Annotated in this window: 419 protein-coding genes, 5 pseudogenes and 3 riboswitches (2 of these 427 cut by a window edge); of the genes and pseudogenes, 337 read left to right on the forward strand and 87 right to left on the reverse strand. The window is 36.7% G+C overall.

The genetic code is table 11. The annotated features are described in order from the left end of the window. A protein-coding gene (locus NST91_RS12365) for a selenium metabolism-associated LysR family transcriptional regulator (RefSeq protein ID WP_341331375.1) crosses the window boundary here: on the forward strand, positions 1-400 show its end. 494 nt of this gene lie to the left of the window's left edge; 400 of the gene's 894 nt are visible here — the last part of the coding sequence; the start codon falls outside the window, past its left edge; the stop codon is at positions 398-400. 182 nt (positions 401-582) lie between these two features. Here the strand turns inward: NST91_RS12365 and NST91_RS12370 are convergent, their stop codons facing one another. Continuing rightward, complete coding sequence (locus NST91_RS12370) at positions 583-1,773, reverse strand: ROK family transcriptional regulator (RefSeq protein ID WP_341331376.1); 1,191 nt, start codon at positions 1,771-1,773, stop codon at positions 583-585. A 536-nt stretch (positions 1,774-2,309) separates the two neighbouring features. Here NST91_RS12370 and NST91_RS12375 point away from each other — a divergent pair. The 16 genes from NST91_RS12375 (at position 2,310) to NST91_RS12450 (ending at position 23,529) form a co-directional block, all read left to right on the forward strand. Further along, positions 2,310-3,632 (forward strand): PTS sugar transporter subunit IIC, encoded by a 1,323-nt coding sequence (locus tag NST91_RS12375; RefSeq protein ID WP_341331377.1) that lies wholly within the window; start codon positions 2,310-2,312, stop codon positions 3,630-3,632. A 121-nt stretch (positions 3,633-3,753) separates the two neighbouring features. Continuing rightward, positions 3,754-4,653 (forward strand): DUF7916 family protein, encoded by a 900-nt coding sequence (locus NST91_RS12380; RefSeq protein ID WP_341331378.1) that lies wholly within the window; start codon positions 3,754-3,756, stop codon positions 4,651-4,653. Positions 4,654-4,686: 33 nt separating this feature from the next. Beyond that, positions 4,687-5,004: a PTS sugar transporter subunit IIB gene (locus NST91_RS12385; RefSeq protein ID WP_121445936.1), complete on the forward strand. Its 318-nt coding sequence runs from the start codon at positions 4,687-4,689 to the stop codon at positions 5,002-5,004. Between the two features lie 42 nt (positions 5,005-5,046). After that, positions 5,047-5,367 (forward strand): PTS sugar transporter subunit IIA, encoded by a 321-nt coding sequence (locus tag NST91_RS12390; RefSeq protein ID WP_341331379.1) that lies wholly within the window; start codon positions 5,047-5,049, stop codon positions 5,365-5,367. Positions 5,368-5,437: 70 nt separating this feature from the next. Further along, positions 5,438-7,438 carry a family 16 glycosylhydrolase gene (locus NST91_RS12395; protein WP_341331380.1) on the forward strand — a complete coding sequence of 667 codons (2,001 nt, stop codon included), beginning with the start codon at positions 5,438-5,440 and terminating at the stop codon, positions 7,436-7,438. 898 nt (positions 7,439-8,336) lie between these two features. Next, positions 8,337-9,065 carry a FadR/GntR family transcriptional regulator gene (locus tag NST91_RS12400; RefSeq protein ID WP_341331381.1) on the forward strand — a complete coding sequence of 243 codons (729 nt, stop codon included), beginning with the start codon at positions 8,337-8,339 and terminating at the stop codon, positions 9,063-9,065. A gap of 47 nt (positions 9,066-9,112) precedes the next feature. Beyond that, complete coding sequence (locus NST91_RS12405; RefSeq protein ID WP_341331382.1) at positions 9,113-9,979, forward strand: fumarylacetoacetate hydrolase family protein; 867 nt, start codon at positions 9,113-9,115, stop codon at positions 9,977-9,979. Positions 9,980-9,999: 20 nt separating this feature from the next. Then, on the forward strand, positions 10,000-11,121 hold the full coding sequence (locus NST91_RS12410) for a cupin domain-containing protein (protein ID WP_341331383.1): 1,122 nt from the start codon (positions 10,000-10,002) through the stop codon (positions 11,119-11,121). Between the two features lie 51 nt (positions 11,122-11,172). Continuing rightward, positions 11,173-12,357: an FAD-dependent monooxygenase gene (locus tag NST91_RS12415; protein WP_341331384.1), complete on the forward strand. Its 1,185-nt coding sequence runs from the start codon at positions 11,173-11,175 to the stop codon at positions 12,355-12,357. Between the two features lie 30 nt (positions 12,358-12,387). Then, complete coding sequence (locus NST91_RS12420) at positions 12,388-13,494, forward strand: TAXI family TRAP transporter solute-binding subunit (protein ID WP_341331385.1); 1,107 nt, start codon at positions 12,388-12,390, stop codon at positions 13,492-13,494. 32 nt (positions 13,495-13,526) lie between these two features. Further along, positions 13,527-15,461, forward strand: a complete 1,935-nt coding sequence (locus NST91_RS12425; protein WP_341331386.1) for a TRAP transporter permease — start codon at positions 13,527-13,529, stop codon at positions 15,459-15,461. A 24-nt stretch (positions 15,462-15,485) separates the two neighbouring features. Beyond that, positions 15,486-16,697: a CaiB/BaiF CoA transferase family protein gene (locus NST91_RS12430; RefSeq protein ID WP_341331387.1), complete on the forward strand. Its 1,212-nt coding sequence runs from the start codon at positions 15,486-15,488 to the stop codon at positions 16,695-16,697. A gap of 15 nt (positions 16,698-16,712) precedes the next feature. Beyond that, positions 16,713-17,651 carry a hydroxymethylglutaryl-CoA lyase gene (locus NST91_RS12435; RefSeq protein ID WP_341331388.1) on the forward strand — a complete coding sequence of 313 codons (939 nt, stop codon included), beginning with the start codon at positions 16,713-16,715 and terminating at the stop codon, positions 17,649-17,651. A gap of 27 nt (positions 17,652-17,678) precedes the next feature. Then, positions 17,679-20,327 (forward strand): aconitate hydratase AcnA, encoded by a 2,649-nt coding sequence (acnA, locus tag NST91_RS12440; RefSeq protein ID WP_341331389.1) that lies wholly within the window; start codon positions 17,679-17,681, stop codon positions 20,325-20,327. A 20-nt stretch (positions 20,328-20,347) separates the two neighbouring features. Next, a complete protein-coding gene (locus tag NST91_RS12445) occupies positions 20,348-21,790 on the forward strand; it encodes an aldehyde dehydrogenase family protein (protein ID WP_341331390.1) in 1,443 nt (480 codons plus the stop codon). 11 nt (positions 21,791-21,801) lie between these two features. Further along, complete coding sequence (locus NST91_RS12450; RefSeq protein WP_341331391.1) at positions 21,802-23,529, forward strand: thiamine pyrophosphate-requiring protein; 1,728 nt, start codon at positions 21,802-21,804, stop codon at positions 23,527-23,529. A gap of 5 nt (positions 23,530-23,534) precedes the next feature. Here NST91_RS12450 and NST91_RS12455 read toward each other — a convergent pair whose 3' ends face one another. Continuing rightward, entirely contained in the window at positions 23,535-24,335 is an 801-nt protein-coding gene (locus NST91_RS12455) for an IclR family transcriptional regulator (RefSeq protein WP_341331392.1), read from the reverse strand. A 332-nt stretch (positions 24,336-24,667) separates the two neighbouring features. Here NST91_RS12455 and dctP point away from each other — a divergent pair, with 332 nt between their 5' ends. From dctP to NST91_RS12505, 10 genes are all read left to right on the forward strand, one after another. Then, the gene (gene dctP / locus NST91_RS12460; protein ID WP_341331393.1) at positions 24,668-25,777 is read left to right on the forward strand and encodes a TRAP transporter substrate-binding protein DctP; all 1,110 of its coding nucleotides are present in this window, start codon (positions 24,668-24,670) and stop codon (positions 25,775-25,777) included. A 148-nt stretch (positions 25,778-25,925) separates the two neighbouring features. Then, the gene (locus NST91_RS12465) at positions 25,926-26,441 is read left to right on the forward strand and encodes a TRAP transporter small permease (RefSeq protein ID WP_341331394.1); all 516 of its coding nucleotides are present in this window, start codon (positions 25,926-25,928) and stop codon (positions 26,439-26,441) included. Next, positions 26,441-27,745, forward strand: coding sequence for a TRAP transporter large permease (locus tag NST91_RS12470; protein WP_341331395.1), 1,305 nt, complete (start codon positions 26,441-26,443; stop codon positions 27,743-27,745). Before NST91_RS12465 ends, NST91_RS12470 begins: the two co-directional genes overlap by 1 nt. A 43-nt stretch (positions 27,746-27,788) precedes the next feature. Continuing rightward, a complete protein-coding gene (locus tag NST91_RS12475; protein ID WP_445724488.1) occupies positions 27,789-29,579 on the forward strand; it encodes an acyl-CoA dehydrogenase FadE in 1,791 nt (596 codons plus the stop codon). Positions 29,580-29,602: 23 nt separating this feature from the next. Then, positions 29,603-30,364 carry a 3-oxoacyl-ACP reductase FabG gene (gene fabG, locus NST91_RS12480; protein WP_341331397.1) on the forward strand — a complete coding sequence of 254 codons (762 nt, stop codon included), beginning with the start codon at positions 29,603-29,605 and terminating at the stop codon, positions 30,362-30,364. Between the two features lie 60 nt (positions 30,365-30,424). Further along, positions 30,425-30,856 (forward strand): MaoC family dehydratase N-terminal domain-containing protein, encoded by a 432-nt coding sequence (locus NST91_RS12485; protein WP_341331398.1) that lies wholly within the window; start codon positions 30,425-30,427, stop codon positions 30,854-30,856. Between the two features lie 14 nt (positions 30,857-30,870). Beyond that, complete coding sequence (locus NST91_RS12490; RefSeq protein ID WP_341331399.1) at positions 30,871-31,281, forward strand: MaoC/PaaZ C-terminal domain-containing protein; 411 nt, start codon at positions 30,871-30,873, stop codon at positions 31,279-31,281. 23 nt (positions 31,282-31,304) lie between these two features. Then, positions 31,305-32,438, forward strand: coding sequence for an acetyl-CoA acetyltransferase (locus NST91_RS12495; RefSeq protein WP_099363635.1), 1,134 nt, complete (start codon positions 31,305-31,307; stop codon positions 32,436-32,438). A 1-nt stretch (position 32,439) separates the two neighbouring features. Then, positions 32,440-32,838 (forward strand): Zn-ribbon domain-containing OB-fold protein, encoded by a 399-nt coding sequence (locus NST91_RS12500; RefSeq protein ID WP_341331400.1) that lies wholly within the window; start codon positions 32,440-32,442, stop codon positions 32,836-32,838. Positions 32,839-32,927: 89 nt separating this feature from the next. Then, positions 32,928-34,508: a class I adenylate-forming enzyme family protein gene (locus NST91_RS12505; RefSeq protein ID WP_341331401.1), complete on the forward strand. Its 1,581-nt coding sequence runs from the start codon at positions 32,928-32,930 to the stop codon at positions 34,506-34,508. A 79-nt stretch (positions 34,509-34,587) separates the two neighbouring features. Here the strand turns inward: NST91_RS12505 and NST91_RS12510 are convergent, their stop codons facing one another. Continuing rightward, on the reverse strand, positions 34,588-35,475 hold the full coding sequence (locus NST91_RS12510; RefSeq protein ID WP_341331402.1) for a LysR family transcriptional regulator: 888 nt from the start codon (positions 35,473-35,475) through the stop codon (positions 34,588-34,590). 206 nt (positions 35,476-35,681) lie between these two features. Between NST91_RS12510 and NST91_RS12515 the strand changes: the two genes are divergently transcribed. The 47 genes from NST91_RS12515 to NST91_RS12745 all read left to right on the forward strand — a co-directional run bounded on the left by NST91_RS12515 (position 35,682) and on the right by NST91_RS12745 (position 89,254). Continuing rightward, positions 35,682-36,530, forward strand: a complete 849-nt coding sequence (locus NST91_RS12515; protein ID WP_341331403.1) for a fumarylacetoacetate hydrolase family protein — start codon at positions 35,682-35,684, stop codon at positions 36,528-36,530. Between the two features lie 29 nt (positions 36,531-36,559). Then, on the forward strand, positions 36,560-37,678 hold the full coding sequence (locus tag NST91_RS12520; RefSeq protein ID WP_341331404.1) for a cupin domain-containing protein: 1,119 nt from the start codon (positions 36,560-36,562) through the stop codon (positions 37,676-37,678). Positions 37,679-37,716: 38 nt separating this feature from the next. After that, positions 37,717-38,916 (forward strand): FAD-dependent monooxygenase, encoded by a 1,200-nt coding sequence (locus NST91_RS12525; protein WP_341331405.1) that lies wholly within the window; start codon positions 37,717-37,719, stop codon positions 38,914-38,916. A 24-nt stretch (positions 38,917-38,940) separates the two neighbouring features. Continuing rightward, a complete protein-coding gene (locus tag NST91_RS12530) occupies positions 38,941-40,083 on the forward strand; it encodes a PrpF domain-containing protein (protein WP_341331406.1) in 1,143 nt (380 codons plus the stop codon). A 17-nt stretch (positions 40,084-40,100) separates the two neighbouring features. After that, positions 40,101-41,000 carry a methylisocitrate lyase gene (prpB, locus tag NST91_RS12535; protein ID WP_445724489.1) on the forward strand — a complete coding sequence of 300 codons (900 nt, stop codon included), beginning with the start codon at positions 40,101-40,103 and terminating at the stop codon, positions 40,998-41,000. A gap of 45 nt (positions 41,001-41,045) precedes the next feature. Further along, entirely contained in the window at positions 41,046-42,440 is a 1,395-nt protein-coding gene (locus NST91_RS12540) for a TRAP transporter large permease subunit (protein WP_341331407.1), read from the forward strand. A 465-nt stretch (positions 42,441-42,905) separates the two neighbouring features. Beyond that, complete coding sequence (locus NST91_RS12545) at positions 42,906-43,511, forward strand: YdcF family protein (RefSeq protein ID WP_341331408.1); 606 nt, start codon at positions 42,906-42,908, stop codon at positions 43,509-43,511. A gap of 742 nt (positions 43,512-44,253) precedes the next feature. Continuing rightward, positions 44,254-45,519 (forward strand): class-III pyridoxal-phosphate-dependent aminotransferase, encoded by a 1,266-nt coding sequence (locus NST91_RS12550; protein ID WP_341331409.1) that lies wholly within the window; start codon positions 44,254-44,256, stop codon positions 45,517-45,519. A 126-nt stretch (positions 45,520-45,645) separates the two neighbouring features. Then, positions 45,646-45,951 (forward strand): hypothetical protein, encoded by a 306-nt coding sequence (locus NST91_RS12555; protein WP_341331410.1) that lies wholly within the window; start codon positions 45,646-45,648, stop codon positions 45,949-45,951. A 41-nt stretch (positions 45,952-45,992) separates the two neighbouring features. Next, a complete protein-coding gene (locus tag NST91_RS12560) occupies positions 45,993-46,286 on the forward strand; it encodes a BMC domain-containing protein (RefSeq protein ID WP_121445947.1) in 294 nt (97 codons plus the stop codon). A gap of 21 nt (positions 46,287-46,307) precedes the next feature. Beyond that, complete coding sequence (gene pduL / locus NST91_RS12565; RefSeq protein WP_341331411.1) at positions 46,308-46,976, forward strand: phosphate propanoyltransferase; 669 nt, start codon at positions 46,308-46,310, stop codon at positions 46,974-46,976. Next, positions 46,973-47,605 carry a hypothetical protein gene (locus NST91_RS12570; protein WP_341331412.1) on the forward strand — a complete coding sequence of 211 codons (633 nt, stop codon included), beginning with the start codon at positions 46,973-46,975 and terminating at the stop codon, positions 47,603-47,605. Before pduL ends, NST91_RS12570 begins: the two co-directional genes overlap by 4 nt. Positions 47,606-47,654: 49 nt before the next feature. Next, entirely contained in the window at positions 47,655-47,927 is a 273-nt protein-coding gene (locus NST91_RS12575) for a EutN/CcmL family microcompartment protein (protein ID WP_121445950.1), read from the forward strand. 5 nt (positions 47,928-47,932) lie between these two features. Continuing rightward, the gene (locus NST91_RS12580; protein ID WP_341331413.1) at positions 47,933-48,205 is read left to right on the forward strand and encodes a BMC domain-containing protein; all 273 of its coding nucleotides are present in this window, start codon (positions 47,933-47,935) and stop codon (positions 48,203-48,205) included. Between the two features lie 131 nt (positions 48,206-48,336). Continuing rightward, the gene (locus NST91_RS12585) at positions 48,337-49,860 is read left to right on the forward strand and encodes an aldehyde dehydrogenase family protein (RefSeq protein ID WP_341331414.1); all 1,524 of its coding nucleotides are present in this window, start codon (positions 48,337-48,339) and stop codon (positions 49,858-49,860) included. A 65-nt stretch (positions 49,861-49,925) separates the two neighbouring features. Then, positions 49,926-50,246, forward strand: a complete 321-nt coding sequence (locus tag NST91_RS12590) for a BMC domain-containing protein (protein ID WP_341331415.1) — start codon at positions 49,926-49,928, stop codon at positions 50,244-50,246. Between the two features lie 122 nt (positions 50,247-50,368). Then, on the forward strand, positions 50,369-51,310 hold the full coding sequence (mdh, locus tag NST91_RS12595) for a malate dehydrogenase (RefSeq protein ID WP_341331416.1): 942 nt from the start codon (positions 50,369-50,371) through the stop codon (positions 51,308-51,310). 296 nt (positions 51,311-51,606) lie between these two features. Then, entirely contained in the window at positions 51,607-52,350 is a 744-nt protein-coding gene (gene fabG / locus NST91_RS12600) for a 3-oxoacyl-ACP reductase FabG (RefSeq protein ID WP_445724513.1), read from the forward strand. 60 nt (positions 52,351-52,410) lie between these two features. Continuing rightward, positions 52,411-53,187, forward strand: coding sequence for a DeoR/GlpR family DNA-binding transcription regulator (locus NST91_RS12605; protein ID WP_341331418.1), 777 nt, complete (start codon positions 52,411-52,413; stop codon positions 53,185-53,187). Positions 53,188-53,246: 59 nt separating this feature from the next. Beyond that, positions 53,247-54,263, forward strand: a complete 1,017-nt coding sequence (locus NST91_RS12610) for a phosphotransferase enzyme family protein (protein WP_341331419.1) — start codon at positions 53,247-53,249, stop codon at positions 54,261-54,263. A 146-nt stretch (positions 54,264-54,409) separates the two neighbouring features. Further along, a complete protein-coding gene (locus NST91_RS12615; RefSeq protein WP_341331420.1) occupies positions 54,410-56,011 on the forward strand; it encodes an APC family permease in 1,602 nt (533 codons plus the stop codon). 42 nt (positions 56,012-56,053) lie between these two features. Then, positions 56,054-56,986 carry a metallophosphoesterase family protein gene (locus tag NST91_RS12620; protein WP_341331421.1) on the forward strand — a complete coding sequence of 311 codons (933 nt, stop codon included), beginning with the start codon at positions 56,054-56,056 and terminating at the stop codon, positions 56,984-56,986. A gap of 142 nt (positions 56,987-57,128) precedes the next feature. Continuing rightward, positions 57,129-58,028, forward strand: coding sequence for an acetamidase/formamidase family protein (locus NST91_RS12625; protein ID WP_341331422.1), 900 nt, complete (start codon positions 57,129-57,131; stop codon positions 58,026-58,028). Positions 58,029-58,277: 249 nt separating this feature from the next. Continuing rightward, positions 58,278-59,576, forward strand: a complete 1,299-nt coding sequence (locus NST91_RS12630) for a DEAD/DEAH box helicase (RefSeq protein WP_341331423.1) — start codon at positions 58,278-58,280, stop codon at positions 59,574-59,576. 70 nt (positions 59,577-59,646) lie between these two features. Further along, entirely contained in the window at positions 59,647-60,258 is a 612-nt protein-coding gene (locus NST91_RS12635; protein WP_341331424.1) for a branched-chain amino acid aminotransferase, read from the forward strand. A 70-nt stretch (positions 60,259-60,328) separates the two neighbouring features. Continuing rightward, on the forward strand, positions 60,329-60,700 hold the full coding sequence (locus NST91_RS12640) for a nucleotide excision repair endonuclease (RefSeq protein ID WP_341331425.1): 372 nt from the start codon (positions 60,329-60,331) through the stop codon (positions 60,698-60,700). 214 nt (positions 60,701-60,914) lie between these two features. Then, positions 60,915-61,352, forward strand: a complete 438-nt coding sequence (locus NST91_RS12645) for a hypothetical protein (RefSeq protein ID WP_341331426.1) — start codon at positions 60,915-60,917, stop codon at positions 61,350-61,352. A 394-nt stretch (positions 61,353-61,746) separates the two neighbouring features. After that, the gene (locus tag NST91_RS12650; protein WP_341331427.1) at positions 61,747-62,394 is read left to right on the forward strand and encodes a GntR family transcriptional regulator; all 648 of its coding nucleotides are present in this window, start codon (positions 61,747-61,749) and stop codon (positions 62,392-62,394) included. Positions 62,395-62,633: 239 nt separating this feature from the next. Beyond that, complete coding sequence (locus NST91_RS12655) at positions 62,634-63,971, forward strand: cytosine permease (RefSeq protein ID WP_341331428.1); 1,338 nt, start codon at positions 62,634-62,636, stop codon at positions 63,969-63,971. An 18-nt stretch (positions 63,972-63,989) separates the two neighbouring features. Further along, the gene (locus tag NST91_RS12660) at positions 63,990-64,130 is read left to right on the forward strand and encodes a hypothetical protein (RefSeq protein WP_341331429.1); all 141 of its coding nucleotides are present in this window, start codon (positions 63,990-63,992) and stop codon (positions 64,128-64,130) included. Between the two features lie 52 nt (positions 64,131-64,182). Then, positions 64,183-64,941 carry a meso-2,3-butanediol dehydrogenase gene (gene budC, locus NST91_RS12665; RefSeq protein WP_341331430.1) on the forward strand — a complete coding sequence of 253 codons (759 nt, stop codon included), beginning with the start codon at positions 64,183-64,185 and terminating at the stop codon, positions 64,939-64,941. A 23-nt stretch (positions 64,942-64,964) separates the two neighbouring features. Continuing rightward, a complete protein-coding gene (locus NST91_RS12670) occupies positions 64,965-65,717 on the forward strand; it encodes an amidohydrolase family protein (protein WP_341331431.1) in 753 nt (250 codons plus the stop codon). A gap of 17 nt (positions 65,718-65,734) precedes the next feature. Continuing rightward, positions 65,735-66,478 carry an amidohydrolase family protein gene (locus NST91_RS12675; protein WP_341331432.1) on the forward strand — a complete coding sequence of 248 codons (744 nt, stop codon included), beginning with the start codon at positions 65,735-65,737 and terminating at the stop codon, positions 66,476-66,478. A gap of 14 nt (positions 66,479-66,492) precedes the next feature. Further along, positions 66,493-68,457 carry an oxidoreductase gene (locus NST91_RS12680; RefSeq protein ID WP_341331433.1) on the forward strand — a complete coding sequence of 655 codons (1,965 nt, stop codon included), beginning with the start codon at positions 66,493-66,495 and terminating at the stop codon, positions 68,455-68,457. Between the two features lie 510 nt (positions 68,458-68,967). Further along, positions 68,968-69,960, forward strand: coding sequence for an asparaginase (locus NST91_RS12685; protein WP_341331434.1), 993 nt, complete (start codon positions 68,968-68,970; stop codon positions 69,958-69,960). Between the two features lie 280 nt (positions 69,961-70,240). After that, positions 70,241-71,731, forward strand: coding sequence for an amidase (locus NST91_RS12690; protein WP_341331435.1), 1,491 nt, complete (start codon positions 70,241-70,243; stop codon positions 71,729-71,731). Positions 71,732-72,078: 347 nt separating this feature from the next. Next, positions 72,079-72,627: a DUF6361 family protein gene (locus NST91_RS12695; RefSeq protein WP_341331436.1), complete on the forward strand. Its 549-nt coding sequence runs from the start codon at positions 72,079-72,081 to the stop codon at positions 72,625-72,627. A gap of 62 nt (positions 72,628-72,689) precedes the next feature. Continuing rightward, positions 72,690-73,271 carry a hypothetical protein gene (locus NST91_RS12700; RefSeq protein ID WP_341331437.1) on the forward strand — a complete coding sequence of 194 codons (582 nt, stop codon included), beginning with the start codon at positions 72,690-72,692 and terminating at the stop codon, positions 73,269-73,271. Between the two features lies 1 nt (position 73,272). Next, positions 73,273-75,045, forward strand: coding sequence for a phospholipase D family protein (locus NST91_RS12705; protein ID WP_341331438.1), 1,773 nt, complete (start codon positions 73,273-73,275; stop codon positions 75,043-75,045). Between the two features lie 5 nt (positions 75,046-75,050). Then, positions 75,051-78,302, forward strand: coding sequence for a helicase-related protein (locus NST91_RS12710; RefSeq protein WP_341331439.1), 3,252 nt, complete (start codon positions 75,051-75,053; stop codon positions 78,300-78,302). A 611-nt stretch (positions 78,303-78,913) separates the two neighbouring features. After that, the gene (locus tag NST91_RS12715) at positions 78,914-79,915 is read left to right on the forward strand and encodes a helix-turn-helix transcriptional regulator (RefSeq protein WP_341331440.1); all 1,002 of its coding nucleotides are present in this window, start codon (positions 78,914-78,916) and stop codon (positions 79,913-79,915) included. A gap of 77 nt (positions 79,916-79,992) precedes the next feature. Then, positions 79,993-81,066 (forward strand): restriction endonuclease-related protein, encoded by a 1,074-nt coding sequence (locus tag NST91_RS12720; protein WP_341331441.1) that lies wholly within the window; start codon positions 79,993-79,995, stop codon positions 81,064-81,066. After that, positions 81,063-82,490, forward strand: coding sequence for a pPIWI_RE_Z domain-containing protein (locus NST91_RS12725; protein WP_341331442.1), 1,428 nt, complete (start codon positions 81,063-81,065; stop codon positions 82,488-82,490). The genes NST91_RS12720 and NST91_RS12725 overlap by 4 nt, the downstream gene beginning before the upstream one ends. Positions 82,491-82,675: 185 nt before the next feature. Next, on the forward strand, positions 82,676-84,127 hold the full coding sequence (locus NST91_RS12730; protein ID WP_341331443.1) for a hypothetical protein: 1,452 nt from the start codon (positions 82,676-82,678) through the stop codon (positions 84,125-84,127). Continuing rightward, positions 84,124-86,541 (forward strand): pPIWI_RE module domain-containing protein, encoded by a 2,418-nt coding sequence (locus tag NST91_RS12735; RefSeq protein WP_341331444.1) that lies wholly within the window; start codon positions 84,124-84,126, stop codon positions 86,539-86,541. Before NST91_RS12730 ends, NST91_RS12735 begins: the two co-directional genes overlap by 4 nt. 162 nt (positions 86,542-86,703) lie before the next feature. Beyond that, entirely contained in the window at positions 86,704-88,161 is a 1,458-nt protein-coding gene (locus tag NST91_RS12740; RefSeq protein ID WP_341331445.1) for a hypothetical protein, read from the forward strand. After that, positions 88,154-89,254, forward strand: coding sequence for a hypothetical protein (locus tag NST91_RS12745; protein ID WP_341331446.1), 1,101 nt, complete (start codon positions 88,154-88,156; stop codon positions 89,252-89,254). Before NST91_RS12740 ends, NST91_RS12745 begins: the two co-directional genes overlap by 8 nt. 396 nt (positions 89,255-89,650) lie before the next feature. Here NST91_RS12745 and NST91_RS12750 read toward each other — a convergent pair whose 3' ends face one another. After that, positions 89,651-89,890 carry a site-specific integrase gene (locus NST91_RS12750; protein ID WP_341331447.1) on the reverse strand — a complete coding sequence of 80 codons (240 nt, stop codon included), beginning with the start codon at positions 89,888-89,890 and terminating at the stop codon, positions 89,651-89,653. Positions 89,891-90,321: 431 nt separating this feature from the next. Here NST91_RS12750 and NST91_RS12755 point away from each other — a divergent pair, with 431 nt between their 5' ends. The 4 genes from NST91_RS12755 (at position 90,322) to NST91_RS12770 (ending at position 94,996) form a co-directional block, all read left to right on the forward strand. Next, the gene (locus NST91_RS12755) at positions 90,322-90,555 is read left to right on the forward strand and encodes a TIGR04540 family protein (protein WP_341331448.1); all 234 of its coding nucleotides are present in this window, start codon (positions 90,322-90,324) and stop codon (positions 90,553-90,555) included. 32 nt (positions 90,556-90,587) lie between these two features. Continuing rightward, positions 90,588-90,767 carry a hypothetical protein gene (locus NST91_RS12760; RefSeq protein ID WP_341331449.1) on the forward strand — a complete coding sequence of 60 codons (180 nt, stop codon included), beginning with the start codon at positions 90,588-90,590 and terminating at the stop codon, positions 90,765-90,767. 70 nt (positions 90,768-90,837) lie between these two features. Next, on the forward strand, positions 90,838-92,115 hold the full coding sequence (locus tag NST91_RS12765; protein WP_341331450.1) for a sigma-70 family RNA polymerase sigma factor: 1,278 nt from the start codon (positions 90,838-90,840) through the stop codon (positions 92,113-92,115). Beyond that, positions 92,105-94,996 carry a DEAD/DEAH box helicase gene (locus NST91_RS12770; RefSeq protein WP_341331451.1) on the forward strand — a complete coding sequence of 964 codons (2,892 nt, stop codon included), beginning with the start codon at positions 92,105-92,107 and terminating at the stop codon, positions 94,994-94,996. The genes NST91_RS12765 and NST91_RS12770 overlap by 11 nt, the downstream gene beginning before the upstream one ends. Before the next feature lie 139 nt (positions 94,997-95,135). Here the strand turns inward: NST91_RS12770 and NST91_RS12775 are convergent, their stop codons facing one another. Genes NST91_RS12775 through istA (NST91_RS12785) form a run of 3 tightly spaced genes read right to left on the reverse strand, consistent with a single transcriptional unit; the run spans position 95,136 to position 97,632 of the window. Continuing rightward, complete coding sequence (locus tag NST91_RS12775; protein ID WP_160547569.1) at positions 95,136-95,336, reverse strand: hypothetical protein; 201 nt, start codon at positions 95,334-95,336, stop codon at positions 95,136-95,138. Continuing rightward, positions 95,333-96,088 (reverse strand): IS21-like element helper ATPase IstB, encoded by a 756-nt coding sequence (istB, locus tag NST91_RS12780; RefSeq protein WP_061794326.1) that lies wholly within the window; start codon positions 96,086-96,088, stop codon positions 95,333-95,335. Before istB (NST91_RS12780) ends, NST91_RS12775 begins: the two co-directional genes overlap by 4 nt. After that, positions 96,085-97,632: an IS21 family transposase gene (gene istA / locus NST91_RS12785; protein ID WP_341329984.1), complete on the reverse strand. Its 1,548-nt coding sequence runs from the start codon at positions 97,630-97,632 to the stop codon at positions 96,085-96,087. Before istA (NST91_RS12785) ends, istB (NST91_RS12780) begins: the two co-directional genes overlap by 4 nt. Before the next feature lie 147 nt (positions 97,633-97,779). Between istA (NST91_RS12785) and NST91_RS12790 the strand changes: the two genes are divergently transcribed. After that, the gene (locus NST91_RS12790; RefSeq protein ID WP_341331452.1) at positions 97,780-98,229 is read left to right on the forward strand and encodes a hypothetical protein; all 450 of its coding nucleotides are present in this window, start codon (positions 97,780-97,782) and stop codon (positions 98,227-98,229) included. Between the two features lie 350 nt (positions 98,230-98,579). On the opposite strand, the gene NST91_RS12795 is transcribed toward NST91_RS12790, so the two are convergent. Together NST91_RS12795 and NST91_RS12800 are read right to left on the reverse strand one after the other, a co-directional pair. Next, complete coding sequence (locus tag NST91_RS12795; RefSeq protein ID WP_341331453.1) at positions 98,580-98,873, reverse strand: hypothetical protein; 294 nt, start codon at positions 98,871-98,873, stop codon at positions 98,580-98,582. 487 nt (positions 98,874-99,360) lie between these two features. Beyond that, entirely contained in the window at positions 99,361-100,287 is a 927-nt protein-coding gene (locus tag NST91_RS12800; protein WP_341331454.1) for a DUF5655 domain-containing protein, read from the reverse strand. A gap of 280 nt (positions 100,288-100,567) precedes the next feature. Here NST91_RS12800 and NST91_RS12805 point away from each other — a divergent pair, with 280 nt between their 5' ends. The 8 genes from NST91_RS12805 (at position 100,568) to NST91_RS12840 (ending at position 115,332) form a co-directional block, all read left to right on the forward strand. Beyond that, on the forward strand, positions 100,568-100,804 hold the full coding sequence (locus NST91_RS12805) for a TIGR04540 family protein (protein ID WP_341331455.1): 237 nt from the start codon (positions 100,568-100,570) through the stop codon (positions 100,802-100,804). Between the two features lie 31 nt (positions 100,805-100,835). Next, positions 100,836-101,432: a DUF1819 family protein gene (locus NST91_RS12810; RefSeq protein WP_341331456.1), complete on the forward strand. Its 597-nt coding sequence runs from the start codon at positions 100,836-100,838 to the stop codon at positions 101,430-101,432. A gap of 11 nt (positions 101,433-101,443) precedes the next feature. Beyond that, entirely contained in the window at positions 101,444-102,010 is a 567-nt protein-coding gene (locus NST91_RS12815; RefSeq protein ID WP_341331457.1) for a DUF1788 domain-containing protein, read from the forward strand. 20 nt (positions 102,011-102,030) lie between these two features. Further along, positions 102,031-105,615: a BREX system P-loop protein BrxC gene (gene brxC, locus NST91_RS12820; RefSeq protein ID WP_341331458.1), complete on the forward strand. Its 3,585-nt coding sequence runs from the start codon at positions 102,031-102,033 to the stop codon at positions 105,613-105,615. A gap of 14 nt (positions 105,616-105,629) precedes the next feature. After that, the gene (gene pglX / locus NST91_RS12825) at positions 105,630-109,145 is read left to right on the forward strand and encodes a BREX-1 system adenine-specific DNA-methyltransferase PglX (RefSeq protein ID WP_341331459.1); all 3,516 of its coding nucleotides are present in this window, start codon (positions 105,630-105,632) and stop codon (positions 109,143-109,145) included. 78 nt (positions 109,146-109,223) lie between these two features. Further along, positions 109,224-111,782 (forward strand): BREX-1 system phosphatase PglZ type A, encoded by a 2,559-nt coding sequence (gene pglZ / locus NST91_RS12830; protein WP_341331460.1) that lies wholly within the window; start codon positions 109,224-109,226, stop codon positions 111,780-111,782. 18 nt (positions 111,783-111,800) lie between these two features. Then, positions 111,801-113,855 carry a protease Lon-related BREX system protein BrxL gene (gene brxL / locus NST91_RS12835; protein WP_341331461.1) on the forward strand — a complete coding sequence of 685 codons (2,055 nt, stop codon included), beginning with the start codon at positions 111,801-111,803 and terminating at the stop codon, positions 113,853-113,855. Between the two features lie 148 nt (positions 113,856-114,003). Then, positions 114,004-115,332: a hypothetical protein gene (locus tag NST91_RS12840; RefSeq protein ID WP_341331462.1), complete on the forward strand. Its 1,329-nt coding sequence runs from the start codon at positions 114,004-114,006 to the stop codon at positions 115,330-115,332. A 176-nt stretch (positions 115,333-115,508) separates the two neighbouring features. Here NST91_RS12840 and NST91_RS12845 read toward each other — a convergent pair whose 3' ends face one another. Continuing rightward, on the reverse strand, positions 115,509-115,724 hold the full coding sequence (locus tag NST91_RS12845) for a DUF2922 domain-containing protein (protein ID WP_341331463.1): 216 nt from the start codon (positions 115,722-115,724) through the stop codon (positions 115,509-115,511). Between the two features lie 475 nt (positions 115,725-116,199). Between NST91_RS12845 and NST91_RS12850 the strand changes: the two genes are divergently transcribed. Next, positions 116,200-116,616, forward strand: a complete 417-nt coding sequence (locus NST91_RS12850) for a hypothetical protein (protein ID WP_341331464.1) — start codon at positions 116,200-116,202, stop codon at positions 116,614-116,616. A gap of 44 nt (positions 116,617-116,660) precedes the next feature. Here NST91_RS12850 and istB (NST91_RS12855) read toward each other — a convergent pair whose 3' ends face one another. The 4 genes and pseudogenes from istB (NST91_RS12855) to istA (NST91_RS12870) all read right to left on the reverse strand — a co-directional run bounded on the left by istB (NST91_RS12855) (position 116,661) and on the right by istA (NST91_RS12870) (position 121,156). Then, the gene (gene istB / locus NST91_RS12855) at positions 116,661-117,386 is read right to left on the reverse strand and encodes an IS21-like element helper ATPase IstB (RefSeq protein ID WP_341330383.1); all 726 of its coding nucleotides are present in this window, start codon (positions 117,384-117,386) and stop codon (positions 116,661-116,663) included. Positions 117,387-117,598: 212 nt separating this feature from the next. Then, positions 117,599-118,321, reverse strand: a pseudogene (gene istB / locus NST91_RS12860) (IS21-like element helper ATPase IstB); the annotation flags it as partial. After that, on the reverse strand, positions 118,318-119,730 hold the full coding sequence (gene istA / locus NST91_RS12865) for an IS21 family transposase (protein ID WP_341331465.1): 1,413 nt from the start codon (positions 119,728-119,730) through the stop codon (positions 118,318-118,320). The gene istA (NST91_RS12865) and the pseudogene istB (NST91_RS12860), both read right to left, overlap by 4 nt. Positions 119,731-119,815: 85 nt before the next feature. Further along, the gene (gene istA / locus NST91_RS12870; protein ID WP_341331466.1) at positions 119,816-121,156 is read right to left on the reverse strand and encodes an IS21 family transposase; all 1,341 of its coding nucleotides are present in this window, start codon (positions 121,154-121,156) and stop codon (positions 119,816-119,818) included. Positions 121,157-121,678: 522 nt separating this feature from the next. Between istA (NST91_RS12870) and NST91_RS12875 the strand changes: the two genes are divergently transcribed. Then, the gene (locus tag NST91_RS12875) at positions 121,679-122,359 is read left to right on the forward strand and encodes a hypothetical protein (protein WP_341331467.1); all 681 of its coding nucleotides are present in this window, start codon (positions 121,679-121,681) and stop codon (positions 122,357-122,359) included. Positions 122,360-123,078: 719 nt separating this feature from the next. After that, complete coding sequence (locus tag NST91_RS12880; RefSeq protein ID WP_341331468.1) at positions 123,079-125,895, forward strand: DEAD/DEAH box helicase; 2,817 nt, start codon at positions 123,079-123,081, stop codon at positions 125,893-125,895. A 5-nt stretch (positions 125,896-125,900) separates the two neighbouring features. Here the strand turns inward: NST91_RS12880 and NST91_RS12885 are convergent, their stop codons facing one another. Next, positions 125,901-126,314, reverse strand: a complete 414-nt coding sequence (locus tag NST91_RS12885) for a (deoxy)nucleoside triphosphate pyrophosphohydrolase (protein ID WP_341331469.1) — start codon at positions 126,312-126,314, stop codon at positions 125,901-125,903. Between the two features lie 260 nt (positions 126,315-126,574). On the opposite strand from NST91_RS12885, the gene NST91_RS12890 reads away from it, so the two are divergent. From NST91_RS12890 to NST91_RS12925, 8 genes and pseudogenes are all read left to right on the forward strand, one after another. Next, positions 126,575-126,886 (forward strand): hypothetical protein, encoded by a 312-nt coding sequence (locus tag NST91_RS12890; protein ID WP_341331470.1) that lies wholly within the window; start codon positions 126,575-126,577, stop codon positions 126,884-126,886. Beyond that, on the forward strand, positions 126,883-127,290 hold the full coding sequence (locus NST91_RS12895) for a pre-toxin TG domain-containing protein (protein ID WP_341331471.1): 408 nt from the start codon (positions 126,883-126,885) through the stop codon (positions 127,288-127,290). Before NST91_RS12890 ends, NST91_RS12895 begins: the two co-directional genes overlap by 4 nt. Beyond that, positions 127,287-128,183, forward strand: coding sequence for a DNA/RNA non-specific endonuclease (locus NST91_RS12900; RefSeq protein WP_341331472.1), 897 nt, complete (start codon positions 127,287-127,289; stop codon positions 128,181-128,183). The genes NST91_RS12895 and NST91_RS12900 overlap by 4 nt, the downstream gene beginning before the upstream one ends. Then, positions 128,173-128,583: an immunity protein YezG family protein gene (locus tag NST91_RS12905; protein WP_121445984.1), complete on the forward strand. Its 411-nt coding sequence runs from the start codon at positions 128,173-128,175 to the stop codon at positions 128,581-128,583. Before NST91_RS12900 ends, NST91_RS12905 begins: the two co-directional genes overlap by 11 nt. 51 nt (positions 128,584-128,634) lie before the next feature. After that, positions 128,635-129,096 (forward strand): YrhA family protein, encoded by a 462-nt coding sequence (locus NST91_RS12910; RefSeq protein WP_341331473.1) that lies wholly within the window; start codon positions 128,635-128,637, stop codon positions 129,094-129,096. Between the two features lie 224 nt (positions 129,097-129,320). Further along, positions 129,321-129,887 carry a T6SS immunity protein Tdi1 domain-containing protein gene (locus tag NST91_RS12915; RefSeq protein WP_341331474.1) on the forward strand — a complete coding sequence of 189 codons (567 nt, stop codon included), beginning with the start codon at positions 129,321-129,323 and terminating at the stop codon, positions 129,885-129,887. Positions 129,888-130,292: 405 nt separating this feature from the next. Beyond that, positions 130,293-130,688 (forward strand): immunity 22 family protein, encoded by a 396-nt coding sequence (locus NST91_RS12920; protein WP_341331475.1) that lies wholly within the window; start codon positions 130,293-130,295, stop codon positions 130,686-130,688. Between the two features lie 147 nt (positions 130,689-130,835). Continuing rightward, positions 130,836-131,285: pseudogene (locus NST91_RS12925) on the forward strand (SMI1/KNR4 family protein). A gap of 255 nt (positions 131,286-131,540) precedes the next feature. On the opposite strand, the gene NST91_RS12930 reads toward NST91_RS12925, so the two are convergent. Then, on the reverse strand, positions 131,541-131,960 hold the full coding sequence (locus tag NST91_RS12930; RefSeq protein ID WP_341331476.1) for an MFS transporter permease: 420 nt from the start codon (positions 131,958-131,960) through the stop codon (positions 131,541-131,543). Between the two features lie 186 nt (positions 131,961-132,146). On the opposite strand from NST91_RS12930, the gene NST91_RS12935 reads away from it, so the two are divergent. Continuing rightward, the gene (locus NST91_RS12935; protein WP_121445990.1) at positions 132,147-132,734 is read left to right on the forward strand and encodes a TetR/AcrR family transcriptional regulator C-terminal domain-containing protein; all 588 of its coding nucleotides are present in this window, start codon (positions 132,147-132,149) and stop codon (positions 132,732-132,734) included. A 473-nt stretch (positions 132,735-133,207) separates the two neighbouring features. Here the strand turns inward: NST91_RS12935 and NST91_RS12940 are convergent, their stop codons facing one another. Together NST91_RS12940 and NST91_RS12945 are read right to left on the reverse strand one after the other, a co-directional pair. Continuing rightward, positions 133,208-133,672, reverse strand: a complete 465-nt coding sequence (locus NST91_RS12940; RefSeq protein WP_341331477.1) for a DUF8821 family protein — start codon at positions 133,670-133,672, stop codon at positions 133,208-133,210. Between the two features lie 14 nt (positions 133,673-133,686). Then, entirely contained in the window at positions 133,687-134,166 is a 480-nt protein-coding gene (locus NST91_RS12945; RefSeq protein WP_341331478.1) for a GyrI-like domain-containing protein, read from the reverse strand. A gap of 109 nt (positions 134,167-134,275) precedes the next feature. On the opposite strand from NST91_RS12945, the gene NST91_RS12950 reads away from it, so the two are divergent. The 47 genes from NST91_RS12950 (at position 134,276) to NST91_RS13180 (ending at position 184,905) form a co-directional block, all read left to right on the forward strand. Then, the gene (locus tag NST91_RS12950) at positions 134,276-135,241 is read left to right on the forward strand and encodes a helix-turn-helix transcriptional regulator (protein WP_341331479.1); all 966 of its coding nucleotides are present in this window, start codon (positions 134,276-134,278) and stop codon (positions 135,239-135,241) included. Positions 135,242-135,652: 411 nt separating this feature from the next. Next, a complete protein-coding gene (locus NST91_RS12955; RefSeq protein WP_341331480.1) occupies positions 135,653-136,957 on the forward strand; it encodes an ABC transporter substrate-binding protein in 1,305 nt (434 codons plus the stop codon). 148 nt (positions 136,958-137,105) lie between these two features. Further along, positions 137,106-138,071, forward strand: a complete 966-nt coding sequence (locus NST91_RS12960; protein WP_341331481.1) for a carbohydrate ABC transporter permease — start codon at positions 137,106-137,108, stop codon at positions 138,069-138,071. Further along, positions 138,068-138,919, forward strand: a complete 852-nt coding sequence (locus tag NST91_RS12965) for an ABC transporter permease subunit (protein WP_121445994.1) — start codon at positions 138,068-138,070, stop codon at positions 138,917-138,919. Before NST91_RS12960 ends, NST91_RS12965 begins: the two co-directional genes overlap by 4 nt. A gap of 87 nt (positions 138,920-139,006) precedes the next feature. Further along, positions 139,007-140,032 carry a LacI family DNA-binding transcriptional regulator gene (locus NST91_RS12970; RefSeq protein WP_341331482.1) on the forward strand — a complete coding sequence of 342 codons (1,026 nt, stop codon included), beginning with the start codon at positions 139,007-139,009 and terminating at the stop codon, positions 140,030-140,032. 76 nt (positions 140,033-140,108) lie between these two features. After that, on the forward strand, positions 140,109-141,047 hold the full coding sequence (locus tag NST91_RS12975) for an ROK family protein (RefSeq protein WP_341331483.1): 939 nt from the start codon (positions 140,109-140,111) through the stop codon (positions 141,045-141,047). Continuing rightward, complete coding sequence (locus tag NST91_RS12980; protein ID WP_341331484.1) at positions 141,044-142,510, forward strand: glycoside hydrolase family 1 protein; 1,467 nt, start codon at positions 141,044-141,046, stop codon at positions 142,508-142,510. Before NST91_RS12975 ends, NST91_RS12980 begins: the two co-directional genes overlap by 4 nt. A gap of 771 nt (positions 142,511-143,281) precedes the next feature. Beyond that, entirely contained in the window at positions 143,282-144,652 is a 1,371-nt protein-coding gene (locus NST91_RS12985) for a sigma-54 interaction domain-containing protein (protein WP_341331485.1), read from the forward strand. A 268-nt stretch (positions 144,653-144,920) separates the two neighbouring features. Further along, a complete protein-coding gene (locus NST91_RS12990) occupies positions 144,921-146,027 on the forward strand; it encodes a chitobiase/beta-hexosaminidase C-terminal domain-containing protein (protein WP_341331486.1) in 1,107 nt (368 codons plus the stop codon). 194 nt (positions 146,028-146,221) lie between these two features. Continuing rightward, positions 146,222-147,517, forward strand: coding sequence for a CitMHS family transporter (locus NST91_RS12995; RefSeq protein ID WP_341331487.1), 1,296 nt, complete (start codon positions 146,222-146,224; stop codon positions 147,515-147,517). Between the two features lie 16 nt (positions 147,518-147,533). Continuing rightward, entirely contained in the window at positions 147,534-148,841 is a 1,308-nt protein-coding gene (locus NST91_RS13000) for an acyclic terpene utilization AtuA family protein (RefSeq protein ID WP_341331488.1), read from the forward strand. Positions 148,842-148,846: 5 nt separating this feature from the next. Next, positions 148,847-149,167 (forward strand): AtuA-related protein, encoded by a 321-nt coding sequence (locus NST91_RS13005; RefSeq protein ID WP_341331489.1) that lies wholly within the window; start codon positions 148,847-148,849, stop codon positions 149,165-149,167. Between the two features lie 194 nt (positions 149,168-149,361). Next, the gene (locus tag NST91_RS13010) at positions 149,362-150,930 is read left to right on the forward strand and encodes an IS1182 family transposase (protein ID WP_341331490.1); all 1,569 of its coding nucleotides are present in this window, start codon (positions 149,362-149,364) and stop codon (positions 150,928-150,930) included. Positions 150,931-151,353: 423 nt separating this feature from the next. Then, positions 151,354-152,040: a GntR family transcriptional regulator gene (locus NST91_RS13015; RefSeq protein WP_341331491.1), complete on the forward strand. Its 687-nt coding sequence runs from the start codon at positions 151,354-151,356 to the stop codon at positions 152,038-152,040. 95 nt (positions 152,041-152,135) lie between these two features. After that, positions 152,136-153,158 carry a C4-dicarboxylate TRAP transporter substrate-binding protein gene (locus tag NST91_RS13020; RefSeq protein WP_341331492.1) on the forward strand — a complete coding sequence of 341 codons (1,023 nt, stop codon included), beginning with the start codon at positions 152,136-152,138 and terminating at the stop codon, positions 153,156-153,158. A gap of 11 nt (positions 153,159-153,169) precedes the next feature. Further along, complete coding sequence (locus NST91_RS13025) at positions 153,170-153,667, forward strand: TRAP transporter small permease (protein ID WP_341331493.1); 498 nt, start codon at positions 153,170-153,172, stop codon at positions 153,665-153,667. Positions 153,668-153,672: 5 nt separating this feature from the next. Then, positions 153,673-154,953 (forward strand): TRAP transporter large permease, encoded by a 1,281-nt coding sequence (locus NST91_RS13030; protein WP_341331494.1) that lies wholly within the window; start codon positions 153,673-153,675, stop codon positions 154,951-154,953. Positions 154,954-155,031: 78 nt separating this feature from the next. After that, positions 155,032-156,120, forward strand: a complete 1,089-nt coding sequence (gene uxuA / locus NST91_RS13035; protein ID WP_341331495.1) for a mannonate dehydratase — start codon at positions 155,032-155,034, stop codon at positions 156,118-156,120. Further along, positions 156,104-156,952 carry an SDR family oxidoreductase gene (locus tag NST91_RS13040; RefSeq protein ID WP_341331496.1) on the forward strand — a complete coding sequence of 283 codons (849 nt, stop codon included), beginning with the start codon at positions 156,104-156,106 and terminating at the stop codon, positions 156,950-156,952. Before uxuA ends, NST91_RS13040 begins: the two co-directional genes overlap by 17 nt. Positions 156,953-157,020: 68 nt before the next feature. Then, entirely contained in the window at positions 157,021-158,028 is a 1,008-nt protein-coding gene (gene yiaK / locus NST91_RS13045) for a 3-dehydro-L-gulonate 2-dehydrogenase (protein WP_341331497.1), read from the forward strand. A 90-nt stretch (positions 158,029-158,118) separates the two neighbouring features. Next, entirely contained in the window at positions 158,119-159,135 is a 1,017-nt protein-coding gene (locus NST91_RS13050) for a zinc-binding alcohol dehydrogenase family protein (protein ID WP_341331498.1), read from the forward strand. A 513-nt stretch (positions 159,136-159,648) separates the two neighbouring features. After that, on the forward strand, positions 159,649-160,665 hold the full coding sequence (locus NST91_RS13055; protein ID WP_121446006.1) for a substrate-binding domain-containing protein: 1,017 nt from the start codon (positions 159,649-159,651) through the stop codon (positions 160,663-160,665). Positions 160,666-160,851: 186 nt separating this feature from the next. Then, a complete protein-coding gene (locus tag NST91_RS13060; RefSeq protein ID WP_341331499.1) occupies positions 160,852-161,616 on the forward strand; it encodes a sugar phosphate isomerase/epimerase family protein in 765 nt (254 codons plus the stop codon). Between the two features lie 71 nt (positions 161,617-161,687). Continuing rightward, positions 161,688-162,992 carry an ABC transporter substrate-binding protein gene (locus NST91_RS13065; protein ID WP_341331500.1) on the forward strand — a complete coding sequence of 435 codons (1,305 nt, stop codon included), beginning with the start codon at positions 161,688-161,690 and terminating at the stop codon, positions 162,990-162,992. 62 nt (positions 162,993-163,054) lie between these two features. Next, positions 163,055-164,002 (forward strand): carbohydrate ABC transporter permease, encoded by a 948-nt coding sequence (locus tag NST91_RS13070; RefSeq protein WP_341331501.1) that lies wholly within the window; start codon positions 163,055-163,057, stop codon positions 164,000-164,002. After that, positions 163,999-164,820, forward strand: coding sequence for a carbohydrate ABC transporter permease (locus NST91_RS13075; RefSeq protein WP_341331502.1), 822 nt, complete (start codon positions 163,999-164,001; stop codon positions 164,818-164,820). Before NST91_RS13070 ends, NST91_RS13075 begins: the two co-directional genes overlap by 4 nt. Positions 164,821-164,837: 17 nt before the next feature. Beyond that, positions 164,838-165,956 (forward strand): Gfo/Idh/MocA family protein, encoded by a 1,119-nt coding sequence (locus NST91_RS13080; protein ID WP_341331503.1) that lies wholly within the window; start codon positions 164,838-164,840, stop codon positions 165,954-165,956. Between the two features lie 13 nt (positions 165,957-165,969). Continuing rightward, positions 165,970-167,019, forward strand: coding sequence for a Gfo/Idh/MocA family protein (locus NST91_RS13085; RefSeq protein WP_341331504.1), 1,050 nt, complete (start codon positions 165,970-165,972; stop codon positions 167,017-167,019). Between the two features lie 167 nt (positions 167,020-167,186). After that, complete coding sequence (locus NST91_RS13090; RefSeq protein WP_341331505.1) at positions 167,187-167,693, forward strand: type 1 glutamine amidotransferase domain-containing protein; 507 nt, start codon at positions 167,187-167,189, stop codon at positions 167,691-167,693. A 239-nt stretch (positions 167,694-167,932) separates the two neighbouring features. Next, positions 167,933-168,223: an alpha/beta fold hydrolase gene (locus NST91_RS13095; protein ID WP_341331506.1), complete on the forward strand. Its 291-nt coding sequence runs from the start codon at positions 167,933-167,935 to the stop codon at positions 168,221-168,223. 238 nt (positions 168,224-168,461) lie between these two features. Next, positions 168,462-168,719, forward strand: coding sequence for an alpha/beta fold hydrolase (locus tag NST91_RS13100; RefSeq protein ID WP_341331507.1), 258 nt, complete (start codon positions 168,462-168,464; stop codon positions 168,717-168,719). Beyond that, positions 168,694-169,278 carry a TetR/AcrR family transcriptional regulator gene (locus tag NST91_RS13105; RefSeq protein ID WP_341331508.1) on the forward strand — a complete coding sequence of 195 codons (585 nt, stop codon included), beginning with the start codon at positions 168,694-168,696 and terminating at the stop codon, positions 169,276-169,278. The genes NST91_RS13100 and NST91_RS13105 overlap by 26 nt, the downstream gene beginning before the upstream one ends. A 57-nt stretch (positions 169,279-169,335) precedes the next feature. Then, entirely contained in the window at positions 169,336-170,025 is a 690-nt protein-coding gene (locus NST91_RS13110) for an alpha/beta fold hydrolase (RefSeq protein WP_341331509.1), read from the forward strand. Positions 170,026-170,111: 86 nt separating this feature from the next. Further along, entirely contained in the window at positions 170,112-171,350 is a 1,239-nt protein-coding gene (locus tag NST91_RS13115) for an MFS transporter (RefSeq protein ID WP_341331510.1), read from the forward strand. A 288-nt stretch (positions 171,351-171,638) separates the two neighbouring features. Further along, entirely contained in the window at positions 171,639-172,961 is a 1,323-nt protein-coding gene (locus tag NST91_RS13120; RefSeq protein WP_341331511.1) for a short-chain fatty acid transporter, read from the forward strand. A 340-nt stretch (positions 172,962-173,301) separates the two neighbouring features. Further along, a complete protein-coding gene (locus NST91_RS13125; protein ID WP_341331512.1) occupies positions 173,302-173,712 on the forward strand; it encodes a hypothetical protein in 411 nt (136 codons plus the stop codon). Between the two features lie 164 nt (positions 173,713-173,876). Further along, positions 173,877-174,773 carry a UCP032817 domain-containing protein gene (locus NST91_RS13130; RefSeq protein WP_341331513.1) on the forward strand — a complete coding sequence of 299 codons (897 nt, stop codon included), beginning with the start codon at positions 173,877-173,879 and terminating at the stop codon, positions 174,771-174,773. Between the two features lie 141 nt (positions 174,774-174,914). Continuing rightward, a riboswitch (purine riboswitch) is annotated at positions 174,915-175,016 on the forward strand. A gap of 72 nt (positions 175,017-175,088) precedes the next feature. Beyond that, complete coding sequence (locus tag NST91_RS13135) at positions 175,089-176,162, forward strand: NCS2 family permease (protein ID WP_341331514.1); 1,074 nt, start codon at positions 175,089-175,091, stop codon at positions 176,160-176,162. A 20-nt stretch (positions 176,163-176,182) separates the two neighbouring features. Continuing rightward, a complete protein-coding gene (locus NST91_RS13140; RefSeq protein ID WP_341331515.1) occupies positions 176,183-176,746 on the forward strand; it encodes a phosphoribosyltransferase family protein in 564 nt (187 codons plus the stop codon). A gap of 488 nt (positions 176,747-177,234) precedes the next feature. Continuing rightward, positions 177,235-178,296 (forward strand): LacI family DNA-binding transcriptional regulator, encoded by a 1,062-nt coding sequence (locus tag NST91_RS13145; RefSeq protein WP_341331516.1) that lies wholly within the window; start codon positions 177,235-177,237, stop codon positions 178,294-178,296. Then, positions 178,265-179,299, forward strand: coding sequence for a zinc-binding dehydrogenase (locus tag NST91_RS13150; RefSeq protein ID WP_341331517.1), 1,035 nt, complete (start codon positions 178,265-178,267; stop codon positions 179,297-179,299). Before NST91_RS13145 ends, NST91_RS13150 begins: the two co-directional genes overlap by 32 nt. A gap of 22 nt (positions 179,300-179,321) precedes the next feature. Further along, positions 179,322-180,245 (forward strand): sugar phosphate isomerase/epimerase family protein, encoded by a 924-nt coding sequence (locus tag NST91_RS13155; protein ID WP_341331518.1) that lies wholly within the window; start codon positions 179,322-179,324, stop codon positions 180,243-180,245. A 51-nt stretch (positions 180,246-180,296) separates the two neighbouring features. Next, positions 180,297-181,607 (forward strand): ABC transporter substrate-binding protein, encoded by a 1,311-nt coding sequence (locus tag NST91_RS13160; RefSeq protein ID WP_341331519.1) that lies wholly within the window; start codon positions 180,297-180,299, stop codon positions 181,605-181,607. A 77-nt stretch (positions 181,608-181,684) separates the two neighbouring features. Further along, entirely contained in the window at positions 181,685-182,575 is an 891-nt protein-coding gene (locus tag NST91_RS13165; protein WP_165918130.1) for an ABC transporter permease subunit, read from the forward strand. Then, the gene (locus NST91_RS13170; RefSeq protein ID WP_341331520.1) at positions 182,572-183,387 is read left to right on the forward strand and encodes a carbohydrate ABC transporter permease; all 816 of its coding nucleotides are present in this window, start codon (positions 182,572-182,574) and stop codon (positions 183,385-183,387) included. Before NST91_RS13165 ends, NST91_RS13170 begins: the two co-directional genes overlap by 4 nt. 16 nt (positions 183,388-183,403) lie before the next feature. Beyond that, positions 183,404-184,192, forward strand: a complete 789-nt coding sequence (locus tag NST91_RS13175; protein WP_341331521.1) for an SDR family NAD(P)-dependent oxidoreductase — start codon at positions 183,404-183,406, stop codon at positions 184,190-184,192. Between the two features lie 38 nt (positions 184,193-184,230). Beyond that, positions 184,231-184,905, forward strand: a complete 675-nt coding sequence (locus NST91_RS13180) for an orotidine 5'-phosphate decarboxylase / HUMPS family protein (RefSeq protein ID WP_341331522.1) — start codon at positions 184,231-184,233, stop codon at positions 184,903-184,905. Between the two features lie 122 nt (positions 184,906-185,027). Here NST91_RS13180 and NST91_RS13185 read toward each other — a convergent pair whose 3' ends face one another. After that, complete coding sequence (locus NST91_RS13185) at positions 185,028-185,261, reverse strand: YczF family membrane protein (protein WP_341331523.1); 234 nt, start codon at positions 185,259-185,261, stop codon at positions 185,028-185,030. Between the two features lie 119 nt (positions 185,262-185,380). Between NST91_RS13185 and NST91_RS13190 the strand changes: the two genes are divergently transcribed. The 3 genes from NST91_RS13190 to NST91_RS13200 are packed head-to-tail and all read left to right on the forward strand — an operon-like array spanning position 185,381 to position 189,338. After that, positions 185,381-187,012, forward strand: a complete 1,632-nt coding sequence (locus tag NST91_RS13190) for a spore germination protein (RefSeq protein WP_341331524.1) — start codon at positions 185,381-185,383, stop codon at positions 187,010-187,012. After that, positions 187,005-188,228 carry a Ger(x)C family spore germination protein gene (locus tag NST91_RS13195; protein ID WP_121446030.1) on the forward strand — a complete coding sequence of 408 codons (1,224 nt, stop codon included), beginning with the start codon at positions 187,005-187,007 and terminating at the stop codon, positions 188,226-188,228. The genes NST91_RS13190 and NST91_RS13195 overlap by 8 nt, the downstream gene beginning before the upstream one ends. Positions 188,229-188,246: 18 nt before the next feature. Beyond that, positions 188,247-189,338, forward strand: coding sequence for a GerAB/ArcD/ProY family transporter (locus NST91_RS13200; RefSeq protein ID WP_121446031.1), 1,092 nt, complete (start codon positions 188,247-188,249; stop codon positions 189,336-189,338). A gap of 55 nt (positions 189,339-189,393) precedes the next feature. Here the strand turns inward: NST91_RS13200 and NST91_RS13205 are convergent, their stop codons facing one another. Next, positions 189,394-189,864, reverse strand: coding sequence for a TrmH family RNA methyltransferase (locus NST91_RS13205; protein ID WP_121446032.1), 471 nt, complete (start codon positions 189,862-189,864; stop codon positions 189,394-189,396). 194 nt (positions 189,865-190,058) lie between these two features. On the opposite strand from NST91_RS13205, the gene NST91_RS13210 reads away from it, so the two are divergent. After that, on the forward strand, positions 190,059-190,517 hold the full coding sequence (locus NST91_RS13210) for a GNAT family N-acetyltransferase (RefSeq protein ID WP_121446033.1): 459 nt from the start codon (positions 190,059-190,061) through the stop codon (positions 190,515-190,517). A 102-nt stretch (positions 190,518-190,619) separates the two neighbouring features. Here NST91_RS13210 and NST91_RS13215 read toward each other — a convergent pair whose 3' ends face one another. Next, positions 190,620-191,138, reverse strand: a complete 519-nt coding sequence (locus NST91_RS13215) for an undecaprenyl-diphosphatase (protein ID WP_341331525.1) — start codon at positions 191,136-191,138, stop codon at positions 190,620-190,622. Positions 191,139-191,267: 129 nt separating this feature from the next. Between NST91_RS13215 and NST91_RS13220 the strand changes: the two genes are divergently transcribed. Next, the gene (locus tag NST91_RS13220; protein ID WP_341331526.1) at positions 191,268-191,591 is read left to right on the forward strand and encodes a hypothetical protein; all 324 of its coding nucleotides are present in this window, start codon (positions 191,268-191,270) and stop codon (positions 191,589-191,591) included. Between the two features lie 51 nt (positions 191,592-191,642). On the opposite strand, the gene NST91_RS13225 is transcribed toward NST91_RS13220, so the two are convergent. The 5 genes from NST91_RS13225 to NST91_RS13245 all read right to left on the reverse strand — a co-directional run bounded on the left by NST91_RS13225 (position 191,643) and on the right by NST91_RS13245 (position 196,055). After that, entirely contained in the window at positions 191,643-191,816 is a 174-nt protein-coding gene (locus tag NST91_RS13225) for a hypothetical protein (protein ID WP_165918131.1), read from the reverse strand. Positions 191,817-192,471: 655 nt separating this feature from the next. Then, positions 192,472-193,656: an NAD(P)/FAD-dependent oxidoreductase gene (locus NST91_RS13230; protein WP_341331527.1), complete on the reverse strand. Its 1,185-nt coding sequence runs from the start codon at positions 193,654-193,656 to the stop codon at positions 192,472-192,474. A gap of 49 nt (positions 193,657-193,705) precedes the next feature. Continuing rightward, complete coding sequence (locus NST91_RS13235; protein ID WP_121446038.1) at positions 193,706-194,119, reverse strand: DUF1641 domain-containing protein; 414 nt, start codon at positions 194,117-194,119, stop codon at positions 193,706-193,708. Positions 194,120-194,554: 435 nt separating this feature from the next. Then, a complete protein-coding gene (locus NST91_RS13240; protein ID WP_341331528.1) occupies positions 194,555-194,818 on the reverse strand; it encodes a DUF3006 family protein in 264 nt (87 codons plus the stop codon). A 1-nt stretch (position 194,819) separates the two neighbouring features. Next, positions 194,820-196,055, reverse strand: a complete 1,236-nt coding sequence (locus NST91_RS13245) for an MBL fold metallo-hydrolase (RefSeq protein WP_341331529.1) — start codon at positions 196,053-196,055, stop codon at positions 194,820-194,822. A 225-nt stretch (positions 196,056-196,280) separates the two neighbouring features. Here NST91_RS13245 and NST91_RS13250 point away from each other — a divergent pair. Further along, positions 196,281-197,614, forward strand: a protein-coding gene (locus NST91_RS13250) for an IS3 family transposase (protein WP_445724474.1) whose coding sequence is annotated in 2 segments (ribosomal slippage) — positions 196,281-196,691 and positions 196,694-197,614 — 1,332 coding nt in all. Because the reading frame shifts where the segments join, the coding sequence is not laid out codon by codon here. A gap of 96 nt (positions 197,615-197,710) precedes the next feature. Here NST91_RS13250 and ade read toward each other — a convergent pair. After that, positions 197,711-199,447 carry an adenine deaminase gene (ade, locus tag NST91_RS13255; protein ID WP_341331530.1) on the reverse strand — a complete coding sequence of 579 codons (1,737 nt, stop codon included), beginning with the start codon at positions 199,445-199,447 and terminating at the stop codon, positions 197,711-197,713. 91 nt (positions 199,448-199,538) lie between these two features. Further along, positions 199,539-199,640: riboswitch (purine riboswitch) on the reverse strand. Between the two features lie 278 nt (positions 199,641-199,918). Between ade and NST91_RS13260 the strand changes: the two genes are divergently transcribed. Continuing rightward, positions 199,919-200,896 carry a S8 family serine peptidase gene (locus NST91_RS13260; RefSeq protein WP_121446042.1) on the forward strand — a complete coding sequence of 326 codons (978 nt, stop codon included), beginning with the start codon at positions 199,919-199,921 and terminating at the stop codon, positions 200,894-200,896. Between the two features lie 51 nt (positions 200,897-200,947). Beyond that, complete coding sequence (locus NST91_RS13265; RefSeq protein ID WP_121446043.1) at positions 200,948-201,853, forward strand: endonuclease; 906 nt, start codon at positions 200,948-200,950, stop codon at positions 201,851-201,853. Between the two features lie 201 nt (positions 201,854-202,054). On the opposite strand, the gene NST91_RS13270 is transcribed toward NST91_RS13265, so the two are convergent. Together NST91_RS13270 and NST91_RS13275 are read right to left on the reverse strand one after the other, a co-directional pair. Continuing rightward, positions 202,055-202,309, reverse strand: a complete 255-nt coding sequence (locus NST91_RS13270) for a PGDYG domain-containing protein (protein WP_246006377.1) — start codon at positions 202,307-202,309, stop codon at positions 202,055-202,057. Positions 202,310-202,896: 587 nt separating this feature from the next. Next, a complete protein-coding gene (locus NST91_RS13275) occupies positions 202,897-204,021 on the reverse strand; it encodes an IS110 family RNA-guided transposase (RefSeq protein WP_341331531.1) in 1,125 nt (374 codons plus the stop codon). Positions 204,022-204,365: 344 nt separating this feature from the next. On the opposite strand from NST91_RS13275, the gene NST91_RS13280 reads away from it, so the two are divergent. From NST91_RS13280 to NST91_RS13290, 3 genes are read left to right on the forward strand one after another with little or no spacing between them, the layout of a single operon-like run. Further along, positions 204,366-204,689 (forward strand): helix-turn-helix transcriptional regulator, encoded by a 324-nt coding sequence (locus tag NST91_RS13280; RefSeq protein WP_121446044.1) that lies wholly within the window; start codon positions 204,366-204,368, stop codon positions 204,687-204,689. Then, positions 204,682-205,242 carry an HAAS signaling domain-containing protein gene (locus tag NST91_RS13285; RefSeq protein WP_121446045.1) on the forward strand — a complete coding sequence of 187 codons (561 nt, stop codon included), beginning with the start codon at positions 204,682-204,684 and terminating at the stop codon, positions 205,240-205,242. The genes NST91_RS13280 and NST91_RS13285 overlap by 8 nt, the downstream gene beginning before the upstream one ends. Beyond that, entirely contained in the window at positions 205,235-206,149 is a 915-nt protein-coding gene (locus tag NST91_RS13290) for a DUF4097 family beta strand repeat-containing protein (RefSeq protein ID WP_121446046.1), read from the forward strand. The genes NST91_RS13285 and NST91_RS13290 overlap by 8 nt, the downstream gene beginning before the upstream one ends. Positions 206,150-206,240: 91 nt before the next feature. Here the strand turns inward: NST91_RS13290 and NST91_RS13295 are convergent, their stop codons facing one another. Next, a complete protein-coding gene (locus tag NST91_RS13295; RefSeq protein ID WP_121446047.1) occupies positions 206,241-206,603 on the reverse strand; it encodes a winged helix-turn-helix transcriptional regulator in 363 nt (120 codons plus the stop codon). Between the two features lie 168 nt (positions 206,604-206,771). Between NST91_RS13295 and NST91_RS13300 the strand changes: the two genes are divergently transcribed. The 18 genes and pseudogenes from NST91_RS13300 (at position 206,772) to NST91_RS13385 (ending at position 222,750) form a co-directional block, all read left to right on the forward strand. Further along, positions 206,772-207,986 (forward strand): MFS transporter, encoded by a 1,215-nt coding sequence (locus NST91_RS13300; protein WP_341331532.1) that lies wholly within the window; start codon positions 206,772-206,774, stop codon positions 207,984-207,986. 27 nt (positions 207,987-208,013) lie between these two features. Then, a pseudogene (locus tag NST91_RS13305) lies at positions 208,014-208,442 on the forward strand (aldo/keto reductase); the annotation flags it as partial. A gap of 135 nt (positions 208,443-208,577) precedes the next feature. Continuing rightward, positions 208,578-211,616 (forward strand): Tn3 family transposase, encoded by a 3,039-nt coding sequence (locus tag NST91_RS13310; protein WP_066418428.1) that lies wholly within the window; start codon positions 208,578-208,580, stop codon positions 211,614-211,616. A 13-nt stretch (positions 211,617-211,629) separates the two neighbouring features. After that, on the forward strand, positions 211,630-211,944 hold the full coding sequence (locus tag NST91_RS13315; RefSeq protein ID WP_066418426.1) for a hypothetical protein: 315 nt from the start codon (positions 211,630-211,632) through the stop codon (positions 211,942-211,944). Positions 211,945-212,390: 446 nt separating this feature from the next. After that, positions 212,391-212,777: a DUF302 domain-containing protein gene (locus tag NST91_RS13320; protein ID WP_066418422.1), complete on the forward strand. Its 387-nt coding sequence runs from the start codon at positions 212,391-212,393 to the stop codon at positions 212,775-212,777. Between the two features lie 438 nt (positions 212,778-213,215). Next, complete coding sequence (locus NST91_RS13325) at positions 213,216-213,479, forward strand: metal-sensitive transcriptional regulator (RefSeq protein ID WP_066418419.1); 264 nt, start codon at positions 213,216-213,218, stop codon at positions 213,477-213,479. Between the two features lie 86 nt (positions 213,480-213,565). Then, a complete protein-coding gene (locus NST91_RS13330) occupies positions 213,566-214,045 on the forward strand; it encodes a DsrE/DsrF/DrsH-like family protein (protein ID WP_341331533.1) in 480 nt (159 codons plus the stop codon). 43 nt (positions 214,046-214,088) lie between these two features. Continuing rightward, a complete protein-coding gene (locus NST91_RS13335; RefSeq protein WP_121446050.1) occupies positions 214,089-214,451 on the forward strand; it encodes a rhodanese-like domain-containing protein in 363 nt (120 codons plus the stop codon). A 14-nt stretch (positions 214,452-214,465) separates the two neighbouring features. After that, complete coding sequence (locus NST91_RS13340) at positions 214,466-214,762, forward strand: rhodanese-like domain-containing protein (RefSeq protein WP_066418413.1); 297 nt, start codon at positions 214,466-214,468, stop codon at positions 214,760-214,762. 54 nt (positions 214,763-214,816) lie between these two features. Continuing rightward, positions 214,817-215,392 carry a sulfurtransferase TusA family protein gene (locus tag NST91_RS13345; RefSeq protein WP_066418408.1) on the forward strand — a complete coding sequence of 192 codons (576 nt, stop codon included), beginning with the start codon at positions 214,817-214,819 and terminating at the stop codon, positions 215,390-215,392. Between the two features lie 11 nt (positions 215,393-215,403). Further along, positions 215,404-215,652, forward strand: a complete 249-nt coding sequence (locus NST91_RS13350) for a glutaredoxin family protein (protein WP_066418407.1) — start codon at positions 215,404-215,406, stop codon at positions 215,650-215,652. Next, positions 215,649-216,044 carry a DsrE/DsrF/DrsH-like family protein gene (locus NST91_RS13355; RefSeq protein ID WP_121446051.1) on the forward strand — a complete coding sequence of 132 codons (396 nt, stop codon included), beginning with the start codon at positions 215,649-215,651 and terminating at the stop codon, positions 216,042-216,044. Before NST91_RS13350 ends, NST91_RS13355 begins: the two co-directional genes overlap by 4 nt. 52 nt (positions 216,045-216,096) lie before the next feature. Next, positions 216,097-217,230 (forward strand): MBL fold metallo-hydrolase, encoded by a 1,134-nt coding sequence (locus NST91_RS13360; protein WP_121446052.1) that lies wholly within the window; start codon positions 216,097-216,099, stop codon positions 217,228-217,230. A gap of 122 nt (positions 217,231-217,352) precedes the next feature. Next, the gene (locus NST91_RS13365) at positions 217,353-217,580 is read left to right on the forward strand and encodes a sulfurtransferase TusA family protein (protein ID WP_066418396.1); all 228 of its coding nucleotides are present in this window, start codon (positions 217,353-217,355) and stop codon (positions 217,578-217,580) included. Between the two features lie 199 nt (positions 217,581-217,779). Beyond that, positions 217,780-217,971 carry a hypothetical protein gene (locus NST91_RS13370; protein ID WP_121446053.1) on the forward strand — a complete coding sequence of 64 codons (192 nt, stop codon included), beginning with the start codon at positions 217,780-217,782 and terminating at the stop codon, positions 217,969-217,971. Positions 217,972-218,155: 184 nt separating this feature from the next. Beyond that, positions 218,156-219,802, forward strand: coding sequence for a sulfate permease (locus NST91_RS13375; RefSeq protein ID WP_121446054.1), 1,647 nt, complete (start codon positions 218,156-218,158; stop codon positions 219,800-219,802). A 23-nt stretch (positions 219,803-219,825) separates the two neighbouring features. Beyond that, positions 219,826-220,368 carry a carbonic anhydrase gene (locus NST91_RS13380; protein WP_121446055.1) on the forward strand — a complete coding sequence of 181 codons (543 nt, stop codon included), beginning with the start codon at positions 219,826-219,828 and terminating at the stop codon, positions 220,366-220,368. 1,620 nt (positions 220,369-221,988) lie between these two features. Further along, positions 221,989-222,750: a polysaccharide deacetylase family protein gene (locus NST91_RS13385; protein WP_121446057.1), complete on the forward strand. Its 762-nt coding sequence runs from the start codon at positions 221,989-221,991 to the stop codon at positions 222,748-222,750. A 242-nt stretch (positions 222,751-222,992) separates the two neighbouring features. Here the strand turns inward: NST91_RS13385 and NST91_RS13390 are convergent, their stop codons facing one another. Then, a complete protein-coding gene (locus NST91_RS13390; RefSeq protein ID WP_341331534.1) occupies positions 222,993-223,154 on the reverse strand; it encodes a hypothetical protein in 162 nt (53 codons plus the stop codon). 225 nt (positions 223,155-223,379) lie between these two features. Here NST91_RS13390 and NST91_RS13395 point away from each other — a divergent pair, with 225 nt between their 5' ends. From NST91_RS13395 to NST91_RS13405, 3 genes are read left to right on the forward strand one after another with little or no spacing between them, the layout of a single operon-like run. After that, complete coding sequence (locus NST91_RS13395) at positions 223,380-224,948, forward strand: spore germination protein (RefSeq protein ID WP_341331535.1); 1,569 nt, start codon at positions 223,380-223,382, stop codon at positions 224,946-224,948. Beyond that, on the forward strand, positions 224,948-226,129 hold the full coding sequence (locus tag NST91_RS13400) for a Ger(x)C family spore germination protein (RefSeq protein ID WP_341331536.1): 1,182 nt from the start codon (positions 224,948-224,950) through the stop codon (positions 226,127-226,129). Before NST91_RS13395 ends, NST91_RS13400 begins: the two co-directional genes overlap by 1 nt. Positions 226,130-226,157: 28 nt before the next feature. Then, a complete protein-coding gene (locus tag NST91_RS13405; protein WP_121446060.1) occupies positions 226,158-227,228 on the forward strand; it encodes a GerAB/ArcD/ProY family transporter in 1,071 nt (356 codons plus the stop codon). Between the two features lie 313 nt (positions 227,229-227,541). Here the strand turns inward: NST91_RS13405 and NST91_RS13410 are convergent, their stop codons facing one another. From NST91_RS13410 to NST91_RS13420, 3 genes are all read right to left on the reverse strand, one after another. Continuing rightward, entirely contained in the window at positions 227,542-227,727 is a 186-nt protein-coding gene (locus tag NST91_RS13410; RefSeq protein ID WP_333482940.1) for an SDR family NAD(P)-dependent oxidoreductase, read from the reverse strand. Positions 227,728-228,133: 406 nt separating this feature from the next. After that, positions 228,134-228,568 (reverse strand): CBS domain-containing protein, encoded by a 435-nt coding sequence (locus NST91_RS13415; protein WP_066417336.1) that lies wholly within the window; start codon positions 228,566-228,568, stop codon positions 228,134-228,136. Between the two features lie 309 nt (positions 228,569-228,877). Beyond that, positions 228,878-229,456, reverse strand: coding sequence for a cupin domain-containing protein (locus tag NST91_RS13420; RefSeq protein ID WP_341331537.1), 579 nt, complete (start codon positions 229,454-229,456; stop codon positions 228,878-228,880). A gap of 328 nt (positions 229,457-229,784) precedes the next feature. Between NST91_RS13420 and NST91_RS13425 the strand changes: the two genes are divergently transcribed. Continuing rightward, positions 229,785-229,976, forward strand: a complete 192-nt coding sequence (locus NST91_RS13425) for a hypothetical protein (RefSeq protein ID WP_341331538.1) — start codon at positions 229,785-229,787, stop codon at positions 229,974-229,976. A gap of 234 nt (positions 229,977-230,210) precedes the next feature. Here NST91_RS13425 and NST91_RS13430 read toward each other — a convergent pair whose 3' ends face one another. Beyond that, a complete protein-coding gene (locus NST91_RS13430) occupies positions 230,211-231,164 on the reverse strand; it encodes a zinc-binding dehydrogenase (protein WP_066417341.1) in 954 nt (317 codons plus the stop codon). A 637-nt stretch (positions 231,165-231,801) separates the two neighbouring features. Between NST91_RS13430 and NST91_RS13435 the strand changes: the two genes are divergently transcribed. The 3 genes and pseudogenes from NST91_RS13435 (at position 231,802) to NST91_RS13445 (ending at position 237,398) form a co-directional block, all read left to right on the forward strand. Next, positions 231,802-232,377, forward strand: coding sequence for a recombinase family protein (locus NST91_RS13435; RefSeq protein WP_066417344.1), 576 nt, complete (start codon positions 231,802-231,804; stop codon positions 232,375-232,377). A gap of 57 nt (positions 232,378-232,434) precedes the next feature. Beyond that, a pseudogene (gene pgoN / locus NST91_RS13440) lies at positions 232,435-232,854 on the forward strand (glyoxal/methylglyoxal reductase); the annotation flags it as partial. Between the two features lie 758 nt (positions 232,855-233,612). Beyond that, the gene (locus NST91_RS13445) at positions 233,613-237,398 is read left to right on the forward strand and encodes a PDDEXK-like endonuclease domain-containing protein (protein WP_341331539.1); all 3,786 of its coding nucleotides are present in this window, start codon (positions 233,613-233,615) and stop codon (positions 237,396-237,398) included. A gap of 68 nt (positions 237,399-237,466) precedes the next feature. Here the strand turns inward: NST91_RS13445 and katG are convergent, their stop codons facing one another. The 3 genes from katG to NST91_RS13460 form a co-directional block, all read right to left on the reverse strand. Then, on the reverse strand, positions 237,467-239,683 hold the full coding sequence (katG, locus tag NST91_RS13450) for a catalase/peroxidase HPI (protein ID WP_121446064.1): 2,217 nt from the start codon (positions 239,681-239,683) through the stop codon (positions 237,467-237,469). 1,224 nt (positions 239,684-240,907) lie between these two features. Beyond that, positions 240,908-243,373, reverse strand: coding sequence for a heavy metal translocating P-type ATPase (locus NST91_RS13455; protein ID WP_341331540.1), 2,466 nt, complete (start codon positions 243,371-243,373; stop codon positions 240,908-240,910). 13 nt (positions 243,374-243,386) lie between these two features. Then, positions 243,387-243,707 (reverse strand): ArsR/SmtB family transcription factor, encoded by a 321-nt coding sequence (locus tag NST91_RS13460; RefSeq protein WP_341331541.1) that lies wholly within the window; start codon positions 243,705-243,707, stop codon positions 243,387-243,389. 397 nt (positions 243,708-244,104) lie between these two features. Here NST91_RS13460 and NST91_RS13465 point away from each other — a divergent pair, with 397 nt between their 5' ends. The 3 genes from NST91_RS13465 (at position 244,105) to NST91_RS13475 (ending at position 245,678) form a co-directional block, all read left to right on the forward strand. After that, positions 244,105-244,308: a nucleic acid-binding protein gene (locus tag NST91_RS13465; protein WP_341331542.1), complete on the forward strand. Its 204-nt coding sequence runs from the start codon at positions 244,105-244,107 to the stop codon at positions 244,306-244,308. A gap of 161 nt (positions 244,309-244,469) precedes the next feature. Further along, entirely contained in the window at positions 244,470-244,925 is a 456-nt protein-coding gene (locus NST91_RS13470; protein ID WP_341331543.1) for an SRPBCC family protein, read from the forward strand. Between the two features lie 87 nt (positions 244,926-245,012). Next, positions 245,013-245,678, forward strand: coding sequence for an HAD family hydrolase (locus NST91_RS13475; RefSeq protein WP_341331544.1), 666 nt, complete (start codon positions 245,013-245,015; stop codon positions 245,676-245,678). 162 nt (positions 245,679-245,840) lie between these two features. Here NST91_RS13475 and NST91_RS13480 read toward each other — a convergent pair whose 3' ends face one another. Then, positions 245,841-246,464, reverse strand: a complete 624-nt coding sequence (locus NST91_RS13480) for a LysE family translocator (protein ID WP_341331545.1) — start codon at positions 246,462-246,464, stop codon at positions 245,841-245,843. A gap of 566 nt (positions 246,465-247,030) precedes the next feature. Between NST91_RS13480 and NST91_RS26310 the strand changes: the two genes are divergently transcribed. The 3 genes from NST91_RS26310 (at position 247,031) to NST91_RS13490 (ending at position 248,073) form a co-directional block, all read left to right on the forward strand. Then, positions 247,031-247,138 carry a hypothetical protein gene (locus NST91_RS26310; protein WP_440272594.1) on the forward strand — a complete coding sequence of 36 codons (108 nt, stop codon included), beginning with the start codon at positions 247,031-247,033 and terminating at the stop codon, positions 247,136-247,138. A 141-nt stretch (positions 247,139-247,279) separates the two neighbouring features. Next, entirely contained in the window at positions 247,280-247,483 is a 204-nt protein-coding gene (locus NST91_RS13485) for a hypothetical protein (RefSeq protein ID WP_341331546.1), read from the forward strand. Positions 247,484-247,527: 44 nt separating this feature from the next. Beyond that, complete coding sequence (locus tag NST91_RS13490; RefSeq protein ID WP_341331547.1) at positions 247,528-248,073, forward strand: DUF1572 domain-containing protein; 546 nt, start codon at positions 247,528-247,530, stop codon at positions 248,071-248,073. A 441-nt stretch (positions 248,074-248,514) separates the two neighbouring features. On the opposite strand, the gene NST91_RS13495 is transcribed toward NST91_RS13490, so the two are convergent. Genes NST91_RS13495 through NST91_RS13505 form a run of 3 tightly spaced genes read right to left on the reverse strand, consistent with a single transcriptional unit; the run spans position 248,515 to position 252,373 of the window. After that, positions 248,515-249,690: a Ger(x)C family spore germination protein gene (locus NST91_RS13495; protein WP_341331548.1), complete on the reverse strand. Its 1,176-nt coding sequence runs from the start codon at positions 249,688-249,690 to the stop codon at positions 248,515-248,517. Continuing rightward, entirely contained in the window at positions 249,687-250,778 is a 1,092-nt protein-coding gene (locus NST91_RS13500) for a GerAB/ArcD/ProY family transporter (protein ID WP_341331549.1), read from the reverse strand. The genes NST91_RS13495 and NST91_RS13500 overlap by 4 nt, the downstream gene beginning before the upstream one ends. A gap of 44 nt (positions 250,779-250,822) precedes the next feature. Further along, the gene (locus NST91_RS13505; RefSeq protein WP_341333536.1) at positions 250,823-252,373 is read right to left on the reverse strand and encodes a spore germination protein; all 1,551 of its coding nucleotides are present in this window, start codon (positions 252,371-252,373) and stop codon (positions 250,823-250,825) included. A 766-nt stretch (positions 252,374-253,139) separates the two neighbouring features. Here NST91_RS13505 and NST91_RS13510 point away from each other — a divergent pair. Both NST91_RS13510 and NST91_RS13515 read left to right on the forward strand, forming a co-directional pair. Next, a complete protein-coding gene (locus tag NST91_RS13510) occupies positions 253,140-253,424 on the forward strand; it encodes a hypothetical protein (protein ID WP_341331550.1) in 285 nt (94 codons plus the stop codon). 139 nt (positions 253,425-253,563) lie between these two features. Then, positions 253,564-253,989, forward strand: a complete 426-nt coding sequence (locus NST91_RS13515; RefSeq protein ID WP_341331551.1) for a hypothetical protein — start codon at positions 253,564-253,566, stop codon at positions 253,987-253,989. A 107-nt stretch (positions 253,990-254,096) separates the two neighbouring features. Here the strand turns inward: NST91_RS13515 and NST91_RS13520 are convergent, their stop codons facing one another. The 5 genes from NST91_RS13520 to NST91_RS13540 all read right to left on the reverse strand — a co-directional run bounded on the left by NST91_RS13520 (position 254,097) and on the right by NST91_RS13540 (position 258,736). After that, positions 254,097-254,864, reverse strand: a complete 768-nt coding sequence (locus NST91_RS13520; protein ID WP_341331552.1) for a thiazole synthase — start codon at positions 254,862-254,864, stop codon at positions 254,097-254,099. 2 nt (positions 254,865-254,866) lie between these two features. Next, positions 254,867-255,070: a sulfur carrier protein ThiS gene (gene thiS, locus NST91_RS13525; protein WP_121446079.1), complete on the reverse strand. Its 204-nt coding sequence runs from the start codon at positions 255,068-255,070 to the stop codon at positions 254,867-254,869. 12 nt (positions 255,071-255,082) lie between these two features. Then, entirely contained in the window at positions 255,083-256,195 is a 1,113-nt protein-coding gene (gene thiO, locus NST91_RS13530; protein WP_341331553.1) for a glycine oxidase ThiO, read from the reverse strand. Continuing rightward, positions 256,185-256,787, reverse strand: coding sequence for a thiamine phosphate synthase (locus NST91_RS13535; RefSeq protein WP_341331554.1), 603 nt, complete (start codon positions 256,785-256,787; stop codon positions 256,185-256,187). The genes thiO and NST91_RS13535 overlap by 11 nt, the downstream gene beginning before the upstream one ends. A gap of 118 nt (positions 256,788-256,905) precedes the next feature. Beyond that, positions 256,906-257,016: riboswitch (TPP riboswitch) on the reverse strand. Positions 257,017-257,611: 595 nt separating this feature from the next. Beyond that, complete coding sequence (locus NST91_RS13540) at positions 257,612-258,736, reverse strand: IS110 family RNA-guided transposase (protein WP_341331555.1); 1,125 nt, start codon at positions 258,734-258,736, stop codon at positions 257,612-257,614. A gap of 325 nt (positions 258,737-259,061) precedes the next feature. Here NST91_RS13540 and NST91_RS13545 point away from each other — a divergent pair, with 325 nt between their 5' ends. The 15 genes from NST91_RS13545 to NST91_RS13615 all read left to right on the forward strand — a co-directional run bounded on the left by NST91_RS13545 (position 259,062) and on the right by NST91_RS13615 (position 278,132). Beyond that, positions 259,062-260,168 (forward strand): DUF4145 domain-containing protein, encoded by a 1,107-nt coding sequence (locus tag NST91_RS13545; RefSeq protein ID WP_341331556.1) that lies wholly within the window; start codon positions 259,062-259,064, stop codon positions 260,166-260,168. A 560-nt stretch (positions 260,169-260,728) separates the two neighbouring features. Next, on the forward strand, positions 260,729-261,988 hold the full coding sequence (locus tag NST91_RS13550; RefSeq protein ID WP_341331557.1) for an ATP-binding protein: 1,260 nt from the start codon (positions 260,729-260,731) through the stop codon (positions 261,986-261,988). A 204-nt stretch (positions 261,989-262,192) separates the two neighbouring features. Further along, entirely contained in the window at positions 262,193-263,566 is a 1,374-nt protein-coding gene (locus tag NST91_RS13555; protein WP_341331558.1) for a hypothetical protein, read from the forward strand. A 290-nt stretch (positions 263,567-263,856) separates the two neighbouring features. Beyond that, complete coding sequence (locus NST91_RS13560) at positions 263,857-264,018, forward strand: hypothetical protein (protein WP_165918134.1); 162 nt, start codon at positions 263,857-263,859, stop codon at positions 264,016-264,018. Beyond that, positions 264,011-265,222 carry an MFS transporter gene (locus NST91_RS13565; RefSeq protein WP_341331559.1) on the forward strand — a complete coding sequence of 404 codons (1,212 nt, stop codon included), beginning with the start codon at positions 264,011-264,013 and terminating at the stop codon, positions 265,220-265,222. Before NST91_RS13560 ends, NST91_RS13565 begins: the two co-directional genes overlap by 8 nt. Before the next feature lie 101 nt (positions 265,223-265,323). After that, a complete protein-coding gene (locus tag NST91_RS13570; protein ID WP_341331560.1) occupies positions 265,324-266,019 on the forward strand; it encodes a metalloregulator ArsR/SmtB family transcription factor in 696 nt (231 codons plus the stop codon). A 495-nt stretch (positions 266,020-266,514) separates the two neighbouring features. Then, entirely contained in the window at positions 266,515-267,705 is a 1,191-nt protein-coding gene (locus NST91_RS13575; RefSeq protein ID WP_341331561.1) for a M20 family metallo-hydrolase, read from the forward strand. A gap of 1 nt (position 267,706) precedes the next feature. After that, the gene (locus tag NST91_RS13580) at positions 267,707-269,347 is read left to right on the forward strand and encodes a helix-turn-helix domain-containing protein (RefSeq protein WP_341331562.1); all 1,641 of its coding nucleotides are present in this window, start codon (positions 267,707-267,709) and stop codon (positions 269,345-269,347) included. 144 nt (positions 269,348-269,491) lie between these two features. Further along, on the forward strand, positions 269,492-270,943 hold the full coding sequence (locus tag NST91_RS13585) for an aldehyde dehydrogenase family protein (protein WP_341331563.1): 1,452 nt from the start codon (positions 269,492-269,494) through the stop codon (positions 270,941-270,943). 30 nt (positions 270,944-270,973) lie between these two features. Further along, the gene (locus NST91_RS13590) at positions 270,974-271,855 is read left to right on the forward strand and encodes an NAD(P)-dependent oxidoreductase (RefSeq protein ID WP_341331564.1); all 882 of its coding nucleotides are present in this window, start codon (positions 270,974-270,976) and stop codon (positions 271,853-271,855) included. A 23-nt stretch (positions 271,856-271,878) separates the two neighbouring features. Beyond that, positions 271,879-273,072 (forward strand): M20 family metallopeptidase, encoded by a 1,194-nt coding sequence (locus tag NST91_RS13595; RefSeq protein ID WP_341331565.1) that lies wholly within the window; start codon positions 271,879-271,881, stop codon positions 273,070-273,072. Between the two features lie 43 nt (positions 273,073-273,115). Next, on the forward strand, positions 273,116-273,934 hold the full coding sequence (locus NST91_RS13600; RefSeq protein WP_341331566.1) for a DUF3100 domain-containing protein: 819 nt from the start codon (positions 273,116-273,118) through the stop codon (positions 273,932-273,934). 6 nt (positions 273,935-273,940) lie between these two features. Beyond that, a complete protein-coding gene (locus tag NST91_RS13605) occupies positions 273,941-274,396 on the forward strand; it encodes a hypothetical protein (RefSeq protein ID WP_341331567.1) in 456 nt (151 codons plus the stop codon). 342 nt (positions 274,397-274,738) lie between these two features. Then, complete coding sequence (locus tag NST91_RS13610; RefSeq protein ID WP_341331568.1) at positions 274,739-276,070, forward strand: phosphodiester glycosidase family protein; 1,332 nt, start codon at positions 274,739-274,741, stop codon at positions 276,068-276,070. Continuing rightward, complete coding sequence (locus NST91_RS13615; RefSeq protein WP_341331569.1) at positions 276,039-278,132, forward strand: metallophosphoesterase; 2,094 nt, start codon at positions 276,039-276,041, stop codon at positions 278,130-278,132. The genes NST91_RS13610 and NST91_RS13615 overlap by 32 nt, the downstream gene beginning before the upstream one ends. A gap of 74 nt (positions 278,133-278,206) precedes the next feature. Here the strand turns inward: NST91_RS13615 and NST91_RS13620 are convergent, their stop codons facing one another. After that, on the reverse strand, positions 278,207-278,773 hold the full coding sequence (locus tag NST91_RS13620; RefSeq protein ID WP_341331570.1) for a TetR/AcrR family transcriptional regulator: 567 nt from the start codon (positions 278,771-278,773) through the stop codon (positions 278,207-278,209). Positions 278,774-278,977: 204 nt separating this feature from the next. Between NST91_RS13620 and NST91_RS13625 the strand changes: the two genes are divergently transcribed. The 9 genes from NST91_RS13625 (at position 278,978) to NST91_RS13665 (ending at position 288,425) form a co-directional block, all read left to right on the forward strand. Further along, complete coding sequence (locus NST91_RS13625; RefSeq protein ID WP_341331571.1) at positions 278,978-280,978, forward strand: efflux RND transporter permease subunit; 2,001 nt, start codon at positions 278,978-278,980, stop codon at positions 280,976-280,978. 2 nt (positions 280,979-280,980) lie between these two features. Further along, complete coding sequence (locus NST91_RS13630; protein ID WP_341331572.1) at positions 280,981-282,771, forward strand: methyl-accepting chemotaxis protein; 1,791 nt, start codon at positions 280,981-280,983, stop codon at positions 282,769-282,771. A 553-nt stretch (positions 282,772-283,324) separates the two neighbouring features. Further along, positions 283,325-283,702, forward strand: a complete 378-nt coding sequence (locus tag NST91_RS13635; protein WP_121446096.1) for an SET domain-containing protein-lysine N-methyltransferase — start codon at positions 283,325-283,327, stop codon at positions 283,700-283,702. A 205-nt stretch (positions 283,703-283,907) separates the two neighbouring features. Continuing rightward, a complete protein-coding gene (locus NST91_RS13640) occupies positions 283,908-284,168 on the forward strand; it encodes a DUF1292 domain-containing protein (protein ID WP_341331573.1) in 261 nt (86 codons plus the stop codon). Between the two features lie 3 nt (positions 284,169-284,171). Beyond that, positions 284,172-284,549 (forward strand): hypothetical protein, encoded by a 378-nt coding sequence (locus tag NST91_RS13645; RefSeq protein ID WP_341331574.1) that lies wholly within the window; start codon positions 284,172-284,174, stop codon positions 284,547-284,549. 9 nt (positions 284,550-284,558) lie between these two features. After that, a complete protein-coding gene (locus tag NST91_RS13650) occupies positions 284,559-285,827 on the forward strand; it encodes an erythromycin esterase family protein (RefSeq protein ID WP_341331575.1) in 1,269 nt (422 codons plus the stop codon). A 290-nt stretch (positions 285,828-286,117) separates the two neighbouring features. Then, a complete protein-coding gene (locus tag NST91_RS13655; protein WP_341331576.1) occupies positions 286,118-286,771 on the forward strand; it encodes a 2OG-Fe(II) oxygenase in 654 nt (217 codons plus the stop codon). 77 nt (positions 286,772-286,848) lie between these two features. Further along, on the forward strand, positions 286,849-287,637 hold the full coding sequence (locus tag NST91_RS13660) for an alpha/beta hydrolase (protein ID WP_341331577.1): 789 nt from the start codon (positions 286,849-286,851) through the stop codon (positions 287,635-287,637). Continuing rightward, complete coding sequence (locus tag NST91_RS13665; RefSeq protein ID WP_341331578.1) at positions 287,628-288,425, forward strand: alpha/beta hydrolase; 798 nt, start codon at positions 287,628-287,630, stop codon at positions 288,423-288,425. The genes NST91_RS13660 and NST91_RS13665 overlap by 10 nt, the downstream gene beginning before the upstream one ends. Positions 288,426-288,468: 43 nt before the next feature. On the opposite strand, the gene NST91_RS13670 is transcribed toward NST91_RS13665, so the two are convergent. Next, the gene (locus NST91_RS13670; RefSeq protein ID WP_341331579.1) at positions 288,469-289,959 is read right to left on the reverse strand and encodes an extracellular solute-binding protein; all 1,491 of its coding nucleotides are present in this window, start codon (positions 289,957-289,959) and stop codon (positions 288,469-288,471) included. A 283-nt stretch (positions 289,960-290,242) separates the two neighbouring features. On the opposite strand from NST91_RS13670, the gene NST91_RS13675 reads away from it, so the two are divergent. The 6 genes from NST91_RS13675 to NST91_RS13700 all read left to right on the forward strand — a co-directional run bounded on the left by NST91_RS13675 (position 290,243) and on the right by NST91_RS13700 (position 299,484). Further along, positions 290,243-291,346: a glycoside hydrolase family 88/105 protein gene (locus NST91_RS13675; protein WP_341331580.1), complete on the forward strand. Its 1,104-nt coding sequence runs from the start codon at positions 290,243-290,245 to the stop codon at positions 291,344-291,346. Between the two features lie 106 nt (positions 291,347-291,452). Continuing rightward, positions 291,453-292,127: an FCD domain-containing protein gene (locus tag NST91_RS13680; RefSeq protein ID WP_121446104.1), complete on the forward strand. Its 675-nt coding sequence runs from the start codon at positions 291,453-291,455 to the stop codon at positions 292,125-292,127. A 22-nt stretch (positions 292,128-292,149) separates the two neighbouring features. After that, a complete protein-coding gene (locus NST91_RS13685; protein ID WP_341331581.1) occupies positions 292,150-293,070 on the forward strand; it encodes a dihydrodipicolinate synthase family protein in 921 nt (306 codons plus the stop codon). Positions 293,071-293,083: 13 nt separating this feature from the next. After that, entirely contained in the window at positions 293,084-294,538 is a 1,455-nt protein-coding gene (gene gucD, locus NST91_RS13690; protein WP_341331582.1) for an alpha-ketoglutaric semialdehyde dehydrogenase GucD, read from the forward strand. Between the two features lie 51 nt (positions 294,539-294,589). Further along, positions 294,590-295,762, forward strand: a complete 1,173-nt coding sequence (locus NST91_RS13695) for a mandelate racemase/muconate lactonizing enzyme family protein (RefSeq protein ID WP_341331583.1) — start codon at positions 294,590-294,592, stop codon at positions 295,760-295,762. Between the two features lie 326 nt (positions 295,763-296,088). Next, positions 296,089-299,484: a carbohydrate binding domain-containing protein gene (locus tag NST91_RS13700; protein WP_341331584.1), complete on the forward strand. Its 3,396-nt coding sequence runs from the start codon at positions 296,089-296,091 to the stop codon at positions 299,482-299,484. 824 nt (positions 299,485-300,308) lie between these two features. Here NST91_RS13700 and NST91_RS13705 read toward each other — a convergent pair. Together NST91_RS13705 and NST91_RS13710 are read right to left on the reverse strand one after the other, a co-directional pair. Further along, the gene (locus NST91_RS13705; RefSeq protein ID WP_341331585.1) at positions 300,309-301,904 is read right to left on the reverse strand and encodes an FAD-dependent oxidoreductase; all 1,596 of its coding nucleotides are present in this window, start codon (positions 301,902-301,904) and stop codon (positions 300,309-300,311) included. 165 nt (positions 301,905-302,069) lie between these two features. Continuing rightward, complete coding sequence (locus tag NST91_RS13710) at positions 302,070-302,699, reverse strand: YesL family protein (protein WP_341331586.1); 630 nt, start codon at positions 302,697-302,699, stop codon at positions 302,070-302,072. Between the two features lie 186 nt (positions 302,700-302,885). Here NST91_RS13710 and NST91_RS13715 point away from each other — a divergent pair, with 186 nt between their 5' ends. The 5 genes from NST91_RS13715 (at position 302,886) to NST91_RS13735 (ending at position 308,378) form a co-directional block, all read left to right on the forward strand. Next, the gene (locus NST91_RS13715) at positions 302,886-304,007 is read left to right on the forward strand and encodes a GNAT family N-acetyltransferase (protein WP_341331587.1); all 1,122 of its coding nucleotides are present in this window, start codon (positions 302,886-302,888) and stop codon (positions 304,005-304,007) included. 265 nt (positions 304,008-304,272) lie between these two features. Further along, a complete protein-coding gene (locus NST91_RS13720) occupies positions 304,273-305,535 on the forward strand; it encodes a sugar ABC transporter substrate-binding protein (RefSeq protein WP_341331588.1) in 1,263 nt (420 codons plus the stop codon). Between the two features lie 208 nt (positions 305,536-305,743). Next, positions 305,744-306,610: an ABC transporter permease subunit gene (locus NST91_RS13725; protein ID WP_121446168.1), complete on the forward strand. Its 867-nt coding sequence runs from the start codon at positions 305,744-305,746 to the stop codon at positions 306,608-306,610. 31 nt (positions 306,611-306,641) lie between these two features. Beyond that, positions 306,642-307,448 (forward strand): ABC transporter permease subunit, encoded by an 807-nt coding sequence (locus NST91_RS13730; protein ID WP_121446115.1) that lies wholly within the window; start codon positions 306,642-306,644, stop codon positions 307,446-307,448. A 30-nt stretch (positions 307,449-307,478) separates the two neighbouring features. Next, on the forward strand, positions 307,479-308,378 hold the full coding sequence (locus tag NST91_RS13735) for a Gfo/Idh/MocA family protein (RefSeq protein ID WP_341331589.1): 900 nt from the start codon (positions 307,479-307,481) through the stop codon (positions 308,376-308,378). A gap of 568 nt (positions 308,379-308,946) precedes the next feature. Here NST91_RS13735 and NST91_RS13740 read toward each other — a convergent pair. Then, the gene (locus NST91_RS13740; RefSeq protein ID WP_341331590.1) at positions 308,947-310,302 is read right to left on the reverse strand and encodes a helix-turn-helix domain-containing protein; all 1,356 of its coding nucleotides are present in this window, start codon (positions 310,300-310,302) and stop codon (positions 308,947-308,949) included. 226 nt (positions 310,303-310,528) lie between these two features. Between NST91_RS13740 and NST91_RS13745 the strand changes: the two genes are divergently transcribed. From NST91_RS13745 to NST91_RS13825, 17 genes are all read left to right on the forward strand, one after another. Further along, positions 310,529-311,545, forward strand: coding sequence for an NAD-dependent epimerase/dehydratase family protein (locus NST91_RS13745; RefSeq protein ID WP_341331591.1), 1,017 nt, complete (start codon positions 310,529-310,531; stop codon positions 311,543-311,545). Continuing rightward, on the forward strand, positions 311,545-312,600 hold the full coding sequence (locus NST91_RS13750) for a dihydrodipicolinate synthase family protein (protein WP_341331592.1): 1,056 nt from the start codon (positions 311,545-311,547) through the stop codon (positions 312,598-312,600). The genes NST91_RS13745 and NST91_RS13750 overlap by 1 nt, the downstream gene beginning before the upstream one ends. A gap of 21 nt (positions 312,601-312,621) precedes the next feature. Beyond that, complete coding sequence (locus tag NST91_RS13755) at positions 312,622-313,626, forward strand: zinc-dependent alcohol dehydrogenase (protein WP_341331593.1); 1,005 nt, start codon at positions 312,622-312,624, stop codon at positions 313,624-313,626. A 44-nt stretch (positions 313,627-313,670) separates the two neighbouring features. Continuing rightward, positions 313,671-314,828 (forward strand): N-acetylglucosamine-6-phosphate deacetylase, encoded by a 1,158-nt coding sequence (gene nagA, locus NST91_RS13760; RefSeq protein ID WP_341331594.1) that lies wholly within the window; start codon positions 313,671-313,673, stop codon positions 314,826-314,828. 39 nt (positions 314,829-314,867) lie between these two features. Next, positions 314,868-316,751 carry a beta-N-acetylhexosaminidase gene (locus tag NST91_RS13765; RefSeq protein WP_341331595.1) on the forward strand — a complete coding sequence of 628 codons (1,884 nt, stop codon included), beginning with the start codon at positions 314,868-314,870 and terminating at the stop codon, positions 316,749-316,751. Between the two features lie 134 nt (positions 316,752-316,885). Beyond that, on the forward strand, positions 316,886-317,890 hold the full coding sequence (locus tag NST91_RS13770; RefSeq protein WP_341331596.1) for a Gfo/Idh/MocA family protein: 1,005 nt from the start codon (positions 316,886-316,888) through the stop codon (positions 317,888-317,890). Between the two features lies 1 nt (position 317,891). Next, positions 317,892-318,866, forward strand: coding sequence for a Gfo/Idh/MocA family protein (locus tag NST91_RS13775; protein ID WP_341331597.1), 975 nt, complete (start codon positions 317,892-317,894; stop codon positions 318,864-318,866). A 79-nt stretch (positions 318,867-318,945) separates the two neighbouring features. After that, positions 318,946-320,523: an FAD-dependent oxidoreductase gene (locus tag NST91_RS13780; RefSeq protein ID WP_341331598.1), complete on the forward strand. Its 1,578-nt coding sequence runs from the start codon at positions 318,946-318,948 to the stop codon at positions 320,521-320,523. Between the two features lie 29 nt (positions 320,524-320,552). After that, positions 320,553-322,394: a hypothetical protein gene (locus NST91_RS13785; protein ID WP_341331599.1), complete on the forward strand. Its 1,842-nt coding sequence runs from the start codon at positions 320,553-320,555 to the stop codon at positions 322,392-322,394. 17 nt (positions 322,395-322,411) lie between these two features. Further along, the gene (locus tag NST91_RS13790; protein ID WP_341331600.1) at positions 322,412-323,977 is read left to right on the forward strand and encodes a hypothetical protein; all 1,566 of its coding nucleotides are present in this window, start codon (positions 322,412-322,414) and stop codon (positions 323,975-323,977) included. Further along, positions 323,974-324,288: a GDSL-type esterase/lipase family protein gene (locus NST91_RS13795; protein ID WP_341331601.1), complete on the forward strand. Its 315-nt coding sequence runs from the start codon at positions 323,974-323,976 to the stop codon at positions 324,286-324,288. Before NST91_RS13790 ends, NST91_RS13795 begins: the two co-directional genes overlap by 4 nt. After that, the gene (locus NST91_RS13800; protein WP_341331602.1) at positions 324,258-324,590 is read left to right on the forward strand and encodes an SGNH/GDSL hydrolase family protein; all 333 of its coding nucleotides are present in this window, start codon (positions 324,258-324,260) and stop codon (positions 324,588-324,590) included. Before NST91_RS13795 ends, NST91_RS13800 begins: the two co-directional genes overlap by 31 nt. Before the next feature lie 167 nt (positions 324,591-324,757). Further along, on the forward strand, positions 324,758-325,312 hold the full coding sequence (locus tag NST91_RS13805) for a hypothetical protein (RefSeq protein WP_341331603.1): 555 nt from the start codon (positions 324,758-324,760) through the stop codon (positions 325,310-325,312). Positions 325,313-325,525: 213 nt separating this feature from the next. Further along, positions 325,526-326,689 carry a mandelate racemase/muconate lactonizing enzyme family protein gene (locus NST91_RS13810; RefSeq protein ID WP_341331604.1) on the forward strand — a complete coding sequence of 388 codons (1,164 nt, stop codon included), beginning with the start codon at positions 325,526-325,528 and terminating at the stop codon, positions 326,687-326,689. Positions 326,690-326,719: 30 nt separating this feature from the next. Continuing rightward, entirely contained in the window at positions 326,720-327,766 is a 1,047-nt protein-coding gene (locus NST91_RS13815) for a tripartite tricarboxylate transporter substrate-binding protein (protein WP_121446130.1), read from the forward strand. 90 nt (positions 327,767-327,856) lie between these two features. Next, positions 327,857-328,276 carry a tripartite tricarboxylate transporter TctB family protein gene (locus NST91_RS13820; protein ID WP_341331605.1) on the forward strand — a complete coding sequence of 140 codons (420 nt, stop codon included), beginning with the start codon at positions 327,857-327,859 and terminating at the stop codon, positions 328,274-328,276. 18 nt (positions 328,277-328,294) lie between these two features. Continuing rightward, positions 328,295-329,809, forward strand: coding sequence for a tripartite tricarboxylate transporter permease (locus tag NST91_RS13825; RefSeq protein ID WP_341331606.1), 1,515 nt, complete (start codon positions 328,295-328,297; stop codon positions 329,807-329,809). Positions 329,810-329,849: 40 nt separating this feature from the next. On the opposite strand, the gene NST91_RS13830 is transcribed toward NST91_RS13825, so the two are convergent. Together NST91_RS13830 and NST91_RS13835 are read right to left on the reverse strand one after the other, a co-directional pair. Next, entirely contained in the window at positions 329,850-330,521 is a 672-nt protein-coding gene (locus NST91_RS13830) for a response regulator (RefSeq protein WP_341331607.1), read from the reverse strand. 5 nt (positions 330,522-330,526) lie between these two features. Beyond that, a complete protein-coding gene (locus tag NST91_RS13835; RefSeq protein ID WP_341331608.1) occupies positions 330,527-332,125 on the reverse strand; it encodes an ATP-binding protein in 1,599 nt (532 codons plus the stop codon). Between the two features lie 139 nt (positions 332,126-332,264). Here NST91_RS13835 and pdhA point away from each other — a divergent pair, with 139 nt between their 5' ends. From pdhA to NST91_RS13855, 4 genes are read left to right on the forward strand one after another with little or no spacing between them, the layout of a single operon-like run. Continuing rightward, positions 332,265-333,332 carry a pyruvate dehydrogenase (acetyl-transferring) E1 component subunit alpha gene (gene pdhA, locus NST91_RS13840; protein ID WP_246006379.1) on the forward strand — a complete coding sequence of 356 codons (1,068 nt, stop codon included), beginning with the start codon at positions 332,265-332,267 and terminating at the stop codon, positions 333,330-333,332. A 13-nt stretch (positions 333,333-333,345) separates the two neighbouring features. After that, complete coding sequence (locus NST91_RS13845) at positions 333,346-334,326, forward strand: alpha-ketoacid dehydrogenase subunit beta (RefSeq protein ID WP_341331609.1); 981 nt, start codon at positions 333,346-333,348, stop codon at positions 334,324-334,326. Between the two features lie 18 nt (positions 334,327-334,344). Continuing rightward, entirely contained in the window at positions 334,345-335,610 is a 1,266-nt protein-coding gene (locus NST91_RS13850) for a dihydrolipoamide acetyltransferase family protein (RefSeq protein WP_341331610.1), read from the forward strand. 48 nt (positions 335,611-335,658) lie between these two features. Continuing rightward, positions 335,659-336,576: a malate dehydrogenase gene (locus NST91_RS13855; RefSeq protein WP_341331611.1), complete on the forward strand. Its 918-nt coding sequence runs from the start codon at positions 335,659-335,661 to the stop codon at positions 336,574-336,576. Between the two features lie 45 nt (positions 336,577-336,621). Here NST91_RS13855 and NST91_RS13860 read toward each other — a convergent pair whose 3' ends face one another. Continuing rightward, entirely contained in the window at positions 336,622-337,953 is a 1,332-nt protein-coding gene (locus NST91_RS13860; RefSeq protein WP_341331612.1) for an NAD(P)/FAD-dependent oxidoreductase, read from the reverse strand. Positions 337,954-338,101: 148 nt separating this feature from the next. Here NST91_RS13860 and NST91_RS13865 point away from each other — a divergent pair, with 148 nt between their 5' ends. After that, positions 338,102-338,830: an ABC transporter ATP-binding protein gene (locus NST91_RS13865; RefSeq protein WP_341331613.1), complete on the forward strand. Its 729-nt coding sequence runs from the start codon at positions 338,102-338,104 to the stop codon at positions 338,828-338,830. Next, positions 338,827-339,579 carry an ABC transporter permease gene (locus tag NST91_RS13870; RefSeq protein ID WP_341331614.1) on the forward strand — a complete coding sequence of 251 codons (753 nt, stop codon included), beginning with the start codon at positions 338,827-338,829 and terminating at the stop codon, positions 339,577-339,579. The genes NST91_RS13865 and NST91_RS13870 overlap by 4 nt, the downstream gene beginning before the upstream one ends. A 111-nt stretch (positions 339,580-339,690) precedes the next feature. Here NST91_RS13870 and NST91_RS13875 read toward each other — a convergent pair whose 3' ends face one another. The 5 genes from NST91_RS13875 to NST91_RS13895 all read right to left on the reverse strand — a co-directional run bounded on the left by NST91_RS13875 (position 339,691) and on the right by NST91_RS13895 (position 345,263). Next, positions 339,691-340,401, reverse strand: a complete 711-nt coding sequence (locus tag NST91_RS13875; protein WP_341331615.1) for a cell wall hydrolase — start codon at positions 340,399-340,401, stop codon at positions 339,691-339,693. A 177-nt stretch (positions 340,402-340,578) separates the two neighbouring features. Next, positions 340,579-341,274 (reverse strand): FadR/GntR family transcriptional regulator, encoded by a 696-nt coding sequence (locus NST91_RS13880; protein ID WP_341331616.1) that lies wholly within the window; start codon positions 341,272-341,274, stop codon positions 340,579-340,581. A 108-nt stretch (positions 341,275-341,382) separates the two neighbouring features. Next, a complete protein-coding gene (locus NST91_RS13885; RefSeq protein WP_341331617.1) occupies positions 341,383-342,933 on the reverse strand; it encodes a Na+/H+ antiporter NhaC family protein in 1,551 nt (516 codons plus the stop codon). A gap of 139 nt (positions 342,934-343,072) precedes the next feature. Then, positions 343,073-343,936 (reverse strand): fumarylacetoacetate hydrolase family protein, encoded by an 864-nt coding sequence (locus NST91_RS13890; RefSeq protein ID WP_341331618.1) that lies wholly within the window; start codon positions 343,934-343,936, stop codon positions 343,073-343,075. 157 nt (positions 343,937-344,093) lie between these two features. Next, a complete protein-coding gene (locus NST91_RS13895) occupies positions 344,094-345,263 on the reverse strand; it encodes a M20 family metallopeptidase (protein ID WP_341331619.1) in 1,170 nt (389 codons plus the stop codon). A 209-nt stretch (positions 345,264-345,472) separates the two neighbouring features. On the opposite strand from NST91_RS13895, the gene NST91_RS13900 reads away from it, so the two are divergent. The 12 genes from NST91_RS13900 to yodN all read left to right on the forward strand — a co-directional run bounded on the left by NST91_RS13900 (position 345,473) and on the right by yodN (position 357,216). Further along, positions 345,473-345,604, forward strand: coding sequence for a YjcZ family sporulation protein (locus NST91_RS13900; protein WP_099353023.1), 132 nt, complete (start codon positions 345,473-345,475; stop codon positions 345,602-345,604). A gap of 226 nt (positions 345,605-345,830) precedes the next feature. Then, positions 345,831-346,751 (forward strand): NAD(P)/FAD-dependent oxidoreductase, encoded by a 921-nt coding sequence (locus NST91_RS13905; RefSeq protein WP_341331620.1) that lies wholly within the window; start codon positions 345,831-345,833, stop codon positions 346,749-346,751. 997 nt (positions 346,752-347,748) lie between these two features. Further along, on the forward strand, positions 347,749-349,104 hold the full coding sequence (locus tag NST91_RS13910; RefSeq protein ID WP_341331621.1) for an aspartate aminotransferase family protein: 1,356 nt from the start codon (positions 347,749-347,751) through the stop codon (positions 349,102-349,104). Positions 349,105-349,124: 20 nt separating this feature from the next. Then, positions 349,125-349,817: a CoA transferase subunit A gene (locus tag NST91_RS13915; RefSeq protein WP_341333537.1), complete on the forward strand. Its 693-nt coding sequence runs from the start codon at positions 349,125-349,127 to the stop codon at positions 349,815-349,817. After that, positions 349,802-350,464 (forward strand): 3-oxoacid CoA-transferase subunit B, encoded by a 663-nt coding sequence (locus NST91_RS13920; RefSeq protein WP_341331622.1) that lies wholly within the window; start codon positions 349,802-349,804, stop codon positions 350,462-350,464. The genes NST91_RS13915 and NST91_RS13920 overlap by 16 nt, the downstream gene beginning before the upstream one ends. 15 nt (positions 350,465-350,479) lie before the next feature. Continuing rightward, the gene (locus NST91_RS13925; protein ID WP_341331623.1) at positions 350,480-351,751 is read left to right on the forward strand and encodes a peptidase; all 1,272 of its coding nucleotides are present in this window, start codon (positions 350,480-350,482) and stop codon (positions 351,749-351,751) included. Between the two features lie 40 nt (positions 351,752-351,791). After that, entirely contained in the window at positions 351,792-352,646 is an 855-nt protein-coding gene (gene ablB / locus NST91_RS13930) for a putative beta-lysine N-acetyltransferase (protein WP_341331624.1), read from the forward strand. A gap of 63 nt (positions 352,647-352,709) precedes the next feature. Continuing rightward, on the forward strand, positions 352,710-354,080 hold the full coding sequence (locus tag NST91_RS13935; protein ID WP_341331625.1) for a sigma-54 interaction domain-containing protein: 1,371 nt from the start codon (positions 352,710-352,712) through the stop codon (positions 354,078-354,080). Positions 354,081-354,164: 84 nt separating this feature from the next. After that, a complete protein-coding gene (kamA, locus tag NST91_RS13940) occupies positions 354,165-355,580 on the forward strand; it encodes a lysine 2,3-aminomutase (RefSeq protein ID WP_341331626.1) in 1,416 nt (471 codons plus the stop codon). Positions 355,581-355,601: 21 nt separating this feature from the next. Further along, the gene (locus NST91_RS13945) at positions 355,602-355,874 is read left to right on the forward strand and encodes a YokU family protein (RefSeq protein ID WP_341331627.1); all 273 of its coding nucleotides are present in this window, start codon (positions 355,602-355,604) and stop codon (positions 355,872-355,874) included. 73 nt (positions 355,875-355,947) lie between these two features. Then, complete coding sequence (locus NST91_RS13950; RefSeq protein ID WP_121448634.1) at positions 355,948-356,166, forward strand: YozE family protein; 219 nt, start codon at positions 355,948-355,950, stop codon at positions 356,164-356,166. A 357-nt stretch (positions 356,167-356,523) separates the two neighbouring features. After that, a complete protein-coding gene (yodN, locus tag NST91_RS13955; RefSeq protein ID WP_341331628.1) occupies positions 356,524-357,216 on the forward strand; it encodes a germination protein YodN in 693 nt (230 codons plus the stop codon). Here yodN and NST91_RS13960 read toward each other — a convergent pair. Next, the gene (locus tag NST91_RS13960; RefSeq protein ID WP_341331629.1) at positions 357,213-357,410 is read right to left on the reverse strand and encodes a hypothetical protein; all 198 of its coding nucleotides are present in this window, start codon (positions 357,408-357,410) and stop codon (positions 357,213-357,215) included. The genes yodN and NST91_RS13960 overlap by 4 nt on opposite strands. 145 nt (positions 357,411-357,555) lie before the next feature. Here NST91_RS13960 and NST91_RS13965 point away from each other — a divergent pair, with 145 nt between their 5' ends. Then, complete coding sequence (locus NST91_RS13965; protein ID WP_121448698.1) at positions 357,556-357,723, forward strand: YozD family protein; 168 nt, start codon at positions 357,556-357,558, stop codon at positions 357,721-357,723. Between the two features lie 114 nt (positions 357,724-357,837). Further along, on the forward strand, positions 357,838-358,608 hold the full coding sequence (locus NST91_RS13970; RefSeq protein ID WP_341331630.1) for a sporulation protein: 771 nt from the start codon (positions 357,838-357,840) through the stop codon (positions 358,606-358,608). 40 nt (positions 358,609-358,648) lie between these two features. On the opposite strand, the gene yoyE is transcribed toward NST91_RS13970, so the two are convergent. Together yoyE and NST91_RS13980 are read right to left on the reverse strand one after the other, a co-directional pair. Further along, positions 358,649-358,795, reverse strand: coding sequence for a protein YoyE (gene yoyE, locus NST91_RS13975; RefSeq protein WP_010281467.1), 147 nt, complete (start codon positions 358,793-358,795; stop codon positions 358,649-358,651). A 171-nt stretch (positions 358,796-358,966) separates the two neighbouring features. Further along, positions 358,967-359,101, reverse strand: coding sequence for a hypothetical protein (locus NST91_RS13980; protein WP_281254514.1), 135 nt, complete (start codon positions 359,099-359,101; stop codon positions 358,967-358,969). Positions 359,102-359,236: 135 nt separating this feature from the next. Between NST91_RS13980 and deoD the strand changes: the two genes are divergently transcribed. The 5 genes from deoD to NST91_RS14005 all read left to right on the forward strand — a co-directional run bounded on the left by deoD (position 359,237) and on the right by NST91_RS14005 (position 363,946). After that, positions 359,237-359,941: a purine-nucleoside phosphorylase gene (deoD, locus tag NST91_RS13985; RefSeq protein WP_099353011.1), complete on the forward strand. Its 705-nt coding sequence runs from the start codon at positions 359,237-359,239 to the stop codon at positions 359,939-359,941. A 254-nt stretch (positions 359,942-360,195) separates the two neighbouring features. After that, complete coding sequence (locus tag NST91_RS13990; protein WP_341331631.1) at positions 360,196-362,388, forward strand: amidohydrolase family protein; 2,193 nt, start codon at positions 360,196-360,198, stop codon at positions 362,386-362,388. Between the two features lie 67 nt (positions 362,389-362,455). Continuing rightward, the gene (locus NST91_RS13995) at positions 362,456-362,695 is read left to right on the forward strand and encodes a hypothetical protein (protein WP_341331632.1); all 240 of its coding nucleotides are present in this window, start codon (positions 362,456-362,458) and stop codon (positions 362,693-362,695) included. Positions 362,696-362,795: 100 nt separating this feature from the next. Then, entirely contained in the window at positions 362,796-363,605 is an 810-nt protein-coding gene (gene mutM / locus NST91_RS14000; protein ID WP_341331633.1) for a bifunctional DNA-formamidopyrimidine glycosylase/DNA-(apurinic or apyrimidinic site) lyase, read from the forward strand. Between the two features lie 74 nt (positions 363,606-363,679). Continuing rightward, a complete protein-coding gene (locus NST91_RS14005; RefSeq protein WP_121448641.1) occupies positions 363,680-363,946 on the forward strand; it encodes a phosphocarrier protein HPr in 267 nt (88 codons plus the stop codon). A 224-nt stretch (positions 363,947-364,170) separates the two neighbouring features. Here NST91_RS14005 and NST91_RS14010 read toward each other — a convergent pair whose 3' ends face one another. Beyond that, complete coding sequence (locus NST91_RS14010) at positions 364,171-364,404, reverse strand: hypothetical protein (protein ID WP_121448642.1); 234 nt, start codon at positions 364,402-364,404, stop codon at positions 364,171-364,173. Between the two features lie 177 nt (positions 364,405-364,581). Between NST91_RS14010 and NST91_RS14015 the strand changes: the two genes are divergently transcribed. The 4 genes from NST91_RS14015 to NST91_RS14030 all read left to right on the forward strand — a co-directional run bounded on the left by NST91_RS14015 (position 364,582) and on the right by NST91_RS14030 (position 366,291). Further along, the gene (locus NST91_RS14015; RefSeq protein WP_121448643.1) at positions 364,582-364,926 is read left to right on the forward strand and encodes a DUF1806 family protein; all 345 of its coding nucleotides are present in this window, start codon (positions 364,582-364,584) and stop codon (positions 364,924-364,926) included. A gap of 45 nt (positions 364,927-364,971) precedes the next feature. After that, positions 364,972-365,637, forward strand: a complete 666-nt coding sequence (bshB2, locus tag NST91_RS14020; protein WP_341331634.1) for a bacillithiol biosynthesis deacetylase BshB2 — start codon at positions 364,972-364,974, stop codon at positions 365,635-365,637. Between the two features lie 56 nt (positions 365,638-365,693). Next, on the forward strand, positions 365,694-365,972 hold the full coding sequence (yoyC, locus tag NST91_RS14025; protein ID WP_341331635.1) for a protein YoyC: 279 nt from the start codon (positions 365,694-365,696) through the stop codon (positions 365,970-365,972). A 133-nt stretch (positions 365,973-366,105) separates the two neighbouring features. After that, complete coding sequence (locus NST91_RS14030) at positions 366,106-366,291, forward strand: hypothetical protein (RefSeq protein ID WP_341331636.1); 186 nt, start codon at positions 366,106-366,108, stop codon at positions 366,289-366,291. Between the two features lie 47 nt (positions 366,292-366,338). Here the strand turns inward: NST91_RS14030 and NST91_RS14035 are convergent, their stop codons facing one another. Further along, a complete protein-coding gene (locus NST91_RS14035) occupies positions 366,339-366,467 on the reverse strand; it encodes a hypothetical protein (RefSeq protein ID WP_341331637.1) in 129 nt (42 codons plus the stop codon). A 92-nt stretch (positions 366,468-366,559) separates the two neighbouring features. On the opposite strand from NST91_RS14035, the gene NST91_RS14040 reads away from it, so the two are divergent. Further along, positions 366,560-367,390, forward strand: a complete 831-nt coding sequence (locus tag NST91_RS14040; RefSeq protein WP_341331638.1) for a deoxyribonuclease IV — start codon at positions 366,560-366,562, stop codon at positions 367,388-367,390. A 155-nt stretch (positions 367,391-367,545) separates the two neighbouring features. Here the strand turns inward: NST91_RS14040 and NST91_RS14045 are convergent, their stop codons facing one another. Next, positions 367,546-368,910 (reverse strand): MATE family efflux transporter, encoded by a 1,365-nt coding sequence (locus NST91_RS14045; protein WP_341331639.1) that lies wholly within the window; start codon positions 368,908-368,910, stop codon positions 367,546-367,548. Between the two features lie 184 nt (positions 368,911-369,094). Between NST91_RS14045 and NST91_RS14050 the strand changes: the two genes are divergently transcribed. The 5 genes from NST91_RS14050 (at position 369,095) to NST91_RS14065 (ending at position 374,799) form a co-directional block, all read left to right on the forward strand. Beyond that, a complete protein-coding gene (locus NST91_RS14050; RefSeq protein WP_341331640.1) occupies positions 369,095-370,333 on the forward strand; it encodes a DHH family phosphoesterase in 1,239 nt (412 codons plus the stop codon). 105 nt (positions 370,334-370,438) lie between these two features. Further along, entirely contained in the window at positions 370,439-370,525 is an 87-nt protein-coding gene (locus NST91_RS26315) for a putative holin-like toxin (protein ID WP_369695634.1), read from the forward strand. A 458-nt stretch (positions 370,526-370,983) separates the two neighbouring features. Continuing rightward, positions 370,984-371,868 carry an ATP-binding protein gene (locus NST91_RS14055; protein ID WP_341331641.1) on the forward strand — a complete coding sequence of 295 codons (885 nt, stop codon included), beginning with the start codon at positions 370,984-370,986 and terminating at the stop codon, positions 371,866-371,868. Between the two features lie 10 nt (positions 371,869-371,878). Next, a complete protein-coding gene (locus tag NST91_RS14060; RefSeq protein ID WP_341331642.1) occupies positions 371,879-373,795 on the forward strand; it encodes a vWA domain-containing protein in 1,917 nt (638 codons plus the stop codon). Positions 373,796-374,400: 605 nt separating this feature from the next. Next, positions 374,401-374,799: a hypothetical protein gene (locus tag NST91_RS14065; RefSeq protein ID WP_341331643.1), complete on the forward strand. Its 399-nt coding sequence runs from the start codon at positions 374,401-374,403 to the stop codon at positions 374,797-374,799. Between the two features lie 207 nt (positions 374,800-375,006). Here NST91_RS14065 and NST91_RS14070 read toward each other — a convergent pair whose 3' ends face one another. After that, positions 375,007-375,456: a cupredoxin domain-containing protein gene (locus tag NST91_RS14070; RefSeq protein WP_341331644.1), complete on the reverse strand. Its 450-nt coding sequence runs from the start codon at positions 375,454-375,456 to the stop codon at positions 375,007-375,009. Positions 375,457-375,635: 179 nt separating this feature from the next. Here NST91_RS14070 and NST91_RS14075 point away from each other — a divergent pair, with 179 nt between their 5' ends. Then, complete coding sequence (locus NST91_RS14075) at positions 375,636-376,751, forward strand: histidine kinase N-terminal domain-containing protein (RefSeq protein ID WP_341331645.1); 1,116 nt, start codon at positions 375,636-375,638, stop codon at positions 376,749-376,751. A gap of 199 nt (positions 376,752-376,950) precedes the next feature. Then, positions 376,951-379,122, forward strand: a complete 2,172-nt coding sequence (locus NST91_RS14080) for a DNA topoisomerase III (protein WP_341331646.1) — start codon at positions 376,951-376,953, stop codon at positions 379,120-379,122. A 60-nt stretch (positions 379,123-379,182) separates the two neighbouring features. On the opposite strand, the gene NST91_RS14085 is transcribed toward NST91_RS14080, so the two are convergent. Next, positions 379,183-381,012 carry a M6 family metalloprotease domain-containing protein gene (locus NST91_RS14085; RefSeq protein WP_341331647.1) on the reverse strand — a complete coding sequence of 610 codons (1,830 nt, stop codon included), beginning with the start codon at positions 381,010-381,012 and terminating at the stop codon, positions 379,183-379,185. Positions 381,013-381,276: 264 nt separating this feature from the next. Here NST91_RS14085 and NST91_RS14090 point away from each other — a divergent pair, with 264 nt between their 5' ends. The 4 genes from NST91_RS14090 to NST91_RS14105 all read left to right on the forward strand — a co-directional run bounded on the left by NST91_RS14090 (position 381,277) and on the right by NST91_RS14105 (position 385,994). Beyond that, positions 381,277-382,158 carry an aminoglycoside 6-adenylyltransferase gene (locus NST91_RS14090; protein ID WP_341331648.1) on the forward strand — a complete coding sequence of 294 codons (882 nt, stop codon included), beginning with the start codon at positions 381,277-381,279 and terminating at the stop codon, positions 382,156-382,158. A gap of 21 nt (positions 382,159-382,179) precedes the next feature. Next, positions 382,180-382,881 (forward strand): class I SAM-dependent methyltransferase, encoded by a 702-nt coding sequence (locus tag NST91_RS14095; RefSeq protein ID WP_341331649.1) that lies wholly within the window; start codon positions 382,180-382,182, stop codon positions 382,879-382,881. A gap of 138 nt (positions 382,882-383,019) precedes the next feature. Then, positions 383,020-385,389 carry a polyprenyl synthetase family protein gene (locus NST91_RS14100; protein WP_341331650.1) on the forward strand — a complete coding sequence of 790 codons (2,370 nt, stop codon included), beginning with the start codon at positions 383,020-383,022 and terminating at the stop codon, positions 385,387-385,389. 155 nt (positions 385,390-385,544) lie between these two features. Continuing rightward, positions 385,545-385,994, forward strand: a complete 450-nt coding sequence (locus NST91_RS14105) for a hypothetical protein (protein ID WP_341331651.1) — start codon at positions 385,545-385,547, stop codon at positions 385,992-385,994. Positions 385,995-386,051: 57 nt separating this feature from the next. Here NST91_RS14105 and NST91_RS14110 read toward each other — a convergent pair whose 3' ends face one another. Continuing rightward, positions 386,052-386,492 (reverse strand): GNAT family N-acetyltransferase, encoded by a 441-nt coding sequence (locus tag NST91_RS14110; protein ID WP_341331652.1) that lies wholly within the window; start codon positions 386,490-386,492, stop codon positions 386,052-386,054. 146 nt (positions 386,493-386,638) lie between these two features. Between NST91_RS14110 and NST91_RS14115 the strand changes: the two genes are divergently transcribed. From NST91_RS14115 to NST91_RS14125, 3 genes are all read left to right on the forward strand, one after another. Continuing rightward, positions 386,639-387,394: a class I SAM-dependent methyltransferase gene (locus tag NST91_RS14115; RefSeq protein WP_341331653.1), complete on the forward strand. Its 756-nt coding sequence runs from the start codon at positions 386,639-386,641 to the stop codon at positions 387,392-387,394. Positions 387,395-387,408: 14 nt separating this feature from the next. Continuing rightward, positions 387,409-387,798, forward strand: coding sequence for a VOC family protein (locus NST91_RS14120; RefSeq protein WP_121448662.1), 390 nt, complete (start codon positions 387,409-387,411; stop codon positions 387,796-387,798). Positions 387,799-387,869: 71 nt separating this feature from the next. Further along, positions 387,870-388,346 (forward strand): NUDIX domain-containing protein, encoded by a 477-nt coding sequence (locus NST91_RS14125; RefSeq protein WP_121448663.1) that lies wholly within the window; start codon positions 387,870-387,872, stop codon positions 388,344-388,346. A gap of 84 nt (positions 388,347-388,430) precedes the next feature. Here the strand turns inward: NST91_RS14125 and pepF are convergent, their stop codons facing one another. Further along, positions 388,431-390,245, reverse strand: a complete 1,815-nt coding sequence (pepF, locus tag NST91_RS14130; RefSeq protein ID WP_341331654.1) for an oligoendopeptidase F — start codon at positions 390,243-390,245, stop codon at positions 388,431-388,433. A 479-nt stretch (positions 390,246-390,724) separates the two neighbouring features. Between pepF and NST91_RS14135 the strand changes: the two genes are divergently transcribed. Next, positions 390,725-392,944, forward strand: a complete 2,220-nt coding sequence (locus NST91_RS14135; protein ID WP_341331655.1) for a glycoside hydrolase family 3 protein — start codon at positions 390,725-390,727, stop codon at positions 392,942-392,944. 79 nt (positions 392,945-393,023) lie between these two features. On the opposite strand, the gene corA is transcribed toward NST91_RS14135, so the two are convergent. Next, positions 393,024-393,974, reverse strand: a complete 951-nt coding sequence (corA, locus tag NST91_RS14140; RefSeq protein ID WP_341331656.1) for a magnesium/cobalt transporter CorA — start codon at positions 393,972-393,974, stop codon at positions 393,024-393,026. Positions 393,975-394,098: 124 nt separating this feature from the next. Here corA and NST91_RS14145 point away from each other — a divergent pair, with 124 nt between their 5' ends. The 5 genes from NST91_RS14145 (at position 394,099) to NST91_RS14165 (ending at position 402,065) form a co-directional block, all read left to right on the forward strand. Then, complete coding sequence (locus tag NST91_RS14145) at positions 394,099-395,433, forward strand: MDR family MFS transporter (protein WP_341331657.1); 1,335 nt, start codon at positions 394,099-394,101, stop codon at positions 395,431-395,433. 116 nt (positions 395,434-395,549) lie between these two features. Next, positions 395,550-397,289 (forward strand): ABC transporter ATP-binding protein, encoded by a 1,740-nt coding sequence (locus tag NST91_RS14150; RefSeq protein ID WP_341331658.1) that lies wholly within the window; start codon positions 395,550-395,552, stop codon positions 397,287-397,289. Continuing rightward, a complete protein-coding gene (locus NST91_RS14155; protein ID WP_341331659.1) occupies positions 397,273-399,069 on the forward strand; it encodes an ABC transporter ATP-binding protein in 1,797 nt (598 codons plus the stop codon). The genes NST91_RS14150 and NST91_RS14155 overlap by 17 nt, the downstream gene beginning before the upstream one ends. 79 nt (positions 399,070-399,148) lie before the next feature. Next, positions 399,149-399,592, forward strand: coding sequence for a YndM family protein (locus NST91_RS14160; protein ID WP_341331660.1), 444 nt, complete (start codon positions 399,149-399,151; stop codon positions 399,590-399,592). 460 nt (positions 399,593-400,052) lie between these two features. Then, positions 400,053-402,065, forward strand: a complete 2,013-nt coding sequence (locus tag NST91_RS14165; protein ID WP_341331661.1) for a DUF4179 domain-containing protein — start codon at positions 400,053-400,055, stop codon at positions 402,063-402,065. A gap of 25 nt (positions 402,066-402,090) precedes the next feature. On the opposite strand, the gene mntR is transcribed toward NST91_RS14165, so the two are convergent. Both mntR and NST91_RS14175 read right to left on the reverse strand, forming a co-directional pair. Beyond that, positions 402,091-402,507 carry a transcriptional regulator MntR gene (gene mntR, locus NST91_RS14170; RefSeq protein ID WP_341333538.1) on the reverse strand — a complete coding sequence of 139 codons (417 nt, stop codon included), beginning with the start codon at positions 402,505-402,507 and terminating at the stop codon, positions 402,091-402,093. A gap of 66 nt (positions 402,508-402,573) precedes the next feature. Continuing rightward, positions 402,574-403,530 carry a hypothetical protein gene (locus NST91_RS14175; RefSeq protein WP_341331662.1) on the reverse strand — a complete coding sequence of 319 codons (957 nt, stop codon included), beginning with the start codon at positions 403,528-403,530 and terminating at the stop codon, positions 402,574-402,576. Between the two features lie 135 nt (positions 403,531-403,665). Here NST91_RS14175 and NST91_RS14180 point away from each other — a divergent pair, with 135 nt between their 5' ends. The 5 genes from NST91_RS14180 (at position 403,666) to dacB (ending at position 408,421) form a co-directional block, all read left to right on the forward strand. Continuing rightward, the gene (locus NST91_RS14180) at positions 403,666-404,400 is read left to right on the forward strand and encodes a glucose 1-dehydrogenase (RefSeq protein WP_341331663.1); all 735 of its coding nucleotides are present in this window, start codon (positions 403,666-403,668) and stop codon (positions 404,398-404,400) included. Between the two features lie 24 nt (positions 404,401-404,424). Further along, positions 404,425-405,177 carry an exodeoxyribonuclease III gene (locus tag NST91_RS14185; RefSeq protein WP_341331664.1) on the forward strand — a complete coding sequence of 251 codons (753 nt, stop codon included), beginning with the start codon at positions 404,425-404,427 and terminating at the stop codon, positions 405,175-405,177. Between the two features lie 99 nt (positions 405,178-405,276). Next, positions 405,277-405,891, forward strand: a complete 615-nt coding sequence (locus tag NST91_RS14190; protein WP_341331665.1) for a DedA family protein — start codon at positions 405,277-405,279, stop codon at positions 405,889-405,891. 73 nt (positions 405,892-405,964) lie between these two features. Continuing rightward, positions 405,965-406,795 (forward strand): undecaprenyl-diphosphate phosphatase, encoded by an 831-nt coding sequence (locus NST91_RS14195; RefSeq protein ID WP_341331666.1) that lies wholly within the window; start codon positions 405,965-405,967, stop codon positions 406,793-406,795. Positions 406,796-406,993: 198 nt separating this feature from the next. Next, complete coding sequence (dacB, locus tag NST91_RS14200; protein WP_445724514.1) at positions 406,994-408,421, forward strand: D-alanyl-D-alanine carboxypeptidase/D-alanyl-D-alanine endopeptidase; 1,428 nt, start codon at positions 406,994-406,996, stop codon at positions 408,419-408,421. Between the two features lie 34 nt (positions 408,422-408,455). Here the strand turns inward: dacB and NST91_RS14205 are convergent, their stop codons facing one another. Further along, complete coding sequence (locus tag NST91_RS14205; protein WP_121448678.1) at positions 408,456-408,989, reverse strand: YceI family protein; 534 nt, start codon at positions 408,987-408,989, stop codon at positions 408,456-408,458. 220 nt (positions 408,990-409,209) lie between these two features. On the opposite strand from NST91_RS14205, the gene NST91_RS14210 reads away from it, so the two are divergent. Next, positions 409,210-410,547: a hemolysin family protein gene (locus NST91_RS14210; protein WP_341331668.1), complete on the forward strand. Its 1,338-nt coding sequence runs from the start codon at positions 409,210-409,212 to the stop codon at positions 410,545-410,547. A gap of 36 nt (positions 410,548-410,583) precedes the next feature. Here NST91_RS14210 and NST91_RS14215 read toward each other — a convergent pair whose 3' ends face one another. Next, positions 410,584-411,927: a sodium-dependent transporter gene (locus NST91_RS14215; RefSeq protein WP_341331669.1), complete on the reverse strand. Its 1,344-nt coding sequence runs from the start codon at positions 411,925-411,927 to the stop codon at positions 410,584-410,586. A gap of 312 nt (positions 411,928-412,239) precedes the next feature. On the opposite strand from NST91_RS14215, the gene NST91_RS14220 reads away from it, so the two are divergent. From NST91_RS14220 to NST91_RS14245, 6 genes are all read left to right on the forward strand, one after another. Continuing rightward, complete coding sequence (locus NST91_RS14220) at positions 412,240-413,262, forward strand: ABC transporter substrate-binding protein (protein WP_341331670.1); 1,023 nt, start codon at positions 412,240-412,242, stop codon at positions 413,260-413,262. Positions 413,263-413,439: 177 nt separating this feature from the next. Then, the gene (locus tag NST91_RS14225) at positions 413,440-414,468 is read left to right on the forward strand and encodes an ABC transporter permease (protein WP_341331671.1); all 1,029 of its coding nucleotides are present in this window, start codon (positions 413,440-413,442) and stop codon (positions 414,466-414,468) included. Beyond that, positions 414,443-415,237: an ABC transporter ATP-binding protein gene (locus tag NST91_RS14230; protein WP_341331672.1), complete on the forward strand. Its 795-nt coding sequence runs from the start codon at positions 414,443-414,445 to the stop codon at positions 415,235-415,237. Before NST91_RS14225 ends, NST91_RS14230 begins: the two co-directional genes overlap by 26 nt. A gap of 225 nt (positions 415,238-415,462) precedes the next feature. Beyond that, on the forward strand, positions 415,463-417,208 hold the full coding sequence (locus tag NST91_RS14235) for a carbon starvation CstA family protein (RefSeq protein WP_341331673.1): 1,746 nt from the start codon (positions 415,463-415,465) through the stop codon (positions 417,206-417,208). A 71-nt stretch (positions 417,209-417,279) separates the two neighbouring features. Further along, entirely contained in the window at positions 417,280-417,543 is a 264-nt protein-coding gene (locus tag NST91_RS14240; protein ID WP_341331674.1) for a cory-CC-star protein, read from the forward strand. Positions 417,544-417,557: 14 nt separating this feature from the next. Then, positions 417,558-418,511, forward strand: coding sequence for an ArsA family ATPase (locus NST91_RS14245; RefSeq protein WP_341331675.1), 954 nt, complete (start codon positions 417,558-417,560; stop codon positions 418,509-418,511). A 34-nt stretch (positions 418,512-418,545) separates the two neighbouring features. On the opposite strand, the gene NST91_RS14250 is transcribed toward NST91_RS14245, so the two are convergent. Continuing rightward, complete coding sequence (locus NST91_RS14250) at positions 418,546-418,746, reverse strand: hypothetical protein (RefSeq protein ID WP_121448684.1); 201 nt, start codon at positions 418,744-418,746, stop codon at positions 418,546-418,548. 179 nt (positions 418,747-418,925) lie between these two features. On the opposite strand from NST91_RS14250, the gene NST91_RS14255 reads away from it, so the two are divergent. After that, positions 418,926-419,219: a DUF6509 family protein gene (locus NST91_RS14255; protein WP_121448702.1), complete on the forward strand. Its 294-nt coding sequence runs from the start codon at positions 418,926-418,928 to the stop codon at positions 419,217-419,219. 89 nt (positions 419,220-419,308) lie between these two features. Beyond that, positions 419,309-420,241: a manganese-dependent inorganic pyrophosphatase gene (locus tag NST91_RS14260; protein WP_341331676.1), complete on the forward strand. Its 933-nt coding sequence runs from the start codon at positions 419,309-419,311 to the stop codon at positions 420,239-420,241. A gap of 47 nt (positions 420,242-420,288) precedes the next feature. On the opposite strand, the gene NST91_RS14265 is transcribed toward NST91_RS14260, so the two are convergent. Then, on the reverse strand, positions 420,289-420,879 hold the full coding sequence (locus tag NST91_RS14265; protein ID WP_341331677.1) for a guanylate kinase: 591 nt from the start codon (positions 420,877-420,879) through the stop codon (positions 420,289-420,291). Between the two features lie 307 nt (positions 420,880-421,186). Between NST91_RS14265 and desA the strand changes: the two genes are divergently transcribed. From desA to NST91_RS14315, 10 genes are all read left to right on the forward strand, one after another. Beyond that, on the forward strand, positions 421,187-422,224 hold the full coding sequence (gene desA, locus NST91_RS14270) for a Delta(5) desaturase DesA (RefSeq protein ID WP_341331678.1): 1,038 nt from the start codon (positions 421,187-421,189) through the stop codon (positions 422,222-422,224). Positions 422,225-422,481: 257 nt separating this feature from the next. Further along, the gene (locus NST91_RS14275; protein WP_341331679.1) at positions 422,482-423,615 is read left to right on the forward strand and encodes a sensor histidine kinase; all 1,134 of its coding nucleotides are present in this window, start codon (positions 422,482-422,484) and stop codon (positions 423,613-423,615) included. Next, entirely contained in the window at positions 423,612-424,211 is a 600-nt protein-coding gene (locus NST91_RS14280) for a response regulator (protein WP_341331680.1), read from the forward strand. The genes NST91_RS14275 and NST91_RS14280 overlap by 4 nt, the downstream gene beginning before the upstream one ends. Positions 424,212-424,304: 93 nt before the next feature. Further along, positions 424,305-424,478 carry a twin-arginine translocase TatA/TatE family subunit gene (locus tag NST91_RS14285; RefSeq protein WP_440273469.1) on the forward strand — a complete coding sequence of 58 codons (174 nt, stop codon included), beginning with the start codon at positions 424,305-424,307 and terminating at the stop codon, positions 424,476-424,478. 129 nt (positions 424,479-424,607) lie between these two features. After that, complete coding sequence (locus NST91_RS14290) at positions 424,608-426,365, forward strand: sulfatase family protein (RefSeq protein ID WP_341333539.1); 1,758 nt, start codon at positions 424,608-424,610, stop codon at positions 426,363-426,365. Positions 426,366-426,747: 382 nt separating this feature from the next. After that, positions 426,748-427,587, forward strand: coding sequence for a glyoxal/methylglyoxal reductase (gene pgoN / locus NST91_RS14295; RefSeq protein ID WP_341331682.1), 840 nt, complete (start codon positions 426,748-426,750; stop codon positions 427,585-427,587). Positions 427,588-427,716: 129 nt separating this feature from the next. Further along, positions 427,717-428,166 carry a MaoC family dehydratase N-terminal domain-containing protein gene (locus tag NST91_RS14300; RefSeq protein WP_341331683.1) on the forward strand — a complete coding sequence of 150 codons (450 nt, stop codon included), beginning with the start codon at positions 427,717-427,719 and terminating at the stop codon, positions 428,164-428,166. Then, a complete protein-coding gene (locus NST91_RS14305) occupies positions 428,163-428,567 on the forward strand; it encodes a MaoC/PaaZ C-terminal domain-containing protein (RefSeq protein ID WP_341331684.1) in 405 nt (134 codons plus the stop codon). The genes NST91_RS14300 and NST91_RS14305 overlap by 4 nt, the downstream gene beginning before the upstream one ends. 169 nt (positions 428,568-428,736) lie before the next feature. Further along, entirely contained in the window at positions 428,737-429,174 is a 438-nt protein-coding gene (gene hutP / locus NST91_RS14310) for a histidine utilization transcription antiterminator HutP (protein ID WP_121448695.1), read from the forward strand. 108 nt (positions 429,175-429,282) lie between these two features. Further along, complete coding sequence (locus NST91_RS14315; protein WP_341331685.1) at positions 429,283-430,098, forward strand: nucleotidyltransferase domain-containing protein; 816 nt, start codon at positions 429,283-429,285, stop codon at positions 430,096-430,098. Between the two features lie 22 nt (positions 430,099-430,120). Here the strand turns inward: NST91_RS14315 and NST91_RS14320 are convergent, their stop codons facing one another. Both NST91_RS14320 and NST91_RS14325 read right to left on the reverse strand, forming a co-directional pair. Then, entirely contained in the window at positions 430,121-430,276 is a 156-nt protein-coding gene (locus NST91_RS14320) for a hypothetical protein (RefSeq protein ID WP_165918300.1), read from the reverse strand. A 162-nt stretch (positions 430,277-430,438) separates the two neighbouring features. Beyond that, positions 430,439-430,567 (reverse strand): hypothetical protein, encoded by a 129-nt coding sequence (locus tag NST91_RS14325; protein ID WP_309099552.1) that lies wholly within the window; start codon positions 430,565-430,567, stop codon positions 430,439-430,441. Between the two features lie 188 nt (positions 430,568-430,755). On the opposite strand from NST91_RS14325, the gene NST91_RS14330 reads away from it, so the two are divergent. Then, positions 430,756-431,871: an NAD(P)/FAD-dependent oxidoreductase gene (locus NST91_RS14330; RefSeq protein ID WP_341331686.1), complete on the forward strand. Its 1,116-nt coding sequence runs from the start codon at positions 430,756-430,758 to the stop codon at positions 431,869-431,871. A gap of 2 nt (positions 431,872-431,873) precedes the next feature. Here NST91_RS14330 and NST91_RS14335 read toward each other — a convergent pair whose 3' ends face one another. Continuing rightward, entirely contained in the window at positions 431,874-432,368 is a 495-nt protein-coding gene (locus tag NST91_RS14335; protein WP_341331687.1) for a metallophosphoesterase family protein, read from the reverse strand. Between the two features lie 174 nt (positions 432,369-432,542). Between NST91_RS14335 and NST91_RS14340 the strand changes: the two are divergent. The 6 genes and pseudogenes from NST91_RS14340 to NST91_RS14365 all read left to right on the forward strand — a co-directional run bounded on the left by NST91_RS14340 (position 432,543) and on the right by NST91_RS14365 (position 438,312). Next, a pseudogene (locus NST91_RS14340) lies at positions 432,543-433,190 on the forward strand (NAD-dependent deacylase). Positions 433,191-433,384: 194 nt separating this feature from the next. Further along, positions 433,385-434,299, forward strand: a complete 915-nt coding sequence (locus NST91_RS14345; protein ID WP_341331688.1) for a hypothetical protein — start codon at positions 433,385-433,387, stop codon at positions 434,297-434,299. A gap of 13 nt (positions 434,300-434,312) precedes the next feature. Then, the gene (locus NST91_RS14350; RefSeq protein ID WP_341331689.1) at positions 434,313-434,966 is read left to right on the forward strand and encodes a DUF4129 domain-containing protein; all 654 of its coding nucleotides are present in this window, start codon (positions 434,313-434,315) and stop codon (positions 434,964-434,966) included. After that, positions 434,953-436,080 (forward strand): DUF4350 domain-containing protein, encoded by a 1,128-nt coding sequence (locus NST91_RS14355; RefSeq protein ID WP_341331690.1) that lies wholly within the window; start codon positions 434,953-434,955, stop codon positions 436,078-436,080. The genes NST91_RS14350 and NST91_RS14355 overlap by 14 nt, the downstream gene beginning before the upstream one ends. Next, complete coding sequence (locus tag NST91_RS14360; RefSeq protein ID WP_341331691.1) at positions 436,077-437,006, forward strand: AAA family ATPase; 930 nt, start codon at positions 436,077-436,079, stop codon at positions 437,004-437,006. The genes NST91_RS14355 and NST91_RS14360 overlap by 4 nt, the downstream gene beginning before the upstream one ends. Further along, on the forward strand, positions 436,957-438,312 hold the full coding sequence (locus NST91_RS14365; RefSeq protein WP_341331692.1) for a DUF58 domain-containing protein: 1,356 nt from the start codon (positions 436,957-436,959) through the stop codon (positions 438,310-438,312). The genes NST91_RS14360 and NST91_RS14365 overlap by 50 nt, the downstream gene beginning before the upstream one ends. Here NST91_RS14365 and NST91_RS14370 read toward each other — a convergent pair. Beyond that, positions 438,290-439,270: a stage II sporulation protein M gene (locus tag NST91_RS14370; protein WP_341331693.1), complete on the reverse strand. Its 981-nt coding sequence runs from the start codon at positions 439,268-439,270 to the stop codon at positions 438,290-438,292. The two genes, NST91_RS14365 and NST91_RS14370, sit on opposite strands and share 23 nt — an antisense overlap. 101 nt (positions 439,271-439,371) lie before the next feature. On the opposite strand from NST91_RS14370, the gene NST91_RS14375 reads away from it, so the two are divergent. The 3 genes from NST91_RS14375 to NST91_RS14385 all read left to right on the forward strand — a co-directional run bounded on the left by NST91_RS14375 (position 439,372) and on the right by NST91_RS14385 (position 442,715). Continuing rightward, positions 439,372-440,178, forward strand: a complete 807-nt coding sequence (locus NST91_RS14375; RefSeq protein ID WP_341331694.1) for an RDD family protein — start codon at positions 439,372-439,374, stop codon at positions 440,176-440,178. 125 nt (positions 440,179-440,303) lie between these two features. Continuing rightward, entirely contained in the window at positions 440,304-440,978 is a 675-nt protein-coding gene (locus tag NST91_RS14380; protein ID WP_341331695.1) for an N-acetylmuramoyl-L-alanine amidase, read from the forward strand. A gap of 111 nt (positions 440,979-441,089) precedes the next feature. Then, positions 441,090-442,715, forward strand: a complete 1,626-nt coding sequence (locus NST91_RS14385; RefSeq protein WP_445724490.1) for a long-chain-fatty-acid--CoA ligase — start codon at positions 441,090-441,092, stop codon at positions 442,713-442,715. 42 nt (positions 442,716-442,757) lie between these two features. Here NST91_RS14385 and NST91_RS14390 read toward each other — a convergent pair whose 3' ends face one another. After that, on the reverse strand, positions 442,758-443,639 hold the full coding sequence (locus NST91_RS14390) for a DMT family transporter (RefSeq protein WP_341331697.1): 882 nt from the start codon (positions 443,637-443,639) through the stop codon (positions 442,758-442,760). Positions 443,640-444,062: 423 nt separating this feature from the next. Here NST91_RS14390 and NST91_RS14395 point away from each other — a divergent pair, with 423 nt between their 5' ends. Next, positions 444,063-444,341, forward strand: a complete 279-nt coding sequence (locus NST91_RS14395) for a DUF1292 domain-containing protein (protein WP_341331698.1) — start codon at positions 444,063-444,065, stop codon at positions 444,339-444,341. Positions 444,342-444,505: 164 nt separating this feature from the next. Here NST91_RS14395 and NST91_RS14400 read toward each other — a convergent pair whose 3' ends face one another. Beyond that, positions 444,506-444,676, reverse strand: a complete 171-nt coding sequence (locus NST91_RS14400) for a hypothetical protein (RefSeq protein WP_341331699.1) — start codon at positions 444,674-444,676, stop codon at positions 444,506-444,508. A gap of 191 nt (positions 444,677-444,867) precedes the next feature. On the opposite strand from NST91_RS14400, the gene NST91_RS14405 reads away from it, so the two are divergent. From NST91_RS14405 to NST91_RS14425, 5 genes are all read left to right on the forward strand, one after another. Next, positions 444,868-445,416 carry a cysteine hydrolase family protein gene (locus tag NST91_RS14405; protein WP_341331700.1) on the forward strand — a complete coding sequence of 183 codons (549 nt, stop codon included), beginning with the start codon at positions 444,868-444,870 and terminating at the stop codon, positions 445,414-445,416. Positions 445,417-445,444: 28 nt separating this feature from the next. After that, positions 445,445-446,920, forward strand: coding sequence for a nicotinate phosphoribosyltransferase (locus NST91_RS14410; protein ID WP_341331701.1), 1,476 nt, complete (start codon positions 445,445-445,447; stop codon positions 446,918-446,920). A 39-nt stretch (positions 446,921-446,959) separates the two neighbouring features. Next, entirely contained in the window at positions 446,960-447,778 is an 819-nt protein-coding gene (gene nadE, locus NST91_RS14415; RefSeq protein ID WP_341331702.1) for an NAD(+) synthase, read from the forward strand. Between the two features lie 123 nt (positions 447,779-447,901). Continuing rightward, a complete protein-coding gene (locus NST91_RS14420; protein ID WP_341331703.1) occupies positions 447,902-448,807 on the forward strand; it encodes a WD40/YVTN/BNR-like repeat-containing protein in 906 nt (301 codons plus the stop codon). Then, a complete protein-coding gene (locus NST91_RS14425; protein WP_341331704.1) occupies positions 448,794-449,621 on the forward strand; it encodes a hypothetical protein in 828 nt (275 codons plus the stop codon). Before NST91_RS14420 ends, NST91_RS14425 begins: the two co-directional genes overlap by 14 nt. A gap of 27 nt (positions 449,622-449,648) precedes the next feature. Here the strand turns inward: NST91_RS14425 and NST91_RS14430 are convergent, their stop codons facing one another. Next, the gene (locus NST91_RS14430) at positions 449,649-449,864 is read right to left on the reverse strand and encodes a hypothetical protein (RefSeq protein WP_341331705.1); all 216 of its coding nucleotides are present in this window, start codon (positions 449,862-449,864) and stop codon (positions 449,649-449,651) included. Between the two features lie 108 nt (positions 449,865-449,972). Here NST91_RS14430 and NST91_RS14435 point away from each other — a divergent pair, with 108 nt between their 5' ends. The 3 genes from NST91_RS14435 to glnA all read left to right on the forward strand — a co-directional run bounded on the left by NST91_RS14435 (position 449,973) and on the right by glnA (position 456,878). Next, positions 449,973-450,554, forward strand: a complete 582-nt coding sequence (locus NST91_RS14435) for a GNAT family N-acetyltransferase (protein ID WP_341333540.1) — start codon at positions 449,973-449,975, stop codon at positions 450,552-450,554. 416 nt (positions 450,555-450,970) lie between these two features. Further along, positions 450,971-455,458, forward strand: a complete 4,488-nt coding sequence (gltB, locus tag NST91_RS14440) for a glutamate synthase large subunit (RefSeq protein ID WP_341331706.1) — start codon at positions 450,971-450,973, stop codon at positions 455,456-455,458. 85 nt (positions 455,459-455,543) lie between these two features. Then, the gene (gene glnA / locus NST91_RS14445) at positions 455,544-456,878 is read left to right on the forward strand and encodes a type I glutamate--ammonia ligase (RefSeq protein ID WP_341333541.1); all 1,335 of its coding nucleotides are present in this window, start codon (positions 455,544-455,546) and stop codon (positions 456,876-456,878) included. 315 nt (positions 456,879-457,193) lie between these two features. Here glnA and NST91_RS14450 read toward each other — a convergent pair whose 3' ends face one another. Together NST91_RS14450 and NST91_RS14455 are read right to left on the reverse strand one after the other, a co-directional pair. Next, complete coding sequence (locus NST91_RS14450; protein WP_341331707.1) at positions 457,194-457,766, reverse strand: DUF502 domain-containing protein; 573 nt, start codon at positions 457,764-457,766, stop codon at positions 457,194-457,196. Positions 457,767-457,904: 138 nt separating this feature from the next. Next, the gene (locus NST91_RS14455; protein WP_341331708.1) at positions 457,905-459,155 is read right to left on the reverse strand and encodes an MFS transporter; all 1,251 of its coding nucleotides are present in this window, start codon (positions 459,153-459,155) and stop codon (positions 457,905-457,907) included. A gap of 263 nt (positions 459,156-459,418) precedes the next feature. Here NST91_RS14455 and NST91_RS14460 point away from each other — a divergent pair, with 263 nt between their 5' ends. Beyond that, positions 459,419-459,655, forward strand: coding sequence for a phospholipase A2 family protein (locus tag NST91_RS14460; protein WP_341333542.1), 237 nt, complete (start codon positions 459,419-459,421; stop codon positions 459,653-459,655). 60 nt (positions 459,656-459,715) lie between these two features. Here the strand turns inward: NST91_RS14460 and hmpA are convergent, their stop codons facing one another. Then, positions 459,716-460,936 (reverse strand): NO-inducible flavohemoprotein, encoded by a 1,221-nt coding sequence (gene hmpA / locus NST91_RS14465; RefSeq protein ID WP_341331709.1) that lies wholly within the window; start codon positions 460,934-460,936, stop codon positions 459,716-459,718. A gap of 174 nt (positions 460,937-461,110) precedes the next feature. Between hmpA and NST91_RS14470 the strand changes: the two genes are divergently transcribed. Beyond that, positions 461,111-461,373 carry the 5' portion of an RrF2 family transcriptional regulator gene (locus tag NST91_RS14470; RefSeq protein WP_341331710.1) on the forward strand. Its footprint extends 193 nt past the window's final position, so the window shows 263 of its 456 coding nt (coding positions 1-263); its start codon is at positions 461,111-461,113; its stop codon lies beyond the right edge, outside the window.

Genomic DNA, 461,373 nt, shown 5'->3' on the forward strand with positions numbered 1-461,373 from the left:
GGTGATTATTGCTTTACCAAACAACGCATTGGTTGGTGAATTTGGTGACGTGGAGTTAAAAGACCTTGAGGAGCAGGCGTGGATTCTTAGGGAAGAGGGCTCTGGAACAAGGGAAGCTGGGGAAAAGGTTTTTGAACAACTTGGGATTGATCCGAAGAATATTATGACGTTTAGTAGTACACAGTCAGTTAAGGAAGCTGTGAAGGCTGGGTTAGGAATTAGTTTGTTGTCAGAGCTTACAGTAGCAAGTGAGCTTAAAAGTGGTGATTTGATGATAATTGATGTGAATGGATTACAGTTTCCTAGACAATTTTTCATTGTTTTGGGTTCGCCGTTTCGTACGAAGGTATTGGATGAGTTTGTTAGATTACTAAAGGCAAAGGGAAAGAATATATATTAATTTTTGATTCTTATCTATAGACGGAACTTCTGGTTTTTCCTGCGATAGCGGGGTGTTTTGTGAAATAAAGAATAAAAAAAGGACAGGTTCAGTGACACAACTAACTAACTCACAGAACCTGATCCCTAGCGCATTATAGCTTTACCGTACTGGTGGTCAGGTACAAAATATGATCTTTATTATTAATACTGTAATAATAGGTTTGAAACAGCGAGACCGCATGCTGCTAGGGCTCCATTTACATCATTATATTTTTTAAATACGATGTCCCATTTATTATCGATAGGGAGGAGTATTTCATTTTGAGTTAAATGACGGCTAAGAATATTTGTTAATTCAGGCTCATTAAATAACTCCCCATGTAAAATAATCTTATTTGTATCAATCATCATTGGTAGATTATTGATAGTAATCGAGAGGTATTTAATGGCGTTATTAAGAATGTTGATAACGCCTTCGTCACCCATTTTATAGGATCTTAAAATCGTTTCAATCGTAATGCTATGCTTGTCCGGTGCTAATTGCCGCAGGAAAGTTGAATTCGAATTTTCAAAGAGTATCCGAGATTTTTTGATGATCCATGCTTCACTTGCGTACGTTTGCAAGCAGCCTATTTTACCACATTCACACAATTCTCCGCCTGGTTGAACAATTGTATGACCGACTTCACCCACTAAGAAATTGCCTTTTCCATAAGTGTTTCCTTCGTACATATAAGAGCAAAACATTCCTCTACCCACATGAAAGAAAATAAAGTTCTGATCCTTGTAATTCCCACCAAATATCCTCTCTGAAATGGCCATAGAATGAACATTATTTTGAAAGTAAATCGGTAAATCAAAACTGTCCAACACAGCTCCCAGATTGAAATTCTTCCAAAGTACCTTATTGCTGTATATCGTTTTCTCTTTTTCATTAAAATGTCCTGGTAACGCTATACCTATCGCTTTAGGTTGGTAGGAGCTACAAAAAAGAATAAACTGTTTTAATTCATTTATAAAATAATCTACTGTTAACACAACACTTTGGTTTCCAGAATCCAATTTGATGATTTTTTTTTCATGAATTTTTCCAGTATTGTTACTTAAACAGAAGGATAAATATTTTTCAGATAACTCACATCCAATATAAAAACTATGGCCTTCTGCTATATCTAATAGAATCCTCTTACGGCCTAATCCTTTGTTATCTGCAGAATCTTCTCCAAGTTCGTAAACCAACTTATCTTCTATTAAATGTCCGGTAAGTTCACTAACGGTGGCAGGAGTTATGCCGGTTAGTTTGGAGATTTCAATACGGGAAATAGGTCCCTTTACATAGATTGTATCTAAAATTTTCGCAAGTAATTTCATTTGTTTATTTGTTAACTGCATAGTGGTTTTACTCCTTCCCAACCAAATAAAGGAATTTATCCTATTAATTATAAATTATAATAAACAAATGATAACAAATCAATCAATATTCATGTATTTGCATACAATTCGTTATTCACCAAGAATTGTGGAGGCTATATCAAGTAAGCAGGTGAATAATAAATTGAAAATTTAATATTTTATTTTTTATCCATTGACAAAAGCGTTTACACGAACTAGTATTTAATTATAAATTATTATTAATTAAAGTAAATTTTTCGGGTTTTACTTTACTTTTAATAATAAATAAAAATTAAGGAGGTCTAGCCGAGGAGTATCCATTCTTTTTTGAGCGACCACTTTTTCTTGCATCAAGACTGGCTCCGGATTTTATGAACATTTTTAAATGGTTGCGTTTTCATTAGAGTAGATGACGAACTGCTAATAAAAAAGAATAGATACATAGATACTAAGAATAGTAAACAATTAGAAATAAAGGGCAATTAGTATTTGATTCATTGCTTGAATATTTACTTATTAAAGAAGGAGGAAGAAAAGTGAGTAGAGTGAATGGCTTTTTGGAAGAACGACTTATGCCAGTTGCTTCGAAAGTAGGTAATAACAAGTTTCTCATTGCAATTCGGGATGGAATCACATTAGCCATGCCGTTAATTATTATAGGCTCTCTTTTTATGATTATAGCTAGCTTTCCGATTGCAAGTTGGGAAGCATGGTTAGGTGAAATTGGTGTTGCGGATTATTTATGGAAAGGAACAGATAGTAGTTTCGGATTGATTGGTTTAGTTGCCAGTTTCGGTATTGCTTATAGTTTAGCAAGGCAGTACAAAGTAGATGGGATTGGATCAGGAATCATTTCCTTATCAGCATTTATCATGGCAACCCCATTTATTTCTTCTGATGCTGGGGCTGGAATGCCTGTTGCTTATATGGGAGCTAAAGGTTTATTCATTGCAATCATTATGGGATTGATTAATGGCTATATTTATCAGTGGTTTATTAATAAAAATATTCAAATTAAACTACCTGACAGTGTTCCACAAGCCGTTTCTAGAAGTTTTAGCGCAATTATTCCGGGTGCTGTCATTATTACGATGTGGTTAGTCATTTACGGGGCTTTAACCTCATTAAATCTACCTAACGTCCATGACATTGCACAAGTCATCCTAGGTAAACCATTAGGACTATTAGGTAATAATGTTTTCGGAACAATTATCGTGGTTGGTCTGAACAGTTTATTCTGGTTTGTGGGCATTCATGGAGGAAACGTTGTCAACTCTGTGATGCAGCCAGTTTGGATTGCCAACTTAGATGCTAACCGTTTGGCTTATCAAGCGAACGAAGAATTACAACATATTATCACTGTGTCCTTCATGGACAACTTCGTCTATATTGGCGGTGGTGGTGCGACAATTGGTTTAGTTCTGGTTTTAGGATATTTGGCTCGTAAAAAGCATACGAGCAAACAAACAAAAGCCTTGGCACCGATTACTGTAACACCTGGCTTGTTTAACATTAATGAACCAACCATGTTCGGTGTTCCGGTTGTTCTAAACGTGATGTTAATCGTTCCATTTATTCTTGCTCCAATCGTTAACGTGATTGTTGCCTATTCAGCACTAGCGATGGGACTTGTACCATTAACGAAAGCCGCAGCCTCTTGGACAATGCCACCAATCATTAGCGGATTTTTAATAACAGGTAGCATAAGTGGGTCAATCCTACAAATTGTATTAATTGCTTTGGATATCTTGCTTTACTTACCATTTGTACTAGCGATTGAAAAACGCTATAAAGCACTAGAACGAAAAGAAGAATCAACAGTAAAAAAAGTAAATGTTGACAAAGGTATTGTGTCGTAAGGTGAGGCTTTTATTTTAAAGAGTCGCCACCTTTAAAAATAGCAAACTATTGAAATGACTAAAAATCAAAAATGGACCTAAGAACAACTACAATAAGCAAGTGAAGGGATATGAGTTAAAAATGGTAAAACGATTGATTAGTGCAAATGCATCAGAAATAGTAGAAATGACGGCAACTGAACTAAAGCAAAGCATCAAAGCAAGTGCAGGACGTGTGATTATGTCTGAAAATGTTGCTGTCCGTGAATCATATATTGGCGATATTACCAATGCAGAAATCGCTCGTGCGTTTGGTGCTGATTTGATTCTATTGAATGGTGTTGATGTGTTTTCACCGAAGATTGCTGGACTCGAAATCGAAGAAGGTTCTTTCGTAGATGAACTTCGCCGGTTAGTCGGTCGTCCGATTGGTATAAATTTAGAGCCAGTGGATCATGCAGCAAATATGGAGGAAGAAAGACTAATCATCTCAAAAGGCCGCCAAGCAAATATAGAAAGCATTCAGGAAGTTGAAAGATTGGGACTTGATTTTGTATGTTTGACGGGGAACCCTGGTACTGGTGTAACAAATGAGCAAATTCAAAGAACAATCCAACTTACCAAAGAGCATTTTACTGGACTGATAATCGCTGGAAAAATGCACGGAGCAGGAGTCGATGAACCTATTGCGGATGCAGGTGTGGTAGAAGGATTTATTGAGGCAGGTGCAGACATCATATTAGTTCCTGCAGTGGGGACTGTCCCAGGTTTTGATGAAGAGGAACTGAAGAAAATTGTCAAAAAAGCTCATCAACACGGTGCTTTGGTTTTATCTGCGATTGGAACGAGTCAAGAAAGCGCCGATGAAGATACGATTAAGCAAATAGCCATCCGAAATAAAATTTGTGGAGTAGATATTCAACACATCGGTGATGCAGGGTACTCCGGACTTGCGCCTGTAGAAAATATTTTTGCGATGAGTAAAGCAATTCGAGGCATTCGACACACTGTATCTATGGTATCTCGCTCGATTAATAGATAGTAATTATTCAATCATTCAAAGGAGGAATATGTGATGAAAACGATTATGTTAGTATGTGTGGCGGGAATGAGTACGAGTTTACTAGTTTCAAAGATGCAAAAAGCAGCAGAAGAACAAGGTATTGAAGCGAATATCTTCGCGAGATCAGCGCAAGAAATTGAATTTGCTCTCGAACAAAATGATGTAGATGTACTATTACTAGGACCCCAAGTCAGATATATGAGAAAACAAATTGAAGAAGAATTAAAAGGGAAGAATATCCCGATTGAAGCCATTAATATGCAGGATTACGGGATGATGAACGGACAAAAAGTTCTTGAACAAGCCTTACAAATAATTGCTAGTAAATAAGTTTTAGAAAATAAACCTTGTAAGTTGTGGGAGGTAGAATTTATGACAATTGATACGAACCAATATTATGAGTTGTCGTTTCAAATCATTAGTAATGTAGGAATGGCTAAAAGTCTGGCAATGGAGGCGCTATATGCAGCCAAAGAAGGCAATTTTGAAGTTGTTGAAGAAAAATTGTCTGAATCTAAAAAGTTTTATATAGAAGGTCATAAAATGCATGCTTCACTTATTCAGAAAGAGGCTAGTGGAGAAAAGCTTGATTTCTCACTTATGCTTATGCATGCGGAAGATCAGCTGATGAATGTAGATACGATTACGCTTTTAGTTACAGAGATGATTGAAATGTATAAGCGTTTTAAATAGATGATTCTTTTAAAACGCATTGAATATGACAAAGTCTAACGATTTTAAAAAAACGATGGAGGTGCTTTTCTTGAAGAATAGTAAATTTCTTGTAACCCTTATTACTCTCGTTTTATTTAGTTTCATATTTTCAATGGCTGTATCTGCAGAAGAAAATGTTAACCTGATTAAAAATGGTGACTTTGAATTGGAAGATAATAGCTGGAATAGTCGAAATCAAGGTGTGATTGCTACAGGTGTCAGCTATGGAGATGGAAACAAATCAGGTAGTGTGCCAAATACAGCACTATCTGGAGATTTTGGCAGTGGTTATATTGGACAAATTGTGAATGTAGAACCTAACACGACTTATCGTGTAACGGCCATGGGTAAAGTTGACGTTGAAGGTGCAGCAGGAATCTTCACAGGTAGATGGTGGAATAATGGGACTCAAGGTTCTGTTATTACGAAAGAAGGAACAGACCTAAGCGAGGGTGGAACGATTGTCGATCAAGCCATTACCAGTTTGGATTGGGAAGAAGTTTCCTATAAGTTCAACTCTGGAAATCATAATCAAGTTTTAATCCAATTAGTAAAATGGTCTGATCAAGAAGCTACAAAGAGTGCAAATCTCTATATCGATCATGTAACAATGGTGAAGGTTGATGGAAGTTCTGAAGGGGAAGAAAGCCCTGAATATAATTTGGTTTGGGAAGACAATTTCGATCAAGATCAATTAAATATGGTCGATTGGGGTTATGAGCTCGGATCTATTCGTGGCTGGGAACAGCAGCACTATGTGAATAATCCGGAAAATGTATATCTCAGTGACGGGAAACTCGTTCTACAAGCAACAGATCGAGCGGTAGAAGATCAATATAATAATCCTCGTAATCCTGACAGAACAGTAATCTATAACTCTGGAAGTATTCGGACACACGGCAAGCGTGAATTCTTATATGGAAAAATCGAAATTCGTGCTAAATTGCCGAAGGGGCAAGGCGTATTTCCTGCCTTCTGGACCTTAGGAGCAGATTTTGTACTGGATGGAAAAATTAATGGATTACAAGGACGTGGTTGGCCAAGAACGGGTGAAATCGATATTACCGAGTTAGTTGGTTCAGCTACAGATGGATCGTGGTATAACCGTACGGTTTGGCAGACTATTCATTATGGTGCAGGTACAGAAAATAACGGAAAATATGCAGGTAATGGAACAGGATATACAATTCCTTCAGGAAACTTCAACGATGATTTTCACGTGTTTGGTATCGACTGGTCAGAGGGACTAATCAAATGGTACGTAGATGATACAATCGTAAGAGTGGTTGATTATTCTGATGATCCATTAGCAATGTCAGTCTTTAACAAGCCTCACTATATTCAACTTAATTTAGCAATGGGGGGAGCTTGGCCAGGTCCAGTTGGAACTGATTTAGCAGGTACCAAATTTGAAATTGATTATGTAAAATACATGAAATCTGCTGAACAAGAAGAGGATGCGAAGAAATATTACGCTACTGCACCAACACTTGATGGTGTTAAAGATATTACCATTACACAAGGTGAAAGTATTGATTTAGTTGCAGGATTACAAACAGAGGAGAATAACGAAATCGACTTTTCGATAGATGATGAATATATGTTTTCTTCAACAGGAGGCAACACAAATGTTCAATTACTAGTTAAAGGTAAGCATGAAATGGAGAAAATTTCGGAGCTTCCTGTGGGTCAATACAATATTCATTATAGTGCTTTTCCTAAAGGTGTAGATCTTAATGAGGATCTTTCGGCTAAAGTAACGCGAAAAACTGTAAAATTAACCGTTGAACCTAAGCCCGAATTAATTGTTAAACCCGAGCCGAAGGGTAACAAATATACCGTGGTTGGGGATTCGTTAAATGAGTTGGAGAAAGTAACTACTGTAATTGTTGAGATTGCTGAGAATAAAAATGCCAAAGTCGTACTAACGAAAGAAGCAATTACAAAGCTTAAAGAAGTAAATCCTACTCTTGTTATCACAAATGGCGTAGTAAAGATTCAAATTCAGGCAGTTGATTTGCCTGACCGTGAAACAGAATTTAAAATGTAGGATGAAAAAGTATTAAGTGAATCCGTTTTAGTTAGAGATGACTTTACAATCAAATTAAGAGCTAATCAAAAGCTTAGCGGGAAAGTCATCTGTTCTTGAGAATGTGAAGGTCTCCTACTAGAACGAAACAATGAAGAATCGGGAAGTCATTGGCAGAGAGTACAAAGACGGGAAAATAACTGTCGAAACAGACTTTATTAATAATTTGGTGTATTTGAAATTGAATAGGTAAAGGTGTCCCTATAAAGAATAATGGTGTTGATCAAGAGATTCTAACTGATCAACACCTTTTTTTATTGATTAGGTTTGCTGGTACTTGAACAACACGTTAATGCTTTATTATGTCTGGAATCATTCGTTATTGATTGGCTTTTAGAACCAGAAGGTAGAAAAGGCCCACAAAAAATATATCGGGTTAACTTAAAATTTGTGTAGAACTTGATAATAAAGACAGTTATATAAGACGAAAAGAAATTAATTTTTGTAAAAATACAGAATTTTTTCTCTATATTGTAATAATTTCAATCCTTAATTTTAAAAAAAATGAAATGACAAACTATGTTAGAAATTGAGCGGTTTGAACTACTTCCTATTTTAGTTGTTATTTGTCTAGGTGTAGTAAAAAAAAAAGTGTAATTCCCTTAAAAGTATAGGTTTTTAATCTTATTGATTTTAGGGGAGGTAGCACATTTAGTGGTACCTATTTGTATGGCTGCATCTTGGAGAATAAAAGTAGTAAGGTTGAAAACTATATTTTATCGAAATAGTATATTTAAGATTAGTAAGATTTTGAATGTATTAAATATATTGACAACTCAAAATGGTAATAATAAAATTTAACTAAACTGGGCTAGCCAATAGCCCATTAACCCACTTTGTGAGGAGGTGACAAAATAAGATGAGCAAGTCTATTTTTTCTGGCGTTCGTAGAACCGAGAGATTGTATGAAAAAATCGTAGAGCAGATACGAGATTTAATACAAGAAGGAAAATTAAAGCCTGGCGATCGGTTGCCAAGTGAACGTGAGTTAGCTGAGGATTTGGGTTGCAGTCGTACTTCGTTAAGGGAAGCCTTTAGAGTTTTAGAGTCTGAGGGGATTGTAATATCGAAGCCAGGCGGTGGTAGATTTATACAGCACTTTGATCAGGGTTTGGTGATGGAATACCGGTTTAATCCTGTAGATATGTTAGAGAAAACTGCGATTTTATACTTTTTAGAGGCTAGAGAAACGTTAGAGCCCAAAATTGCAGAATTAGCTAGCTTAAGGGCTAATGATGAAGATATACAAAAAATTGAAAGCGTTCTATTTAGGATGGAAGAAAAGCTTAAGTATCCAAACGAAGCGGTGCAGGAAGATAGTAACTTCCATATGGCATTAGCTGAGGCAACAAAGAATTTTGTTTTTGTCAGTATGATGGAAACCAATTTAAATTTGGTTCGTCAAGTTCGAAAACAAACGTTGATATCACCAGAGCGATATATTGAATCATTAGCTGAGCACAGAGCTATTTTAGAGGCTGTAAAAAATCGTGATGTTCAAGCTGCAATTGACGCTACCAACATACATTTACAAAGTTTACGCAAAAATGTGCTGAAAAATATACAAATTTCTAAGCCGGTAGAATAATCATATAAACTATTTGAAAAAATGGCATACGAAAGAAGGTTTAGTAGATGAAAATTGGACTGTTTAATGATAATTGTCTAGGTATTGTTAATGGAGAATTCATAATTGATATTAGTAGTTTAGTAGAGTGGAATAAAAAAGAGCCTCAAAAGTCACTTGTGAAATTTATGGCCGATTTTGAAGAAAAGAGAAACGAAATAGAAAAACAATTAACAACATTACCCTCGTACCTATTAAAGGATGTTTCATTGTGTGCACCTGTACCCAATCCTAGTAAAATTGTTGCGGCTCCTATAAATTATGTTCTTCACCAAGAGGAAATGAATGTGGCTTTAACTGTAGATCGTTTAGGTTTCTTCTTGAAAGCGCCATCATCAATTATCGGCCCAGATGAAACGGTTTTATTACCGTTTAAAGACCGAAGAACAGACCATGAAGCGGAAATTGCTTTCGTAATAGGACGTGAAGCGAAAGATGTTCCTGCATCGGAAGCAGCGGATTATATTTTTGGATATTTTGCACTAATGGATATTACAGTTCGTGGAAAAGAAGATCGCCCTTGGAGGAAATCATTTGACACATTTACTCCGATAGGACCATGGATTGTTACAGGTGACGAGGTTGAAGATCCTAATAACTTACAGATGAATCTTTGGGTGAATGAAGAAATTCGACAATCCGCCAATACGAGCGATTTAATATACGATTGTTATAAGTTTTTGGAAGCAGCTTCAAAAGTAATGACTCTTTATCCAGGAGATATCGTAACAACAGGTACACCTGAAGGGGTGGCACCTATTACAAAAGGGGATACTATCAGAATTAATATTGAAAGAATAGGAGAGTTCTCCGTGTCTGTTGACTATAAAGAGGATGCTGAACTTACAAACAAGGTAAAGGTTAACCAAATATAAAGAAATTTGGAGGGATTAGCATGTCAGAACATAAACTAAAACTCAAACTAACGCCAGAGCTAGTAGATTTCCATCAGGAATTAGATGATTTAAACTTAGGACCACTTTGGTCTTCGGTATTTAGTCCTACACAACCGAAAGCTAGAGCAATACCTTATTTATGGAAAAAACAAACAATAGTGAATCAACTTGAAAAAGCAAAAAATTTACTAAGTGTAGGTTTGGGTTCAATTGATCGTAGAGCTGTTTATTTAATCAATCCAGGTATGAAACATTTGCAGCCTCATGGTTGGGGTGGAGCTACTCAAACTTTATACGCAGCAGTTCAAGCTATCAATCCTGGTGAAGTCGCTCCATCACATCGTCATAAAACATCTGCTCTTCGTTTTATTATGGAAGGCCAAGGAGCAACGGGGTCTGTAGATGGAATTAAATATAATTTTGAACCAGGTGATTATATGATTACTCCTGGGTGGACGTGGCATGACCATGCAAATGAGGGTGACGACACAGTACTATGGATGGACTGTTTAGATATTCCATTCCTCCAAGCATTAAGCACTTCATTTTTTGAGCGTCATCCTGAGGAGAAGCAGCCTTTAGAATATCCTGATGACTATAGTACAAAACGTTATCAAGGAGGAATGGTTAGACCAATATCTGATCGCAAACCTTCTCTAGCACCACTTGGAAGATATAAATGGGACTTAACGAAACAGGCAATCGATGGTCAATCTGAATTTGAGCCAGATGTTTTTGATGGGTATGCAGTTGAGTATATTAACCCTTCAACAGGCAAAGATGCTAACGGTAGAATTGGAGCCAGGATGCAAAAGCTACCTATTGATTTTAAAGGTAAAGCTCATCGACATGTTCACAGTTGTGTATATTATGTTCACAAAGGAAGTGGTTACACAATAATGGATGGACAGCGATTTGATTGGGAAGCTGGTGACTTTTTTGCATTACCGGCATGGGTTTGGCATGAACACGTAAACACATCCCAATCTGAAGAGGCGTTCTTATTTTCTACAAATGATTTGCCTATTATGGAAGCATTCGATTTTGAAAGAGAAGAAGCTTACGAGGAGAACAATGGTCATCAGGAAATTAAGGAAGTATTTAAGCCAGAATTAGCCTAGTTGTATCAATGAACGTTTGGAAATTACTAACTTTAACGAGGTGAATACAATATGACGAATGAAGCAGATGTAATTGTCGTCGGAGGTGGGATTGGCGGTCTTGCAGCAGCCTACAGTTTAGGGAAAGTAGGTAAAACAGTTATTGTACTAGAACAAGCACCGCAATTCTCTGAAGTAGGAGCGGGATTGCAACTAGGTCCCAACGCATTAAGAGCCTTAGACTCTATCGGACTATTAGAAGAAGTTTATAAGTATTCAGTCCTCCCTAAAAGGCATGTATTTATGGATGCAATCGAACAACGAGAACTCTCAGCCCTCAACTTCGGGGAGGGTTTTCGTGAACGATATGGTTACCCTTATGTAGTTATGCATCGCACGGATTTACATAGCGTTTTGCTTGAAGGATGCCGTTCGTTAGAGAATGTCAAAACCTATGTCAATCACAAGGTGTCAACTATTGAGAACCTCGATAGAAGTGTTAGGGTAACATGTGAAAATGGCAATATTTACAATGGTGGTTTCCTTGTTGGAGCAGATGGATTGTGGTCTACAGTTAGGAAATTTGTTGTAAATGATGAACCGGTAACATCACAATATGTTGCCTATCGTGGGACTGTCCCGATGGATGAAATGAAGGTGCAAATTGATTGGGACGAAAAGTATACGTGGATTGGGCCTGGGTTACATATGGTACAGTATCCAATACGAGAAAAAAAGGTCATAAATCAGGTTGCCGTTTTTAAAAGTACACGTTATGAAAATGGTGAAGCGGATTGGGGAACTCCAGAAGAACTTGATGAGGCATTTAGTAAATGTTGCCCAACACTGCAGCACTCGTTAAAGTATATTAACCGTGATCGTAATTGGAAAATGTTTGATCGAGAGCCTGTTTCAAATTGGACCGTAGGACGCGTGACTCTACTTGGTGATTCAGCACACGCCATGCTACAGTACTTGGCACAGGGTGCATGTCAGGCCCTCGAAGATGCCTGCTGTTTAACAGAAAAGGTACTTACGTATCAGGAAGATATTGAAAAAGCATTAATAGAATACCAGAATGAAAGAATTCCAAGAACTTCAGCTGTTCAACGAGGTGCTCGGACTTGGGGAGAAATGAAACATGCAGAAGACCCTGTGACAATCCTATTACGCAATACAGTTATGTTAAATCGGACAGAAGACGACTTTAAATATGTTGATTGGCTCTATAGCGAAGAAGCGTTTATTGCAAAGTAACCCAAAAAAACATTCTTGGAGGATATAATTATGAAATTTACTGGCAAGAAGTATATTTCTTTAGTAAGTATAATCATGCTTTTGTCCGTTTTACTAGTTGCGTGTAGTAGTGAAGGAAGTTCTAACACTGGAAAGTCTTCTTCATCTGATGGAGATAAAGTGACAAGCGAGGGTGTGAAGGAAAATGTCATTCTAGGTACGCACCCTCAAGGATCTGCCTATAATTCTACTAGTGCAGGGATAGCTAAAGTGCTAAGTACAAAGTCTTCTATTAAAGCGTCAATTAAACCTTATGCAGGAACAAATGCTTTCTTCCCATTAGTAGATGATGGACAGATTGATATGGGTCTAAGTTCTGCACCAGACCTTGTTTGGGGAATTAAAGGTGAATTCGGGTATAAAAATGCTCATAAAAATATCCGTACTTTAGTAATTGGAAATTATCCCCCTACGAATGGCTTAATTGTTAGAGAAGATTCAGGTATATCAAAAACTGCTGATTTAAAGGGTAAAAGGATAGCATCCGGTTACGCTGGTAATCAGGTAGCACAATCTCTAGTAGAACTACATCTGAAAAGTGTCGGTTTAACGTGGGATGATGTCGAAGCAGTGCCAGTAGCATCACCAACTGCAGGATTAGAAGCACTTCGAGATGGCAGAGTGGACGCTGCAATGGGATCAAGTCCACTAACAGCTGCAGCAATTGAAACGGATGCTGCTGTCGGAGGTTTAAAAGTTCTAAATATTGCGGATGTATCACCGGAGGATTTTGATAACTTCCCTGAAGAGGTAGCTGCTGAGATTGCTGAAGGTATACCTGGTACAAGACCTTTCGTGTATCAAGGTGGTGGATTCGTAGAAGAGCCTGTGATCATCTTTGAATATCCCGTTATTCTTAATGCGTCAACTAATATGAGTGACGAAACTGCATATGAAATTGTAAAAACACTTTTTGAAAATTATGAAGAGCTCCATCCTGTATTTTCTTGGTTAAAAGAATGGTCTGACAAATCCATGTTTGAAGAGAAGCCACCAGCACCATATCATCCAGGTGCTATCAAGTACTTTAAAGAAAAGGGCTTATGGACAGAAGATGCAGAAAAATATAACGAGGAGCTTTTACAACTAGTTAACTAAAACTCTTTTGAAGAAATGGGGTATCAAACCTAATGGCACGATATCGAAATCTAAGTGGGGTGACTTCCGTTATATGGAAAGGTGCCCTCTTCCTTCTAGTTAGTATAGGTCTTTTATATATTTTGGGTGTTCATCAAAAGTTAGGAATCTCACTTTATAACGAACAGTATATTGGAATGTTCTTTGCTTTAATCATGTTCTCTGTATTTATCGGTGTTGCGGCAAGAAAAGGAGAGGATGGCACAAAAGTTCCTTTATATGACTGGGTCCTCGCTATAGTTGGTTTAATTGTCGGTTTGTATTTGTTCATTTTTTATCCTGTCATTGTATTTGACTTTGCTTATATAACTACGGAGCGAGTTATTGTCGGTTTAATTTCCGCCTTATTGGTTCTAGAAGCATTAAGAAGAGTAATTGGTTGGATTTTAGTCGTAATAGTAGCCGTATTTATTAGTTATGCATACGTTGCTCCATATTTAGGTGGACCTTTAAAAGGGAATGCAACGGATACAAGCCAATTGTTTAACTATTTGTATTTTGATGCTAGCGGTGGAATGATCAGTTTAATTGGTATAGCAGCTACACTTGGTTTTGCATTCATCCTTTTCGGGCAAGTCATGCTGCAATTTCGCGGTGGAGATATCATGAATGATATAGCTTTATTCTCCTTCGGTAAATATCGCGGTGGAACTGCCAAAGCTTCTGTGTTTGGCTCTAGTTTAGTAGGAAGCATTACGGGAGGTCCGGTAACAAATGTTATTCTAACTGGATCTATTACAATCCCATTAATGAAAAAACACGGCTATACTGGAGAACAAGCGGGAGCGGTTGAATCTGTCGCATCTACAGGTGGACAAATTATGCCGCCTGTAATGGGGGTTGCGGCCTTCGTTATGGCAGAATACCTTGGTTTACCCTATGCAGAAATTGCTCTTGCTGCGTTAATCCCGGCACTTTTATTTTACTTCTGCTTATTTTCTCAAGTTGATTTATTAGCCATTCGAAATGGGATAAAAGGGTTAACAAAAGGCGAATTGCCAAAAAAAGAGAATTTGAAGAAAGTAATTTTAATTATTCCTTCCTTTGTTATATTGATTTATTGCATGTTTGTAAAAGGGTATACAGCTCAAATTTCAGGAATCTATGCTACTGCTACCGCATTACTATTTTTAATGTTACAGCCTCAAGTTCGAAAAAATTGGCTTAAACTTATTCACAATGTTTTTGTTGAGACTGGTAAAACACTTATTGATATAACAGTCGTGTTAGCGGCAGCTGGAATTATTGTAGGTGTTACTGGTATTACCGGACTTGGCTTTAATCTTGCCATGTTGTTAGTAGCTGTCGGTGATCATGGACTATTTATTCTCTTGGTTGTTAGTGCATTAGTTGCATTTATTCTTGGTATGGGAATGCCTTCAGTTGCTGCCTATACGATGGTGGCTGTGCTCATTGCTCCAGCTCTAGCAGATTTGGGTGTAGAGCCAATAGCCGCTCATTTATTTGTGTTTTATTTTGCAATTCTTTGTAATTTCACACCACCAATTGCCATGGCTTGTTTTGCTGCAGGTCCAATTGCCAAAGCATCCCCAAATAAAATTGGTATAGAGGCTATGAAATTAGGGATTGTTGGTTTTATAGTTCCATTTATTTTTGTGTATCAGCCACAAATTCTTTTATCAACGAATTATCAATATGGTTGGGTAACGTTTATAATTTCCGTCTTGTTTGCTCTATTTTCCTGCTTCTTACTTGCAGTATCGATTGTCGGATATTTTAAAACTAAGTTGTCCTTGCCACTACGTATAATTTTCTTATTGCTTTCTGTGTTGATTTTTGCACCAATAACGATTTTCGATTCAACTTTATTCTTGAATGGAGCAGCCACACTCTTGTCCATCATTTTGTTGATCATTACAACCATTCATAAAAAAATGATGAGCTCTGTAGAAACTGAAGTTGTCTAAAATAATTTCAAGAGGTGACTCTGCATGAATTACTCTAGAAAAACTGGTCCGCTCGATGGTGTACGAGTACTAGATATATCAACAGTTATTGCCGCTCCATTTGGAGCAACACTTCTGGGGGATTTTGGAGCTGAAGTGATTAAAATTGAAATGCCAAATGTGGGAGACCCTCTTAGAAATCTTGGCCCGTATAAAGACGGTGAAGGGCTAAGATGGGCGGGGATTGCACGAAATAAAAGATCAATCACCATAGATTTACACAAAGAAGAAGGAAAAGAAATCTTAAAAAAGCTAGTAGCCAAGTCAGATATTGTGATTGAAAACTTTCGAACAGGGACGCTTGAAAAATGGGGAATCGGCTATGAAGAACTAAAAAAAATAAATAATAACTTAATCATGATACGAGTTACAGGGTACGGTCAGACAGGTCCATATTCCCATAAGGCAGGCTTTGGGACACCAGCTACTGCGTTTAGCGGATTTACTTATCTACATGGATATCCTGATCGCCCTCCAATAAGTCCCTCTTTTTCTCTAACAGATTATGTAACAGGCATTTATGTGGCGTTTGCTGCCACTATGGCATTGTATCATCGAGACTGTCATGAGGAAGGGAAGGGTCAGTATGTTGACATTAGTTTATATGAATCAATGTTTAGAATGATGGAGTTTTTAGTTACCGACTATGACCAAACAGGAACAATTAAGGAGCGATCCCCTGGATTAAGTGGACATTCAGCACCTGCTGGAAATTTTTTAACAAAAGACGGCCACTGGGTAATTATTGTTACGAGTTCAGATAAAACCTTTACACGATTAGCGGAAGCTATGAATCGGGAAGATATGCTTACTGATGAACGATATAAAACGAATTCGGTTCGTCTGCAGCGTTTTGATGAAGTAAATGGTATCTTAGCGGATTGGGTAAAAACAAAGACAAAGAAAGAATTACAAAAAATACTAGATGAGAATGGTGTGCCAATGAGCCCTATCTATAGTATTAAAGATATTTTTGAAGATCCACACTATCAAGAACGAGAAAACATTGTCGAAGTAAATCATCCAAGGTTAGGGAAAGTGAAAATTCCTGGTATTTCTCCTAAATTTTCAGAAACCCCTGGGACAATACGACAAATTGCCCCAGACTTGGGTGAACATACAGAAGATATTTTATGTAATCTTTTAGAAATGGATGCTGATTCTATAGAAAACTTAAAACAAAATGGCGTCATATAGAGGAGAGATAGCATAGTGCAAGAAATCGATATAAATATAACAGAAGTCTGCCCAAGAGATGGCTTTCAGAGTATAAATGAATTCATTCCAACTGAAGAAAAGGTAGAAATCATAAACAATATCATCGATTGTGGATTTAAACAAATAGAGGTAACATCATTTGTCCATCCAAAAGCAATCCCTCAATTGAGAGATGCAGATGAAGTGCTAAAAAATATTAAGCGTTCAGATAAGGTTAAATTAAGGGCACTTGTACCTAATGTCAGAGGATTAGAAAGAGCCATTGATGCTGGTGTTGATAAAGTCAAATTGATGCTTTCTGCTTCTGATTCACATAGTATATCGAATGCAAATTGTAAAACGATAGAGGCTTTACAAGGTTTTGAGAGTTTAGTAAATCTTGCAGATAGAAGCAAAATGAAGGTCTCAGGATCTATTTCTGTGGCATTTGGATGTCCGTATGAAGGAGATGTTCCTCTTGAACGCCACATCATGATTTGTGAATATTATCAGTCATTGGGGATAAATGAAATTTCACTTGCTGATACAACTGGAATGGCGAACCCGATAAAAACGAAAGAGATTGTAAGAGGGTTAAAACAGTTGTTTCCTACTATTACATTCTCTCTACACCTTCATAATACTAGGGGGATGGCATTTGCTAATGCCTTTGCTGGTTGGCAAGAGGGAATAATTGATTTTGATAGTTCAATTGCCGGAATTGGCGGATGTCCATATGCCCCAGGTGCCAGTGGGAATATTTCTTCAGAAGATTTAATTCACGGATTTGAAGAAATGGGGCTAAATACAGGGGTATCTATAGATAAGGTACTAAATCTTGCACAAGAGTTGCAAAAAAAATATCCGGAATATTCCGATAGTTTTATATTGAAAGCAGGTAAATGTTCAGACTTACAAGCTGCTCCAACACAGCAACAAAAAATAGTAAAGTAATTTACTATTTGAACGGAGAGGTTACTATTGTATAAAAAAACGTTAATAACAAAACAGGGCCCAGTACAGTTTTATGACTTGAAATCTTTGGGGAACTTAGGGATCAATGTTGAGAGTCTACCTTTTTCAATTAAGATTTTTTTAGAAGCAATGATGAGGGGGATGAAAAGATTCTCCGTTTCAGAAAATGATTTATTTGAGGTTGCTACCAACTCAAATCAGACTAATGAAATACCATTTATGCCATCACGAGTAATTATGCAAGATGCATCCGGGATTCCTGCATTGGTCGACCTCGTTTCTCTCAGGGAAAGATTGGCTTCTGAAGGAGTCAATCCGAGTGAGGTTAATCCAAGTATTCCAGTAGATCTGGTAGTAGACCATTCACTTCAAGTTGATCACTTCGGCACTACAAATGCTCTCAAGAAAAATGTGAATCTTGAATATTCCCGTAATAAAGAGAGATATGGTTTTCTTAAATGGGCCGAAAAATCATTTAAGAATTTTCGTGCCGTTCCCCCTTCAAATGGGATAATCCATCAGGTCAACTTAGAATATTTGGCTCATGTAGTTCAAATCAGTCATGATAATGGTGAAATGATTGCACACCCCGAAGCCATAATCGGAACAGATTCACATACTACGATGATAAATGCATTGGGTATTTTAGGATGGGGTGTGGGCGGTATTGAGGCTGAGTCTGTCATGCTCGGCTATCCGATTAGTATGTTGGTTCCAAAGGTGGTTGGTGTTGAAATCTCTGGGCAAATGCAAGAAGGCGTCACCGCAACAGATGCTGCATTATCTATCACAAGAGTGTTACGCCGTAAAAATGTGGTTGGAAAATTTGTTGAATTTGTTGGACCAGGATTAAAACAGCTTTCTCTTCCGGATCGAGCAACCATTGCTAACATGGCACCAGAATACGGTGCGACAATGGGCTTTTTTCCAGTTGATGATGAAACATTGAAATATCTAGAATTAACAGGAAAAACAGAGACCGTACTTGATTTAGTAGAACGGTATTCGAAAGAACAGGGCTTATTTTACTCGGATTCTATGAAAATACCTACCTATTCTGAAGTAATAAAGATTAACTTATCAGATATTGAGCCAAGTATATCCGGGCCAAAACGTCCTCAGGACACGATGCCGTTACGAAAAGTCAAAGCCTCGTTCTTAAGTGATTTTGGTGAATCGATTACAAAGGTTAATATATCTCAAAATCATGTGAAACATGAGCTTAAAAATGGCAGCATTGTTATTGCAGCTATTACAAGCTGTACGAATACTTCTAATCCAATTAATATGATTGGCGCAGGATTACTTGCTAAAAAAGCCGTTCAACTTGGTCTAACCGTACCATCTCATATACAAACCAGTTTCTCGCCAGGTTCAAAAGTAGTTACACAATACTTGAAAAGTACAGGTCTATTGGAATATATGGAAAAACTCGGCTTTTATCATGTAGGTTATGGATGTGCAGTCTGTGTCGGTAATAGTGGTAATTTAGATGAAAAAGTCGAGAAAGCCATTCAGGAAAATGATTTATCTACTGTCGCTATTTTGAGTGGGAACCGTAATTTTGAGGGCCGGATTCATTCACTAGTAAAAGCTAATTATCTTGCCTCTCCACCTCTAGTGATTGCTTATGCAATTGCTGGAAAGATAAATATAGATTTGGATACTGAACCATTAGGGAAAACTGTGTCGGGTCAACCAGTTTATTTAAAAGATTTATGGCCAAATACAGCGGAAATAAGAACCTGTATACAAGATTATATAAATCCGGAATTATTCCTGGATGCGTATCAGAGTGTGTTCGATGGCGATGTTTTATGGAAGAAATTAGACTATATGGAAGGTCCCTTATATAACTGGGATCCACAATCAACCTATTTTAAACCATCTCCTTTTTTCAGTAAAAGAGAAAATGCTTCTCCTAAAGGAAACCCAAAAGAATTTCGGGCATTATTAGCACTTGGAGATTCAATCACAACGGACCATATTTCTCCAGTTGGGTCTATTTTAAAAGAGAGTGCTGCAGGAGCTTATCTCATGAAACATGGTGTGGAAAGTACTGATTTCAATACATACGGTACGAGAAGAGGAAATCATGAGGTGCTTGTGAGGGGAACATTTGCGCATCCTAGACTGCAGAATAGGCTAGTAGATAAACTAGGCGGGTTTACGAGACATCTGCCAAGTGGTGAATGCCTGAATGTTTTTGATGCTGCACAGAGATATCAGCATGAAAATATTCCTCTTATTATCATAGCAGGGAAAGAATACGGAACAGGAAGTGCCAGAGATTGGGCAGCCAAAGGCACCTATTTACTTGGAGTACAGGCAGTACTTGCAGAAAGCTTTGAACGCATTCACCGCAGTAACCTTGCAATGATGGGAATTCTACCTTTGGAATTTCCTCAAGGAAGAGGCTGGGTAACTCTAGGGTTAAGTGGGGAAGAAACTTTCACAATATTAGACCTAGACCGAATTTCAACGCCCCAACAGACTCTAAAGGTAATGGCAATTCATTCAAATGGAAAACAAACCATTTTTCCAGTAAAGATGCGACTAGATACTCAAATAGAGATTGAGTTATTCAAACAGGGGGGCATATTTCAAAAGGTTGCCAATGAACATAATAAGAAAAGTACAGTAGATCAAAAGTAAGGCTGGGGAGATGCGGAGATATGAAAGTTAATTTGTTAATCAATAATGAAGAAATAGAAACGGACCAATACACAGAAGTCCGAGACCCAGGTAAGTTGTCGAATGTTGTAGGCTTAGTAGCACATGGATCAGTACAGCATGTAGACAAGGCAATTCAGGAAGCATATAACACATTTAAAAGTTGGAGTAATGTTGAATTGGAAGTCCGTATTTCCAAACTGTTAAAAGCAATTCAACAATTTGAAACCGATGCAACACACTTGGCTAATGTTGTTTCTCTGGAAAATGGAATGTTACTGGACGTATCGAAAAGCGAGTTTGCTATGGCAGCTGTTGTGATGAGAAATAGTGCAGAATTAGCAAGGAGTGCTCTTCAGACGAAGACAATCGAGGATGAATTCAGCGGTGTCCTGATTGAGAAAAAACCAATTGGCGTCATTGCAGGGATTGTGCCTTGGAATGCTCCTATTGTTTTAACTATGCAGAAGGTTGTTCCAGCCATACTTGCAGGAAATACGATTGTAATAAAACCATCTCCTTTTGCACCACTTGGGGTCACTTTAGCTTTAAAAAACATTGCTACGTTTTTCCCGCCTGGGGTAATCAATATTGTACATGGGGATGCAGATGTAGGGACGGCATTATCCACACATCCTCTCATTCGTAAAATTTCGTTTACTGGCGGAGGAGAGACTGCCAAGCATATTATGAAATCTGCTGCAGAAACTTTAAAAGGTATTCACTTTGAATTAGGTGGAAATGACCCGGCAATTATTTTAGATGACGCAAATCTAGATGAGATTGTACCGAAAATTGTTAATGGTGTTTTTCGTCGTTCAGGACAATTTTGTTTTGCCATCAAACGAATTTATCTCCCTACAACTTTGTTTGATGAATTTTATGAACGAATGTGTACAATTACGGACCAATATAAAATTGGACATCAATTGAATGTAAACGCAACATTTGGACCTTTGAATAATCCAAATCAATTTCAAAATGTAAAGAGATTACTAGAAAGGTTAGATAACAGTTCCGCAAACATCATGAAGCTAGGTCAGAAGCTAGAACCGGATAATTGGGATAATGGATACTATATGAATCCTGTTATTGTAAGGGATATAGATCCATACCATGATCTTGTCACGTGTGAACAATTTGGACCAATTATTCCATTAATTGCATACAAAAGTGAAGCAGAAGTCATTCATATGGCGAATGACAGCGAAATGGGATTAAGTTCATCAATATGGTCATCAGATTATGACAGGTCGCTTCAGTTGGCAAGAAAAATAGAAGCTGGTATGACCATTATTAATTCTTCACATCAATCTCCTCTTGGACATAAATATATGCCGTTTGGCGGAGTAAAGCAAAGTGGCATAGGAAGAGAGAATTCCGAAACAATCTTTGAAGAGTTCACAGAGTTTCATGCTATTAATTACTATAAAACGACCAACTAGGAGGAAGTACGATGGAAAGTCTAAGTCGTTATACAACAGCAGATGCCTTGTTAGAAGCATTTGAAGAGACAGGTATATCCTATTTATTTAGCAATCTTGGAAGTGATCACCCTGCACTCATCGAGGGACTTGCAAAGGCGAAGGCACTAGGTCGACCATTACCAAAAGTCATTATTTCTCCCCATGAATATGTTGCACTGAGTGCTGCACATGGCTACTATCAACTAAGTGGTCAGGCGCAGGGGGTGATTGTACATACGGATGTTGGTACACAAAACTTGGGTGGTAGCTTACATAATGCCGCACGGTCGAAAGTGCCAGTTTTTATCTTCTCAGGTGAGACTCCTTCAACAATGGAGGGTGAATTAGCTGGGAGCCGTAACTCGCCAATTAATTATCTGCAAAATGTATATGATCAACGTGGTATAGTAAGGGGTTATGTCAAATGGGAATATGACATTCGAACAGGAAAAAACGTTAAACAACTAGTTTATCGTGCAATGCAAATTGCTAATACAGAACCGAAAGGGCCAGTCTATTTAACTGGCGCTAGGGAAGTTTTAGAAGAAGAAGTTCAGCCAAAGAAAGATCTTACCTCTCGTTGGAAACCAAAGGAACCTACAGCATTAACAGATGCAGGAATTGAACAAATCATTTCTACGTTGGCCAATTCCAAGAATCCTATTTTAATAACCTCATATTTAGGTAGAAATATAGAAAGTGTAGATTTACTTGTAGAATTTTGTGAATTACTGTCTATTCCTGTAATTGAAAGTAATCCTAGTTATATGAATTACCCGACTGAACATCCTCTGCACATGGGATTTGAGGGTGGTGACCTACTTGATAATGCAGACGTGGTTGTCGTATTGGATTGTGATGTGCCTTGGATTCCCACAGTCAACGATCTAAATGATTCATGTAAAGTCATCTTTATTGATAATGATCCAATAAAAGAAAAAATCCCGTTAGCGTATATACCAGCAGATTTAACCTTCCAAGCAGATTCATATCATGCACTTACACAATTGTTAAATTATGCGAAGAAGATAAACTTAGACCACTCTACTATTGAAGAACGTTTCAGTCGACTAAAAGAACGTCATAATTCCCAAAGGAAAGAATGGAGAGAGAGAGAAGTGTTTCCTACAAATGGTGTGATAACCCCCGAATGGGTCTCACGTTGTTTAAGGAATGTAATTGACGAGGATACGATAATTTTAAATGAAACAATCACTAGTACAAGTGCTATTTTTAAAGGGATACCACGAATAAAACCAGGGACAATGTTTGGTAATGGAGGTTCATCATTAGGTTGGAATGGGGGAGCAGCTATTGGTGCTAAGTTGGCACAGCCTAACAAAACAGTAGTGAGTCTTACTGGAGATGGAACCTATTTATTTAGTGTGCCATCATCTGTTCATTGGATGTCACGAAAATACAATGCGCCATTTTTAACAATTATTTTTAATAACCAAGGTTGGAATGCAACAAAAATGAATCTCTTAAAACAACATCCCGACGGCATTGCAAAACGTGACGATCATTATTGGGTAAATTTTGACAAACCAGCAGATCTTGCAAAAATCGCTGAAGCAGCGGGCGGGGCCTTTGCCCAAACCATTTCAAAACCAGAAGAATTAGAATCTGCATTAAAGAATGCGATTGAAATAGTGAACTCAGGCCAGTCCGCCGTAATAGACGTGAAGATGCAGCCAATTTCTTATCAAGAAGATTAAGCCGTTTAGAAAAAGGTCAAGTCTCCTTGTAAACTAATTAAATGTCCAACTCGTTTAGAGAGTTGATCTGCTGTATCTTTTAATGTCTTAATTATTTTTTTATTTACCTTTGGATTCATATCAAAGTTAGAACCGAAAGTTCCAATTACAGCAATTATTTCTTGATTTCGATTAAAAACAGGAACGCCTATACCTGAAAATCCGACATTTACCTCATCTTTTTCAACAAAATAACCTTTTTGTCGAATTGTGTCTAATCTTTCAAGGAATTGATCCTCATCAACTAAAGTATAGGGTGTTCTTTTTTCTAAAGGTAGTTGATTAAGTATTTTTTTGCATTCTTCTAAGGGTAAATAAGCCATCAATGCAATACCTAGAGCACCAATATTGAGTGCTCTTTTCCTCCCAACATAAGAGCCTGATTGAATACCATCTGGATTCTCAAATGCAAGTAAGAATTGAATACTTTCCTTTTGCCTAACTGCCATTAAAATCGGAAATCCTAATTCAATATGGACTTTCGAGAGTATTGCTCCGGCTTCTTTCAGAACATCTTGATTTTCTTTCACAATTTCACCAAATTCTAAAAACTTATGTCCAAGGCTATAATTGTTTTCTTTATCATCATATTGAATAAAACCATTTTGCTCTAGCGACCATAAAATTCGATAAACAGTTGCTTTTGGTAACTTAGTTTTTTCAACTATGTTTTCAATATACAATGTTGGATATTCATTGCTAAAGCAATTTAAGACACTGATTAGCCGATCAATAACACGGATAGATTGCACTTTAATATCTCTCATTCTACTAACCTGCCTATATATTATTTTTTTAGAAGTTGAATCCACTGCCTTGTTACAAATCATAATATTATGTTAAATCATATATTCTTGGTTTATTTTTGTCAAACTCTCATATTTTTCCAAATAAGTGAAACAGTAGTCGGTAATTTACAATATATCGATAGTGCAAAAATAATTAACGAATAATTTAGAATTTATTGACATAATACTTAGGAACATATACAATATTTTTGAACTAGTAATTCATCTAGTGAGTTAGAAGGGGGCTGCATAATAGAAATCTACTTGATTTGTAAGCGTATTCAAACAATCTGCAAGGAGGAGATCATTTAATGAAAGTAGGAAAGAAGCATCTAATCAAAAGTTTAGCCTTTGTTATGGTTATCATGTTATCTCTTGTCGCTTGTAGTAATAGCAATGAGACTTCAGTTTCAGGTTCATCTTCTAATGAAAAAGAAAAAGAAGTATATGAATTTAACGTTGGTAACTATGGATCAAGTACGGCAAACATTGGTGCTAATATTTTAGAACCATGGGCTAAATCCGTCGAAGAAAAGACTGATGGTAGAGTGAAGCTGAATTTATTTCATGGAGGAACATTAGGAGGAGCTAATTCGGTTTTAACGGATGTAAAAGGTGGCGTAGCTGATATCAGCTATATGTTCTCACACTATTATGCAGATACAGAAATGTTTCCATTGACATTAGGAGATTTACCCTTCCAAGTAACAGCAGATGATGTGCCAAAATATGGAGAAATCATAAAAAAATATACGGAACCCTATCATGATGAAATGTTTAAGGATGTTGTTTCACTAGGATTTTCAACAGGGTCTCCATCCTACATTTTTGTGAATAAACCTGTCAGGAAACTTGAAGATTTTAAAGGAATGAAAATACGAGCTGCAAGTAAGAGTGATGTGGAAGACATAAAAGCATGGGGCGCTGTGCCAGTTTCCGTACCTGCACAAGAACTATATGATTCACTTGCAAAGGGCGTTATTGATGGGGCATTTACTTCTGCTACCCAATATCGAGATATGAGTTTATTTGAAGTAGCACCATATTTTGTAGAAATTCCTTATAAAGTTATTCAAGTTATGCCAATTATGAATAAAGCCTCTTACGATAAACTCCCAGATGATATTAAAACCATTTTTCAAGAAGATTTAATTCCAGAATTAGAAGGATTATTTAATAAATATTTAACAGAAGATTCAAAGGCCGCAGTCGATGAGCTTAAAGAAACGCTCAAAAAAGATGGAGAAGTGATTCAGTTTGATGATGCAGAATTAGAAAGACTTCAAGCATTGTCCAGATCTGCTTGGGATCAATGGTTGAATGATGCGAAGGAAAAAGGATATAACGGCGAAGAGATGATGAGTAAGTATGAGCAAACGGTAAAAGAATCAGGCTTCCCGGTACCGTTTTATTTTAAATAAGGAGATTGATTTCTAAGTTAAAGTGAGATTTATAGGAAAGGGTTAGTAGAACTGAGAAATAGCTTGATTATTTAAGTAGTATCTATTGCCCTTCCTATAGTATTGCACTGGAACATATAGTCGAAGTCAATCGATAATGGGAGGAAATATGATTATTACAAAAGTAATAGACCGTTCAACAAGTATTATTAAGTGGATTTCGATGATTTGTCTATTGTTTATGGTTCTTGCAACTTTTGTTGGAGTCGTTTTTCGAATGTTTGGTGTACCAATTATAGGTAACGACGAAATTGTCGCGATATTTCAAGTCTTCCTAATTATGTTTTCACTTGCATTTGCCCAATCAGAGGATAGACATATAACGATAGGCATTATTGTAGACAATTTTCCAACTAAAGTTCAAGTCATGATTGATCGAATTGGTTATACGGTAACGGCTTTATTTTGTTTTCTTGTTGCCTATATTTTTTTCAAAGCAGGATATCATAACTTGACGGAATTTCATGAGAAGACCCTCCTTTTAGAGTTTCCCCATTATTTTTTAAAATTTATTACTTGTTTAGGCTTTTTTCTATGGGGGATGGAAGCTGTTAATAGAATTATCAAGTCATTTCTAGGATTAGTGAAGCAAGTCAGTCAGCTTGAGAAGGAGGTAAGTGGTTAATGTCTGCTGAAACAGTTGGTTTTATCGCTATAGTAATCATGTTAGTTTTGATGATGTTACGGATTCCAATTGCAATTTCTATGGCTGTACCTGCAGTTATTGGAATCTTATTTTTAGGAAATGAGACCGTACTCTTTACAGCAGTCGAATCCATTATCTTTGACCACAGTTTTAACTACACATTAAGTACCATTCCACTATTTATATTAATGGGAGAAATGCTTAGTGTAACAGGTATTAGCAGCGAGTTATATGCATCATTTCGTACGTGGTTTGGAAGGTTAAAAGGTGGTCTCGGAATGGCAACGATCGGGGCATCCACTTTATTCGCAGCAGCATCAGGCTCAAGTCTTGCAAACACTGGTACGATTGGTGTTATGGCTTCGAAAGAAATGTTGAGGTATGGATATTCTAAGAGTTTAACAGGAGGGTCAATCGTTGCGGGAGGTAGTTTGGGGATTCTAATTCCTCCAAGTACAGTATTAATTATCTATGGAATGTTAACCGAACAATCAATTGGTAAATTGCTTTTAGCGGGTATTATACCTGGGATTATGCTGGCTACATGCTTTATCGTCACGATTTACCTTATTGCTGTAGTAAAGCCAGAAATGGCACCAACTATAGAAGAGAAGAGTACGTGGAAGGAACGCTTTATTTCATTAAAAAGTACCATTATGGTCTTCATTATATTTGCAATCGTAATCGGCGGGATGTTTCTTGGTTGGTTTGGACCTACCGAAGCGGCAGGTATAGGAGCTTTTAGTGCAATCATTATCGCAATGATTAAGAAAAAGTTAACATGGACGAATTTTCTAGAAACAGTTGTTAGAACGACTAGAACCGCCGGTTTTATCTACGCCACGGTATTGTGTGCTTTCGTATTTAATTACTTATTAACAATATCGAAAGTGCCAATCTTAGTTTCTACTACAATTACGAGTTGGGATATTCCACATTATCTAACATTCCTGTTTATTGTCTTGTTATATCTATTTCTTGGAGCGGTAATGGATTCAATTGCGGCTATTGTCATCACCATTCCTTTTATCATGCCTATCATGCTAAGTATGGGACATGATTTAATCTGGTTTGGGATCATCATTGTTCTACTTGTTGAGGCAGCACTTATTTCACCACCATATGGTATGAATATTCTCATTCTAAATGGTGTTGTTCCTGAGTTGAAGATAGGTACCATTTATAAAGGTGCTTTAATTTTCTTACTTCCTATTTTATTTATGATTTTAGTTCTTTATTTGTTCCCTAATCTTGCTCTGTTTATTCCGGATAAAATGTTCTAACGTATATTAGTAGATTTGGAAAAAGATTAAGAATCATCGAGGAGTGTTGATATTGAAAGTAACAAATGAGCTTACAAATGATAAAGGTGGTTTGTTTATTACCAAAGAAACGGACTTCAATGAGGTATTTACACCAGAGGATTTCTTGGAAGAACACCATATGATTGCCAAGACAACTAAAGACTTCGTTGAAAAGGAAGTTATTTCTCTTGGTGAGGCAGCAAAAACATTAAATTACGATCTAACTAGGAAAATATTAAAAAAAGCAGGGGACGTGGGACTGCTTGGGGCTTCCCTTCCAGAAGAATATGGGGGATTAGGCCTTGATGGAGTAAGGTTTGCATTAATGAAAGAATCGCTCAACGTCCATACTAGCTCACTAACCATGACGATTGGCGGTCAAGTAGGTATCGGAGCTCTTCCGATTGTCTTTTTTGGTACATCGGAACAAAGAGAGAAATATTTGCCAGGGCTAGTTTCCGGTAGTCTCGCTACAGCTTTTGCATTAACTGAACCATCATCGGGTACTGATGCATCTGGTATAAAAACGAGTGCGAAGCTTTCTGATGATGGCCAAAACTACATATTAAATGGGAATAAAGTGTTTATTACAAATGCAGGATTTGCAGATATCTTTGTTGTTTTTGCAAAGGTAAATGGAACTGATTTTAGTGCCTTTATTGTAGAAAGAGAATCAAAAGGTTTAACAATAGGTCCTGAAGAGAAAAAGATGGGATTAAAAGCCTCCTCAACCTGTTCTATAACCTTTGAGGATGTGGAAGTACCGGCATCTAACTTATTAGGAAAGATAGGAAAAGGCCATTTAATAGCTTTTAATGTATTAAATTTTGGCCGTCTTTCGGTGGGTGCAAATTGCTTAGGAACAACAAAAGAAGCTTTAACAGTATCCTGTAAGTATGCAAATCAGCGAATTCAATTTGGTAAGAAAATTTCCTCCTTTCCATTAATTGCTCAAAAGTTAGCGGATATTAACATTAAAACATTTGTTTTAGAAAGTATGGTATATCGAACAGCCCATCTTTTTGATGCAGGATTGAGTCAACTTGATTTTGGAAATCCCGATTTAGGGGAAATTTCAAGAAAAGCGATTAGTGAATACATGCTTGAGTGTGCAATTAATAAGGTGTTTGGTTCAGAGACACTCGATTTTGCTGCAGATGAGGGTTTACAGATACATGGCGGATACGGATATATGCAGGAATATATAATAGAAGAAATTTATCGTGATTCAAGAATAAAGCGGATCTTTGAAGGTACGAATGAAATAAACCGTTTATTTATTACCAATACCATTACTAGTCGAATAACAAAGGGTCAACTCAATCAGTTACGGGAAAGTTTGGATATCACATTACCAGAAATCGCTGAAAAAATATCTGAATCTTCTTTAAATAACTCTGCTCAATTAGTTCAATTTTCAAGAAAACTATATGCTTATACCCTTGGTAAGGTTATGGATTATTATGGAGAACAATTAAAGCAAGAACAGGAGATAAGTAGTAATCTTGCAGATATGATTATTCAGCTGTATGCGATGGACTCTTCTTTGTTGCGCACAAAAAAAATAATAAAGAACCAGGGGGAACATAATGCGGAGTTAACAGTTCAAATAACCAATACATTTATCAATGAGTCATTTGAAATTTTAGCTCGATTTGCGAAAAGAAGTCTAATGGCTGTCGTAAAAGGGCAAGAATTATCAACTGATCTTTTAACAATTGATAATTGGTTACGTGCGTATTTAATTAACACTGTTCCAGTAAAACGACGCATTGCAGAAAGCGTAATTAATAAAGAAGGTTATACCTATTAAAATCAAAGGGAGATGTTAAAAGTATGACAAGACGTTTGGAAGGAAAAGTAGCAATTGTAACGGGATCTGGGAAAGGTATTGGAGCTGCGACAGCCATTAAATTAGCGGCAGAAGGAGCAAAAGTAGCAGTTATTGATCTAAAAGAGGAATTTGGAATGGAAACTGTTGGTACAATTCAGGCATCTGGCGGAGAAGCTATCGCAGTTGGATGTAATGTAACGGTAGCGGAAGAAATAGAAAAAGCTGTTGATAAAGTAGTATCTCATTTTGGAAGAGTTGATATTCTCGTAAATAACGCAGGTGTAACAAAAGACAATCTAGTATTTAAGATGTCAGAAAGTGATTGGGATATCGTACTGGATACCCATTTAAAAGGAAGCTTTTTATTTTGCAAAGCTGTTCAAAAGTATATGGTAGAACAGCGTTATGGAAAGATTGTAAATACTAGCAGTTTAGGATCATCTGGTAAGCGAGGCCAGGCGAATTATTCATCAGCTAAGGCAGGTATAAAAGCATTGACTCGCACATTAGCATTAGAACTTGGTCAGTTCAATATCAACGTTAATTGCGTAGCCCCTGGTTTTATTGCAACTGATATGACAAGAGCTACAGCAGAAAGACGTGGTATTACTTTTGAGCAAATGGTAAGTGATGCTAGTAAGCGCATTCCAATGCGAAGAGTCGGAAATCCAGAGGATGTTGCGAATGTGGTTGCATTTTTGGTTAGTGATGAATCTAGTTATGTTGCTGGAGACTGCATTAATATTGGTGGAGGAGAAAGCTAACATTATCGCTAAATTTTACAACATTCATTAATAGAATGAAATAAAGGTAGGTTGATAGCTATGGTAGTAGATAAAAGCATTGTCGGTTGCAAGAGTGAAGTTTACGAGTTTGAAATTGAAAAAGGTGCTATTCGAGCGTTTGCAAGAGCTATTGGAGATGATAATCCCATTTATCATGATGAAACTGCAGCAAAAGAACAAGGGTATAGAAGCTTGATAGCTCCACCGACCTTTCCAATGACCCTTACAATCCCTAAACCAGGATTAAGTAATATGGATAAAAGCCGTACATTGCATGGGGGACAGGAGTTTATATATAAGCGGCCGATTGTTGCCGGAGATATTCTACGATGTGTAAGTGAAGTGGTAGATGTTTTTGAAAAGGATGGTAAAAATGGTGAGAAAATGTTATTCATCATTTTAGAAACAAAAGGTGAAGATTTAGAAGGGGAATATGTGTTTTCATCAAAAACAACGATTATCTATCGTTAAGGAGGATGGCTTAGATGCAATGGAGTGAATTTGAAATTGATCAAGAATTAAAACCGCTTGTAAAACCTCCAATTGAAAAGGTTCATTTGGTTCAATATGCTGGTGCATCAGGGGATTTTAATTTAATTCATACTGATGAAGAAACAGCTAAAAACGCAGGCCTACCAGGCGTCATTGCACATGGAATGCTCAGTGTTGGGTATATCGGCCAATTGCTCACGAATTTGGCCGGAAATAAAGGGTTTGTAAGTAATCTAAACGTTCGATTTACAGGCATGGTATTTCCGGGCGATGTCGTTACATGCCGTGCAAAGGTGGTTGCAAAGGATGAGGTTAATAGAACTGTTGTCTTTAAGATTTCATCAGAAACACCAGAAAAACAAGTTATTACAGGGGATGCTACCATTACATTTTATCATGAATAAGAAAGAAGAAGGGTGTGAAGACAATGAAATCTGAACGTATAGCTGCCGTTGTTGGTGTAGCTGAAGCGGATTTAGGCAAATTACCAGGGAGTAATGTGTTGCAGCTTCAAGCACAAGCAGCGAAGCGGGCACTAGATGATGCAGGTTTTACAAAAGACGATGTAGAGGCATTGTTCACTGCAGGAAACTGGGCCCAATTTCCAAACTTAATGTTAGGAGAATATTTGGGAATCTCACCTAAATATACAGATAGTACGAATATTGGTGGTTCATCCTTCGAATCACATGTAGCACATGCAGTAGCGGGAATTAAAGCGGGCCTTTTTAATGTTGCACTCATTACATATGGCAGTACCAATCGAACAAATCGCTATCCATTTCTTAAAGAATTAACTTTAACGTATGAAGAGCCATTCGGATTTCCGACTCCAGTAGGGCATTACGCAATGGCTGCGATGCGGCATATGCATCAGTATGGAACAACCTCAGAACATCTTGCTGAAATTGCGGTTGCAACGAGGAAATGGGCAATGTTAAATGAGAAAGCACAGATGCAAAAACCGCTCACTATTGATGATGTTCTAAATTCACCCATGATCGCTGAACCACTCCATTTACTAGACTGCTGCTTGGTTAATGATGGAGGGGGTGCAATTGTGGTCGCATCTGCAGAGGCTGCTGCAAGAGCAAAGAACAGACCAGTCTGGATCTTGGGTCATGGGGAAACGCATACGCATAATTCGGTTGCACAAATGCCTGATTTAACTGTAACTGGAGCACGTGAATCTGGGAAACGTGCAATGGAAATGGCCGGAGTTACTCACGATGAAATTGATATCGTGCAAGTTTACGATTCTTTCACGATAACTGTTCTATTAACATTAGAATCTCTTGGTTTCTGTAAGCCCGGAGAAGGAGGCGACTTTGTAAGTAACCAACGAACAGCGCCAGGTGGCAGTTTCCCTTTAAATACGAATGGAGGAGGCCTTTCCTACTGTCATCCAGGAATGTACGGTATTTTCTTAATAATTGAAGCAACTCAGCAATTACGAGGTGAGTGTGGTGCACGACAAGTCGAAGATGCAAAAATTGCATTAGTTAATGGTACTGGCGGTACGCTTTCCTCTACATCTACATTGATACTGGGGAGGGATTAATATGGAACAACGAAAACCGAGACCATTAGTCGATAATGACAATCGGACATTTTGGGAAGGTGTAAAAAACAACAAACTAATCATTCAATATTGTGAAGATTGTAAGAATCATATCTTTTATCCTAGATATCTCTGTCCACACTGTTTTTCTGAAAACATCACTTGGGTTGAAGCTAGTGGAAAGGGGAGAATTTACAGCTATACGGTTGTTCATAGAAATGCGCCACCCTTTGATAAAGAAACACCATATGTGGTAGCAATTGTTGAACTTGATGAGGGTGTTCGTATCGTTAGTCGAATCAAAGGGAACCGAGAAAAAATTAGTATTGATATGCCTGTTACCGTTATTTATGAAACAATAGATGAAGAGTTAACACTGCCCTATTTTGAACTATCGTAATTAGTCAAAATCAAAGGAAGGAACCTTCTCTTCCTTTTTTTTACTATTTTATAAGTTGAATTTAAAAGTTGAAAGGTTGAGAGCTGAATATGCTAACTTCGTGTTATGGTAAATCGATACCTCAATTACTTGAAGACGCCTATAGAAATTTTCCAGACAAAGAAGCTTTGTATGATGGGAAGCACAGATTCACCTATCGAGAGATGGAGATGATCTCTACTGAGATTGCTTCTGGCCTTAGTTTATTGGGAGTGAAGAAAGGTGATCGTGTAGCAGTAACGTTACCTGTATGGTCTGAATTTGTTCTCATCTTCTTTGCCATTGCAAAGTTAGGTGCAATTTTAGTTCCTTTTAATACTCGCTACCGTGAAGACGAAGCAGAATATGTCTTAAATCATTCAGGAGCGAAGATCGTATTTTTTCCTAAAGAATACGATCAAGTAGATCACCTGAGTCAAATTCAATCGATTAAGAGCAGGGTAGAGACCATCGAACATATAATCTCTGTCAGGTTTGAATCTGATGGAATGATGAGCTTAGAGCATTTGCGGGAACTTGGTCGTGAAAATGAGTTTCAGCATGCAAAGATTGATGTTAAAGAAGATGTATTTGCCTTTGTATATACTTCGGGGACAACAGGCAAGCCAAAGGGTGCCATGTTAACTCATAGCAGCCTTGTGGATATAAACGTATCGTGTAGTACTGCAATTGAAACGAATCATAATGACACCATCCTACATCTAACGCCATATTTTCATATAATGGGAATTTCGGCAATATTACGAGTGCTAATTTGTCAAGGAAAGGCAGTCCTAATGGAATCGTTTAGAGCCGAACGAGCATTGCAACTAATTGATCAGGAAAAAATCACTATTCACCCAGGAGTACCAACGAATTTTATTCTTGAATTAAATCATCCAGCATTGAAAAAGTATGATCTATCTTCCTTACGTTTAGCGTTAATGGGTGGGGCACCTTGTCCGGTTGAAATTGTAAAAAGAGTAAGAGAAGAATTGGGATGTGCGGTTCTAGTAAGCTATGGGATGACTGAAACTTCGCCGTATTTAACTTACACAAGTATCAATGATGATGATATAACCCAATCAGAGACTGTAGGCAGAGCTCTTCCAAATGTAAAATTGAAAGTGGTTGATGAACAGAGAAGAGAAGTTGCTTGTGGCGAAGTTGGAGAACTTGCTTGCCATACAATTGGTATAATGAAGGGTTATTATAAAATGCCGGAACAAACTAAAGAGGTAATTGATGACGAAGGCTGGTATTATACAGGTGATTTTGCAACGAAAGACGAGAAAGGATATATCCGAATAGTTGGACGTAAAAAAGATCTTATTATTCGGGGTGGTTATAATATTTATCCAGGAGAGATTGAGGAAGTTTTCTATACTCACCCAGATGTATTAGAAGTGTCAATTGTAGGTGTAGCCGATAGTGTTCTCGGGGAAGTTTCTTGTGCAGCGATCATGTTAAAACCTGGAAGACATGTTACAGAGGAAGAACTTCAATCATTTATTAAACCCAAAGTGGCTGACTATAAACATCCTGATCATATTGTAATTGTAAATGAATTCCCGAAGACTCCAACAGGAAAAGTGAAAAAGCATGAACTGAAAGATATACTTATTAACAAAAAACTTGTAGCGTTAAGATAGAAAGAAAAGATGAAAATTATATAAAAGGCACATTAGTAGATTGATGTTTCCAAGGCCTTTTATATAATTTTCTTTTCTGTTAATCCATCGAAAAACGAGAGAAATAGTCAATCACAAATTGGCGTAAACGTTGTGATGCAGCTGAAAAATAGCGCTCCTCCAACCAGGATAACCCAATCGTCCGTTGGAATAGGGGTGCTTTAATGTGTAGACATGAAGTAGTTTGTTCTAAATTCCCTTTCCAAGCATTCATAGGCAAAAAGGCAACTCCTATTCCAGACTGGACAAGATACGAAACCAAGGATGGTTCGTTCACTTCAAATGCGATATTGGGAGCAAAACCTGCTTGTTTGCATAAAGAATCGGCAGTGTCTCTGATCCCATACCCTGTTTTTAAACTAACAAAAGGATCGTTTTCTAACTCATGTAGGTCTATTTCTTCCCGGTTTGCAAAACGATGTTGCTTAGGAACGACTAGGATAATTTCTTCCATAAAAAGAGGAATACTCTTAACTCCACGTCCTTCAACAGGCGGGGACGTTATGCAAAGATCGACCTCACCTTTCTCTAGCTGCTGTTGCATTTTTATGGTAGTGTCCTGAAAAAGTCGAAATTTAACTTGAGGATATTGTGATAAGAATGTGTTTAATAATTCTGGAAGTAAGACCAGATTTGTAGCGGCTAATGACACCGTACCGTACTCGAGTCCAGCTAAATCATTTACCTCACGAAACCCCTCATCAAGTTCGGAGAAAACACGGTTTACTCGTTTTAAAAAGATCTTTCCGAACTCATTTAATTTTATCTGCCTGCCAGAACGGTCAAATAAAGGAACCCCGATATCTTCTTCTAGTCTTGAAATCGTAATACTTAAAGAAGGTTGTGTGATATTTAATTCTTCAGCTGCACGAGTCATATGTTCTAATCGAGCAACCGCCTGAAAATATTTTAGTTGTTGTAGCTCCATTTTTATCACCCGATTGTCGTTTTAGTAGGGTACTAGCCTACTTTACATGATGGGCTACCATGTATACAAAGTCAATAATAAATGTATCAATCATAGATTCAAATAAATGATTATTATAAAAATAATAAATTAGATTAAATGTTCATAATATACTAAAATTTAATTAGTTAAAAGAATTTATAATTTTATAGAAAAGGAGATTGTTAATGAAAATTGCTTTATTCAATAACAACCAAATTGGGATTGTGCAGGATGATGTAGTCATAGATATTGGTGATATTATTTCTTGGGATAAAAATTGTCCTCAAGAATCGCTTGAACATTTTATGAAAAACTTTGATGCCTTAAAAAAGGAAATAGAAGAGCACATTCCTTATGGAAGTACCTATTCATTATCAGAAGTCAAGCTTCGTGCGCCCATCCCAAAACCAAGCAAAATTGTAGCAGCACCAATAAACTATTTATTGCATCGGAAAGAAATGAATGAACAATTTCAAACCTCACCGTCAACTGTTGATAAGTTAGGATTTTTCTTGAAATCGCCTTCATCCATTATTGGACCGGGTGAAACAGTAGAATTGCCTTTTAGGGATAGAAGGACAGATCATGAAGCAGAGATTGCCTTTGTAGTAGGAAAAAAAGCAAAGGATGTTCCTTCACATGAAGCACATAACTATATTTTTGGCTATTTAGCATTAATGGATATTACGGTACGAGGGAAAGAAGACCGACCATGGCGGAAGTCCTTCGATACATTTACACCAATAGGTCCATGGATAGTAACTGGAGATGAGGTAGAAAATCCAAATCAACTTGACATGAATTTATGGGTTGGTGATGAACTTCGCCAATCAACCAATACAGAAAATCTCATATATGACTGTTATAAATTTTTCGAGGCTGTCACAAGTGTCATGACATTATATCCAGGAGATATCGTGACAACCGGAACTCCTGAAGGTGTGGGACCCATTACAGAAGGAGATACGGTACGAATTCACATAGATCGAATTGGGGAATTTTCGGTAAATGTTCAATATAAAGCTGGAGTGTAAAAAGGAAAAAATAGAATGGAGGAAAGAAAATGGCAGATCACAAATTAAGAGATTGGCCCAAGGAATTAGTAGACTTTCATAAGGAGTTAGATGATGTTAACTTAGGACCATTATGGGCGTCTGCATTTAGTACAAAAGAACCGGAGCCAAGACCAGTCCCTTATTTATGGAAAAAGGAATTGCTTGATAGTAAGTTAGAAAAATCAAAAGAAATGCTTCAGGTAGGATTTGGATCGGTGGAACGGCGAGCGGTATATTTGATTAATCCTGGGATGAAGCAACTACAGCCTTATGGGTGGGGAGGTGCCACACAAAACCTCTATGTTGCTGTTCAAGCGATTGCTCCTGGAGAAATAGCACCAAGTCACCGTCACACATCATCGGCATTACGTTTCATTATGGATGGTTACGGTGCATCAGGTCTAGTAAATGGACAAAAGTATAAATTTGAACCTGGAGATTATTTAATTACTCCTGGATGGATTTGGCATGATCATATTAATGAAGGAGACCAACCAGTAACCTGGATGGACTGTCTAGATGTCCCATTTGTTATGGGGATGAGCACCTCTTTCTTTGAGCCGTACCCAGAACCACAGCAACCTTTAACCCATCCTGATGATTATTCAACATCAGTATACCAGGGTGGAATGGTAAGACCTTTAACAGATCGTAAACCATCAATCGCTCCCCTAGGAAGATACAAATGGGAGTTGACTGAAAAATCATTAAATGGAATGAGTCAATTTGAACCTGATCCGATTGAGGGGTTTGCTGTTGAATACTTCAACCCAACAAATGGTAAGGATGCGAACAATCGAATTGGTGCGAGAATGCAAAAGCTTCCGGTAAACTTCCGCGGAATTGCACATCGACATGTCCATAGTTGTGTTTATCATGTCTATAAAGGTGAGGGCTATACAGTAATGAATGGTGTAAGGTTTGATTGGAAAGCTGGGGACTTCTTTGCTTTGCCTGCCTGGACATGGCATGAACACGTAAACACATCTAATGATGAAGAAGCTTTGCTATTCTCAACCAACGATTTGCCGATAATGGAAGCCTTTGATTTTGAACGTCATGAAGTTTATCAAGAAAATGATGGTCATCAGGAAATTAAGGAAGTCTTTCAACCAATCCTTCCATAATTAATAGAAAACTACTTTTATATAAAGGGGGAAGAATATTGTCAAAGACGAACAAAACAACAATCTTAATTATTGGAGGGGGAATTGGGGGCCTTTCTACTGCCCTTGGCCTTGCTCGATTAGGGAAAGAGGTACATGTATTAGAACAAGCACCCGAATTTAAAGAAGTTGGTGCTGGGATACAGTTAGCTCCTAATGCATTAAGAGTTCTAGATAAATTGGGCGTTCTTGAGTCTGTATATGATTTCTCAGTTTTTCCAAGGCGAAATGTTGCAATGTGTGCCATTACAGGTAGGGAACTATCTGCTATTGAATACGGAGATAAATTTGTTAAAAAATTTGGCTATCAATATGCGTTAATGCATCGAGCAGACTTATTAAGTGCATTAGTTGAAGCGTGTAAAGATACTGGACTTGTAACAATGTTAACAAATCATAAAGTGGAGTCCATTGAAAACGATGGTGATCGTGTATTTGTTACATGTACAAATGGACTTAGTTATGAGAGTGAAGTTGTAATCGGGGCTGATGGTGTTAAATCTAAAACAAGAGAAATCATTGCTGGATCTGAAGATGAACCAGTCTTTTCTGACTATGTTGCGTACAGGGGAACAGTACCAATAGAAGAAATAGCAAGAGACGTCGACATTAAAGAAGATGAAAAATTAACTTGGATCGGCCCAAATATACACCTGGTTCAATACGCACTTCGAAGAAAGGAAATTTTTAATCAAGTGGCTGTATTTAAAACCTCCAAATATCAGAAGGGAAATGAAAATAACGATAAGTGGGGAACGCCAGAAGAACTAGATGAACGATTTAGTACAAGTTGTGAAACCGTTAGGAGAGCTGTGACCTTTATGCACAGGCAGCGACGTTGGCCGATGTTTGACCGTAACCCTATCTATAATTGGACACAAGGCAGGATGACGTTACTTGGTGATGCGGCACATGCCATGGTTCAATATCTAGCACAGGGGGCATGTCAAAGTTTTGAGGATGCAGATTCAATAGTGGAGAAGTTTCAAATGTTTGGAGACAACTACGAAAAGGCTCTTCAGGCGTATCAAGAAGAGCGAATTCCGCGGGCAACGAAAGTACAAGGGATGGCTCGGAAAATGGGAGACATCATACATGCCGAAGATCCAACAACTATTTTAATGAGGGATTATATTATGGAAAACAGAAAACCAGATGATTATTCATTAATGGAATATCTTTATAGCCCTCAAAAATAATCTTTCCTAGGAGCTGGTATAAAAATGAGTCAATTTTCTCTCGCTTGTTCTGTGTACCGCGGCGGGACAAGTCGAGGTCTTTTTTTTCAGAAAAAAGATTTACCTCAGGATCTAGACCTACAAAGGAAAATTTTTATCCACGGAATTGATGCTTACAACCCTTCGCAAATTAATGGGTTAGGAAGTGGCACTTCACATACTAGTAAAGTGGTTGTTGTGGCACCATCAACTTACGAAGAGGCAGACGTTGATTATACTTTTTACCAAATTGGAATAGGTGAAGAAATAGTAGATGATCATGGAACGTGCGGAAATTTAGTAGCCGCAGTGGGTGCTTTTGCTATTGATGAGGGATTAGTAATAACAGATACGGATAGTAGTGTAGTAACAGTTTCTGTTTATAACACGAATATTAAGAAATTGTTTAGGTTGCAGGTTCCTGTGTTAAATGGAAAAGCGAAGGTTTCAGGTGACTATTTAATGCCTGGTGTTGTGACTCCTGGTGCGAAGGTTATTGTTGATATTCTCAATCCAGGAGGTTGCAAAACAGGTAAAACTCTACCTTCAGAGGCAACCATCATGTTAAAGGTAAATCAATCAATCTACGAGACTTCCTTTGTCGATGTTATTAATCCATTTGTCTATGTATCAGCAGATTCGCTTGGTTTAACAGCTAATGATCTTTATAGTGATTTAGATAGAAATTCTGAACTGCAATATGTATTAGAGGAAATACGTTGTAGAGCTGCGGTAGCCTCAAATATAGTTGAGACACTAGAAGAGGGAAGAAATCTACCATCTATTCCAAAGATTGCAATTGTTATGGAACCACAGGATTATGTTACAAGGGATGGAAGAGAAATAAAGAAAGAAGAAGTTGATATATGTGCCAAGATGGTTTCAATGGGAAGATTTCATAGAACCTTTGCTGCAAGCGGATTGTACAATTTAGCTGCTGCTCTAGTATTGAAAGGAACGGTTCCAAACAAATGTAATGGTAAGATGCATGAAATAGATGAGCGATTGGTTAGAATTGGCCACCCGGAAGGTATAGTAAACGTTCGCGTCTCCTTGACAGAGGACAGAAAAGACATTGCATTTGTAGGAATGGATCGGACAGCCAGAAAAATAATGAAGGGTGAGCTATTCATACCTAAACATGTTTAGGAAAGCAGGGGTGTATAGTGAGTTGGTTAACAAGAAAAAGTGAGTCGGATCCCATAACGGAATTACGCTCCCTACTTAAGAGTAAGAATGGGATTATACAAATTCCAGGAGCTCATGATGCCATGGCAGGACTATTGGCTAAACAAGCAGGCTTTAAAGTTATCTACCTATCGGGGGCTGCATTTGCGGCGAGCATGGGATTTCCTGATCTAGGTATTACCACTTTATCTGAACTTTCTACAAGAACAAGAGAAATTAGCAGAGCCACTGGTTTACCGATTGTTGTTGATATTGATACCGGTTACGGAAGTGTATTAAACGTTACCAGGACAATCTTGGAAATGGCCGAGGCAGGAGCAGCTGCTGTTCAAATGGAAGATCAAGACTTACCAAAAAAATGTGGACATCTGAATGGGAAGAAACTGGTGACAAAGGAAGAGATGGTTCAGAAAATTATGGCTGCTAGGAATGCTGATAGTCGAATGGTTATTATTGTACGAACAGATGCCAAAGCGATTGAAGGGATAGACTCAGCTATAGAGAGAGCGAAGGCTTATATCAATGCAGGTGCAGATGTTATCTTCCCCGAAGCTTTAGAAACAGAAGAAGAATTCAAAAGGTTTGCAGAGGAAACGGATGTTCCTTTACTTGCCAACATGACGGAGTTTGGTAAGACGCCATACCTAACAGCACAGCAATTTGAAGAATGGGGATACAAAATGGTTATTTACCCTGTCACTTCCTTACGCGTTGCATCAAAAGCCATTGAAGAAGTATATCAATTAATTAAGGAAACAGGTAGCCAAAAAAATGCTTTGAATCATATGCAAACACGGAAAGAATTATATCAAACAATTCAATATTTTAAGTATGAAGAATTAGATGGAACAATATCGAAGACAATTTTAAAAGATTAAGTACCTTATAGTAACCATCATTAGTAGATAGAATAGAGGGAGAAATTGAGTAAGCAAAGTTTGTCTACATGCAGGGCATATCTATTCTTATTTTTGGCCATTTCTTTTATTGTCAATTCCTTTGTAGCAGCTGTGCCAGATTTTCTCATCATTATCGCTGCTTTCATCGCCATAATCATCTCGTTACCAAGTATGTCTATGATGCCGAAAATAATGGTAATGTTGCTATTGCTTATAAGTCATATAATATTTTTCAATAGTGGAAGAGGCTATAGTTTCTGGAGTAATGCAATAACAGAAAGTTTAACTTATATATGTCTATTTGTTTCCGCACCGCTATTATCCATACCAATACGGGGTGGAGGGTATATTGAGTATTTCGAAGGATTAGCCGATCGTTATTTAAAAAATCAAACATTCACTTATACAATGATCGCCGGATTATCAGCTATTTTAGGGTATTTCATGACAATAGGAGCTTTATATATCGTAAAAGATTTATTTAAGTTGAAGTTGCAAGAAAATAAGAGGCTTGCAAGTGAAATGATTATTCAGGGTTCTGCTATTCCTCTACTATTCTCTCCGTATATTAATGGAGTAGCGATTGTATTAAGTATCTTGGGTTTATCTCTATTACCGTTTATATTTTATGGAATAATTCTTGCCTTTCTTTTTTTAATGATTATTATTATCAGACTTTCGTTAAGTAGCAGACAAGAATTAGTCGCCGCTCAAGACGAAACAGCCTTAACCATCGAAAGGGATGAAAATTCCAGAAAAACACAAAAACCTATGAATCATCGCTTAGGGATACAGTTACTTATTGGGTTCACAAGTATATTTATTGGTGTTATTTTATTAGAACGAATTCTCCATACAAGCTTTATCATTATTGTTACGCTAATAGCGTTTACAGTACCAATTTTATGGTTATTATTTGTAAGGAAATTCACACAACTCAAGAAAGAAATAGTAAACTACAAAAATAATACCTTGCCAAATATATACAATCACATGTTTTTAATCATTTCTGCTATTATTCTTTCAAAAATGATGCAACTAACGAAGGTGCCTGATTACTTATCTGAGTTTCTTTCATCTTCAACTGGTATTTCACCCTTAATTACGATATTTTTGATCATTTTATTGATACTAGTTCCATCATTACTTGGGATTCACCCACTGATATTAATGGTTATTATTGCAACAAGCATTTCTCCGGATTTATTAGGCTTAGACCGAACACTATTTGCTATTACAATTACAGTCGGTTATTCACTAGCTTCCCAATTATCCCCGTTATCAGTCTTATCGTTAGTAGCGGGTAATTTAATAGGAGTTCGACCTTTCCAATTAATGCAGTGGAATTGGAAATTCGTAGTGATAATCGTAATTACAGCTGCTTTATTTATTAACACGATGAATTTAATGTTTCATTAGTAATCAAACAATTCATAGAATCACGAACACGATTGGAATGTAAAAAACTATGTTTTAATTCCATGATTTTTCAATTCCACTTTCATTTTTATAAAGACTCAACGCGTAAATATTACACTTGCAGTAAATGTCTGCAAAATAAACATTATCAACAAACGCTCAGAAATAATCTGAGCGTTTTTGTTTGTTGCTAATTCGTTCTTGTTTTGTGTGCTAACAAGTTTGTTAATTATATTGTTATTATCCTTTTTCCTTCGAAAAATAACAATTTACATTCGGTAATACTCATTTTTTTAAACTGTCTTTCTATGCAAGAGATTATCAACCTTTTTCGCTAATTTTTTAGGATGTTTACTGGTCTATTTAATGGTTTTACTTTTATTGATTCATTTGTACATACTGTTAAGCTTCCAAAATGTGGTATATTTTAGATAGGGTAACTATGTAAAGGGGGGAAACATGTAAATGTATCTGTCTGAGTTAGAGGTTGAAAAACTCTCAGACGCACAAGTGACCAAGCTTTTATTTTCGGATATAGAAGATGATTTCGCGAACGGGGATTGTATATTGGTCGCAGGTAGCAGTAAAGCCGTTAAATATCGCGTACCAAAAGCAGTAGAATTATATAAACAAGGTAGAGCCAATAAACTATTGTTTTCTGGTGGTGTGAAGTGGAACGAAAGTGATTTCTCAGAAGCAGATTCGATGAAAAGAGAAGCCATCGCGTTAGGGGTTTCCGAAAAAGATATACTACTTGAGGATCAGTCATTGCACACACTAGAAAATGTATTAGCCTCTCTATTCGTATTAAACAGAGAATTTCATCTATACAGGATCAAACGAATTTTGGTAGTAACGACATCTTACCATATGAAACGATTACATCTGACATTACAAACATATATGCCTAGTTGGATCACCTATACGTTATGTCCAGCTGATGATACTTTCACCAGAAAGGATAACTGGTTTTTATCCGAATTAGGAAGAAAACGTGTTCGAGATGAGGCTGCTAAACTAATAAAATACGTTAAACAAGGTGCATTGCGTGACATGAAAGTAGATTTGTAAAATCGCTCACATATTAGGAGGACTAAGAACAAAGGGAACTTTAATAATTGGAAGTTCCCTTTTAATATGAAGAAATACAACAAACTTTAAAAAACAGCGATAAAGGATTATATAGTCATCCACCAATAATGAATTTAAAGGAAAGGACACTCCTATACATGCCAATTCAATCTATTTCATATTCAGAAGAAAGTATTTCAAGGCACAACGGGTAGCTCATTTTACCCCTCGTTGTGCCGTTTTTCATGTAAAGTGCAAAATCGTCACCGTAAGAAGCTAACAAACGCACCTCTACACCTACAGCTCAACTGTGTAAATTCTTAAAATGTTGGACAATCTCCGAATATCTTCTGTTAGTAAATCATAAAATCAAAATAAAACAACAAAAGTTCAAATAAAACCTCAAATTGATACTGGCCACTTCATTTTCTTACTTAGGGGGTAGGTGTTATTAATATCAATCTTTTTTGGGAAAAAGAGGAATTCTGATCTTTAAGTGGCACTAAATTTGTAAGAGTACTAGACTACATTAAATTCTGTGTTGTAGTAGATTTTGAAGATCGAATGAACAGTTTTTATCTAAACGTTCATGATAGCGCAATCAGAGAGGCATTAATTAAACATCCAAACCGTCAAATCGCTATAAACTGAATGGTGAGGCAAAATACTAGATTCGCTTGACATAAAATACATGGTTGGTAGATAACAAAAAATATTAAATTGAACGAAGGTGTTAAATCAAATGGTAAACGTAAATATGACAAAAAAACAAGTTTTAGATCGATCAATACAGTCATGGAATCCAGGTAAAACCCGCCAATGGCAGGAAGATGGTATTGACTTTGTGATGGGTAAACGTGAGGGCTATTATGTGTTTGATATGCACGGTAAAGAACTAATGAACCTTCATTTAAATGGAGGAACATTTAATTTGGGACATCGAAATCCAGAAATTATACAGACCTTAACAGAATCAATGGAAGACTTCGATATTGGAAACCACCATTTTCCAGCAATCGGACGTGCAAAATTAGCAGAATCGCTTTCTCGTTCCACTCCAAATAGTGTTCGCTATTCAATTTTTGCATCTGGAGGCAGTGAAGCAATAGATGCCGCGATTAAATGTGCTCGGTATGCAACAAAACGGAAAAAAGTGGTCTCCATCCAAAATGGATACCATGGGCATAGTGGGTTGGCGGTCTCACTAGGACACATTCGATATTCTGGTCCTTTTTTAAGTCAGGGAGAGCCAGGATTATTTAAACAAGTTCCATTCAATGATCTTGAAGAAATGGAAAAAGCACTTTATGAAGAAGATGTAGCTTGTGTCGTAATTGAAACGGTACCAGCGACATATGGTTTTCCGATGCCAGAGGAAGGCTACTTAAAAAGTGTGAAGAAGCTTTGTGAAAAATATGGTTCACTTTATGTAGCTGACGAGGTCCAAACTGGTTTGATGAGAAGCGGTAAGTTATGGGCAATTGAACATTATGGGGTAGAACCTGATATTCTTGTCACTGCAAAAGGACTAAGTGGAGGGATCTATCCTATTGCAGCAACTATTGTAAGCGAACGTGCGGGTGGTTGGATGAATGAAGATGGTCTTGCACATATTTCTACTTTTGGTGGGGCAGAGCTGGGATGTATTGTTGCGGATAAAGTATTAGAGATCTCCCAACGTCCGGAGGTTATAAAAAATGTAGAATATGTATCGCGTTATTTGAGGACAGGATTAGAACAAATAAAAAATAGATATCCAGATTATTTCGTTGGAATCCGTCAGCTTGGGGTTATTATGGGTCTTGAGTTTCGCGAAAAAGATGCAGCTAAGGATGTTATGCGACATCTCTACAACAACGGTGTTTGGGCAATTTATTCGATGCTTGATACAAAAGTGCTGCAGTTCAAGCCAGGTTTGTTATTAGATAAAAAATATTGTGATGAATTGTTAGAACGCTGTGAAAAGAGCATAAAAGAGGCTTCTAGACAACTAGCGTTTGTCAATTAATTTTTCTCTATTAAGGAGGATGATATGTGGAGTAAAATAAAGCCCTTTTAGATCTAAGTAAAAGCCGAAATGGTAAAAGGAACACCAATACATTGGTTTTCCCGCCAAGTAATAAGAGGTGAAGAGATGGATAAAGCATTAATTGAGGAGATAACAAAACTTGTACTAAAGAAAATGGGCATGATGGAAAAACAATTGGAATATTCAATACCGCTTACTGACACCGAAATAACAGAGTGGAACATGCTACATTTTACTAATGGTAGTGGGGTTAAGGAAAAAAATGGTGATAGACAATATGATGTGGCTCTATCAGAGAAGGAAATAGATGAATGGGCCCATATTTCCAATTTAACTTCTAATTTTGGAGGCACCATTAGTAGTAAAGGGTCGAATAACAACACGTCTATGGTGAAATTTACCAACTATTGATAGTAAATAATAAAAAATATAAATAATGGAGGAATATAGATATGTCAGGATTAAACGGCGCTCTTGGAATGATTGAAACAAAAGGACTTGTAGGATCAATTGAGGCAGCAGATGCAATGGTAAAAGCGGCGAATGTAAATATTGTCGGTAAGGTTCATGTTGGAGGCGGGATAGTTACTGTTCTTGTTACAGGTGATGTAGGTGCTGTAAAAGCTGCTACTGAAGCGGGTAGTGCAGCAGCACAACGAGTCGGAGAGCTTCTCTCTGTACATGTCATTCCTCGCCCTCATAATGAATTAATTGGGATCTTACCGGTAACAGGAGAGAGCAAATAATTTTTTTCGAGGTGGTACTAAATGAAAAAATGCGAGATTGATCATTTAGTAGATAGTATCGTAAAAGAACTAACTCATTCAAAAAATAAGTATCAAAAAGACGATACACTTGTCCCAATCGGTGTTTCAGGCCGACACTGTCATTTAACAAAAGAAGATTTTGCAACGCTTTTCGGAAAAACAGGTTCCCTTACAAAAAAAGGGAACCTTTCACAGCCTGGTCAATTTGCAGCAAATGAAACTGTGACAATTGCAGGGCCGAAGGGAAGCATTCAAAACCTGAGGATACTAGGTCCATTTAGAAAACATACACAGGTCGAAGTAAGTATAACGGATTCTATAAAGTTAGGATTGAAACCACCTATTAGAGAGTCCGGTAATATTGAACACTCGTCTCCTTTTACGATCATTGGCCCAAAAGGAAGTATCTTTATGGAAAAGGGTCTTATTATCGCCAAAGCTCATATTCATATGTCTCCAAATGATGCAAACAGGTTCCGAGTTCAGGATGGGGATTTTGTACGTATAAAAATAAGAAATGAATATAGACCTATTTCTTTTGAAAAGGTAAAGGTGCGTATATCACCAAATTACGTTCTCGAGATGCATATTGATACGGACGAGGCGAATGCTGCAAATATTCGTACTGGTGAATTTGGGGAACTAGTTCATTCAGGTGACGTACGATGATAGATTCAAAGATGATTGAAAGAATCGTAGAAGAAATTATTAGCCAAGTTGAGCCTGGGCATTTTAAATCTAAGCCAAGTCTTCTTGTTATGTATAATGAGACAAAAACTCTAGAAGATGATCTACATTATTTACAACGTTATTGGAATGTCATAAAAGCAAACCCTTCAGAACAGCAATCTTATACGAATATACAACAAGCTGCTTTTATCCATGTTAACCAAGATACCCTAGTTAGGGCTGCGCTTGGGTTAACCGATACTCCAGAAAGTAAGCTTTTTTCACAATTAATGTATCATGAAATACCGATTATATTTGTACTTGAACCTTCCTTGGAGAAGTTATTACAGGCTAATACAACGTTACACAAATATGCTGTATATATAGAAAAAATCAATGCTTATAAGGAAATGATTGAAAAATTTGGAGTGTCGTTTAAAGTTCTGGAGGAGCTCCAACCAGTTATGCAGTCTAGTAGTAAAAAGAAAGTGGAACCAACTAAAACATTAATTACGGAAGTAGATATGGAGAATTTCAATAGTAGTCAGCTTATTGTTGAACCCGGGATGATTATCACCCCACTTGCAATAGATAAAGCAAAAGAACGTGGTATTACTATTTCTTATTAGGTATATGTGGCTAATTGAAAAATAGTTAACAGCCTAGGAGGCTTAAAGAATGGTCATTGGAACGGTGATAGGTAGCATATGGGCCACTAGAAAAGAGGAAGGATTAACAGGAGTAAAATTACTAAAGGTGAAAATAGATGCTTTAGACTCAAAAGATACCATATTTGACTCAATTCTCGTAGCAGTTGATCGGATTGGTGCTGGAGCAGGAGATAAAGTAATCATAACAAGAGGAACATCAGCATCGACCTTTCTCGAACGGCCTGTACCAATTGATGCAATCATTATTGGAATTATTGACCCAGAAGATCAGAAAGGGTGAAATCAGTGGGAATAGCTGTTGGGATGATAGAGACGTTAGGAATTGCAACGACAATAGAAGCAACGGATATGATGCTTAAAACCGCAGACGTAGCAGTATTTCAACTAAATAAAACGGACCCAGCGCTAGTTACAACGTATATTACTGGAGATGTCAGCGCGGTAAAACTAGCAATTGAGGCTGGAAAACAGGTAGCTGAACGGACAGGTGCTCTCGTTGCGTATTCCGTCATCCATTGTGCGGATAATCTAACCATTAATCAGTTGATTATCGAATGATAATAAATAGCTAGATCTCTGACCTCTCACCCAAAGGTGGTAGATGGATATTTCGATACAAAAATACTGATGCTCATTCTTCAAGAGGTGAAGGATTCAAAACCAAGCATTAGTAGAGGGGAGGATAGAAAATGCGATTGGACAAGGACGTTCTGTCAATCCAGGAAATGAGAAATGCATTGAATAAGGCGCATCGCGCTCAAAAGGTGTACGAGACTTTCTCACAACAGCAAATAGATCGGATTGTAAAAAACGTAGCTGATGCTGCTTTTCGTTCATCAGAAAGACTTGCAGAGATGGCCGTGGAAGAGACTAAAATGGGTGTTGTCTTGCATAAAAAAATGAAAAATGAAGTCAGTTCTCGTAATGTCTACGAATCTATAAAAGATGAAAAAACGATTGGGGTTATTCATCGTGACCATCATGCAAAAATAACGGAAATTGCTTATCCTTTTGGAGTTGTAGCAGCAATCATTCCAACGACAAACCCTACTTCGACTGCCATTTTTAAAACGTTGATATCCTTAAAAAGTGGAAATGGGATTGTTGTAAGTCCCCATCCACGGGCAACCAATTGCACGATTGAAGCATTAAAGGTGTGTAATGAGGCAGCTATTGAGGTTGGGGCACCGGAGGGGTTAATTGGTTGGATTACAAACCCAACATTAGAAGCAACTACACAACTAATGAAACACAAGTTAACCAATGTCATTTTAGCAACAGGTGGTATCGGTCTTGTTCGGGCGGCGTATAGTTCGGGAAAGCCAGCGTACGGTGTTGGACCAGGTAACGTACCTGTATATATAGAGAAAACGGCGAATGTGGCAAAAGCTATAAAAAATATTGTCGATAGTAAAACATTTGATAATGGGACAATTTGTGCAACGGAGCAAGCACTTGTAGTTGATCAACATGTGAAGGAATTGGCAATTAGAGAACTGAAAAAGAATAAAGTCCATTTTGTTGAAAGCGAAGAAAAAGAAAAGATGGAAAAGATTATTTCACCCGTTATTGGACAGCTTAATCCAGAAATTGTAGGAAAGTCTGCGGTAGAAATTTCACAGATGGCCGGAATTAAAGTACCTGTAGATACCCGTGTAATCATCGCGGAAGAGAGTCGTCTTGAAAAGTCAGCGCCATTTTCAATCGAAAAACTGTCACCTGTTCTTGCCCTTTTTACAGCAGCTAATAAGGAGAACGCAAAGGAAATTTGCAAAGGTTTGTTGGACCTTGGTGGAAGAGGGCATAGTCTTTCAATCCATACGAACGAAAATCAAATTGCCGAAGAATTTGCAAATGAAATGCCTGTGTCTCGTATCATTGTGAATACTTTATCTACAATGGGAGCAGTTGGGGCAACTACTGGTCTAAAGCCTTCCTTTACCTTAGGCTGTGGATCATATGGGGGTAATATTACGGGAGATAATATTTCCGTAAGGCATCTTATGAATGTGAAGAGATTAGCTTTTTCCACTAAAGAAGTTACAATTCCACAAGAATCCAATGAGTCATCTCGATCAATTGCCACATTTGATAATAAGGTGCAAGAGGTTGTTGAAAGTGTTTTAGGAAATCTTACGTTTGATAATAACACTATTGATAGGAAAGAGTTACAGTTACTTGTTCAGAAAGTTGTTTCACAAATTCAAAGCTAAAACGATAGGAAAAATAGATTACGTAATGAATGGTAAAAAATAGAATCATAAGGGTGGGTATAAAAATGAGGAAAGCACTAGGGATGATCGAAACGAGGGGACTGATTGCCTCGATTGAAGCAGCGGATGCAATGGTGAAGGCGGCCGATGTAACGCTAGTCCGTCAGGAGAAGGTGGATGCAGCTCTTGTTACTATTTTAGTAGAAGGCGATGTTAGTGCTGTTCAAGCTGCAATAGAGGTCGGAAGAGAAACGGCAAATCGATTTGGTGCAGTAGTGTCCTATTTAGTCATTCCCCACCCAGATGTTGAAACAATGGAGCTTATTAAAAAGAGTAAACCAGTCAGTAATAATGATGACATAGATATGGAGAAAAAGGAAATATAGATGATAGTTGAAGGTTCTAATGGACAGAAAGATGAAATGAATAAGGGTAATAAATGATATAAAAAGGATTATGATGAAAATGAAACGATAGAGTAGTTTTTAAAGAATTGAGGTAAATAAAGATGAAAACCTTTAAACGGAGAAAGTTTGCTGTCATTGGAGCTGGATTCACAGGAGCAACATGTGCACTTATGTTAGCCCAGAAAGAACTAGGTGATATTGTATTAGTGGATGTACCAGAGATGGAGAAACCAACACAAGGAAAAGCACTAGATATGCTTGAATCTGGACCTGTTCAGAAATTTAACGTTTCGATTAAAGGGACGTCCGATTACTCTCAAATTAAGGATGCTGACATGGTTATTATTACTGCAGGTATTGCACGAAGGCCTGGCATGTCTCGTGAAGATCTTGTGTTAACAAACAAAGACATTATGGTCACCGTTTCAATGAAGATTAAAGAATTCGCACCAGACAGTTATGTCCTTGTCCTGAGTAATCCGGTAGATGCTATGACATATACATGTTTTAAGACTACGGGCTTCCCTAAGAATCGTGTGATTGGCCAATCGGGTGTTCTTGATACCGCTCGATTCAATACATTCGTAGCAGAGGCTTTACAAATATCAGTGGAAGATGTAACAGGATTTGTACTTGGAGGTCATGGAGACAGTATGGTACCGCTGATTCGTTATTCCAATGTAAGCGGAATTCCATTGAATCAAATTATGGCGGAAGAACAAATTGAAGCGATTATCCAAAGAACTAGAAACGGAGGAGGAGAAATTGTAAGCCTTCTCGGAAGTGGAAGTGCTTATTATGCCCCAGCTACTTCTTTAGTTGAAATGGCAGAAGCCATTGTCAAAGACAAAAAACGTGTATTACCAGCTATAGCTTACCTAGAAGGAGAATATGGCTACCATGATATATATCTTGGCGTTCCAACAGTATTAGGTGGAAGGGGAATTGAAAGAATCATAGAGCTTCCTCTAACAGATGAGGAAACGAAACTTCTGGATAAATCTGCAAGTGATGTAAAAAGGACTATAAACATAATTTCATAAGTTTATAGGGAAAGGAGATATTATCCTTATCCTATTGGCACTCCTACAATTCCTACTTTATAAAAGTGACCCTCAAAACATAACAATTCTAATCAAAATGTAAACGCAGCCTTTCAATATGACTTGTAACAATTTTGAGAATATTAGGTATTTTAGGGGCATACAAATAACTAAGTTTAAAATCCACAACATTACACAACAACCATAGAGTACAGACATTTTTCCTTCATGATGGTGTGGTTATTAGTTCTTTACTAGTTTAAGAGGGGGTAGATGGTAAAGTGTATCAATCAATAATGGGAAAAACGGTAATTGTTACTGGTGGTAGTAAGGGGATTGGAAAGGGAATCGCAGCTACTTTTGCAAAGCAGGGAGCAAATGTTGTAGTTGTAGCCCGTAATCTTGAAGCAGCAGAAGCTTGTGCCACTGAATTAGCTGGTGATAATGGGAATGCATTTGCAGTTGGTGGTGATGTAACAGATCGTGAATCAATGGGCGATGTAATGAAAAACGTCTATGAAAAGTTTGGAAGTATTGACGTATTATGTTCGAATGCCGGGATTTTTCCTTCTGCAAATCTTGAGGATATGACTAATGAAGATTGGGATCTTGTCATGAATACGAACGTTAAAGGGACTTTTCACGCCGTACAGGCATGCATTCCATACCTGAAGCAAGCCGAATATGGTCGGATTGTTATTACTTCATCTATTACAGGTCCTGTTACAGGATATCCAGGATGGTCTCATTATGCGGCAAGTAAGGCTGCTCAACTAGGATTTATGAGAACAGCAGCACTGGAATTAGCAAGTGAGAACATTACCGTTAATGCAGTCTTGCCAGGAAATATTTTAACTGAAGGACTAGAAGGCATGGGGGATGAGTATTTAAAAGAAATGGCGGCATCCATTCCAATGAAAAAGCTTGGTAAAGTTGAAGATATTGGCTATGCAGCATTATTTTTAGCAACCAAGGAAGCAGGTTTTATCACAGGTCAAACAATTATCGTAGACGGTGGTCAAATATTACCAGAAAACTAAAAGACTCCATTAAACATTATACTCTATACCTTATGTCATGTTATAGTAGGTGATTTATAAATGTCAGTATCTTTCGAAGAACGAAAATCCACAATTTTAGCAGAATTAAATAAGGAAGAAAAGGTATACGTTCGAGAGTTAGCCAGTCAGCTTCAGGTTTCTGATGAAACAATTCGCCGTGATTTAGATCGGCTAGAAAAGGAAGGAATTCTGAAGAAAATGTATGGTGGAGCAATCAAAACGAAGACGCAAATTAGGGAGTTGCCTTTCGATGAGAAAACGACCATTCATAAAAAAGAAAAACAATCCATTTGTAAGGCGGCAGCTAATCTAGTTGAAGATGGTGACGTTATTATGATTGGGAATGGTACGACTCCTTTAGAAATTGTGCCACATTTAGCCAATAAAACGAATGTCACGTTAATTACACATTCTATTCCAGTCATGCTACTTGCCATTGAGTATTTTAAAGGACGTGTGATTTTTACTGGTGGGGAATTTAGACGAAGCCAAAAATATACGAGTGGACCGTTATCCGAACGGATGCTAGAAATGCTGAAGGCAAACAAGGCATTCATTTCTGCAGGGGGAATCTCCCTAACAAACGGAATTACTGACTATGATATCAGTGGCTCGAGTGTTTCTCGAAAAATGATAGAGCGTTCGGACGAGGTAATCATTCTGGGTGATCATACCAAATTCGGGCAAACGACTTTTGCTCAAATGTGTACCTTATCAGAGATATCAATGATCATTACAGATAAGGAATGTCCACAAGAGTGGAAGAAAATTCTTGCTAAAAAGGAAGTGGAATTGCTAATTGCAGAAGACATCTAACAAGCTTCTAGTAATCTAGTTAAAGCGAATGACAGTCTAGAATGAAAGGAGAATCATAAATGAGCCATTCTTCAGATGAGTCCTTAAAGGATCCCATAGAAAAATTTAATCAAATTGCAAACAATGCAATTCAGCATTTCTCGTTTCTTGCTGGAAGTAAAGTTGATTTATTAAATTACTCGGAAAATGCGACTTACTTAGTTCATAAGCCAGCAGAAACAAAACAAAAGTATATTTTACGGGTGGGACGACCTGGATATCATACAAAGTCTGAGGTTGAAAGTGAACTCAAATTATTAGAGTCTATTGGACAACACACTAAAATTACAGTATCACTTCCCATTCCCGGGGATAATCAGGAGTATGTTCAAACCGTCAAACACGAAAATGAGGTTTTCAACTGTACCCTTTTCACTTTCCTAGAAGGCAGTGCTCCAGAGGAAGATAACGAAAGGAAACTGATTAGCCAATTTGAAATCCTTGGTAAAATTACGGCACAATTGCATGAACATAGTCAAAACCATCATCAAAACTTAAGAGATATAACTAGATTAACGTGGGATTACGACACGATTTTAGGACCAGAGCCTAAATGGGGAAGATGGCAGAATGGGCTAGGAATTACTCCGGAGAGGCTTGAATTATATGAGAAAGTTTCACTCAAGATTAAAGAGAGATTAGACCGATTTGGGAAGGACCACAGTAGATATGGTTTAATTCATTCAGATTTGCGACTAGCCAATCTACTTGTTGAAGGTGAAGAGATTAAGGTAATTGATTTTGATGATTGTGGTTTTGGATGGTATCTATATGATTTGGCTACCTCCTTAAGCTTTATCGAACATAAGTCCTATTTACCTTCTTTAGTAGCTTCTTGGATAAAGGGATATCGTAAGGTACGTTCTCTGTCAATAGAAGAGGAACAAGAAATACCAACCTTTATTATGATGCGAAGATTGCAATTAATTGCATGGGTAGGAAGTCGCGATAATGATTTGACGAGAGAACTCGGGGACCGATTTACGATTGAAACGGATCCTTTAGCTAAAAATTACCTGGAAAAAACGACAATTTAAATAAATGTAAGCCCTTACAATAGGTTTTAAACAAATATTATAGATCTAGAGGACAATCAAAAAAATTGCAGGGAGGCGAGGATAAAGATAAAGAAGCAGTTAAGGTCGGTAAGTGAGTTAAGATCTGAAGAAAGTAGGGTGAGGAAATGTCAAAAGCTGGTCTCGCATTGTTCGAACAGAAGTCAACTGGAGGAACTGCCCGTCAGATAAGTCCTATTGATACAATGATTTATTCAGCAGCAAATCCTGGTTTGATGTTTGCCCTAGTTTATATTATGTGGGCCCCATTTTTATATCCAGGAGCACATATGGTTTGGGCTATTTTGGCAGTTTCACAAATGTTTATCATTGCAGGTTTGTATTGGTTGTTTTCAGTTTCTATGCCAAGGTCTGGAGGAGAATACATTTACATTAGCCGAATATTACATCCTTCATTAGGTCTTATGGCTAGCTTTATGATAACTTTTACCTCAATCTCATGGACAGGAATTCTACTAAACTGGATCATAAAATGGTCCATTGTCGAATTTTTCTACTCGATGTCTCTCATTAATGGGAATAACGCTACATGGTTAGGTTTGGCAGAGTTTTTTGACAGTAAGTACATGCATGCAATTATTGGTACAGCCTTTTTATTATTCATCTATTATATCTACTATAAGGGAACAAAGTGGATGGTCCGCTTAGCTTATATTACATTAAGTGCAACCCTTGTTGGAGCAGTTGTATTTATAATTGCTAACTTGATAACTGGGCAAGGAACATTTGCTGCTAATTTTACTCAACTTACTGGGTTAAATTACTCAGACGTTATAACGATTGCCAAACAGGATGGTTATACAACAGAGTTCTTATTTGGAGCAACCTTAATGGCGGGTTCTACGTATGTCATTCTTAATACCCTTGGTTCAACCTTTGGTGCAAATCTTGCAGGGGAAGTTCGTAATGTCCAAAAATCTCAATTATTGGCATTATTTGGTTCATTAGCTATTTTAATGGTCATCTGGGCTGTTTTCTACGGAATGAGCTATGTGAACTTTGGAGACATTTGGTCGAACAGCTTATATTACCTTTACAATGCCGGTCATGAGGCCTATCCGTTTGAAGGATACGATCCGTTTATTACAATCATGATTGGAATCATGACAAAGAGTCCGATTTTCATTTTCTTAATTGCAGTTGCCTTTGCAGTTGCAACATTTGGCTCAGCAGCAGGTTTAGGCTTTGGTCCTTCTCGAAACTTCGTTGCATGGTCATTTGATCGTTTAATTCCAAAAAAATTCATGGAGCTTAATCCAAAAACGAATTCTCCTACTTACGCGTTACGAACAGTAATTGCTGGTGCTTGGGTGTTTTTAATGCTTGATATTTTTGTTCCATCTTGGACTGCAAATATTGCCTATACCATTTTCACATGGTTCTTAGCATGGATTTTCTTAGGAATCGCTGGGATTGTCTTTACAACGAGAAAGAAAATTTTATTTAACTCCTCACCACCTGTTGTAAAAACAAAAATCTTTGGTGTTCATCTCATTACGATTCTTGGTTGGTTAACAACTGCGATTAGTGTTTCAATTTGTTACTACCTATTAATCCCATTCTTTAGGGGCGACCTACCATTTACGATGATTATTGTTTCATTGTTATTAATGTTAATTCCAATTATCATCTATTTCATTATGAAGCGTTCACATGCCAAAAAAGGTATTGATATCGATATACAATTCCAAGAGATACCTTCTGATTGATTCTTATTTAAAAATGCTAATAAAGTGATATGGGGTGAGGGCTTGAAATTATTCTACGCAGGCGACTTGCATGGTGCAGAGACAGCATTTAGGAAATTTACGAATGCAGCTAAATTTTATCATGCAGAATTAATGATATATGGCGGTGACTTTACAGGAAAGATGGTTGTTCCCGTTGTTGAAAAACGGGGAGTCTATACTTGTAAATACTATGGTTCAACAGTAAAGGTGAAAAAGTCTAGTGAACTACCAGATTTAGAAAGAAACCTGCGCGATGCTGGTTTTTACCCACTAATTATTACAGAAGAAAAATTAAATCAACTAAATGAAAAAGATGCTGAGCTAATTATTCAAGAAAAACAAGTGGAAGTGTTAAAAGAGTGGATTGCACTTGCTGACGAACGGTTCAGTGCCATTGATGTGCCATGTATCATGATTCCAGGGAGCGTTGATGATTTTTACCTTGATGAAATTCTTAACTCAGGAAGGCATGTCCAAAATGGAGATGGGAAAATAATTGAGATAAATGGCTATGAAATTCTATCAGTCGGTGGTGGTAAGCCGAGCGTCTTCAAGTATCCACGTGAGTTTAGTGAAGAGGAACTAGATACGAAGATTAATCAATTAGCCTCACAGGTCAAGGATATGAATAAATGTATATTTAATATTCATATCCCACCATATGACACTGACTTGGATCAAGGAACTCAGTATGATTCAGATTTAAAACCTATTCTAGATGGTGATTCACTTGCAACTGGACCTGTTGGAAGCAAGGCTGTACGGAAAGCGATTGAAAACTACCAGCCATTACTCTCCTTACATGGAAATGTTCACGAAAGTCGTGGTGTCACCAATATAGGAAGAACAGTCTGTATCAACGCTGGCACTGACTATGACCAAGGAATGTTAAGAGGGGCACTAATTGATATCAGTCCTGATGGTAAGGTGAACTATACACTGACAGCAGGGTGACCATTTCATAGGAGGTAAGAAGGAAGTCGATACTTAATTACGTAAATAGTTGAGATCGGGTTATCGACTTTCCTTTCTTATAGCTATCCTGAAATACATCAGAAGTAAAGGCTTTTGTATAAAGGTAAAGAAGAGGTGAACTATGGAATATATCAGCAGGGAACTATCAGTTTTGACCATGTCTCCCACAAACAAACCTGTTAAAATAGTAGAGTCCGGTAGTACTGTCGTTTTTCAGACGTTAGATTGCTTTAGTAATCAAATTCAAAATGAAGATCAACCATTTAGTTCAGTAGGATGGGATAAAATAAATCCGGCAACAGGCCCTTTGTATATTAATGGGGCTGAGCCCGGTGATACCTTAAAGGTAAAAATTATTGATATAAAAATTGACAATAAAGGTGTTATGACAACAGCCCCCAATCTTGGAGTTCTAGGGGATATAGTGACTGGCGAGACGACAAAGATTATCTCAATAAAAGATGATAAAGCAATCTTTAATGAGAAAATACAAATCCCGATTAAACCAATGATTGGTGTTATAGGAACAGCACCTAAAGACGAGGAAATTCCGACGGGTACACCTGGATCACATGGTGGAAACATGGATTGCAAAAAAATCGTCAAGGGCTCGACATTATACTTACCAATAAATGTGTCAGGTGGACTCCTATCAATGGGAGATTTACATGCAGTGATGGCTGATGGGGAAATCGTTATATGTGGGCTTGAAATTCCAGGCGAAGTAACGGTAAAAGTAGATGTTTTAAAAGGTGAAGAACTACCTTTACCAATGCTTGATAGTGAAGAAAGTATTATTACGATTGCATCTGAAGAAACATTAGATGAAGCTGCGAAAACAGCAACTGTAAATATGCATCGATTTTTAGTGAACGAACTAGGGATCGAAATAGACGAGGCCGGAATGCTTTTATCACTTGTCGGTGATTTACGAATTTGTCAGGTTGTCGATCCATTAATGACGGCACGTATGGAAATACCCAAATGGATAGTAGAGAAATATGATTATAAATTAAAATAATCGAAATTCGTGAAGTAGTCCTATTTAATGGGGCTACTTTTTATAATTCTAAGGAAATATATTCTGGTGTCTGTCCCCTAGCACGGTAATGCTTTACTGTGTCGGGGGTCAGGTGCTTTTTGTTCTACAAAATTCGGGGCGTCACTGTGACAATAATAAATATTCCAAATCACTCTGTAAATACTAACCAATATGCTATAGTAAATAAGCCGTTGAACAATTAAAAGGCATTATGAAAAGAAGAGAGACGTGATTAACTTGCTAGATTTTTTACAACTGGGTATTCGAAAAGAGATTAACCATACATTAAAGTCATTAGGTATTGTAGAACCAACCCCCATCCAAGAACGGACGATTCCATCCGTGCTTGAGGGGAAGGATGTGATTGCAAAAGCACAAACGGGAACAGGTAAGACGTTGGCTTTTGTTCTGCCGATTCTTGAGAAGATTGATGTGAACGAGTCGGATGTGCAGGCACTTATTTTAACCCCAACCAGAGAATTAGCTCAGCAAATATCAAAAGAAATTAAGAAAATGATGGAGAACGTAGAGGGTGTCAATGTATTAGCTGTATACGGGGGTCAGGATGTTGAGCATCAATTAAAAAAGTTGAAGGGGGCTCAGCATATTGTCGTGGCAACGCCTGGTCGGTTATTAGATCATATTCGCCGTGGAACGATTGATCTTTCAACGATTAGGATGCTTGTGTTAGATGAAGCCGACCAAATGTTACATATGGGTTTTCTTCCAGAGGTAGATGACATCATTAAAGAAACATTTCCATCTAGACAAACGATGCTGTTTTCTGCAACAATGCCAAACGAAATTAAATCTCTTGCCAAAAAATATATGAACGAGCCAGAGTTCATCGAAGTGAAGGCAAAAAAAGTAACGGTTGAAGAGATCAAACAAGTTGTGATTGAAACCACTGACCGGAGAAAACAAGCAACTTTACTGCATTTAATCGAAGAACATCGTCCTTTTTTAGCGATCATATTCTGTCGAACAAAAGTTCGCGCAAAAAAGCTACACGAAGCATTGATTGCTAACGGGTATGAATCAGACGAGCTGCATGGTGATTTAACACAGTCCAAACGTGAAAAAGCAATGAAACGATTTCGTGAAGCGAAAACACAATTTTTAGTTGCCACAGACGTTGCTGCAAGGGGACTTGATGTAGAAGGGGTAACACATGTCTATAACTATGACATCCCACAAGATGTGGAAAGCTATGTTCACCGGATTGGTCGAACTTGCCGTGCAGGTGGCGACGGGGTTGCCTTTACTTTAGTGGCTCCTAAGGATATGGAGTTCCTACGAATGATTGAAAAAGGGATTCATCAAAAATTCGAGATACAAGTGATTAAGGGCGTAAGTATCCCTGATCGTGAAGATTATGAGAGAGCAAGTGAGCAAAAAAACGAAAATAAACGCTCTGAAGGTAGTAGAAGAGAAGGAAAGAAGGCTGCACCGTTTTCTTCAAATAGAAAGTCTAATGATAGGCAATCCAAAAGCAATTCAACGAGAGGTAGAAGGCGTACTCGCTAAAAAGTGAATGTACAAAATGGATGCCTTACCCCTAAGGCCGGTAAGGCACCAAATTCAGGAGGATATACCCATGTTACAAAAACAAATGGAAAAATACATTTCATCAGAGTTGCTAAGTGAAGAGAAACAAGTTGTAGTATATCAAGAAGAAAAAGAGTACATAGAAAAATATGAATTGATTTCAAATGACGTTAAATTAATCGAAAAGGATCCTACTACACGTTTCAGTGAAGCCTACATTGAAAGATGTGATAAAGAAACCGAAGAAACACTCTCTAAAGAATCATTCTCATTTTTAGAACAACCGATTGACTACCTTCAAAAACACAAGAATGAATTTCTATACTTTGAATCAGACTGGTTGGAACTAATCGGTGTTGATGCAATTGCATTTGAGGTAAATGATGTATTTGGAACATATGACGTCATGGTAGGATTGAAGCTGCAGAAAAAGTTTGAGACAACTCTTAAAGAAAACTTAAGAAAAGAATTACATGGAGAGGAAGCAAAATTTGAGTTGATGTTTAACCAAGGTGATGGCTTATGGGACTTGAATTTCGCTTTGAATTATGTGAATGGGTTCAAAGAGGAGATGTCATTAGAGGAAGCATATCGGCTAATTTATCGATTTTTATTTACACTAGTAGAAAGAACGGAAGCAGAAAGCAAAGACGTGAATTAACTGTTAAATCGCATTTCATTCCTACATATGATACCATTTATCTCTATACAAAAAAGGGACGTGATTGAACATGATAAAAATTAACATACCAACTCCTGATATTACGATTACAGAACGAAAACAAATTCCGAAAGAAAATGAACCAATAATCAAGGATATTCACGGATTTATTGATTTCCATCTCATACCAAGAGACAAAGGTGGCATTTTCTTATTTTTTAATAAAGAAGATGAGCTTCTGTTTGTCGGGAAAGCGCGCAAACTACGTCAACGAATTAAAAAACATTTCGAAGACACGGTTTCTCCTATTAAAACGCACAGAGACGAAGTGTATAAAATCGATATTTGTATCGTCGAAGACCCAATGGAACGAGAAATTTACGAAACATATATCATTAATAAACTCAGATCCAAGTATAACGTTGATAAAGTGTTTTATTAAAAAAGTTGTTTTAATAATGGTGCCAGACCCCCAGTGCGGTGATGATTTTCCGTGTTGGTGGTCTGGCCTTTTTTATTAGTTATATTAATATGTAAAATTCGACAATCTTCGGGGTGTCACTGTGACGGAACTTAACAAAATTTAATATAATTCTACTATTTTTCTGTATTTTCTATTAAAATATAATTATAGAAAGACAGGAGGTAAATCATAAATGTTCCGGAAAATACTTATATGGTTTGTACAAAAGGCATGGCCAGTAATATTAAAGTTTATAGTTAAATATGGTGAAGAAATAATTGCGATTATAATTACAATCGTAACTAAACAATACAATGAAAGACAGAAACAAAAGGCTAGAGAAAATTATGAAAAAGCTGCACAATTCCATCAACAGGCTCAACAAGCAACCTCTGATGAAGAAAGAAGAGAAAATGAATTTAAATCTGATTTCTTTAAAGAGCAAGCTGAAGAATGTGCTGAAGATATTAAGAAAATGGCAGAAATCTTTGAAAACATTACTAAGAAAACCAAAGATTTAGTTAATGAAAAGACTAAAGAGTTTAGAGCAGAAGATATCTTTAAGATTAATGAAAAAGAGTTTGAATTCAAAGAGAATAAAACATATTTAAAGCTAGAAGATACAAAATAATTAATGAGAATCTCAATTGGGGAAACAATGGGACTGTTCTATTGTATTCCTGAAATTGGGAGTTTGATGGTTGAATAGATAAACACTTTCTTTAAAGTAATATAACGTCAACCTATTCTTATACAAAGGATATCGGTTGACTATTCTATTTGTTTCCGAATCGATCTAATCGTTCAAAATTGGTGCCAGACCCCCAGTGCGGTAATGATTTACCGTATGGCGGGCCTGGTATTTTTTGTTTAGCAATTATAATTGACAAACAATTAAATATTTATTGACAATTTAGAATCTTCCTGTAATAATTGTGATATCCTAGTAATATCCTACTAATATATCTTAAGAATAACACCTATATTTTTTAAGTATCTTATCTATTAACAAGGAAGAATTGGAGATGACAATGAAAAAAAAGACGTTACTTTCTAGAACAGAACATGTTTATCAGTACATAAAAGAAAAAATTATTTATGGTGAAATCCCACCAAATGAATTATTGAATGAGGGAATCTTGGCAGAACAACTAAACGTTAGCAAGACTCCTGTAAGAGAAGCGTTAAATGGATTGAAACATGAAGGATTAGTGGAAGTAATTCCTTATAAGGGGTATTTCGTAAAAAATCTTTCAATTAAAGAGATAAAGGATTTATTTGAAATGCGTATTATTTTGGAAACAAAGGCTGTAGAATTGGCTACCACTAGGGCTACTCAGAAACAACTAACAATATTAACTGACCTAGCATCGAAACAACTTAATGATGAATTAGAAAACTCGAAAAAGTCTTTTATGCAGATAAATGAAAACTTTCATACATATATTGGGACAATTACTGGAAATGAAAAAATTACTTCACTAATAAAATCTACAATCGATCAACTTCAACCAGCACTTTTTCATGATGTTAAAGAAATCAGCGTTACTAGAATGATAGAGGAACATTTATTACTTGTTAAAGCAATGAAAGAAAGAGATATGAAATTAGCAAGTACTATCATGCTCAACCACCTACAAGACTCACAAATTAGGATTACAAACTTTTTATAGATTAATCCGTTTCAAAGCTTAAGAATATCCCCAGGACTATCACAGGACCATCATATAAGGCAAACATAAAGGATTCTTTACTCGTACTCCACTCCATTGCCAAACTCAAATTATTATTGAATGATAAAAATTTAATTGTAGGAAAACCATTTGTTCCTTGTACATTTGTTGCTATTTATAGCCGATTGTCGAGTCGCAAATGTGTAAATAAATAAAAAATTTTATAAAGGGGGATTCAAGTGGGAAAAGACTCAGTAAATCAGCAAAATAATGTAGGTGATTCAGCCAGATCAAAGGTTCCGAAAACAAGAAGATTAGGTTTTTGGTTTAACCTGGTAAACTTAGGTGGTTTCATTTTAGTAATTTCAAGTTTACTGGTTGGGGGCACAGTTGGAACCGCATTCTCATTAAACCAAGCTGTACCGATTTTATTATTTTCCGCTATAACAACTGTATTTTTGGCAACAGCAATTGGCGTAATAGGAACACGTACAGGGTATAGTAGTGCACTTATATACCGATTTTCGTATGGTACAAAAGGTGTTCTTCTTCCAAGTATCGTTATGGCTATTACCGGTATTGGTTGGTTTGCTCTTATTTTAAACATTACAAGAGATGCCTTTGCAGGAATGTTCGGTTTAGAGGCTAAGTCACTTAGTTGGTGGGCTATAACTATTTTATTTGCTCTTCTATTTATGTTACCTGCTTATAAATCAGTCAAATGGATCGGGTATATTAACTGGGTCGCAACACCGACAATTGTTGGTATTCTCATTTATGTTTTCTATTATTCAATTGTTAAAGAACCTGGAATTTGGAGTAAAACCTTTACCCCTGAACTTTCTGTACTAGCAGGTATTACAATGGGAGTAGGTGGATGGATACAAGGGGCCGCTGTTATTTCAGACTTTACAAGGTATATAAAAAACACAAAACAGACCGTAATTGGGCTATTAATCACTTTCGGATTCCTTGTATTCTTTCAATTTTTAGGTGGGGCTGTTGGAGCTGCAGCAACAGGTGACTGGAATATTTTTAATATTCTTGCAGCACTCGGTGTCGCATCATTTGCATTTATTGGGGTTTTCTTTGGAGCTTGGTCAACCACTCAAGCCGCTTTATATGGATCTTCATTAGCTATGTCTGCTCCACCGATGCCATTAATTAAAAATCAAGAAACAACTAGAAGATTAATGGTAATCATTTTATTCTTAATTGCTTTTATTGGTTCCATTGCAGGTATTGAATCTTTTATTAATTGGTACTTACCGTTTCTAAGCTTTGTCTGCGCACCGATAATTGCTACAGTAGCGATAGACTATTGGGCATTTAAAAAACGAAGAGAGCTATATGAAAAAGGTCAGCCAGATATGAAGGTAAACCCAGCTGCATTTGTTACATGGATTGTAGGATTTGTTGTAGGGTACTTTACAAATTCAAACGATATTGGCAGTGCTGTACTAAATTCGTTATTTATCTCTGCAGTATTATATTACGGATGGATGCGTTTAGCAATGGGAAAAAACGTTTCACCTAATATAAATGCTGATTTAGAGGCGGATCAAAAATCTTACTAGTGGTAAGGAGGAAAAATAGTGGGGGCTACTTTTTGGATATTGTTTATTTTACAAATGGCAATCGCATTAGGGTTTTATAAACTAGTTTTTAAAGTGGAAAATGAAACGCCAACGGAATCAATTACACCCGCAACCGATAATGACGTTGAAGTTTACTAAATAAGAGGGGAGGCATTGCCTCTCCTGCAATTATTTTTTTAGGAGGATAATAATGAGGCTAAAAGATAAAGTTGCAATTATAACAGGAGCCGGTTCTGGGATTGGAAAGGCAAGTGCAGAAAGATTTATAAAGGAAGGTGCAAAGGTTGTTTTAGCGGATATTAACGAAGAAGCAATTACAGTACTCCGAAAACAGCTTGGGCCAGATGTGATAGCTATACAAACGGATGTCTCAAACCCAGCTGCAGTTCAAAACTTGGTGAATTTGACAATTGATAGGTTTGAAAAAATTGACATCTTATTTAGTAACGCAGGAATCGAATATCCAGCTACAGTTCTTGATATTGAACCAGATGAATGGGACCATGTTATCTCAGTTAATTTAAAAAGTGTTTATCTATGTGCAAAATACGTCCTTCCACACATGATTGACAGAGGTGGCGGAGCAATTGTTAATACCGCGTCACAACTAGGTTTGGTCGGGTATCCAAATTTTGCTGTATACAATGCTGCCAAAGGAGGAGTAATTAACTTAACCAGAAACTTAGCACTCGATTATGCAAAACACAATATTAGGGTTAATGCTGTTTGTCCTGGACCGATTGATACACCTCATATTGAAAGACAGGTTGAAGGTTTGCCTGACGATGAAAAACAAAAAGTGTATAAGGATATTTCAAATTTAGTGCCACTCGGAAGATTAGGAAAAGCCGAGGAAATTGCGAATGGAGTCCTGTTCCTTGCATCTGACGAAGCGTCTTTTGTAACAGGTACAACTTTTGTTATTGATGGGGGCTATGTAGCACAGTAATCAGAAGGAGGAAAATAATATATATGATAGACATAATTGATTCCCATACACATGTAGATGAATTTGAAGCATTTGGTTGGTATGATCCTCCAGAAACAATTATAAATTTACTAGATGAAGCAAAAATAAAAAAAGCTGTAATCATGACTTATTGTGATACACCCGTTTTGAGAGAGGATGGCATCACCTATATTGCGAATGCTGTAAAGAAGTTTCCTGATCGTTTAATAGGTTATGCACGTTTACATCCCCAAACCAAGGAGAAGGCTATTAAACTATTAGAAGAAGCAGTTTTAGACTTGAACTTTAAAGGTTTAAAGATGCATCCCGAGAGCTTAACTACCCATCCATATCACCAAGCATCCCTCGCTTTGATTCGAAAGGCAGGTGAATTAAACGTTCCTACGTTATTTCACTGTGGAGATGAATCAATGAGTTTACCTCTGCAAATAGCAAGGGCAGCCGAACAATGCCCAAAGTCAAAAATTATCCTTGGACATATGGGTGGTTATTTTCACGTTGAAGATGCAATCAAGATGGCAGAAAAATACGAGAATTTAATATTAGAAACATCAGCTATGCCTTATCCAGATAAAATCAAAGATGCTGTCAGTCGAATTGGTGCAGAAAGAGTTCTATTTGCAAGTGATGGGCCGGGATGTAACCCATCCTTAGAAGTGAAAAAAATCCATCATGCGAATCTCTCGGATCGAGAAAGTCGAATGGTTCTAGGTGAAAACTATGAATCTATTTTAGAAAGAATTAAAAAAAGATAGGAAGAAGGAGGGCAACAATGATTGTTGATGCATTTGTACAAGTAGGAAAATCGATTCATGGTTATGAAAATCCTCCAGAAGAAGTGCTTAGAAATATGGAAGAATACGGAATAGACAAATCAGTCATCTGCCCTGTACAACCATATACATATAATCTAGAACCTCAAAATGATTATGTTTCAGGGCTTGTAAAAAAATACCCACAAAGTCTAATAGGGTTCTGTCGTGTTGACCCCAGGCAAACTGATAAAGCAGTTTCTGAAGTTAATCGTTCAATTGAGGAACTTGGACTTAAAGGAGTTTTTCTTCATCCATGGGAAGAAAGTTACAAAGTAAATGAGGATTTTGTAATTCCCATTCTACGGCAAGCAGCAGCACTGAAAGTACCAGTAATGATAGCAACTGGTTATCCATGGGTATCACATGCGCTTCAGGTAGCTCACCTTGCAGAACAAGTACCAGAGGTAAACATTATCATGACTCACGGTGGTCAGATAAATATTAGTGGTCTTGCTCAAGCTGATGCAGCAATAGCACTTCGTTTCCATAAGAATTTGTTTATAGAAACGTCAGGTGTATATAGACAAGATTTTATTGAAGAAGCTATTGAGGAATTTGGCGCACATCGGGTTTTCTTTGGTAGTAACTCACCCAAAATGCATCAAGGCTTTGAACTAGATCGGGCAATTTCTGCAACCAAAAATCATCCGCTACAAAGCGTAGTACTAGGGGAAGGAATAAAACAGCTGTTGAATATGTAAGAGGAGGAGACTTTATGGCTTTAAATGTGGAAGAGACAAAGCAAAGTGATTTATTTAAGGAAATCTTACAGCCTATTAGAATTGGAAATATGACAATAAAAAATAGGACATTTATGTCGGCTATGAATGAGAATATGTGCAGCATGGATGGAGCACCTACTGATCATCAAATTGCATACTACGAGGAGAGAGCAAAAGGTGGCGTAGGAATGGTTATCACTGGAAATGCTTTTGTGGATGATCATAATAGCCAAATTGCGTCTGGTCAGCTTGGAATTTACTCGGACAGACTTGTACCACATATCAACCGTTTAGCAGAAACAGTTCAACGAGCAGGTTCAAAGTTAGTTGTACAACTAGTGCATGGAGGAAGACAGGCTTCTCACGCTTGGAATAAACCACTTTGGGCACCCTCATCCATTACCTGCCCAGTAACAGGTATAGAGGCTAAAGAGATGACTATAGAAGAAATAAAATATACGATTAACAATTTTATACAAGGTGCAAGAAGGGCTTTCGATGCAGGATGTGATGGTGTTGAGATACATTTTGGGCATGGCTACCTATTATCTGAGTTTCTATCAAATCGCACGAACAAACGGACGGATGAGTATGGAGGTTCATTAGAAAATAATGCTCGTATCTGTATAGAAATCATTAAAGGAATTCGTAGTTTACTTGGAAACAAATTTGTGGTTGGAGTTAAATTGAATGGTAATGAAGCAGTTGAAGACGGAATTACTATTGAACAGGCTAAAATTTATGCAAAATGGTTTGAGGAAGCAGGGATTGATTATATTACTGTCACAGCAGGAATTTATGAATCTGGCGATGAACAATGTCAAAGCTTATACATTGGTCGAGGATACAATGTTCATTTAGCCACTGAAGTCAAACAAATTGTAAATATCCCTGTAGCAACAGTAGGATCAATCAATGATCCAAATTTAGCTGGTCAGATCTTGAGGGATAAAAAGGCTGATATTATTTCTATGGGCCGTCAGCTTATTGCTGACCCGCAAACTGTAAATAAGATAGCAAAAGGCACGCCTGAAGACATTCGGCTTTGCGTTCGATGCAATGATTGTCAAGGACGCTTAGTTGAAAATCGCGTAATAACATGTGCGATTAATCCAGAAGTAGGGAAGGAAAGAGAATATAAGATTACATCTGCTCCAGTTAAAAAGAGAGTGGTGGTTATTGGAGGGGGGCCTGGAGGTCTAGAGGCAGCACGAGTAAGCGCTCTTCGAGGACACGAGGTTACCTTATATGAAAAGAACTACCGCATTGGAGGAACATGCTTACCAAAAGAAAACCCAAGTTTCAAAAAAGAACTAGAAAATATCCCTACATATTATGAAATACAATTCAAAAAACTTGGGGTCAATTTAAAAGTGAATACAGTGGCAACACCTGATGTAATTCGTGAGCAAAAACCTGATGTTGTCATTGTGGCAGCTGGTGCTATTCCGTTAACTTTCTCACTTGAAGGTGATCAGTCGATACAAGTTGTTCAAGCAATAGATGCATTTAATAAGCGTGGTAAAATTGGGCAACGAGTTGCAGTTCTTGGTGCAGGTTTGGTTGGCTGTGAAGCAGCCCTTCACTTTGCAAAGCAGGGTAAAGAGGTTCACTTAATTACTAGAAGACCAGAAGATCAAGCAGCTGCTGGTCTAAATGCCTTAGCTGCATTTCGTTTGGTAACAGAAATGAAAAGAAGTGGAGTAAATATCATTGGAAATAGTGACGTTGTATCGATAAAAGAGGGCAAGTTAGTTATTAAAAATCTGCAAACAAAAAGTGAAAGTGAGCTTGAATTAGACACAATTGCTCCAGCTAGAGGTTTTAAACCAAACTGGGAGCTAAAAGAGGAATTATCAACCTTTACGGATGAAGTGTATTTGATTGGTGATAGTGTCAAACCTGGAACAATCTTAGAGGCAGTTGCAGACGGTGCATATGTAGCTAGAAATATATAAACTCCTTGAATGTGCATCATTCGTTTTTACATTAAAGTAATAAAGGGGTTTGTGAAAAAGTGGATCTTACAAATCAACTCTTCGTATTGGCGGGAAATTAACAGAGAACTATTAGCTCGTTTTATAAAATTGGAGGTATTGATATTACTTAACGAGAACAGCAACGTTTTACCTCTTAGCTATACAAAATGGATTGATAAGGGCTACTACTTTACCTGCTATTAATCGGGATCAGCAAATAAAATGGCAAAATAAGAGGACTTTAAAATCCCTGAATTTTAAGAAAATAAAAATATCTGCGGGACCGTTCTCTTTAAGTTCGAAAAAACACCGTAAGAAAATTCCTATTGATATTTAAGGGTCTTTCTCCTATAAAAAACACAACGGAAAAGACTCTTGAAATTTCCTTTTTTTCTTTTTAATAAAGAAAATGTTTAGATGGCATTTGAATTAGAGCTTTAATGGTTTGCTGATATTCTTAGGAAAGTGCATGGTTAAGGAGGAATGCTCATGCAACAAAAAAATATACTTATTATTACTCTTGGTGGGACGATATTATCACAATACGATTCAGTTAATCAGTGTGTCCTACCTGGTTACGATAAGGATTATTTGAGAAGCAAGATTATTGAGAGAGTATCAAATGCCACGATTGATATTTTAGAGTTTTGTCAAAAACCTGGTCCTCATTTAACACCACAACTTGCAATTTCTCTATGTGAATTTTTAGAAGAAAACCAAGATTACTACCATGGATTTGTAGTATTACAAGGGACCGATACAATTGAGGAATTTTCCTACCTAGTAAGTCTAATTTTAGATATTTCCAAACCTGTTGTATTTACAGGAGCAATGAAAAGTCTTAATGAGCACTATTCAGATGCTTTTGGCAACATAATATCTGCAATAAGAATTGCTTGTTATATAAAAAAAAGGGATATATTGGTTACTTTAAATGAAAAAATATTTTTACCTGAAGATATCATAAAGACTCATAGTTCAAATATTGACTCCTTTCAATCAGACAAAATCTGTCCTATCGGAATAATTACAGAAGAAATTCCACAGTTTTTCTATCACACAAAAAGAAATAAAGTTTTCGATAGGAAGATTGAGAAAAGAGTAGAAATATTAAAAGTTAGTTTAGGGTGTGATCCACTTTTATTAGAATACTGTATAGAAAAAGGTACAAGAGGGATTGTAATCGAGGGTTTTGGGGCAGGTAATGTTCCCTTGGAATGGACTCAAAGTATAAAAAAAGCGGTATTAAACAAAATTCCAGTTGTTTTAGCTACACGCTGTACACATGGTTATGCAAAACCGTTATATGGATATGAAGGAGGTGGGAAACGGTTAGAAGATTACGGTGTAATAATATCGGAAAACCTTTCAGCTGCAAAAGCAAGGATAAAACTTATGGTTCTACTTGGACAGACAGAAAGTAAAGATTTATTAGATCTAAAGAAATATTTTTCTAAAGAAAAAGAATTAATAGTTTTATAAAGATGCAAAATTGATTGACTATAAAAAAGGGCTCCTTTGGAAATCTTTACTTAATTCCCACGTATTTTGTTGCCGCTTTCAACAACCATCTCCCTAAATGATTTTCGACATCGACCACAGCATCGAGGGAAGTGGATAAGGAGCTTAGGAAAATTATTCTATTTTCATTTTAACTACCATGGTAAATGTGTATTGTTTTAATTTACCAATTCAGAGTATTATAAGTATAATTTGTGGAGATTTAAACCAAGGTAAACTATCTCTAAATGGGGGAGAATTCATGAAAAATAATGACTCACTTGCATATATAAGTGTAAAGGAAATGGCCTCGTTAATTTCAGAAAAGAAACTTTCGCCTGTAGAAGTCATGGAGGCAACCATCAAAAGGATTGAAGAACGCAATCCTGAAATTAATGCGTTCGTATATCTAGCTTTTGATGAAGCGCGGGAAAAAGCGAAGTTGGCTGAAGATATGGTAATGAAAGGTGAAAAACTTGAATTACTTCATGGAATCCCGACGGCTATAAAAGACCTATTCGACTTTAAACCTGGATGGGTTACTACATTTGGAGGAATTCGAGCCTTTAAAGACAATGTTGCTGACTTCTCCTGTACATACGCCGAACGAATAGAAAAAGCTGGAGCAATTTTAGTAGGAAAAACAAATAGTCCTGTCATGGGACTAAGGGGTGCGTGTGATAACTATTTGTTTGGTGCTACGAAGAATCCTTTTGATATTAGGAAAAATAGTGGTGGTTCTTCTGGTGGAAGTGCAGCAGCTGTAGCTGATGGAATGGTTCCAATTGCTGAAGGAACGGATGGTGGTGGGTCTATTCGTATTCCTGCTTCATGGTGCGGGTTATACGGTTATAAAGGATCCTTTGGTCGTGTTCCTTTTGTATCAAGACCAAATGCTTTTGTTGGTCTAAATCCTTTCCTGTATGAAGGAACATTAACTCGTACAGTGGAAGATGCAGCAATGGGAATGACTGCCTTAACAGGATATGACCGAAGAGATCCATTAAGTTTAGATGAAAAGGTAGATTACATTGGTTCATTACGAAAGCCAATTAAAGGGTGGAAAATAGCTTACAGTCCTGACTTTGGCGTGTATCCTGTAGATAACAAAGTAAAAGAAATTGTAGCGGATGCAGTGAAAAAGTTTGAAGACGCTGGTGCAAAGGTCGAAGAGGTTAATTTTAATATAAAGCGTGACCAGAAAGAACTTAGTGATTTATGGAACCGAATGATGATGTATTCAAACATTGGTGCTTTTGAAGGGTTTAAAAAGCAGGGTATTGACCTATTAAAAGACCATAGGGATGATTTACCAGCGGAGTTCATTGAATGGATCGGTAAAGGGTATGAAATGAGCTTGGTTGATTTTATCCGAGATCAAGAAATGCGTACGGAGATTTATGATGCAATTGAAGAAGTATTTACTGATTATGATTTGATTATCACACCGACACTTGCATGTTTGCCAGTTGAAAATCGCACAGATGGGAATACAAAAGGCCCGACTCAAATTAATGGTGTGGAAGTTGATCCATTAATCGGTTGGTGTTTAACATACTTTACAAATTTTACTGGCCATCCGTCTGCTTCAATTCCAGCTGGTCTCGCGGATGGTAGGTATCCAGTAGGTATGCAAATTATTGGAAAACGATATGCAGACACGGATGTGTTTGCAGCAAGTTCTGTTTTTGAACAAATGAGACCATGGCATGATATCTATAAACTTTGTAGAGATCGGAGCTTAGCTTTGTAAACAAACCGTTACACGTGACTTATAAAGCAAAAATGCTACGATCATAGAAATGGCAAAATAGTCATTAGGTAAAGTATATACTTTAGCTTATAACGAAAGAAAATTACTTCGCAATTATAGAGAAATAATAAATACTTTAATATATCGTCATTTTTCAAACGACTAACCTTAATGGTAGTCGTTTTTGTTATGGTGATAAGCTAATATGAATTAAAAAATTGTAAAATTATGCTAAAATAAATGATATGAACTACCAGAAACGTTTTCTTTAGCTAATGATTAGCCAATACGAAAGCTAAAAATCTTAAGTATGAAATATTATTTATTAAAAACAGGAGGACAAGTAAATGGTAAATCCTCTCCAAATAGGCTGGATCGATTACTCGAATGAACATCGAAATAAAGTGATGGCCATTCTCGATTTGCTAGCTCAAAAAGGAGCTGTGGATGAGCTTGGGATTGGAATGATAAGAGATGGTTTCGCGGATATGTTCTTTCCTGGAACATCTACCTTACAAACGAGAGCCAAATATTTTTTTATTGTTCCTTATTTAGTAATGGAGCTAGAAAAGGAATCATTCTCTAGTCATAATCAATTTCTAAATAAGCTCTCTCAACAAGAATTAGAACTTATTGATATCTTAAAACAAGGTGAGGATTTGGATGGAATTATTGGAGGGAGATCGGGTAAGAAATTAAAAAGAAAGCCATCCAGTATCTATTGGAATGGTCTTAGGAAATTTGAAATATTTAAGTATGAAAATCTTACCCTCGATAACTATGCTAAATCAGTTTTTGCCATGAAAAGAAATAAGCAAGCTTTGAAATCCTTAGGTGACGAGGAGACAGATGATATTGATGCAATGAATATTATGGGACTTTCTGGCACTGTCTAATTCCTGAAAGTGATTGGAAAGAAAATCTACAAATAAAGCTAACTCGACATGAAGCAGAGTTTTTGAAGCAAAGAATTACCTTATCTTCTAAAACAGAACACAGTCTTTTTGCTTTTTTACTACATCAAGATCCCGAAAAACTAAAACTTGTAGAAAGTTTTGAAATGATTGGGGAGATGTTTGATTTACCTGATCACATAAAACGGATGTATCAGTTAGCAAACAAATTTAATCAATTTATTTCCGGAGCTAATATACGTTACAATGTCATCCTTTCAAAACAGGAGAATGAGGACGCCGTAGAGGAATGGGAAAAATGGCTCAGCAGTTCTTTTGTGAAAAATGAATTTTCTTCTTTTCCTTATTTAGAGGTGTTAAGCCTTCTACATATAGACAGAAGAAATATACGATTGAAGAATTTCCTCCGTGATTGGCAGAAGCTTGCAATAGATGGTGACGTGGATGAAATCGATAACCTATTAATTAATAGAGAGGTAGAATTAAAATCAAAGGATCGTGCCAAATTATATAATTCGAAGGCCTTCTCTTATGATGGGAAATGGGTTGGAATAAGGTCTTTAGATTATCGATTTCGAGTTGCTAAAGCGATAATAAACGATATTTTGGACGGATTGGAGGAGTAGCGTGCTTAAGCCAGATAAAAACAGATTGAATTATAGTGACATATTAAAGCCACCGGTAGATTATGAAGTTGATTTTGCGATTGGGACGACCTATTCACTTGATTTAGAGGCATTAATTGGGGTGCCACTAGCACTAAGCTTAGCAGAAGAGATGAGTCATACATTTCAAGATAATCCGATCTTTATGTTGGAAGGACTTAGGAGGGCCTCAGATAAATTTATTATTTTCTGCGAAGCAGGGCAAATAAAGGTACCTCAGAAAAACAACACAATCTTTGCATTATTAGAAAACAGTGTAAGTGAAATCGCGTTAGAGAACGATCTCTCCTTCCATCCAAAAGTATGGTTAGTTAAATATGTGAATAAAGAAAATCGAGCGTTATATCGACTCCTTGTGTTAACTCGAAATTTAACATTTGACCGCAGCTGGGATATTGCGTTGGCATTGGAAGGGGAAAAGCAAGAGGATGTGAATCCTAAGACGAAACCGTTAAAGGACTTTTTTGAACATCTACTTCCTTATGTACCAGATACGACTAAGGGGGAATCGATGAAGAAGCTCCTTACAGAGTTGGATTTTGTACATTTTGTACCAGGTGGCAACTTTGTGGATTATGATTTTCTGCCACTTGGAATCGAAGGATACGGTAAAGACGATACTGAACTCTTCGAAACATATCATGATCTCATAATCATGTCCCCGTTCTTAAGTGGAAGTACGTTAAAAGAATTGACAGAGAAAAAGTTGTCAGACGAGAAGTTCGTACTGATTACAAGAAGAACGGAATTACATAAACTTCAGGATGATATTCTTGACTATTGTGATATCTATGTATTAAAAGAAATGATTGTTGAAGGCGAAGGTGTGATTAGTGAAGAAGATGACGAAGATATGGAGATTGCACAGCCTCAGGATATACACGCGAAATTGTATGTGAAGAGTAAATATAATCAACACCATTTTTACATAGGTTCTGCCAATTGTTCTAGGAATGCGTTTCATGGAAATGTAGAATTTTTACTGAAACTAAAATACAAGAAGTATGGGTTTAGAATACAACAATTGCTTGAAGATTTATTTGGGAAAGACGAGGAAGATAATCCTTTTGAAAAAATCGAATCTATTCCGGATATTGAAGAAGAAAAAGAAGAAGACATAATAGAACAACTACAAAAAGGGATTAAACAGCTTTGTAGAAGTGATTTACGAGCAATTGTTACAGAGACTCAAGGTACATATTCGTTAGCTATTCATAGCAATGAACTTCCAAGTATTGTTCGTTTTTTTATTAAGCCATTGTTAAGTCAAGTCCAGGAGCAATTTTTAGAGGAAACCGTGCTTTTCTCTGACTTGAGTTTATTAGAACTTGGTGAATTTTACACTGTAAAAGCTGTAATAGGTGATACTCAAGTAGAAAGAATTATAAAAATCGAAACAGCGGGAATACCAGTCGACAGAGATAGCGAGATCTATAAAAGTATTATTCGTGATCCAATGACTTTTCTGAGATATGTCGCATTTCTATTAGCAGATGATTTCTTACTAGCGGCACTTGAACAGTCTGAAAGAAACAAAAAAGGAGACTTTGCATGGGACTCTGCTTATATGGATGGACCCATTCTGTATGAGAATATGTTAAGGACAGTTTCGCGCTCTCCTGAAAAACTTGATGATGTGGAATATGTAATTGATATTATTCGTGACGAAGAAATCATCCCAGAAGACTTCGAAAAATTGTATCAAACTTTTAAAAGGGCAAATCAGAATAGGTGAATCAAATGATAAATCTGGAACAGAAAGAAAAGGAAATTCTTTCGGGACTCAAGGACTTTCAAAGAGCCACGGTTGAACGAATTCATTATCTATTTACCAATAATTATAGCCGTGTACTTGTAGCTGATGAAGTAGGTCTTGGCAAAACATTAATAGCTAAAGGGGTTATTGCCAAGACCGCTCGGTACCATAGGGAAATAGTAGAAGATCCTTTATTTAAGGTTGTGTATGTTTGTTCGAATCAGGGCATTGCTAGCCAGAATTTGAAAAAATTAATGATTGATCAGAATGTACAGGTAGAAAAGGCTTCAAACAATCGGTTATCCATGCAGCACCTTAGAATTTTTGAAGATAAATATGATGAAGAGCTAAAGGAAAAATATATACAATTAATTCCTTTAACACCGATGACATCGTTTGAAATGACTACCGGATTTGGTAGTGCAAATGAAAGAGCTTTGATGTTTGCTTTTTTAAAAAGACATAAAGACCTTCAAGAACATATTGAAGAGTTAGATTGGTTCATGATGGACAAGGCCAAATCTAGTTGGAACTGGTTAAAGAACTATTTTGAGGATAGAGTCTTGACTATCGATGAGATAAGTCATGGGGAATACATTGAAACGATTCTCTCACAAATCGAACATGCATTTGAAAACAATCCAACTATTAATCATGAACTTCAAGAAGTTTGTCAACTCATAAAGGAACAAAATTATCCTGATGCAAGAGTAAAAGGCTCAAAGAAAGTCATTCTTTTTTTACGTAAAATGATGGCTGAAATCAGTGTGAAGATGATGGAACCAGATTTGGTGATTATGGATGAATTCCAACGATTTTCTGAGTTGATTAATACAGAAAGTGAAAGTGAGACCGCAATTCTTGCAAAGAAATTTTTCAACAGTGGTAACTCATCAAAAGAAGAAGTGAAAACGCTCCTGCTATCGGCGACGCCTTATAAAATGTACTCGACATTGGAGGAAATCCAGGAGTCTGGTAGTGATGATCATTACAAGGAGTTTTTTCAGGTCACAAATTTCTTATTTGAGAAAAAACCAGATCAACAGCAGAGGTTTGAAACAGTGTGGAAAGATTACTCCACTGCATTAAGTGAGTTTACACATCATGATTTAGTTATTTTACATGCAAAAAAGCAAGAAGCAGAGGAGCAGCTTTATAAAGGTATAGCCCGAACCGAAAGAATGCTTGCAGAAGGCGCGAGTGAATTGATTAAAGAAAGAGTAGAGAAATTAGAGGTTTCTCATGAAGATGTAAGATCCTATATCAATATGGATCAACTGCTTCAAGACGCGGAATTAAATGATAAACTGCCGGTGGAATATGTGAAATCTGCACCATATTTGATGTCTTTTATGGATAAATATAAATTGAAACAGAAAATCACGCAGTATTTCAGCCATCACCCCGACAAAGTGTCCTTAGCCAATAAAGAAGGACTATGGGTTGAGAGAAAAGGCATTGATCATTATAGGCAAATACCTGATGTAAATGCTAGACTATCAAAATTAAAGGAAATTGCGTTGCCTCAGGGGGCAGAGAGATTATTATGGGTTCCGCCATCGCGGCCATACTACGAGTTTGGAGGAAGCTATACTGGACATCAGCAATTCTCAAAAGTGTTAATGTTTTCTGCTTGGGAAATGGTGCCTAGATCAATTGCAACGTTGCTTTCTTATGAAGCAGAGCGCTTAACGGTTGGAGAAATGATAAAAAAGATACCTAATAAGAAAAAACGTAAAAGTAAAAAGAATTATCTCTATTCAGCAGAGAGAAGATTCCCACAGCCACGTATTCGCTTTGTCATGAAGGATAACGCGCCATCTAATATGAATCATCTGACGCTACTCTTTCCTTCTATTTCTTTAGCAAAATTGTTTGATCCGGTGGATGTCTTAAATCGGAAAGTAATCCTAGCTGAGATAAAAGTGGAGATTACTGAAAAAATCAGGGAAATGCTCAATGAGATCCCAGAAGAAGAAAGTTCTAGAATAGATGAACGTTGGTATTTTATGGCTCCACTTTTATTTGATATAAAGGAACCCGTCATGAAGGATTGGTTCTCTACTGAGCGTTTTATGGAAGTTGATGATCAAGGAGATACGAAAGATGGAGACGACAAAGCATTAACACTTCACTTTAAAGAATTACGGGAAATTTTCTTATCCGAGGAATACCCTACTTTAGGGAAGAAACCAGATGATTTAGTTGAAGTATTGGTAAGCATGGCACTAGGTTCTCCGAGCGTATGTGGGATACGAATGCTAGATCAAGTTGACTCAACATCTTTAACGGATATCGTCATGTTTGCCAAATCAGTACTAAACCGGTTTAATTCTCAGGAAGCAATTGCGATCGTTGATTTGGAGTATTCAACGAAAGATAGAGAACACACACATTGGAAAAATGTCCTTCGATACTGTGTAGATGGCAACTTTCAGGCAATGATCGATGAGTATGCTCATATGCTGCTTGAAGAGGGTGGTTTAAAACATAAGGATACGACGGAAAGAAATCAAGAGCTTATTGAGGCGATAAAAGAATCGTTAGAGTTTCGAAGTGCCCCATTGCAAGTAGATACTATCTCAAGTTTCAAAAGAAGAGTGACGACAGGAACAGCTCCATCAGGATTACGTATGCGAACAAGCTATGCTGTTGGTTTCGCCGATAAACGAAATGAAGACAGGGCACACGACAGAAAACAGAGTGTCAGGAGATCTTTCAATTCTCCATTCCGTCCATTTGTACTTGCTTCCACCTCGATTGGGCAAGAAGGACTGGACTTCCATTATTACTGCCGAAAAATTGTTCACTGGAACCTACCATCTAATCCGATTGACTTGGAACAACGAGAAGGAAGAATTAATCGATATAAATCCTTTGCTATTCGACAAAACATAGCCAGGAAATATGGAGATTTAGAATTTGAGAAAGATATTTGGGAAGAGATGTTTGATCAAGCGAATAAAAATGAACGTAATGAAAATACATCTGAGCTAGTACCATACTGGACTCTCTCTGATAATCAAGGTATACAAATAGAAAGAATTGTGCCGATCTATCCATTTAGTAAGGACGGACATAAATATCAACGCTTGATGAAAATACTTCAGCTTTACCGACTAAGCTTAGGCCAAGCAAAGCAAGAGGAGCTTTTGGAATATATCTTTCAACATGATGTGGATGAAGCAGAGCTCAAGGAGATGTTCATGAATTTGAGTCCTTATTATAGGGGTTAAATAATAACTTAACTGAGCGTCCAAGGTTGGATACAACATAGTAAAAAGAGATTTATCAATAATTTAATAGAAAAAGTTCTACGCCAAAACAGTAGAAAACATTACGCCAGATGCAGAATTTCTGATGGTCGGCAATAAAATAATTGTAATACTTAATTTGAATATTACTTTCAATACTATGCTGCACAACTGACCCCGACCACCGGTATCTTTAGGTAAAAACGAGTTAAATTAAGAAACGATAGAACACTTACAAATGTTGATGTATCAATGTTTGTGTGTTTTTTTTATTTTGGGAAAACAGTTGAAAAATGTAAGATTTGAAATTTTTTTACACATATTTTACACAAAAAAATTAATTATTTTTGGTGTATTAGTGCCTTCTAAGTAATTATTTGATAAGTTATATTTGTGTAGGAATTTTAGACCTATGGTAGGATTAATCCAAGATTTTATTATTGTTTGTTAAGTTCTTACAGATTAAATTTAAGGAGCAGATAACATGAATAAATTTGAATCTCCATTACCTTTTATAACCCCAGCATTTGTTAAGAGCAACTTTAACTACAATACTAATATTTCTCATGTAAAAGAACGTAAAGGGTGGTAAAGTGAGTGATGTAAAAACGGGACTTAGATTACTAGCTTTAAAAGAAATTTTTATTAGGGATACTGGAGAAGACAGTGAACTTTCTATAAAAGAACTTGTTGAAAAATTACAAATTGCGATACCTGGATGCACAGCAGATAGCAAAGCAATTAAAAGATACATTAATACACTACGGGAATCTGGATTTGATATTATCGAAAATCCAGATAAATATGGCAAAAAATATTATAGCCATCAAGTACGTCTGTTTGAGACTTATCAATTGAGGTTATTAGTGGATCCAATCTTATCAGCGAGGTTTATTACAACGGAAGAGAAAAAGAAGATCATAAATAATGTAAAAAGACTGACAAGTGAGAATACAGCTAAAACTCTACCCGATCCAATTGTTTATCAACAATCTATTAATCATGATTACCAACGAATTAAACATCATATTGATGCAATCCACCATGCTATTTATGATAGGAAAATGATTACTTTCCAGTATGGGGATGTTGATATAAGTAAAGACTTTAGGTTGCGACATGGAGGCGAGCTATACTATATTCAGCCTTATGCTCTTATCTGGGAGTCAAACTTTTATTACTTAATTGGTGAAGATATAAAGTACAGTGATGAAAAAAACCCAAGGAATTACCGGTTAGACCGTATGAGAAATGTATCAATTACAGATAAAAGCTTTACAAGAAAACAACTCGATCTTAGTACTCACGTACAAAATCAAATTCATATGTTTGGGGGACAAGACGACTGGATTACACTTCAATTTAGTTTAAAACAGGATGTCCTAAACGGTGTGATCGATAAATTTGGAATTGACGCAGATATTAGAAAAGGTGAAAATGAAACATTTATCTTAAAGGTAAAAGCAAAACTTAGTAAGGGATTAAAAGGTTGGATTTTGGGATGGGGAAGTCAAGTGAGAGTTCTATCACCAGTTTCCCTTATTAACGATATAAAAGAAGAAACTCAAAAAATGATACAAGCATATAAAAAATAGGGTGTGCCGTTTTTGGTACACCTTATTCGTTATAATTTAAAGTAAAGAATAATTAATCTATTTCCAAGGAGGCCACAATGCAAATTAATAAAAGAGAGTTACGAGAAATGCTCTTCTGCTTAATCGAAGGCATAAAACTGTGGGAAAGAGATTATACGAAAGTACCAGACAAATTATACAAAGGTCACTTGTTATTTATGAAACATATAGCGATGGTGGATTCAAATATTCCTAATAACTTATTCGCTCTAATCAAGACCTTGAAGAAGCCATCATTTGAATGGGGAATACCTCAATTAGTGGACATATTCTCACCAGAATCGGCGTTAATTGAACCGTTCAATGGAATAACAACAGAAGCGGAAGAATTTATCGAGTCATATCAGTCGCTAGATGAAACAGATCAAAGTGTTATGAGGAAAATTCTTGTATTCTGTAGGGAGTTAGATTTGGATAATGAATACCGCTTTATTAGAACGTTTCTATCAAATAAGACAAATGCAGTTATTGATGCTTTTTCATTAGGGAAGAGCTTGGCTGAAAATCTAGAAAGCCAAGAATTGAGACAATTAGTATTTGAATGTTATGAAGTGTTGCCTGAACCTGTAAGTAACTATAGAAAATGCCCTCACTGTGGGTGGACATTGCAATATAGAAATGGGAATTGGTTTTGTAATAAAGAAAATGTATGTCATACAATCGAAAGTTTTGAACAGATATCGATGTTTAGTTTTAACGAAACAGACAAAATTTACAGGCTGACTTCAGGAATTCAAAGATATATCTTACTTCCTGGCTTACAAGAAATCCGATTTTCAAATCTGTTAGACAAGAAGGGGTATCAAGTAACAACATACCCTGATATCGACTTGTATGACCTACGAATCAACCTAGCAGAGAGAATCATAGATATAGATATGAAAGATTACAAATCAACATCTATATTGGCAGATTATTTTAATCAGCTATCTGTTAGTCAGTTAGAGAAGTACCATTCGGATTCATACATTGTCATTCCTTCTTATCGAATTAAGCATTCTCCAGCTTATATAAAAATTGTGAATAGTAGGTTAGAGGAGAGTGTAAAAAGACATATCCGAATTTTATCAGAAAATCAAGTAACCGAGCTATTAAAGGAGGAAGTGAAATGAAACCGACATGGCAGCGACTATTGGATTCAGTAAGGGAGCGGCTATCTAGTTATGAAGCTATTGAGCAAGCTGATGCGGACTCTATCATTTCGGTGGAACTTATGATTTATGGGAGCTTGTTAATGGATCGTACGATAAAAATAGAGAGTTTATGGTCCATTTTAGCAGGTCATAATGTTCCTATTCTTAAGAAGAATACAGAGTTACCGATTGTATATCGACTTCGTGTATTGTTATCTGAATATCGTTTTGAGAATTATTGGATTGATGAATTAGCGAATTATTTACATTATGACAAAAGATTCAGGTTGTTTGATAGAAGCGAAGAAGGTACTGTTATACAAATAAAACCGCAGCATATGCCTGAAAGGGAAAAATACTATTATGAAGTATTAAACAAGCCATTGATTAGAACTGAAGATGAACGATCATTTGTAGGAAATGAATCATTTCGATATACAAGAATGGTAGAGGGGATTGAAAAAGAATACAATGGATGGATTCCCGATACTTTAATAAATAAAAGAACAAATATACTACCATTATTTAAAGAGAAAATTGAACTTAGCCTTAATATAGAGAAAGATTGGGAAACGATTATCCCGGAAATGGACAAGAAAACAGGTAATGAAAAAGGGTATCGTTCAAGGGCTGAATCGCTTAATATGAAGTCTGCTTCAGCATCGAAACAAAAGATTTTTCATTACAAAGGAAATCAGCATGTCGGTGGCGGTTTATCAGCAGGAAAGTCAACAATGATGGTCATAGAGACGTATAGGATTGTTAAACAACATGGAGGGAGAGTAGGGTTTATCGAGGGGAGCGTGGCACAAGTCCTTGAGAGAGTTAAAGAGTTAAGAAATCTTGGTATCCAAGCAGTTCCCATCATTGGTAAAAGTAGTAGAAAAACTCACGAGAATAATACTCTAATGAGTAAAGCGAAAAAAATAAAGGAAATAACCGATCTCGATAAAAATGAATTTGAATTGCTTTCATTAGTATCTGATCGTTGTACGATTAAAGCACTTGCAAATGATTATGAGCGTAACAACTATTTTCCTTGTAATAATTTAAAAGTTGGAAGTAATAAACTTAAATGTCCATTAGCGCATACTTGTGGTGTGTATAAGGAAGTTTCAAATTTAATTCAAGCCGAAGTATGGGTAGCAACTTCTGCAAGTATTCTTAAATCAAAGCTCCCAGCAGTTGTTGATCCATTCGAACGGACTGTATATGAAGCTATGTATGACCTTCTTGATGTTATTTTTGTTGATGAAGCTGATCATGTCCAAAAACAATTCGACGAGGTCTTCATTACAGAGTTTCCTGTATTTGGAAACGGAAATAATTTATTTGAAATTGAAATAAGTAAGTTTATGCAAAAGACGACAGGTCAATACCGAAAATATGCATCAGTAAACTAATAAATCGTTGGCAAACGAATCTTCGCCAATTAGATACGGTTATTTGGAGACTGTATGACAAAATTAACAATTCACAACAATTACGTTCATATTTAAAGAATCAAATTATTTGGACAAGAACGCTTATCATCGAGATTAGTCATAAGTTATCAGGTAAACGAGATCAAAGTGACATCCAGCATGAATTGTGGGCGTATGCAAATAATCCATTCATTAATCATGGTATAGGAGAATTAGCAGATCGGTTACAAAGGGCAGAAAAGATAGAAGAAAAACAAGAAATGATTAATCTATTTATTACGAGAGTTGATGGAGCCTTCATTGCTAATATCAATGAAGAGTTAGTAAAGGATCAAATTGAGTTGTTTCTCTACTTAGCACGTTTAGATTTAGGAATCAAATTTATGTTGACCTATTATTCAGCTGTACAAAGTCGATTAGGTACAGGTAGTGAGGACTTCCATCTAGTATCTCTTGCAAAAGAATATCAACCGTTTATTAAAGAAGCCATGACCGGTTTTATGTTAGGGTATCGGTACGACATTAAAGAGAATGAAGAAATTGGTTCATTTAAGTTAATTGAATACTCTGGGATAGGTAGATATTTACTAACAGAATGGCACGAAATCTATGAAAAGGCATATGGTCATAAAGGACCTGCTTTGGTTCTCTTGTCGGGCACTAGCCATTTACCAGGATCATCCCATTATCACTTGGATATTGAACCAAAGTGGATAATAGAATCTAATCGACTGAAATCAAAAATAACACAACAATTTTTACCAAAGTATGATGAACAAAAAGAGAGAGAAATTGCTATCTCAGGTACGAATAACCGTGCAGAAAATATTAGAAAGTTAGCGAATAATTTAAAAACAGATATACAGTGGGAGCTAAATCATTGGAAATCTAAGAATGAAAAACGAGGGGTCATCCTAGTTGTCAACTCCTATGAAGACGTCGTACATGCAGGAGAAGTATTTTTAAATGACCCTAATTGGAAAGGAAAATTTAGGTTATTGTCCAAAGATAATAAAAGTGACGATATATGGTATCCACGCTCGCTAATCGAACAATTCAGTGAAACAGGAGCTGAAGTGTTAATTGCACCATTATTAGCAGTTGGACGAGGGTATAATATTTTAAATGAACAGAAACAGGCTCTCTTTGGCTCTTGTTTTTTCCTTGTTAGACCGTATCCAATACCGAATGATATGACATTTATTATTCAATCTTTACATTCTAGTTTACAATATTACTATTCTAAACTTGAGGAAGAAGGATTAACATATGCTTGTGGTCTTAAAAGGTTACGAAACCTTAGTAGAAGTAGATTCGAATTGATGTATCAAAAACCTGACTTTTGGTCCATTTTAACTGAACAAGAAAAAAAGATTCTATCTTGGTATATTTTTGTTCCAGTATGGCAGATGATTGGTCGTCTTCTTAGAGGAGGCAAAGATGCTCATATCTTTTATTGTGATGTTAAGTTTCATGACAAAAATAGAAAAGGTCTCTCACTACTTGAGTATTGGCAAAAGTTAATGCAAGAAAATAAAGAACAACCTGTATTTAAGTCATTGTACGAACCATTTATTGAAAGTATACAAGATGCTATTCAGGAGGATTCATTTTGAGTAAAGAACTAGAACTATTTATATATGAAATGCCAGATGATTTTCTGTTGGATGAAGAAGTATATTATATGTACTTCCCACAGCAGTTAATAAAGTTTGTGAAGAAAAAGCAACAGGAAAAGAAATTTAAATATCCATTTAGTCTATCTACTTTAAATAAAAAAGTGAAATCACTTTTTCCTCAAATTATTTCACTTCAAATAAATGAAGCTATTAAGAATGAGGAACCTTGGATAATTGCAAAACAAGAAGTACCATCAGATCAATTAAAGTATATATATAAGGAATATTTTAAGCTAATCTATGATGAGTTAAGAGATAAAGTAACTGGACAAGATTTTATTTGGAAGAAAGGAAAAATAAAAGAGATTAAAGGTGACCCATTTCAATGGATTCCCGCAATTACGGCACATGGCTTAGCTGAGAGGGTTGACCATCTTACTCTGGGGGATCGAATAATCCCATTAACCCTATATCCTATTACGTTTAATGGGATAAATGAATGTGTATCAGAACCAATTAGACATACCGAAAAGGATGACTATTTCTCTTATGTCCTACGGTTTAAGTTAATAACAAGAGGTGGTGAAGGTATCCAGCGGCTTTCGGTTAGTACAGGTATTCGCCGATATATTCAAAAACCATACAGTAGTAAAAGAAAGTTGTTTCAGAGTTACAAAAAATTTGGATCGGTCCTACTCGGGGTGAAAAACCCATTTAAGAATTCAGAGGCTATTTCATTTAGCCAATTAAGAGTGAAATATGCACATCCTAATGAAGGGAAATTTTCAAAATGGGAGTCTGGTGAGGAGAAGTTATTTTCCGATGTATTATTTGGTAAAGAAATTCAATCTGATCAACTATTTAAAGACCCATTATCCTATCTTGAAGGAAGGGATGATATAAGAGCTTTTATCGTTTATAGTCATCAAATTTATACGGATAACTATTCTCCTAAAGTAAAAAGTGGTCTGGGGTTAGAGGAAAGATTTAAGCTGTTCAATCTTATACAGGAAAAATTTCCAGAACTAAAAAGAGTGCCAAAAAGTACTTTTATTAAGAAAAAAAGTAAAGTAAAAGGGGAAAATGAGCGCTTGCCGCTTATTTCACCAGCCAATATTTCAAATGTAGTATTAGAAGTGTGGGGAAGTGTTGAACTCTTCGAAAAAATAATGGATGTACTTCTAAGCAAAGAAATTGACGGCAAACCACTAATGTTAAGAGAAGGTAATTCCTTCTTACTACAGGCGACAAGTCGTGTGGAAATTGAAATTGTCTTAAGAGACCCACAAGGAATTATCCATGAACTAGAAATTGAAAAGCATGGAGAGAGAGCACTACAAGCTTATGTTTCAAATCTATCAAGCAGTATTGAAAAAGAAAACTCTACTAATCAAATAATGGTAGCAATGGTGGAAATCGATAAATTAAATGGAGAAGCTTATGACCATAAGCAAGGAACGAGAATTGGGTTAGCTAGAGTAGGAAGAATATCACAATTTATTCATCCGCTAGAAGGAAAAAATGCTGATGATGAGAGAATTCTTTCTGGGTTCATGGATCTGTTATCTGATGCCGGTTTTCTACGTCATAATTGGAGTGCCTTTGATTCTGATAAAACAATCATGTCACTGTCTTTAATCAAGAATAAAAAGGCATATGTACCCGTAATCACCCGAATGATTGGGCAGAATGTTGAGTTGAAAATACATGGTTTAAATGAGTGGTTATCACCGAGCCAAGGCTTACTGAGTGCTGAAAATGCAAAGGAAATCTATAAAGATAAATTTGTAGAAACAATCAATAAAGATCGTCTTCGCAGGTTTCTTGTTGAGAATATTAAGGATACCTTAATTAGGGCTGATCAAAGGCTTTATCTATTACTAGATGCAACTCTGCGACATGGTTGGATGAACCAATTAACTAACTCAAATTTGAACATTGATACTGTACCGTATTTAGATAATCTTCTAAAGAGTGATGCTCGAATAAAAGTAATCCGTATAAACACTACCGATGAAATACCACAATATCGGATCATTAAGAAAGAAGACGAACAAGGAGTCAATAAAGATAGCGGATTGTTCCGTGATCCGAAAGGAATTTACTATAGCGTGGGGTTACGACCATCTACATGGAAGAAACAAAGAAATGAATTTAATAAATATGATCAGCCTAATGTTCAGCTTTTACAACAAAGAGCAGTTGAAATAATTCCACTAGGCTTATCTGATGAAAATGAAAGGGATGAAGTAGCTCACATGATTGATCGTTTAAGGAAAATGAACTTAACATATGAAAAACACACGGAACAACCATATCCAACTCATAAAGTATCGGCAATTCGCAAATATATTGAAGATAACGCTGCTATAGATTTTGTGGATGAGTTTGAGGACGATGTTATATTATAGAATTTAAGAAAATTTTAAGATTACTTTTATGGTGCCTGTCGATCAGTGCTTTAATGCAGTGGGTGACAGGCGCCATTCTCGAATGCCGAGGTTTAAATTATATATAACGATCTTAGGAAGACTTAGGAAGAACAAAAATAAGTGATAATGAGGTGTGCATAGGTGGGTGAGATACTTAGAGAAAATCAAAATACAAAATTGTTGCTTGAGATGAGCGTTGTGGATGGTGAATATGACTTCACATCGTCTATTGTCGCAGCACTAAATCAAGCAGAATTAGAAATGCATAATTTAGATGAAACAATTGAGTCAATTCATAGCTTAAAGCCTAATTGTGATAAATTGGACTATATATTAGCTGCGAGTTCAGGTGCATTATGTGGCATTATTGATATTTTCTTGGTTGGTAAACCTGGAGAATCACCTCTTGGAAATATCACTGATAAATGGTTTGCTAATCGAACAACTGATTTTGCTAAATTGTGCGGATGGAAAGATAATGGAGAGAACTCTTTGTCTTCAGCAATCCGTTTTCTTGAAAATAAGTTTAAAATTCCATATGATCAGCGTGGAGCTGGTGATGCGGCAAGTTTTATTTTTGATTTAAATCCGACAAATCATCATTTTAAATCACTCGCGCATAATCCTAGTTTGCTTGGTTTGTTCTTTTCGATATTAGACCAGTTTACTAATTCTTCGCATTTTATTTCCGGTGGTGAACTTATATCTTTAGTTGATGCAGATGGGAAATTCGAGTTAAGAGGAAACAACATACCAAGCAAATTATACTGTGCATTTGTTAATTGGATTGGTCATTTAATATCTGATATGTCAGGCGCATCAGGTAGCAAGGGCCGTGGAATGGGGATTCCTTCTCCTTTATGGACATGGACAAATGATATTATTGCCATAAAAAGGTCTTTGAATATTCCTGTGTCCCAGTTTGATAACTCAATAAACGAGCTAGCTATAAATATATATAAAGAAGGGTATGATGCTCGATTCCAGTCGACTCAAGCCATTCCAGTTTTTATAAACGAGATGTTAGTTCGACTTGTTTATGCAATCAGAAGACTTATAAAATATTTCGTTGAAACCAATAAAGAAACTCGTTCGTTTTCACTTATGTGGAAAAAGTGTGAGCCTTTTTCAAATCCAACTGTTAAAAGAATGTTGACTGTAGCACATGGGACGTTTTGCCTTATAGATATAGGTGATGCTACTGTTCGTAGTATTGTCAAAGGTGCAGGATCTTTTAATCCAACTGAGTTCTTCTTGCGTCTTAATATCGCAGGGGTTGGACGACTTACTATTTCCTTATACGGTGAAGTTAAGCGTGAAATTGGCATACAAAAAGCAGAAAGAGAAATAATCTTTGCGATAAAAGAAAAATTAGTTGTAGAAGATTATATTGAGGGACTTAAATTATTATCGGAATTATATGAGGATAGAAGTCTGTTGAACTTTATAACTGATTTCAAGGATAGTGATATGTATATACGCGCTTTTGAAAAATCTGTTATGTTAGCTAAAAAGAGAAATGTGCCAAATAATGAAATACTGAAAAACAAGATGGAAATAGATTCCTATTTTTTGGGAGGGAATATAAAACGTGAGTAAGAAGAAATCAAATTTACAGATTGCTCAAGAACAAGCTGAATTCGCCATCAAAAAGACAAATGATAAAATAGAGGAACTTGGAAAATGTACTAGCAATCTATATACTGCACTAAACGATATTCAGGAGCTATTTGATAAAATTAGAAACGTGCCTAGTCAGAAACACTTGGAGTATAAAAAACTAAAAGAAGTTCGTTTGAATTGGAAACATCAGGCTGAAAAAATCGAGTCAGATTATAAAAATGCTGTCGCCAAGAATGCGGGAAAAGGTGTAGCAGGTGTTGGTGCAGGTGTTGCAGTAGCCGCCCTTGGTCCTACTGCAGCAATGGGAATAGCTACAACTTTTGGTGTTGCATCAACAGGTACGGCTATATCCGCTTTAAGTGGTGCTGCAGCCACTAATGCCGCATTAGCGTGGTTAGGTGGTGGAGCACTTGCGGCAGGTGGTGGCGGTATGGCAGCGGGAAATGCTTTCTTAGCCCTTGCTGGACCTGTTGGTTGGGCAATTGCAGGCATTGCACTTTTGGGTAGTGGACTTCTTTTTTGGAAGACTAAAAGCGATAAGAATCGACTTGAAAACATATTTACATTGATAAGTAAGCGAGATAAAAAGTCATATGAACTTGCAATTGTCGAGCTTAATGAACGCATATCTCGTATAAAAGACGAAAGTGTTAAACTCTACGATGCGATTGAAAAGATAGAATCATTTGGAGTGGACTATAATCAAATGACCGAAACTCAGCAGTATGAATTAGGAGCTTATGTGAATTTGATGTCAGCATCGACACAATTGCTTGTTAATCCGATATTAGGTTTGCAGCCAAAGTATACTGAAGAAGACTTCAGCAAATTTATTTCTGAAGGTATTGGAAAAGCTTATGAAGTTTTATGTTCCTCATATAAAGATTTAATCATCGCATTATCAAATCTTTTATATAAAATAAAATTAGATGATAAGGATAAGAAGCTTTTGTGGAAGTCATTTAAAAAGAACAAGAAGTTCTTATCATCTATGAATATCTCGAAGAAAGAGTTTGATGATATAATTCTTGATGTAGTTTGCGAGGCTCTTTATTTTAAGCTCCGTTAAACGTTAATGTTGATATCCAGTAAAAAAGTGAACGTCTGGGCTGTAATTAGAGTATGAAACTCTAATGTAGGCAGCGGAATAATTACGAAGTTTATTGATATGCCCTACTCATTATTTGGACTACATAATGATGAAAGTAACCCAAATATGTAGTGGTTTGTTACGTAGTACAAGCATACTATGCAATAAAATGATTTTTTAAACAAAGATTGGTTCTATGAATTGTGTTATATGAAAGCTCAGAGTTAATCTCTGAGCCTACATATTCCAAAAGTTTCAATCGTATTTTTCTCCTCTTCCTCCCGCAATTCCTTAATCACGTGAGAATAGTCCTTATAAGTCGTTTCGATATTGCTGTGTCCCAAACGCTCACTTACATAATTAATGTCAACTTTCTTATATGCTAATTACTCTGTACTTGGACTTTGGGGCATAAGAGACTAATCCAAATAGATTAGGTGTTACAATCTCAAAAAGCCTTCTAAATGCATTCATTGTCTTTTTATCTAGCTTGATTGTACGATTGGATGCTTCATTTTTCGTCGGACCGAAACTTTCAGGATGTCTTTTCGCATAACCCCATGTTTTTTTAATGGTTAATGTGTTGTTATTAAAGTCAAACTCCTTTCTTGTCAATCCCACTAACTCATCAAACCTCGCTCCAGATGTTAAACCTTATAGAATTAAATAATAACCTAGTCACTCCTCCAACAAACTATAATTCAATACAGCAATCTTTTGTTTCAAAATAATTTAAATGCTATTCTTTTGGCTTCTTCGCAGGATTGTCCCAGGTTAGTACGGCTTTCCTATTGCTATATTTGTCTCAATTTCTGTTGCCGCAATTTGCTCTTCTTGGGTTTATAGAAAATGAGGATATATTAATGAACAATACAAGTGTTTGAAAAACAGGGATCAGTTATAGATAGTTGATTACTAGTTAAGAATAAATTTAGAAAATAAAGTAGCTTGAAGAAAATACATTATATGGTTGTTGTGTTACTTATGGACTAGAGATAAAATAAAAATAAAGTATAAAAAAAGTAAGAGCACACCGAGGTGGTTTTATGGAAATAAAGTTATTTCAAAAGACACAAAGGGATTTAGCGGCATCTATTAATAATGTTATAGATAGATATTGGGAAGATGAAATCGACGAATCAAAAATGATAGAACTTATTCAGAAGTTATATGCCATTAATAAAAGTAAGTTCATCAAAGAAGGTAAATATACAACAATTCTTCGTCAACAATGTGGAAAACGTAGGCTTGAAGTAATTGATCAAGTTATTGATTATTGATCGAACTTATGTCAGTTAAGGAAGTTGGTCGAATGAGATACGTCATGGAATATTCAGTTGGGTTTACAAAAGAAAAATGGTCGGGCAATGAAATCTATATTATTCCTGAACCTATGCTAAATGGAAATCTAAGAATGATATTTTCACAGATAAGAAGTCTAGTGAGTATCAAAGATCCCATTAATAGGGTACGTAAGGCGACGACATTGTAGCTTTTAAAGATTACTAGCTTACTTTAAGATAACGATTTAGTAAGTTTGGTAAGTAAGGGAAGTGTTAAAAATGAAAAAAAATCTTGATGATCTACTTTCTCATATTAATGATAATTTTCGTTTCGGTAGTAAAATAGAGCAGAATATTGTTGACCAGTGGTTTAAAGAATTCAAACTTGACATCGAAGAAAAGTTTGCCGTTTATGATGAGTTAGATTCTTTGAAAATAAAAGTCATTGATCATCCCAAAACGCTATTAAAGGCAAAATTATTAAAGTTGTATAAATGTATTGAGCTAGAAAAAGAAATTAATAGAAGTATTCTTATTAAATGGTTCAGCCAAAATAATATTGATGAAAGTCTACAGGAAAATATTCTAAGCGATTTAACGAAAAGAGACTATATCATTATTGAAGATACACCGCAAGAGAAAAATGAAATTGATTATGATATTCCTGATGATTTCTTAGAAGATGATTTAGAATCTTTATTGGATGATAAAAGGTTCATTGAACATGTTGAATCACTTGAAGATGTTATTGATAAGTCATGGAATATTGAATATTTAAATCAAATACACTCAGGAGATGAATCAAAACGAAATAAGTCACTTAGCAATCTAGTTGAAGCGAATAGTAAATTAGTTTGGAAGATTGTAAAGAGGTATTCAGGATTATCAACAGTGGGATTAGATTTGTATGATATGTATCAAGTTGGAGTTATCGGATTACTAAAGGCTGCAAAAAAATTCGATGTTTCCTTGGGTCATCAGTTTTCAACTTATGCTACTTGGTGGATAAGACAAGCTATTACTAGAGCGATAGCGGATTATTCAACATTAATACGAGTTCCGGTTCATTATAGAGAAAAAATGAATAAATTCATAAGAGTCGAGAATAAATTGTGGAATGAATTAGCTAGACCTGCTACAATCCTCGAAATTTCTAAAGAAATGGATGAACCAATTGAGGTCATAGAAGAATTACGCTTTTATATTTCACAGAGTAATTTAGACAGTCTTGATCGCCTTGTTGGAGGAGATGAAAATACATCATTAGGTCAACTTGTGTTAGATGAAAATTCAAATATGCCTGATGAGGAGTATTATAAACTTGAATTAAGAAATACAATTAGTGAGGTCTTTCAATCGAATTTAACGGAGAGAGAAATGCAAGTTTTACAATATCGTTTTGGATTTAAAAACGATGAAACAAAGACATTAGAGGATATTGGAAAAATATTCAATCTGACAAGAGAGAGAATCCGACAAATAGAAGCAAAAGCACTTAGAAAACTGCAAAAACCAAAAACGACTACAATATTAAAGGAGTATTTGTATGAATATTGAAAAAAGAATTGAAGAAATCGTGGAACAAAATGGACCATCTATAGTTGTTTTAAAAGGTTTTGACACAAGTGAATTTAAAAGAGAGAAAAAGTACTTTTCGTTTAGTATAGACTACTACGATACAGTAGATTTAACAACTCTACAAGAACAGGTAATAGAAGATATTATCCAACATCGTACTTTTACAGATGCTTATTTATGGATGACAATTGAAGAATATCAATTATTTAAAGATCAAGAAGCTATTAATAAAATGCCCGTGTTGGTAATTGAAAATAATCTGTTTAATAAACAGTACCCATACAGAGGTTCACTGTCAAATGTTGAGAGCATTTATCATTACCTTTATTATCAAGAAGATAATGAATTAGAAAATAATCAGTTAAAAATATTAGAAAACGTCTCAAAATTTTATGGACAAATTGATTATTCGAAGCACAGTGGAAATTATTATGTGACTTATCCAGAATTTGATGAAAAACCATTGACTTTCAAATATTATGATGAGAAGGATTATGACTATAAATTTAGCGAAGATTACCCTACTGAAAATATTACACAATTAGAATTATCGGATGATGAACTTCCATTTTTAGATCTCATTATGAATATTATTTTAAAAGAAGATAACAATAATATCTTATTTGTTTTATCAGGCGCAAGTGAGCTACTACCTAACAACTATTTAGAGCGAATTAATATTCTCACTAAAATTTCTGATATAAATATTTATTTTACAACTTTATCAATAAGAAGAAAGGTAATAGCGAATGAAGATGCCTATGTAAAAATATTGAATGATGTTTATGGGTACGATGATTACAAAGAAATTGAGTTTTATAAAAACATAGAGAATCAATCTAAAGAAACAATTAATATTTCACAAGCTCAAATTATAGATGATATAGTTACTCAGGCAGAAAAAGCAATGCACGGTGAAGATTTTCGAGATATATATATAACTGCAGCAACAGGAGCAGGAAAATCAGTGATGTTCCAAATCCCTGCAATATATTTAGCGGATAAATATTTAGATGATAAGCCTTTAACTTTAGTAATATCACCATTGATTGGTCTAATGAATGATCAAGTTGATAGTATGCAAAGAAAAGGAATTAAAAATTCAGCAACAATAAATGGAAATACCCCACCTTATGAAAAAGAACGTATACTTGATGAAATTCAAAATCAGAAAGTTGATATTTTATACCTATCTCCTGAGACACTTCAAGCTCGTTCCGATATTAAAATGCTGATTGGTAATAGAAATATCGGTGTCGTGATTATTGATGAGGCTCATATTGTAACTACTTGGGGAAAATCGTTTCGCTCTGACTATTGGTATTTAGGTATTTATCTAGCAAAGTTAAGAAAGGAATATAAATTCCCTATCGTTACTTTCACTGCAACGGCTATATACGGTGGACGAGAAGATATGTATTTAGATACGAGAAATAGTCTTAATATGATAAGTCCTATTTCATACTTTGGAAAAGTTCGTCGTGATGAGTTAATTATGGTTGTTCGAAGTAGTGAAAAAGATCTGGAGAAAGAAGGAAGGGATTATCGAAAAACGAAACACGCGTTAGCGTTAAAACATTTAAAAAAAGCTCATAAAAACAAACAAAAATCATTAGTTTATTTTCCAACAGTAAAATTATTAACAGATTTCAAAACCTTTTTAACTCAAAATGCACCAGATCTTGCTGAAGCTACAGGTAAATACCATGGTGGCCTTTCAAAAGAGGAAAAAGATGAGGTTTTATATCAATATGTAAGTGGAGAATTACAATTTGTTTTAGCAACGAAAGCCTTTGGAATGGGGATCGACATTCCTGATATCACAAATGTTTACCATTATGCTCCTACTGGCAATGTCGTTGATTATATTCAAGAAATCGGAAGGGCAGCTCGAGATAAGAAAAAAGTTGCTAACGGATACGGTTTAATTGATTTTCTAAATCGTGACATGAACGAGGTTAAACAGCTATACGGTATGTCAGCGATTAGAAAGAGTCAAATTATAGAGGTTATGAAAAAAGTTTTATCAGTATATAAAGAAAAGAATTACAATCGTAATTTAATTATTAGTCCAGAGGATTTTAAATATATCTTTGTTCAAAACAAACGTGATGAAGATTCATTAGACAATAAAGTGAAAACAGTTTTATTAATGATTGAGAAAGATTTTTCTTCACCAAATAAACTAGGGTATTCGCCATTTGTCGCGAGACCAAGAAGTTTATTTGGGAATGATTTAATTTTCGTTACTCCTGAATTGGAAAGAACGTTTATTCATTCTAGCTTAGGTAAATATTTTAGCAAGCTATACGAAATACAGAGTGAGAGTTATTCAGCTGTTTATCAGGTGAACTTAAGTGGAATATGGGAAAAATATTATAGAAGTATGTCTTTTCCTAGTTTCAAATTTGCATTGTATTCAGCAGAAGAAAGAGCTAAACTGAAGCATAAATCTATTTTTGAAAAGCTTATATATGTGTCAGGGGTAGAAGTAGGGTTAAATAACAATGAATCAGTTGAGTCAATTGTTTCTGAGTACAATTTAATCTTACAAGGATTTGAAACATTCGTTAATATTTATAAAATGTCTGGAAAACATTTTTCGGTAGATGACCTTGGATATCATTTTATGAAGACATTAAAAATCTCTGATAAGTTTGAAGCAATGACGTTTGCACAAACAGTTATTAACGCAGCATTTGAATATTCTAAGATAAAAGAGATTAAATTCATATCCGAACGTCCGAGCAGTGGAGATTCTAAACCGAAGTATATCATTTACAAAGATGGAGATTTATTCACGACATTCATTAAGAGAGGCTTGTTAGCGACTTTGAAGCCGAGTGAGTATTGCGGATAGATTGAGCCGGCAGTGCGGAATTTTGAGCCACTGTTTGCGGACATCTGAGCCAGTAAGTGTGGAGGAAAGAGCCACTGCTATCAAAATACAAAATAATTAAGAGCCATTAGAACAGAATTCGTTCCAATAGCTCTTTGTATTATCTAAATCTTTTATCTCCTAATTGCTTATCAATAATCTCAATTGCCCAACGAACGAGTTCATCCTGATCTAAATCCTCTTCTTTATTCCATATGCAGGAGGGTAATAGTCTTTCTTCTACTGCTATCCTCACTTCATCGGGTAAATACATATGCAAAAAATACCTAGCTATTCGACTTTCAACTTCTGATGGAATCATTTTGATGCCCCCAATCCATGACGTTCTCTCATCGAAACTTCACCATCAACTAGAATCTTATAAGAATCATGAACAATTCGGTCAAGAATCGCATCTGCTATTTGTGCCTGTCCTAGTTTTGAATGCCATCCTTCTGGAGAAAATTGAGAACAGAAAATAGTCGATGCTTTCTTTAACCTTGCTTCAATAATTTCCAACACGTGAAGCACGTTTTCCTCTGAAAGCTCTGTAAGTAACCACTCATCTAGTATCAATAAATCAATCTTTTTATATTTTTGAATTAACTTACGAAAACTACCATCTGCTTCATATTTTGCTATAGCTAATTCATCGAGTAACTCTGGTAATCTAATATATTTTACTTTGTAAAATTGGCGACATGCATGAACCCCAAAGGCATTTGAGATCCACGTTTTTCCGTTCCCCGAGGCCCCCATTAAAATAATGTTATGGTGATTTTGAATGTAATTTCCTGTTGCTAATTCTAGTATTAGTTTCTTGTCTAGATTACGATCTGGATGATATTCAATGTCTTCAATAGCTGCCGTTGGTTCGCTGAATGTCGCTTGCTTAATTAATCGTTCAAGTTTATTTGATTTACGTCTATCATACTCATAATCTACTAAGAGGTTGAATCTATCATCAAAATCCATACTTTTGTAATCTTTATTTTGACTTTGTTGTTGATATATTTCTGCCATTGCACCCATTTTCATATCTATTAATTTACGTAATGTTTCGTGATTCATCATTTATTATTCCTCCCAAAGTATTTAGCCCCACGGACAAATCCATAGTCTTCAGAGGTAGTGGGCTGCCTGTTAATATCCGTTTTTTTATTTTGCTTTTTCTTCTTATTTCTCTCCAGTACGCTTTTTAAAACAGAAACTGTCGGGTTTGTTGATATTTCAAGTAAAGTTTCCGTTGCTGTTTCTATTTCTTTATTTGTGTATTTCGTAGATACATTCCTCAGTGTGCTAAGGATGTTTAATGCTTTTTTCTCCACATTCATTTCCAGGATATTAGAAACAAATCGAGTCATAGATGGTCCAATTGTTTCTGCCCACTTCCGATTATTTTCGGGATTATGTTCTAAATATAATCGGTGATTATCAGGCATATGGTCCGTGTTCGTAGAAAACTGGCCAATTTCACCATTTAATCGTTTATGTGATGCAATACGGACTTCTTTGAAGTAAACTTCAATTAAATCCGTGGTTAGTCGTATATCGACATTCTCTCGGACATAATCATACGGAACGGAATAATACATTCGTTCAACTTGGATGTGGTAGTTCAGTTGAACCTTTGCTGTTTTCCATTCCGCAAGTTTATAACGCGTTTGAGGAAGCTGTTGAAGGTAGGATTTCTCTTCTTCCTCAAACACCTTTTTACGTGAACCTGGTCGCTTTTGAAAATCGATGGTGTTGATTTCTTCTAGCTTTTCAAAGATTTGCTGGTTTAAATCTTCAAGATGGAAACATTGATAGTTTCTTAGTGGAGCGATAATCTGTCTGGAAATATATCCAACAGCCCCTTCGACACTTGCTTTATCTTTTGGTCTTCGGACACGGCTCGGAACAATGACTGTGCGATAATAATCCGCAAATTCACGATAGGCTTCATTCAGAAGAGGCTCTTCTCGATGTGCTTTCGTAACCCCTGTTTTCAAATTATCGGGTACCAATGTTTCAGGAACTCCCCCAAAATACTCCAATGCATGGATATGGGCGATAAGCCAATTAGCTGATTTCATATCTAAAAATGCTTCAACATAGCTAAATTGACTATAAGGTAAGGTCGCAATAAAAACATACGCTGGAATCTTTTCTCCTGTAGAACGATCAATAATCTGCAACGTACTCCCAGCCCAATCGACTTCCATGACTTCACCTGGTTTTCTTCGAATAGGCATTGTTAACTTATACTTCTTCGCATATTTCCCATAGTTTTCGCAAAAAGTACGATAGGCATAAGGAATCTTTCCACCATCACGTGCTTCCATCGCATACTCGTGATGCAATAATGCCAAGGTGACATTCTTTTTTTGTAGCTCCTTATGCACTTTTTCCCAATCGACTGGGAAGTAACCTTTCTCAACAGCTTGTTTCTCTGGAAAGAGAAACACTTCTAGCCATGGATTGGTCATTGTATCATTCAAGCTTTCCACACCAAGTTTCTTGGCACGTTGAACGACATTTGAAACTGTATTCCTTGAATGCCCAGTGCTAGAACTAATGGTTCTTTGACTGACTCCTTCAAAATACAGTTCCAGAATCTTACGACAATTAACCATAAAAAAACCTCCTGTATAATAGTGTCATGCTTGTTTGCATGCAACATTATTATACAAGAGGCTTTTCTTGATTCTTATTAAAGTGGTTCTCCTTTCCGCAAAGGGTGGCTCTTTACTTCGCATTGACTGGCTCAAAATTCCGCATAAGTGGCTCAATTCGCCTGCAATAATCAGCCGAGTGATAATTTTGTTAAACACGGTCGCGATATACTTACATTTTACATGAGGGCAAATAGTGTTGAGTTAGATGCGAAGTTAGCAGCACTTGGAATTGGGGAGAGTCGAAAGTTATTAAATTATCAAGTTGTGGGAGGAAACAACCCACAAATATATTTAAGGATGAACTCAATTTATCCATTAGAAAAAGCTATTAAGCAAGGCGATTTTTATCAAAATAGAATACTGAAAGATGTTCAAGATAAACACTATACAAGCGTTGAAATGTTGAAGTATCTTTTTACAAAAGAACAAGAAGGACATTCCCCAAAAGAGAAGATTTTAAACTATACAAAATGGTTTTGGGATAATATAGAGGATTATTTTATGGGAATTCTACCAAGCGAAGTAAAGAATGCTTTAAGTAAACCGAAAAAATAAAATTTATCAATTTTAAGAAGAAAGAGGCAATCCTTCGACATTCACTAAATCAAGATTAGGGCCCTGTTTTCAATACGTTACCAGTTTAACGTATTGAGGAACAGGACATGTTTTCCGAACTGGAGCAAGGAAAAACAAAACACATGGCTTATTAAATACAAGAGTCATTAATAATACCGATGTAACGGTAATAAATCATGATCACTCAATTAAGCCTTATTGAAACACTATTCTCGATTAAGGCAGATGAGGTATATGTAAATTACGCGGGTCACATTGTCTAAAGTAATCCATAATATAGGCTAAATCGAAAAGCCTATATTATGGATAATTTTATGCAATTAAAAGGGTTACATTAGTAGTTCTCCTTTGTCATCATAGTAGGTTTCAAAATGCCTTGTTATTAAATCAAATAATTCTTTTTGAAATTTTTCGCTTGTTGTATTGATACCAGGAAGATGGCCTACTTTTTTTAGTAGTGTTTCTTTTTCTACGTTTCTATCAATCAAATATTGTACCTCCTCGTGCAATTCCGGATGTTTTTCGATAATCGTTGCTGTATATTTAAACACCACATTCTTACTTCTTTTATTGAGATTATCCCTAAATTGAGGGAATAAAGCTTTTTCGTATTTTGGTTTCAACTGCTTTCCCCACCTTTAATATTATTTGTAATCCGTTTCTCATTTCTTCACCTACTTCGTTGTCATTTAGAGTCAACTAACTCTATAAAATGAGATTATTTGAAATCGAGGGAGGTGTCGAATTGATCAGGGGGGAGATTGATTTCGCTATCTATGATTACTAGGAACCAGACAATACCAGGAAGCTTTACTGAAATTGATATTAGATGCATGTTATAAAAGATACCATAAATTATTATTTTCGTTATAATTAAGATAGCAGTGGAGGCATTCACTGTGGGATATAGGTAGTATCCACCCAAAACACTCTTCCACAGGGATTATCGGGTGGATATTTTTCTGTGATTTTCATTGATTACCTTTAAAAATGAAAATTGCTTTTAAAAATTAAGGAGAGTAGAACATTGAGAAAACTGTCTAAATAATATTAAATGCATAAGGACTTTTGAGACAAAATTTTTAACTTGTGACTGGCAACAAGGTGACCTTAACTCACATCATAAGACATACTAATAAGGTGTTTAGCCTTCACAATATCTTCATCATTAGAAATAGTTACTTCTAAGTCACCTGTTCCATAATGACCGATGTTTGAAACGTCACGTGTAAAGCCTTGTTCTAGAGTTATACTTTCAGGCTTAACTTTTAAATAGAGGAGTATCTTTCCTGTCTGTGGATGTATTTCAAGGCATCCAAAATTTTTAATGCGTTTAAAAGCTATGTAATGTTTTAAGATTTTCATTTGGACATCATCGCCTAAAGCCATCATATATGCTTTTAATGTTTCAAATCTATCAGTTAATTCCGTATTAGCCTGTACTAAGTAATCAGATACTGTTTTTGTTCGTGTATTACGGTTGCTTGCGGAACTTGTTGTATTCTCATTTTCACTAGTATGTATGGTTTGTGCAGTAGTCGCATTAACTAAATCTAATAATAATAGTCCATCGCTATAATGTTTATATTGATAAAGCTCGATATTACGATTAATTTGTTGTACTGCATGTTCATCATATTTTGTAAAACCTCCTGCTATACACAGTAAACGAGGGCTGCTCCATTCTATTGCATCTGAAACTTCTTGACCGTATCTTCTCATAACCATTAATTCAAATTCTGCTTTATGGTCGAGTAACCAATCTAAGTAAAACAATCCTTGATTAATAACATTTTCATTTAATGATCGCTTATATTCTATTATTACAGGTGAATTGTTTTCATCGATACCTAATGTATCAATTCTACCTGCATGGCGCTTACCGGTACTGTGTTCGGATGCCAGAAAGCGAACACCTAAAAAAGTATCTAAATGCCGTTCGATTATATGTTGTAAAGATTTTTCAACAGCAACTGACTTTCCTTCTAACTCATCTACAATTTCCCCGTTTAATCTAAAAAGTTTAATATCACCCATAGAAAGATACCTCCTTATCCTTATTAAAATTATAGCATTATTATTAAATAAATTCTTACGGGATTATATAGACATTGTTACTTTGAAATTTTAAATCCAAATCAGATGGACTTAATTTTGCTTCATAATGGTTGGGTAGTGTGAAACAACTCTGATAATGCAAATGACCTATTTATTTTATTCCTTGTAAAACTATCAAAGTTCCTTCTTTTCCATTGAGTTCTAGTTTGAATAAGACTAAAATAAAAAGTAAGTAAGAAAATTGTAAGAGGTGAAACCTGTGGAACTAAAAATGTTTTACCGTACACAGAGAGAGCTCGCTGTGGATTTAAACAAGCTAGTTGATTCTTATTGGCGGGAAGAGATAAAAGAAAACGATTTAATAGTTGGAATAAAGAACTTATACCTACATAATCAAGAAAAACTAATAAAGGACAATGAGTTTACAAAAGTAGTCCAACAGCAATGCGGAAAACGAAGATTAGCTATAGTTGGTAGGGTTCTGGAATTTAATTAGGATATAAGTATTGTGAGAAAGGTTGGATTGGATGATAATGGAATTAGGATATTCTTCAAGCTTAAATGGAGCATCCTTTTTACTATTTGAGCTAAAACAAGTTATAAAGTTGAAACAACAGGGCTTAAATAAAGATGAGATAAGGAAAAAGGTAAAGGAGGTAAATCTTTTCCAATTTAATAACCAAGGGAGAATCAATAGAGCTTTACCTTCTGTTATGAAAAGGGCAGAAGCTATTGATGATACTCTTGCTGCTTTAATGTTAGAAGGTTCCATTGAAACGGGAAAAACCCTTAACCTGTATGCCATTATGAAGACTGATTTGTTATTTTTTGAATTCATGGATGAGGTAATAGGGGAAAAGCTACATAATAATGACTATCTAATAGAAAAGAAGGACATCAATCTCTTCTTCACCTCTAAGGCGGAACAAAGTGAAAAGGTAGCCAGTTGGAGCGATATTAATATTGAAAAGTTAAAAAGAGCCTACATGCAAGTATTGTATGAAAGCGGAATGTTAAGAACCAGAAAAGGTAAAGAGTTAGATAGGCTAATTATTGATGAACAGATAAGGAATCATCTCACTCAAATTGGTGATGCTCGTTATATACGTGCAATGGGTGAGTAGGGGGTGAATATGTGGCAAATTTAAATGCAAGATTGGATCAGATTATACCGAAAATTAAAGAGGATAAGTTCATAGAGGGACGTGGACTTGGAAATGAAATTAGCTTTTACGTTTTTGACTACGAACCACATTATGAACTGGTGGTTAGGGATTATATTAAACATATTAAGAAAGAATTTGGTTATGAAGGATCTAACCGGAGAATTATTGAGTTTGATTTATATAAGATGCTACTAGAAATTACAAAAGATAAAAGGATCTTTGACCGAATTTTTGAAATGGAAGAACGTCAAGGAAAAGATCAATTGTTTAAAGCGATGACGACATTTGCTAAGCCAGAAGTGTTTCTAGGAAAAATTAAGGAACAAATGGGAGACTATAATGTGGTGTTCCTCACTGGAATAGGTAAGGTTTATCCATTTGTTCGTTCCCATAATATTTTAAATAACTTACAAGAAGTGTTGGACAATGTTCCTGTTATCATGTTTTTTCCTGGAAAATATGATGGGCAATCATTACAATTGTTTGGAAAATTTAAGGATGATAATTATTACCGAGCTTTTCGATTAGTCGATTAAAAGTGATAGGGGGAAATTAGATGATTATTAAAGATATGTTTCAAAAAGACATTGAACGTGATATTCGTGGAGTCATTAAAGTAGCTCAACAAGATGAAGATAATATTTATCAGGAATTGGACGAGTATGTTGTTACCCGTGAGCTGCAAAAACACCTTTCTAAGTTTTATGAGAATTATCAAAAAGGGATTAATGGTGTAACAGATAAGATGGGTGTTTGGATTTCTGGATTCTTTGGTTCTGGTAAATCACACTTTCTAAAGATCCTTGCTTACTTACTTGAAAATAAGAAGGTGAAAGGTAAACAAGCAATAGATTTCTTCCAAGAAAAAGTACAAGACCCTCTTGTATATGCGAATATGCAAAGAACGGCTGATGTGGAAACAGAAGTCATTCTGTTCAACATAGATTCAAAAGGTTCACTCGATAACAAATCAAAAGAAGACGCAATTCTCCGTGTCTTCATGAAGGTTTTTTATGAGCATCGTGGCTACTACGGAGATATACCTGGAGTAGCTGAGATGGAGAAGTACCTAGATAAACAGGGAGTCTATGAGGCGTTTAAAGCGGAATTTAAGTCTTTGGCTGGTGAAGCATGGGAAGAACGTCGTAATAGTTTTTACTTTGATGCAGATTTTGTCATTGGTGCCTTAACGAAAGTAACTGATATGACGGAAGAGTCTGCTCGAAATTGGTTTGAGAATGGTGTAAATAATTTCGAAATTAGTATCGAAAAGTTTGCGAAAGACGTAAATGAGTACATCAATAGTAAGGGGAAAAACTTTCACCTTATTTTCCTAGTGGATGAGATCGGCCAATACATCGGTGATAACCGTAGCTTGATGTTGAATTTGCAGACAGTGGCTGAAGACCTTGGAACCCACTGTAAGGGTAAGGTTTGGATTATGGTTACTTCTCAAGAGAGTATTGATAGCATAATTAAAGTTAAAGGTGATGACTTCTCCCGTATCCAAGGGCGATTCGATACAAGACTCTCTCTATCATCCATCTCGGTTGATGAAGTTATCAAAAAGCGTATCCTTTTGAAAAAGGATTTTGCTAATGACAAATTGAAGGTTCTTTATCCTGAAAAAAGTGCTATTTTAAAGAATCTAATTAGTTTCAGAGAAAGCACAGCGGATTTACGTGGGTTTGATAATGAACAGGAATTCGCAGATGTGTATCCTTTCATGCCTTATCAATTTAAGTTGTTACAAAACGTTTTTGAGCAAGTAAGGAAACATGGCTCTTCTGGTAAGCATTTATCTGAAGGGGAACGCTCCATGTTATCAGCATTTAAAGAAGCTGGTCTTCAATATAAGAATTCTGAAGAAGGTACACTTATACCTTTCTATGCCTTTTATGACACGATAAAGGAATTTTTGAATCCATCCATTTCAAGAGTTATCGAAGGTGCCTATGAAAATCCAGCCCTAAAAGATGATGATTTTAACATTGATCTATTAAAGGTTCTATTCATGATTAAATATGTAAAAGAACTGCCAGCAAATCTCGATAATATTGCTACTCTAATGGTTACTCATATTGATGAGGATAAGTTACAGCTTAAAGAGAAAATTAAAGTTTCTTTACGTAAGCTAATTTCCCAAACGTTGGTACAGAAAAATGGGGATAATTTTATCTTTTTAACAGATGACGAGCAAGACATTAACAGAGAAATCAAATCCCTAAATATAGATGAGGACATTGTTAAGCGGGAGTTAGCAAACTATATTTTCCAAGACCTATATGATGAAAAGCGTTTCCGTTACAACAGTGAATACTCATTTGCCTACAATCAGAAAATGGATGAGAAAAACTATGGAAACCAAACATCCAATATAGGAATGCAAATTCTTTCTCCACTATCAGATCATTACCAAAAGTCCGAGCAAGAATTAATGATGATGACTTCGGGTAATGGGGAAATGATCATTAAACTTGGTGGTAATGAGGCCTATATCGAGGAAATTGGGGAAGCGTTGCGTATTGAGGAATTCCGTAAGAAAACGAATATTACGCAACTTCCTGAGAACATTCAAAATATCTTGAATAATAAACAAGCGGAAGTTCGTGAACGTAGAAGAAGGGTTCGTGAGCTTTTAGAGGATGCAATTAAAGATAGTGCCTTCTTTATTAATGGGGATAAGGTAGAAATTAAAGGAGCGACTGTTCGTGAGAAAATAAATGCTGCCTTTACGATGTTAGTCGATAATGTCTATACAAAACTCAGTTATGTAAAGGAACACTTAGATAATGAGAGGGCCTTAATTTCAATCCTTGCTTCAGATGATGAACAATTGTCTTTTGAAGAAACTTTGAAGGTAAATCCAAATGAGCTGGCAAAGCGTGAAGTGTCTGATTTTATCAGCTTACAAGACGACTTGAAAAAGCAGGTACGAATTAAAATTTTATTCGACCGTTTCGGAGATAAGCCATATGGTTGGAAGACGCTTGATATAGCAGGAATGATTGCACATTTATTAAAAGAACAACGTATTCGAATTCGGTATAATGCAGAATACTTGGAACCTGAAGATAATGTTAATACGCTTGTAACGATTTTTACAAAGACACAGGAAGCCGACAAAGCTATTGTGTTGAAGAGGGTAAAAGTTGACGAAAAATTAATTAAAACAGCTAAAAGTATTTGTAAGGATGTTTTTAATAAAACAGATTTAGCTGATGATGAAGATGGACTATTGAAGGACATTCGACTACTTGTTGAAAAACAGATAGACGAAATCAAGGGGTACAAAGCCCGTTATGAGGGTAGAAAGTATCCTGGTATGAGCTTACTTGACAAAGGATTAGAATACTTTGAGCAGTTCCACAGTGGCTTAGACAATGTATCTTATTTCAATAAGTTGAAGGAGTTAGAAGATGACTTACTTGATTGGGAAGAGGACATCGTCTATGTCAAAAGTTTCTTCGGTACTGATCAGAAAAAGATCTTTGATGATGGATTGGCAGCCTTACGAAAATATGATGAAAGTAAATCCTATTTGATGGGTGCAGAGGTAGAAGGATTTATTAATAAGCTCCAGTCTATTCTTCAGGATCCTATACCTTACAAAAAGATAAAGGACATTCCAGAGCTTATTCATGCAATGGATGAACAAATTAATAATGTCCTTAATGAGAAGAGAGAAAATGCTCATAAAAAACTAAAAGATGATAGTGATTACTTATCATTATTGACATCACAATATGGTGTATCCAATGAAACGAAAGAACGAGTAACTCGTTACTATCAAGAACTTAATGCTAATGTAAATACATTTACAGATATTTATAAAGTTGACGCAACAGTTTCTCAAAGCACCAGCTTCAAGGAAAAAATGGAGGGGCATATCGAGCGGGAAATTGCCGAATGGAAACGTAAAAAGGAAGAAGAACAAAGAAAACGTCCTGATGGTGAAGTAGTTGATCCTCCTATATCGCCTGTAGAGCCGACCATTCAAAAGCAACCAGTAAAAGTAACAAAGCTGGTTAATGTTAAAACATTAACTACAGAAGATGATGTCGATAAGTACATCAATGCTTTATCCAGTAAGCTAAAACAGATTATTAAAGAAAATAAACAAATTGAGTTTGTTGAGTAATCGGGGTGAAATGGATGAATAAAACTGCACTCAAGACTTTTGCTACGAATGCACGAAGAGAGCTATTGAAAAAGGTCGAAGCAAGAGCAATGAAGATAGGAATTACAGAAGATAACATAAAAAAAGCAGACATTGAAAGCTCAGATGCCATCTTTATAGATGGCAAACAGCTTTCAAAGGAAGAAAAGAATCAAAGAGATAGGTTAATTGATCGAATTAATCAAATTGGATTCAAACGAGTTATGGAGGAAGTTGCTTATACGTGGTTTAACCGTTTCACGGCTTTACGCTTTATGGAGGTAAATGATTATTTACCAACCAAAGTAAGGGTGCTTTCTTCTACCAATGTAGATAGTACCGAGCCAGATATGATGAAAGAAGCACTATCGTTAGATTTAGATTTGGACAAGGAATTTATTTATAATCTAAAAATGGATAATAACTCAGAGGAATTGTTCAAATACCTAATAATTAAACATTGTAATATTTTGAATCGATATATGCCATTTATGTTCGAAACTATTGAGGACTATAGAGAAATTTTATTTCCTGAAGGTTTACTAGCGATAGATTCCTTTATTCGTCAAATGACCAATACTGAGGTTATTCCAGAAGATAACTGGAAGAAGGTTGAAGTTATTGGTTGGCTGTATCAATACTATATTTTTGACGAGAAAGATAGAGTAATTAAAGCTAAAAAGAAATATAAAACGGAGGAGATTCCTTTTGCAACCCAGCTTTTTACACCTGATTGGATAGTACGTTATATGGTACAAAATTCATTGGGGCGATACTGGGTTGAATCGCATACTGAACATCGAGATTTATTAGCAAAATGGGAATTCTATCTTGAAAATCCGAAACCTGAACCAGATTTTGAAGAAAAATTAGCTCCGTATATCAATAAAGATTTAAAAGTTGAGGATATTAAGTGTTTTGATCCTGCTATGGGTAGTGGTCATATACTTGTCTATATGTTTGATGTCTTATATGAAATTTATAGCAGATGTGGATATATGAGCAGAGAAATACCAAGATTAATTATTGAAAATAACTTATATGGACTAGATATTGATGATAGGGCCTATCAACTTGCTTGTTTTTCCGTTGTAATGAAAGCATTAGAATATAATAGTCGTTTCTTTAGAAGTATTGAAAAAGAGGGATTAGTGTTAAATTTGGTTTCAATTCAAGAAACTAATAGTTTTAATAAAGAAGATATTATATATGTTGCTGGAGCAAATAATGGTGATGTATATGATGATACATCAGAACTTTTCAAACAATTCCAAGATGCTAAAACATTAGGTTCTTTGATAAAAATAAATAAAATAAACACTAATTTAATTCGAGATAGATTGAGGCAGATTAGAGAAAATCCACCAAATGACCTCTTTGATACAGAAATAAGGAACAAAGTTTTAAATGTGTTACCCAATATATTAAAACAATACGAAGTTATGTCAATGGATTATGATGTATTAATTACAAATCCTCCTTATATAGGAAACAAGTATATGTCAAACATAATAAATAGTTATTTAAATGAACATTACAAAGACGTTAAATCGGATTTATTTTCAGCCTTTATGAAGTATAGTTTTACAAGGGTCAAAAAAAATGGACAAATTGGTTTTATGACTCCTTTTGTATGGATGTTTATTTCCTCTTATGAAAATTTGAGAAAGTCAATAATATACACAAAAAATATATCAAGTTTAATACAACTTGAATACTCAGGCTTTGATGAAGCTACTGTACCTATTTGTACATTTACACTAAGGAATTATAATGTGGACATATCAGGTGAATTTATAAAGTTAGATAATTTTAAAGGAGCAAAAAATCAGCCAATTAAAACTTTAGAAGCAGTGAATAATCCAAATGTAAGCTATAGATACACAAACTCAGCCAAAACTATAAATAAAGTACCAGGATATCCGATTGCATATTGGTTAAATGACATAGTGATGGAGTTACTTTCAAGTGAACAGACAATCGGAAAAACATACGAAGTTGGTAGTGGTTTATCTACTTCAGACAACGTTAGATTTTTGCGTTTTCATTGGGAAGTTTCTCTGAATAAAATATGCAAAAACCCTGAATCCAAAGAGGGTAAATGGTTCTTATTTCAGAAAGGGGGAGAATTCAGACGATGGTATGGTAATTTGCTTCATGTTGTTAATTGGGAAAATGAAGGGGAAGAAATTAAATATTGGGTGACACATAATCCGAGTGATCCTAATACTACTCACTGGTCACGTAGAATTTTTAATACACATTTATACTTTAGAAGAGGTATTACATGGTCCGTTATAAGTAGCGGAAAAATATCCTTCCGATTAACTGAAAGCAATTCAATGATTTCAAATGCGGCGGGTGGTATATTTGGGGATTTTAGTGATTCGGAATTGTATAGTCTGTTAGGTGCCCTAAATTCAAAACTTTGGAGCGAAATTTTTAATGTAATCAATCCCACCCTAAATTATAGTTCTGGAGTTATACAAAAAGCTCCGTTACCTGATATCACAAAGCTAAAATTTGACAATGAATGCGTACGTATAACAAAAGAGGATTGGGATTCATTTGAACTTAGCTTGGATTTTTTAAGACACCCATTAATTTCTTTCCGGCAAAAGAGCATGCTTATTGCGGATTCTTACTCTACGTGGGACCAGCATACTCGTAAACAGTTTCTAAAATTAAAAGCCAAAGAGGAAGAATTAAACCAGAAGATTATTGAGGCGTATAACCTTGAGAACGATTTAACTTGCCACATTGACGACAAGGATATATCAATCAGTAGGGCGAATCTCACCAGGGATATACGTTCATTTATCTCGTATGCAATAGGCAATATTTTAGGTAGATACTCCTTGGATGAAGATGGCCTTGTCTTTGCTGGAGGTAAGTTTGATACTGAAAAATATAAAACTTTTAAGATTGATAGTGATAATATTCTGCCAATTCTATCAGGATCTTACTTCGATGACGATATTGTTACAAGATTTATAAATTTTGTTAAGGTTTCTTTTAGTGAGGAAACCTTATCCGAAAACCTTGACTTTATCGCTGAAACACTTGGTCAGAAAAAAGGTGAAACAGCAAAAGAGACAATAAGACGTTACTTCATGAATGACTTTTATAAAGACCATGTTCAGACATATAAAAAAAGACCCATCTATTGGTTATTCACGTCCGGTAAAGAGAAGGCTTTTAACTGTCTTATCTACATGCACCGTTATGATAAAACAACTTTATCTCGGATTCGAACAGATTATTTACATGACTATCAGATTCGTTTAGATGCTGAAAAGAAAGATTTACTGAATATCATTGAAGGGGATTCTACAGCAAAGGAAATAAGCAATGCCAAAAAAGAACTAAAATCTCTTGAAAAGAAAATTGATGAGTTAAAAACATATGATGAATTGTTACACCATATGGCAGATATGCAGATTGATATAGATTTAGATGATGGGGTTAAAGTTAATTATGAAAAATTTAAAGGACTGGTTGCAAAAATTTAATTAACTTTAACAAGGATACATCAGTGTTTTGCTGATGTATCTTTGCACTATAATGATAATGGAAGGTAGGTGAAGGGAATGAAAATAAATCAGATTGAGGCTGCTTTATCTGATATATTCAATGAGCCATTAAAAGAAGGGGAACAACGGAAAATTGTGTTCTGGGTTGATAAAGATAATGAGTTCACTGAGGACATTGAACAGCTCACCGTTGATAAAGTAAAGGTTCATACGCTTACAGACCGTAACCAGTTTCAGACGAAATATTTGCTTGAAGAAGAAGATCCTAAGTCTCCATACTTGATATATACAAATATAGAATTGGGTGTGGAAGACAACTGGTTAGCAGATACTGTTTTTTATTCAAAAACGTTCTATGCAGATCGAATTTCACTTATTTTAAGTGAGTTGAATATAGACCCATCACTTCGAGCGACAATCAAAAAGTATGAACGTTTCTTTAATAATAAGGAGCGTTTCAGAAAGTTCTCTGCACTAAATATAGAAACATATTCAGAAGGTATCATTGAACAATCAATTATGAGTGTTTTATGTAACGTTAGAACACCGGATTTTGAAGAAGTTTTAAAGGCTGTACTAATGGATACTCAGGATGACAAGGAGAATAAACTCCTTTCCCTTCTGGAGAAGTTTTTTGATATTGAAGTGTTCTGGAATTATGTTTCTAATCACTACGGTTATGAACGGAAGAAGAAGAGTCTAAAAACCTTGTTCATCCATCTAGTTGTAACGGCATTCAGTCAAACCGTAGGTGAGGAAAACATAAAAGAACTTGAAAATTTCATTTCCAATCGAAATAAAACGAATGCAGTTGTGTTTATTGACCATTGGATGCACCATAAGACTGACTATGTGGTATTTGATGAATACGCTGAGATAGCTGAACAGGAAATCCAACTTTCGAACATAATCAATAATTTGCCAATTGAAGCCTTCAAACAAGCGGATACTTTCCCATACCTCGACCGAGCAATCATCATTTACATAGCGAATGGGTTGGTTACACAGCTTGAGGATTATGAAGAATACACGAAACTCATTAAATTGAGAAGAGCTAAGCATTACTATGATAAATTTGCTTCCATATATGAGGCACTTTACTATACTGTTAAAATTCATGAGTTTTATAAAGAACATCGTAAAGGTATCCCACAAGGACGAGCTATTGATTTGTATCAAGCATATGTAAATGACTATCATTTAATGGATACATATTACCGTAAGTTTTATGTGGCCTACGATGAAGAAAGTAATCATGATCTCCTTAAAAAGTTAAAAATGCTTGTAGAAAACCTATATACAAACTGGTATATGGGAGAACTAAGTTCCCATTGGTCCCAAGCTGTTGAATCTGAAATGACACAGGACTGGTCTTTACCTGGTATAAAAAATCAGCAAGACTTTTATTCTTCATTCATTGATTCTAAAGTAAGAAATGGGGAACGAGTTTTTGTTATTGTTTCGGATGCAATGCGTTATGAAATTGGTGTTGAGTTGGCTGAACGTCTTAATACAGAGACAATGGGTGTTTGTGAAGTGGAATCATTACTCGGTGTAGTACCTTCTATTACAAAACTTGGAATGCCATCTCTCCTACCACACAAAGAAATTGACATAGATACAAATGGTAGGGTATTTGTTGATGGTAAAGATTCCTCTGGTTTGGAAAATAGGAAAAAGATTATTGAATCTAAAGCGGCTGAAAGCATTGCTGTTCATTTTCAAGATGTACTAGCAATGAATAAAGCAGGAAGAAGAGAAACCTTTAAGGGTAAAAAGCTCATATACATCTATCACGATACGATTGATGCAATGGGAGATAAGGCTTCAACAGAAGTCTATACATTTAATGCAGTAGAAACCTCATTAAATCAATTGTATGACTTAGTTAAAATTATTCGGGATGATTTAAGCGGAACGAATGTGTATATAACGGCTGACCATGGTTTCCTTTATCAAAGGGATGAATTAGAAGAAAGCGATAAGATTGGACAAGATTCAATAGATAATATTGAAGTTAAACGTCGCTATATACTTTCACAAGAGCAGCGTGAAGTGTCAGGACAATTGGCTATCAATCTGTCATCTGTTATAAGAAATGATAAGCAATTAACAGCGTATTTGCCAAAGGCAACACTCAGATACAAGATGCAAGGATCGGGTATTAATTTTGTTCATGGTGGTGCAAGTCTGCAAGAGATTGTTGTCCCACTATTAACGTTTAAAAACAAACGTACAGGGCAAAAAGGTGCTAGGGCCATTAAAAAGGTAGATATTAAACTTACGAATACTACTCGTAAGATAACCAATAGCATTTTTAATCTTGAATTTTTCCAAACAGAAAAGGTGGAAGACAAGACAACTCCTCGAACTGTTGTCATCTATTTGGCTGACGAGGAAGGAAGCGTAATTTCTAACGAAGAAACGATTATAGGAGATCTCCCATTTGATAATCCAGCAGAACGTACTTTCAAACTAAGGTTTGTATTGAAGAGCATTCCTTATGATCGAAATAAAACTTATTACCTGACTATTAGGGATACGGAGACGAGTGTTGTAGTGGAAAGAATGCCATTTAATATTAATTTAGGCATAATCAGTGATTTCGACTTTTAAGACGAGGGAGGGAAACCATTGGAGAACGTAAATGAAGTGAATACACTGGAATTAGATAAAAAGCTCAATTCAGTATTTGCAGGACGTGTCGTTAGAAAAGACCTTACTAAGCTCATAAAAGAAGGAGCAAACGTACCTGTTTATGTATTAGAGTATCTATTGGGTATGTATGCGGCCACTGATGATGATGATAGCATAAAGGAAGGCGTAGCAAGGGTAAAGAATATCCTTTCGGAAAACTTTGTAAGACCAGATGAAGCTGAGAAAATAAAGAGTAAAATTCGAGAGCTTGGTCAGTATTCTATCATTGATAAAATAACTGTTAGATTAAACCCGAAAAAAGATACCTATGAAGCAGAGTTTTCAAATTTAGGATTAAAGGATGTACCAATTTCATCAAACTATGTTAAAGAGTTTGATAAACTTTTAGCTGGTGGTATATGGTGCATGTTAAGAATGGACTACTACTACGATGAAGAACAAAAGAATATGAGTCCTTTCAGCATCAGTAACCTAAAACCTATTCAAATGCCCAATATGGATCTTAACGAAATCATTGAAGGGAGAAAAGACTTTACAAAGGATGAATGGATTGACATTCTTATTCGTTCAACTGGGATGGAGCCAACCCAGCTAAATGAACGTGTGAAATGGCATTTGTTATTGCGCCTTGTTCCGCTTGTGGAAAACAATTACAATGTGTGTGAATTAGGACCAAGGGGAACTGGAAAGAGTCATGTATATAAAGAAATTTCACCGAATTCCATCTTGGTTTCAGGTGGACAAACGACTGTTGCCAATCTTTTTTACAATATGTCTTCAAGAACTGTTGGTCTTGTTGGTATGTGGGATGTTGTAGCTTTTGATGAAGTTGCGGGAATTAAGTTTAAGGACAAAGACGGTATCCAAATCATGAAAGACTATATGGCGAGTGGCTCTTTTGCAAGAGGAAAGGAAGAGAAAACAGCATCAGCTTCTATGGTTTTTGTCGGGAATATCAATCAAAGTGTGGATTCTCTAATTAAAACTTCACATCTATTTGCTCCTTTTCCAGAAGGAATGAATAATGACTCGGCTTTCTTTGATCGAATGCATTATTATCTTCCTGGCTGGGAGATTCCTAAAATGCGACCAGATTTTTTTACGGATCGCTATGGTTTTATAGTGGATTATTTAGCTGAGTATTTTAGAGAAATGAGAAAGAGATCGTTTGGTGATTCGATTGATCAGTTCTTTAAACTTGGCAATAACTTGAACCAACGTGATGTTATTGGTGTTAGAAAGACGGTATCAGGTCTAATGAAGTTATTGTACCCTCATGGGGAATACACTAGAGAGGATGTTGAAGAAGTTCTTCAATATGCTCTTGAAGGCCGGAGACGTGTTAAAGAACAACTAAAGAAAATCGGCGGGATGGAATTTTACGATGTGATGTTTTCCTACATAGATAGGGAGTCTTTACAAGAGGAATTTGTAAGTGTGCCTGAGCAGGGCGGTGGCAAGTTAATTCCAGAAGGGATGGGTAAGCCAGGTCATGTTTATACAGTTGGTGTAGGTGAATCTGGTATGATTGGAGTCTTCAAACTTGAAAACCAGGTTGTATCTGGTTCGGGTAAATTTGAAAAGTCTGGTGTAGGGTCTAACCGAGGAGTCAAAGAAAGTTTAGACACTGCATACCGTTACTTTACTGCTAACAGTAAAAGCATAAGCGGTTCAATAGCGATTAAAACAAAAGATTACTTAATGCATATTGCTGACCTTCAAGGAATAGGACTTACCCCTCAATTAGCAGTTGCCGAATTGATTGGACTTTGTTCAGGAGCCTTAGAGAAACCTGTACAAGAAAGCACCGTTGTTTTGGGGAACATGACAGTCGGAGGGACGATAGAGAAGGTAGAAGAACTTGCAAATGTATTACAAGTTTGTGTAGATGCGGGTGCAAAAAAGGTGTTAATCCCTGCATCATCAGTTGTAGATTTTCAAACTGTTCCATCTGACTTGTTAATTAAAGTTCAACCTATATTCTATTCGGATCCGATTGATGCTGTGTTTAAAGCGTTGGGTGTTGGATAAAGATAGACGGAATTGTCCGTCTATCTTGCAATGAGTGTGGTCACTAAATAGGTAGATAACTGATTAATGTTTGTAGAATCCAACTAGGTCTTTGCATACAAAAATGTTTTATAAACTCTTAAGTTGTTTTTTAAAAGGAAGTGATAATTTGTCACAACTTCAATTTGTTAGGGTTTCAAAGGAATCTATCGTTAAATTTATTCATAATGCAAAATATAGAATAGTTTATGCAAAACCTGCCTTCTATCGATGGGAAATTACAGAAATGTTGGCAACTGTTAAAAAAAATAATATCTCACAATGCGAAGTATATTTTGAGGCTGGAGAAGACTCCATTAGGTTTGGTTTTGGTGATATGGATGCTTTAAAATTACTAAATGAAAATCAAAATAAAATAATGGTTCAAATGGTGGAGAGAATTAGACTTTCCATTTTAATTGTCGATAACAATTGTTTAATATTTTCACCAAGCATTGCCCAGCTTGATGCCGATTCGGACTTTACTGAATTTCCAAATGGGGTTTACGGTGATAGGTTAACGGTTGAAAAAATATTAAATGAATTCCCTTCATATAATTTGGAACTGCCTAGCACCACGGAAGAAATCAGTAACCCTTTTGAAGAGGCTAAAAATATTGAAACTCTTCATAAAGCAAGTGTTTCAAAAAAGCTAAAAGATACTCTGTCAAATTTAGAACAATATCCTCCTATAGATCGTCTGAAGTTAAAGAAGGTCAACTTTTATAAAAACAATTTTAAAATATTAAAGAGGCAAGTATTCGGGGTAAAGGTTAAGAATAAACGTATAAACCTAAATACATTTATAAAACTATTAGGATTTCGAAATGAAAGACTTTTGAGTAGCTGGAACATTTTTTCTAACAGTGACATAAAGCAATTTCAAGATATGTCTTTCTTTCAGGAGGAATTACAACTAGTAGATAATGAATACCTTTATGATATTGGAAGATTTGGTTCTTTAATAGAGACACAAAAAATCAAGGGTTATGAAGAGAAGATAAAAAAATTAAAAGAAGATTTTGTAGTCTTTATGAAAGAATCGGTCAATAAGGATAACAGTTTTTTTAAATATAAAGAATCGGCTAGTCAAAATAAATCCTATGGAAGAATATTAAAAGGCTCCAGAGACGAACTAATTAAGTATTTAATATCAATATCAATTGATGATAATTTTTTCTTTAACTACATAATGAATGAGGACCGCTTATTAAACCAGGAATATGAAGATGGTATTAAGAGTAAGAAGCAAATTTTTGAAGAGTATATAAAAAATTTTGTTTATAATAAGCTTAAATTCCCAACCGAAGAAGATTTAATTGAAAAAATTGATGTTAAACTTGACTTTTATGATATTTCAGATGAACTTATAAATAACAATAGGGATTTCAATCAAATTATAGAAAAATATGGATTGAATGAATTAAGGGATTACCAAGAAGGGTTTAAATTATTGTAGATTTAGCTTTTTAACAATCTAACCCACAATAATGAGTCATTTTGAGGATAAGAAATAAATACTAATCATTTAGTAAAAGTATATGGTACTTATGGCGGATGACTGTCCCCAGGTTAAATTTGTCCATCATCCCCCTACAGAGCCAACTTCCTTAAGAGAAGTTGGCCCAAGTCCAATTACATTTCCACTGATTCAGTATTGCGTTCGACAATACGTGAGCATCTTATTACCACAATCGAACCACCAGGTGTTAGATACATATTTGTTGATAAGATGAGATCCATCCCAGCGGAAAACGCTTGAATATCAACAGTCTCAATCGGATTTTTAATGGAGACAGTTGCTGTTTTTTCATCATAATTTATAAGCTGCGTTTCCAGTGTTTGAGCCATTTTCTATTCCTTCTTTCCTTTCATTTTTCAATTATTATTGGTCGAGACCAGCTAGTAGATAGCTATTGTTTTTTCGTATTTGCTGTTGAAGCATACCCATTTTATAAATCGCTTCTCGTTTTGTTAAAATCGCTACGATAAATTTTTATACTCTTTCCAGCAAGATAATCTAAACCAGCATTGTTTCGGAAAGACACCTCCATACCAACTCTTCTTAATTAATTTAATAAACCTCATACAGAGATGGAGGTAGGGTGTGGTACCAATATAATCTTTATCTCCTAATTCAATTCAGAAATATCTTTTCAACCCAAATACCAATCTAATAAATAGGCAAAAATTATATAATTGAATAAATTCTTTATGGTAAAATGTTACTAATATTACGAAAGTTTGATTCTCAGTAGTTTAGATATGTTTCATTCGGTTAGCGTTTCAATAAATTCTAATAAATTTTTCAGAGGAGGACTTTGTTATGAATAAAAGCCTAAAGAATAAAAACACAGAGGTTATTAAAGTCAACAATAATGATATAGAGGTAGTGGAGTCAAAGGGCTCATTAGGAAGAGAAGTACTGACAACGGTTGCTTTAGAATTTGCAAAAGCAGCAGGACCAGCTTTAATTGATTTAATAAAAAAGAAAAATGACTTAGAAGCCGAAATTGAACGTGAGACCAAGAAGGATTACATTACATACTTAAGAAACCGTCAGAATACCTTATTAGAGCATATTTCAACTGAAGAAGCTAAAGTTGATTACGATCAGAAAAGAATTGATCAATGGCTAAAGGAATTGAAAGATATATCAGAGGAACAAAAAAGAATAGGTGAGGCAAGTGATGCGTACACCAAGGGATGGTTTAGATGTATTTTGCAAGAAAAAAGTGCATAGTTGCGCAATGAATTTTGCAGAGTTTTGCCACCCAATTGTTCAACTTATCTTGCCCGTGATAAAGCGTTCGATAATCTATAACTTCCACCATTAAACGTTAATACATGGGCATGATGAATTAAACGATCCACTAATGCTGCAGTTAGTCTAGAATCAATAAAAATCCGATTCCATTGGCTAAATTCAAGATTAGATGTGATTATCAGGCTTTTCTGTTCGTACCATTCAGCGATAAGCTGAAATAGTAGTTCGGAGCCTTCCTTGCTAAAAGGTAGATAACCCATTTCATCAAGAATGATTAATTCTACCTTTTCAAATTTTTTTCTAAAGGAAGGCAGCTTATCTTGTTTCAGTGCTTGTTCCAATTGTTCGATAAGTGTAGATACACGATAGAACCTAACCTCATAACCCATTTCACAAGCTTTTCTTCCTAATCCAGTTGCTAAATGCGATTTTCCAGTCCCAGGTGCTCCTATCAAAACAACGTTTTGTTTCTGCTTGATAAAATCAAGGCTCATTAAACCATCTTTATCAATCTGTGCCGGAAACCTAATCCTTTCGGTCCATTCATAATTACTTAGACTCTTCGAGTCTAAGAACCTTGCATTTTTAATTAAGCGTTTGACTTTTGCTTGCTCACGTAGTCTAAACTCTTCCTTAAATAAAGCCTCTAAAAATTGGGAAGGTGATTCAAAAGGAATCGACTCATAAATTTCAGAAACATAAGCGAGTCTTAAAGACTTACACATAGAACGGATTTGCTCGCTCATGATTGTTCACCCCCAGGTGCCAACGAATCATACTCGTCCCAATCTAGCCCGAAGGGATTTTCGTTGTTTCCAGAAATCAAATCATAAAATTCCTCATTAATTCTTTTAATATCGTGTGTAACTAGTAAGTTTACTATTGTATTTTGCAAGAAAAAAGTGCATAGTTGCGCAAGAAATTTTGCAGAGCTTTGCCACCCAATTGTTTCAACTGATCTTGCTCGTGATAAAGCGTTCGATAATCTATAACTACCGCCATTAAAGGTTAATACGTGCGCATGATGAATCAAACGATCCACTAATGCAGCCGTTAGTCTCGAATCAATAAATATCCGATTCCATTGGCTAAATTCAAGGTTAGAAGTGATTATCAGGCTTTTCTGTTCATACCAGTCAGCGATAAGCTGAAATAGTAGTTCTGAGCCTTCCTTGCTGAAAGGTAGATAACCCATTTCATCAAGAATGACTAATTCTACCTTTTCAAACTTCTTTCTAAAGGAAGGCAATTTATCCTGTTTCAGTGCTTGTTCTAATTGCTCGATAAGAGTGGATACACGATAAAATCTAACTTCATATCCCATTTCACATGCTTTTCTCCCTAATCCGGTTGCTAAATGCGATTTTCCAGTCCCAGGAGCTCCAATCAAAACAACGTTTTGTTTTTGCTTGATAAAGTCAAGGCTCATTAAACCATCTTTATCAATCTGTGTCGGAAACCTAATCCTTTCGGTCCATTCATAATTACTTAAACTCTTCGAGTCTAAGAACCTTGCATTTTTAATTAAGCGTTGGACTTTTGCTTGCTCACGTAGTCTAAACTCTTCCTTAAATAAAGCCTCTAAAAATTGGGAAGGCGATTCAAAAGGAATCGACTCATAAATTTCAGAAACATAAGCCAGTCTTAAAGACTTACACATAGAACGGATTTGCTCGCTCATGATTGTTCACCCCCTGTAGGTGCCAATGAATCATACTCGTCCCAATCTAGCCCGAAGGGATTTTCGTTGTTTCCAGAAATCAAATCATAAAATTCCTCGTTAATTCTTTTAATATCATGTGTAATTAGTAAGTTTACTATTTCTATTAATCTTTCTTTCCTAACGACAAGATCTTCAACCATCAAGTAGTCATTAATACGGCCTGGTAAGTATTTTTGATATCTTGAATAAGTTACCGCTCTTGGTTTTCGAATCCAATCCTTGAAAATAGATAACCATGGAATAGCTCTCTTTTTGTTCATATATGGTCTAAAATCTTCAAATAGAATTTCTCCATCGGGTGATACAGCTTTATATTTATCCCATGTCACTACAAAGTATATAAAAGGGTAATTCGATGCTTTCGGGATATGTATCAATGTATTATCTAATTTTGCCTCATTATACTTATTAACTTTTGCTTCAATCTCTTTAAAGACTGGATAATCCTCTTCTGATAACTCAAGCAAATAGTTCTTTTCTTCATTCCAAAGATCTTCGATCAATACTTCTTTCTCATAGTGAAGTCTATGGCGGTCTTTTTCTAATTGAACACGAAGTGTTTCTGTAAAATCCTCATAACTATTCATAACTGGTGATGTCGTAAAGAAGTTGTATCGAATATAACCTACCTTATTTTCCACACTTCCTTTTTCATTACCTTTACGTGGATTACATACTTGGACCTCAAAACCATAATGATTTTGGAATTGGATAAAGGCATCCGTAAGCTGAGCTTCTTCAGTTTTTGATCTGACCTTCTTTACAGCCGGGGTTAAATTATCAATTCGGATTTTTCTTGGTACTCCTCCAGCTTGTTTAAATAGATGCTTCAACCCTTGAAGAAAGCATTCCTGATTTTCAGACGGCAATGGTACTGCGAACCCAGCATTACTATATGGATACGACATTACTAACACATGAGTATCTACAAACTCACCATCTTTAACAACTTCCATAACACCAAAATCTACTTGTGCTTCACTCGGGGGATGTTCTAATCGTTCATGACCTTTATCGAGCTCATCATTATGACTATTCTCCCAATCTGTTATGAAGTAACAAACTGTTCTATAGGAACCTTCAAATCCCAGCTCCTGAAGGTCTTTAAATATCTGCTTTTTTGTTCTTCGTAATTTTTTCTTTAATTTACTATCTTCAAAAAGCCAATCTGAAACTATTACACCCCATTTTTCAGAATGCATCATACCTTTAGATTTCTTGATCTTTGATTTAGGTAACTGGTCTTCGTCAGCATACTTCTTAGCTGTCCTCCAATTAATCCCTACAGTTTCCTTAATTTTTGTTATTGATAATCCTTTTTTGTTACGTAAGTGTTTGATACAATTAATATCAGACATTGCTAGCATCCTTTCTACCTCCACTACCAAATTGCTCGACACAATTAATGTAGTGGGACTTGGGGTGACTGGCAAGTCTTTTTTTATGCACCTATTAAATAAAGTGCAGGACTCTGCATTTTTTCCTTGCAAAGCTCTGCACTTTTATTTTGCAATAAACAACTATTTCTAATAATCTTTCTTTCCTAACCACTAGATCTTCAACCATTAAGTAGTCGTTAATGCGGCCAGGTAAGTATTTTTGATATCTTGAATAAGATACCGCTCTTGGTTTTCGAATCCAATCCTTAAAAATGGATAGCCATGGAATAGCTCTCTTCTTGTTCATATAAGGTCTAAAATCTTCAAAGAGAATTTCTCCATCAGGTGATACAGCCTTATATTTATCCCATGTCACTACAAAGTATATGAAAGGGTAATTCGATGCTTTCGGGATATGTATCAATGTATTATCTAATTTTGATTCATTATACTTATTAACTTTTGCCTCAATCTCTTTAAAGACTGGATAATCCTCCTCTGGTATCTCAAGCAAATAGTTCTTTTCTTCATTCCAAAGATCTTCGATCAATACTTCTTTCTCATAGTGAAGTCTTTGGCGGTCTTTTTCTAATTGAACACGAAGTGTTTCTGTAAAATCCTCAAAACTATTCATAACTGGTGATGTTGTAAAGAAGTTGTATCGAATATAACCTACCTTATTTTCCACACTCCCTTTTTCATTACCTTTACGTGGATTACATACTTGGACCTCAAAACCATAATGATTTTGGAACTGGATAAAGGCATCTGTTAGTTGAGCCTCTTCAGTTTTTGATCTGATTTTCTTAACGGCCGGAGTTAAATTATCAATCCTAACTTTTCTAGGAACTCCTCCGGATTGCTTAAATAAAAGTTTCAGCCCTTCAAGAAAACATTCTTGATTTTCAGATGGTAATGGTACCGCAAACCCAGCATTGCTGTATGGATAGGACATTACTAACACATGAGTATCCACAAATTCACCATCTTTAACAACTTCCATGACACCAAAATCAACTTGTGCTTCACTTGGAGGATGTTCTAATCGTTCATGTCCTTTGTCAAGTTCTTCATTATGGCTATTCTCCCAATCTGTTATGAAATAACAAACAGTTCTATAGGAACCCTTAAATCCAAGATCCTGAAGATCTTTGAATATCTGCTTCTTTGTTCTTCGTAATTTTTTCTTTAATTTACTATCTTCAAAAAGCCAATCTGAAACTATTTCTCCCCATTTTTCAGAATGCATCATACCTTTAGATTTCTTGATCTTCGATTTAGGTAACTGATCTTCGTCAGCATACTTCTTAGCTGTCCTCCAATTAATCCCTAAAGTTTCCTTGATTTTTGTTATTGATAATCCTTTTTTGTTACGTAAGTGTTTGATACAATTAATATCAGACATTGCTAGCATCCTTTCTACCTCCACTACCAAATTGCTCGACACAATTAATGTAGTGGGACTTGGGGTGACTGGCAAGTCTTTTTTTATGCACTCATAAAATAAAGTGCAGGACTCTGCATTTTTTCTTTGCAAAGGTCTGCACTTTTATTTTGCAATAAACAGGTTTAGAACTATTAAGAATATTATCCTATCTAAAAGTGATAGCTGATTAAATGTTTTATTACACATGTTTTATGTAACATTTAGATTAATTTTTAAGCTATTAGAGCTTGATAGATTAACATAGATTAACTCTTTCTAATTCGATCTTTGTTCCTAAAGAAGTATAGAAATTAACAATTGAATTCAAGATTTCATGAAAATACTTTGTGATAGAAAGGCAATTTCTTTTAAAACAATATCTAACTTAAATTTATTGTTTCAGTTATTAATAGTCAATAATTTATTAGGGTAGCCTAGTACAAGAAACTTCCCTTTGCCTGTGATGCCAGTCTTAATATATTGTGTTAACTATATGAGAGGAGTAATCGGATGTACTTATCTGAACCAGCTGCATATGATTATTTATATACAAGTGAGCTTGCTTTTGAAAATCGTTTAATTAGTTTTATAGAGTTGATGGAAAGAATATCGTACCTGCTTAGAATTGTTGAGCCTAAAAGTCTATTTTCACAAAGGTTAATGAAAAGAATTGAAGGTTTCCATGCTAAATATCCAGAAACCGAATTAATTGAAATGATTTTAGACAAAGAAATAATCGAAGGGATGTTTTATGATGAGGTTGTTGAGGTATCAGAAGTTCAAGCCTCGGACAATAATAAAGCCCTAACTCAATCCAGTAAATTAGAAGATTTTAATAACAAAGAAAGGTATGATTTAATAACTCATACTAAAGGTATCTATTGTAATTGGGAATTTCATAAGGGTGATGCAGATCCAAATCCATCTATACCCCATGGCCACGGTATTGGAGGAAAATATAATAAATATAAGCTTGATTCATATAGGGGACAAATCTACGATAACAATGGTGCATTTAAAACTAGAGAAAAGAGAGAGTTTATCATAGGCTTGTGGAATAATGAGAAATTTAGAAGTTTTGCTAAAGAAGCCATTGATCATTTTATACAAAACAATCCAAAATATAAGATGAGAGTAAAAAAGCCAAAGGTATTACCTAAAAAAAGGGGTAATTTTCAAATAAAACTTTAGATTTAATATGACTATGATTATTCTCATCTACTAATATAGCGAAAATGTATGATTACAATACTGTAGTTTTTATACCATATAACTCTTATATCTTATTAGAATGGTTCTCGTATCCAAAAATAACTTATATATATAGGATAATATTAATAACTAAACAGAATGTTAGAATTTAAATAAATTTAATCATTTTACACAAATTTTACACGTTACTTGTGCAATAACCTATAAAATCAATGATTTCAAACCAATATCGACCCCGATCACCAGTATCAAATAGGATAAAAAAATATTTGCTAACCCCTTTACTTAAGGTACACGATTTTTTACCTTATCTTAAGTTAAAGGGATTTTTTTTATGAGGAAACTGTAAAATTTATGCATTAAAAAAAGCCAAACTCTCTCGAAAGGAGCAGCTTAACAAACCCTTATTTAATCTGGATTTTGAAACGAAGAAAAGGTTGTTTGAGCAAAGGTTAGAGTCTAACGGTTAAAGTATGCCATTGGTCACTAATAATTCTCGGTTTAATAATAAAATTTTACTTTTCAATCGGAAGTCATAAATAAAATTTCTCTGGGGGTTAGAGCCTAAATATTAGTGGAATTAGTTGGACCAATCCATCCAGTGTTCCGTATTTTCACGACTGGATCTATTATGTATAAAATGGTACAATTTTACTATCTATGTCTACCTAAAACGTAAAGAAACAAGGGGAAAAGCTATGATAGAAAAAGAAAATAAATTAATTATCAATTCAGATAAAGGAAATTTGCTGAATGAATTAATTAGATCCATTAAAGATTGTGAAAGGTTTTATTTTAGTGTGGCTTTTATTAATTTTAGTGGTCTACAACTTTTATTAGAACCGATTAAAGAGGCTGAAGAAAAAGGTATTAGTGGTAAGATTATCACATCCACATATCTTAATTTTACCGATTCAAAGGCTTTAGAAAAATTAAAGACATTTCAAAATATATCATTAAAAGTTTATGTTACAGACAAAGAGATTGGTTTTCATACCAAAGCCTATATTTTTGAGTATAAGGACAGCTATAAAGTTATCATTGGTTCTTCCAATATTACACAAAGCGCACTAAAAAGTAATATTGAGTGGAATGTTGAAATTATCTCAAAACAGGATGCATCTTTTATTAAAGAAGTACTGAAAGAATATAGTAACTTATGGGATATGAGTACGGAAGCTGATGATGAATTTATCAAACGATACGAAGAATTTCTAATGAATTTTAGAAAAACACAAAATACAAGTCAAATGATATATGAACATAACAAACAGTATATAGTCCCTAATCGAATGCAAAGGCGTGCAACCGAAAATCTTGATCGTCTTCGGAGTTTTGGTGAAGAAAAGGCATTAGTAATAGCGGCTACTGGAACGGGTAAAACATATATGTCTGCTTTTGATGTGAAAAGTTTTAAGCCTAAAAGATTATTATTTATTGTACATAGAGAAGAGATATTGAAAAAAGCGAAAGAAACGTTTGAATTGCTATTGCCAAATGAAGGGATCACATTTGGATTACTGACAGGCAATTATAAAGATAAGAGCGTGGATTATTTATTTTCAACGATACAAACGCTTTCTAAATGTTTTCATGAGTATAGAAGAGATGAATTTGACTATATCATTATCGATGAGGCACATCATGCAACAAGTCCTAGCTATCAGAGTGTACTTGATTATTTTAAACCTCAATTCATGCTTGGAATGACCGCGACTCCAGAACGAAGCGATCATCAGAACGTCTTTGAATTATTTGATCACAATGTGGCTCTTGAAGTAAGGTTACACGAGGCACTAGATGATGAACTTGTCATTCCATTCCATTATTTTGGGATTACTGATATTGATGAAATAGATTTAAGTGATGTAAGTATTGACGATTTGGCGGAGGTCACTCGTAGATTAAAAGTGAATGAACGAGTAGATTTTATTATCGATAAGATGGAGTTTTATGGACACGATGGTGAAAAGAGAAAGGCTTTAGGATTTTGTGCGAGTATAGAACATGCCCAATACATGTCAAGCGAGTTTAATAAAAGAGGGTACAACAGCGTTTGTTTAACAGGTGAAGATTCGCCCGACACACGGGAACAGTTTATGAAAAAATTAGAAGATGACCACGATAGCTTAGAGTTCATTTTTACAGTAGATATATTTAACGAAGGTGTCGATATTCCCTCAATTAATGCTGTATTAATGCTAAGACCAACAAATTCACCTATTGTCTTTATCCAACAACTCGGTAGAGGGTTACGTAAGTTTGGGAACAAGAGTTTTTTAACTGTTCTTGACTTTATTGGGAACCACACGAAAACATTCCTTATAGCAATCGCCCTTAATGGTAGTAGGTATTATGATAAAGAAAGTCTCAAAGTGGCCGTAGCGACTGGATTCGCAAATATTCCAGGTGCAACTCATATCCAAATGGACAGAATCTCACAAGAACGTATACTAGAACAAATTGATCGAGAAAATTTTAACTCCATGAAGTATTTGAAAGAAGAATATAATGAATTTAAAAAGTTAAATCAAGGGCGAATTCCATTCTTCTTGCTAGATTATTTTAAGTATGATGGGGCTCCGGATCCGATTAAATTTATTAATCGTGAAAAATCCTATATTCAATTTGTCGCGAAGGTTGAAAAGGATGAATACCTGAAGAAATTGTTACTGAATGAAGATTTTGATGGTACGATGAAGGAGCTATCAAGTAAGCTCCCATTAAAGAGGGTTTATGAATTTGTTATCATCCGTTATTTGTTAGAACATGTGTTTATTGATCTTCAGATTGCTAAGAATGAAATCTTAAAAATAGTAGAAAACGTTGATGATGATAGTATCCTTCATGCATTTGAGTACTTAAATCAAGACTATTATGATAGTGTTCAAAAAAGGACGAAGCCGAAGTTATTCACATATCAAAATAACCGTTTATCTAAGACGAAATTGTTTGTAGATCTACTAGAAGATGAGGAATATCAAAAATTTATTGAAGATGTTATTTTATATGGCATTTACCGCTATGAGAAGGAATTTAATCGAACCTATTATGGAGTTCCTCATTTAAAACTATACGAACAATATCAAATGATCGACACAGCACTACTTTCTAATTACCGCAAAATTCATAGTTCTTATAGAGGTTCTGGATTATTGACAAATGGGAAAGAATTTTTCTTGTTTGTAGACTTACACAAGGAAGCGGATATAAAGGAAAGTATTAATTACAAAGACAAATTCATCAGTACTCGGGAATTTCAATGGCAGTCAGTTAATAATACATCTCAGGAATCAGATCGAGGAAAAGACATCATTTACAATAAAGAAAGAGGCGTGAATCTACACTTATTTATTCGAAAATATCGAGAAATTGATGGGAAGGTTGAGCCGTACATCTATATTGGTACAGGAAATACAATCCATTTTGAAGGAAATAAACCAATCACAGTAAGAATGGAACTTGAACATGAAATTCCTGCTACTATTTATACCGAATTTACTCAAAAAGTATAGTCTTCTCAGATTTGAGAAGACTTTTTTTCATTCATTAAATCATTTACAGCTGGGATATCTGCTGTTGCCCATTTCAATGATTCTAGGTTTTCTTTCTTTAACCAAATTAAGGTTGAATGTTCGCTTGCTACAGGAGTACCCTCCGTAATCTTGCATTTTATTGAAATCAAATTAATCGTAAACGTATCATACTCATGAACATTTTCATTAAATACGGTTTTTGAAGTTATAATTTCACACCCAAGTTCCTCTTGTATTTCTCTTTCTAATGCTGAAAAGATATCCTCGTTTTCTTCTACTTTCCCACCTGGGAATTCCCAGCGATTTGGTATAGACATTTCTGGCGAACGAAGCGCACACAAAACTTCCTCTTGTTCATTTTCTATTATTGCAGCTACAACTTTGACTAGTTTTTTCATATGAACCTCCGAATAATATTATATAAATATCATAACATCAATCCTAAAGTAAATGTATTCTAAGTTAGTTTTACAAGGCCAATTCGTATAGGGCTCATAAAATTGTAGATCGCAAACAGCTGTGGGAGAACAGGAGAAATCGAAAAATAGCCCTTTCGCCCCCTGTTTTTGAAATTATATTTGTGTCTTTTGAATCATAAAAAATAAACTCCTTACTGGTAAAATTTACAATAAGAACATTTACCTAAGAGGAGAGGAATATGGAGCTTATAGACGAAATCGAGAGGAAAGTGCAACGCCGGAAGTATTTAATGATGGTTGAAATATTAGAAGGCTATCGTTCGAATATTCATCAGGCATTAAGCAGAATGGGCAATAGTAAACAGATTTATCGGTCTGCACACGGGTGTTATGCGTATCATTGGAAGGGGCAGACAAGAAATGCGTATGAGGAAATTGCAGCGGAGATTAATAGTACGGGGAACAAAATCAATCATCAGGGTGAGCTGTTGATCAAGGAAATCAACAACGAGATTCGAAGATTACTAGCTAAAGCGGAGGCCCTGCGATGAGTGATATTAAAGTTAAGGCCGAGGAGTTAGAGGATTTTGCTAGTCAAATAGGAAAAGCAGAGCGGGAATGTGACGATGCTTTAGATGCGATTAATTGGCATTTTTCTTCCCTGCTTGCTAATTTTCCAGGAGTGGTTCCAGGCTCCATACATAATTTAGAAGCTGATTTAAAATATTCGATCAAAAAATACAAAAGCAAGCTTGATGATGCCCAACAATTAATTAAACTGACTGCTGCAAATATGAAAAACGATGAACAAAAAATGTCTGGTAAAGTAGGAGAGTTTTTACTTGAACTCGTGGGCTGGTATGACATCCAGCGTGTATTTAGTGAGTATGGCCCCATTACCGGTGAGAAGCTTTCAGCAGGAGACCGTGTACTGGCTGTAGGATTTCTCGCATGACATTTGTCCCACCTGCAAAAGCAGCTGGTGTTGGAGGGAAAGCAGCAGTAAAAGGTGTAAAAGCGGGTCTCCCTTCCCTAGCAAAATCACCCGAGGCTTTTATGAAAATACGAAACGTCCTAGATCCGAAAAGGGTTCAACAAGCATTCCGCTCCGTGTATAATGAAGTGGTAAAAGGTCCAATCGCTGCAACAAAGGTTTGGTTTGATAAAGTGAAGAAAGGAATTGGAGACATTCCGATTCCACAAATCAGACAAGAGGCACTTGCAGGTGTAGGAGTAGTTAATAAAACCGTTAAGGATGCATTTGGTGAAGCAAAGGATTTTATCCAGCGAATTAAGAGTTCGCAAGTGGATGAAGTGGATGTTAAGGGTGTAACTAAGGATACTGGTAACGTTTCGAAAAAGGTAGTCTATGGAGACCAGTTTACAAAAGTTGATGGAAAGAAAGCTTTGAAACCTGATATCGAGTATACAACAAATGAAGGTTATCACTATAAAACCGATAGTAATGGAAGAATATCGAGTGCAGAGGCCAAGTTGCAACTTGGTAAAGCAGAACGTAACCAGTATGCTCAAAGAATTGTTGGTGGAAAAGATAGATTATCTAACGATGATGGTGGCCATTTGATAGCTAGCATATTCAAAGGTTCAGGTGAAATTGACAACCTTGTACCAATGAATGCTACTTTAAATAGAAGCGAGTATAAGACATTAGAAAATGCATGGAGGAAGGCATTACAAGAGGGAGGCGAAGTAGCGATTAAGGTGAAGCCAAAATACGACGGCAATTCTCTTCGACCAAGTGAATTTAAAATTAACTATACAATAGATGGTAAAAAATATTCGGATAGACTTACTAATTATGTAGGAGGAAAGATCGATGGAGACTAATAAGATGGAACAACTATATCAAGAAATTGCGAATATATTAGTTAATATAGTTCCTGAAGAATGGAAAAAAATATTATTATACGCTGAATACAGAGAAGGATATAAAAAAGTTTATTTCTATTATTTCCCTGAAACTGGAGATAAACCTATTTATAGCCTTGATATAGTAGATTTATTTACAATTGATGAAGATGAATTAGAAGAATTGGAGGATGAACTATACAAGTGTTTTTCAAGATTATGGGAGGAATTCAAGGAGCAAGAACAAGAACAATGGACTAATCTAACCTTTATTTTAGAAAACACAGGAAAAATGAAGATTAATTATGGATATGAAAATCTTTCTGAGATTAGCCCAGTAGAAAAACAAGATAAATGGGAAGCTGAATACTTAAAGTAAAACAGTATATTAATCAACCCTATCGTTTTAGGTAGAAGGGAAGATTTTGCAATGTCTCAATGGAAAGATTTATTAAAAGAAATAGCAGAAATTGAAGAAAAATATGGAGGCACCCTTAGAAACCCAGCAACTAATGCAGAAATATCTAACATGGTAAATGAGGTTCATCAAAAATTTGAAAACGTTGTTTTACCTGATACATATGTTAATTTTCTAAAAGAAATAAATGGATTAAAATTTAATGGATTAGTATTCTATGGTGTTGATGAGAGATTGCTTGAACAGGATGTAGAAGAAGAAGTTCATGGGTTTATTGAGATGAATGAGCTTTGGTATGAAAATGATTGGCAAAGACAATATATCTTTTTTGGTGATTCTGATACAGCGTGGTATTGTTACAACTCGAAGGAAAATAATTACGTTGAATTGGATAAACCATCTGGAACGTTAATCCAATATTTTGAAAGTTTTGATTCAATGTTATATGATGCGTTGAAAACTGTACTTTTGTAAGAAAATTTTTTAAAAAAATCATCTTTTGATAAATCTGTTAAGTAGACGATCATTGCTGATCGTCTTTCTTATTGTATTCATACTGCGCAGACAACATATGTTAATGTAGTAAAGGAGGACATTGGTGGTGAACCAACGCCTTTTATTGTGCCTTTAAGCTATAATAAAAACAGATTTTATGGAAGAATTACAGAATTACGATGATACATTGTTTAAGGAGAGAAATGGGGAGGAGGGCAGCTGAATTGGCAACTATACTTAGCGATTTTATAATACATAAAAAAGTTGATAAAGATATGATTTTAAAATATACGAATAAACTACCTGAAGAATTAATAGGAACATGGAAAAAATATGGTTTTGGTACTATCGCAAATGGGTATTTAAAAATAATTAATCCAGACGATTATTTAGATATTTTAGAGAGAAGTTATGTAAGGCATGAGCAAGCGATTCCCATTTTTACAACCGCAATGGGTGATATTATAGTTTGGGAAAAAAATAAGTATGTAAATTTATTAAATTATAGGAAAGGTTTTGTTAATGTTGTTTCATCCGGATTTGAATTCTTTTTTGATGACATTCAAGATAATGAGTTTATGAACGATGAATTAATGTGGCAACCTTTTCCAGAGGCGATTAGGAAATACGGTGAACCTTCCTATGATGAATGTTTAGGTTATACCCCACTATTAGGCTTAGGTGGAGCAGAAAAAGTAGAGAATCTAAAAAAAGTTAAATTAAGAGAACATATTCTTATTATTGCTGAATTTATGGGACCAATCGAGTAAATTCATAAAAAATATATTTAGTATATGATGTGAATATTACGTTAGTTAATAACAATAAGCATTTGATTGTCTCTAGGCAACAAGTGCTTTTTTGTTTGATAGTCCAATCCTTCAAATTAATAAATGGTGACAAATACCAAAGTAGAAGAACTTATTATGTAGGAGGAACGATGGAGACTAAAAAGATGGAACAACTGTATCAAGAAATTGCGAATATATGGCTAATATAGTTTGATACAGGTGGTATTGTTACGACTCGAAAGAAAATAATTACGTTGAATTGGATAAACCCTCTAGAACGTTAATCCAATCCTTCGAAAGTTTTGATTCAATGTTATGTGCTGCTTTGAAAACTGCACTTCTTTAAGTGAATAATCTACTAGAAGGTTTTAAGGAGATAAAAAATTGAAAAATGACGTATCTTTATGGTTAGGATGCTTTAATGACAAGGAAGAATTCGAAAAGTACACAGCAATCAAATATAGTGAAGGTGGAGATAGTATCCCTTCTATTTTTGAGCAAGATTTTAATCTAGGTTATTATAATAGGGACTTAATTGAAAAAGATTGGATTCCTAATGCTAAAGATGATATAGAAAAACTTTTGTTGGATTTTTCGTACGATAACCAAATAATAAAGCAGTACAATAACATAGAATTAAAATCAAAATACAATACGATAATTTTAATTTATAATTTTAATTATACTAAGAACGATAATATTGTTAATTTTATAAGTAAGAATGCCTACAAGTTGTACTTTATAGGTACTGCAGAATACATAGATTTATATAATTTATAGTTTAACGGATTATAGATACAATTAGAAACGAAATACAATATAGAAGTAAAATTAAAGCACTTGATTAATCGTGGTATCAAGTGTTTATTTGTGAAAAGTAGAGCTAAACGAATAGATAAAACTGAGTTGTAAAAGGAGGTACTTTGAATGGATAAAGTAGAATTAATAAATTTTATTAATGAACATATGTAATCAGATGACTTTACAGGTGGTGTTGACGATAGTCAAATCAACTTTGTCCAAGAAAAGCTGGGGGTTGAATTCCCAGAAAGTTATAAGTGGTTTTTAACTACATATGGTTCAGGTGGTTTATTTGGAGTTGATATTTTAGGGGTGGCCAAGTCAAATAGAGTTCCTGTAGTTATTAACACAAACAGATATAGAGATTTAGGTTTGGAAAAAGATCTAGTGGTAATTGAAAATGCTGGAGAGTATGTCTATTGTCTAAATACAAGCAAAATGGAAAAAAATGAGTGTCCGGTAATAGCGTGGAACAGACAAGGTGGGCTTGATGACTACAACACTGCACAAAATTTTTACGAGTTTTTATCACAAAGGCTATTGGATGCCAAAGAAGCGTGGGAAGAAGATTTTTAAGAAAAATCAGAGTGAAAACTAATCACATTGAACAAGAAAAACAGATATGACACAATTGAAGGACAAACATATGCACGTTTATACATTAATTGCATATGTTTGCCAATTTTTTCGTTTATGAAACTGCCAGTGTGCTGTCTTCAAATTTAATTATTAATCTCATAGTTCAATAGTATGTGCTTTAATATGTCACGATATTGTTACTTGGATTAATACCCAATATTAAGCGCTTATTTACTAGTTCGAAGTTCACTGCTATTCCTCCGAATAGTCTATTTTTGCTATGTGATTTTCTACTGTATTTCGTTTGATTCTTTTATCACTTACATACCCAAAGAAGGTTGTCATAAAGATTAGACCAATGACCATAATCGTAATAGATTCAACTAAATAGGAAGAATCCATGCTGAAAAGAACATTCTTTCTAAACCAAGCTTGAAACGGAAGTCCAAAGCCAAGCAATACCGCGAAGAAAAGGATTTTGGTTCGAATACTTTTCCCCTTCATTTTCTTGATGGAGTTGTTAACAAAAAGACGAAGCAAGGCTAGACCTGTACCAATCGCAAAGAATGTGAGTAAAAAGAATTTGATATCTTCATTAAGTAAAAAAGCTTTCAAAATCATAAATAGTGCAGCGATGGATGCTGCGATCATCAATATATAAGATTTTTTCATTGATATTCACCTCAGATTAATTAAAATTTATAAATTGTAGGGCGAGAAGTCGAGTGCATGTAGATTTCCACTATTTTGTACCACTCAACATTGTGTTGATTGCCTTGTTACTTATTTTATTTTGTTGTTAAAATGAAAGCAATGAACACATTTCTTCAAACTGTTCAGTGGTAGGGAGGAAGTAGCGTGAAATCAATCTATAGTGAAATGAATGAACAAACAAAAGAAAAAATCCAAAGTAACTTTCTTCAGTTACTACAGAATAAACATTTTATGAATATTACGGTTCGAGATCTAACAACACAGGCGAAGATCAATAGAGGAACCTTTTATTTACATTATGTAGACAAATATGATCTACTTGCTCAAATGGAGGATAGTTTGCTTGATGGACTTGAATTACATTTGCAGCGTATAAAGCCCCAGGACATGCTTTTGGTGGCACAAAAGGGAGAAATTCCTACACTTTCTATTGAGGTATTTCGTTATATTCAAGAGAATGCACACTTATTTGAAGCCTTTTTAGGGGCGAATAACTTAAGTGGATTTCAAAAAAGACTAAAGCAATTTTTCATGAATCACTTTGTTCAGAAAATGGAACAAAATAGGGAGTTCTTTAATCACGTGACGATCCCTCAGGATTATTTCTCATCTTTTGCTATTTCTGCATTTTTAGGATTAATCGAACAATGGTTAGAAAATAACCTGACTGAAACACCAGAAGAAATGGCGAATATGTATATACAAATTATCTTCTTTATCAAGAAAATCTAGAAGTAGGTCGATGTTAGAGATTTCATTGAGAAAATAGGCTTTTTTCTAAAAGATTGTTGCATAATAATGCAAACCTAGTTGATTGGAGCGTAAGGTGGCGACTCCTCGAAAATGTATTCACATTTTCTTCGTGCGTGGGAAATTTCAAAGAAGCAAATTCAATGTCCAGCGGGAAAAGCGTGAGACTTGAGACCCCGCAGGAGCAGAAGCGACTTTTCCAGTTTCAGCGGCTAGAAACTCGAGAAATTTCAACTCCTCCTTCAGAGGCAAATTACGCCTCTTTGTCGGAGTGGCCAAATTTTCTCGTTTCTGTGCAAGCCGCCTCCACATTTCGTTGAGGAGGCTCAAGCCACGCCCGCGGAAAGCGTCCACCTGAAGCGGAAGTCAACGATATAAAAACAACAAAGTTTTGCGAAAACAGCCAAAAAATAACAGCACCCCCAATCAAAAGAGAGGTGCTGCATGTGTTGACTTTAATATTCACCTTTGATGACAAAAAACGAGCCCCGAATTGTTCCAGCTAATTTAGACTTCTGTCTGGCAAACTTAAACTTACCTTCTAACTCTTTTGGAACCTCCATTCCCTCAGATAGCTTAAAGCCAACGGCACGCTTCTTAGGGTCATCAATCGTATACAAAACATTCACTCCAAGACCATCTTCATAAAAGACATAGGTCCAGTTAATGTTTTCTACTTGAAAACGTGATGTTTCTAACGGTTTAGCCGCAAATTCAATATCACGTTCTTCTTTCAATACTCTGTTCACATAGTCGAGGTTCTCCTGGCTTTCGCTAGCTGGTATCACGGTAAATGGATGCTTATATTTGTTCATAAAGTATCGAGCTTCATGTGCGCGTAAACCAGCTAGTGCATCAGCTACTGGTGAAGACTCCAAACCAACTGTAGATACATTTTTAAAATCAACGATATAGGACATTTCCATCCCTCCACTTATTTCTTAACAACCGGAATCCACATTTCGCCAAAGACTACGTTGTCACGCTGTCCCATTTCAACCGAAGTATTTGGGCCACCCACATAGGCATAATCCGTTGCTTCTGCTAAAGCCTGACCAAAGGCTATGCCAGTAAGTGTTTGGCTTAATTCTTCAGCCGTTTCCGCTTCACCTTTTACTACTAGATATGGACCCTCAGGGAACTGGATGACTCTGGTTGCTTCAGGGATTGTTTTCTCTGTCATTACGCCAGCGTAATGCATCATTTTGTTATTTACTGCTTCGTTTACCGCAAAAATGTAATTATTTGTGGCGATTTCTTTCAAAGTGGCAAGTCTTCCATCTTCTTTAACTTCATGCCAAAAGTCGGCTTTTTCCTTGGTGATACCAGCAAAGTCTCTGTAGTCACTCTTAAGCTCTGTTCCGATACCTAACACGATAAAACTGTCTTTTTCTTCAATTGTATAATTCGCCATTTCAAAACCATCCTTTTCAAATAAGATTATCAAACGATTTATCTTTTCACTTGATATGTTTATAATAGCCTTAAACCATGTCAAAAAATGATACTGTTTAGGAGTCGCCATGAAAAAAGTTGAACGGATTAATATCATTATGCGCTATATTAACAACCGCTCTCATTTTACCATTTCTGAAATCATGAGTGAATTTAACATTTCTCGCTCGACAGCCATTCGGGATATCAGGGAAATTGAGGCGATGGGAATGCCGCTTGTCGCCGAGGTAGGCAGGGATGGCGGTTATTTTGTCATGCATAATTCAGTCCTTCCCGAGGTTCGTTTTACAAACGATGAAGTTAAAGCACTTTTTATCGCCTTTATGGCCACAAGAAATCAACAACTGCCGTATCTGAAGAGTCGTCATTCTTTAGCTGAAAAATTACTTGGTCTCATCTCAGAAAGCCAGCAAGATGACCTTATTTTGTTAAATAAAATTCTCCTATTTGAAGGAACCAACCCGAACAATCCCGACTTATTAGATCTTTCAGACCTTCCTCATCCCATGTTAGAACAACTCATCCAGCTTCTTTTATTGGATCGATATTTATTGATTTTTATCGAAGAAGCGAAGGTCGTTAAATCCTATGAAATATATCTCTTGAACCTATATCGTGAAAAAAGTGTCTGGCTCATTGAAGGATTTGAGTTAAAGGAAGAGAAGCGAAAGATTTTTCCTGTCGATCAGCTCACAAATGTAAAACCGTACACTCCGGAAAAACGTGTAAGTGAGAAGAAGATAGTAGAAAAACTCAGAAAACAGGAAGAAGAAATTAATTTTGTCCTTGAACTTGGACCACTGGCAATCGCGCAGTTCAAAAAATATCACCCTTTAAAACTTTCTCTTTCCTATACGGATCCTTTTCAAGCAACAGCCATTCTAAAGACTAATGTTGATGTTCATCATTCAGAAGAAGTTAAGGAACTAGCTAATTGGCTTCTTTTTCTAGGTGAGGACATTAAGATCCGGGAAGTGCCAAAAGAAGTCTTAGCGTATATACAAGACAGACTATCATTATTTTATCCATCATGAGGGGCAGGTAAAATTAAAATTTTGGAGCCTGTTATGGAAAAAGTTTTACCTGCATCGGTGGGAGGAGGGAAACAGGAGAGAATCTTAACTTCCGTCCCATCAAAGAAAACGGTTTCCAAAAGAATTCATTTTAATGCTAAAACTCTGTTTTTTTCGAAGACTCAATGAATAAAACACGTCCTTTCAATCAACATTTGGTATAAAAATATTTATAATTTTTTAAAAAATGTCTTGATTTTGCCATATTAAGAGATTAATATATAGTTGAAAGCGGATACATATTATTTTTTTACCCATTTACGAAACCGGTTTCCAAAACAATTCTATTACCATAAGGGGGTGTTCATCTCTAGATCGAATCATAGAAGTATTGAAATCTTAGTAAATACTAATTATTTGGGGGGCATTCACGTGAAACGTATGAAAAAATTTGCTGCTCTTGGTTTATCATCTATGCTTGCACTTTCCTTAGCGGCTTGTAGTGGAGATAATGCTGAAAAGTCTAGTAGTACAAATGAGGATGGCGGGAAAAAGGAACAAATTACGTTAGACTTCTGGACGTTTGGTGCAACTGGGTATGAAGATTTAGTGAAGGAATACGAAAAAGAAAATCCAAACATTAAAATTAAAGTTAAAGCATCTGAAACTGCCGATCACCATGATGCACTCTTTACGTCATTATCTGCTGGAAGTGGCGCACCTGATATCGCGATGCTTGAAATTGATCAATTTGACCGTTTTAAAGTTGCTCAAGATCGATTCGCGAACCTTTATGATTATGGTGCAAATGATGTGAAGGATCAGTACTTAGATTGGAAATGGGAAGTTGGAGAAAATGCGGATGGCGATTTCTTATTTGGTCTTCCAACGGATATCGGTCCTAAAGCGTTGTACTACCGCACAGATTTATTTGAGCAAGCTGGTCTTCCAACAGATCCAGATGAGGTGGCATCACTTATTAATTCACCGAAAGCATTTGAAGAAGCTGGCTTGAAGATTAATGAAAAAACGGGAATGCCTTTTGTAGATAGTATTGAAATGGCATACCGTGCATACTTAGATGCTGCTAAGACAGCTTATTTAACTCCTGATAATGAATTAAATCTTGGGGCAGATAGTGAAGTGAAAAAAGCATACGACTATGCTGTACACCTAAATGATATTGGCATCGTTGGGAAATATGAAATGTGGAGTCCTGAGTGGGCGAACGCTGTTAATAAGGGTGAGTTTGCTGCTGAGTTAGGTGCAGGTTGGTTAAAAGGCTGGATGGAAGGAAATGCTCCTGATGCTGTAGGTAAATGGAAAGTCGCTACATTGCCAACAGAATTTGCAGCTAACTGGGGTGGTTCATATATCGCAGTGCCAAACGAAACAAAACATGCACAAGAAGCGTACGATTTTATTGAATGGCTCGTATCACCAGACAATCAATTGAAATCCTTCCAAAGCCATGGGTTATTCCCATCTGCTCATGCTGTTTATGATATGGAAGAGTTCAAGTCAAATCAAGATGAATTCTTCGGTGGTCAAGCGTCTGCTCCAGTATTTGCTGAAGCTGCTCAAGATATCGCGGGTATTGGATTTAAAGGTGAAAAGTACTTCCCGGTTCATAATGAAATCTTAAATGCACTTAAAAATGTTCAAAACAAAGGTGCAGACCCAGAAAAAGAATGGGAAGCTGCTGTGAAGCGTGCAGAAGATTTAATGAAACGATAATCTAGTAGACTTCTACGTTACTAGCATAATCAAACGATCTGGTCGGCTTATGAAAGTAGGCCGACCATCCTCACATAAACACTTGTGAATGGTGAACAGACGTAGAAGTTGTAGCCTATTCTATCTGAAACAGAAAAGAGGCGTGAAAATGAATCCAATCAGTAAGAAAGTATCAATCAATAATGTACCAATCGTAAGGAAAAAGAAATTCAGATCTGAAGAAAAGAAAGATATGATTTCAGGATATTTATACATAGCGCCTTTCTTTATCATTTTTGCCATTATTGGGCTTTACCCAGCTTTATTTAGTTTTTACCTAGCCTTCCAAAAATGGAACGGGTTAAGCCCGATGACATTTAATGGATTAGCTAATTTTGAACTCGTGTTGACCGACCCACTGTTTTGGAAATCAGTCTATAACACGATCGTAATGGGGATTATGGGTACGGCCCCACAATTAATTGTTGGTCTTATTCTTGCCTACTTATTAAATATGACGTTTCTTAAGTTTAAAGGATTTTTTCGAGTCACGATTTTTATGCCCTATTTAACGTCAATGGTGGCAGTAGCCCTTATCTTTAGTGTGTTGTTTAGTAATCATGAATCTTCACTTGCCAATTATGTGCTCACTCATTTCTTTGGACTGGATCCTATCGCTTGGGCCGCATCGGAATGGGGAACGAAAATTGCCATATCAATCATGGTGTTCTGGAGATGGGTAGGGTACAATACCATCATTTATTTAGCAGGGATTCAAAGTATACCGAATGATTTATACGAGGCAGCTACTGTCGATGGTGCCAATAAGTTTCAACAGCTCTTGTATATTACAATCCCAATGATGAAGCCATTTATCATCCTAACTGTCTTCACTTCAACCGTTGGTGCCATGCAATTATTCTCTGAACCTACTGTTTTCTTAGGTGCGGATGCTTTTACAAGGGATGAAGCAATGACGATTGTGATGTACCTATACCGAGATGCGTTTCGATTACAGTCATTTGGAACAGCTTCAGCAACAGCGATAATACTGTTAGTCATCATTTCTGTGTTTGCTGTCCTTAATATTAGATTAACGCAAGGCTTTGGAAGAAAGAGGGGTGTCAGTAAATGAGTACTGTAGCAAAGAAAAAACGAAAAAAGATTTCCGTAAGCAGAACACTTGTATATTTGTTTTTACTCATTGCGGCTGTCCTCTCCTTGTTTCCATTTTATTGGATGTTCGTGATGGCGACACGGCCTAGTGCTGCATACAACAGTATTCCTCCAACTTTAACACCAGGAACAATGCTAGTTGAAAATTTTAAGAAGGTACTTAATCAAATTGACTTCTTCGGTGGAATGTGGAATTCGTTTGTACTGTGCGCAGTTGTTACAATCGTCGTACTCTTTATTAGTTCATTAGCAGGCTTTGCGTTTGCGAAGTTTAAATTTCCAGGCAAAAACATATTCTTTGTTGCCATCTTAGTAACGATGATCATACCGCCACAGCTAGGATTAATTCCTCAATATTTCTTAATTTCAAAAGCAGGGCTTCTTGATACCTTACCAGGGGTTATGATTTTATTCTTTTTAAATCCATTAGGAATCTTTCTGATGCGCCAGTATATTACTGAAGCCGTTCCGGATGAATTGATTGAAGCTGCGAAATTAGATGGATGTTCGAACTTCCGTATTTACAGAGGAATTGTGTTACCGATTATTTTACCAGCATTTGCGACGCTTGGTATCATTGTCTTTACAGCCGTTTGGGGAGAATTCCTCTGGCAGTTTACAGTATTACGTGATCCAGAAATGTATACCATTCAGGTTGCATTGGCACAATTGAGCAATACGCATAATGTTGATTTTGGTATGATTTTATCTGGTGTATTCTGGGCGACGGTTCCATTATTAATTATTTTCTTATTATTTAACCGATTGTTTATTTCAAGTATTACGGAGGGGTCCGTAAAATCATGAATTTTCCTGCCAAGCTATTGTTTCACTCTGTAACTCTTAGTAATCTAGCAGTAGGAAGATTTTTAACGGAATAGAAGGGATAACACGATGAGTTTAACGATAAAAGACATTGCACAAATGGCAGGAGTTTCTCAGGCAACCGTTTCAAAGGTGATCAATAATTACGGTGGGATAAGTGAGAAAACAAAAAGTAAGGTCCTGACGGTTATTAATGATATGGGGTATGCGCCTAACTTTTCAGCTCGTGCACTAGCAACAAAAAAATCCAATCTGATTGGTCTAATCTATGCTGGTAAGATCAATGTTGATATGACGCATCCCTATTTCAATGAGGTAATTTCAACCTTTAAGAAAAATATTGGATTACTAGGGTACGATATCTTAATGTTTTCCAACGAACATTTTCTACAAGATCAAGGCAGTTATTTAGCTAGATGCAAGCATTTTAACGTGGATGGCTGTTTAATTATTGCAGGTGAAAAAGTAGAGGATGCGACCTATGAGCTTGCGGAAAGCGGTTTCCCTTGTATAGGAATCGATATTGAATTGACAGGACCCAGGGCTAGCTATGTCATAACAGATAATGAGAATTTATCACGAAAAGTGGTTGAACATTTTTATTTGAATTCGATTCGGAAAATTGGCTTTATCGGCGGAATGAGAGATTCTGTCATTTCGAATTACCGGTTGGAAGGTTTTAATAATGCGATTAATCAGTTTGGTCTTGAGAAAAGAGACGAGTGGATCCAATACGGTGACTATAATGAGGAAAGTGGTTATCGTTGCATGAAGGAAATACTTAGTTCGAAGAATTATCCAGAAGCTATTTTCGCTGCATCAGACTTAATGGCATTAGGTGCAATCAGGGCTATTAAAGAAGCTGGATTACAAGTTCCACGTGATATAAGAGTGGTTGGATGTGATGACATTGCGGCTTGCCGATACAGTGATCCTGCCTTGAGTACTGTGAAACAGGAGAAGGAGAAAATCGGAAAGCTTTCCGCTTATATGTTAAATGATTTAATTGAGGGAAAATCAAAATTAAAACCTGTGTTTACAGACTCTGAAGTGATCGTCAGGGATTCGTGTGGCACGAAGAAAGCCTTCTGGTAAATTCAGATTATCTCGACTTGAATTTAGTAGAAAAAGAAGAACAACAAGAATGGATGAGGTGTAAGGGGGGGTTACGGTGAACTATTATGCAGTTTTTGATGTTGGTGGTTCCACAATCAAATATTCCCTTATGGATGAAAGATGTGGTTTTTTGGAGAAGTCTTTTCTTCCAACACCAAAAGATGGCATTGACTCTTTTATAGATGCGATTGATTCAGTGGTGAAGGAATTTCAAAAAAGTCATGTTCTACGTGGCATCACCTTAAGTATGCCTGGTGCTGTAGATGTGGAATCTGGATATATTAAAGGATTTACGGCGATTCCATATATACATGGTCCCAATATAAAGGAATTAATCCAAGAACGAACGAAACTTCCGGTCGAGCTTGAAAACGATGCGAATTGTGCAGGGTTAGCGGAAGGCTGGATTGGTGCTGCGAAAGATGTCAATGACTATATTTGTATTGTGATTGGCACTGGAATTGGCGGAGCACTTGTCCTTGATAAAAAAGTACGACGTGGCAAGAATCTATTCGGCGGTGAATTTGGCTATATGATTCTCGAAGACTATTTGAATCAGCCAATCGGGGAAACTTGGAGTTCGCTTGCCGCTACGTTTGGCTTAGTTATGCAGGTAGCAAAGCGTAAAAACCTAGATCCACATACACTTGATGGGCTTAAAGTGTTTGAAATGGCGGATGAGGGCGACCTCGAAGTACAAGATGAAATTGATAAGTTTATTAAACGCTTGGCAGTCGGGGTTTATAATTTGCAATACATCATTGATCCTGAAAAGATACTAATCGGAGGTGCCATTAGTAAGCGGGAAGGTTTCATTGATCAAATTAATGAAAAACTTAAGGTGATGAAACCAAATGACGAATGTATCGACATACAAATCTATCCAAGCCAATTTGGTAATGACTCAAATTTAATTGGAGCGCTATGCCATTTTTTACAAAGAGAATCAGCACATCCAGTTGTTCGTTTAAATGATAAGGAGGGAATACGTTGATACATAAGGAGTTAAAGCCATTTCCTAGTACATTTTTATGGGGGTCTGCCTCTGCAGCCTATCAAGTAGAAGGGGCATGGGATGAGGATGGAAAGGGTCCCTCTAACTGGGACAACTTTGTTCGAATTCCTGGTAAAACGTTTAAAGGGACGACAGGTGATACTGCAGTCGACCATTACCATCAGTATAAAGAAGATGTCCGTCTGATGGCGGAAATGGGGTTGAAAGCCTACCGGTTCTCCGTTGCATGGAGTCGAATTTTTCCTACAGGCAAAGGGGAAGTCAATGAAAAAGGCATCCAGTTCTATAGTGATTTAATTGATGAACTACTTTCACATAATATTGAACCGATTCTAACTATCTATCACTGGGATTTACCACAGGCGCTTCAAGATGAGTACGGTGGTTGGGAATCTCGTAAGATAGTCGAAGACTTCACCAACTATTCCGTTACCTTATTTAAGCATTTTGGTGACCGAGTGAAGTACTGGGTGAGCTTGAATGAACAAAACATTTTTACTAGTTTTGGATATCGAACAGCCCTTCACCCTCCAGGCGTAAAGGATGAGAAACTGTTCTATCAAGTGAATCATCACGCAAATCTTGCAAATGCGAGTGCGATTAAAGAGTTCCGAAACTATGTACCAGATGGCAAGATTGGTCCAAGTTTCGCATACTCTCCATCCTATGCTGCGACCTCTCATCCAGACGATGTCCTTGCCGCAGAAAATGCGGAAGAGTTTAATGCTCATTGGTGGATGGATATCTATGCGTGGGGAACATACCCTAAAGTTGCGTGGGATTACATAGAACGAAAGGGTGTGGCTCCAACACTTGAGAGTGGCGACCTTGACTTATTAAAAGAAGGTACACCTGATTTCATGGGATTAAATTATTACCAAACGACAACCTTTGAAAAGAACACATTAGATGGCGTGTCTTCAGGTAAAATGAATACATCCGGAAAAAAGGGCAGTTCCCAAGACACCGGTGTACCTGGTCTCTATAAAACAATCAAAAATGAAAATCTCGAACGCACAAATTGGGATTGGACCATTGATCCAACTGGACTGCGAATAGCCCTTCGCCGCATTACAAATCGCTACCAGTTGCCAATCTTAATCAGTGAAAATGGATTAGGCGAGTATGATACTCTTGTAGAAGGCGATATCATAAATGATGAGTACCGTATTCAATATCTGCACGCACATCTTCAAGCAGTTCAAGAAGCTATTAGTGATGGCGTGGATATGTTAGGATATTGCACCTGGTCATTTACAGACCTTTTAAGCTGGCTAAATGGTTTCCAAAAACGCTACGGATTTGTCTACGTGAATCAACATGAAGAAGGAACGCACGATCTCCGCCGCATCAAAAAGAAAAGCTATTATTGGTATAAACAAGTCATTGAGACAAATGGTAGTATACTAGAATTTGCGGAAACGAGTAGAGAAAGTAAATAAGAATTGTGTATGTTTCCTATTTGAAAGTAGAAGATTGATTTTCCGATCTTTACAAGAAGGAAGATGGTATTTTACAAATGCAATTGGTGAGCATTTGGTAAATCTAAAGCCTAATTTCTCAGAGGTATTGGGGAATTGGGCTTTTTATTATGTCCTTTTTTGTAAATGTTTTGAATTTACACAAAGAGAGTATTTCCTTTTTATGTTAATGTATTTGAAGAATATCAATGACATAACATGTTGAGGTGAGATTATGAGATGGAAACTTCGTATATCGTTAATACTCTTTGTTTTTGGAATGATATCAGCGATTTATCAGTTTTTTCCCTTCACCCAGAAACTACCGTGGTTTATTTATTTAGGAATAATGGGAATCGTCATATGGTTTCTTGAAAAGACAGGGATTAAGGAGTAAAAGATTCACTTTTCTATTGGTGTAATATTAATAGTAATTGGATTATATTCAGATTACATTACCTCTTAATATGATAAGTACCCAAAAAGTCTATAATTAGACAGTTTGAAAAAAGCATCTGATCAACTTGTTTCTCAAACAGTATATTCTCCCTAGTTCAGGCAAACTAGACAGGAAATCCCAATTCAGGAAAAAAGGGCTGCACCTCGGTGTGATAAAGTAGCTTTCTTTTCCAAATTTTTATAATATTTTACGGAGAAAATTGGTTTTTTCCTATTACATCCTAAATAAATAGCATATAATTTTGATAATTCATAAAAATACAATACTTGTTGGTGAATAAAGGAGCTGTTCAAGTGCTAGATGTAAGTAATAGGATCGGATGGCTTGAAGGAATTATTGAGGCGGTTCATGATGGGATTTTAGTGATCGACAAAGATGGAATTGTTCAGTTAGTAAATGAGGAGTATACAAATATTACAGGTGTAAGAAAAGAACAAATCATTGGTAGACCTCTTACTGAAGTTCGTCCTGGTGCACTATTACCAACGGTACTAAGAACTGGAATGTCCCGCGAAGGTGTATTCCGAAAAGAAAAGGACCTGGAGTATGTAGTTGATATGGCTCCCATTTATGAAAATGGTGAAATCATCGGAGGGGTATCTGTTTGTAAAAGTGTACCTGAGGTATATCAGTTATCGTTAGAATTAAGGAAAAATAAACAACGTATCAATCAATTGGAGAAGGCGATAGGCCGTATTCATCAAGTAAAATATACATTCTCAAATATGGTTGGGGAAAATCTACGATTCAAAAAGGTTATTAAACAAGCCAAGAAAATAGCTCCAACTGACTTAAATGTTTTAATTACGGGAGAATCAGGAACAGGAAAGGAACTATTCGCTCAAGCTATTCATCATTCGAGTTCACGAAAGGCATATCCCTTCGTTCCTGTGAATTGTGCTGCTATTCCGAGTTCTCTTCTTGAAAGCGAATTGTTTGGTTATGAAGAAGGTGCTTTTACGAATTCAAAGAAGTACGGGAAGGTTGGTTTATTCGAGCTTGCAAATAAAGGAACACTATTTCTTGACGAAATAGGGGACATGCCAATCGACCTTCAGGCTAAACTGCTTCGGGTGTTACAAGAGGGGAGTTTTAGAAAAATAGGCGGATTAAAAGAAGAACATATTGACGTACGTATCATTGCAGCAACTAATAAGGATTTATTAAATATGGTAAAAAAAGATCGTTTCCGGGAGGACCTATATTACAGGATTAACACGGTGCATATTGCTGTACCTTCCCTTCGAGAGAGAAGGGATGATATTCCAAAGTTTGTTTCTTCCCTAATTAATATCCAGAGTGAATACGCACATTTTGAAATTGAAGAAGAGGTTATGAAAACGCTAATGCAGTATGATTGGCCAGGGAATATCCGAGAGTTAAAAAACACGATTCATTACGCAATGAACATGGCTGAACATGATGTTATAACATTCGAAAATCTTCCAGAAACCATTAAATCCCTCTTTCAACATCAAAAAGGAAAGCCACAATCCCATCAATCTTTAGAAGAATTGTTAAGAGAAACAGAAAGGAAAGCAATATTGGCTGTGCTTCAAGAAACTGGGTTATCGGTAAAAGGCAAGAAGGCAGCAGCAAATAAATTAGGAATTTCATTAGCGTCTTTATATAATAAAATGTCAAAACTACAAATAAATCTATAATCTATAATTTCTAATATCTAAGAATCCGAGCAAATATGTTTCTAGCTCTTTAGAAACCTTATTCTTCAATGAATGAAGGTACATTTTAAACAATAGGTTTCTAAAAAATTAGAAATAACAAACTTAGTATAGATACTTAAGCCTTGTAATCTAGGGCTTTTTTTATTTGGCACGAAAGTTGCATTAAATATGATTAAGTAAGTAAACAAGAAGGGAGGACTAGTTTCGATTAAATATCAAAAAACTTTCATTGGGAGGTATTGAGATATTGAAGAAAAGTCTTTTTCAAAAATTGATCATTTCATTGGTATTCACGTTGCTTTTATTGTCTTTCTTTAGCTTAAATACGTTTGCTAAGGGGAATCAAGGGGAGGTTGCTAAGCCGGTATCGTCTGTTGCGCCTGGTTCTTATTACAGAGCTCAACTTGTTGAGTTAAGTTCACCTACACCGAATGTTAAAATTTTTTACACGACCGATGGAAGCGATCCAATAAATAATGGTCAAGTTTATTCTGAGCCAATACTAGTAGAGGAAGATACGGTAATTAAAGCAATAGCCGTTCGTGGTAACGTAAATAGTAAAGCTTTAGCTGGTAGCAAAGGTAAAACCCGAAGTGAGATTGCTGTTTTTACATTTACTTTTGAAACAAGAGCATCCATTGCTAATAAATTTTTAAGCTTTACGTATGATGGAATGCCGTACCGACTTTTTGTACCGGAGCATTATGACACTTCTGAATCTTATCCTCTAGTATTGTTTTTACATGGTGGGGGAGAGCGTGGAACGGATAATGAAAAGCAACTTCTGTCTAATGATGGCGCTATCATTTGGGCTGCTCCTGAAAATCAGGCCAAACATCCAGCTTTTGTATTAGCACCTCAAGCCCGTAATGTTCATGACGGAGGTTTCACGGTAACTCGTGATTCTAATAATATAGTCAATCTAAGCAAAGTATTTGAGTATTCTAAGGATCTTGGGAAAGCACATGAAATTCTTCAACACGTAATCAAAGAATATAATATTGATACTAGTCGTCTTTATTCAACCGGCTTGTCCCAGGGTGGATACGGTACGTTTAATTTAAATATCAAATACCCTAATTTGTTTGCGGCTATGGTTCCAATTGCAGGTGGAGGTGACCCAGCTGAAGCTAATAAACTTATAGACAAACCGATTTGGGCTTTTCATGCTGAAGACGATGCAGTTATTCCAGTTGAACACACAAGAGATATGATTGAAGCAATCAAAAATGCTGGCGGAAGCCCTATTTATACAGAATACGAAGCAGAACTTCGCTACAATCATGGTTCATGGGTACCTGCGTATGAAAATAGCGAAATGATAGAGTGGGTTTTTAAACAGGTTAACAAATAACAGTAGGGTTGATTTTAGAGAAATTCAAGAGAAAAGGATTGTTTCGACAGTCTTTTTCTCTAAACGGTAAGAATTTAGATTCGTTAAACAATGACAACCGTTTTAAAACAATACCTTATATTTTAGAAGAGGTATTAGGTAGCACAACAATTACATTATTATTGTAAGCGTTGTAAAAAAGAGGGGGGCTTTTAATGTTAGCATTAATAGGTTTTTTAACGATCGCAATCTTTTTGTATCTCATTCTATCAAAAAGAGTTTCTGTGATTGTTGCTTTAATTTTGGTTCCAATCGTATTTGGATTATTTACAAGTGAGCGAGGGAATCTAGGTAGTATGATTTTAGATGGGGTTTCCGGGGTTGCTCCGACAGGAATCATGCTAGCATTTGCTATTTTGTTTTTTGGATTAATGAATAGTGTAGGATTATTTGATCCAATTATCTCTAATGTTTTAAAAATGGTTAAAGGTGACCCTTTAAAAATAGTAATCGGTACTGCGGTTATAGGAATGGTGACCCACCTTGATGGTTCTGGTGCTTCTACCTTCTTAATTACAATTCCTGCCTTACTTCCACTTTATAATCGTTTGGGGATGAGTCGTCTGGTACTTGCAGGTGTTGTAGCACTTAGTGCGGGCACCATGAACTTGGTTCCATGGGGCGGTCCAACTGCGCGTGCTGCAAGTGCATTAGGCGTCGAGGCCAATACTTTATTCACACCGGTTATCCCTGCAATGATTGCTGGTCTGATTTGGGTCTTATTTGTTAGTTATTTATTAGGGAAGAAAGAAAGAGAACGCATTGGAGTAAAAGAACTCCAATATGAATTTAACCAGGAACTAAGTGAAAAAGAATTAAGCATAAAAAGACCAAAATTATATTGGTTCAATCTTTTGTTAACAATTTTAACTCTAGTTGCCCTTGTGAAAGTCTGGCTACCTTTACCAATCGTTTTTATGGTAGCGTTTGCTATTGCACTTATTGTGAACTATCCAAAGCCAAAGGATCAGCAAGACCGAATCACTGAACAGGCAAACGGCATGGTGACAGTAGTTACCATCATTTTTGCAGCGGGTATCTTTACAGGTGTCCTATCCGGAACCGGAATGATTGAAGCCATGGCCAACGCTATGGTCAGTGTAATTCCAGATAGCACAGGCTCTTTTATGGCGCTGCTTGTTGCAATTACCAGTATGCCTCTTAGTTTAGTATTTACCCCAGATGCTTATTATTTTGGTGTATTACCGATTTTAAGTGAAACAGCCAGTGCCTTTGGAGTGGATTCAGTTGAGATAGGACGTGCAGCAATCTTAGGACAAATGACCACCGGTTTTCCATTGAGTCCTCTTACGGCTTCTACTTTCCTTTTAATTGGTTTAGCGGGTGTAGAACTTGGAGATCATCAACGTTTTATATTTAAATGGGCTTTTGGTACAACGATTGTGATGACGATTGTTGCATTTTTAACTGGTGCGATTTCTATTTTTTAATTGAGGAGTGTTTATCTTGTTGCGAATTGGTTCTGGAGCTGGCTTTGCAGGAGACCGTATTGAACCTGCCAAGGCACTAGTGGAAGAAGGAAATCTGGATTATCTTATTTTAGAAGGATTGGCTGAGCGTACAATCGCTTTATCACAAAAACAAAAGCAAATAAATCCATCCCATGGATACAATGAATATCTTGAGGAGCGAATTCGAATTTTGCTGCCTATTTTATTAAAAATGAATGTACGTTTGATTACGAATATGGGAGCAGCCAATCCAACTGGGGCTGCAAAGAAAATAATTGAGATTGCTAAAGAAATGAATCTGACATGCAAGGTCGCTACAGTAACAGGCGATGATGTATTGGGGAAAATAAATGGGAATTACAAAGTGTTCGAATCTGGTAAAAGACTTAGAGATTATGAACCTGTTATTTCTGCTAATGCCTATCTTGGCATTGATTCATTGTTACCTGCGTTAGAAACAGAGGCTGATATAATTGTTACAGGACGAGTCGCAGATCCATCCCTATTTCTAGCTCCTATCGTACATCATTATGGATGGAATCTTGAAGACTATGAATTGATAGGTCAAGGTACGTTAATAGGTCATTTATTGGAGTGTGCAGGACAAATTACAGGAGGCTATTTTGCTGACCCTGGACGAAAAGATGTTCAAGGACTTGAAAATCTAGGGTTTCCCTATGCAGTAATTGAACCTAATGGCAATGCGACGATTACAAAATTAGACAATACTGGTGGCACCATTTGTCTACAAACAGTAAAAGAACAATTATTATATGAAGTTCATGACCCTGAAAATTATATCACTCCTGATTGTATTGCTAATTTTTCCACAGCAAAACTAGAAGAGGTTGGAAAAGACCAAGTCCGTGTATCTGGAGCATCCGGAAAAAGAAAGCCAGATACATTCAAGGTTTCAGTTGGCTATCACGCAGGTTTTTTAGGAGAGGGAGAAATTTCTTTTGCAGGAATTTCTGCATTAGAAAGAGGGGAATTAGCTCAGGATATTTTAGAAAAAAGACTATTAAAAAGTTTTCCTGACTTAAAGACAGATTTGATTGGCGTATCTTCTCTTCATCATGGACAGATCGGTAACTATCGACCATATGAAGTACGAGTACGAGTGGCCGCTCTTTGCGGGACTGTAGAAGAAGCGAAAACAATTGGTCATGAAGTGGAAGCCTTATATACGAATGGACCTGCCGCTGGAGGTGGCGCAAGAAAAAGAGTCGAAGAGGTCATTGGAATTGTCTCCACCTATATCAATCGAGAAGAGATTACCGTAAACACAGAGATTTGGGGGTGAAAGTAATGGAAAAAATAAAATTAATAGACATCGCTCATAGCCGTTCAGGAGACAAAGGCAATACACTTAACATCTCGTTGATTCCTTACAAAGAGGACGATTACGAATGGCTCTCCTCTAGTGTCACAGCAGAAAAAGTGAAAGACCACCTAAAGCATATTGTAAAGGGTAAAGTAACGAGGTATGAGCTACCCAACATCAAAGCATTTAACTTCGTATGTGAAGAAAGTTTAATGGGAGGTGTGACAACATCACTTGCGATTGATACACATGGAAAAAGCCTCAGCAATGCTTTATTAGAAATGGAAATTGAGCGGGGAAAATGAGGTTTTAATTCGGGCTTAGAACTAAATATCTTGGAAAGAGGCTGGGACAAAACCCTCCTCTGAAATGAAAAAGCCTGTGGAATTTTACCATGAGTAAAATTTCACAGGCTTTGATTATTTTTAAATAAAAAATAAGGACATTCTTTGTTAAAATTAAGTTACCACACCAAATCCAAACAGAAAGAAGTGTCCTTATGTTTAAAGATTATAACATGAATCAATTAATTTTGCCTTTAAATTTAGAAGTAAAATTACAAGAGAATGATATTGCCTTCCATGTACATAACTTAGTTGAAAGTATTCCAGCTGAAGCACTTGAACCATTTCTTCGAAATGAAGGTTGCCCTGCTTATCATCCACGCATGATGTTAAAAATTATCTTATGTGCGTATTCGCAGTCTGTCTTTTCTGGACGTAAAATCGAGGCGCTTTTAAAAGATAGTATCCGTATGATGTGGCTTTCCCAAGGTTATGAACCGAGTTATCGCACCATTAATCGTTTCCGTGTTCACCCCGAAGCAATAGAACTGATTCGACAATGTTTCGTGCAATTCCGTTGCCATCTAGTACAGGAGAAATTAATCAATCAAGAAGCCATTTTCATTGATGGTACAAAAATAGAGGCGAATGCGAACAAATTTACATTCGTGTGGAAAAAGGCGATTGAGAAATACCACAAGAACTTAATTGAAAAATCAAATCAACTGTACAACGAATTACTTGAAAAAGAAATCCTACCTGAAATTGAACGAGACAATGATGAACAATTAACACTTAAAGAACTCGACCAAATGGTTGAAAAAGTAAATGAAGTCATTACGGAATATGACCAAAAAATTGAAACATCATCGAGCGTAGAAGAAAGAAAAGCACTAAGAAGTGAACGAAAATATCCGAAGCAAGTGCATAAGCAGCTGACTGATTATATTATACGGATTCAGAAATATCAACGAGATTTTGAAATCTTTGGCACACGTAATAGTTATTCAAAAACAGACCATGATGCAACTTTCATGCGAATGAAAGAGGATTATATGAAAAATGGTCAATTGAAAGCTGGTTATAATGTACAAATCGCAACAGAAGGTCAATACGCGCTTGCCTATAGTTTATTTTCAAATCCAACAGATACACGTACTTTAATTCCATTTCTAGATCAAATCGAGAAATATTATTTCGAATTACCGAAACATATTGTGGCAGATGCAGGTTACGGAAGTGAACAAAATTATGATGATATCCTTTCTAAGCGTAAACGAGAAGCTCTAATTACCTATAATATGTATCTGAAAGAACAAAAGAAAAAACATAAACAAAATGAGTTTAACCCAGACAACTGGCAGTACGATGAAGAAACGGATACATACACTTGTCCAAATCACAGACATCTTCCATTTAAATATCAATCTGAACGTACGGATAGAACAGGCTTTAAACGGGGATTTAAAGTATATGAATGCGAAGACTGTTCTGACTGCCCATTCCGTTCATCCTGTACAAAAGCTAAAGAAGGTAATAATCGAAAGTTAATGGTGAACGAGAAGTGGGAACATCAAAAAGAATATGTGAGAGCGAAGCTTTCAGAAGAAAAAACAGGTGCCATCTATCGTCAACGTAAGATTGATGTAGAACCAGTTTTTGGATTCTTGAAGGCTAATTTGCATTTCACTCGATTTTCTGTACGTGGAAAATCGAAGGTTGAGAATGAAATGGGCCTTGCATTAATGGCCGTGAATTTAAGAAAATTCACGGCCAACAGATAAGATTGTGTGAAAATTAATAGCAAAAAATAGATAAAGGAGAACTTGAGTTCACTCAAATTCTCCTTTATCACTATTCGAAGCTAGTTATGTCCCAGCCTCTTTTATTTTACATAGAAAAGTGGGTTAAATATCTAGTATTAAATACTAAAGAAAATTAATTATATAACCATTTTATTTTGAGTTATTTAAAGAGAAAGGAAAATTTTCTACAATATCAAATCTATTGTTTGTTTCCTAAGAAAAGTTATTTTTATTATCACCAGTTATTTACTAGAATAGTATAGTCAAAAGAATAATATTTTCAGGGAATAATAAACAATTCGTTATTTTAAAAAAATAAATATTTTCTAAAAAAACCACTACCATACTTGTATGGTAGTGTGGTAATATAAGGTCGTAAAGAAAAGGAGGGCTAAAATCTAAATGTTAGACATTAGTGCGAAACATAAAGTTAACAATTACTCAACAAGAGACTATGTATATGAAGTATTAAAAGAAAACATTATCTCTCTCAAGCTAGAACCTGGAAGAAGTATCTCAGAAAAAGAGATTTCTGAAATGATCAATGTTAGTAGAACGCCGGTTCGAGAAGCATTTGTAAAATTAGCTCAAGAAGATTTACTTGAGGTTTATCCTCAAAGAGGTACATACATTTCACTAATTGATTTGAAACATGTAGAAGAAGCAAGGTTTATTAGAGAACATCTCGAAAGAGCAGCAGTGAAAGAAGCTTGCTATAAATTATCAAGTGAAAATCTTTTAAAACTTAAAAATAATCTCAGTTTGCAAATATTGTGTGTGGAAGAAAAGAATTATACAAGGTTATACGAACTGGATGAAGAATTCCATCACACGATAACAACTGAAAGTGGTAGGCCACTTATCTGGAATGTTATTCAACAAATGAATGCTCATTTAAACCGATTTAGAATGTTAAGTTTGGCCGCTAATTATAATTGGGAATTAATATTGTCTCAGCACCAAACCATCATTACAGCGATAGAAGAGAGGAATCCTGAATTAGCGGAAAAAGCCATGGAAGAACATTTAACGAAGATGCTATTTGAACAAGATGACTTGAAGAAGGAATATAGCCAGTATTTTAAATAATAAATTTTTTCAATTAGATTGTAAGCGCTTTATATTGAGGTTGAAAATGTAGTAAATGATCTACGTAAAAATAAAATGGCAGGGGGAAATAGGAGATGAATGTTAAAGGTAAGGTATTTTCAGTTTTACTTATTCTTTCCATGTTATTGTTATCTGCATGTAAAGGTGATCAAGTAGCAGGTGATGGTGCTGAGTCCGGTGATAAGAAAGGTGAGTACACTTTAAAAATAGCTACAGCATTGACTGAATCAGACCCTATTTATCAAGGATTGGTAGCACTTAAAGAAAGTGTTGAAGAAAAAACAAATGGTGAAGTAGTGTTTGAGATTTTTGGAGGAGGTTCACTTGGAGAAGATAGTGACATTATTGAACAAGCAAAGGTAGGGGCAAATGTAGCAGTTCTAACAGATGCTGGTCGATTAGCGGAGATGGTCCATGAAATTGGTATATTATCAGCACCGTATTTAGTTGATAGTTATGAAGAAGCTAATAAAGTTGTACAGTCAGATTTATTTAAAGGTTGGGAACAAAGGTTGGCAGATGAACAAGATCTGCAAGTTCTGTCTTTTAACTGGTATCAAGGGGATCGTCACCTATTAACAAACAAAAAAATTGAAAAACCAGAAGATCTTAAAGGCATTCAAATGAGAACAGCAGGATCACCTATATCGCTAGAAACTGTATCAGCTATGGGAGCTAGTCCTGTTGGCTTAGCATGGGCTGAAGTGTATCCAGGTCTACAACAAGGTGTTATCGATGCTGCAGAAGCACATCATTCCGCTACCTTTGGTGCCAACTTACAAGAGGTTATTGGTTATATTACTAAAACAAGTCATTTCCAGTTATTAACGGGTCTTGTTACTTCAGCAGACTGGATGGAAAGTCTTCCAAAGGAATATCAAGAAATCATTTATGAAGAGTCAATTAAAGCAGCAGAGGTTGCATCTAATAATATTTTGAAAATGTCAGCAGATTTTGAACAAAAATTAATAGATGCTGGTGTAGAAGTTAATGAAGTAGACATTGAACCGTTTAAAAAAGCGACGGATAAGGTTTATGACAAGTTTGATGGATACCAAGATTTACGTAAAGAGGTTAATAAAATACTAGGAAAATAGAGAGTGATACTATGATAAAAAAAATTGCTAAAGGATATGTGAAGGCTGAAAATTTTATCACAAATTTTCTCATGATCGGTATTGTAATTTTTGTCTTTTTGGCTGCAGCCATGAGATGGGTAGGATACCCCATCTCTTGGTCCGTTGAATTTGCACAATTATTATTTGTTTGGGCAATTTTCTTAGGCGCTAACCGTTGTTTGCGAGAAGAAAAGCACATTAGTGTTGATTTTCTTACAAAAAAACTCCCAAGGAAATTAAGTTTTGGGATAGAAATTTTAATGAACATATTTGTATTAGCATTTCTTATTTTCTTAGGGTATTACGGAATTCTATTAAGTGTTGAGAATTCAGAAAGAATGATTAATAATCTTTCTCTTAGCTATTCTTTGGTAACTCTTTCTGTACCTATTGGAAGTATTCTAATGATTATAACTCTCCTTGTTAAACTAAAAGGAAAATTTCATTTTACTAAAAACGTTTCGGGAAATGTAAATATAAAGGGGTGAGATAAATGTTACTTGTTGCTGTGATTTTCTTCATTTTACTATTTCTTAACATGCCGGTGGCATTTGCAATTGGAATTGCCAGTTTATCCTTTTTTCTATTTTCACCCAATCTTCCAATTGAAATAGTAACTCAAAGGATGGTTGCTGGTACACAGTCTTTTCCTTTACTCGCTGTTCCATTCTTTATTTTGGCTGGTAACTTAATGAATTCATCTGGCATTACATCACGTCTTATTCGTTTTGCAAATTCGCTTACGGGACACTTAAGAGGAAGCCTCGCTCACGTGTCAATCGTTCTAAGTACAATCATGGGTGGTGTATCTGGATCAGCAAATGCTGATGCAGCGATGCAAAGTAGAATTCTAGGTCATCAAATGGTTGCAAGGGGGTATTCGGGTGGATATTCTGCTGGTGTTATCGCAGTAAGTTCATTGATTACAGCAACTATTCCACCAAGTATTGGTCTTATTTTATATGGATATGTCGGGGAAGTTTCAATTGGAAAGCTGTTCTTAGCAGGGGTAATCCCAGGGATCCTTATGATGGTTTTCTTAATGGTTGTATCCTATGTAATTGCCAGAAAGAGAGGATACGATGAGAATGTTGTAATGAAGAAAGCAACTCTCAAAGAAGTGGGTGTTTCTTTCAAAGAAAGTATTTGGGCTCTATTATTTCCAGTTATCCTTATAGTAGGTATTCGCTTTGGAGTATTTACTGCCTCTGAAGCCGGAGCGTTTGCTGTTGTTTATGCACTTGTTATCGGTTTCTTTGTTTATAAAGAACTGAATTGGAAGAATTTTATCGAATCAATAGAACAGTCTGTCATTGATAATGCATCGATTCTATTAATTATTGCAACATCATCCATCTTAGGATTCCTCATTACATACGAAAGATTACCAAATAATGCTGCAGACTTTTTAATTGGTCTAACAAGCAATTCAACCCTGCTGTTAATTTTAATATTAGTATTTCTTGTTGTTGCAGGTATGTTTATTGAGTCCACTGTTCTCGTTTTACTATTAACGCCAATCTTTTTACCTATCGTTGAACAAATTGGAGTAGACCCTGTTCATTTTGGGATTTTAATGATGACAATTGTCACCATGGGCGGAATGACTCCACCAGTAGGAGTAACGATGTATACGACGACCTCCATTATGAAAGTTCCAATCGAGGATTATGTAAAGGAATCAATGCCATTTTTACTTGGTGTAATTGCATTATTAGCATTGTTACTGTTAGTACCTGACATTGTTTTATTCTTACCAGAATTACTTATGTGAGTTTTTGAGTATTGAAGAATTGTAACCTTATTAAGTTTTGTATCTATTTCAAAAAATGATGACCGTAGGTGAAGAAAATTGAAAATGGTATTTAGGTGGTTTGGAGACGGAAATGATCATGTGAGCCTCTCCGAAATAAAACAAATTCCGGGAGTTAGCGGGGTTGTATGGTCACTACACGATCTTGAACCTGGTGAAAAATGGCCAAAGGAAAGAATTCAAGAAATGAAAAGCTTAGCTGACAGATATCACTTTAATATAGATGTAGTCGAAAGTGTAAATGTCCATGAAGATATCAAATTGGGACTCCCAACACGAACTAAGTACATTGAAAATTATATACAGACAATTAAGGAACTAGCGAGTGTCGGTGTAAAGGTAATTTGTTATAATTTCATGCCTGTGTTTGATTGGATTCGGACAGATTTGTTTAGGGAAATGGAGGATGGATCTACTGCTTTATTTTATGAAAAATCAAAGGTCGAAAACATGAATCCAGAAGAACTTGTAAACAGATTCTCAAACTATCAAGATTCTACCTTGCCAGGTTGGGAACCTGAACGAATGGGAAGACTTTCAGAGTTATTTGAAGCCTATAAGGATTTTACAGAAGAAATGCTTTGGGACAACTTACAGTATTTTTTAGAAAGAATCATACCAGTTGCAGAAGAATATGACATTAAAATGGCTATTCATCCGGATGATCCACCGTGGTCTATGTTTGGTTTACCAAGGATAATTACAAATAAAGAAAATATTTCAAGGTTATTAAGTATTGTAGATAGCCCAAACAACGGAATAACTTTATGTAGTGGTTCCTTGGGAGCAAATGAATCAAATGATATCTCTGAAATGATTAGGGAGTTTGGAAGTAGAATCCACTTTGCACATATTCGTAATATTAAGCGATTTGAAAATGGAGATTTTATTGAAACATCGCATAGAGAGAGTGATGGTTCACTTGATATCGTTGGAATTGTAAAGGCTTACCATGATATTGGCTTTACAGGATATGCCAGACCAGATCATGGTAGACACATATGGGAAGAAAAATGTCGACCTGGATACGGACTATATGATCGCGCACTAGGCATTATGTATATTTGGGGCATATGGGATTCACTTCAAAGAATGAAGGGAGAACATGTTAATGTTATTACGAAGTGAGGGACTAAAAGGTAAAGTTGCTGTTATCACAGGTGGTAGTGGAGTGTTGTGTAGTGCGATGGCAAAGGAACTTGGAAGACAAGGTGCCAAAGTAGCTATTATTAACAGGAATTTAGAAAAGGGAAAAATAGTTGAACAAGTCATCACCGATGCAGGAGGAGAAGCTTTGGCGATTTCTTGTGATGTTTTAAATAAGAATGATGTACAAAAAGCAAGAGACATCATAACTGAAAAACTAGGCGTTTGCGATATATTAATTAATGGTGCAGGAGGAAACCATCCGAAAGGAATTACTACGAAAGAAACTTTTAACATAGAAGATCTTGAGAATGATCAACTTCAGACTTTTTTTGATTTAACGACAGAAGGATTTGGTTTTGTTTTTGATCTTAATATACTAGGGACACTAATCCCAACTCAAGTTTTTGCAAAGGACATGGTAAATCGAAAAGGGACAGTTATCATCAACATGTCGTCGATGAGTGCACCTTCCCCCATGACAAAGGTTCCGGCATATAGTGCTGCAAAATCTGGAATAGAAAATTTAACCAAATGGTTAGCAGTTCATTTTGCTGATTCTGGAATTCGTGTTAATGCTATTGCACCAGGTTTTTTCTTAACAGAACAAAATCGTAATCTATTAACGAATGAAGATGGTTCTCTAACTGAGAGATCGAACAAGATCATCGGACATACTCCAATGAGAAGATTTGGTAAACCGGAAGACTTATTAGGTACATTACTATGGTTAGCTGATGAGAATATGTCAGGATTTGTTACAGGTATAACTATTCCAGTTGATGGTGGATTTATGGCTTATTCAGGAGTTTAGATATTTTAATAATAAAATCTAACTGCCAAGTTAAACTTTTACACTATTCTTAGAAGGGGAGTATGAACATGACGAGGATCAGCTTTGAAACGATGAAAAGTGAGATAAAAAGGGCATTTGTCAATGCTGGCATGAGTGAAGAAAAAGCAGAAATTTGTGCAAGGGTTCATACAGAGACTAGTTGCGATGGTGTCGCTTCTCATGGGCTTAATCGTGTTCCACGTTTTGTGGATTATATCAAAAGAGGTTGGGTAGACGTTGATGCGGAACCAACGTTAGTTAAAAATTTAGGTGCTATTGAGATTTACAATGGTAATCGTGGCCCAGGAATACTAAATGCACTAACTGCAATGGATCGAGCGATGGAAATTGCGAAAACGTATGGTGTTGGAATTGTTACTTTACAAAATACAACCCATTGGATGCGTGGAGGTACGTATGGATTAAAAGCTGTAAACAACGGGTTTATTGGGATTTGTTGGACCAATACAGAGTCCGTTATGCCAGCATGGGGAGCAAAAGACACCAGGGTAGGAAATAACCCGTTTGTCATGGCTGTTCCGCGTAAAAAGGGACATATTATTTTGGATATGGCAATGTCTCAATATTCGTACGGAAAACTACAAACGACGGAGTTGAAAAATGAGCTATTACCATTCCCAGGCGGTTTTGATGAGGAAGGAAACTTAACAAGAGAACCAGGTCCAATTGAGAGAACAAAGCGAATTTTACCAATGGGGTATTGGAAAGGTTCTGGATTTTCTATTTTATTAGATGCTATTGCGGCTATCATGTCTGGTGGACTATCAACCAATGAAATTGATAAGGTACAGGAAGGAAGTTGTGGAGGGTGTTCCCAAGTATTTATCGCCTTGGACCCTAGCCAAATCAATGGAGAGGATCATACAGAAAAGATTACAGATGGTATTGTAGAATTTATTAAAGCTTCTGAACCTGAACAAGATGGCGGTCAAGTCTATTACCCTGGAGAAAACTCATTAAATAATCGCAACAGAAATATGGAACAAGGAATACCTGTTGATGATGGTATATGGAAAGAAGTATTGTCTCTATAGAGTGAATAAGCCTCAGATTCGAATAGAACTTTTTGTAGAAAATAGAACACGCGCTTAGAAGCATTCGATATTATAAAAAGGAGAATGTAGATGAAAGCGACTTATGTAACGGAACCTGGAAAATTGGAAATAAAAGAGATTGCTGAGCCCCAAATCACTAATGCTTATGATGTGAAAATCAAGGTTAAAGCAGGTGGCATTTGTGGATCTGATATACATATTTATCATGGAACTTCTCCAGTAGCGACATACCCTAGAGTTATAGGGCACGAAATCGTGGGTGAAATTGTTGAGGTTGGTGAGTTAGTAAAGAAATTTAAGGTACAAGATCGAGTTGTAATAGATCCTATTATTAATTGTGAAGAGTGTTATCAATGTAAAAAGAATAGACCAAATTTATGTGTAAAATTAAGGGTTCGAGGTGTACATGAAGATGGTGGTTTCAGGGAATATCTTGTAACACCAGAAAAGAACATTTTTAAAATACCAGACTCTGTCTCCTATGAAGAAGCGGTAATGATTGAGCCATTTACAGTTGCTGCGCAAGTCAATTCACGTGGGCAAGTGGAAAAAGGTGATTATGTTTTTATAATGGGTTCCGGCCCTGCAGGACTGTGTGCACTAAAAGTGGCTAAAAACAAGGGAGCCATCTGTATTGTTTCGGACTTAGTTGATGAAAGGCTTGAAAATGCAAAAAGGCTAGGAGCAGATTATGTAATTAATGCAGGAAAAGAAAATGTAAATGAAAAGATTAATAAATATACACAACATATTGGTGCAAATGTTGTGATAGACGCAGTTGGAAATGCTAGTTCATTTGAACAAGCAATTGAAGTAGTAAGTAAAGGCGGCAGGATTGTAGTTTTAGGTTTTACCGATAGACCATCTAAAATACCGCAATTACTAATTACAAAAGATGAGTTAGATATATGTGGTTCTAGACTACATGCTAATAAGTTCCCGGAAGTCATTGATTGGTTCAACAAGGGAGAAATCACAGGGAAAGACTTTATATCGCATATCTACCCATTTGAAAAAATTCAGGAAGCCATTCATCTAGTGGAAACTGAACCAATGAAGGTTTCAAAGGTGGTATTGACGTTTTAATAAAGTGTAAGAAACCATTTAAGTGAAGTTTCAACAGGGAATATTTATAGAAAGGTCGAGCTTCCTCGACCTTTCTTCATACAAATTGTCTAGCAACATTCTTAATTTCTTCTTCATATTATGAAGAAAACAAATTAAGTTAGATATCCGTGAAGAGCATCTTATGAACCTCGAATAGGGACTATATCTCGTTCATCTCCAAAGCGTACAAGCTGACTAATTTCATATCTTCATACAAATTACCAACCTTAATATAACTTTTTCACCAAAGATCACGTTAAAAATAAAATTTGGATCTAAAATAGGCCAAAAGTTCTAAATGTTTTTTAAATAAATAAAATTTTCTAAAAATACTTGAAAGTTAAAAAAGGATTCTTTATACTAATGGTGAAGAACAAGCATTTGGAACCTTTTTACATATAAAATGCAACCGGTTACATTTGTGTCATTCTCTTAAAATAATATATAGACTTACTAAACAAACTAATATGGGAAACGATAAGGAGAAATATCATGGCCAAAATGAGTGATGTTGCAAAATTAGCAAATGTATCAAAAGCTACTGTTTCACGGGTATTGCAACATCCAGAGACAGTCAAAGAACAAACTCGAAAAAAAGTACTACATGCAATAGAACAACTAAACTATCAACCGAATTTGCTTGCCAGACAATTTCGTAGAACGGAAACAAAAACAATACTCGTTGTTGTTCCAACCATTATGAATAATGTATTCCCTCAAATTATTGGAGGGATTGATGCTGCAGCAAATGAGCACGGGTTTAAAGTTCTGTTAGGAAATACCAATAGAGATCCTGAGAAAACATCAATCTTTATTAATGAATTAAAACAAAAACAAGTGGACGGGATGATTTTATTAACAATCCCACTTGAGGAAAAGGTGATAAATGAGGTTGCAGCAAAGTATCCGGTTGTTCTAACTTCGGATTACAATGAGGGATTAAATATTCCTACCGTAGCCATTGATAATATTAGTTGTGGACGAGAAGCTACGGAACATCTGATTAAGCTTGGTCATAAGAGGATAGCTCATATTACTGGACCACTTGAAATTTCAATAAGCAGGGATAGATTAAAGGGGTATCACCAAGCAGTACTACAGCACGAAGTGGATTTAGATAGTTTACTAGTACAAGAAGGTGACTATTCTTTTGAATCTGGATATAATCAGATGCTAAAGTTATTGGCTATCGAAAATCCGCCAACTGCCGTGTTTGCTGGAAATGATGTCATGGCAATGGGTGTTGTGAAAGCTGCAAAATCACAGGGACTCAAAGTACCGGAAGATATAGCTGTTGTAGGTTTTGATAATATTAAGTTTTCAGAGATTTTCGAGCCTGCCTTGACTACAATCGAACAACCATTTTTTGAAATGGGGAAACGCTCAATGGAGTTATTACTCCAGCAAATTAATGGAGAAAAGCTAACAAGATTAAAACATGTACTAAATGCGAGGTTGACGATTAGAGATTCCTGCGGTTTTAAGAAAGCAACAGTTATAGAAAAATAGCTATATAGTTTTTTTATACAACAAAAATGTAATCGGTTTCAAAGTTTATTTTACGTTTTCTCATAACAACAAGGTTAGAGCTTGTTTTTTGATGAAATAATGTAACCGGTTTAATAGATTTTTAAGGAGGTGAAAAAAGAAGATTCGTTACATAAAAAGAAAATTCTTAGTAAAAGGAGAGTTAAAATGATAAATATTCCGATAGGACTACAAATGTTTACATTACGAAATGAATGTAGTAATGACTTTGTAGAGACATTAGAAAAAGTCGCAGAACTCGGGTATCAAGGGGTTGAATTTGCTGGATATTACGGTCTCCCTGCAAATGAGTTAAAAAAAGTGATCGATCATCTTGGTTTAAAAGCTACATCAAGTCATATTCCTTTATCCTCTTTAGAAGAAAACTTACGTGAGATTATCACCTACGAACAAGCAATAGGAAACGACAAAATTGTTTGTCCCTTCCTTCCTCCAGAACGACGAAAAGAAGAAGATTATCTACACCTAATCAATAGTTTGAATCATATTGGGCAAGAGTGTCAAAAAGAAGGAATTACATTCTGTTATCACAATCATGATTTTGAATTACAACTCCTATCGAATGGACGTACCGCACTTGAAACACTTCTAGATGAAACTAATCCTGAATGGGTAAAAGCAGAGTTAGATATTTATTGGTTAACAAAAGTTGGTGAAGATCCGGTTAAGTGGTTGCAGCGTTATAAAGGAAGAACACCACTTGTTCACTTAAAGGATATGACAACGGACGGTGAACAATTTTTCGCTGAATTAGGGACAGGTGGAGTAGATATAGACGGGGTATTAAAGCAAGGACCGGCATCAAATGTAGAATGGTTCATTGTTGAACAAGATCGTTCAAGGCGCTCCCCACTTGAAAGTATTGAAATGAGTATTCAATATTTGAAAAAGAAGTCAGTTCTATCTAGTTAAGATATTAGTTTGTAATAGGTAATGAAGTTAGACTCTTACTTTCTATTTAAGATAACCAGGAGGGAAAATATATGAAAAGGTTACTCACAATATTAACGATTTTATCTGTTATATTATTAGCTGCATGTGGTCTTAATGGTGGTGGTTCAACAAGCGAATCATCATCAGGAAAGGCAGAGGACAGTAAAAGTAATGAGGGTAAGAAAGTGTTAGAATTCTGGCATATTGATCCAGGTGAAAAAGAAAAGATTTATGAAGAAGCCGTTGCTAGATTTGAAGAAAAACATCCTGATGTCGACGTAAAGGTTCTTCGGATACCGAATGATGCTTTTAAACAAAAACTTTCTGTTGCGATGTCAGGTAATGAAGCTCCCGATGTGTTTAGTAACTGGGGGGGAGGCTGGTTAAAGAACTTTGTTGACCAAGGTAAGGTGTTAGAACTTACGGAATCAACCGATAAGGCTCATTTTAATGAACTTGCTCTTGCTAATACAACGTTTGATGATAAAGTCTATGGTCTTCCTTTAGGTTTATCAATTGATGTTGTGTTTTACAATAAAGAAATTTTTGAAAAATACGGATTAACACCACCTAAAACATATGATGAATGGCTCTCAGTGATTGATACATTAAAAGAAAACAATATTATTCCAATCGCTTTAGCAAATCAAACAAAATGGCCAGGGGCTTATCTGTTTATGAACTTTGCAAGCCGTATTGCAGGTCCTGAATTATTTGATAGCGCGTTTAATAGAAAAGGCAGAGGTTTCGATGATCCAGCATATGTTCAAGCAGGCGAATATCTACAAGAAATGGTTGAAAGAGAAGCGTTTAACCCTGGGTTTAATGGTGTTCCTTATGATGAAGGACAAGGTCGCCAATTACTTTATTCCGGACAGGCAGCCATGATGGATATGACAATCTCTTTCGTAAATAACGTAAGACAAGAAGCACCTGAATTTGAAGAAAAGCTAGACTTTTTCTTATTCCCAACTGTTGAAGGCGGGAAAGGTGATCAAACCCAAGTAGGAGCTGCAACAGGACCGGTTTGGTCGGTAGCGAAAAACAGTAAGTATCCTGACTTAGCAACTGAATTAGCCATAGAACTTACAAGTGTAGAAACTGCTCAAAATTATATGGATCGTACAGGTTCACTATCAGGTATAAAAGATGTTAAGCCAGCAGACGAGTTTACAAAACGTTTTTTTGAGGTTGTTCAAGGTGCAACACATTTGCAAATGCCATATGATCAAACACTTCCTCCAGAATTGGCAGAATTGCATAAAGATACGACCCAAGCCATTTATGGGTTGGATATGACACCAGAAGAAGCCGCTAAGAAAATGGAAGCAAAAGCAAAAGAGGTCTTAGAGTAACTTAAAGAGGGAGGGGAGCCTCCCCTCTCTTACACATACATAAAAAAGGAGGGGGATATATAATGGAAACAACAGAAGTTAAAGTAACAAACACAAGGTCAATTGTAAATGTTGCATCTCGTACAAAACAAAACAAATTTAAAAGTGCATTAACCATCGGATTGTTTGTAGCACCAGCGTTAATCGTTTATTCAATTTATGTGATATACCCAATTTTAACAACGTTAATGTACAGCTTCTACGATTGGGATGGAATGGGTGTCGGAGTATTTATAGGACTACAAAACTATATTGATCTATTCAAAGATGCTATTTTCTGGAAGGCCCTTACAAACAATACCTGGGTTGTATTAACATCCGTTTTTGTTCAAATTCCATTAGGTTTAATCATGGCCCTTATGCTGTTTGCGCCTATTAAAGGGATTAGGTTTTTCAGCAGTATTTACTTTTTCCCGTTTCTTATGTCAACAGTTGCAATCGGAATGTTATGGGTATTGATGTTTGACCCAATCAACGGAATGATTAATCAGTTTATTAATTTGTTTGGCTTTGAAAATGTTGCGTGGTTGAGCCAGACTAACACTGCCCTTTTTGCTGTACTCCTCGTTATTGTATGGCAATTCGCACCTTTCTACATGATTCTTTTTAAAGCTGCGATTGTCGGAATTCCAGAAGATTTGTATGAAGCAGCGGAAATTGACGGCGCGAATCCTTTAACGAAGTTTTTTCGTATAACCCTTCCATTATTGATGCCAACCATTGTTAGTTCTTCGATATTAGCAATTGTCGGGTCGTTAAAAGCGTTTGATATATTCTATATTATGACCGGCGGAGGTCCTAACCATGGGACAGAGTTATTAGGTACATATATGTTTAAGCAGGCATTTATTAACTTTAACATGGGGTATGCTAGTGCAATTGCCTTTGTGATGTTCTTTGTTGCACTTTTTGTCACCATTATTATTCAAGTGATGGATTATTATCGTAAAAAGAGAGGGGCCTACGTATGACGATTGGATTTAAAAAGATACCACTTTATGTCGTTGCAGTTTTATTGCTAGTCTTCACAGGTTTTCCCTTTTTATATATGATCTCAACATCATTGAAGACACAGGGTCAATTTTTTGAGAAGCCATTTGCACTATTTTCTTCTTTTAATCTCGAAAACTTCCAAACTGTTTTTGAAATGGGATTAAGCCGATACTTTATAAACAGTATACTTGTTTCTACTGTAGCAGTTTTTGCAGTAATGATTATTGCGGCTCTAGCAAGTTACCCATTAAGCAGAATGAAATTTAAATTAAATAAACTATTGTTTTTATTGTTTATTTCAGGAATGATGCTTCCTATTCATGCAACGCTTATTCCCATTTTTAAACTTTCGCAAAGCATGGGGATACTTGATACGATTTGGGCATTGTTAGGGCCATATATTGCATTTAGTTTGCCAATTTCAATCTTTATTTTAACTCAATTTATGCAAGAAATTCCGAAATCACTTGAGGAAGCCGCGAAAATAGATGGATGCAATCACTTCCAAATCTTCTGGCGAGTTATTCTTCCAATGCTAACTCCTGCCTTAATGACAGTTTTAATCTATAATTTCATTCATTTGTGGAATGAATTTATCTTTGCACTAGTCCTAATTTCTAGTCCAGAAAACATGACATTACCTCTAGGTTTACAAGATTTTAAAGGCGAATTTTCAGTAAATATTCCTGGTTTGATGGCCGCTTTGACACTTGCTAGTCTTCCAATCTTGGTTGTCTATCTATTCTCACAAGAAAAAGTTGTAAAAGGTCTTGCTGGGGGTGCAGTAAAGGAGTAAAGAAAGGATGGTTAGAAATGAAAAAAGTGAAGATCGGTGTGATCGGTTGCGGAAATATTAGCGATGTTTATTTAACAAACTGTCAAACGTTTCAGAACCTTGAAGTGATAGCTGTATCAGATTTAGATTTAAACAAAGCTGCAGAAAAAGCATCAAAGTATAAAATCCGAAAGATTTTAACAGTTCAAGAGCTACTAGCAGACCCTGAAATTGAGCTTGTTATAAATTTAACAATTCCTCGTGCACATGCTGATGTTTGTTTACAGGCTTTAGATGCAGGAAAACACGTATATGTTGAAAAGCCAATCTCAACAACCCTTAACGACGGTAAAAAAGTATTAGAAAAAGCCGAAGAAAAAGGATTAATGATTGGTGCTGCTCCAGACACCTTTCTAGGAGGGGGTATTCAAACCTGTAAAAAGTTAATCCAAGATGGGGCAATTGGCAAACCGATTGCGGCAACTGCATTTATGATGAAACATGGACCGGAAAGCTGGCATCCTGATCCTGAATTTTTCTACCAAGACGGAGCTGGACCTATGTTTGATATGGGACCATATTATATTACTGCACTTATTAATCTAATTGGTCCTGTTCGACGTGTAACAGGATCAGCTCAAATATCCCTTCCTGAGCGTACCATTACAAGTAAGGAAAAATACGGAAAAAAGATACAAGTCAATACACCTACACATGTCGCAGGCATTCTTGATTTTGAAAATGGTGCGGTTGGCACGCTTATTACAAGTTTTGATGTATGGGGGTCGAGAACACCGTTTATTGAAATTTATGGAACAGAAGGAACTTTAAGTGTTCCTGATCCAAATACATTTGGTGGGCCCGTCTTGATTCGTAAACCAGGGGAGGTCGAATGGGAAGAAATTCACTTAACGCATGGATTTACAGAAAACAGTCGCGGGCTTGGGGTTGCTGATATGGTAGCTGCCATTCACTCAAACAGACCTCCACGTGCATCTGGAAAACAGTCCTATCATGTACTTGAAGTGATGCATGGCATTTACGAATCTTCATTAAATGGTATGCATTATATAATGAAAAGTACTTATGAACAGGCTGCCCCACTTCCTGTGAACGGAAAAGAAGAATTAAAGAATAACAATGTTAAAACCTATTAGGGAGGAATTTATTATGAGTAAAGTAAAAGTTGGTGTAATTGGATGTGGAGCTATAGGAAGACGTCGTCACCTTCCGGAATATGCGGCACAAGAAAATGTTGAAATTGTGGCTGTCTGTGACATTGTTGAGGAACGCTCTAATGAAATGGCTGAATTATACGGGGCAACCGCATATGTGGATTATACAGAATTGCTAAAAAATGAAGAAATTGATGCTGTAAGTGTTTGTTTGCCAAATGCTATGCATGCGCCAGTTACGATTGATGCATTAAATGCCGGAAAACATGTGCTATGCGAAAAGCCAATGGCTACTTCAAGGCAAGAAGCTGAAGAAATGATTCAAGCATCAATAGAAAACAATAAAAAACTGATGATTGCCCATAATCAGCGCTTTGTTGCTTCACACGTAAAAGCAAAGCAGATTCTTGATAGTGGTGAAATTGGCAAAGTTTATAGCTTTAGAACAACATTCGGACATCCCGGGCCAGAACAATGGAGCGTTGACGGAGCGACAAGCTGGTTTTTCGATAAGGAACGAGCATTTATCGGAGCAATGGGAGACCTTGGCGTACATAAATCGGATCTAATTCGTTATTTGCTTGGCGAAATAGTAGAAGTTGGGTCATTTGTTGAGACAAATGCAAAGGAAAATACAGATGTAGATGATAATGCCGTTTGTATCCTTAAAACAGAAAACGGTGTGATTGGTACATTAACAGCGAGTTGGTCATATGTTTCTGGGGGCGATAATTCAACGATTATTTATGGTGAAAATGGAGTTCTAAGGCTTGAAGCTGACCCTGTACACTCATTAATCGTGGAATACAAAAACGGTGAAGTTGTAAAATATGAGCTTGATAAAATCCAATCAAATGAAGAAGGTGGGCAAACCAATACGCATGTCATTGAAAACTTTGTAAATTGCATTATCAGCGATACCATTCCACCTATCAGTGGGGAAGAAGGAATGAAGTCACTTCAGGTCATATTAGCAGCAATTGAATCAAATGAAACGAAGCAAATTGTTCGAGTGAATACAGAAAAAGCTTTTCTTTCGAAATAGTATAATATAGCTCTTATCAGTTGTAGCCCTAATTTGCACCGAATAACCTACTAGTAAATATAGTTCAAATTTTAAATATCACGAATTTTGCAGAATCACTTTGTTTGATGTAACAACTTAAATCTATTAAAATAGAAATAAATACCAATACATAGGAGTGATACTAGATGGCAAAAGTATGCTTTTTACTTGATAATGGCTATGAAGATTCAGAGATGAAGAATCCTTATGATGCAGTGAGTGAAGCGGGTCACGAAACTGTTGTAGTTGGAATTGAAAAAGGTGTAGAACTTAAAGGGAAGAAAGGTACAGTCTCTTATACTTCTGACCTTTCCATAAGTGAAGTAAAGGCTGACGACTATGATGCAGTTATTATTCCTGGTGGCTCTGCTCCAGAGGCACTTCGCGTCAATGATGAAGTCGTACAATTTGTAAAACAAGCCAATGAACAAGGAAAAGTGATTGCGGGTATTTGTCATGGACCACAAGTCATGATTAGTGCCGATATCCTAAAAGGGGTAAGCGCAACTTCGTACATTGGAATTCGAGATGATTTGAAAAACGCTGGATCAATATTCTTAGACCAAGAGGTAGTGGTTGACGGAAATATCATTACGTCTCGTACACCTAAAGACGAGCCAGCATTTATTAAAGAAATCTTAAAGAAACTTTAAATCGTATAATTTAAAGGTCTCTTCCGTTTTGGAAGAGGCCTTTTTTACTTCTAGTTTTCTAATACATCCATACTCGAGAAAAAGGGTCGGCGCCTTGGTGTGATAGGGTATTAGAGCGCTGCGGAGAAGAGAAGTCAAATTTCAGATGATTTGAAATTTAAATTTAATTTTTCATTGACTAACCGTTCATTCAATAATAAAATAATGTGGAAAGTTCTGTAAAATGGGGAGGGGTTGTAATGGATTTATCTTTTGAGATTACTGGTAATGGCCATCCTGTTGTTCTTATTCATAGTGGTGGGTCAGATAGAAGACTATGGAGTTTATTGATACCCTTTTTGTCTAAGCATTACAAGGTGATTGCTTTTGATGGCCGAGGTGCAGGCGAGTCACCAAACCCTATAAAACATACAAACTATGTTGAAGATGTACGGTCACTGTTGGATTACCTTGAACTTAAACAAGCAACACTTATCGGCCATTCTATGGGCGGACAAATTGCAACCGATTTAGGCACTTACTTACCCTGAAAGAGTATCAAAGCTTGTATTAATTGCCCCCTCGTTAACTGGTTTTATCTATTCTAAAGAGTTTGAACAATATCATAACAAAATAATAGAAGCTGCCCCAAATATAGATAAGATGTTAGAGCTTGCCCTTTATTCACCAACCTATCAAGTGGTGATTCGTACTCCGCAAAAAAATCTCATTGTTCAAATGCTCAGGCAACACTTCGAGCGAATGCTTAAGTGGCCTGCAGATTTCTGTATGGATTGGCCGCAGCCGCCAGCGGTGGGACGATTAGGAGAATTAAAAACTAAAACATTATTTATGATTGGCAAACTGGATGTAGCAGATAATTTTCGAGTTGCTGAAGAATTTAAAAAGGTTCCAAACATCCGTTTTATCGAAATTAAGGATGCCGATCACATGATACCCCTCACTCATGCTAAAGTTTTATATCAAGATATCACTACATTTATAAAGGATGGAAGTAAAAATGCCTCGTACACCCGAAGAGAATGAACGTATACGCCAAGCAACGATAGAAAAAATACGCGCTGCAGCGATGGAGTTATTTATGAAACAAGGATATTACGCAACTTCGATAAGTGATATAGCGAAACATGCGAGGTTTTCGAAAGGATTACTCTATAACTATTACAAAGGAAAGGAAGAACTGCTTTCTGAAATGGTTAAGGATAGAATTGGGGAAGTGGCTGAAGTCATGTCAGAAGCTTTCTCCCTAGAAACACCTAAAGAACAGCTAACATCCATTGTGAATGGAGCCATTGACAATATTCACAAAAATCCTGAAGTCCATCGGTTTTATCTTCACCTTCAAACTCAACCAGAGGCTGATGTAGATTTGATTAAATACAGTCGTCTCATAATCGAAGAGAACGCGCGACTGTTTGAATTGCAATGTAAAATATTTGAAAGAATGGGAGAAAGTGAACCGAGGAGACGGTCGTTATATTTTTCTTCTGTGCTACAAGGGATCATGTTGATGATTGCAACCTATCCACAGAAGTTTCCAATAGAGGAATTAAAGCAGCAGATTATCAGGGAATTTTGTAATTAGAGACATTAAATAAAACGCGTTTCAAATAATGAAATCCTACAAAGGAGTGGGTTGGAGATGGAAACACGGGTAAATCAAATTAAATTGAATGGACTTACTTTTCAATATCGAGAGACTGGGGAACCAACTTCACCACCGATTGTTGCACTTCACGCACTGGGAACAAGTGCAGAATCTTGGAATCAAGTGGCTGCGGTATTAGGAGAAAATTACCGTGTATTAGCTTTAGATCAACGGGGGCACGGTGGGAGTGCAAGAACTAGTAAATACAGTTTTGAACTGATGAGTGAAGACTTACTTCATTTTGCCAATGCTATGAATCTAGAAAGGTTCATTCTAATGGGTCATTCGATGGGCGGAACAGTAGCCTATCTTTTCTCGGAAACATTTCCGACAAGGATTGAACGGTTAATTGTTGAAGACACACCACCACCTTTTCAAGGAAAGCCGATCGAGATTCCTTCTAAACCTACTGATATTCTACCGTTAGATTGGGAGGTTGTACCATCGATACTGCAGCAACTTAATGAACCTAATCCCGAATGGTGGTTTCGACTTACTGATATTACTATGCCTACGCTCCTTTTAGGTGGTGGGTCTAGTCATATTCCTCAGCATAAATTGGAGGAAGTATCTAAGATAATTCCGAAATGTGAATTTGTGACGATAGAGTCTGCTGGGCATTTTGTTCATGATGACAATTTACACGGCTTTTTGTCAGCTGTAAAAAGTTTTCTAGATTCATAATTACTCTACCCATCAAAGCGGGGGGCGTGGTACTATAGTAGGAGTCTGGATATGAAAAAAATTTTATAAATGAGAGGCAGTGTTTTATGGGAATGACAAAAGGTAAAGGCGTGCAGGCGAAGCCTTCAAGCAACATATTCTCAAATCGGATCGTTCTATCGATCATGAGTTCAAATTTCTTACTGCAACTAGGGATTTGGATACGTAACTTTGCAATACTTTTATATGTGACCGACATTACAAATAATGATCCAGTTTATGTATCTCTTATTTCAGTAGCTGAGTTCGCCCCGATTTTCATCTTTTCTTTTATCGGAGGAACCTTTGCGGATAGATGGAAACCAAAGTTGACAATGGTCTGGTGTGATTTGTTGTCAGCCGTTTCGATATTTGTCGTATTACTTACATTGCTTTATGGTTCGTGGTATGTGATATTCTTTGCCACATTGGTTTCCGCAATTCTTTCACAGTTTTCCATGCCTTCTGCAATGCGTTTGTTCAAACAGCACGTACCTGAAGAACAGTTGCAGTCAGTCATGGCTATGTTCCAATCACTCATGGCGATTTTCATGGTTATCGGTCCGCTTATTGGAACATTCGTATATCAGAAATTTGGGATATACACTTCTATTGGAGTCATGGGCGTCATGTTCCTCCTTTCTGCAGTCGTTTTACTATCCTTGCCTAAGGATTTAGAAAAGGAAAAAACGGATGCACAACCGGATTTCAAGAAGGAGCTTATGGACGGCTTCCGTTATGTGTTAAACCACCCAGTTTTGAAATCAATGGGTGCGATATTTGCAGCCTGTGGGTTGGCAGTCGGATTGGTCCAACCGTTAGCAATCTTTGTTGGCATAGAAAACTTGAGCATGCCTAAGGATTTTATCCAATGGTTGCTAATGGCAAGCGGAATTGGAATGCTGATCGGAGGTGGCGTCATTTTTGCGCTGTCCAAAAAAGTGACACCTCAAAAGCTGTTGTCAATAGGGATTTTAGTAAGTGTTGTTGCGACTGTAGGAATAGGTTACTCTCATAGCCCTGGACTGACTATCGCACTTCAATTCATTAACGGTTTATTCCTGCCATGTATTCATATTGGAATCAACACGTTAATCTTGAGTAATACAGAAGAAAACTTTGTAGGGCGAGTGAATGGCGTATTAAACCCAATGTTCATGGGGATGATGGTCATCGGTATGTCTATGTCTGGTTTGCTGAAAGGAGCGCTTACCTTATCTGGAGTTTACCTAGCATCCGGAATCTTATTCTTAATCGGTGTCGTCTTTATTCTTCCATTATTCAAGCAAAAGATGCAGTCAGTGTAGTCTGATTGAATAAATCAATGGATAGTGCATGGTTAGCGACAACGACTTGGTCAATATTATACAAGAATAGGCCCAATGTAATTTAATATAAATTAAACATTCGTTATCATTCTTAAGGTCTCTTCCGATTTGGAAGAGGCCTTTTTTAAGTTCACTTCTGAAAAAAGGAGTAAATACCTACTTTTCTTGATAATGAAATGTGACTAAAGTCAGGAAATACAGGCCTTTTTCATATTCAAAAACGACTAAGAATATACTGTAGCAAATAATGACTAAGGGAGTGAAGAAATGAAAGCGATAACAAATTTCTTTGTCCGATTGGTCCAACGTTTTCTTCCTGATGCCTTTATTTTTGCGATTATTCTTACCTTTTTAGTGTTCGTATTAGGCATCTTGTTTACAGAAAGCGGACCCTTTGAGATGGTTTCACATTGGGGAACTGGGTTTTGGGATTTACTCGCCTTTACCATGCAAATGGCTCTTGTCGTTGTAACGGGGTATGTATTAGCGAATGCACCTATTATCAAGAACTTTCTAGGTAAATTGAGTAATTTGGCGAAAACACCGGCCCAAGCAGTTATGCTTGTCACTTTTGTGTCAGCAATTGCTTGTTTAATCAACTATGGTTTCGGTCTAGTCGTAGGGGCCTTATTTGCTATCCATGTAGCAAGGCAAGTACCATCTGCAGATTTTCGTATTTTAGTAGCTGGAGCATATAGTGGATTTTTAGTTTGGCATGGAGGACTTTCTGGTTCCATTCCATTGACGGTTGCAACCTCTGGACATTTTTTAGAAGATAAAATGGGAGTCATTCCAGTAAGTGAAACCCTTTTTAGTCCTGCCAATCTCTTTATTGTGGCAGCCCTAGTCATTACATTACCATTGTTTAACCGTTATTTGATGAGAAATTCAAATACACTCGACCAAGATCGATCCGGATGGAAGCTGCCGGATGACACACCGAATATAATTAAATCAACTAATCCATCGACACCAGCCGAAAAAATTGAAAACAGTGTGACTGTCTCGATGTTAATCGGCATCATGGGTTTGGGCTTTATCGTCTATCATTTTGTTACCAAGGGCTTTGATTTAAATATTAATATCGTAAACTTTATTTTCTTATTCTTAGGAATCATGTTGCATAAAACACCGAAACAGTTCTTAGACACGGTCACAAACGGAGTCAAAAATGCAGGGGGAATTATCATTCAATTCCCGTTCTACGCAGGAATTATGGGAATGGTTACCTTATCAGGGCTTTCTCAGGAAATGGCATTATGGTTCGTCTCTTTTGCAAATGCTCAGACTTTACCATTTTTCTCTTTCCTCAGTGGGGGATTAATCAACGTATTCGTTCCATCAGGTGGTGGCCAGTGGGCCGTTCAAGGACCAATTATGATCGAGGCAGCGGCTGCCATTAATGCGGACCTCGCGAAAACAGCAGTGGGTGTTGCATGGGGAGATGCCTGGACCAATATGATTCAACCGTTCTGGGCCTTGCCTGCCTTAGCGATTGCAGGCTTGCATATACGTGATATTATGGGATTCTGTGTCATGATTCTCTTTTATAGCTTCATTCCAATCACGATTGGTCTATTATTGTTATAAAATGGGTTTTTCGTAAACTTTGTTGCTATTTTGTTCCGATTAAACAAAGGATATATTATTTACATCCAGTGATTTCAGTGGATGTACGAGATCCTCGAAAATGCTGGCATTTTCTTCGTGCGGTGTATGTTCAAGGAAGTAAATTCAACGTCCTGCGGGAATAGCGAGCCAGGCGAGACCCCGCAGTGAAGCGAGGAGGCTTGCGGATCGCCCGCGGAAAGCGAGTACCAGGAGCGGAAATAACCCTATATTTAAAAGCAATAATCTTTTAGAAAAGAGCCTATAAAATAGAGGCAAACGGAGATCTCCGTTTGCCTTTCTATATGCAGGAGGATATTTTATGAGTAAAAAGACAGTGGGTGTATTAGTAGTAGCACTTGCTTTGATTTTGACAATAATAGGTTATATACCTAAAACGACCCCACCTTTCAGAGGTGCTTATCAAAGCGAACATGTGAATGGATATATTGTTCAAATGACATTTCAACCTGAAGATCATAGTTTTGTTCAATATATTGATAACAGGGAAGTAGATAAGGGAACTTATGAGGAGATAAAAGATGGTTTGTATAATATAAACGGCGAAATGCAGGAGTTTGAGATTACCTTAAATAGGGACAACTCATTTGATATAATCGTTAAGAAACTAAATAATGGCAAACCAATCACTTTGAAAAATGTCGATGCCACACCCGCATATATTGGTACAGAGTTTGATGATGTTGATGAGTATAAATCATTATTAGAATGAAGGTGAATGCTTGGTTATCCGAACCAGGCGTTTTTTATTGGTCACGATTCGAAAAGTGAAACTTTTCCAGCAAGTTAACGTAAATAAAACATCGGCATAAGCTGGGTGGAGTAGTAGTGGACACCTGAAGCTTTAAATATAACCTAATATAAAGGGGGAATTTGATGGAGTGGATCGTCCTATTTGCAATTGTTATTTTGTTTATTTTAGTCTTACATAAAAAACTCTCATTTACATATGGTTTATCTCCTAAATCAATTGAAACAAAACCGCTAAAAGGGCTAAAGAAACTAAGTGAGAACTTGGATCAATCACTCAGTAAAAGCTATATGAAACATGTAGAAGAGCGGGTAATGAAAGATAAAAAGTTAAAAGAAAATGAATACAACTGGCGTCTACTTGATTTAAAGCGCTACTTTATCTTGACTTCTCTATTAAAAGAATCGCCAATGTTCAGCAACAAAGTTGATGACCTGTGGCATGAGATGCTTATGTTTACACGTGAGTATGATGATTTTTCAAAAAAATATGCGGGTAGTATCCTGCATCACAGTCCTAATGTAACTAAAATATCTGATCCCGACTTGCGAGGTTTCTTTGATTGGGTATATGCTGAGCTTTTTTTCATTAGAAAAGAGAACATCCATTTGTATAAGGGGTTTTTCAGACATCCCGTAAATCCAACTATCGTTGAGGAGTTTAAAACTTTATCAGAAAACGAACTGATAGATAAGTATTTTAAGAGTGATAGACACTATTTAAGTACCATACTCTCGCTGATCTCCTCTATGAAAAAAACAGCAAATGGCGTCAAAGATTATGAAAAACGTGTTGTACAAGAAAAGATGAGAAAAAGTAAAATTCAAAAAAACTTCAACGCCATGCTCGTTCCATTCTTATCTGTTTCTTATTTTCATTATGATGACTTTTCAAGCTACATGAAGATTAGTAGTGTGAGTTCATCAAGTTGCACAAGTTGTGGTTCAGGTTCAAGTAGTTCGTGTAGTTCTGTCTCATCTTGCAGCAGTTCTTGCTCAAGCTGTGGTGGGGGTAGTGATTAAGGAAAAGAATTCGAATGTAGTTTTTTTGCCATATTCTGTTATTATTAGTATTTTGTGTATTACTTCCGTAAATTTCTTCGGATGCATCATTTTTTTATTTAAATAACGAACGTTTTATTGTATAATCTTTTTATCGTTCGATATTTAATAAAAAATAATCCCCGTATAATCCTGGTAATATGGTCTGGGAGTCTCTACAGAGTGGCCGTAAATCACTCTACTATGGACGGTACTACTTTTAATTGAACCGTTCAGTATATACTGGACGGTTCTTTTCTGTAGTGAGAGAGCTTTTTGGGGAAAAGGAGAAGAAACATGGAAGACATACTTAAAGACATACTAGCAGCATTCAGTGTTGTATTAAACGGTTTACCTCAAGGTTTACTTGCTCTTTCATTCGGATTTGCGTCCGTGCCGACCGCACTAGCTTTTGTTGTTGGGGCGGTAGGGAATAGCTTGACAAGCAATGTAGCAGTAGTATCGTTTCAGGCAGAAACGATTGCTGTTGCTGGAACAATGGGGAAGGATATGCGAGAACGCCTATCTTCCATTTTCTATGGTGCAATCTTATTAGTTATAATTAGTTTATTTGGTTTAATGGAACAAATTGTTGGATGGATTGGTCCAGTTATTACAAATGCAATGATGGCGGGCGTTGGGTTCATGCTTGCGAAGGTCGCATGGGATATGTCAAAGAATGACCGAATCATTGGAGTAACATCATTTGCAAGTGCATTATTAACATATATCATTACGAAGGATTTAGTTTATACAATCACAATTTCTGTCATCCTTTCAAGTATTGTGTATAACTTTACAAAGAAAGAAAGCGAAGCCGTTACAAAAAACGTGATCGAAGATAAGATCAAATTACAGAAATTTATTCTTAATCCGTCTGTCATTCGCGGAGCGTTAGCGCTTGTTTGTTTAAATATCGGTGCCAATATTGCATTTGGAAAAATCAATGGTGAAATTGCTGGTCAAGATGTAAATATTGATACCCTAACAATCATCAGTAGTTTAGCAGACATGGTTTCTGCCTTGTTTGGTGGAGGACCTGTCGAAGTAATTATTTCGGCTACTGCATCAGCTCCTCACGCCGTTTGGGCTGGTGTTTTAACGATGGCCATTATGGCAGGAATTTTATTCTTTAAACTATTACCGAAAATCGGAAAATATGTGCCGAGTGCGTCTATTGCTGGTTTCCTTTTTGTATTAGGTGCTATTGTTACGTTACCAGGCAATGCGACTGCAGCTCTTACTGGCACAGAACCAGGTTCTCCGATTGTTGCAGCAGTTACAATTATTGTTACAGCTATTTCCGACCCGTTCTTTGGATTATTAGCAGGAGTTATTATGGAATTTTTACTTGGAATCTTTGGAATCTAATCAAATAGGGGTGTAGTAAGATGGAAACTTATCAATTAACAGTTGCGGGTATCAAGAGAGAGTTACCTATTATTCCAATCTCAGACGAATTGAGTATCGCAAGTTTTGTCATTTTAGGAGATACCGAAATTGTGTCGGCAACAGCACCGTTATTAGCTGAAAAACTGACAGATGTTGATTACCTAGTAACAGCAGAAGCAAAGGGAATCCCATTAGTCTATGAATTGTCAAAGCAATTAAATATGAAGAATTACATTGTTGCCCGTAAAAGCGTGAAACCCTATATGGAAGAACCTTTAGTGAATCAAGTGGTATCTATAACAACGCAAAAAGAACAATTACTGTGCCTTGATGGTAAAGATGCAGAATTGCTAAAAGGGAAACGAGTCGCCTTAATTGATGATGTGATCAGTACTGGAGAATCCATAAAAGCTTTAGAAGAACTGGTCGCAAAAGCAGGTGGTAATGTTGTTGCAAAAGCAGCAATCCTTGCGGAAGGTGACGCAGCAGACCGAAAAGACATCCTTTTTTTAGAAAAATTACCTATTTTCATGGGACAGAGGGAAAGGTCCCTTGTCCCATAAGAATAAGTGTAGACTAATTAAGTGTATTACTCCTTGTGTTCAAAGCAATGGAACGCAAGGAGTGATGCACTTTTTTTAAGTAGAAATCTATCAAATCTATATCGAGGTATTAAAAGGTTCGTTTACTTGATTCTTACTAATTTCAGGTTTAAATTAAATATTTTGAGTTCTATGGGATTCATCTTTCATTTAGGTAAAGTCTAAGCAAAGAATAACTATAAATTACATAAATATTATTAAATTACACTATCCAAAAGTGATAATGTCATTTTTTCTTGTTTAAGTGTCGAAATCAGTCTATGAAAAAATTAATATCTCATTAAAAAATATATGATGTAGCAGGCAAGCCTGATTTGAAAGGTATTATCAAATTAATCAGTGGTCGAAATCAGTTCTTTTTCTAATTTTTAGTTAATTGACAATATTCTAATTCGTTGTTATGCTCTATTCGATGAAACGTTTCATTAATAAAAAATAGGAAGTATACCATGACTAAAAAGGTGACGATACGAGATGTTGCAGAATTAGCTGGTGTGTCTATTGGTACTGCATCGAAAGTCATAAATAATATTGGTAACGTCCATATTGAACTCAAAAACAAAGTAAACGCAGCAATAAAAGCCCTAAACTACTCCCCAAACATGATAGCAAGAAGTTTGAAGTCATCCGTCTCAAAAACAATTGCTGTTCTTCTATCTAACATTACAAACCCCTTCCAGATGACTTTGGCCAAAGGTATTGAAGAAGTTATCTTTGAGAAAGACTATCTATTTATCATCAGCTCCACAAATGAAAATCCTACTATTGAACGAAAAAATTTACAACTTTTTTACGAGCAACGGGTTGACGGAATTATTCTTTGTTCGACTGGTCAAGTGAACGAAGATATTCTTTCGTTAGTCGAAAGAAACATTCCAATGGTCCTTGTTGATCGACCCATCCCTTATCTGCCTGTTCATATAGTGGCAGACGATAATTTTATCGGCATGGAAAAATTAGTTACATACCTCCATGAATTAGGGCATAAAGAAATAGGTGTCGTTCATGGAGATTTGAACACTGTTCACGGAAGAATTAGGTACGAAAGTGTTCTTCAGTCACTAACGAATTATGGCCTTACAACTGAACACCAGTTTTTTGGTGATTTTACCTATGAAGGAGGTCAACGAGCAGTAGAATATTTTCTATCGAAAACGATCGTGCCTACAGCCATCATTTCGTCAAACAATAATATGACGGCAGGTATATTAAAGGCGTGTCAAAACTACAAGATTACCATTCCCGATCAACTTACGGTTGTGTCATTTGGAGAGTTAGAGTACGAATGGGATATCATCATGCCTAAAGTGACTGCCATTGTCCAATCTCCACGTGAAATTGGGAGACGTGCAGCAAGTTTGCTATTAGAACAAATGAATAGGGAAGGTCAACATCAAATCGTTCAACTTTTCATCGAACCTGAAATCTCCGTAGGAAACTCTTCTTCTCCTAAAATTTTACGAAGAAAAGGTGATATACGTGAAGGCGCTTGTAAACTACGATTCTGGTAAAAATAAGGTTGAAATCAGAGAAGTACCGATTCCGAAAATAGGACCAAAAGACATTTTATTGAAAGTGGAAGCTGTAGGAGTCTGTGGAAGTGATTTACATATGTATCATAATATACAAGGCTTTGCTGTGAAACGACCTGTCATTTTAGGACATGAATTTGCAGGAACCGTTGACGAGGTAGGTTCTGAAGTAACCCAATTTAAAAAGGGAGATCGCGTTGTCAGTGAGACGCCATCATATGTTTGTGAAAACTGTATTTATTGCAAATCAGGAATATATAATTTATGCCCGGACCGAAAAGGCTTTGGTGTTTTAGCAGATGGAGCCATGGCTCAGTATGTGAAAACACGTGAAGCCATCGTTCACCACATACCTGATGGGATTCCGTTCGAAAAAGCAGCATTAACGGAGCCTTCATGTGTAGCTTATAATGCTGTCGCCCATCATTCGAGAATTCGACCTGGCGATCATGTTGTGGTGTTTGGGCCAGGGCCTATCGGATTAATGTGTATCCAGATTGCTAGATTGTTTGGACCAGGAAAATTGACAGTCGTTGGTTTGGAAAAAGATGCAAAACGGTTAGAAGTAGCAAAACAATTTGGTGCAGATGAGGTACTTATTGCAGAGAAACAAGATGTTGTACGTGAAATAACCAATTACGGAGATGGTTTCGGTGCTGATTTAGTGCTTGATGCGGTTGGTGTAAGTCAAACGTTAAAGCAGAGTATTGAGATTGTTCGACCTGCTGGGCAAATTACGAAAATTGGATGGGGACCTGAACCCATTGGCTTTAGTCTTGACCCACTCATTCAAAAAGCGGCTAGACTGCAAGGGTCCTTTAGCCATACGTATCCAATGTGGGAAAAGGTCTTGCTATTAATGCAAAAAGGAGAAATTGACCCATTACCAATGGCAAAGGTCTATTCACTAAATGATTGGCAAAATGCCTTCGATGAAATGGATTCGTTAAAACACGCGAAATCTGTTATTGTGCCAAACTAAAACAATCGAAAAGGAGAACTCAATGAACGAAAACAGAGTCAGAATTTCAGTTTTCCCAAAAGGGTATATCGATGATTTATCAAATGGAAAAATGGATGTGTTTGAATGGATCGAGCAAGCAGGAACACTTGGTGCAGATGGAATGGAAATGTATCCTACATTCTTACAATCTACTGAAAAGTCATATTTGGAGAAGGTGAAGCAAGCAGCTGCTTCTGTAAATCTAGTGATTCCAATGATGTGTGCATCACCTGATTTTACCCATCCCGATCTAGATTTTCGGGAAAAAGAAATGAGCAAGATGAAAGAAATGATTGATGCCATGGCCATACTTGGGCCCGATGATTTTAGAAGCTGTCGGGTTTTATCTGGGCAAAGAAGACCTGAGGTATCAAGGGAAGAAGGAATAAAATGGACCATTGATTGTATTAATGAGCTACTTCCCTATGCAGAAAGTAAGCGTGTCCATCTAGTCATGGAAAACCATTACAAAGATGGTTTTTGGATTTATCCGGAATTTGCCCAGAAGTCGGATATCTATTTGGAAATTGTGGAAGGGATCTCATCTGATTGGTTTGGCGTGAACTTCGATCCTTCAAATGCCGTTTTTGCAGGCGATGACCCACTAGCATTACTGGAGAACGTAAAGTCCCGCTTAATTACCATGCATGCCAGTGATCGTTATTTAAAAGAGGGGTATTCCATAAAAGATATCGAGAATCATTTGGTACAAGGATATTCAGAGGGATTAGCACATGGTGTCATTGGAAAGGGCATTATTGATTATGATGGTATTTTTCAACTGTTAGCCAACATACATTTTTCTGGATGGATTTCAATCGAAGATGGGGTGAATGGTTTAGGGGAAATGAAGGAATCTGTCGATTTCTTAAAGAGGAAAGCAGACGAATATTTTTTATCGGGTAACCGACGTAAGGATCACTAAATGTAAGCGCTTTACGTCTTAACCATATTACGTATGAAAGGGGAAAAGCAAGTGAGAAAAATAAGGGGGCTAAGTTTTTTACTGGTTTTAGGATTGTTCATAGGCTTACTGGCTGCTTGTAGTAGCAATGCTCCGGCTTCAGAAGAGCCATCATCAGATTCAAATGACAATAAAAACAAAAACGTTGAATTAAGGATTATTGCTGCGAACCATCCATGGACAGAAGCAATCGAACCATTAATTCCTCAATTTGAACAAGAGTCAGGCATTAAAGTAAAGCTAGAAAAATATTTTGAGGACCAATTAACTCAGAAACTTACAACAGAATTTACTGCAGGTTCAGATAGTATCGATGTATTTATGATTCGTCCGCTGCAAGAAGGGAAACTCTTTAATCTCAATGGATGGGTTGCTGATTTAACAAGTTATACAGGCGATTCAGACTGGAATTTAAGTGATTTTACAGAGTCATCCGTTAATTCTCTAAAAGACGGTGAAAAGATTTTTGGTATTCCAACCGTTACTGAACGTGAAATCTTGTATTACCGAAAAGATATTTTTGAAGAAAATAATATTGAACCTCCTAAAACATTAGATGAACTCTATGAAATTGCAAAACAATTAAATGACCCTTCCAATGACTTTTACGGAATGGTATCACGAGGCCAACGTGCTGCTGCTGTAACTCAATTCTCAAGCTATCTATACGGTTTTGGTGGGGACTTTATCGTAGACGGAAAAGCTGCGATTGATACACCAGAAGCGATTAAAGCATTCGAGTTCTACGGTAATTTACTGAAGGATGCAGGACCTCCAGGCGTCTTAAATATGAGTTGGCCTCAAGCTGCTGGTTTATTTGCACAAGGTAAAGCAGCTATGTACACTGATGCTGATAGTATTTATCCAAACCTACTAGATCCTGAAAAATCAGTTGTAGGTGAAAAGGTTGGGTTTGCTGTATTCCCACAAGGACCAGAAGGACAAACGCCATACAACGTTACGTCATGGGGCGTGGCGATGAATGCTAAATCCGAAAACAAAGATGCTGGATGGGAATTTATCAAGTGGGCAACAAGTAAAGAAATTGTAGCTGAGTTACAAAAGAAGAGTGTCCCAGGACCACGCCAATCTGTATGGGATTCACCAGAAGGAACAGAGGCGTTTCCTGAGGAGCTCGTTCAAGTCATCTCTGAATCGAATAAGATTGGAAAAGAATATGACCGTCCATTAGTAATAAAAGTAAATGAAGCAAGAGATATGATCGGTACGGCAATCGTGACTGGTATTGAAGGCGGGGATGTAGAAGCCGCTGCCAAAGAAGCCAACAAACAGTTCCAGCAATTACTAGATGACGAGAATTAATAATTGAATGGGAAAGAGTGGGTATTAATTGAAGTTAATACCCCTCTATCCTCTTTATCGCGATACATAGAAGGGGGATGAATATCATTCAACTTTGGATTGAAAAGCATCTTAAGTATATTTTTACATTGCCTTCTGTACTATTTGTACTCATTATGATTGTATTTCCTGTTGGATATACAGCCTACTTAAGTTTTTTTGACTGGAGCATGTCTAGTGTATCACCGCCGAAATGGGTGTTCTTAGACAATTTTAAGAAAATCTTTTTTGATGATCCACGATTTTGGCCAGCTTTCTTTAGAACGTTTTACTTTACGATTTTGGCAGTTGTTACCCAAACTGTTTTGGGAGTAGCGATTGCACTTTTGTTTTTTAGAAATTTTAAAGGTAGTAATCTCGTAAAGACCTTATTTTTACTTCCTATGGTTTCAACTCCGGTTGCAATCGGACTCGTATGGTTATTAATTTTTGAACCATCCATCGGTTTTGCGAATCAATTTCTAGGTTATTTTGGAATTGATCCACAGTTATGGATTGCGTCACCGAAACAGGCTTTGCCGGCAATTGCGATGGTGGACACGTGGCAATGGACTCCAATGATTACATTAATCACCTTGGCCGGACTCTCTCAATTACCAAATGAAAATTATGAAGCGGCCGCAGTCGATGGCGCCAATGCTTGGCAAATATTTTGGAAAATCACATTACCTCTAATGGCTCCTACTATATTCGCAGCTGTTCTTCTACGTTCCATTGATGCGGTAAAGCATTTTGATTTAATCTATGCCATGACACAGGGCGGACCTGGTTATGCAACTGAAACCTTAAATATTTATGGGTTTGCCAATGGATTTCAGTATTTCAAGTTAGGATATACGAGCGCTATTTTAATGGTATTCTTTATGATTGTGCTCATTATGAGTTGTTTAATCTTGATCTTCCGTAAGAAGACGGAGGTGACATTATGAAGCATAAACGGAGAATGGAGCTTATTCGTTATATTTTAATCGCTTTTGTGAGTGTAGTATTTTTATTCCCATTTGTATGGATGATCATTGCTTCACTTAAAAATCAGGCCCAAATCATGTCTACAGATTCCATTTTTATTTTTACACCTAGCTTTAAAAACTACACTGAAGTTTTTGCACAATATGACTTTATTAAGTTTATCGTAAATAGCTTTATTGTCGCTTTTGCTTCAACCGTTCTTGGATTGGTGTTGGGATTACCAGCCGCATATGCAATTGCAAAATATAAGCTTCATAAATTCGGAATCATTATTTTAATTGCTAGAATCATTCCAGGTATTTCGTTTATGATTCCTTGGTTTATCATTTTCTCAAAACTTGGCTTAGTCGACACGTATACGGCATTAACATTAAGCCATATGTTAGTCGGTTTGCCCTTTATTATCTGGATAATGATATCTTCCTTTGAAGCACTGCCACAGGAACTAGAGGATTCGGCTCGCGTAGATGGCTGTACAGTGCAAGGCGCATTTTTTAGGGTCTTGCTTCCATTGGTTTCACCAGGAATTATTACTGCTTCTATGATGTCTTTTATCCTTTCGTGGAATAACTTTATGTTTGCTTTAGTACTAGCTGGGGATGACACGAAGACATTACCAATTGCCGTCTTTAATTTTATCTCTTATTCAGAAATCAACTGGGGAGCTCTAATGGCAGCTGCTGTTATCATTACGTTACCAATCTTGATTATTTCATTGCTTCTACAACGATACATTGTAAGTGGTATTACTTCAGGGGCAGTAAAAGGATAAGTGTCATCAGGAAAGGATGGTCGAAGTGCTGATTGATTTACATGGGATGGTAGGAGTCGTTACAGGAGTAGGAAAGGGAATTGGGAAGGAAATCATTTTGACCTTAGCCCGAGAAGGAGTTAAAACAGTGGGGATTGATGTATTCCCAGATGATCTTGACCAGTTAGCAGAAGAATTTAAAGAACAAGGATTAGAGGGTTTGTTTTTTGACTGTGATGTAACGGATAGTACTAGGATTTCTGAAGTAATTCGTGAGACGATGCAAAAGTATGGCAGGATTGACCTGTTGGTTAACAATGCAGGTGTTGCTGGGAACGGAGAAGTTGAAACATTAGCAGAGGAGGTTTGGGATTACTGTCATGATGTCAATCTAAAAGGGACATTCATGATGTGCCAATCTGTTATTCCCATCATGAAAAAACAGAAATTTGGTCGGATTATAAATTCAGCATCTTTTGCAGCGATTATCCCCAGTATTGGCAGTGCCGCATACGCGTCTTCTAAGGCAGGAGTAAAACAATTTTCGCGCGTTCTTGCTGGAGAGTTAGGACCATGGAATATTACCGTTAACAGCTATGCCGCCGGAATGATTCCGACAACTCTTAATCACTTTTCAGAGCTGCCACAAGAACAACAAGAGCGGTTATTAGACAGCTTAACATTAAGAAGATGGGGAGAGAAAAAAGACATCGCACAACTGATCTGTTTCTTAGCCTCTGATTTAGCAGGGTATATAACCGGCACTCTACTCGATGTGAGTGGAGGGAAATATGCAACACAGTTTCCGAAGGCAGCTTACGAATAAAACTTAAATTCTATAGAAATTAGTAGAGGGGCTAGAAAATGGAACCAATTGTGCAGATTTCACTCGATTTAACGAACATTGATGAAGCTATAGAAATGGCGGAAATCGCTATAGAGGCTGGGGTTGATTGGATTGAAGCGGGGACCCCATTATTACTTGCAGAAGGTTTACATGCAGTCAGAAAACTACGGGAAAGATTTCCCGACAAGCCGATCGTTGCAGACTTAAAGACGATGGATGGTGGCTATTTAGAAGTAGAAATGATGGCTAAGGCTGGAGCTACCCATGTTGTTGTCATGGGTGTTGCTCATCCAGCGACCATACGAGCAGTTGTAAGAGCAGCAAGGGATTATGGAGTAGAAGTGATGGGGGATATCATGGCTTCATCAGACAAAGTATCATGTGCAAACATGCTTGAGGAAAATGGTGTTGACTACATTATTGTTCATACGGGTTTTGATGAAAGAGGAGAAGACCCAGAACGCTCACCGTTTGATTGCTTAGAAGATGTTGTATCGGCCGTTTCCATTCCAGTTCAGGCTGTCGGAGGATTATCGATTGAACAAGCTGCTCAAATGCCAAAGTATGGTGCGCCATTTGTTGTAATAGGTGCTCCGTTAGTGATTGATAACCAAGAATTTCGGCCGAGTTCGGGATCAGACCAGCTTAAAAAAACATTAACTAAGTTTGTAAAAAGAGTAAAAGGCCAATAAATTAAAAACTTGGGAATTTAGAAGTAGTCTAGTTTTCTAGGCTGCTTTTTTGTGTTGCGCGTTCGGATTTAGTGCTAAAAAAGGGCTTTTGTTTTAAAGAAAATTTACACTAAGAACCACTCCTATCCAGCCTTCGCTTTTCCCTTTCTTTTCTTGTACGAATAAACGATTATTTCGATTAGGACAGTCAGAATAAAGGATAAAAAAACAATCGTTTCAGCAGGATCCATGACTCGAAAGGGACTCGTTGCATTTCTAAATGCTGTTTGCAGGTCGAAACCCTCCAGGTAATCTAGCCAAAACGAGAAGCTCATTAAACAGCCCATCATCAATACAGTAATCCCGATTATCTTCATTTTTCTCACACCTTTTTTCAAATTATTATTTCCTTTTTAAAACGCTTATATGACAAGGTATAAATATTAATCTACTGGGCAGAACAGTTAATACTATAGAATAGAAAGGTTTTACAAAAATGCCTGGTTTTTTCAAGAATAAACATAAAAAAAGTAACACAACGAATGAAAACCAAACGCAACCGCCATCAGAACAGGATTTTCCTGATTCCATTGATGTACGATTATCTAATAATCTTGATGTAATTAAAAACAAAACAGGTAATAGTTTTGATGTGATTATTCGAAATGTTAGCATCGGACTACAACCGAAGATTCAAACCGCGATTGTCTATATAGACGGGCTTGTCGATAGCCAGTCCATAAAAGATTTTTTAATTGAATCCATCATAAAAAGTCCTGATTTGCAGGAGAAGCTAATTCAACAAGATCCATTAGAGATAATTGAAGATGAGGCTTTGCCATTTGGGAGTATAAGAAATGCCAATGATTGGGAACAACTTTTTTCCGCGTTAATGGATGGGGAAACGATCATTCTTGTAGATGGAAAAACGAAGGTGCTCGTTGTTGATACAAGAGGCGGCGATAGACGTTCGATTGAGGAACCGACTAGTCAAGTGACGGTGCGTGGTCCTCGGGATGGATTTACAGAGTCGATAATCACGAATACCTCTTTAGTGCGCAGGCGTATCAAGTCACCAAATTTGTGGGTGGAAGCAAGGAAGTTGGGCAAGGTGACGAATACAGACGTTGCCATTATGTATATAAATGGAATTGCAAACGAGAAAATTGTCGAAGAGGTCCGTAGACGGATTGATCAAATTGATGTTGATAGTGTTCTTGAGTCTGGATATATTGAACAGTTTATTGAGGACCAAACATTTACTTCCTTTCCAACACTTTATCATACGGAAAGACCTGATACGGTTTCAGGGAATCTTCTTGAAGGGAGAATTGCCATCTTCGTAGATGGGACTCCTTTTGTATTAATTGCACCCGCTGTTTTTATTCAATTTTTTCAGGCAGTAGAAGATTATTATGCGCGATTTGATATTGCGACGGCCCTACGTTTTTTACGGATTTTGATCTTTTCAATTTCGATTATTGCACCTGCAGCCTATATTGCTGCGACCACGTTTCATCAGGAAATGATTCCGACACAGTTATTAATAGCTGTAGCGGCACAAAGGGAAGCTGTACCTTTTCCGGCATTTGTAGAAGCTGTCATTATGGAGGTCACTTTTGAAATTCTGCGAGAAGCCGGAATTCGAATGCCGCGGGCAGTAGGTTCTGCGATTTCTATTGTTGGAGCCCTTGTAATTGGACAAGCAGCGGTTCAGGCGGGAATTGTTTCACCAGCCATGACCATTGTGGTGGCAATGACAGCAATAGCTAGTTTCGCCACTCCATCCTTTGCGATGGCGATTTCTGCAAGATTGGTTCGCTTTGTATTTATGATTGCTGCAGCTACATTTGGTTTTTACGGAATTATCTTAGGGATTATTATGCTTACGATTCATCTTAGTGGCTTGCGTTCATTTGGTGTTCCCTATATGACACCAATGGCTCCATTTATTCTGAAGGAGAACGCGGATACCTTTTTCCGGTTACCATGGTGGGCACTAAAGAAGCGGCCACAATTGATCAGTGAAGGAAATATGAATCGCGTAGGAAAAGACCAGAAACCTGAGCCGCCTATAGGACGCGGCATGCTTAAGTCTAATCAAGAAAAAGGTGACCAAGATGAATAGAGGTATTGTTCTTCTCATTTTATTCTCTGTCCTTATTTTCCTTTCGGGTTGTTGGAGCAAGAAGGAGCTTACTGACATCGCGATAATTTCTGCTTTTGGTATCGATAAAAATGATAAGGGGCAATACGTAGGTACGATTCAAGTAATTAATCCTGGGAATGTTACAGGTGGACAGCAAGATGGTGGATCAAATTTTGGCCCACCAATTAGTGTGTATAGTGAAACAGGAACTAACCTTATTGAAGTTAGTAGGAAGTTTTCCACCGGCATATCACGAAGATTATATTATGCCCATACAAATTTAGTAGTTGTTGGTGAGCGACTAGCACGAGAGGATGGAATTCTTCAACTTTTTGATGCTATGGACCGTGACCCAGAATTTCGAATTACATCGGAGGTGATCATTGCTCAAGATATGGAGGCAAAAGATATTGTAAGAACAATAACTCCAATTGATAAAATCCCTTCCAATAAAGTGATTAAAACACTAAAGTTAACAGAAAAAAACTTGGGAACAAATTTAAGTGCGAATATGAAAGAAGTACTTAATAACCTAGTATCAGATGGGAAAGAGCCTTTAATTACGGGGTTTCGAATTAAAGGTGAAATTGATCAGGCTATGAAAATGGCAAACATTGAAGAAACGACCCCTAAAGCGGTTATTGAAGCTGAAGGAATAGCTCTTTTTAGAGACGGAAAGCTGGTTGATTGGTTACAAGGGAGCACGGCAAGAGGCACTTTATGGATTTTGGATAAAATTGAAAAGTCAGATGTGAATATTGATTGGCAAGGATATGAAGAAGCCATTGCATACGAAGTGATTCGCCAAAAAACCAAAGTCCTGTCCAAGATTAATAATGAGAAACCTTTGATCACCATAGATGTAAGTGCTGAAGGTGATATAGGGGAAATAGAAGTACCAGTCGATTTAACAGATCCATTTATATTAGTTAAGATCGAAAAAGAAGTTGAAAAGGAAATTAAGAAAGAAATCCAAGAGGCCATACAACAGGCCCAAAAAAATAAATCGGATGTTTTTGGATTTGGTGAAGTAGTGCAACGCGCCGATCCAAAGCTTTGGAAGAAGTTGAAGTCTGACTGGAATTCAGTGTATTTTCCAGAATTAGTCGTGGATGTCAAAGTAGATGCGTTTGTGCGACGGACGGGTATACGTACAAAATCTTTCCTTACCGAAATAGAGGAAAATCGTAAATAGAAATAAGGAGCATGTCACATGGAGAAGGCAAAAATCAGTTCTTATCAGCTATTTGTACTTGTCTTGCTGTTTGAATTAGGGAGTGCATTACTTCTGCCACTTGCAATGGACGCTAAGCAGGATGCTTGGATTGCCGTTCTCCTTGGGATGTTGGGTGGAATGATACTCTTTATTATCTTTTTCCGTCTCTATCAATATTACCCCGACAAATTACCAACCATGTATGTACAGATAATTGTTGGAAAACCACTCGGGAAGCTACTTGCTTTTATGTACATCTTATATTTTGCTTATCTAGCAGCAAGAGTATTAAGGGATTTTGGTGTAATGCTGGTGACATTCGCCTATCCAGAAACACCATTATTTATTGTCAATGCACTTTTAATTATCGTAGTAGTATATGGGGTTCGAAAAGGAATCGAAGTATTAGGGAGAACAGGGGAACTGCTTTTTAGCATCATGTATGTGCTAGCGGTAACGGGATTTATCCTCATTGTGATCTCTGGTTTAATTGATGTAAACAACCTAAAGCCAATATTAGGTGAAGGCATTATGCCTGTTGTAAAAGCAGCATTTACTCAGACTTTGTTTTTTCCATTTGGAGAGAGTGTTGTATTTGCGATGATTTTTCCTTACTTAAATAATACACGTAAAGCAAGGATTGCCGGTTTATGTGCAATCGGTTTAAGTGGGATCAATCTAACGCTTGTCATGTTAATGAACATTAGTGTGTTGGGTGTTAATCTGACATCTCGTGCACCATTTCCACTCCTGGCTACCATTCAAATGATTCAAGTAGCGGAGTTTATTGAACGACTCGATATCTTTTTTATGTTAGCTTTAATTATTGGGGGATTTTTTAAAATCGGGATCTTTTTTTATGCGGTTGTCACAGGGGTTACCAATTTGTTCTCAATAGAAAGTCATACACGCTTATGTTATCCAATGGCTTTGGTTGTTTTATTATTATCCATAACGATGGCTAGTAGTTTTGCTGAACACTTACATGAGGGTTACAAATTTGTTCCTATGTTGCTTCACTTACCCTTTCAAGTCATCTTTCCAATCATCCTTTTAGTAATTGCGATGATAAGAAGAAGGAGAAGTTAAGGGGAATTTCATATCCACTTGGCCCATAAAAAAATCTTCCAAAACGGAAGATTTTTTATTTCAAATTCGGATATCCTTGCTGGCGTAATGCCTCATATACCAATATCGCAGCAGTACTTGAAAGATTGAGTGAACGAACATGATTGTTCATGGGTATTCTCAAAAAGTGATTTTTGTTCTTTTCTAGTAAATCTTTCGGCAAACCCGTTGTTTCTTTTCCAAACATAAAATAATGTTCCTTCGTTTCATCACTGAAATCAAAGCCTGTATGTGTTTTTTCACCAAACGTCTCTATAAAGTAAAATTCACCTTGATTTTTTGAAAAAAAGTCTTCCAATGAATCATAATACGTGATGTTCACATCATTCCAGAAATCGATGCCTGCTTTTTTTAACATTTCCGGATCTGTTGAAAAGCCAAGTGGTCTAATTAAATGCAAGGCTGAACCCGTTGCTACACAAGTGAGTGCAATATTTCCAGTATTAGCCGGAATATCTGGTTGATAAAGTACAACATGAATCGCCAAGAGTGGTCACCTCTAACTTCTATTTTACACTCCAAATTATAGCATATTACGTATACTAGTAAACGAGGTTGAAGTTTTTATTCTTAAATCAATAAAATAGAAAAGGACTACAACTCGAAGTAATGTATAAGTAGATGGAAGGGGAGAGAAAGTAGGTAACCTGGCACAACTATGTGAAAAAGGAGTCTCAAAATATGAACTTCGAATCAATCACAGAAGAATCATTAAACCTGGCATTAGACATCATGAACTCAAATCCGACATACAACATGATAGAAAACGGCAATCCTGTAAGAACAATAAAAGAAGTAAGAAGTGAACTGCTCAACTCAACAACAAATAGTTATTTAATAAAGATGAATGAAGAACCTATTGGAATAATTGATTTTTTAGATCATAACCCAAAAGACAATCATCCTTGGATTGGTTTATTTATGATCCATGGTGCTTATCATTCTCTAGGTTACGGAAAAAAGGCGTATGTTGCTTTTGAAGAAAGTCTAAAACAACAACATTTCAAGAAGATTCGACTTGGTGTATTAGACAACAATGAGCAGGCAAAAAGGTTTTGGAGATCAGTAGGATATTCATTTTATGGAAAAAGCGAGTTGGAAGGGAAGGTTGTTGACTGTTTTGAGAAAAAGTTGGAGTAGTCCATTCCCCTTTTGTGAACGTACATGATGTCTCGAAAAAAGACACCATTTATGAGGCTTGGTGTCATTTTAGTAGTGGTTATTCAAATGAAGGCTAGTATATCATTTAGCAAAGGCTTTTACATTTCCTTCTCTTGATTTTTGGTGAATAAACATGCTCGTTACTGAGCCTAGAAGGGCACTTCCAATTATATCAGATGGGTAATGATGTCCTACCCAAATTCGCGAAAAACCCGTTAGTACAGCCAATCCAGTCATGATTGAGCCTAGAACACGATTATATAGTAAAATCGAAGTCGAAACTGCAAAAACGAGTAGGGTATGTTTGCTTGGAAATGAAGAATCAATCTTTGAAGGAATTAAGATTCCAACACGACTTTTCAAAAAAGGTCGGGGTTTTGAAATAAATAACTTAAAGAAGAGATTTAGAATTAGTGCAATAAATGCAGAAATGACAGCATTATTCGTCATTTGTCTATATGGATACTTTTTAAACCACATCACAATCAAAATTAAGAAATATACATAACGAACCTTGTTTGAAACAAGTATCATGAATTGATCTATTAATGAAGAACGACCTGTCAATTGATGTATCGCCCGAAAGATTTTCACATCCATAAGGATCACCTCTGAGGTTTTATCCCTATTATTTGATCTTATCCTTGAATCATACACTCAAGGGTTTTTAATTATTTCCACATATATTGTTTGCTCTACTCCACACAATAAAGTGAGGAGGGAAGAGTTATGAACTATATGCAACTACTGTCATCCGTACTTAATAGCTTGAGTGGTAACAAATCACTGAAGATATTCAAACGAAAACGAAACAATAGAATGTGGATATGGATTTCTATATTAGGTGTAACTATACTTGGTTTATTTGGAGGTAGAAATAGCCGGATTAATCAAAAAGTTCAAAAGAGATTTCAGCAAGCCCAAAATTCGTTTCAAAATTCCTCTGAATTAAAACTGAATCCTTTTGAAGTAAACTACGATCTTGCAACGGAAATTGCAAAAGAAATAAATCCTGATTTTGAAATTCCAACTCAACCACAAAAAAATGAATGATAAATTCAAATGGCTGGATTAAATTGTCCCAGCCATTTTTCAATCTCTAATCTAATTATGTATTTGTTGTTGAACCTGTTGGATAATTTGTTGCGCTTTTTCTAGTTCACTTTGGGCAAAATGACATGCCTCTGATTCAGGACTACTCGAATTCACTTGTTTTAAATGATGATGTGCCGTATGGATAATATCTTGAGCTTCTTGTAATTTACTTTTAAAGTTCATCGCAGTTCCTCCCTTGATTAATATGGTCTCTTTTATCATGTGCAAGTATTTAGGTAATTACGCAACTCTTATTATCAATAGCGGCATAACAAGATACACATAGACTTTACAACATATACTCCAGCAACGCCCCATGATCCTAATACAAAAAGCCAATTTTCAAGAAAATTGGCTTTCTATAGTTATTTAATTTGGCTGTTTTCGCGGACTTTGTTGTTTTTTATATCGTTGACTTCCGCTTCAGGTGGACGCTTTCCGCGGGCGTGGCTTGAGCCTCCTCAACGAAATGTGGAGGCGGCTTGACAGAAACGAGAAAATTGGCCGACTAAAGCGCCACGTCCTGTGGCGGAGTCGGCACTAGCACTTCCTGTGCGTCGGAGACTCCGACAAAGAGGCGTATTTTGCCTCTGAAGGAGGAGTTGAAATTTCTCGAGTTTCTAGCCGCTGAAACTGGACTCGTAGCTACCGCTCCTGCGGGGTCTCAAGTCCCACGCTTTTCCCGCTGGACATTGAATTTGCTTCTTTGAAATAACCCACGCACGAATAAAATGTGAATACATTTTCGAGGAGTCGCCAGCTTACGCTCCAATCAACTAGTTTTGCCTTTATTATCAGAAAGCAACAATCTTTTAGAAAAGAGCCTTTAATTTAAATCTTAATATGCTAAACCGTAAAGGGCCTTAATATGAGATAAGTAACGAACATGACTAGCTTCTTTCATCAAGGATGCTGGAAGACCTTTTAAAGGAATATTGTTTCCACCAACAGAAGCTACGCCGTCTTTACGTCCGAGACTAGCAAGCGTTCCAGAATTGATTGGGTTAAATTCTTCGAGCTTTTGTCCTTTAAGGATAGCGAAAAGGTTATATCCACATGATTCACCCATTTGCCATGCATTTTGTGCAGTAGGCGCATATAATGGGCGACCCCCATCTGCTGGAAGTGCCACAGACGCATCACCAACCACAAATACTTCTGGATGTGATTTAGAGCGCAAATACTCGTCAATAACTGCTTTACCACGATCACATTCAAGGCCAGATTCTTGAACGATTGGAAGTGCAGCAACGCCGCCTGTCCAGATAAATGTGTTCGATTCAATTGTTGAACCGTCTTTTAGGGAAATTTTATTTCCTTCAACGCCTGTAACAGGTAAGCCAGTTAAGAAGTCAACGCCACGTTTAGCTAAACTTTCAGTAGCACGCTCGATTAAGTTATTAGGAAGTACTGGTAAGATTTTAGGGCCAGCTTCAATTAATTTGATGTCTAGGTCATTAAAGTCAACACCATATTTTCTAGCCACTTCAGGGAAGTGGTCTACGATTTCTCCAACTAGTTCAACACCAGTTAACCCACCACCACCGATTACAATTGTTGCATCTGCTGGATTTTTAGATTCCGCATAAGCTGCAATTTTGCTTTCAATGTGTTGGTAGATGCGGTTTGCATCTTCAACTGATTTTAATACAAAACTGTTTTCTTCAAGACCTGGGATACCAAAGAAACCAGTTTGGCTACCAAGAGCAACGACTAAGTTGTCGTAATCCAAAACAGAACCATCAGCAAGTTGGACTTCTTTTTCATCTACTGAGAAAGACGTTACTTCGCTGATTACCACGTTGACATCTTTATTTTTGAAAAGCTTTGTTAACGGGAAAGAGATTGCGCGTTCAGTTGTTGTACCACCCGCAAGACGGTGTAATTCTGTAATAAGTTGGTGAGTAGGGTATTTATTCACCACTGTAATTTGCGCTTCTTCTTTACTTGCATATTTACGTAATGTTAGAGCAGTTAATAAACCTCCGTAACCTGCACCTAAGATGACGATTTTTTTTGACATGATTTATCCTCCGTCCTTACTAAGTAATAAAAAGGGTACTGATTATTAATTAAGCTTTACGTTCAGCTTGAACTTCTAGAAATGCGCTTACAAAACGTAACATTTTTTGTGCTTCTGGATCTTTCAATAATTTTAATACACCAAATAGCCCGATCACTTCATTTGAAGCTTCAGCACGGTCTTTTGCTTCAATAGCAGTAGCAGCAATTGATTTAACTGAGCCAATAACAGGTTCAGAAATTTCTTTGATTGCACTGACTGTATCATTTTTTAGAACATCGTCAGTAGCCACTAATTGAGCTAAATCATATGTTTTTGTTAAGAGATTTACAGCCTCTGTTAACTTTGGTAGTTGCTCGACTAAAGTAGTGAGCGATTCTTGCACTTCAGGTTTTAATAATTGATCAAGTAATTCTTTTTCTGTGCCTGTAGCCTCTTTTTCTTGAATCAATACTTCTGACATTTTCAATTCTCCTTCATCGTTGAATTTTCACTAAGTATTACCTGGTTTTAATATACTGATATCGAGAAAATGTTCACATATTCACATTTAAAAGGGGAAGACATTAACTGATTTATACCAAATTCATGTGTATTCTAATATCCTAGTTATCTAGTAAAAGAAACAATTCATATGAAATCTAAACCTTGTTGGTAAAGTGCATCTATTATGTATTTCGCCTTAAAACGTTAGATGATGTGACATTCCTGTGACTTTTTAATCATAACGCAATTTTCGCAATTCGTAAAATGTGTTTCATTCATACATCGCATTCATTTTATCTATGGTATCTGGTAATTCCGCTAAAAATATATCAGAAAAACAACATAAAAATGATTTTTTCTAAGAAAAACGCCTGTCCCTAATGGATTAATACATTAGGGATAGGCACTCAAGTCAATTTTTCTTAAATTTGCTTCCGAAATTCTTCTTACGGATTTTAGACATCATATCATCTACTTTTTGTTGTTGTGAGATTGTTTCATTCTCATTTAGTGTTATGGAAATGATTTTTCCATTTTCGATGCTAATGTCAAAGTAGGATCCTGCTGATGATTCTTTAGGTAATTGATTGAAAGGAATGATGAATTCCTTATTGATTTCTTCTACTATAATAACTGCATGTCGATTTTCTTCGATTCGATCCAAATAGCCTTTCATGTTATCCTCCTACACAAGCTAGATTTTGTGCTTTTATATCTTCCATTCTTGACGGACCAATTCCTTTTATGCGTGATAACTCATCAATGGATGTAAAAGGCCGTAGGTTGATCAGTTCCTTTGCACGTGCTGGCCCTAAATGAATGATTTCTTGTAACTGTTCAAAACTAGCTGTGTTTATATTCATACATTTATCACCGGGCTCTTGTTTATCCTTTTTTGTTGGTTCTGGCTTTGATAAAGGTACACGTCCAGAAGTAGGGGGAGTAATCTTACCGTCCTTTTTGGTCAACACCTCATAGTTTTTGCCATCCGTTTTAACAATAATCGTCCCGTGTACATCCGTTCCATAAAGTCTAATATTGGACCCTAGAATTAGATCGACCACTTCTTTGTGTGGGTGCCCATAGCTGTTATCTTTTCCAGCGCTGTAGATTGCAATGTCTGGACTCACTTCTTTTAGAAAAGCAGGGTGAGTAGAAGTGTTTGAACCGTGATGACCCAGATGAAGGATAGCAGCGTCTACATCAATACTACCATTTATCATCCGTAATTCATCATTTCGACTTGCATCACCTGTAAAAACAAAAGAAACCTCTCCGTACGTGAGCTTTAGCGAAATAGATTCTTCATTGTCATTTTCTGAAACAGAGATCGGATATAAAATATCAATTTGGAGTGGGCCAACTTTAAATTCATCGCCTCGTCTTGGCTCATAATAATCAACCTCGTTTTGATCGATCGCTTGAAGTAACCTCTGAAACGTTTGGGATGTACTCGTATTTCCGGACATCCATACTTCTCCTACACTAAACGTACTGATAACTTTATCGAGTTGACCAATATGATCTGCATCTGGATGTGTACCAATTGCGATATCAATTTCGGAAATGTTTTGGGAATGTAAGTAATGTATGACATCGTCTCTGTTCCAATTCCCTGCATCAATCAAGATAGTATATTCTTCACCCTTATCCGTATATTGTAGTAAGGTTGAATCAGCTTGACCAACATCCATATAATGAACGGTAAGTTCAGATAATGAATGAATTGCCTTTTCTTGCTTTTCGGTAGGGGATGGGGTATCCTCATCACGATTAATTTCCGTTTCCTCAGTCGTTTTTGTGATGTTCTCAATATTGTTATTAGGTTGATTTTCCTCCTGTGAACATCCACCGATTATCAAAAGTGTAGCGAAGAAATAGATTGCAAAAAAAGTTTGTTTAAATGGATACATAGTTTGTCCCTCTTTTGGTGAAATTTTAAACAATTTACTATTTGTTATGATTTCATTTAAAGCCGATTGTATCAAAAAATGATAAGAAGTGCGCTACTTAACTAACATAAAAAAATGCCAAGACCAATGGTAAACTGTACCCTGTGTAGTAGACACATTAAAAAAAGTCTGCTGCACAGGGTCTTTTTATGTACAATAGATTAAAAATAGTGCGGGAGAGATAGTATGAGTAAAAAAATATTCTCGGAAAAAGAGATCGAATTACTAGCTAAAAATCCATATGTAAAATCAGTAAGTCCCAAAGGTATTACCTATTCAGATGAGTTTAAGGAGCACTTTATAACTCAAAATGACCTGGGGAAGTTTCCTAGAGAGATATTTGAGGACTGTGGGTTCGATACTGAGGTATTAGGTATGAAACGGATTGAGTCTTCTGGAAAAAGATGGCGAGAAGCTTATCGTAAGCACGGAATTCTAGGACTTCGTGATACAAGATCAGGAAACTCAGGTAGACCAAGGGAAAGAGAGCTTTCCACTGAAGAAAAATATGCAAGGTTAGAGGCCGAAAATAACCTGTTGAAAGCAGAGAATGAACTATTAAAAAAGATACGATTCGCAGAAAGGGGGATGAAGAAGAAATAAAATTGTCAGCTGACCAGAAATTTAACCTTATTCATTCCGTTATCGAGAAATACAATCTAACAAGGATGGTAACCCACCTCTGTAAAGTAGCTGGTGTGTCCCGTCAGGGATACTATAACTACTTTTCTGCTAAACAAGTTCAGAGAAGGAAGGATCGGGAGAAAAAGGATGAATCCCTTCGGGACCTGGTTTTAAAAGCATACAATTTCAAGAACCGTAAGAAAGGGGCTCGTCAAATTAAGATGGTATTGGCAGGTCAGTTTAGTGTTGTTTTCAATCTTAAGCGAATCAGAAGAATCATGAAGAAATACGGGATTGAGAGCCCTTTTAGGAGAGCGAACCCCTACAAGCGCATCATTAAGGCTACGCAGGAGCACAAGGTCGTCCCGAACTTACTTAACAGGGAATTCAAACAAGGAATCCCACACAAGGTCCTTCTTACGGATATAACCTACCTATATTTCGGAAAAGGTAAAAAAGCTTATTTATCAACCATTATTGACGCTTCCACCAATGAAGTCTTAGCTCATCAGGTCTCTGATCGAATTACTTTAGATATCGCTACGGATACACTTAAGAAGTTAAAGAAAAACAGGAGAATCAAACTGGCTAAAGGAGCTTATATACATTCTGATCAGGGAGGTCACTATACCAGCCCTGTTTATCAAAAGCTGGTGAAAAAATTCAAATTGGAACAATCAATGTCTAGGAGAGGTAACTGTTGGGACAACGCCCCACAGGAATCATTCTTTGGTCATTTTAAGGACCTGGCTGATATAAAATCATGTGAAACTTTAAAAGAACTTAAGCAAGAAGTGAAAGCTGCCATCCACTACTACAATCACTACAGATATCAATGGAATATGAAAAAGATGACCCCTGTTCAATACAGAGATCATCTTCTTAAAGTAGCCTAGCTTTTTTTAAAATGTCCTTTACAAGGGGTACAGATTATGGTACCTGACACTTTTTTTAGTTGTTCTTATTCCATATTTTCAAGGGGTTCATTAAAATTAGTTCATTTGTACTGGTATATGTGTAGATGTTTCCACATCAAATAATCCTAAATCTGTTAATTTCAAAGATGGTATTACGGGCAATGTAAGAAAGGAGAGGGTTAAAAACGGATTAAACTCACCGACAAACCCTAATTGACTTAATGACAGTTTTAATTGGTCAAGCTCCACATTCACAGTTTGTGAGTCTTTATCCGACATTAGTCCTGCTATCGGCAGGGATAAAGACGCCATAATTTGTTTGTTTTTGACAATCACTAAGCCACCATTCATGTCCTTAAGTACCTGTATCGCCACCAAAATATCACCATCATTAGTGCCTGTTGCAACAATATTATGAGAATCATGTGCGATGGTTGTAGCAATCGCCCCATCTGTAAAACCAAATCCTTTAACGACTCCTAATCCGATATTACCTGTGTTTTTATGACGCTCAATGACGACTAATTTAAGTTGGTCATTTTCTATGGATGGCTGAAAATCACCGTTTTCCACTGTAACTTGTTCCACTAGTTTGTTTGTGATCAATTGATTTGGAATAATCTCAATGATATTTGCTTTATTTCCGTTACGGAATGGGATTTGAATGTCTTTTTCATGTAACTCAGACACATGAACAGTTGACATTAACTGTGTATTTGGAACATGTTTAGCAGCTGATTTTCCAACAAAGCGACCATTCTGTGCAACAAGATTCCCAGATTTATACACTTCTGTTATTTGAATCGTCTCAAGCTGGTCCAGTAACAGGAAATCTGCGTCATAACCAGGAGCAATTGCACCTTTATCGGGGAGACGATAACATTCAGCAGCGTTTAATGTAGCCATCTGGATAGCCTGGAGAGGAGAGATCCCTTCTTCAATCGCTAACCGGATATTATGGTCAATACTTCCTTCTTCGATCAAATCATCTAAATGCTTATCATCTGTACAGAATAGACAACGACGTGCATTAGTTGGAGTGAGGACCTTTATCAGTGTTTTTAAATCCTTTGCAACAGAACCTTCACGAATTAATACATACATTCCTCGTCTTAACCGCTCTAGTGCATCCTGTGCCGTATTACATTCATGGTCGGTTTTGATACCAGCTGTTCGGTAGATATCAATCGCATTTGTATCTACTCCTGCTAAGTGGCCATCCATTAATCCATGATGTTTAGCAGTCATGACAATTTTATCAAGTATCGAATTCTCCGCGTTTTTGAGAGAAGGGAAGTCCATTACCTCAGCTAACCCCAGAACTCGTGGATGGCTGTAAAATGGTTCCAAGTCCTTAGCCTTGAGGTCTGCTCCATTATTTTCAAACGAAGTAGCAGGTACACTTGAAGGGAGCATAAGAAAAACATCAAGCGGGAGATTCTTAGAGTCCTCAATCATAAATGATAATCCTTCACTACCTGAAACATTCCCGATTTCATGAGGATCCGTAATAACGGTTGTTACGCCATGAGGAAGGACCACTTTCGCAAATTCAGAAGGGGAGACCATAGAGGATTCAATATGCACATGGCCATCAATAAAAGCAGGACATACATAGCGATTCTTCGCGTCTATGACTTGTTTACCCTCAAACTCACCAATTCCAACAAACATACCATCTGAAATCGCGACATCAGCCTCAATGATGTCAAGGTTAAACACATCTATGATTTTTCCATTCTTAATAACAAGATCTGCGGGGATTTGCTTACAAGAGACAGCTATTCTTTTCCTTACTAATTCTTTTTCCATTTTACTTCCTCCTCAATATAAACAGAAAACCCTGGGCTTTTACCCAGGGTTTGACACAGAGAAGGAAATAGAGCTTTTTGCAGGCGTACACAAAAAGCCGAACTCTTCTCGTAGTCAAACCATTTACGGTAGTTTGGTAGAAACTTATGGACCATATTTCCAAGATTATACGAGTAAATGTATGAAATTATTAGTTGATTTTATCGATAGGAATGATGAGTGTCAATGGAATATAGAAATGTTTAAAAATTAGAATTAGTCTGATGTACATATGTAATTTTAAGGATAAATAGAATTTTATCTGGGACCATCTATTCATTTTCTTAATTTTCAGTATTTTATCTTGATAAAAGTTTGTCCAGTTAGTATAATGAAACAAACGTTCCCATATCGAAGCAACAAGGAAACACAAGACAGAAGGGGAATGAAGGTAATTGTTTTGAAAACTAGATTTGAAGGAGGAGATTCATCTTGAAAAATCAGGTCAAATTATTACCGTATACCATTCAGTCAGTTGTGGATCAGGCAAATGAAACACCAGAGGGAGTTCAATTGGTACAGGCACCTTCATTATGGGAAGATAGCAGTCAGGGGGAAGGTGTTGTCGTTGCAGTGATTGATACTGGGATTGACACGTCTCATCCCGATCTGAAGGATCGGATTATTGCTGGACGGAATTTTACAAGTGATTATAAAGGAGACCCCGATGTATTTGAAGACAACAATGGTCATGGGACACATGTGTCGGGTACGATTGCGGCTAGCCTTAATAACGATGGAGTTGTAGGGATTGCTCCAAAGTCTCAAATATTAAGTTTAAAAGCTTTGACGGGAGAAGGGGCAGGTCAGTATGATTGGATCATTAATGCCATCCGCTATGCAGTAGAGTGGCAGGGACCTAACAATGAAAGAGTACGGGTAATCTCTATGTCACTAGGTGGCCCCCAAGATGTACCTGAATTACATGAGGCGATTAAACATGCAGTCAATCAAAATATTTCTGTCGTGGTGGCAGCGGGGAATGAAGGGGATTCATTAGAGGATACATTTGAGTATGCCTACCCTGGTGCTTATAACGAAGTCATCTCCGTTGGAGCCGTTAGCATGGATTTGCAGCTTGCTCCATTTTCCAATACTCATACAGAAATCGACCTTGTGGCACCGGGGGTAGATGTCGTTTCCACGTATCCGGATGATCAATACGCCAAACTAACAGGAACCTCCATGGCGGCCCCACATGTCGCGGGTGCAATTGCTTTACTTATTAATCTAAGTGAAAAAGAATTTGATCGAACACTGAGTGAAGCAGAAGTCTATGCCCAACTCATTAGACGAACCGTACCTCTCGGCCATAGAAAAAGCGCCGAAGGAAATGGATTTCTCCTCCTTAACGTTGTTGAGAAACTACATGACATGATTCCTGCTTCAAATATGAATGTGACCCCTTAGGAATAATGGCCTTCTGAACGGTTTACAAAGAAACCAGGAAAGGAGTAATCCATGAATTTTCTAAAGGAAGAAGATCCTGATTTAAAAGCCGCTTTAGTAGAGTTAACATATAACAAAAGGAGATTTGAAGACGAAAAGGAGTATTATGACGTAGAACAAGAAAAGCAGTTCATAAGTGATTATTATCGTAGTATTGATTTTAACCTTGAGGATAACAAAGAGTTATATAAACAACTAAATCAGTTAATAACGAGAACACATGTAAATCAGCTAGCTTATAATGCTAGAACCCGGGAACTTCTTTATACGCAGGTAGACCTACAAGCGGACGGAACGCTGAAGAGTATCTATTCAGGAAAGACTAAGGAACCTGAACAAGTTGTGAGAGAAGACTATGAATCTGAAGGAAAAAGACAAAAAGCCCGAGACATGTTGCTAATAAGCAACTTAAATAATGATGACTTTCAGCGGGTAGTTACGATTATTAATCAAGAAAATATGTTTAATTGTGAGCATGTAGTTCCCCAATCATGGTTTCACGAAGAAAATCCGATGAGAGGGGATCTCCATCATCTTTTTACTTGTGAAAAAGAGTGTAATTCAGCAAGATCCAATTATCCATATTTTGATTTTGTGGATTATCCACCTAATGTGGAAACGGAAGCCATTAGAGACGACTGTGGTAAATCAGAGAAGGGGAAGTTTGAGCCCGAAAGTGGGAAGGGAGAGGTTGCAAGAGCAACATTATATTTTTTATTACGATATCCGGGAGAAATTAGTCGATATACTCATGAAGATATTGAAATGTTACTAAACTGGCATCAAGTTCATGAAGTTTCTTTATATGAAAAACATCGTAACAAAGAAATATTCCTTATTCAAAAAAATAGAAATCCGTTCATCGACTTTCCGCAACTTGTTCGTAAAATTGATTTTATGTGTGGTTTAACAATGTAATCAACTAGGTTTAAGAACGAAAGGACAACCCGTTATTAGACATAAAATTTACCGATTTCAAGACACACTCCTAAAAAGGTGTGTCTTTTTTATTGTGCCAGACGGTGCTGTTCAACTTTATTCCAATTGTTGAGTTTGTTTCAAAAAAATAAGCAAAATGGAGAGAAAGACCATAATGCTTAATAATCACTACTAGTTGGGTCATGTCTTATACATTTTTGTTTTTATTAACCTAATGGATTTTCGAACAATTCTCTTGATATTCATTACTCCTTTTACTGGCTCATATTCTGCTTCAAATTGATCCCTATCACAAGGGTATTGTTCTCCGTCTTTATCTGTGATCAAATAATCTCCGGGTAGCCCCTTCATTGAACCATTCGATGTTTCAATCGTAATCGGTCCAGTAAGCTTTACAGCCTCAACAACAATGGGCTTTTTCCTATACTTAGGCATGAGCATCAACTCCTTTTCCTTACAGCCTATGCAAAAACAGTCCAAGATGTATAGGCGCTGGGACACAGGGACAGGTCCCTGATATGAACGAAACTGTCAAGTTCCCCTCGAATCCCTAATTATAATTGCCGTTTTTTGGCGCACTTAAGAAGAGAAGCATTTTTGGGCTTCTTTTCTTTTTTATAAATGTTGGAGACATTTTATGTCTAGGGATTACCCTTCTCAGCTTACTGACTACTCCTCAATCTATGGATTGCCTGTCAAGTGCTCTCCTTGACTGGTAATCCATAGATTGAGACACTTTTTAAAGCTGAGAATTAAATTCCTCCTTTATTCAGAAGTTAAGAACACGGCACGAAGGCAAAAATCTAAGCTTCGGTAAGCACTCTGATATTCGTGGATTCTCACATTTTATCTTTCCGTATAAAGGATCTACCACCAACTCGTCACGTGCGTTAGCCTATTTAGACATAGCACAAAGGGACCACGTGGATTATCCTTTCCGGTGTTATACTTTGCCTTCGAGCCCTACTCTTAAAATCACATAATTTAACTGCAGTTTTTTATAAACGAATTTTTATAATAGATTAAGATTCAATTAAAACTCTAGAGTTTGTTTCTATTTCCTGCGTGACTGCCCAGATAAACCCAGCTAGTTCTCTTGCCACTGCCGTTACGACTTTCCCACTTTCTTTACCCCTTGATAATAATCGGAAATACTTTTTATGAAGACGATTTTGAGCTTTCCATGATATAGCTTGAACAACGGCCGACTGACCTTCTTGTCTTCTTTTTAATTCTCCTTTTACTGCAGGTTGATATCGATAACTCCAGGCTGCTTCTATCAGAAGACGGCGAACGTGTTTATTCCCTGTTTTCGTAATCTTACCTTGTCTTCGACTCTCACCACTAGAATATTCGCTTGGGATAAGACCTACATATGACATGAATTGTTTAGCCGAGGTAAATCTTTTAAAGGACCCAATCTCTGCCACTAAACTTGTGGCTGTAATAGTTGCCACACCTCTAAGCGATTGAAGTGCTTGAATTACAGGAGCGTGTAAACCTTCGGTTGCTTGGATATCTATTTCTTTCTCTAACCGTTTTATCCGTTGTTCGATCTCTTGAAGTTGATAGTAATATTCTTGGAATACAATTCTAGACGTAGAACGAGTAAATTTTAACTTGTTTAACCATTCCCGATACTTAAGGGTCCATTTGCGAACACCAGTAGGAGGCTTAATATTGTGTCTTAATAAAAACTTAGTGAGTCGATGTTTTGCCCTTAATTCATCCTCTTTGGCATCTTCACGAGCACGAACTAAATCTCGAAGAGCTTCATCGTCTTCAGTTGGTACATAAATAGATGTTAATTCACCAGCACGGAATAATTGAGCAAGCCTAACCGCATCCCTTCGGTCTGTTTTAATCCGTTCTCCTGGCTTAGAAGGGATTAGGGATGGTGCGATTACAAAACACTCTATTCCTAAACTTAAGAAGAAGCGGTACAATGGGTAACCTGTTGGGCCTGCTTCATAACATACCTTTATCTGTTTTTTATCTCCTAATTTCTTAACTAATTTTCTAATAGCCTCTAAAGAGTGTGGGATCATTCCATAATATCTAGGTGCGTCTCTTCCTTCTTCAGCAATCGCAACAGAAATTTTTTCCTTTGAAACGTCTAAACCTACGTATTTTATGGTATCCTTCATAATATAACTAGCTCCTTTCGTAATGTAGCTCTGATTTGGTTTGATTTTTTAATCTCCGTTAAACAGTCTAACCAAATTAACCTACGGGATTACGACAAGGGGCTAGTTTCGTTCATGTTAACTTGTCCCAGAACACACTAGCCAAGACGCAAACATTCGATTCTGTCTTTGCTTTTTTGGGTTTGTCTAAAATGCATAAAGCTAATCTCCACGACAGTACCTTGCAATGTATAGTAGATGGTGTTATATTGTACTCAATGGCTATATTTTATGACTAGGTACTGTACATTACATAGTAGTGTATGTTGTCGTATAGAAAATGGTAAAGAGTTGAGGTGACTGCATTGAACGTTCAATTTAAAAAGGGTGTTTTAGAACTATGTGTGCTTGTATTGCTGGATAAGAAAGATCGATATGGGTATGAGCTTGTACAGAAGATTTCCAACCAAATTGAAATCTCAGAAGGAACGGTTTATCCATTATTAAGAAGGTTAACAAAGGAAGAATATTTTACAACATATCTTCAAGAATCCAGTGAAGGACCTTCCAGAAAGTATTATAGACTGACAGATAAAGGACGGACATACTTGCACCAATTAGTAGGAGAGTGGAAGGAGTTCTCGGAAGGAGTCAACCAGTTAATTAAGGAGGGGATCAACCATGAATAAAAACCAGTTTTTATCAGAAATAGAGAGGCATCTAAGTCGGCTACCAAATGATGAAAAAGACGATATTTTACAAGATTATGAGGAGTATTTCTCAATTGGTATAGAGGAAGGAAAAACGGAAACTGAAATTGCAACTTCCTTAGGTTCACCTAAACAATTGGCAAAAGAATTATTGGCCAATTATCATATAGAGAAAATGGAAACAACGACAACTACTCGAAATATGTTCAGGGCCGTATGGGCAGTGATTGGTCTAGGCTTTGTTAATTTAGTTATTGTGCTTGGTCCATTTCTTGTCGTACTTTCCTTTTTACTGGCTGGTTGGATAACAGGAGTAGCAGGGGTGTTGAGTCCATTGTTAGTAATCGTAAATACCATCGTCAATCCTGACATTTTTGAATGGTATGATGTATTCTTTTCCCTTGCATTTTGTGGAATTGGTTTATTCATATTGATCGGAATGTATTATGCATCGAATGGTGTGAAAAATGTATTTCTACGCTATTTGAAATTTAATTTATCTATTGTGAAAGGTGGGACCAATCATGGTTAAAAAATTATCGTTCATAGCCCTATTGTTAGTCATTATAGGTGGAATCGGTAGTGCTGTGACATATGGTTCGATAAATAAGGAAGTTACGATCCATGAAACCAAACCAATTGAAAATGAGATGATCAAATCCATTCAAGTAAATGTAGATAGCACTGATATCGAGCTCATTCCTGTCCCCACCATGGAAAAAGCTAGGGTTGAACTCGTTGGTAGAGGTGCAGAAAAACAGATTCAAAAATTTTCAGTAGAAGAAGATGGTCAAACTCTCTCCATTTCTTTGCAATCTAAAAATGAAAAATGGTTTAATTTTAATTTCTATATCCCCGCGTTGACATTAAAAATATTTGCACCCGATAAGATGTATCAACAGGTTAACATAAAAGGATTCTCATCAGATATATTGGTGGAAGACCTTCAGTCAACAAAAATAAACTTATCATCGGATAGTGGAGATGTGAAACTAGAGAATATAACTTCTAAGGAAATGGCAGTCAAAACATTTTCTGGTGACATCCACATGGAAAAAGTTCAAGGTGCTATTGAAACGAAAACGGACAGTGGTGATCTATATGTCCAGGATGCTCCTGTTACATCATTTGGCGCCATTACGTTCTCCGGTGATATTAAATTAAATAAGATAAATGGTGCTTTGAATACAAAAACAGACAGTGGAGACGTCTTTATATCAACTAGTGAGATTTCTAAAGGCATTTTTAGTAAAACATTCAGTGGTGATATTAAAATTGAGACAGAAAAAGAACCAACCGACGTTCAATTTGAAGTAAGTACGTTCTCCGGAGACGTTAATTTATTTGATAAGTATCAGAATAATGCCCTTGTTGGAAAAGGAATAGTTTTAATTCAACTAGAAACAGACAGTGGAGATATTACAGCAACTAATAAATAGACTTTTACCTTTTAAAAAATTCAAAAGCCGATCATACTAGTTTGACATTAAGACTAGTATGATCGGCTTTTTTGTTTACTCTGAAATCAAATTAGTTATTTAAAATGTTTTCCTCTAAAACCTCTGATTTATCACCATAAACTTTAACAATATGCGTTTCTCCCCACGCACATAATGAATCTAAGATGTGTTCTAAACTTTTTCCATATTCACTTAATTGGTATTCCACTTTTGGTGGGACTTGATTATAAACTATCCGATCTATGACTCCATCTTCTTCAAGTTCCCTTAATTGTTGTGTAAGCATTTTTTGAGTGATATTCGGCATGAGTCGTTTTAATTCGCTCGTCCTTTTTTTCCCGTGTGTAAGATGGCAAAGGATCACGCATTTCCACTTACCACCGATTACCTCTAGTGTTGCTTCAACAGATATATTGTATTTCTTTTTTTCCATCTTTTATTCCTCCTGCCTATAGGTACTAAAAAGTACCTATAATACTTTTTGGTGTCTATATTACAAAAAAGTGCGTACTTTTCATTTTAAAACCTATCACACATAATAGCATTTGTCGGCCGAACAGACTAGTTATTTATTACAGAAGAACAAAGAGGAGGATACATCGTGGCTAAAGGAAACACATCAAGCACACTTGCATTACTTGCTTTAGCAGTTAGTGCTTTCGCGATAGGCACAACTGAATTTATCAGCGTTGGTTTATTACCACTTATCGCTGCGGATCTAAATATTCCAGTAACCACAGCCGGGTTAACTGTATCGATATATGCTTTAGGGGTAACATTTGGGGCTCCTATTTTAACGTCCCTAACATCAAAAATGTCTCGTAAGACGCTCTTACTTTGGATCATGATTGTATTTATTATTGGCAATAGCCTTGCTGCTGTTTCAACTACAATCGGATTATTACTAGTGGCACGAGTCATATCTGCGTTTTCTCATGGTGTTTTTATGTCAATCGGTTCTACAATAGCTGCTGATTTAGTTCCTGAAAATCGTAGAGCGAGTGCCATATCCATTATGTTTACCGGACTTACAATTGCGACTGTTACCGGTGTTCCGTTTGGGACTTTTATTGGACAACAACTCGGGTGGAGAGCAGCATTTCTCGTAATTATTATTACTGGTATCATTGCTTTGATTGCAAATAGCATTTTAGTGCCATCCAATCTGCGAAAAGGTGTAAAAACAACCTTTCGAGATCAACTTAAGCTCGTAAAAAATGGTCGTTTATTACTTATCTTCATTATTACCGCTTTAGGGTATGGTGGAACATTTGTTGTTTTCACTTTCTTATCACCATTACTCCAAAATATTACGGGATATAAAGAAGAATCTGTTGCTCTTATTTTACTCATTTATGGGGTTGCTATTGCAATAGGGAATATGATTGGAGGAAAACTGTCAAATCATAATCCAGTTCGCGCATTGTTTTATATGTTTATTGTACAAGCAGTCGTATTATTTATTTTGATGTTCACAGCTCCATTTAAAATTGCAGGGCTACTTACGATCCTATTAATGGGGATATTTGCCTTCATGAATGTGCCAGGGTTACAAGTTTATGTTGTCATGCTAGCAGAGCGTTTTGTCCCAAGTGCAGTTGACGTAGCATCTGCAATAAATATTGCAGCATTTAACGCAGGGATTGCGATCGGCTCCTATTTAGGTGGGTTAATAACTGATTCAATCGGATTGATTCACACCTCGTGGATTGGTGCGTTGATGGTATTAATTGCTGCTGTCCTAACAGGTATAAGTGCAGCTTTAGAACGAAAAGATCAAATAAATATAACAAAAATTAATAGTCTTAGTAACTAAAAAAATATTATTCGGAGGTTTTATAAAATGGCTAAACATTTACAAGATACAACTACTTTGCATAATGGTGTAAAAATGCCTTGGTTTGGTATTGGGGTTTTTAAAGTAGAAGAGGGACCTGAATTAATCAATTCAGTAAAAACGGCAATAAAAAATGGGTATCGAAGTGTTGATACAGCGGCGATTTATAGGAACGAAGAAGGTGTTGGAAAAGGGATTCAAGAAGGTCTAAAAGAAGCACAGATTTCTCGAGAAGAACTATTTGTAACATCTAAAGTTTGGAATGCAGATCTAGGATACGAATCAACACTTGCTTCTTATGAGACAAGTATTAAGAAACTTGGATTAGAGTATTTAGATTTATACCTCATTCACTGGCCTGTTGAAGGAAAATTTAAAGAAGCTTGGAGAGCTCTAGAAACTCTATACAAAGAAGGGCGCGTAAAAGCAATAGGGGGTACGGAAACGATTCGCACATTGAGGGGCCACTATGGAAAATAATGGATAATTTAACCGAACCTATCAAAACGATAGGTTTTTATTTATTATAAAATAGGGAATCTAAAAATTCAGATAAAGGTGGGATATGATTTGCCAAGTATTCAGGATACCATATACCCCAGATTTAAGAGTAATCTGACCGAGAAAGATTTGGAAGAAGTGTACACCCCAGTGATGAATGAAATAGAATGGGCAGAGGTTAAGTCTAAAGGCACTTTGCAGGAATTAGCCTTACTTGTTTTAATCAAAACCGTACAGAAGCTTGGATTTTTTATCCGTATTGTCGATGTTCCAGAAGCCATTATCAGACATATTGCGAAAAAAGCATACTTGCCTTTGCCTGCGAAAGAAGAGTGGAAAACGTATAGTGAAACAAGAACTGCCAAACGGCATTTTCGCTTTGTTCGGGATTACCTTCAGCTTCGGCCATTTGATCATGAGGCCCATCAAATTTTGATTGATACAATGAGCAAACTAGCATTTAACAAGGATGACCCGGCCGATCTAGTTAATGCTGCCATTGAAGAATTAATCCGTCAACGATACGAATTACCTGTCTATAATACCTTAAAAGATGCAGCCAATGATGTTCGAACTAAATCATATCGTGCCATCTATCATCAGATTGATCATGCACTAAATGATGAACAAAAAAAGAATATAGATCACCTTTTTCAGGTACCCGAGGGCACTGCTTACAGTCCTTGGAATGAACTGAAGGAGGACGCGAAAAGAGCTACTTTATTACACCTCAACAATTTAATTGTACGTCGGAATTGGTTAATAAACCAGCACATTCCGACCGATTTCCTTGAAGATATTCCTTATATCAAAGTAAAACAAATGGCAGCTGAAGCCAAAACGTTAGGTGCCTCTCGTATGATGGAAATGGAGTCTAAAAAAAGATATGCGCTTGCGCTTTCCTTTGTATCAATGCAATTGTCAAAAATATTAGATGATATTGGAGAAATGCTCATTAAAAGGATGATGAGCATTCATAAAAAAGGCCGTCAACGTTTAAAGGATCATAAAGAAAAAACACAAAAACGTACGGATTCGTTAATATCAACCCTCCAGGAATTACTACTTGCTTATCAAACGGAAGGCAGCCCTGAAGAAAAAATTCAGGAGATGCAAAAGGTACTCCAAGAGCAAGAAGCGCAAGTGTTACAAGATTGCGAAAACCATTTAGCCCTTAGTGGAGACAACTATTATCTATTCCTATGGCAATTCTATAAAAGCCACCGAGCTACATTATTTAAAATTCTTAAATCCATTCCACTTCGTTCAACAACACAAGATAAAGCATTGGAAGAGGCGATTTCTTTTCTCCTCTCTCATCAATATACGAAAAAGGAATACATATCAATTGTTCATATTGAAAAGAATGGAAAGTTGCGAAAGGACTGGGATATAACATCTTTATTAGACTTGTCTTGGATTCCTGATTCCTGGTGGCGATGGCTTAGTCCTAAAAAGAAGAAGGAAAAAATGCCTGATGAAATCAATCGCCGTCACTTTGAAGTATGCGTCTTGTCGCAAATTATGCTAGAGCTAAAAGCAGGAGACTTATATATAGAAGGAAGTGAAAAATATGCAGATTACCGAAAGCAGCTTATTACATGGAAAGACTATGAGGAGAATTTAGCCGATTTTTGCAAGCATGTAAATTTGCCTGTTTCTGGAACTGATTTCGTTAGAAAGACACAGCAAGATTTTAAACAAGTTACAAGCCAAACAGATCAATCCTTTCCTCACAATGAACAGGTACGAATTGAAAATGGCGAAGTTGTGATTGGAAAGTTAAAGAAGAAAAAAATCCCCACTGAATTAAAGAAGTTTGAAGGATATATAGCCGAAAACTTAGAACCAATCAATGTACTGGATATGTTGGCCGATACTGAATACTGGTTAAATTGGACCCGTTTTTTTGGTCCCATTTCAGGACATGAAGCGAAATTAGACAATGCCGTTGAACGGTATATTACAAATGCCTTTTGCTATGGTTGTAATTTAGGACCGACTCAAGCAGCTCGATCAATAGGAAGTCTAGACAGAAAACAAATAGCTTGGATTAATCAACGTCATGTAACTATAGAAAACCTAGACAAAGCGATTCAATATATTATTAATGCCTATAACCAATTCGATCTTCCAAAATATTGGGGTGATGGAAAGAGAGCTTCAGCCGATGGAACCAAATGGGATTTATATGAGCAAAATCTTTTATCCGAAAACCATATTCGCTATGGAGGATATGGCGGAATTGGCTATTATCATGTTTCGGATACCTATATTGCTTTATTCAGCAATTTTATTCCTTGCGGAGTATGGGAAGGGATTCATATTTTAGATATTTTGATGAATGATAAAGCCGAAATTCGACCTGAAATTCTCCATTCAGATACTCAAGGACAGAGTACAACGGTCTTTGGGCTTTCTTCTTTACTAGGTATTCAGTTAATGCCCAGAATTCGTAATTGGAAAGATTTAAAATTATTTCGTCCTTGTAAAGAAGAGGTATATGAGCATATTGATGATCTTTTTTCAGGAGAAATCGATTGGGAGCTCATTGAGACTCATTATCCGGATATGATTAGAGTTGCTATGTCGATCCAGTCAGGTAAAATTACCCCATCTACCATTCTTAATAAACTAGGTACATACAGCAAAAAGAATAAGCTGTATCAGGCGTTTCGCGAGCTTGGAAGAGTGATACGAACGATGTTTTTATTAAAATATATGGCTGACGAGGAACTGAGAGGAACGATTCAAGCAGCTACCAATAAAAGTGAAGCTTTTAATGGGTTTACCAAGTGGCTATTCTTTGGTGGCGAAGGGATTATCGCTGAGAATGACAGGGAAAAACAGCGTAAGGTCATTAAATATAACCACCTAGTGGCCAATTGTCTTATCTTTTATAATGTGTTCTCTTTATCTCGTATTCTCCATGACTACATGCAAGACGGAAATGATTATGATGAAGAGCTGATTTCCTATTTAAGCCCCTATGTTACAGCTCACGTCAATCGATTCGGCAAATACCGCATTGATCTAAACCGTAAACCTCCTAATCTTCCGTTTGAGGTGCCTGTAGCAAGGGAAAAAAGTATGCATTTAACAAGGTGAAGGAGTGACCTTAATGCTAGTTATTGATAAAATTCGCTGGATGATGAACCGAAGAGATTCAAGATGGTGGGAAGAAGACTCGTGGGAGATTTATACGAAACTTCGTAATGATATGTATGATACGATGGACTTCCTAAACACCTGTTCAACCCTAGAGTTACAGACTATTGAATGGGAACTTAATGACTTAATGGACGATTTTGGCGATGAAAATGGCGAAGGAGAATTTATTGACTTTCTTGAAAACCTCGGAGAAAGGAAATCTGATAGCTTGCTAGAATCTGTTAGAGAGTTCAAAGTTAATAAAAAAGAAGAAGCTGTTGATTAGCAGAATTGAATGTTAGTTTGTTCCGCAATCGGCCCAAATTAATGAGGAACGCTTTAAAGGCTATAAGGTATTTATGGTAAAGTAAATTATAAATATTATTTTCACTTGATTGCACGAAACTGTCAATAGCCTACCAACTGTTTATGCTGTTGATATTGAACCTAAGATGTTGGAGTTATTAAAGGAAAGATCAGATCAGGAAAAACGCCAAATTATTTAATATATCTAAAGTGATTTGGAAAACATACAGCTAAAAGACCATAGTGCAAACAAAGTAATCATGACATTTGTTATAAATAAAATACCTGATATGAAAAAAAGCATTTGGTGAATGTAAGAGAATTCTAAAAGCAAATTAATTTTAGCAATTCTAAATGTTATTTCTTTGAAACGAGCGATTAAGTTATTTCAATTGATATGAAATAGACTCAGGGAGGAAGATAATTATGTTTGATTATACGGCTGTTACAGATAAAAATATGGAAAAAGCAATTAAAAGTCTGGAGGAAAGCTTAAAAGAAGAAAAATTTGGTGTTTTATGGAGTTTTGATCTTAAGAAAAAGTTCCAGGAAAAGGGTCTAGAATTCCATAAAGAGTTTAAAGTGCTCGAAGTATGCAACCCACATGAAGCACAGAGAGTGTTAAATGAAAACGAAATGGCTGGATACTTCTTGCCTTGTAAAATAGTTGTTTATGATGACAACCATGGAAAAACGAAAATTGGGATGCCCAAACCAACAGCACTCATTAGTCTTCTGAATGATGAAAAGATGAAACAATTTGCTCAGGATATTGAAGATCGGCTAATTAGTTGTATAAATAGTAGTATTTAAATTAGTAACAATAGTTCTATATAAAAAATAATAAAATAAGCCTCGAATATCGATGCTATTTTATTTTCTTTGAAAAGGAAACACCTATTCCTCAGTAGACGGCATTTATCAACCACTTTCAATATGTATTGATCTACCCACTCTATTATTTAATCTAGTTGACATTATACCCATATGGGTATAATATAGTACTTGTTAATGTTGTTCCTTTTATCGACAAAGGAACAATCAATATTCCAACTGCCTATCTTAAGAGAAACTTTAATGAAATTCCAAACATGTAGTTGTATCAGGCATACTCGAAAAAATTATTGGAATTCACTTTTTAAGACAAAGGGGTTTTCGGGTCGTCGGATATAGAATAGCTGATCATAACAAATTACCCTTTAAGGAAAACTTTTTAAAAATAGAAACGAATGGTTAAAGGGAGGTAAGGACATGGATTATAATGATCAAATTAAAAATAGAGTAAAACGGGTTGAAGGACAGTTAAGAGGAATTTTAAGAATGATGGAAGAAAATAAGGACTGCAAAGAAGTCATCACCCAGTTATCTGCAGCAAGAACAGCCATTGATCGTACAATTGGGGTTGTGGTTAGTTCTAATTTAGTGGATTGTGTACGTTATGCAGAGCAAAGTGGTGAAAAGAATACTGAAGAACTAGTAAGAGAAGCCGTAAATCTGCTTGTGAAAAATAGATAAAAAAAGGGTTGACACCCTCTTTTATTTTAGTTATTATCATACCCATAGGGGTATTAGTAAAATATTAACTGAGGAGTGATAAAATAATGACAGAAAACAAAAAAACAACAATTGTATTATTTAGTGGAGATTATGATAAAGCAATGGCAGCGTATATTATTGCAAACGGTGCAGCTGCCTATGATCACGAAGTAACCATTTTCCATACATTCTGGGGATTAAATGCTTTACGAAAAGATGAGAATATTGTAGTAAAAAAAGGTTTCATGGAAAAAATGTTTGGAAAAATGATGCCAAGAGGCGCAGATAAGATGGGGCTATCCAAAATGCACTTTGCAGGTTTCGGTCCTAAAATGATTAAAGATGTGATGAAAAAACATAATGCAATGCCACTACCAAATTTGATCGAAATGGCAAAAGAGCAAGATATAAAGCTTGTTGCGTGTACGATGACAATGGATTTATTAGGGCTACAAAAAGAAGAGCTTTTGGATAATATCGAATATGCAGGGGTTGCTGCGTATTTAGCTGATGCAGAAGATGGTAACGTGAACTTATTTATCTAAATCAGTTAGGGGAAATTTCCCGTTCATGAAGGAGGGACTAGGTTTGGAATATCTAAATTATTTAGTGATTGCACTTTTTCTATTCTTTATCATAAATCGAATAATCCCGGCCAAAGGTGTTAGACAGATTTCAACATCAGATCTAAAAAATGAATTAAAAGATAAGAATAAACAATTTGTCGATGTCCGAACTCCAGGGGAATTTAAGGGGAATAGTATTAGAGGATTTAAAAATCTCCCAATTCATCAGCTTGCACAAAAAGCAGAGAAGGAGCTGACAAAAGACAAAGAAGTAATTGTCATTTGTCAAAGTGGAATGAGAAGTCAAAAGGCTAGTAAAATGCTTAAAAAATTAGGATTTACAAAAGTGACGAATGTAAAGGGCGGTATGAGCGCCTGGAGATAAAGGGAGGAAAAAGAATGAAGCAATTAACTGCAAAAGAAGTAGAAATTTTACTGTTAGAAGGTAAACCATTAAACTTAATTGATGTTCGTGAAGTAGATGAAGTTGAGACTGGAAAAATTCCAGGAGCCATTCATATTCCACTAGGATTATTAGAATTCCGAATGCATGAATTAAGTAAGGCTAAAGAATATATCATGGTTTGTCGGTCTGGTGCACGAAGTGCTCGGGCATCTCAATTTCTTGAAAGTCATGGATTTAATGTGATTAATATGTCAGGCGGGATGCTTGCATGGGAAGGCGAAACTAAGTAAATTTTTTTAATTAATAAAATACCCATCAGGGTAAAAATAGGAGGCTTTTATATTATGGAATCATTAAAAACAGACTTTTTATTAGATGCAAAAGGGTTTGCTTGCCCAATGCCAATCGTGAAAACAAAAAAGGCAATGAATGATTTACAAGCTGGTCAGGTCTTGGAAGTTCAAGCCACAGATAAAGGGTCAAAAGCTGATATTCAAGCTTGGGCGAACAGTGCTGGTCATCAGTATCTTGGGACAATCGAAGAAGGAGAAGTACTAAAACATTATCTAAGAAAATCATCTAATGATGGTTTAATTGAAAGAAAACATCCTAATGTAACTAGCAATGAAGAACTTGAAAAGAAGCTAGATGCTAATGAAAACATCGTGGTTCTTGATGTAAGAGAATCAGCTGAATATGCATTTAACCATATTCCTAATGCTATTTCTATTCCTTTAGGAGAACTGGAAGAGCGTCTAAGCGAATTAAACACAGATGATGAAATTTATGTGGTATGCCGAACAGGAAACCGCAGTGATCTTGCTTCTCAAAAATTAGCTGAAAAGGGTTTTGCTAATGTGGTTAATATAGTTCCAGGCATGAGTGCTTGGACAGGAAAGAAGGAAACTTTAAGCAAATAGGAGGTATTAATATGAACACAGTGACAGTCTATACTACCACACGTTGCCCATATTGTGTTATGCTAAAGAACTTTTTAGTAGATCAAAATATTCCTTTCAAAGAGATAAATGTTGAAACCAAACCAGAGATAATGAACCAACTTGTAAACGAAACAGGGCAAATGGGAGTGCCTCAAACAGAAGTTAATGGTAAGTGGGTTGTTGGCTTTGATCCAAATAATATTATGTTGGCATTAAAAACTGGGAGGAATGAGGAATGAGTAAAAAAGTAGCAATCATCGCAAGTAATGGTGGATTATTTGATGCATATAAAGTGTTTAATATCGCAACAGCAGCTGCTGCGACAGATCAAGAAGTAGCTATTTTCTTTACATTTGAAGGATTAAACTTAATTCATAAAGATGCATACAAGCAACTTCCTATGCCAGAGGGTAAAGAACACTTTGCAGAGGGATTTGCTAAGGCTAATGTTCCATCTATTCCAGAACTGGTGGAGATGGCTTTGGAAATGGGTGTTAAGTTTATTGGATGTCAAATGACAATGGATGTTATGGGATTAGAAAAAGAAGCTTTTGTAGAGGGCATTGAAGTCGGTGGAGCAGTAACATTTTTAGAGTTTGCAAAAGACTCTGATGTAACATTAACATTCTAATCAACTTACAAAAAAATTTTAACCAAAATAATACCTATGGGGGTAATTAAAAATGGCAGTACGTAAACTGGTAGCAAAAGAAGTAACGGATAAGGTGTTAAATAAAGAAAACTTATTTATTTTAGATGTTCGTAATGTGAGTGATTTTAACGATTGGAAAATTGAAGGTGAAAACTTCGAGTATTTAAATATTCCATATTTTGAATTACTTGATGGAGTCGAAGGGATTTTGTCAAAACTTCCATCAGATAAAGAAATTTTAGTCGTATGTGCAAAAGAAGGTTCATCTATGATGGTAGCGGAAATGCTTTCTGATGAAGGGATTGATACAGCTTACTTAAGCGGTGGAATGAAGTCCTGGAGTGAGCATTTATATAAAGCAAAAGTTTACGAAGATGAAGATATAAAAGTTTATCAATTTGTACGCGTAGGAAAAGGTTGTTTATCTTATATGGTTGTTTCAGATGATGAAGCATTAATTGTAGATCCAGCACGTTTTGTGGATGAGTATATTGAAGCTGCAAAAAAAGAGGGAGCAAAAATAACTCATATTGTTGATTCACATCTACATGCAGATCACATTTCCGGCGGTAAAGAATTAGCAGATAAAACAGGTGCTTCGTACTACCTTATGAAAAGTGAAGGGGCAATCTTTGATTTCAAACCGTTTGAAGAACACGAGAAAATTGAATTTAAAAATATTGAATTAGAAGTGCTTGCAGTGAAAACACCTGGACACACACCAGGAAGTGTATCATTTTTTGTAAACAAAAAATTATTATTCTCTGGTGATACTATTTTCGTAAGCGGGCTAGGCCGTCCTGACTTAGGAAATAAAGTAAGAGAATGGGCAAACGACTTATATAACACTGTGTTTAATAAAGTATCTGAAATTGCAGATGATGTGATCGTATTGCCAGCACATTATGCTGACTTTGACGAAGAGCTGAATGCAGAAGGTTACATTGGCGATACTTTAGGTAACATCCGTACCCGTAATGAGAAAATGTTCAATGCAACAAGAGAGGATTTCTTAAACGATGTTGAAAAATCAGCAAGTTCTGTAAAACCACCTAACTTTGAAGAAATTATTATGATTAACCGTGGTGTTCAAGAAGCCGATGTTGAAAGAAAGCAAGAATTAGAAATTGGTCCAAACCGTTGTGCAGTCCATCATACGGACTGATCTTCATATGCATGTCATGCGCTTAAGAGGACTCCTGTAATGAAGGACAGAGTTCGGGTACAGTTAAGAGAAAATTTCACAGTCAAGTTTAACAAAATTCAAAAATATGGAGGGTACAAGAAATGAATGTCAATAAAACTTTAGACGCAAAAGGTTTAGCTTGTCCGATGCCTATTGTAAAAACGAAAAAAGCAATGAATGAATTAGCGTCTGGAGAAGTTTTAGAGATCCATGCAACTGATAAAGGGGCTAAAAATGACCTGACAGCTTGGGCAAAATCAGGTGGTCATGAATTTCTAAAAGTTCAAGAGGATAACGGTATATTTAAGTTTTGGATAAAAAAAGGCTGAGGGTATCATCAAGATACCCTTTTCTTAAAAAGAAAACTATATTAATTTAATTATAGGATTAGCCAAACTTTCAAATTAAATTAGTAAAAATTATATCTTTACTAGTTTGTAGGATTTAATTCTTTCCATAATAATGTCAAAAAGTACCCTATTCATTTCCGGAAAAATGTTTCAAGGAAACTAGGAAGAGGTGAATATTGTGGGAAATCTTATTAAAAGTCTTACGGAAGAACGTTGCCCTGTTTGTGGAAAAAAGTTGGTAATTTCGGATCAAAAATGGATGAAGAGTATGTATGTCAAGTCATGTCCTGAAGGTCATATAAAAAAAGAGGTTTATCCACATTTACAAACTACTATTGAATATAAGAAAAATAGTCCTGAGCATAGATAAAGTTCATTTTATATAAATTTCAGGCTAGTTGAAAGCGTTTTCCTTTTGAGGCGAAGCCTTGCGGTGGGCAGAGGTTCTCGAAATGATCATGAACACAGTTGAAGGCAGACAACGAAGAAAGCAAGCGTTTGTCAACAGCCTGAAATCTAATTGTAGAATTCGTATTTAAAGGGGGGAAGAGATCATGTTAAAAAAACTGATCCCGTCTATTGATTGGCTAGGTCATTATAACAAAAATGATTTAAGAGGAGATTTATCAGCTGGTCTAATTGTAGCTATTATGTTAATTCCTCAAGGAATGGCTTATGCGATGTTGGCTGGCTTACCTCCTGTTATAGGATTGTATGCTTCAACGATCCCTTTGATTATTTATGCACTATTTGGATCTTCTAGACAATTAGCAGTTGGACCAGTTGCGATGGTTTCACTTTTAGTATTTACAGGTGTGTCTCAACTTGCAAAACCAGGGACAGATGAATATATTGCATATGCACTGCTACTCGCTTTGATGGTAGGTGTGATCCAATTAGTATTAGGACTTTCCCGCCTAGGCTTTCTTGTTAACTTTTTATCACATTCTGTTATAAGTGGGTTTACATCTGCAGCTGCAATCATCATTGGTCTTAGTCAGTTAAAAAATCTATTAGGAATCGATATTCCGAAAGGTTCGATTTTTGTTATCATAAGTAATGCAATTATGAAAGTCAATGAAATAAATATGGTAACATTTTTAATTGGCCTAGGGAGTATTATCATTCTTATATTACTTAAAAAAATGGCACCTAAATTTCCAGCACCATTAGTTGTTGTAGTTTTGGGTATTTTAGTAGTTCGTTTTCTTCAATTAGACCAAGTTGGTGTTAAGATTGTTGGTGATATTCCGAATGGAATACCAGCATTTTCAATTCCAATGTTTAATATAGAGGCAATTACGGCTTTACTACCGATTGCATTGACGATTTCATTTGTCAGTTTTATGGAATCTGTCGCAGTTGCAAAGTCAATTGCCAATAAAGAAAAATATAAAATTAATGCAAATCAAGAGTTAAATGGTTTAGGCCTGGCAAATATCTTTGGGTCATTTTTCTCTGCTTTTCCAGTTACAGGAGGATTTTCAAGGACAGCAGTAAACTATCAAGCAGGAGCTAGAACAGGTCTTGCTTCTATTATTACAGCAGTATTAATTTTTATTACGCTTCAATTCTTTACAGGGTTGTTTTACTTTCTTCCTCAAGCTGTATTAGCAGCAATTATAATGGTTGCTGTGTATGGATTAATTGATGCAAAGGAAGCAGTTCATTTATTCAAGGTAAAAAAAGCAGATGGATGGACATTACTAATTACTTTTATAGCAACTCTTACATTGGGGATTGAACAAGGAATACTAGTTGGAATCGGTGTATCCTTACTGCTGTTTATTTGGAGAAGTGCATATCCTCATATAGCTGAATTAGGATATCTTAGTGATCAAAATATTTTTAAGAATGTGAAGTATTATCCAAATGCCAAAACATATGAGAACTTGTTAATATACCGAATAGATGCATCGTTATATTTTGCGAACATCGCATTTGTTGAAGAAAAACTTCAACAAGCTATCCTTGAAAAGGCAAACATTAATAAAGTCATTCTAGACTTTTCGGGGGTTAATTCAATGGATGCTATTGCGCTTGACGAATTAACAAAAATCATAGAAGGCTACAAAAAATCTAATATAGAGTTTTATATTGCTGGAATTAAACAACCAGTCTATGAACTTTTTAGAAAAGCAGGATTAGATAAAAAGTACAAGGGGAAAATTGATTTTCTGTCTGTAGATCAGGCTCTTTGAAATGTAAAACTTGGGGTGATCTCATGAGTAAGCAAATAATGGCTGATAACAATCAAGGGTTTGTTAATAGTATATTAAAAGAGGATCCTCATTATTTTGAAAGGTTAAAAGAAGGGCAATCACCAGAGTACTTTGTAATAGCTTGTTCTGATTCTAGGGTCAGTCCTTCTATTGTTGCTAACATGCCACTGGGGAGTATGTTTGTTCACCGAAACATTGCAAATCAAGTTACTGATGATGATGCAAGCTTGAATGCAAGCTTGTATTATGCACTAAAGCATTTAAAAGTAAAAAAAATAGTTATTAAAGGGCATACTAGCTGCGGGGGGATAACAGCTGCTTGTAGCGGTAATAACGAAAAAGAGTTAAAGAGTTGGATTTCAAAAATAAAAAAAGGATTACCAGAAACATGTAATCTGTCTGAACAAGAGTATTCCAGACAGAATATATTACAACAAATAGAAAATTTAAAAAGTCATCCAGTTTACAAAAAATATGGGGAAGGCATTGAGGTTATTGGCTGTCTGTTCCATGTTGAGACAGGAAAATTAGAAAGAATTAATTGATCCAGCAAAAAATGAGTATGCCAAAAAACCTTCCTTTTTCCAATTGGAAGGTTTTGTTTTGATTCCCTAGATGTGTTTTCTAAACTATATTTCGAAAAGTCGTTTTACTTCTCAATAATGCATAAATCCAATGTAAGAGCTTATTCGCACAAGCGATTATTATAATGGACCCATAAAACTAGACACCAAGAAAGGAAATTCAATCCATCCAACTAAAGAGTATCCTTTTCACAGGAGAACCTGTCAAGGGTAAAGGCATGCACTCGCAAGCTCGCCTTTGACAGAACCACCTCTGAAAAGGAAGTTTCAATTAGGATGGATTTCCTCAAAAAATGTTGAGGGTCAACCTTCCCTTATGGCAATGAGAGTACCTCTTACTCTTATTTCCATTTTAGCTCTTATAAAGACTATAAGACCGACCCCACCTTATTTATTGAAAAAAGTGTCTTGACGATGGAGTCCGCCATATATGGCTAATCCAAAAGGCTTTCCTTTTTCTCGTTTTTTGTCGTAAACTTTTCTTAATCTCTTATTTCTAGAGATAATCTCATGACTTGTTTCTTTACGTTTTGTATAGAGAATAATCTCAATTATAATTTTTTCCTCGTAAATAAATCCTTCAAAGATGTATGGTAATATAAATCAACTAATGGTTCAAAGTACCTTGAAGAGCGCTTGATTTTCAAAGGGACATTGAATTTAAAAATAAAAAAAACAGTTGAACAAAGAGATAAGAACAACGTAGGTAGAGGACGTTTAGTAAATAAATGACTGTATACAAACATCTTAACGTATAGTAATCCTGACCATAAAACATTCCAACCGTGAGCATATAGAATTAAGTGCTTTTTGTGAATCAAATATTCAACAACGGTACTTATTATAGTCCACCGTATGAAATGAATAAATTGTTTAAACAGGGTATTTGGCATTTTGCTTAAGAATACGAGCACTAATAGTGGAGTTATTATTAGTGTATGGACTGTTCTAAGAAAAAACCAATTTACTCTATAAGGAATAAACTCCCAAACGAGATGTCTTCTACATAGTAAATAATATATTGCATTAAATGAACTAACATAAACCATATTTTTATAATACTTAGGAACCTCACGCCAAGAATTACTGAAAATGGATACTAATATAACGCTTAGTATCAAAACGATATGCCTATTTCTAACTTTTTGTTTCTTTCTCATTTTAAACTCCTTTATAAAGTTAAAAACATTAGTAAGAGGTTTCCCTAAATAGACACTTTTACTTATAAAGTAACTGGTAAATAATTAAAAGTGAGGGATATGTATGAATAAGAACCCGATCGAGCATGTATTAGGAACAAGAGTAAAATTAATTGAATACATATTCGCTTCAATTTAAACACCGACATTCCTATTGCCTCAACGTAGCTTTATTTTTGATTTAAAATTGGCAACTTTGATTTATTCGTTATCGGTTATTCGAAAAATAAGCATATTCAAAGTTAAATTTGAATATGCTTATTTCTTTCAAAAAATCAACAATCAAGTTAAACAGTGCCTGATTAAAAAATTGACAAGTGGATGGATATAATGACTGCATTTAACTCAATACTAAGGTAAGTATTAGAAAGAAGGGAATGACATGTTTTATAAACGTTGTTTTCTTATTATACAAGGTTTTTTTATCTTATTTGTGGGGCTAGCTTATTCCACTAATTCAGCTCAGGCTTCAGTAGCATACCCATTACAAGCAAAATATTCAAATACAATGCTTTATAAAGCACATACTAATCAAAAAGTGATTGCACTAACTTTCGACGATGGTCCAGACACTCGATTTACTCCCTTGATTTTAGAGGTTTTGAATAAATATGAGGTAAAAGCTACCTTTTTCTTATTAGGGACACGAGTGCATACCTATCCTGATATCGTAAAACAGATATATAGTAAAGGGCACGCAATTGGTAATCATACTTATTGGCATCCCAAACTAACGGACACAGATGTAAAAAGTATGATATGGGAAATTGAAAAGAGTGAACAAGAAATTTTTTCGGTTATTTGTATTAAACCTGAATTGTTTCGTGCTCCATATGGGGCTATAAATGAAGACCAGGTCAGACAATTGGAGAAAATGGGGTATCGTGGTATAGGATGGTCTGTAGATTCGCAAGATTGGAAAAGCCTACCGGCAAACGTAGTAAAACAAAAAGTGTTGGATTCTATTCACCCTGGAGCTATTGTCCTAATGCATAGTGCCGGACATTGGACACAAGACTTAACAGGAACAGTAAAAGCCTTAGATGAACTTATTCCATATTTGAAGAAGGAAGGATATATTTTTGTTACCATTCCAGAACTTTGGTTATTAGAAAACACTAATGAAAAGGAATTCCCTAAATAATTGTAAGGTAAAACAAATAGAAGCTTAATGCTGGAAAATGAAGGTATATTCGGTCGTTTAAAATAGGATTTTTGTTTCGGAAGGATTCTTTAGTTTAGTCAAAAGTAGCGACTATAATAACCCCGTTTTCTTAAAATATTTTAAAACTATTCTCCATTAAAGGTGCCATTTATTGAATTTTTATAAAAAAATCATGCTATATTTCCAAAACTGAAACCTTTTTGATTCGGCCTTGCAACATCTTATGTTGCTTTATTAGGTAATTCTATATCTGCAGATAAGTTTTCTCCCCGGTTTTTGTTCCCTTTCCAGAAGAATAAAGCAGCAAACAGAATGGTCATGACAATTCCACCGGGATGTGAAAATTGATAAGATAAACCAAAACCAAGATTGCTATCATACAAAATATAGGTTAACACCATACCTGTTATGAATAGTTCTGGTACAAGAGAGACAACATAATTCTTCTTATGTTAATAACCATAATAGTGCTCCGGTAAATTATTGGTAACACTTAATAATCATTACTTTATCATTTCCAAAAACGGTACATATTATTTGAAATAAAACTCATAATATAGGTATAAAATAACAACTTTTAAGAGAATGAATAGGGATGAATTGAAATTATGCGCTGTTTAAAAATCGAATCCATTCTGCAAAAAATAAAGCGAAATACGAAAAAGTTACAAAAAGAAGAACGATCAAATTATTCAATTTCATTCTCATCGGATGTTCATGAAAATGAAGAAAAACTAAAACAACTGTTAGATTCAAGTGAGGATATCATTTTTCATGATTTCATCATTCCGTTACATGACGGCCACTCATTGAAAGCACTGTTAGTTTTAGTTGATGGGTTAATTAATGAAGATGCCATTCTCAATAATGTATTAGAGCAACTGACCGAGGAATCACTCGAAAGTCCTCAGGGAGAAGAATTAAAAAAAGTAAAAGAGAGGATTGCTATTTTTAATATAAAAAATGAAGATAATCTAGAAAAAGCTGTATTCCAACTACTGAAGGGCAATACGTTACTATTGCTGGATGGATATAGTGAAGGATTGGTGCTAAACGCACCAGGGTACGAGGTTCGTGCAATCGCCGAACCCCAATCAGATCGGGCTGTGAGAGGGGCACATGAGGGATTTATTGAATCATCACCTACAAATATTGCATTATTACGGCGAAGAATTCCACATCCTTCTTTACAGTTTGAAACCATAAAAATTGGTGAATTTAGTCAAACAGATATAACGCTGGGATATATAAAGGGCATTGTGGATCCTAAATTGATCGAACGGCTCAAACAAAGATTAGATCAAATTAAAGTGGATGAAATCAATAATTCAGGGGAAATTGAACAATTCATTGAAGACCATCCCTTTTCAATCTTTCCTACTATTGGAAATACAGAGCGTCCTGATGTAGCCTCAGCCTTATTAATGGAAGGAAGAATTATGATCATAGTTAACGGAGATCCGGTAAGTTTGTATATTCCATCTCTATTTCTTGAAAATATGAAAAGCATAGAAGATTACAGTTCTCGTCCTTATTATAGTTCCTTCATTCGCCTGATGCGCTTTTTTTCATTTATAATCAGTATTTCTTTACCAGCCCTTTATATTGCAGCCATTAATTTTCACAAGGTAATGATTCCATCTGAAATGATTGTTCCGATCATCCAAGCAAGAGAGACAGTTCCATTTCCTCTTACAATGGAAGTTTTCATGATGATTTTAATGTTTGAAGTTGTCCGTGAGGCTGGTGTTAGACTTCCTCAACAAATTGGCTCGGCTTTAAGTATTGTGGGTGCTTTAATTCTTGGACAAGTCTCTGTCTCAGCCGGACTGGTTGGTGCACCGACCATTGTTGTTGTATCTATATCGTACATTGCCGCCTTCGTCATTACTCCAATCGCAGATGTTACTGCGTTACTCAGGATAGGGTTATTTATTGCTAGCAGCTTATTTGGGGGATATGGACTAATTGTCGTCATGCTTGGTTTATTAACACATATGATCTCTTTAACATCACTTGGGGTTCCTTATATGGCGCCATTTGCGCCTTTTTATTTTCAGGATTGGAAAGATTCACTAATTCGTTTGCCGTTAAGGTGGAAAAAACATCGACCAAAAAGCATACCGAATCAGCGTGCGCCTAGAATTAAATCATTACCTAAGACAGGTGATAAATGATGGGAAGGATTCTATTTATCATCCCTTTTTTATTTTTATTAATGGGCTGTTGGAGTAGCCAAGAACTTGATAATTCCGCACTTGTACATGGAATAGGGTTGGACAAATCTGACGGTAAATTACGAATCAGCGTCGAAATCATAAAACCAACTGGAGCAAGTGAACAAGGTGGTGGAGAAGGGGGTGGAGGAAATGGCCAGCATATTCTATTAGAAAGAGACGCGGACTCAATAATACAAGGTACACGAGCACTCATACGAGATGCGAAGCGCAGGCTTTATTTTGATCATGCTCGTTTATGGGTGATTGGTGAGGAATTAGCAAAAGAAGATTTTATTGGCTACCTTGATGAAAGCCGGCGAGATCAAATGTTTCGTTTAAATAGTTATCTTTTCATTACAGAAGGTAATCCAATAGATATTTTGAGTACTTCTACACTTTATGAAGATCTTTCGTCAGCTGAAATCGTCTCTGCTTTAGAACAACAAACACAATATATTGCAGAATATACATCCGTAAAATTATATGAATTTTATAAGTTAATTGAGGGACCTATTCCTAATGCCTATCTGCCGATCATTCAAACAAAAAAAGAAAAGGATAAAACTATTACTTCATTAGACGGTACGGCCGTCATTAGAAATGATAAAATGGTCGGTAAACTAAATACACATGAAACGGTTGGGCTAAATGTCCTTTTGAACAAGGCTAAAAGTGGAGGTGAAACTGTATCTCTGAATGAGAAGGAGAAGGTCTCTGTAGAGATAAAGAAATCAGAGACAAAAATAAAGCCGACACTAGTTGGAAATCAGCTTAAAGCACATCTTAATATCGAGATAGAGGGAACGTTAGCTGATAATACGACGAAAAGCAATATAAATGAACAATGGATAAGTAAGGTTGAAAAGGAAGTATCAAACCTAGCTGAAAAATACGTACGTTTAACTTTGGATAAACTTCAAAAGGAATTAAAGACAGATATTTCAGGAATTGGGCTAGAAACCTATCGGAAATATCCAAAACAATGGCAAAATATCCAATCTGAATGGAATGAGATTTTTTCTAACGCAGATATAATAATTGATGTTCATACGAACATTACTCATCAAGGCCTTATAAATAAGAGTATAAATAGACATCACAAAAAGCCTTATAACAACCCTTATAAACTAAGGAATTAAATGATCAAAGAAGAAGGAGATTACAGTCATGTTAACAAAATGGGAGACACTTTTTTTATTAGTAATGACACTTCCAATCATGGGACATGTCGTGATTCTCCCGTTAATGCTCGATGTTGCCGGAAGAGATGCTTGGATTTCCATATTTCTATCACTCCCGGTAGCATTTATATTTGCAATCTCCATTTATCGCTTGAGGCTTAAATACCCAAAAGAAAATATCTCTGATATGCTTCACAATTTATTGGGGAAATTTTTTGGAACAATGCTTACGGTGGTTTTCATTATCTACTTTTTATTTTTAACCATTTTCTCTTTTGCTCTGTTAGTTGATTTCGTCTATATTGCTTTTTTGCCTGAGACCCCTCTGTTGGCTATACTCGTTTGGTTTTTGATCTTTTTTGTCTATGTAGCTATAAAAGGTATGAAAAGAATCGCCTTAACGGCTGGTGTATTATCCATAATTGCTATGGTGTCAGGGCATACAGTCACTCTATTGGACACGAGGATGAAAGATTGGAGTGAGCTTCAACCCATGTTTGAGTTTGGTTGGAGTCCCATATTATGGGGATCTTTGCTTCTCACTAGTATATGGATTGAATTGTTGCTACTTTTATGTGTGCCCATTCAAAACATTCGTGAAAAACGAATGTTTTTACTATGGAGTATTGGAATCTTGTTGAATGCACTAATGATGTTTTCAACAACTACCGGCAGTATAACAATTTTCGGATTAGGGCAGGCTGACAATTTCGTATATCCGGCATTAGAGCCGGTACGAATTATTAGTTTGGGATTTATTGATCGTTTTGATATTTATGGTTTACTATTAATGGCAGTAGGAACATATATACGTTGCAGCCTATACCTTCGAATCGCTTACGACATAGTTGAATCAAAGGTTTCTTCAAAGTGGATAAAGCGAGGTTGGTTTTTGGGGCTTGTTTTACTCGTATTTCTAGGTACTTACTATTTGTCAAAAGAACATTATCGGCTAGATAAAACGTTAGATATATACGCATATATGATTGTCCTGCTTCCTATTCCATTTTTGTTATTAGGTGTCTCTTATTTAAAAGGAAAAACAAAGCAGAGTTAATTTCCAAAAGGGGTATTTCATCTGAATTACTAAGAAAAACAAAACGCACGAATGCAGTTATCAACATTCGTGCGTTTTCATTTTGGAGGATTTTTACCTTGAAGGATCCTTATAGGAAAGCCCAAGCGATCGTTATTCGTTTAATTACACGTTATATAGAGCACCATCGATAGTGAATGAAGATGAGCTTACATAAGAAGCTTCGTCAGAAAGTAAAAACGCAATTACTTAGCTACTTCTTCAGGCTCCCATAGCGTTTCATTGGTACTGAATCGTTATTAGCTGCTACTGATGAAGTATTGACGATTGCACCCTATTTTTGTGCTTTCATTATCGGTAATACGTATTTAAGACCGAAAAGTATGCCTTTTACGTTATTTCCGTAAACGAAATCAAATTCTTTTTCTGTAATTTCTTCAAGTGGTTTAACTGGACCCTCAACGCCTGCGTTATTTACAAAGCAATCAATGCGACCAAATTTAGAGATTGTTTGGTCTATTTAATTTTTAACACTTTCTTCATTAGAAACATCTGCTTTTACTGCTAAGCTATTTTCTTCTGTTAAACCAAGCTAAGCTTGAACGGCTTTGATTGTGTCTTCCTTTCAACTAATACAACTTTCAACTTGTGCGTTAGCTAATTTTCGTACGACTTCTTTCCCGATACCGCTTACTGCAACTGTAACATTAACTACTTTGTCTTGAAATCTCATACAATTCCGTCTTCTTTAAAATAATATATCCAGCTATAAAACGAAATTTCCCAAAACTTAAAAAAGTGAGATGACCAACCATGACAGAACTTTTCTGGATTAACTAAAGACCTGAGATTCCCTTCTATTATAAAAAGTGTTACAGATCGAGGCCTCTACTAATAATTATTTATGCAATAAAAGTAACCCCTTATTATTGTTGAGGTGCGGAAGGAGTTGAAATGCTTTGTAGTGCCTGTTCTGCCTCGTTTGCATATTGATTTTGTACGGCTAGATCACCCAACGCAACTATTCCAACAATTTGTCCATTCTCAGTTACCGGCAACCGGCGAATTTGCTGCTGTGCCATCAAATTTGCTGCTTGATGAACATCCATATCAGGTGTACCTTGTACGATTTGCTGTGCAGTCATAACTTGAGATACTGGAGTTTGTGCATTTTCTCCTTGTGCTATCGTACGAAGGGTAATATCACGATCCGTTACAATTCCAACAATTTGCCTGCTGTTATTTATTACTGGGATAGCTCCGATATTATATTTGCTCATTAACGCTGCAGCTTCCTGTACGGTCTGTGTTTCGTTAACTGTAAGAACATTTGGTGTCATGATATCTCTTAATTGTGCCATGAAATTACCTCCAAATATATTTTTCCTTTATAGGATGAGGAACATTGGCGATATTATTAATGGTAACTTTATGCTAAATATAAGCTGCACCGTCTTTTATGAATTAAACCTAGCTATTGTGTAATGATAATAAAATTGTTTAATTTTGAAGCTGAAAAAACGCATTACACCGTTCGCAAATGTGGACGGTGTAAAAATAAAGTTGCTTAATTTCTTGTGAAGTTACTGATTATGGAAGTAACAATAAAGTCGTTTAAAAATCAAATCCTTATGCCACAATCGCGCCCGATTCCAGAAGACCATAGGTCTCTAACCTTCGATAGCTTCGGCATCTGACTTTGTTCTATGCACAGTGCCAAATGGATGCTCGGGTGGTGCATAGATTGTGTAAAGTTTTAACGGGATATTTCCCGTATTTGTTAAATTATGCCACATGCCAGCAGGGACCATAATAGCAGAGTCATCATATACATGCCTTACAAAGTTTAACTGATCTCTACTCTCGCCCATTTGTACAAATCCTTGACCTTCCTCAATACGTAAAAATTGATCTACGTCAGGATGAACCTCTAGACCAATATCTTCTCCGACATTGGTACTCATTAAGGTCACTTGCAGATTATCTCCAGTCCATATAGTAGTTCGGAATGTGTTGTTTTGCCTAGCAGCCTGATTAATATTCACTACAAAAGGTTCTTTTCCATAGTCATTTAATATGGTACCAGTATATCCTTGAGTGTTTGGATATGGCCAATATTGGTTTGCATAGCGCATTCCATACGACATATTTCCATAGCCAGGATCAAACATATTACCATGATTACATATTGGCCCATGACCATAATAAGCGTTCGAATAATAAGGGGATATATAAAAAGTGTTATTCATTGAAACATTCCTCCAAAGACCTTTGATTATAAATTCATCATATGTCCCGCGTACTTAGGAGGTTATTGATAATTCTTATTCCGATATCTGGCCTATTACTGAAAAAAGCACAATAGATATGCGCCCGATTGTGGAATATTGAAAAACACGAAACTAACGTTATGGGTTTATGTTGTATCGATAAAGACGAATTTATGAAAAAATGCAAAAAATATCGAATTGAATAATGCACAATAAAAGATTTTCAGCGACTAGATGTTTTGACAAACCTTTCTTGACATAATTATATTCGTCTTCTCTCATATTAAATACGAAGGAGATGATGACATTGAAAATATTTGATGATGAGAAAAATAAAAAGAGTGGTCAGACAAATAAAGGTCAATCGAAACTAGGAGCAAGTAGAATGTCAAATGCCTTTGCTTCATTGAAATCACAACCGAAGGGCCAAGAAGAGATTTCCAAAGAGTTCCTTCCTACAAACAGTCAAGCAAGTAGAATGTCTAATGCGTTTGCTTAATTGAAATCACAACCGAAAAGCCAACAAGAGATTGCGAAAGAATTTGCCCCTTCTAAAGGCCAAACATTTAAGCATGATAATGGTGCAAATTTGGGTAATCAGAAACCTAAGTAAGGATAATTTTATTTTAAAAATATGAAAGCCTGTGAAATTTTCCTTGTTGTAAAATTTCACAGGCTATTTCATTTCAGAGGAGAGTTTTGTCCCAACCTTTGTTACAAAGAAAACTTATATTTATTCAAATACGGCTACTAAACGGCCTTTTACTTCATGATTTTTGAGTTTTTCTAAGCCTTTGTCGATCTCTTCAAATGGGATTGTGATAAGAGTTGGACTCATTTTTCCAGTAGAGAAGCAATCATATACACCCTTTAAGTCTTCTACTGACCCACCATTACTTCCTAGAAGCTTAATTTCTTTTGTAATCATTAAATAAGTATTGATATTGGATTCTAATTTACCCATACCAACAATTACAACAGTTCCTTGTGCTCTTACAGCTTCCAGTGCATCTGCAGTTGTTTGTCCAAAACCAGCAAAGTCAACAATAACGTCACATTCCGCTTCTTTCATATCTAGAATAGTATCGAAAACTTTATTAGCCCCTAGTTCTTCAGCAAGTTTTCGAGCTTCTGGAGAAACATCAGTAGCGTACACTTCGCAACCTTTAATCAACGCCATTTGCAATGCAAACTGACCAAGTCCACCGATACCGATAATTCCTAATTTTGTACCTTCTTTTGCTTGTCCAATACTGAAGAGAGCTCGATAAGCTGTGATACCTGCATCTGTTGAAGCAGCTCCTTCTACAAAGGAAACGCCTTCAGGAATGATTACGCATTGAGCTGCAGGTACACGTACTTTTTCTGCATACCCGCCGTCATAGGTATACCCAGCAGTTACTTTTGTTTCTCTATTCATTGGGTTAGCCCCGACGCGGTCTCCAACTTTAATATCTTCTACACCTTCACCCACTTCAATAACTACCCCGGCAAACTCATGCCCCATAATAACAGGACCATTTGGGAAAAGTGGCATCCAACCCGGATCTTGTAATGCTGCAACGTCCGAATGGCATAAACCAGCAGCTTTCACATCTATCACAACGTGACCTGGAATCGCTTGTGGATCTTCTTTTTCAATTAATTCTAGTGGTTTATTTGTACCTGAAAATAGCCAGCCTTTCATACAATCGCCTCCAATTGTTTTACTTATATAATACCGTATATTAACGCATAAGATGCATAAGGAGGTTCTGCCAAAAGTTGAGTATTCTTTAACAGAACTTGGCCCCCTATATATTTTGGAACATTCTTGTTCCATTAACCTCTTTTAATTAGATTATTTCATAACCCTCTTTATATTTTGTCATAAATTCCCAATTATCTTCAGTGGATCTCCTCCACAATCCGTAATTAATGGAATAACAGGATTTGCAGTTTTAAATAACTTTATTGTCAATCAACAGCTATTCAACAGGTTATCAATTTCTTGTTGATTATTGTATGGTTTTGATAATTATGAAGACCCGATTACGGTTATAAAATTGTCATACATATCCTTTCTTAATTTGTAAAGGAAAACCTTTTAAAATTAATTTCTTTCATGATCGGGCACATCTCAATAAGAATTCCACTCTTTCTTTATGCATAGGGTGTTTTTTCTGGAGTAAAGTAATAATTTATGGACTGAACGGTAAAAACCAATCATCCATTTCTTATCAATAAGGTACACCCTATTGATATAATTTTGGTTCCTTGATATCATTAGCTTGATAGACTCTCAATAACACCTATCAAAAATACATATTAAAAGAGGACGAAATATGATCTATGGATACGCACGGGTAAGTGCACAAGACCAAAACCTTGATACCCAAGTTGAAAAACTCACAAAATTTGGAGTAGATGAAATTGTAAAGGAAAAAATTAGTGGTGTTTCTAAACAGAAGCAACAATTGGACGAACTTCTTTCCAAAATTGCTACTGGTGATACTTTAGTTGTGACTCGAATGGATCGTCTTGGTCGAAACACTGTTCAGTTGCTGCAACTGGTTGAACAGCTTCGTGAAAGGAACATCCACTTTGTTATCCTTAATTTAGGAATTGATACAAGGACACCTACTGGTAAATTCTTTTTAACTGTAATGGCAGCATTTAGTGAGCTAGATCGAGAAATGATTAAAGAGAAGCAACGTTCTGGGATTAAATTGGCCAAGCAAAAGGGCAAATATCGAGGAAGAGTAAAAAAATATACGGATAAACATCCAGGAATGAACCATGCCATTGAATTACGAGAGACAACAGATAAAACGGTAAAGGAGATATGTGCCATTACAAAGGTTAGTCAGGCAGCGTTTTATCGCAAGCTAAAGGAAATGGAGGAAAAAGAGGGTGAATAATAGAATGTAAATTATTCCCTGTGTGGCCCCTCAATCCTCGAATCGTTTCCGTACCCCATAGGGGTTAGTAATTTTCAAATTCACCATCTTGAAGAACTCATGAAAGATGCTGAAATTAAACCTATGATCAATCAAGTAGAATATCATCCACGATTATCTCAAAATGATTTACATGAGTTTTGTAAGCGAAATGGTATCCAACTTGAAGCATGGTCACCATTAATGCAGGGCCAATTGCTAGATAATGATATACTGCATGAAATTGCGCGGAAGCATAATAAATCAGTTGCACAAATAATTTTACGATGGGATCTGCAAAACGAAGTGGTAACCATTCCAAAGTCTACAAAAGAACATCGAATTATCGAAAATGCAAATGTTTTTGATTTTGAATTAACGAATGAGGAAATGGATGTTATTCATGGACTGAATCAAAATCTTCGCGTAGGGCCAGACCCAGATAATTTTGACTTTTGATTTATAAGAAATAATAAATCAGAAATATCTATGCTAATAATAATTGGATTTTATTTTCAAATCTGGACATTTTAAGATAGTATAAATAATCCAGGTCGAGGTGAAATTCACTTATGGCATCAAGACGTCACGTCGTATTTAACTTAGCGATGATCATTATTCCGTGGTTATCTTTACTATTAGTAGGTAAGCACCGCATCAAACGGTATTCGTTAGCAAGTATTATCATAACTATATTTGAAATTTTAAATCATATAATTGGACATAAACGGAAATTTTGGGTGTTTTATGATAAGCCAAAATCATTTCTAAGGGATGAACTACCTTTTGACATTGGGCCATATTTTCCAGTGTCGATCTGGCTCCTTCGATTTTCGTTTGGAAATTTTAAAATGTATGTGTTGCTGAATACAATCGCTCATGCAGTTTTTGCGTTTTTGTTCATGCCTTTTCTCAAAAAAATTAAAATCCTCCGTTTACATCGGCTATCCTATATTCAGTTCTTTCTATATATACATTACAAAGCTTATATATTATATGGAATACAATATTTGGTGGAAAAAATACGTCGGCCGAAGATTGAATGGAATAGATTCCTAAACTAAAATAGCAAAAAAAGCTCAGAGCATATGCCCTGAGCTTTTTATACCATTTCCTCAAAACAGCCACAATTTCCCATCTTGATGAAATATTCTTGCAAAAAGAAGTATATAATGAAACTATGTATTTGAACGAACTGAAAAATAAGGTGATCTAAATTGAAAGAGAAATTAACGATTTTAAAGGATCGGTTGAATGACATTAGTCGGCGGAATCGGTCCATTCGTATGTTAAAGATATATAACAAATGGAATTTTGATATAAGCGAAGTAGGTAAACTCAATAAAAATCCTCAAGATATCTTAGATGCGCTGATTAAAAATAGTCGAAACGTTGAACTAGTGAAACAGAATGTAAATGAAGAAGAATCTCTACTTTTGTCTGGGAAATTGACAACCCTTTATCGGAATTTAAAATCGATCGAGGACGAAACAGGATTATATGATTTATATATCGGCTATCCGTTCATAAGTGGTGCGATGCTTGATGGAACGTACATACGGGCTCCTTTGTTCCTCCATTCTGTAAAGTTAGAAAGGGTTAAAGAACATGGAACAAAATGGGTTCTTCATCCAATGGAAGATTCCGAGCCAATGTTAAATCGCCCACTCTTTTTAGCGATGCAAAAAATGAGCAATTTCTATGTACCTGATGAGATGTATGATGAGGCAGTTGAACAATCTTCTCAAATGAATTTTCTAGGATGGTTAACGTGGCTAAAAAAATACAACATTAATATCAACTGGTCAAATGCTCAAGATCTTGAATCCTTTCAAAATCTGACTTCTGACCTCATCCCATCCTTTAAAAAGGGAGAGTTTCAATTAGATAATTATGCGATTCTCGGTCATTTTCCACAAGGAAACTCGGCTATTTTAAAAGACTATGAGGACTTCCTGCAACAAATGGAAGACGGCGTTTCTGATTTTGGATTAGCAGGGGAATTGATGAATGTTGGGGAAGTATCTTCCTCTGCCTTTACAACCGATAATCTCGGTGAAGGTCAATCGAAATCAGTTGAAACAGTCCAAAAAGATGAAAAGGAAAAGTTTTTTGTCCTTGATACGGATGCATCCCAGGAGGAAATCATCAATTCGATTGAAGAGATCGAAGGCATGGTCGTTCATGGGCCACCCGGTACGGGAAAATCACAGGTCATTGTTAACATGATTGCGAATGCGATTGCTGATAAAAAGAAGGTATTATTAGTCTGTCAAAAACGTGCGGCATTAGATGTGGTTTATCAAAGACTCGACAGCTTAGGGCTTTCAGCGAGTGTAAGTCTATTACATGATGAAAAAACGGACCGTACTAGTCTTTACCGAAAGCTTCATAATCGGTTAGTAAAAGATGAATTTGTACAAGAACTAGAGGTTCAATATGAACAACTTTCACAAAAAATTGAAAAATGTGAGCAAAAGCTGGATGCAATTGCAAAGGGATTGTATGAAGCACAACCTCATGGATATCGAGCTTACGACTTGTACGGTCTTGGTAAACCGGTTAATCAACAAGACGTCATTCTTAACTTAACGGCTGTGATTAATGACTTAAATAAGAATAATTTAGAAGAAGTCTTAACAACCATCTTTTCATATGGTGATTATTTTAGCCGATTTGGACAGGAAAACTATCCACTAAAAGACCGTAAATCGTTTGCAAAACTCGAAATAAAGGACCGTTTGACCATTGTTGAGATTCATAAGAAGGTCACTGAGAAGGCTGAGAAAAGCATTACATACCTAGAACATTTTGAAAAGGACGAGATTACTCCGGAGTATAGCTGGGAGGTTGGCGGTAAACTCGAAAAAATATATGAGGACTTAAATCCTCAGGAGAAAAAGACACTTCAGAAACTAAGACTTTGGTGGTGGACTTCCTTTACAGGAAAAACGATTGTTGAAGAATTAATCGTAGGCGACAAATTTAAGGGCTTATCTTCGACAGAGTGGCCAAAGCTTAGGGAAAGTTTACGAATCCTGTATGAACTTTCAAATGTGTCAACTGACATGGCGAACGAAATGAAACAGTTATCTCCATATTTTAAGGATGAAAAGTTGCAGAAATATAAGGAGCAAATTTCGAAAGGGGATATTCCATTACCCGAATTCCAAAAACAGCAGGAATATGTGATTCAGGATTTTGATGACCTTCGCAATATGGACAGAATCTATGTTGAGAGTATGCCTTTTGTCAAGTCGCTCATTGATGAATTAAAGGATAAAAGTAAAGACCAGCTTAACCGTGAACTTGCGAAAGAGTGGGTTGAAAATACTAAGCAATCTGCCTATATTTACTGGATTGATGAAATTGAACGTAAGCATCCAGAACTGACAAAGATTGGAACGGAAGAGTTTCACCGATTACGCTCAAGGTTTAAGGATCTTTTAGAAGAAAAGAAAGAACTTTCAGCTAAAGTTTTGCAAAATTGCTTAATTAAAGCCCTTGAATCAGTGAAGGAACAGCATTCTAAAGCAATAAAGGACATCATCTACCAAACTGGAAAGAAGCGACAAATATGGCCAGTTCGAAAGCTTGTAAAAAAATATGCTCAAGACGGATTATTAGATGTGTTACCCGTTTGGCTTGTCTCGCCTGAGACTGCATCGGCGATATTTCCGTTAGGCAAGGATTTGTTTGATCTGGTTATTTTTGATGAAGCCTCACAATTAACAGTTGAAAATGGAATTCCATCTGTCTACAGGGCATCTAAAGTCATTATTGCCGGGGATGAAAAGCAATTACCTCCAAGTAATCTGTTTAAGGGCGGTATCCAAATTGATGAAGATGATGTTGATGAGGACGATATGGTAATTTCAGAAAGTCTTCTAAATTTAGCAAAACGAGTGTTTCCTAGTAAAATGCTACAATGGCATTATCGTTCTAAATCTGAGGAATTGATTAATTTTTCAAACCATGCCTATTACAATGGCAATATTCAAATCGCTCCAAATGTGGAACATCTCAAGAATCCAGCAGCTATTCAATGGCGAAAAGTCGATGGCAAGTGGATTAATCAATGTAATGAGGTGGAAGCAAAAGAAGTCGTCCTCTTACTGAAAGACTTACTTCAAAAGGATGCGTCGCGTTCAATTGGGATCATTACTTTTAACGCGAAACAACAGGATAAGATTCTTGATTATATAGATACACTTGCCGAGGAAGATGAAGAATTTAATACCCTGTATCATCAGGTCATGGGGAAGGATTTAGATGAACAAATTTTTGTGAAAAATATCGAAAACGTACAGGGTGACGAGCGGGATATCATCATCTTTTCCGTTGGATATGCGAAAGCCGAAAATGGCAGAGTCTATAATCGATTTGGTCCGCTAGGACAGCAGGGGGGAGAAAACCGTCTGAATGTGGCGGTAACTCGTTCAAAAGAAGCGATATATGTTGTATCCAGTATTGAGCCAAATGAACTGGATGTATCGAAAACGAAAAATGTTGGACCAAAGTATTTCAAAAGTTATCTAGAGTACGCGCAGGCTGTTTCGAATCTACAGAAGGAGAGAATCGGAGCTGTGCTTTCAGAATTGAATGAAGAGATGAATACTCAGCGACAAGAGAAGGCACTTCATTTTGATTCACCATTTGAAACACAAGTGTATGAACAATTAACGGAAATGGGATATAAAGTCGATACGCAAGTCGGCATGTCCAATTATCGAATTGACTTAGCGGTTGTGCATCCAGAAAATGAATCGAGGTATATTCTCGGAATTGAATGTGACGGGGCGATGTATCATAGCTCACCATCTGCGAAAGAAAGAGATGTGTACCGACAAAAATTCCTTGAAAACAAAGGGTGGACGATTCACCGGATATGGAGCCGAAACTGGTGGAAAAACCCAAGCGCTGAACTCGAAGAAGTCGACCAACTCATCAAAGAAATCCTAGAGAAAGAAAAATACCATCAAAAAGTCCAACAAATGATGTAGTGGGGGGCAGCTGTCCTAAAAACACCCTTCTGTGTGGTTTCACAGAAGGGGTTTGATATTTTCAACAATTATTTACTTGTTAGTTGAGCTTTCTTCTTTTCAGCAGATTTCAGGTCAAAGCGATCCGCATTCATTACCTTTACCCAGGCAGCAACAAAGTCTTTTACAAATTTCTCTTTGTTATCGTCTTGTGCGTAAACTTCAGCAATGGCACGTAAAACAGAGTTTGAACCAAATACAAGGTCTACTCTTGTAGCTGTACGGACAACTTCGCCTGTTTTGCGATTGCGGCCTTCATAGACGTTTTCTCCTGCAGGGTTCCATGCGACACCCATGTCGAGCAAGTTAACAAAGAAATCATTTGTAAGTTGGCCAACACGCTCAGTGAATACACCGTGCTGGGTGCCACCGTAGTTCGTACCGAGAACGCGCAATCCACCAATAAGAACCGTCATTTCTGGGGCAGTAAGACCAAGAAGTTGAGCCTTATCAATAAGAAGCTCTTCTGGGCTTACACTATACTGTTTCTTTTGATAATTACGGAAGCCATCAGCGACAGGTTCTAGTACGTCAAAGCTTTCTACATCTGTTTCCTCTAGTGTTGCATCACCTCGCCCAGGAGCAAATGGAACCGTTACATCAAAACCTGCATCTTGTGCAGCCTTTTCGATTGCAGCACTTCCGCCAAGAACAATCAAATCAGCCAGACTGATATCGATATCTAAATCTTCTTTTATGCCTTCTAATACTTGGAGCACTTGTGCAAGTTGTTCCGGTTGGTTTACTTCCCAATCCTTCTGTGGTGCTAGGCGGATGCGTGCTCCATTTGCACCACCGCGATGATCAGAGCCGCGGTACGTGCTTGCAGAAGCCCAAGCCGTTGTCACAAGCTTACTGACTGTTAGTCCAGATTCTAGGATTTTTGCCTTAATCTCTGCGATTTCAGCATCTGTTAATTCAGCGTTTCCAGCTGGTACAGGATCTTGCCAGATGAAATCTTCTTCTGGAACCTCTGGACCAAGATATCTTGACTTAGGACCCATGTCACGATGTAGAAGTTTGAACCATGCACGAGCAAATACATCAGCAAACTCATCTGGATTCTGATGGAATCGGCGAGAAATTTTCTCGTATTCCCGGTCATGACGTAATGCCATATCTGCAGTGGTCATCATTGTTGGAACCTTAATAGAAGGGTCTTCTACATCTGGTGCAAGATGCTCTTCAGCAGGGTCTACTATAAGCCATTGCCATGCGCCTGCAGGACTTTTCGTTAGCCACCATTCATATCCAAATAAAAGATCGAAGTATCCATTGTCCCACTGCGTCGGATTCGCAGTCCAAGCACCTTCAATTCCACTGCCGATGGTGTCACGGCCATACCCTTTGCCATGAGAACTTTGCCAACCTAAGCCCATTGCTTCAATTGGAGCAGCTTCAGGCTCTGGACCAACCTTACTTGGATCTCCTGCACCGTGTGCTTTACCAAATGTATGACCTCCAGCTATAAGTGCAACCGTTTCTTCATCATTCATTCCCATGCGAGCAAAGGTTTCACGAATGTCTTTCGCACTTGCAATTGGATCTGGTTTCCCATCTGGACCTTCTGGATTGACATAAATAAGTCCCATTTGAACAGCAGCAAGCGGATTCTCAAGTTCACGTTCGCCAGAGTAACGATTTTCACCAAGCCATTCTGTTTCAGTTCCCCAATAAACATCTTCTTCAGGTTGCCAAATGTCTGCGCGTCCTGCGCCAAATCCAATTGTAGGGCCACCCATATCTTCAATCGCGACATTTCCTGCTAAAACAAGCAAGTCTGCCCAGGAGATCTTATTCCCATACTTTTGCTTAATCGGCCATAGAAGGCGTCGTGCTCGATCAAGTAGAACATTATCTGGCCAACTGTTTAGTGGTGCAAAACGTTGGTTACCCGTTCCACCGCCACCTCTACCATCCCCAACACGGTATGTACCAGCAGCATGCCAAGACATACGAATAAACATTGGACCATAATGTCCATAGTCGGCTGGCCACCAATCTTGACTTTCTTTCATGAGATTACGAAGATCTTGCTTTAGGGCATCATAATCCAACTTTTTAAATTCCTCTGCGTAATCAAAGTCTTCTCCCATAGGATTTGATTTTGTATCGTGCTGGTGGAGAATATTTAAATTTAATGCATTTGGCCACCAATCTCGATTCGTAGTACCACTCGTTTTGTTACTAGTAGCAGCCCCATGAAACGGGCATCCTGTGATGTTGCCATTGCCTTTAGTTTCCATTACTTACATCTCTCCTTCGTGAATAATTAGTAAATTTATTATTTCATCTAGTTTAAGAAACTAAGATGTTACTAATAAATAAAACGACATTGTTACACTAGTCATAGTTGAATGAAATATAGAATATTAGATTTCTAGAACATCAGGAAAAGTATATTAAGTAATAAAGCGAATTATGATAGATAGATGTATCGAAACAATGAAGTCTTAACATAGGGGAGGGTAAATTGTTGTAACGAACATATGAAACTAGTAACGAAATATTTTGTATATTTCAATTATAATGAAAGTGAATAGGGAAAGGCAAGTTTTAAGCCTAAGGGGTGTGTTTTTAAGAATCAGCATTAACACTTTATTGTAAAAAAAGACCAAATCATAAATGATTCAGTCTGAAGGTAGTTTAATTATACATGCTAGATCCGATGCTTTGGAGAAACATTGTAATAGCATATAAGTATTAACATCCTAGTAAAAATCTCACTATTTTAGTTAATTTACTTCCATAATTGCAAAATTAACAGCAAATATTGTCTTTGTGGGAATAAGGGGGCAATTTTAGCTGTTTTCGAAAATACTTCTAATATATTCTGGAACTTGCGAATAGTTTTATCTTGCCAAACTACCTGAAAGGATGGGGAGATGGATAACTTTAACATTCAATATCTCGTTTAAAAGCAGTCCTTCCATTTCCTGGAACCTGCGAATAACTTTATACTCTCAAGCTATAAAAAAGCATACGCATTTCAATTTTACGTATGCTTTTATCACTTTTTTACTTAAAAATGATACACAAATGGATATTTTTTACATTTATTATCGCTTTTAAAAACAAATCTTCCATTTCCTGGAACTTGCGAATGACTTTATACTCTCAAGCTATAAAAAAGCATACGCATTTCAATTTTACGTATGCTTTTATCACTTTTTTACTTAAAAATGATACACAAATGGATAGTTTTTACATTTATTATCGCTTTTAAAAACAAATCTTCCATTTCCTGGAACTTGCGAATGACTTTATACTCTCAAGCTATAAAAAAGCATACGCATTTCAATTTTACGTATGCTTTTATCGCTTTTTTACTTAAAAATGATACACAAATGGATAGTTTTTACATTTATTACCGCTTTTAAAAACAATTCTTCCTTTTCCTGGAACTTGCGAATGACTTTATACTCTCAAGCTCCTGTGATGATAAATTTCTCCACGTTATAGCTCAACAATTACTCCTTAACTTTTAAAAGTCGTAAAGCATTTAAAATCACAATGATTGCAGCTCCGGTATCACTTAATACTGCTAACCAAAGTGTTAACAAACCAGGGAAGATAAGAGCTAGAGCCACGAATTTGACGATTAAGGAGAACCAAATGTTTTGCTTAATGATTGTCAAGGCTTTTCTACTTAGTTTTACCGTATGTGGAAGTTTTTCAAGATTGTCTGCCATTAAGACAATGTCAGCCGTTTCCATTGCTGTGTCAGTTCCAGCACCACCCATAGCAATTCCCAGATCAGCAGAAGCGAGTGCAGGTGCATCATTTATTCCGTCTCCAACCATAGCTACCTTATAGCCTTCACTTTGCAGTTGTTTGATGGCCGCAACCTTGTCTTCTGGTAAAAGGTCAGCAAAATAACGGCTGACATTCGCTTCCTTTGAAATCATTTTAGCTGTGCCTTCATTATCACCCGTTAACATGACAACTTCGTTAATACCAACCTGTTTTAATCCTTTTAATGCTTTTACAGTGGTCTGTCGAATCGTATCAGCAACAGCAATAATACCGATGAATTTAGTCTCAGTACCAATTATTACGACCGTTTTCCCTTGATTCTGAAGTTGAAGAACAGTTTCGGCTACATTTCCTAACGTAACATTCTTTTCTTCAAATAATTTTAGATTGCCAGCGTAATAGAGTTCTCCATCAAGAGTTGCTTGTACTCCTTTACCGACAATGCTCTTAAATAATTCACCATTTCTGGGTTGTATTCCTTTAGCCTGGGCATATTCCACAATGCTTTTTGCGATTGGGTGTGTCGAGTATTCTTCTAATGTCAAAGCAATCGACAATAGATGATCGTCATCCGTATCCAGGGGAATTATTTCAGTTACCTTTGGTTTACCTTCCGTCAACGTACCTGTTTTATCGAAGGCAATGGCAGTAATAGCACCAGCTTTTTCTAAGAACGTACCGCCTTTAATCAATACACCATTCTTTGCTGCATTTCCGATGGCAGATACGATTGCAACAGGTGTTGAAATCACTAAGGCGCAGGGGCAAGCAACTACTAATAATTCAAGTCCTCTGTAGAACCATTCACTCCAGCTTCCAAAATCTAGTAGAGGGGGAAGAACCATGACAACTAATGCTAGAATAAACACAATCGGAGTATAGATACTTGCAAATCGATCAACAAATGCTTGTGTTGGAGCTTTTTGCTCCTGAGCTTCTTCCACTAAGTGAATAATTTTAGCGATTGTTGTATCTTCCACCAACTTAGTTACTTTTACCTCAAGTGAACCACTTTCATTTATTGTTCCTGCATAGACAGTATCTCCAATTTCTTTATCGACTGGAATCGATTCTCCTGTGATCGGTGCTTGATTCACACTGGATTCCCCTAGTACAATTTCACCGTCTAGTGGGATCTTATCTCCAGGTTTTACAATCAAAATATCACCAATCGAAACCTCTTCAACTGGTTTTTTGATGAGCTCTAATCCTACTTTTACAGAGGCTTCGGAAGGAGCCAAATCCATTAAATTTCGAATGGAGTTTCTAGTTTTTTCAATCGACATATTTTGAAGAGTAGTTCCTAATGCGAATAACCATACAACGGTTGCACCTTCTAACCATTCTCCAATTAGGGCAGCGCCAATTGCCGCAGTAGACATGAGGACATTCATATCTAATGAACGACTTTTAATTGAATAATAGGCACTTTTTACAGGTTTATACCCACTTATAACCATTGCAACTGCATACATAAGTGTAGTGTATAGGGGAGAGATGCCTGTAAAGGATCCAATAAAACCTAGTGCGATCAATATTCCAGAGAAGATAATCCCACCGTTACCACTTAAGGGTTTAGGTGATTCATTTGATATTTTACTAGTAAACACTGAAGCTTTATAACCTATTTTAGAAACTTCAGAAATGATATCATCAACACTGTTATCATGTTCTATTTTCATTTTGCCAGTTGAAAAATTCACACTTACACTTTTTACTGCAGGGATAGTGTACAAGTGGTTTTCAATACTTTTCGCGCAACTTCCACAATCCATTCCTTCAACGTTGAAGATTCTTACATTCTTGTTTTGGAGTACTGGTTCAATACCATATCCTAGTTTTTGTACTTCACTTTCCACCTGGTCAAAGGACGCACTATTTTTACCAACTATTTGCAGTTTAGCAGTATTATAGTTTACCTTAACGTCTTGAATGTCCCGCAAACCACTTAATCCTTTTTCAATTGTCAAGGCACAGGATGGACAATCCATTCCGTGTATACGAAACTCCGCCTTCTTACCAACAGCGGCAAGTGTTTCTTGGGATTTGTTGTCAACATTATTACCGTAACAACTAATTGACTCTAAACTCTTGTTTTGGTTTTTGCTACTACAACAAGATGTGTTCTCCGTACCCGCAACTGCGGTTTCTTCATTCGAACCACAACAATTATCAGCCATTAATTCCAACTCCCTAATCCATATGACGGTCACAACAAGCTACATCATTCTGCACATCTTCAAAAACTGTATTAAACATCATTAATAATTTACGAACCTGTTCATTACGTAAGCTGTAGTACACGTATTTTCCTTCTTGTCTCCCAACGATGAGTCCACAACCTTTTAAACATGCTAAATGCTGTGAAATATTAGATTGATTCCCTTTAAGGTCATCCACAATCTGAGAAACTGCTTTTTCTTGATCTTTTATACTATCTAGAATTTGTATACGTGTTTTATCAGCAAATCCTCTAAGGAATTTTACCTTCGTATCAATATCCGCTTGTAGCATACCATTTCCCCCTCATCATATTAGAAATAACTAATATGTTCTGTTAGTATCATATTAGCAATTCCTAATATGTGTGTCAAACCTTTTAAAAAATGGATTGTGTCAATTTGAAAGGTATTTGAATACTACATATTCTTCAAAAAAATTAAGCAAGTTTCACAATAAGGTTCTGGTTTTAAAAGGAATTATTCATTCTATATAGAAAATATAAAGAGATATCGATCGTTTAAAAAATGGGGAAGACCAGTAATTGACTAATTTTCTTTCTAGACATTTTAGCCTTAAAAAAGTAATGAGGGTGTTTATGTAGCATTTCCAATAGTTGTTGGTGGTTCTGGAAGTAAAAATAATCGAAGTTCAAACATTAAAAATTTATTGAATTAGGGGGCCTGTAGAGATGAAAAGAATTTGTATTCATTGTCAAACTGAAATGATCAAGGATTGTAAAGTGACTGTTGAGGGTGATATTGCTGGACTAAAAATTAGTCAAAAAAGGAAAGGGCTTTTCAATAATGTATCGGCAAAGACAAAAGCTTCAGTGTGTCCCAATTGCGGATATGTAGCTCTATACATTGATGATTTTAAAGAATTTAATCAGTAATAGGTTTTAAAGGTAAGATGGACACTCTTTAATACCGATTAGTATTATGGAAGTAACAGATTCGAGAGTCCAAGACGGATTAACGCAAATTTTTGAAATTATATAGCTACTACTACGTGGCAGTAGGGTTGAATAAATAATTCTTAAAAAGGAGATAGCGAATGCCTATTATTAAGCATAAGCAATTTATCCAAGCACCTGTGGAGGTATGCTTTGACCTTGCAAGAAACGTTGATATACATATTGAAACTACTGCTAAAACGAAAGAAAAAGCTGTTGGTGGAATTACACAAGGGCTATTAAATATTGGCGATACTGTTACTTGGGAAGCTACTCACTTTGGTATTAAACAAAGGCTAACAGCAAAAGTAACTCAAATGGAAAAGCCTATCGTGTTTGTTGATAGTATGGTGAAAGGAGCTTTTCGTTCCTTTACTCATACCCATCAATTCAAAGAAGAAAAAGGTGGGACACTAATGATTGATACTTTTGAGTATAAGTCACCTTATGGTCCACTTGGAGTTATTGCAGATAAGTTATTTTTGGAGAAGTATATGACAAACTTTATCATTACTCGTGCAAAAGAACTTAAAAGAATAGCTGAGAATGTAAATTAATTATATCAACTACTGTGTGCATTAATCTAAGAAGGATTAATGCACTTTTTTAATATATTTATTAATTATATTGGGAGGTATATGAAAATGATTAAAGCTGCTATTTTCGATTTAGATGGAACATTGTTGAATAGAGATGAATCTGTTCATATGTTTATAAATGCTCAATATGATAGGTTAAAAAAACATGTAGGTCAAATTCCAAGAGAGAAATATGTAGCGAGATTTATAGAATTAGACAATCATGGGTATGTATGGAAAGATAGGGTGTTTCAACAATTACTACATGAATATGAGATTCGTGATATTACGTGGGAGGAATTACTTCAAGATTATATATGTGAGTTTAAAAATAATTGCGTTCCTTTTCCTAATCTTATAAATATGTTAAAGGAATTAAAAAGAAGGAACATTATGTTAGGAATCATTACAAATGGAAAAGGGCAGTTTCAGATGGACAATATAAAGGCACTTGGTATAGAGAAGTATTTTGACACGATTTTAGTATCTGAATGGGAAGAAATAAGAAAACCAGATCCTAAAATTTTTATAAGAGCGTTGGACCAACTTAATGTTTCACCTAATCAATGCATATTTGTTGGGGACCATCCTGTAAATGATGTGAAAGCTGCAAAAAGTGTCGGGATAAAAGCGATTTGGAAAAAAGATCTTCAATGGACTACTGTTGAAGCTGATTTTATCATTAACGATTTATCTGAATTGCCTTTGATTATAGATAAAATAAACACTTAGTAAACTTATGGTAGTAGCGATCAATGTTTATATTGTAGATAACCTGCCATCTAGTTTATTAGGAATAGGGTTTAAATAAAAATAAAACACAAAAATAAGCAATGTCACTACATATTAGACATTGCTTATTTTTGTGTTTTATTTTAGTGCAATTAGTATCGATTATTCCTTGCTAAAAGCAATTTTTAATCCAATTAAGGTGAATAATGAACCTTGAATATAGTTAATCTTTTTAGAGATTGTTGGGTTTTTACGTAAAAATGTCCCTACTTTCCCAGCAAAGATACTGATTAACGAGAAAATAACCAAAGTTTGGATTAGAAAAAGGATGCCGTAGACAAGCATTTGCAATGAAACATGACCATTTTCATAGTTAATAAATTGTGGAAAGAAGGCTAGGAAAAACAAAGACACCTTAGGATTTAGTAGGTTCATAATAACCCCTTTTTTGTATAGAGATTTATAGTCTAAAGTGTCCTCGTTTTTAAGGATAAGATCCGTATCTTTTTCTTTGAAAGACTTATAGGCTAAGAATAACAAATAGGCTGCGCCTGCATATTTGACGACCGTAAATGCAAATGCAGACTGATAAATTAAAGCTGAAATTCCAATCGTTGCAGCTGTAATATGTACTAGTAATCCTGTACAAAGCCCAAGTGTCGTAAAGATACCTGCCTTTTTTCCTTTTGCTAGACTCTGTGCCAACGTGAACAAATTATCTGGACCTGGCATCAAAGTAAGAATGATTGCAGCACTTAAAAAAGATAGTATAGAAAGAAAATCCACGTTTATCCCTCCAATTTTTTAAGGTTAATATTACCATAACTTCGTTGAGTTAGGTTGATGGATAAAAAATCTTTAACGAGATACTCTGAAAAAATTGTCTCCTAAGAGTTACAAGTACCCGGAGTTGATTATTTTCCTTTTGGAGGACAACAAGAAGGGAACAAATGTTATAAAAAATGGTGTATTATTTTGTAAATGGGTTTTAAGAAGGAAAAATGCTTTTTTATTGAAGTTATTGTAATAACCAACCATGTTACCTATTAAACTTTTTTAATAGGTAAGTTCTACGAATGGAGGTAGGATACATGACTTTTACTGCACGGATAGTAGGGCTTTTACTTATATTCTTAATTTATATTATATTGTCAGAGTTGTATTTGAAAAGGACTTTACATATTAAGGAAGTTAGAAAAAGTTTATTAAGTAAGGGGAGAAAAAAACTCTTTGTTTCCATAGAAATCACACTTATATTTTTATTTGTTTACAGTACATTTTATTTTATGGATACACCTTTTTTTATACTTCCAACGTTTCTATTCTCTACTTGTTTATAATTCTTTAGAGGAATTGAGGAATGGCATGAGGGGAAAGATGAAAAAGGCTACTATCAAGAGTGGCTTACTTCATTAACATTTTTCGTCATGTTTATATTCATGTTATTTGGTGAATTTTAACGATCTTCAAAAGTAAGATGGATATCCAGGTATTTGTATCGTGAATTATTTGAATGTTATTTATTTTATGGATATTTATGTTAAAATATGGATAGGATTGGAACGGTTCGGTTTATGGAATTTATTCTAGGGAGTGATTCTTTGGGAAAAAACAGCATTGGTATATCTTTTATTGGGATCTCAGTCATTTTGATTGGTTATAAGTGGATTGGTGAATTCATTGGTGGCACATCAGTTTCGGGAACTATAGTAAACATTTGCACATTTACATTTTTAGCTGGGTTATGCTTTTTAGCTTGGGGTGAATATGACAAGCGTAAAGGTCATAAGAGGAAGTCAGGGTAATCCACTAATGTAATGTAAAGCATCTATTATTTGGGGGGATCGCTATGAATATTGGAAATGAATATTTGAGAATCGTCATTGAACGATTTAAAAGTGTAAAAAGCCTTGGAGATAAGACGATACAACAGTTAAATGAAGAGGAAATCCATTGGTCTTATAATGATGAGTCTAATAGTGTTGCAGTTATTGTTAAGCATGTAAGCGGGAATATGGTTTCGAGATGGACAGATTTTTTGACTTCAGATGGGGAAAAAGAATATCGTAATCGGGATGAAGAATTTATTGACAATATTTCTTCTAAGTCAGAGGTAATTAAGGTTTGGGAAAAGGGATGGGAAGTGCTATTTGCTACACTTAACGATTTAGGTGAGCCAGACTTATTAAAAAAGATTTACATTCGAGGAGAAAGTCATTTGGTTATAGATGCTATTGAAAGGCAAATGGCCCATTACTCATATCATGTCGGCCAAATTGTGTATATCGGCAAACTATTAAAGGACAGCAATTGGGAGAGTCTCAGTATACCAAGAGGGAAATCCGAGGATTATTTAAGGGAAATGCTTGAGAAACACAAAAACCATAATAAATAACGGAAAAACTTGAATGAACGTAGATCAATAACCTTAGAACGGCTATTGCTCATTTTTTTGATATCCGTTAATTGGTACAGTAATATGGTTGGAGGAAGCCTAACTTATAGATATAAAATGCTAATATACTACCATGTAGGAATAAAGTATGAATACACTATCAAATATCACCCAGAAGGAACAACAAGAGACTGTATAAGTAGATAACAGTCTCTTACTATGCTTACTCCATTAACTTTCCTAAGGGTCCAAAAACGTAATGTAACAAAGTGGTGGGGCCAGGTACTTTTTCTAGGTTAAAGAAAGATAATCCCACCGAGACAATAAGAATTGACACAAATATAATCTTTTCGACTTTCTTGAGGCCCATTATTCGATTCTTTTCAAAAAGGATAATAAGACACACTAAGAATAGGACAGTCAGTCCTACACTCCAGTTCATCATTTTACCACCTCGTCGTTAGGGAAGGCTGCAGGGGGACCGATGTCACCTGGCGTTCTAATGGTGGCGTCTACATGTATTTTCACATCCACTTCAGAGAATTTTTCATCCCACTGATTCTTTACTTTCTTCCATTCTTCAGGATATTTTTGATGGAACCTTCTCCCAAAGTCAATAGGATCAGAATGAAATTCATGCTGCAGCTTCTTGATAGTTTGACTCACTCTTTCTTTTAAAACGGCTTCAAATTCGTTTTGTAGTCGCTCGATGACTTGCTCATTAAATAAATTCATTTTTGTTTCATTTTGGACGATATCCCCTCTAATATCTAAATCAACATTCATGATCCAACGCCCTTTTTCGATTAGTGGTTTGAACTTTATCTTTCCAATGGTCGGCATCATGATAATTTCCTCATTATAGCCCTCAGGTTTAATGGATAATGTGCTTCTTTTTATTTTTCTTAATAACCACATAAGCCCACGTGTTTGTTCCATATTTAATTGCCCTACCATTTTATTCTTTTTAAAGATGGCTGTGCCAGTGATGGTTGGTATTGTTTCATTTTCTTGTCTAGCTTTTTCCGGAGAGAACAATGGTTTAACTAAAGGCAATGCTACTGCTTGGCTTTCTCCCATCAAATGGGTGTCCACATCAATCAGAGTCGTATCTATTCCACTTTCATGCGTTGATAATTTTCTAAGCGCCTCTCCGGAATAGCGCTCTAAAGGAGGTACTAGCATGAGAATTTCTCTTGCTTTTTCCTCGCTGACGTAGATGTAGGAGAAACCTCTTGGTGCAGGATGACGAAGCAAATAGTCGACTTCCTTTTGTATTCCCTTTTTTGCTAGTTCGTTTCCCATTATAAATATTTTACATTGGCCCCAGAAAAGTACTCTGGGTACATTCGATTGTAATTTAGATACAGCTTCTGCAAGACTATCTCCGGTTCCTTCACGTATAAATGTTGATCCAGCACTTGGATCTTCTCCTGTTTGGCCCGTTGTAATGGCACGGGGAATAAAAATTTGTACAGAGATTTGAATTTTATCGTCCTCTACAAGATCAATCGCTGCAGCTGTGATGATTGAAAGATCTTGTAATTCCTCAGAGTCCCAACAGCCAGAAAGAAGTAATAATGATAGTAGAATGATACAACTTTTCCTAAGTATCAAGTACTTTCACTCCTTTTTCTCTTGATTAATGCGATTCCAAGTAGAAAAAGGGGGATGATGGTTTGAATCGTTAGTAAATAAAATGGCTGAATTGTAGATATATAGTTCACTTTTACCACTAAATTTGGGAGATCCCAGTAACTAAAGATAAAGACTAATACACTTAACGGAAAGACGATAATCTTGTAACTGGAGAACCTAAATAATTGTGCGAGTGAAAGACTTGCTGCATATAAAAAGACGGAAATTTTAACAAAGTTTCCAAGGACCCATGATGCTGTAATCAGTACCTCAAAATTTTCAAAGAAGTTGTAAACAGTAATGGAACGAATGATTACATATACTGGATAAAATAGATTTGCTGCAGATGTTCCAATTGCAGTAAGTACAAAAAAGTTCACATATAATAGTATGAACATTACAATTAGGGATGCTCGTAAACCAGATTTTAAGCCATTTTTTTGATTATTGATATACGGAAATATAAATGCTAATAGGAAAAATTCACTAAACCAAGAATTATGAATCAATGTCCCTTTCATAACAGGCAATAATCCATTTTCTAAAAATGGCAATAGATATCCAAGCTTAATGTCTTTTATTAATAACAACAGAACTACTGAGGAACTCATAAATAGTGTCGTGCAAATAATAGCGGTTCTCGCAATTACCTCTAATCCACCACGAACTGCTAATGCGCTGACAAACAATATCGTAATCGAAAAGATGATTATTGGGGTATCTGTCATTACATTTGTCGAAATGAAACTTGAATATTCTCTAACGATAATCCCTGAATTATGAATATAGAATAGTGTAAGGAGAAGTCCAAATACTCTCCCTGCAGCTTTACCAATTATCCTCTCGCTATACTCGATAGGGGTTTGCATAGGATATAATTCGTGCAATCTCCAGACGATGTAGACTGTTAAAAATCCAATCAACGAGCCTAAAATAGGAGTCATCCACATATCATGGCCAGCAAATTTTGCATCAATAGATGGAATGGAAAGAATTGCGGTCCCAATAATCGTTGGTATCATAATAAATTCCGTTTGTGGCGCTGTAATTCTGCCCTTTTCTACCATTTAATGTTTCACCGCCATCTAGCATAAAAATAGGTTGGAGAACATTAGTCTCCTCCTTTGTCTGGTTGTGGTTCTATTGTTTTTCCTTGTCTTACCGAATCAATGTTACCTGTTAAATGAGGTCGAAAGTTCATCTTCCATAATGGAAAACGAACAAACGTATCTTGCATTGGATTCTTATGTAAGGTATTAATTGGACTTAAATATGGAATATCAAAAGATCTCAACGTTGATAAATGAATGATTAGGACGATTAAAGCAAGCATTACTCCGATTAAGCCTAAAAGACCTGCCAAAATAATAATTGGAAATCGTAACAGCCGAATTGAAAGACCGATGGAATATCGTGGGACTAGAAAAGAAGCAATTCCTGTAATGCTAACCACAATAATCATAGGTGCAGAGAAAATTCCAGCTTGTACCGCGGCTTGACCAATTACTAAGGCACCTACGATACTAACTGCAGAACCAATTTGCTTGGGTAATCGCAGACCAGCCTCCCGTAATGCTTCAAAGGCAAGCTCCATCAAAAAAGCCTCTACAATGGCTGGAAAGGGCACTCCTTCCCTTGCGGAAGCAATGCTCAGCATCAGATTGATCGGAAGCATTTCTTGATGAAAGCTCGTAATCGCAACATAGATAGAAGGGAGGAAGATAGCCACTCCTAAAAATATAAAACGAATGATTCGAATAAATGTTCCTATCCAAAAACGTTCATAATAATCTTCTTGGGATTGAAATAAGCTAAAAAAACTAATTGGCGCTATTAAGGAAAAAGGGGTACCGTCAATCATTAATACCGCTCTGCCCTCTAGTAAATTGGCAGAAACAACATCCGGTCGTTCCGTATATAAAACTTGTGGAAATGGTGAAAAAGGATGATCTTCAATAAATTGCTCGATATATCCGCTTTCTAAAACTCCATCAATATCAATCCGATTTAGGCGATTTTCCATTTCCTGAATTAAGTTCTGGTCAGCTAGTCCCTCGATATATGAAATGACTACTTTTGTTTTTGTATATTTACCAACATATAGTGGCTTCATTTTGAGGGAAGGATCTTTGATAATCCGTCGAACTAACGATGTATTTACTCCTATGGACTCAGTGAAACCTTCCCTGGGTCCACGGATTCCTTTCTCAGCTGATGGTTCTTCAATGGAACGCTTTTCATACTTTACAATTCCTAAAGAATAGGCCTCTTTAAGACCATCTAGCAGTAAGAGTGGGTTGCCATTGGCAATTGCATCACTACAGGCTGAATACGTATCTATCTTTTTTATATTCGAAATCGGAATCGTGTTTTTTAAAGAATGAATGAAATCTTTCTCAATAATTTCTGTCATTTTCAATAAATTTTCAAGTACAAGTTCATCAAGCTTTTGTAGATCACTTAATCCTTCTATATAAACAACAGCGGCCTTCTTATTGCCAATCGCAAATGAATGAAAAACGACATCTGAACTATCTTTATAAAGTGAGGAAAAAAACAGGACATTCTCATCAAGGCTATTTGATAATGAAACATTCACAGATTGACTTTTCTCTGGAGCTTCTTTACCTTTCGTCCCTTTTTCTTGAGGAAGTCTTCTCATGCGAAACACCTTTTTTCCTCCTCTAACCCAGTATTAATACTTACATTGCCTAAATTGGTAATAAAATATGCATATAGGAAATTGTTTCAAGTTATTGAGAAGGGAAATTGTACCAATTTGTAGAATTATTCGGAGAGAGTTAAACGTTGATATTAGAGGTTTTCTTTAAAGAGGTGGATGTGTTGAAAAAATATCTAGGTTTGATTTCATTGATTTTAATAAGTCTTTTTATCGTTCTAGGTTTTGTAATCCCACAAGCAATAGAACCTTTACCTTAATCATTAGACTTATTGTTGTTGTTAAGCCTGTTAATAGGGTCATTTATAACTGCGATATTAAGTGAAAAAGGACGTTTGAAAATTATTAATGTCGCTTTTTCGTTAGTGGGTATGTTTGCTTTACTAATTATCATTATTTTCACAATTAGTATGATGTTGTTTGGGAACTTTGGGACTTAGGTTTATTTTAAATTATCCATCATAGTTTTAACTTGTTTATCGATGGATGGTGAGGGAGAAATTATTATTAAAATCATAATGATGAAGAACATTGAATATTATGTTACTATCACTAAAATTCGTTCGTGAAAAGGAGGTGACGAGTAACGGGGTACAAATTTACATCAAAAAAGAAATGGATTAGACAAGCGATAAATTCAATTTTATACGTACTCATTATCATTTTTTTAAGTATATATTATTATATAATCTTTGATGCAGCTAATTTTACAAATCCAATCATATTTATTATTTTAATTTCTTCCATTTTGATTGCGATACTTAGAGCAAAATACTATTTTACATTAAATAAAAAAGACTATCTTATTCTTGAAGGTGGAAGCGTATCAATATACAGAGGATCTCTTTTTCGAAGAAAACAAATTCTATTTAGTCAAGTAGAGGTAGTTGTTCAAGTTAGTGATGTCATTCTATTTATTATGAACAATGGGAAGGAAGAACAAATTTATACTGATTTAATATCAGATGAGGATCAAGTAGAGTTGATAAAAAACCTAAAGTCCATATTTGATTCTAAGGCAGTTGGGTTTTAACGTCATCTTTAAGGATTTTGGGTTTGAAAAAAACCCCATTGTATTACCGTTATCTAACAGATTTAGATAGACATGTGTTAAGCCATTCTATATATGAGCGTTAAAATTTTTAACGTTTCTATAAAGAGGGGGTTAATACATGAGGAAACCTGTCAAAACTATTTTAGGTGCAGCATTATTAGTTGTCGGACTTGCAGGATGTCAAGGTAACGATAATAACTTTGATACCAAAAATAATGGGGATGTCAAAATATTGAATCAAAGAAACGATAATGGGCATGGTTTCAATCAAAACGACAGATTTGACAATAACAATGGCCGTAGTAACATCATGAATGACCGTAACCAAGATTGTAATGATGACCTCTATTATGGTCAAAGTGGTACTGGTACTACTAGTATTGGGACAGGAACTACTGGTACCGGTGGTGCTGGTGCGATGGGAACTGGAACAGCAGGCAGTGGTGCTGGAACAGGCGCTGGTGTTAATGGAGGTCCTGGTGCAGGTACTACTGGATATGATGGTTGTCGAGACGGAACTGGACTAGGGTCAAATAATCGCTAAACAAGAACATTTCTATTGGAGTTGCAACAATATTCATGAACGTGGATATTCCAATGGCCTGCCTTTAAGCATGCTTATGGGGTCAGGCCATTGGTTTTCAGTAATTGTTAAGATCCTACCAACCCTGTTAAAGGGCTACTCGCTACTGCGTAATCTTTTTCCTCAATGCGTCCGGCCTCATAGCCTAGTCTTCCTGCTTCTAACGCAAGTTTGACAGCGAGTGCCATTTTTACTGGATCCTTTGCACCTGAAACAGCCGTATTTAACAGAACACCATCTCCTCCAAGTTCCATTGCATGAGCAACATCCTTTGGTGAACCAATTCCCGCATCAATAATGACCGGAACTTGAGATTGCTCAATAATAAATTTTAGATTTAACGGGTTAATAATTCCTTTACCTGAACCAATTGGACTTGCCCCCGGCATAATCGCATGTACACCGAGATCCTCTAATCGCTTAGCTAGCACTACATCATCTGACGTATACGGCAACACAATGAAACCTTCATTGAGAAGCATTTCCGATGCCTTCAACGTTTCGATTGGGTCTGGTAAAAGGGACCTGTCATCTCCTATAACCTCAACCTTAATCATGTCACACAATCCAGATGCTTTAGCTAGTTTCGCTATTCGAACCGCTTCCTCAGCAGTTTTAGCTCCTGCTGTATTTGGAAGAAGTGTATATTTCGTTAAGTCCAATTGCTCTAAAAAATTGGGCTGACTTTCTTCAAAAATGTTCATTCTTCTCACAGCAAACGTTAAAATTTCAGCATCTGAAACCTCAACAGCTTGCTTTTGAATTTCAAAAGATGGATATTTTCCTGTTCCTAATAAAAGTCTAGAATGGAATGTACGATTTGCTATTGTTAACATGATTATCCTCCTCCTACAAATTGGACGATTTCAATAATATCGCCATTTTTAAGTCTCATCGCTTTATAGTCATCTTTTTGAATAATATCCTCATTAATCTCTACAATCGCGATCCGATTTTCCAAGTTATAATGAGTCAAAAGCTTATCCACTGAATTTACTTCTTCAGGAAGTTCAACCTGCTCTCCGTTAAGTCTAATCTTCATGTTCTCACCTCCCTAAATCAACGTTTTTTGTCTTCGATCAATACGAAAAGCATCGATCCATTCCTGTTTTACCTCTTTATTTAAAATTAGGTCACGTATCATTTTCCCAGTTGCGGGGGCAAGGAGAATCCCATTTCGAAAATGGCCACAGGCAATCAAAATTTGTTCCTCCTCAGGGTGTCTGCCGATAAATGGATGCCCATCAAATGTGGTAGGTCTCAAACCAGATGTAAACCCTTCAATCTTCCAGTTAGCAGAGGAGGGGAGCATCATTTTCGCTTTATTAATTAAACTCTCAACACTATCAAGGTTGATCGATTCACTCCAGTCATCTGGAATCATCGTTGCCCCGATCACGAGTTTCCCGTTATTTCTTGGCACGATATAAGATTTGTCATGAAACAACGTGTGTTGTAAAAGAGGCTTCTCGTGCTGAACAATGATACTTTCTCCTTTTACAGATGACAGTTGTTCAGAGATTCCTAGATTCTGAAAAAGGTGATTACTATAGACACCAGTTGCAATTACGATGTACTTTGCTTGGACATTGCCTTTTGCAGTCTTCATATTGTAGTTGTTTCCATGTTTTTCGACTCCATAGACGTGGCAGCTATCAAAAATAGAAGCACCAAGTACTTGGGCGCTTTTTGCAAAAGCCTCACAGGTACTAGTCGGAATGACGTTCACATCATCTTTGATATAGGCAGCTCCTAAAACGTCATTGCTAATCCCGGGTTCCATACATTGGACTTCTTGCCGGCTCAACTCTTTTACAGTAGGTTGCTTTAAAAGTGAATGGAGGTCTTGCATTTCATTTTCAGTGAGTGCTAGCTTTATAATACCGCCATTTCGATATCCAATATCAATCCCACTTAAATCAAAAAGTTCATCTTTTAATCGTATGTACTCAAATTGACTCGACCTTGCAAAAGGGAAGAAGAGGGAGAAATCACCATCACTTTCTGAATGAGCACCTAGCATGCCAGCAGCAGCCTTGGTTGTTTTCGCACCAATTTGTCCTCCATCAAATAGAGCAACATCCATTTGTGCAGTGGCTAAATAATAAGCAATGGAGCAACCAATAATTCCACCACCAATTACAACTACTTCGTACCTATTTTTCATGGTGAATCGCCTCACTGAATGTTTTTGTGATGGAATAAGGTTCATCTGTCGCAAAAATACTGGACATGATTGCCACACCATCCGGCCCAACTGCTTGGATTGATGGTAATGTTTCTAACGTAATGCCACCAATTGCATAAACAGGGATGCTTAGTTCTTTTTTCATTTGTAATATAGGCTCAACGCCGTTTGGGGCTAGACCTTGTTTGCTATTGGTTTCAAAGCAATGGCCATATAGGATGTAATCGGCTCCATCTGTCTCCACTTCTTTTGCTTTTTCAAAGGAATGAACACTGCAACCCACTTTTATTTGCGGGTAACATTTTTTCACCATCTTTACAGGGAGGCCATGTTCAGGTAAATGGACAGTAGGTATATCCATACATAGTGCAACATCTAGGCGGTCATTGATGATGATTTTCTCTTTCTTCATACCGTTGTTAAGTAAATATTCGATTAAGGACACTATTTCTAGAACAGATTTTGATTTCTCTCGAATCTGCACGAAATCAATTACATCTTTAATCGCAATAATTTTTTCAGCAACAGCTTTTACAGATTGTCGATCATCGGTCACAGCAATTAATTTCATTGAACTACTCCTTTTCGTCTAACAACTTGCAGCGTAAAAAAGGAATATAACGGCTAAAGCACAACAAAAAACCACTCTCCAAAGTAGGAAAGTGGTTGTTATGTATACACATAAAAAACGATTGCCTTAACCACATCCCTACGCAGGTACAAGCCTGTTCAGGTAATGAGGGTTTCAAAGTAAACTACTTTTTTCTCAGCTCTTATCAAGAGTTCCCCTAGTGAAAATACAAAACTATTAACTTATAACCTAAAATTACCACAATTCCGTCCAATTGAAAAGGCATAAGTTTCCAAGGGGTCAGAGGGACAGGTCCCTGATATGAACGAAACTGTCAAGTTCCCCTCGAATCCCTAATTATAATTGCCGTTTTTTGGCGCACTTAAGAAGAGAAGCATTTTTGGCTTCTTTTCTTTTTTATAAATGTTTGAGACATTTTATGTCTAGGGATTTCCCTTCTCAGCTTACTGACTACTCCTCAATCTATGGATTGCCTGTCAAGTGCTCTCCTTGACTGGTAATCCATAGATTGAGACACTTTTTTAAGCTGAGAATTAAATTCCTCCTTTATTCAGAAGTTAAGAACACGGCACGAAGGCAAAAGTCTAAGCTTCGGTAAGCACTCTGATATTCGTGGATTCTCACATTTTATCTTTCCGTATAAAGGATCTACCACCAACTCGTCACGTGCGTTAGCCTATTTAGACATAGCACAAAGGGACCACGTGGATTATCCTTTCCGGTGTTATACTTTGCCTTCGAGCCCTACTCTTAAAATCACATAATTTAACTGCAGTTTTTTATAAACGAATTTTTATAATAGATTAAGATTCAATTAAAACTCTAGAGTTTGTTTCTATTTCCTGCGTGACTGCCCAGATAAACCCAGCTAGTTCTCTTGCCACTGCCGTTACGACTTTCCCACTTTCTTTACCCCTTGATAATAATCGGAAATACTTTTTATGAAGACGATTTTGAGCTTTCCATGATATAGCTTGAACAACGGCCGACTGACCTTCTTGTCTTCTTTTTAATTCTCCTTTTACTGCAGGTTGATATCGATAACTCCAGGCTGCTTCTATCAGAAGACGGCGAACGTGTTTATTCCCTGTTTTCGTAATCTTACCTTGTCTTCGACTCTCACCACTAGAATATTCGCTTGGGATAAGACCTACATATGACATGAATTGTTTAGCCGAGGTAAATCTTTTAAAGGACCCAATCTCTGCCACTAAACTTGTGGCTGTAATAGTTGCCACACCTCTAAGCGATTGAAGTGCTTGAATTACAGGAGCGTGTAAACCTTCGGTTGCTTGGATATCTATTTCTTTCTCTAACCGTTTTATCCGTTGTTCGATCTCTTGAAGTTGATAGTAATATTCTTGAAATACAATTCTAGACGTAGAACGAGTAAATTCTAACTTGTTTAACCATTCCCGATACTTAAGGGTCCATTTACGAACATCAGTAGGAGGCTTAATATTGTGTCTTAATAAAAACTTAGTGAGTCGGTGTTTTGCCCTTAACTCATCCTCTTTGGCATCTTCGCGAGCACGAACTAAATCTCGAAGAGCTTCATCGTCTTCAGTTGGTACATAAATGGATGTTAATTCACCAGCACGGAATAATTGAGCAAGCCTAACCGCATCCCTTCGGTCTGTTTTAATCCGTTCTCCTGGCTTAGACGGGATTAGTGACGGTGCGATTACAAAACACTCAATGCCTAAACTTAAGAAAAAACGGTACAATGGGTAACCTGTTGGGCCGGCTTCATAACAAACTTTTATTTGTTTTTTATCTCCTAATTTCTTAACTAACTTTTTAATAGCTTCTAAGGAATGTGGGATCATTCCATAATATCTAGGTGCTTCTCTTCCTTCTTCAGCAATCGCAACAGAAATTTTTTCCTTTGAAACGTCTAAACCTACGTATTTTATGGTATCCTTCATAATATAACTAGCTCCTTTCGTAATGTAGCTCTGATTTGGTTTGGTTTTTAATTTCCGTTAAACAGTCTAACCAAATTAACCTACGGGATTACGACAAGGGGCTAGTTTCGTTCATGATAACTTGTCCCAGTTTCTTTGTTACCTCTGATGGCAATGTCTCAAATTAAATGGGAACTTACTAAACATTCGCAAATACCCGAATTCAGATATCCTCCTTGCTTGTCATCTGTTTTTCACCTAAAATAAAAGAATCTCTGGACGGCCTGAGTCTCTCTATATACAGATTCAGGCCTTCAGTTTGCATGTAAGAAAGGAACATCATGACATGAATTCATCTGAGTATTTTTATAGATTTCTAGAGCCGATATCCAAAGAATTAGCATTCCTAGCTGGGGAATTGGAACACTCCATTTTTACAAGTCCACGTACAATGTTAACTCATTCAAGGGTACTTGTTGAAAATATTCTGCAGCAGGTAATGGAATATGAAAAAATGAAAGAAGATCCTCGCATAACCCTAAAAGAAAGACTCACTCTTTTAGATAATGAAGGAATTCTAACATTAGAGATAAGGGATGCCCTTCATTTAGTTCGTCAACTAGGTAATCAAGCCTCACATGACAAGAGAAAGTTTCGTTATTCGGAAGCACTGTTATCATGGGAAGCAATTTACCAAATTGTGAGATGGTTTGTTGAAGTGTATAGCTCCTTATCAATCGAAGTACCAGCCTATCAAGATCCGACAACTCCAAAGGAAGAGCGTTACGATATTACCGAACTAGAGCTTCGGTTGAAATCACTAGAGGATGTATTAGTTACTTCTATGAAAAAGGGAACACCCGATACAAAGGTTCAAAATGAGGTTGCAGTTACGTCAGAAGCTGCTCCATCAAAAATGGGAGAACCGGGATATACAACGATTCGTACGATTGAGTATAAAGGGGATACGTTGGAAGTTCCATATTTTCTACGTGATGCCTTTTTGCTGCCACAACGATTCGATAAATCTGAGACTTTTTTAGTTAGACTGGGTGCTGAGCAGCAAGCACGTATTATGAGTGAATTACCAAGTAATCTCGAAGACTTGCATAAGCATGTCAAACGTTTTAATGAAAACAATGATAAACAATTTTTCGAGGAGTTAAAAATCTTTATTGAAGAAGAAAAGATTCGTAGAAAAGTAACTCTTGAACGACCAGGAGAATTGTTTTTATTTTACAAAGCAGATTACATGATCCTTACAGATTCTCTTAAACAGATACCTCTTACTAAAGACGAGTTTATAGGCGTACCAAGCCTTATTACACAATTAAACGAAGACGGAATTCATACAGTTGGCCAACTTCCGAAGGAGCTTGTGATTCTCGGAAAATATAAAAATGTTGGGGTTGTGAATGTAGCGAGATTGTTTGAGCAGTTGAAGGGGAAGTAAACCGATTTCGATGTTAATGTCACACATAAAAAATTATGAGCCACCCGGACTGGGTGGCTTTTTTACTAGTGACAGTAAATCTGGAATAGTGGCAGTATTTTTCAAATAGTGGCAGTAAATCCGGAATAGTGGCAGTATTTCCAGTTAGCAACAGTAAACTCGGCGGATTCTCAGTAATAGAGTGATATATCCATTTTACTTTCTTCAATCTTTTCATCTCTTAAGACATAAAAACTATCATTTTGTTGCAATTTGCAACAAAATGTTTTCAATTTCGGAAATAGTCTCAAAAATTTACTAAAACCATAATAAAAATACGACAATATGAGTAAAAAAAAGAAGGAAATTATTATTTTTTGACGAATTTATAGGAGCAATCCATTAGAGTGGCGAATTATCCCTCATAAATATTCCATCAGCAGTGGAATAAATTATTCGATGAAATCAAAAAAAGGTGAGTGCATAAACATAAAATAATTTCATAAACATTCTTTATTTATTAATTTTTTGTCGGATAGTTTCCTAAGATGATTCTTCTAACCAGAAACAGGGGGAATAATGTGTTTAATTATATAGAAACCTTATTATTAAATTTGCTTTTTTTGGTCGTTTTTATTTTGTTTATTCCTCATATCATTGAAACAAATGTTAAGAATTTGTCATGCCAACTAAAAAAGGGAATACAATTAATTTCGGTCATCATAGCCATGATTAGTTGTATGCTATTTCCGTTTCATATTGGTGATGAGATTATCTTGGATTTACGGACGGTTGCCATTATGGTTGGTGGTTTATACCTTGGGAGAAAAGCTAGTGTCACTTTAGTCGTTATTTTTCTAATCATTCGTCTTTATTTAGGAGAATTCGGAATTGGTTTTTATGCATCAGCCATTGCAAGTTTAATCATTTTATCTGTTATATTTCTAATTCGAAATATTTTTGATAGAGCTTCAAAGCATAGAAGAATCCTTATTGCATGTAGTTTTTCGTTCTTTATTTGTACATTTGTTTTAGTCATACGATTTTTGCTTGGACATTTACATGTGTCTGATTATAAGGTAATTATCACATTTTTCTTAGTTCATCTAATAAGTACATTCTTTATTGTGTATTTCTCTGAAATGCTACAAGAGAGCTCCTACACGAATATGCAAGTTATCAAAGCTGAGAAATTAGAGGTAGTTAGTCACCTTGCGTCAAGTATTTCTCATGAAGTCAGAAATCCGCTTACCGTAGTGAAAGGCATTTTACAGATGTTATATAAAAATGAATGGGACGAAGAGAAGAGAAATCAGTTCATCGAAATCTCTCTCCAAGAAATTGACCGAGCAAATGATATTATTGGAAACTATTTAACTTTTGCAAAATCCGTACATGAAGAACATATAATCGTAAATCTTGAGCAAGAACTCCAACGTTCGATAAATGTGATTACACCAATGGCAAATATGAACTGTGTTGATATCCATACCATGATTGAACCAATTCGTATGAAAGGAGATCCTCAACTTTTACAACAATGCTTCTTAAATATTACAAAAAATTGTATTGAAGCGATGCCAAACGGTGGAAATCTTTTTATACGTACAGAAGAAATGGTTGATGGTGTGGTTATTGAGATCAAAGATACTGGAGAAGGAATGTCAGACGAACAGCTTAATCGTTTAGGAGAGCCGTTTTTTACGACGAAAGGAAGAGAGGGTACTGGCCTGGGTATGATGGCGGTCATAAAAATCATAAAACTCATGAAAGGAAAATTAGATGTTACCAGCAAAAAAAACGAGGGGACACTATTCCGGATCTACTTTCCTCACCCCTAGTTCGGAGCAGGTTGCCTGACCCATATCTAGCTTGAATACAGAGAGTTAGCAGTTCTGCAATTTCCATAAATGGATGCAGAGCTGTTTTTTTGACGGCATCATTTCTTCTTTACTTCCAAGGAATATCTGGAAATTATCCTTGTAGTTTTTTTCTTCTATGCTATACTTTGATGTGTTTGATTTAACATCAAGAAGGAGGAAAAAATGAAACAATATCCATTGTTCCGCTATCTTTACATTTTTTATTCATTTGTATTTTTACTCCATACAATTAATATTTTTATAGATAGTAAGACAATCAATTACATACTCGGAGTACTTGCTATTATCATGCTCATTGTGTCATTTCCTTTAGCATCAGGGCTTTTCAAAATTCTTGGGGGAGCTTTTCTATTTATCGGAGGATATTTATTCTTTACAACAGGTCAGTCCTTTCATATTATTCCTAGTTTATTAACTTCGAATTTATCTCTATTGACATTACTAGCCATGCTGCCTTGGATGAATAGCATCGTAAGAAGTGGAAGATTTGATCGGAATATGAATCTACTAATGAGAGTGAACGTCTCAGATTTAGGGAAACTATACCCAAGAAGCTCACTCATTACGCATATTCTTGCGGCCTTTTTAAATCTATCTGCTGCAACCATCTCTCAAGATGTTCTTAAGAGTACATTATCATCTTTTAGTAAAGAAATTCGTAATTCGTTTATCACAACAGCTTCACTAAGAGGTTATTCATTAGCCCTGTTGTGGAGTCCGTTGGAGATTATGGTCGCAGTTGCTATATTTACAACAGGTGTTGAATACGTAACCCTCTTGCCTTGGCTCATTCTAATGGCAGTTATTGCGTTTATATTAGATTCTTTGTTTGGACGAATTTTTTATAAAAAATATAAGTTTGACGAAGTGACTACTAATCGTCAGCCAACAATCAATATGAAACAATTAGTGAGAAAGATGATACAGTTCGTCATCGCACTAGTCTTGTTCCTGGTTCTCGTTATTGTAATAGGAAATCTATTTGATTTAAGCTTTACGTTAACAGTAACAATTGTTATTTTCCCATTTGCTTTCATTTGGTCTTTACTATTGAAAAGACGAAGAAGTTTCTGGACAATTGGTTGGAATAATTGGAAAACAAAAACAAATACCATGCAGAATTTCATTGTATTATTTATCTCCTTGTCATTATTTTCGACTAGTATAGGAGATACATCATTTTTGGAAGTGATCCAAAAACCACTTGCCTTTGTATCGAATTATCCAATGTTAATCTTGTTCCTCATCCAAGTCATCTTTGTATTCTTAAGTATGTTTGGTATTCATCCGATTGCAACAGTGGGTATTTTAACAGGAATCGTCACTCCTATGTTTGAAGTGATCAATCCAGTAAGTATTGCGCTTGTTCTAATTACAGGTTCTGTGGCTACCTTTACAGTAGGAACGTACGGGTTACTTGTGACATTAACGGCCATGGGAACGGGTCAAAGCCCATTCCGCATTACCGTGCAGAATATGCCATTCGCAATCGGTATGTGGATTATCGGAACACTTGTTGCGTATTTGTTATTGTAATATTAAAATGAAACCGCTTGTTGGGACAGATTTATTCTGTCCCATTTTTTGGTTAGTGAGAAAAGGAATGACATGATCCACCATTCTCTTAACCTAACATCATATGCTGTCAATCCTCAAAATAGACCACAAATTCCGTAAAACTTTTCGAATAAATTTCCTCAACTTTACGAATAAATCTCGAACCTCTCCAGTAGTGTAGTAATACAACTATTCAATTGAATTATTTAATACTCGACAAAACCCGAAAGAGATTTGAACTGAATAGGTAACTATTTAGGAGGAATGTGATGATTGTTGAAGATATGAAACATTATCCATCGATTCTTAGGGTGCTCAGTGAAGAAAGGGTTAAAAATAAAGATAAGAATGAAAGCGTTATTAAAAAATACGAAAATGAACTATGCTTAGAGGGTACGGCAGTTACGTATACTGCTGCTTTAGATGAATAAGAATGATTCTCTGGAAAAAGGAAAATATCACACCAGTAAGTTAATTTTGTTATCACTTACCATGTTTGGCACAATGACAACATGGTTCTCAATGACTGCAGTTTTGCCAACTTTAATCGATTTATGGGAGTTGAGTAGCAGTCAAGTCAGCTTTATTACGATTATGGTCAATTTAGGATTTATTATCGGTTCAGTGCTGTCAGCATTTTTAAATCTACCTGATCGCATTGAACCACATATTTTATTCTTTTGGTCAGCTATACTAGCGGGAGTTACGACAATTTTAACCGCTTTACTAGCTAAAAGTTTAATTGTTGCATTATTGTTTCGCTTTTTTACAGGCGTTGCCTTATCAGGTGTATACGGTCCAGGGATGAAACTTGTTTCCACTTGGTTTAAAGAGAGGCGTGGGATGGCTTTGGGGCTAGTCGTGGGTGCACTTACGATTGGTTCAGCTGGACCCCATTTTTTTAAAGGAATCGGGTTCTCGTCATGGGAACTGGTCTTATTGATAACGGGATTATGTTCCATATTATCTGGTTTCTTAATGCTTCTCGTAAAAGTAGGACCCTATGCATTACCCACTGGAAACTTTGATCCAAATGCGATTCCTCGTGCTTTTAAAAATCAAAAGGTACGCCTTGCGAACTTTGGTTACTTTGGTCATATGTGGGAGCTTTACGCGATGTGGTCCTGGTTTGGGATATTTTTAGCAGAGAGCTTTAAAACAAGTGGGATTGTAAATTTTTCTACATCCGCTTCAATTGTAACATTCGTAGTAATTGGTTCCGGTTTCTTTGGAGCTTGGTTTGGCGGTTTATTTGCCGATCGAATTGGCCGAGAAAAAGTAACATTATGGTCATTAGGGGTTTCTGGGACACTCACACTTTTTATAGGATTTTTCTTCGGTAGCTCACCCTGGATTATCTCCATTTTAGGAATCATCTGGGGAGTAAGTATTATTGCAGATTCTGCTCAGTTCTCAGTACTTATCACCGAGCACGTCGATCAGCGCTATGTCGGTTCATCATTAACAATCCAATTAGCACTAGGTTATGTACTTACGATTATTGTCATTTTCCTCGTACCCTTAATCGAATCAGTTATTGGTTGGGAATATACATTTTTGATCCTATTACCCGGACCTGTTTTAGGATTCCTTTCGATGTATCGATTACATCGAATAAAAACTAGATTTACATGAAAATAGTTGGTATGAAACTGTAGGTTTTCTATTAAACTAGATATATAGTAGAAGTCCTTCGGAATGTATTAAATGAGGGGGGATAAATCCAGGAGGTCATGATGGATAAGAGAGAATTTAACGATACAATCTATTATTATTTTTCTAGAGTCGGAAAGGCGTTAACGAGTCCGAAACGAATGGAGCTTCTGGATTTGTTGACGCAAGGTCCCAAAACAGTAGAAGCACTATCGAACGAAACCGAAATGAGCATCGCGAATACATCTCAGCACCTACAGGTTCTCCTAGATACTAAACTCGTAAAATGCCGTAGACGGGGAAACTTCATGGTCTACTCATTGGGAAATACAAAAGTTTGTGACTTAATCCAATCTTTACAAAAAGTAACGGAAGACAGATTTGATGAAGTGCGCCAGATGCGTACTGAGTTTATCGAAAGACCAGAAGAAATCGAAAGTCTAGAGTTGGAAGAGTTTTTAAAAATGGAAGATTTTGATAGCTATTTGGTCGTCGATGTTCGGCCAGAATCTGAGTATAATGCTTCGCATATAAAGGGTGCAATATCAATACCATATGATTCCTTTATGGACAGAGTCAGCGAACTTCCGACAGATCGTCGAATTATTGTCTACTGTCGTGGTTACTACTGTGTACACGCAACAGAGGCTGTTCAGTACCTTTCGACACAGGGATACCAAGCGATCCGACTAAATGCCGGAATCCAACACTGGAAGCGTGCCGTTGGGACAGAGGGACAGGTACATCGTCCCACCCAGCACGTTTCTGACTTTTGTTAAATGTTGATTGATTAATATAGTTTGTACGGAGGTTGCTAATGCAACCTCTTTTTATTGGCTCTATTCTAAAAGATTGTTGCCTTCTTATAATAAAAACAAAACTAGTTGTTTGGAGCGTAAGGTGGCGACCTGTCCAGTTGCAGCGGCTAGAAACTCGAGATCAGAGGCAAAATACGCCTCTTTGTCGGAGTCTCCGACGCACAGGACGTGGCGCTTTAGTCGGCCAATTTTCTCGTTTCTGTGCTAGGCGCCTCCACATTTCGTTGAAGAGGCTCAAGCCACGCCCGCGGAAAGCGTCCACCTGAAGCGGAAGTCAACGATATAAAAAAAAAAGTTTGCGAAAATAGCCTTTTTAATTAAAAGGCAAACTGTCGGTTTTCTCAAAAACAAAAGCTATTGGATAATTAACAATTTTTCTTCTATAATGAAAACAAGTTCTAGAATGGGACAAGGGACCTGGCCCCGTGACCCAAGGGTAGTATAGAGGAGGAAATTATGAGTTTTCCAAAGGTTTACGTAGAAAATATTAAAAAGAATCTATTACATATTGGATCTATTAATTCCGGTAATATTGGTTATAATCGTTTAGCTTTTTCAAATGAAGAAAAAAAGGCAAACGAATGGTTAGAAGAGCAGTTAAAGGACCTAAATTTATCTGTATATAAAGATTCCATTGGTAATGTACATGGCAGATTAGGTAGCCTTGATAAACCTGCAATTGCTTTTGGTTCACATTTAGACACTGTAAAAAATGGTGGCCTTTATGATGGAGCATTGGGTGTAATAATTGGCCTTGAGTGTCTGAGAGTGCTAAAAGAACATGGCTATCAAGGAGTTCCACTTGAACTTATTAGTTTTGTCGGTGAAGAAGCGAATCCATTAGGCGGTACATTTGGAAGCAGAGCGACAGCAGGGTTAATTAAAGATGGTGATGTATCAGATGTGGAATTGGAGAAATTTGACCTTAACATGTCCAAAATTAAAGAGGCTAGAAAAAGTGACAATGCCTATCTATCCTTTTTAGAATTACATATTGAACAAGGAAGTGTGTTAGAGACTACGAACAACCAGATTGGGATTGTGACTGCCATAGCTGGCATTTCAAGAATGCATGTTCATGTTATTGGAAAAGCAAGCCATTCTGGCACTACCCCTATGAACGCTAGGAATGACGCTTTAGTATCTGCTGCCTCTATTATCCAGTACGTTAGTGAACGAGCTACTAAGCAAAACAATGATATTGTTGCGACTGTCGGAAAGTTAGAGGTTTTTCCGAATTCGGAGAATGTAGTACCTGGTGATGTTCAATTAACGATTGAGGTCAGAGGTAGCGATTGGCATGAGATGAAGGAATTTGAACAACGATTAACAGACTGGATGAATGCAAACCATCGAGTTGAAATAGCAGTGGGTGTACAAAAGCATCCCAACACTTTATCTGAGAATGTCCAAAAAGCAATAGAGAAGACTTGTCAAAACTCAAAAGTAAATTATCACTATATGGTGAGTGGTGCAAATCACGATGCGAACTCATTAACCGAATTAACAGAAGCAGGGATGATCTTCATTCCTAGTAAGGATGGCCTTAGTCATCACCCTGATGAGTATAGTTCATGGGAAGATATTGAGGTTGGTGCCAATGTCATGCTTCAGACTATTTTGGAACTTTCGAAAAAGGTGAATTAACTTGAACTTTCAGCAAATCGAGACATCCTATCTGGACTTACATAAAGCTAAGAAACTATTAGAAATCAATAAGTTGCTTACGCAGTCGTTACATTTACAAGATGTGTTGCAAAACTTAATTACTGCAGCAAGTGAATTGGTAAACATTACTGATACGTTTATTATTTATTTATATGACGAAAATACTGGAAAGCTTAAGTTTGAAGAGGGTAAAGGTGTTGATGTAGAAAGTTTAAGGAAGCTTTCCCTTGATCCCGGCGAATCCATAACAGGCCAGGTATTCACCAAAAAGAAGGCCATCCTCTTTAATTCTGAGCAAGAAATTGATGAATCTATGAGTACAATGTCTCCAGAAAACTATCATTATTATTTGAAGGGTGTACATGGTCGGAAAATTAAAAGTGCTTTTTGTGTTCCGATCGTTTACAAAGATCATTGTTTCGGTATCCTAATCGTCGACAATTTTAACCATGATGGTCTTTTTTCAATGGCTGATATGGAAGTTATAAAAAATATTGCCGACCAAAGCGCGATCGCAATTGAACATTCCCGGGTTTATAATCATTTGTTGAAGAAGAATCAATTATTAACCGATTCAATTTCAATTCATAAAAAATTCTATCAAGTGATTATTGAAGGCTATGGAATCAAGTCAATCATTCCGTTGTTAGAGGAATTGATTCAATCTCGGGTCATCTACCATGAGACCAACCTTTTTCAGAGGAATGACCGCTACTTTCCCATTGTACGTGGCCAAGAAATTCTAGGGGTACTTGAACTGGAGAAACCTTTTGCTGCATTTGTTGAAAACGAACAAATCATTATTGAGCATGCAAGCTTAGCGATGGCGCTTGAAATAACGAAGGATAGTGCACTCCTTGAACAGGAGCTGCATTTTCGGAATGAAGTGTTTAATCAGTTGTTAAATGAGGTCCAACATTATGATGTCGGACGGATTATGCATTATTTAAAATGGGATCAAACAAATGACATTCAATGTATAATTGTTGAAAGTGCAGTAGATTCACTCTGGAAAAATAACAAAGTAAAAGAAAAGCAATGGCTCGTCCTATCTATTGAGAAGATGCTGAATAACATATGTAACAAAAGTTTTGTCGTCACTCATACGTTTCAGCTCATAATCCTTCTTCCAGGAGTGACAGACACGGTAATTAAAAAAATCATTCAAGAAGTCGAGTCAATTTTAAACAAAGAAAAAATCATAGTTGGAATTGGACGAAAAACTTCCTTGCAGCAATTAGCCACATCCTATCAGGAAGCACTACGTTCCATCAGCTATGCAAAGACCTATAAGACCTCAAACATCATTGAATATTCGAAACTCGGTATGGAACGACTATTCCATGAAATGGAGCAGCATACAATTGACATGTACATTCAGGATAAAATCGGAAAGCTCTTAAATTCAGATGCCAGTTTACTAGAAACATTGCTTTGTTTTATTTCCAAAAATAAAAATCACAAGGAAACGGCTACTGAGCTCCATATCCATGGAAATACATTATACTATCGCCTTAAAAAGATAGAAGAAATTCTTCAATCTAGCTTAAACAATGAAAAAGATTGGGTCGACCTCATGATTGCGACTCAATTATATGTAGCGAAACAGAAAAATAGATAGCAATGGAACCTGTCCACTTGTCCTTTTTACGTCTCTAATTGTGGCAACTCACAAAAATGAATTCTAAATTTTGTGGGTTGCCACATTTGTCTTTATAATTTAGAATATTATAATTAGTAACAACAAAGAGGAGAGGTGATTCCGATGGTTCAAACGTATTTTAACTACATAGATGGTGAATGGGTGTCTGCCCAATCAGGTGATGTATATGCTAGTATCAACCCAGCAAACACAGAAGAAGTATTAGGTTATTTTCAGAAATCTGATGAACGCGATGTTGAGGTAGCGATTCAAGTAGCGGAAAAGGCATTTAAGACTTGGTCACACGTTGCAGTACCTGAACGTGGGGATGTATTGTTTAAATTAATCTATTTGCTTGAAGAGCAAAAAGAAGAACTAGCAACTATTATTACAAAAGAAGTCGGTAAAACCTATAAAAACTCGCTAGCGGAAGTAACTATTACGATTGATGCGATGAAGCAATTCAGTGGTGAAGCAACCCGTTTAAAAGGGGAAACAGTGCCTTCAAAGAATGCTGAAATTTTTGGATACACCGTGAGAGAACCTCTTGGCGTTGTTGGAGTAATTGCGCCTTATAATTTCCCTCTTGGGATTGGAATTTGGAAGATCGCCCCTGCGATTGTTGCTGGAAACACGGTTATTTTTAAGCCAGCTAGCAACACATCACTTATTAGCGTAAAAATTATCGAACTCTTTGAAAAGGCCGGTGTACCTAAAGGAGTTATTAACATGGTAACAGGTCCAGGTGGTGTTATCGGACGTGCGATCGGTAATCATCAGAAAATCAAAGCTGTTTCTTTTACCGGTTCAACCGACGTAGGATTAGCATTAGGAAGAGCAGTCACAACTCGTGGCGGAAAAATGCAGGCGGAAATGGGCGGAAAAAATGCCTCCATTATCCTTGAAGATGCCAATTTAGATGAAACGATTCAAAATGTAGTCATCAGTGGATTTTTTGATAATGGACAACGCTGTACTGGGACAAGCCGATTAATTGTTCCAAGAAGTATTTCAAAAGACGTTATTAGTAGATTAGTAGAAGCAGCCAATGCCTTACATATTACCGATGGCTTTGACGAAAAGGTAGACAATGGTCCAGTGATTGATGAAAGTCAATTAAATCTTTACTTAAAACATGTCGATTTAGCAATTGAAGAAGGTGCAACACTTGAATGTGGTGGTAAGAGATTAATAGACCAAGGACGAGACAATGGCTATTTTGTCGCACCAACAGTCTTTAGTGGCGTTACACCAGAAATGACTATTTTTAGTAAAGAAATCTTTGCACCTGTTATCGCAGTAATCGAAGTAGATTCTTATGAGGAAGCATTAGAAGTTGCAAACGACAGTGATTTTGGCTTATCATCAACGATTTATACAAAGGACCTAGAAAAAGCCATGCATTTTGTGAAACATATTCAAACGGGAGTTACACATGTCAACATTCCATCGAATTATTTTGAAAACCAGTACCCATTTGGTGGTAAAAAAGCATCCAGCTTAGGTCCGAGAGAACAAGGTTCAACTGCCCTCGAATTCTGGACAGAGTACAAAACAGTATATATCAAAGCGTAAATTACTAGTTTACAAGACTGGAGGATTATGATGACAGCGGTTGGTATAATTGGATGCGGGTTAATGGGAAGTGGCATTGCGAAGAACTTACTCAAAAAACAATTCAAAGTCCACGTATTTGATATTAATGAAGCTGCGGTGAAGAGTTTAGTTGACCATGGGGCGATTGCTTCTGCAACTCCTACTGATATGGCAAGTGAGATTGACTTTTTAATCATGTCACTTACTTCACCTGATATTATTAAAGATACACTGTTACACGAACAAAACGGTGTTCTATTTAAAATGAAAAAAGGTTCTTACATTTTGGATATGAGTACAAATGATGTACAGCTTACGAGGAAAATTCATAACACAGCTGAGGAAAACGGGATCCAGTTTTATGATTGTCCACTAAGCGGTGGCCCTGAAGGAGCTGCAAACGGGACGTTGACCATTATGGTTGGTGGAAGTAAGGACCATTTTCCTACCATTCTCCCAATTTTAAAAGCTGTCGGCAAACATATTGAATATGTAGGGAAGAGTGGAGCAGGGCAAACCGTAAAGCTTTGTCACAATATGGTCGTAGCAGGTGTGATTACCTTATTAAGTGAAGCCTTTATAACTGGAGAAAGAGCTGGGGTTACAAAGGAGAAACTTGCGGGTATTCTACAAAAAGGATCTGGTCAAACCCGAGCAATGGATGTATTCGGGGTGAATATATTAGATGAATCATTTAACAATGTAAAGTTCTCTCTTGCCAATATGACAAAGGATATCCACTTGTACCGTCAATTGGCTGAAAACTCACAAATTTCAACTTTTGTCAGTGACATCACACATCAACTCTTTCACTTAGGTAAGAACAAAGGGAAGGGTCAACAAGATTCATCAGCGGTATATACCGTCTTAAAAGAAATGATGGAACAATAAAAACCACTAGGAGGGCATTTATAATGGAAAAGTTATTTGAGAAATTAGACGAAATTTATGATGAAATTGTCTCTATACGCCGTTATCTACACGAATACCCAGAGTTATCTTTTGAGGAAGTTAAAACAGCAGAATACATTGCAACTTATCATGAAAAATTAGGTCACGATATTCGCACAGGTGTTGGAGGCAATGGAGTAGTAGCTTATCTAAAAGGAGATCGTCCTGGACCAACTATTGCCTTACGTGCAGACTTCGATGCCCTCCCGATCTTAGAGCAAACGGATGTACCGTTCAAGTCAAAAAATGATGGTGTGATGCATGCATGTGGACATGATGGTCATACTGCAACTTTACTTGGTTTAGCGAAAGTGTTAAATAGTATGAAAGCAGAACTTGAGGGTACGGTAGTATTCATCCATCAGCATGCAGAGGAATTACCACCGGGTGGTGCCATTTCTATGATCGAAGATGGTTGCCTAGATGGTGTCGATGTAATCTTCGGCACACATTTACAAGCTCAAATGCCAGTTGGAGAAATCGGTTATCGAGTTGGTGCAATCCAAGCAGCTCCTGACCGTTTCGATATTAAAATTCAAGGGCGAGGCGGACATGGTGCCTACCCACATCAAACAATCGATAGTATTGTCGTTGGAGGTCAACTCATAAATAATTTACAACAAATTGTTAGCCGTAAAGTAGATCCATTGGATTCTGCCGTTCTATCTGTAACCTCATTCGAGGCAAAAAATCCTTACAATGTCATCGCTGACTATGCTGAAATGATTGGTACCGTGCGTACTTTCAAAGAAGAGACGCGTGATTTTATCGAAAAAGAAATGGAACGAGTGGTTCGTGGAACATGTGATGTGAATGGTGCAGATTTCGAATTCACCTATACACGCGGCTATCCGACCCTCATCAACCATAAGGAAGAAACCGAATTTGTTGCAAAATTGGCGGAAGACGTTCCAGGAGTAAACAAGGTTGCTGAAACAGAACCTGTTATGGGCGGTGAAGATTACGCTTATTATTTACAACATGTAAAAGGTACCTTCTTCTTTACAGGTGCAGAGAATCCAGAGTGGAAAGACTCTTACCCTCACCATCATCCAAAATTTGATATCGATGAGCGTGCACTTTTAATCGCAGCAAAGGTATTAGGGAAAGCAACATTAGAATATATGAAAGTACATGCAAAAGCGGCTGTAAAATAAATACCATATAAACAGCATCACTATTAAAAAAGGGGGAAGAGCAATGAGTGAAAATGCAACGAATCTTTGGAAGGATTGGAAATTACATCTTTTAGTATTTGCCATTGTTTTGGTGACTGAATTGATAGGCACACATCGTATTCCAATTGGAGCAGGGGTCATTTTATTACTACCGATGTTGTATGCAGTTATCGTTGGAATTGCAGTCTATTTTACGCCACTTGTCACAGAAAAAATGTCTAAAAATGCGGAAAATCTCGTATTTATTTCCGTAACATTATTGATTGCAAAATTTGGTGTACAAGCAGGTCCAGCTTTACCTCAATTAATTGAAGCAGGTCCAGCCTTAATGCTTCAAGAACTAGGAAACCTAGGTACTATTTTTATTGCATTACCAGTAGCTGTATTCTTAGGATTAAAAAGAGAAGCAATTGGTATGACCCACTCCATCGGAAGAGAACCAAACTTAGCCCTTATTACGGATAAATATGGTCTTTCTTCTCCTGAGGGTCGTGGTGTAATGGCGATCTATATTTTCGGTACAGTGTTTGGATCGATTTTCTTAGGTCTTATTTCAGGTTTTTTGGCAACAGCAACACCACTCCATCCATACTCTTTTGCAATGGCAACAGGGGTAGGAAGTGGTAGTATGGCTGCAGCATCACTTGGGCCACTCGTCGCAGCATATCCAGATATGGCAGATACAATTACTGCATTCTCAGGGGCAAGTAACCTATTAACTTCTGTAACAGGATTGTACGCTAGTATTTTCATTGGCTTACCATTAACAGTGAAGTTATATAATGTTCTTACTAGAGTAAGAGATAAAAAAGCTGCGAATTCGAATTCAAAGGGGGCGTAACAACCAATGTTAAAAAGTATTCAAGAATGGGTCTTATTATTTATTATTTGTTCTATATCAGTTCTTGCAGGAAACTGGATTGGTTATGATGTTATGCCACTTGCAGCCATTCCAGGAATACTTGTTCTTGCTGGAGTGAGTTTGGCCGGATTAATTATTCATAAAGCAATTCCATATAAAAAGGTTCCAAGTATTGCCTACATTGGGATTCTAGCATTCATTATTACAATCCCAGGCATGCCATTCCAAGAAAAACTCGTAGAATGGACAGCACAAGTGAATCTATTAGCGATTGCAACACCAATCTTAGCCTATGCTGGTATTTCCATCGGACGCTCATGGGCAGATTTCAAAAAATTAGGCTGGAGAACAATCGTTATCGGTATGTTCGTTCTACTCGGAACCTATCTCGGATCCGCTATCGTAGCCGAAATCATCCTACGAATCCAGGGAATCATCTAATGGGACACAGGGACAGGTCCCCTGTCCCAGAACCATTTTGAAAGAAGGTCTGTATTTATACAGGCCTTTTTTCCTGTTTTTTAAACAATGAAGTTTGTCATGGCTAAAACTACTCCTGTAAAATTCAAATCCAAAGACCCGTATTCTAATGAATTCCTCTACTATTCTGACATTATCGTAAACAAATCTCCTACTTTTTTACTGTAAAAACTTTACAGTCTATTAATCACCCCTTTATATTCAGTAGTTATTCTGGAAGGAGATTCTTGGTATAATGAAAATATACTTCAAGAATATTCTATATATTATAAAATTATATTTTAGTAGAGGGGAGAACTATGTATGAATGTAAAGTGGTGGAGAAATGTTTTGTTTGCCTCAGCCATAACAGTACCATTAGCACCTACTGTTCATGCAGACAATGAACCATCAGATGTAGCTCAAGCACGATCAACTTCTTCTGACAGAACAGAACCTGTCATTTTTGTTGGTCCAGCTGGCAAGACGCTTGTTTCGAAGGAAAGTACAACACCGATTGGTCCTGGTATTAAGCTTGCTAGTTTTGAAAGGTTTGATGCACGAGGCTGGCTAAATGGAGAAGTAATGACCATTAACCTTGGTAATGATAGCATTTCAACCGATATACTTAATCCTGGAAGTGTTTCATCTGCGAAACCATTATCAGAAATGGCGAAGGAAGCAGGTGCAATCGCTGGGGTCAATGGAGATTTCTTCGATATTAATAATACGAATGCTCCTCTAGGCACTGTAGTTAGTAAAGGGGAAATGGTAAAAGGTCCCCAAGGTAGTCACACACTTACTGCAAGTGTTGATAAAAATGGTTTAGGTCATATTTCTAACATTCTATTAGATGGAAAAGTTAAGCTACCTAGCGGAGAAATCACACTAGACGCACTCAATCAATACGCAATTTCAAAAGATGGTATAGGATTATACACTTCTGTCTGGGGAAGCGCTGGAAGGTCTCAGGATGGAAGCCCTGTGTATGAAGTAATAGTCGTAGATGGAAAAGTTACAACTGTAGAAGAAGGTGCAGGGAATGGCGCCATTCCTGAAAATGCTTTTGTCCTTGTTGGACGTGAAAAAGGTGCAGAGGCCTTAAAAGCTTTATCTGTTGGAGATGAAGTAAGTGTAGAATATGCTCCAAAGACTGACATCGATGTTTCATTTGCAGTTGGAGGTAATATCAAACTTGTCGAAAGTGGAGCGGTAATTTCGAATTTAGATGATACGACTTCCGCACCACGAACTGCTGTTGGTTTTTCCGAGGATCGAAAAACGATGATTTTAGCAGCAGTGGATGGACGTCAAACAGATAGTCGTGGTATGACATTTAAAGAATTAGCAGAACTGATGAAGGAATATGGTGCACATTATGCTTTAAACCTTGATGGTGGAGGTTCCACAACAATGGTTGCACAAAATCCTGGTACGAAAGATGTGAAGGTTGTGAATCAGCCATCGGATGGCACTGAAAGATCAGTACCGAATGGGATTGGAATTTTTGCAAAGGGTGGAAGTGGTGAATTAAAGAGCTTTGCAGTTAATACCGCATTTAAATCTGATATGAGTAACCGGGTATTCCCTGGATTAACTAGAACGTTTATTGGTTTAGGACACGATGAAAAATTACTCTCCCGTTCCAGTTGGTGAAGTGAAATGGCAGGCTCTTCCCGCAGACGTTGGTAAATTTGCGGAAAATGGCGTTTTCCATGCTAAAAAGTCAGGTAATGCCATTGCTCAAGCACAAGTAAAATCTTCAAAGGGTTCGATGGAGATCACCGTCCTTGGTAAATTGGATCGAATTGAAGCATCACAAGCACGCCTGAGTTTGGAATTAGGACAACAAGTAAGTTTTTCTGTTAATGGTTATGATAAAGACGGATACAGCGCACCAATTGAAGCTAGTGATGTAAGTTTAGACTATGATGAGTCAGTAATTTCGATCATGGAAAATGTGGATGGTAGCTTTACCGTGGTTCCTAAAGCGGACGGTGCGTCGGCGCTCATCACAGTAAAAGTAAAAGACGAGGTTACGTTTCTGCCAGTTACAATTGGCCTAGCTACAAAGAAAGTCGATGATTTTGAAGAGATAAGTGGATGGTCCTTTACAAAATATCCAAATGAAGTTGGAGCATCTATGAAACATATTGCTGGTAGGGATGGTAAAGGAATCGAGTTAGCATATGATTTTTCGACAACAACCGCAACTCGTGCTGCTTATTTGCAAGCATCTCCCACGATTGAATTACCAGGTGATGTTCAGAAAATTGGTCTATGGGTAAAAGGAGATGGAAACGGAGCTTGGCTTCGCACTGTCATTGAAGATGCAGCAGGCACAAGATACACATTATCACTTGCTGATGCAGTAGATTGGACAGGCTGGAAGTACGTTGAGACGACGGTCCCTGAAGGCGTACGATACCCTGTTAAGCTTTGGAGAATCTATCCAGTTGAAACGAACAAAAATGATCAATACACAGGTCAATTGGTATTTGATGATGTAACTGTTAAAGTCCCCACATCTATAGAGGTTCCAGAAGTAACGAAAGATCCGGACCCGCTCATCATTCAAAATGGCGAAATTGAAAAAGGACGTTGGACATTTGCAGTACTAGCTGACAGCCAGTTTGTTGCAAAGGATCCGAATAGTTCTCAAGTACAAATGGCAAGAGAATCTCTAAGACAAATTGTTGCAGCAAAACCAGACTTCCTTGTAATTAATGGTGATTTGGTTGATACAGCATGGAAAGAAGATTTTGCATTTGCTGAGCAAATTTTACAAGAAGAAGTTGGAGATAAACTCCCAATCTATTATCTACCAGGAAACCATGAAATTATGGGGCCAGGTACACTGGATAATTTCTTAGAAGTGTATGAAAATAACCGTTATACGTTTGATCACAAAGGGACAAGATTTATTTTGCTTGATTCATCGACAGGAAGTTTCCGTACGAGTGATTTCCAACAGCTACTCGATTTAAAAAAGACATTAACGGAAGCTGCAAAGGATTCAAAGGTTAAAAACGTAGTTGTCATGGCGCATCATCCAACGCGTGATCCACTACCTACGAAAAACAGCCAGCTTAGTGATCGAAAAGAGTCCAATCTTCTTGAACAATTCTTAACGGAGTTTCGTCAAACTTCAGGAGGTAAGGGGGCACTGTTTGTCGGTGGTCATGCTCATACTGTAAGTGTTGATCGTGTCGAAGGTGTTCCGTATATGGTTGTCGGTCCTTCAGGAAAAGCACCATATGGCTCCAGTGATGCAGGTGGTTTTTACGAGTGGACGATGTTCGGAGTCGACCCAACGCCTGTACCGGACAAGGCTATGGGGCCAGGACAATCTAATGGACAAAGTTCTGTATCTGGTACTGACTGGATTCAAGCTGAAGTGAATCCACTTTTATTAGATATTACTCTTCAAGCACCGTCTGCAATAAAAGTAGGAGAAACAGTACAAGTTGAGGCAACTGGGCATCAAAAAGATAACCTAAACTTCCCACTTCATTATCCAGCAACTGTTCAATGGGAAGCGAGTGAGAACGTCTTTGTCGGTAGTGGGGAAGAACTAACCCGGGCTGAAACTTCAGGAAAATACGCTGCACTCTTCGACTACACAACAGGGGAACTAAAAACTCTAAAAGCAGGAGAAATAACACTAAAAGTCGAAGTAAATCAAATGACCAAAGAGCAAACCATCACAATCGAATAATGGGACAGCGGGACAGGTTGACTGTCCCGCTTCTTATGCTTGGGACAAGTGACCCACCCCCACGGTTCATCCGCTTATTTCAATGCTGCTACGCCCTTGTTTATGATGTTATTGACTAATTCGCCCAATTCTTTTGGTGATTTGTCCATTCCATTTTTTAACCATCTTTTGATCACATAAATACTTCCACTGATAATAAAGGTACTAAAATATTCGGAATCATTTTTATCTAGATGGCTACTGGCCCAGTTCTTCATGAGGTATCGATGGACAATATCCATGACCTTTTGCTGAAACGTGGTATCCACATTTTCATTCAATAATGTTTGGCAAATATCTTTCTTAGTCACAATATACTCCAGCAATTTTTCTGTCATTTGTAGAGTTTCGTCTTCTTTATCAAAATCATATTGATTGAGATACGTAATCATATCCTCAATAATCTCTTCTTCTATTTTTTCAAGTAGGTCATATTGGTCAGAGTAATGAGCATAAAACGTAGAACGATTGATATCTGCTTCCTTACAAATTTCCTTTACTGTAATTGTCGAAATTGATTTCTCTTTTAATAGCTTCATAATGCTATCCTTTAATACCATTCGTGTGTATTGTTTACGTCTATCTAATTTAGTTGATGTCATTTTAATCCCTCTTTTATTAGTTATCCAACATATTAGGTTATTATGTTGTGAAACGTACTCAAATTAATAAACTGTTTGTTGAATAGGCAACACCGTGTCGATATAATATTATAGTGGAATTGCCGGTTATGCAAGAGAGGGTGAAACATTATAGATATTGCAACACGAATTATTAAACATAAAAAATCAGTTGTCATCGTATTTATGCTCCTCACACTTTTAGCAACCATTGTTCAGTTTGGGGTTGTCGTTAACTATAATATGGTTGACTATTTGCCGGAGGATGCTCCTTCTGTGAAAGCCATGGAAATTATGGAAGACGAATTTGAAGGGGCTGTGCCGAATACGAGGGTCATGATACATGACGTCACGATACAGGAAGCACTAGGTTACAAAGAGAAACTTTCTGAAATTGATGGTGTGTCGGATGTCACGTGGTTAGATGATGCCATTGATATTAAAACGCCTATCGAAATGGCGGATGAAAAGACTGTTGAGTCTTACTACAAGGAAAATAACGCACTGTTTTCTTTAAGTATTGAAAAGGGAGACGAAGTTGCGGTAACGGATGCCATCTACGAGGTAATTGGAGAAGAAAATGCAATGGCAGGTGAAGCTCTAGATACAGCCACTTCACAAAAGATGGCTGGTCAAGAATCATTATATGCTGCTCTATTGTTAGTACCAATTATTATCATTATCCTAGTATTATCGACGAACTCATGGGTGGAGCCGGTATTTTTCCTTACTGCAATTGGGGTTTCTGTTCTCATTAACCTTGGAACCAATATTTTTCTAGGGGAAGTTTCGTTCGTAACCCAATCGGTTGCACCTATATTACAACTAGCGGTGTCACTTGATTATGCGATCTTTTTACTTCATAGTTTTTCAGACTATCGAAAGACAGTTTCCGATCCAAAAGAAGCAATGCAGCTTGCGATGAAAAAATCGTTTCCAGCCATTACAGCAAGTGCGTCAACCACCTTTTTTGGGTTTATGGCATTATCATTAATGAATTTCCAAATTGGTTCAGACCTTGGAATCAACCTTGTAAAAGGGATTTTACTAAGCTTTATCAGTGTTATGGTGTTTTTACCAGCTCTGACTTTGTTATTTTTTAAGTGGATCGATAAAACACAGCACAAACCACTGATCCCAAGTTTTACTAAAATTGGAAGCATGGTTGTGAAATTGCGAATTCCAAGTTTACTATTAGTTGCATTGTTAATTGTACCTGCGTTTATGGCCCAAAGTGAGACGAATTTCATCTATGGTCTTGGAGATCAACCTGAGTCAACGAGAGCTGGTAGCGATAAAATGATAATCCAGGAAGAATTTGGAGCCTATACTCCTATGGTTCTACTTGTACCAAAAGGGGATTTGGCCAAAGAAGAAGCGTTCATTCAAGATATTGAGAAGATTGATCAGGTATCGAGTGTTCTAGCGTACGTTAACACTGTAAGTAGCGCGATTCCTCCAGAGTATTTGGACAAATCGATCACTGAGCAATTTTATTCAGACAACTACAGTCGCATTATTATTAATACAACAACTAAAAATGAAGGCGACCAAGCATTTTCTTTAATCGAACATATTAAACAAACTGCAGAAGAGTATTATGGAGACGAGGCACATTCACTTGGGGAAAGTGTGACATTGTATGATATCAAAAATACGATTCAAAAGGATAACGCATTAGTGAATCTCTTAACGGTTCTTACGATTGCCCTTGTCCTTATTGTGACATTTAAGTCAATCTCGTATCCTATCGTGCTATTGCTCACGATTCAGACTGCTGTTTGGATTAATCTCTCCGTCCCATATTTTACAGATTCGTCATTAGTGTATGTTGGTTATTTGATAATCAGTACGGTACAGCTTGCCGCGACGGTCGATTATGCAATTCTCTTGACCGAAGACTACACAACGAATCGAAAGCAAATGTCTGCACTTCAAGCGATTAAGAAAACACTTGATGAGAAGATTTTCTCTATCGGGATTTCGGCAGCTATTTTATCAAGTGTAGGTTTTATTTTAGCGTTTACCTCATCAAACCCTATCGTATCATCAATTGGACTGTTGTTAGGAAGAGGAGCCTTGCTTGCATTTATCATGGTCGTATTTTTCTTACCAGCACTTGTGTTGGTTTTTGATAAGGTTATTGAAAAAACTACATGGAAAGCAAATCATTATAAGGAGAAATGAGGATGAAGAGAATACACAAAGTACTATTAATCTTACTTTCTATCACTCTCGTATTGCCGTCATTTCTTGTCACTGCTGCATCGGCCGACGGAATAATCTCAACGAAAGATGAGGTCGTATATGCAACGCTGAGTGCCACTGGAAAGCAGCAAGATATATATGTGGTTAATACTTTGGATATCGAAAAAGCAGGGAAGATCGTCGATTATGGATCTTATTCAACATTAAAAAACTTAACAGACTTCTCAGAAATTATCCATAAAGATGATAAAGTAGAAATTATTGCTCCAGAAGGGAAATTCTATTATCAAGGTTCAGTTAATGAAAAAGCATTACCTTGGAATATTGATGTTTCCTATATACTAGACGGTAAAGAAATGGCACCAAAAGAACTAATTGGTGAAGACGGAAAAATTGAAATACAGATAAAAACGTCTTCAAATGAAGAAGTGAATCCGGTCTTCTTTAAAAATTATTTATTGCAAATTTCATTAACACTTGATCCAGCTCTTTACACGAACATTGAAGCTGAAGAAGGAATGCTTGCAAATGCAGGTAAAAACAAACAAGTTACTTTTACTGTCATGCCTGAAAAAGAGGAAGAATTCGAACTCCAAGCAGATGTTGTCGACTTTGAGTTTGAAGGAATCAACATTACAGCCGTTCCATCATCGATGTCGATTGATGCACCTGAAATCGATGAAATGACAGAAGACATGTCATCTTTAACGAACGCAATCAAGCAGCTTCATGATGGAGTAGGAGCGTTAAAGAATGGCGTTTCCGAGCTAAATAGTGGTGTGCAGGAACTTCAAAACGGTTCTGGTCAATACAATAAAGGTATGACTGATATTAACAAAGCTTCCTCTGGTCTTGTTAATGGCTCGAATGAAATTGGGAAAGCTCTTGAACAGATAAGCAAGTCCTTAAATTCTGGATCTGAAGATGTGAATCTTGGCGACCTTGATAAATTAACCGCTGGACTTCAGCAAATGGCAGCGAGTTTACAAGGGACAGTATCAGAAATAGCTAAGCTTAAAGAAGGATATTCAACAGCTTACTCTTCATTAGACAAAGCAATAGCAACTATCCCAAAAGCAACAATTACACAAGAACAAATTCAAGAACTACAAAACAGCGGAGCAAATCAGGAAGTTGTCAATCAACTTCTGAACACATATACGGCAGCACAAACTGTTAAAGGTACCTTTACTCAGGTCCAAGCTGGGTTTACGGAAGTAAATAATGCTTTAGCGGGATTAATGACTGGACTCACGGAAGTGGCAACAAATCTCAATCATATGGCAACCGAGGTTTCAGCATCATTAAAAGCATCGGGTTCAACTGAATCTCTTTCTCAGCTACAAAATGGCCTTGCTGCATTATCCGCCAATTATCAAACATTTCATTCAGGATTGGTGAAATACACAGGTGGAGTTGGTCAGTTATCGAAATCCTATCAAAAAATGCATCAGGGAATTGTGAAATTATCAGGTGGTACAGGTGACCTTGACAACGGAGTAGCTGAACTACACAATGGTACTCGTAAATTATATGAGTCAACGAGTGATTTACCAGAACAAATGAAGGAAGAAGTGGACCAGATGATATCCGAATATGATAAATCAGATTTCGAAGCGTTCTCTTTTGTATCAGACCAAAATAAAAATGTTAATCTTGTCCAATTCGTCATAAAAACGGAAAGCATTAAGAAAGAAGAACCAAAAGCAAAAGAAGTCGAAGAAAAAGAAGTCAAAGGCTTCTGGGCGAAGTTGATTGATTTGTTTAAATAGAATCTTTTCTAAGAGATTGTTGTATTTTGATAAAAAAGCGCAAAACTAGTTGATCGGAGCGTAAGGTGGCGACTCCTCGAAATTGTATTCACATTTTCTTCGTGCGTGGGTTATTTCAAAGAAGCAAATTTCAATGTCCAGCGGGAAAAGCGTGAGACTTGAGACCCCGCAGGTGCGGTAGCGACGGTCCAGTTGTAGCGGCTAGAAACTCGAGAAATTTCAACTCCTCCTTAAGAGGCAAATTACGCCTCTTTGTCGGAGTCTCCGACGCACAGGATGTGCTAGTGCAGACGTCGCCACAGGACGTGGCGCTTTAGTCGGCCAATTTTCTCGTTTTTGTGAAAGCCGCCTCCACATTTCGTTGAGGAGGCTCAAGCCACGCCCGCGGAAAGCGTCCACCTGAAGCGGCAGTCAACGATATAAAAACAACAAAATTTGCGAAAACATTAATAAATAAGAAGTGATACGGGGTGTCAGTAAACTGGCACCTTTTTGTTTTCGCTCATTCATGTTAAAGTTAGTAGGAAGTCAAAAATGAGGTAGGGCAAACAAGATGATTGAAATAAAAAAATCTTTACTAAGTGATGGGGAATTCAATAGAGGGGTATTTGCTACTATGGATATTAAAAAAGGACAACTAATCCATGAAGCACCCGTGATTTCTTATCCGAATGAACAGCACGAGCATATTGAAAAAACATTACTTGCTGATTACGCGTTTGAATATGGAATTAATCATACGGCGATCCTTCTCGGATATGGCATGCTATTTAACCATTCCTATGAACCTAATGCCATTTATGATATAAACTTCGATAATCACACATTTGATTTCTATGCGTACAAAGACATAAAAGCAGGCGAAGAAATCCTAATCAACTACAACGGCGAAGTCGACGACAACACAAAACTTTGGTTCAATGAAGAATAATGGGACACAGGGACAGGTCCCTCGTCCCAGACATTAATTTCCAATTTAGTGGTTGTAGAGGACAAAACAAAAGTTAAATCAATATCACTTTAGAAGCAGTGTATTTCAATTTAGAAAATACACTGCTTTTTGCATTTCAAAAGTCCTTTAGTAATTTTGTTGGTTTAGGAAAAAATATGAATGCAAATTACAGGAGGTGTACAACATGAGCGAAGTCTATCGAGATAAGATTGTTGTAATGGATGAGAATGGAGACGAAAAGGAATTTTCGATTGAGGCTTTATTTGACATGAAGGATAAAACATTTGCATTGTTACGCTCTGAACAGGACCAAAACCATACCTTTGTGATGCAGGTAGAGAATACGGAAGATGGTCAGTTCTTGACAGGAATCAAAAATCCCTCTGAACGTGACATGGTTCTAGATGCCTACGAGATAGCTGTCGATGCTAATCCAGCGGAGTAAGCGATGGAAGAAAAAATTATTGAAGTGATCGACACACAAATGAGGAAACAAATTGAGGAAGAAATGAAAGGTTTAACATTCACAAAAAACTTTCGATCTCCTTCGGCAGAGGAATGGTATGTTTTTTTACCAAGCTATAAGGACCCGACGACTGGCGGTGCAGCTGGTAAGGTTATTATCCACTATAACCTATATGATACAAAGGAAATATTCATAAATACCACAATAATATTTGACGACCCTGCCCTGCATAAGGAATCACTTCATCAGCTCGTTTATGTCATTTCGGATGAACTGGTAAATCGTTTAGTTGGTTATGCTGATACACTTCTCTCTGTTCATTCGGGTGAGAATTCGTATCAAGCAGAATACAAAAACTGAGGGGTTATGATGGTAAATAAAATAATTCAATCGATCCAACAACACTCAATTCCGTTAACTAATTTTAAAGATGACCTTGACCCACTAATTTCTGCAATCACAAATCAAAAATATATATTGTTAGGTGAGTCCTCACATGGTACGGCTGAATTTTATCAAACACGTGCGGAAATCACTAAAAGATTAATCCTTGAAAAAGATTTTACTTTTATAGCAGTGGAAGGCGATTGGCCAGCTTGCCAACAGGTGAATAGCTATATTAAAGGTTACTCAAATGAACATAAAAACGCCCGAGATGTTCTAGCTTCGTTTAAACGATGGCCAACCTGGATGTGGGCAAATGAAGAAATAATTGATCTAATTGAATGGTTAAAAGAATTTAACCAAGAAAAACGGAATGAAAAAAAGGTCGGTTTTTATGGAATTGATATTTATAGTTTATGGGAATCAATGGATGAGATACTAAAGTACTTAGAAAAAAGAAACTCTCCTGATCTTGAGGTCGCGAGAAAAGCCTTCGCATGTTTTGAACCTTTTAATCGAGAATCGGAAAAGTATGCATTGTCCTCTTCTTTTTATAACGAAGGATGTCATGAAGAGGTCACAAAGCTCCTGATGGAAATAATAGCGAATAAACATGCTTATCAAGATTCACAGGAAAACAGTTTAAATGTAGAAGTAAACGCACTTATTACGGCTAATGCTGAAAATTATTATACGACGATGATTACGAACGATAATGAATCGTGGAATATCAGAGATCGCCACATGGTTGAGGTGATCCAAAAAATTGATTCGTTTTATCATCATCATTCGAAAGGGATCATTTGGGAACACAATACACATGTCGGTGATGCAAGAGCAACTGATATGGCAAAGGAAGACTTGGTAAATGTAGGACAACTAATAAGGGAAGGAATGGGTTCTGAAAATGTGTTTATCGTTGGTTTCGGTACACATCATGGAACGGTTATCGCAGCGAGCGAATGGGGTGTGGATTTTGAAAAAATGAATACCCCTCCCGCAGTTGGTGGCAGCTGGGAAGATCTCCTGTATAAGGCGGGAGAATTCGATAAGCTACTTGTTTTTACTGAGAAAAATAGAAATATATTTAAAAAAGAACTTGGGCACCGTGCAATTGGTGTTGTCTACAATCCGCAATATGAGCATTATGGTAATTATGTCCCATCAGTAATATCTGAGCGGTATGATGCGTTTGTCTTTATAAATAACACAAAAGCATTAACACCATTAGAAGTAACAGGTATTTTAATTTAAACCAATACTACGATTAGCCGATGTCCCCTTAATCAGGGGGTATCGGCTATTTATTTTAAACTTCCCTTTAAAATATGACTAGAAAACTTATTTGTTATTTTTTACAAAAAAATAGTAGAAAAATACATTTTCAGAGTGTAAAATAAAAAAGCAAAAATTAGTTCGTTAAACTAATTTCAACATTTACATCCATTCTTAAAACAGGAGGGAACCAAGAACAATCATTATTTCTGTTTACTATCAATCTATTTATTTTAAAAAATCTAAATTTCAGTAGAGGTTGATGAAAGATGACAATGGATGCTACAGACTTACCAACAAAGGAGCCAACCATTTTTAATCATATTGGCAATAAAATCATAACAGAAGACCGAGTGATTAAGATAATTGCTAGGTTGGAAGAGCCCTTAATCGTGATTTTAGGTAATGTATTAAGTGATGAAGAATGTGATGAGTTAATTAGCTTGTCAAAGGATAAAATACATCGTTCAAAAATTAGTAATGCACGCGTAGATAATATGAGAACGAGTAGTAGTACGTTCTTAGAAGAAAGTGAAAATATACTAGTTAGTAGAATTGAAAAAAGAATCTCTCAGATTATGAATATACCAACTGAGCATGGAGAAGGTCTTCAAATCCTTAATTATCAAATTGGGCAGGAATATAAAGCTCATTTTGACTTTTTTACATCTACTAACAAGGTGATCAACAACCCCAGAATCAGTACAATGGTGATGTATTTAAGTGATGTGGAGCATGGTGGGGAAACGTATTTTCCTAAACTTAATTTTTCAGTATCTCCTCAAAAGGGGATGGCTGTGTACTTTGAATACTTTTATAATGACCAGGACTTAAATGAGCAAACCTTACATGGTGGGGCACCGGTTATTGTTGGTGACAAGTGGGCTGCAACACAATGGATGAGAAGAAAAAGAATTAAATAGTGATACAATAGTAAACAAAAAGCACGGGCGATACTTCAAGTAGGAGATCGCTCTTTCTTTTTAAGGGGAGAGATGAAATGGCTTTATTAAATGTAAAATATCATTCAGAAATACTAGGCATGCCTGTCGAAATGACCGTATTATTGCCCCAGACAGTTACTGAAAATAGTCAATCCTTTCCAACTCTCTATCTATTACATGAGATGGGGGATGGTCACACCTCATGGCTACGAAAAACAAGCTTTGAAAGATATGTAGATGATCTTTCACTTGCTGTTGTCATGCCAGCGGGCCATACAAGCTACTACACAGATATGTACCATGGAAAACCGTATTTTACCTTTATCACCGAGGAATTGCCAGCGCTTTGCGAAAATATGTTTCCGCTTTCTCAAACTAGAGACGAACGTTTTATTGCCGGAAATGGGATTGGGGGCTATGGAGCATTAAAAGCAGGATTATCTGCTTTAGATACTTTTAGTGTCGCAGCTGCTTTTTCAAGTCCAATAAACGTAGTAGGGATTGCGAACCGCTTAGAAAAGCATAAGGCAATAGATATATTTGGCCAAGTTGACGAACTAAGTAACAGTATTGAAAATTTATACAAAGCAGCAGAGTCTTTACAAAATTTAAATAAACCACTATCGGATATTTATTTATCGTGTAATGAAGAACATCATTTATTGGAAGAAAACGAATCCTTCAATACATATCTAAAAAATCTCGGAGTGAAGACAACATTTGAAAAAACAGTTGGTGAACATACTGATTGGAAACAATGGGATCATGCGGTAGAAAAATTTATTTCATGGTTAACCGCAAAGAACCCAGTCTTACGAAGAGGGGGGAAATGGTTGTGGCACTAATTGAAACCTGTGTATATTCTGAAGTGCTTGGGATGGAAGTTACATTAAATGTCATTCTTCCACAGGAAAGGCAACCGTTTCAGAAAGAAGAAAAACTTAAAGTACTATGGCTCTTACACGGTGGGTCTGGTGATGCATTTGCTTGGCTTCGGATGAGTAATATTGAAAAATATGCAATGAAATTTGGAATTGCTGTCATTATGCCAGGAGGAATGAATTCATGCTTTACAGACATGGAACATGGTGGGCAATTTTTTACCTATATGACAGAAGAACTTCCAGGTCTTATCCGTCATTTGTTTCCTCGCTTGTCTAAGGAACGCGAAGATCACTACATATCAGGCTTTTCGAATGGTGGGTATGGCTGTTTACGGATTGGTTTAGCACGACCAGACCTTTATGCTGCTATCGGCGCTTTCTCAGCTGGAAATAAGGCTGATGTTCCATTTAGTAATGATGGTTCTAAGAAAGCAAAAGGACGAATCGAGGTTTTTGGTGACGCTGATATAAAAAATACAGACAATGATCTTGAATATCTTGCGATTGAAGCGGCGAAATCAAATCAGGTTCTTCCTAAAATCTATCATGCATGTGGTAGTGAAGATCCTTGGTTAGATTTAAACGATAAGGTACGCGACTTTTTTCATGAACTGAGCCATTCTTATGACTACTCCTACCATGTAGCTGACGGTTATGGTCATACCTGGGAATTCTGGGATATGGAAATTCAACGCTTTCTAGAAACACTTTCTCTTAAACAAGACGACACGAGATTTATTGGAATATAACTAAAAAGAAGGCCTGCATTTGTTATGCAGGCCTTGTGAGTTATTATTTCTTTTTATATGCAGCCGTAAATTCTTCCATGATTTTGTCTCCGCCTTGCTTCACCCATTCATTGACTGCAGCTTCAAAACCAGCTTTATCAAGCTGCCCAATGATATATTGATAGGTAGCGTCATCAATGATTTTTTGCAACGCTAAGCTTTTTTCATTGAATGTAGGGGAGTGCAGGCCGACTGTTGGGTCAGGAATTAAATATTGTTCATTGTCAATGAATAGTTCTTCAGCTTTTCCCATTGGCTCGTAATCATATTTTGCTTTTAAACGACCATTTGTTTCCTCTTCAGCTATTTTTAGTGTTTGTAATGGACGAACTTCTTTATCATATATCTGCTGGTCTTTAATGACTACTTCGCCATTTTCAACAGTGTAATGTTCGCCTTCAATACCCCAATAAACTAAATTAGATCCTTCGGGAGTCATAAGGAAATCATAGAAACTTAGTATCTTTTTTAACTCTTCTTCTGTTTTAACAGAGGATTTCGGGAATAATATACCATTTCCATATCCAGGTAGGGACCAAACTGTAAATTTTCCATCTGGACCAGCAACCTGATTGTGTACATCGAACTCAGCATTAGGGTTAATTGCCACCGCATCTAAATAAAGCGATTCAACATCACCCATTGATCCAACATATACGCCTGCTTTACCGCTTTTAAGTAAGCCTTGTTGATCCGCCTTACTTGTAACTGGGAAATCCTTGTTTATGTAACCTTTTTCATGTAAGTCTCTAAAGAAATCAAGTGTTTTCATATATTCAGGGAACATAAATTCTGGTTTGATTTCTCCGTTATCTACACCAAAGTTGGTAGGAGTATGGAACCAAGAAGCAACCGTTTTGAATGCTCCAAAAATTAATTCATTTCGATCTGTTAACCCAATTGTATCGTCTTTTCCGTTCCCATCAGGGTCTTCTTCCGTAAAGGCACGCAGCATTTCATAGAATTCATCGATATTTTTTGGAGCCGATAATCCAAGCTTTTCAGCCCAATCCTTCCTATATATCATGCCTTGTCGAGAGAGAGGTTTTCCTTCATAAACCATATAAAGCTTTCCATCAACTTTTGTATTTTCAAGAATATCTTTTTTCATTTTACTCAAGTTTTCAAATTCATCTAAGTATGGCCCAATTTCCCAAAATTGACCATCTTGAATCGCTTCATGATATTGAGTAAGCATGTCTAAGTCTAAAACAACGGAGTCAGGGAATGAACCAGATCCAAATAAGGCATTTACTTTTTCCTTATAATTATTATAAGGCACAAATTGAAAATCAAGTTTCATGTCTGTTTTTTCTTCGAGGATGTTAATAATCTTTTTGTTAGGGACTTCAGGTGAGTGGAGTTTAACCATAGCTGATAGTGTAAATTCTTCGTTAGAATCTTTTGAAGCGCTTTCACCAGCACAAGCAGTTAGTGAACCAATTCCTAATGTAGCGGCACAAAGAAGAGAAAAAACTTTTCCGGGCTTTTTCATTACATCAACCTCCTACGTTTGAGTGATATTTGATATATCATGTTTTTTATCATAATGGATGATGGACGATTAGTAAATAGCTTTTTGAGAATTTTTTAACTTTTTAAAATTATCGGTGGAATGCTCTTAGCCACATTCCTTTGGTATCAAGGATTGGACAACATTTTACGTACTTAAAATCCTAGTTTCACCGTGTTGACAACGATTACATATTCGATTTAAATAATAAGAAATATGATATATCTTCTAGAAGAAGATTACATAAAATTGGAGGGAAATCGGAATGACATATTCATTAGTTGAAAAGCTAAAACAGGATTATATGAAGCAGGAAGGCAAATGGTTTACGCATCGTTGGCATTACATTGAATCATGCATTTTAAAAGCTTATCTAGATAGCTATGAGCTAACAGGTAATGAGCGTGAGTATCAATTTGCAAAGGATTTTATTGACAGACTTTATAATGATGAGGGAGAAATTGAACAGATTGATACCCAATACTACAATATTGATCAAATTCGTATGGCAAACGTTTTATTTACCCTCTTTAATAGAGAAGGAGATTTAAAGTATAAAAGGGTTTTAGATACATTGTATACACAGTTACAAACGTATCCTCGTACAAAAAGCGGGAACTTTTGGCATAAAACGAATTATGAAAATCAAATTTGGCTAGATGGGCTTTATATGGGGCAGCCATTTTATGTGAGATATATCAAGGAGTTTCATGAAGAGAAAGATTTCTCTGATACAATCAAACAATTCAAAAACGTCCGCAAGTATTTATTTGATGATCAAACGAATCTATACGTTCATGCCTATGATGAGAGTCGTAGTATGTTTTGGTGTAATAAAGAAACGGGCCACTCACCACATGTTTGGAGCAGGGCGGTTGGTTGGTATGTAATGGCATTAGTGGATGTACTAGAACTTATAGAAGGTGAAAATGTTGATTCTGACGAGTTAAGAATCCTTTTAAAAGAAACAATTGATGGAATGTTACCTTATCAACAGCCAAATGGGATGTGGTATCAAGTAGTGGAACATCCAGGTGAGGAAGGAAATTACTTAGAGACAAGTGGAACAACAATGATGGCCTATGCTCTTTTAAAAGCTGTACGCCTAGGATACTTATCAAAAGACTACGAAAAATACGGAGTAGCTGCATTTAATGGGACAGTAGAAACCTATATGCGCGAAGAGGATGGGGAAGTGTATTTAGGAGGTATTTGTAGAAGTGCTGGTTTAGGGAAACACCCCGAATTAGGCAGAATTCGTGATGGTAGCTATGACTATTATGTTCGTGGCGAGAAGGTAGTAGATAACAACGGACATGGTGTTGCACCTTTATTAATGGCTTATAATGAGATCAATCACTTAAAATAATCTGAAATTTTTTACTACTCGTTATTTACAAAAAATAAAACAAGTGCTAATATATGATATATCAGATATCACAAACTAAAAAATATCCAAATTGGAGGTGGAAATAATGAACGGTGAATTATTCTCTTTGAAAACAGAACAGGTGAAATCCTTACGAGATGTTGTTCTTGAATCCATTCGTGAAGCGATTATCTCAGGTCAATTCAAACCTGGGGATCATCTAAAAGAAAGGGAGCTCTCAGAAAAGATGGGAGTGAGTACCACTCCGATCAAAGAAGCGTTCCGTATGCTCAGCCAAGAAGGGCTTGTTGAAACCATTCCTAGAAAAGGTACATATGTATCAAGTTTAGCGGATGTAAATATACAAGAAGTGCAAATCTTACGAGCAGGCGTGGAAGCAGTTTGTGCAAAGCTTGCAGCGATGAAAATCAATGATAGCCAAAAAGCGGAATTACAGCAACAATTGGAGCAAATGGAGTCCCTCTTGCACCAAAATGAGGTAGAGCGATTGGTAGAGGAAAACACCAAATTCCACGGTATGATTCGAGCTATTGCTGATAATCCAATGGTTACGCAAATTCTTGATAATATCGCAAGCTTTGATAAAGCTTTTCGTAAAAGAGCACTAAAGGAAAAAGGGGAATTAGTATCTGGCTATACTGAGCATCGCAAAATAGGTAATGCGATTATCTCTAAGAATCCAGACCTAGCTGAACATCTTATGAAAGAACATATTTTACGAACCTTGCATGATGTGTTAAAAGGATCGACAGAAAAATAATCAGGGATTAGAGGAGGATAAGATGAATTACGCTGACTGGAAAGAAAAATTTGAAACCATTTCTGGCATTACCATTACCCCATTTAAAAAAGAATCAAGAGAAATTGATTGGGACGGAGTAAAAGAGAATGTTGAATTTCTCATTCAAAGAGGTGTGAAGGTCATTGTTCCTTGTGGCAATACAAGCGAATTTTACTCCCTTACCATTGAGGAAGCAAAAGAAGAGATTAAAAGAGTAGTAGAGTATGTAGATGGAAGGGCCATTGTATTGGCTGGTATTGGTTACTCGGTCGATACAGCCATCGAGATGGGAAATTACGCGAAAACAGTTGGTGCTGACAGCGTCATGATTCATATGCCGATCCATCCATATATTACAAATGAAGGTGCATATGAATACTTCAAATCAATTATTGAAGGTGTAGATTTACCATCTTGTATTTATTTTAAAGATCCTAATTTAAGTGATGATGTTCTTGTCAAATTAGCCCCATTAGAAAAACTTGTCGCAGTTAAATATGCTGTAAACGACCTCCCTAGATTTACTAACACTGTTCAAACTGTATCACCCGAACACCATATTGCCTGGATTTGTGGAACGGCCGAGAAATGGGCACCATTTTTCTTCAATGCCGGGGCAGTTGGTTTTACTTCAGGACTTGTTAATCTTTTTCCCGAAAAATCTTTTGAAATGTTGAATGCGCTTCAATCAAAAAATGACGAAATTGTTTGGAAGGTATGGAAAGAGGTCGTACCTTTTGAAAATTTACGTGCGAAATATAATAGTGGAAATAATGTGGTTGTTATTAAAGAAGCAATGGAGCAAATCGGACTTAACGCTGGGATCACAAGACAACCCGTTTCTGCTCTTAATGAAGCCGATCGTAAGGAGTTAACTGATTTACTTGAATCATGGGGATTTGTACCCAATCTCATCAAATAGAAAGGGGAAAATTATGAGTCAAATCTATGAGAATTTCATTAATGGACTGTGGCGTACATCAAGTAGTGGTGAGTTATTAGAGAGCCAGAATCCTGCCAATTTTTCTGAGACTGTAGGGAAGTTTCCTAGTTCAACCACAGAAGATGTCGATAGCGCTGTTGTTGCTGCAAAAGGAGCTTTATCATATTGGAAGGATCTTTCTGCGTTAGAGAGAGGCCATTTTTTACATAAAACAGCTGATATTTTAGAAAAGAAGTTAGATGATATTGCAAGAACGGCAACACTTGAAATGGGAAAAACCTTAGCAGAAACAAAGGGTGAAGTAACTAGAGCCGTTCAGATTTTACGATACTACGCGCAGGAAGGTTATCGAAAAATGGGAGATAATATCCCATCGGGCGGAAGTAAAAACCTATTATTTACAACACGTGTACCAGTAGGTGTAGTTGGAGTCATTTCACCTTGGAATTTTCCAATTGCCATTCCGATTTGGAAAATCGCCCCAGCATTGGTGTATGGAAATACGGTGGTTTTAAAACCTGCTTCTGAAACATCGATTACAGCGATTAAGATAATCGAGGCTTTTGCAGAAGCAGAGTTTCCGAAAGGTGTCATTAACATTGTAACGGGAAGAGGTTCAGTTGTTGGTGACCATTTGATCAATCACCCTCATGTGAATGCTATCAGTTTTACAGGATCTAATGAAGTTGGCAAAGTTGTTGCCATGAGCTGTGTTGAACGAGGGGCAAAGTACCAGTTGGAAATGGGCGGGAAGAACCCAGCAATTATCCTTGATGATGCTGACCTAGAGCTAGCTGCAGAATTAACAGTAAGCGGTGCCATGAAACATACCGGACAAAAATGTACAGCGACAAGCCGAGCTTTTGTTCACGAAGCAGTATATGAGGAGTTTAAAGCGAAAGTACTTGAAAAAGTAGCTGACATAAAAATAGGGTCGGGCTTAAATGAATCCACGTATATGGGGCCATTAGCATCAAAGTCTCAACTCAAAACCGTACTTCATTACTTAGAAGAAGGTAAAAAATCAGGGGGTATACTACTTACGGGTGGTAAAGTACCAGAGGGTAATGAATATAGTAACGGATTTTATGTTGAACCTACTGTGTTTGAGAATGTCGACCACAAAAGCGCAATTGCACAAGAGGAAATATTCGGCCCAGTTCTATGTTTATTTAAAGTTGATAGTTTGAAAGAAGCGCTTGAAAAAGCAAATGATAGTAAGTTCGGCTTATCAGCATCATTATTTACAAAAGATATTGGTAACGCCTTCACGTATATTAATGAGATAGATGCAGGCTTGATCAAAGTAAATGGTGAGAGTGCGGGTGTTGAATTACAAGCTCCATTTGGTGGTATGAAGCAATCTAGTTCCCATTCAAGAGAACAAGGTGAGGCGGCAAAAGAATTTTTTACTTCTATTAAAACAATAACCATTACACCAGTTTAAGAATCGTGGATATCAAGGTCTAAAATAATAGTAAAGTAGGGATGATGGTAAATGAAAATAACAGATATTACGTTAACAGTTGTTGGTATTCCACGTCATACCGGTTTTGTAAATAAGCATATTATTGTTAAAATTTTTTCTGATGAAGGGATCGTAGGAATTGGAGAGATGTCCGATTTTTCCCATCTCCCACGCTACGCACCAGATGTTGAGGATTTAACAAATGTCCTTAGGTCCATTCTGGTTGGTGAAAATCCATTTGATATTATGAAGCTTAACCAGGAGCTGTCTGGTAATTTCCCTGAAGCTATGTATTATTATGAAAAGGGGAGCTTCATCCGTAATGGAGTCGATGTTGCCCTCTATGACCTCTGTGCGAAGTACTTAGGTATTTCGGTTGCTGATATGCTTGGTGGTAGAATAAGAGAAAAAATTAAAGTATGCTACCCGATTTTCCGAATGAGATTTATGGAAGAGGTAGAAGAGAACATCGAGGTCGTACGTCAACGATTACACCAAGGATTTGATACATTCCGCTTATATGTTGGTAAAAATATTGACGCCGATGAAGCCTTTTTAGCAGCTGTAAAAAGCGAGTTTGGCAACGAAGTGAAAATTAAATCACTTGACTTTAGTCACTTGCTTGATTGGAAAGCAACATTACAAGCAGTTAAGCGACTAACTAAATATGATTTAGGACTTGAGATGATAGAAAGCCCTGCTTTTGCCAATGACTATGAGGGCTTGAATCATATTAGAATGAGAACCGATTATCCAATCAGTGAACATGTTTGGTCCACGAAACATCAGTACGAAATGATCAAGCATGATTCGGTAGATATTTTTAATATCTCCCCAATCTTTATTGGTGGATTAACAGCAGCAAAAAGAGCAGCAGCAGTTGCCGAAGTAGCTCGTAAAAGCGTCATCTTAGGAACCACACAAGAACTTTCGATTGGCACTGCTTCAATGGCCCATTTGGGAGCAAATCTAGTAAATCTAAATTATACTTCCGACCCAACAGGACCGGAACTCTATATCGGAGACGTCGTAAAAGATCGCATTCAATATCAAGATGGCTATCTCCATGTCCCTGACCGTAATGTACCAGGCCTAGGAATCGAACTAGACGAAAACTTAATCGAAACCTACCGCGTCAAAGACCTAAGCTGGGGTGAAGTATCCGTTCACCAACTCCAAGATCGAACCGCTCAAACCAAATAAGTGGGTCAGAGGGACTGGTCCCTTGTCCCAAACATTAACTTTTATATTAGGAGAGAAGAGGTTGCATTTATGCAGCCTCTTTTTAATATGCAATTTTGTAAAAACTGTAATTAGGATTCATTTTTAATCTCACTTCTGATTTAAAGTCCAATTTATGACAGAGTATCGGAAGAAAGACCTATTTTTATGAGTAATATAGTTAAGTAGAATCAATATAAGGAAGTGTTTACTAGTCTATCAAAAATATGTAAACGCTTTTTTGTTAAAGAAAGGAGGTCAAATCACGTATTACATATATCTAATTTATTAAGGGGAGGTTTGTTGTATTGAGAGTTAGAAATTTGAAAAAATCAATCATGCTCACATTTTGCTTTACTCTATTATTTGGTCTAATCGCTCCATTTACTACTTCAAATATGCTACCTGTTTCTGCTGAGACGATACAAGTCGAAGTGCCAAATGGTAGTTTTGAAGAAGTTGATAATCCTAGGTGGAGTCTTGTTACCAATAATCCATCGACAAGCATTAGTTTTAGTGAAGAAAAAGCTCGTACAGGAAACAGAAGCTTGCACTTTAAAGATGAAAATAGCAATAATCCAGGTGGGAACCTGCAGGTAACAAGCGAAAAAATCTCTGTTACCAAAGGTGTTTCATATATCGCAAAAGCATATGTGAATGTTGTTAGCCAATCACACAGTATTGGGTATGAGGTTCATTTCTTTAACGGTGAAGGACAAAAAGTTGGATCTGCTACTTTTATTAACTTTAATGCTGCTACTTTAGGTAAAGATAAGTGGACTGAAATTCAAGTTCCTTTTGAGGTTCCAGATGGAGCAACACAAGTTGAACTTCGATTCAACTCGGGTCATCCTTCTATCACAGAGGCTTATTTTGATGATGTTACGATTGAAGGGACTACTATTGAAGAGCCTCCAGTTGACGATATCCATACGGAAGTGATGAATCCTAGTTTTGAAGAAGCTGTGGTTGATGGAAGTATTCCTGGTTGGACTTCCGAATTTGAGGGACCTGGAATAGAAGTAAGTACGGAGCGAGCTCGTACTGGAGCCCAAAGCGTGCACTTGCATGACACAACTGACAAAGCGAGTGTTAGTGTCTTAAGTGACAAAATTGCAGTTGAGGCTGGTGCATCTTATTTATTAACAGTTTATTCAAATGTTGTAAGTCAGACACATAACGTGGTAACCGAAATTCGTTATTTTGATTCGGACAATAATAGTATTACACAACATAGAGAATTAAATGGGAACCTACCAAAAAATGAATGGACTGACCTAAAAGTATTTAGTGTTGTTCCTGATAATGCAGCCTATGCGAGACTAGCATTCTATTCAGGCGGCATTAGCTTTACAGAGGTCTATTTTGACGATGTTACCTTCGAAAAAGTTACGGATGATGGTAAATTTGATCGTGAATATACAAATCCTATTAATTTAGGTGAGATGGTTCATGTTCAATTAGGCCAAGCAGGAGCAATTCAGGAAAATAGTCTAGGTGAAAATGAAGTATATTATCATTCTAATGGTGCACCAGGTACGTTTTCCGTTTTAGATGCTGAGACAGGGGAGCTTAAGTTTTCAAAAGTCATTCAGAATACCGAGGCAGTTTGGGCAATTACCATTGGTTCTGATAAAAATGTATACTTCGCAAGCACTTCTGACGGAAAGCTATACCGCTATGTCCCAGAATTAAAAGAAGTTCAAGACCTCGGGGCCAATCCTTCTGCCGCATGGGTATGGGATTTAGAAGCGACAGATGATGGTAAAATTTATGGTGCCACATATCCAGGTTCAGGTGTTTTCGAGTATGACATAAACACAGGTGAATTTAAGGATTTTGGTAGTGTTTCGGACGAGGATTATGCACGCGGGCTCGCAGTAGATGGGGATTATATTTACGTTGGAACTGGAACAATAAAACATTTGTATAAGATTAATCGACATACAGGTGAAAAAGAGGAGCTAATTCTAGAAGGACACTCAGGTGAAAATGGATTCATCCAAGATGTTTGGGTTGTAAATGGGAAGCTACTTGTGGCCGTTTCAACAATTAACATGATTGTCGTCAATCCAGAGACAATGGAAGTTGAGGGTTCATTCTCATTTAGTAATATGATTTCCGAACCAGATCCTAATCAACCGAACACGATTTATTACAAAAATGGAACACAATTATTCAAATATGACCTTAGTTCAAACGTCGAAACGTTAATTGAAGACATTCCAATTCTTCCGGATACTCCTCGAGTAAAGGATATGGCTTGGATTACACTATCTACTGGTGAGACGGTATTAGCAATGGTCACACAGTACGGAGAATATATGTTATATAATCCGGAAACAAATGAACTGAATTTCGTCATTTTAGATCTTGCGGCAACAGCAGTAGCGATTCAGTCACTTGAAACGGGTCCAGATGGCAAACTATATATGGGTGGATATCAGCGTGGTATGAGTGTGTATAATCCGTTCACAAATGAAATCGAAGTAAATATTTCTTCCTTTGCTCAACCAGAGGGGATTGGCTTCTTGAATGACAAAGTGTATTTTGGCACATATGTGGGTGCGATTATGTACAGTTACGATCCAAATCAACCTGTAGACTTAAATAGCAATCCACAGCTTGAATATGATATAAAAGATGAACAAGATCGTCCTTTTGCGATTACGTCAGGGGATAACAAGCTATTTGTTGGAACAATTCCTGATTATGGTGTACTAGGTGGGGCTCTTGCTATCTATGATGAAAATACAGGTGAATGGTTCCAGCAACGAAATGTTGTTCAGGACCAAAGTATAATTAGCTTAGCTTATCATGATGGAAAATTATTTGGTGGTACTTCTGTATGGGGTGGCTTAGGAATTGACCCTAAAGCGACAGAAGCCAAAATTTTCGTATGGGATGTTGAAAAAGGTGAGAAAATTAAAGAATTTACACCTGAGATACCTGGTATTGATGTGACACCTCGTATGATTGGTGATTTATCATTCGGGCCAGATGGTTATTTATGGGGTGCTGTAGAAGGAACTATTTTTAAAATGGATCCAGAAACCTATGAAGTTGTTGATAGCAGAGTGATTCGACCAAGCTTATATAATAGTAGCAAATGGTTTCCTTACCAACTCGTGTGGGGTCCAGATGGAATGCTTTATACAACTTTATCTCGTAAACTAATTGCGATTGACCCTGAAACATTAAATTATAAAGTACTTGCGGAAGATTTTATAAACAGCATGACACTAGGCAATGATGGAAGCATCTATTATGCTGTAGGTAGTGAGCTGCATAAAATTGCTGTACCTGAAACAGATGCAACTTTGAAATCAATTACAATAAATGGGGAAGCACTAGAAGGTTTTCACCCTGGATCAACAAACTATACGTCGTCCGGTAAGCAAACTGAAAATATCGTGGCAGAGGCTACACAGACAGGTGCTACTGTAGACATTGTACATTCTACGGATAAGGCAGAAATTAAAGTTACTGGCACAGATGGTAAATCAACTTTAACATACACAATCATTTGGACAGATAAGCCAGGTAAGCCAGGAAAGCCAGATAAACCTGGAAAGCCGGACAAACCGGGGAAACCAGATAAACCAGGGAAACCTGACAAACCAGGGAAACCCGACAAACCAGGGAAACCCGACAAACCAGGAAAGCCAGATAAACCAGGGAAACCAAACAAACCTGGTAATTAAGGGAACTTTTATTAGTTCTGTATTAACCAAAAAGGACTTTTGCTGATGCAAATTGAAGAAAAATAAATTACATTTTTTGATACAAATAATTCACCAAAAAGCTTGAGGGGACGTTCAAACCCTCAAGCTTTTTTGACTTTAGTAAATTGGTTGCTTTTATATAGAATGTCATTTTACTAGCAACTTCGTAAGGTCCAAATTAGGAGAAGTGATACTAAAAGATTTATCAAATGTAATAATTATCCACTTGCGTATGCGTTTTTTTGATGTAAAGCAATAAAAGCATACGCAAAAAAGAAATGCGTATGCTTTTAGATAGATTTAGAGTATAGAACCATTCGCAAGATCCAAAAAAAGGGAGAAGGGATATTAAAGGAGCTCATAAATGTAATAATTATCCATTTGCACATCGTTTTTATGAAAAAAAGCAATAAAAGCATACGCAAAATAGAAATGCGTATGCTTTTAGATAGATTTAGAGTATAGAACCATTCGCAAGATCCAGAAAAAGGTAGAATGGATATTAATAGTGCTAATAATTGTAATAATTATCCATTTGTGTATCGTTTTTATGAAAAAAAGCGATAAAAGCATACGCAAAATAGAAATGCGTATGCTTTTAGATAGATTTAGAAGATAGAACCATTCGCAAGATCCAGAAAAAGGTAAAAATGATCTCAATAAATTCTATATGACCAACTAAATTTCACATTCTAACCATACATTGATGTGTAAACCAAAGCATTACCACCAAAACACATCCCGAATATTCCGTCTTAAAGTAGAAAAAAAGACTACATTTCATGAAAATGTAGTCCTTCTCTTTATTTCTTCCCAAACGTCTCTTTCATTCGTAATACAGGGTCATCTTCAATTGAATCGTCCCATTGTAGTACTTGTCCGTAAGAGAGTAGTTCATTTTTTAATTGTTCATAAGATACACCTTGGACAGTTGTTTTATTTTTATAAGCTAAAGCTGCTGCTGCTCCTGCTGATTGACCTAAAATCATAAATACAGGTTCCATACGTATTGAACCGTAAGCAATGTGTGAACTTGATAAACAAACCGGAACGAGTAGGTTTGTACAATCTTCAGCCTTTGGACGAATCGAACGATAGGAGATTGGATATGGGGATATTGGTATTTCCACATCACCTTCATTGTAAACACGTCCATCAATAAAGATTCTTCGAACATGATGAGAATCCATTTGATACGAGGCAAGTCCGATTGAATCTTCAACTGTTACATCACCTAAACAGTTGTGGTCTGTCATGACATAATCAGCTATCATTCTTCTTGCTTCTCGAATATATAACTGATGAGGCCAATGCCCAGTTTCTTCAAATTCATCACCAGCTAATCCCCATTGAGAGACCTCATCCCTAATCGCTTTTGGAACTTGTTCATCATTGGCTAAAAAATAGAGCAATCCCAGATTATATGTAAAATGGTCTTGGAAGATTCTTTCACGTGTTTTGTAATCTCCATCAGGCCATTCATAATTCATTCCAATATGGTCTGTTGAAAAACCACCATAATTATTTAAATCTGTCTTTCCGTTTGGTAACATAGTATGAAGATTCATTACATCCCAAACACCTGCATTGATATAACGCAATAATAACGAGTAACACCCCGGGTTGTAGGACGGTGGCTTTGGAAAAGATACACGATTATCCTCACGATTTGTTAAGCAAATGCGAAAATTATAAGCTTGAATTCGATGGTCACCTTGACCTTGATAGCCAAGCGTGTCATGAGCCGATTCTGTGATACCAGGCAATATTCCACTTGAAGGGTCACCTTCAACTACATACGGATCAATCCATTTTTCAAATTGATGGTGGGGATGTCCAAACTGAATTCCATTGTATCTTTCTCTATAAGTGGCGTTTGATTCTCTACCAACAAAGTATGTGACACCTGCTTTGGCCATTACGTCACCCTCATAGCTAGTATCAATGAAAAAGTCTCCAATGTATATAGTTCCATCTTCCATCAATATTTCTGTTATGCTGTTATTCTCTTTTTTAACTTCTACGACATGCTGATGATAAACAACTTCAATATCGTAGTCCTTGAGCCATTTTTCAAATACAAATTTGGCAGCCTTCGGTTCAAAGGTCCACTGTTCGGTTGTATTGTAATAGTTTCCTAATTCCTGAAAGAATACTCTTGATAAACCACCTATTGCTTCCTTTGCTCCAATATCAGAGGCACCCAAACCACTTGCAGTTATACCTCCAATATTCTTACCAAATTCAGCAATAACAACAGAAAGACCCATTCGTTTTGCTTGAATCGCTGCCGTAATTCCAGCAGGAGTTGCTCCATAAATAACTAAATCTCTCACGAACTTCCTTGGCTCACGAGCTTTCGGAGTAGGCACATAATAATATAACTTACTAAAATCCATTTTGTTATCCTCCTTAGGTGGAAACATTCTACTAAACTTACTTAAAGTGTAAAAGAATAATGGGAATAATCAAGACTTTTAACGGACTTTAAATCCGGATAAAAAATGCACCACCATAATTAGACCACAAAAAAGAGTGTCCATTGAAGACACTCTAATCTGCTGCTATTTCAACTGATAGGTGATACTCTTTTTCTTGCCTTTGATTTTATAGAGCGCTTTGTTGCTACACCATGTAATTGCAACGGCTAGTACACTTCCAGTAAACAACGGGATGATTCCAGGAATTAGATTTATGATAATACCTAAAAGCATACATGCAGTGAAAATGAGAATAGTCTCTAACAAAGAGCTAGCTCCAATTAAGAATGATTGCTTAATATATTGAAAGAATTTCATTTCAAATTGTGTGTATACAGGGAAGAAATAGAGTAACGTAACCATATAACAAATTGTTAAAAAAAGTAGGACTGGAAACAGTAATTGTAGCTTGTCCATATTTTTATATACAAACATAAAGTCATACACTAATATATAGCCAATCACAATAAAGAAGAGGCCAAACTTGTTAAGTGAGATAAATTCTTTTTTATAGGTTTTCCAAAATGATTGAAAGATACGATCAACTGGTTCATTTTGCAACCATTTTTGAACAATTGCAAACATGGCAACTGTTGCCGGGAATAAACCAAATAGTCCTAAGCCAACAATCGTAAAGCCAATCCACAGTAAATTTAAGTAAGCAACTTTTATCATCCATATTGCATAATTATTGAACCTTTCCCAGCCACCCACTATATGTCACCTCATTTTAAAAAATATATCGATGGATCAAATTAAAGACACTTAATAGACTTGTCACTTAATAAATTTCTACTAAAATAGAAAGTAAGTTCAAAAAGATTAGTTGTATTATAACATGTTTCAAACTGTTAGCGATTACATTTTTTTAACAGCGTAAGAGGTTGTCTCCAAATCCTTGTGATTAGTAATGAAATGTTAAAAGTTGAGGTGAATGAAATGGTTGAATTCCGTTTATTAGAAGAAAGAGAATTTCAGCAGGCAATTGAGTTGGCCGATAAAGTGTTTCGTAAAGAAGGACATATCTCAATGGGGGCTGCTTTTCCACAAGTTTTCTCACACGCCCTTCACCAATCGTATGGTGCATTTATCGATGGGACATTAGTTTCTTTTATTGGATTGGTTCCATCTATACTTCATATTGAAAGTGCAGAAGTTCAAGCCTATTCAATTGGTGCTGTTTGCACGGAGCCGGAATACAGGAAAAGAGGGATAGCGAACACACTTTTACAAATGATTTTTGATCATGTGAATAAATCTGGCGCTTCCATTCTTTTTATTTCTGGAGATTTACCGCTATACATCAAACAAGGTTGCACATTTTATGGAAAGCTGAAGCAATATAAGATTCAACAAGTAGACCTGAAACCAGAGACGGCTTATCATGTTCGTGAACTGCAGCCTACCGACTGGTTTCAAATGAGAAAAATTAGTCAGCGTCGACCAGTTCGATATGAACAAAGTATATTTGAAATGGCACAGCTTAATGAGTCAGCGGGATTTGCTAGTATTTTCAAAATGAAGCACAAGGTTCTTGTGGCAGAAGAAAACAAGCAGATAAAAGCATTTATAATTTTCGGAGTTCCGTATCAGGAACAAAAAAACGTGGAATCTCGAATAATCGAATGGGGAGGAGATCCGACAGCCATTGTAAGTTTACTTAAAGAAGCCGTTACATATGGGATTGATTCTTTACTATTTAATATACCTACTTATGAAAAAGAGTTAATACAAAAGCTTGACCTAGCATTGGAAAGTGTAGAACAATCATTTCCAGGAACGATTAAGATTATGAATCTAGATTTACTGTTGCAGCAGCTCGCTCCATATTTTAAAGATAAGTTACAGATTTCTAATATAGATGAAAACAATAAAAGTCTTATAAATAAGAAGAATTCCGTTTCAATCAATAATCGGGAGCTGGAAGAGCTTATCCTAAAAGGGAATAATAATATAGATTCATATAGTAAGGATTTGTTTCCAGTTCCATTTCCTTTTCCACAAGGATTGAACTATGTATGATTGCTAATTAATTGTAAGGGTACTAAATTAATTCTAACTTTTTATTAAAGACAGTTTATAGACTTGTCACAATAATACAAACGAACTAGAATAAGATTAGTAAAGTATTTGAAATTATAGAAATTTTTTTAACATCTAATGTATAGGCTTTCAATTATGTGTTTATTCAGACAAGAAAGTAAGGAGGGGATGGCTAAACAGAATTTGTGGTAGATTGTTAGACTTACTAATTATATTTTTGAACTTAATAGGGGGTAATTCGTAGATGAAAAAGAAACGTTTTTCGTTCATGGCACTTTTGCTTTCAGGTAGCTTACTTTTTTCAGCTTGTAGTAATGACTCAAGTACAGAGCCTAAAAAAGAAGATGGAAAAGTTGATGGTGAAATCACAGTATGGGTACATCCATATACAGGTGATGCTACAAAAGAAGAAGAAATGTGGAAAGAGATCACTGCCAATTACAATAAAGAGTTTCCTGATGTAGAAGTAAATATTGAAACCATTCCATGGGCAAACCGTGACCAAAAAGTTCTAACGGCTTTAGCAGCTAACAATGGACCGGATGTGTTCTATGCCATTCCTGACCAAATGCCACAATATGCAGATGTAGGAATGCTTCTTGAATTAGATCCATACTTAGACGAAGGTGATCTTGATGGATTCGTAGAGTCCTCCTTAGTGTCAACAACGTGGAAAGATAAAAAATACGGATTGCCAATCCTTCAAGAAGCTTATACATTCCTTTACAATCTAGATGTCGTGAAAGCGATTGGTGAAGATCCAGCAAACCTTCCAAAAACATGGGAAGAATTCGAAGCTTGGGCAGCAAAAGCTAAAGAAAAAGGTTTCTATGCATTAAATTACCTAGGAGGAGGTTCCATGAACGGAACAATCTACCCTTGGGTTTGGCAAGCTGGTGGGGATGTTGTAACAGATGATAACAAGGTACTAATTAATAGCCCAGAAAGTGTGAAAGCATTCGATTACGTAAACAATATGTATCAAAAAGGTTATATTCCAGAAGATTCTATTACAGCAACTACACAAGATGAGTTATGGTTCGCTGGAAAAATAATGGCACAACTAGGGTCTGGAATAAGTATTACGATGATGGAAAAAGAAGGTGATTTTGAATTCGCCATTGCTCCACCATTAACGGGTGAAAAACAATTAACATACGGTACAACTGGTATGTTCGTGGTACCATCTAACACAGATAATCCAGCAGCTGCAGCAGAATTTGTAAAAGCAGTTACAAATGCTGAAAACCAACGTATTTTTAATACGGTTACTCAGTATATCCCAACTCAAGAAGAGGCAAAAGATATCTTTGATTCAAACAAATACATGAGCCAACTTGCTACTTATACACAATTTGCATTACCTGGTGTTATTCATCCTAAAGGGCGTGCAATCATGCCATTTATTCAAGCTGAAATACAAACAATGATGGCAGGAGATAAAACTCCTCAAGAAGCAGCAGATGCAGCAGCTGAAGCAATTGAAGCTGAATTAGCTAAGCCGTAAACAAATAGCTTCTTACGTAAAGAGAGTTTTATTCCTTTGTGAATAAGACTCTCTGTTTATTAAAAGTTCATTTGTTTACGAAAACTTTTCTTAATTAATAAAGAAATAAGGTGATAGCTTGGAAAAGGTCGTAGAAACTCATAACAAGGTACCTCTAAAAACTTTAAAAAAGGTCAAGCCTCCTTTAAAAAACAGGATAAAAGAAGAAATGAGAAAAAATGGTATTGTTTATATTGTACTGGCACCAGTTTTAATCCATTTTTTAATCTTTCAAGTCATTCCATTTGTGTATAGCTTCGTTTTAACGTTTCTTAATTATCGAATTATTGGTACTTCTGAGTTTGTTGGATTACGAAACTGGAAACAATTATTTGATGATCCGATTGCTTTAAAATCAATTTGGAATACTGTTTTATTTTCCTTCTATTATATAGTCCCTACAATGGCACTAGGTTTGATTTTAGCGCTTGTCATAAAATCAGGAATTCGTTTTACGAAAATTTTTAAAGGGATATTCTTCCTGCCTGTTGTAACATCATTCGTTGTTGTGGCAGGGATATGGGAATGGCTGTTTTCAGGAACGGAGGCGGGATTAATCAACTATCTGTTAAGCTTTATTGGAGTTGATGCCCAATTATTTTTATCTGATTCTTCACAAGCCCTACTTGTTTTGGCTGGTTTGAGTATCTTTAAAGTATCTGGTAGTACAATGATTTATTATTTTGCAGGGCTACAGTCCATTCCAAAAGATATGTATGAAGCCGCAAAAATCGATGGTGCTTCACCTTTTAAATCCTTTTGGTTAATTACTTTCCCATTATTAAAACCAATTCATTTCTATGTGTTGATCATTACGACTATTGGTTCTTTCCAAATCTTTGATTCTGCATTCCTATTAACAAACGGAGGACCAAATTTCTCGACAAGTACCATTGTATTCTATCTTTATCAAATAGGATTCACGAATTTGAACTTTAGCTACGCAGCTGTTTTATCTTATGTATTATTCGCGATAATCTTAGTTATATCACTTATTCAGAGAAAATATTTTGGTAAAGATCAAGGTATCTATTAATTGTTGAGAGTTGTAAAGGAGATGAACAAACTTGTTTACTAAAATAATAAAATATATTGTCACAATCTTCCTGGGGTTTTGCTTTCTCCTACCATTTCTGATCATGGTGTTAAGTTCATTTAAAGAAACGACATTTGCAGCAATGGACCCATTGTTTTGGATTCCTAATGATCCGTCTATCAATAACTTTACGTACCTTTTTCGGAATGATAACTTCTTACGCTGGATTATGAACTCTGTGGTTGTAACTGTTATCCCTGTCTTTTCACAAATGTTTTTTGCAGGACTATTAGGCTACATATTTGCAAGAAAGCAATTCTTTGGAAGAGAATTTATATTCTGGACATTCATGGCTGTTATCATGATTCCATCGCAATTGCTGATCATTCCTAAATTTATCATGTTTTCAAAGTTTGGATGGATCAATGAATATCAAGCATTGATTGTTCCTGAGCTTTGGGCAATTATGGGCGTATTTTTAGTACGTCAGTTTATGCAGGGCATTCCTATGGAATTAGACGAAGCAGCCAGGATGGACGGAGCCAATGATTTTCATGTGTTTCGAAAAATTTATATGCCATTAGCATTTCCATCCATTGCAACTGTTGGAACGTTTGCATTCGTAAGTAACTGGAATGATCTATTCCAACCACTTATTTATATGACAAATGAGAAAATGTATCCTATCACGGTTGGGTTAGCTTCTACCTTAAGTAAGGAAGGGAACTTTGGAATTGAGATGGCCGGCTCTACAATTTCATTTATCCCTACGTTTCTAATTTTCTTGTTCTTCCAGAAGTATTTTACAGAAGGTATTCAGCTCTCAGGACTTAAATAATCCGTTTTGATTTTATAGAGGAGTTACGATATGAGGAATAGAAAAATAGGAATGATTGGGCTAGATACCTCACATGCAACTGCTTTTACTAAATTATTAAATGATCCCACCAATCCCTTTTTTGTTAAAGGCGGGAAAGTAACTATAGCTTGTCCGGTCGGTTCGTCTGATTTTGAGTTGAGTTACTCTCGTATTGAGGCAATTACAAAAGTAGTGGAACAGTATGGTGTTCAATTGGTAAAGACGATTGAGGAAGTAGCAGAGACATGTGATGCAATCCTACTAGAATCTGTCGATGGCCGTGTACATCTGGAGCAGGTGAAGAAACTTGTAGGTTATCAGAAGCCACTCTTTATTGACAAACCTCTTTGTCTTTCTTTTTCAGAGGCTATTGAAATCGTGAAGCTATCTGAACAATATGGTACACCAATCATGAGTTCATCTGCTTTACGATTTGCTGAAGAGGTAAGACAGGCACTAGCGATTCAAGATAAAGGAAAAATCATTGGAGCTGACTGTTTCGGTCCGATGGATATGGTTGATACTCAACCGGGGTATTTTTGGTACGGGATACATGCGATTGAGATGCTATATGCCATTTTAGGCTGCGGGGCACAGCAGGTTACTACTGTCTCTACTGTACATTCAGATTTGATTGTTTCGCAATGGGAGGATGGAAGAATTGGAAGTGCAAGAGGGAGTAGGGGCGGTAATGGTGAATTCGGTGCGATCATTCATTTTGAAAAAGGCAGTCATTTTGTATCGATTTCTTCTTCCTCAAAACCTTTTTATGCTAGTCTCTTAGAAGAAATTATTCGTTTTTTTAACACAGGACAATCCAGCGTTCCCTTACATGAAACGCAAGAAATTATTCGCTTTATTGAAGCAGCAAATGAGAGTAAAGATACAGGAAAACGGGTGAATCTATAGTGGAAATATCGTCGATTACTATTGCAAATTATAAAAGCGGGTAAACCATTTTACCCGCCATTTGTTTTTGCTCGTTTCTAAAAAATTGTTGCTATTAACTTAAAGATTATAGTGGAACTAGTGGTGATTTCCGCTACTGGCACTCGCTTTCCGCGGGCGATCCGCAAGCCTCCTCAACGAAAAGTGGACGCGGCTTGCACAGAAACGAGAAAATTGGCCGACTAAAGCGCCACGTCCTGTGGCGAAGTCGGCACTAGCACGTCGTGTGCGTCGGAGACTCCGACAAAGAGGCGTATTTTGCCTCTGATGGAGGAGTTGAAATTTCTCGAGTTTCTAGCCGCTGAAAAAACTGGACAAGTCACTACCTCACTGCGGGGTCTCGCTTAGCTCGCTTTTCCCGCAGGACGTTGGATTTGCTTCCTTGAATCTACACCGCACGAAGAAAATGCCAGCATTTTCGAGGATCTCGTGCCATACGGTCCAATCACACGGAAATTACCTATTATGTTATTAAATAATGCCTATACAAAAAGCAACTACGTTTACGAAAACTACCTATATTTTGTAATTATTCGTTTTCATCAATGATAAAGCTCAGTCTATAGATTCGTCTTGGTCTACCTTTGTAGGTGATTTTTTCCTCGCCTACTATATCTACTAAGTTAGCGTCCATCCATTTTAATAGGATTCGATGGGCACTTCTTGTTGTAATATTCAATGTGTCGGCTAACTCTTGAGCTGTATAGTCAAATTTCTTATGCCGTGCTACTCTGGCCATAAGTTTTGTCATATAAGCAGCAGACATTCCGGCCTTTTCGGCCTTTTGCAGTAGTTCTGCATCTGTAATAGATAGGTCATATTTTTCATATTGAGTATCGGTTATCATATCAACTGGGCCAATTACACTTTGGTCTTCACGGACGATGTAGCATACGTTTCCGCCTAATTCTTTTGATTGTCGGAGTGCGAGTCTTGCATGGTTACCAGCTTCCGCAGCTGAGAGACCAAAACCAACACCAATGCTAATGGAAACACCTAGCTCCGATTTAACCGTATTTAATAAGGGGATGAATTTATAACCGCGTGTTTCTCTTTCAAAAATACCACGTGTGGTGATAAACGAAAATTCTTCTCCACCGGAATTAATTAAATGACCATCAAGTAGCTTTGTATAATTTAACATGATTTGTTGAAATTTTAGTTTGAATAATTGCACTTCATGTTCCGATGTGTATTTTTCTGTAGCTTTATCAAATTTGTCAATATCAATAATCCCAAAGACAATTTGAGACTCTTTATGTTTACGAGCTTCCGTTGCAAGTAATGCACGTTCGAGGGAAACAATTAAATCTTGATAAGTGGGTGTAACCCATTCATACGGTATTGACAATTCCGATAGCTTTATCGCAATTTCCTGCACGCCGGTGATGGCGATGGAGCCATATTTTTGATAGTTGTCCTGATGAAAATCAACAATTTCCTCCAAACAATCAGGCTGACTGGAATTAGGGAAGGAAGTACATACATAGTTCGTTTCGTCTAATTCATAAAGGATTCTACGAATATATTTTTCTTCAACCGTGTCAATCGAGAAATGTTTCGTATCGTATTGATTGTTTATCAGGAATAATGACCGATATAACCCAGTTCCCATTATGGGAACATAATGCGCTGGTTTTGAAAAGTTGATAAGATGTTTAGCTTTTAAATAGGTTGGAAATTCCGTAAACAAAAGTACTTCCACTTTATTGATCAAAGTAGTCATAACCTCCGTTTCAATCGAAGAGGGGGTTGCATGTAGAAAAATTGGCTGGAAATTAGGAAATGCTTCAAGCGCTTTCATAATTTCCTTTTCCAGTGCTTCAGGACTAACGATGCCAATAATAATTTCAGTACCATGGTCTGATAATTGGTTTGTTTTCATCATTTCATCTCCAGTTAAAAGACATATTAAAGAAATGTCTCTTAATAATCTTATTACTAGATTAAGAGGAATTTTTCGAAATGTCAATCAATAATGAGTGTTTATTAAAAGACCTTTAAGTGACTTGTCTTTTAATAATGCCAAAGATAAAATAAAGGTAATTCAGAATTATCAAATGCTTTTATGTGTTAGAGCAGGCAAAAATTTAGTTACTAGGAGGATTTAAATGGAAACGATTGCAGAATTAGAGGAGTTTATGTCTACACCTAGCAGAGAATTAGTAAAGGATCTCCAACAACTGGACGGAGATATTATGATTCTAGGTGTTAGTGGAAAAATGGGCCCGACATTAGCGAAATTAGCAAAAAGAGCTGTTGAGCAGTCAGGTCATTCAAAAAAAGTGATTGGTGTTGCAAGATTCTCAGATGAGAGTTTAATAGATGAATTAGAAGCGTGTGGAATTGAAACAATTAAGGCTGACTTTTTGAAGGAGGAAGAACTTCAAAACCTACCAAATGTAAAGAACATTATCTTTATGGCAGGTACGAAATTCGGAACAGTTGGGAATGAACATCGGACATGGGCTATGAATGCTTATCTTCCAGGACGTGTCGCAGAGAAGTTTAAAAATTCACGAATTGTATCTTTTTCAACAGGTAATGTGTATCCACTCACATCTGTTTTAAGCAATGGTTGTACAGAGGATGTGACACCTAATCCTGTTGGTGAATATGCACAATCCTGTTTAGGTAGAGAACGAGTTTTAACTTATTTTTCTCATAAAAACCAAACACCAATCGTGCACTTTCGTTTAAACTATGCGATTGACCTACGATATGGAGTTTTGCTTGAAATTGCAAAATCAGTACACCAAGGGAAGCCAATCGATTTAACGATGGGAAATGTGAATGTGATCTGGCAGGGGGATGCAAATGAATATGCGATTCGCTCCTTATTACATACAAATTATCCACCAAAAATCATCAATGTAACAGGACCTGAAACGTTGTCAGTGAGATGGCTTGCAAAGGAATTTGGTAAACGAATGGAAAAGGAACCGGTATATGTGAATAGTGAAAGCCCAACTGCATTATTAAATAATGCATCTCAAGCACATAAATTATTTGGTTATCCAAAAGTTACCGTACAACAAATGATTGATATGATTGCCGACTGGGTTGTTAGTGACGGCCATACGATCAATAAACCTACCCACTTCCAAGAAAGAGAAGGTGCATTTTAATGCTAAAAGAGGCTGTTAAGAAAAAGCTTCATGAAGGCACTGTGATTCCAGCTCATCCATTAGCATTAACTGAAGATAGACAACTTGATGAAGCAGGGCAACGCGCCTTAACACGCTACTATATCGATGCAGGTGTAGGTGGTATCGCAGTAGGAGTCCATACAACACAGTTTGAAATTCGAGATCCTGAGTTTAATCTTTATGAACGAGTACTAACAATCGCAATTGAAGAAACAAAACGTGCCAATGTTCCTGATGATTTTATTAAAGTGGCAGGAATTTGTGGACCTACTGAGCAGGCACTTAAAGAGGCAGCTTTTAGTAAAGAGGTCGGCTATGACTTAGGGCTTTTGAGTATGGGTGGCTTGAACCATTTATCCGAAGATGAATTAATTGAGCGCGCTGAAAAAGTAGCAGAGGTTATTCCAGTATTCGGTTTTTATTTACAACCTGCAGTAGGAGGACGCATTTTCTCGTATGAATTTTGGGAACGCTTTGCTTCCATTCCAAATGTATACGCGATAAAAATTGCTCCTTTTGATCGATATTGTTCAATTGATGTTGTCCGTGCTGTTTGCCATTCGCCTCGTAATGTGGAAATAGCGCTATACACGGGTAATGATGATAATATAATAAATGATTTGTTAACAGCCTTTGAATTCACAGTCGAAGGACAGAAGGTAGAAAAGAGAATTGTCGGTGGTTTACTTGGACACTGGTCTGTTTGGACAAAACGAGTTGTCGAAACATTTGAAGAAATTAAAGTAGTAAGAGGTCAAAAGTCAGTACCAAATGGTTTATTAACACTTGGACAACAAATAACAGATGCGAATGCCGCGATATTTGATTCTCGAAATAGCTTTAAGGGAAGTATAGCTGGCATTAATGAAATCTTAGCTAGACAAGGACTACTTCAAGGAAATTGGTGTTTAGTTGATCGTGAAGTTTTAAGTCCGGGTCAATCAGAAGAGTTAGACCGAATTTATACGAGCTACCCACACCTAAATGATGATGAATTTGTTAAAGCGAATTTATCAAAGTGGCTGTCTAAATAATTGACGGAAGAAGGATTTCATATGAAAAGAATTGTAGCTAACAACAAGAAAGTTGAAATCATTGAAGATGAAGTACCAAGTATAGAAGGAAAGCCTTCCTATATCTTAGTTAAAACATTATATTCGGTCATTTCACCGGGCACTGAACTATCGTTGCTAGCCGTTAGTGAAAAAAGACAGGTTCATCTTGGATATAGTGCAATGGGCGAAGTCGTTGATTGTGGCAGTGACATCACCGATGTGAAAAAAGGTGATCTTGTTGCTTGTTACGGTGCACCATATGTTCATCATGATGAATATCTTCTAGTTCCTAAAACCTTGTATGCGAAAGTCCCCGATACGGTTGAACCAAAAGAAGCAGCTCTAGGTGGACTTGGTGCGATTGCCATTCATGCCCTTCGTATCGCAAATCTTCAATTTGGTGAAACAGTCGTAATCATAGGTTTAGGAGTTTTAGGGCAATTAATTGCAAAAATTGCCCATGCAGCAGCCTATAATGTGATTGCATATGATCTTCACGAAAGTCGAGTAGACATGTTAAAGGAAGACAATATTAAATCATTTGCGACGGTTGATGAGATGGAAGAAGCCCTTCGGATTGATACGAAATCACGTGGAGCTGATGCCGTACTACTTTGTGCGGGAGGAAAGCGTTCACCACTTACACATGAATGTTTGAAATGGATTCGTACCAAAGGAAAGGCAGTCATCGTAGGTGATATCGAACCCGACTTTCCAAGAGACTTAATGTTTGGTAAGGAGGCTCAGTTACTCATTTCTCGGGCTGGCGGTCCAGGAAGATACGACACCGTCTATGAGAAGGAAGCAATTGATTATCCTTATGAATATGTCCGCTGGACAGAAGGTAGGAACCTTGAAGAATATATTCGACTTGTTAACGAAAAAAAGATTGATGTCAGAGCGTTTCTTTCAGAAACAGTTGAATTTGATGATGCACCACAAGAATTTGAAAAACTGTTAAACAAAGAATCTTCAACTCTTACAAAAATCATAAAGTTTACGTAAATACGCTGAATTGGGCATAACAACGGAAAGGATTTTGAAGTTAAATGATGTGTAACCACTTTTACTTACAAGGAAATGTTGTTACAAATAAGAGAATAGATAAAAATATGATCATTGAAATCAAAGATGGAAAAATCATTTTCGTTGGTAAGAAAGAAAAGGAGGATCTGCCCTGCTACCAAGTAGAAGGGTGGATCTGTCCTGGTTTTATAGATACACATATACACGGTCTAAATGGTCAAGATTTTATGGATTGTTCAAAGGAAGGTTTTTATCGCATTCAAAATGGGCTCCCATCCTTTGGTGTGACAAGTTTCTTGTCAACATCAAGGGCAGCCACATTAGAAGATATTAAAACCTTCCTTTTATTAAATAAACTCATAGTTGCTGAAAATCGTGGTGGTGCTCGCCTTTTGGGTATTCATTTAGAAGGCCCATGGATTAATCAAAAATATAAAGGTGCTCAAAAAGCAGAATACATACTGGATCCTGCTATAGAAGAAGTAAAATCGTTACTTCAAATGGCTGGGAAATTGATAAAAATTGTAACATTAGCCCCTGAACTTCCTAACTCAACCGATGTCATACAGCTATTGAAGGAAAAAAAGGTTGCCATTTCTGCCGGACATACAGATGCATCATATGAGGAAATGGAAATGGCGATTCAATACGGCCTATCAAGAGTGACTCATTGTTTCAATGGAATGGGCCCGCTTACACATCGCAATTTAACAGCTGCGTTTGCAGCACTTGATTTACAAGAATTACACTGCGAACTTATCGCAGATGGCATTCATGTGCATTCAAAAATAATTGAACTCCTTTACAGAATGAAAGGGGTGGATCATCTTACCTTAATTTCTGATTGTACTGGGACCAACCAATTACCAGATGGGTGTCATCAAATCGGTGGGAAGACCGTCTATAAAAGTGGTGGAAAAGTATCATTAGCGAACGGAAGCCTTGCGGGAAGTTCTTTAACGCTAGACAAGGCAGTTCAATACATCATTCAGAAATCTCGTATTCCGATTGAAGAAGCAGTACAAATGGCGAGCTATAATCCAGCTGTAGTCTGTGGAGTTAGTGAACATAAAGGTAGGATAGCCGTTGGATTTGATGCAGATGTTGTTATTTTAACAAATGATTTAGAGGTAGAAAGCACAATTATAGATGGGAATTTTGTTTTCAGACGAAATGATTAGAGATTAAATTTTTATGATAACTGAAAAGAGGTATAAAAGATGAAAATTAATTTATTGGGTGAAACAAATTCAATTATAAATGGATTAAAGTTATTAATTGAAGACTTGGGGATTAAGTTGAATGAAAGTGGCTACCCAATTTCCGTGATTCAAAGGGAAGGTCCGATCCGTGTTACCAATAAGGATGGAAAAGGTGAAATCTATTATCAGGAAAAAATTCATTTCTATCGGGCAATCGGTGTGTGGTTAGAGAATTATCAAAAGAATGGTGAATTTGAGATAACTGAACAGCCCAATTTTCAAACAAGCGGTGTCATGCTGGATGTTTCTAGAAATGCTGTCTTAAAAGTAGATGAGGTTCAGGCATTGCTTAGAAAACTATCCATTATGGGATTAAACGTTGTCATGCTCTATACAGAGGATACTTATGAAGTACCAGAGTACCCGTATTTCGGCTATATGCGTGGTAGATACACAGAAGACGAACTAAAGACCTGTGATCAATATGCAGACGCTTTAGGAATTGAGATGATACCTTGTATCCAAACTCTCGCTCATTTAACAATGGCATTGAAATGGGGCTATGCGAAGGAAATTAGGGACACAGCTGACATTCTATTAGTAGGTGAGTCCAAAACATACCAATTTATAGAAAGCATGATTAAGGCTGCTTCGAAACCATTTAAATCAAATCGCATTCATATTGGAATGGATGAAGCGCATCAACTTGGACTTGGCCGCTATTTAGATTTAAATGGATATGAAAATCGTTTTGAGATTATGAATAAGCATTTAGAACAGGTTGTATCAATTGCAGAGCGTCATGGGCTAAAACCAATGATTTGGAGTGATATGTATTTCCGCTTAGGTTCAAAACATGGCGAATATTACGATGAAGATGTACATATTCCAGAAGAAGCGATTGCTTCAATACCAAAGAATGTGGAACTTGTGTATTGGGATTATTATCATGCAGATGAAGAGTTTTATCGGACTTATATTCAGAAGCATAAAGAATTAGGAAGAGATACTCTTTTTGCTGGTGGGGCTTGGACATGGAATGGGATTTCTCCCAACTATGGGCGCGCATTTGTAACGACTGAAGCTGCTTTATCAGCTTGTAAAAAAGATGGATTACATGAAGTGATTACGACATTATGGGGCGACAATGGAGGAGAAACTCCACTTACAACTGCATTACCAGTAATCCAGCTCTATGCGGAACATACCTATAAGCAATCAGTAACTATGGAGCATTTAGCTGAACGTTTCCATTTCTGCACGGGAAACCATTTGGAGGATTTCCTTACACTCAATCAATTAGATGAAACTCCAGGTGTAATGGAAAATAATCTGAACTCCTCAAATGCTTCTAAATTTTTATTATGGCAGGATCTCCTTATTGGTTTATTTGATGAAAATATCCGTGGATTTGAAATGAATGCACATTATCAAATGTTAATTCCTCAATTAAGGGCAGCTAAGGATAGAAACCCTAATTCAGCTTTACTATTTGAATTCTATGAACAGCTTGCAACTGTACTTAGTATGAAGTCGGAAATGGGAATTCATTTAAAAACAGCTTATGACAACGGTGATAAAGAAACGATGAAACTTCTTTTAACCGAGTTACACGAATTGACGAAAGAAATAAGTCTTCTCCATAACAAACATAGAGAAGTTTGGTTTTCCTTATATAAACCTTTCGGCTGGGAAATAATTGAATTCCGCTATGGGGGATTACTTGCCAGAATGGAAACGTCTAAACTCCGAATTTTACATTGGCTAGAAGGTTCAATCGAAAGTATTGAAGAATTAGAGGAAAAGAGATTAGTTCATGATGGTCCGAACGGGATACCTGACGGTTCGTTAGGTAATCACTTCTACAATCGAATTGCTACAGCGGGTAATTTTAATTGGTAAGGTTGATTAGGAGGGAAGGCGTATTCATTAAGAAAGAAAGCTACCACTGGTACAAAAAGAGTTATTTCCAATGGATGCTTGGAAATATATACCCTTAAAGTAATTTTCGGAATTTGAGAAGAGAGGTTGATTGTATGCAGAACGTATTATTGATAGGTGCCGGAACAATGGGAATGGTACATGCAAGTGCCTATTATGCAATGGAAGATGTCAAGGTCGTTGGAATTGTTGATATCAGAAAAGAGCAGGCAGAGCAAATCAGAGGTGAACATGATACAAAGATATTTCAAACCTTAGAAGAAGCTGTAGAAAATATCGAACGTATTGATGTGATCGATATTTGTGCTCCAACTTTTCTGCATAAAGAGTATGTGATAAAAGCAGCAGATTTAGGAATCAATGTGATATGTGAAAAACCACTAGCATATTCCCTTCAGGATGCCAAAGAAATGATTGATTATTGTAAAGAAAAAGATGTGAAATTATTTGTCGGACACGTGGTACGTTTTTTCCCACAATATTCAAAAGCAAAAGAGCTAGTAAAAAAAGAAGCAATTGGTGAGATTGGTATCGTTCGTACAAGAAGAGGCGGAAGTTTTCCTTTGGGATGGAGTGATTGGTATGCAGACCAATCGAAAAGTGGTGGCGTGATCCTTGATTTAATCATTCACGACTTTGATTTTCTTCGGTGGACATTCGGCGAAGTGGATCGAGTTTTTGCGAAAGGGCTATCTGAAAAAGGACTGGAACATCTCGATTATGCGATCGTTACATTGGTTTTTGAATCCGGTGTTATTGCTCATGTGGAAGGTACGTGGGCCCATCAAACTTTTTCTTCGCAATTTGAATTTGCCGGAAAAACTGGAATCATCGAATATGATAGTTTAAAAGAGGAGCCTGTTTTACTTTCGATTAGACAATCGAGCGAGGAACAAAACGGTGTTGAGGTACCTCAAAGTCCTATGAAAAAGTCACCGTATCATATAGAACTAGAACATTTCTTATCATGTTTGAAATCGAATAAAACGCCAATTGTTACAGCTGAAGATGCATATAAAGCAATGGAGATATCAGTTGCTGCCCTTGAATCTTTAAAAACAGGTGTACCTGTATCACTAAGTAAGAAAGGGGAGAACTGATATGAAGATTGGAATCATAAGCTTTGCTCATATGCACGCCCATAGTTATGCATCCGTCATTAAAAATATGGAAGGTATCACATTAGCTGGTATTTCCGATGAAAATGAAGAAAGAGGAATGAAGAATTCTCAATTATACGATACAGTATATTTTCAAAATTATCATGAATTACTTGGATCTGATATTGATGCTGTCATTGTAACTTCTGAAAACTATCTTCACCATCAACACGTACTTGCTGCGGCGAAAGCAGGAAAACATGTCTTATGTGAAAAGCCGTTAGCCACCAATTTAAAAGATATTGAAGAAATGATAAGCGAATGTGAGCAACATCAAGTTTTGTTAGGTACAGCTTTTCCTGTTCGATTTAACACACCCATTCAACATGCTAAAAAAGTGATAGAAGAAGGTAGACTAGGAGAAATTTTAGCAATAAAGGGAACAAACAGGGGAACCAATCCTGGAGGCTGGTTTATTGACAAGGAAAAATCTGGCGGTGGAGCGGTCCTTGATCATACAGTACACGTAGTTGATATCATGAGATGGTTCACTGGAGCCGAAGTGCAGGAAGTGTACGCAGAAATCGGTAACGTATATATTGATCATCCCATTGATGATTGTGGAATTTTGACAATGGAATTTACAAATGGAATGTTTGCTACACTTGATTGCAGTTGGTCAAGAAACAGCTCTTATCCAACGTGGGGCGATGTAACCATGGAAATTATCGGAACAAATGGCACCTTAAAGATAGACGCTTTTTCGCAAAAAATGGATTATTATTCAAATCACGATGGGCTCAAATGGATTAACTGGGGCGATGATATGGATGCCGGTCTAATCGAGGACTTTGTTGCAAGCGTTAAAGAAGGAAAGTCTCCATTAGCATCAGGACATTCAGGGCTAAAAGCAGTAGAGGTAGCTCTGGCAGCCTATCAGTCTTCTGAAAAGGGAACACCAGTAAAACTAAAATAAGTAAAAAAGAATTTGAAAAAATTTCTGAATCTTAGAGCTCGATTTGATTCGAGCTCTTGATAACGAAAGGGGGCTCACAATGAAAGTCTCTGAAAAATTGCAAACGGATATTGTGATTATCGGGGGTGGACTCGGAGGATGTGCGGCTGCACTTTCCGCCTTACAATCTGGGAAAAAAGTGGTCTTGACCGAGGAGACGAAATGGATTGGTGGTCAAATTACAAGCCAAGGTGTACCACCGGATGAGCATCCATGGATTGAACAATTTGGAGGGACGAAAACCTATCAGACTTTCCGAAAAAAAATCAGAGAATACTATCTTTCCAATTATCCAGTAAAGACCAAAGAACGGATGAATGATCAATTCAATCCTGGTAATGCCATTGTTAGTAACATAAGTCATGAACCGCGAGTTGCATTACGTGTTCTTTACGATTTGCTTTCGCCCTATATAAGTAGCGGTAGGCTGACGCTATTAACAGAGTATAAAATCCTTAAAGCTGAATCCGAAAATGATCAAGTTCAATCAGTTACCGTTGGACATACAAAAACAGGCCATACATACCAATTAAGAGGGAAGTATTTTTTGGATGCAACTGAAATGGGAGATGTTTTACCACTCGCCAATGTTGAATATGTAATTGGTGCTGAATCCCAAGGGGTAACAGGGGAAGCCCATGCACGTAAGGAAAATCAACCTTTCAATATGCAGGCTTTTACGTATTGTTTTGCGATTGATCATATTGATGGGGAAGATCACACAATTGAGAAACCTGTTCAATATGAATTTTGGAAGAACTATCAGGCAGAGTTTTGGCCAGCCAAACAATTAAGTTGGTGGGGACTTGTGCCTCACACATTAGAACCGATAGAGTATTCCTTTTTTTACGAACCAGAACACTTTTCATTATGGAATTACCGGAGGATACTCGATAAAAATAATTTTGAACCAGGAATGTTTCAAAGTGATGTAACCATCGTTAATTGGCCACAAAACGATTATTGGTTAGGTCCTATTATTGATGTAACGGATGAAGAAAAAGAAAAACATTTATATAATGCCAAGCAATTAAGTTTATCGCTGCTTTATTGGATGCAAACGGAAGCACCCCGCCCAGATGGAGGAACAGGCTATCCTGGTATACGCCTAAGGAAAGATGTTTTAGGAACAGAGGACGGCTTGGCCATGTACCCTTATATCCGTGAATCAAGACGAATTAAAGCTCAATATACCGTAAAGGAACAAGATATCAGCGGTGAAATCGATGGAAAAGAGAGTGCAACGTTCTTTCAAGATAGTGTAGGGATTGGAAGTTATCGGATAGACCTTCATCCGAGCACAGGATTGGACACGTATATTGATATTTCGTCCCACCCATTTCAAATTCCTCTCGGGAGTTTACTGCCAATACGCGTTCAAAATTTGTTACCCGCTTGTAAAAATATTGGTACTACTCATATTACAAATGGTTGTTATCGATTACATCCAGTGGAATGGAATATCGGTGAGGTAGCTGGCCATTTAGCGGCATATTGTATTGATCATGAAATCATCCCCCTTGAGGTAAGAAATCAAGATGATAAACTATCAGATTTTCAATCGCGTATCGCCAAAGCTGGAATAGAACTTGATTGGCCCAAAATCCACAAAATTTAAATGAAGACAAAGAGTGGAGTGGATAAACTTTGATCGCTTTAGTTGACAAAAGCATGTATATGAAACGTGTTGTAAGCTATACTCATTATTTTTCGGATATTAATCTACTTTTAAAGGAGAACCTTCATCAATACTCAGTTATTTTTATCAATGGGTATGACAATGGTAATCCAATGAAAGTATCGTACGACATACTTGAAAAACTTTGGGATTTTATTGATTATGGTGGAATTCTATACGGTGAACTTATAAACTGTGAGGATTTTCCTTCATCTCGTCTTTTTGGTTTCAAGCAGGATTTCACAGTAACGAATCGACGTCTAGAAAAGCTAGTAATTTCTCATGATACCCAATATTGTAAAAAAGGTCAGTTACTCGAATGGCAAGGTGCCTTTTTAACAGGCTTTACCTTTGACACGGAACGGCTTTTAGATATCGGTCATTTCAAAGAGACTCATCAAACTTCGGATGAAGGGCAATACCCTGGAATTATTGTGAAAAAGCATGGGAAGGGAAAAACCATTTTTTCAACGTTTTCTTTTTTAGGTAATGAACAGAATTGGACGTTACGACCTAATTGGTTATGGAATGCAGTTGTAAAATGGCTGCAAATGGAGTATCACCTACCACTACAATCAATCCAACCAATTATTCAAAAACGTGAGAAATCTGATACTAAACAAACAATTGACAATGGAATGGACTGGTTTTTAAAATCTGGAATCTTACCGAAGGAAGATGGAAGTCTCGGAGTTTATGAAAATATCCATTCAATTCGAAGCGATGTAAGTAAGGATCGTCGTCCAGATTGTCATTCCCATACTGCCCTTTTATTTTATCTGTATGGAGAATATGCAAAAGACCCTGAATGGACCGAGAGATCACATCGATTATTGAACTACTTATTTAAAGCAGGCTATCAGGATACAGATCCGAATTCAGCTACATATGGTTTTTGGAAATGGTTTCAAAGTCCAAAGAGTAAGCCAGAGCAAATATTCACTGATGATAATAGTTGGGTAACACTTGTTCTCTTATATTTATACCGTAAAACAGGTCAAACCATCTATAAAGAAAGGGGTCTATTAACAGCTTATGCTCTATTAAACACGCAGAATAAAAATGGACTTCGACCAGAATGTATCCGTGAACAAGAGCTAATAGAGAAAGGACCTGCATACTTCCAGAATTCCATAATCGCAAGTATGAATCCTCACTTTGAGGCAATTGCCCATGTTGCCTTTATCCAAGCGTATTATGTGACCAAGGATGAAAAGTTTTTAGAAACCGCATTCAAAGGTACGTTAACGATGCTTGATAATAAAAGTGATTTGAAATTCATGTATAGCAAAACGGCTGGATACAGCAGATTCTTATTATCATTAGCTGACATGTACGCCGTTACAAAGAGCGATACCATTCTGGAAGGTTTATATGAAGTACTTGATTATTTAACTGAGAACCAGCATAAACAAGGCGGAATTGAAGAAAGTGATAATCCGGATCCTGAAAGATATGGTACAGAGGATACGGGTGTGTTCCGAATGAATGGTGAAGGGATTGCAGATCAATTGTACACTAACAATTTCTTACTCATGAATGTTTGGGAAGCATGGAAAGCAACAGGAGACACTAAAATAAAAAAAATTCATGAGAAGCTAGCCCATTTTTTATCAAACATTCAAATTACTTCTCAAAGAAAGGAATTTGATGGTGGCTGGATGCGTTCCTATCATTTAGACAGTGGAGAGTATTTCGGTAACAATGGTGACACAGGTTGGGGTGCATATGTAATAGAAAGTGGATGGACAAATGCGATCATCTTATCTGGCCTCATCTTAAAAGAATTAGATCAATCTCTATTAGATTAATATGGGAAGGTGTCCAAATGTCGATTAGATGTACAACTCTAACTAGTAATCCAGCAATTATGTTTGCTAAAGAAGAGTTGCTTAAGTATACACAACAGGTTCAAGAGCCGATAACTTATTCATTTGTTTTAGGATTGGATCAAGATTTTATAGAAAATGGGTTGATTGAACAGTCTTTATTTAATAATGATCCTGCTGTTGATGCATTTCATTTTATACAAAAAGAACGAGAAATTTATATTATTGGAAGCAATACCAGATCAGTACTTTATGGGGTTTATCATCTTTGTAAAAACATGTTTGGGTATAAATGGGTTCATTTTTTATCTAAAGAAAAAATAGGATACAAAGACGTTCAATTTATATCTTCTGAAATCCATAGCGGAAGTATGGTAAGAAGAGGGCTCGTAATTGAAAATTACAGTGATATTCCATTCCTAACAAAACTCATCGATTGGGCTGCTAAACATTATATAAATGAACTGTTTTTTACTTTTATGCTATGGGATAAAGTGAAACATGTAATAGAAGAAGAGATTAATAAACGAGGCCTATCGATTACAATTGGCGGACATAGTATGCACTATTTATTAATGGAATCCTCGGTTTCTGAGAAAAAACAGATTGATTTTTCAAATGATAGCTGGAAGGTTACACTTGTAGATAAAATAAAAAACTATTGTGAAGAATCAACATCCATTAAACGAGTATCCTTATGGCCAGCCGATATTGGAATAAATGATAACCAAGATTTTTTAGCACGCTACATAGAATTTACTGAACTCATAAAAAGGGAGATTCCTAGCATTGAAGTAGAGCATATTGCCTACAATGCAGGTCTATCTTGGAATATGTTAGAACTTCATGAAGGGTTAAGTGGTTCTAGTAAAGTAAATACGCTATTTGCTTTTTGGGGAAGAAATTATAAGCAATCTTTTTTGAAGGAAGAAAGAGCATTTGAGGCCTTACAAAAATGGTGTCAAAAAACTAAAGTAAATCAGCAGGATATCACTATTTTTGAATACTATAGTGACCATTACATGTTAGGGGATTTATTTCCTCCTTTATTTCACAGAATTCATGAGGACATTGACGTTTACGCTAAGTTAGGAATCAAATCAATGGTTAATCTAATTGTCCCCTACATAACTAAAGAAGATGAGAAATCATTGGATCAGCATTTTCCATGGGAATCGTTACAGTTAATGAACAGTTATTATTTTGCACGGTTAACTTGGGGGGATGACTTTCATGAGATTGAAGCAGATTTCTACTCCATCTTTGACGATCATCAAATAAGTACAAAACAATTGCTTGTAAAATTGGAATCTGTACTTTCTGAAGTATCCAAATGGAATGTACCTCTGTTTCCATCCCGTGTAATTGATCCTGAAAAAGTAGTTCAACATGAAGCAATAAGTGAGATTATCACTGATTTAACAAAATGGAAAAGAGAACTTGTACCTTTTAAAGTCGATTCAACAACAGAAATAAAAGATCCCAATAGCCTGATATCATTTTACATGGATCATGTGTGTGAAAAGCTAGATGATCTCTTACGTACATGGAGGGGAAAAGAATGAAACAACGACTTGTTTTTATCGGTGACAGCATTACATGGTGGGGGATTAACGAGAGTGATAGTATTGGAACCGGATATGTGCGATTGCTTCATGATTATTTAAAGGTTAGCTTCCCACATCGAGATTTTGACATCATAAACAAAGGGATTAGCGGAAATCGGGTAACGGACCTAGCTGAGCGGTGGGAGCAAGATGTTATTTCGTATCATCCCGACATTGTTTCAATCTCCATTGGTATCAACGATGTGTGGAGACAAGTAGATTCTCCTGAGATGAACAAGTGTTACCAAACCGTTTTGAAGAAGTGTTAGAGAATCTACTTATAGAGATTAAGGAAAAAACCAATTCCACTATTGTCTTAATGGAACCAACCATTATTTCAGAAGATATTTTGGGAATAGGAAACAGTATGCTAAAACCCTATATTAAAAACATTCATCAATTAGCAGAAAAGTATAATGCCGTCATTGTTCCAACACATCAGGCATTCATTTCATTCTTAAACCATAAGAAGAACTTCCCCCTTACAATAGACGGTGTTCATATGAACTCGCTCGGGAATATGCTAATGGCTAAAACCTGGATAGAAGCAACGAAGGATATGTTTGAATAGTTGTAGTACTCTAATATGAAACTAATTATGAAAAAGAGTAGGCTTAAAATTATAGTAGCTTATTCTTTTTTATTATTGTAGATTAATAGATTCATCCACAATCTAACAGTTTTCGACACCCCCTTGACGGTATAATAAGGAAAATGATTAATAGGGAGGTTCGATTCTTGCTAGATTCTAGTCATGAATTCTATTTAAGTAGCGCAGAACGACAATTAATAATCAAAGGGATAAAGCGTGGATTAGAGCGTTTTTATAAGGATAGAGAGGGAAAACCTGATCTCGTCACCGAAAGAAACTTCATCTCCAGACAACGCGCCTCTTATGTTTTCGACTCCATCTATCACATCTCGAAACAACATCCAGAATTAAATGTAACGCCTGAAATTCGAACAGCAGGCCTATCATATGAATATGTATCACTCTTTTTTGAAACTCGAAAAATTGTCGTTACATTTAGCCAAGTAAAACGTCCTGAAGATCTGCCCGAATATAGTGAATATAGAAACGAATATACAGAAGGAAATCGGTTGTACAATCCGCAGCTATCCTTCTTCAGGGAAGATGAAGAATTTAATCTAAAAAGCTACAAACACCTCGTCGTCACGTTTAATGGCTCTCATGGACCGGATCCACTTTTTATATGGATAGGTGCAACAACACCTGGACAAAATGCCTGGATCTATCATGAGGAATTAAAAGAAGGAGTGGCTTTAGGATAATTTTTTTCTATGAGTGACAAATTAAAATGATTAGAGTGAGGTTGTAATGATTACAGCCTCTTTTTTATGTTATAAAATCCAACTTTCGATGTATTAAATCTATTTTTTAAACTTTTTTAAAGTAAATTAAATAAAGTTAAAGGCGAAATCAAAAAGAATAGATACTATAATGATGCTTAAGAAAGCGCTTACTACAATAAAATTAAGGGGGGAATGAACAGAATCGTTAAAAACGAGTTCTGTACTAGGCCAATGAAAATTACGGATATGACAGTAGACAGATATGAACGTATGGGAAAATCAGATATGGCATTTAGTGGTCACGAGGTTGTTGTTGTGAAGGTAGAAACAGATGAAGGAATTACAGGTACTGGATTCATAAGTTCTCCAGTTTATCCTCATGGAATTGCAAGTGATGTGGCAGCAAGGTTACTGAATAGAAACTTTAAAAATATCATTCTAGGTGAAAACCCGTTATACAATGAACAGCTTTGGTTGAAGATGTTTGATGGACCATGGCGACTAGGTATGAGGGGGATGATAAGAGATTGTATCGCTGCAATTGATTTCGCATTATGGGATATTAAGGCTAAAAAACTAAATGTTCCGTTATCCGACTTGTTCGGTTCTAAGCGTAACAAAATACTGACCTACGCAAATGTAGGACACCAGCTACCACCTGATGAACTGGCGAAAAAAGCCGTCGAATATGTAGAACAAGGACATACCGCCTTAAAAATTCGGGCAGGTTCTGTCGCTGTTCCGATTAAAGAGGCGAATAAAAGGGTTCAAGCCGTACGGGAAGCGATTGGTCCAGACGTGAAACTAATGGTGGACATTAACGGTTCTTGGGATACCGAAACAGCCATCCAACAACTTAAGGCATGGGAAAAATACGATATTTATTGGCTTGAAGAGCCTGTTGCACCTGAGGATATTTCAGGATATGCGAGAATTCGAGAGTATGCAGGAAACACCTATATTGCCGGTGGTGAGCAAAACAGTGGATTAACGGAGTTTCGCCAATTTATTGAAAAGAAAGCACTCGATATTATACAGCCAAACGCCATGGCAACTGGCGGAATCACAGATTGGTTACGTATCTATCATTTTGCTTCAGCTCACAATATTCCAATTTCACCTTGGAATCTTCAACAAATTCATATTCATTTAGCTGCAGGTCTGCCTAATGTGAAATGGGTAGAATATTTCTCTCACAATCGTGATTATTTTCAGGATGTGTTAATTAAAGGGCCGCATATTAGAGAGGTAAGAGGTGAAGATGGTGTATATCTACTTGCACCAGAAGGCCTAGGAATAGGAATTGAACTCGATGAAGAAGTAGCTGAAAGAACACATGTAAAAGATACCTTTTAAATTTATTGAAAATGAATTGGAGGAATATTGGTGAAAAAACAATATCATCTTATAGCTATTCTATTGTGTTTACTGCTCGTTCTTTTTGGATGCTCAAGCGGAGGAGACTCTTCAAAAGAGGCTTCTACAGATAAAAATTCGAAAGATAATCAGAGTCAAAGTGAAACAGATTCAACCGTCAAACTTGATGGCTCTGTTGAACTAATCGTTCCAGCAAGTGCTGGTGGTGGAAGTGATATAAATGCGAGAATGCTTGCAGAGATTATCCAAGCGAATAAATTGATTGATGAAAATGTGATGGTTGTCAATAAGCCTGGAGGAAGCACTGCAGTAGCTAACTCCTATACGTATAAGAAGGAAGGCACTAATAATACAATTTTAACTTGGAACTCCAGCCAAATTATCAGCCCATTTTTAAACAAGAATGATGTCACAATTGAAGATTTAACACCATTAGGTACACTGACTTTAGACAGCTATTTAATCATTGTTAAAGCGGATAGTAAGTATAAAACATTAGATGATCTATTGAAAGCAGCCAGAGAGAACCCACAGACGGTTTCGATTGGAGGAACAGGTCAAGGTACAGAAATTCACATCTTAAGTCATTTGATTAACAAGTATGGGGAAAGCGATTTAAAGTATATTCCTTTTGAAAGTGGTGGAGAAACTACTTCCGCACTACTTGGAGGACACATTGATGTTACTCTAGCCAACCCAAATGAAGTGAAATCCCAAATAGAAGCTGGCGAGGTTAGAGCATTAGCTACATCTTCACAGGAACGTATTGGTGGTGTATTAGAGGATGTTCCAACTTTTGAAGAAGTAGGATTAGGAGATATCAAAATTTCATCATTCCGAGGATATGTTGGACCACCGGGAATGACTGATGAAGAAATCGCTTATTGGGAAGATGTATTGAAACAAGTTCATGAATCAGAGAGTTGGCAAAAAGATTATATTCAAAAATACGATTTGACCAGTCAATATATGAATGCTGAAGAAAGTAAAGCATTTTACGAAGAAGTTCTAAATCTTTATTTAGAAGCATCAAAAGAAATGGGGCTTATTGATTAATATGGATGGCGGAAGGTCCATACCACCTTCTGCCAATGTTTCACCATACTACTCTAATCTTTTGAATTTAGTTGAAAAGAGGAATATAACATGACTAGAGTAATATCCATTCTTTTATTTATAGTCGCACTCTTTTTTATCCATCAAGGCTGGTTTAACTATACGTTTTGGGAGAATAATGCGCCAGGCAGTGGTTTCATTCCTCTCATTGCAGGTCTCGTTTTAGCCGTATTCACACTCAATATTTTTATTAAAAATGATAAAAAACCGTTTGGATTCGTGAAAAAACAATTATACCCCTTTATTGGGAGCTTAATCATGATCATATCAATCTATGTATTAGGAATGATTCTATCAATTGCCATTTTTATTATTGCTTGGCTCATTATTATTGAAAAATATTCTACTTTACGAGCATCGATTTATGGAATTACAACAACATCTGTTATATATATCATTTTCAAAATCTCACTTAAGGTTCCACTTCCTGAAGGTTTTGTAGGATTTTAATAGAAAGGAGATATGCTTATGGAAACTGTTCAATTACTCCTTTCTGGGTTTGCGGAAGCAATTTCGTTACAGAACATGCTAGCTGCATTAATCGGGGCGATACTTGGTATCATTATAGGCGCCATACCTGGATTGGGATCAGCATTAGGAGTCGCCTTGCTTTTACCATTAACCTTTGGGATGGATCCAATTACAGGAGTAATCATGTTGGCCGCTGTATATTATGGTTGTATGTACGGAGGTGCATATAGTGCCATATTAATCAATATTCCCGGTGATTCTGCAGCTATTACAACAGCGTTTGACGGGTATCCGCTAACTCAAAAAGGAAAACCAGGTAAAGCATTATTTTCAGCTAATATGGCTTCGTTTATTGGAGGGACGATTGGAATATTGGCTTTAACGTTTATTGGCCCCCCATTGGCTGATCTAGGGCTAGCTTTTGGACCAGCAGAAGTTGCGTTATTAATTCTATTAGCACTTTGTTCAGTCGGTTGGCTTCTAGGGGAAAGCCCTTCGAAAGGTGTTGCTGCAACTGTTCTTGGAGTTATGATCGCAACAGTTGGCGTAGATGCTATGTCAGGGCAAGCCAGATTTGCATTTGGTTCAGATCAATTACTAAGTGGACTCGAACTTATTCCAATGATTATAGGAATGTTTGGCTTTAGCCAAGTAATCATTATGATTACTCAAAAACTCAATGTCAAAGAGACAAAGAAGCTATCATTTAAGGAAAGTCTATTAGATAAAAAAGATACAAAACGGATTGCAATACCTAGTATTCGCTCAGGTATACTTGGTACTTTTCTAGGAGTATTACCAGGTGCAGGTGCTACAACAGGTGGATTACTTTCCTATGTGTTAGAAAAAAGAGTTGGTAAAAATAAGAAAGAAATGGGAAAAGGAGCTATGGAAGGAGTTGCAGCTGCAGAATCAGGTAATAATGGGGCTGCAGTTGGTGCGTTTGTGCCTTTGCTCTCACTTGGAATTCCCGGTTCTGCCACAACGGCTATATTATTAGGTGGGTTAATCATGTGGGGACTAGACCCAGGGCCACTACTATTTAAAAGCAATCCTGATTTTGTTTGGGGATTAATTTCATCCATGTATATAGGAAATATTATTAGTTTAATTGTGGGATTAGCCTTTATTCCAATCTTAATGAAAGTCATTCTAATTCCAAATTCACTAATGGTGCCGATTATAACCGTTATTTGTATTATTGGTTCATATAGTGTGAATAACAACATGTTCGATGTTTGGATTATGTTGTTTGGCGGTGTTATTGCATACATCCTCCAAGAAAATAATTATCCTATAGCTCCATTATTATTGGCGTTTGTATTAACACCAAAACTCGAAATGTCTGCACGTCAAGCATTTAGTCTTTCAAATGGGAGTTTGGATATCTTTGTTGGCAGTACAATTTCAATAATCATTTTGTTATGTATTACATTATTTATCTTTGCACCATTCGTATTAAAAGTTTTTAAAAAGAAGAAAAAAGAATTAACGGAAGACATACCAGCATGAGGAATAAAGAGGGAAATTCCTCATACTGTTCAATAAGAATTTATATTTTAATAGAATAAAGTTTTTTAGGGCGTCCCTTATCGGAGTATTCTAAATCTAACACAATTTCATCATTTTGAATCATGAATTCAATATACTTACGTACGGTAAGGGTAGAAATTTTTACGAGTTTACTAAGTTCTGTAATCGAAAAGGATCTCTTTGCTTTCTTAAGTTCATCTCTTATTAAGGTAAGGGTTACAGGATCAATCCCTTTTGGTAAAACAATTTTTTCTTCTGTTAAAGTAGTCGAGTAGAGTTGATCGATGTCTGATTGACGAATTCGTGGTAGTGAGTGAAACATTGTCTGTCTTTTTTCATAAAAAGCAAGTGATGTTTGGAATCGTTCAAAACCATATGGCTTAAGGATACAATCAACAACTCCATGACGCAGTGCTTCTTCGATTAAATGAGGAGCATCTGCAGCAGTAACGAGAATCACATCGACCATCACGTTCTTATTACGCAATACTCTTAATAATTCAATACCAGTCAACTCAGGCATATAGACGTCTAATAAAACGAGTTGTGGTCGGAGATTCATAATTTGCTGTAGAGCATCTTTACCATTTTTCGCATGACCTATGAGCGAAAAGGAGGTCATTTTTTGTAAATAATCAGCATTGATTTTAGCAACCATTGGATCATCTTCGACTATGAAGGTTGATATCATTGTAATCATCCTTTCAATATTTGATTATCCATTTTTTTTGGAATTTGCACACTAAAACAAACTCCATCATTTTGTGAAAAAGTGATTGAGCCATTTAATAAGTTTTCTACATGATGTTTCACAAGGAATAATCCATAACCTAAAGTTCCTTTTGAAGAATAGCCTTTGGTGAAGATAGTTTGAACATTCTCTGCATTGACACCGCTTCCATTATCTTCAACTAAAATAGTGAGATGATTATCTTTGTCCAAAAATGTAAGCTGTACTTCTCCAGATGGTGTATGTTTAACCGCATCAATCGCGTTTTGGAGTAGGTTACCGATAATAAGTGCTACACTATCAACTGGAATTTTGGGAGGTAATGTTCCAATTTTACTTCCAGGAGTAAAGGTAACTTTCACGTTTAACTCGATTGCTTGTTGGATTTTACCTAATAAAAGTCCAGAAATTTTAGGTTCTAGAATATTTCGTGTTAAAAATTCTAATAATTTTTGTTGCTGAAAATTCGTGTTGGAAATATAAGCTTTAACTTCATCATAGCGATTTAATTCTATTAATCCTGATATCGTTTGAAGTTTATTAGAAAATTCATGAGTTTTTGCCCGCAAACCATCAACATATTCATTTACACCAGTTAGATCTTCAGCTAAGCGTCTAACTTCTGAGATGTCATGAAATGTAATGATATGTCCCCAAATTTTATTCTGTTTAGAAATGGGGTAGTAGTTTGCTAATATCACCGTATCATTCACAAATAATTCCATATTTTGGTGATTAAGAGGGGATTTTAATAGTGAAAATTCATCCATAATTTCGGAAAGTTTTCTTTTATCGATGTCTTGAGGAAGGTTTAGAATCTGCTTTGCCGCTGAATTTATAAGTGTAATATTATTTTCTTGGTCGGTAGCAATTATTCCTTCGCTTAAAGATTCTAGCATTGCCTCCCTTTGGATGAAAAGCTTAGCAATCTCCTCAGGTTCATGATTATGTAAGATTTTCTTGATTTGTTTTGCAAAAATAATAGCTGCAAAAATTCCAATTGAAAACGCAATTAAAAGCGAATAAACAAGTAAATCCATATTTCTTTGTACAAAACCACTGATGTTCTTTTGAGAGTATCCAATTGCTAGGATTCCTAGTTGTTGACTTGTATCAGGGTCGATAACGGGGACCCAAGTTCGTAAGGTAGGCCCAGATATTCCGTTTGCATAAGAATAATAGGCTTGACCAGAAAGAGCTCTTTTTATATCATTACCGGTTACATGAAAGCCAATTAAGGATGAGTCTGGATGGGTATATCGAACACCATCCTGATTCACTAGTACAAAAAAAAGTTCTTTATCTGATTCATTCAAATAGTCTTCATAGACTTCTTGGAGATCAACCCTTTTATCTGATTCTTTTAAAGCTTCATGTACTGCGGGCATCTTAGAAATAAGATGGGTAATTTCAAGAGCGTTTTCACCAACTGTCTCTTCAATCGATTTTGACAGAATAATGTAAGATAAATAGCCGGAAACAATTAAGACAATAGCAATGACAGAAGTGGAAAACAAAATAATTTTAGCTTTCAGGGGAATCCGTTCAAAAACTTTTGGAAACAAATTTGACTCACTTCCTTTAGCATACAAATAACGAGAGAAAAGTCTGAATTTAAAGAAAATAATATATTTATAGTTAAAATGATAACATGTATTCCTTTTGTGTCAATAAATAGTTCATTCATTGTAGGGAGGAAGTATGATGGAAACAAAAACATGTGATTTAGTCCGTAGAATTGGTGATGATGGCCAGCTATTACAAAACAAGACTCTGAATCTATCAGAATATGAATTACGTGGGCTTTATAAAAAAATGCTAATGGCCAGATTATATGACGAACGGGCATTTCGTTTACAAAGGCAAGGAAGAATAGGAACTTACCCTCCGTATAGTGGGCAAGAAGCTGCCCAAGTAGGTAGTGCTTTTGCCCTCGAAAAGGGAGATTGGTTGTTTCCTTATGGAAGAGACTTAGCAGCTTGTTTTACTTTTGGCAAGGACATGAAAACTGCCTTGCTTTATGCAATGGGCCACAAAGACGGAAGTCTTGTTCCAGACGACGTAAATATTTTTCCATTAGCGATTATGATTCCTCCTCAAATTCCTCAGGCTGTAGGTGCTGCTTGGGCAAGTAAATTAAAGGGAGAAGATCGAGTAGCCTTAACGACATTTGGAGACGGTGCTACCTCGAAAGGGGACTTTCATGAAGGTCTTAATATGGCTGCTGTATTAAAAGTACCAGCTGTATTCCTTTGTCAAAATAATAAATGGGCCATCAGTGTTCCAATTGAAAAACAAATGGCAACTGAGACCATATCCCAAAAAGCATTCGCTTACGGTATGCCAGGGGTTCGAGTAGATGGGAATGATGTATTAGCAGTCTATGAAGTTACGAAAGAAGCGATTATGCGTGCGCGAAATGGAGAAGGGCCAACGTTAATTGAAGCGGTTACATACCGAGTTGGACCACACACAACATCAGATGATCCAACTAGATACCGTGAAGATACAATTGCCCAAGAATGGAAATCAAAAAGAGATCCGGTATTTTTATTTAAAAACTTTCTCCTTAAACAAGGACTTTGGACTGAGGAAGAGGACGCTGAAACAGCAGAAAGAATGAAGAATGAGATAAATGAAGCTGTAAAAGAAGCTGAAAGCACAGCAAAAACGAAACTTTCAGATATCTTTGATCATGTTTATGAAACTCCAACCACTGACTTGATTTTACAAAAAGAAGAAATAAGTAGTGAGCAATTTATTACTAAATAAGGGGGTTACAACAATGCCGGTCAAAACAATCGTTCAGGCTGTAAACGAAGCAATGGAGATAGCTCTAGAACAAGATCCGAGCGTTATGGTAATGGGACTTGATGTAGGAACAAATGGAGGTGTGTTCAGAGCAACCGAACAGCTTCAAGAAAAGTTCGGAGAGCATAGGGTTGTAGATACACCACTCGCAGAATCTGGTATTGTCGGCACAGCAATTGGCCTTGCTGCAAATGGAATGAAACCAATTGTCGAGCTACAGTTTATGGGGTTTATTTATTCAGCAATGGACCAACTTTGTTCGCAAGCAGCGAGAGTAAGATTCCGTACCGGTGGAAGGTTTACTGCTCCAATGGTCATCAGAGGACCCTTTGGAGGCGGAGTTCATGCATTAGAACTTCATTGTGATAGCTATGAATCTTTCTTTACACATACGCCTGGTTTGAAAGTGGTTATTCCAAGTAGTCCATATGATGCAAAAGGATTGTTATTAGCAGCAATCCAAGACCCCGACCCTGTTGTCTTTTTTGAACCAATGAAAATATATCGTTCTGTAAAAGAAGAGGTTCCTGATGAAGCATATACGATTCCTCTTGGGAAAGCCAAAATTGTAAAAGAAGGAGAGGATCTTACAATTGTTAGTTGGGGAGCTCCAGTACATATCGCAAAAAAGACGGCCGAAAAATTACAAAGCGAGAAGGGGGTATCTGTTGAGGTTATTGATTTGAGAACTTTGGTCCCTTTTGATACAGAAACAGTTATTAACTCAGTGCGGAAAACCGGTAGAGTCATTGTCATGCATGAAGCGGTTAAAACAAGTGGTTTTGGGGCCGAAGTCGCCTCAAGAATTATGGAAGAAGCATTCTTGTATTTGGAGAGTCCAGTTGAAAGAGTCACAGGGTTTGATACTCCATATCCTTTTCCACAGGTAGAACATGAATGGATGCCAAACGAAAATAGACTCTTACGCGCTGTTGATAAAGTATTACATTACTAATCTTTTGGAGGTGATGAAATGATTTATGAATTTAAATTACCTGATGTAGGTGAAGGAATTGCGGAGGGAGAAATTGTAAAATGGTTTGTTACAAAGGGAAAGACCATTAATGAGGATGAGCCAATTGCAGAGGTTCAAACAGATAAAGCCTTGATTGAAATTACATCACCTGTAAGTGGGAGAGTAAGGGAAATTTTCTACGAAGAAGGCGATGTTGCCGAGGTAGAATCGGTTATTATTAGCTTTGAAATTCAAGATAAGCAGGCATCATTGGAAACTATCAATGAATCGGTTAATGAACAGGAAACAGGACGATTTGAAAATAAAGATGAAAAGCTATCATCCAAAATGGGCAAAAGACGAGTAATCGCAACCCCAACCGTTAGAAGAATTGCCCGTGAACTAAATGTGGATCTATTACAAGTTGTTCCATCCGGGAAAAACGGCAGGGTCCTCGCTGAAGATGTTCATAAGTATAAGGAAGAAAAAAAGCAAGTAAAGCCAACGAAGGAAAAAGTTTTTAAGCAGGAAAGGGAAGCAAGTTTTGAAAATAATCTAATCCAAACAGGAGAAGAGGTAGTAGAAAGAGTTCCACTAAGAGGTTTGCGACGAAGTATTTCAAAGAAAATGACACAATCTACACAAATCGCTGCCCAGTCTACAATTTTAGAAGAAGTAGATGTCAGTAAGCTTGTTACACTGCGCAAGGAAATGTCCATAAAAGCGAAAGAAACAGGGGTTCATCTCACATACTTGCCGTTTATCATAAAAGCATCTATTTCAGGACTAAAGGAATTCCCTTATCTAAATGCTTCAATCGATGATAAGAAAGAAGAAATCATATTAAAAAAGTATTTTAATATTGGGGTTGCGACCGATACACCAAATGGACTCATTGTTCCAGTCATTAAACAAGCTGACCAAAAGAGCATGTTAGCACTTGCAAGTGAAATTACAAATTTAGCTGAGAAAGCACGAAACAATGCTTTATCTATGGAACAGTTGAAGGGTGGAACCTTTACAATCACAAATATTGGTTCAACCGGTGTTGGACTCTTCGGTACACCAATCATTAACTATCCTGAGGCAGCCATCCTTGGAATACATCGTATTCAGAAAAAGCCAATCGTTACAGAAGACGAAGAAATTGTTATTCGTGACATCATGGGGATTAGCCTAAGTTTTGACCATCGATTAATTGATGGGGCAATGGCTTCATACTTTTTAAAGCATTTCATAAGCTATTTAGAAAATCCAAATCTACTATTTATGGAATTGGTGTAAAGGGACGTTATCCAGTACTAATTTTCAATATGAAAGGTGTTGAAAGAATTGAAGGTAAGTATTTTAGGAGGCGCAGGTACTCTAGGAGCAACAACAGCATTTGTACTAGCTCAACAAAACCTTGTCGATGAAATTAGCTTGATTGACCTGAAAGAAAACATTGCTGCAAGTCACAAAATGGATATGGAGCAGGCAGCAGCTGAATTTTCATCTGTAGAGATTACAAGTGGTGATTTTTCAATGCTACAAGCTTCTGACATTATCATCAATACAGTGGGAATACCCGAAAAACAAGTGCAATCACGGATGGACTATTTGGAGGGTAATTATAAAATTATCCAACAAATTTCTAGTCATATTAATCAATACACAAAGAATCCGATTATCATTTCAGCAACTAATCCCTTAGATATTATTCACACGCTATTACAGGACTTAGTTGCAATTCCAAAAAATAGAATGATAGGTTTCTCTTTAAATGATACATTCCGTTTCCGTTGGGCACTATCAAAAGTTTTACAGGAGCCAATTGAGAACATAGAAGCCTTTGTGTTTGGTGAACATGGGGAAGATCAAATTCCAATTTTTAGTCGTATTTATATTAATCAAAAACAAATTCAGCTGGCAGAAGAACAAAAACAACTCGTCATTCAAATAATAAGAAATTGGTTTTCTGACTATCAATCCCTGAATTCAGGAAGAACTTCAGGGTGGCTTTCTTCTATAAATCTAGTAAAGATTACTAAAGCAATCGTTGAAGATACAAAAGAAATTATTCCTTCGTCAGTGATTGGGAAGGACGGAATTTCGATTGGTCAAGCAGCAAGAATAGGAAAAAATGGCGTAGAAGCGATTGAAGAAATTCCTCTTACATTGGAAGAGACCGAAGAATTTAATAGAGTTAAACAAAAAATAAATGAGCAAGTCAAACTGATACACGAAGGAATTACCTTACACAAATCATAACGCCTTTTAAAAACTAACCGGTAAAAAAAGGGAGACTGTAATTAATTACAGATTCCCTTTTTTCGTTAACCCATTCCTCAAAACCGCTAAAACAATGCTTGGTTTCATCAAAATTGTCATTGGATGTTTTAAGTTCATCACTTTTATAAAAGAATCATAAATCTGGATGTCTTTAGCTGATAAAAGAAATACCTGCCGGGCATACCATTGGAGAATGGGGAGTCCAACAGGTTTTTTACCGGTTGTTTCCTGATAGCGAAAATCCTCTGTAAGCACCATGTTCCATATCGGAGCAATGATTTGAGATGCCTTTTTATGAAAATCACGAGATACATTTTCCAACGATTGATTTTGTAAAGTTTCTTCTAAAGCAAGTGCTTCTAACACAGCAATGCTCATTCCTTGACCAAAAAACGGATCAATTCTACATATTGAATCACCAATCATGATAAGACCAGCCGGAAAGTTATTGATTTTCTCAACTTTTCTCCATGAGATTTCTGGAACGCGAAAAACAGAAATACCGGTAAGAGGCTTGGCAGTTTGTAATGTCTGATAGATATCATTCTTCTGTAACCTTTTTGCAAGGTGTAATAAATTATTTTCTTTAACAACCTCTTTTTCATAAATACAGTCATGGTATCCTATGAATGTAACCAAATATCGATTCCCCTCGACCTTTGAAATGGAACCTGCAAGTTTTTCGTGAGGTGGGTTAGGGTAAAGAAGCTTGATCTTCCAATCCTGGTTATCATTTTTGGGCAATTCCACAATTTGACTAACGTAGGTTAAATCAATTTTCACTTTTTCAAGCGGGATGTGTATGGCTTGATCATTCAACCAACGATATGTAAAACTACTTGCACCACTCGCGTCCACAATCAAATCAGCATTTATCACACTGCCGTCTTTCAACACAACGCCGATCATTCGATTGGTTCCCTCGTCATATACATATTCTTTAACGGTTTGCTTGTATTGGATAGTTATGTTCTTAAACTCTTTTATGGATTGGTTTATATGCCATTCCAAGTGTGGTCTAGTTTGAAGAGTGGTTGTGTAACCACCATCATAGCGCTGCTTCCAAACTCCGTGGTGATGCCAAGCAAGGTCTTTTGTTGAATTAATCTTCACGGCTCCTGTTGAATAAAACTTTTCAGTGATTCCAGGAAAAAGCTTCTCAAGTCCTTGTTCACCTGCATGTAACAATGCATGAATATGATTCCCTTGCGGCGCTCCTTTTCTTGGGATGGGTGAAGTAGCTTCAGCATCACGCTCTATAATAATCACTTCTCGAAAAGAATCAGAAAGAACGCGCGCTGCTAATTTTCCCGCAATTCCTCCGCCAATTATGATAACTTTATCCTTATGCTGCAATAAAAACACTCCTAATTACTTTCATATATTAATATTTTAAATTGCCTTTGACAAAAAAGGTACATAATATACAAAAATGAATTAAAATTTATCTATTCATCAGGCTCATATGTTATCTTATTGATATCGCATTAAAGGAAGTGAATAAATGCAAACATTAAACCGAGCGATTCATTTTAACAGGGTTAATTTTCATGCGGATGAAAAACATATTTTAAAAAATATTACGGGATCCTTTTATGAGGGGACGATTACTTCATTAGTTGGACCTTCCGGAGCGGGGAAATCAACACTCTTAAAGCTTTGTAATGGGCTTTTGTCACCAAATTCAGGTGAGATATACATAAAGGAAAAAGACATCCAAACATATGAACCAGTTGAATTACGTCGTGCAGTTGGAATTGGCCTGCAAAATGCTCCTATGGTAAATGGAAATGTTTATCATAATCTTGCTTTACCAATGACACTTCAAGACAAGGAATTATTAGAAAAAACAGCCAAGGATTTATTAGAAGATGTTGGGTTAGAAGAGGAATACCTAAATCGAGATGTCCGTGATTTGTCAGGTGGACAACGACAAAAGGTATCCATTGCACGTACGCTTGTCAACCATCCGCAAATTTTGCTATTGGATGAAATAACATCCGCACTCGATCGAATTTCGAAACATGAAATTGAGGAACTCATCGTAAAAATCAACCAGAAGTACAATGTAACCATCATCTGGATTACCCATAACCTCCAACAAGCCATTGAAATTGGCAATTATGTATGGGTTATGATGGAAGGGGAAGTTATTGAAACAGGTGAGAGTACATTGTTGAAATCTCCGAATCATGAAAAAGTAAAACAATTTGTGAAGGGGGAGATGGATTGAGTACACTTGCTTTAGCAATAGCCCTAATTTTTGTACTTATCCCAATTTTTTTATCAAAAACATTTAATCTAGGATTGGAAAAAGACACGACCATTGCAGTTGTCCGTTCAATCATACAATTATTTGCTGTCGGCTATATTTTAAAATTTGTCTTCGATACAGAGAGTCTCATTTATATTTTTCTAATGGTCATTGTCATGATTGTTGCAGCTACTCAAAATGCGAGGAAAAAAGGCAGGGCCATCAAAGGGATCACCTGGAAAATCGCTGCTACCTTAATTTTTATGGAGGTGTTAACTCAAGCAATTTTACTTGGATTCCAGATTACACCTGCAACAGCCCAATATATCATTCCAATCAGTGGAATGGTTGTTGGTAACTCAATGGTTCTTGCCATTCTATTTTTAAATCGATTTACGTCGGAGGTTGACAGCCATCAGGAGCAAACCGAACTTATCCTATCCTTAGGCGGGACACCAAAACAAGCAATCCATACACAACTGATTACGTCGATCAAGGCAAGTATGATTCCTACCATTGAAAGTCAAAAAACAATCGGACTTGTTCAACTACCGGGTATGATGAGTGGTCAAATCATCGCTGGCGCAAATCCCATTCAAGCAGTTCAATTTCAATTACTCGTGCTCTTTTTACTCCTAACCACAGCAGCTGTAACAAGCATTATGCTCGGATTTTTATCGTATCCAACATTATTTAACCAACGTATGCAATTTTTGAAGATGAGGTAATAATGGATAAAATCAAAAATGCCTGAACCTCATAAGGGTTCAGGCATTTTTTCTATAGTGAACAGGAACTTCACTAGTTCCCTAACTTATTTTCGAATTCATAAAACCAAATTAATGTTTAAATACGTGCCGACCAATTTTAACAGCAGTTGTTCTTGAATCTAACCAACGATTTGTGGCAATTGCTGGGTTATAGAAGAACAATGCGTCTTTCGCAATATTTCGCATTTCAGTGAGTGCTGCGCGCACTGCTTTTATCGACTCTTCATCTGCAGGTTTATTAATTTGACCATTTCGTACAGGTTGGAACTGGCCACGCTGATAAATTACATCTCGAATCGTATCAGGGAATTTCTTACTTTCTACACGATTTAACACAACTGCTGCAACAGCTACCTTTCCTTCAAAAGGTTCTGCTTGAGCCTCAGCTCGTACAATCCTTGCTAACAAATCTAGTTCTTCTGAAGAAAAATTGTAATTTGTAGAAACACTTTTAACTTCAGTAACTACTTTCTCCGCTTTTACCGTTTCCTGTTTAACTTCTTGCTTAGCTGCTGCAACTTCCTGTTTCTTTTCAATGTGCATACCTTCAAATAATTTAGGTGAGTTATCATCTACTTCTGCATTTATATGTTGACCTACGACAATCAGGTCTAAATCTTCTACTTGCGGGTTCATCACTGCTAATTCTTCTAAAGTCATACCATGTTTATGTGCGATTTCTGACATCGTGTCGCCTTTTTGTACAGTATACGCAAACGCTTGATCTGCAAAAAATAGAGATGCTATAAAAATCGCTAGTCCAAATAGTATTTTTTTCATAGTGATAGTCCTCCTAGTTAATTTAAGTACTGGGTAACTCTCTATGACTCATTTCTATGAAAAAAATAAATAGATTAGTATTACAGTTTCTTTACAGGTAGATTACAACCTGTCTATCTTCCAAAAACTAGTAAATAAAAACGGTTCCCTTCTAAAAAAAAGAGAACCGTCCACAACTCACTGTTGGCTCCTTTGTACGTATCCTTCAACACTATTGATGTGTTGCACCATGAGTTCGCTAGCACGTTCTGCATTCCGTTCCTTCATCGCTGTAAAGATTGCTTTATGGTAATTAAGGGACTCGTTCATTACCCCATATACAGTCACTCCACTTTCCTGAGCGTGCTTCACTAAATTATTTATCGATTCATACAGGTTGAATAAAACAAGGTTTTTCGATGCTTTCGCAATCTTTTTATGGAATAGCAGGTTCGAACGAACATATTCTGTTTGATTGTTTTCACGAATGGAAAGTTCCAAATCAACAATGGTTTGCTCGATTTCATCAAAGTCTTTAGAATTTGCCCTCGTTGTTGCCAGGTATGTTAATTCTTTTTCTAAAAATCTACGGGCTTCAAAAATATCTTGCCATTGGGCAGAGGAAAAATAGAGCTGGAACATGAGGGAGTCAGAGAAAAACTTATCATGGTTACCTGTGATAATCGTACCTTTCTGTGTCTTTTCAATTAAACCTTGCGCCTCCAAAACCTTCAGTGCTTCCCTTAGTGAAGGCCTACCCACACCAAATAAATTCATTAGTTCTCGCTCTGGGGGAAGTTTATCTCCTTCATTAAGTTTACCTTGGAGAACAAGGTCCTTAATTTGGTTAACAATACTATCTGTAACATTCATACGTTTCACTGGTTTAATCATTTTTCTATCACCTTTCATATCGATTGCAATAATGGTAAATTTTCTCTAGATTACTAGAAAACACCCCCCTTATAAAATAAGAAGGGGGGATGAGGAGAAGTATTTTGTTTATTTGGCAATCTCCCCATTTAAGGTGTGAGTCTTGTTGAGCCGCATTTTAAATAAATATGCACCCACAACCATGACTAGAATAGCTGTTATCAAACCGATCACAATATTTTGTGTAAATCCTAGGACGATGAATCCAAAGATAGAAGAAACACTGGAAAGCATTGCATATGGGAGCTGTGTCACCATATGATCGATAGGGTGGACCGAGCTTCCAATCGATGCAAGAATCGTTGTATCAGATAAAGGAGAAGTATGCTCTCCAAATACAGTTCCTGCTAACACGGCACCAATGACCGGAATTAGGAAAGTAACATCAATTGTTGCTACGATCTCAGCACCGATTGGAATCATAAGACCAGCTGTCCCGAGCGTACTTCCAATTGAATAAGAAATAAAAGCTGCGAAAACAAAGAAGATAACAGGTAACCAAGCAAGTTGTAGATTTCCATCAATTAATGTTGCAAGATAATTTCCAACTCCTAAGGAAGAGATGACTTTAGCTGTAACTAATGCAAGGAAAAGAATAATAACGCTTGGCAATGTTGTTTTAATACCAGCGAACGTAGAAATCTTTAAATGTTCGCCAGAGGTTTTTTTCATTAGCAATCTTGTTAAAATAACAAGGTCGGCTGCAATCGCACCATATACCAAGGAAAGAATAATGTCTGTATTAATTAACACATCAAAAGCTGTGATTGGTCCTTCGGCACTTGAGCGTCCAATCAAAATAGCAGAAATCACAGTTACAATAATTAAAGTTAAAACAGGGAAAAGTAAATCAGCCATTTTTCCATCATTTCTTGTTGGAAGTTTCGTATCTTCGGAACCTGGTACCTTACCACGTTTTGTATCAAATAAAATATCTTCTTTAACTGCGCGTTCTTCATCGCGCCGCATTTGGCCGACATTTATTCCAAAATAAGCAACGATAAATACAAGGACGATGGTAGTAATTGTATAATAATTGGTAGGTATTGCTAGTAAAAACGCTTCTAAAGCCTGATAGGAGGTAATCTCAGTGTCAGTTAGAACACCTGCGATGATTGAAGTGATAAAAGCCGCAAGTCCTGAAATGGGTATAAGTAGAGCGATTGGTGCAGAGGTTGAGTGGATTAAATAGGAAAGTTTAGAGTGCGAAACTTGGTATTTATCCGTTACAGATCTCATTACGCTACCACGAAATAGACAACTAAATGCATCATCAAACCATGTGAAAAACCCGATTAACATTGTCGCCATTTGAGCTTGAACTCTCGTTTTGGCAACTTTTACTCCCCATTCGGAGAAAGCATAAATGCCACCTGATAGATAGAGAAGGGAGGAGAGTATGCCTATTAACACAACGAACAACAAGACTTTGCCGTCACCTATTAGTACATCGGCCATAATGTGGTAAACGTTCACAAAACTATCAATGATATTCCATTGATTATAAAGCAGTGCACCAATTGCGATTCCAATACCTAATGCCAAAAATAATCTCTTTGTAATTAGAATAATAGCAATCGTAACAATCGGTGGAATCAGTGAAAATATAGTACCTTCCATTTGGTCGCCCCCTTTAAAATATCCCACAATTGCAATCGCTTACAATTGTTATGAAAAATCATTCGTGACCGGTAATCATAATGGGGTAAATTCAAGCAGAAGCCCACAAATCTAGTCACGAATGAATGTGCGAAAAAGGTTACTCCGCAATCCTATTGACTAATTTACCTAGCCCTTCAACCTCACAGACCATTACATCGCCAGGCTTTAACCAAATTTTTTCCTTCATGCCTAAAATTACGCCTTCGGGTGTTCCTGTAAAAATCACATCACCTGGTTCAAGGGTCATTGTTTGAGATAAATCACTGATCATTTCAGCAATCGGGAAAATCATTAGCTCTGTATTTGAGTTTTGGCGTAATTCTCCATTTACCCAACATTTCAATTCTAAATTTTGAGGATTTGAAACTTCTTCAGCTGTTACAAGATAAGGTCCAATTGGAGCAAACTGGTCAATCGCTTTACCATATGTCCATTGGTTGGTCCTTGTTTGAAGATCCCGTGCAGAGATATCATTTCCTGTCGCATATCCAAAAACATAATCAAGCGCTTCCCCTTGTGAGATATTTTTTGCTTGTTTACCCATCACCACAACCAACTCAACCTCGTAGTCTACTTGCTTCGTTGCAGGGGGTGGTACAATATCCTCGTTATGTGCGGCAAGACTATTTTGATATTTAGAGAAATAAATTGGGTAATCCGGAACTGTAAAGTTTGCTTCTTCAACATGAGCACGATAATTTGCACCGGAACAAATGATTTTATTTGGCGTTTGTACAGCTGGTGCATATGTAATACTAGTTTCGTCTAAGAAATCATTTGCTACCGATACAATCTGCTGAAGTTGTTCTTTTGCAGGCTGGCCATTTAAAATCACTTCATTGATTGAAGCAGGGGCAATCAAACCTGCTTTTTCAGCAGTATCCCGCACATCAATTATGCCGCTATCTGTCTTAATACCTAAACGAACACCATCTGAAGCTCGAAACGAAAGTAATTTCATACACGTCACCATCCTGATTAATTTTAAAACACATGCTGTACCTAGATGCATGGTCTTACCATAGAATATTGTACAAATTATCTTTTTAGAACATTAACAAAACGATTTAATCAAAAAAAGACGGCACCTAAATTACAAGGAACCGTCTATCATTCTCTTATCTTTTATTTTTTTCAAATTCTGTTTTTATTGATTCCAGTAATTCTGGGTTTGATAGAATTTTATATCCTGTTACTGCCATTGTTTTCGCACCAAGAATCATAGCTTCTTTACCTTGATTGCTTAAAGCTGCTTCTCGAAAACCGTGTGTGTGACAAGCAAAAGGCTCATCACAAATTTTTACATATGGATGAATAGAAGGGGCAACTTGACTGACATTCCCCATATCCAATGACCCAGTGCCCTCTGACCGTTCGTTGATCTCCTCAGGATTAACGCCTAATTCAATTAACGTATCATTAAAGACATTTGAGAGTTCTTCATTTGTAATCATGTCATCGTAAGAGAACTCATAATTTGACCATTCCATTGTAGCTCCTGTTTGAAGGGCAGCACCTTCTGCACATTTTTTCACCTTTTCTACCAGTTCATTTAAATAGGCACGTGAGGAAGCACGGACATAAAATTGTGCAACAGCATAATCTGGAACGATATTTGCAGCTTTTCCACCTTCTGGAATGACTCCATGGATGCGTGCGTCTGGTGTAATATGCTGTCTTAACGCATTAATGCTGTTGAACGTTTGAATCACAGCATCAAGCGCATTTATGCCTTCATGAGGGCTTGCGGCAGCATGTGCCGCTTTTCCGAAAAATTCAAATTGGATTGCGTCCATTGCAAGGGAAGCACCACTTTTTTCGTATTGGCTAAGTGGGTGAACCATCATCGCGACGTCAAGGTGATCAAAAATACCTTGTTCCGCCATCGTTACTTTTCCGCCCTTCGTCTCTTCAGCTGGAGTACCATATACAACCACTTTTCCCCCAGTTTCAGAAAGGACCTTTGATAATCCAATTCCAGCTGCAATTCCCATTGTCCCGATTAGATTATGACCACATGCATGTCCCAAATCAGGGAGAGCGTCATACTCAGACATAATTCCGATCGTCGCACCAGGTTTACCACTATCAAATGTAGCTTCAAACGCAGTAGGGAGGCCAGCTGTTCCTATTTCTACATTAAAATCATGTTTCTTTAGTTCATCCGTTAAAATTTTACAAGCTTTGAATTCTTCATGACCAAGCTCTGGATTGGCACCAATATATGCACTAATTTCATAAAAACGATCTTTGTTTTCTTCGATAGCTTTAAGTATTTCTGCTTTCATAATGACCCTGCTTTCTGATTATAGGTTTCTATTGGGTAATTATAAAACATCCTGTATAAAAATTCAATTAAACTCTTTGTCTACTATACTATTTTTAAATAATAAAAAAAGAAATAATAAAAAGTCCCAAAAAATAGGCACTCGCACATACAGTACAACCCATAGGCTCATATCTTAACAGTGTAAGAAAAAGAAAGGGAGATGACACTATGCATTACGGATATCATGATCACTGCGGACATGGATATGGATATGGTGGATTTGGATATAACAACAGCTTTGTATTAATCGTTGTACTATTCATCTTGTTAATAATTGTCGGAGCTTCTTACGTACGATAAAAAATATACAGAGCTAAAGAGAAGGTTCCTTTCACAACTAGTGAAAGGAGCTTTTTTTTGTTATTCGGTTTAAAAAGAGGTAAGGCTGGTGGTTTATCATAAAAATATTATGTAAAGTTATTTTTTTGTTTAACCATAATTACATTATGTAAACTTACTTTTTTTGAATAGAATCCTCTATTATAAACAAAAGATAAAAGGTATATGTCTTATACGAGGTGAAAGTATGTCTGTACAATATGATGTTACAATTATCGGTGGAGGTATTGCTGGTCTACAGGCAGCAATCCAACTTGGACGATATAAACATAAAATAACAGTGATTGATTCAAATGACGGACGTTCCACCATTTGCAGGTCTTACCATAATATTTTAGGCTGGCCAGACGGTGTGAGTGGACAAACTTTAAGAAAACTTGGAAAAATGCAGGCTGAAAAACTTGGTGTTTCTTTTATACAAAATGAAGTTACAAAGGTTGAAAAAGCGGATGGGATATTTAAGTTATATTGCCGCGGTGGAGATACCTATTTTGCTAAAAGGTTGTTACTGGCAACAGGTGTAAAGGACAATATTCCTCCCATCAAAAACATCTACAAATGCCTTGGTTTATCAATATATGTATGTCCTGATTGTGATGGATATGAAGTAGTAGACAAACATGTAATTGTGATCGGTTCTGGAAAATCTGGTGCAAACATGGCACTCACTCTAACCTATTTTACAAAAGACATCACATTTATTAATCATGATTGGAAAAAACTTGATAGCGAATTGTTGTCAAAGTTAAAGCAAAACGGAATCACACATATCCAGGATGATACGGAGGAAGTATTGCTTGAAGAGGAATCCTCAAATTTTGTCGGTGTTCGCTTGAAAAGTGGAGAAGTCATACATGGGGACAGAGGATTTTTGGGGTTTCCAGGAAACGAAGTCCGTTCCGAACTAGCTACCCAGCTTGGCATTGAACGAACAGAAAATAAGCATATCATCGTTGATCCCAGGACAAAAAAGACAAACGTCGAGCATGTATGGGCAGCTGGAGATATAGCCGTGCACTCTGAACAAACAACGATTGCCATGGGAGACGGCATGCAAGCAGCCATTTGGATACACAAAAGCCTTTTAGAGGAAAAAACCTGCAATTAACGAAATTATCAATCCTTACATACATATGATGTAATAATAGGCTTTTATCTATTGTATCCGCTTACTAAAATAGCGTTTGTATAAGAGAAAGTTGATGAAGGGGATTCGGTGGACATTTCGTTTGGTTTTCCCCTTCATCGTGGCTATGAAGGGGATTCGCAGGGGAGATTTCGTTTGGTTTTCCTCTTCATCGGGGGTATGAAGAGGATTCGCGGGGAGATTTCGTTTGGTTTTCCTCTTCATCGGGGGTATGAAGGGGATTCGCGAGGAGATTTCATGTGGTTTTCCTCTTCATCGTGGCTATGAAGAGGATTCACGGGGAGATTTCGTTTGGTTTTCCTCTTCATCGGGGGTATGAAGGGGATTCGCGGGGAGATTTCGTTTGGGTTTCCTCTTCATCGGGGGTATGATGGGGATTCGCGGGGAGATTTCGTTTGGTTTTCCTCTTCATCGTGGCTATGAAGAGGATTCACGGGGAGTTTTCAGGTGGTTTTCCTCTTCATCTCGGTTATGAAGGACTATACGGCCAAGATCTCACATGCTAAAGTCCTTCATCAGCACTATGAAGGACCCTACGGCCAAGATCTCACATGCTAAAGTCCTTCATCAGCACTATGAAGGACCCTACGGCCAAGATCTCACATGCTAAAGTCCTTCATCAGCACTATGAAGGACCCTACGGCCAAGATCTCACATGCTAAAGTTCTTCATCAACACTATGAAGGACCCTACGGCCAAGATCTCACAATGCTAAAGTTCTTCATCAGCACTATGAAGCACCCTATAGCCAAGAGCTCACATGCTAAAGTCCTTCATCAGCACTAAGAAGGACCCTATGGCCAAGATATCACGTGTTAAAGTCCTTCATCAACCATAAAAACATAAAATTCCTAGTCCACCATCCACAGCTCAATTTTTACAAATCAAACACAAAACACGCAGCATACCATTACCATAATAGGACTGTAATACCATTTTTCGTGAGGAGGGGTTCGCGATGGACGCAACCCGCTTGATTAAACCTTTATTGGATAAGGAATATCCGATGATTAGCCATGGGGATGGAATCTACTTATACGACACAAATGGAAAAAGATATATCGATGGCTCTTCAGGTGCCATCACGGCTAGCATCGGCCATGGCGTGAAAGAAATCATTGAAGAAATTGAAAAACAGGCTAACAAAATAACATTTGTCTACAGGTCACAGTTCACAAGTGAACCTGCAGAAAAATTGGCTAAAAAATTAAGTGACCTAGCAAAAGGCGGTGAATACTGGTCTTTTTTTGTGAACAGTGGCTCTGAGGCGACGGAAACGGCCATGAAGATTGCCATTCAGCATTGGCAAGAAAAAGGGATTAAAGGGAAAAACAAAATATTGTCACGTTGGATGAGCTACCACGGGATTACGATTGGTGCACTCTCAATGTCTGGACACACCGGAAGGAGAGCTCGCTTTGTACCATTATTAGAAGACTTTCCGACCATTCAACCACCGTATTGTTTCCGATGTCCTTTCAACGCCACTTATCCAGCTTGTAATCATATGTGTGCAACCGAGCTAGAACAAGCGATTAACAGAATTGGGGCCGATCATATTGCCGCATTTATTGCCGAGCCAATTATCGGAGCTGCGGGTGGTGCCATTGTCCCGCCTCCTGGTTATTATCAGGTGATTAAAGAAATCTGTAAAAAACACAATATCTTGTTTATTGCTGATGAGGTCATGACAGGAATGGGCCGGACCGGAAAGATGTTTGCCCTTGAACATTGGGACACACATGCTGACATCATTGCACTTGGAAAAGGTATGAGTGCGGGGTACACACCCATTGCCGCAACCCTCGTTAGTGAAAAGGTAATGGAACCAATTCAAAAAGGCTCAAAGCTAATTATGAGTGGACACACCTATAGTGCGAACCCGCAATCTACAGCTGTTGCGTTAGCAGTCGTCAGCTATATTGAAACTCATAATCTAGTTGAAAAATCTGCGAAAAACGGAAAATATCTTAATACCAAACTAGAAGAATTGCAAAAAAAGCACCCGATTATCGGCGATGTTCGTGGAAAAGGGCTGATGTGTGGAATCGAATTCGTATCCGACATGATCACAAAGTTCCCTTTTAAAAAAGAAATCGACTTAACTTCACTGGTTGTCAGTCAAGGTCAAAACAATGGATTGTTACTATATCCGGCTGCAGCTGGCATTGAAGGGGTCGGTGGTGACGCTATTCTTGTAGCACCGCCTTTAACAATTACAACTCAACAAATTGATGAGTTAATCGAGCTCCTTGATCAAACATTTGAAGATGTTGAGGCAGAACTACAGAAAAAAGGAATCATTTCAACATAATCTGGAGGTGACCATAATTGATTGAAAATCGATACAATAAGATTTCAACTCTAGAAGATGCACTCACACATATCAATGATGGAACAACGGTAATGTTTGGGGGATTTGGTGGAATAGGAAGTCCCCCAGCGTTAATAGACGGATTGCTAGAAAAAAATGTGAAAGATTTGACGTTGATTGGAAATGACACCGGCTTTCCCAACATCGGAATTGGGAAACTTGTCAGTCGAGGACACGCGAAAAAATGTATTGTCTCCCATATTGGTTCGAATCCAGTTGCAGGTCAATTGATGACGGATGGAAAAATGGAAATCGAATTTTCACCCCAAGGCACACTTGCTGAACGAATCCGTGCAGGTGGTGTTGGCCTTGGTGGTATTTTAGTCGATGTTGGAATTGACAATGAAATCGTATCAAATGGAAAACAAATCATTCCAGTCGACGGCACAAACTATCTATTAGAAAAGCCTTTAACAGCGGACATTTCCATTCTTTTCGCTAAAAAGGCCGATCCATTTGGAAATCTTGTCTATGATAAGAGTGCCAGAAACATGAATCCGCTTGTTGCCATGGCTGGGAAATTCACAATTGCCGAGGTTGAGGAAATTGTTCCATTAGGAGAATTAGATCCAGAAGAAATCGTAACACCCGGAATCTATGTAGACATGATTATTAAGAGCAGAGGGGTGAATTGGAAATGGGTATGGGAGTAGATGTTCGCAATCGGATTGCAAAACGGGCTGCACAGGAAGTCAAAGATGGTATGATTGTGAACCTAGGAATTGGTATTCCTTCCCTCGTTCCAAATCACCTCCCTGAAGGGATTAATGTCATGATTCATGCTGAAAATGGCATTTTAGGGATCGGTCCAAGCCCAGAAAAAGGGTCAGAAGATGAGAATATTTGTAACGCCGCGGGCTACCCCGTAACCACCATTACAGGTTCGTCCTATTTTGATAGTTCAATTGCCTTTGGTATGATTCGGCGGGGTTATATTGATATAACCATTCTTGGATCACTTCAGGTTAGTGAAAAAGGAGACCTCGCGAACTGGATTGTTCCAGGTAAACGTGTACCTGGGATGGGTGGTGCAATGGAGTTAGCGCAAAAAGCAAAAAAAGTGATTGTTTTAATGAACCATGTCGATAAACATGGAAACTCAAAGATTGTTAAAGAGTGCAGTTTGCCTTTAACCTCTAAAAGCTGTGTTAATCTTATCATTACCGATATGGCCGTGATTGAGGTAAAAGAGGATGGCCTCCATCTATTAGAAGTGATGACTCCTTTTACAATTGAAGATGTGATAAAAAATACGAGTGCCGAATTGAAGTGGGATGAAACCATTTCACAACTAACCTAAAGGGAGGGGAAGTGTTTGAGTGATACTAACGATAAAGTGAAGAAGTGGATCCAAGAAAATAGGGGAAAAGGCATCCGTCTATTAAAAAAGCTTGTTCAAGAACCGAGTCTCCAAGGCAATGAAAGGTCTTCGCAAGCAATTATTATAGAAAAATGCCGTCAACTTGGGATGGAAATTGACATCTGGGAACCGAATGGTTCGGAACTTTTAAAGCATCCATATTTTGTTTCCCCAAGAACAAACTTTCTCGATAGTCCGAATGTAGTCGGTGTTCTAAAAGGGACAGGTGGGGGAAAATCACTTCTCTTAAATGGTCACATTGATGTTGTTCCAGAAGGTGATATCACCCAATGGGAGATGGATCCGTATTCCGCTGAAGTGAAAGATGGAAAATTATATGGGCGAGGTTCCACTGATATGAAAGGTGGAAATGTCGCAATGCTATTAGCAATCCAAGCCATCAAGGAATCTGGTATTCAACTAAAAGGCGATGTCATTTTCCAAAGTGTCATCGAAGAGGAAAGTGGTGGTGCCGGAACACTTGCAACGATTATCAAGGGCTATAAAGCAGATGGAGCCATAATCCCAGAGCCGACGAATATGAAGATTTTCCCGAAACAACAAGGTTCAATGTGGTTTAAAATTGATATTTACGGCCGAATTGCACATGGTGGAACGAGGTATGAAGGTGTTAGTGCAATCGAAAAGGCTATGACGGTAATTAACCATCTTTTGAAGCTTGAAATGATTCGCAATGCGGAGATTAATGATCCACTTTATAGAAATACGCCAATCCCAGTGCCTATTAATATTGGAAAAATAAACGGAGGAACTTGGCCGTCTTCTGTTCCAGACGTTGTTACCATTGAAGGTCGAATGGGTGTCGCCCCTGAGGAAACAATCGAGAACGCAAAAGCTGAAATGCAACAATGGCTTGAAAAATTACCTGAAATAGATCCATGGTTCCAAAACCATCCAGTTGGACTTGAGTGGTTTGGTGCACGTTGGGTGCCTGGTACAATTGATCCTGACCATGAACTAATGAATCTTTTAATCAATACGTATAAAGATGTCTTGGGGAAAGAACCAATCATTGAGGCATCTCCTTGGGGAACAGATGGCGGACTTTTAACAGCAGTCGGCAATATCCCGACCATTGTATTTGGTCCTGGAACAACTGAAGTTGCTCATTACCCAAATGAGTATATTGAGCTTGAACGGATGTTTGAAACGGCAGAAATCATTGCTCAAACGATTTTAGCATGGTGTGAAGTTTCTGAAAAATGATATGATAGATGAAAAGGCTATGCTATGAGGAGGTTTGATGTTGTCAGGTCAAAAATACAATGAACAAAAACGATTACATGCAGCTTCATATCAAGCAGACATTGTAGTAGACTATTTCAACCGGAGACTTCGTGTATTAGATTATCGAGGTAATCTTATGACCTTATTAGATGAGGTTAACGAGCTTGCAGTATTCCATTCTTTTGAAAAAGTTATTTGTATGGCTAAACGTGAGGACTTATTTGAATTTATGAAATGTGGCTTTATGATTGAGGCAATGGTTCAAAAATATTTTAATGGCAGTGATGCCTATTTTGTTACGAAGTATTTTACAAATGAAAGAAGAAATAGTGATAAATGGATGGAAGAAGAACAAATAATAACCGACATCTTAAGGAATCCGCGAAAAAATAATCAAACAAACACTCAATTTCTAATCCGCAAAGCAACACCCGAAGATGCAGGGCAACTTGCTAAATTGTATGATACTGTGTTCAAGATTTATCCAACTCCATTAAACAACCCAGACTATATTCAGAAAGCAATGAAGGATTCCACGGTTTTTTATGTCGCTCTCGACAATGGCGTGATTATTAGTAGCGCCTCAGCCGAAGTTAATTATAGCTTTCATAATGCGGAGCTAACCGATTGTGCAACCTTGGATGCGTATAGGAAACACGGCTTAATGAAGAAGCTTTTAATACAACTGGAAATGGAGCTTATTAACAATGGAATATATTGTGCCTATTCAATTGCAAGGGCACTTTCATATGGAATGAATAAAAGCTTTTACCAGTTAGGATACTCTTATACTGGCAGACTCACAAACAACTGCTATATTTTTGATAAGATTGAAGACATGAATGTGTGGGTCAAGGATTTATCAATTGACTGAACCTGCCAATTTTTCGGCAGTAAGCGCCGGATTTTCATCATGTGATGAGGGAGGTGGAGATGAGTGCAAATCGGGGAAGAACTTGTCATTGCCATTTTAGATAGTATTGATGAAGCCATACATGTTGTTAATGAGGAAGGAATCACCATCTTCTATAATCAGGTAGCAGCCGAGCATGATGGGCTTAGCCGGGATGAGGTACTTGGTAAGCATCTTCTCGAGGTCTTTCCTTCTTTAAATGAGGATTCTAGTACTCTATTAAAGGTCATTCGCACAAAACAGCCGATTTATCATCTTCCCCAAACTTATAAAAACAAATGGGGAAAGCTGATTGATACGGTAAATACGACTTTACCCATCCATATAAATGGTAAATTCATTGGTGCTGTTGAAATTGGAAAAGATTATTCGAAGATTAAAGATTTATCCAATAAATTGATGGACCTGCAATCAAAGGTTCGCAGTCCTTCAAAAAAGCCTCAGGAATTATATGGAGCAAAATACACTTTTCATGACATCCTGACGAAAAATGAGCGCTTCAACAATGTAAAAAAACAAGCAATGAAGGTTGCGAACTCATCATCGACTGTTTTAGTGTATGGTGAAACCGGAACTGGTAAGGAGCTTCTTGTGCAAGCGATTCATAATACCTCACCACGAAGGCAAGCTCCTTTTATCGCGCAAAACTGTGCAGCGTTACCCGAAAGTTTATTAGAAAGTATTTTATTTGGAACGGTTAAAGGGAGCTATACGGGAGCAGTGGACCGTGCTGGGTTATTTGAAATTGCACATGGAGGGACGCTTTTTTTAGACGAAATCAATTCGATGCCACTTGAGCTCCAATCCCGATTGCTCCGTGTCCTTGAGGATGGGATGGTTCGGAGAATTGGCAGCCCGAAGACACTTCAAGTCGATGTTCGCGTGATTGTTGCACTAAACAAATATCCAACAGATTGCGTGAGGGATCATGAACTAAGACCAGATTTGTATTATCGTTTGAATGTTTTCTCTTTAGAGATTCCTCCTTTAAAGAACAGACTTGAGGACATACCATATTTAGTCGACCACTTTGTTGGACTATATAACCATAGCTTTCAAAAAAGTGTCTCAAAGGTTGATAATGAGGTCCTTCAATTATTTGCTAATTACCTTTGGCCAGGGAATGTAAGGGAATTAAAACATATCATTGAACATGCAATGATTATGGCTGAAGGAACAGCACTTACAACGGATTTATTACCGGTTCATCTTGTCGATACCAAACCAAAGTCTACAGTCACATTAAGACCTCTTCGTGAAGTCATACAAGAAACCGAAAACTCTTTGATCGATGCAGCCATGAAAAAGTCAGGCGGGAACATCAATAGAGCGGCAAAACTTCTAGAGATTCCTCGTCAAACCCTGCAATACAAATTGCAAAAAAAAAATAATTAGACCCATATTTTCATTTAGATCTCTTTTCTACTTAACAGTTGGCATGCTACTTGCATGTTAATAAGAGTAGGGAGGAGATTTTTTATGCAGATGAACTTATATAAACCTAAGCGTCATTGGAAGGACATTGAATTATGGAAGGATGTAACGGATGAGCAGTGGAACGATTGGATTTGGCAATTGACGAATACAATTCGCACAATCGATGATTTACGTAAGGTCATTAATCTGACTCCAGAAGAAGAAGAAGGTGTCTTAATCTCCACAAAGACGATTCCTTTAAATATAACACCATATTACGCATCGTTAATGAATCCTGATGATCCACGTTGCCCAATTCGGATGCAATCAGTGCCAATTGGGAAAGAGATTTACAAAACAAAATATGATTTAGAAGATCCTCTTGAAGAAGACGAAGATTCACCAGTACCTGGTTTAACACATCGTTACCCTGACCGTGTCCTCTTCTTAGTAACGAACCAATGCTCAATGTATTGCCGCTATTGTACGAGGAGACGATTTTCCGGCCAAATCGGTATGGGTGTGCCGAAAAAACAGCTTGATGCTGCGATAGGCTACATCGCCAACACTCCTGAAGTACGTGACGTCCTTATTTCAGGTGGTGACGGCCTTCTGATCAATGACAATATTCTTGAGTACATTTTGAAAAATTTACGGGCGATTCCGCATGTGGAAATCATTCGTATCGGAACAAGGGCACCTGTTGTATTCCCGCAGCGAATTACAGAAAACCTGTGTAATATTTTAAAGAAATACCATCCTGTATGGTTAAATACACATTTTAATACGTCTATTGAGATTACAGAGGAAGCAAAAAAAGCGTGTGAAATGCTGGTTAACAGTGGTGTGCCAGTCGGAAACCAATCTGTTATTTTAGCAGGCATTAACGACAGCGTCGAAATCATGAAAAAGTTGATGCATGATTTAGTCAAAATCAGAGTTCGTCCTTATTATATTTATCAATGTGATTTATCGGAAGGTATTGGCCACTTTAGAGCACCTGTTTCAAAAGGGCTAGAAATTATCGAGGGCTTACGTGGCCACACTTCAGGCTATGCCGTACCAACCTTCGTCGTCGATGCGCCTGGTGGAGGCGGAAAAATTGCAGTACAGCCGAATTATCTGCTTTCACAAAGTCCCGAAAAAGTGGTGTTACGTAATTTTGAAGGAGTCATTACTACCTATCCAGAGCCAGAAAACTATGTACCTGGCCGTGCAGACGCTTATTTTACAGAGCATGTAGGCTCGCTCGAAGATAAAAAATCAACTGCAGGAATAGCGGGGCTACTAGGTGATGGCTTTAACCTTGTCCCTGAAGGCATTAACCGAATTTCAAGAAGAAAGAAATACAATGAAGACCCAAGTCATAGCACATTAAAAGATAAACGTGATAAACGGGACGAATTGAAGGAGAAAAAATACCAATCTACTTTACAAAAAATGAAGGGCTCTAGTAAGGAAGATGAAAAATCTAGTTAAATGTGATTGGAGGTTATATTGTTGAATTGTATGTGGTGTGATTCGGAAAAGGCGAAAGAAGCAACAAACAGTGTATTTTGGGAACTTCCAGATGGAACAAGAGCAATTGAAATTACCGATACACCTAGTGTAAAGTGTGATGAATGCGGAATGGAGTATCAAGAAGAAAACATAATAAATGAAATTGAAGACCAACTCATGTTAATCGATACAAAAAAACTTTTGAAGACAATTAGCTATAAAGAACTAATGGAGATTCCGCGATTTTTAAAGCATAACTACTTCCGTTTTTAAGTCATTTTCAGTTGACTTGATTCGATATCATGATAAAATGACAAAACGAACGCTTATGTAGGATGTGGTTGTTATGGGAAAGTCATTTTATCACTATATTGTAAAATTTCGTACGGCAAAAGCGAAAGATGAGATTAGTCAATTTGCAAATGACATCTATTTGGATCATAGCTTTCCAATCTATTCGAAGGATTACAATGAATTAAGCTCTTATTTGGAGTTAAACGGCCAATATTTAAAAAGTATGTCTACTTTCGATAAGGCCTGGGATCTTTATGAAAACGAAGATTGATATAAACCACTGAGATGCAGAATCTCGGTGGTTTTTTACGTTTTCTGAGCAACTAGATATTAAGAATGAAAAAATACTGTCACTATCCAAGATTTTCTGTCACTAGGTTAAATTACTGCCACTAACTTGGATTTACTGCCGCTATCCATGTTTTACTCCCACTATTTTAAAAATACTGCCACTAACATTCTCCCCAAAATAAACCTCTATAACGAACACTTCACCTCCACAAATTTTAGGCTCGCCCACCCTTAATATTTCTTGATTCACAAGCCCTATTATATTGCCGTTTTGCAAAAGACTTGCATATACTATGTCACACCCTTTAAATCGACACCAAAGCAGAGGGATGAGGATATGGATGATAAAAGCAAAAAGCCAAAATACAAAATCGGGGATATCGTCGTTGTTAAGTTATATGGAACAGTTGGATCTGTGACCGATATCCGTAAGCTAGATGGAAACTTTCTATATAAAGTTAATAAAGGCGAGGCATTTTACTCAGAATCGGCCCTAACCTTGCTTTCCCAATATAAAGCAAGGCCGATGGAAATTGAAAAAATCGATATTGAATACAAATATTATTTTGGTGACCTTGTCTTTGTGCAAGGATATGACAATGATGTGTTTAAAATTGTTGGGATTCACACTGAAATTTGGAGATACAAAGAGGGTGCGTGGGAGGATGTGATTTACGAACTAGCGAGAGTGACAGACGGTGAGTGGCTCGAAGCAGGAGAGGATGAGCTGACACTACTTGCAGACTTTGATCAAGCTGAAACATTCCTTCAAAAATATTCGTTGAAGTATTTTGTGAAAAAGAAAAACAATAATGCGGGGATGTATGAAAATATGGATATCTATCGTAAATCCGAGAAAGATCATATGCGTATTAAAAAAGAGAAAAAAGAAATCATTGACGGTTTATTAGATGTGTACAACGACTACAAGATCCTGTACGACATGTTCCAGGATCAGAAATATAAAGATGTTATGGATTTAGCAATGAAAAATCTACAAAAATTTGAGTCTGGGAAAGGTAACGATTAACCCATGAGTAACGCTTGTACTAACACATAAAAGAAATAAGGGATCCCTAAAAACAAAATAAACGAAAATAATCCTTTTGTTACTTTTCCTAACACTTTGTCAAACCCGTCTCCGTCAATAAATGCTAGTAATTTATTGGTGCGATTCACTTCTGCTTGTACTGGAAATTTTACAATAACGGCTTGCTTTGTCATGAGAACCCCTCCATTAGGCTTGTCCAATTCTTATATTCCATCCTATGTATGAACTTTTGATTTCATGACTAAAAAATAATATACATATGAAATGACATAGGTGACGTTTTTACATCATACATCTTAAGTAAAGGGGGCGATCATGCTGAAGGAGATTGAGGTTGTTATTGATACGGAGGAAATTGCAGAGTTTTTCTATAACGAGCTTGTCCAAAGGGGATTTGCCCCAAGCGAGGAAGAGCTAGAGGAACTAGCAGATATTACTTTTGAATACTTACTCTTTAAATGTGTAATTGACGAAGAAGAAGACTAGGTACATATGACGGCGGGGAAACCCGTCGTTTTTTAATGAAAAAATATCATTTCTGTAGAAACTTTTTTCATGCCCAGTCGTATAGTTTTATATCAAGCATTAGGAGGAATGACCATGTCTTTATTTAATAAACTTTTTTCAAGTATTGGGATAGGAAGTGCAAGAGTTGATACTAAGTTAACAACTGACCAACTTAGGGCTGGTGACAAGGTTTCTGGCGTTGTTGAAATTGTTGGAGGAAATACGGAACAACAAATCGACGAGATTTATCTTTCCTTAATGACAACCTACATTAAAGAATCGAATGACAAAAAGTTTAACCAACAAGCAACGATTGAAAAAGTGAAAATTGTTGAGCGTTTTACAATTGGAAGTAACGAAAGACGTGAAATTCCATTTTCATTCGTCCTCCCACTTGATACACCTGTAACGTTCGGGAAATCAAAAGTGTGGATTCACACAGGCTTAGATATTAAAAATGCAATTGACCCATCAGATAAAGATTATATTTCAGTTTCTCCATCACCACTTGCAGCAGGTGTGTTGAATGCGGTATATGATTTAGGCTTTAGCTTACGTAAGGTAGATTGCGAAGCGGCACCATACCGACTAAGAAGACGATTACCATTTGTACAGGAATTTGAGTTTGTCCCTACGAGTGGACAATATCGTGGAAGATTAGATGAAGTAGAAGTAATGTTCTTCCCTCAATCTGAAGATCGGGTGGAAGTGATGATGCAGGTGGACCGACGTGCACGTGGGTTAAGTAGCTTCCTTGCTGAGGCATTGGATATGGATGAATCCTTTGTAAACTTCACTGTAACGACGAATGATCTTCCAAATCTCAAATCAAAAATTAACCAAATTATTAGCCGCCATAGCTAATTGAAAAAGGGCGCCCTGCAATCGGACGCCCTTATTTCATTTATTCATTATGCCCTGGTCCGTTTTTACGACCACCAGCAGCTGAAAATTCTTTACCGTGAGCGATTTGTTCCGCTTCAATTGCTTCAGGTGGAGTATGGTTGTTTTTCTTAGGAGCATTAATACGATTACGATTTTTCTTACCCATTTTATTCCCTCCAATAGGATGTTCAAAAAGTCCGGTGAAATGACACATCGAATTTCTTCGTTGGCTTGCTTTTCCGCTCCTCGCGTATCAATTACATACGTTCCGGTGCTCGAAGCTTCGCCGCCTCGAACTTCTTGGTCCTTTTCATCCTCCTTTTGAACTCTCTTTTAATTATTTAGGCTGCATAAAGCCATCTTTTGCTTTTTTCGATGTATTTGGCGGATTTCCAACACCTTTTGTGGTGTCAGTTGCATTTGCATAGTCAACAGCTTGTCTTAATTTTTTGCTCATTTTTTCGTTTGCCATGTACGAATACCCCCTTTTTGATGATGATACAACCTTATCTTTCCCCATATTTTTGCGTTAATCAAACTTTTTAAGTAGAATGGAATTGTGGTAACATAGTAAAAGTGTAATTTTACCTACATAGGAGGATCATGAATGAGTACACATATTGGAGCAAAGCAAGGGGATATCGCTGAAACAATATTGCTTCCAGGAGACCCATTGCGTGCAAAGTATATTGCTGAAAACTTTCTTGAAAATGTTCAATGCTACAATGAAGTTCGTGGAATGCTCGGATTTACCGGTACATATAAAGGAAAGCGCGTGTCTGTCCAAGGAACAGGTATGGGGGTTCCATCAATTTCAATATACATACATGAATTAATGAATGAATATGGAGTCCAAAACTTAATTCGAGTTGGAACTTGCGGTGCGATTCAAAAGGATGTGAAAGTACGAGATGTCATTTTAGCGATGACTTCCTCAACGAACTCACAAATGAACCGCATCAATTTTGGTAGTGTCGATTATGCCCCAACAGCCTCATTTGATTTATTGAAAAAAGCATATGAGGCAGGGACTGAAAAAGGTCTTAATCTTAAAGTTGGAAATGTCTTCACTAGTGACGTTTTCTATAATGAAAATGCTGAATTAGAAAAATGGGCACAGTATGGGATTCTTGCGATTGAAATGGAAACAACGGCACTCTACACATTAGCGGCGAAATTTGGTCGCAATGCATTATCAGTTTTAACAGTAAGTGATCATATTTTAACGGGAGAAGAAACAACAGCTGAAGAACGTCAAACAACTTTTAATGATATGATTGAGGTTGCTCTAGAAGCAGCGTTGAAGGAATAAATAAACTATATCCGGCCGAGCAAAACACCGCTGAATATAGTTTATGCCTACGGCGGATGCCACGATTTTTCAGAGAGAATTTTTCGAGCAGTAAGTAAGATTAAAGACTACAAACGCCACATCCTGTGGCAACGTCTTTATGACCCACTTCATGTGGGCCTAAAAATCGGGCACAAATACGCCAAGGCGCATTTGATTAAGGGGAAAAGATTTCGGGATTCGAGATTTTTTCCTCTTTTATTAGGGTGATAATTATGAAAAATCGATTTATTAGATATGGTGTGACGTTAGCAGCTGTCTTGTTTGTTGCCTTTTTCGGCTCAAAAATCATTTCTCCATCTGAGTCATTTACCGACACTGATGAGGAGGTAAAAAGCCAACTGGTTGTGAATGGCTTTAAGATAGATGGGATTACCTTTTATGGGAATCAAGTTCTCGCCTTGTTAGAGGAAAACGGTCAAAAAAAACTTTACATCGGGGACCGACAACAAGCTGTAATTGAGAACGTGACACCATGGGTGGATTACCAAGTTCCTAACAGTCCTGATAAAAGTTATAGAGGGGTAGAAGTGAATCCGGACGCACACTTGTTGTATTTATACGGAAAGAAAGATGACGGCAGCAATTTTATCGAGATGATTAATATTGGCACGAAAGAAACCGTTTCCGAAATTCCGTTTGAGGGTTCTGCTAAAATCAGTAATATTAAGTTTAAAAACGGCTATGAAGAAGGGATGCTCTATGCCAAGACAAATCCCGAAAAGCAAAAAGCCGAAATCATTTTTAACACACCTGAATTTGATTCCCATATGGACCTATTCGTCGTTGACCTTCCATCAAAAAAGGCGACTGTTGACTGGGTCGATGCAGATCCCGAGCTGGAGCATATTGTCTACACAATTAAAGACCAAGGGAAGATCTCTGCTTTTGTTCATGATTTAGCGACCAATAAGACAACCCAACTTGATAAAATAAGTGGAGATAAGTTTCTATTTGATGGGGAACAGCTCATCGGTTTTAAATCAAAAAAGGACAAACTGGACATTAAAGAGTTCAAATATAAACAAATGACATCGACTAAAGAACCTGAGAACGTAACTTATGATATCGTGATTAAAAATGGAATTGTGATAGATCCAGACAAGGAAACCATGAAAATTGGCTATCATGTTGGAATTAAGGACGACAAAGTGGCTGCGGTTACTAAATCACCTATACGTGGAGAGACCGAAATTGATGCGTATCAAAAAATCGTAAGTCCCGGCTTTATAGATATGCTTTCGTTCAATCCAAATCCAATGGCAGCAAAGTTCAAGATTGGTGATGGGGTAACAACAAATCTTTCCATGCATGGGTGTACGGTTGATTTTAACGGTTTTTTTAATCAATATGAAAATCATCCAACATCAGTAAACTATGGGGGTGCCTTGTTTGCGGTACGTTTACGTTATGAAGCCGGACTTGGCAACCATGGCACACCAACTCAGGAACAAATTGACTATATGGTAAAACGGGCAAATGAGGAAATTAAAAAAGGTGCGCTCGCACTTGCTTTTAGCCCTGAGTATTATCCAGGAACAACTCCTGATGAAATCAGGGCCCTCATGAAAGTTGCAAAGGAATATGGCATTGTTACACATTTCCATGGTAGGCATTCTAGTCTAACAGGCGAACATACAAGTATTGATTCAGTAAAAGAAGTTCTTGGTTATGCAAGGGAGTTAGATGCCCCGGTTCATTTTATGCATCTTCACAGTACAGGTGGGACAGGTGCGATGGATGAAGCAATAGCCTTAATTGAAGAAGCTCGTGCTGATGGCTACCAAGTTACATATGATGTGTACCCATACGATTCTTGGGCAACAGATATTTCATTTGAGCGTCTCAGTGGAGATTGGCAATCAAGGTTTGGCATATCCTATTCCGACATTCAAGTAGCGGGTACAACTGAGAGACTAACGGAGGAAACATTTCCTATTTACCGTAAGAAAGGTGGACAAGTTATTGTTTATGCGATGGATGAGGACGAGCTCATTCAAGCATTACAAGTAGACCATAGTATGATTGGTAGCGATGCAACGATGGACAGTGAGTTTAATCATCCACGAGGAGCGGGAACCTTTTCGAGGTTTATCGGGCGTTACATTCGTGACCTTGATATCTTACCACTGATGGAAGGGATGAAGAAAATTACCATTCATTCCGCAAGACAACTTGAAGAAGTTGCACCAGCTATGAGTACAAGAGGAAGGCTTCATGTTGGAGCTACCGCAGATATTACGGTTTTTGACTACCATGAGATCATCGACACTTCAACAGCCGAAAAACCAGCATCCTTATCCAAAGGGATTGATTATGTTATTGTATCTGGTAGTGTTGCAAAAGACGAAACAGGTGTACAAACTCAGGTTAAAAATGGACAACCGATAATGGGGGTATTCGAATAAAATTTTTCCTTACCTTTATCATCATATTCCTTTAAAAAAAGCAGATACTTTTATAGAGGTGATTTTGATGAATCATGAAAAGGATTTTGATCGGGATCATGATTGTGAAGATGCGTTAACCGAGGATGCTTTAAAGGAAGTTCTAGAAACAGCCTATACTGCAGAGTCTGAACTGATGCGACGCTACTTGATTACCTCAGAAAGAGTTCATAATGATCCTGAACTGAAAGAAAGACTTGCGAACTTCGCAGAAGGAAATGCAAAGCGCACGAAACAGCTCCAAAATGAAATTTCAAAACTTCACTAATCAAAGCCACGAGGGAATCACACCTTCGTGGCTTTTATAGATACATGAAATATTCATTTATTGTTTATGCTAAATGTAAATAATCATCGGAGGTGTGAAAATGCCTGAGTTGCCAGAAATGGAAACATACAAAAACCTCCTTCAACTAAAAGTAGCAGGTCATGTCATTCAAGATGTGGAAGTAAATCGTGAAAAATCCATCAATACTTCGGTTTCTGATTTTACTAAAGAGCTTGTCGGAAATAAAATTACTCAAATCCGCCGTAGAGGGAAGCATCTCATTTTTGAACTTGAAAGCGGAAATAAATTACTTCTTCATCTTATGCTTGGCGGTTTGATGTATATTGAAACAAATAACGATTCAATTTCAAGAACAAAACAAGTAATTCTTCGATTTACATCCCATCAACTTTGTTTTATTGGATTAAGATTAGGATACTTACATCTACTAACGCCTGACCAAGTTGAATCCGAATTAGCAGATTTAGGGCCAGAACCTCTGCAACCTGGTTTTACACTTCAATCTTTTGAAGATTTAGTTGAAAACAAAAGGGGAATGCTTAAAACAACGCTTGTCGATCAGGATTTTATTGCAGGGATCGGTAATTGTTACTCTGATGAAATTTGCTTTGCTGCAGAACTTCTACCAACCAGGACGTTTGATACATTGGATGATGCACAAGTTCAAAAATTGTATCAATCGATTCATTCTGTATTTCAAGATGCCATTCGATTTGGTGGATACATGGAACAGCCACTTTTTAAGGGGGATCATTTAACCGGCGGTTATGATGAAAAATGTAAAGTATATGACCGAGAAGGTGAAGTGTGCGTTCGTTGTGGATCCGTCATAAAGAAGAAAGAAGTGTCATCCAGGAAAACATTTTTCTGTGCAAATTGCCAATTCTAAAAAAATACACTTGATTATCACATAGGTTAATGGCTATTCTATATATGAGTCAATAATAGAAAGAGGGATTTTTTATGGCAGAAAAAACATTTACAATTACAAGTGACGCTGGCTTACATGCAAGACCAGCTACAAAGCTCGTACATAAAGCAAGTCAATTTCAATCAGAAATTACACTTACTTTCAACGGTAAATCTGTAAACCTTAAATCAATTATGGGTGTAATGTCTCTTGGTGTACCAAAAGGTTCACAAATCGTGATTCAAGCTGAAGGTAATGATGCAGATGCAGCCTTAGAAGGAATTGGGTCTGTGTTAAAAGAAGAAAACTTAGGTGAATAACACCAAATAAAAACAACCATCCATTCAGATGGTTGTTTTAACTTTATTCAGCAATTATCCAGACATATCGAACAGTAGAATGAATGGAGGATGCCACAGATTTCAATGGAAAGTTTTCGAGCATAAGATCAAAGACTAAGTACGCCACTTCCTGTGGCAACGTCTTTATGACCCACCTCGTGAGCTAAAAAATCTAGGCACAAATGAGCCAAGACATATTTGAATCACGCAGTTTCTTCATCTTCATCCTTTGATAGAACTAATGCCCCATGACGAATTAAGTATTGAAAATGGGAAAGTGGGAAGACCCCTTTTTGCTTTGATTCCAGTTCAATTCGAACTGAAGTATGATTTATCTCAACAACTTTTAACGTTTTTGCTTCACATAAATTCGGAATGAATTTTGAAGTAATACCAAATTCCATATTATTTACTAGTTCAAGGTTTTCTCTTGCCAATTTTGTTCACCACCTTCTTCATATACGTAATATGTCCAATACGTAGAAAATCATACCATCTTTTCAAGGGATTGCTATTAATTTGATTTTGCAGTTCGCATTATTGGAATTTTATTGATAAAATCGTTAATATTTATATATGAATACATATTTATTTAGAGTTTGGAGGATTCACATTTGAAACCGATAAAAAAAGAAGACATTCAGGATATAATTAACCGTTTTGCCAATCAAAACGTTTATATTCACCTTGAAACTACAAATGGCGCATATGCAGTGCATTCTGGCGCTAAAAAAACATCAGCGGGTGCATTTATTCGAAATGCCCTTGTTACGTATACAGAAGGAAAAATCGTTGGAAATGATCCGTACCGTGTTGGCCTTAAGATGGATATTGGCTGGATTTATGCAGAAGGGTTAACAGATTGGGAGCTTGACGAGAAGGACCGTTTATTACTAGCAGGTCATGATGAGGAAGGCAAACTCGCAGTTGCGCTGCAAATTAGCACAACCCCATTCTAGAGTTTTGGAACTTCAACGGCATATTTTAATAAAAGGAGTAGTAAAATGGAGCGACATATTTTAATTGTATTGCCACATCCAGATGATGAAGCATTTGGAGTATCAGGTTTAATTAGTTTAAATACACAAAAAGGGGTTCCTGTTACATATGCCTGCCTAACCCTTGGGGAAATGGGCAGAAATTTAGGAAATCCGTTTTTTGCAACGAGAGAAACCCTGCCTGAGATTCGAAAAAAAGAACTAAGAGAAGCTTGTAAAGCATGTGGAATAAGCGATCTCCGCATGCTAGGATATCGTGATAAAACATTAGAATTTTTAGATTCAGAAAGAATCGCAGACACAATTGAGGGAATCATCAAGGAAGTAAATCCATCTCTTGTTATTACATTCTATCCTGGACATGGTGTCCATCCTGACCATGATGCAACAGGAGAAGCAACCATTCGTGCAGTTAAGCGTATTCCGAAAGAAAATAGACCAACTGTTTACTGCAAAGCAATCACTCATGACCGTGTTGAAAAAATTGGTGAACATGATGTTGAATTCGATGTAAGTGAAGTATTAGACAAGAAGATTGCGACATTGAAAGCACATCGTTCCCAAACAGAAGGCTTGATGGGAAATCTGCTCCAAAAGATTGATGACAGTGATAATGAAATTATTGAGTGGCTACGAACAGAAGTATATTGGACATATAAGTTTGACGATTAAGTACTTAGAGCCCATCTTTTGATGGGCTCTCGGGTATAAAAGGAGCTATATTGAAAATGGATCCTGTTAATTTTGATCAACTCTTAAAAGCATATCAGTCGCTTTGGATGAATCGTCGGCTATGGCAAAAGGACATGAGCAGTGAAGACATTCTGCGTTCCACAATTCGAAGGGATATACTAGATGAATTGACCCATCCAAGACTTCGCAAAACTCCCTATGAAAAATTTTTTATGGCAAGCAGACGAATTTTCGACTCCAGTCTATCAATTGAAGAAAAGCTTCAGTTGCAGCATGTCTATCTTGAGGAAATGGAAAATGTGAAGAAATTGTAAACAAAACAAGAAAATATTTACAATTAGTACTAATTTCTGTTGTACAACTCCTTAGTTTCCCTTATAATCTGATGATAATAAGAGAGACTCGTCAAAATATCTCAGCATGTCTAGATTTGAAAGGGGTATTTTTATGGAGATGAATATGTATATGGAGATTTCAATCATATTATTTTTGATTTTTGCATTTAGCTTCGCACATTCCATTTTTAAAGGAACACATAAAAGAGTAGCCAAAATACTTAGTGGAACATTTATCAGTTTATGTTCGTTTGCCATTGTCTGGAGAGCAACGAGTCTGTGGTCGTATTTTCATTAAATAAATAGATATTGAACAAAAAGAGCGAGTTGGTTTTCGCTCTTTTTTCATTGCTCTTCTTCTTCAAAAATAGAATTAATTTTTTCAGGTGAAACAATGTATAACCCCATTTCCTCTTCTAATTCTTCGATTGATTTATTTTGTACAGTCTCGTCTTTTGATGTAAAGTCTTCCATTTTTCTCACCTCAAAACTAGTATGTCCATTAATTGAATAGTTCCTACTCTGATAGAAAAACTAACTATATATGTAGGATAGGAGACGAAATCATGAGATTTGGGAGTCATATTAGTATTAGGGAAGGGTATTTAGGGGCTGCCCAACATGCAAAAAAAATTGGAGCACATGCCTTTCAATACTTTCCAAAAAATCCACGAAGCCTGTCAGTTAAAGAATATAATATTCTTGATGCACAAGAATGTGCGAAATTTTGTAAAGAGCATGATATCCAAACCATTGCCCATACACCGTATCCAACCAATTTAGTTGCGGATGAAGGACAAATCGACCATGTTAAGAACTCGTTATTAAATGATTTAGAGATTGCAAATGAATGCGGATCGATTGGTGTAGTTGTTCATTTTGGTGTATTGAAAAACGCTTCAGACCCACTAGAAGGCTATCAGCGGATGATTGGAACCCTCAATGAGGTTCTGTCGAAGTGGGAGGGGGAAGCAATGCTTTTATTAGAAAATAATGCCGGTAAAAGTGGGCCAACTGGCACAATGCTTGAAGAGCTAGTCCAAGTAAGGCAGCTAACAGAGTTTCCTGATAAAATTGGTTTTTGTTTAGATACTTGCCATGTATTCGCAAGCGGTGTTTGGGATGGAGACAATTGGGATGAGGTTGGAGCAAAAGGGACTGAACTCGGTTTTTTTGAACATTTAAAAGCGGTTCATTTAAACAATTCAGCATACCCAACTAGGTCTATGAAGGACCGACATGCCAATATCCCTTTTGGGGAGATAAAAGTAGAACAAATCAAAGAATTATTAACAAGTTCCGTGTTTGGTGATATTCCGTTTGTACTCGAAACCCCTCACGAGAATCACTTTTCCCATGAGAAAGAGATCAAGTTTTTGAATGAGATGATGGAGTAATTGACTAACAGCCATAAACGAAAAATATCGGCTATAAATTTACATTAACGGCCATAAAAATAAAAGATTGACCATAAAATCAAAATAATGTCCATAAAGTTAAATTTAGAGAAAATTTCACACACAAAAACCAGCCCTCAAAAGGCTGGTTTCCTTCATTCTTCACTAAACTTCACATGTGCTGCTCTTTTCTGGACAATGACTAAACGACCAGATAATGTTACAGCACCGGCAGCTAACCCTACTATCAAGCCGATCCAATAACCGAACGCACCAAGCGTTGTAAATTTTGCCAAGACATATCCTACAGACAAACCAATCACCCAATAAGAGATAAGTGTCATCACAAAAGTCGTGTTTACGTCCTTATATCCACGCAGTGCACCTTGAATTGGTGCCGCAATGGCATCTGAAAGCTGAAAAAACAGCGCATATAGTAAAAATTGAGTCGTTAACCCGATAACTGCGGCATTTGTAGAGTACATTTTTGCAATTGGCTCTTGAAACAAAAGTATAATCATTGAACAAACAAGCGCCATAATAACAGCGATACAAATGCCAAGTATACTATATTGTTTTGCATCCTTAAATCGTTTCGCTCCGACCTCAAAGCCAACAACGATTGTAAGTCCCATCGAAATACTTAAAGGAATCATGTAGAGCAAACTCGCAAAGTTAATTGCGACTTGGTGAGCTGCAATGGTAGTCGTATTAAATTCACTCATTAGCAATGTAACTGCTGAGAAAATACTTGTTTCAAAAAAGATTGCAAACCCAATCGGCAACCCAAGTTTTAAGATTTCTCCCCAGCTTGAAAAGGATACTGAGTAAAGTTTCCGTAAAACACGATATTCAGTAAATGGAGGTCGACTTAAAATAATCCAAACAGCTAAAAACACAATCAGCCAATAGGTAATCGCTGTGGCATAACCTGCACCCGCACCACCTAACTCAGGAAAACCAAACTTCCCAAAAATCAACAGATAATTAAACAATACATTAATTGGTAACGAAGAAAGAGTAATAATCATCGTCACCCGTGTATGACCCAGTGCGTCAATAAATGATCTCAATACAGAATAAACAAAAAGAGGAACAATTCCAAATGAAAGTCCAATCAGATATTCCTTAGCTATTTCTCGTACTTCGGATTCAAGGTTCATAAAACCTAAAATTGGGTCAAGCACAAATCCACCAATTATAGCAACGACTATAGCGACGACAACAGAGATGTAGATACCTTGCATAACGGAATATGGAACCTTATTCTTTTGTCTTGCTCCAACATACTGAGCGATAATGGGTGTCATCGCTACTAATATCCCCGACAAGCCTGTGTATACCGGTACCCAAAGACTTGAACCAATCGCAACCCCTGCAAGGTCGTTTGCTCCAGCGCGACCAGACATCATCGTATCCACAAAATTTATGAGATTAAGACCAATCTGTGTGGCCAAAATTGGAAAGAGGATATGGAAAAATAATTTAGTTTTTTCTTTTAAATTAAATGTTTGATGCATAGATGATTTCCTTTTGCCTTCCTTGATGATTAAAGGATTATATCACAAAAATGACAAAATGGTAGGTGAAAATTATTCGATTGACAACCAATACTCGTCCTTTTTTCATTTTTAGTGTAAAGTAGTACATGTGTATGAAAATAGCAAATCTAATCGAAACTAGGAGTAAAAGGGGGAATCCGACTTGATAAAGTTATTTTCAGATAGTGATTTAGACGGAGTAGGATGTGGACTTGTTGCCAAACTGGCATTTGGTGAAGAGGTTGATGTCTCCTATTGCTCTTACCGAAACTTAAACGAGCGTGTGGAAAAATATATTGAAAACCCAGAACACCGTCAAGCAAAAGTATACATAACCGATCTTGCAGTGAACGATAAAAACGAAAAAGCATTGGAAAAACGTCATAAGGCGGGTCACTACATACAAATGGTTGACCATCATAAGACAGCCATGCATTTTAATAAATATGACTGGGGATTTGTACAGGCTGAATATGAGACAGGTAAGAAAACTTGTGCAACTTCGCTCTACTATGAATTTCTTCTTGAAAAGAACCTCATCCAAAAACATAATGGCTTAGAGGAGTTTATTGAACTTGTAAGATTATATGATACATGGGAATGGGAAACTGAAAATCGCATAGAAGCGAAACGCTTAAATGATTTATTTTTTATTATTGGAATTGAAGAGTTTGAAACGAAGATGCTAGAACGACTTCAGAACAATCGAGATACTTTCCAGTTAACAGAAGCGGAAGAATTTCTTTTAGATACCGAAGATAAGAAAATTGAAAGATATATTAACTCAAAAAATAGACAAATGGTGCAAACCTTCATTGAAGATTATTGTGTGGGAGTTGTTCATGCAGAACAATACATTTCTGAACTTGGAAATGCACTTGGAAAGCTAAATCCTCATCTTGATTTAATTGCTATACTAAATGTTGGCACTAAAAAAATTGGACTTCGTACCATATATGATGAGGTCGATGTTTCTGAATTTGCGAAGCGATTCGGCGGCGGAGGGCATCCAAAAGCATCAGGATGCTCACTTGGCGATACAGCATTTGAGCTTTTCGTCAAAAATACATTCCCATTATATGCAATTCGCCATGATGCACCTGAAAACCAACTCAATCTCAAAGTGAATGATAATGGCACTCTGTTTGTAAATCGAAAAGGGGAAAAGTCCTTTATATTTAAAAAGGACGCTCGCTGGGTGATTCACCACGATAAAAAAACACTCGATGCAAAGTTTTCAACGTTTGAAGAAGCCGAGCGCTTTATAAAACGTCAATTTGCAAGTGGCTTAGCCTTCGATAATGAGCTAATTGCCTATATTGGTGATCATCTTAATAAGAAAGGGGATGCGATTAAAGCAAACCTCGATGGCGCACTTGTAAGTCTAAAGAACCAATTTTAAATGAAACGTGTGTTCGTATGGTAAAATGTGTTATAATGAATAAGCAATAGTTTGTCCAATAAGGGTGGTCGGCTAAGCTCCCAAATGAAAGGGGGTGATGCCTATATGACGATATATGAGAGCCTTGTGTTAATGCTTTCGTTCGCGTCGCTTGTTGTTGCGATTTTATCTTTTGACAACAATAAAAAATAGACCTCCCTTTTTCCGCTAAAAATCGGGTGAGGTCTATTTTATCTTAGGCTGATCCTCTTAGTGGGACCATTCTATTGCTAGGCCGTAGATGCTCGCAACATCTGCGGTCTATTTGTATTTTACGAGTATTTAATATTATAATACCATATCTTAATAAAAAATGTCACAAATACTTGAATTTCAAGGTGTATTCATTGCTCTCACGTACAAACTTCGGTAAAATACGTGGGGATATAAAAGGTTGTTCAAAAAGTCCGGTGAAAAATGACACGACGAATTTCTGAGTTGGCTTGTTTTTTAGTTCCTCACGTATTATCTATATACGTTCTGGTACTCTGGAGTTCGCACCGCCTTGCAATTTCTATGCACAGGAAGTGGCGTCCTTGTCGACGTGGTCCTTTTCATCCTCCTTTTTGAACTCACATTATAAACATATGTATGAGAGGATTTGATACTTCATGACGATTCAGCTAGAAGAATTGAAGTTACCGATAGAAATACAAACTGAGATTTCAAATAGAAAGAATAAAGGTTCTGATGATGAACTATTAATCGGAAAAGGTGGTTACACACCTTCAGATATCAATATTATTCGAGATGCGATTATTGCACTAAGCATCGGTAAAAATGTGCTACTAAAAGGCCCAACTGGTTCAGGAAAAACAAAGCTTGCTGAAACCATTTCTCAGTTATTCCAACAGCCTATGTACAGTATAAACTGCTCAGTCGACCTAGATGCAGAAGCCTTACTTGGCTACAAAACCATTCAAGAGCATGATGGAAAAATGAAAATTGAATTTGTTTCTGGACCTGTAATCAATGCAATGAAGAAAGGCTATTTACTCTATATCGATGAAATCAATATGGCAAAACCAGAAACATTGCCAATATTAAACGGTGTCCTTGATTATCGTAAAATGATCACTAATCCGTTTACTGCTGAAGTAGTACGTGCAGAGAATGACTTCGGGGTCATTGCCGCAATTAACGAGGGCTATGTGGGAACCGTACCTTTAAATGAGGCATTGAAAAACCGCTTTGTCGTAATTGAGGTACCATATATTCAAGGAGAAACCCTTAAAGAAGTTCTTCAAACTCAAACAGCATTGAAGGATGAAAAGGTAATCAATAAATTTGTATCCTTGTCTGCTGATTTAATTACACAGGTTCGAGGTGGTATGCTTTCTGAAGAAGCAGCATCCATTCGGGCATTGATTGATACTTGTGATTTAGCCATGTATATGCCACCATTACGCGCGATTGAACGTGGTATCATTGAAAAATTAGAAGATGAACGTGAGAAAGCAGCCGTTAAAAATATAGCAGAAACTCTGTTTGAGTGAGGTTTTTACAATGAGATTTATTCAATTTAATGATAAAAAGGTCGACTCCTTTCTATTCATGGAATTATCGGACCTTGCCAAAACAATCTCAAAAAATCCTGAACTCGAAATAGAGTTAGGCTATAAATCTTATCTTGACCCGATCCAGCAGAAGATTATCATTAGTCATTTTTGGGATAATCGCGCAACTAGCGACAAACGATATGGACTATTAAGTGATGTCTTTTTACGGACTATTGGTAGCATGAAATATACGGATTTTAAAGAAATTGATCGTTATTTATCATTCTGTAGAAAAAGCGATCTTCCAAGTTTCGCGAAGCAATTGTTTATGCTGTTTGAAGATAGTCGTTTGGAAGAACTATGTAAAAAAGAACGGCCAGGAACACGAAAATCCTTTACCGAAAGACGACGTATTTATCGCAAGTATTATGAGGATCAGCTCCATGTCAATATTGTTAAAAGTGTACCGACTGACGCTTTGTTTACAAGCATTTTTGTACTATTAACGGCTGAGACACCTCTTGAAGAAATTCCGACGATTCAACAAAAAATAGATCTCGTGATTCCGTTTTTACGAGGGCAAATTGAGAAAGTCTTTGATGCAAAAAATACAAAGGATATCATCAAAATTTGCATGGAAATCATTGAAGTACTTGAGGATGTGCTTGATGAAGATATGTTAAATACGTATTTTCATTTACCAGAACTTGATTATGAAGTACTTGAAGATGGCTTAACAATTGATGATTTGAAACGGAAAGATAAGTTAAAAAATAACGATGTGCTTGATGATGTCAAAAAAGGGGATGAAGATATCCATGAGGAGAAGTTCGAAACCTGGCATCGTGAAACAAGTACACCAACAAAAAGCTTTTTACAATTTGATTTAGAACAAGGTTCACGAACGAATCTGATGGGTGAAGGGGCAAGAGAAGGAGAAGAGGGTGACCAAGCGTTAGGGATTGCCCAAGGCTCGTCTAAACAAAGTAAAAATAAAGACTATTCCAAGATGGAAGCAATGGAAATGGTACATTCTGAAAAAGAAGGTTCCTCAGAAGCTGAATTTGGAAAGGAAAATCGCTTTGCATACCCTGTCTTCAAGAACACACGAAAACCAACGGACGAAGAAGTGATCCAATATGAAAAAAACAAATCGGTCATTGCGCCTTATCAGAAAAAGCTTAAGCAGATGATCCTTAAAACATTGGAACATAAAAAGAATCTCCCTAGAGGGGATTTGCATTTTGGAAGACTAAATAAGAAGCTAATTCGTATCTTTACAGACGACAATCCTAGATTATTTTATAAAAAAGAACAGCCATCCCATCAAATTGATGCGGTATTCTCATTGTTAGTGGATTGTTCAGCATCGATGTACGATAAAATGGACCAAACAAAGTTAGGGATTGCACTCTTTCACGAAGCGTTAAAATCTGTCCAAGTTCCTCATGATGTGACAGGTTTTTGGGAGGACACCAATGATGCCGATAGTACAAAACAACCGAACTATCTGCAAACAGTGATTGATTTCGATTCGAGCCTAAAGCGTAGCTACGGAGCGGAAATCATGCAGCTTGAGCCAGAAGAAGACAATCGTGACGGTTTTTCGATTCGTTTGCAAACGAAGAAATTATTACAACGTACCGAGAAACAAAAATTCTTACTTGTCTTTTCTGACGGAGAGCCCGCAGCATTTGATTATGAGCAAAATGGTATTATTGATACACACGAAGCCGTATTAAAAGCACGAAAACATGGAATCGAAGTCATCAACGTCTTCTTATCAAATGGAGAAATTGATGAAGGTCAACAAACAACGATCCAAAACATATACGGTAAGTACAGTATTTTAGTACCAAACATCGAGCAATTACCAGATGTCCTGTTCCCATTACTGAAAAAGCTATTATACAAAAGTATTTAACAAGATTATTTTGTCTTTTTCAATAATTGATACCAAGTTGATCGGAGCATAAGGTGGCGACTCCTCGAAAATATATTCACATTTTCTTCGTGCGTGGGTTATTTCAAAGAAGCAAATTCAAGTCCAGCGGGAAAAGGTGAGACTTGAGACCCCGCAGGAGCGGCAGCGACTTGTTCAGTTTCAGCGGCTAGAAACTCGAGAAATTTCAACTCTCCTTCAGAGGCAAATTACGCCTCTTTGTCGGAGTGGCCAAATTTTCTCGTTTCTGTGCAAGCCGCCTCCACATTTCGTTGAGAAGGCTCAAGCCACGCCCGCGGAAAGCGTCCACCTGAAGCGAAAGTCAACAATATAAAAAACAACAAAGCTTAGTAAAACAGCCTTTTTTCAAAAATACGGCTAATAAAAAAGTTTTATGGCTGATAATTTAGATTTATGGCCGATAAATTAATTTTACGGCCAATAACAAGACTTTATGGCTGATAGCCACTATGTCATAGAAATCGATAAAAAAAGATCCAGCTACTTTAGCTGGATTTTTTCTGTACTAGAATGTTATCCCATCCCCAATCATATGATGAATTATCAAGTAATGAGGGGTGAAGGATGTGCAGGATTCAAAGCGATTTACACAAATTCCAGAAGAACTCATATCAAAGTATTTTACATTAAGTGAACAGGCTAAGGTAATTGAGAAGGAATTAAAAGAAATGAAGAAGGTTATTAATGTGTATTTTGATGAGACGGTAGGAAAGCAAGAAAAAGGGGAGTCAATCGTTGGAGATTACAAGATTCAACGACAAATACGTACCTCTGAAAGCTATCATGATGAAAAACTGGTTAAGAAATTAGAAGAACTTAATCTTGTCGATTGCATCCAAATTATAAAACAACCTGACCGTCAGAAAATTGATGCTGCAATTACACTAGGTCTTCTTGGACAAGCAGACATTGAGGATTGTATTGTCACAAAAACTACAAATGCAATCACTGTACGTAAACAATAAAAACAGGAGAGGTTTCTCTCCTGTTTTTACTACTTGTCTAGCTTTAGGCGCCATCGGCCCAAGGTCACAAGCCATTCGATTCTGAAGGCGAAAAGTGCATTCTGTCAACGTTTGTCTAGTGCTTGTCGCCCATGCCGGGAAGGCTAGGATTCCAGCGTTGGCACAGGGATTGCTCTTAGCGGAATTGGGGCGCCTTGCACTTTTCTATTAATCTACGACAATATAACCAATCATCGGACCGTTATTATTAATATCGGAGTGATTCAAGCAAATGATACGATACATGCCTTCTTTCTCAAAGTTTGCATTAATCGTGATTTCTTCTCCTTTTTTCACTGTACCTTTGATGTCTGTACCTTCGATATAGAATGAGTGCTCTTTGCCATTTACCCCATAAATATTAAAGGTAACTTCCTTACCTTGAGGAACATAGACCGTCCCAGGATTCCAGAAATAGGATTCAATTTCTTTGCCTTCATCTGTTTTTGATTTTAATTCTCCAGTTGTAATATGTATTACAACATCATCTTTGGCAGTTGTTTGTGGGGCTATCGTTGGAATAATCTCAGGCTGCAGCCAAACCCAACCTCCTATCATTACCACTGCAGCAACAAAAGCGGCAACAATCCAACTTCTTTTAATCACAACAAATTTCATAATCAACCCTCCTAATGTTTGTCTCCCTATAATGTATGCTTGACCCACTCGAAAACTTGTCTACTATTTAAGTTTTTTTAAAATTCTAAAAAGGAGTTTTGCGAAATATGTAGAATATTATAGAATATATAACTACGAACTTAAGAACTGATTGAAGTGAAGGAAAGGACTTGAACGGAATGAATCCTGTAGTAGGAGAACTGATTTATTATCTTGAAAGCAATCTATCGCTTTTTTTAACATCTTGGAAAGATAAAGCCGTAATGTCTGAAACTGACATTCATAAAGAAAAATTAGTTTTAAATGGGTTAACAATGTTTGAACTGATAAAAAACTCAATGATTAACCCAATTGATGAAGAAGCACTAAAATCGTTTGCGTATAAACTAGCCAAAGAACGAGTAGAAGCGAATATTAATATCGGGGAATTCATTTATAATGTAAATTTAGGTAGAACAGAAATTTTAAAATACATATACCGTTCTAAACTAGATCATGATCAATTAGACCCTATATTTGAAGAAGTGAATCGGATTTTTGATCTGTTCTCCTATTATGCTGTTTCCAAATACACGGAAATAAAAGAGAATCAGCTCCAGGAAAAAATTCAATACATAGACCAAAGCCATCAAGAGCGGCTAACCATTTTGGGACAAATGGCATCTACATTTGTTCATGAATTCCGTAATCCGCTTACGGCAGTTATCGGTTTTGTTAAATTAATTGGAAATGATAACCCTAACATAAAATATTTAGATATCATCAGTCATGAACTAAATCAGTTGAATTACAAAATTTCGCAATTTCTTCACGTATCTAAGAAGGAATTAATTGAGAAAAGTGAAAATGAGGTTTCATTACTCGATTTATTTACTGAAATTACGGAGTTTATTTATGCTAGTATTTTAGATGGTGATGTAAAAGTACATACAAATATTGGATCAAACATTTATATTACTGTTAATGAGGATGAAATTAGACAAGTATTGTTGAATATTCTAATGAACTCCATTGACGCATTAAAACAAAGAGAAACCGATCGCAATATTATCATAAAGGGCTATAACCTTGATAATCAAATTATTGTGTCTATTTCTAACAATGGCCCAGCCATACCTAAGGAATCCTTGGATACGATATTTGAACCCTTTTATACAACAAAGGAATTTGGTACAGGGATTGGACTTTTTGTTTGTAAAAAAATCATTGAAAAACACGGTGGATCCATATCATGTTCATCAGATTCAAATTTAACGGAATTTAAAATCGTCTTACCATATAGTAATGCTAGCTAAACTCGGGAAAAGAACCGAGTTTTTTTATGTCTTGTTCCAGGCGCCATCGGCTCGAGATCATAAGCCTTCTGAAGGCCAAATGCACCTTCTGTCAGCGCTTGTCTTATACTTGTCACCGATTAGAAGGCTCCTTGCACTTTTCATTATGTCCAAAAATAGGAATCGTGTATAATAGGAAGAGTGAATTGGAGGAATTTATATGAAATCACTTGTTCTTGCAGAAAAACCTTCTGTAGGAAGAGACATTGCACGTATCCTTAATTGCCATAAGAAAGGGAATGGCTTTTTCGAAGGAGATCAATATATTGTGACATGGGCACTTGGCCATCTTGTTACATTAGCAGACCCTGAAAAATACGGAGACCAATATAAATCATGGAAATTAGAGGATCTACCGATTATACCGAATCCTCTAAGCCTCGTTGTAATTAAGCAAACAGGTAAACAATATAGTGCCGTAAAAACACAAATGCATCGTAAAGATGTCAATGAGATTATTATCGCAACAGATGCCGGTCGTGAAGGTGAACTTGTTGCTAGATGGATTATTGAAAAATCAAATACACGTAAGCCCATCAAACGTTTATGGATTTCATCAGTGACTGATAAAGCAATTAAGCAAGGTTTCGCAAACTTAAAGAGCGGGAAGGAATATGAGAATCTTTATTCCTCAGCCGTTGCCCGTGCCGAAGCTGACTGGTTAGTCGGAATCAATGCAACAAGAGCATTGACAACAAAGTTCAATGCACAGCTCTCTTGTGGACGAGTGCAAACTCCAACGTTAGCCATTATTGCAAAGCGTGGAGAAGAAATTCGCAACTTTAAACCAATACCTTACTTTGAAATAAATGCATTAACGGACAGCTTAACCTTGAAGTGGCAACATGAAAAAACAAAGGAACAACGTATTTTTAAAAAAGAAGTTTCAACTTCCATTCTACATTCCCTTCAGGGACAAGAAGCTAAAATTACAGACGTGCAAACTGCACAAAAGAAAAGCTATGCACCACAGCTCTATGATTTAACAGAGCTTCAACGTGATGCAAATAAACGTTTCGGATTTTCAGCTAAGGAGACTTTAAATGTTCTTCAAAAGCTTTACGAACAACACAAACTTGTTACGTACCCAAGAACCGATTCAAAATTTCTATCAACAGATATTATAGATACTCTGAAAGATCGAATTGAGGCTTGTATGGTACAACCATACGCGAAACTCGGTGCCAAGATACTAAAAAGCGGAATTAAAACAAACAAGTCGTTTGTTGATAACAGCAAGGTAACCGACCACCATGCAATAATTCCAACGGAGGAACGCCCAAGCATACAGGCTCTATCCGCAAAGGAAGAAAAATTATATGATTTAATCGTAAAACGCTTCTTAGCCGTTTTTCTTCCACCGTATACCTATGAACAAAAAACCGTTCAGGCACGCATAGGCAAAGAACTGTTCGTGGCAAAAGGGATTACTGTTGCTTCACTAGGTTGGAAAGAAGTAATTACTTCGATTGATGAGAATGATGATGCAGGTCAAATACCGGCAACCATACATCCAGGAATGAGCCTAAAGGTTCTATCTGTTAAGGAAATCGAAAAAGAAACGCAGCCACCAAAGCCATTCAATGAAGGAACCTTACTTTCCGCAATGGAGAATCCAGCAAAATATATGGCTGGAGAAAGCAAGGAGTTAATTGAAACCATTGGTAAAACAGGCGGATTAGGTACGGTAGCGACACGCGCGGATATCATTGATAAACTTTTTAATACATTTTTAATCGAAAAAAGAGGGCAAGATATCCACATCACCAATAAGGGAAAACAACTCTTAGAGCTAGTACCTGATGATTTAAAATCTCCTGTACTCTCAGCGGAGTGGGAACAGAAGCTTGAACAAATCGCAAAAGGCAGATTAAAAAAGAATACGTTTATATCAGATATCAAGCAGTACACAAAGGAAGTCGTCAAAGACATAAAAATGAGTGATTCAAGGTTTAAGCACGACAATATCACAGGCACAAAATGTCCTGATTGTGGGAAATTAATGCTTGAGGTTAATGGTAAAAAGGGAAGAATGCTCGTTTGTCAGGACCGTGAATGTGGTCATCGTAAAAATATTGCAAAATTAACAAATGCAAGATGCCCGAACTGCCACAAAAAATTGGAGTTACGTGGAGAAGGGGAAGGACAATTATTTGTTTGTAAATGCGGACACCGGGAAAAACTCTCGACATTCAACGAGCGACGTAAAAAGAACCAATCCGGTAAACTATCTAAACGAGAAGTCTCCAATTATATGAAAAAACAACAAAAAGAAGAACCAATAAATACAGCATTAGCAGATGCCTTAGCAAAGCTAAAGCTTGATAAATAGGTTTGTTTGGTTCCACCAATTAGAAACCTGAGTCTAAAGTAGACTCAGGTTTCCCTATGTTTATTTTTTCTTACCTTCATTTGTGCTGTAATAGAATTTTGCTGTAATCGAACCATCTTCGTTTTCAACAATATCCGTCACATGGATTCCGGAATCGGCAGGTGTTGATCCATAGCCTTTCCAGAAGTAGTATGAACCAGTGTGAACATTGCCAGAAACAGGGGTGATTTTATCGCCTGACTTAAAGAAGTCACCAGCATCTCCGCGGTTTACATATTTTTCAAGATCATATTTTCCATCTGCTTGTAACACTGAGAGTCCATAATGTGTTACAACTGTACCATCGCTTGCAGTCTGAGACTGGTTGTGTTGGAATCTTTTATTCATCCAATTCGCGACGTTATTTGGACGGAAACCAGCAGTTTGGTATAAATTGATGATATTTTCATCCACATGCCATGCTACTAACCCATGTGCATCTCCACCTTGGCGGATTAACCCTTGGTTAAAGCCACTTTGTTGAACATTTTCAAATAAGAAATATTCTGTTCCGTTAGAACCTGGAACCGCCATTTTTACGATTCCATTGTCGTCATCCGCTTGATCAATGGAAGGTAAGGTAATTTTCTGAACTCCATCATCTGGTTTCACTTCGATTGGATTCACCCAACCTAAGAAAATTTTAGAGAATGGGTCAAAATGAGTAGGAGAGTTACCGTTGTATTGGAGTGCATCAGGGTAACGCATCCAAGATCCACCCGCCATCATTGAGTAGTTACCAACACCTTCAGAGTTATATGCTGTATCATAGAAATCTGGTAATCCCAATGCGTGACCAAATTCATGTGCGTATACACCAACCTGTGCAGGGTATGGTCCTGTAACAGATACTTCATCATATTCGCCAGTTGCCGCGTTAAATCCGGCTACATTTCCACCAATCGCTGGTTGGATATTGTAATTGTTAACAATTACGCCATCATAGGTCATTGCTTCATTTTCCGTCTTCGCAATCCATTCATCTTGGCTCATGCCTTCATAGACATCAGCTGGTATACCCGTTTCATAGTATTTACCATAATAAAGAGCACTTAATAGATTCCATTTATGGGACCAGAATTGAGCAGGATCACGACTCCATTCCGCTCCAGTTCCTTCGTGAACGATAAAAATGTTCGGAACTTCTCCATTTTCAGCGTATTTAGAGAAATCAATTTGATCATCAGCTGCCTTCAAAAGGTCACGAACAAACTCACCCGTATGTGCATCGCCATTTACGTTACCAAGAACATACCTTCCATTTTCAGCATATGTTCCTTCTTGATCGAGGTAATAAGATGCTCCTTTAGGTAGTTCCACCCAAGCAAACTCAGTATTTTCATGTCTCATTAAGTGCGTTTTTCCATAACTTGATTCTTGATAGGCGTTTTGCATGGTACGATCCTTAGGTACGTTGGGACCGTCGTATTCTTTAAAAACATCAAGTTCATACGGATTGTATTCGGTTCCAAAAATAAGATCCTCATAATATTTGGCAGGAACCTGGCCATCAAAATCACCAATCGGTTCATCTCCATCTTTATACTTTGCGAGAATTACCAAAACTGGAATATCCCCTGTGGCTTCTTTGTAAGCTACATGATTATCACCAGGTTGTTGAAACTTCTTGCCGTTATTCGCGATTTTTTCAGCTGGGTCCACTTTTGACACATCAAATCCTAACTCTTTCGCCTTGTCTGCTAGTTCTGGAGTCGCAGCAACATATTTCGCAAGACTTAAGTCATACTTGCTAGTTTCAACCGAAGAGGACTCATCAAGTTGAAAACCTGTAAGCACAACACTCCCAGCTAAAGCAAGAGTAAGACCTGCTTTTGATAATACTTTTAACAAAAACATCACTCCTTTATGTATGATAGAGAAAATATAACAGAATATTCGGAAATAAATAAGATTCGTTCGTCCTAACTATCCATGTGACCTAGTTCTCATTATTTATAAAATCGAAAATAGTCCTAGGTTATAGTTAGAAAGACACGGTTCTTTTTGAGTAATAATATTTAACTATGTATCTAATTTTTGTTGGGGAAATGCAGGTGATTTTATTGCAAGAATAGAAATATGTATTACTGAAAGTATATTGCAAGGAGTTTTTTTATGAGAAACGAACAAGAGATGATGGAACTTATCCTGAATATCGCAAAGGAAGACGAACGTATTCGGGCTGCCTACATGAACGGTTCAAGAACGAATCCAAATGTTCCAAAAGATATTTTTCAAGATTACGACATTGTATATGTAGTTACTAATACTCATTCTTTTATAGAGGATGATCACTGGATGAATAATTTTGGAGAATTACTCATGTTACAGGAGCCTGATAAAAATGATAAATTATGCGGAGCTAATCTAGATTTTGCTCACTCTTACGGTTATTTGATGCTTTTCAAAGACGGAAATCGAATTGATCTTCACATTGAAACAATAGAAAGAATGCTTGAAGGTTATGGTAGTGATAAACTAACCGTTCCTTTAGTGGATAAAGACAATATCTTACCAACCATTCCTGCTCCAACAGATATTGATCATCAGGTCAATCAACCCACCGAAGCTATGTTTTTTAGCAGTTGCAATGATTTTTGGTGGTGTTTGCAAAATGTTGCGAAAGGAATTTGGCGTGACGAGTTACCAGTTGCTAAGCAGATGTTTGAAATAGTGATTAGGCATCGCTTGGATGAAATGGTCGAATGGTGGATTGGGTGTAACACTGATTTTCAGGTTTCGGTTGGAAAAATGGGGAAGTATTTCAAAAGATATCTTCCAGTACCCTATTGGAAGCAGTACGAAAAAACATATTCAGATCATAACTATGAGCACTTTTGGGATTCTATATTTATCACTTGTCATTTATTTAGAACACTAGCAATTGAAGTGGCAGAACAGCTCTCGTTTACATATCCCATTGAGGATGACCAGGGTATGAGCGAGTATTTGAAGCATGTGAGACATTTACCGTCAGACGCCAAAGAAATTTATTAAAACCGGAAAGGGGAATGCCTTGTGTCAGAGACAATTTATGATCTTGAAGACGTAATGAAAATGTTAGATTCTTTACTACGAGAGCCCACTCATTTTTGGGATACTTTTTATACTGACAGAGAAAAAAGCATACCCTTCTTTGTAAACTCTCCTGATGAAAACTTAGTTTCATACTTCGATAGAAATCTCTTCTCTGGTGGCAAAGTTTTGGATTTAGGATGTGGGCCGGGTCGAAACGCAATTTACTTTGCTGCAAAAGGATGTACAGTTGATGCTGTCGATTTATCTGAAGAATCTCTCAAGTGGGCCGAAGAACGTGCTACTGAGAGTAAGTTACAAGTAAACTTCATTCATAAGAATATTTTTGATTTAGAGATTGAAAATGGGGCTTACGATATTGTATATGACTCAGGTTGCTTTCACCATATTGCTCCTCATCGAAGGATATCATACATAAATTTAGTGAAAAAGGCATTAAAACCTAATGGTTACTTTGCAATTACTTGCTTTGAGGAGGGCGGAGAATATGGTGGTTCTAATATCTCCGATTGGGAGGTTTATAGATTACGCAGTCTAAAGGGTGGCTTAGGCTACACCCCTCAAAAGTTAAAGTCTGTTTTTAAAGAGTTTAAAGCTATCGAAATAAGAGAAATGAAGGTATTTGAACAGCCAGAAGAAGTTTTTGGTGTACCTGGTTTTTTAACAGCATTATTTCAAAAATAGTGAGGTTTTGAGGTTGATAAATAATCCATAATTAATGATGGTGTAAAAATAAAATGATAGAATAAATGAAATATATTTTGAATAAACCTTACTATCATTAAGATAAGGTAATGAACTAAAGTTGAGGTATCTAAAAAAATGAATGTTGGATTAAAAAACAATGCCGAAAAATGTTATCAACTGGCTGAGCATAAAGCGGCTCAATATTTTCAAGAACTAGATCAAGATGTCAATGACAAAAGTTATATTCCAACACTAACAAAAGACTTCAAAACTTGGAAGCATCAGCATATTCATCGGTCGCCATTTCCTTTTCTGAAAGGGGCGAACAGACCATCTGATACAAAGGATTATCATAGTTATATAAAATGGCTAAATTACACTGGAAAATTAGATCATTACTTAGACAGAAGTATTTCATATATATTTATGAGAGATATGGGAAAAGATCTTTTAGCGTCTGATACTCAATCAAGGATTGATAACGTAGTTACTAGTCTGAAAGATCATTTACTTAAAACAGTATCAAAAGAAGAAAATGAAGGATTTGATTTCTTTAGTACGGTAGGATTATATAAATGGGGACAAAAGGAAGGTATTGAATCGTCGATTATTTGGTTGTTGGATAAATTAAAGACGGTGTCTTTAAATATTCCAGAGGGAATGGATGGAACCCATGCTCAGAGAAAATTACTCAAAATCATCGCTGGCGTCATTATTAATGAGATGGAGGAAATGGGGGAGGACCTCGCACAAGATGTACGCACCCAAAAACTAGATAAAGCCCTTCGACTAGGCTTTTCCTATGGTCTTACCTATCCATTTATTGATGACCTTTTGGATGCAAATATATTGTCTGACAAAGAACAGCGGCAATATTCCGAGATGATTCGTACAACACTACTTACTGAATCTGTACCTGAGTCAGGGAATTGGACAGGGAAAAATAAGAAATTACTTGAATTTGTTGAGGCTGAACTTTCAGAAGCCTTCCAGTATATTAAGAGTCAGCAACCCGCAGAGAAGTTGCACTCTTTTTTTGAACAGTCCTATGTATTTTTTAAATCACAAGAAATCGATCGTGATAAGGTACTTTCAAATGCAACATATACAAATGAAGATTTATATGTACCGATTATTATTAAATCATCTTCATCACGTTTGATTGTTCGTTCATTAATAAATGCTCCCGAAGATGAAGGTCAAGACAAACGGATTTTCTGTTACGGGATTTATAATCAACTTGCAGATGATTTTTCTGATATGTTTTCTGACATGAAGGACAGTGCTGTAACCCCTTATACGTATTATTTAACCTATCACAAAAAGCGAACCGACTTAATAAACCCATATGAATTATACTGGGCTGTCATTTCTTATCTAATCCATAACATATACAAATCTGATCCGAAAGCCTGTGACACTATTTTGAATCGAGCTATTAATGGATTGAAACGATTTAAAAAGCGGGTAGGAAACAAAGTGTATGAAGAAATAATGGGGACATTCGCTTCGGGTAATCCAGCCTTTAATCATATCGTTCAGAAAATGGTTCGAAAAGCAGAAGATGTCGATTTCTTTGATAAACTATTACGAGATCACATGGTTACGAACTTAAAAAAAGAACAGCAAGAAAAAGAAGACTTTACTGAACTAGTTGAAGAAGTGCGCACAAAGATAGATAACCTTATAGACATCCAACCACATAACACCCTTGTTTCACCAGTAATAAACGCTGCAAATTATAGTCTGAACGGAGGCGGAAAAAGGCTGAGACCTATCGCAACTTGGATGATGGGTGTAAAAGAATATGGGTTAAAAGAAAGCACGATTATGCCATTGCTGAAGTCATTAGAGTATATGCATACGGCATCTTTAATCTATGATGATCTTCCATCACAGGATAATGCAGCCTTTCGACGTGGTCAAAAAACTGTGCATCAAGAATATAATACCGCCATTGCGGAATTAACGGGGCTCTTTCTGACTCAAAGGGCCACTTTCGAGCAAGCATCACTTGGTTTTGATCCAGAAAGAGTACTAAAATTGATTCAATACTCGACACAAAGTACGGAAGATATGTGCAAAGGTCAAGTTATGGATTTAAATTCCAAGGGAAAACAATTAACATTAGAAGAATTAAATCTGATGTGCCATTTAAAAACAGGGAAAGGTTTTGAGGCTGCTCTCATTATGCCTTCTATCCTCGCAAATGTGAACAACGAAAAAATTCAAGCTTTAAAAAAGTTTGCCTATCATGCTGGCATAGCCTTTCAAATTAAGGATGATTTGCTAGATGTTGAAGGAACATCCGAAATACTTGGAAAAAGGGTTGGTATTGACGCTCTTAACAATCAATCAACTTTTGTCACGGTCCTTGGTTTAGAGGGGGCTAAAAGAAAAATGTGGGAGCATTACTGTAAGGCGATGGAAACTTTGCAAGATCTTCAACTAAAAACTAGATTCTTACAACAAACATTAAATTATTTTGTACATAGAAACCATTAACAGGAATTGCCTGTCTCTAGATACTAACGTGTAGGGATAGGTTTTTTGTGTTTTTCTCTCATCTAGGTAAAAAGCACATTTTTGAGGTACAAGTTGAAAGGCATAAGCCTATGGAATAGGATGCTAGTAGGCTATGAATAAGGAGTGATTAACAGATGTATTATTACGACCCAAACGGGCAATTGCCGACATCACTACCATACCACACTGATTTAGAAGATTATTATGATTACGAAAGACAACTAGGCTCATTATTCCCATCTTTTGGAGGAGGTTCTATGGGACCTCCATTTGGACCACCTAGTCAAGGTCCAGGAGGAGGACCACCTTTTGGATTTCCTGGCCAAGGTCAGGGAGGAGCACCAACAGCACCGCCACCATCGTTTGTTCCAACTCAACAAGCTCAAACATTTGCTGTTGATCCTGGTAGCATAAGGAGATGTATGTTTAGATATACCTATGTATGGCTACGTGGGCCTGGACAATTCTGGTTCTACCCGACTTTTGTTGGCAGAAGATCTGTCTCTGGATTTAGATGGACTGGGTTCAATTGGGTGTATTTTGGAATTAGTTTAAGACAAATTCAATCATTTACCTGTTTTTAAAGAAAAATGGAGGAGAGCAGAGGAAATAACGATTGTTCCTAAACTCTCCTCTTTTAATTATAATAACTTTTTCACCATTACAATATGAGGTCCAATCGGTGGATAATCAAAAACTTCCCCATGTTGCTTGAAACCCAATCTTTCATAATACCCCTGAACATTCGTTCTACCCATGCACCATAAAAGTTCAATATCTTTTATTTGTAGAATACTTTCTGCATAATTCACTACTTCTCTTCCTGCTCCTCGCTTTCGAAATTCCCCAACTGTAGCCATAGCCCTTAGACGATATTGCTTTTCACTTGAAAATTCTGGGTTTAACATGGCACAAAATGATGCGGTGCTAATTAATCTCCCGTAATAAAATGCTCCAACATGGAAACTTCCATTTTCATGATCTGATTCGTACATGCTAGCTTCCATTGGCTGATGTGGGCGTAAGATGCTGTGTCTCAATTCGTACGTCATTTCTGCTTCTATTTTCTTCACTTCAAGCATGTTTTCCTCCGCTAATTAAAGTAATGATATTTAATAAATTCTTTAATCTTGGAAAATCCCCTTCAATTTTTTGTAAGTTTTTGGGGATTAAGGAAAAGGGTATTATCATTTTTTATAGAATGTATGTTTTAGAGGAGGTATAGAATATGACAAGTGATATTCTGATAAACAATAAGAAAAGCTGGGATATCGTAGCACATCATTTTAACGGAAAGGATGCTCTTCCTAGCTATGGTCCGTTTTCACAAACAGAGAATGAACTGGGACTGTTTGAAAATGTAACGCTTAGGAGAGTACTTGATATCGGCTGCGGAAGCGGACATTCATTAAAATACATGGCAGATAAAGGAGCTACTGAATTATGGGGAGTAGATTTGTCAGATGCCCAAATTACAACGGCCAACCATACATTGTCGGGTTTGGATCCTCACTTATTTTGTGCTCCAATGGAGAAGGATGTTGGCATACCAAAGGAATATTTTGATTTAGTTTATTCAATTTATGCAATCGGTTGGTCGACAGATTTATCAGAAACATTTAAATTAATCTATGACTATTTGTTATTTGGTGGTTATTTTATATTCAGTTGGGATCATCCATTATATCCTCATCTAAAAAGTGAAGATGGTCGTATTTATCTAGAAGGATCATACCAGAATGAAGGGTTTGTTAAATACAATAACTTTAAAGGTGAAGATGCGCCGATGGTAATACCTACAAGAAAAATGAGTACATATTTAAACGAATTAATTAAAGCAGGATTTACAATTGAGCAAGTAATCGAAAGTGATGTTTCATCAATATTTCGTTCAAGTGAAGAGGAGGTTTCTGACCGTTATTATTCGCTATACAAAGCACGAAAATTTCCTACGACGATGATCGTAAAAGCTCGAAAACTATAAAAGGAGTGTGCAAAATGAAGAAATTGAACCAAACACCGATAAAAAACATAATGGGAGGAGTGTTCATCCATGTTACAGATTTAAAAAAATCAGTTGAATGGTACAGTAAGATTTTAAGATTTGAACCAGATATTAATCGTGTCCAGTCACCGGTTTATAACATTCCAATTAATGGAACAACGAGTTTAACCTTAGACGACCATGCATTTGACCCTACTTTCAATCATGAACCATCTCCAAATCCAATCTTTAATTTTCTAGTCGAAGACATTGATGTTGCTTATGATTTTATTAAATCATGTGATATCGAAATCGTAAGGGAAATTGAAAGAGTGGGGGAGAACTTTGCTTGGTTTAATTTCAAAGACCTCGATGGAAATGTCATAATGGCTTGTACGGGTTAACAATAACGATTCATATAATGGCATCTTGTCAATTTTTTCAGAGTACATATCTAATAGTGAGGGGTACATATATGGGCTATGTTACTAGATTAAGAAAATTAATCGGTACTCAACCTATCATAACAGTAGGAGCTACAATTCTTGTGATTAATGATAAAAGAGAGCTTCTTTTTCAACATCGTTCGGACACATTGGATTGGGGATTACCGGGCGGATCTATGGAACTTGGGGAAGCAGTTGAAGAAGTTGCAACCCGTGAATTAAAAGAAGAAACTGGACTTATAGCAAATAAATTCAGATTAATTGGTGTCTTTTCTGGTCCCCGATATTATTTTCGTTATCCGAATGGGGATGAAACTTACAGTGTAATTAACTTATTTCATGCTTTTAATGTCAGTGGTAATTTAGAAATGAACGATGGAGAAAGTATAAATTTAGCGTTCTTTAACAAAGATAATCTTCCTACCAACATTGAAAAAAGAGCAAAGGCGCTAATCGAAGAAATCGGAGAACGTTTGTGGGAATTAGAATGTTCGTTTGAAATTTAGGTTAGAATACATTACTTGCTGATATGGATAGTATATGGATTAAAGATGTAAGAAAATGCCCAGATAAGCTCTGGGCATTTCACATTATTCGTATAGATCTTCTAATTCATCAATTAACTCACCAACATAAGCAACTGCTTTGCGGATTGCATCTGGTTTAGACATATCGACACCAGCATATTTCATGAGTTCAAGTGGCTTCATCGTACCACCAGCTTTTAATACTTCAATCCAACGATCAACTACTGGTTGTCCTTCTTCTTTGATTAATTGTGCTACAGCAGTAGAAGCTGTTAATCCAGCAGAGTACGTATATGGATATAGTCCCATATAATAATGTGGCTGACGCATCCATGTTAAGCTTGCTGCGTCGTCAATTTCCACCGTATCTCCCCAGAAAGATTTTAATACTTCACCTTTAATTGCACTTAAGGCAGGTGCTGTAATTGGTTTACCAGCTTCGGCTAATGCATAAACTCGACGTTGATATTCACCCTCAAGTAAATGAGTCACAAAGTTATGATAGTAAGTTCCTAACAATTGAAGGATTACCCAACGCTTCATTCTCTTATCATCTGTTTTCGATAATAGATGTTCCGCTAATAGTAACTCATTCATAGTTGATGGCGCCTCGATAAAGTAAGTGGATGGACGAGTGTTTCCAACACGTTGATGGCTATTTGCATGGTAAAAATGACCCGCATGCCCAAGTTCATGAGCTAAAATAAACGCACCACGCATTGTATCAGTCCAAGTGATTAAAATATAAGGATGTGCACCATATGGACTAGAACAGAATGCACCCGTAGATTTCCCAACGTTAGCAGGAAGGTCAACCCAACGTTCAGTAAGACCTTTTTCCATGATTGCACTGTATTCTGGGCCCATCAACTGTAGAGCTTCAAGAATTGTTTTTGATGCTTCTTCATAGGTTGTTTTTGGATTAAAATCAGGATCCATTGGTGCTTTTAAATCACTAAAGTGCATGTTGTCTAAGCCGAGAACGCGCTGCTTCAATTTCGCAAACTTTCTCATATGAGGTGCAAGTTCAGTTTGAATAACATCTAATTGATTATGGTACATGTCAAGTGTAACCTGTTGTGGATGCAAGAGCATATGAGTAACAGATTCATAGTTACGTAATTTTGATAATGCCACTTGTTTTTTTACTTCTGTTGCATAGGCAGCAGCAAACGTATTTTGATATTTCTTCAATGTTTCTGAAAAAGTATTAAATGCATTGCGTCTGACCGTTGGGTTTTCAGAAAGCTCATAGCGATCTTCAAATAAAGCAAAGGAAAGTGGCAGTTCATTACCATCCTCGTCCTTAAAAGAAGGAAAAGTCATATCAGATGCTTTGCTACGTTGATAAATCATATATGGTGCGTCGTGAACCTCGCCTAGAGCAGCTAGCGCTTCTTCCGTTTCAGGTGAAAGGGTATGTGGCTTTTTTTCCAAGATGAAGCTTAAGTTATTCTGAAATACTTCTAATTCTTTTTCTTCTATTATGTATTGTTCAATTGTTCCATCCGGTAATGCAAGTGTTTCAGACTCAATAAATGATAGCGCTGCACCAATTGCTGAAAAAAGAGACGAAACCCTTGCTGCATTTCCTTGATTCTCAGGGTTGGTGGCGTCCTCATTAAATCGTAAACTCGCATATGTACCTAGTAAAACCATTCGCTTTTGAAGTTCTTCTTTTGCAAGTAAACAATCTAGGAATGTTTTTGCACCGTTTCCTAATTGCCCTTTATATTTTGTGACAGTTGATACATCAGACTCAATCGAAGCTAATTCTTGTTCCCATTCTTCAACCGATTGAAACAAATCTTCAAGTCTCCAGGTTTGTTCAACAGGGACCTCAGCACGAGTTAATAGTTTTTCTTTAACCTTTGTCATAAATTTACCTCCTAAAAAGTATTTCGTTACTCTAAGTATTATTATATCTGAAAAGAGGGGGGATTAAATAGTATTTTCATAAAGTTTTTATGAAAAATTTAAATACATCTGATTATTTAGTCAAAGATACTACATTTTAATATACATACTAGAAATAATTACCACCGAAAGTCCCGGTCTAAATAAGTAACTAAGACTCATGACGCTGCAATTATTTGAATGGTAATATATTAGTAATTAATTTGTTTAGTAGCCGAATTAATTATTTTTTCATTAAAAAATGGAAGCGCATTCTGAAAGCGTTAACTGGATATACGTTCCAAAATTATTCATTCTATAAACAATTCGATCAAGCAGGAAATGAACTTGAGAATAAATACCCCCAAAAAAACTATTAAAATTATTTGGAAGGGGAGTATTTTTCTATAAAACTCACTATTTTTATGTGAAAACTTTTATTTATTAGGGGAGGAAGTAAAATGGCATCAGTATCAAGGCAAATCAGAAAATCTTCAAAATTAAGAAAGAAACTATTAGCAAGTACACTTGCACTCTCAATTGTAGCTCCTACAATTGGTTTTGCAGATGAGCAAGGGTACACCGGCAATGAGGGAGAGGCTACACCGTATGACGGAAGAGGTGCAATCACAACCTATAAAATTGAAAAAGCTGAAGGTCAACCAGAAATTGAGGTAGCAACTCAAGATAGAATCCTAAAAATTAACGACAAGTATTATAGAGATGCAAATGGAGACCAAAGCTTAGATGTCTACGAGGACTGGAGAAAGCCGGTATCAGAACGTGTTGCTGATTTAATTAGTCAAATGAGTCTTGAGCAAAAGGCTGGGTTGATGTACATCGCTACACATACTCCAGAAGCAGATCCAGCAGATGGAAATTTTGTAACTCCGGAAAATAGTAAAATTGTTACTGATAAAAAATTGCGCCATGTTATTTATCGTTTGTCTCAAAACTTAGGGGATGTCGCAAACTATAATAACCAAATGCAAAAATTAGCAGAAAATTTAGAGTTAGGGATCCCAGTTGTTATCACTTCAAATCCTAGAAACTCTGCATCTACCGATTATACAAATATCACCAATGTCCAAGATCAACACACATTCTGGCCAGGGACATTAGGTTTAGCTGCAGCGAGAGATGTAGAAGCTGTTGGTGAGTTCGCCGATATTGCCCGTCAAGAATGGAGAGCAGCAGGTATTCGTAAAGTGTATGGATATATGGCGGATGTTGCAACTGATCCACTATGGGCAAGAATTGAAGAAACATTCGGGGAAGATCCAAAAGTAGTTGGAGATATGAACTATGAAATTATTAGAGGATTCCAAGGTGAAGAACTTGGGAAAGACAGTGTTGCGATCACAGTAAAACATTTCCCTGGTGGCGGAGCTCGTGATGATGGACAAGATCCTCACTTTGAAAACGGTAGCTTTAACATTTATCCGACAGAGGGAAGTATGGAAAAGTATCACATTCCTCCGTTCCAAAGAGCGATTGAAGCAGGAGTTTCATCCGTAATGCCTTATTATGCATATCCAAGTAATGATAGTGCTGACCAGGGGTTACCACCTTATGTAAATCAAGAGGATCAGCAATTTGAAGAAGTGGGTATGACCTTAAATGAAGGGATAATCCGTTACCTCCGTGAAGGCCTTGGTTTCAAAGGTTATGTTAACTCTGACTCTGGAGCAGTTGCAGGTAGTGCATGGGGATACAATGATAAAACAGCAGCAGAAAAAGTTGCAAAAGCTGTAAATGCTGGTACCAATATTATTTCAGGGAGTGCAACACCAGAATACTTAATCGAGGCAGTTAACAATGGCCTGCTAGACATTGACAAAGTAAATGAATCATTAACTTATACTCTTTCTGAAATGATGACATTAGGACTGTTTGAAGATCCTTATGTAAATCCTGAAGAAGCGATTGCTTTGGCAAATGATGATGAACACAGAGCGTTAGCTTATGAAGCACATCAAAAATCAGTTGTTCTAATGCGTAATGATAAAGTAAAGGGTGAAAAATTATTACCGTTTACTGAAGAAAAATTAGAAACTGTTAAGCTTTATGTTGAAGGATTTGTTGGGGTTGCAGCTCCTAGAGGTAATGATAATCCTGAACAATATGTGATTGAGGAATCTAAAAAACAATCTGAAGGCTTTACTTCAGATTTAAAGCATACACTTAACGAAAAATTCCCTAACATTGAAATAGTGGATCGTGTTGAGGAAGCAACTCATGCATATGTATATTTGAAACCAACTCAATCGAACTGGGATAATAACCCACGAATTACGGTTGGTCCAGAAACAGGAATATCTGATATAGACCGAATTGTTGAGATTCAAAAAGCAGTTCCAACGATTACTGCTGTAAACTTTACGAACCAATGGCTAATTAATAAGCTTGAACCAAAAGCAGCTGCATTTATTGGTACATTTGGTACTCAACAAGAAGCAGTATTTGATGTCATCACAGGAAAATTCAACCCAGTTGGTAAACTTCCGTTTGCAATTCCAGCTAGCGCAAAAGCCGTAGAACGAGAAGTAGGTGACGTTCCAAGCTTTGCACCTGAAGAATATAAACATTTTACTTATAAAACTAAAGCGGGTGTCAAATACGAATACGGATTTGGACTATCTTACGAAAAAGAGAAGTCTAATAAGGGTAAAAAGAAATAATGAAAGGAGAGCCGACCAAATATATGTTGGTCGGCTCAAATGAATTCTCCCTTATTCGAAAAACATCTATACCGTAACCTCACCGAAACCAACCTTTTTTCTTAAACCACACGAACATACCTATTCCAATTATTATCATAATCGCTTGAATTACAAAATACCCATATCTATATGTAAGTTCAGGCATATGACTAAAATTCATACCATAAATACCAGCTATAAAGGTTAACGGCATGAAAATTGTCGTTATAACCGTTAAAATGCGCATCACTTTATTGGTTTGATGGGAATTCAATGACAAATAGCTATCTCGTATATCCGCAGTAAGCTCTCGGCTCGCATCAATTTTTTCAGTTAGACGTAACAGGTGATCATGGATATCATGAAAATACTCAATTCGATGCTGCAATAAGTCAAGTCGATGCGAGTTGATAATTCGATATACCAAATCCCTCATTGGTATCACCGTATGACGTAAGGTAAGTAAATTATGACGCGTATCAAAAAGTTCATCTAGTAGCTCTTCCATCGATTTTTCATTTGAATTATCCTCAATATGATTTAAGGTATCTTCAAGTTGATACACAATAGGAAAATAATTATCAACCAGCTTATCAATGATATGATACAACACGAGAGAGGGGTCCCAATTCTCAATCATTTCAGTAACCATTAATCGATTCCACACATCATTTATTTCACCTAATTCTGATAAATGAAAGGTCACTATATATTCTTCGCCTAGAAACATATTGATTTCTTCTTTTTCTAGTGTTAATCGATGAAGACTGTGAGAAACAAAGAAGGTATTTTTTTCGTAAAAATCTAATTTAGGTCGTTGCAACACATGGATGCAGTCTTCTATAGCCAGTGGGTGAAATTGAAGTGTTTTTGACAATTCTTCAATTTCCGATTCTGTTGGTCTGTTAAAATCAATCCAATACCATTTACAATCTATATCCTTTATTTCTGTAATCGAGATATCAGTTAAACGTTCATTTTGATGACTAATTGCGAGAATGCGAATCATTAAATAACCTCATTTTAATTATAAAATCTTGTTTGTAAAGAATATTTTTGAAAAACATATAACTTATTTTTTCCAATTTTTGTAGTATAATGGAGTAATTCAAAGTAAAAAAGGGGAAGACATTATGAAATCTAGACCATTTGTGTTAGTAAGTATTGTACTTGCGATGCTTATCAGTGCTATGGATACGACAATCCTCCAAACAACTGCCCCTACAATTGCAGAAACACTAGGTGGATATAAGTTTTATGGGTGGATGTTTGCCATCTATGTTTTATTTTCTACTGTTTCCTTACCAATATTCGGGAAACTTGCCGATATTTATGGAAGGAAAAAAATATTTAGTATTTCTATCATTCTATTTACAATCGGTTCATTACTTTGTGGATTAGCAGATTCGATGGTAGAACTAATCGTGTACCGTGGAATCCAGGGCTTAGGTGCTGGTGGAGTATCACCACTAACCATGATCATTGCCGGTGACCTTTATTCGATTGAAAAACGCGGAAAAATTCAAGGGTTCTTCTCAGCTATGTGGGGAGTTGCTGCTGTCATCGCACCGCTTGTCGGGGGCTATTTTGTAGAGACACTTTCATGGCGTTGGATATTTTTTATTAATATTCCAATTGGAATCATTGTCCTTTTATGTTTAATTCCTTACAAAGAAAACATTACTAAGGATAAAAATCCGCTTAATTATCTTAGCGCATTTCTTTTTACTGGAAGTATGCTGGCATTTTTAATGAACACCATTACAACTGAAAATCTTGTAATCTACAATATAATTGGGATCCTCTTTTTAATTGCATTTATATACGCCGAGAAAAAATCAGATAAACGCTTCATCCCAATTGAAATATTAAAGAATAAGAACATTTCTTGGTTGAATATTAATGGATTTTTAATCTTTTTAAGTATTTTTGCGTTTTCTAACTATGTTCCATTGTTTATGCAGGAAGTTCAAGGGATTTCAATAACAGTTAGTGGACTCGTACTATTCGGAATGAGTGTTGCCTGGATGCTTGCATCTGTTCCGGCAGGAAACCTAATCTTAAAATATGGATATCGAAAAACAATCTTTCTAGGAAACGGCCTGCTCATATTATCCGCAGTTCTTGCATTTTTCATGAATAAAGACACAAGTTTCTGGTATATTTTCATGATTTTAACGATTCAAGGTTTCGCATTCGGAATAGTCGTTACAATCGGGACAATTGGATCACAAGAATTAGCAGAAGCTCATCAAAAGGGAATGTCAACAAGTCTTCAATTCTTTGCAAGAAACATTGGAACCACCTTTGGGGCAAGTATTATGGGAATGCTTATTACAAGTCAGGTTGATGTGGGAAAAGGAATGCATCATTTGATACTCTATATGTTAATTTCAGTTACTCTTGCAACGATTATTAGCTTTTTGGTCAGCAATAAATTATATTCTCACAAACTAGAAAATCATTGAAACATCAAAAGCGGATGCTTTTGGTGTTTTTTTCTATAATAATATATGATTTTATTGTATGATTAAAATAATTCGGAATTTGAAATAATTTGTTGGTATATCTTTTGGAGGCCCTTATGTTTAGAATTTTTTCGTATTTAAAACCCTATCGACTAGCCATTTCGGTTGCTCTTGTTTTGACTTTTGTTGAACTCACGGTGGAACTCTTGCAACCGCTTTTAATCGCAAAAGTGATTGATGATGGTATACTACAAAATGATCTTTCTGTTGTAATGAAGTGGGGAGGAATTATGGTCGGAATCTCGCTTCTTGCATTTTTATCCGGTATAACAAATTCCTTTTTTGCATCACATGCCAGTCAAAGTTTTGCTTTTGACATTCGAAAAGAATTGTTTGGGAAAATTCAATCCTTCTCTTTTGCAAATCTTCAAAAATTTGATACAGCAACATTAATTACGAGAATGACCAATGATGTCACCCAGTTACAAAATACCGTATTTATGAGTCTTCGAATCGCCATTCGGGCACCGATGCTCATCATTTTTGGAATGGTTATGGCATTCCTCGTAAATGCCAAGCTATCGATGATGCTAATATTAACAATCCCTTTTTTAATATTATTTCTTATTTTTGTAATGACAAAAGCAAGAAGGCTATTTCAATCTGTTCAACAAAAACTAGATACAGTCAATGAAGTGATGAGGGAAAACCTATCGGGGATGCGACTTATCAAAGCGTTTGTGCGATGGAAACATGAAACATTCCGTTTCATACATGCCAATGAAGACTTAAAGAAAAAAACGATAACATCGCTTCGCCTTATTGAATTGACAATGCCGGTACTTTTGCTCTTGATGAATGGCAGCATCATTGCGATTCTATGGTTTGGAAGTATAGATGTGAGTAAAGGGAATGTTCAAGTTGGGGAAGTTGTTGCAGTCATCAATTATACGACAAGGATTACCGGTGCACTTGGTGTATTTTCATGGATTATCATGCATTTTTCAAGAGCAAAAGCTTCATCTGAACGTGTCATTGATGTATTAGATACTGAAGTTGACTTAATAGAGTCAACAAAGAATGTTAAAAGTATGAAAAATCCGGAAGGTAGCATTCAATTTTCTCATGTTGATTTCAAGTATCCTGGAACAAGCGTGAAGGTTTTACATGATATTTCTTTCTTAATTAAGCCAGGTGAAATAGTCTCAATCCTTGGTGCAACCGGTTCAGGTAAGACATCCTTATTTCAATTAATTCCACGATTATATGATGTGATTCATGGAAGTGTTGAGATTGACGGGATAGATGTGAAGAATCGAAAACTTGATGAATTGAGAAAACAAATTGGCTATGTTCCTCAAGAGGCATTGTTGTTCACGGGAACGATCAAAGAGAATATACGCTGGGGTAAACAGGATGCGACGATGGAAGAAATCATAGAAGCAGCAAAGGTGGCCCAAATTCATGAAACGATTGAAAAGCTTCCATTACAATACGATACCATCATTGGTCAAAAAGGAGTTAACTTATCTGGAGGACAAAAACAGCGTATATCAATTGCGAGAGCACTTGTTCGCAACCCTAAAATTCTGCTATTGGACGATAGTACAAGTGCATTAGATTTAAGAACAGAAGCCCAATTATTAACGGCATTGAAAGAATACACCTGTACAACATTGATCATTACTTCCAAGATTTACACAGCCATGGAAACTGATACGATTTTACTGCTGGAAGATGGAAGATTACTTGCCTCCGGAAACCATGAAGAGCTTTTACAAACCTCAGCTTTTTATCAAAAAGTCTTTGAAACACAGTTCGGAAAGGGGGGACAAGCCCATGTCAACGCGAATTAATCGCCTTAAACAAAATGATGGGAGTAAGCCACAACAGGCTAAGGACAGAATGGGTACTGTCAAAAGAATTTGGTCCTATTTGGCGGTCAATAATAAATTATTAATCGCTGTCTTAGCTATGGTAGTCGTGAGTTCAGGGCTTGGTCTCCTTGGTCCGTACTTGTTAGGTAAAGGAATTGACGAATATATCGTAACAAAAGACAATAATGGAATCCTCATTGTACTTCTTAGTTTAGGAATTGTGTATATTCTTCATTCCATTTCTCTGTGGTATCAAAACTATTGGATGGTAGGGATTGCTCAAAATACAGTCTTTTCTATGAGAACTGAGCTTTTCGAGCAGTTACATCGGTTACCCATTTACTTTTTTGATAAACGCCAACATGGGGAACTGATGAGCCGAATTACAAATGACATTGAAAATGTAAGCTCAACTTTGAATACGTCAGTCATTCAAATTTTTTCAAGTTTACTTACATTGGTTGGTACTATAGCGATAATGGTCTGGCTAAGCCCTCTGTTAACTCTGATTACGATGATAATCATCCCTATCATGTTCATCGGGATTAAGTGGATTACAAAACGAACAGGGAAGCTATTTAAGGAACAGCAACGTTATTTGGGAGAACTGAACGGTTATATCGAAGAAACGATTTCTGGTCAAAGAATTGTAAAAACTTTTTCACAAGAGGAAAAAGTGATCAATGAATTTTTAGAAAAGGGTGAAAAGCTAAAGAAAGCAGGCTATTATGCACAAGCTTATTCTGGTTTTATCCCGAAACTTATGAACGTATTAAATAATCTAAGCTTTGCAATCATTGCAGGGATTGGTGGGATACTTGCTTTAAATGGACATATCACCATCGGAACGATTGTCATTTTTGCAGAGTATTCAAGACAATTCACTCGTCCACTGAATGACTTAGCCAATCAATTCAATACATTACTATCCGCTATTGCAGGCGCTGAACGTGTATTTGATATTTTAGATGAAGAAGTAGAGGCTAATGACGAAACCAATGCGAAAAACATGCATAAAATTGATGGTAAGGTCGAATTCAACCATGTTTCTTTTGCCTATGACAAGGGTAGCAATACAATTAAAGATGTATCATTTGAAGTAAAGGTAGGAGAATCAGTTGCTTTTGTTGGCCCAACGGGTGCTGGGAAAACAACGATTATTAATTTACTTTCCAGATTTTACGAACCGGACGAAGGCTCGATAAAAATTGAAGGAGTTAATACCTCGTCCATGACCAGGGAAAGCCTTCGTCAAAATATGGGCTTTGTGCTTCAGGATGTTTATCTGTTCCAAGCCTCTATATTGGAAAATATTCGTTATGGGAAACTAGATGCAACGGACGAAGAGGTAATAGAAGCTGCAAAATTGGCAAATGCACACTCGTTTATCATGAAACTTCCGAAACAGTATCATACGATTTTAAACCAAGATGGTAGTGGCATTAGTCAGGGACAGAAGCAGCTACTATCAATCGCAAGAGCCATTCTTGCAAGCCCGTCCATTCTTATCCTAGATGAAGCAACAAGTAGTATTGATACTGTCACAGAAATGAAAATCCAAGAAGCACTACAACGATTAATGAAGGGGAAGACAAGCTTCATCATTGCCCACCGCTTAAATACGATTGAAAGAGCAGACCAAATTATTGTTTTGAGAGACGGAGAAATCATCGAAAAAGGGGATCATCTCTCCCTTTTAGAGCAAAAAGGGTATTATCATAACCTCTATCATAGTCAATTTGAGAATCAGGTTATCTAAAACCAAAAATTACCTTTTATATTCTATAGGGCATCATCAAATGATAAACCTAAATAAGAATTAAGGGTGATGTTCATTCATGAGGCACTTTAAGGCTTTAGGAATCAAGTTTATCGTAATATCTATTGTACTCTTGTCCCTTTTTGGAATATTTAGAGGTGCTTCCTTTGGAGAAATTCTACTCATGAGTATACTTGTAACGGGGCTCGCATACGTCGTTGGAGATTTATTTACACTGCCGAGAGCGGGTAATACCGTTGCTACTATTGCTGATTTTGGCTTATCTTTCTTTGCAATTTGGATATTGAGCTACATGTTCATGGATAATACATCAGGGTTAATCACAGCCTCTCTTGTTGCGGCTGGTGTAATTGCTATAAGTGAAGTACTCTTCCATGCATATATGCAAAATAAGGTACTTAATGATGAGAAACAAGTGACAAGACCGCAAATTAGACCTAGCTTTCAAACTGAGTTTGCAGAGGAATATGACGAAGAAACGAAGGATCTGAAAAAGAAATAAAATGGATGGTCATGGCTAAATCAAAACTGATTTAGTCTTTTTTATTGTAGAAGGCTCTTTTCTATAAGATTGTTGCTTTTTGATATAAAATTGTAAACTTAGTTGATTGGAGCGTAAGGTGGCGACTCCAGCGGGGAAAAGCGTGAGATTTGAGACCCCGCAGGAGCAGCAGCGACTTGTTCAGTTGCAGCGGCTAGAAACTCGAGAAATTTCAACTCCTCCTTCAGAGGCAAATTACGCCTCTTTGTCGGAGTGACCAAATTTTCTCGTTTCTGTGCAAGCCGCCTCCACATCTCGTTAAGGAGGCTCAAGCCACGCCCGCGGAAAGCGTCCACCTGAAGCGGAAGTCAACGTTATAAAAAACAACAAAGTTTGCGAAAACGGCCTTTTAGAAAGAAGGGATTCGCTCGATTCATGTTGAAATAAAGAGAGAAGGAAAGGTAAGGGAGCGACATACATTGTGATCATAACGGAAACAGACCCGATTTTATTAAAGAAGTTGCAACAAAAGAATATGGATTCAATCATCGATTGGTTTGAACAAAGAAAATTAAGCTTGTACAAGCTTGCCTCTATCTATATAGGAAATACGGAAGACATTCAAGAGACTTTTTACAATGTGATGGTAAAGCTACAGGCGGAAAAAAACAAGAAAAAAAAGCAGGCTTCCTTTGAAAATTGGGTTGTTTCCCTTTTTATAAAAGAATGTAAGCTCAGAAATATGCAAGTAACAGTTGAGAGTGTACTAGATAAACTTAATGAAATTAGCAAAGATGTTCTCGCTTTAACATATATTCTTAGCATTCCCCGTGAACAGGTAGCCGATATTCTAGAAATCCCTGTCGAAACAGTAAAAGCCCATTTACATAAAGGTATTCGGATTTTGAGTGGGGGAGAAGAAGGTCATTATCAAGAAAAATACATTGATTATTTGAGCCGAACATTAGATCGTCCTTCTAAAATAGATTTTGAGATTCATTTACACAGTTGTGAAATCTGTCAAAGCGGTCTAACAGTATTCCAAGCTACAATTTATTCACTAATTGAAGAGGCTGATGCGATTGAAGTTCCTTCACATTTTTTTGATGATGTGAAGACAAGGTTAATTGAAATCGAAGGATTTAAGAAGAGGAAGAAACAGAAACGAACCAAAATAAGTATTGGAATTGCATCTTCACTCGTCTTACTACTCTTAATCGGGTATGTAACGAACGGATTTGCTTATATGTATTACTCTTGGCTTGACCTGCGTGATCAAGAGGATGAGCAATTATTAGCTTACTTAAAAAGTGGTATCGGGGAACCACTTAATCTTGTTCAAGAAAGCAATGGAATAAAAGTTACGATAAAAAGTGCTATCGCAGATGATTTTCAAACATTAATCTATTATGAAGTTGAAAATCTTGAAAATAGTGAACAATATGGAATTAATTTTTGGAATGGTGTATTTGTAGAAGAGGAAATGAACACCTTTGATCAACAGGCCATTCCCATCAACCATTTACCGGTTCAAGCCCTTGAAAGTGAAGGGGATGTCTTTAAGGGAATACTAAGTTTATTACCCGTTTCATCCGAAACAAAAACCATAAAACTGAATCTTTCAAAACTGCAAAAGATGGAAAAGAATGCTGAAAACTTTGAATGGATGGATGTCTATGGAGAAGGTTCGTTTTTCCCTGGTGAATGGAATTTTGAAATACCAGTTAAGAAGAAAGAATCGTTCGAACATGTCGTCCACAAAAAATTCAAAGTAGATGGGTTTCCAGTTGAGATAGAGAAATTGATTATAGCTCCAACCATCACGCTTCTTCAATATCGTTTTGAACCATATAGTGGTGATCAATATATTAATGAACTGTTTTTTGAAGGAATCCAAACAAAGAAAAAGAAGGCAAAACCATTTGGATGGAGTGTTCCTATACAAGGTGGGGATAGGCAATACAACACTTATCAATCACCTTTTGATTCTCTTTATTTTGAGAAGCCAAAAGAAGTCAGTCTTTTATTAAGCTCATTATACTACACGAAGAATGATGCCTATAAAGTAGAAATAGATATCAACAAACCATTTCCACAAACCTTTGAATATCAAGGTAGTGACATTTCAATTGATAAAGTTGAATTAGGTGAGCCTACAAAAATCGAAATTACAGCTGAAATGAATGAAGGACGAAAATTTGAATCGCTTCATTTTGAAGTACTAGGACAAAATAACAATTCTGCTATGTCTATGGGGATGACGGATAGCGATGGTGTATTTGTTGACCTGAATGGGAAAATATATAACCGTGATGAGTATGTCCAAAATGCGTATATGTATGTGGGAGACCATCCTCGTTATTATCAAACGAAAGTATTACTTGAAGTCTATGGAGAGAGTTCTACTGAAGAGAGTGTTCCTGGGTGGTTACAAATTCACGGTTATTGGGGAACTACCTATCTAGATGATAAGGTCAATATTAAATTGAAATAAGAAAGCTCAGGTAATCCTGAGCTTTTTACATCTTATCTTTTCGAAATTGTAGGTATTCTTTTTTAGCGGAAGGATTTTCTTCAAAAAAGTCAATTAAGGTTGATAAGCATAAGGAGGTTTCCTTACTTATATAATGTTCGAGCTTTTCAACTTCTTCATAAATATTCTTATCCTGAACGCCAATCATTTTTAAAAAGTCTTCAAGCATCTCATGTTTTTCTACTAACTTTTTTGCAATCGTGCTTCCTTTTTCGGTTAACACAAAACCTCTATATCTTTCATAAATCCCAAAACCTTCCTCATCCAACTTTTGCATCATCTTTGTAACGGAGGAAGGGAGGACATTTAATGAAGAAGCAATATCCACGCTTCGAGCGTAGCCTTTTTGCTGAATCGATAAATAAATTTTTTCTAAATAATCTTCCATACTTGGTGTTGGAATCGTCATTACCGCCTTTCAAAAAACTCTCTATTTATATTATATAATGAAATGCGGATAATTTTCTATCTAATCTTCCAAATGAAGTCGGATATCATCCGTACGAAAACCTATTGACGTTTCCAAATCAAGAACATCTATAGAAATAACTTCGTTTTCTTGCAATTCGATATTTGGAAAAGTAACAGATCCACTTTTGTCATCCGTAATTTCATAATATTCATAGTCTGCAAGATTTAACCGATAAGCCACATTCTCCTTTTTTTCGATATCAAAGGTCAAACTGTCATCCGTAACTAAAGACAACTTAGGGGTTTTCAATTTCCGGTTATCATCGATCATTATTCCAGTTTCTCGTTCAATAAATTGTTGCAATTCTTGATTTCCTAAGACATTCGTAAGTAGCTGATTTTCATGCTCGGTTCGCATATAAAACGCTTCATTCGAATAGACATCATCTCGATCTACTTCATTGATTGCCCCATATAATAGAACATAATCGTCAGCAAAAATTTCCTGCGGGTACCACTCATGTGCTGAGATGGAGTAATTAAAAAATGAAGACCATTTAACAGGTATATCATCTAACCCTCTTAGCTTTGACCACTTTGAAAAAGGAAAATGATGCGATGGAAAATAATAGTATGCAAAATGATGACCATACTCATGTGATAACGTATCTCGGTATTCTCGAGCGTTTGTATGTTCATTTCCTTTATAAAGCGTAATGCTGCTAATAAACGGATGATAGATTCCTGTAATACTATTATTTGAAGGTGATGGACCATCCATGACGCGAACTTCTTGTAACAGGTTCATTTCCTCACCGTGTTTGTTTTTTATTAGTTCCTGATAAAGTTCCTCTAATTGTTGCTCATTCCAGTTTTCTGAATAGCTTAGAAATAGAACTCCATTTGGTGATTCGTATTTAGCATAATATGAAGCGTTATACGTGATAGGGTCTAAGCTTAGTAGAATTGGAAGGCTACATAATACGAATAGAAATACAATTATTCTTTTCCTCAATAACCTCACTCCCCAGTATATATCTTATCATTCTTGTAACACCTGAATCTCTGTTTTATTTTGCCAGAACGGCTTCGTCGTTTATAATGAAAAAGGAAAGTTTTTGAAACTATGAAAAATGGGCTGGTGAAATAAATGAATCGTGTTGTCATTGTTACTGGTGCAGCAAATGGAATTGGCAGAGGTATAGCGAATAGTTACGCAAATAATGGAGATAAAGTTATCTTAGCAGATATTGATGTAGAGGCAGGAACAAAACAAACCCTTGAACTTCAGGAACAAGGTAAGGAAGCCATGTTTATTAAAACAGATGTAAGAATTGAGCAGGATATCAAAAATTTGATAAACCAAACCTATCAAACCTATGGTAAAATTGATATTTTAATAAACAATGCAGGAAAAGGTTTGTTTAAATCACCATTCGATGTCACTGTTGAAGAATGGGATGACGTGATTCATACGAATTTACGAAGTGTTTTCTTATGCTCGAGAGAAGCTGCAAGATATATGAAGCAATTTGGCGGCTCAATCGTTAATATTGCGTCAACAAGGGCCTTGATGTCTGAAGCCCATTCAGAAGGATATGCAGCAACAAAGGGTGGAATCGTTGCAATTACTCACGCACTTGCTGCTTCATTTTCAGAGTATCAGATAACAGTAAATGCCATTTCACCAGGTTGGATAGAAACAGGTAATTATGAAGAACTTCGTAAAGAAGACCATGACCAACACTTTTCTAAGCGGGTCGGTACTCCAACTGACATTGCAAATGCATGTCTATATCTAACCGATTCGAAAAATAATTTTGTTACGGGGATTAATCTCGTCGTAGATGGAGGAATGACGAGAAAAATGATATATGAGGAGTAACAAAGAGAGGAAGCTTTATAGATTATGAAACTTGTATCTTGGAATGTAAATGGATTACGAGCATGTGTTAAAAAAGGCTTTTTGGATTATTTTAATGAAATGGATGCTGATATTTTTTGCGTGCAGGAAACAAAACTTCAGGAAGGTCAAATTGAACTAGACCTTGAAGGCTACCATCAATATTGGAACTATGCGCTTAAGAAGGGCTATTCAGGAACTGCTGTTTTTTCAAAAGTAAAGCCCCTTTCGGTTTCATATGGTGTTGGAGATGAAAACGAAGAATCAGAGGGAAGAATTCTTACATTAGAATTCGAAGATTTTTATTTAATTAATGTCTATACACCGAATTCACAAAGGGATCTAGCAAGACTGAACTTCCGGCTTGAATGGGAAGACCGTATGCTTGCTTATCTTACTCAATTAAATGAGAGCAAGCCAATCATTATGTGTGGTGATTTGAATGTTGCTCATATGGAAATTGACCTAAAGAATGCAAAATCAAATCGAGGAAATTCTGGATTTACCGATGAAGAGCGTGGAAAAATGACCAATTTACTCAATTCTGGATTCATTGATTCCTTCAGATATTTTTATCCAGACATAACCGATCAATATACATGGTGGAGCTACATGCGAAATGTGCGTGAAAAAAATATTGGGTGGAGAATCGACTATTTTATTGTATCTGAACAATTTAAAGACCGTCTAAAAGATTCCCATATTCACTCACACATCATGGGAAGTGACCACTGTCCGGTTGTTTTGGAAATTCATTGATAGGAAAAAATTTAAAGGAATACTTTAAAGAAGGACAAACATAGATTACAATAGGTATGCTATAGAATTGACTTTGTAGCATCTTATTTGGAGGTAAAAATGGATAATTGGATAACAGATTTTATGGATCAATTTGGGTATGTTGGAATTTTTCTATTAATTGCACTAGAAAATATCTTCCCACCCATTCCTTCTGAGGTGATTTTAACCGCAGGCGGATTTATGACCACAATCACGAAATTAACCGTGGCAGGGGTTATTGTTGCTGCAACACTGGGATCAGTTGTAGGTGCGATTATTCTATATGGAATTGGACGCTTACTTGATGTTGAGCGATTAGAGAAAATTGTTGACCGCTATGGTCGCATTTTACGAGTAACAAAAGAGGATATCTATAAAGCAGATGCTTGGTTCGATAAATATGGATATTGGACTGTATTTTTCTGCCGGATGGTTCCATTAATCAGGAGCTTAATTTCCATTCCAGCAGGGATGTCCAATATGAACTTTTGGATGTTCATTCTCTTTACAACGCTTGGAACATTAATTTGGAATGTGATTCTTGTGATGCTAGGAGCTGCATTTGGTGAATCTTGGGACGTTATTGTTCATTACATGGACATTTACTCGAATATCACTTATGCATTGATTGCATTAGCGGGAATTGGATTTCTTGTTATATTTTTCACCAAGAGAAAATCAAAAACGAGATAATTAAAAATGTTTCGGGCGCACGTCTAATAGGCGCCTGAATCTAGACATTTAAAAAAGGAGTACTTTACGTCTGATGGAAATTATTGAAATCATTAAAGCGATTATTTTAGGACTGGTTGAAGGCTTAACAGAATTTGCCCCAGTCTCCTCGACAGGTCACATGATTATTGTCGATGATATGTGGCTAAAAACAGAGGAGTTTCTTGGAAAATATCCAGCGAACACGTTCAAAGTTGTGATTCAACTCGGCTCCATACTAGCTGTTGTTGTCGTGTTTAAAGACCGATTTATTGACTTACTTGGACTTAATCGAAAAAACAAAATTGTTCCAGTTGGAGCAAAACACTTACGTTTAACACATATTATTGTAGGGTTAATTCCTGCAGGTGTCCTTGGAGTATTATTTGAAGATACAATTGATGAATATTTATTCACAACTGAAACTGTATTAATTGGACTAGTGATAGGTGCAATCCTAATGATTGTCGCTGACCGATATAGTGCTAAACATCCAAATACGCAAACTGTAGATCAAATTACGTATAAACAAGCATTAACAGTTGGTCTTATTCAATGTTTATCACTTTGGCCAGGATTCTCACGTTCAGGTGCGACCATCTCCGGTGGTGTATTAGTAGGACTTAGCCATAGAGCAGCTGCAGATTTTACATTCATCATGGCTGTTCCAATCATGGCAGGAGCAAGTGGAATATCGCTTCTAAAAAACATAGAGTATTTTTCAATGGACGCACTTCCAGTATTTATTGCAGGATTTATTAGTGCATTCGTATTTGCTCTAATTTCAATTCGCTTCTTCCTACGCCTCATCGATAAAATTAAGCTATTACCATTTGCCATCTACCGAATTGTACTAGCCGCTGTTATTTATTTTGTATTTTTATAAGTTAGTTATAAAGCATCTAAGTTGGGATGCTTTTTTTATGCAAATAAATAACAAATCGTTCTTCATATTACCTCCATTATTGTATAAAATATGGTAAAGATTCCATACTTGTACAATAGAAAAAGAAAAGGGAGGAAAACCATTATTCGAACGAAAAATCTTATACTAACTGCTGTACTATTACTTGCAATAACTTTTATGCCTTCTATCCACCCACAACAAGAAATAGCAAATGCTAACGCAAACCAAAAACAAGTGCTTGCACAACTTAATCAACTTGTTCTCAATGAACCCAACCTCAAAGGTGCAATTGCTGGAATAAGTATTAGGTCAGCAAAAAGTGGAGAAATCTTATATCAACATGCTGGAGATGTTAGACTTCGACCTGCGTCCAATTTAAAACTAATTACAGCAGCAACGGCATTATCTGCTCTTGGTGAGAATTATCAGTTCTCAACTGAAGTTCTCACAGATGGGAAGCTTGAGGGTAATAAATTAACAGGTAATCTCTATTTGAAAGGGAAAGGAGATCCAACATTACTCCAACAAGATTTAGATTTACTTGCAAAGAAAATCAAGAAATCTGGAGTTGATGTGATTTTTGGAAATATTATCGCGGATGATTCTTGGTATGATGATGAGCGTTATTCAATTGATTTAACCTGGAGCGATGAGACTTATTATTATGGTTCAGCTGTTTCAGGGTTAACAGCCTCTCCGAATAAAGATTATGATTCAGGAACTTTAATTGTCGAGGTAGCACCTGGAAAGAAAGCGGGAACCAAAGCTGAAATTTCAGTCCAACCCACGAACAAATATGTCAAAATCATCAATAACACAAAAACGGTACAAAAAGAAGAGAAAAAAGACATCGATATCATTCGTGAACATGGAGAAAATGTGATTACGATTGAAGGTACAATACCTGTCAATGCACAATCGGTACAAGAATGGATGACGGTGTGGGAACCTACAGGCTATACATTGGATTTGTTCAAGCATGCATTAGCGAAGAACGGAATCCATGTGATTGGAACAGATGGCCTTGCAAAAACTCCAGAAGATGCAGAACTACTTGCAATTGATCAATCCATTCCATTAAAAGAACTCCTCATTCCTTTTATGAAATTAAGTAATAATGGACACGGTGAAACACTCGTAAAAGAAATGGGACGTATTCGTAAAGGGGAAGGGAGTTGGGATAAAGGGATTGCTGTTGTAAAAGATGAGCTTCGAAAAATCGGAGTGGACCCAAGTAGTATGGTCATTAGAGATGGCTCAGGAATTTCACATGTTAATTTAGTGTCCGCCAACGACATATCCAAGTTGCTTTATCATGCTCAAAAGCAATCTTGGTTTCCTACTTACTTAGAAGCATTACCTGTAGCAGGCAATAGTGAACGACTTGTGGGTGGATCATTACGTTATCGCATGAACAATCCTGATATGGCCGGGAAGGTAAAAGCGAAAACTGGAACAATTCGAACCGTGAGTTCATTATCTGGGTATATTAAGACGAAGAGTGGGGAAGACCTTATCTTTTCTATTCTTTTAAACAATTTAATGAATGATGCGCATGGAAAGCCAATTGAAGATAAAGTCGTTACATTACTATACAACTATTAAGAGCAGGCCTCAATGGCCTGCTCATTACATTGTTTTATTCAGCTTTTCCAGCTTCGATTTCAATAGAAATTTTAATTTGGTCCCCAACAAGAACGCCACCTGTTTCAAGGGCAGCATTCCACACTAAACCATAATCGCTACGATTGATCTTTCCTGTTGCACTGAAACCTACTTTTTCGTTGCCCCATGGATCTTTGCCTGCACCTTCAAATACAACCTGGAACGTTTCAGATTTAGTAGTACCACGAATTGTTAAATCACCAGTAACATTGTATTCATCATCATCCGTTTTTACGATAGAAGTAGATTTGAAAGTCATTTCTGGATGATTTTCTACATCAAAGAAATCAGCAGAACGAAGGTGGTTATCACGATCACCATTCTTTGTATTTACACTTGCAAGATCAACTTTGAATTCAATATTTGCTGATGTTAAGTCCGCAGGATTTGCTTCAATAGTAGCCTCAAAGCTCTCAAATGAACCTTTCACCTTTGCAATCATCATATGCTTTACTGAAAAATCAATACTACTGTGTGATGCGTCAACTGCCCATTTTGTGTTTGCCATATTAATATCCCCCAAAAAGTTATTTTAGAATCATAAATCTTAAATTCAAGATATATTACTTTAAGATAAATTATAATGTCCTATTTATATTCTGTCAATCAACAAAGTAGATATTTTTTTAAAAAAACCAATCGTTTTATATAAAGCATAATGCTATGAAAAGAAGGGGAATTTAAGAAAATAAATAAATGTTTCTTTCCAACGCTTGGAGGTACTAAAAATGCTTGCTGAGATTTTAATCCTGGTTCTTTTGATCTTATTAAATTCCTTTTTTGCAGCATCTGAAATGGCAATGGTCTCACTAAATGATAATAAAGTAAAATTGATGGCTGACAGTGGGGATAAGAAAGCTATTTTGTTACACAGACTACTATCGAACCCAAGTGGATTTTTAGCAACAATACAAATAGGTATTACATTAGCAGGTTTTTTAGCGAGTGCATTTGCTGCTGGAAGCTTTGCTACATATTTAACTAAATGGTTAATTGACCTTGAAGTCCCAATTGCACCAGCTCTTCTGGATACAATTTCAGTTGTAGTCATAACACTCATACTATCGTACTTTACATTAGTAATAGGAGAACTGGTACCAAAAAGGCTGGCGTTACAAAAAGCAGAGGAAATCTCATTAATTGCTGCTAGACCTTTAACGCTTTTATCCAAGATTACACTGCCCTTTGTTAAGCTACTAACGATATCAACAAATGGAATTGTTCGATTATTTGGTGTCGATCCCAATGCAGAGGATGAAAATGTAACAGAAGAAGAAATTCGGATGATGGTCGATGTTGGTAAAGAAAGAGGGACTATTCAAGAATCAGAAAAAATTATGATCAACAATATTTTTGAGTTTGATAATAAAACAGTGTCGGACATCATGACACATCGTACGAATATTATAGGAATACCGCTTGATTATACATTGAAAGAAATTATTCACCTCGTAACAGTAGAAAAATACACACGTTTTCCTGTTTATGATGAGAGTATTGATCAGATAGTTGGAATTCTACATTCGAAAGAATTAATAAAGTTTGTTGATGACTGTGATGATGTATCGTTTAACTTAAAAGACCTGCTAAGAGATCCTTATTTTGTATTGGAATCCAAACACACGAATGAATTATTTAAGGAATTGCAAAAAAATAATATCCATATGGCCATTGTTATCGATGAATATGGTGGAACAGATGGGATTGTTACGATTGAGGATTTAATTGAAGAAATCGTCGGAAATATTTTTGACGAATATGACGATTATACAATTGAGGATGAAGAATACATTCAGCTAGATGATATGACATACTCCATGGCTGGGACGATTAACTTATATGAAGTAGAGGATATTCTAAAGGTTAATCTTCCAACAGATGAATATGATACCTTAAGCGGCTTTGTGATTGGCCAATTGGGATATATACCTTCAGGAGATACTTTCCCAGAGATTGAATACGAAAATCATACTTTTAAAGTTGATGCAATGGATGAGAAACGAATCATGAGAATAAAGGTTATTAACAATATTGCTACAGAAGATAAGGACAAAAAAGAAGAGTAAGAAAAAGGTGTTCCAATTAAATTTGGAACACCTTTTTTAAATAACACCCAGACTATCTAAAAATACAATGATAATTACAATTGGAACAACATAGCGAATTAAACAGAACCAAACCTGTATCACAATAATCGGAAATTTGCTGCCCATTTGCAATTCTTTATAGAGTGCTTCTCGCGGAACTATAAATGACACGAAAATCGATATAAAAAAAGCCCCAATAGGTAAAAGAATGTTACTTACAAGAAAGTCAGCAAGATCAAAAATGGATTTTCCAAATAAACTAACATCGCTTAATACTCCGAAAGAAAGGGCAGATGGGACACCCAGTAAAAAGATTGCTATTCCTGCCATCCACGCAATGTTTTTTCGTTTCTGTTCGTTCTCCTTTGACAAGATTGCTACAATTAACTCAAGCATCGAAAAAGCGGACGTAAGAGTAGCAAATAAAAATAAAAGCAGGAATGCTAATAAAAATAAAATACCAAAAGGCATTTTTCCAAAGACAGTAGGTAACACATTAAATAAGAGTACAGGCCCAGCATCAGGCTCTAATCCAAAAGCAAAAACAGCTGGAAATATTGCTAACCCTGCCAATAGTGTAACGAGAATATTTAACCCCACAATCGAGAACGCTGACTGTACCATGTTTTCCTTCTTCGAAAGATAAGAGCTATAAGTTAACATTGTACAAGCCCCAACACTAAGAGCAAAAAAGGATTGACCAAGTGCAAAAAGAACAGTATCAGAAGTAAGTGATGAAATAGAAGGTTTTAAAATAAACAGGATTCCTTCAAGAGAACCTCCAAGCGTGATTGAACGAAAAATAATAACGATGAAAAGAATAAAAAGTGCAGGCATCATCCATTTACTCGCCTTCTCAATACCAGCCTGGACTCCTTTTGCAACTACAAGAATCGTAATTAACATAAATAATAGTTGTGCGAGCACAACTAGAAATGGATTTGCAATGGTTTCTCCAAAATACGCACCATACTCAGATTCCGTTAAACCATTTAATTTACCAATACTGCCACTTACCAAATAAATTAAAATCCAGCCACCAACAACACTATAAAAAGAAAGTAAAACCGCATTTGTAAAAAAACCTAATCGACCAACGATATGCCAGTTCGTTCGTGGTGCTAATTCTTTAAAAGATTGAATCGCATTTTTTTGAGTCTTTCTACCAATTACAAATTCAGCTAATAAAAGGGGTAAACCTATTAACAAAGTGAATATAAGAAAAATAATGAAAAAAATTCCACCACCGCTAGTACCTGCCACATAAGGAAATTTCCAAATCGCCCCTAATCCGATTGCAGATCCTGCTGCTGCTAAAATAAAGCTTAATTTTGATGACCATTGTGCCGTTTGCTTCAATCAAATACCTCCATTGCAACTCATATTATTATATTTTTTGTAACGTGAAATAAAATAAAACGTATTATCATAAGAAAACAAAATATCTTTTTACGCAATTAAAAAAAAATTATAAGCTGAAAGTGTAAAATCTTCAGAAAATAATTGACGGAAGGCGCCTAGAATGATAATATTACGATTAACCAATGGCATACATTAACGCTTTTTCGCTTTTATGCAGTAAAGTTAAAGTGTATGAAAATTATTATTCTAGTAAAGTAATAGCTTACTAGAAAATCAAAAAAGAGTAAAGAAATTTCGGGGGGATATGCAATGAAAGGTTCAACAAAAATGCTTGGAGTGGTATTAGCGGGCTTCCTTGCTTTAGCAGGATGCGGGAGTGAAGAGACCGATGGTACTTCAAAGGATACTACTGGCGGCAGCAGTGCAAAAGATCAAGTTGTAGTTGGTATTACACAATATGCACCACATACTTCTTTAGATGCTGCAACAGAAGGTTTCAAAAAAGCGTTAGAAGATGAAGGGTTTAAAGAAGGCGATAATTTAAAATTTGATTTCCAAAATGCGCAAGGTGAGCAAAGTAACACAGCAACAATTGCACAAAACCTTGTCGGTAGCAAAGTGGACTTAATCTTTGCAAACGCAACGCCTAGTGCAATGGCTGCACTAAATGCAACTAGTGAAATTCCTATCATTTTCACATCAGTAACAGACCCTGTTGGTGCTGGTTTAGTAGAAGCTTTTGATAAGCCAGGCGAAAATATTACGGGTACAACTGATAACCACCCAGATGCTACTAAAACAACAATTGACTTCATCACTGGTGAAATGGGAGCGAAAAAGATCGGAGTCATCTATAACTCTGGTGAACAAAACTCTGTTGTACAGGTTGAACAAGTGAAAGAATTTGCAGAACAAGGCGGTGCGGAATTAGTAGAAGTTTCTGTATCTACAACTGCTGAAGTGAATCAAGCTGCTCAAAGCTTAGTAGGCCGTGTTGATGCAATCTATATTCCAACAGATAACACTGCAGTTCAAGCTTTAGATTCAATCATAGCTGTAGCTAATGAGGAAGATATTCCACTGTTCGTTGGTGAACTTGATTCAATGAAAGCTGGTGGTTTTGCTGCAAGTGGATTTGAATACTACGATATTGGATATCAATCTGGTCTTATGGCTGCTGCCATTCTAAAAGGTGAGAAGAAGGCTTCTGAAATTCCAGTTGAACTTCCAAACAGTCTACAGCTTTTCATTAATAAAAAAGCAGCGGAAGAGCAAGGAATTGAAATTAAACCTGAATGGGAAGAAATTGCTGACATCTACGAAGGTGAATAAACAATGATGTTCAAAAAGTCCGGTGAAAATGACACATCGAATTTCTTCGTTGGCTTGTTTTTGCGTTCCTCACGTATCAACTACATACGTTCCGGTACTCAAAACTTCGCCGCCTCGAACTTCTTGGTCCTTTTCATCCTCCTTTTTGAACAGTACTTAAAGAAAGGATGATTCAACATGTTTACAGCATTATTTGGGGCATTTGAATCAGGAATCATCTATGCAATCATGGCAATTGGTGTTTACCTGTCCTTCCGTATACTAGATTTTCCAGACTTGACGGTCGACGGCAGCTTCGTTACAGGAGCTGCTGTTTCCGCCATTTTGATTACGAATGGAGTAAATCCTTTTATCGCAACACTTTTTGCCCTTGTTGCTGGATTTATTGCTGGTAGTATTACGGGATTACTACACACGGTAGGAAAAATTAATGCATTACTAGCTGGTATTTTGATGATGATTGCCCTTTATTCAGTCAATCTTCGAATTATGGGTAAATCAAATGTTTCATTATTAAATATAGATACAACTTTTACAAACGTATCTGATATATCTGCATCACTAGGATTAGATTCATTGTTTAATTCAATGTTAACAGCATTCGGTCTTGGAGATAGCCTACCAAAGACCTGGGGCATTTTATTATTTATGATTGTTGTTACACTTGTGATTAAGTTTTTAATTGATCTTTTCCTACGAACAGAAATCGGTCTTGCAGTGAGAGCTACTGGAGACAACAAAAAAATGATTTCCAGCTTTTCTGCTAATACAAACTTAATGACGATTCTTGGATTAGGTCTATCAAATGCGCTTGTAGCATTCTCAGGATCACTCATTGCACAACAAGGTGGTTTTGCCGATGTTGGAATGGGTATTGGGATGATTGTTATTGGTTTAGCATCCGTTATTATTGGTGAAGCCCTTTTTGGTGCCAAAACGATTGCACGAGCAACACTTGCAGTAATTGGTGGTGCTATTATTTATCGTATCGTTGTATCCTTAGCATTAAGAGTTGAGTTCCTACAACCTGGAGATATGAAATTGATTACTGCCATCATCGTAATCATTGCACTTGTCCTACCAAAAATTCTTGAAGGAACAAAAGAGAAGAGCAGACGAGCAAAACGACAACAACTTGTACGAATGAAAAACGTACCTTCAGAAAGCGAGGGTGAAGCAAGTGCTACACTTAAATCAAATTCATAAAATCTTTAATGAAGGTACACCCGACGAAAAGATCGCTTTGGATTGGACCAATCTACAGTTAAAAGAAGGCGATTTTGTAACTGTAATTGGTAGTAATGGTGCTGGTAAATCAACATTAATGAATGTAATATCGGGCGTGCTCATACCGGATGCTGGCTCAGTTAATATTGCTGGAAAGGATGTTACATTCTTACCAGAACATAAACGGGCTAAGCTTATTGGGCGTGTATTCCAGGATCCAATGGCAGGTACTGCGCCAAATATGACCATTGAAGAAAATCTTGCAATGGCATATTCACGAAATAAAACGCGGACCTTACGAAGAGGAGTAACAAAAAACCGCAAGGACTACTTTAGAGAGGTTCTCCAATCACTAAACCTTGGATTAGAAAATCGCTTATCTGCAAAAGTGGGATTGTTATCAGGAGGGGAACGACAAGCATTATCGCTATTAATGGCTACCTTCACTGAACCGAAAATATTGTTGCTCGATGAGCACACAGCAGCACTTGATCCAGCTCGTGCAGAGTTAATCACAAACTTAACCAAAGAAATCGTCGAAAAATACAATTTAACAACATTAATGGTCACACATAATATGCAGCAAGCTCTAGATTTAGGGAACCGTCTGATCATGATGGATAAAGGACAAATCATATTAGAGGTTAATGAACAGGAAAAAGCAAATTTAACAATTGATCAATTACTAAATGAGTTCCAACGAATCAGAGGCGCGAAAATGACAAATGATCGTGCATTACTTTCATAACGAACAAAAAAGCCCGCGAAGGAGCATAAACCTTTCGCGGGTTTTTGCATGTCCATAATAGAATTGAGTAAGCGTTTTGAAATAATATTACTACTATTTTTGTCGTTTTTTGAATATATTGATTTTTTAGATAATGGTATTGACAACGCTTACAATAGGCCATTAACATATAAATGAGCATTAAGGTTCAATACCACTAATAAAAATTGTATTGGAGGGATTAGCTTGAGTGCAATATGGTTAGCAGTGTTTGGTACTATTGTTTTTATTTTAGGCTATCGTTATTATTCAAAATTTGTTGCTGAAAAGATTTATCGCCTTGATCCAAATTTCGTTACACCTGCCCACGAGTTTAACGATGGTGTTGATTTTGTACCAACTAAGAAACATGTTTTATGGGGGCATCATTTCACTTCTGTTGCAGGTGCAGCACCTATAGTAGGTCCTGCAATAGCTGTTTATTGGGGCTGGGGACCTGCGTTATTATGGGTTGTGTTAGGGACTGTTTTTGCTGCAGGAGTACATGATTTTGGTACACTTGTCCTTTCAGTCCGAAACAAGGGGCAGTCTGTAGGTACACTTGCAGATAAATTGATCGGAAAAAAAGCAAAGCTCTTATTTTTATTTATCATTTTGATCTTGGTGTTGATGGTAAACGCTGTATTTGCATGGGTAATTTCAAATCTCTTTATCAAATTTCCGGCAAGTGTCATTCCTGTATTTATTGAAATACCACTTGCCATTTGGATTGGGTATGCAGTTTACAGAAAAAAAGGAAGTATGTTACTGCCATCCATTGTGTCACTCATTATCATGTATGGTTCAGCCGTTCTAACAAGTAAGATTCCTGCATTACAAATTGATCTTGTAAGCTATTTTGGAGGAGCAGAAGCTACGACATTATTTGGTCTAAGCGGAGTTTCTATGGCATTCTTTGTTTGGATTGTTATCCTAATGGTATATTGCTATTTTGCCTCGACACTACCTGTATGGAAATTACTTCAACCGAGAGACTATATCAACTCTCACCAACTCGTAATTGGGTTAGGAATAATGTATTTGGGGCTTGTATTTTTAAATCCAGATGTAACAGCTCCTATGATGAATCCGGATGCAACAGATAAATCATGGTTACCACTCATGTTTATCACCATTGCCTGTGGTGCAATCTCTGGCTTCCATGGACTTGTATCTTCAGGTACATCATCAAAGCAATTAGATAAAGAGACTGATGCTCGCTTTGTAGGATATTTTGGTGCTGTAGGGGAAGGATTCCTTGCCTTAATATCAATCATTGCTTGTGTTACTTTGTTTGCAAATGCTGGAGACTTTAAAGCAGCATATAGTAGTTTTGCAGCAGCGAATTCTGGTGGACTAGGAAACTTTATTTCAGGTGGAGCACAGTTAGCTACGGGGATAGGTATTCCTGCCGATATTGCAGCCACGATTATTGCGATAATCGTTGTTAGCTTTGCTGCAACAACGTTGGACTCGTCTGTCCGTTTAATGAGATATATTATTGCAGAGCTAGGAGCTGAATATAAGCTTCCTACACTTCAAAAAGCACATATTGCTACAACAGTTGCTGTTGTTACGAGTGCCGCGTTAGTACTTTTACCGAAGGGACCTAACGGGTTTGGTTCTGGTGGATATGTATTATGGCCATTGTTTGGAACCTCTAACCAGCTATTGGCGGCTATTAGTTTAATGTTAATTTCTGTATGGTTAAAACGACTAGGTAGAAATTATTTAGTTACTCTTATCCCAATGCTTTTCCTGCTTGTCATGACCGTCTGGGCAATGGTCCAACAAGTTATATTTGACTGGGCAGGTGTAGGAGGTACCGATACCAATTTACTATTATTTATTCTCGGAAGTATCATTTTAATTTTTGCCGTATGGATTGTATTAATTGCATTTAAAGAATTAAGTAATAAGGATACACCACATAATATTGATTCAAAGATGTAGATACCCGTTTGAAAAAGGAATCCTTGATGTAGAGGGCTTCCTTTTTCACTTTATGTAAAGAAGGTGAAAGAATGAAGGGAATAGAAGCATTGAAGAGAATGCTCCAATTATATGATGAGATTCTTTCAGTAAATCATCGTACAGAAATTGCACGAGAGTTAAGAAATGAAGATGACCTTTTCTTACTTCTATGTTTATCTGAAACTCTCGGACTCCCAAACCCTGCTTTTTACTATACATTGGAGCTTTATCCTTATATGCTTGAAAAATTTCATGACTGGCATTTGCGAATGGGGATGGAGAAATCTCCGCTTACAGGCATTCGCTGTTGTTAAATGGAGGGAACAAAATGATTGGAGATAGAAAGATTGTATTTGTTGGTGGAAAAGGAGGGGTAGGAAAGTCAACGAGTGCTGCAGCATTAGCAATTTTACATGCCCAAAATGACCATAAAACCTTACTCGTATCGACCGATCCTGCTCATAATGTCGGGGATATTTTTCACAAATCCTTGAAGAACCAAGCCCTTGAGGTATACCCGGGTATGGATGCAATTGAAATTGATCCAGAAATTGAATCTAGAAAATATATTAAAACCGTAAAAGAAAACATACAGGTTGTAGTTAGTTCACACATGCAAGATGAGGTTAATCGGCAAATTGATGCTGCTAGTTCCTCCCCAGGGGCAGAAGAGGCGGCCCTATTTGATCGTATCGTTTCTATCATTCTCGATGAAGGTAGACACTATGATACAATAATATTTGATACGGCACCTACTGGACACACAATTCGATTACTTACTCTTCCTGAATTAATGAGTGTTTGGATTGATGGAATGCTCGAGAGAAGAAGGAAGAGAAATGATACCTATACACAGTTGTTAAATGACGGCGAACCAATTGATGATCCTATTTATAAAGTGTTGCAGAGAAGGAAAGAACGCTTTAGTGCTGTAAGGGAAATCATTTTAAACAAAGACATAACTGGGTTTATTTTCGTCCTTAACCCAGAGAGACTGCCAATCATCGAAACAGCAAATGCATTAAGATTACTAGATAGGCATGATATAAGAGTCAATACACTGTTTATTAATAAATTCTTAGCGGAAAATATCGATGGGGAATTTCTGAAAAAACGCAAGAATAATGAACGAGAATATATTTCAAAAATTGAACAAGAATTTCCAACTCAACAAAAATTTTATATCCCTTTATTTGAAACAGATATAAACTCAGTTAAGTTGCTAGAGAATTTTGCAGAACATATTAAAAGAAAGTTCGCTACGCAATCAAAATATGAATAAAAAAACGGCCGCTTAATAACGAAGCGGTCGTTTTTTATGCTGTAGATTGACTTCCACGAAAATGATTTTTCTCTTTTTCCAGTTCCATTGCAGACACGATATAAGCAAAGCCATTTAACATAAAGATGACAACATTCGATTGTACTCTTTCTGTTTCCCCTAAATACGTATTCATCAAGATAATACCGGAGTATAATATGACAAAGAATAATGCGATTTTATTAAGTAGCGTCATTTAACAACAACTCCTCTTCCAATGGGATATAATAATATTCTATTTATTCAAAGGATGTCCTATGTGTCAAATGTATAAGGTTCCCAAAAACACGATGAATGAGGACAATTTTTTCACCATTAAGGAAAGAATGTGTATAATAGGTACGGACTCAATTCAAATGGAAGGGTGGAAAATTTATGAATATTACTGGATATACGGTTGAAAAATTAAAGGATCCTACTGGGATTTTAGAAGGTGAGCGATACGAGTTCTTTCTAGACATTGAAGTACCAGAGGATGATGAATTATATTCTGAAAATGGAATTGAATTAAAAGTGATTTATGCGGTTGACACAAATAGTGAGCGAATTGCCCAATATTATTTTTATGAAAAAAGTACTCAAAAAGTGCTTGATTTTGAACTTGAGGAAGATGAAGAAACAATTGTGAAAGAATTTTGCAAAACACATTTAGAGGAAGAAAATGAATAAAAATGGCCAAAATTGTTTAATCTCTACGAATCTTTGTGTAAAATGAGAGAGTACATCATACATATTAAGCAATAAGGAGTAATGAATAAATGGAAAAAGTACTTGTATTTGGTCATAAGAATCCAGACACTGATACAATTTGTTCCGCAATCGCATATGCGGAATTAAAAAAGAATCTTGGTTTGAACGCTGAACCAGTTCGCTTAGGAGAAATAAACGGTGAGACTCAATATGCATTGGATTATTTTAAAGCAGAAGCACCTCGTTTAGTGGAGAATGTAGCAAATGAAGTTCAATCCGTAATTCTAGTTGACCATAATGAACGTCAACAAAGTGCCGACGGACTTGAAAATGTAAAAATCAAAGAAGTAATCGACCATCATCGTGTTGCAAATTTTGAAACTAGTGATCCATTATATTTCCGCGTAGAGCCTGTTGGTTGTACAGCTACAATCCTTAATAAGCTATATAAAGAAAATAATGTAGAGATTACAAAAGAAATTGCTGGTTTAATGCTATCTGCAATCATTTCAGATTCACTCCTATTTAAATCACCAACTTGTACAGACGAAGATGTAAAAGCTGCGCGGGAACTAGCTGAGATTGCAGGTGTCGATGCTGATAACTACGGTCTTGAAATGTTAAAGGCTGGTGCTAATGTGAGTGACAAAACAGCCGAGCAATTAGTTTCCCTAGATTCTAAAGAATTTTCAATGAACGGTAACAAAGTTCAAATTGCACAGGTTAATGTTGTGGACCCTCAAGATGTTCTTTCAAGACAGAGTGAGCTAGAGGAAGTAATGAATCAACAAATCAATGATAACGGCCTTGATTTATTCTTGCTTGTGATTACAGACATTCTAAACAATGATTCTGTAGGGCTTGCAGTGGGTGCAAAAACTGAAGCAGTTGAAAAAGCATTTAATGTTACACTTGATAACAAAACTGCCGAATTAAAAGGTGTTGTATCTCGTAAGAAACAAGTTGTTCCAGTACTTACAGAGAGCTTCAATAGCCTATAAAATCATAAAGCCCTAAAGAGTTTAGTGCCTCTTTAGGGCTTTAATTTTTAATAATCATCCGAAATTAATTGTCTATCTAAATAGGTTTCAATCATCTCACTTATCTGATATGAGACCTGAGGTAGATCATAGTTTTCGTACACATGCTCACAAGCAGACCTATAGTCCATTGTCTCACTATAGTGTTTCATATGGCGCTCAATGTCCTCAGGGCTATCCCCACGTTTTATCTGGCGTTCTAGTACAGTATCTCGATCAGCATAAACAAAGATACGAACTGCTTTATCTCCATACATTTCCTTCAAAAGATCTGCACCTTCAGGGTTTAACGTTAAATAAACTACCTTATGCTTCTTAAAAATATTTACAATATCAATTTCACGTATTCCATAAAAGTGTCCATCAATTTCAACACTCTCTAGAAATTCTTTTTGCTGCATCATTTGGCGAAAGGTTTCTTTACTTACAAAGTGGTAATCTTCTCCGTTGTTTTCAAAAGGGCGGGGGCTTCGAGTTGTGAATGAGGGAACAGTCTGCATATCAAATGCTGTTGCAACCATCTTTCCTAAAGTCTTTCTGCCAGAACCATCTGGGCCAGTATAAATGAAAATCCTCTCACTGTCTTTTAATCTGTACATAGGTTTCCTCCTTTTAAAAGAATTTTTTAGAATGAATATTAGTTTAAATATTCTGTTTTTTAAGTATAGCATAAAAAATGTTTTTTAGCCCAAAATTGAATGTTAATTTTTTGTGTATTTTAAATTTTTGTACATGGTATATGACATTTATCATGTATTTCACATGACACCTATGTCTAGTGCAAATCTTTATTCTTTTGTAACATTGGAAATGTAGAAAACTGTTGGCGATTTGTCAGCAATTTCCTCATTAAATTTAAAAATCTGACTAAAATATGAAATGAGAATTTAGAAAGGAAAGGATTAAATGAACAAATTAGATCAAAGAAGCTTACGTAAACAAGTGGCACCATTTGAAAAATCAAACCTAAAGGCAAGTGTATTGCAACTTTGTAATACCTTAATACCTTATCTTGGATTATGGGTTCTTGCCTATTATTCATTAAACATTTCTTATCTATTGACACTTGTAATTGGCGTAGTTGCAGCGGGGTTTCTTGTCCGAATTTTTATCATTTTCCATGACTGTTGTCATCACTCTTTCTTTAAAAATCGCACAGCAAATAAAATCGTTGGAACGATTACTGGGATATTAACATTATTCCCTTATAGTAAATGGGGGCATGACCATTCTGTCCACCATGCAACAAGCTCAAATCTTGACAAACGTGGTACCGGAGACATTTGGGTTATGACAGTTGAAGAGTATTTGGAAGCATCTGCTTGGAAGCGTCTGTGCTACAGAGTTTACCGAAATCCATTTGTGATGTTTATTTTAGGGCCAATCTTTGTATTCCTAATTGAAAATCGTTTTAACAGAAAAAAAGCAAAAAAGAAGGAACGTTGGAACACGTATATTACAAATTTAGGAATCATTACACTCGCTGTAATAGTAAGTCTGATAATTGGTTGGCAGGCATTTTTAATCGTTCAAGGAACTATTTTTATGGTTTCAGGGATTGCAGGTGTTTGGTTATTTTATGTTCAACATACATTTGAAGATTCCTATTTTGAAGAAGATGAGCATTGGGAGTATGTAAAAGCTGCAGTTGAAGGAAGCTCTTTTTATAAGCTACCAAAGCCATTACAATGGATAACAGGCAATATCGGGTATCACCATGTGCATCATTTAAGCCCACGAGTACCGAATTACAAACTAGAAGAGGTACACAATCAAACTGAACCACTTCAAAAGGTACCAACAATCACTTTAAAAACAAGCTTAAAATCACTTAAATTCCGTTTGTGGGATGAAGAAGAAAAAGTGTTTGTAGGCTATGGAAAAATTAAAGAAATGGTTGCCGAACAAAAAGAGATTAAAAAGATCCCCAGCTTAGAAAAATAAGCTGGGTTTTCCTATTAACTTTATTCAGCGAGTATGCTACTTCATCATTATGCTGTAGTATGATTTATTTAAATCTAAACATTTCAGTGGGAAAAACCCGGCTGAATAAAGTTAAAGCCTCCGGCGGATGCCACGATTTTTCAGATGTAATTTTTCGAGCTTGCTCGAAAAAAATCGGGCTCAAATACGCCATGGGCGCATTTGATTATGCTATGATAAAATACAAAATAATCTTGAACTAAATGAGGGTAAGTTCTATGAAGAAATACTCACTTTTTCAAAAATGGTCAGGAGTTTCACCTTATATTTGGGCAGTAATTAGCATCCTGCCGTTTTATTTTATCTTTCAATCGTCATCGACGCCGGAAATAATTACTGGCATCATTCTAACGGTCATCTTTTTCATTTCACTCAGATTTGCCTTTATCTCAAGAAAATGGCCCGTATATCTTTGGACGTCAATCCTAATCGGGATTTCATTAACCATGTCAATTCTCTTTGCATTTATTTATTTTGCTTTTTATATTGCATATTACAATGGACACATCAAGAACCGCGTAGCCTTTTTAACGTTGTACATCATACACCTTGTGGCTACAACATTTTCTATAAATTACAATCTCGTATTACAAGACGAAGTGTTTCTTTCCCAATTACCATTCGTTATTATTATTTGGATCAGCGTAATTCTATTACCATTTAATATTTATAACAAAAAGAAACAAGAGAAACTCGAGGAACAACTAGAGGATGCAAATAAACGCATTGCGGAACTTGTCAAACAAGAAGAACGTCAACGGATTGCCAGGGACCTTCATGACACGTTAGGACAAAAGCTTTCAATGATTGGCTTAAAAAGTGATTTGGCTAGAAAACTCATTCATAAAGACCCAGAAAAAGCTCGTCATGAATTAAAAGATGTGCAACAAACAGCACGGACGGCTTTGAATGAAGTTCGAAAAATGGTCTCACAAATGCGTGGTATCCGTATTAATGAAGAAATTGTTCGAGTTCAACAAATATTAAAAGTTGCGGGAATAGAATTTGAGTATATACAGGACAACTCTCTGAAAGATGTTTCACTATTTTACGAGAACATCATCAGCATGTTGATTAAAGAGGGCATCAACAATGTTGTCAAACATAGTAAAGCAAGTCACTGTAAAATTGAAATAGCCCAGATTGAAGATGAAATCACTGTCATGATCGAAGACAATGGGATTGGTAAGAATCCTACTAAAGATATGGTTGGTGGTCATGGACTTCAAGGGATGCGAGAACGTTTAGAGTTTGTAAATGGTAGCCTTGAAATCCAGTCAACTGATGGCACAACATTGATTATTAAAATTCCAAATGTACGAAAACAGGTCGAAGTGGAGGGACTTTTATGATACGAATCATAATTGCTGAAGATCAACGAATGGTTCTTGGGGCGCTTGGTTCACTTTTAAACTTAGAGGACGATATGGAAGTTGTTGGAATGGCAAGTAATGGACAAGAGGCGATTACCCTGGCGAAGGAGCTCAAGCCAGATATATGCATGATGGATATTGAAATGCCGCTAAAAACCGGTCTTGAAGCTGCTGAAGAATTAAAGGAAACGGATTGTAAGGTTATTATATTAACTACCTTTGCGCGTACTGGGTATTTCCAACGTGCATTAAGGGCTGGTGTGAAAGGGTACCTCCTTAAAGATAGTCCCAGTGATGAATTGGCAGATTCGATTCGTAGTGTGATGAGTGGAAAACGTGTCTATGCCCCTGAATTAATGGATGATTTATATGCAGACGAAAATCCATTAACAGAGCGTGAACGAGAGGTACTAGAGCTTGTGGCCGACGGTAAAAATACAAAAGAAATTGCCGATGAACTTAGTATTAAAACAGGTACTGTCCGAAATTATATTTCTACTATCTTGGATAAGCTCGAAGTCAAAAATCGTATCGAAGCCATCACTCAATCGAAAGAAAAAGGCTGGTTTAAATAAAAATGACGTGTCTTTTGTGAAAATTTAATTGAAAAAAGGTTGGAGTAGGACTAAAATAAGGTTGCAATACATTTCGTTTAGGGTGGAATGAATATGGGAAACCTCGGTTTCGGAGAATTAGTAGTAATCATCTTTTTTGCATTACTTGTATTCGGACCTAAGAAACTACCTGAGCTTGGCAAAGCTGCGGGCACAACACTTCGCGAATTTAAAAAAGCAACAAAAGGCATCCTTGATGATGACGATGTTGAAACAAAATCAAAATAAGAAACATGCAAATGAGAGGTATTAGCCTCTCATTTTTATATGGGTAAAATTCACTAGTTTGTGTAAACATCCTCCTCAACCATAACATATAATATCCATAGTTTGGAACAAGGAGGAACACAAGTGAATATGAAGGGCATTGACAAGCCACAGAAAAAGCGGAGACTTAATTTTTTGTTTTTTATTGTGGATGAGCAGCGTTTCCCAACCGTTTATGAGGATGAGAAACTTAAAAAGTGGTGTGAAGAAAATCTGATAACCCAAAATTTATTACGAAAGAATGGGTTAGAATTCTTGAATCACTATATAGGAAGTACTGCTTGTTCTCCAAGTAGAGCCACCCTCTATACAGGACAATATCCATCCTTACACGGACTGACGAAAACGATTGGAGGAGCGGCTGAAAGTTTTGAACCAGATGTCTTTTGGCTTGACCCCAATGCTGTCCCTACATTTGGTGATTTTTTTCGAAATGCTGGATATAAAACCTTTTGGAAAGGAAAGTGGCATACAAGTGTTGCAGATATTTTAATACCTGGTACACACTCTTCTCTGCAAAGCTATAATCCTTCCACGGGAGTACCAGACCATAAATTAGAACAACTCTATCTGGATGCGAATCGTCTAGATGACTTTGGATTTTCCGGTTGGCTTGGGCCGGAGCCACATGGTTCAGACCCTCGTAACTCAGCATCTTCTGCAGCAATCGGTACAAAAGGTCGTGATGAGGTTTATGCAAGGGAAGTTGTTGAACTCATTCAATCACTTGAACAGGAAGCAAGTGAAGAGCCATGGCTAATTGTTTCTTCATTTTTGAATCCACACGATATCACATTATATGGAGAACTTACTGCACATTCACCTTTATTTAATTTTGAACTAGACCCAACTCTTCCGCATATTCCACCAGCCCCTACAGCAAATGAATCGCTCGATACTAAACCTACTGCCCAAAAAAGCTATCGTGAAACCTATCCAAAGACATTCCAGCCAACGAGAGATAGTCTTTTTTACCGAAAATTGTATTACTCCCTTCAGAAACAAGTAGATTCGGAGATGGCAAAAGTTTACGATGCTCTAAAGCACTCAAGCTTTTATGAGGATACCGTTGTCATCTTCACCTCTGATCATGGCGACATGCTTGGTGCACATGGCGGATTGTTTCAAAAATGGTATAACACGTATGAAGAATCCATTCATGTTCCATTTATCATTCATAATCCTAAACTTTTTCCTGAAAGTAAAACAACCACCATGCTAACAAGTCATGTTGATATTCTTCCAACATTATTAGGTTTAGCTGATATTGATGTAAATAAAACACAGAGGGAACTAAAAAAGAATCATTCAGAGGTACATTCCCTTGTTGGACGTGACTTAAGCCCTTTAGTTAAGGGGAACTCACAGTTTTTGCGAGCAAATGAGCCGATATATTTTATGACAGATGACGATGTTACACGGGGACTTAACCAAATAACCTTTGCTGGCAAACCCTATGAATCTGTTACTCAACCAAACCATATTGAAGCAGTGGTTGCCTATATGGCAACGGGTTCACATCGAGAAAACGAACTTTGGAAATTTACCAGGTATTTTGACAATCCGCAATTTTGGAGTAATCCTGGGGTTGAAGACAAACAGACAACAGTAGAGAGTGAGGTTGCAGCAGGGGAAGACGTGACAATTACTGTGTCAAAAGTAACAACAAAAACCGAACCACTTCCTGACCAATTCGAACTTTACAACCTGACGAAAGATCCATTGGAACAAATAAATCTTGCACATCCGCAGAATGCAACAATTGAATCAAAACTTGTGCAATCACTGCTTTTAAACCTATTAAATGAGCAACGTAAACAAAAGCGTCTTACACCTACACATAAATAAATGAAAAGGTTCTCTCCTGATTAGCAATCTATGGTAAAATGTAGAAAACTATATTTGGAGGGGACTTTTTGGATAAAAGTAAACTCTTATTTTGTATTTTATTCGTATTTTTTTTCTTTCTTTATTTTAAAAGTATACAGTTTGTATTAACTATTTTGCCATTGGGTGTCCATGGTCTACATTATGTCGCATTTTTATTCTTTGGACCATTGATTCTTCTTGTTTTTTCTATCATTTCTGCACAAAAACTTACTAAATTCTTTATTCCTAAATAAACCAGACTTTCATTTTTTTCTATAAATAAAAGCCTTTACATTTGAAAAATCATTTAACGTGTGAGAAACTGTTAATGGTAAATTTTTCTCAAACGAGGAGGAGCTATATGGTCAAAAGTCTTCAGGATACAACAACATTACATAATGGAGTAAAAATGCCATGGTTTGGCCTAGGGGTTTTTAAGGTACAAGAAGGGCAAGAGGTTATTGACTCTGTCAAATGGGCAATTAAGCATGGCTATAAAAGCATTGACACTGCAGCTGTTTATAAAAATGAAGAAGGTGTTGGACAAGCAATTCGTGAATCTGGTATTAACAGAGAAGATTTATTTGTTACTTCAAAGGTTTGGAACAGCGACCAAGGATATGAATCTACACTGCAAGCTTACGAAACAAGCCTACAAAAATTAGGTCTAGACTACTTAGACTTATATCTGATTCACTGGCCAGGAAAAGACAAGTATATTGAAACATGGCATGCCTTAGAAAAGCTATATAAAGAAGGGCGTGTACGTGCAATTGGTGTTAGCAATTTCCAAGTACATCATCTTGAAAATCTTATGAAAAATTCAGAGATTACGCCAATGGTGAATCAAGTTGAATACCATCCACACCTAACACAAACGGAATTGCATGAATTCTGTAAAAAGGAAGGTATTCAGTTAGAAGCTTGGTCTCCACTAAAACGAGGAGAACTACTGAATGATCCAACATTGTTAGAAATCAGTCAAAAACACAATAAGTCAGTAGCACAAGTCATTTTACGCTGGGACCTTCAAAACGGTGTTGTTACGATTCCAAAATCAATTAAAGAGCACCGCATACAAGAAAATGCAGATGTTTTTGATTTTGAACTTTCACATGAAGATATGGAAAAAATAAGCGCGCTCAACAAAAATGATCGTATAGGCTCACATCCTGACGAAATGACAACCGGATTTGAGTGATTTGATAGAAAGCCACACTGATTTTACTGTGTGGCTTTTATTCATACAACTTATATTATCTGAAATTTCAAAATAAAATATAGTTATGTAAAAAGAAAAAACAATAATTCTACAAAAGGGGTGTTGTAGGTGCTAAAAGAGTTTATCGGCAAGCAATCAGTAAAAGTGAAAAATGTTATTGAAAGAGGAGCGGTCAAAAAATTTGCTGTGGCCATTGGTGATGCTCATCCTATTTTCATTGATGAAGAGTATGGGAAGGCTTCCAGATATAAAACGAATATTGCACCACCAACATTTCCTAGAGTCTTAGAATTTGGAAGGATAGAAGGGCTTGTCTTACCGGAAAAAGGGCTTATCCATGGTGAACAAATTTTCAACTATGAAAGGCCAATACGTGTTGGCGAAGTGATATATTGCTATTCAAAGGTCGAAAACTACGTTGAGAAAAAAGGTTCTACAGGGTCAATGGGTTTTCTAACTATTAGTGAAAATGGAGAAGATGTAAAAGGCGAGCTCATCTTTTCATCTAAGATAATCGTAATTATCACAGAGGCGGTTAGAAAGGAGATGTTGGCATGAATTCGTTAATAAATATTCAAATCGGTGATTCACTACAAAATCTCCAACTTCCGCCAGTCTCTAGGATGGACCTAATAAAATATTCTGGTGCATCCAACGATTACAATCCAATCCATACTATCGATGATGAAGCACATAAGGCTGGGTTACCAGGTGTAATTGCACATGGTATGTGGACAATGGGAAATCTAGCAAAACTATTTACACCTTTTTATGAAGAAGGCTATATTCAAACCTATTCCATCCGTTTTCGGAACATGGTGTTTTTGAACGATGTGATAACTTTAAAAGCCACATTAAAAGAAATTAATGAAAACGTGCTAACTTTTGATGTTGCTGCATACAATCAGCATGACAAGCATGTAATCAAAGGAAATGTCATTTTTATAAAATACAAGTAAACCCATTTACAAATGGGTTTTTCATCATTCCCCCATACTTTAACAAGGTAGATTATTACTATACTAATATACTAAATTTTACCAAAACCATTGACAATGGATTTAACTCAAGTTTACAATAATAAGAGGATGATAGATAAGAAAATTCAGAAATTAGAGGTTCTTAGTTATGAGTCAAAAAATAGCAATTGGGAAGATTGCTGTACTATTAGCTACATTGACAGAAAAAGAAATGGAAACTTTATCATTTACGTTGAAGGATGTTAATTACTGCCAAGGAAAAGTCGGATCGATGAACATGCAGAAGGTAATTGCTGCTGTTGAAACAGCTGCAAAGCGGCATGGCCTTATACACGAGTCGCAGTATCGTGAAACCCACGCCTTGTATCACGCAATAATTGAAGGAATCGAAGGGGTAACAAGGGGGCAAACGGCAATAGGCGAAATCAGTCGAACAGTCGGTCTACGATTCGCCATCGTCCGAGGTACTCCTTATACCAATGAGGAAGAGGGAGAATGGATAGCCGTTGCTTTTTATGGAACAATTGGTGCGCCAATTAAAGGACTTGAACACGAAACAATTGGTCTTGGGATTAACCACATTTAGAGCTTATAGGACATGGAAAGTTTTATGTGCACGTAAAATGAGAATACTACTTACTAAAGGGAGATGACAAGAGCATCTCCTTTTCTTATGAAAGGAAGGGGTGTCATATTGGAAGAACATATTGTAGAGATTCTTAATCAAATTGAAAAAGAATACAACGTTAAAATTCTTTACGCTTGTGAATCTGGAAGCAGAACTTGGGGGATTGCAAGTGAAGAAAGTGATTATGATGTTCGTTTTATTTATATCCATCATCCCGATTGGTACCTTTCAATTGATCAAAAGCGAGATGTTCTTGAAATTCCGAAACATGATAAAGTAGGCATCCCAGTTAATCCATTAGTTGATATGACTGGTTGGGAACTTACAAAGGCACTTCGGCTATTTCGTAAATCTAATCCTGCGCTTCTGGAATGGTTGCACTCGAACATTACTTATTTCCAAGCGTATTCCTTCTTTGAAAGAATTCGACTTTTGGAACCTGCCGTTATATCACCTATTCCCTGCATGTACCACTATGTAAAAATGGCAAAAGGAAATTTTAAAGCTATTCAAGAAAAAGGTCAACATGTTAAAACGTATATCAATGTGATTCGGCCATTGTTGATGGCAAAATCAATTGAAAAATATAATAAAATGGTTAGTCTTGATTTGAATACTCTTGTTGCCGAAGTGATAAATGAGGACAAACTAAAACTGGAAATCGAGAATCTAATAAGAGTAAAGACTTCTGGTCAAAAATTAGTAAACCAATTAACTGAGCTAGACAAATTTATTGAACACGAAATTCATCATCTGGAACGTTATAATACAAAATTAAAATCAAGTACCCTTAATCCGACTGGACTCCTTAATCAACTTTTTAGAGATATACTAACTGAAGTCTGGAAACCTGACGAAACAAGAAATCGTAGCCATGAATAGGGGTAACAAAGTTATCCCTTTCTTATGCAATTTTATTATCTGAATCATCTTCTATTTTTTTCAGATGTGAGTGTCTAACATCCCAATAGTAGACCCTTGGGAGTCCCCAGTGTAGCCAATATTCATGAGCTAAAGTTACTCCGACAAATAAAATCATTTGAATCTCTACTTGTTTCACTATATATCTCCCCCTCTAAACAAGTATACGGACAGATACAGTTGTCCAATAACCTGTATAAAAAGAAAAACCCGTTCCAATAAATTACTAGCTTAGGAACAGGTCAAATATGTACCGGTACGAAAATCTGCGAATGCACTTTACTAAATAAAAGTTGGTTATTTATTTGTTTTTCTTATTTTCACGTGCAGCTTTCTTCCTTGCCTTTTTACTTAAACCTTGCTCAGCGCCAAATTCCGTGTCCATACTATTTGCTCCTGTTTGAGACTGGTTATTTTTCTTTTTAGCCAATTGTCAATCCTCCTTTTAGTTTTTATGTCCGCTGTTTTATACATCTTTCTTTTTTCCTATATTTTACAGCGTCCTCTATATCATAGGTAAAAAGGAAAATAATATACAAATTTCGACAAAAAGATGTTTCTTAAGCTTATTTTTAGTAAAATAATTCACATCTAGAGCATAGAAGGGATTTTGAAATAATGACATCATATCTTGTTATTGGAGCAGGGATACTTGGTTCATCAACTGCTTATCATCTGGCAAAAGCGGGTGAAGAAGTAATCATTGTCGACCGCAAGGATCAAGGTCAAGCAACAGATGCTGCGGCGGGAATTGTCTGTCCATGGCTATCCCAACGTCGAAATAAAGCATGGTACAGTTTAGCGAAAGCAGGTGCAAAATATTACTCCACGTTAATAAGCGAGCTTGAAGCATTAGGTGAGACTGATACTGGTTATAAAAAGGTAGGAGCAATTAGTCTTCATTTAGATGAAAACAAGCTTGATAAAATGGAAGAGCGAGCCCACACCCGTCGGAAAGATGCTCAGGAAATTGGAGAAATTACACGTTTAAACTCCACAGAGACAACCGAATTGTTTCCGCCATTATCTGTAGAATTTTCTGCTGTACACATAAGTGGGGCTGCCAGAGTGAATGGAAGGGAGCTTCGAAATGCATTAATACGAGCTGCCAAGCATTACGGTGCAATTGAACGGAATGGGAGTGCGAGTATCGTAAAAACGGATAAATACGTAATTGGTGTAAAAATAGAAAATGAAATAATTGAAGCCGATAAGATAATTGTAACGGCAGGAGTTTGGGCAAATGATTTACTTCAGCCTCTCGGTATTGATTTTCAAGTTTACTCACAGAAAGCTCAAATCGTTCACTTAGATCTTGAAGATTCAAACACAGACAATTGGCCAGTTGTCATGCCACCAAATGATCAATATATCTTGGCATTTGATGAAGGGAAGATTGTTGTAGGTGCAACACATGAAAATGATAAAGGAATGGACTACAGAGTAACCGCCGGTGGACTTCATGAAGTTTTAGATAAAGCTTTAAATATTGCTCCCGGGTTATCTGAGGGTACGGTATTAGAAACAAGAGTTGGTTTTCGACCATTTACACCTGACTTTCTCCCAGTAATTGGTGGCATCCCTGGCTTCGAAAATCTTTATGCCGCTAATGGACTCGGTGCTTCCGGATTAACAGTTGGCCCATTTTTAGGTAGCGAATTGGCGAAACTTGCCATGGGAAAAACACTTGAAATTGACTTAAGTCTCTATGAGATTTCAGGTGCTATTAAGTAACATTAATCCTTGCGTTTATAATAGATATGCTCCGCATCCAGTGTTCCTCCAAGTGTAACAATTCCATAAGAAAACTCTGGCTGGAAACGTTTATCAGTTGGGGAACCTGGATTAAAAAGTAATGTTTCACCATGGTATTGTTTATAGGGAATATGTGAATGCCCAAACACAATCAAATCCAACTTCTGACCTTGGAAAGCTTCATAGGCTCGATCTGGTGTAGTTTTCTTTTTACCAACATGACCATGAACAATTCCGATTCTATATCCTTTTTTTACAATCATTAGTTTCTCCCCAAATGGTAACTCGGGTGGATCAATGTTCCCTCGTACACCTATAACGGGAGCGATTGTTTGCAGCTCTTCATAAACCTCAATTGTCGACCAGTCTCCAGCATGAATAATTAAGCCGGTACCACGTACACCTTCTACTAATTTTTCCGGTAGTTTATTTGCTCTTTTTGGCATATGTGTGTCTGAAATTACGGCAATCCTCATGAATATCAATCCTTCGCTTCTATTTTTATCTATTGTACCTTTTAGATTTTGTAGAGGAAAGAAAGCATAGTACAATCTAAATAAAAAGGGGGCAACCGGATGGATAATTTAATAAACAAGCTAGCAGTATATTTGAGGTCTTCTTCATTTACAACTGTGCTAACTGGAGCAGGAATGTCTGTCGAGAGTGGAATTCCTGATTTTCGCTCTAAATCAGGATGGTGGAGAAAGATTGATCCGCGGACTGTGGCCACAATAGAAGCTCTTGAATCTAACTATGATTTGTTTCATGAATTTTATTGCGCAAGAATAAGAGGTTTTCAGGAATGTTATCCCCATAAGGGACATGTTCTTCTCGCGGAATGGGAGCAGACAGGACTTATCCAAGCGATAGCAACACAAAATGTAGATGGATTTCATACAGTTGCAGGTTCAAAAAATGTCTCTGAACTACATGGTTGAATTCGTAACTTTCGATGCAATGGATGTGGCCGGCCAGCAAACGAAACTGATTTTTTATCCAAGCACACATGCGTAAATTGTGGTGGTAAACTTAGACCCGATATCGTTTTATTTGGTGAAATGCTTCCAGAGCAAGCATGGAATAATGCTTTAAGAAATATTCAAATTTCAGATTTAGTCATCATAATTGGAACGAGCTTAGAAGTATACCCAGTAAATGAACTTCCATCCATGACAAATGGAAAAACTGTGTTAATTAATAAAGATCGTTTAGACAGCTACCATCAATTTGACCTTAATATCCAAGGTAATGCAAAGGAAGTTTTGGAAAAAACTGACGAGATTATGAGGGCAAAATAAGCCTATCACCGTTAATCTAATACCTAGATATTTTTAAGCCTGACACCTAAATAATGGGGTCAGGCTTTAATAATATCCATTTATACCAACTAGAAAATTTTTCTAAATTAATAAAGAATATTTTCCAGAATAATGTTAAAATAGGCGATATTAGCAATTCCATTTTTACAACACGATAACAGGGGGATGTCAGTTTGAACACAAAATTTTCACGACCTAAGGGATTTGGGGAAATTCTTGATCTTACGTTTAGTTTGAGTAAAAGTCGATTTCGTGACTTTTTTACAATCTTACTTATTTTCATGGGACCTGTATATTTACTTGAAGCGCTTATCTTATTAGCTTCGGGAACAAGCTTTTTTAGAGAAGTTGGCCCTGGAGATGATTGGTTTACTCAAGTACTAAATAGTTTTGACGAAACAGTAGTTGCTGAGGAAATTGGCTTTGGCGGAGCATTAGGAACTATGTTTGTCGGTCTTGTTGGTGTATTGTTGTTTCCTGTTGCAGAAGCTGCAATTCTAATTGCATTAAACCATATTCGTAAAAATGAGGAATATACAATAAGTTCGGTTATAAAAAAAGCTTTTACACGCTTTTGGCCAATGCTCGGAAGTAATATCTTATTTGGTCTAATTGTGTTTGGTCTCTTCTTTGTTTCCATCATGATATTGGTACCGGTAGGGATATTTGGTGCTATTGCAGTACATATTTTCGGGATAATTTTAGCAATAGTATTAGGTCTAGGCTTGTTCGTTGGCACCGGATATTTACTAACACGTTGGGGCTTTTATTTTGGTTCTGTCATACTAGACTATGAGTCTCCTGGATTTTCTAGGAGTTGGCATTTATCAAAAAAACGTGGATGGGTTCTTTTTTGCCTATATATTGTTTTCTTTTTAATAATCAGTGCGATTAGTTTTGCCGTTGAAGCAACTTTCGGAATCTTTATGGGCAACAGTGTTCTATTAACTGTAATTGTTAACTTAACCACCATTTTTACGACCTTACTTTTTGCCGTAGGATATGGTGTGATGTACCTTGATGCAAGGGTCAGACATGATGCAGAGGACTTGGATGAGATGATTGAGGGTTTTAATGAACCTAGATAAGTGGTGATCAACAATGGCACAAATAAATGATGCAAGAGATCGGATTGATGAGATACTAAATGAAAAGGAATACCGAATTTACTATGACGAGTCCAGGAATGTGTTTCAGGAATGGTGGAATAAAGTAAAACAATGGCTCGCCGATTTACTAGAAAGTTTATTCCCAGCAATTGAATCAGGAAGTGGTGCCGCGGAGGTGGTGCTAATCCTGGTTATTCTTGCTGCTATTTTATTAGTAGGTATTGCGGTCTTTTTACTTGTACGAAATCAAACAAGAAAGTCAAAGTATAGTAATCATAAGCCTCTACATTCAGCTGAGGAACTTAACTGGACGTATCAAAAGCATTTGCGTGAAGCAATCAAGCATGAAGAAAATGAACATTTTTCACCTGCAACGCGCCATTTGTTTCTTGCACTGCTCTTATTTTTTCATGAAAAAGAATGGCTTGAGGCAAGGGTATGGAAAACAAATTGGGAGTATTATGATGAACTGCGCAAAGTAAATCAATTGTGGGCTGTTCAGTTTTATGATTTAGCACTTGTGTTTGATGAAGTTACTTATGGAGAATATGAGCTTACTAGAGCCGAGTATAGTCAATTTCGGAAAAAAGCTTTTATCTGGCTAGAAGCAAAAGGAGGAGGGGAGAACAATCATGCGCAAAACTAAAGTATGGATTCCCTTAATTGGGCTTATTGCGCTCCTACTCTTATTAACTTACTTTATTGAATCCCATAACCCAAAAGCGTATCCACATTACGTGTCTGATTCTCCTTCTCCAACTGGTGTAAAGGCAATTTATACATATTTAAATGATGACAATACCGTTAAAAGATGGTCACATTCCCCAAACCTTCTCACGAAACAAGATGAGAAACAAGTTTTGATCATGGTGGAGCCATACTTTACACCTGAACAAGAAGAAATGAATGGCTATCTAGATTTTATTGAGGCTGGAAACAAGTTGATTTTGTTTAAGTCAAATCCTAAAGGAATGTTTGATATTAAGACTCTTCCAGCAGATATTGACCCTTTTCTCGATGAGGCAATCACGATAAAAGATAAAAACGGAGTAGAATTTGATGCGTTTTTTCAGGCTACAGCCCGTATCATTCCAAGCGAAAATGAAAAGGTGCTGTTAAAGGATGAAGCTGGTGTAATTGCAACAAGCCAAAAAATGGGAGAAGGTGAATTGATTACAACTATTACACCAGAGTGGATGTTGAATGGCAATCTATCAGACTATGATCATATCCCACTAGTACTATCGTTAATTGAGGATAAAGAGGCATCTATTTATTACTTTGATGAGTATGTACATGGTCCCAAAAATGCTTCAAATTTGACAACATTGTACCCTAGCTGGTTTTTAGTATTGCTTTTACAGGGAGGATTAATCGTCCTGCTTTGGATTTGGAACAGAGGAAAACGATTTGGACAAGTGATTGTCCCACGCGAGGAAAATGTACGTTTTAGTGATGAAGGTATTCAAGCTTTAAGTGCATGGTATATAAGAGGCCGGTACTATCATGAATCGTTAAACATTCAAGCAGATTATGTGAAACAGCTAATTCAGGAAAAATGGGGATTTCCTTCTCATCGGGACTGGACAGACCTTTCGTCAAAGCTTACACACCGATGGTCCCAAAAAAATGAAAGTGATGTTAAGCAATATCTAATCAAACTTACAAAAATCTTACAAAATGAAAAACTAACTAAACAAGATTATTTGATCTGGTCAAGAAACTTAGATGAATTAAGAAAAGAGGTGGAGAAAGGATGAGATTAGAACTTACATCCTTACTGCAGAAATACGAGCAACGAATCTTAGGTCAGAATACCAATTTACGACTTTTATTATCTGCCATCTTAGCTGGAGGCCATGTCTTAATTGAAGGGGTACCTGGGACTGGGAAGACACAAATGGTCCGCTCACTTGCAAACTTACTTGGTGGTGATTTTACACGAATACAGTTTACACCTGACCTTTTACCTAGTGATATTACAGGTAGTATGATTTACAACATGAAGGAGGGCAGTTTTGAAACATTAAAAGGGCCTGTTTTCACAAATATCCTTTTAGCTGATGAAATTAACCGTACGCCGGCTAAAACACAAGCAGCACTATTAGAGGCAATGGAAGAAAAACAAGTAACCATTCAGGGTGAAACCTATCCGTTACCTGACGTTTTCTTCGTTGTTGCCACCCAAAACCCAATTGAATTTGAGGGTACCTATCGTTTGCCTGAAGCCCAACAAGACCGTTTCCTATTTAAATTACATATTGATTTTCCAGCTTCTGAGGAAGAAAAAAACATAGTAAAACAAGTAATTGAACAAAGTTTCATTCAATACGATGCTACAAATGTCCTTAACCTTCAAACATTTGTTTCGATTCGACAGGAAATTGAAAAAGTGACCTTAGGTGATGGCGTTTTAAATTACATAATCGAGATTGTTCGGAAAACGAGAGAATCCGAAACGATCCAATTTGGTGCGAGTACCCGAGCAGCAATCTCAATCGGAAAAGTTGCACAATCATGGGCATATTTAGCGGGAAGAGATTATGTGACTCCTGACGATGTAAAAATCGTATCAAAACCTGCACTTAGACACCGAATTCAGTTATCTCCACATGCAGAATTGGAGGGAATCACTATTGACGAAATCATTGAAGAGCTGGTGGGATCGGTTCCTGTTCCTAGATAGAGGCATCTTACCCACAAAACGATTGATTATTTTATTACTAATCCTTTCTATTGGCTTTTTTTTAAGTCTCTCAAAACTTTCATGGGAGCTGATGATTGGGTTAAATCTCTTTATGATCATAGGAAGCTTAGTAGATTTGTTGTTTTCACCTAACAAAAAACAGCTTGCTGCAAAACGTAAACTACAAGCTGAAATAGAGCGGGGGCTTCCCACTTCTATCGATATTGAAGTAACAAATCATTCGACATTTGGGCTATCATACCGATTAATTGATGGCATTCCTGGTTCCTTTACTCAGCCTTTTCTGATTAGTGGAAGGATATCTGGTGAAACAACTTCTAGAATCACTTATGTTACACGAGCTATGGAGCGCGGTGATTATCAAATGAACAAAATATATTTCCGTTACAAAAGCTACCTAGGCTTATGGGAAAAACAATTCACATTTACGATAAGTAACGAAGTGAAGGTTATACCAGATTTATCCGAAACAAGGCAATATCTTGAAAATGCACAGAAATTTTTATTATATGAAGGGGTCAAAATCCGGAAACAACAGACAGGTGCTGGCGAGTTTTCAAAAATACGAAGTTATGTCGTAGGAGACGACCCCCGAACAATCAATTGGAGGCAAACCGCAAAGCTCCAAGAAGTGATGACGAATGAGTACGAACCAGAGCATGGAAAGTATATTACGATTTTATTAGATTGTGGGCGAATGATGGGGGCTGAGTTAAAGAAGGGAAATCGTCTTGAGAGAGCGATGGAATCTGCTATTACAGTTGCAACAGCTGCACTACAAAATGGGGACTATGTTTCTTTCTTAGCATTTTCAACAGATGTAAAGGTGTTTGTCCCAGCCGGAAAAGGAATGGCACATCTCCAAACGATTTTGCATGCGATTTATAGTGTGAAAGTAGATGCTGCAGAATCAAATTATGGGGCTGTTTTATCTTATTTGGAAACGATGCAGAAAAAGCGAAGTCTTCTCTTGTTGTTTAGTGATATACATACATTTTTAAGGGAAGAAAGCATGTTAATCTATTTACGAAAGCTTAGACAAAGGCATTATTTCCTAATGGTCGGTATCCAGGATGCTACTTTAAACAAACGTATAGATGAGAATCCTACTACTGTCCAATCAGCCATGCTAAAAAGTATGGCACAGCAACAGATGCTCGTGAAAAAGAAGGAGAAACAAAAATGGGAAAAACAAGGCCTCATGATGGTTGAGGCCGATGAGGATAAATTAGCAATTACTGCTGTTTCCTATTATATCAATATCATGAATCGGAACTTGCTGTAGCTTCTTTTTTTAATAAAAAGAGTTTTCCTGTTACAACGTAAAGAATCAATCCAATAACCGTTATGAATGCAACAGCATACTTAGCTTCAAGTGAAATCGCAGCAGGTGTGATAAACCCTTCAATAATTCCGGCAATTACAAATAAAGGAATCGTACCTAACAGCAACTGCACAGAGCGTTTTGCCTGATATTTGAGTTGGTAGCTTCTTGTATACTTGCCAGGAACCAGCAATTTATAGCCCATTAACAATCCAGCGCCACCTGCTATAAAGATAGCTGTAAGCTCAATCATCCCATGAGGGACAATATATGCCCAAAAATCATACGTTTTCCCATAATGCCAATATAATCCAGCTAAAGCACCGACGATAATGCCATTGTAGATTAATATATAGACGGTTAAGAGACCAAAAGTGATACCACTAGCAAACGCAAGGATGGCAACCTGAATATTATTTGTCATAATACTAGCGGACATTAAGGATGAATCCACTTCACCATCTGCACTTCCTAAATAGTCTGGGTCAACTCCTTGGGCTATTTCTGCTGGTAAAATGGAAAAAATATGAAGGGGATCCTGGTGAACTGAAAAAAAGCTACCTACACCACCTAAAGTAAATAATAGTAAAGCAGCTACCGCAAATTTCCATTGTTCAAGTAAAAGACCAATAAATTTCGTACTGAAAAAATAACGAATTTGTTGAAAACTGGATACTTGATCTCTGTACAGGAGATTATGGGCTTTCGAGACAAGACCATTTAAATAAGGCGTAGTCTCCTCGTCTGGAAAATAGGTCTGACTATACGAAAGATGCCCGGCACACTTTTGATAAAGTCTATGAAACTCATTAATTTCGGTACTGCTTCGCGATTTTCGACGCTTATGTAGGATGGAAATCAATTGCTCAAGCTGCTTCCATTCATCTCGATGCTGATTGACAAATTGCTTCATGTTCAATATGTAATCACCTCTTGAAATAGCAATATCCTTATTATAGTAATTTTAGAGAAAAATAGAAACATCATATGAAAAAACTACCTAGAAAAGGGGGGGTCTTTTTGAATCAAGAACAGACCAATATAAAAACACCTGAGTTTGTCTCCATCCAATTTCAGTTAGCAGGGGTGGGTAGCCGAGCTGCAGCTTTTTTTCTAGATACATTAATATTAACAACGGCAAGTCTTCTTGTTTTACTTACTCTATTACTTATTTTACATGGTAGCCCTGATCTTTGGTTGCTCGGAGAAAGTTTTTCTTCTGGACCAATCGCCATTACAATCATTCTTTTATTTATCTTAAACTGGGGTTATTTTTTTCTGCTTGAATTTTTTGCAGGAGGGAAGACGATTGGAAAAAAAGTCGTTGGAATTCGAGTTATCCAAGAAAATGGACATAGTATTACATTGCTATCATGCTTTATTCGTAATTTTCTTCGGATTATTGATTCCATGCCAGCAGCCTATTTTGTAGCAATCATAATGGTTTTCTTTCATTCTAAACATAAGCGTATTGGCGATTTAGTTGCCGGTACTATCGTTATCCACGAAAGAAGAGCAAAAAATCATAAAAAACAAAGTCCACTTGAAAAAGAGATTTGGAAAAGAGGTCTTACAAAGAATTCTCTTACAGTTGATCAATGGACATTAAAATCGTTTGGAAATAAGGAATGGAAGCTGCTACAAACATATTGCAATCGATTTTTACAATTGAAAAATGATGTGAAAGACAGAAGAACTAAACAAATTGCAGACATTTTACTGCCAAAGGCAGGAATCCAAATAGCAGGAAAAACATATGAACAATTAGAAAATGAGCTATTAGTCCTATATTTAATCTTGAAGGACGAATGGGAATTCGAACTATAATCTCCTACTTTAGACTGACATCTTAGGCTATCCTATGTATAATAAATATTACAGATTACTTAACTCACGGGTAGGTATAATGACCCGAGATACTAGGATCTAAGATCGTACAGGAGATTCGGAAAATGAAATGGAAAACTTTTAGCATTGGACTATTAATCATCAGCCTTTTTTCGGGGTGTTCAGCACACGCGAAGGAAGTAAAAATCGAAAATACGGAGGTAAATGTGGATTCAGAAGAAATCATTGCTACAACAAATAAATCTCTACCGCTTAATCTCTCAGAGGATCGTGCAAAACAAATCACACATCTTATGATTCATTTTATTAGCAATGCCGCGCTCAAGCCCGAAGATCCTTATAATGTAGATGATGTCTACTCTCTTTTTAAGGAATATAATGTTTCTGTTCATTATTTAATTGATCGAAACGGAGAAATCTATAGTCTAGTCCCTGAGAATAGGGTTGCTTATCATGCTGGAAAGGGAAGTTTGAGTGATTTTCCGGAGTATGAAAATAAAATGAATGACTTCTCAATAGGCATCGAACTCATTGCGATGGGGACAAAAGAAGAAATGACAGCAATTATACCCGAAGACATTTATAATCAAATTGATCCATCATTAGCTGGATATACGGATGCTCAATATCAATCACTTAACCGCTTGGTACATAACATAGTAAAAAGAAATCCATCGATTTTACATGACAGACGCCATATCATTGGCCATGATGAATATGCTCCGGAAAGAAAAACAGATCCTGGCTCATTATTTGATTGGTCTAGAATCGGATTCTGAGTTATCAGTAAACCTATACTTTTTAAAGGAAATTTGCCTTTAGAGTATAGGCTTTTTTATTTGAAATAGTTTGAAAACTTTGGAAATATTCTATATAATGAAAACGTATACATGCTTTGTTTTAACTTACTTAAGGGGGAGATCCATTTGTACGTGCCATTGCTTTTATCACAATTCTTAGATCGAGCTGTCAAACTATATGGTGCAAAAACAGCTTTAATTGATGATGACAAAAGCTTTACGTATGAGGAAGTAAACGAAAGAGTGAACCAGCTTTCACGTGGATTAAGACATCTTGGTGTGGAAAAAGGAGACCGCGTCGCGTACTTAGCTCCGAATACCTCTGAAATGTTTGAGGGTTTTTATGGTGTATTTCAAATTGGAGCCATCATTGTTCCTTTAAACACAAGATTAATTCCAACGGATTACGAGTATATACTAAACCACAGTGAAACAAAAATATTGTTTGTCGATCATGAGCTTATCGGAAACATTGAACCCATTCGCGAAAAACTGAAAACAGTTGAAACGATCATTGTCCATGGACAAAATGGGGAAACAGAATGGACTGTTCCTTATGAGGAATGGCTGGCACGTTTTGAAAAAACAGCAATTGAGCGACCGGATATGGATGAGCAAGACATTGCGACATTATTATATACAAGTGGAACAACTGGAAAGCCAAAAGGCGTTATGCTTTCACATCGCAGTAATTACCTCCATGCATTAACAACCATGCACCATCTTCGTGTATCAGACCATGATACATTACTACATATTTTACCTATGTTTCATGTGAACGGCTGGGGCTCACCTTTTTACTATACAGCAAATGGTGCGACACAGGTTTGCTTACGAAGGGTTAATGCTGATGAGATTTTCAGAAAAATAGATACCTATAAAGTAACCGTGATGCATATGGCACCAACTGTTTTAAATACATTATTACAATATGCTGCCAAAAATGAGATACCAAAACAGGACCAAGATGTACGAAGTGTAATCGCAGGTTCAGCTCCACCACCAGCCTTCGTTAAACGGGTAGAAGAAGAGCTAGAGTGGGAGTTTATCCAGGTGTATGGCATGACTGAAGCTGCACCATTGATTACAACCTCCATCATACGTGATACACAGTATGATATTTCCCAAAGTGAAAAATATCGTTTAAAAGCAAAAGCTGGCTATGAATTTATCGGAGCCGACGTTCGTGTTGTTAATGAATTTGGGGAAGATGTTGCTCAAGATGGAAAGGAAATTGGCGAAGTCATCGTACGCAGTAACACTGTTATGGAAGGATACTTAAACAACAAAGAAGGCACGGACGAAGTCATTCGAAATGGCTATTATCATACAGGAGATATGGCGATTGTAGACGCACATGGAAATATTGAAATTGCAGACCGGAAAAAAGATATTATTATCAGTGGTGGTGAGAATATCTCTTCGATTGAGGTTGAAAGTGCTCTATACGACCATCCTGCGGTTTTAGAGGTTGCAGTTATTTCCATTCCTCATGAAAAATGGGGTGAAACACCACAGGCAATTGTGGTCAAACGCGATGGCTATGACGTAACAGAAGAAGAGTTAATTGCATTTTCACGCAGTCGTTTGGCACATTTCAAAGCTCCTACAAAGATTGTCTTTAAGACTGAATTACCAAAAACTGCATCTGGTAAGATTCAAAAAGTACATCTTCGCAAAGAATACTGGCAGGAAAAAGAAAAATTTATTAATTAATTAAAAATCCCCCATTTTCCTAATTTGGAAAACGGGGGATTTTCATGCACCAAGCTTTTGTACTATTTTTTTATCCTTTGAAAATGTCCAATTCACTAGAAAAATGCCTAGAAAAATAAACAGTGAACCAGCATAGACATACCATTCTACTACTTCTTTTAAAAGAATCCATCCGGATAATACTCCGAAGAATGGGGCAAGAAATAAGAAGGCTGAAGTTTTCCCTGGGTCACCGATATTTATTAAATAAAACCAAATGGCAAATTGCACGATTGAAGCCATGATTGCAAGCCATAAAATAATAAAAATTGATGTAGGCGCTATTGTTATAGTAGGTGTTTCAAGTGTAAAACTCATTAAGAGAAGAAGAAGGCCGCCAAAGAGCATCTGATAAGCCGTTAATACCCAAATATTAAAACGGGCTCCCCATTTTTTAATTAACAACGTTCCAATTGACCACGATAATGAAGCACCAAGGCCTAATAGAATTCCAACTTCTAAATGAAGGTGAGAGCCTAGTGTAATAAAGACTCCTGTCAAACCAACGATTACCCCAATCCAATGAAAGAGTTGATAGCGAATTCCAAGAAAGACGGTACTTAAAATAACAACGAGTAATGGATTGCTAAATGTGAGAATTGATGATTCTCCAGCAGAGATCGTTCGTAAGCTTAAGAAAATACAGCCCATAACACCTGCTGTTTGAAAAAAACCGACTGTAAAAATACGTAGCCAATCTAGTACTTTTTTGGGGAGTGGCTTTCTCCAAATAATTAAAGCCATAAGAATACCAGCAATTGTAAAACGTAATCCAACAAGCAGAAGAGGCGACACATAATTCAATCCGACTTTACCAACCGCAAATGATGAGCCCATTAACGCAGTAGTGGTCACAACAAGAACTGCAAATAGATATGGATTCATATTATTACTCCCACTTTTTTCCTCATCATATCATAAATTTAGTTTATAAACGGTATTTTTCTAACTAAATTCAAAAGAAAAAGGCAAGCTCGATGTGCTTACCTCTTTCATCATCAATGAGAAATTGAACATACTGATTGAATATCCTTCCTACGCTAGAGCTGGAATTCGTAACAAATTCAAAATCTTAGAAGTTAATCTTCTTATCGAGATTGTTAGTTTTACGAATGTAAAAAATAACTCTGGGAATAAGCGAAATAGAATATTCATCGTATTTCCCTCCACATTGATATTTTGTGATTGCAAAACTAATCACAAGATTATTGTTTCCTAATCGCGTATTATTAATGTGTACAGGTATGTTTTTATCTTTTCACTGGAAAGATAAAAGAGTACATAACTTTTTTTGGGGAGGGTTCTAATATGGATAAGATTAAAGTTGGAGAAGTATTTTCAATTAGTGATGAAACTGGTGAGGAGCAAGATGTAGAAGTTCTTGGTGTCGTTACAATTGAAGAGACTGAATATGTAGCAGTTGGCTTTCTTGAAGATTTAGAAGAGGATACTGAGGATGATATCGATATCTTCTTTTTGAAAATCGATGAAGAGGGCGATTTTTCTGCAATTGATAGTGATGAGGAATTTGAAAAAGTGTCTTCAGCTTTTGATGAGATTTTCGACGAGGAATTAGACGAAGACTAAAATGAAAACAATCCACTAACTCCACGTGAAAGCGTGGAGTTATTTTTCTATTCCTCATTCCATTCTTTGATAATTTCTTTTACCTTCTTTTTATCAATGATATTAATGGCATAGTAAATAATTTCTTTCGTTTTCATTTTCCTTACGGGATGATGTGCTACACCTTACAAATCTCCAAGGACTAAAACATCCATCATGGTAAATCCTATTAAAATAATCATTGGCTTCCTGTTTCCTGTCCATGTACCTTTCGTCCCTAGGACTACTGGAAGTGGTTTTTTCCTATTACTTATGTACTCATAAACCCAATCCTGCTCAGTAATTGTTTTAAACATGTACACAGCTCCATTAACCAAATTGCATACTTAAGATTCTACAAAAAAGTGCAATTCTATTCAAAAATAAACAAACTTCATATAAAATGGACGTTATAGCCTAATAAAATTTTCCACTAGAGGTAACATCGACCTGGATGAATCGTTATGATATGAAATAAAGAGAATGTTCATATTAAGGAGGAAATCATATGAAAAAGGCATTGATAAATGTAGATTATACAAATGATTTTGTGGCTAGTGATGGCGCATTGACTTGTGGTAAACCAGGTCAAGAAATTGAAAAAGAAATTGTTCGCATCACCGAAGAATTTATAAATAATGATGACTTTGTTGTATTTGCAATTGATATTCATAAACAAGGCGATGAATTCCATCCTGAAACACGACTCTTCCCACCTCATAATATTGAGGATACATCAGGAAGATTGCTGTATGGTGACTTACAACGTGTATTTAATGAGCAACAAACCAATTCAAATGTATACTGGATGGATAAAACGAGATATTCTGCTTTTGCAGGCACCAATCTCGAAATCAAATTACGTGAGCGTGGAGTTACTGAAGTTCATATCGTAGGTGTTTGTACAGATATTTGTGTACTTCATACGGCTGTTGATGCCTATAATCGTGGCTTTAAAATTGTCATTCATAGCTCAGCGGTTGCAAACTTCAACCAGGCTGGTCATGAATGGGCATTAGGCCATTTTAAAGATTCCATCGGCGCAGAAGTACGTTAAGCGGTTCAATTACTGGAGGTATTTTTGGATGAATAAATATTTTAAAGATGACAGCTTTGCATTACATACAGATCTATATCAAATTAATATGGCTGAGATTTACTGGAGGGAAGGCTTAAATAACCGAAGAGCCGTTTTCGAAGTAAACTTCAGGAAACTTCCATTCGGAAATGGGTATGCCGTTTTTGCAGGCCTTGAGAGAATCATTCATTTTCTTGAAAATTTCTCGTTCAGTGAAACCGATATTGCTTATTTAAGAGAAGAGGGATATAAGGAGGATTTTCTTAACTATCTCAAGGATTTACGTTTTACAGGAACGCTTCGGTCAATGAAGGAAGGAGAGGTCGTTTTTGCTAATGAACCACTTCTCCGTATTGAGGGTCCGATTTGTGAAGTCGTTTTATTGGAAACCCCTATTTTAAATATTATTAATTACCAAACATTAATTGCGACTAAAGCATCTCGTATCAAACAGGTTGTTGGCGATCAAATTGCGATGGAATTTGGTACAAGACGAGCACATGAATTGGATGCAGCGATTTGGGGTACAAGAGCTGCTTATATTGCAGGTTTTGATTCAACCTCTAACGTTCGAGCAGGTAAATTATTTGACATCCCAGTTTCCGGTACCCATGCACACTCAATGATACAAGCATATCGGGATGAATATGAGGCATTTAAACATTATGCAAAAACTCATAAAGACTGTGTCTTTCTCGTTGATACATACGACACATTGAAATCCGGTGTGCCAAATGCGATTAGGGTGGCAAAGGAAGAAGGAGACAATATTAATTTTATTGGAATCCGATTAGATAGTGGAGACTTATCTTATTTATCAAAGGAAGCACGCAAAATGCTGGATGAAGCTGGATTTAAAGATGCCAAAATTGTAGCATCGAATGATCTTGATGAACATACAATTATTAACTTAAAATCCCAAGGTGCAAAAATTGACTCATGGGGCATTGGAACAAAGCTGATTACGGCCTATGATCAACCAGCATTAGGTGCCGTCTATAAACTTGTATCCATTGAAGATAAAAACGGAAATATGGTAGACACTATCAAAATAAGTGGAAATCCTGAAAAGGTTTCTACACCAGGTTTAAAGCGCGTGTATAGAATAATTAATAAGAGCAGTCAAAAATCTGAAGGTGACTATATCACACTTGAACACGAAGACCCACAACACGAAGAACGCCTTAAAATGTTCCATCCTGTTCATACGTTTATTAGCAAGTTTGTTACGAACTTTGAGGCAAGGGAATTACAGCACATGATTTACGAAAATGGAACACTCGTTTATGAGATACCTACCCTGCAACAAATTCGTGAATATCTAAATGAAAATTTAACATTACTTTGGGACGAGTATAAGCGTACGACAATGCCTGAAGAATATCCTGTAGACCTAAGTCAAGAATGCTGGAATAATAAAATGAACCGAATTGAAGAGGTAAAATTAAATATTGAAGAAAAAATAGGTAAAATAAACGGATAAGAGTTTGTTCCTAAACAACCACAAAAGGAGGGGAACTTCATGAGTATTCAACAACAGATAATAAATGATTTACATGTAAAGCCAAGTATTGAACCAAAAGACGAAATAAAACACAGAATAGCTTTTCTAAAAGCGTATCTGTTAAAAAGTAAGACAAAAGGATTTGTATTAGGAATTAGCGGTGGCCAGGATTCTACTTTAGCAGGCAAGCTATGTCAACTGGCAGTCGAGGAATTACGAAGTGAGGGGCATGAGGCTACCTTTATAGCTGTTCGATTGCCTTATGGAATTCAAAAGGATGAAGATGATGCCAGAGCAGCCCTCACTTTTATCCAAGCAGACCGTGAAATGACCTTTGATATTGCATCAACAGTCGATGCGTTTGTTTCTCAGTATAAACAAGCGACAGGTGAAGAGATTAGTGACTTCAACAAAGGTAACGTAAAAGCGCGTGAAAGAATGATTGCACAATATGCAGTTGGAGGCATGCACAATTTATTAGTTGTTGGAACAGATCATGCAGCTGAAGCTGTTACTGGATTTTTTACTAAATATGGTGATGGTGGAGCAGATGTACTGCCATTAACAGGGCTAACCAAACGACAAGGACGTGCCCTATTGAAGGAATTAGGCGCAGAGGAACGCTTGTATTTGAAAGTTCCTACTGCAGATTTATTAGACCATACACCACAGCAAGCTGACGAAACCGAGCTCGGAATCTCATATGATATTCTTGATGATTATCTAGAAGGAAAACAAATTTCGCAAGAAGATGCAGATAAAATTGAGAAACGTTATCTCATTACTCAGCATAAACGACAAGTCCCAGCAAGCATGTTTGATGATTGGTGGAAATAGGATAGAGCCTGTTCTAAAATGTGAACAACATTTGGAACAGGCTTATTTTCTATAATTAGCTATTGCATCTTGGAAACATTTGTTAAACTTAAAAGGATTCATAAAGCAAAGGAGCCTACCTTTTTGAAAAAATTGTTCTTTATTGTATCTAGTTTAGTAGCCGTTATTTTGGTAATTTCAATTATTAATTATAAAAGATCATTGAAGGACTCTTCGCCATCAAAAAACATTGTGAACCCTCCAGTTTCAGAACAGAAACCAGCCCCACTGCAACCTATACCTGTCACTGACAGAATTGGATATACATTGCAAAATAATGAATTAAACATCACATATGACAATGGGATTAACTGGGTTACTGTTCCAGTAGTAGTGGATCATTTATTTAGCGGTGAATATAACGGTAACAAAACTGAACTCATTCCAGACAGTTTTATACTTTCCGATAAAAGTGCTGCATTTCTAACTACAATTGGTCCTATAAAATTAATAGCCTCACTGGATAATGGTGCTACCTGGCAGGAATCAATTGTATATGAAAATGCCCCTGCTATTCGATTCCGTAAGGTGGATTTCCTCAATGACCAATTTGGCTATGTCATATTATCCGGTGACAGAACAATGTCTCAAGAATGGTCGTCTATTTTCATCACGAATGATGGGGGTAATTCCTTCCGAGAAGCATCTTCCCCTGGTACAACAAGACTTATTTATAATGGAAGCTTTGTCAATGAGAAGATTGGATTTTTATCGTACGGAGTCATTAATCCGGAAGAGCCTGACTTTTATGTGACCACGGATGCCGGATACTCATGGAATCAAGCCAGCTTTACTATTCCAGAAAAATATCATAAGGTATTCGTTACAGCAGAGGAACCTTATAAAGAAGGTGATCATCTAGCCGTGCTTCTAAATCAAGGGCCAAATGGAGATTATATGGGCGGAAAAGTAAAAGGTAAATTTATTTCATTTGACCAAGGTTTAACCTGGAAGTTTGCTTCGGAGGTAGCACCTAATGACGGACCGTAAAAAACTAGTTGGGTTGATTTTGTTTGTAATGGCTATCGGATTATTTTTACTCCAAATGATCTATTTTTACCTCCATGCTAAATTTTTTGTAGAGTATAGTGACAATCGGCTGTTTTATGTGTTCAATATTGCAATAGCTTTATTGTTTGGTCTTTCAATGATCGTACTATTTAACATGAAACGGACAGCTAAAATAATAAGCATTTTCATGTTACTATTATTTATTTTGATTAATAGTACATTAATTTTTAAACATCCAATACCTCAAATCGTAAGTGTTTCCCCAGATTTTAAGAATATTTTCGTTGTAAAAGAAATAAGGGGAGAAGCCAGGTATTATCGAACCTATTATGGCATTTTCGCACGACAAAAGGAAACGCTTCCGTATCATCTTAAGGGCGAATATAAAATTGACTGGGTAACAAATGATGTGGCTGCTCTGACATATAAGGCAATGGATGATTCACTCCACCAATTTATTGGTACTTATGGCGACCGAGGTAGTGGAATATCTTATTATTATGTAGGCTCAGCCTTATATGGTGAATGGAAAGGGAGCAATAGTTCAATATCTACACATACAGAAGGAATTACAGTTAATCATGGCGGGAGTAAGGAAACCTTTAACTGGGACCAAATCGTTCAATTTGGCACATTAGCTGTTGTATTAGTTGATGATCATGAAGCAAAATGGACAATTGCATTAAATGATGATTTTATAATGGATTCAGGTTCCGGAATAGGTGTGGCAGGAACAATCAGTCTTTTTCAAGCATCGATGGAGCATAAGGAAATACTGATACTAAAAAGATAAGAACGCACAAAGTGCGCTCTCGGAAATTTATCTTCTTTTCTTTTTTGGATCCACAAGCGCACTCTTTTTTACTACAGTAGCTAACTCAACCTGAACATGGACATTTCTTCCATCAATGTCTGTTACATTGATTACTTTTCCTTTTCGACCTTTTATTTTAATTGCATCCTCAACTGCAGGAACATTTTGTACGAGTTGTGTTAATAAGAGATTTTTATTTTCAAAGTAATGAACAACAAACATGCTTATCACCTCATATGAAATTCATTATAAGTGCCCAAATATTCACTTGATAATATATGTGGGAAAACTCTTTTGGTCCATAAAATATAAGATTTTTTTAGGGGGAGAATTACGATGGAAATAAGGGTATACGAGAATACTGATGAAATTAGTTGGTTACGATGCAGGGTATTGGCGTTTCTAGACACTGCCTACTATGACAACGTTTTAAAGGAAAAAGAGAAATACGATAATCCAGCCATTGAATTAGTTGCAACTGAAAACGGAAAAGTAATTGGATTATTGGACATAGAATATGAAACCGAGGAAAGAACTGTTTGCTCGAGAGGAAGCGGACTTGGTGGGATGATTTGGCATCTGGCTGTCCATCCGGATTACAGAAGAAAGGGAATAGGTGCCGAATTACTTAGGAAGGCTGTACAAATAGCAAAAACAAAGAATCTAAATCGATTGGAAGCTTGGACAAGAGATGACAACTGGGTCCGAAAATGGTATGAAACAAGTGGATTCCTCAAGGTAAATTCTTATTTTCATGTATATCTAGAAGGACAAGAGGGACTTGAAACTAAGATACCTAACCTAAAACCAGTGTACTCCTTCGCACACTACTTAGGGAAGGACCTACAAATGATCAAAAACAAGTTTTCAAGGGTACATGAATGTATTTGTTATGAAAAAACATTGAAGTAAAACATAATATTATTATGTAAACTAATAACTTTATTGGAACGCACATTAATCTGGTGCGTTTTTTTAATTCAATAATCACCTCGTTTTGAATTAACCTATCTCAAAATTAGATTAATCTTATCAAAAAATGATATAAACAATGAAAAACACCTATTCGCCATTTTCTACTCTTGGCTATCACAACATAAAATAACAAAACCATACAAAAATTCTACTTTTTTAAGCATATTGAAAGTAGGTATATTAAGGGATCTGTCGTGATTATTATTAATTAATATCAAAATTAGATTGATTTTATAAAAAATTAGCATTGATTAGATGGATAAAAACGGTATAAAATAAAAAACAAGAAAAAAGACGATTTATAACTTAATATCTTAGTTCACTTCTAATAAACAAATGGAAAGGGTGATTGGATGCAACAAATTAGACAACCAAATAAACAGGGGTTATATGATCCTAAATATGAACATGATGCTTGCGGGATTGGCTTTATTGCTGATTTGAAAGGAGAAGCTACACATCAAACGGTAACGCAAGGAATATCCATGCTTTGTCGTATGGAACATCGAGGTGCACAAGCTGGTGATTCAAATACAGGAGATGGAGCAGGAATCTTAACTCAAATCCCGCATTTGTTTTTCCAAAAAGCTTGTTCAAAACTGAGCATGAAGGAACCAGGTAGCTATGGTGTAGCAATGGTATTTTTACCTCAAAATCCTGTGTTAAGAAAGCAATGTCAGGATACTTTTCAAAACATTGTTGAGGACGAAGGACAGGAATTACTAGAATGGCGCACAGTTCCTGTAGATGGGAAGTCTATCGGTGACAGCGCCAGAAAAAGTCAGCCTTTTATATGTCAACTATTTATAGGTAATAAAGTCGGGGATGGCGAGGAATTTGAAAGACTCCTTTATGTGATTCGGAAAAGAACGGAAAAAAAGATACGAGAAGCACAACTCGCTGCTAATGAAACATTTTATGTAGCCAGCGCATCAGCAAGAACCATTGTTTATAAAGGAATGTTAACTCCAGGGCAACTTGACCAATATTATCTTGATCTAAAAGACTACGATTTTCAATCGTCCTTTGTGCTCGTTCATTCTCGCTATAGCACAAACACTTTTCCTAGCTGGGAAAGAGCACATCCAAACCGAATGTTAGTTCATAATGGTGAAATTAACACACTTAATGGAAATGTCAATTGGATGAAGGCCAGAGAAAAAAAGCTTGAATCACTTGTTTGGAAAGACAAATTATCAGAACTTGTTCCAATCATTGACCAGAATGGAAGCGACTCCGCTGCATTTGACAACAGTCTAGAATTTCTAATACGATCCGGAAGATCATTACCTCACGCAGCTATGATGATGGTTCCAGAACCATGGGAGAATAATCCGTCTATGGATAAATCATTAAAAGCTTTCTACGAGTTTCATAGTCATTTAATGGAGCCATGGGATGGACCAGCAGCCTTTGCATTCACAGATGGATTGCAGATTGGCGCTATGCAAGACAGAAACGGTCTTCGTCCAGCGCGATATTATGTAACCGTTGATAATACGATTATTTTTGCTTCAGAAGCAGGTGTTATCGATCTTGAACCTGACCAAATTCTAGAAAAAGGAAGATTAAGTCCCGGAAAAATGCTACTAGTTGATTTAAATAAACAAAAAGTAATTCAGGACGAAGTAGTCAAACGCGAGATATCAAATGAGCACCCCTACCAAAAATGGTTAGAGTCAAATCGTATTCATATTAATCAATTAAAATCTTTATCTCATGAACAAAAAGAGTTCCCTATCTCAAGATACCAGCAAGTATTCGGTTTTACTTTGGAGGAAATCAAGCAAGTGATTGGTGCAATGGCGGTCGAATCAAAGGATCCTATCAATTCAATGGGGAATGATATGCCATTAGCCGTTCTTTCAAATCAATCACAGCTCTTATACAACTATTTTAGACAGCTTTTTGCACAGGTAACAAACCCTCCAATCGATGCAATTCGGGAGAAATTCGTGACATCAGCATCCACTCTACTAGGAGCAGAAGGAAATCTACTCAATCCAACTGAAAGTAGCTGTCAGCGTATTCGATTGGAATCACCTATTTTATCAGATAATGAACTGGCAAGACTTCAAGAACATTTCAGACTAAAAGAAATTCCAATGTTGTTTAGAGCAGAGGATGTTGAAGGTACACTGGAAACGGCTTTACAAGACCTATTCAGTAGGGTTGATGAGGCGATTCAAAATGGACACACCCTTATCCACTTATCTGATAGGCATGTTACTCATGAATGGGCACCGATCCCTGCATTACTTGCAGTAAGTGGACTGCACCACCACCTAGTACAACAGGGAACTAGAACAAATGTAAGCATTATTGTCGAAACAGGTGAAGCTCGTGATGTTCATCAACTAGCTATGCTAATTGGTTTTGGGGCAGATGCAATTAATCCATACCTCGCATTGGCAAGTATTGAAGATCTCGTAGCAAACGGGGAGCTTCAGGAAGAAATCAATATAGATAAGGCTATTCATAATTATACAAAAGCCATAACAGAAGGTATCGTAAAGATCATGTCAAAAATGGGGATTTCTACGATTCAAAGTTATCGTGGTGCCCAAATATTTGAGGCAGTTGGGATTGCTGAAAATGTAATCAATCAATATTTTAAAGGAACACCATCAAGTTTAGGTGGGATTACCCTAGATATTGTTGCAAAAGAAGTTTTGATGAGACATCAACTTGCCTTTAATGAGGCAGAAACAACAATAAAACCAGGAAACGAGTTCAAATATAGGAAAGATGGAGAACTCCATGCTTTCAACCCAGCAACCACACATGCATTAAAAACAGCTTGCCGGAAAAACGATTATGAGCTTTATAAAAAATATGTAGAAAAAGCAAACCAAGAGCAACTTATTTTCATTCGTGACTTGTTTAAGTTTAAAGAAACAACACCAATTCCAATTGATGAAGTAGAGCCTGTGGAATCAATTGTTCGCCGATTTAAAACCGGTGCGATGTCTTATGGTTCATTAAGTCAGGAAGCACACGAAACTTTAGCAATTGCAATGAATCGACTTGGAGGTAAAAGTAATAGTGGTGAAGGCGGCGAACATTATGACCGTTTTACCCCTGATTCCAACGGTGATTCCAGACGTAGTGCAATCAAACAAGTAGCTTCAGGAAGATTTGGAGTTTCCAGTCATTATTTAGTAAATGCAGATGAAATTCAGATTAAAATGGCACAAGGTGCAAAACCGGGTGAAGGCGGACAACTACCAGGAAATAAGGTATACCCTTGGATTGCAGAAGTACGTGGTTCAACTCCGGGAGTTGGACTAATCTCACCACCACCACACCACGACATTTACTCAATTGAGGATCTTGCACAACTGATTCACGATTTAAAAAATGCAAATCCATCAGCAAGAATTAGTGTGAAACTTGTTTCGAAAGCAGGGGTAGGGACGATTGCAGCCGGTGTTGCAAAAGGTTTAGCAGATGTCATTTTAATCAGTGGTGCAGATGGAGGAACCGGTGCAGCTCCTCGATCAAGTATTAAACATGCAGGAATGCCTTGGGAGATTGGACTTGCGGAAACTCACCAAACACTTGTTTTAAATGGACTTCGTGATCGAGTGATACTTGAAGCCGATGGAAAAATGATGACAGGACGCGACATCGTAATGGCTACTTTATTAGGGGCAGAAGAATACGGATTTGCAACGTCTGCTTTGGTTGTCCTTGGTTGCGTACTTGTTCGACAGTGTCACTTAGACACCTGTCCAGTCGGAATAGCAACACAGGATCCAGAGCTTAGGAAGAAATTCCTTGGTAAACCGGAACATGTTGAAGCGTTCATGAGATTTATCGCTCAAGATGTACGTGAGATTATGGCTCAATTAGGTTTTAGAACCATTAACGAGATGGTGGGTCGTACTGACTTACTTGTACCAAGTGATCATGCAACTTCACATTGGAAAGCGAAATATCTTGATTTATCTAAAGTACTGTTTCAACCATTTTCAGGTAATGGACCGCAATACAACAAGAAGAAACAGGACCATGGACTTGAGCATTCTCTTGATTATAAGGAATTACTAAAAGTATGTAAACCTGCACTTGACATGCAGCAACAAGTGGAAGCGCAATTTCCAATCCAAAATACAAACCGAGCAGTTGGAACGATAGTTGGCAGTGAAATCTCCAAGCAGTATGGGCGAAAAGGTCTTCCTGAAGATACTATTCGACTCACGTTCACAGGATCTGCAGGTCAAAGCTTCGGTGCATTTATACCTAAAGGAATGACATTAACTCTTGAAGGTGATGCGAATGATTATGTTGGAAAGGGATTGTCTGGAGGAAAAATCGTAGTTACCCCATATGAAAACTCAATATTTATTCCTGAGGAAAATACGATAATTGGAAATACTGCCTTCTACGGAGCCACTTCAGGTGAAGCCTACATTCGCGGTCTAGCAGGGGAACGTTTCGCTGTTAGAAATAGTGGCATGAGAGCTGTTGTAGAAGGAATTGGCGATCATGGACTCGAGTATATGACTGGTGGAGTGGTTGCAGTTCTTGGCTCGATTGGGAAAAACTTTGCAGCCGGAATGTCGGGTGGTATGGCTTATGTTTACGCAGACGATTTTGTTCATTTCCGAAAGCAGTGCAATGTAACACAAGTGGATTTAGATACTATTAGAGAAGAAGATGAGCACCAGATTCGACAACTACTTGAAAACCACTATACATTCACAGGAAGTACAAAAGCATCCATTATTCTGAACCATTGGGACGATCATCTAGAAAATTGGATAAAAATCATTCCCAAAGAATACAAAAAAGCATTACAACAACAAGAAAAGCCGAATGAAACATTAATAAAATAACACTTTTCCAATGGCTAAAGTGATTATTATACTATTCTATCTTTCTATCAAAACAGATTTCAAAGGAGGAATTGGAATGTCACCCATACATTCATATTCAAGAGAACAAATTATTCAAATCGTGAAAGAGGAAAATGTTCGGTTTATTCGATTACAATTTACTGATTTATTTGGTCAAATTAAGAATGTTGAAATACCTGTTAGTCAGCTTGAAAAAGCATTGGATAATAAAATGATGTTTGATGGTTCTTCTATCGAAGGCTTTGTTCGAATCGAAGAGTCTGATATGTATTTATACCCAGACTTGAATACATTTGTTATATTCCCATGGACAGCAGAAAAAGGAAAAGTAGCCCGCTTCATTTGTGACATTTACCATCCAGATGGAACTCCATTTGAAGGGGATCCTCGTAGTAACTTAAAAAGAATGTTACATGAAATGAGGGAACTGGGCTTCACAGAGTTCAATGTGGGTCCTGAACCTGAGTTTTTCTTATTTAAATTGGATGAACACGGCGATCCAACTCTCGAATTAAATGATCAAGGTGGCTATTTTGACTTAGCACCTACTGATCTAGGAGAAAATTGCCGCCGAGACATTGTCCTTGAACTAGAAGAAATGGGATTTGAAATTGAAGCATCACATCATGAAGTAGCACCTGGCCAACACGAAATTGATTTTAAATACCAGGATGCATTAAAAGCGTGTGATGACATCCAAACATTCAAACTAGTCGTTAAAACCATTGCTCGTAAGCACGGTCTACATGCAACTTTTATGGCAAAACCTTTGTTTGGTGTTAACGGTTCAGGAATGCATAGTAATCTATCATTATTCCGCAATGGAGAAAATGCCTTTTATGATAAAAAGGGGGAATTGGAACTAAGTGAAACAGCGAGACAATTTATTGCAGGAATTATGAAGCACGCAACAAGCTTTACAGCTGTTACGAATCCTACAGTAAATTCTTACAAGCGCTTAGTACCTGGCTATGAAGCACCGTGTTATGTTGCTTGGTCGGCAAGAAATCGCAGTCCGCTAATTCGTATTCCCGCATCCCGTGGTTTAAGTACTCGTGTTGAAGTTCGAAGTGTTGATCCATCCGCAAATCCCTATATGGCAATGGCTGTACTTCTTGCTGCAGGGTTAGATGGGATTAAAAATAAGTTAACTCCACCAGCACCTGTTGATTCAAATATTTATGTAATGTCAAAAGGGGAGAGGGTTGAAAATGGGATTGTAGATTTACCAGCAACCTTATCAGAAGCACTGGAACATCTAAAACAAGATGAAGTTATAAAAAATGCATTAGGTATCCACTTACTTGAGCATTTTATTGAAGCAAAAGAAATAGAATGGGATCAATTTAGAGTATCTGTTCATCCTTGGGAAAGGGAACAATACATGAAGAATTATTAAAATAGGCTCTTTTCTAACAGATTGTTGTTTTTAAATGTAAGGTGATTTCCGCTCCTGGTACTCGCTTCACTGCGGGGTCTCGCCTGGCTCGCTATTCCCGCAGGACGTTGAATTGCTTCCTTGAAACTACACCGCACGAAGAAAATGCCAGCATTTTCGAGGATTTCGTACCATCCACTGAAATCACTGAATGGACAAATAATATATCCCTTGCATAATCGGATCAAAAAGCAACAAAGTTTACGATAACAGCCTTAAAATAAAAGGAACGCACTCATGTGCGTTCCTTTTGCATTATTCAATAGAGGGGATACATTATTTAGAAGTCATCCCACCCGATACTACAAATTTCATAGCATCCTCGGGCTTGACGTCAATAATTTCAATCTCATCTTTCGGTATTAGGAAGGTGAAGCCCGCGATTTGGAATGTTTGTTGTATATATACAGCTACATAATCCTTTAATGGATCATAAAAGCTTTCTACATCTTCAGTTGTAATAAAACCAATTGCTTTTACATCCGTACCCGGTATCGTTACAAGTGCGACTTTTGAAAATGATTTCTTTTCTCCAAGAAAGGAGTTAAATGTGTCCTTTATAACAGTGTAAAGAGTTTTGATTAACGGAATCCTTTCTAACAGTCTGTCAACCAATCGAAAGATAGCCCCGGCAAATACTCTTGTTGATAACCACCCCAAGATTGTGATGACTACAAACGTGAGTAAAAGGCCAATTCCTGGAATATAATCTTCTCGAAAATAGGGTTTCAGGAAGTTCCCCAAAATCCCATCTAAAAACAAAAATACTTTAAAGACAACATACACAACTAAAATAATCGGAACAATTGTCAAAATACCATTAATAAAGTTTCGTAAAATACTTTTCATATCATTTTCTCCTCGTATCCCTTTTCGACTAAATCACCACTGCTTAAAGATTTTACACTATGGCCAAATAAGAATACAAATGAAAATGGTTCTATTTTTATAAGGTAGAATAATAAAAAAGGGCAAAAGCTCGAAAAGTTAGCTTGCCCTTTTTTCCAATTCATTTAGTCGATTCGGTTCAGGTAATAAGAGATTCATAAACGCCGCAATGAGAACAATAAAGATTGAAAGATATAAAGATAAGTCGTAATTCCCATAATGACTAAATAAAAGGCCAGGAATATAAGCACCAAGTGCGGACCCAATTTGATGACTAAGAGACAAACATCCAACAATAAAACCAATTGAATACTCTTTAAAATATTGGGTTACCAATAATGAAGTTGGTGCAACTGTAGCAAAATCAACGAATCCAAAAACGGCGGCAAATATTAATAGCAACACAGTATTATGTGAGTAGACTAGAATACCAATTGATAGTGCGCGTGTAAAATATATGAACACTAATAATTTACGGCTACTCCAGTAATCAATGATAACACCTGAAAGAAGGATTCCAACTATATTACAAGCTGCTAAAATACTTACAGCTGTACCCGTCACAGTTGGTGAAAAGCCATGGTGATGGGATAAAGGTATTAAATGTGTATCCATTAATCCTGTTGTCGTAAACCCACAAACAGCAAATGGAAGCATTATAAACCAAAATTGACGCATTTTAAAAAGCATGCTGAGCGAAACAGGTTTCTTGGAGAAATCTGACTTTGTTTCCTCTTCCTCGATAATTTTTCCACCTAAAGGCTCCATTGCTTTTTCATTCGGGTGATTACGTAAAAAGAGTAGAACAATAGGGAAGACGATTATGACTAATAATGCCCCTAGTATAAAAATGGTTGTTCTCCAATCAAACCATTGAATTAACATTAATGATCCAGGAACAAGGAGCATTTGTCCAAAACCAAAACCTGCTTCCATGATTCCTAGCGCAAGCCCTCGCTTTTTATTAAACCAATTCGTAATAAGAACCGTCCCTGCTACATTTGATGCACCACCGACTCCAATTGATACAAGGGAGTAGAGGACAAATAATTGCCATGGCTGTGTAACGAAAGTGATAAAAAAGAAACTAACCCCTACAAGTAGGGTACTAATCGATAATATAAGTCGTGCACCATACCTGTCTATCAACCTACCAATAAAAGGCTGTGATAATCCATAAATGACAAAACTTAGTGTGGAAATAAGTGAAGTAGTTACCCGATCCATATGTAAATCATTTTCCCATGGTTCTACGAATGCCCCGAACGCAAGCCTTCCACCTTGAACTGCTAAGAATGTGAGGAATGTAACAAAGACAATCATCCACGCATAATGAAATTTACTCTTCATTTTGATCTCCTTCGTTTAATGATTGTATTAGGTCGTACAAATAAAAAAAGGCAAATGAATATTCCATTGGCCTATCGCTTTGGTCAATATATTAGAATAATAGTACCAAACTTTTATCAGATATTTCAATTATTTTTTAATAGTCTTATAGATAATCATGTCAATGGCCCTTCCTTTCATGAAATCACAACATATTTTATTAGTATATTTCATTACAAAAAGGAGGGAGTGTCATGAGTAGGAGAAGAAGATTTGGTTTATGTATGCCTGGCTATAGATGGTGTGGTCCAGGCTGTGGTGGGTCCGGTCCGCCTACAAATCGTGTTGATTCATGTTGTATGAGGCATGACCTTTGTTATCAAAGATATGGCCCGTCACGAGAATGTGACTTAGCTTTTATGGAGTGTTTACGTCAACAGCGAAATCGATATACAAAAGAGGGCAGGGATGCCGCATTTTTTTATAATGTTATGAGACTTCGTAATATGTTCAGAATATAAAAAGAGTGCCAATCGATTCTTACATAGAGTAGACGATTGGCACTTTTTTATTTTTGGTTTTTACGCTGTAACTGCTTCAGTTGGTTCTTCTAATTCACTTGCTGGTCCGAAGAATTCGAAGTGAATGTTTTCAGATGCAACTCCCCATTCTTTAAGTGAACGATACATCATTTTCATGAATGGGACAGGACCGCAAAAATAGAAGTCTGCTTCCTTCGTCTCTACAGTTGCTTTTAACCACTCAAGATCAATAAAGCCTTCCTTATCAAAATTCATGTCCTGACGGTCTTGTTCAGTAGGCGCAGAGTAAGCAACAAAATTCTTTACATGATCATGTTTTGCTGCAACGCTTGCAACCTCATCCTTTAATGCATGAACCTCACTGTTAAGAGCTCCATGGATGAACATGACTTCACGTTCAGGTTGTTGTTCTACGATCGTATTTAACATGCTCACCATTGGCGTTAATCCAACTCCACCACTAATTAAGATAGCAGGAGTTTCTTTTAATTCAAGGACAAAGTCACCAGCTGGTGCACTTACAGTAATCACATCGCCCTCTTTAATTTCTTGATGTAAGTAAGTTGAAACAACACCATGCTCTTCACGTTTTACAGAGATACGATAATAATCTTTTCCAGGTGCATCAGAAAGACTATAATGGCGAAGATGAGTATATTCATCACCTTCAGGCTGTACTTTAACAGTTAAGTATTGACCAGCTTGGTAAGATGCAATTTCTTTTCCATCTTCAGGCTTTAAGTAGAAAGAGGTAATCACTTCGCTTTCTTTTACCTTACGATCTACTACAAAGTTTCTAAAACCTTCCCAGCCACCAGGTTGTTCCTTAGCTTCATTATACATTTCCTTTTCTACACCAATGAATGCGTCTGCAATTACACCATAAGCTTCAGCCCATGCATTGATTATCTCATCCGTTGCTGCATCGCCTAATACTTCTTTAATTGCACCAAGAAGATTTTCACCAACGATTGGGTAATGCTCTGGTTGTATTCCTAATGCACGGTGTTTTTGACCAATTTGTTTTACAGCCGGAATAATCGCCGCTAAATTATCAATGTTTGCAGCTGCTGCGTATACTGCATTTGCTAATGCAGTTTGTTGACGGCCTTGTCTTTGATTTGCATGGTTGAAAATATTTAATAATTCAGGGTTATTAGTGAACATACGCTTGTAAAAATGAGAAGTAATATCTTTACCATATTTTTCTAGTACTGGAACTGTGCTTTTCACGATTTCAATTGTTTTTTGGCTAAGCATGATATAACGTCCTTTCCTAAACCAATATTTTGAATACATGTTTATAATATAATGACAGTGATAATAAAAGATACCCTTTGAATACATCTTTTGAAAAGTTGTCACATTTACAGTAGAAATAGGACTTTCATGCTATACTAATAGTGAACTCACCAATATAAGGGGTTTTTTATAATGAAACTAACAAATTATACCGATTATTCATTACGTGTATTAATGTATCTGGCAATGAAAAAAGACGAAGAATTGACCACAATACAGGAAATTGCAGAAGCTTATAATATATCAAAAAATCATTTAATGAAGATCATTCATCATCTAGGAAAACTGGAATATATCATAACCATTAGAGGACGTAATGGGGGCTTTAAGCTAGCAAAGCATCCAAAGGAGATTAATATCGGAGAAGTAGTTTCTAATACCGAAGAGGACTTTAA

The organism is Ferdinandcohnia sp. FSL W7-1320 (assembly GCF_038050315.1).
GTDB lineage: Bacteria > Bacillota > Bacilli > Bacillales > Bacillaceae_L > Ferdinandcohnia > Ferdinandcohnia aciditolerans.

What these genes read in the sequence shown, in the direction of transcription:
- NST91_RS12370 (WP_341331376.1), bottom strand. Translation starts at nt 1,773, where the DNA reads ATGCAGTTAACAAATAAACAAATGAAATTACTTGCGAAAATTTTAGAT.
- NST91_RS12380 (WP_341331378.1), top strand. Translation starts at nt 3,754, where the DNA reads ATGGTAAAACGATTGATTAGTGCAAATGCATCAGAAATAGTAGAAATG.
- NST91_RS12385 (WP_121445936.1), top strand. Translation starts at nt 4,687, where the DNA reads ATGAAAACGATTATGTTAGTATGTGTGGCGGGAATGAGTACGAGTTTA.
- NST91_RS12390 (WP_341331379.1), top strand. Translation starts at nt 5,047, where the DNA reads ATGACAATTGATACGAACCAATATTATGAGTTGTCGTTTCAAATCATT.
- NST91_RS12400 (WP_341331381.1), top strand. Translation starts at nt 8,337, where the DNA reads ATGAGCAAGTCTATTTTTTCTGGCGTTCGTAGAACCGAGAGATTGTAT.
- NST91_RS12405 (WP_341331382.1), top strand. Translation starts at nt 9,113, where the DNA reads ATGAAAATTGGACTGTTTAATGATAATTGTCTAGGTATTGTTAATGGA.
- NST91_RS12410 (WP_341331383.1), top strand. Translation starts at nt 10,000, where the DNA reads ATGTCAGAACATAAACTAAAACTCAAACTAACGCCAGAGCTAGTAGAT.
- NST91_RS12415 (WP_341331384.1), top strand. Translation starts at nt 11,173, where the DNA reads ATGACGAATGAAGCAGATGTAATTGTCGTCGGAGGTGGGATTGGCGGT.
- NST91_RS12420 (WP_341331385.1), top strand. Translation starts at nt 12,388, where the DNA reads ATGAAATTTACTGGCAAGAAGTATATTTCTTTAGTAAGTATAATCATG.
- NST91_RS12425 (WP_341331386.1), top strand. Translation starts at nt 13,527, where the DNA reads ATGGCACGATATCGAAATCTAAGTGGGGTGACTTCCGTTATATGGAAA.
- NST91_RS12430 (WP_341331387.1), top strand. Translation starts at nt 15,486, where the DNA reads ATGAATTACTCTAGAAAAACTGGTCCGCTCGATGGTGTACGAGTACTA.
- NST91_RS12445 (WP_341331390.1), top strand. Translation starts at nt 20,348, where the DNA reads ATGAAAGTTAATTTGTTAATCAATAATGAAGAAATAGAAACGGACCAA.
- NST91_RS12450 (WP_341331391.1), top strand. Translation starts at nt 21,802, where the DNA reads ATGGAAAGTCTAAGTCGTTATACAACAGCAGATGCCTTGTTAGAAGCA.
- NST91_RS12455 (WP_341331392.1), bottom strand. Translation starts at nt 24,335, where the DNA reads ATGAGAGATATTAAAGTGCAATCTATCCGTGTTATTGATCGGCTAATC.
- dctP (WP_341331393.1), top strand. Translation starts at nt 24,668, where the DNA reads ATGAAAGTAGGAAAGAAGCATCTAATCAAAAGTTTAGCCTTTGTTATG.
- NST91_RS12465 (WP_341331394.1), top strand. Translation starts at nt 25,926, where the DNA reads ATGATTATTACAAAAGTAATAGACCGTTCAACAAGTATTATTAAGTGG.
- NST91_RS12470 (WP_341331395.1), top strand. Translation starts at nt 26,441, where the DNA reads ATGTCTGCTGAAACAGTTGGTTTTATCGCTATAGTAATCATGTTAGTT.
- fabG (WP_341331397.1), top strand. Translation starts at nt 29,603, where the DNA reads ATGACAAGACGTTTGGAAGGAAAAGTAGCAATTGTAACGGGATCTGGG.
- NST91_RS12485 (WP_341331398.1), top strand. Translation starts at nt 30,425, where the DNA reads ATGGTAGTAGATAAAAGCATTGTCGGTTGCAAGAGTGAAGTTTACGAG.
- NST91_RS12490 (WP_341331399.1), top strand. Translation starts at nt 30,871, where the DNA reads ATGCAATGGAGTGAATTTGAAATTGATCAAGAATTAAAACCGCTTGTA.
- NST91_RS12495 (WP_099363635.1), top strand. Translation starts at nt 31,305, where the DNA reads ATGAAATCTGAACGTATAGCTGCCGTTGTTGGTGTAGCTGAAGCGGAT.
- NST91_RS12500 (WP_341331400.1), top strand. Translation starts at nt 32,440, where the DNA reads ATGGAACAACGAAAACCGAGACCATTAGTCGATAATGACAATCGGACA.
- NST91_RS12505 (WP_341331401.1), top strand. Translation starts at nt 32,928, where the DNA reads ATGCTAACTTCGTGTTATGGTAAATCGATACCTCAATTACTTGAAGAC.
- NST91_RS12510 (WP_341331402.1), bottom strand. Translation starts at nt 35,475, where the DNA reads ATGGAGCTACAACAACTAAAATATTTTCAGGCGGTTGCTCGATTAGAA.
- NST91_RS12515 (WP_341331403.1), top strand. Translation starts at nt 35,682, where the DNA reads ATGAAAATTGCTTTATTCAATAACAACCAAATTGGGATTGTGCAGGAT.
- NST91_RS12520 (WP_341331404.1), top strand. Translation starts at nt 36,560, where the DNA reads ATGGCAGATCACAAATTAAGAGATTGGCCCAAGGAATTAGTAGACTTT.
- NST91_RS12530 (WP_341331406.1), top strand. Translation starts at nt 38,941, where the DNA reads ATGAGTCAATTTTCTCTCGCTTGTTCTGTGTACCGCGGCGGGACAAGT.
- NST91_RS12545 (WP_341331408.1), top strand. Translation starts at nt 42,906, where the DNA reads ATGTATCTGTCTGAGTTAGAGGTTGAAAAACTCTCAGACGCACAAGTG.
- NST91_RS12550 (WP_341331409.1), top strand. Translation starts at nt 44,254, where the DNA reads ATGGTAAACGTAAATATGACAAAAAAACAAGTTTTAGATCGATCAATA.
- NST91_RS12555 (WP_341331410.1), top strand. Translation starts at nt 45,646, where the DNA reads ATGGATAAAGCATTAATTGAGGAGATAACAAAACTTGTACTAAAGAAA.
- NST91_RS12560 (WP_121445947.1), top strand. Translation starts at nt 45,993, where the DNA reads ATGTCAGGATTAAACGGCGCTCTTGGAATGATTGAAACAAAAGGACTT.
- pduL (WP_341331411.1), top strand. Translation starts at nt 46,308, where the DNA reads ATGAAAAAATGCGAGATTGATCATTTAGTAGATAGTATCGTAAAAGAA.
- NST91_RS12570 (WP_341331412.1), top strand. Translation starts at nt 46,973, where the DNA reads ATGATAGATTCAAAGATGATTGAAAGAATCGTAGAAGAAATTATTAGC.
- NST91_RS12575 (WP_121445950.1), top strand. Translation starts at nt 47,655, where the DNA reads ATGGTCATTGGAACGGTGATAGGTAGCATATGGGCCACTAGAAAAGAG.
- NST91_RS12585 (WP_341331414.1), top strand. Translation starts at nt 48,337, where the DNA reads ATGCGATTGGACAAGGACGTTCTGTCAATCCAGGAAATGAGAAATGCA.
- NST91_RS12590 (WP_341331415.1), top strand. Translation starts at nt 49,926, where the DNA reads ATGAGGAAAGCACTAGGGATGATCGAAACGAGGGGACTGATTGCCTCG.
- mdh (WP_341331416.1), top strand. Translation starts at nt 50,369, where the DNA reads ATGAAAACCTTTAAACGGAGAAAGTTTGCTGTCATTGGAGCTGGATTC.
- fabG (WP_445724513.1), top strand. Translation starts at nt 51,607, where the DNA reads ATGGGAAAAACGGTAATTGTTACTGGTGGTAGTAAGGGGATTGGAAAG.
- NST91_RS12605 (WP_341331418.1), top strand. Translation starts at nt 52,411, where the DNA reads ATGTCAGTATCTTTCGAAGAACGAAAATCCACAATTTTAGCAGAATTA.
- NST91_RS12610 (WP_341331419.1), top strand. Translation starts at nt 53,247, where the DNA reads ATGAGCCATTCTTCAGATGAGTCCTTAAAGGATCCCATAGAAAAATTT.
- NST91_RS12615 (WP_341331420.1), top strand. Translation starts at nt 54,410, where the DNA reads ATGTCAAAAGCTGGTCTCGCATTGTTCGAACAGAAGTCAACTGGAGGA.
- NST91_RS12625 (WP_341331422.1), top strand. Translation starts at nt 57,129, where the DNA reads ATGGAATATATCAGCAGGGAACTATCAGTTTTGACCATGTCTCCCACA.
- NST91_RS12635 (WP_341331424.1), top strand. Translation starts at nt 59,647, where the DNA reads ATGTTACAAAAACAAATGGAAAAATACATTTCATCAGAGTTGCTAAGT.
- NST91_RS12640 (WP_341331425.1), top strand. Translation starts at nt 60,329, where the DNA reads ATGATAAAAATTAACATACCAACTCCTGATATTACGATTACAGAACGA.
- NST91_RS12645 (WP_341331426.1), top strand. Translation starts at nt 60,915, where the DNA reads ATGTTCCGGAAAATACTTATATGGTTTGTACAAAAGGCATGGCCAGTA.
- NST91_RS12650 (WP_341331427.1), top strand. Translation starts at nt 61,747, where the DNA reads ATGACAATGAAAAAAAAGACGTTACTTTCTAGAACAGAACATGTTTAT.
- budC (WP_341331430.1), top strand. Translation starts at nt 64,183, where the DNA reads ATGAGGCTAAAAGATAAAGTTGCAATTATAACAGGAGCCGGTTCTGGG.
- NST91_RS12670 (WP_341331431.1), top strand. Translation starts at nt 64,965, where the DNA reads ATGATAGACATAATTGATTCCCATACACATGTAGATGAATTTGAAGCA.
- NST91_RS12675 (WP_341331432.1), top strand. Translation starts at nt 65,735, where the DNA reads ATGATTGTTGATGCATTTGTACAAGTAGGAAAATCGATTCATGGTTAT.
- NST91_RS12680 (WP_341331433.1), top strand. Translation starts at nt 66,493, where the DNA reads ATGGCTTTAAATGTGGAAGAGACAAAGCAAAGTGATTTATTTAAGGAA.
- NST91_RS12685 (WP_341331434.1), top strand. Translation starts at nt 68,968, where the DNA reads ATGCAACAAAAAAATATACTTATTATTACTCTTGGTGGGACGATATTA.
- NST91_RS12690 (WP_341331435.1), top strand. Translation starts at nt 70,241, where the DNA reads ATGAAAAATAATGACTCACTTGCATATATAAGTGTAAAGGAAATGGCC.
- NST91_RS12695 (WP_341331436.1), top strand. Translation starts at nt 72,079, where the DNA reads ATGGTAAATCCTCTCCAAATAGGCTGGATCGATTACTCGAATGAACAT.
- NST91_RS12710 (WP_341331439.1), top strand. Translation starts at nt 75,051, where the DNA reads ATGATAAATCTGGAACAGAAAGAAAAGGAAATTCTTTCGGGACTCAAG.
- NST91_RS12720 (WP_341331441.1), top strand. Translation starts at nt 79,993, where the DNA reads ATGCAAATTAATAAAAGAGAGTTACGAGAAATGCTCTTCTGCTTAATC.
- NST91_RS12725 (WP_341331442.1), top strand. Translation starts at nt 81,063, where the DNA reads ATGAAACCGACATGGCAGCGACTATTGGATTCAGTAAGGGAGCGGCTA.
- NST91_RS12755 (WP_341331448.1), top strand. Translation starts at nt 90,322, where the DNA reads ATGGAAATAAAGTTATTTCAAAAGACACAAAGGGATTTAGCGGCATCT.
- NST91_RS12760 (WP_341331449.1), top strand. Translation starts at nt 90,588, where the DNA reads ATGAGATACGTCATGGAATATTCAGTTGGGTTTACAAAAGAAAAATGG.
- NST91_RS12765 (WP_341331450.1), top strand. Translation starts at nt 90,838, where the DNA reads ATGAAAAAAAATCTTGATGATCTACTTTCTCATATTAATGATAATTTT.
- NST91_RS12770 (WP_341331451.1), top strand. Translation starts at nt 92,105, where the DNA reads ATGAATATTGAAAAAAGAATTGAAGAAATCGTGGAACAAAATGGACCA.
- NST91_RS12775 (WP_160547569.1), bottom strand. Translation starts at nt 95,336, where the DNA reads ATGATTCCATCAGAAGTTGAAAGTCGAATAGCTAGGTATTTTTTGCAT.
- istB (WP_061794326.1), bottom strand. Translation starts at nt 96,088, where the DNA reads ATGATGAATCACGAAACATTACGTAAATTAATAGATATGAAAATGGGT.
- istA (WP_341329984.1), bottom strand. Translation starts at nt 97,632, where the DNA reads ATGGTTAATTGTCGTAAGATTCTGGAACTGTATTTTGAAGGAGTCAGT.
- NST91_RS12800 (WP_341331454.1), bottom strand. Translation starts at nt 100,287, where the DNA reads ATGGGTGATATTAAACTTTTTAGATTAAACGGGGAAATTGTAGATGAG.
- NST91_RS12810 (WP_341331456.1), top strand. Translation starts at nt 100,836, where the DNA reads ATGATAATGGAATTAGGATATTCTTCAAGCTTAAATGGAGCATCCTTT.
- brxC (WP_341331458.1), top strand. Translation starts at nt 102,031, where the DNA reads ATGATTATTAAAGATATGTTTCAAAAAGACATTGAACGTGATATTCGT.
- pglX (WP_341331459.1), top strand. Translation starts at nt 105,630, where the DNA reads ATGAATAAAACTGCACTCAAGACTTTTGCTACGAATGCACGAAGAGAG.
- pglZ (WP_341331460.1), top strand. Translation starts at nt 109,224, where the DNA reads ATGAAAATAAATCAGATTGAGGCTGCTTTATCTGATATATTCAATGAG.
- NST91_RS12845 (WP_341331463.1), bottom strand. Translation starts at nt 115,724, where the DNA reads ATGGCTCAAACACTGGAAACGCAGCTTATAAATTATGATGAAAAAACA.
- NST91_RS12850 (WP_341331464.1), top strand. Translation starts at nt 116,200, where the DNA reads ATGAATAAAAGCCTAAAGAATAAAAACACAGAGGTTATTAAAGTCAAC.
- istB (WP_341330383.1), bottom strand. Translation starts at nt 117,386, where the DNA reads ATGAGCGAGCAAATCCGTTCTATGTGTAAGTCTTTAAGACTCGCTTAT.
- istA (WP_341331465.1), bottom strand. Translation starts at nt 119,730, where the DNA reads ATGCTAGCAATGTCTGATATTAATTGTATCAAACACTTACGTAACAAA.
- istA (WP_341331466.1), bottom strand. Translation starts at nt 121,156, where the DNA reads ATGCTAGCAATGTCTGATATTAATTGTATCAAACACTTACGTAACAAA.
- NST91_RS12875 (WP_341331467.1), top strand. Translation starts at nt 121,679, where the DNA reads ATGTACTTATCTGAACCAGCTGCATATGATTATTTATATACAAGTGAG.
- NST91_RS12880 (WP_341331468.1), top strand. Translation starts at nt 123,079, where the DNA reads ATGATAGAAAAAGAAAATAAATTAATTATCAATTCAGATAAAGGAAAT.
- NST91_RS12885 (WP_341331469.1), bottom strand. Translation starts at nt 126,314, where the DNA reads ATGAAAAAACTAGTCAAAGTTGTAGCTGCAATAATAGAAAATGAACAA.
- NST91_RS12890 (WP_341331470.1), top strand. Translation starts at nt 126,575, where the DNA reads ATGGAGCTTATAGACGAAATCGAGAGGAAAGTGCAACGCCGGAAGTAT.
- NST91_RS12895 (WP_341331471.1), top strand. Translation starts at nt 126,883, where the DNA reads ATGAGTGATATTAAAGTTAAGGCCGAGGAGTTAGAGGATTTTGCTAGT.
- NST91_RS12900 (WP_341331472.1), top strand. Translation starts at nt 127,287, where the DNA reads ATGACATTTGTCCCACCTGCAAAAGCAGCTGGTGTTGGAGGGAAAGCA.
- NST91_RS12905 (WP_121445984.1), top strand. Translation starts at nt 128,173, where the DNA reads ATGGAGACTAATAAGATGGAACAACTATATCAAGAAATTGCGAATATA.
- NST91_RS12910 (WP_341331473.1), top strand. Translation starts at nt 128,635, where the DNA reads ATGTCTCAATGGAAAGATTTATTAAAAGAAATAGCAGAAATTGAAGAA.
- NST91_RS12915 (WP_341331474.1), top strand. Translation starts at nt 129,321, where the DNA reads ATGGGGAGGAGGGCAGCTGAATTGGCAACTATACTTAGCGATTTTATA.
- NST91_RS12930 (WP_341331476.1), bottom strand. Translation starts at nt 131,960, where the DNA reads ATGAAAAAATCTTATATATTGATGATCGCAGCATCCATCGCTGCACTA.
- NST91_RS12940 (WP_341331477.1), bottom strand. Translation starts at nt 133,672, where the DNA reads ATGTCCTATATCGTTGATTTTAAAAATGTATCTACAGTTGGTTTGGAG.
- NST91_RS12945 (WP_341331478.1), bottom strand. Translation starts at nt 134,166, where the DNA reads ATGGCGAATTATACAATTGAAGAAAAAGACAGTTTTATCGTGTTAGGT.
- NST91_RS12950 (WP_341331479.1), top strand. Translation starts at nt 134,276, where the DNA reads ATGAAAAAAGTTGAACGGATTAATATCATTATGCGCTATATTAACAAC.
- NST91_RS12960 (WP_341331481.1), top strand. Translation starts at nt 137,106, where the DNA reads ATGAATCCAATCAGTAAGAAAGTATCAATCAATAATGTACCAATCGTA.
- NST91_RS12965 (WP_121445994.1), top strand. Translation starts at nt 138,068, where the DNA reads ATGAGTACTGTAGCAAAGAAAAAACGAAAAAAGATTTCCGTAAGCAGA.
- NST91_RS12970 (WP_341331482.1), top strand. Translation starts at nt 139,007, where the DNA reads ATGAGTTTAACGATAAAAGACATTGCACAAATGGCAGGAGTTTCTCAG.
- NST91_RS12995 (WP_341331487.1), top strand. Translation starts at nt 146,222, where the DNA reads ATGTTAGCATTAATAGGTTTTTTAACGATCGCAATCTTTTTGTATCTC.
- NST91_RS13005 (WP_341331489.1), top strand. Translation starts at nt 148,847, where the DNA reads ATGGAAAAAATAAAATTAATAGACATCGCTCATAGCCGTTCAGGAGAC.
- NST91_RS13010 (WP_341331490.1), top strand. Translation starts at nt 149,362, where the DNA reads ATGTTTAAAGATTATAACATGAATCAATTAATTTTGCCTTTAAATTTA.
- NST91_RS13015 (WP_341331491.1), top strand. Translation starts at nt 151,354, where the DNA reads ATGTTAGACATTAGTGCGAAACATAAAGTTAACAATTACTCAACAAGA.
- NST91_RS13020 (WP_341331492.1), top strand. Translation starts at nt 152,136, where the DNA reads ATGAATGTTAAAGGTAAGGTATTTTCAGTTTTACTTATTCTTTCCATG.
- NST91_RS13025 (WP_341331493.1), top strand. Translation starts at nt 153,170, where the DNA reads ATGATAAAAAAAATTGCTAAAGGATATGTGAAGGCTGAAAATTTTATC.
- NST91_RS13030 (WP_341331494.1), top strand. Translation starts at nt 153,673, where the DNA reads ATGTTACTTGTTGCTGTGATTTTCTTCATTTTACTATTTCTTAACATG.
- NST91_RS13040 (WP_341331496.1), top strand. Translation starts at nt 156,104, where the DNA reads ATGTTATTACGAAGTGAGGGACTAAAAGGTAAAGTTGCTGTTATCACA.
- yiaK (WP_341331497.1), top strand. Translation starts at nt 157,021, where the DNA reads ATGACGAGGATCAGCTTTGAAACGATGAAAAGTGAGATAAAAAGGGCA.
- NST91_RS13050 (WP_341331498.1), top strand. Translation starts at nt 158,119, where the DNA reads ATGAAAGCGACTTATGTAACGGAACCTGGAAAATTGGAAATAAAAGAG.
- NST91_RS13055 (WP_121446006.1), top strand. Translation starts at nt 159,649, where the DNA reads ATGGCCAAAATGAGTGATGTTGCAAAATTAGCAAATGTATCAAAAGCT.
- NST91_RS13060 (WP_341331499.1), top strand. Translation starts at nt 160,852, where the DNA reads ATGATAAATATTCCGATAGGACTACAAATGTTTACATTACGAAATGAA.
- NST91_RS13065 (WP_341331500.1), top strand. Translation starts at nt 161,688, where the DNA reads ATGAAAAGGTTACTCACAATATTAACGATTTTATCTGTTATATTATTA.
- NST91_RS13070 (WP_341331501.1), top strand. Translation starts at nt 163,055, where the DNA reads ATGGAAACAACAGAAGTTAAAGTAACAAACACAAGGTCAATTGTAAAT.
- NST91_RS13075 (WP_341331502.1), top strand. Translation starts at nt 163,999, where the DNA reads ATGACGATTGGATTTAAAAAGATACCACTTTATGTCGTTGCAGTTTTA.
- NST91_RS13080 (WP_341331503.1), top strand. Translation starts at nt 164,838, where the DNA reads ATGAAAAAAGTGAAGATCGGTGTGATCGGTTGCGGAAATATTAGCGAT.
- NST91_RS13085 (WP_341331504.1), top strand. Translation starts at nt 165,970, where the DNA reads ATGAGTAAAGTAAAAGTTGGTGTAATTGGATGTGGAGCTATAGGAAGA.
- NST91_RS13090 (WP_341331505.1), top strand. Translation starts at nt 167,187, where the DNA reads ATGGCAAAAGTATGCTTTTTACTTGATAATGGCTATGAAGATTCAGAG.
- NST91_RS13095 (WP_341331506.1), top strand. Translation starts at nt 167,933, where the DNA reads ATGGATTTATCTTTTGAGATTACTGGTAATGGCCATCCTGTTGTTCTT.
- NST91_RS13100 (WP_341331507.1), top strand. Translation starts at nt 168,462, where the DNA reads ATGGATTGGCCGCAGCCGCCAGCGGTGGGACGATTAGGAGAATTAAAA.
- NST91_RS13105 (WP_341331508.1), top strand. Translation starts at nt 168,694, where the DNA reads ATGCCTCGTACACCCGAAGAGAATGAACGTATACGCCAAGCAACGATA.
- NST91_RS13110 (WP_341331509.1), top strand. Translation starts at nt 169,336, where the DNA reads ATGGAAACACGGGTAAATCAAATTAAATTGAATGGACTTACTTTTCAA.
- NST91_RS13115 (WP_341331510.1), top strand. Translation starts at nt 170,112, where the DNA reads ATGGGAATGACAAAAGGTAAAGGCGTGCAGGCGAAGCCTTCAAGCAAC.
- NST91_RS13120 (WP_341331511.1), top strand. Translation starts at nt 171,639, where the DNA reads ATGAAAGCGATAACAAATTTCTTTGTCCGATTGGTCCAACGTTTTCTT.
- NST91_RS13125 (WP_341331512.1), top strand. Translation starts at nt 173,302, where the DNA reads ATGAGTAAAAAGACAGTGGGTGTATTAGTAGTAGCACTTGCTTTGATT.
- NST91_RS13130 (WP_341331513.1), top strand. Translation starts at nt 173,877, where the DNA reads ATGGAGTGGATCGTCCTATTTGCAATTGTTATTTTGTTTATTTTAGTC.
- NST91_RS13135 (WP_341331514.1), top strand. Translation starts at nt 175,089, where the DNA reads ATGGAAGACATACTTAAAGACATACTAGCAGCATTCAGTGTTGTATTA.
- NST91_RS13140 (WP_341331515.1), top strand. Translation starts at nt 176,183, where the DNA reads ATGGAAACTTATCAATTAACAGTTGCGGGTATCAAGAGAGAGTTACCT.
- NST91_RS13145 (WP_341331516.1), top strand. Translation starts at nt 177,235, where the DNA reads ATGACTAAAAAGGTGACGATACGAGATGTTGCAGAATTAGCTGGTGTG.
- NST91_RS13155 (WP_341331518.1), top strand. Translation starts at nt 179,322, where the DNA reads ATGAACGAAAACAGAGTCAGAATTTCAGTTTTCCCAAAAGGGTATATC.
- NST91_RS13165 (WP_165918130.1), top strand. Translation starts at nt 181,685, where the DNA reads ATGAATATCATTCAACTTTGGATTGAAAAGCATCTTAAGTATATTTTT.
- NST91_RS13170 (WP_341331520.1), top strand. Translation starts at nt 182,572, where the DNA reads ATGAAGCATAAACGGAGAATGGAGCTTATTCGTTATATTTTAATCGCT.
- NST91_RS13175 (WP_341331521.1), top strand. Translation starts at nt 183,404, where the DNA reads ATGGTCGAAGTGCTGATTGATTTACATGGGATGGTAGGAGTCGTTACA.
- NST91_RS13180 (WP_341331522.1), top strand. Translation starts at nt 184,231, where the DNA reads ATGGAACCAATTGTGCAGATTTCACTCGATTTAACGAACATTGATGAA.
- NST91_RS13185 (WP_341331523.1), bottom strand. Translation starts at nt 185,261, where the DNA reads ATGAAGATAATCGGGATTACTGTATTGATGATGGGCTGTTTAATGAGC.
- NST91_RS13190 (WP_341331524.1), top strand. Translation starts at nt 185,381, where the DNA reads ATGCCTGGTTTTTTCAAGAATAAACATAAAAAAAGTAACACAACGAAT.
- NST91_RS13195 (WP_121446030.1), top strand. Translation starts at nt 187,005, where the DNA reads ATGAATAGAGGTATTGTTCTTCTCATTTTATTCTCTGTCCTTATTTTC.
- NST91_RS13200 (WP_121446031.1), top strand. Translation starts at nt 188,247, where the DNA reads ATGGAGAAGGCAAAAATCAGTTCTTATCAGCTATTTGTACTTGTCTTG.
- NST91_RS13210 (WP_121446033.1), top strand. Translation starts at nt 190,059, where the DNA reads ATGAACTTCGAATCAATCACAGAAGAATCATTAAACCTGGCATTAGAC.
- NST91_RS13215 (WP_341331525.1), bottom strand. Translation starts at nt 191,138, where the DNA reads ATGGATGTGAAAATCTTTCGGGCGATACATCAATTGACAGGTCGTTCT.
- NST91_RS13220 (WP_341331526.1), top strand. Translation starts at nt 191,268, where the DNA reads ATGAACTATATGCAACTACTGTCATCCGTACTTAATAGCTTGAGTGGT.
- NST91_RS13225 (WP_165918131.1), bottom strand. Translation starts at nt 191,816, where the DNA reads ATGAACTTTAAAAGTAAATTACAAGAAGCTCAAGATATTATCCATACG.
- NST91_RS13230 (WP_341331527.1), bottom strand. Translation starts at nt 193,656, where the DNA reads ATGTCAAAAAAAATCGTCATCTTAGGTGCAGGTTACGGAGGTTTATTA.
- NST91_RS13235 (WP_121446038.1), bottom strand. Translation starts at nt 194,119, where the DNA reads ATGTCAGAAGTATTGATTCAAGAAAAAGAGGCTACAGGCACAGAAAAA.
- NST91_RS13240 (WP_341331528.1), bottom strand. Translation starts at nt 194,818, where the DNA reads ATGAAAGGCTATTTGGATCGAATCGAAGAAAATCGACATGCAGTTATT.
- NST91_RS13245 (WP_341331529.1), bottom strand. Translation starts at nt 196,055, where the DNA reads ATGTATCCATTTAAACAAACTTTTTTTGCAATCTATTTCTTCGCTACA.
- ade (WP_341331530.1), bottom strand. Translation starts at nt 199,447, where the DNA reads ATGGAAAAAGAATTAGTAAGGAAAAGAATAGCTGTCTCTTGTAAGCAA.
- NST91_RS13265 (WP_121446043.1), top strand. Translation starts at nt 200,948, where the DNA reads ATGAATTTTCTAAAGGAAGAAGATCCTGATTTAAAAGCCGCTTTAGTA.
- NST91_RS13270 (WP_246006377.1), bottom strand. Translation starts at nt 202,309, where the DNA reads ATGCCTAAGTATAGGAAAAAGCCCATTGTTGTTGAGGCTGTAAAGCTT.
- NST91_RS13275 (WP_341331531.1), bottom strand. Translation starts at nt 204,021, where the DNA reads ATGAAGGATACCATAAAATACGTAGGTTTAGACGTTTCAAAGGAAAAA.
- NST91_RS13285 (WP_121446045.1), top strand. Translation starts at nt 204,682, where the DNA reads ATGAATAAAAACCAGTTTTTATCAGAAATAGAGAGGCATCTAAGTCGG.
- NST91_RS13290 (WP_121446046.1), top strand. Translation starts at nt 205,235, where the DNA reads ATGGTTAAAAAATTATCGTTCATAGCCCTATTGTTAGTCATTATAGGT.
- NST91_RS13295 (WP_121446047.1), bottom strand. Translation starts at nt 206,603, where the DNA reads ATGGAAAAAAAGAAATACAATATATCTGTTGAAGCAACACTAGAGGTA.
- NST91_RS13315 (WP_066418426.1), top strand. Translation starts at nt 211,630, where the DNA reads ATGCTAGTTATTGATAAAATTCGCTGGATGATGAACCGAAGAGATTCA.
- NST91_RS13320 (WP_066418422.1), top strand. Translation starts at nt 212,391, where the DNA reads ATGTTTGATTATACGGCTGTTACAGATAAAAATATGGAAAAAGCAATT.
- NST91_RS13325 (WP_066418419.1), top strand. Translation starts at nt 213,216, where the DNA reads ATGGATTATAATGATCAAATTAAAAATAGAGTAAAACGGGTTGAAGGA.
- NST91_RS13330 (WP_341331533.1), top strand. Translation starts at nt 213,566, where the DNA reads ATGACAGAAAACAAAAAAACAACAATTGTATTATTTAGTGGAGATTAT.
- NST91_RS13340 (WP_066418413.1), top strand. Translation starts at nt 214,466, where the DNA reads ATGAAGCAATTAACTGCAAAAGAAGTAGAAATTTTACTGTTAGAAGGT.
- NST91_RS13345 (WP_066418408.1), top strand. Translation starts at nt 214,817, where the DNA reads ATGGAATCATTAAAAACAGACTTTTTATTAGATGCAAAAGGGTTTGCT.
- NST91_RS13350 (WP_066418407.1), top strand. Translation starts at nt 215,404, where the DNA reads ATGAACACAGTGACAGTCTATACTACCACACGTTGCCCATATTGTGTT.
- NST91_RS13355 (WP_121446051.1), top strand. Translation starts at nt 215,649, where the DNA reads ATGAGTAAAAAAGTAGCAATCATCGCAAGTAATGGTGGATTATTTGAT.
- NST91_RS13360 (WP_121446052.1), top strand. Translation starts at nt 216,097, where the DNA reads ATGGCAGTACGTAAACTGGTAGCAAAAGAAGTAACGGATAAGGTGTTA.
- NST91_RS13365 (WP_066418396.1), top strand. Translation starts at nt 217,353, where the DNA reads ATGAATGTCAATAAAACTTTAGACGCAAAAGGTTTAGCTTGTCCGATG.
- NST91_RS13375 (WP_121446054.1), top strand. Translation starts at nt 218,156, where the DNA reads ATGTTAAAAAAACTGATCCCGTCTATTGATTGGCTAGGTCATTATAAC.
- NST91_RS13380 (WP_121446055.1), top strand. Translation starts at nt 219,826, where the DNA reads ATGAGTAAGCAAATAATGGCTGATAACAATCAAGGGTTTGTTAATAGT.
- NST91_RS13385 (WP_121446057.1), top strand. Translation starts at nt 221,989, where the DNA reads ATGTTTTATAAACGTTGTTTTCTTATTATACAAGGTTTTTTTATCTTA.
- NST91_RS13395 (WP_341331535.1), top strand. Translation starts at nt 223,380, where the DNA reads ATGCGCTGTTTAAAAATCGAATCCATTCTGCAAAAAATAAAGCGAAAT.
- NST91_RS13400 (WP_341331536.1), top strand. Translation starts at nt 224,948, where the DNA reads ATGGGAAGGATTCTATTTATCATCCCTTTTTTATTTTTATTAATGGGC.
- NST91_RS13405 (WP_121446060.1), top strand. Translation starts at nt 226,158, where the DNA reads ATGTTAACAAAATGGGAGACACTTTTTTTATTAGTAATGACACTTCCA.
- NST91_RS13415 (WP_066417336.1), bottom strand. Translation starts at nt 228,568, where the DNA reads ATGGCACAATTAAGAGATATCATGACACCAAATGTTCTTACAGTTAAC.
- NST91_RS13420 (WP_341331537.1), bottom strand. Translation starts at nt 229,456, where the DNA reads ATGAATAACACTTTTTATATATCCCCTTATTATTCGAACGCTTATTAT.
- NST91_RS13430 (WP_066417341.1), bottom strand. Translation starts at nt 231,164, where the DNA reads ATGAAAGGCTGGCTATTTTCAGGTACAAATAAACCACTAGAATTAATT.
- NST91_RS13435 (WP_066417344.1), top strand. Translation starts at nt 231,802, where the DNA reads ATGATCTATGGATACGCACGGGTAAGTGCACAAGACCAAAACCTTGAT.
- katG (WP_121446064.1), bottom strand. Translation starts at nt 239,683, where the DNA reads ATGGAAACTAAAGGCAATGGCAACATCACAGGATGCCCGTTTCATGGG.
- NST91_RS13455 (WP_341331540.1), bottom strand. Translation starts at nt 243,373, where the DNA reads ATGGCTGATAATTGTTGTGGTTCGAATGAAGAAACCGCAGTTGCGGGT.
- NST91_RS13460 (WP_341331541.1), bottom strand. Translation starts at nt 243,707, where the DNA reads ATGCTACAAGCGGATATTGATACGAAGGTAAAATTCCTTAGAGGATTT.
- NST91_RS13465 (WP_341331542.1), top strand. Translation starts at nt 244,105, where the DNA reads ATGAAAAGAATTTGTATTCATTGTCAAACTGAAATGATCAAGGATTGT.
- NST91_RS13470 (WP_341331543.1), top strand. Translation starts at nt 244,470, where the DNA reads ATGCCTATTATTAAGCATAAGCAATTTATCCAAGCACCTGTGGAGGTA.
- NST91_RS13475 (WP_341331544.1), top strand. Translation starts at nt 245,013, where the DNA reads ATGATTAAAGCTGCTATTTTCGATTTAGATGGAACATTGTTGAATAGA.
- NST91_RS13490 (WP_341331547.1), top strand. Translation starts at nt 247,528, where the DNA reads ATGAATATTGGAAATGAATATTTGAGAATCGTCATTGAACGATTTAAA.
- NST91_RS13500 (WP_341331549.1), bottom strand. Translation starts at nt 250,778, where the DNA reads ATGGTAGAAAAGGGCAGAATTACAGCGCCACAAACGGAATTTATTATG.
- NST91_RS13505 (WP_341333536.1), bottom strand. Translation starts at nt 252,373, where the DNA reads ATGAGAAGACTTCCTCAAGAAAAAGGGACGAAAGGTAAAGAAGCTCCA.
- NST91_RS13515 (WP_341331551.1), top strand. Translation starts at nt 253,564, where the DNA reads ATGAGGAAACCTGTCAAAACTATTTTAGGTGCAGCATTATTAGTTGTC.
- NST91_RS13520 (WP_341331552.1), bottom strand. Translation starts at nt 254,864, where the DNA reads ATGTTAACAATAGCAAATCGTACATTCCATTCTAGACTTTTATTAGGA.
- thiS (WP_121446079.1), bottom strand. Translation starts at nt 255,070, where the DNA reads ATGAAGATTAGACTTAACGGAGAGCAGGTTGAACTTCCTGAAGAAGTA.
- thiO (WP_341331553.1), bottom strand. Translation starts at nt 256,195, where the DNA reads ATGAAAAATAGGTACGAAGTAGTTGTAATTGGTGGTGGAATTATTGGT.
- NST91_RS13535 (WP_341331554.1), bottom strand. Translation starts at nt 256,787, where the DNA reads ATGAAATTAATTGCTGTGACCGATGATCGACAATCTGTAAAAGCTGTT.
- NST91_RS13540 (WP_341331555.1), bottom strand. Translation starts at nt 258,736, where the DNA reads ATGAAGGATACCATAAAATACGTAGGTTTAGACGTTTCAAAGGAAAAA.
- NST91_RS13545 (WP_341331556.1), top strand. Translation starts at nt 259,062, where the DNA reads ATGAATTCATCTGAGTATTTTTATAGATTTCTAGAGCCGATATCCAAA.
- NST91_RS13555 (WP_341331558.1), top strand. Translation starts at nt 262,193, where the DNA reads ATGAAACAATATCCATTGTTCCGCTATCTTTACATTTTTTATTCATTT.
- NST91_RS13560 (WP_165918134.1), top strand. Translation starts at nt 263,857, where the DNA reads ATGATTGTTGAAGATATGAAACATTATCCATCGATTCTTAGGGTGCTC.
- NST91_RS13565 (WP_341331559.1), top strand. Translation starts at nt 264,011, where the DNA reads ATGAATAAGAATGATTCTCTGGAAAAAGGAAAATATCACACCAGTAAG.
- NST91_RS13570 (WP_341331560.1), top strand. Translation starts at nt 265,324, where the DNA reads ATGGATAAGAGAGAATTTAACGATACAATCTATTATTATTTTTCTAGA.
- NST91_RS13575 (WP_341331561.1), top strand. Translation starts at nt 266,515, where the DNA reads ATGAGTTTTCCAAAGGTTTACGTAGAAAATATTAAAAAGAATCTATTA.
- NST91_RS13585 (WP_341331563.1), top strand. Translation starts at nt 269,492, where the DNA reads ATGGTTCAAACGTATTTTAACTACATAGATGGTGAATGGGTGTCTGCC.
- NST91_RS13590 (WP_341331564.1), top strand. Translation starts at nt 270,974, where the DNA reads ATGACAGCGGTTGGTATAATTGGATGCGGGTTAATGGGAAGTGGCATT.
- NST91_RS13595 (WP_341331565.1), top strand. Translation starts at nt 271,879, where the DNA reads ATGGAAAAGTTATTTGAGAAATTAGACGAAATTTATGATGAAATTGTC.
- NST91_RS13600 (WP_341331566.1), top strand. Translation starts at nt 273,116, where the DNA reads ATGAGTGAAAATGCAACGAATCTTTGGAAGGATTGGAAATTACATCTT.
- NST91_RS13605 (WP_341331567.1), top strand. Translation starts at nt 273,941, where the DNA reads ATGTTAAAAAGTATTCAAGAATGGGTCTTATTATTTATTATTTGTTCT.
- NST91_RS13610 (WP_341331568.1), top strand. Translation starts at nt 274,739, where the DNA reads ATGAATGTAAAGTGGTGGAGAAATGTTTTGTTTGCCTCAGCCATAACA.
- NST91_RS13615 (WP_341331569.1), top strand. Translation starts at nt 276,039, where the DNA reads ATGAAAAATTACTCTCCCGTTCCAGTTGGTGAAGTGAAATGGCAGGCT.
- NST91_RS13620 (WP_341331570.1), bottom strand. Translation starts at nt 278,773, where the DNA reads ATGACATCAACTAAATTAGATAGACGTAAACAATACACACGAATGGTA.
- NST91_RS13625 (WP_341331571.1), top strand. Translation starts at nt 278,978, where the DNA reads ATGCTCCTCACACTTTTAGCAACCATTGTTCAGTTTGGGGTTGTCGTT.
- NST91_RS13630 (WP_341331572.1), top strand. Translation starts at nt 280,981, where the DNA reads ATGAAGAGAATACACAAAGTACTATTAATCTTACTTTCTATCACTCTC.
- NST91_RS13635 (WP_121446096.1), top strand. Translation starts at nt 283,325, where the DNA reads ATGATTGAAATAAAAAAATCTTTACTAAGTGATGGGGAATTCAATAGA.
- NST91_RS13640 (WP_341331573.1), top strand. Translation starts at nt 283,908, where the DNA reads ATGAGCGAAGTCTATCGAGATAAGATTGTTGTAATGGATGAGAATGGA.
- NST91_RS13645 (WP_341331574.1), top strand. Translation starts at nt 284,172, where the DNA reads ATGGAAGAAAAAATTATTGAAGTGATCGACACACAAATGAGGAAACAA.
- NST91_RS13650 (WP_341331575.1), top strand. Translation starts at nt 284,559, where the DNA reads ATGGTAAATAAAATAATTCAATCGATCCAACAACACTCAATTCCGTTA.
- NST91_RS13655 (WP_341331576.1), top strand. Translation starts at nt 286,118, where the DNA reads ATGACAATGGATGCTACAGACTTACCAACAAAGGAGCCAACCATTTTT.
- NST91_RS13660 (WP_341331577.1), top strand. Translation starts at nt 286,849, where the DNA reads ATGGCTTTATTAAATGTAAAATATCATTCAGAAATACTAGGCATGCCT.
- NST91_RS13670 (WP_341331579.1), bottom strand. Translation starts at nt 289,959, where the DNA reads ATGAAAAAGCCCGGAAAAGTTTTTTCTCTTCTTTGTGCCGCTACATTA.
- NST91_RS13675 (WP_341331580.1), top strand. Translation starts at nt 290,243, where the DNA reads ATGACATATTCATTAGTTGAAAAGCTAAAACAGGATTATATGAAGCAG.
- NST91_RS13680 (WP_121446104.1), top strand. Translation starts at nt 291,453, where the DNA reads ATGAACGGTGAATTATTCTCTTTGAAAACAGAACAGGTGAAATCCTTA.
- NST91_RS13685 (WP_341331581.1), top strand. Translation starts at nt 292,150, where the DNA reads ATGAATTACGCTGACTGGAAAGAAAAATTTGAAACCATTTCTGGCATT.
- gucD (WP_341331582.1), top strand. Translation starts at nt 293,084, where the DNA reads ATGAGTCAAATCTATGAGAATTTCATTAATGGACTGTGGCGTACATCA.
- NST91_RS13695 (WP_341331583.1), top strand. Translation starts at nt 294,590, where the DNA reads ATGAAAATAACAGATATTACGTTAACAGTTGTTGGTATTCCACGTCAT.
- NST91_RS13705 (WP_341331585.1), bottom strand. Translation starts at nt 301,904, where the DNA reads ATGGATTTTAGTAAGTTATATTATTATGTGCCTACTCCGAAAGCTCGT.
- NST91_RS13720 (WP_341331588.1), top strand. Translation starts at nt 304,273, where the DNA reads ATGAAAAAGAAACGTTTTTCGTTCATGGCACTTTTGCTTTCAGGTAGC.
- NST91_RS13725 (WP_121446168.1), top strand. Translation starts at nt 305,744, where the DNA reads ATGAGAAAAAATGGTATTGTTTATATTGTACTGGCACCAGTTTTAATC.
- NST91_RS13735 (WP_341331589.1), top strand. Translation starts at nt 307,479, where the DNA reads ATGAGGAATAGAAAAATAGGAATGATTGGGCTAGATACCTCACATGCA.
- NST91_RS13740 (WP_341331590.1), bottom strand. Translation starts at nt 310,302, where the DNA reads ATGAAAACAAACCAATTATCAGACCATGGTACTGAAATTATTATTGGC.
- NST91_RS13745 (WP_341331591.1), top strand. Translation starts at nt 310,529, where the DNA reads ATGGAAACGATTGCAGAATTAGAGGAGTTTATGTCTACACCTAGCAGA.
- NST91_RS13750 (WP_341331592.1), top strand. Translation starts at nt 311,545, where the DNA reads ATGCTAAAAGAGGCTGTTAAGAAAAAGCTTCATGAAGGCACTGTGATT.
- NST91_RS13755 (WP_341331593.1), top strand. Translation starts at nt 312,622, where the DNA reads ATGAAAAGAATTGTAGCTAACAACAAGAAAGTTGAAATCATTGAAGAT.
- nagA (WP_341331594.1), top strand. Translation starts at nt 313,671, where the DNA reads ATGATGTGTAACCACTTTTACTTACAAGGAAATGTTGTTACAAATAAG.
- NST91_RS13765 (WP_341331595.1), top strand. Translation starts at nt 314,868, where the DNA reads ATGAAAATTAATTTATTGGGTGAAACAAATTCAATTATAAATGGATTA.
- NST91_RS13770 (WP_341331596.1), top strand. Translation starts at nt 316,886, where the DNA reads ATGCAGAACGTATTATTGATAGGTGCCGGAACAATGGGAATGGTACAT.
- NST91_RS13775 (WP_341331597.1), top strand. Translation starts at nt 317,892, where the DNA reads ATGAAGATTGGAATCATAAGCTTTGCTCATATGCACGCCCATAGTTAT.
- NST91_RS13780 (WP_341331598.1), top strand. Translation starts at nt 318,946, where the DNA reads ATGAAAGTCTCTGAAAAATTGCAAACGGATATTGTGATTATCGGGGGT.
- NST91_RS13790 (WP_341331600.1), top strand. Translation starts at nt 322,412, where the DNA reads ATGTCGATTAGATGTACAACTCTAACTAGTAATCCAGCAATTATGTTT.
- NST91_RS13795 (WP_341331601.1), top strand. Translation starts at nt 323,974, where the DNA reads ATGAAACAACGACTTGTTTTTATCGGTGACAGCATTACATGGTGGGGG.
- NST91_RS13810 (WP_341331604.1), top strand. Translation starts at nt 325,526, where the DNA reads ATGAACAGAATCGTTAAAAACGAGTTCTGTACTAGGCCAATGAAAATT.
- NST91_RS13820 (WP_341331605.1), top strand. Translation starts at nt 327,857, where the DNA reads ATGACTAGAGTAATATCCATTCTTTTATTTATAGTCGCACTCTTTTTT.
- NST91_RS13825 (WP_341331606.1), top strand. Translation starts at nt 328,295, where the DNA reads ATGGAAACTGTTCAATTACTCCTTTCTGGGTTTGCGGAAGCAATTTCG.
- NST91_RS13830 (WP_341331607.1), bottom strand. Translation starts at nt 330,521, where the DNA reads ATGATATCAACCTTCATAGTCGAAGATGATCCAATGGTTGCTAAAATC.
- pdhA (WP_246006379.1), top strand. Translation starts at nt 332,265, where the DNA reads ATGGAAACAAAAACATGTGATTTAGTCCGTAGAATTGGTGATGATGGC.
- NST91_RS13845 (WP_341331609.1), top strand. Translation starts at nt 333,346, where the DNA reads ATGCCGGTCAAAACAATCGTTCAGGCTGTAAACGAAGCAATGGAGATA.
- NST91_RS13850 (WP_341331610.1), top strand. Translation starts at nt 334,345, where the DNA reads ATGATTTATGAATTTAAATTACCTGATGTAGGTGAAGGAATTGCGGAG.
- NST91_RS13865 (WP_341331613.1), top strand. Translation starts at nt 338,102, where the DNA reads ATGCAAACATTAAACCGAGCGATTCATTTTAACAGGGTTAATTTTCAT.
- NST91_RS13875 (WP_341331615.1), bottom strand. Translation starts at nt 340,401, where the DNA reads ATGAAAAAAATACTATTTGGACTAGCGATTTTTATAGCATCTCTATTT.
- NST91_RS13880 (WP_341331616.1), bottom strand. Translation starts at nt 341,274, where the DNA reads ATGATTAAACCAGTGAAACGTATGAATGTTACAGATAGTATTGTTAAC.
- NST91_RS13885 (WP_341331617.1), bottom strand. Translation starts at nt 342,933, where the DNA reads ATGGAAGGTACTATATTTTCACTGATTCCACCGATTGTTACGATTGCT.
- NST91_RS13890 (WP_341331618.1), bottom strand. Translation starts at nt 343,936, where the DNA reads ATGAAATTACTTTCGTTTCGAGCTTCAGATGGTGTTCGTTTAGGTATT.
- NST91_RS13895 (WP_341331619.1), bottom strand. Translation starts at nt 345,263, where the DNA reads ATGAAAGCAGAAATACTTAAAGCTATCGAAGAAAACAAAGATCGTTTT.
- NST91_RS13900 (WP_099353023.1), top strand. Translation starts at nt 345,473, where the DNA reads ATGCATTACGGATATCATGATCACTGCGGACATGGATATGGATATGGT.
- NST91_RS13905 (WP_341331620.1), top strand. Translation starts at nt 345,831, where the DNA reads ATGTCTGTACAATATGATGTTACAATTATCGGTGGAGGTATTGCTGGT.
- NST91_RS13910 (WP_341331621.1), top strand. Translation starts at nt 347,749, where the DNA reads ATGGACGCAACCCGCTTGATTAAACCTTTATTGGATAAGGAATATCCG.
- NST91_RS13920 (WP_341331622.1), top strand. Translation starts at nt 349,802, where the DNA reads ATGGGTATGGGAGTAGATGTTCGCAATCGGATTGCAAAACGGGCTGCA.
- kamA (WP_341331626.1), top strand. Translation starts at nt 354,165, where the DNA reads ATGCAGATGAACTTATATAAACCTAAGCGTCATTGGAAGGACATTGAA.
- NST91_RS13950 (WP_121448634.1), top strand. Translation starts at nt 355,948, where the DNA reads ATGGGAAAGTCATTTTATCACTATATTGTAAAATTTCGTACGGCAAAA.
- yodN (WP_341331628.1), top strand. Translation starts at nt 356,524, where the DNA reads ATGGATGATAAAAGCAAAAAGCCAAAATACAAAATCGGGGATATCGTC.
- NST91_RS13960 (WP_341331629.1), bottom strand. Translation starts at nt 357,410, where the DNA reads ATGACAAAGCAAGCCGTTATTGTAAAATTTCCAGTACAAGCAGAAGTG.
- NST91_RS13970 (WP_341331630.1), top strand. Translation starts at nt 357,838, where the DNA reads ATGTCTTTATTTAATAAACTTTTTTCAAGTATTGGGATAGGAAGTGCA.
- yoyE (WP_010281467.1), bottom strand. Translation starts at nt 358,795, where the DNA reads ATGGGTAAGAAAAATCGTAATCGTATTAATGCTCCTAAGAAAAACAAC.
- NST91_RS13980 (WP_281254514.1), bottom strand. Translation starts at nt 359,101, where the DNA reads ATGGCAAACGAAAAAATGAGCAAAAAATTAAGACAAGCTGTTGACTAT.
- deoD (WP_099353011.1), top strand. Translation starts at nt 359,237, where the DNA reads ATGAGTACACATATTGGAGCAAAGCAAGGGGATATCGCTGAAACAATA.
- NST91_RS13990 (WP_341331631.1), top strand. Translation starts at nt 360,196, where the DNA reads ATGAAAAATCGATTTATTAGATATGGTGTGACGTTAGCAGCTGTCTTG.
- NST91_RS13995 (WP_341331632.1), top strand. Translation starts at nt 362,456, where the DNA reads ATGAATCATGAAAAGGATTTTGATCGGGATCATGATTGTGAAGATGCG.
- mutM (WP_341331633.1), top strand. Translation starts at nt 362,796, where the DNA reads ATGCCTGAGTTGCCAGAAATGGAAACATACAAAAACCTCCTTCAACTA.
- NST91_RS14005 (WP_121448641.1), top strand. Translation starts at nt 363,680, where the DNA reads ATGGCAGAAAAAACATTTACAATTACAAGTGACGCTGGCTTACATGCA.
- bshB2 (WP_341331634.1), top strand. Translation starts at nt 364,972, where the DNA reads ATGGAGCGACATATTTTAATTGTATTGCCACATCCAGATGATGAAGCA.
- yoyC (WP_341331635.1), top strand. Translation starts at nt 365,694, where the DNA reads ATGGATCCTGTTAATTTTGATCAACTCTTAAAAGCATATCAGTCGCTT.
- NST91_RS14030 (WP_341331636.1), top strand. Translation starts at nt 366,106, where the DNA reads ATGGAGATGAATATGTATATGGAGATTTCAATCATATTATTTTTGATT.
- NST91_RS14035 (WP_341331637.1), bottom strand. Translation starts at nt 366,467, where the DNA reads ATGGAAGACTTTACATCAAAAGACGAGACTGTACAAAATAAATCAATC.
- NST91_RS14040 (WP_341331638.1), top strand. Translation starts at nt 366,560, where the DNA reads ATGAGATTTGGGAGTCATATTAGTATTAGGGAAGGGTATTTAGGGGCT.
- NST91_RS14045 (WP_341331639.1), bottom strand. Translation starts at nt 368,910, where the DNA reads ATGCATCAAACATTTAATTTAAAAGAAAAAACTAAATTATTTTTCCAT.
- NST91_RS26315 (WP_369695634.1), top strand. Translation starts at nt 370,439, where the DNA reads ATGACGATATATGAGAGCCTTGTGTTAATGCTTTCGTTCGCGTCGCTT.
- NST91_RS14055 (WP_341331641.1), top strand. Translation starts at nt 370,984, where the DNA reads ATGACGATTCAGCTAGAAGAATTGAAGTTACCGATAGAAATACAAACT.
- NST91_RS14060 (WP_341331642.1), top strand. Translation starts at nt 371,879, where the DNA reads ATGAGATTTATTCAATTTAATGATAAAAAGGTCGACTCCTTTCTATTC.
- NST91_RS14070 (WP_341331644.1), bottom strand. Translation starts at nt 375,456, where the DNA reads ATGAAATTTGTTGTGATTAAAAGAAGTTGGATTGTTGCCGCTTTTGTT.
- NST91_RS14075 (WP_341331645.1), top strand. Translation starts at nt 375,636, where the DNA reads ATGAATCCTGTAGTAGGAGAACTGATTTATTATCTTGAAAGCAATCTA.
- NST91_RS14080 (WP_341331646.1), top strand. Translation starts at nt 376,951, where the DNA reads ATGAAATCACTTGTTCTTGCAGAAAAACCTTCTGTAGGAAGAGACATT.
- NST91_RS14090 (WP_341331648.1), top strand. Translation starts at nt 381,277, where the DNA reads ATGAGAAACGAACAAGAGATGATGGAACTTATCCTGAATATCGCAAAG.
- NST91_RS14100 (WP_341331650.1), top strand. Translation starts at nt 383,020, where the DNA reads ATGAATGTTGGATTAAAAAACAATGCCGAAAAATGTTATCAACTGGCT.
- NST91_RS14105 (WP_341331651.1), top strand. Translation starts at nt 385,545, where the DNA reads ATGTATTATTACGACCCAAACGGGCAATTGCCGACATCACTACCATAC.
- NST91_RS14110 (WP_341331652.1), bottom strand. Translation starts at nt 386,492, where the DNA reads ATGCTTGAAGTGAAGAAAATAGAAGCAGAAATGACGTACGAATTGAGA.
- NST91_RS14115 (WP_341331653.1), top strand. Translation starts at nt 386,639, where the DNA reads ATGACAAGTGATATTCTGATAAACAATAAGAAAAGCTGGGATATCGTA.
- NST91_RS14120 (WP_121448662.1), top strand. Translation starts at nt 387,409, where the DNA reads ATGAAGAAATTGAACCAAACACCGATAAAAAACATAATGGGAGGAGTG.
- NST91_RS14125 (WP_121448663.1), top strand. Translation starts at nt 387,870, where the DNA reads ATGGGCTATGTTACTAGATTAAGAAAATTAATCGGTACTCAACCTATC.
- pepF (WP_341331654.1), bottom strand. Translation starts at nt 390,245, where the DNA reads ATGACAAAGGTTAAAGAAAAACTATTAACTCGTGCTGAGGTCCCTGTT.
- NST91_RS14135 (WP_341331655.1), top strand. Translation starts at nt 390,725, where the DNA reads ATGGCATCAGTATCAAGGCAAATCAGAAAATCTTCAAAATTAAGAAAG.
- corA (WP_341331656.1), bottom strand. Translation starts at nt 393,974, where the DNA reads ATGATTCGCATTCTCGCAATTAGTCATCAAAATGAACGTTTAACTGAT.
- NST91_RS14145 (WP_341331657.1), top strand. Translation starts at nt 394,099, where the DNA reads ATGAAATCTAGACCATTTGTGTTAGTAAGTATTGTACTTGCGATGCTT.
- NST91_RS14150 (WP_341331658.1), top strand. Translation starts at nt 395,550, where the DNA reads ATGTTTAGAATTTTTTCGTATTTAAAACCCTATCGACTAGCCATTTCG.
- NST91_RS14155 (WP_341331659.1), top strand. Translation starts at nt 397,273, where the DNA reads ATGTCAACGCGAATTAATCGCCTTAAACAAAATGATGGGAGTAAGCCA.
- NST91_RS14160 (WP_341331660.1), top strand. Translation starts at nt 399,149, where the DNA reads ATGAGGCACTTTAAGGCTTTAGGAATCAAGTTTATCGTAATATCTATT.
- NST91_RS14180 (WP_341331663.1), top strand. Translation starts at nt 403,666, where the DNA reads ATGAATCGTGTTGTCATTGTTACTGGTGCAGCAAATGGAATTGGCAGA.
- NST91_RS14185 (WP_341331664.1), top strand. Translation starts at nt 404,425, where the DNA reads ATGAAACTTGTATCTTGGAATGTAAATGGATTACGAGCATGTGTTAAA.
- NST91_RS14190 (WP_341331665.1), top strand. Translation starts at nt 405,277, where the DNA reads ATGGATAATTGGATAACAGATTTTATGGATCAATTTGGGTATGTTGGA.
- NST91_RS14195 (WP_341331666.1), top strand. Translation starts at nt 405,965, where the DNA reads ATGGAAATTATTGAAATCATTAAAGCGATTATTTTAGGACTGGTTGAA.
- dacB (WP_445724514.1), top strand. Translation starts at nt 406,994, where the DNA reads ATGCCTTCTATCCACCCACAACAAGAAATAGCAAATGCTAACGCAAAC.
- NST91_RS14205 (WP_121448678.1), bottom strand. Translation starts at nt 408,989, where the DNA reads ATGGCAAACACAAAATGGGCAGTTGACGCATCACACAGTAGTATTGAT.
- NST91_RS14210 (WP_341331668.1), top strand. Translation starts at nt 409,210, where the DNA reads ATGCTTGCTGAGATTTTAATCCTGGTTCTTTTGATCTTATTAAATTCC.
- NST91_RS14220 (WP_341331670.1), top strand. Translation starts at nt 412,240, where the DNA reads ATGAAAGGTTCAACAAAAATGCTTGGAGTGGTATTAGCGGGCTTCCTT.
- NST91_RS14225 (WP_341331671.1), top strand. Translation starts at nt 413,440, where the DNA reads ATGTTTACAGCATTATTTGGGGCATTTGAATCAGGAATCATCTATGCA.
- NST91_RS14240 (WP_341331674.1), top strand. Translation starts at nt 417,280, where the DNA reads ATGAAGGGAATAGAAGCATTGAAGAGAATGCTCCAATTATATGATGAG.
- NST91_RS14245 (WP_341331675.1), top strand. Translation starts at nt 417,558, where the DNA reads ATGATTGGAGATAGAAAGATTGTATTTGTTGGTGGAAAAGGAGGGGTA.
- NST91_RS14250 (WP_121448684.1), bottom strand. Translation starts at nt 418,746, where the DNA reads ATGACGCTACTTAATAAAATCGCATTATTCTTTGTCATATTATACTCC.
- NST91_RS14255 (WP_121448702.1), top strand. Translation starts at nt 418,926, where the DNA reads ATGAATATTACTGGATATACGGTTGAAAAATTAAAGGATCCTACTGGG.
- NST91_RS14260 (WP_341331676.1), top strand. Translation starts at nt 419,309, where the DNA reads ATGGAAAAAGTACTTGTATTTGGTCATAAGAATCCAGACACTGATACA.
- NST91_RS14265 (WP_341331677.1), bottom strand. Translation starts at nt 420,879, where the DNA reads ATGTACAGATTAAAAGACAGTGAGAGGATTTTCATTTATACTGGCCCA.
- desA (WP_341331678.1), top strand. Translation starts at nt 421,187, where the DNA reads ATGAACAAATTAGATCAAAGAAGCTTACGTAAACAAGTGGCACCATTT.
- NST91_RS14275 (WP_341331679.1), top strand. Translation starts at nt 422,482, where the DNA reads ATGAAGAAATACTCACTTTTTCAAAAATGGTCAGGAGTTTCACCTTAT.
- NST91_RS14280 (WP_341331680.1), top strand. Translation starts at nt 423,612, where the DNA reads ATGATACGAATCATAATTGCTGAAGATCAACGAATGGTTCTTGGGGCG.
- NST91_RS14285 (WP_440273469.1), top strand. Translation starts at nt 424,305, where the DNA reads ATGGGAAACCTCGGTTTCGGAGAATTAGTAGTAATCATCTTTTTTGCA.
- NST91_RS14290 (WP_341333539.1), top strand. Translation starts at nt 424,608, where the DNA reads ATGAAGGGCATTGACAAGCCACAGAAAAAGCGGAGACTTAATTTTTTG.
- pgoN (WP_341331682.1), top strand. Translation starts at nt 426,748, where the DNA reads ATGGTCAAAAGTCTTCAGGATACAACAACATTACATAATGGAGTAAAA.
- NST91_RS14305 (WP_341331684.1), top strand. Translation starts at nt 428,163, where the DNA reads ATGAATTCGTTAATAAATATTCAAATCGGTGATTCACTACAAAATCTC.
- hutP (WP_121448695.1), top strand. Translation starts at nt 428,737, where the DNA reads ATGAGTCAAAAAATAGCAATTGGGAAGATTGCTGTACTATTAGCTACA.
- NST91_RS14330 (WP_341331686.1), top strand. Translation starts at nt 430,756, where the DNA reads ATGACATCATATCTTGTTATTGGAGCAGGGATACTTGGTTCATCAACT.
- NST91_RS14335 (WP_341331687.1), bottom strand. Translation starts at nt 432,368, where the DNA reads ATGAGGATTGCCGTAATTTCAGACACACATATGCCAAAAAGAGCAAAT.
- NST91_RS14350 (WP_341331689.1), top strand. Translation starts at nt 434,313, where the DNA reads ATGGCACAAATAAATGATGCAAGAGATCGGATTGATGAGATACTAAAT.
- NST91_RS14355 (WP_341331690.1), top strand. Translation starts at nt 434,953, where the DNA reads ATGCGCAAAACTAAAGTATGGATTCCCTTAATTGGGCTTATTGCGCTC.
- NST91_RS14360 (WP_341331691.1), top strand. Translation starts at nt 436,077, where the DNA reads ATGAGATTAGAACTTACATCCTTACTGCAGAAATACGAGCAACGAATC.
- NST91_RS14380 (WP_341331695.1), top strand. Translation starts at nt 440,304, where the DNA reads ATGAAATGGAAAACTTTTAGCATTGGACTATTAATCATCAGCCTTTTT.
- NST91_RS14385 (WP_445724490.1), top strand. Translation starts at nt 441,090, where the DNA reads ATGCTTTGTTTTAACTTACTTAAGGGGGAGATCCATTTGTACGTGCCA.
- NST91_RS14390 (WP_341331697.1), bottom strand. Translation starts at nt 443,639, where the DNA reads ATGAATCCATATCTATTTGCAGTTCTTGTTGTGACCACTACTGCGTTA.
- NST91_RS14395 (WP_341331698.1), top strand. Translation starts at nt 444,063, where the DNA reads ATGGATAAGATTAAAGTTGGAGAAGTATTTTCAATTAGTGATGAAACT.
- NST91_RS14400 (WP_341331699.1), bottom strand. Translation starts at nt 444,676, where the DNA reads ATGTTTAAAACAATTACTGAGCAGGATTGGGTTTATGAGTACATAAGT.
- NST91_RS14405 (WP_341331700.1), top strand. Translation starts at nt 444,868, where the DNA reads ATGAAAAAGGCATTGATAAATGTAGATTATACAAATGATTTTGTGGCT.
- NST91_RS14410 (WP_341331701.1), top strand. Translation starts at nt 445,445, where the DNA reads ATGAATAAATATTTTAAAGATGACAGCTTTGCATTACATACAGATCTA.
- nadE (WP_341331702.1), top strand. Translation starts at nt 446,960, where the DNA reads ATGAGTATTCAACAACAGATAATAAATGATTTACATGTAAAGCCAAGT.
- NST91_RS14425 (WP_341331704.1), top strand. Translation starts at nt 448,794, where the DNA reads ATGACGGACCGTAAAAAACTAGTTGGGTTGATTTTGTTTGTAATGGCT.
- NST91_RS14430 (WP_341331705.1), bottom strand. Translation starts at nt 449,864, where the DNA reads ATGTTTGTTGTTCATTACTTTGAAAATAAAAATCTCTTATTAACACAA.
- gltB (WP_341331706.1), top strand. Translation starts at nt 450,971, where the DNA reads ATGCAACAAATTAGACAACCAAATAAACAGGGGTTATATGATCCTAAA.
- NST91_RS14450 (WP_341331707.1), bottom strand. Translation starts at nt 457,766, where the DNA reads ATGAAAAGTATTTTACGAAACTTTATTAATGGTATTTTGACAATTGTT.
- NST91_RS14455 (WP_341331708.1), bottom strand. Translation starts at nt 459,155, where the DNA reads ATGAAGAGTAAATTTCATTATGCGTGGATGATTGTCTTTGTTACATTC.
- NST91_RS14460 (WP_341333542.1), top strand. Translation starts at nt 459,419, where the DNA reads ATGCCTGGCTATAGATGGTGTGGTCCAGGCTGTGGTGGGTCCGGTCCG.
- hmpA (WP_341331709.1), bottom strand. Translation starts at nt 460,936, where the DNA reads ATGCTTAGCCAAAAAACAATTGAAATCGTGAAAAGCACAGTTCCAGTA.